Raw genomic sequence first — 461,373 nt, forward strand, 5'->3', positions numbered from 1 at the left:
CGGTGGCGGGAACGTTGTGATGCTGGAGAAGTCCCGGCAACCCAAAATCGCAGGCCTATCTGGATGGTTTTAAGAAACGCGCTGCGGAAAAATATACCAACATCAAACTACTCAGCAACACGCCGGTCGCCACGACGTGGACGCTTGAGGGCGCCCAGCAGGCGACTGCGGGTCTCATAAGTGAATATGGCAGTAAAATCGATGCGATTCTGTCCGATTTCGGCCTAGGGTTCCCTGCCGTTTAGCGCGCTTATGCGGCCGCTAATACGCTGATGCCGCTATTCACCACCCTGGCAATGTCGAATGAGGCCGGCTGTCCGGTCTTACAGGTCAAGAAGTCAAACCCAATTTCGAGTTCATATCCTTCGATCAGACTGCGAAGATGAGTTTGGTCGCACTGCGCCGAGCACTCGCCGCCGCGATGGGTAAGGAAAACCGGGAGTCGTCCATGGTTTCGCTTACCCCGGAATGGGCGGATACCGCTGTTGCTTTGTTTAGAACACCACTTCCTCTAGCGCTGATGTAGCGGCCTTTGGTCCTCGATTTCGACAGGGTCCGCGCTGGGAGCCCACGCAAAGTAATTTGAGGCCCGTATGTAGTAAGTGGCCGGCCACGGCGCACCAAGCTGGATCTGGGTCGGATCGGGTGATATCAACAAGACGGATCCTGCCCAGATGGGTTCCGGCAGGACTTCCAGCCATGCCGGCTGAACGTGACCGAAGCGATTCCAATTGATCGTGATCCACGAGCCGGTGGGTTCGAGGGCGTCGACGCTGAGGACTGTGATTTCTGCGGTCGTGCCACGTGTTCGGCGCGCATCCTCGAGGTGACGCCACTTTGCGTTGGCTTCCAGAAGCCAAGCGCGTCGGCGACGAAACCGCACCCGCCAGACTGCGCCGACGATGACGGCGCCGCTGAGTACAGCGGCCCAGCCAAGCAAATGCGCCGCATCAAGAGGCCGGCTGAAAGCCAGGCTTCCGACAACATACGCTAGGCAAAGCGCAACTGCCGCGCTGGTGAGAACCAGGGCGGGCGTCGCAACTTTCGGTTTAATGGCTGGGTTCGAGATCATGGCATGCCTTCCCGGCTATTTTAGAGCTGCCAGCCGACATTGATAAGGCTGGCCCCTCGGGAAACAGAGTCTTCCACCCGCGGACCAGGCTGGTGGTGCGCGACGGAGCTGAACCTCGTCTGGTCAATAGAGCGCCGAATGTTCTCGTACTGCGATTTCTGTTCCCACTCGTAGTCCACTGGAATAGGTCCGAGCGGAAGCGGCGAGTTGTCGATGCCCCATCTGTCTCGGTAGGCAGCGACACTACTAATCACGGGGACTGTGTCATCCACGCTTGCCACCTCCTTCAGAATCTCGAGGAGGTTTCGCTTCCATTCAGGGTCCGTAATGAGAGCTCTTCTGCTGACCTCATCAGCCCTGCGCTTGATCCGATCCGCCACTTGGCTGACCATGTCTGTGAGATCGGGCCGGTCCGTGTGAACCGGGTCTGGGATAAGCGCAGGTTCACCTTCGGGCATTCCTGCCATGAAGTTACGGAGCCGGGCATGGATGACCGCAGTGACGTCTTTTGCTGACGTGCATGTCTCCAGCGCATTTGCAACGATCCGCTGGGCAGTTGATCGGCTGATTTCTGTGGATCGGCGCCAGGCTGCCACAGTCGCTCCCCACGAAGGGGATTGCTGGAGTTCGCCAACATTTCCGGGGCATTGCGCCTGGAGGAATTTAGTCAGGTCTCCGGCGGCTGCGATTTGTGCGAGGTAGTCGTATTCGGCGCTGAGCCGTTCCAAGCTGTCGTCGCTGAGCTGTTCGGCGTCGCGGACTTCGTGTGCGGTCCGTTCGGCACCTTCGGCAGCGAGCACCTCTCCCAGGATCCCACGCCATGACCCTTGCAACGTGGGATCAAGAGGCTCGGCATCGGTAGGGTCAACGTCGCAGACATAGGCGTAGTTTCCCAGGCGGCCGCGGGTCATGCTCACGTACAGAAGCTCGCGGGTGAGTCGCCCCCGTGTGACGACGCTGTGGCCGGTGTCCACCGTGAGCCCTTGGGAACGGTGGGCGGTCGTCGCGTATCCCAGCTCCACTGCAGACTCAACATAGTCTCTGTGCAGCGTGACTGTGGCTCCGGTGTCCCGGCGGACCGCGGTGAGGGATCCGCAGCGTCTTCCGGCTTGCACGACGTCGAGGAGGGTGCCGTTGCGGATGAAGTCGCCATTGCTGTCGGCTACGGTGCGGTCGTTGCGGCGCGCGATGATCGTGTCACCGCGCCCGGCACGCATCCCGTCGCCCAGAAGTACTGCCTTTTCGGCATCCACATGACCCTGGATCACCCGGTCTGCCTGGGCGCGTTCGTTGAGCATGCCGACGGTGTCGTTATCCGCAGCGATGAGGATCGACGACCTCCCGGCCAGGATGTCGGATTGCCAGTTCAGATAGGCCTGTTCGACCATGTTCAGATACGTGCCGTGCCGGATCCGCTGATGCCGGTCGTAGTCAGTAATCGCTGCGATGTCCCCTTTGCGGAGCTTCAGCGAGGCCTCACGTTCCCAAGGGTGCTCGAACCGCCAGATGGTGCTGAGCCGCGCGGTCTTGCCCTGCCGGTCCAGCCAGCCGAGAACACCGCCGGCGTCGATCGCATCCAACTGCCCGGGATCGCCCACCAACAGGACCTTCGCCCGGGCATCCCGGGCCTGATGCACCAAGGCGGACAGCTGAAGAGTGGACACCATCGAGGCCTCGTCGACGACAACCAACTGGTTCGGTTGAAACCGCCACCTGTTCTGCTCGGCGGCCAGCCGGGCAGCGTCCTGCGCCAAGCCGATCTTTGTCCGTACGAAGGTACCCAGGAGGGTCTCGATGGCGAAGAAACGTTCAGCCCGACGGCTCGCTCCAGCACCGGCTGACTCGTAGAGCCATTTCGAGACATTCTCCGTGATCATCGACAGCTCCCGTCCCAAGACCTCGGCGCTCGCCGCCGCAGGCGCCAGTCCGATTACGCTGCCGGGTCCGAATTCTGCTTCCCACGCGGCCTTGACTCCGGCGAGAGTGGTGGTCTTGCCGGTGCCCGCCGGACCGACGACGGCGTCGAGCCGGTTCCCGCTCAATAGCACCCCGGCCGCGGCGGCCCTCTGGTCCTCATGCAGCCCGAACGTGCCCTGGTGTTGGTAACCGGCGAGTACCTCCCTGGCGACGGTCGCACCGACGGCCGGCCCGTCGTCGTCGTTCCTTGCCGCGAAGACCGCCTCCTCGCAGGCGAGCGTCGTGGCGTCGGTGTAGAGGCGGGAACCGTGGAAGTCGAAGACGCTCCCCTTGCCGAGCCGGAGATCGGGCCGCGCGTCCGCGGGGACGCTGTACCGGTAGTCGTTCAGGGGGACGGATTGGGCTTCGGCGGCGGTGGCGACGGTGTCTATCAGGGCGTTGCGATCCTCCGGTGTGTGGCAGCGGATCGCGGCGCACGCCCGTTCGGCCTCGGCGAGGAGGTTCCAGCGGTTCCAGGTGGCGCGCTTGGTGGCGACACGATCCCGAATCAGGGAAGCCACAGCGTCGATCCAGCCGGCGGTGAAGTCGGACGAACGGAACGGATTGGTCCGGGACCGCCTCACCGTGTTGGCGAGCACGAGCCGGGGGTCGAAGCCTTTGGTGACGGCTCTTGCGCGCCACCGGGCGGAGAGCTCGTGCAGTGGCATGATGGTGTCGGGTTTGGCGGTTCGGGTGGAGAGGGTGGCCTGTTGGCGGAGCTTGATGGTGGTTGTCGCGGAAGGGGGAGTGCCGCGGGTTGTGATCCATTCGGCGACGAGGCGGTCGGTTTCGGCCTCGATGAGGCGGGAGCGGTGGGAGAATTCGCGGAGCAACTCGTCGTCGATGCCGGTAACCTGCGGGCCGGGGTTGCGGGTGATCGCTGTGGGCTGGCGTATCTCGGTGTCGGTGCCCAGGTTACGTTGCAGGGCGTCGAAGAGCAGACCGTTGTAGTGCTCGCTGGCGGCGACGGCGGCCTTGTAGAGCGTCCTGGAGTCCAGCGTGACCCAGGCGCCGTCGGCGATCCGTTGGACACGGTTGGCGATGACCAGATGTGTGTGCAGCTGAGGGTCTCCGGCGCGCGACTCCCAGTGGTCAAACGCCGCCGCGATGGCGCCCCGGGTGCCGACGTATGCGACGCCGTTGCGTCCTGCCCGCGTGTGAATGACGAGTTCCTCGAGCCACTCGAGTGTGGCGGTGACGGCGTCGTGGTGGGTTTGCAGGATCTTGTCCTGGAGGGACCTGGGGCTCAGTGCCCAGAGCACGGACACGGACTTGGGGACGCTGAACGTCAGGTCGAAAGCGGCCACGGCCCGACGCGTTGCGGGTTGTCCAAGTGTGTTTTGAACGACGGCGGGTTGGCCGTGCGGCCGGCCGAGGGGAACACCGGTGTCCGGATGGATGGTGTGGTCGAAGATGGCTTTGGCGTCGGTTTCGGTGACTGCGTCACCGATGGTGCGGTTGATTCCGTTTAGTCCGGAGCCCAGCCAGCGTCCCTGCGGGGTTCCGGCCTTCATGTAGTAGGTGGTTGCGTCCAGGGGAGTGGGCGAGACGTCGTCCATCATCGTTGTCTTGAACAGGTACTTCAGGCCGGACTGTGCGGAGAGCCGGGCGATCGACATGGTCATGGCCGGGGGGTGGGGGACTGCTTACGGGCTGGTTTCCATCCGCGACGGCGAAGGATGTCTAACGTTGCGCGGTCTAGTGCGACCCGTTGTGCGTGCGAGACTGCAACCAATCGGGCGGCGACGTGCGCCAGATCTTGGATATTGATTCGTTGGGCGCGTTTGAGACGGGCAAGCTCGCTTTGGAGGAGTCTGATGCGGTCGTGTTGCTCCGTGTTCTCCTCTTCGACGCGTTCAAGTTCTGATAACTGAGATCGGAGTGCTGCTTGGAGGGTGTCGATGCGCTGTAGGTGGATCTTGGTGGGTAGGTCATCTTGTTGGCTCGCGGCCGGTTGGTGGGCGGTGAGCTTCGGAGCGCACTCCGTTTCGGGGCCGTCGCTGGCCGGCGGCGGCACCGTCCTTCCTCGCGTTCGGTGCCGTCGTCGGCGGTCGCGCTGCCTGTTGGCGCAGCGCGTCGTACAGAACCGCTGAGAGGTGCGAGACGGATCAAAGCTTTCAAGGCATTCGGCGCAAACTTTTCTACTCACGTCGGTTCATCAATGCTGAATACAACCGCTACATGACATGCCGTGAGCCAGCGCTCACGGTCAATGCCTTGGATGCCAGAGGTGTAGCTCATGCGGGAGTATCTTCCGCGGGCCGAGGGGTGAGAATTGTGGTGCCGCTTGGTGACGTCTATTCACATTGGTGCGGGTGAGCCCGTAGACGTGTATGACGCGGGGTCCGTGGGGGTGCCGGATTGTTGCCGTAGAGCAGTGCGCCACGAGGCGCTGTTTGTTACGAATGGAGGTGGGAGACCTTCGTCGCTTCGCCGTCGTAGCGGCGGGGTGAAGCTGGAGGCAGCCGTTCTCGGGGATCACCGAGAACCGGTGGGAGCAGCCTCGACAAAGCCGGGCCGATTCAGGACTGCCGGATGGGTCGGGCCCGGTGAGCGAGACGGGAAGGTATACGAGAGGAACCGGTGTCGTTACGCCTCTTGAGGCAACGCCAGCTCCAACCCGGTGGATGTGGGCTGGTATGCGGTGCACGCCCGCCCCTCATTTCGGGCGGGGGACTCCTGGTCCGGTTTGCTTTTCGCGGCCAGGAGGCCACGGTGAAAGCCTGCGGGGTAGCCGTGGCGATGCCGCAGGGGTAGAGCCGGGTGCCTAACCCGTTAATCGGACGACAGTGAACGTGGGAACCATCTGTAACCGTTCCATTAGCCACTCCCGGCCAGGGAGAGGGCGGGATGGATGGGCCTGATGCCGGTCGAAGGTTGCGGGTGGGGCGGAGCCGCCGTAGTACTCCGGGCCGGGGAAAGCCCGCGCACATGGGGAAGGGCGGCAGCGTGTCAGTTAACGAAAGGTGTGCAATGTTCGAAGAAGCGCCGGTGAATACCGGCGCCGTGCATTGGCCGGATCCTGATTCGGCTTTCTGGACGGTACGAAGCATGCAGATCAAGTTGCATCGTTGGGCGAAGGAGGATTCCTTTCGCCAGTTTGGTGACCTGTTTAACCTTGTCTATGATCCGGCGTTCTTGGTGCACGCGTGGGAACGCGTGTCCTCCAACGCCGGGGCACGGACGCCGGGGGTGGACCGGGCCACGGTGGCTTGGGTCGAGTCCCGGATTGGGGTAGAGGCCTTCCTGGGCCGCGTTCGTGCCTTGCTGAAGTCAGGCGAGTTCGAGCCGGTCGAAGTGCGACAGGTGCATATACCGAAAGCGGGCGGGAAACTCCGCAAGCTGGGTATCCCCACCGTCGCGGATCGGGTGGTCCAGGCGAGCCTGAAGGCGGTGTTGGAACCCATTTTCGAGGCGGATTTCAAACCGTGCTCGTATGGGTTTCGACCTAACCGCCGGGCCCAGGACGCAATCGCCGAGATCCATTTTCTGGCCAGTCACTGGCATGAGTGGGTGCTGGAGGCCGACATCCAGGCGTGTTTCGATGAAATCGGGCACACGCCGTTGATGGAACGGATACGGCATCGGGTCAAGGACAAGCGGGTTCTGGCGCTGGTCAAAGCGTTCTTGAAGGCCGGGGTCATGACGACGTCCGGGCTTCGGGAGGAAACGCTGAGCGGCACCCCACAGGGCGGGATACTCTCCCCGCTGCTGGCGAACATCGCGTTATCGACGTTGGATGAGCACTTTGATGAGCAACGGCGAGAACAGATGGGAACCGACCAGCAGCGGGCCAAACGCAAGCGCGATGGCCTCGGCAACTGGAAGATCATCCGCTACGCGGACGACTTCGTGGTGATGGTGTCTGGAGAACGCAGGCACGCTGAGGCGTTGCGGGAGGAGGTGGCCGAGGTGCTCGCCCCGATGGGGTTGCGGCTGTCTCCGGAGAAGACCCGTGTGGTCCACATTGACGAGGGTTTCGACTTCCTCGGTTTTCACATCCATCGCCGACGGAAACGAGGAACACAGAAACGCTGCGTTTACACCACACCTTCGAAGAAGGCCGTCCAGTCGGCCAAGGACAAGGTGCGGTACAAGACGCGCAGGTCAACTCTGCACATGAGTCTGGGAGAGCTGATCATCAGTCTCAACCGGACGTTGCGGGGATGGGCGACATACTTCCGGCACGGTGTGTCCTCGCGGGTATTCCAGCAACTCGACAGCCACGCTTGGTGGCGGATCGTTCGCTGGATACGCACGAAATACAAGGGCAAGAGCCGGGTCAGCATGAAGGAAGTGCGCCGTCGTTTCTGTGACCAGGGATGGCGGATCGCCCATGAGGGGGTCGTATTCACCGGCGCATCCAGCGTCGCAGTGACCCGTTACCGCTACCGCGGCAGCACCATCGCGACCCCCTGGACAACCAAACCGGCAGCCGCTAATAGCGGCTGACCAGCGGTCAAGACACGTGGAGAGCCCGGTGCGTTGAGAGGCGCACGCCGGGTTCGGCGGGCGGGCCGCAGAAACCCACCAGGAGCAATCCCGGCAGGGCGCTGCGGTCCGACCCAACCGTGGGTCTGTTTCCTGATCAGAGGATCCTCCAAGCGGCGCTGATATTGATTCTCGCTTCAAAGGATGGGTGATTCTGATGGACGTGATGTTCGAACGCGTTGTCGGGGTGGACATCGGCAAGAAATCGGTGACTGTGTGCGTGCGCACCCCAGGGCCGGGCGGTGGTCGTCAGGGCGAGACGCGCACGTTGCGGACGATGACGCGCTCGCTAGAGCTGATGAGGGACTGGCTGGTAGGGCAGGGCGCCACGCTGGCGGCGTAGGAGTCGACCAGCACCTACTGGAAGCCGGTGTCCTACGCCTTGGAATAGCGGATGGAGTGCTGGCTTCTCAACGCCGCCCACATGAAGGCTGTCCCGGGCCGCAAAACCGTCCTCAAGGACGCTGAGTGGATTGCCCAGCTCCTGGAGCGTGGCCTGCTGCGACCCTCGTTCGTGCCCTCTCCGCCGATCCGCCGTCTGCCCCTGCTGCCGCGTTACCGGGTGCAGCTGATGGGAGATCGGAGCAGGGATGCCGGACGGCTGGAGAAGATGCTCGAAGATGCCAGCATCAAGATCTCTTCGGTTGCTTCGTCCGTGACCACCGTTTCCGCACGTGCCATGCTCGCGGCGTTGATCGCCGGGAAGGTCGACCGGAGGTCTTGGCACAACCGGCCAAGAGAAAAATGCGGTCCACGATCCCGACCTGATCGAGGCGTTGACGGGCCACTTCGATGCCGATCACGCCGGCTCGCCACAGCGATGCTGGGTCGTATGGACCGGGTTGAGGCCGCCTTGGCGGCCCTTGATCAGGCCATTGTGGACGCCTCGCGCCCGTGGGCCCATCAGATCGAGTTGCTGCAGAAGATCCCGGGTGTGGGGCTCAAAACCGCGCAGGTCACAATCTCCGAAACGGGAGCAGGGATGACCCGGTTCCCGTCGGCGGGGCATTTGGCAGCCGGGGAAGGTGTCGCGCCGGCGATCCACGAGTCAGCCGGCGCAGGACCCCGGCGCAAGGCACGGAAACAAGTGGCTCACCTCGGCACTGGTCGAGACCTACCTCGGGGCGCAACAAGACCGCATCGCTTCCCGCCGCGGCGCCTGATGGGCACAGATCGCGGGCGCCCACTCAATCCTCGATAGCGCCTACTAAATGCTCGACCACGACGAGCCCTACCGCGACCTCGGACCGGAGTGGCTGCAGCGCCGTCACGAGCAGGCCCGGACCCGACAGCTGGTCGCCCAACTCGAACGGCTCGGACACACCGTCGTCATCGACCGGCCGCGTGCGTTCCAGGCCCACCTATTGCCCGGAGCGACACCTCCGGTGGGTCATCTACGCCCTGCTCGGGTTATTCACGGGTCTGTAAACGGAATGAACGAATTGTGGTGCCGCTTGGCGACGTCTGTTCACATTGGTGCGGGTGAGTCCGTAGAGGTGTATGGCGCAGGGTCCGTGGGTGTGTCGGATTGTTGCGGTAGTGCACGTGGGTCTGTGTCCTGATCAGAGGATCCTTCAGGGGACGCCAGGTTTGGTTCTGTTTGGAAGGTATGAGTGATTCTGATGGACGTGATGTTCGAGCGCGTTGTCGGGGTGGACATCGGCAAGAAGTCGGTGACTGTGTGCGTGCGCACCCCAGGGCCGGGCGGTGGTCGTCAGGGCGAGACGCGCACGTTGCGGACGATGACGCGCTCGCTAGAGCTGATGAGGGACTGGCTGGTAGGGCAGGGCGCCACGCTGGCGGCGTTGGAGTCGACCAGCACCTACTGGAAGCCGGTGTCCTACGCCTTGGAATAGCGGATGGAGTGCTGGCTTCTCAACGCCGCCCACATGAAGGCTGTCCCGGGCCGCAAAACCGTCCTCAAGGACGCTGAGTGGATTGCCCAGCTCCTGGAGCGTGGCCTGCTGCGACCCTCGTTCGTGCCCTCTCCGCCGATCCGCCGTCTGCCCCTGCTGCCGCGTTACCGGGTGCAGCTGATGGGAGATCGGAGCAGGGATGCCGGACGGCTGGAGAAGATGCTCGAAGATGCCAGCATCAAGATCTCTTCGGTTGCTTCGTCCGTGACCACCGTTTCCGCACGTGCCATGCTCGCGGCGTTGATCGCCGGGAAGGTCGACCGGAGGTCTTGGCACAACCGGCCAAGAGAAAAATGCGGTCCACGATCCCGACCTGATCGAGGCGTTGACGGGCCACTTCGATGCCGATCACGCCGGCTCGCCACAGCGATGCTGGGTCGTATGGACCGGGTTGAGGCCGCCTTGGCGGCCCTTGATCAGGCCATTGTGGACGCCTCGCGCCCGTGGGCCCATCAGATCGAGTTGCTGCAGAAGATCCCGGGTGTGGGGCTCAAAACCGCGCAGGTCACAATCTCCGAAACGGGAGCAGGGATGACCCGGTTCCCGTCGGCGGGGCATTTGGCAGCCGGGGAAGGTGTCGCGCCGGCGATCCACGAGTCAGCCGGCGCAGGACCCCGGCGCAAGGCACGGAAACAAGTGGCTCACCTCGGCACTGGTCGAGACCTACCTCGGGGCGCAACAAGACCGCATCGCTTCCCGCCGCGGCGCCTGATGGGCACAGATCGCGGGCGCCCACTCAATCCTCGATAGCGCCTACTAAATGCTCGACCACGACGAGCCCTACCGCGACCTCGGACCGGAGTGGCTGCAGCGCCGTCACGAGCAGGCCCGGACCCGACAGCTGGTCGCCCAACTCGAACGGCTCGGACACACCGTCGTCATCGACCGGCCGCGTGCGTTCCAGGCCCACCTATTGCCCGGAGCGACACCTCCGGTGGGTCATCTACGCCCTGCTCGGGTTATTCGCGGGTCCGTGAAGCCGTTGAAGGCCAATCAACTTGACGAGCGGCGCCGGTAGGTCGACACCGAGTGTGGACACGATGCAGTCGGCCAAAATCCTAGGGGTGGCGGACGGAACTGAGGACATCGGCGGTGTCGGCGAGCGTCGCTTCGGAGGCCTTGACAACACAATCCGGCAGCTACGGAGGACGCGCCTGACCGGGCAGCAATCTGGTATGGGCTAATGCTCATTTGGAGCAGACGTGACGCGTATCACGGAATAGGCTGACGACGTATTAAGTCTTTCGGGGGTTCGCGGTGCCAAACAACTCGTCGGTCGTTAGACCAGCACACGCGTTAGCGATTGGTCTTACGGTTCGACGCACTTCAAACGGAAAGAGCAAACTTATGAGTACTCCGACAGTAGCATGGAGGAAGCGACTCCTCCCAGTTGCTGCCACGCTTCTTCTTGCTGGCACGCTGGCCGCGTGCGGCTCGAGTGGTGGAAACGGCTCCAGTTCTGCCGGAAAGAGCAATGACCCCCCTTGGTGCGGGACCAAGCCCATTACGGTCGGATATGCGGCTGGACTCGGCGGCAACGCGTGGGTCGACACGTCGGTCGCTGTTTACAAGAACGAGGCAGCCAAGTGCTCCAATATCACTCGAGTGTTGGACACAAATGCGAACGCAGACCCACAGGCTGCGATTTCACAGTTCAATAGCCTCGTTGCACAGGGCGCCACCGCAGTGGTGGTGCTCAATGGAACGGGCCAGGCGCTCGTGCCGGCGGTGAAGAGCGCATCGGCCCGCGGAGTCGCGGTTGGAATCGACATGTCGGGATTTGCCCCAGACGCTAACGCGGGGTACTGCTGTGGCCTCATTTGGGACACAAAGGCGGCTGGGCGCTCCTACGCAACCTGGATGGCAAAGGCCCTCAAGGGCAAGGGGCGCGTCATTGTACTTGGCGGCGCAGCCGGGCAGCCCTCGTTTGACGCCATGTGGGATGGCGTCAAGGAGGTCTTCGCTAACTACCCGGACATCAAGCTCGTGCCCGACCACTGGGTGGCGACCAGCGAGGCTCAAGGACAAGCGCAGCAGGCTGTCGCGGCGCAGCTGGCTAACGGCCCGATCGACGGTGTCATTACCGACTACGCTGACACGGCCATCGGCGCCATGCAGGCATTCCAAGCGTCTGGTGTGCCGATCCCGCCCATTGCAACTAACGAGCAGAATCGTCTCGGATGCGAATGGGAAACGCTGCACAAGTCGAATCCGAACTTCGAACTGTATGCGGCCAGCAGCCTGGTCGAGGCGGCCGCTCAAACCCTCCACATGGCGGTCGAGCAGGCCCAAGGCATTAAGAGTTACTCGGGCGACACCGCCTATGACTCGAAGCCGTTCTGGGACAGCTTGAGCGCCGATAAGAAGCCGGCGTGCGACCAGTCGTATCCACAACAGGCTTTCATGTCGGGTGGGATCGACGCGGCCACGGCAAAGAAGATCCTGGGCAACTAGTCAAGTCCGAGACCTGAAGAACTGATCGACTAATCGAACGCCCCGCGCTGCGAGTGACCAAAATGGCTTGCGGTGAGTAACGGCGGACTTGGCAGAGTCGCTAGGCGCGGGGCGTTCGGACAGAGCTGGGAAGGGACCATGAGTACTCCTGCATCAACTTCTAACTTCGAAACAACCACTCCGCCAGATGGAGAAACGAGAACTGGGCCCAATGCGCCGGCCCTAGCGCTGCAGGACGTTGCCAAGACGTACGGGGCGGTTCACGCACTCACCGGGGTTTCATTCGAGGTATTCCCGGGGGAGGTGCACGCCCTGGTTGGCGAGAATGGGGCGGGCAAGTCCACTCTGGTCGGAATCGCTTCCGGTGCCCTACCTCCGACCCACGGATCGGTTGCGGTCGGTGGTCAAGTCGTCTCCCCGCTGACGCCGCGAAGTGTGGCCGACCTGGGAGTTGCGGTCGTGCGTCAGATCCCGAATCTACTTCCAGACCTGACAGTTGCGCAGAACATGTATCTGGCAAAGGGCGACGCTAGCCCTTACTTCAACAACCAGCAGACCAGGCGCCTGTGTGCTGATCTACTCGATCCTTGGGGCATGGGGATCGACCCCGACGCCCGCGTGGATCAACTCTCCATGCAGCAACGTTTCGTTGTCGAAATCGCGAAGGCGCTCGCAAGTAAGCCCAGAGTTCTCCTGCTTGACGAGCCCACGGAGCATCTAAACAAGGCAGAAATCACTCGCCTTTTCTCCGAAATTCGCGCACTCCGCGACTCCGGCGTCGGCGTTGTCTACATCTCGCATCGCCTCGGCGAGGTGCGCGAAATTAGTGACCGCGTTACGGTCCTTCGGGATGGTGCGGCCAGAGCTGCCGGACCGATCGATGCCTTTTCGAACGAGCGCATGATCGACCTGATGGCTGGGCGCAGCCTTTCACTCGTAATGCCGCAGAAGCGCTCCGAGACAGTGTTCGCCGGACAGGGGCCGGTGCTTGAGGTAAACACCCTCACAGCTCCTGGCTGCGACGACATTTCCTTGCGGGTTCTTCCCGGAGAGATTCTCGGACTTGCAGGCATCGCGGGCAGCGGCCAAGATGCTATCCTCCGAGCGCTGGCTGGATTGACCAGGGCATCAGGGGAAGTTCGGGTAAACGACCGACCCTTCGGTCTAGGATCCCCCGTCCGCGCCCGCAGCGCGGGCATCAGCTACATCCCTTCAGACCGGGCGACAGAGGGTCTGCTGCTCCCCCTTAGCATTCAAGACAATCTCGCGCTCGGGGATCTGGGCCAGGTGTCCGTTGCGGGCGTTGTTCGGGATGTCGAGGTCGAAAAGCAAGCACGGGCAGACGTCGAGCGATTTGCTGTACGAACTCCGTCGCCGCGCACCGTAGTGGGTGACCTCTCCGGCGGCAACCAGCAGAAGGTTGTGTTCGCCCGGACGATCCGACCAAACCCGAAGGTTTTGCTGGCCGACGAGCCAACCCAAGGCGTTGACGCCAAGACGAGGTCTGACCTGTATCACGTCTTGCGTGAGCGCGCCGCGCGGGGGGACGCAGTGGTCGTTGTTGCGTCAGATGCGCTTGAGATCGCGGGTCTCTGCGACCGCGTCCTCATCATTTCGCGCGGTCAGATTGAGAAGGAACTGCAGGGCCCAGACGTTACCGAACAAGCGATCACGTCCGCAACCGTTCTTTCGGCGACAACGAAGGTTCGCGTCGAAGAGGGACGCAGATCGTGGTTGTCTCGTGTGCTCAGGGCCGACTACGGGCCAACCTTGGCTTTGCTGATAGCGATCCTTGCGCTGGCGGCATACACACAGAGCCAAAATTCAGCCTTCCTGTCGGGTGCCAGCCTCATGAACATGATGGCGCTTGCAGCTCCATTGATGTTGGTCGCCATCGGCCAAGCAGCCGCACTGATGGCGGGTGCGTTCGATCTCTCGATCGGCCCAAGCTGTGCAGTTGCACTCGTTGTCGGTTCGTTCATCTTAAGTGGCAGTCCCTCGCCCGGACAAATGGTGATTGGATTCTTGGCCATGGCGGCGTCGGCGCTCGTTGTCGGGCTCGTCAACAGCACGCTTATTCTCGGGTTCAAGATGAACGCGTTTGTGGCGACACTGGTGACCTACGTAGGGCTGCAGGGACTGGGCAATCTGCTGCGACCCTCGCCTGATGGCTACTTCGGCGGAACGCTTATCACGGCGCTGAGCGCAACTGTTGGGTTCATCCCGGTTTCATTTGCGGTCCTTGTTCTAGTGGTCGCGGTAGCGGAGCTCGTGCTCCGGCGAACACGCAGCGGGCTGTCATTGCTGGCCTCCGGATCCGACGCCAGCGTCGCCGATCGGATTGGCCTGCGTCGAAACCGCAGGCTCGTCGCGGCGTTCATGATCGCGGCGGTTACCGCCTTCGGGACAAGCGTTTTACTTGTGTCGCAGATCGGTGTTGGAGACCCGAATGTCGGTACGAACTACACGCTCGCGTCGGTGGCGGCGGCGGTAGTGGGCGGGACAAGTGTTTTCGGAGGGCGGGGGTCCTTTGTCGGCGCTTCGCTTGGCGCTGTGCTGTTGGTTGAAATCACTGCTGCAGCCGCCTTCCTGCAGCTGAGCCCGGCCTGGCAACTGGCTTTTCAAGGCCTGCTTATTGTCGCCGGGGCCAGCATGTATGCGCGCACTCGGGGAAATGGAGGCAGAGCGTGAATGCCACAACGAATAGGCCGTCTAGGGGTTATGTGTGGGCTCATCGGCTCCTTGGCGATCGCGCAGGTGCGTTCGCGCCGATCTGGGTGGCGACTGGAGCTCTCTTCCTTGTGTCTGCTGTGTTCGCGGGTTCGAGTCTCAGCCAGATCTCGCTCCTGACGATGCTTCCGTATGCCGCAATTCTCGCCGTTGCTGGGCTTGGACAAACCCTTGTGATCCAGCAGCGGGGGATTGATATGAGTGTGCCAGCCGGGATCTCCCTGGCGGCCGCCATTGTCGGGAATTACACCAGCGCCAGCGGTCTAGGCCTTGCTGGCGTCGTCGCGCTTGCAGTGTTGGCCGGTGCTGGTGTCGGGCTAATCAACGCGCTCGTGATCTTCAAGCTAAATGTGACACCGCTGATTGCGACGCTTGCCGTGAGTACCGTCGTTCAGGGGTACACGCTCGCATATAGTCACGGACGGGCCGGAACGGCGCCGCCTGAATTCCACAATTTCGCTATTGGCACAACGTTCGGTGTTCCGCACCTGTTCGTTATCGCGACCGTGATCACGGCTATCGTCGCCTGGGTTGTGCGACGAACTATGGTCGGCAGGCGGCTAGTGGCCGTCGGGTCCGGGGCTGGTGCCGCCACCGTTATCGGAATCCGAGTCCGTCGGTACCAGTTTGGTGCCTACGTGATCGCTGGCGCGCTCTCCGGCGTATGTGGCGTCATGGTCGCTGGCTATCTCTCGAGCCCCGCCGTGTTTGTCGGAAACGACTACATGATGGCTTCGGTGGCCGCAGGTGTCCTGGGTGGAACGCTGTTGTCCGGAGGAATTGCGAGCTTCCTGTCCACATCAGTGGCAGCGATCTTCTTGAGCCAGATCAACATGCTGCTCCAGAACCGCGGCGCGCCTTTCTCGGTGCAATTGATGGTCCAGGCGGCCGCCATCGCCGTCGCGATTGGCGCAAAGTCCCTGCTCGGCGGGGTTCCTTGGCGGAAGATCGCAAGGCGGCAGGGCACATCGCCTCCTGCGGGTACGCTCGAACAGGATGGGGCGGCCGAAGACACGCACGACGTGTCCATCCTTAAAGACGCGGCGGTCGGTGGGTCAACTGCCGAGACCGTGTCATCTGCAAGGACTGAACGAGTTGACCCGACAGGCGAGTTGCATCAGCGCGGCTCCGACATAGGTTGAGGATGCAGAACCTTCCCGGACAAGGGCAACGGAAAGGTTCTGCACCAACTGGCCTTGGGTCAGCCAGCCTAGGCGGCGATCGCAACGGTTGCAACGCATTCGGCGGCCGTTGTCTTGCCGAGCCGCGGCAGCAGGTTGCCGCGCCGCGCTGAAGCATGAAGTCGACCCCAGTGTTGCAGCACGAGTCCTCGTTCAACCGGAAATTCCCAGGAGGAGTCACACAATGTCCGTAGGAGTCGGAGTTATCGGAACCGGAGTTATCGGTCGCGACCATGCGCTACGAATCAAGCAGCTGGTGGCAGGCGCAGACGTCGTCGCGCTCAACAGCCGGACTGCCGAGGCCGCCAATCGTTTGGCACTCGAAGTCGGTGGCGACATCAGGGTCCACGCGACCGCAACTGATCTGATCGCGGATCGGGATGTCGATGCCGTCGTCGTAAGCTCGCCAGGCGAGACGCATGCTGAGTTTGTGATGGAAGCGATTTCTGCGGGCAAGCCGGTTTTCTGTGAAAAGCCGCTCGCGAACGATGCGAGAGACTGCCGCGCGATCGTCAATGCTGAAGTTGCTGGCGGCGTTCGGCTAGTCCATGTTGGCTTCGTGCGTCGGTACGACACCGCGTACACCGAGTTGAAGGGCATCGTCAGCAGCGGGGCGATCGGTGAGCCTCTGTTGTGCTACTCCGCTCATCGGAATCCGATCACTCCTGTGGGCTGGGCAGGTGAGATGGCGGTTGTGGACTCCGCGCCTCACGATTTCGACATCGTCCGTTGGCTGCTCGGTGTCGACTTTTCGAGCGTTCAAGCTTTCGAGGGCAAGCCCAACTCGTATGCCAAGGGGCTTCGGGATCCACTCACGATGGTGCTTCGCACGACCGGCGGCCACACGGTTCACGTCGAGACCTCCATGAACCTCGGCTATGGATACGACATCCGTGGCGAGGTCGTTGGAGAACGCGGCGTCGCCGCACTTGGAGAGACAGGCCTTGCCACGTGCCGCTCGGTTGGCCGTACTGGTCCGGCGATTCCCACGGACTGGCGCGCGCGTTTCTCGGACGCTTTCGACACCCAGATCCGTGCGTGGCTGGCTACAGTCATTGATCGCCGCGAACCGGATGGACCTAGCGCCTGGGACGGATACATGGCTCAGGTCGTCAGCGAAGCGGCAGTCGCTTCGGTTCGATCCGGCGCACAGATTTCCATCGACCCGTTTGAGCGACCCGCCATCTATGGGTGATCCGCACGCCAGGTCCTTGTGTGGTGTCTGTCTCGCGCGGTTCGACAATGTGCTCGGCGCAGCCCTGTCACCATCTGGACGTGCAAAATGAAAGGAGGACCCGATGCCACTTGACAGGCAAGTCGCTCGGTTGTTGCAGGCCATGGCGGTCCCGGGGGCGCGTCCCCTCACTGACATGACCGTTCGGGAAGCGCGCCTCGACGCGAGTCAGTACATCGCCCTACAGGGGGATCCGGAGCCGGTAGCCAAGGTTTCATACATCTTCATTCCCGGACCGACAGCGGATCTGCCCGCACGGGTCTACTACCCGGATGGCAAAGCGCCGTTTCCCACGCTGATCTACTTCCACGGAAGCGGGTTTGTCATTGGCAATATCGGGGTCTGCGACGCAACATCGAGGTCGCTCGCGAACCGGTCTGGTTGCGCAGTGGTTGCTGTCAACTATCAGAAGGCGCCTGAGCGGCCCTTTCCGGCGGCGATAGACGACGCTTTCGCCGCAACGAAATGGGTTGCTGCCAATGCGGAAGCACTGGATCTCGATCCCCGGCGTATTGGAGTAGTGGGTGACTCGGCGGGCGGAAACCTCGCTGCTGCCGTATCGTTGCGCGCGCGGAACGAAGGCGGCCCGCCGCTCGCGTGCCAGGTACTGATCTATCCCGTCACCGACAATGACATCGACACTGAGTCCTACCGGTCATATGCTCAGGGTTATCTGCTCGAACGCGCCAGCATGCAATGGTTCCTTGACCACTACTTCGCTGACCCCGCCGATCGAGAGAAGCCGTACGCCGCGCCACTGAGGGAGGCAGATCACCGCAATCTTCCGCCCGCTCTGGTTGTTACAGCCGAATACGACCCGCTCCGGACCGAGGGGACTATGTATGCGGCCAAGCTCTTGGATGCCGGCGTTGACACGACACTCTGGGACTGGCCTGGCGTGGTTCACGGGTTCTTCTGGATGCAAGGGGTGCTCGATGCCTCAAAACGGCTACATGATGAGATCGGCATGTGGGTCAGGAACAAGATCTGAAGCGCAGCCCATGAGTGCTGGCCGTCGGTGACACAGGTTAGCCATCTCGATGCCCACGACGAATATTCGAAATCGTCGCGACGGTACAGTGCGGACTGTCGCGCATTCCGCCAAATCCGCGGGTTCGCGCCTAACAAGATGGCGAGCTGTGCTGCTGCAGCGCGTACTTTCGACCTCGGGGCTGCGATCCGCGGGCCGAATGCGCTGTCTTCTGCTGCCGGATACCGTATTCCGCAACAGCGAGTGATTCAGCGCCCGACAATGCAAACAAGAAGCTCATCGATGAATCCAAACCGCGTTTGCTTGTGACACCCAGGTTGGAGACATGGAACTGCAATGGTCTCGCCCCTCGCAGTGGCTCGCGTCGGAAATCGCATTGAAACATCTGGCCGGGCGGCCGGGAAATGTCTGGACTTTCCAGAACTACTGGAAGACGAAAACGTCCAGGCGTTTGAAAACGTAGAGAGCGCTCAGGTCGAAGCTGGTGCATTATGGCGCCATGAGATTCACGTGAAAACTTACCAGGTCTTGTGGCAGGGTTTCATCGGAGACGCCCACAGCGCAACGGTGGTCGAACGGTTTGCAGTCGGGACCGCTCCGAGCTAAGTCGACCGCGGTCCGGGGAGTGCAGGAGTCGTCTTTGCGGCGTCAGGGTTGCCAGGTGCGATCAGGGGTTGGGAACTGTGCGCGGGCTGTTCACTGTATGCGGCGCCGGCGGAGGCCTTGGCGGACGTGCCAGGTCAGGCAGGCGGCGGGCATGCAGCCACGACGTCTCCGGCATCCATTAGGGCGCTGGGATGGTGGTCTGGATGCCGTGGATCCGGTCGAGGGCCTCATCCGTGGCGCTCACCAGTTCGCCGCGTATGGCTCGCCCGCTGGCGAGGGTGGCGTTGCAGCAGCGATGAGGCATTCGCCCGGGCAGCCGGGAAGGGCGGTCTCGGCCAAGTTGTGCTCGGCGAACAGGGACAACTGCAGGGTCCGTCGCTTGCGGCCAGGGCCTTGATGGTCGGCAAGGGTTCGGAGAGGACTTGCGGCCTGTCGCTTCGGCCTTTACGCGTCCAATGTCCGGTAAGCACGTTAACTCCAACGGCGAAAGCGACACGTCGATAGTCGAGCGTTCCTGCCAGGCTTCGGTGTCGGCCCTTCTGCTCAAGTTTTTGCTTTACGGTAACGCGCGTCCGGGTTCCCATCGCGCTTTGCTGGGATAGGCCGAAGGACGACATGGGAGCGGCGGACCGCAACGTCGGCCGAGCACGCATGTCCGTGCGCACAGCTGCCGAGCCATTTACTTGGGTTGGGGCAGATTTCCGCGATCTCTCACGCCCGGGAGTGATATCTTCCTCTTAGGAGGTTCCCTCCGGAACGATTCGTCAGGAGGCGAAGGATCAAAGATGCTCGTTCCCCGGCTCCATCTCTCCGATGATTTCCTGCCGTTCGCTGGCTTGATCGCACAATATGGGAGGACAGTAACGATAGAGAAGAGCACCGTGCTTCGTGACGCAAACGGTGCGAATCGCTATGCGTATTTCATCCGAGAGGGTGTCGCTCGCCTGTCCTACATCAACGAGGAAGGTACCGAAGGAACGCTTTTTTTCTTTGGGAAGGGTTCTATCTACCCGATCAACGTCCGAAAAGAAGTGCTCACGATGGAGAAGTACCTCCAATTGGTGAGTGTGACTGATCTGAGCGTCATCAAGTTTCCCGGCGATCGCATTCTTGATCTCTGCGCTGCATCCACCGAGTTCTATCTGGCGGTCATCAACCACTACGTTCGTTATGTTAATATCCTCCTCACCAAGCAACTGTTGAGCTCTTACAACGACTCCTTACAGCTCGTGAGCGCATTGCTCCTCCTTTACGTGAATGAAGAGCCACATCGCGATCGTTTAGTCGATCTCTCTCAAGAGCAGATTGCCCAAGTCACAGGTCTGTCGAGGACCCAAGTGACCAGGGTCCTCGCCATTCTAAGAACAGACGGAGTCATCGAGACGCATCGGGGCCGACTGCGCATTCTAGACCTTGATGCTTTGGAGAATCGCTACACGCGGACGGGCACGCTGCTCCGACCCTGAGAGCTCAGTCGGGGCCATCCCGTAGGTGGCATCTGCAGACGACTTAGGCGGTGACGCTGGGAGCGTCAGACCCGGAGCTGAGACACCCGGTCCGCGACGAGCTTCTGCGTCAAATCGAGTAGAAGCCCGCCGCGAGTGGAGATTCGATCCGTCACCAATGGCGAATTCGACGGGGGTATTCCAGAGCAAAGCGCCGCGCCGAAACTCTGGCGTGAGCGGCGGCCGTCGCCCATCAACTCGGGGAAGTTCCTCCAGCGATCGTGGTGAAAATCCGTGTTGGACACTAGGCGAGGAACAAGACCGTCCGCGATGTCGATAACGAAGCGGTTGGAAGCGCTCTGGCGCCTGGGACTCCTTTGCCTCGACGAGTGTACGGGTATGAGGGTGTGGCCTGCGCAGACCGCCACGTCTCCATCCTGCTCACGGCGGACTGCCCATTCAAGGCAGGAGCCAAGACGGTGGCCACCGTTCCAATCCCATTCCGCTGGAAGGAGCATCAGTCGCCCCAGCGGGCTGGTATCTCTCAGCGTTGACGACATCGCCCATGCTTCGCGGGGACCGGCGCCCCCGGGGTGAACCGGACGACGGCGCCCCCATCGGCGATCTGTATCCTTTCAGGGACGAGTTGCCGTTGCGGGGTCCGGTCACTTGCCATCGGTGAGGACAGCTATGCGCCGAGACCACGCGCTGGTTGTGGCCGCATCGAGGAGGAATTCGGCGACGTCGGCCCGCGAGATGCGGGGCAGCCCAGGCAATCGGTCCAACTGTGCTAAGTCGATCGCTTGGAACGCACCCGATCGGGGCTTGTTCGTGAGCAGGACCGGGTAGGCGAGGGTCCAGTCGAGGTCGGAGGCAGTGAGGACCTTCTCGCCGGCCGCCTTGTCGGCGTAGATTGCGCTTCCCCCCGATTTGTACATGAGCCGGGCGAGTAATGAGGCCTTTTGCAGCGATACCCCGACGCCGAACGCCGACATGATCACCACTCGGCGCGTGCCGGTGCGCTCGGCGGCAGCCACGATCGTGCGCAGAGCGTTGGCGCTGAAATCGTTCGGAGCCGCGCTACTCAGGCCGAGCGTTGAGACCACTGCATCCACGCCACGCATCGCCTCCACCATCTCATCGGCGTTATGGACGTTGCCTGCGATTGTGGTCAGGCGCTCCCTTGGGGCCAGTTTGTAGGGGCTGCGGACGTAGGCGATCACGTCGTGGCCCGCGCTCAGGGCCGCGCCCAGGAATAGGGACCCAGTAGTTCCCGTCGCGCCGAGTACTAGGAATTTCATCGCGGTAGTCTCCCGTATTTGTGAGCCCCCTCTTAGGGCTGCTTACAAAACAATAGTACTTCTTTTACGTAAGTACGATCTTCAATCTACCATTGTGATATGAGCAGAGGGACAGTGCGCGTCGACGGGATGAGTGTGTTCGATCCAGCGTGTACCTCCCGGGCGGTCCTGGAGCATGCAACCGGACGCTGGGGGGCCCTGACTCTCGCGGCCCTGGTCGATGAACCACTGCGGTTCTCTGAAGTCCGGCGCGCGGTGAACGGGGTCTCGGATCGAATGTTGTCCCAGACCCTGCAGCGTCTAGAAGTCGACGGGCTGGTGACACGTACGTCGCACTCGACGATCCCGCCTTGGGTGGACTATGACCTCACCGATCTGGGGCGACCAATCGCCGCGCGAATCTGCGACCTCATCGAGACGATCTACGATCAATTGCCCGCCATCGTGACCCATCAGCGTTTGTTGGCCTCTGGGCGGTTGTCTCCTAAATCCGCTAGTGATCCTAGGGGAGATGCTGGATGAGAGTGCCGTACTTCTGGTTTGACTGATGGGAGTGGGCCTGGTTTGAGTCGTTGTCGTCCTCCTCTGCCGGTCGCGGGCGTCCCCTCCGTCACGATTGAAGGGTTGCGGGGGCATCATTTTCCGATACCGACACCGATACCGACGCGAGATCGCGTGACGTGACGTGCCGGTCAAGGTTGGTTTGTGGCAGCGATTTGGAAGCGGCACCGCCGCTACGGCGGGAACAGCGCATACGACGAGCTCTTTGCCAACCTGCTTTCGATGGCCGGCGCCCGGGGCGAAATGGACGGCGTGAACCTTCTCCGCGCCACGCGGCCCCGTCCACTTAAATGAGTATGTCTGCTGAACTCACCGATCATGACACTGGCCGTTCCCCGTGGGTGTCTATGCACAAAAAGCCTAGCCCTATCGATGGTCAGGGCGACCCCTGGTGCTGCTGGTCGCCCTTGGCCAGGGCGGAGAGGCACCCATGTTCCCGCATCTGATGGACCATCTGATGGTCAACCGGTCCGGTCCGGGCAGGCCACGGAACTGCCCGGACCGTTTGTGCGGAGTCGAGGCCCATTCCTCGTCTACGCTAACCATCGCTGGGCGGTCAGCGGCGGGACCGTCCTTCGATGTGCCCAATCCATGGGCAATTCCTGGCCAACGAAACTGCTCTTGAACACGAAACGGCTCCCCGGAGGTCAGAACAGAATTCCTGTCAGTCCAACTTTTAGGGGGAGCAGCTCTCCTACGCAGCGCCTTTGCTATCACCCGTGGGATTGTCTTCAAGTGGCTATCAAAGCTGAGCGGGCCAAGGCTGACCCGGACATTTCATCAAGCACTTCGGTTGATGTCTCGTAGGTGCTGCAACGGCTGTGATGCCCGTCTAGTTCCCTAGACCCCGGGCTCAGCTAACCAAGGTAGGCTATGTCCCTCTTCTGGCACCGCTCGGATCGGAAGCCCCAAAGGAGAGCCCGCGGTGGAGCCGCCGTCGACCAGGATCGAAGCGCCGGTGACGAAGCTTGCATCGTCGGATGCGAGGAAGGCCGCCGCAGCCGCGACCTCCTCAGGCCTACCAAACCGGTGCATCGGGGTGAGCATAGCTACCACGGATCTGGAAGCATATCCTGGGCGGGCCGTATCAGGTCGCGTCATGCCCGTCTCTGTGGTGCCAGGCGCCACGTCATTTACCCTGATTCCGTAATCAGCAAGATCCAGGGCCAACGCCTTGGTCAGCGAATGAACCCCGCCCTTGCTGGCCATATATGGTGCTCGCATGTGCGCTGTCGTAAATGCTCCCGTCGAGCTCACGTTGACTATCGAGCCGCCGCCGCTGCCTGCCATATGTTCACCCATGTACCGGCAGTAGTTCCAGACGCCCGTGAGATTGACGCCAATTATATTGCTCCAATCGTCATCATTGAATTCGAAGACGTTCTTGTAGTTATTGATGCCGGCATTGCAGACAAGCACATGGATCTGTCCGAAATGGGAAACAGTCTCGGCGATCGCCGTTCTAGCATTCTGCGGGTCGGCAACGTCTGCCTGATACGCCTGGGCGTGCCCACCTGCTGCGATAATCTCATCCACGACATTCTTCGCGTTCTGGGCGTTGTTATCATGAACGGCAACTTGGGCGCCTTCCGACGCGAGTCTGAGCGCTATGGCACGGCCTATCCCGTGACCTCCACCGGTAACAACTGCATTCTTATTGACGAATCTCATTTTGACCAAACCTCTCAGAAAACGTGCGTAATCAGCTCGCGTCGAGCTCAGTACGCACCTTGTTGTGATAGCTGACATCGATTAGAGCGCTCTCGGATCCAAACGAATGAACGAGAAAGCACAGATTAGTGTGGCCCTTTTTCTGAACGCGCTCAGGGCCGGGATCTGCTTAAAATACGGGCCGAAGCGCCGTTCCCGAATCGTTCGGCTGCCTGTTGCAACCGCGTTCGCGGAATGCGATGTACGCTCAGAGCCGCTGCCGCGATGAATCAGACTCATGGATCAGAAGCATGTCCAACCGGATCCAAGTTGCTGACATCACGTCAAATGGCCGCTGGGGAAATCCGCTAAACGGCGTAGCCGTACTGAACCGGCCATTGTGGTTCTACGTCCAGCGCTGCAGCTGCATTGAGGGGCCATTGCGGATTTCTGAGCAGTTCCCGGCCGATCAGAACGGCATCAGCTTGGCCATCGGCAACAATTTCGTTCGCGTGATCGAATTCGGTGATCTTGCCTACGGCCCCGGTGGCAATGCCGGAGCGCCGACGAATCTCAGCAGCGAACGGCACCTGATAACCAGGCGCAATGTCTATTTTCGCGTCGGGCGCGATTCCGCCGCTGGAGACGTCCAGGAGATCGACTCCGTGTTCTACGAGGACCTTTGCAAGCATTACCGTGTCGTCAACCGTCCAGCCCTCACGGTCGTCCTCGGGGTTTTCGCTGAGCCAGTCCGTGGCAGACACTCTAAAAAACAGAGGGAGGTTTCTTGGCCAGACTTCTCGCACTGCGTCCACTACTTCCACAGCGAGCCGAATGCGGTTCTCAAATGAACCTCCGTATTCGTCGTCTCGCGTGTTGGAGTGCGCAGACATGAACTCGTGCAATAGGTAACCGTGCGCGCCGTGAACTTCGAGAACCTTAAATCCCGCCTCGGCAGCAAGGGCTGCGGAGGAAGCGAAATCCCTGACGACGCCTTGGATTCCTTCGATGCTCAGAGCCTCCGGTGCCGCCAGCCTGCCGAAGGCGGTGTCTGTTGGGCCGACCGTCTGCCATCCGCCATCCGTCGCGGCGACAGTGCGTGTTGAGCCGCCGCCCGCCATGAACCGGCCACCTTGCCAAGGCCTGGTTGTCGATGCTTTGCGTCCGGCATGACCGATCTGGATAGCAGGAACAGAGCCCTGTTCGATAATGAAAGACGTTATGCCTGCCAGCGAATCCCGTTGCCGGGTATTCCACAAGCCCAGATCCCAAGGCGTGATGCGACCTTCCGGGCTTACCGACGTAGATTCAGTGAAGATCAGCCCGGCTCCGCCAGATGCGCGGGCACCCAAGTGGACGTTATGCCATGCGTTCGCGGTGCCCATGTCGGATCCCGACGGCTCAGCAGAATATTGGCACATCGGCGACATCCAGATGCGATTTGGGATACTAACCTCGCGAATCTTCATTGGTTCGAATAATTTGGACATGACATCTCCTCGTCTAATTCAGGGTCAGGTGATACTGGATAAAAGGTATACAAAGTCGCCGAAACCAAAACGCACGCAGAAGCGATGGGTGCTGGAGCCGTTTACGCCTACCGGGCGCAGGCCGCAGCTGACCAAGGGGCAGATCCGCTGGTTCGCGGCGTCTTATTTGGCTTCCTAATGACCAGGGTCGAAAATGATAACTTGCCGGACGGCGCGACCTTCCGCGAGTGCATCCATCGCAGCGTTGATCTCGTCGAGTTTCACAGTGGATGAGATGAGAGCTTCTACTGGAAGGACTCCATCCCGCCATAGTTGAGCAAAAATAGGGATGTCACGTGACGGCACCGCTGACCCGAGGTAGCTGCCGGTAATCGTTCTTGCTTCTGCGGTGAGTACCAGTGGCGATATAGCCGACATTGCTCCCGGGGCCGGCAACCCCACCGTTATGGTCCTACCTCCGATGGCGGTGAGGGCCACAGCCGTTTCGAACGCTCGGGGATGCCCTGCTGCTTCGATGACGATCGGTGTCCTAATACCGGCGGCGGCAGCTTCCTCCGGAGTGTACACGGCTGATGCGCCTAGTTCCTTTGCTCGGACTAGCTTTTCAGGCAGCGCGTCAATGCCGATCACTTGCCCTTTGCCGAGCGAGACAGCAGTGATGAGAGCCGCCATTCCGACACCGCCGAGTCCAACCACAGTAACGGCTTCGCTCTCCTGTGGCTTTCCGGCATTGATGACTGCGCCACCCCCTGTCAGGACCGCGCATCCCAGTACGGCGGCAACGGCTGGTGGAATGTCGTCATCCACAGGAACAACTGAACGCCGGTCGACGACTGCGTGGGTCGCGAAACCTGAGACGCCAAGATGATGGAAGACCGGTTCACCCGCACGGCTCAGTCGCTCACCGCCTGTGAGCAGCCGGCCGGCATTGTTCGCATTTGTCCCGGGTATGCAGGGGAGCCGTCCGTCGGTGAGGCAGTGCTCGCACTGTCCGCACCGGGGCAGGAATGCCATGACAACGCGTTGCCCCGGTTCGATATCTGTTACGCCACTCCCTGTACTTTCGACAATGCCGGCGGCCTCGTGACCAAGGAGCATTGGCATTGGTCGCGGGCGATTGCCATCAATGACTGAGAGATCGGAGTGGCAGAGCCCAGCAGCCTCGATGCGCACAAGCAGTTCCCCTGGACCAGGAGGATCCAGCTCCAATTCGCTGATGGTGATCGGCCTCGAGCTGGCGAATGGGCGGCTGCGCCCCATCTCTTCGAGGACAGCTCCGGTGATTTTCATGGTGTCGTCTATGCCTTCCTGCTTGTGAGTGGCGCTGTTCCGATGAGCCGCCGGCGGTGAAACGGCGCCACCTCCTACCTTTGACGGCGGCGCTGCCGTCCTGATAGGCGCGCTCGTTTACTGTTGCGTCTGCGCCTTCAATGTCGCCTGGGGTTTGGAATCAAGCAGAATGCGGTGTGAGAGTCCTCCTCCAGACATGCCACCATCAACTGCGATCTCGGCACCTGTGGTGTATGCTGAGTCGTCCGAAAGCAGGAAGATTATTGTCCGCGCTAGCTCCTCCGGTTGCGCGGTTCGCCCTGCTGGTACTGTCCTCAGCATTGCTTCGATGAACGCGTTGTCATCGCCCTGCCACATCAGGGGAGTTTCAATAGTTCCTGGATGCAACGAGTTCACTCGGATGCCCTTGTCCGCCAGCTCAGCAGCGGCCGTCTTCGTCAGTCCTCTCACGCCCCACTTGGTTGCAGTGTATGTGGCGGAGACGTACCCCATCAGTCCGAAGACGGAGGAAATGTTAACAATCGAGGCTGAGCCGGCCATGGACAGTGCTGGTGCAAGATACTTCATCCCGTAAAAGACACCGGAGAGGTTGATTGCGAGCACGCTTTCCCAGACTTCCGGGCTCGTGTCCAAAATTCCAAGACGGCGGCTCACTCCCGCATTATTCACGAGGCCGTGCAGTGGCCCATCTTTTTCTACTTGTGCCGCAAGTTGACGCCACGAATCAGGATCTGCGACGTCCAGACGCACTGCTCGGCCGCGACCGCCGAGACTGTCGGCCTCGCTGGCAACCCGCTGCGCCGCCTCCAAATCGATATCCGCGACCCATACGGTCGCGCCCTGCGCGGCCAAAGCCAAGCTCGCGGCGCTGCCAATTCCTCCGGCCCCTCCAGTGACAACAACTGCCTTTTGGGCAAGGTCCGTGTACTGCGTAATGCTCATCTGTACATCCCGTCTTTGTTGGTTTGGACTGTAGGTCTAGTCGCAATCGGTGGTCGCTTCGACTTCTCGGATGACCAAGGGAACGAGCTGGGCCTGTAGGCGCGTATGAACGCGTTCGCCCAGAGTCTCATGAGCGAAGTCCCGCCCAGAGCGGCGGAGTATTTCATGTACATATATGCCTTGACAGTTCTGAGCAACTACGTGTGCGTCAACCCTGTTCGAGAGGAAGCCCGATAACTGCCCCTGGCGGATAATGTCAGCGACGAGGTCGAGAACGCGATCACCCTGCGCGGCGTTCTGGGCCCCCAGTTGACTCCCGGCAACGAGAGCGTTCTGAAGGTAACTGGTGACGTTTTCTGGGTCCTGCAGGTAAAACTCGGTCCGAGCGCCGTAGACCGCATAGATCCGATTTACGAAATGGCTGGCTCCCTGGTAATTCGTTTGCGCATCGCGAGCGTCGGCCTCGACAAGTGCGTCGATGTGGCGGTCCATCGTGTCGCCAATGACCAGCAGCAAGAGGTCGTGCTTGCTGTTGAGGTAGCGGAACAGCGTTGCTTCGCCCACTTCCGCCCGCTCGGCAATCTCACGCGTCGTCATCTGGTCATATCCGCGTTCAGCCATCAACTCAATGGCCGCAGTCCGTATTCGTTTGAGGGTCGCTTGGCGTGAACGCTCACGAAGTCCCGTCGGCTTGAGTGACTGGCTCTTGGTCCTGTCCACGCCCACCCCTTACTCGCCTTCACCTAGTCTGCTGATTTCGCCCCTTGGATACGCGACATGTAAAAGCGTTCACAAGGGCAACGGCTTCGCGTTAATGATAGTACCCTTCGATCGAAGTGCACTCTCATTGAAGCATGACCCAAATCACTTTACAAGGTGGCGGCGGCACAGGAGCCCCCGGTGGTCTCGATGCAGCAGGTCGGCAACTGGTGCGGGTCAACTTAGGCGCCGGTCGACGAACTGTTGGATCCTAAGCGGGAGGGCGGGTTTGACTATCCGAGGCTGCCGGATCTGGGATCAGGACGCATGCGGTGCGAGTCGGAGGACTATATCGCAGACAAATTGGGTAGAGCGGCCAACTCAGTGTGTTGATGCCGGTCGGGGAACGTATATTCGGACTCCATGAACGCACATGGCCGCAGGGGCGGGGCGGCGGGTTGTGGAGTGAGCTACAGGCTGGTTAGGGGCGTACCAGGGGAAGAAGTTGGGCATCCAGGCGGGCGCGGACGCGCTCCTCGAGACTTTCGTGGCTAAATCCTCGCACGGAGCGACGAAGTATCTCGTGGACATAAATGCCCTGGCAATTTTGCGCGACCACCTGCGCATCGACCGACGCCAAGAGGTGACCCAACGCCTGGCCCTCCCGGATAATTAGTGCAACTCGCTCGATAACTCGGTCGCCTTGGGCTATGTTTTTCGCACCGAGATCGCTTCCAGCGACAAAGGCGTTCTGCACGTAGCTGGTGACGTTCTCGGGATCTCCCAGGTAGAAGTCGGCGCGTGCTTTATAAAGACCATGAATTCGCTGAAGGAAGCTGCCGGCATCTGCTGGGCCGCCTTTCGCTGTACGAGTATCTTCTCCGATGATGGTGTCGATGTGCTCGTCCATCTTGTCGCCGACTACAAGCAGCAGTAGTTGCTGCTTGCTGTTCACATACCGAAACAGTGTCGCCTCTCCTACTTCAGCGCGCTCCGCTACCTCGCGGGTGGTCATCTGATCATAACCACGCTCGGCGAGTAGCTCGACGGCGGCGGCGCGGATCCTGCCCAGCGTTTCGCGCCGCGACTTCTCCCGAAGGCCAATCGGCGCGCTCTTCGCATCGCGGCCTTTTACTTTGGACATCGGTGCAGCCTCTCCGCCTTGAGCTTGGTTCTGTTTACTTGTCGCTCACCTTAGTCGACCCCGTACTCGACACCAAAAAGTCCCCACCGAGTGGCTGAAGTGTGGCGAAATGGCTTGGTGGGGACATGTGCCGGGCAAGCCAGGCCGTGAGGCAACGAAGCACATCGACAAGCGTGAAGTAGCGGCTGGTGACCGCGAGGCCGGTCTTGAATGTCGAAAGTGGGTCGCATGAACCATTGTCAGGAAAGCCGGATTATGGTTATCTTGATAGTATGCTCCGAATGGAGCTAACTCTCAAGATAGGAGTGACAGTGCAAATTCATCCGGAAGCCTCCTCGGGATCGGTCATCGTAGACGGTGTCGAAGTGTTCTTTCATGACACGGGTGTGCCCGGCGATGGACGCTCCACGATCGCGTTGATTCACGGCACCGGCGGTTCGACTGAGTTGCACTTCTCGACGCTATTTCCGATGCTCGCTGCTCGTCACCGCGTAATCGGAATCGATCTACAGGCAGAGAAGGGCACTGTGGAGCTGGGCGACTTGGTCGCGCAGGCGGCCGCTGTGCTAAGGGAGCGTATGGGGCGACGGGCCGTCGCGCTGGTCGGGTACTCCTTGGGCGCAGTCGTGGCCGCCCGTCTGGTAGCGGGAGATGAGCATCATGTCGACAGCCTGGTCCTGGTAGCGGGTTGGATCACAACGGATGCCCAGCAACGACTGCGCAACAACATCTGGCGACGGCTCTACGACAGCGATCAACCGGCGCTCAAAGAGTACATGACCTTTACGTCGTATGGCTCGCGGTTCCTGGCGACCCGCTCCGAAAAGGAGGTGGCCGCGCTAATTGATAGGCGCAAGCTGACGGCGTCGCTCCCCGCAATGATGGAGCTCAACCGGCGTATTGACATCGCCTCGACGGTTGAGGCAATTGCTGCACCAACGCTGATAGTGGGAGCCACGTACGATCAGTCGGTGCCGATCCGGCACAGTCATCAACTTTTCGGTGCCATTGACAATGCACGGTTCGTCGAGATTTCTACCGGCCATGCTGTACCCACAGAGAACCCCGCACAGCTTTTCAAGCTCATCGATGACTTCGTCACCGCTCCCGCCTCTCACCCAGCCGGCACCGTCCTGCCATCGATCCCAGTCTGATCCAGAAAGCGATGAACACCATGGAAACCGCAAAGACATATAGCTCTGCAACTGCCCCTACTGACGTCGACGTACTTATCATCGGCGCAGGTTTTGGTGGCATCGGCATGGGAGTTAACCTCAAGCGGCGCGGCGTGCGCTCTTTCGTCATTATCGAGCGTGCGTCCGATGTGGGCGGCACTTGGTGGTACAACACCTATCCGGGGGCTGCCTGCGACGTCCCGTCCCACCTATATTCCTTCTCGTTTCGGCTCAACCCAAATTGGTCACGTACTTTTGCGACACAGTCTGAGATCTTGCACTACATGCGCGACACCGCGCGCACGGAAGGCCTGCTCGACCACATTAGGTTCGGGACGGAGATGCTCACGGCGCGGTGGAATACTGAAGGTAGTGTCTGGGAGGTAGAAACGACGGCTGGTCAGTACCGCGCTAAAGCTGTCGTTTCGGCAGTGGGCCACCTCTCGGAGCCTCGATTGCCAGACATCGAAGGTATTGAAAGCTTTGCCGGTGAGCTCTTCCACTCCGCGAGATGGGACCACGGCCTCGACCTCACGGGCAAGCGAATTGGTGTCATTGGGTCCGGAGCCACCAGCATCCAGGTGGTCCCCGAGCTAGCCAAGGTTGCTCAGGAATTGGTGGTCTTTCAGCGGAGCGCGCCGTACGTCACGCCACGCCCTGATCGTGCATACACCGCTACGGAGAAGCGCATGTTCGCTCGCCTCCCGCAAACGATGCACGACGAGCGGGACGCGTTTTTCTGGGCGAACGAGGAACGCTACACGCAGCGGCGGGGAGCGCCGGCGCTCGTCAAGGCGGCGGCCGACGTTGCCCTAGCGCACTTGCGACGACAGGTCCGCGACCCCGCGTTGGCCCTTAAGCTCACCCCTGACTATACATTCGGTTGCAAACGCGTACTGAAGTCGGACGACTACTACCCGACGTTCAACCGAAGCAACGTCCACCTTGAAACTCACTCCATCGCAAGGATCAGCCCAACTGGCATCGAGACCGAGTCTGGAGCCAGCCACGATCTCGATGTGATCATTTTCTGCACCGGATTCGAAGCAACCGACCTACCCATAGCGCACCAGATTTTCGGCCGGAATGGGACCAGCCTAAGCGACCGATGGTCGGGAGGCATGCAAGCATATGCCACCATGGCAGTTCCCACATTCCCGAATCTCTGGATCATCAACGGTCCGAATACCGGGCTCGGCCACAACTCGGCCGTGTACATAGCGGAATCGCAAATTGAACACATCATGGGAGCGCTGGAACACATTGCTTCTGGTGTTGACCCGCTGGAAGCATCCGAGGCCGCGGAAGAGCGGTTCATGGATCTGGTCGAGCACACCGCGGAGGGGACAGTCTGGCTCGACGGCAGCTGCGACAGCTGGTATGTCGATCCGCGCAACGGTCGCCTGACCACTCTCTGGCCCGACTACGCGCACACTTTCCGTGCTGTAAATGGTCACTTCGACCCGCAACCCTATGGGGCAGAGCAACGAACGCTTGCAGAGAGCCGGCCATGAGGGCCACGACAAATGTCGAACGAGTAGGAGCGTCATGAAAACAAAAGAACAGGACGACGGGCTCGCGGCCATCTTCGGGGCCGCAGGTGGTATTGGACTCGCGGTGGCCAGGGAGTTCGCGTCGCACGGGATGGATCTTGCGCTTGCCGACCAAGACTCTGAACAGGTAAACACGATAGGCCAGCAGCTAGCTGATGAGTTCGGTGTCCGCATCCTCGCGCGAGGGTTTGACGCCCGTGACCGCCGGGCCGTGCGTTCCATGCTTGAGGTTGCGGCAAGTGAGTTTGGCAGTTTGACGTCCGTTGTCGACCTCGTTGGCGTCGCGCCTGTCTGCCACTTCTTGGATCTGTCCGACGAGGCTTGGCGCACCTGCCTGGACATCAACCTCACCAGTGCGTTTGTCATCGGTCAGGAAGCGGCGCGGCTTATGGTCGACCAGGGTGGGGGGAGCATTGTGTTTACGTCCTCCACCTCGGCTCACATCGCGCACGGGCGCCAGACAGCCTATTCGGTGAGCAAGTCCGGCGTCGAGGCGCTGGTACGGAACATGGCCGTCGATCTGGGACCGCACAACGTTCGGGTCAATGCCATAGCTCCCGGGACGATCATGACAGCGCTGAACTTGCAGGCGGTAACAGTTGAGGAGCGGCAGGAGCGGCTCAAGCGGATACCTTTGGGCCGTTTCGGCGAGCCGGAAGAAGTGGCCAAGCTCGCCTACTTCCTCGCCTCAGCCGCTGCATCCTTCGTGTCCGGAGAATCCGTTCGCGTGGATGCTGGCTTTCTCGTCACAGGCATTATGTAGCCGGGGCCTTGGCCATATCAGTAAGCCCTCGGTTCCAGTGTGGAAGCACTGGAAGCGAGGGCTTACCGTGTCTGCCGGCTCCTTCGCGACAAGGCCATGGGCCGGCTATGTTCAGCCCTCCAAATGCCCGAATACGTCTCCCAGGAGGTCCCGGCCTAGGGACTCAGTGATGGGGCGTGCCCTATCAGTCGCCTTAGGTAGAGCTGCCCGTTATGGCGGTCCTGACATTGTCGACATCGATTTCGGTCTTCAGCTCGCCATTGGCAATACCGTGTTGGAGAACGTCCTTTGCCGCCTGACGACGGACCTTCGAGAACGTTTGGAGAAAGCTCTCGCGCAGCATCCGCACTGATTCAGCGGAGGAGCGGGCCCTGTCCTCGAAGAAATGCCGCACGTTGTCAATATGGACGTGAAAGTCGTGCTTCACGCTCCTTTCTCGGGCGAATCCGTGAGATTCTAGCAATCCACTAACCCGTCGTGGTCACTTATGTGGGGACCAGCGACAGATAGTGCCCTTGCTAATTCCAGAGCGTTCAGCGATGGATTCGGACGCTTAGTCGTGCGTGGCCGACATCGCGCACCGTAGAAACTGTCGCCGCAAAATTTGGTCTCCCAGTGCGGTCCCGTCGAGGGTGAGTGAACGCGGCTAATCACCTCGTTTTTCTGGCATCTCCGACACGGCTACTACACCACGGCAGCCTGGCTCTGGGCGATCAGGCAGTTGAAGCGTGAGGCGGGTAGGCACAAAAATGCTCGATCGCAAGGCGGCGGGCGAGCGAGGTGAGAGCGGAAGTTCCGCACTGGTCCAAGCGCTCTTATTGGTGAGGTGAAGACTCGGCCTGTTCTGTAGAGAAAGCGAGCACTTCTCGACCCGTGTTGAGGCGCCGAAAGGTGCGTGCTTCGGCTCTCAGGCCACAATTCCAGTATCTACGCCCCCAAGGCTCGTTTTTGCTGCCTCATCACTAATAGAGGCACGGACTCGGAAGAACCATGGCACGTGCTCGGAGACGCAGATGCACGTGGGATACATATAGTTGCAGAATCGGCATCACGGCTGGACGAGGCCCCCGTGTAGAAGGTCGTAAATACTCCCTCGTATTCCCCCTCAAAAAATACTTCAGTTTCGCATCTGGCTCTCTTTGTAAGGACAGGTTTATGAGCTCTTTTTCCCACCGCAGACATGTCGCAGCTGTTCTCAGCGCCGCAGTCCTGACCGTATCCATGGGTGCATGTGCGCCCACACCCACGGCTGAATCCGTTTCCTCAAAATCGGGCGTCAAAGCCGCTGCTGCCGAGCGCAAGACGGTGAACGACGTCATCGAGGCCGGTGATATCAGCAAGTATTGTGGCGGCAGTCCCGTCAAGATCGGGGTTAGCCTGCCGCAGGGGCCAGTTAACTGGTCCGTTGAGGCGTTGGCGCTTGTCAAGAAAGAAGCTGCGAAATGTCCGAACATCGAAGTGCTAAGCACGTTTGCCGATGGTGATCCGCAGAAAGCAGTTTCCAATATCAATTCGCTGCTTTCACGCGGCGTCAAGGCAATCATCGCTGAGCCGGTAAGCGGAGAGGCGGAGCTTCCGGTATATCGTAAAGCGGTCAAGGCTGGGGTGCCTGTCGTCACATTCGTTGCTGAATCTGGTGGCACAAACGGAGTCGACGTCACCGATCACGTTGGTCCGGACTTTGACTTGGTTGTCGCCAAGTGGTTTGAATGGCTGGACGCCCATGTGGGTTCCGGCAAGCTCGTCTATCTCGGGGGTGTGCCCGGCGCCCCGATTACCCGCTTGTGGTTCAATGCCGTCAAGAAGCAGTTGGAAACGCGACCCCAGTACGAGCTCGTCGAGCCCAACCCCATCGACACGGACTGGGACAGCGGCAAGCGCAAGACCGCCATGGCTGCCCTCTTGGCGAAGCACGGGCGCATCGACATCGTGATGGATGAGGCCAACCAGTCTGATCGGGGAACTCTCGACGCGTACTTGGAAGCCGGGCTCAAGCTCCCGGCGATAGCCGGTGTGGCCGAGTCCAATGCAATGGGCTGTTTTTGGCAGGAAAATCAGTGGGATTGGACCTCTACCGGTGGAACCCAGGCGTTGGCGGTAGTCGCGTTGCGTAAGGCTCTCGCCGCAGCAAATGGCATCGAGGACCCGGAAGCCTCGCGGATCGTCCTGCCCCTCACGGTTGAAACCCCGGGCGGAAGTAATCCGCAATGCGACCAATCGATGCCGGGAGACTCAGACCCCAGTGTTCCGCTAACCAAGGACGAGCGTAAAGCGGCTTTCTCGTGACAGTGCAACACAAGGACGGTTTTGAGACAGATGAAGGTCTCGCTTCACCGGCACTCCTTCGAATAGATGGGATCGGTAAGTCGTTCCCGGGGGTGCGTGCTCTCGAGAATGTCTCAATCGAGGTCGCTGCCGGGGAAGTTCATGGAATAGTGGGGGAGAACGGAGCAGGCAAATCGACCCTTATGGCCATCGCGTCAGGGGCTCTAGGGCCTGATGAAGGCTCTGTGATGATCGCAGGCCAATTTCTGGAACGAGCAGACCCCGAACTCGCTCGGCACCTGGGGATTTCCGTCGTTCATCAGGAGCCGGCCCTGCTTCCGGACTTGACTGTTGCGGAGAACATTTGGCTTGGCGTGGGGCAAGACAATCGGCCGTCGCTTGCGCGAGTTGTGCCTTGGGCCGAGTCCGTACTGGATCGCTGGGGTACCCAGCGTTCGTTTAGTGCCACCGCCCGAGTGAATCGACTGGACACGCACGAACGATTCATCGTTGAAGTTTCCAGGGCATTCGCGCAGGAGCCGAAGGTCCTCGTGCTAGACGAACCGACCGAACACTTGCAGCCTGAAGAAGTCGAGGTCCTTTTCGATCTTATACGGGAACACGTCAAGTCCGGCCACAGCGTTGTTTACATTTCACACCGGATTCAGGAGATCAAACGGATCGCTAATCGCATTAGCGTCCTCCGCGGAGGAACAGGTCAGGGAACCTATGAGTCCGACTCGTTGACCGAGGCCGAAATTGTCTCACTAATTGTCGGACGTCGCCTAGACGCCGTGTTTCCGCCGAAGGGTCCCAGCAGCTCCTACAGCCCGGTCGTTCTTCGAACGGTCAATTTCAGCGGTGAGCATTTCGTGGACGTGAGCATCGAGGCCAGGGCAGGCCAGATTATCGGGCTTGCCGGTATCGAAGGTAATGGTCAGCGAGATTTCATGCGTGCCCTAGCAGGGCTGGAGACTGGACGCGGCACCGTCGAGGTCTCGTCTCAACGCGTCCAGCCTGGATCGCGGGACGCCGGGATCGCATTCGTTCCTTCAGATCGTCACAGTGAAGGGATTATCTCCGGACTGAGTGTGAGGGAAAATGCCACGGCAAGGCACCTAAAGCGCCTTGCTCCTCACGGCTGGCTCTCCGGTTCCCGTGAAGACGTACTCACGGATCGGATAATAGGCGAATTTGATGTCAAGACTCCCAGCGGTGAAACTGACATTTCATCGTTGTCCGGGGGGAACCAGCAGAAGGTCGTTATAGGTTCAGTGCTCGAGACTGACAATGCGGTGATACTGGTGGACGAGCCTACTCAAGGCGTTGACATAGGCGCACGTTCGGAGATCTACGCGGCTCTTCGGCGCGCAGCGGACGCCGGCGTAACGGTCCTCGTGCTGTCGAGCGATGCGCGCGAACTCGCCGGCCTCGCCGACACGGTGCTCGTCTTCTCAAGAGGCAGCGTTATTGAGTCCCTAACGGGCGACGACGTGAATGAGGGGTCCATAACTGCTCGTGCGCTCCATTCGACATCCACTCGTTCGCGTAAAGAAAGTAAACATAAGAAGTTGTCGGTGTGGCTTTCCGGGGACCTGGCCCCGGGGGTGGTCGTCGGAACATTGCTCCTGGTGGTTGGTACCATCACGACCCTAGCTGTCCCATCGTTCCTGAGTCCTTTCAACATACAGGGATTGCTCGTCATCACCACGATCCTGGGGTTCGCAGCGGTGGGGCAGGTATTCGTTCTGCTGACCGGTGGCATCGACATATCCGTCGGCCCACTAATGAGTACCGTGACGGTGGTTAGCTCGTTCTACCTTGTCAACCAGGTGAATCCCATCTGGCATGTTCTGGGAGTCGCGCTTGTGCTTGTGGTGTGCCTCGGAGTGGGCTTCGTCAACTGGGCGCTTATAGATGTAGTCAAGTTGTCACCGATTATCGCCACATTGGCTACCTTCATGGCCCTTCAGGGCTTGGCGCTAGTCCTGCGCCCGGCACCGGGTGGAGCCATCAGCACAGGGATCGTTACGAGTATTCAGAGCGCGGTAGGCTCAATTCCAGTTGCGTTTGTCGTGCTAGTCGTCGTAGCACTAAGTGCTGACTATCTGCTGCGTCGCAGGAGCCTGGGTGTGGCGCTTCGTGCTGTCGGTTCGCACCCCGGGCGTGCCCGTCTTAACGGACTGAATCCAGTCCGTGTGCGCTTGGCTGCGTATCTGGTCTGCAGTTCCTTAGCCGGCGTCGGCGGGCTCATCTTGGTCACACAGACGGGTGTCGGCGACGCGACGTCGGGCAATCTCTTTACTCTGGCGAGCATAGCTGCAGCGGTTGTCGGCGGCGCCAGCTGTTTCGGTGGTAGGGGTCTATTTATCGGTGGGGTACTCGGGGCACTGCTGGTCCAGGGGATCAGTTCGGCAACCACCATTCTTGATGTCTCGACGGCTTGGCAGTACGTTGCGGTAGGCGTCCTGACTTTCTTTGCCGTTTGTGCATATTCACTGGGTCGGGCTCGTGTCGCGGTGAGTGGATGATGCGTGACGCGATGACGACTACCAAGTCCCCGAAGGCAACCGAAACTCGGCTCGTCACGAAGAAAGGGCGAGCCGCGAACCGCACTTGGGTGCCAGTGACGGTCGCCACAGTTCTACTGTTCATAGTGACGTGGGTCGCCGTCCCAGAGGCGTTGACCCGTACTTCACTCGCTGCCATGCTTCCCCTGGCGGCGGTGATGGCCCTCGCGGGGGTAGGCCAGACGATGGTCGTGCAGCTGCGAGGCATCGACCTCTCAACGGGTGGAATGATCACTCTTGCAGGCACTATGACGGCTGTGTTGGGCACAAGAATGCCATTGTTAGCGACTCTGGCTCTCGTCCTCATAGCATCCGTTGCAGTAGGAATATTGAACGGCTGGTTGATTGCCCGGATGTCGGTAACACCGTTGATTGCCACGCTGTCGATGGCCTCAGTCCTGACAGGTGTAGTCTGGTTGGTCAGTGACGGCGGAACGGCGCCAGCACCAAAGGCCCTTGTCGAATTAGTCGATGCGAGGTTCTTGGGGCTTCCAATGATCGCGTGGATCTCCGTGGTCGTTGTTGTAATTTTCGCCGTCCTTCTGAAGTTCTCCGTCTTCGGACGATCTCTCACGATCAGTGGGGCATCGGAGCGGGCCGCGCGGGTAGTAGGTGTAAAGCCATTTCGGTACACGCTGGCCGCTTATACAGCCTCGGCAGTACTTTCCGGTCTCGGGGGAGTGCTCTTGGTGGCGTACCTGCGGAACAGTTCGTTGTCGATGGGCAGTGGCTACCAATTGTCCGTAGTCGCCGCTGTAGTCGTTGGCGGGACGTCATTGTTAGGCGGCCGGGGCAGTGTTGTGGCCACGGCGATCGGATCAGTATTCTTATCTCAGCTGGTCCAGACTGCCATGACGCTCGGCGCACCCAGTTCGTTGCAGCTCCTCCTTCAGAGCGCGGCAATCGCGATAGCGGCAGCCGTCGGGGTCGGCCCATTGCGCCGACCTCTAACTGCAACGATGGCGCGGATGAGACGCCTGAGACGTGGCGCCGAAACCGCAAGTGAGTCAGAGTAAGGGATGCTCGCGGTTGCTAGAGTGCTCGACAGAGTCTGATGTGCGGCTCTGTATGCCGGCGGTGAGGCTGGGGGCGGGGAAGAGCCAAACCACAACCTGGAAGGGCGGCAGCAATTGTTGCCTCAGAATCCGCCGCAGAGTTGTCAGTCGTTGGTATCCGTGAGGCGCGAGTAATTAGGCCCTTCACCGCGGCAGTTCGCGATGGAGCTCATCCCCGTATTGGTCTCAATCATGCTTTCGATGCACCGCCCGCCTCTTATGGAGTGGGCGGTGCAATTGGTTGGGCCCCCGTTGGTAGTCCAGCGTCTATGCGACAGGTAGTGGCGTGCTTCAGTTTTGTTTGATGGTTTCGAGGGCAACGAGGCCGCGGGCGACTTTTTTGAGGATTGAGTCTGCGCTTGCGGTCCAGACCAGGGGCTTGGGTTCGGTGTTGGGCAGCGAGGTATTCCTCGATCTTGTCGATGAGATCCGGCACGGAATGGAAAGCGCGGCGTCGCAGGGCCGTGTCCGTCAGCTCCCGAAACCAGGGTTCGACGGGGTTGAGCCACGATGAGGAGGTAGGGGTGCAGTGCAGCTGGAAGCGGGGATTTTTCGCCAGTCAGGCCAACACGTCCGGGTGCTTGTGAGTGGCGTGCCGCTGTTTGGGCATGCATGAACCGATAACCTTCCCGGTCGCCATGTCCAGGGCCGCAAACAGTGTTGTCGCGCCGTGGCGTTTGTAGACATGGGTCATCGTCTCTGCCCTGCCCTTCTTCATGGGTAGGGAGGGCTGGGTGCGGTCCAGCGTCTGGATGGAGGAATATTCATCCATGCGCAACACGATCGCTTTCTCCGGAGGGTTCACATATGGACCGACCGCGTCGATGAGCTTTCCTCAAACGTCGAGTCATTGGAGAGCTTGAACGAGTCCACGAGATGCGGCTTCGGGACTGCCCCCGGTTTTGTTGACTCCTTGACCTGGCGAGCTGGTGCTCGTGGAAGGGTGTTGACCATGCCCACGGCTTATGGTGCGCAGTTCCGCCAGGATGTAATTGATGTCGCCCGCAAGGGCGAAGCGCCGCTGGCGCAGATTGCAAAGGATTTCGGGCTTTCGGTCACGACGCTCAAACGCTGGATTGCCATCGCCGAACGTAAGGAGACCGGGACCGGGCCGGCAACGGCAGAGTCGGCCGAGATGCGGGAGCTGAAGAAGCGCAACCGCCTGTTGGAGCAGGAGAATGAAATTCTGCGCAGGGCTGCTACCTATCCGGCAAGGGACTCCAACCCAAAATGATCTACCCGCTGGTCGCGGATTTTGCCGCAGACGGTGTTCCCGTGGCGGTGACCTGCAGGGTGTTGAAGTTCAGCAAGCAAGGCTATTACCGGTGGAGAGCCAGCCCAGTGACGGACCGGGACTGGGAGGATGCGCACCTGATCAACGCCGCCCTGGACATCCACGACGACGATCTCGCCTTCGGATACCGTTTCATCGCCAACGAACTCCCCGAGAAGGGCATCCTGGCGGGCGAGAACGGGGTCCAGCGCTTGTGCCGGGACCACGGCATCTGGTTCGTGTCCTCCAAGAAGCGTGGCCTGACCCGGACCACCGGTCCACGATGACCTGGTGGAGCGGGACTTCACCGCCCAGGCGCCGAACGAGCTGTGGCTGACCGACATCACTGAGCACCCACTGCCGAGGGGAAGCTCTACCTCTGCGCGGTCAAGGACGCCTATTCCGCGAGGATCGTCGGGTACTCGATGGACTCGCGGATGAAATCCTCGTTGGCGGTAGCCGCACTGGAGAACGCAGTGCGCTCACGCCGCCCGGCCGGAACGGTGGTGCATTCGGATCGTGGATCCCAAGTCGGTCCCGCTGCATTGTCGAATTGCTCGGCATAGCGGGCTGATCGGCTCTGTGGGCCGGGTGGGCGCGTGCCTCTTAACCGGCTAATCGGTTGTTTCGGAGCGGTTCTGCCGCAGAAGAACGTCCTGGACCGTCAGCGGTGGCTCACACGCCAGGAGCTGCGGCTTGCCATCACGACCTGGATCGAAAGGACCTACCGCCGCGGGCGACGGCAAAGACGCCTCGGAAAACTCATGCCAATCGAATATGAAACAATCAACCGGACCGCTCTCCTAGCGGCCTAAGACCCCGAGTCAACAAAAGCCGGGGGAGTCCCTTCAGGCCCCGGGCGTCCCAGACACGCTGGACCTGCGCCGGGGACACCCTACCTTCGCCGCCATGGAGCGCTCGGACCAATTCGTTTGCCCAACACGGTTGGAATTCCTTGTCGAACGCAGAGTCTGTGACTTGGCCTCCACCCCTTACCGGTCCAACGACCTCACCCGCGCCGCCGGCGCATTCGATAGGTCCACGGCCGACCCGTAATGCTTCAAGGCCGCTGGCCCCGATCTCCCTGGCTGACACTTAGCAGCTCTCTTGACCGGACTCCCAGTTCGACGTCAGTGTTCCGCGCCGTGGCCGAAACATGCACCTCGCAGTTTTCAATAGCCGGTGGAAATGAGGAGCGGACGCCGTTACGGGCCAGCCGTCGAGATCGACCATTTTGGAACTTCCGCACCGCGACTCGCCTGAGAAATCCAGTTCGACGAGCATATAGGCGCGTTGACATTGGTGCTTGCGAATGTGATCTGCGGCATGTTTCAATGATAGTGCACTTCGATCGAAGTGCACTACCAATTACTAGTGCCCACACTGCCGCGCCGAAGACTCGCAGGCAGCGGCGAAGTCCCCACCATGTCTACGGCAGAAAAGGAAGAAACGTGAAGATTCGTCAGTGGAGTTGTGATGTATAACCCTCGCCTGGGTCGGCTCGCCATCGCCGCAGCCGGTGTTCTGGTAGCACTGTCAATGTCAGCATGTTCGGCGGAGTCGGTGGCAACCAGCGCACCTCAAGGCTCATCGAACTTCAAATTGCCCGAGTCCGCACAAAAGCTTCTTGACGAGGCCATGGCGGCGCCCCCGGCTTGGAAGCCGCCGGCCTCTTCGCCGACACCCGCGAAGGGAAAGTTCGTTGTCAGCATGCCGTGCGCCCAGGCAGCAGTTACCTGCGCTCGTATCTCCGATGCGTTCGTTGCAGCCGCGAAGGCTCTCGGTTGGCGAACTGAGACGATTGACCCGCAGGGCGATCCCTTGAAGATGCAGGCCGCGGTCCAATCCGCGATTACTCAGGGAGCAAGTGGCATGTTTGCCGGGGCTTCGGCTGAACAGATCGGACCGGCACTTCTCGCGAAGGCCCGCGAAGCTGGCATCGTGATGATGAACTTCGGTGGGGACAACGACCCGACTGGACCAGCCGGCTGGAGTGCGACGATGAACGTCGACTTCGGCCCGCCAGCCCCCGCGCTTGCCGCGTATGTGGCCAAGGCCAGCAACGGAGGCGCCCACGTCCTGGTCCTGGACAATTCGGAGTACGACATTGTTCACAACGGCGTCACGTCCTTTAAGCAGGCCCTCGAACAGGACTGCCCATCCTGCAATGTTGTTGACGTCATGGACACTGCAGTCGCAGACATGGACCAGTCATTGACTGCTCGCGTTCAGGCTGAGTTGCAGGCACATCCTGAGATCAACTACATAAATGTAACGATCGATGCGATCGGTTCGGAGGCGGCCACGGCCATCCAGCAACTGGGACTCGCCGGCAAGGTCAAGCTCGTCGGTACGGACGGATTGCCGCAGACCATGCAATTCGTCGACCAGGGAGTCCAGGCTGCTACCTACGCTCGCTCGTGGGACCTCATGGGATGGGGGGTCGCAGATGAGATGAATCGGATATTCAACCAAGAGCCGGTGGCGAAGGACTCGCGCGGTTTTGTTACCGAAAACTACCCGACCCAGTTGATTGACAAGAGCAATCTCCCTGCCGATATTACTAAGAACTGGTCTGGCGGAGCCGCCTACGAGGCCATGTACCGGAACCTATGGGGCGTGAAGTAACACCCTCAAAGGAGGAGGTCAGTTTTCCCGGCTCGGCCTCCTCCTTGGACCTCAGCCCCTTAGTCCTGCCATGCTCGAAAGGCTCCATTTTGTCCGAGTCGCAAATCAATTCCGATAGTTTCACTCGCGTCGATCCCTCCGGCGGTCTCACAGTGGCTGGCATTTCGAAAACCTTCATTGGAACGAGGGCTCTCGATGGTGTCACCGCGCATTTCCCCTCCGGGCAGATAACGGCATTGCTCGGGGAGAACGGTTCAGGCAAATCAACCCTGATCAAGATCCTCGCTGGCTTCCATCATCCAGATGAAGGTGGCCGCCTGGCCGTTGCGGCCAGGGAGTTGCCGACGCCCGTTGCGCCTGCGCGTGCCCACGAAGCCGGGTTGCGCTTCATTCATCAGGATCTGGGACTCGTTGGCGGGCTCTCAGTCGCGGACAACTTCTCTTTCGTCAACGGATACGGGAGCAGGTTGATCGGCCCGCTGCGTCGCCGCGGTCTGCGGAGACGAGTGCAAGACGCGCTGGCGAGATTTGATATCGACGTCTCGCCGGATGCATTGATCGACTCGCTGTCGCCTACCGAGAAAACGATGGTCGCCATTGCGCGGGCGTTCGTCGATGATCCTTCGCAACCGGACATTAGGGATAGGGTGCTCATCCTGGACGAACCAACTGCGTCCCTCCCTGCCGGTGAGGTTGAGACGGTGTTCAAAGCCTTACGCCGAGCGCGCGCACAAGGGGCGACCCTCATCTTCGTGAGCCATCGCATCGATGAGGTCCGAGACCTCTGCGACCGCCTCGTTGTTCTTCGCGACGGAAGGGTGACTGCCGATCAGGATCTGGACGGGCTCTCGGTGCGTGAGATCGTGAATCTGATCCTGGGGCGAGAGTTCACGCGCATTCGCGCGGTGGCACGCTCGATCTCAGATGAGGTCGTCCTACAGTGCATCGGATTGAACGGCCCCAGACTGGACGACGTCAACCTGTCCCTCAGGGGTGGTGAGATCGTAGGTATCACGGGGCTGCTGGGGTGTGGGCGCAGTGAACTCACGCGATTACTGACCGGCGCACAAAAGCCCGTTGCTGGTCAGGTCCTCGTCAAGGGATCACCGGTGGGTTCGTCGCCTCGGTCTGCGATCAGCGCAGGGATTGCCTCGGTGCCGCAGAACCGAAGGACCGAAGGCTGCCTTCCCGCGATGTCGCTTCGGCAGAACATCACGCTCGCCGACCTCCGGCCGTTTTGGCGCGCGGGATGGCTGCATCAGGCGGCAGAAAAGGATGCAACGCGTTCTGCAATCCAAGAGTTCGGGATTCGGCCGGCAGCAACAGAGAAGCCATTGGCGAAATTCAGTGGCGGAAACCAACAGAAGGCCGTCGTCGCCAAGTGGACGCGAGTTGGACCGACTGTTCTTGTCTTGGATGAGCCGACTCAAGGAGTTGATATCGGCGCAAAGCAGGATATCGCCTCAATAATCGCTGGCCTCGCGGAGAAGGGTGTGGGAATCATCGTCGCGTCAAGTGACTACGAAGAACTCGTCAATCTCTGCGACCGGGTACTTGTTCTCAACCGCGGGCGCGTCATCGCTGACGTGCCTCGTGAAGATTTGACCGAATCGCACCTCATTGTGCTCTCAACATCGGGAGAGAAGATAACATCATGAATAACCTGACCAAGCTGGAGAAGCTCTCCGATGCTGCGCCCCCTGTTCTGAGTACAGGGACGCCGGCACAGGACGGTCGCAGGCTCGCGGCACGAACCCTCAAACTGCCTCTGACCTCCGGGTTCCTGTCCAACTACGGCGTCGTACTCTTTCTCCTTCTGCTGATTGGGCTTTTTAGCATCATTCAACCCAACCTATTTCCGACGGTCGCGAATCTGCAGGCGCTCCTCAGCACCAATGCGATTCCAGGCCTCCTGGCTCTCGCTGTGGTGATACCACTGGCGGCCGGTGAATTCGATCTGTCGGTTGGAGCAATACTCGGCTTCACAGGGATTTTGACCGCACAGATGACAATTCACGGAGTTCCGGTGCCGCTGGCGATCCTCTTGTCGGTCCTTTGCGGAGCCGGTGTTGGGATTCTGAATGCCATCATGGTTGTCAGGATCGGCGTAAATGCATTCATCGCAACCCTCGGTACATCGACAATCCTGGCGGGACTAAACCTTCTCGTGACCAACGGGAGCACCTTGTTTCAGGGTATCCCTGCCTCTTTGACGGCTGTCGCCAATGGCCAACTCTTCGGACTTAACCTCGTCGTCTACTATTTCCTCGCCGGCGCGTTGATCCTTTGGTATCTCCTTGAGCACACTCCTTTCGGTCGATTCCTTCACGCTACCGGTCTTGGCCGCGAGGCTGCGCGTCTCAGCGGGGTTCGGACCAACGCATACTTGGCGACCAGTTTCATTCTCGCCGGTGCGATTGCTGGACTCTGTGGAGCCTTGTACTGTGCACGCATCGGGTCGGCTAACCCATCACAGGGGCCGGGGTTCCTCTTGCCAGCATATGCTGCGGCCTTTCTTGGCAGCACCACCATCAAGCGTGGGCAGTTTAATGTGCTGGGTACGATCGTTGGTACCTTCCTCCTTGCCGTCGGCATCACAGGGCTGACCTTCGCAGGTGCTCCGTACTGGGTTCCGAACGTGTTCAACGGTGGTGCGCTTATCGTCGCCGTTTCAATCGCCGCGCTTGTGAGCCGACGAGCCGGGGATACGAGTTGATTCGGCTTTCGGCCGCGCCCGAACTTGTGGGTTCGGGGCCAGCTCAGCGGTCACCGAGACGGCATGCAAGCCGCTGATCTCCCGAACTTGGGTAAAAGCTATCCGGCGTCATTGAAAAGGCCATGCTTGGTCCGGCGTTACATGGCTGGGCTGAAGGGATGAGTCTGGAAGCGCAGATCAGGCAGCTCACCATCGTCGAATTGGCTCGCTCATACAGGAGCCGTGATCTGAATGCCGTCGAGGTCACCGAAGCACTTCTCAATCGAATCGACCGGGTCAATCCGGATCTGGGCGCATACGAGCACGTCGCGTGGGACCTGGCGATGCGGCAGGCCCACGATGCAGAGAGGGAGTTGGCAAGAGGGCTCGACCGTGGCCCCCTCCATGGGGTGCCCATAGCGTTCAAAGACATCTTTTTTAGTGATCTGATGCCGACAACCGCAGGCATGATCCAGGTTCCGAGATCGTGGAGGACAGGTACATCGACGGTCCTCCAGCGTGCGCTCACTGCAGGCGCCGTCGTACTTGGTACCGTCGTCACTACAGAAGGGGTCTTCTCCGACTACAACCCGCAGCATCGAGCGCCGAGAAACCCTTGGGACATAGACCGGTGGCCGGGGGCCTCGTCGAGTGGTCCAGGTATTGCAGTTGCGTCAGGCCTGGCGTTCGGGGCGTGGGGATCAGACACCGGCGGGTCTATTCGCTTCCCCGCGGCAGCTTTGGGTGTCACTGGTCTCAAGCCCACCTGGGGACGCGTCTCCAGATTCGGCGTTGCGCCGTTGGCACCGTCCTTGGACCACGTCGGGCCCCTTGCTAAGACTGCCGCTGACGTGAAGGTTATGCTTGGCGCAGTCGAGGGATATGACCCTTTGGACCCGACGTCGTCGCGGTTTCCGCCCTCAAGCTCAAGCATTCGATCCCGAGATCTCCGTGGTCTCCGAGTCGGCATCGACCCCAACTACGTGGCCGGTGTATCCGCTGAGAGCGAGCAAGCGATCCACATGGTGCTTAATGCATTGACCAATCTCGGGTGTAATCTCGTGGAGATTCAGATGCCTGACCACTCCCGTGCGCAGGATGCATGGGACGTAATTGTGGCAGTCGAAGCCGCCGCCGGACATGCGAATCATTTCCGAAAATACAGTGATCAGTACGGTCGAGTCCTGGCTGACCTCATACGGTCGGGTCTGAGCCAGAGTGCGCAGAGCGTGACGGATGCGGAAATGATCCGCACAGAGTACAAGCTATCGCTTGCAGATGTGTTTGGAACGGTCGATGTCTGCATCTGCCCTGTGCTGTGGGACGATCTCCCCTCCGTCTCGGAGTGGGGCCGCCTCATGTCGGCGAGAACCGACACGATCACCAAGTTCACGAGCCCGTTTAATCTCGCAGGAACTCCAACGATCACGATCCCGGTCGGGCTGGGTGCCGACGGCCTTCCGCGGAGCGCACAATTGCTGGGAGGGCAAAACCAGGAATGCCTGCTTATCGAGGTCGCCACCGCTGTCCAGTCGGTCACGGATTGGCACCGGCATCGCCCCGCCGCATACGTGTGACGTGTCCCTATGCTTGGTCAAGCGGCTTGGGCAGGTTCTTCTGCGTAGAGGGTGCCGTGTCTGAGCATGGAGTAAATGATGTCGCAGCGGCGACGGGCCAGGCAGATGACGGCGGCGTTGTGTTTCTTTCCCTGGGATCGTTTCTTTTGGCAGTAGGCCTTTGAGGCCGGGTGGTGTCAGCTGGCGATCCAGGCGGATCTGAAGAGCGCGTTCTTGAGCTGTTTGTTCCCGGGGCGTGGGGGGACTTCACCGCGGATGGATGTTCCGGAGCGCCGGGTCACGGGGGCGATGCCGGCGTGGGCGGCAAGGTGTCCGGCGGAGGTGAAGGTGCCGGCATCCCCGATGGTCAGGAGTATCGTCGCTGCGGTCTTGATGCCGATTCCCGGCATGGACATCAGACCCGGGAAAGAGGGAAGTCGTCGAGGATCTTTTCGACTTCTTCGGCCACGATGGCGCCCTGGTGTTTGAGTTCCTTGATCTGTGCCGCGACGCGGGGGATGACCGGTTCGACGGCTTCAGTGCCGATCACGGTCACGGTCTGCTCGCCCAGCGCCGCAAAGACCGCCTCGATCAGGTTCACCGGGTCCTTGCGGCTGTGGTTCCTGGCCCAGCGCAGGACGTTGGAACGCCCGGCGGCCCGCAGACCGGTGGGCCCGGAGTACTTGATGATCAGTTCCAGCACGAGGGACCTGGCCAGTACGGCTCCGGGGAAAACACGCTCCAGGGCGGGGAAAATCTGCAGCAACAGGGACCGCAGGCGGTTGATTGCCCTGGTGCATTCGTGGGTCAGATCGGCGTCGAATCCGGAGAGCACTTTCAACGCAGCGAGCACCTCGCTGTCCCGGTCAACAGCCGGCAGCGTGTGCGGCATCGCCCGTGCCGTCTCGGCGATGATGAACGCGTCTCTGGCGTCCGTCTTGGACTTTCCGGGGTAAAGGTCGGCGGCCGTGCGCACCGCCAGGCCCGGCAGGTAAGCCACCGTGCAGCCGCAGTCCCGGGCCACCGCTATCTGCAGCCCCGATGGTGTTGGGCTGGTCCACGATCACCAGTACCCTGCCGTGTTGCTGCAGGCCGGTGACAAGCTCGCGCAGCCGAGCCTCGTCCTGCGGCAACGGCTTGTCAAAGACCCGTTCGCCCGCGGCGTTCAACGCGGCGGCGCGATGTTCGGACTTGCCGACATCGAGTCCCCAGTAGACCTCGTATCTCAGCGAACCTGGTTACAACACCCCAGGATCACCAATGACAGGGCAAGAAAGTCAGGCCGGGTCCATCGACCAAATCCCCTGCTTTTCGGGGATCCAATAAATGTAACAGGCCGCCTTCTATCCGATAGCGGAAGGAGGGCTGTTCAGCCTGGAGTCGTTGATGCCCATGGCTCGGTTCAGCCGGGCCATGGGCAATAGATCCGCCGACACGAGTCATAGAGGGAAGCTCCAACTTAGCGAAATATCAGCGGGCAAGCTCACCGACCCTTGCGTCTGACGCGGCTCATGTTCTTCCGAAGAATCCATGGGCCCGCGGTTCCGGGGACTTGCACACCGGAACCGCGGCCCATCCATTGGGAGCCGCCTACGAGTTCTGTCATTCAGTGAATGAGTGCAGCCCCGTTCCGGTCGCGGTCGTCGGCTACGCCCATTCCTTCCAAAGCCAGCCCATACCCGACCCGCTCGATCATCTTTTTCCGGAGCTCAAGAGTGAACAGCTGACGAGTGTGCCGAATGACCATCGGCTTCTGTCGCCCGATCAAGGCCGCGAGTTCATATGCCCTGTTGAGAAGTTGCTCCGCTTCGACGACCTCGTTGACGAGGCCCCATTCAAGCGCCTGCTGGGCTCCGATGCTTTGTCCAGTGAGGTGGAAGTAGCGAGACCGAGTGAGTCCCATGATGTGTGGAGTCAGGACGTTGATTCCGTCGCCAGGAGTCAGTCCGACAGGAAAATGTCCGCTATCCTGGAACTCGGTATCGTTCGAGCAGATCACAATGTCGGACATCAACGCCAGTTCGCAGTGGCGTAGGGCAGGGCCGTTCACGGCTGAAATCACTACGGCGCCAATGCTCAGGAGACTGTCCATAAGCTCAGTCCCATAAAAGTGGAATTCATCCCAATCCGCGGCCGGCATCGAATGGAATGAAACATCGGCAGCGCGGGGGCCCGAGAACGCATCTCCCGTGCCGGTCAGAATCATGATCCGGTTGTCGGGGTCCTGCGCCACAGCTCGAAACGCGCGGGCTAATTCGTGGTGCGGCTTCGGGCCCCACTGCAATGGGCCTCCATCCGTATGAACACGAAACTCCAGAACACCATTGGTCCGCTTCATGGCAACGTGCTCAAACGATTCGGAGTAGTCCTCAAAATTCACTTGGCGGTCCTTCCTTGCTTTTCTTATTATTGAACAGAACGTACTGTTCAGTTTATGTGAAAAAGTGCGATGGCGCTAGTGCTGTGACAGTGGCTCGAATAGACCAATTGAGGGTTGAAAGGCGCGCGGCGGACGACGCGGATCCCGTCCTGCGAGCCCCGTTTTGCCGCATATGCGCATGGGGCTCGACGCGGGCGCCGACTCAGATAAACAGGAAGCCGCGGGCTGCACTTTTGCTGGGCCAGCCGTACGGGTGCTAGAAGTTCAGGAGTATGGAGCCGACTGCGTGTCTTGAGGACAAGCGGGTATAAGCGCATTCAAAGTCTTCGAGAGGGTAGCGACTGTCAATGACCGGCTTGAGACGCCCTTGCGCTGCAAGTTTGCTTACGGCGACAAGGTCCTTGGAGGTTGCATCCGTGCTTTGTGCATGCAGCGCATATCCGAGGATCTTCTTCTCGTTTGAGATGATGTCGACGAGGTCTAGCGAGGGATTCTTCCCCCCCCGGTGAAACCGATTGCCACAAGGGTTCCGGTTGGCCTGAGCACGGTCATGAATCGACCAAAGCAGTCCCCACCAACCGGGTCCAGCGCCAGTCGCACGCCGATGCCAGCCGTAATCCGTTCCACTTCTGTTCTGAGGTCCTGAGACGACAGGTCAATCGCGGCTGCGGCTCCAGCCTCTTTCGCCTTACGGGCTTTGCCTGCAGAGGACACGACTGCGATCGGGCGTGCCCCGAGTGCCGCGGCAGTGTCAATGAGGGCGTGACCTACCCCTCCCGTGGCCCCTGAAATCAGCACGTATTGGGCTGGGGTGATGTTGATAGCCGATGTAAGGGCTCCGTATGCAGTCAAATAATTAACAGTCAGTGCGGCTCCTTCGTCGAGACTGACCGAGTCCGGAAGTCGAAGGAGGCGTTCGTCCTCGACAAGGACCCATTCCTGGTACAAACCGTCGACCTGCACGCCCAGGTCTCCACCGCCGTATACGGCCACCCTGGTTCCCTGGGGAAACGTACCGCTTTATTAAACGAGACCGGATCCTTCGTTCCCCAAGATCATGGGCGACCGTTGCTCGCCAAAGTCGCCCAAGCGGATTGTGTTGGAGAGTTGGTTTATCGTTGCGGCGTGCATCCGGACCAGAGTGTGCCCTTGACGAATCGTGGGCTTCGGCACTTCCTGGACCCCCATTACTGGTGGGTGTCCGAACTGCTCGGTGACGATTGCTTTCATTGCTCTTTGTCCTTTGATCGATAATTCGGCTGATCGGTGTTCTTGACCAACTGCGTCAGGAGGTCCCTTTCAGTACGGAGTCTGCGTGAATCTTCGGCGGGGGGCTCTATTTCGTCGTCGAGGTTGGCGGTCCGCGCGAAGATCATCTTGGCGAGCGCCGAGCCGGGTGTGGTGTACGCGCGGCTGGCCGAGCATCTGGGTGTGACCTCGATGACGGTGAGCAACGTCGGCAGGCGGTTTGCCGCTTCGCGCCTGGACGGGCTGGTGGATCGCCCAGCTATGGGAGGCCCGAAGCGGGATTTGGTGCTGGCCAATGACGAGTATGCCCAGCTGGAGCGGTGGTCGCGGCCGCGAAGGGCTCGCAGCCGTTGGCGTTGCGGTCGAAGATCGCGATGGCCTGCGTGCAGGGCCATCAGAATGCTTGGGTGACTTAAGACTTGGGACTCAGGAAGGGCGTGGTCGCAAAGTGGCGCAGTCTGTTCCTGGCCCTGCGGCTGGCGGGATGATGGACTCGCCGCGCCCCGGGCGGCCGTCGTCGATCTTGTTGGACAAGGTGGAAGAGACCATGACCGCGACGCCGGCGGAGACCCCGCGCGACACCACGCATTGGTCGTGGGCTTCGATGGCGAAGCGTTCAAGGCTCTCAGGCTCCACGACCGGCCGGATCTGTCGATCGAACCCTTCTTCGGCCTGATCACCGACAAGCTGATCCGCCGCTGAGTGCACACCTCCGTGCCCGTCCTCGAAGCCGCCATCCGCAGCTGGATCAAGAATTACAACGACGACCCCGAGCCGTTCGCCTGGACCAAGACGGTCGATGAAATCCTCAACTCCGGATAAAATATCTAATGCGAATCTCTGGCGCAGAAAGCTAGCCTTGCACGCCGTCCGGGGATCTGGGCTCGTCGACATTTTGCGGTATTCGACCGCCAATCGAAATTTCATGACCAACTTGCACTGAAAGCGGATATAGCAACTCTCCATCAGTGAATAAGTCGTACCGAGATTCCAGGCTCATCACTTATCAAACGGCGGAGTGAGGCTCCGTCGTTCATGAGCCACAAAATTGATCCGTCGACGGTAACTTCGTCCACCTGACCTCGGTCAATTAGTCGTCCGCTCTTGTGGATCTCAACGTGCTGACGAGACAACGTTGTCCAATCCTCAACCGGACGCCATCGAATTGGCAGTTCCGCATTGTCGGTCATGGAAGAGTGTTGCATTTAGCATCTCCAGGGTCTTTCAGTCCTCTATTCACACGGGACCAAGGGCGTGGTGGGTGTGACAATTGACAGGCGGCCCGACTCTTTCGGGGTCAGCAGCTGACGGTTGCGTTGCGTCTGACAAAAGGTTCCCGTCCTGCGATTGATCGGTGTCGCGCCTGCTCTGGCGCTAGACGCGACACCGATCATCAGTTAGCCGCGGACGCGGGTGAGCCCCGTAGTGCCGCCGGGTTGATGGTCGAAGTCGTCGAAGTCGCCATCGCCATCGGCATTGAGAAGAACTTCTTGTGCTGGGACCTTCGGCTGGCCGAGATCAGGGGTTGAGGACGCGGAAGGTGCGGAATGTACCCAAGGGGTGGCCTGCTGCCGGAAGTTCAAAGACAGAACGTCGGGTCGAGAGTAATGTCCGACAGGGTCCGCCGCGAATTTTGCCTCTGCAATCTTCCCCAAATCGATGTCGGCGAATAGCAGACCTTCCTCATCCTCTGCCAAGGGGTCTGCGAGGGGCGCCCCGTCCGGCCCAAAAATGCGCGCAAATCCGCCGCCCCATCCGAGAAGCTTGCCTTTCTCCTCGGTGTCGGCAAATAGATCGTGAGCGGCCTTGCCAACGGTGGATGACGCGAGTACCACGAAGGACTGGCCCTCCAGTGCGTACATCTTCGATGCGGTAATGCCGATTTCACTGCCAAAGGCGTAAACATCCGGTTGGAAGAGCTGCCCCCCGGGCCAGGATGCGACGTGGATCTGTTCGTATTGGCTGTACATCGCGTACTTCGTTAGTGGCTGCAGGTGCTCCCAGCACTGAAGAGCACCAAGGCGCCCAATGGGCGTTTCGAACACAGCAATGTCCGAACCATCACCATCACCGAACATTGTCCGCTCGGTGTGGGTCGGCTTAAGTTTCCGCCGGTTCTTGATTAGCTGCCCGTCCGCTCCAATAAGCACTTGGGACATATATAGACTGCCACCGCGTCGCTCGGAATAGCCCATTACGACAATAATTCCATTGTCAGCAGCAGCTTTTTGAAGGCGGCGGATCTCTGGCCCATCAATTACGAGAGAGTTCTCGTGATACCTACGGTTGAACGATGCGGTACGGTATTGGCTGTCCAGCCAGGCATACCACGGGTAGCCGGTGATAAAGAGCTCAGGAAAAGCGACGAGATTGGCGCCCCCCCTGGCAGCTTCAGAAATGAAGTATATGGCCCTGTCGATACCGGCCTGCGCGTCCAACCATGATGGCTCCGCCTGAACAGCTGCAACTTTTGCTACGCCTATGTATTCCGTCATGTCTAGTTATCCTCCCGGTAATGAACGCGGAGGGAGCAAGTGGGATCCGGCTCCGGATACCGCTTGATCTCGCCCGCTCGGTTATCTAGAAACGATAGGAGTCAATACTTGTCTGGAGTTATGGCTCGGTGCCACTCTCCTCCGTTGGAGTGCCAAGGTCGGGCGACCAAGACGAAGCGGTATAGGAACCATCTGTGAAGTCATGTCACCTCTGTGCCGGTGTCCGGTCCAGGGCGTCGCCCGCACTGCCAATGGGCGGCCCTCCAGCGCCAGGGTGTCGGCGTGACGGAGAGAGGGCTACTGGCGCCCGGGCTTTCAGTCGCGTCGGCCCGGGCAGTCGGTGTCGGCGCAGCCAAGGGTATCCACAGGCAGTCAGGCCATCCCTGACTTTCGGCGTTTACGCGGATTGATAGCATTGGAACCTCAATGGCGTGGTGGTGGAATCTGCATTCCCCGTCACTGAAGGACGAGTTTTGCGATCACCACAGCTTCCTACCAAGCGGAAGTCCCGGCGGGCAATCGAATACATCCGGGGCTTCTGCAATCGCTGGGGCTCCGCAGCAACAACGATCGACTGCCCCGGGCACCGCCGTCGTCGGCTTGAAGACCGGCGGCAGCCAACTTTCGCACAGACCGAAAAATCCCGCTGTATCGCATTCTTGATCGCCCATACATGGATTTGGATGAGTCTACGAAAGTGCTAGCGGAGGGGTGATCGTCCGCAAAGAAGGTTGCGGCATCAAACTCGGGACGGGTTAGTCATCACAGCCTGTGTGGGTCAGGGGATGGCGGGGAGCGATGGGAGAGGTCGGGCCTTTTGGGTCGTGGCGGGTGACGATGGCGAACTGTCGTGGTGAGACGGAGTGGGCCTCTTGGAACTGTGTATAGAAACTCGACATGGAACGGTACCCGGATGAGTGGGCGATGAATTCGACTGTTGCTTGGGGAGACGCTCGAAGAAGCCGCTCGGCCCGCTGGATGCGTGCCCTCGTGAGCTCGGCTCCGACTGATGAGTTATGGGCCGCGAATGCTCGGAACAGCGTTCTCCGTGAAACATGAAGAGCGTATGCCAAGCGGTCCGGTCCGAAGTCGGGGTCGCGGCACTCTTGAAGTATCATTGTGATCGCTGCGGTGAACAGACGTTCGGAACCCTCAGCGAGGCCTCTGCGGTCCGGGCTGGTGGCGATGAGCTTGGCCACGGGATCCAACATATATGGCATCATCGCGTCCAGCGCATCCGAACCACGGCTGCGAGCCATCTGCCAGGTGCCGAGCAATTGAGCTATCCAAGGCGCTGCAACGCCTGTGGTGTTGAGCCGCATTGCCCGAGTCAGGGCTTGATCAACCTCAACGCCTGAGGCCCTGAGGTCTTCGGCTGGAACCGTTAGTCCGATCATTTGTATCGGGCCTGGATGAATGAACTTGTGTGGTCGACCGACCGGAACGATCAAACCTTCCCCGGCCTCGGCGACGCTCTGGACGCCGTCGTAGTCAAAGATGGTGCGGCCGCGGTTGATGAACAAGACATGTAGGCGCTCATCGGTGTCGCTAGCAATGTGACGCGCGGTCCGTTCGCCAGTTAGGCCACTGAGCTTCAACTTGAACATGTGCTTATTTCGGTACCCGACAACTGACATGCGCCCGGAGAAGGTTGAGTTAAACGTACCCAGATGCTGCCGGCTGATGTTATCGCCGATTGCTTCTTCCCACGTGCCGATGTGTCGGCTATCGTAACGGCGAACGTCGGACTTCGACAAAGGTAGATCGGTGCGCATGCGATCCTCATTTCCTTCCATCTCTGATGACAATATTGTTGTTGGGAATCTCGGCTATCTACCATGCAGGGAGTACTTGTCGGCCGCTTCAAGCAACTGGAATAGGCGGTACCCTTGACGCCGCCGAAGACAGTACGCCCGAGTTGCTCCTTTGTCGTGGCTCCGTGTTTGGCTCCACGACACTAAGCGCGCCCTGCGTGACTTTATTGGCCGCCTAGTCTATGGACTCGTACTATAGCAGCGAGGCTCAGATATTGATAGTGCACTCCGTTCTCGCGTACGCGACGTCTAGTGTTCGCGGCTCCGGTCACTCTTCGCCGCGCAGTGCCGAAGTGAAACCGGGGTTGACAGACGCATGCACCTACTCGTCTCCATGATTGTCATGCTGGCGGACCAGTGCGGGTCGCCACGATCTCTGCCTTGACTATGGCTGTTCTCCGTTCCAGAACGAAAGCACTGGAATCGAGCCGCTCTGGTCCGAAGATGAAGTGAGCTGCCGGCGGTGGGTACGTAGAATTATGCTTCGGTGCCATGCGTGCGCGTTTCTTGCCCCTCCGGGCAACCCTTCGGTAGCTTTCGCCAAGGAAGGTGTCCGTTCTCCGGACCCCTTACGGCGGCTTCGCCGAGGACCTTGGCCAGATATCGGTAGCCGTGCCCGGTCGATCCGTTTCCCTTGGTCTTACCCGCGGGGGAGCTGATGCCGGGGGAGAACTTCCACGGGAACACCGGTGCCCCGCTGTCGGGAACCGGAATATGTCGACCCAGGGTTCGGCCAGAATAATGGCGGCAGAGACGGGGCGATACTGGGGACCTTATCGAGGCGATCCGCCGCCTCGGCGAAAGGGGGCTACCGTGCCTCGATCTGTTCATCAACCGCGGCGATATCGGCGCCGATGTCGTCGATCCGGGCCAGCATTCTTTCCAAGAACCAGTCATGGTGGTCATCGAAGCGGCCAGTGAAGGCCTTCTCGGGTTCACTGATTTTCGCCGGCATCCGTGACCGCTCCATCTGCGCGAGCTTTTGAGGGTTGCGTCCGCCCGAGATGCGCGCCGCAATCATCGCTCGCCCGGATAGCCCGAAAATGTCCGAAGAACCATAGCCGCACAGCGTGGCCAGGCGACCACGGGAACATTTTCAGCCCGGAACAGGCGTCCCACAAGGGACACATTGGCTAGGTGATGTCACAGGCTCCACAGACAAAGACCCTGGACCTGGCGACATTCAGCGCTCTATCCCCCCGAATACCTCTTCCACGAGGTCGTAGCATAGGGATTTATTAATTGGGGCATGGCCTATCAGTCGCCTCAGATAGAGGGGCCCGTAAAGGCGGTCCAGGACATCGTCTACATCGATTCCAGTCTTTAGCTCGCCACTGGCAATTCCACGTTCGAGAACGTCCCTAGCCGCCTGGCGACGAACCTGCCAAAACCTTTGGAAAAAGCTTTCGCGTAATTCGGGGTCGCGCTGGACTTCGGCGATGATTAAGCAAAGCAGAGTGCCGCCAGTTCCGTTAAAAAAATGGCCAACCCTGTCAAGGTGAACGTGGAAGGCGTGCTTCACAGAGCCCGTGTCGGAAAACCCCGCTAAATCCTGGGATTCAAGTAGCGCGTCCATGGTTACGGCTGCTTTATGCGGCCACCAACGATATATGGTGACTTTGCTGACCCCGGAGCGTTCAGCGATGGCTTCGACGCTTAATCCCGCGTAGCCGACGTCGCGCACAAGAGAAACTGTTGCAGCAAGAATCTGGTCGCGTGCGCGGGGCCCGGTCGCGGGCGTGCGAGTTCGCCGACTAACTTTGTTATCAGACATCTTCAATACCATAGCAATCATACTGCGGCCCAACGGGAGGCCCACGAAAATTGGTTGTTGTGATGGTAGGTGAAAGTCGGAGGATCGCCAAGCGACTGGCAGCGAGGTTCGGATCGTTATGGCAATGTGTGCGCATTCCTGGTCCCTCGTTGTCATTGCCTAGGTCGACGTCGGCCAAGGGTTTTGTGCCCGTGACTCGAATCTACCGAGTTGGCCAGGCTTGCCTTAGCTTTTGCGTCCGGAATCTATTCGCGTCTGTATACATCACGTAACGGCGACCGTGGTCCGAAGCCGTAAGGCCCTCGGATTTAGTACACAGCACTGGAACCGAGGGCCCTGCTTGCCGGAGCGAAAGTCTCGAACTGACCATCAGTGAACGAGGGAGGCGCCGTTCTTGTAGCCATAGGTTTCTGCCGTGCGATCATCTCCGCAAGTTCGTAGGCCCTATCCAGCAGGCGGTTCGGCTTTAGGGCCTCGTTTACCAGCCCCCATTCAAGGGCCTGCTGAGCTCCGATTCGTTGTCCGGCGAGGTGGAAGTAGCGGGATCGTGTCAGTCCCATGATGAGCGGGGTGAGGACATTGATTCCGTCCCCGGGTGTCAGGCCGACAGGGAAACGTCCACTGTCCAGGAACTCGGTGTCGTTTGAGCAGATCACGATGTCGGACATCAGCGGCAATTCGCAGTGGCGAAGGGCGGGACCGTTCACGGCTGAGATCACGACGGCACCGATGCTTAGGAGGCACTCCAGGAGCGCCGTCCCGTAAAGGTGGAACTCATCCCAGTCAGCTTCGGGCATCGAATGGAATGAGACATCAGCGGCTCGGGGGCCTGAGAAGGCTCTCCTGTTCCCGTCAGGATCAGAATCCGGTTTTTCAGGATCCTGTGCAACAGCCCGGAAGGCGCGTGCGAGTTCGTGGTGGGGACCCGGGCCCCACTGCAACGGCGCTCCCTCTGTATGTACTCGGAACTCTAATACACCATCAGTACGCTTCATGGCGACGTGCTCGAACGAGTCGACGTATTCCTCAAATTTCATTTGTGAGGTTCTTCCCCAAATCTCTAAATAACTGAACAGAACGTACCGTTCAGTACAGGCGCTATTTCACTTCGTCGCTAGAGGCCGACGAGACTCACATATAGTGCTCGCGAATCGGGGTGCATGCCCCATTTGGGAAACGCTCGCGAAATCACGGGGCCGCCACGGGCACGGCGGTGACGATGAGGGATGGACCTGTCGTTTTGGACGAGTTCGTGGCTGTTACGGGGTGGTCCCGGGCCAACGCCCGCCGCGCCCTGTCCACGGCGCGCAAGCGGAAGGGCCCGGCGAAACCGGTGGCGCGAAGCCGGGGGAAGGTCCTACGGCTATGACGTCTTGAAGGTCCTGATCAGTGTATGGCGGCTGGCCGGGATGCCATCGGGCAAATACCTGGCGGTGAACATGGGAGGAAACGGGCCGGGAGCAATCCTGGCACCGCGCCCCGGCCCGACCCTACATCATCGGATCTTCGCAGCGCTCTGCGGTTGTCACTCTCGTGGAACGCCAGACCCGCTTCACCCTGCTCCTGCGGCTAGCCGGCCACCATTCCGCCACGACGGTGGCCAACGCGCTTATCACCGCATACTCGCGTCGACCTGTGCAGTTTGTTAGCGGCCATGAAAAACTGCCCGTAGGCGGCCACGTAAATGCCCAGTGCCTTGAATTCCAGGGGTCGTTGCAAAACCCGTGCTTAGCTGGCTATCAGTAGATCACGTAGGCGTTCGGCTGGAGTGTCCCAATCGAGTGTTTCGCGTGGTCGGGCGTTGAGTTCCTGGGCGACGTGCTCGAGGGCTTCGGGTCCGTAGGAGTTCAGGTCGGTGCCTTCGGGGAAGTATTGGCGCAGCAGCGCGTCGGTGTTCTCGCTGGATCCGCGTGCCAGGGGCTGGAGGGGTCGCGGAAGTAGACGTCCATGTCGGTGGCGATGCTGAATGCCTTGGTTTTGGCCATTTCGGCGCCCTGGTCCCAGGTCGGGGATCCGCGCAGGTGCGCCGGCAGGGTGGCCAAGGTCTTGATCAGCCCGTCACGGACTCATTCGGCGGTGTGGTCCACCGGCGGGTGCACCAACATCACGTAGCGGGTGGTGTGTTCGACCAGTGTGGCGATCGCCGACTGGTTGTAGGCTCCGGTCATCAAATCCCCCTCCCTATGGCCCGGGATCGCGCGGTCTTCGATCTCGGCGGGCGTTCGGAAATGTTGATCATTGGGTCCCGGAAACGGCTGGTGCGTTCTTCGGGATTCATGTGCTGCTTGTGGCGTTTCCGCCCGCTGCGCAATGCCTCTTTGACCTCGCGTTTGAGTCCCTCGCAGGCCTGAAAGTAGAGGGCCTGGTAGATCGTTTCGGGGCTCACGCGCATCTGCTCGTCATCGGGGAAGTCTTTTATCGGCGGCTTCGAGATCTGTTCCGGGGGCCAGTGGGCGAGGAGCTTGGTCTTCAAGTAGTCGTGCAGTTCCCCGGGTTCTGTCAGCTTACTGTCCTTCGGCCGTGCGCGGGCCGCCGTGGCAGCCCGGTGAGCACCGTAAGGCTGGTAACCAAGCACCGGGTGGCTGTTGCGGCTTGATCTCCTGGCTGATGGTGCCCAAGGAGGGGCCCAATGCACTGCCGATCGCCCGCATGGAGGTCCCGTGGGAGCGCAGATCTGCGTTCCTCTCCCGCTCGGACAGAGACAGGTAGCGGGCGCTGACGGACCGCTCCAGTGCTTCCAACACCACCGCAGCGGGTGCTGGCTCCGTCGCTGAGGATGGCGGCTCCGGCACTGCCGCTGCCGTCAGCTCTGGTGCCGCTACAGGGGCCGGAGATTGCGCGAATGTTGTTCTCATTTCCTGTGTATACGGCAGATCCGCTGCTTGGCCTTGGGTCGCGGCCGTGTCCTTGGAAGCCTGTTGCCGGTCCCAGTTGTAGGAGCTCGGTTTGCTGGCGCCGACGGCGAAGGCGGCGTCCCTCCGGCCGGCTCCTTCCTGGCGCAGGCGCAGGTAGAAAAGCTGCTTCGCTGATGGGCCTCGCGTACGACGGAAACCCGACCGGCGGCCCGGGCCCAGTTGTAGCAGGTGGAGTGGTTCAGGCCCAGTTGCCGGGCAGCCGCGCTGACGCTGCCGACTTCCCGCAGCAGACCGCGGTGCTGATGTTCAATCCCAGCTCCTGGGCGGCCGCAGTGATGTTGCCCTTCCGGTCCAGAACGGCATAGAAGTGTTCTTTGTCCGCCTGGCTGTACTGGCGCTGCGGCCTGATCCCGGCAGCGTTGGCCCACTTCTGGCAGGTACTCCCGTTGATGCCGAGTTCCTTGGCCGCCGCGGCAACATTTCACAACCGCTGAACGGCGGAAAGGAAATCCCGTCTTTGCGCAGGGGTATGGGACTGCTGGGGACGCTTCCCCTGCGCCCCGGCCCTAGACGCCGGTTCTCCCGGTAAACGAGATCTCTCCCTTAAGGAAGGACTACTTTTCGCTGGTGATTCCATGGGTGCTGCAACTAGGGATTATTCGGAGGTGTTGCAACGATCGCTAGAACTCAACCAGACGGCCAGTGATTTCCGCGCCCTTGCTTCCCTGCCAGTAATGGATGGGAAGTCCGCATCAAAAAATCTAATCAACACCAGTCATACATATGTGTGCGGGCGGTAAACGATCATCTGCCGCGATGTTGAATGCCGTGACGACCACCGGCACTAGACGATAGAAGCCAACGACGAGAGCGATATCGACCGCCTCGGTCGGTGAGAATTTCATCAGCTCTTCACCCGCCGCCTGGGAATCCGCGCCGGTGGCCGTCCTGTCGACGAAGCGCAGCGCGGCCGCCGTTCGCGCATCCACCAACGAGCTGGTTCCCCAGCTTGCCAGATCAGCGATCAGTTCATCGCTAACGCCTGCGGCTGCTGCCAGCTGCAGGTGCCGTTTCCACTCGTAGTCGATGCCGAGCAGTTGCACTGTGCGTAAGATAATGATCTCGCGCAGTCGGTTGTCGATGGAAGTGCTGGTACGAACGAATCGCGAGAAGCCTTCGTATGCCACGAGCCCCTGTGGCGAGTGAGCCATCAGTGCGCATATATCCGGTAGCGAACCTCGGTCGGCAATGACCGAGGCGATCACGGAGGCCTGGGTGGCGTCCGCTATGTCTTCTCTTACATATTTCAGCTGGGCCATATCTATTCCTGAGGTCACTTGTCGTTCCCGGAAGTTCGGCGGCGTCCCGGCAGTGTTGCAACCACCGCGCAAAGAGCTGACTGGCAGCTCTGATGGATGATCTCCCAGGAAGCGTGTTAAGCGCCTACCAGTGAAATGATGGTGCACTCCGATAGGAACAGACTTTCATGAAATCACATTTTGATACTGGTCACAATGGCCCGCGTTGACTGACTCGAAAATGGATGGTGAGTGGGTTCAGGGTTCCGCTGCGGTCTGACGGATGGGGTCGAAGCGGACGGTGAGGCCGAGTGCGTTGGCTTGTTTGGTGATGCGGCGCATGACCTGGGTGGGCTCGCGTCGGGTGAAGTGGTCGGGTCCGAGTTCGTGGTAGTCGAGGTTGTTCACGAGCATGTGCCAGGTCGCGGTGAGCAGAGAATGCTCGATCGCGACGATGGCTCGTTGTTTGCCTCGTCTGGCAGCGAGGCGGTAGTAGCGATCGCGCAGGTAGGTGTTTTTGGTCCGGGCTGCGCCCATCGCCGCGTTGTCCAGGGCAGCTCCGAGTGCTTTGTTGCCGTTTCGCCGGCCTCCTGGCTTTCTGATCCCGCCGGATTCGGGTCTTCCCGGGGATGACCATTGTCGCCCATGCGCACCAGTTCGTCATTGGCGTGGACACCCATGCCCGAACCCATACCTTTGCCATGCTCGTCGCGTCCACCGGCGAGCAGACCGCCTGCGAGCAGTTCCCTGCGACAAACGCAGGAACGAGCCGGGCCCTTGCTTGGGCCGGGCGCCTCACCAACGGAGAAACGTACGTGTTACGGGCCGTTGAAGGAATCGGGACCTATGGTGCCCGACTGGCTGTCGCCGTCGCCGCGGCCGGCTATCAAGTTGTCGAAGCACCCCTGATGAACGCGCGAAACAGGCATGGGAAAGGAAAATCGGACCCGTTCGACGCACATGCGATCGCTCTAGCCGCGTTGTCCGTTTATCTCAGATTGCTTCGTCATCCGCGTGAGAACGCTGGGATCCGGGCCGCGCTGCGGCTTTTGGTGGACGCGCGCGATAAGATGACAGGTGAACGGACCGCGACTGTCAACGCACTCACCGCGCTCGTGAGGGCCGCGGATCTGGGAATTGATGCTCGATCGGCGCTGGCGGTTGGTCAGGCTGGCGGTTGGTCAGATCGGAGAGATCTCCCGATTGCGGTCCCGTGATGAGGACATTGCACTCACCATTGCCAGGGAAGAAGCTGTCCGCCTCGCCAAGTGAATCATCGCACTTTGATGGCGACTTGAAAGCGAACCAAGTTCGGTTGAATGAGCTTATCCAAAGCAGCATGGCAGCGCCGCTCTTGGAGAAGACCGGAATCGGTCCTCTTACCGCAGCGGTGGTGCTCACTTCATGTTCCCATCCCGGGCGGGTCCGGTCAGAGGCGGCCTTCGCCGCCCTTGCAGGGGTGAATCCCATCCCTGCTTCGTCAGGAAACACTGTCCGATACCGGCTCAACCGCGGAGGCGACCGCCGCCTCAACCAGGCTCTCCATATGGCAACGGTCGTGAGAATGACCCACGACCCCGACACGCTTGCATATGTCGAGCGCCGTTTAGCAGAAGGCCGCACCAAAAGGGAGATCCGACGATGCCTCAAACGCTATCTGGCCCGCCACCTCTACCTGTGCTGAACAGCCTCTATGCCCAATCCGCGACCGCTTTACAGACATAGAAGAGTCAATTCGTGGTGGCCCCCGGAAGGATGACCCACACCTCCCAGAAGTCAACTTCCGCTTCGGCTCCCGGTGCGTGTTCCTGAGGGATGAAGACTTCCTCCGCCCCGTGCTCCTCGATCAACCGGACCAAGACCCTGCGAGCCGTATGACGCTGCTTCCTGGCGCGGTGGTGTCTTCGACCAGCATGGCATCGATCGCAGCCTTGAACGGATCCAGCCGGGGCGATGATCTCGCGGGTGTCTTTCGTCCCGGAGGAATCGGGGAGTTCAATGCCTTCCGCACCGTCTTTCTGGCCACCTGATGCCGGCGCGCACGTTCTCGTATCGAGACGCCCTCAACCGTGGCATCCCGTCGTATCTGCGCGAACAACTCCACTCTGGACCCCATCCCGGCCTTCCTGCCGTCGGTCCGGACTTTGATGGGATCAATGCCCACAGGTGGGTACCACTCAAGCCGTCATTAGGTCCGGCAAGTCGCTCAGGTGGGTACCGTTCGGGCCGTCCTGGTGGGCTCCGATCAGACTGACATATTCAGTTGAGGATCGGTTCCATCCATAAAGGTGTGTCAATGGCCATTGACAGCAGTTACGCCGAACGCTGACCTGGGACCAGGGCGATGCAGCGTTCCCGGATAGAGAAGGCCACCGGGGTGCGGATCTTCTTTGCCGACCCACACGCACCACCTTGGCAACGCGGAACAAATGAAAATACCAACGGCCTGCTCCGTCAGTACTTTCCACAGGGCGCGGACCTGGGCGTGTGGAGCTAAGACCAGCTCGATGAGGTCTGCGACGAACTCAACGACAGGCCCCGATCCTCCCTCAATGACCGATCACCACGGGCAGCCATGCAACGATTAGGACACCGGATACAAACACACCTAATTCGCGGCGTCAGTAGAAACCGCCCCCCGGTCCACGGGCCGGTTCTGCCACTCAACCATCTCGGCAATGACCTTTTCAGTGATCCGGGAGATCGTGTCCTTCGAGACTCTCGCGCCGTAGACATCATCGAAGTGGGCGGCGATTTCCCCGGTCGCGAGTCCCTTCGCGCTCAGCGACAACACGATCTCGTCCACCCCGGTCAGGCGCCGCTGCCGTTTCTTGATGATCTGCGGCTCGAACGTCGAACCGGTGTCCCGCGGCACATCGATCTCTACCGGCCCGATCTCCGCCAGCACTGTCTTCGTGCGTGCAACGGAGCCGCCCGGACCGTGTGCGCGGAGACGAGGCCTATTCCTCGAGAGCGATCCTAACCCTGCCGCACGCGTGTGGCATCACAGCCGTCGTCTCTCAGCTGGCCGATCAGATTGGGCACCGAAAACGACGCGGCACGGCAGCGGGCAGACCGGCATTGGGCAAGGAGGACTACAAGGGGAGAAAGGTGGTAAATCGGAATTTCAACTTGGGCAATCAGAGCTTCCGTCTCCGGTCAGTCTAAAGTTGCCGCTTACAACGCTTCGAGGGTCTCACATGTGGTGCAGGCACCTGATAGCCGGAACTAGATGCTCAGCTCCGACTGCGCCCCATAATGCCTGGAAACCCGGGGTTGTTGTCGGCCCGGAGTACCAACCTGGTGGTGAGCCCGCCGTCGAGCATCACGAAGATCACGGATCCGTCCTTCGGCTCCAATGTCGGGTGACGATCGGCTCATCACCCCGCCGATCCCGTCCATGGACTCCCGCGAGCTCCGTCGTGGACAGCAATTGAGGGATGAAGCTGACGTTTGTGAGGCAATGAACTTATGCCGAAACACCGTTCGTCAAGCTTGGTCCTACCTTGAAGACACGGGGGTGTCATTTGGAAACTTGGATCCGGAACGTCAGCATGATTGGGCCGGAGCTTGCCGTTTACCGCATCACGCACTGCGGCGTCTCTCCTTTGCTGCAACGACAGTCTTGTCGGAGGAGAGGTTGTGTCGTTGGAATAGTGACGGGACCCAGGGAAATCGAAGACGCGTCGCGGCCTTGACCGCAAGCGATTCGGGACCAAAAGCACCACCTGAGCACGTGCTCCTTCCCCATGGCCGGACAAGCCCGAAAGTCCGCGAGTTGAACCTCAAGCGAGGAGTCTAGGAGATCTATCAGACGTGGGCCGCCGAAGTACCCTCTTGGGCAGGGAAGACGCGGCGCCTGGAAGTGGGAAGCACGATCATGTCGTCCATGTCCATGCAATTTGCGCTATCGACTTTCACGGCCGGAATCGCCCAACAGGCTTCGCATGCTTCGAATGACTCAAAGCTGTAGACGGAAACCGCGTCGTATGCAGGACCATTCTTATCGAAATACATTCCGCCTGTGAACGAATCATCGACCGGGAAATGGTCATAGGAGATCAACCCTTTTCCGCGCATTAGCTCCGCCATGAGCGGCCCGTGGCGGTCGCGGTAATATGCCAAGAAGGCGTCCTTTGACATGCCAGGCTTCCGGCGGATCATGACAACGACGGTATACATCCTCTTCCTCTCGGAAATGAGCGGGGTGATCGTTTGCGCCTCTTGGAGCGAACGACCAACCCACCCCGGCTTCAGCGACATTTTCGTCTTCATCGCTCCGAATGTCGAGCGGCTGCGGGGAGCCCGAAATTCACAATGCTCACCGGGCGCCGGCCGCCGCGTGCTTGACGACCGAACTCCTGACGATCTTCGAACTTGGACTATGCCGGTCAGTAACCCACGCTGAATCGCTGACGATGGTGCTGGGGGGTCTGGATCTCGTCGACGAATGCGAGCGCGAAGTCCTCTCCCGAGATCGTTGAGCTACCATCTGGTGCGACGACAAGTTCGTCAATGCCCGTGCGATAGCGACCTGTCCGCAAGCCTTTCGCGTATGAGCCGAAGAGCGCCGGCGGACTCACGTAGAACCAGTCGACCTGATTTCCCGAATCGCGGAGCATGTTGAGGGCTGCGTACTGTTCTCGTGCCTCGGGTCGCTGGGCTTCTGGGAGCGCGGGGTCCTCAATCCGAAGTCTGTCGGACCCGGGGAACCTCAGGCTACCCGCACCTCCAACGATCCCGAGTCTTGCGCCGCGTTGGCCGATAGCTGGCAGAAGTGCTGCGACTGCATCAGCAAATGAGGCGCCGTCCTGTGCCACGGTGGCGGCGCGAACCGCGGAAATCACGACGTCTGCGCGATCGACTTGAGCCGAAGCAAGTTCAATGTCGTGGAACGAACCCGTCACGAAGTCGACACCTGGGAGGGGTTCTTCCGGAGCGGTGCGGGCCACTCCGATCACGTCGTACCCTCGTGCCACGAGTTCACGAGCGATGTGCCCGCCTGCGTATCCCGTAATTCCGAATATGACTGCTGTGCTCAAAATGACTCCCTTGTCCCAGCACCTGAAAGTAGTAAAATCCTTTACTAGTTAGAGTGTAGTCTGACCGCCGACCCTTAGTCAAAGTTTCTATTGCGGGGGACCGCCCCTGCGAGCCAAGAGATTCGACGCATCCCGACTCCGGGACAAGGATCTGATCGGACAGGGTGGGTGGGTCGCGTGGCTATGGAGCAGTTTGCGGGTTGCCCTCCACTATTGCAATTCCATGCAGATTGCATACAATGGAGGAGTGAAGACTCTTTTGGATAAGCTTTGGGAAGCCCATGAAGTGGCCCCGGGATTGCTGTATGTGGATCTGCATTTGGTCCACGACATGTGCGGCCCGCTGGCCTTTGAGGGGCTCCGCGCGGCCGGACGGAGTGTCCGTCGCCCCGAACACACGCTGGCGACGACTGATCACAATGTCCCGACGGACAATATTGAGTCTGCTTTGCAGATCAACGACATTCTTAGCCGCACGCAGGTCGCACTGTTGGAGAAGAGCTGCCGTGACTTCGGAGTTCCCCTCTTCTCTGTTGGCTCGGATCGGCAAGGAGTCGTCCATGTCATCGGCCCAGAGCTCGGGCTGACCCAGCCTGGGATGACGATCGTTTGCGGGGACTCACACACCTCGACGCATGGAGCTTTCGGCGCTCTGGCACTCGGCATCGGAATCAGTGAGGTCGAGCATGTCCTCGCTACGCAGTGCCTGATCCAGCAGAAACCGAAAGCAATGCGGATTCAGTATGACGGGGCACTTGGCTTCGGGGTTACTGCCAAGGACCTCATCCTCGCGACCATCGGGCAGATCGGCGCAGACGGTGCGCTGGGTCACGTCGTTGAATACGCGGGAGCCGCCATCGACTGGCTATCCATGGAGGGGCGGATGACTGTCTGCAATATGACAGTGGAGGCTGGCGGCCGCGCCGGCCTGATTGCTCCTGATGCAAAGACTCGCGAATGGGTGGAGCAGCACGGCGGGACTGTCGACGAGACCTGGGCGTCGGCATCATCCGACCCCGATGCTCGCTTTGACCGCGAAATACGCGTGGACGCGACAAAAATATCGCCTCAGGTTACGTGGGGGACTAATCCTGGAATGGTCGCGGGTGTTGCCGAGTGCGTCCCGGAACCTCGCGACCAGAACGACGAGCGAGCGCTTCAGTATATGGGCCTGAACGCCGGAGTCCCGATCACCGATATCGCCGTCGACCGCATCTTTATCGGGTCGTGCACCAACGGACGGCTTGACGACCTGAGGAGTGCGGCTCGACTCATCGAAGGCCGCAAAGTGGCACAATCCGTGTCCGCGATGGTCGTCCCTGGGTCAACACAGGTTAAGGCCGCCGCAGAAGCAGAGGGGCTCGATCGAATCTTTATCGACGCGGGATTTGAATGGCGCGGCTCGGGATGCTCAATGTGCCTCGGAGCCAACCCAGACACGCTGCGGCCAGGCGAACGCTGCGCATCGACGTCGAATCGCAACTTCGAAGGTAGGCAGGGCCGTCATGGGCGGACGCACCTCGTCTCGCCCGAGATGGCTGCGGCAGCCGCAGTGGCAGGACATTTTGTAGATATCCGAGAATGGGAGGCCAAATGAAGGCATTCAAACGAGTATCCGGGCCCGTGTCCGTACTCTCACGCGATGACGTCGATACGGACGTCATCATCCCCAAACAGTTCTTGAAGCTGGTGCAGCGAACCGGGTTCAGCGAATACCTTTTCTACGATTGGCGTCACGATCCCGACTGGAACTTGCCGCAGAATGAGATCTTGCTGGCGGCACGCAACTTCGGCTGCGGTTCGAGCCGGGAGCAAGCCGTCTGGGCACTTGCGGATTACGGATTCCGGGTGATCATCGCGAGTAGTTTCGGAGACATCTTCCGAAACAACTGCACAAAGAACGGGCTGCTCCCTATCGTCCTCAACGAGGAAACGATCGCCGAGATCGCGGCTTCGGGCGCAGCGGAAGTTGACTTGGAGTCGAGGTCTGTCATCTGGCACGGCGGCCAGGCGTCCTTTGAGATCGCCAGCGAGATCCGCGACCGTTTGATCAACGGCATCGATGAAATCGCACACACTTTGCAGCAATCCGATGCTATCGCATCCTTCGAGTCAAGGCGGCGGGTTCCCACTCCGCTGACGACTGCGCTATGAGCGCCCGGATTGTGGTCCTCCCGGGCGATGGGATTGGCCCGGAAGTAATCAACTCGGCTCTGGACGTGTTGAACGTCGTCGCCGACGACCTTGAATTTGAGAAGCACCTCGTGGGCGGCGCATCAATGCGCGCCTTCGGAAGGTCGCTAACGGACGAGGCGTTCGCCGCGTGCAGCGAATCAGACGCGATCCTCTTCGGATCGGTAGGAGACCCGAGCTTCCCTCTGGATGGGGCAGACAAACCAGAAGAAGGGCTGCGCCGTCTGCGCTTCGAACTGGACCTATACGCCAACCTGCGGCCGGTCAAGCCCCGCTTATCGCTTGCTGATGCCAGCCCGTTCCGATGGGAACATTTGGATGGCACGGACATGCTGATCGTCAGAGAACTCACCGGCGGACTCTACTTTGGGGGAAAGCACGAATCCTCAGAACATCGGGCGATCGACGAGTCTGTCTATACAACCGCGCAGGTAGACCGCGTGGCCCGGGTGGCTTTTCGGGTGGCCCGCCGAAAGGTGACCAGTGTGGATAAGGCAAACATTCTTGAGACGGGACGTCTTTGGCGGACGGGTGTTACCAAGGTCGGAGAGGATTTCCCTGACGTTGAACTGGTTCACATGCTGGTCGATAACGCGGCAATGCAGCTTATTGCCAATCCGCGGAGTTTTGATGTCTTGCTGACGGAGAACCTCTTCGGAGACATTCTTAGCGACGAGGCGTCCATGCTCACCGGTTCCCTGGGCATGTTGCCCAGCGCATCACTCGGTGATCCGGGCGTCCCGGGGCTCTTCGAGCCGTCACATGGATCAGCACCTGACATTGCGGGTCGCGGAGTCGCGAATCCGATGGCTGCGATCCTGACTGCAGCAATGATGCTTCGTATGGGCCTGAACCGCCCCGACGAGGCAGAAGCAATTGAGAGTGCCGTTGACAAAGCTCTGACGAGCGGGACCAGAACCCGGGACCTTGGGGGCATAGCCGGAACGCAGGAAATGACTCAGGCGGTCTTGGCCGCCCTGTAGCATCCGGTCTCTTGCAGGTCGCATGCGACTCGCATACAATCTGAGGCAGTAGCTGAGATAGCAAGTCGGGAGCGTTCCCTCCTGGAACTTTGACTCATTCATCGCCGGGACGGCCTCCATCAAATGTGCCATCCGAGGCATCCCAATCCGCGGCGACTTTCGTCTGGGCGGACCAAAACAAATATCTACGGGAGGAAGACCAATGTCAGTATTGATTCGAGGTGGTCGCGTTATCACCGCCAGCGAGGATTATGTCGGTGACGTCTTTATCGAGAATGGCGTCGTGTCCCTGTTGGGCACGGACCTTGATGTAGTCGCTGACAAGGTCATCGACGCCCAAGGCAAATACGTAATGCCCGGGGGAATTGACCCACACACGCACATCGATCACGAGTTCCCTCCCGGTCTGATTGGAGCCGATGATTTCACTTCGGCAACTGTGGCAGCAGCCTACGGCGGAACGACGTCGGTCATCGACTTCTGCCTGCAGCACCCGGGTGAGTCGTTCCGTTCGGCGCTGAAGCGGTACCACGAAAAGATCGAGCGCAACAAACCTGTGATCGACGTAGGCTTCCACATCGGTGTCACAGACCTCGACCAGGGTGGCAGCTTCGAGGAGCTTGCCAGTCTTCCCGATGAGGGCATCACGAGCTACAAGCTGTTCATGGCCTACAAAGGTGTGATGGCCGATGACGAGCACTTGTTTAAGGCGGCTCAGACGACGGCCGAAAGTGGCGCCCTCCTCATGGTGCACGCTGAAAACGGGCCTACCGCCGACACTCTGGTCGAACAGGCTGTAAAGGCCGGACATACAGAACCGATCTGGCATGCACGGACGCGCCCTCCCGAGATCGAGGCCGAAGCCACCAACCGCGCCATCCAGCTCGCCCACTTGGCCGGGGCCCCGCTGTACGTCGTCCACGTCTCATGCGAGGAGGCCCTTGAACCGGTCATTTCCGCGCAGGAGAAGGGCTGGGATGTGACGGCCGAGACCTGTACTCAGTACCTGTTCATCGACGAAAGCTACCTTGAGCGACCCGACTTTGAAGGTGCGAAGGCGGTCTTTACTCCGCCGCCGCGGCCGAAGAAGGACCAGGACATCCTGTGGCGCGCCCTCGCGAACGGCACAATCTCGGTACTATCGACCGATCACTGCCCCTACCATTTTGAAGGGCAAAAGTCCCTTGGGCGCGATACGTTCACGAAGATCCCCAACGGGGCACCCGGCATTGAGAACCGGTTGCACATGCTGTACCACTACGGCGTCAATGCGGGCAGGATCACGCTTAACAGGTTCGTCGAGCTGACCTCCACGAACGCTGCAAAGCGTTTTGGCATGTACCCCCGCAAGGGTACGATCGCGCCGGGTTCGGACGCGGACATCGTAGTTTGGGATCCGAACAAGTCCCTGACGATCTCGGCCGCTACCCACCATTCGAACGTCGACTACAACCTGTTTGAGGGCACCGAGGTGCTCGGCGCTCCCCAGACGGTTCTTGTCCGGGGTCAGGTGATCATCCAGGACGATCAACTGGTTGGACGGCCCGGCGACGGTGAGTTTGTCAAGCGGGCAAAGGTTGGCATGGAGCTCGCGGGACGGGTCGAGGCGAAATGATCGATCCCGGTACTCGCGACGTTTACGCTCGGGCAACGTTGGGCGGCCGGTTGCCGTTCGGAAAGCGGCCCGCAGTTCTTGTCGTAGATCTCAGCCGCGGCTTCACCGACCCTGAGCGGCCGCTCGGTTCGGATGTAAGTCCGGTTATCGACGCGACACGGCGAGTGCTTGACTCGGCGAGGTCCAATTCCGTACCTGTGATTTTTACAACCATCGGTTACGAGAGGAACCTCAAGGATTGCGGTCTGTGGCTCTACAAAGGAGCCGGTCTCGCGGAGCTGGTACTCGGTGGGCCATGGGTCGATATAGACCCGCGACTTGAACGGCAAGACGACGAGACTGTCATCGTCAAGAAAGGCGCTTCGGCCTTTTTCGGCACAACCCTGATGTCCGTCCTCACAGCCGAAGGCGTGGATTCGCTGATTATCTGCGGTGTTTCGACAAGCGGGTGCGTTCGTGCCTCGGCAGTGGACGCAATGCACTTTGGCATCCCGGCCATGGTGCCCAGGGAATGTGTCGGTGATCGTGCGGAGGGTCCCCATGAGGCCAGCCTGTTCGATATGGACGCGAAATACGCCGATGTGGTGTCCGTCGACGACGCACTGCTCTATCTCCAAGAAGTGGCCGGCGTCGCGAGTCCGGCCGGACAGACGAGTTAGTGAGATTCATGATGAAAGCACATATCAATGCGGCCAGCGTAGAGCAGTTGAATGCACTGTCGCGCGACGAGGCCGAGGAGCTGTTCCGGACGCTGCCGGCGCCCGACCCTGAAGAGTTCGGGGGAGAGTATGCGGGGTACACCGCCGGCTACCTCACCGCCCAGTACAAGGACTTCACTGCCCAGAGCCAAGGTGAATTGGGCAAGTGGCTTGGAAAAGCCTTTGTCCGTGAGCAGTACCGCGGATGGGATGGGCATGGATACAACATCTGGGAGATCGACGGCGTCGAAAGACGCACACAGCGATTCGCCTGGAAGTTCGGTACGTCGATGCTTGATGGTGGACCGTGCGTTGTCATGCACTATGCCGTGTTCGACAACATCCACGGAGAACTTGACCTCATCGACGAGGTCCGCAGCGTGGGGAACGGCATCTTCCTGGCAACAGCATCGTCGAGGTACCCATCTCCCCTTGCTCCGGAGCGGGGTGGCCCGAACGGGCGGGCGCTGCCAACAACGTTTGTGCTCTGCGGACCGGAGCGTCCTTGCGCGGGGCCGGATGACCTACAGGGCGAGCTGCGCGACTAGCGCAGGTTCCCCGCCGAGCCCCAAAGGGGCGCATCGGAGGCTGACACACAGCGTCGAACGCTGTCGGCGGAATCCCATCGACAGCCAAACAAAGAACTGACAAGGAGATCCACCAATGAGGTTTGCAAGGCTTGGGCCAGCGGGCTCAGAGATTCCTGTGCTGCTCCAAAACGGGCACACGTACGGCCTAACTCCGGTCACCACCGATATTGACTCGGAATTCTGGACCACAGGGGGGCCCGATCGAGTGCGTGCCGCTCTTGAAGCCGGGGAGCTTAAGGCAGTCGACGACGCCGAAAGCCTCCGCATCGGGGCGCCGATTGCGCGACCGAGCGCGATAGTTTGCGTCGGTATGAACTACGTCGCTCACGCCGCGGAGAGCGGCTCAGCTCCGCCGGAGGTGCCAATCATTTTCCTGAAGCCGCCAAACACGGTTGTCGGACCCTACGACGACGTCCAGATTCCTCGCGGCGCCACGAAGACCGACTGGGAAGTTGAACTCGGGATCGTGATCGGACGACGCGCATCCTACCTTTCGTCCCCGGACGAGTCCATGGACCACATTGCTGGATTCGTCGCCGCCAACGACCTGTCGGAACGGAGCTTCCAGCTCGAGATTTCAGGCGGTCAGTGGAGCAAGGGCAAGTCGGCCGCTGGCTTCTGCCCGGCTGGCCCGTGGCTGGTAACCCCCGATGAATTGGATCATCGCGCCCTGAGCCTGCGCAGCTGGGTCAACGGCGAGCCGCGGCAGGATTCCAACACAAAGGATATGATCTTCTCCGTCGAACACCTCGTCCACGACCTGAGCCAGTACCTCGTGTTGGAACCAGGAGACCTAATCCTCACGGGCACCCCGCAGGGTGTTGGCTTCTCTGGCAAGTTCCCTTACCTGGTCGCTGGGGACGTTATGGAGATCGAGATCGACGGACTGGGTCGACAGCACCAAAAATTTGTCACGGGCGAGGTGAGCGCGCGATGAGTGGGGAACTGAATGGACTTGTCGCCGTTGTCACAGGCGGCGCCTCGGGCATCGGCGCGGCCGTTGCTCGAGTGCTGCGGGACCGGGACGCCAAAGTTGCCGCTCTTGACCTTAACGCGAGCGATGTCGAGGACGGAGTCCTTGGCGTCAAGTGCGACGTCACCGACGACGCCTCGGTGCGCGCAGCGATCGATACTGTGGTGCGGGAATTGGGCCAGATCGACCTGTTGATCAACAACGCAGGAATCGGTGCACAAGGCACAGTCGCTGACAACGAGGACGATGAATGGCGACGCGTTTTGGATGTGAATGTCCAGGGCATCGTTCGAGTGACCCGCGCCGCGCTGCCTTATCTTCGCCAGTCCGCCTCGGCTGCCATAGTAAACACCGGCTCGACCGCAGCGACTGTCGGCATCCCTCAGCGCGTTCTATACAGCACCAGCAAAGGCGCTGTGGTATCGATGACCCGCGCTATGGCGGCGGACCACCTCCCGGAGGGAATCCGTGTTAACTGCGTCAACCCTGGCACTGCCGACACTCCATGGTTTGCCAGAATGCTCGCAAACAAGGAAGACCCGGTGGCTGAGCGGGCTGCCCTCATCGCGAGGCAACCGCACGGCCGGTTGGTGACACCGGAGGAAATTGCATTAGCGGTTGCCTATCTCGCGAGCCCATCATCCGGTTCGACAACCGGAACCTGCCTGGCCGTCGACGGCGGCATGCAGGACTTGCAGTTGCGGCCCCGTGTCTAGGAATAGGGGCGCGGGTGGCGCCGTAAGCCGGCTTTCAGAATACGGCTTCGCCAATCCCGTCCATATCGATTCCAACGGCCGCAACTTGAGGAGGTAACGGGTGTTGTATTTGGATGAGGTGGCCGTTGCCGTATGGGAGTCGGGTACACCCGGTCCGGATGGAATAGTCGAAACGGATATACCTGCCGAGTGCGGGCGGCTGATAGTTCTGCGTGCGGCCACTCCGCCTAGTGGGGAAACGGAAATTGACTTCGTCGCCGGTACCGTGGCGGGCCTCCTTGACCGTCTCCGCTCCAAAATCTACGGGGATGGGGCGGCAAACGTCATTCGCGTCGCACTTGTCGTCGAAGAGCCGAAGATCGGCTCCGTGGAAAACAGGGCCTTGAACGCGGCTCTTGGTGAAGCGTCCAGAGGAATCGCCCAGAGCCTGGCACGAGAACTTGGCCCGTCGCTTCGGATCAACTCAATTCTTTGCGATCAGGCCGTCGCTGAACTCCTGGCCCCTACATTGAGCTTCCTTGGGTCAGAGGCAGCTAACTTTGTCACCGGTTCAACCATCGATCTTCGGAGCGCCACATGACCAGTTTGGTGACCGGTGCCGCAGGGTCGATCGGCTCAGCGGCAGTCCGACTCCTCACCGGGAGCGGGGAAAATGTAATCGCCCATGATCTCCGGGCGGACGACATCGATTCCACCGACACACTCGTGAGATCGATCGCGAACAACCTGCTCGACTCCTCTGGCGGTGGTGCTTTGCGGGAAATCATCGGAGATAACGGACTAAACTGTGTCATAGCAGCCCATGGCATTGATGGAGCTTCCCCGCTCCGCGACATGCCCTCAGGCTTCAGCCGGCGAGTGTTTGACGTCAACTTTGGGAGTGTTGTTTCGCTCCTTGAATTGACGCTGCCCTCGCTCCTTTCTAAGGGCGGCCGCTTTGTCATAGTCTCTTCCCAGGCTGGCCTCGTAGGCGAGGCGAATAGTGCTGCCTACAGTGCAGCGAAGTTCGCACTCATCGGGTGGGCGCGACAACTTGCACCCGACCTGGCTGCCAAAGGCGTAGGTCTGCACGTGCTTTGTCCGGGGTGCACGGAAAGTCCGCTCCTTACTCAGGGGCAAGAGCGGTTTGCGCGGAACAGCGGCGCAACTACGACGGAGGAAGTCCGCGCCTTCATCGACAAACACGCCGCCAGTATTCCGGTAGGCCGATTTGCGACGCCAGAGGAGACGGCCGGCAGTGCTGTGTATCTAGCAACGGGTGCCGGTCCTCGTCCAGTCGTACTTGCCGAAACCGGAGGCGAGGTGCTGTGGTGAGGAGCGTCGCAGGCCGTGGATAGCGACTCTACGGTCGCCTGGTCCGCGCGTCGGCTGGCAGAGCTCATGCGGGCAGGTGCACGGCAGCGCCGAGCGTTGTCCACCGGCGCGCTTTCCAGGAAGCCCAGCTGATACAAATCACTTTGCTGGGGGATCCTTCTAGGCTGCGTGTTCGTAGATCCATCACGCCGGGCGGCTCCCTCCTTGGCGAGGGCCGGTTCGGCCGACTCTGTTGGCCGCCGTGTTCCTCGGTCCAAACCCCTCTAAGAGGGGTTTGGACCGAGGTCTTCCAGTTTTACCCAACTTAATTTCAATTCGAGGAACCACCGTGAAATCCTTTGTTAATGAAGATCCCCAGCTGTCCCCGACGGACGAATGGCAATGGCTCGCCGGCAACAACGTAGAAGTCCGGTTGGCCGGCAAGCTGTATCGCCGAGGTGTCGCGGACATGGCAATGCCCGATGCATCGGGAATCTGGGTCGCCGCGGATGGAATTCAGGGCAGGGAGTATATCGACAAGGCCAGCGGATTCGAGATCTGGTCAGATCTGTATGCCAAGATTCAACCCTGAATAATGCTCGGTACCGCAGATGTCGAAGCACAGTGAGATCGTCCCCCCAAAGGGCAGACAGTTCAGATACCACCCACCCTGTCCAACCATCAATGACCCTAGGGCTGAAATCCAAGCGATTCTGACCGGCCCTGGTCGGCTGGGATCAGGTCCCGAGCAACATCTGACTGAATGTTTCCCGTGACCGCTTACCGTGAGCTCGCATGATCGCGAAGGCCTTCTCGGCATCGCCAGCGCCAAGTGCCTCGACAAGTTCCGCGTGCTGCTTCCAGGCCTCTTCTTGCCGTTCGATGGTGAACATGCCGGCGAAGTACCAGCGGATCTGTTGATAAATCGTCCCTAGGAAGACCTTGAGCATGCGGTTGCCTGCGGTGTCGATGAGCTTGTCGTGGAACTCCCGATTGAGTCGCGCCATGACCGCTTTGTCGCCTTCGCCAACACGGGCCAGGCCCTCTTCTACGATTTTTTGAAGCTGTTTGATGTCAGCGGGAGTGGCGCGCTGGACGGCGAGCCGCGTTACCTCGGTCTCTAGTATGTCTCGTAGCCGGAATGCTTCGCTGACGTCCTCAACGTTCGGCATGCGAACCGTGGCCCCCGCGTTCGGTAGCAGCTCGATCCAACCAGCAACCGCCAGCATCTTGAACGCTTCACGCACGGGCGTCCGCGAAAGGCCCAGTCGCGCAGCGACTTCATCCTCGACAAGCCGGGCACCGGAGCTCAACTGACGGCTGACGATTTCAGCCTCAAGGGTGTCGTAGACGTGCTGCGATAGCGGCTTCTTACCAAGCCGGGTGCGCGGAGTCTCAATCTTTCTTGTAGCCATTTTGTATACGGTATCACGGGAAATCCTCGGAGTCATGGACGACTCGACCCATTTCCCCTGCTTTGTTGATAGCGGATTTCGATGGCGCATTGCCGTCGTGAGTCGGGCGGTTCGTAACCGCGGGGATGAGGCGCTCACGGAGGTCGGACCTGGCGGAGATTGCGGGTCGAGAGCGGCTTCCTGCCGGTTCGTTTCAGCAAGTGATTGACGGGCATCTGCTTAGGTCTTCGATCCTGAGCAATTTGGACCCGTTCCGGATCCGGTCATGGTGCGGGCCTGAAATCGTCGCACGCGCGGGCGAGGAATGAACCCTAGCTGTTCAAGGGCGTCCGTCAAGGTGTTCGAATTTCTTCCCTTTTCTTCACTGTTGGCAACGATTGGAACGTGAGGGCCTGCGCCGCGGATCGTTAGGACACTCGCGGCGAGAAAATGCTCTCCGGTTGGAAGGGAAAGACCCTTGACATCTTCGCATGCGAATCGCATACAATCGGCTTGTACTGATTAGTGGCTTGGATCACATGGTTTTGGCCTGGCTGGCTTTGACCTGGTACCTCGCCTAACTTATGGAGCGCGTTTCATGACTGACTTGACCACTGCGCCGCCCGGCCGGCGCCCCAGACTGCCGCTTGCTGTTGCGGCGAACTCACGCTTCATGCTCGTCTGGCCTGCACTCGCCCTTTTGCTGGCGGTCAGTGCAGTGTTCGCACCTTCGAGCGTCAGTGTGAATCAGATCCAAAGTTTGCTCCTTTTTGGTGGGGTTCTTGGGACCGCAGCCCTTGGACAGCATCTGGTGGTCACGGTCGGAGGAATGGATCTTTCGATCGCGGCGGTGATGACCCTGTCGGCGCTCCTGTTCGTGAAGAACCTCTCGGCAACGGACCCGGGGACCATTGCGGGCGCGGTCCTCGGCGCCCTTACGGCAGCAGCGGCGATCGGGGCGCTGAACGGCGTAACTGTCACGCTTCTCCGTGTCACGCCGCTCATCGCCACTCTTGGCGGCGCCGCCATCGCGACCGGCGTGGGGTTCCAGCTGCAAGGTGAGGCGGCACCGCCGGCCGTACCGGAAAGCGTGATCACCTTTATCAACCAGGAGCCTCTCGGTATCCCGATCATCGCATGGTTCTGGGGTGCGGGAGTGCTGGTTGTGGCGGGGTTCTTGCGATATTCCACGGTTGGCCGCAGATTCGCGATGGTCGGTACAAACCCCTCGACGTCACGTGCACTCGGTATTCGGGTGGATCTCTACAAGGTCTTCGTGTACATCGCCGGCGCAGTCCTGGCCGGGATCGCCGGAATCCTGCTCGGCATGGTGGTGGTACAACCTGGCCAGAAGGTGGGAGATCCGTACCTGCTTCCCTCCATCGCGGCCGTCGCGATCGGCGGTACACCGCTTGGCGGCGGTCTTGGCAGTGTCATAGCCACGGCCGTCGGGACGCTGTTCGTCGTGCAATTGAACAACTTCACCCTGGCGATTGGCGGGAATCTGGCCGTACAACAGATTGTGCAAGGGATTGTGATTGTCGCAGCGATGGCGCTGTACAACTTCGACCTTCTTCGTTCCCTCGTTCGCATAATACGAAAAGTGTCTCCTGAACTCCCGACTGAGGAAACACAAAATACTAGGCACCAAAATCCACTACACGGAATACCGATTTCAGCAAAGCCGGAAAAGCATCATCGGCGGCTAACTAAAGCAAATGGAGAGAAATGAAACCGAACCGTCAAGCAGTCCGACGAGGCCTGCGTGCAATGATGTCACTAGCGGTGGTGGCGACGGTAGCACTAACAACCGCCGGGTGCGGCGGTAGCGTGACCGGGCAGAGTGCTGGCAGCCCGACAGCCCAGGCTGGCGCCAAGGCGAAGGTCGGCTACGTCGATGGAAACTGTCAAAATTCCTGGCGCGTCACGGCCCGTGCCGAATGGGAAGCCGCGGCCAAAAACAACCCCATGGTTTCCTCGTACCAGTACGTGTGCGCACATGGAGAGCTCAATCAGGAAATCGCGGCCATCGAAAGCATGGTGAGCCAGGGATACAACGTCCTCACTGTGTACTCGGACTTCGGCAAGGCGCTGCTTCCTGCAGTTCGTGCAGCATACAAGCGTGGAGTTCAAGTTGTGCCTTGGGATAGTCCGATCGGCGGAACAGCGGGCCAAGACTACACAGCGTTCGTCGGCCCTGATTTAAAGGCAGTGGGAGCCGCTGAGGGGAAATACTTCGCTGACAAGCTGAACGGCAAAGGCAACATTGCTTTCATCTCCGGTCCGGCCGGAAACGAATACAACTCGACGGTTAATGCCGCTGCCGTGGACACCCTGAAGCAAATAGCCCCTGGAATCAACGTCCTTGAGACGGTGTGGGCGGATTGGGATCCCGGGAAGTCTGCGCAGGCTGCAAGTGCCCTTTTGTCTAAGTACCCGAAAATCGACGGCGTGATGATCGATGAAGCCAGCGCAGTCCAGCCGGTCATTGCACGATGGCAAAACGCGCACCGACCATTGCCGTTGGTCTACTCGAATGATCTAAACGGTCTAATGCGACTCTATGACCAGCTCGCACCAACAGACCCAACTTTCGGCTACGGGTTCCACAGCTCCCGTACCTGGGCGGCCAGCAACGCCCTGGAAGCGGGCCTCAAGGCGTACTCCGGAGAGTCTGTCCCGGGAACGGTCACGGTCGACATCGGGTCATACGACTGTGCAACCGACTGCAAGAACTTCTACAAGGCAGACATGCCCGATGACTTCATCCCGACAACTAAAGTGCCAGCGGACGTGCTCAAGCCGCTGCTGACTGGTCGCTAGGAGACTCGAATGAACACTGCCTCAGTGCCTGCAGTAGCCGCACCCCCGGAAACGTCTACTACACCGGCGCTCGCACTCCGGGGGGTCGTCAAGACTTATCCCGGGGTCAGAGCACTCGGTGGAGTGGATCTAACTTGTATTCCCGGTGAGGTACACGCTCTGTTGGGCGAAAACGGCGCAGGCAAGAGCACCCTTGTCAATGTCGCAAGCGGTAACTTGGCGCCCGACGAAGGAAGTGTCTTCATTGGAGGCAAGGAACTGGCTGGCGCCAATCCGCAACTTGCCAAATTGTCAGGCCTTGCCATCACTTACCAGGACGATTCGCTCATCCCGGATCTCACGGTTGCGGAGAACATGGCACTGGGCGTCCCCACGAACATGCGTCCCGATGGATCACATCTGGACAAATGGACTGCCGATCGACTTGAGCGTTTCGCGACGACTATCGATCCCCGGACGCCTGTAAGGGAACTGTCCGTTGCCGCCCGGCAGATCGTCGAAATCGTAAAGGCGATCATTCTCAAGCCCTCCGTGTTGATTCTCGATGAACCGACCGCGGCACTGACCACAAGTGAGGCTGACCGCCTTCACTCAGTGCTGCGGGAGCTGGCGAACGATGGAGCCGCAATCGTTTACATCACGCACAGACTCGTCGACGTCCTCGCCATCGCAGACCGGGTCACCGTGCTCCGCGATGGTCAGGTAGCCGCGTCGGCGGTGTCGGTGTCCGACATCGACGAGGACCGGCTCGTTGAGCTGATGGTAGGCCGATCCCTTGACACAACGTTTCCCGACAAAGCGGTCGAGCGTGACCTCGGTGGCGTGATCCTGGACGTTCGAAATGGGACGGGCCAGCAGTTCGACGGCCTTGACCTTCGGCTCCGCGCAGGCGAGATCGTCGGATTTGCCGGTGTGGAGGGCAACGGCCAACGTGACGCACTGCGGGCTCTCGCCGGTCTGGATCGACTTCGAGGCGAATTCACGGTCAAAGGACAGCGAGTCCGTCAAGGGGTTCGGGCTGCACGCAACGCTGGCATGACGTTCGTCAGCGGAGACCGTCGGGGCGAGGCCGTCTTCCCGGAACTCGGCGTACGCGACAACATGACCGCGGGATCCCTGATGAACCTCAGCAGGGGCGGCCTCGTCACCCGCGGACGAGAGCGGGCGGAGATCGAGCAACGGCTTCAATCCCTCGACCTCCGAACACCCTCAATCGAGCATCGGGTCTCAGGATTGTCCGGAGGAAACCAGCAGAAAGTAGCACTCGGCAGGGCCCTCCTGGAGTCACCATCCGTGTACCTGATCGAAGAACCCACTCAGGGTGTGGATGCTCGCACCCGTTTGCAGATCTATCGCCTACTGCGTGAACAAGCCCGGCAGGGGGCTGCGGTAGTTGTTGTCTCCTCGGATGCTTTGGAGCTCGCGGGCCTCTGCGATCGTGTGCTTGTCTTCTCACGCGGCCAGGTCGTCGCCGAATTGGCGGGCGACGACGTGGCGGAGGAACGCATCGTCGGTGAGTCTGCACTGTCGGCCGTTACCCGAGCCGCAGCCGACAACCAGAGGCAAAGCAACCGATTGCTGCAGTTCTTCCGGCGCAGTGACTTTGCGCCAGTGCTTCTCCTGGCAATAGCCGTCACTGTGTTGATGATCGTTATTGGGTCGTCACGTCCGGGCTTCCTCTCGACGTCAAACCTCAGCAATCTTCTATTCCTTGCAGTTCCTCTCGGATTCGCGGCACTTGGCCAAGCCGCGGTCATGATGACCGGGGGTATCGATCTGTCGATAGGTCCGCTCATCTCCCTGACGACAGTCGCCATTGCGGGGCTTACGACTCTGAACGCGGAAGCAGTAAGCACCGCTACCGGCCTGCTGGCAGCGTTGGGCATCGGGGTCGCCGTCGGATTGGTCAATGCCCTGCTCGTCAGAAAATTGAGACTTCAGCCGCTGATCGCCACGCTCGCGACCTACATCACTGTTCAGGGGCTCACGCTTCTGTGGATGAGCACACCAGGTGGAGAGGTCGGCCCTACATTCGCAACCAACGCCGGCCAGCTTATCGGCTTTGTGCCGCTGGCCTTCGTGGCCCTCATAGCAATTGCCATCGCAGGCGAGATGCTTCTTCGCCGTCGTGTGCTGGGCTTTGCATTTCGGGCCGTGGGTTCCCGCCCTGCAGCAGCCCGTAGAGTTGGTGTGCGATCTGAGCTGATCTACTACGTGGCTTACGTCCTCAGCGGCGTCTTTGGGATGGTCGCGGGTGTCTTCTTCGTTGCCACGATCCAAATCGGGGATCCTACACTCGGGATCCCGTTCACCCTGGCCAGCATTACAGCCGTTGTACTTGGCGGCATGAGCACCTGGGGCGGTCGGGGATCTGTGGTGGGAGCTGTGTCTGGCGCGCTCCTGCTGGCCGTGATTGCCAACGGTACCCAGTTCTTGCAACTGGGGCCCCAGGCTCAGTACTACATCCAAGGAGGTCTGCTCATCGGCTCCATCGCGCTCTACTCGTTGCTGAGAGCTACCGGAAGGCGTCGTGATGAAACAATTAACGAGCGCTAACCCTTGATCGAAAATCCCGGCCCGCGCTGCGCTGCGGGCCGGGATTTTCCTTTCCAAAAATCACGAAGATCTTCGCGATCCGGGCCATCGTCTCCAAGTGCTAACGGCCTCACTACCTGGAGGCGAGGAATTGCACTCTTCGCGCGCTTGGTGGCAGGGACAATACGATCTGACCGAAGCCGCCGTCCATCATCCAGACTTATTTCGCGATTGTGCGGGCGAACGGAAACCTAGCCGAGCTGCGCCACGTACCCAAGCTGCTTCGCTAGGCTAAGCTCTTGGCACATGAACCACAGATCGGTGATTTTTCCCTCGTCGTCGAAATGTAGAACGCCGATTTCATCCCACTCGACCCGGTTACCCGTAGCCGGTGCCCCAGCAAACGTCCCGGTGTGCAAAGCGGTCATGTGGAATTGAAGCACTACGGTATTGCCATCTCCGACGATATCCACCGTCTTCGAGGTCTGGTCAGTCAGGGCAGCTGAAAGCACCTTCCAACCCGCCTCCAGCCACTCGACAAAGTTCCCCTGCTGCGGAATACTGTCGCCAGTGAGTGCGTACAGGTCGGTGAATCCTGCTCTCCTGATTGGCGCGTCTGCGGTGACCAGCGAGCGGATCTGATCGAAGTTGCCGTTGGGCATCGCATCCTCCAACAACAGCTTCGCGGTGGCGATGTTGCGCTTAGAATTGGCCCCAGTCATGTGATGGGTGTCCTTTCAAATCGGTTTCGGTTGGCCCCTCGACGTATTGTCACGCTTCGGAGACGTGTGCCGGGGGTCCTTCCAGTCTTGCAGTGCCCATGGTCTCCAAAGGCACTAGCGCTGGCCCTTCTCAACCTAGGTCCGGCTGGACTACCCTGACGACAATCCTTCCGATTACGCACTGGAATACTGCGTGATACACAACACCGAGCTGGCGCATCGAATCGTCCGCCCGCGCAACTGGTCGGCGGTCGGGGCCCGAGGTATTTTTCCACCGAGCGGGTAGCGCTGAAATGAACTCGAATTCGTCCGAGACGTTGGTCTAATCCTGCCCGACCCGTTGGGACATATCCATTGTCCTAGCTCCTGCGGGCCCGCTCGGCCTCGTCCTTCTCACGAGCGATGCGGTTCAACGTTCTGACGCTCATTACTTATGACTTTGGTATCGGTGGACGTCCAACTGGCGAGCAGGCCGAGGGTTTGTTCGGATTTCGAGCCGGGTTTTGCGGTGTAGAGGCATATGCTTTGGTCCGAGTCAGCTGGAAGAGTCAGCGTCTCGTGATACAACGTAAGTTCACCCACCACAGCGTGTCGGAAGCGCTGAGAGCCATGCGCGCACTGGTCAACCTGGTAATTCGACCACTTGGCGTGAAGTTCCGGGGCCTTAATGCTTAGTTCGCCGATCAACTCATTGAGCTTGGGATCATCAGGGTGGCCGGCTGCGGCCAATCGGAGGTTGGCGATAATGATACCTGCGACCTCCTCCCAGTCTGTGTACAGGCTCCGCGCCTCTGGCTCCAGGAGGATGTAGCGGGCCAGATTGCGCGATCGGTACGGCAATCTATTGAAATCGGTGATGAGCCCACGGGCCAGGCGGTTGGCGGCCAGGACATCTTGGCGGTGATTCAGGACTATAGCCGGTGAAGTGTTATTGAGCACCTCCAGCATGCGGTGGATTTCCGGCCGCACCTGCTGGTGGTTGGAGAGCTGCGTCACTGACCGGTCTTTGGGGGGCCGCGCGAGATCAAGAAGGTATCCTCTCTCCACCTCATCAAGGCGCAAAGCGCGTGAAATAGCAGCCAAGACTGACTCGGAGACCTTGGGATGCCGACCCTGTTCGAGCCGCGCGTAGTAGTCGGCGCTGACTCCCGCCAGCAGGGCGACCTCCTCACGGCGAAGGCCTGGCACTCTTCGGGCATTCACGCTGGGGCTCAGACCCACATCACCCGGATCCAAGCTGGCCCGCCGGGAACGCAAGAACTGACCCAGCTCGGTATTGTGATCCATCCGCCCATTCTCCCAGCGTATGGGTGGCACTTCCAGCGCGAAGGAGGACCAGTTGGACCTAGGTTCAGCCGGGCGAGTGCCAGCGCATACTCGGACCAGATTCCCTGAAACACTAGATATGGTGCGAGGTGAAGGGCTCATCCGGGTCCATGGGACGCCCACTGCGGGCCCCGGCGAGGCGGGACCTCATCGGGGCGGTCCCGACGAGGGGGCGGCCACCTCGACGACTGGAATGCACGAGACTATCGCCCCTCCCCGCGGGACCGTAGCGTCACGCCATTTTTCTCTTGTGAATCGAAAGGACGGAAAACAATGAAAGCAATTGTCACCGAATTGTTTGGGCACCCTCCGGAAATGGCTGTACGGGAGCGTCCAAAGCCCACAACCATCCGCGAAGGTCATACCCTTGTGCGGATGCACGCCGCAACGATAAACCAGCTATCGAATACCATCCGTTTGGGCGACATCATCGAACAAGACGGTCCCATCGTCCTCGGAAACGAAGGATCCGGGGTCGTTGAGGAAAGCAACGCCTTTCTCCCCGGTACCCGTGTTGCGATCTACGGGGGCGGAGACCTCGGGATCACCTCCGATGGCACGTACCAGGAGTGGATCGTCGTCGAAGACAGGCGGCTGCTACGACTGCCGGAGACGGTCAGCCTGGACGAAGGCGCCGCGTTGACTGTCAATTACCTGACTGCATATGGAGCACTCACTTCCGCAGCTGAAATCAAAACGGGCGAGCTTGTGCTTGTTTCCGGTGCCACAGGCGGAGTCGGACACGCCCTCATGCAGACCGCTACGGCGCTCGGAGCACATCCCATCGCAGTAGTCTCGTCGGCGTCCAAGGCCGCCCGAGCAAGGCTGGCCGGGGCAACTGCGGTAATCGACCTGTCTTCTCAGGATCTCCCCGAGGAAGTCGAGCGGCTAACTGGCGGTAAGGGTGTAGCGCTCGCGCTTGACCCTGTCGGAGGGGATTACGTGGGCCAGTTCATGAGCGTCCTTCGCCCTGGCGGAACCCTGGTGTCCATCGGTTTCACTGGAGGAAAGACTCCTCGGGTTGACCTCGTCGACATCGTTTCGCAGGAGAAGGGAATCCGGGGGTATGCGTTGCACAGGGAGAGTCAAGACGTGACAGCCATGAACTTGATCGCGATTTCTGACCTGGCAGCTCAAGGACATCTGAAACCAGTCATCGACAGTCGAATTGGTCTCGATGACTTCGAACGCGGATACGAGCGGCTCATGTCACGGCAAGCGGTCGGATCGATCCTCCTGACCTTGTAGAAGCGGTTTTGGCAGAAGTCATGCTGTGACTCATGTCTATAGCGTCAGGACAGGCCCCGCAGAGACAAGGACACTTTCGATCAATCACACGGTACCGGCGCGAGCCCCAACGAACATAACAACGTGGGCCCCCGCCGCCGTCGGGAGTGACTATCCGTGAAGCGCCGGACGCACTGAGAGTCGCATGTCCGGTGCGGAGGGCGGGCCGGGGCAACAGACCGGGAGCAATCCCGGCAGCGTGCCCCGGCCCGCCCCTACATCCATGAAAAGCACAGCCGCTTTGGCCATAGACAGGTTGGTCAAACGGACCACGCGCTTCATCGTCCTTGTGCATCTTGCAGGAAATCGCGGTGCTGAGAGTCTACGCGGTCGGCTGGCGGAAACGACGCGCGGCAGCCCGGCCCGACTGCGTGGTTCCCTCACCAGGGCTCAGGACTGAAATGGCTTCGAGCACCGTCATCTGGATGACGCTGCTGGAGGGCCTGGCGCCCGGCAAAACTGTTGCGGGGCGCCTTGCTTCTGCGAAGTCGTTTTTTCTTGGACGAGTCCCCTCGGTCAGTCTCCTGAAATCCTACCCCTGAGATTCATGAGTCTATTTAATGCATTGGGCGAGAATCGCAGACGCAATTTCAGTCTCGACTCCAGTCGCCTGGGCGGCTCTTAGCGCGGCCTCTGCTTCTGCCTCGACGCTGACATCCTGGCGGGAGAAGTGCAGCGGAAGCTCTGCGCGCAAAATGAGACCCTCGATGGCGTCAGCAAGGTCCGAACCCGAGGCAGCGAAGTTCGTGGTCTTGGCAAGCTCGTCGAGGCGTGAGCGAGCCAGATCGTCTGATGAATGAAAGTAGCGGATGACCTTGGGCAGGATGACACATGAGGCCACTCCGTGTGGGATCCCGTTTTGGGCGCCTATCATCCGACTTAAGGCATGGCTGATGCCGCCGGCCGCCACCAGTGGCGAAGTGAAGCTCTTCCACGCTCCAACGAAGCAGGCAAGGCGTTCTTCGTGACCATCTGTTCCTTCCGCGGCACGTGGAAGGAAAGTGAATAGGTCATTTACCGCTGACACGGCGAGTGTCCGAGAGAGCGGGTTGGTCTCATCGCTAAGGATTGCCTCGATCGCATGGTCGATGGCTCGTATGCCTGTAGAAATCCACAATTGGGTGGGAGTTTCTTCTGCAATCTGCGGGTCATAGAAGACGGCACGTGCCGTCATGGTTGAATTGTGAATTCCGGTCTTGCGGCCAGTCTCCGAATCTGTGTATCCCGCGCCACCGTAGAGCTCCGCTGCGGACAGCGTGGTAGGGATGGCATACAGGGGAAGCGCTTCTCGTTCGGAAGGTGTTCGAAGCAGCGCAGCAAATTCCGCTGGCGAGATCTCGTCCTCGATCGCCTCGAATCTGGCACCATAAGCACTCAGCTTTGCAGCATCCACGGCGCTACCGCCCCCAATCGAGACAACGGCCTCCGCGCCGGAACGCCGGATGTCGCGGGCGGCTGCAAGAACTTTCGCGATTGGAACGTGGCTGCTGACGATAGACACACCGGACCGTCCGAGCCGGTCTGAGTCCTCCACGAGTCGACGATAGACATTGCCGGCCGCTACTGACTGGGTCGTGATCAGATGAACGTCGGCAATTGTTGCCGTCTCAAGGACGTCATCAAGACGCCAAGCTGAGCCGGAACCAAAATAGATGGTTAGCGGGTTTACATATTCAAATTTTCCGTACAAGTTTGTCGGTTCCTAACTGTGTAGAGTCAAAAATCTTCTGCCATGTGGCGGGCTTGGCGCTGGCCGTCTTGGTTCCCGGTCGTACGAGATGAAACAGTGAAGAACGTGGCGTTGCGGATCGCCGTGTAAGAATGCAATGGACAATCAAGTTTCCCAGCGTTCAGCATCGTCGACCGATAACTACTCCGTAGGGTCCCGGGTGCGGGTAACGGAGATGAAACGGTCGATGACATTCTCAAGAACCTGGGCCGTGTCACGATCGAGTGGAGAGCCGTAGCCACCGCCGCTAGACGTAAGCGCAGCTAGCGCTTCGCCGGGCGCGATCTGAGTTGCCGCAACAGCCTCATGCACTTAGTACAGCGACCCGCAGGAGGAGGATTGTATCAACCAGGCGAATTCGTCCCAGATGGCGGTCGAGTCGCATGATTGAGGTGTAGCACCCGTATCCGTCGTATGTGACGGGCGCTGTCCACAGCAGATGATCGTTCAAGTTCGGTACTTTGATCACCTTGGACCAAAAGCAGGAAGAAATTACAAAGGTCGATGGCTCTGCACCGGTAAGACCAAAGTCGGTCAGAAAACTTGGACGCTCAGAGGTAGGGCCTCGGTCCAAGCTGGAGCACTCCTTGGTGTAGTGGTCGTAGAACCAGTCGCGGGGTCATGCACGGCTTGGGGCTCTCATGAAATGCCAAACTGTCAGCCAAGGGATGCTCGATAGTTGCGGGTGGATAGGAAGCCGCAGGGTATGCCTGTGGGTTGGGGAAGGACAGGCCTTCCCCAACCCACAGGTACCCGCGGCCTCTGAGGTTAAGCCGGGAACTCGATCTTGGCCAGTAGTTCCTGGAGTGCCAAGACCTGACGGGGGATGTACTCGGCAACGGTGAGCCCGACGACGTCTGCGGTCCCGTGAAGCGCGCCGATCGTCTTGATCACTGAGTCCCGCGTCAAACCCTGAGGCTCCATGCCTAGGCCAAAGACTATGTCGTCACTGTCGATCACGTCGACGTCAAGGTGGATCGCGACCTTAGAGCAGCCGGTGGCTTTAAGCCAAGTGATCAGGCTCTCCGGGCCCTGGTTCAACACTGCCGGGGCGAACGTCGTCAGGCCCCAGGCTTGCACGTTTGGCAGCTCGTCATCAGCCCAGGCGTGCAATCCGGCCAGAGCCACCCGAGAAGGGTGGATTGTGGCGGGGAGCGCATCGAGCACCTCGGGGTCGCCGTGGCCGATTAGATGCGAAATCGCCATGGCGTGGTAGCCGTCGTATTTGCTCTCCGGCAGAGTGCAGTCGGGGTGGGCGTCGAGCCAGACCACCGCAAGGTCGTCTCCATACTTCTCGGCCAGATGGCTGAACGGGGCGACGCTGACCGAGCATTCACCGCCAAGCGTGGTGACTCTCGTCGGATCGGTCGCCCTTAGGATGCCAAGCGCGGCCCGGAGCTGGCCGATCACAGCCTCTCGCGCATAGACCCCCCTCTCCGTGCCCAATGTGGGAGAGTAATTGCCGACCGGGACCACTTCCGTCCGCTGGCCATTCGCTGGCACCAGGAGGTCCAGTATGTGCGTACCCAAGGAGTAACCAGTTTGGGCAAGGGGAAGCGGCAGCTCCGGTGCAAGAGCCCCGACCACGTCAGGTGCGGCACCCTGCCACTGAGGCCAAAGGAGGCGCAGTGTCGAGGTTCCGGTCTCGGTACTCAGGTCGTCGTTCATGCTGAGGCGGTTCCTTCCAACTGAGTGGGTGAGAGGGCAGTCTCACCGTTGATCTGGCCGAGCGTGTTCAGTGGCGCGGCGCGGACTGCGTCGAACTCGAGGGACAAGTCGCGCCTGCGCATCATCAGAAAGTAGGAGCCCGAGGAGACGGCGAGCCCTATAGCGAAGGCGATGTCGGCTCCACCGAGTGCGGATGCCACAGGGCCGGTGAAGATAGCAGTGCTGAAGAACGGGATCATTGCGATGAAGCCGAGTCCATAGCTAATCATCCCTGTGGCGCCCCATCGTCCGTAAATTCCGCCATCGGACCGCAGGATGTCCGTGATCGAGTACATACCTCGCCTGACGATGTAGTAGTCGGTGAGGTTCACAGCGGTCCACGGTATGAGGAAGTACCCGAGGATGCTCAGGAATGCGCTGAAGGCACCGAGGAAGTCGCTCGGGAGCATCAGCGTGCCCGCCACAACCACAACGCCGGCCGCCAGGATGGTCACCGCCCGAAGAGATCCCGTGGATCGGAGTGTCCGGAACGCCTCGGCTGCGCTAAGAAGAGAGACGCTGCCGCTGTAGAAGGTCAGTGAACAGGTGATGAGGCACGAAATGACCGCGACCGCCATCGACCAATTGCCCAGGCCGAACCCAAATGAATTGCCCATGTCGCGCACCGCCGCGATGAGATCTGTCCCAGTCGGGGATGCAATGGCGAGCGCGGCGCCCAGGACTTCGAGCCACACGGCGGAGACCATGGTCCCACCGAACACAGCGGCGGAGACGGCGCGGCCGCTGGTCTTCCAAGGCAGGTAACGCGTGTAATCCGAAACGATGGGCGCAATGGCGATCTGGTACGTTGCCGCAGCACCGAACTGAGCGAGAAACGCGACGGGCGCGAAGGCGCTATGGGCGAGCATCGAACCGATCGGCAGCACCACTGCGGCTGCGATGGTGAGCAGCACGAGGTTAACGAGGGTGATGTACGAGGCGATCTTTTCGACTCGCAGCAGCAGCTTGTACCCAACGATGGCGAGGACGACGGCGACCGCACCGATGACGACGTCGTATGTCCCTGTCTGATCGACGGTGATGTCAGTAAGGGAAGACGACGCGGTCTGGATGAGGAATATCGCGAAGCCGAACTGAACGATCGTGACGGCGGCTAGTGGGAGGACTGCCCCGCGGGAGCCAAACTGCACTCTGGACTGGATCATTTGCGGCAGACCCATATGCGGTCCCTGGGCGCCGTGGAAGGCTTGAAAGAGGGTGCCGAAGATGCTCCCGAGGACCAAGGCCAGAATTGTCCAGGAGAGGCCCAGCCCCATTGCTGGTCCGACGGCTCCTGTGAAGAGGGTGATAAGGGTCGCGTTGACCATGAACCAGAACTGGACCTGAGTGCGCACGGTTCCGTGGCGCTCTGATTCAGGGACATAGTCGAACGAGCGTGACTCGACGATGGGGTCGCGTTGCTGCATGGGAATCTCCCGTTGATGAAAGCGTTGGGTTACTGAGTTGGGTTACTGAGTACAGAAATGCTATTCGGGTTCGAGCTCTCCGGCTCGGCGAAATCTGCACGGTGTTGTCGGCAATTTGCGCAAGCACCGTTCGCTGGCAATGATCCCGAAACATATCCTTAACATCTCTCTGAACCGACTCTCGTACAATAGAAGAGTGTTGGAATACGATGTCCAGTCTGCGGACGCATGGGAGGCCCTCTGCATTGAGCGGTTCCAGCTGTGCCGCGTCGATTGGGCCGCGTCGTCGTTTGTAGCCAATCTCCAGACGACTGCTAGCATCCCGCAACTCTCCCTCCACGTGCTAACGGCGGATCCTTTCGGTGTCTCTCGAACACCTATCGATGTGCGCCAGCACGATTCAGACGACCTCATGTTGGTCATTCACGACCTGGGTAGCCCTGGCCAGGTTGAGCATCGGGACACACGTTCCGAACTCCGACCCGGTGACGCCGTCCTCATTGACACCCGTCGGCCCTACACTTTTGACTACACGACACCAATTCAGCAGACTGTGCTCAAGCTAAATCGCTCGAGCGCCGGAAGGCTGGACGCTGCCGTCGGGCGCGTCATTCACTCCGCCGAAGGGCCGCTAGGCCGGGTGTTTAGAAAGATCCTCGATGAACTAGTGGACTTGTCGAGCACCTCGCGCCTCCAAGCGGAACCTTCGGGCCCCGCTGCCGGAAGAGGCGTCCCGACGGGAGGTAACGGAATAGAAGCTGCCTCGCTGGCAGCAGCCGCCGTCGACATTCTCGCCGCGATCTATAACGCCGATCCGTCGCTCAACAACAGACTCCTGGGACGTGAGGCGCTGATGAAAACGGCGAAGGACTTCGTCCGGTCAAGGTTCCGGGACCCTCAGCTCAGTCCTGCCCTGATCGCCCAGTACCTGCGCATCTCTCCCCGCCTCGTGGCGCAGGTTTTCGCTGACTCAGGGACGTCGCCGGCGGCGTTCATCAGGGAGGAGAGGGTGCAGGAGGCCGCTGGACTGCTTCGATCTCCCGCCCACCGCGACGCCGCCATTTTCGATATCGGCTTGCGGGTCGGTTTTGCTGACGCTACGACCTTCACAAGGGCATTCAAACGTGTGTATGGCACGGCCCCGTCGGAGTTCCGCGCACAAGAGGCCGCTGGTTTCCCGGGTCGATAGTAAAAACCTTGACGATCTAATCGGGTGGGCATAGTCTCCTAACGAACAACTCATCGCGGAGGAACCTCGTCGTCCTCCGCCAGGTCGAATGGAGAACCGATGTCCGAACTGACAGGCAAGGTCGCTGTTGTCACAGGAGCCGCTCAGGGGATCGGCCGTGGGATCGCGATGGTGCTCGCGAAGCGAGGTGCCGCAGTCGTGGTTACCGACCTTGACGGAAACCAAGCCAAGCTCGCCGCGGATGAGATTATCGCCGCGGGTGGCACAGCTGTCGCCCTCCAGCATGACGTTTCTGACCTCGCAGCCGCCGAAAAAGTCATCTCGCAAGCCCGGCTGAAGCTAGGCGCGTTCGACATATGGGTGAATAACGCCGGAGTCTCGATGCAGAAGCCTTACGACCAAGTAACCGAGCGAGACTGGGACTTCATCAACGATATCAACGCCAAGTCGACGTTCTTCGCTGCACAGGCGGCCGGACGAGAGCTGGCAAAGCAGGGTGACGGCCGGATTATCAATATTGCTTCTTTCTGTGGCAAACAGGCCATCGACGAATACGCACCATACAATGCATCGAAGTTCGCCGCGATCGCCATCACCCAGACACTCGCGCTCGAATTGGGACCCTCGGGCGTCACCGTCAATGCGGTGTGCCCTGGCATAGTGAAGACCCGGATGTGGGACGGTCTGGATCCGGCGCAGTGGACTAAACAAGAGGCGAAGATTCCACTGCGTCGAGGCCAAACGCCCGAGGACATTGGCGAAGCCGTCGCATTCCTCGCGTCAGACCGGGCCAAGAACATCACCGGGGCCAGCATTCCGGTCACCGGCGGACTTTCGATCTGGTGAATGCAATGAGCGTACTCTTCGAGCCCCTCACGATCAGGGGTATGACGACCAGCAATCGAATCGCCATGTCTCCGATGCTCATGTACATGGCGGAAGAGGACGGAATCGCCCGCGATCTCCACCTCGTGCACTACGGCGCGCGCATCCTTGGCGGAGTAGGCCTTGTGATGACCGAGGTTATTGCCGTCACACCCGAGGGTCGGATTAGTTCGTCCGATCTCGGGCTCTGGGAGGATGCTCAGATTGCCGGGCTCGCACGCATCGTGGATTTCGCCCACGAGCACGGGGCCGTCATGGGCGCGCAACTCGCCCACGCTGGGCGGAAGTCAAAGTCGCAGGAGCGGGGACTCGCACCATCGGCCGTGGCCTACGAGGGGCTTCCTGTGCCAAAGGAATTATCCGGGTCGGAAATCGATAGCACAGTCGCCGCTTACGGCGAAGCTGCCGCGCGGGCCGTGTCCGCGGGTTTCGATTGCATTGAGTTGCACGTCGCGCACGGATACCTCCTCCACGAATTCCTCTCGCCGCTCACGAATCAACGTTCGGACGACTACGGGGGGTCAATGGAGAATCGGGCCCGAATTGTGCGGCGCGTGGTGGCCGAAATTCGCGGCGCGGTGCCCGATTCGGTTCCTCTCTTCGTGCGGCTTTCCGCCGAAGACCTGGCCGACGGCGGACTCACGCGCGAGGAGTCGACGTGGCTCGCTTCCCAGCTCGCTTCCGAAGGCGTGGATCTATTCGATGTGTCGAGTGGCAACGTCGTTCCCGGCTATGCCGCCCCGGTCTACCCAGGCTACCAGGCGAACTATGCCCTCGACCTGAAGGCGCAGCTCGGGGTCAAGACCGCGGCCATGGGGTCGATCAGCAGCCCCGAGCTCGCGGAATATCTCGTGTCGAGCCGGTCGGCGGACCTCGTCTTCATCGGGCGGGCGTTGCTAAGAGATCCGAACTGGGCGCTCAAAGCAGCGCGACATGCCGGCGTCGAGCCCCATCTTGCGATTCCCGCGTACGCGCGGGCGACAGGACCATACGAGCGAGGTTTCTGACAACACGATCAGGTCAGAGTGGAACCAATGGGGCTTGGGGCGATCGGGGGCTCCGTGCTTCTGTTTCGCCGACGGCACATTAGCGCACGCTGTCAAGCGCTTCGCGTCCATAGACGCGGGCCTCGTTGGGCGCTACGCCGAATTGCCTCCGGAATGCGCGGCTTAAGGTCGGATAGTTAGTGAACCCCCAGCGTGATGCTATCTGGGACGCCGTCAAGCTTTGCATGCTGGGATTCGTGAGGTCATCGAAAATCCGCTGAAGTCTCGCCTGGCGAATATATGCCCCTGGAGTCGACTCCGGACCGAAAAGAGTCGCCAGATGCCGGGGAGAAATGTGATGGGACTTGGCAACTGACTCAACGCTAAGCCCGGGATTTTCAAGATGGCCCTGGATATATTCCTTGACTAGCCGTCGTTGAGCCTCATGCGAGGCGGAGGCAACGGTCAAAGAGAGGGTACCTAGACGTCCGAGAGCACCCCTGAGAAGGTCGAACGCGGCTGCAGCCAGTCCTTCGGCTTCCTCTGGGGCGATATCGGTGACAACGAGATCTCTGGCGAGGGAGGAGAGGCTTCTGATAGCCAACGAATCGGCCGGAAGAAGCTTGGTGCGGACCTCGCTGACCTTCGCGCCGCCAGCACGGAGGGAGGCTTCGGGGAGCAGAAGTACCAACTGGTGTGAGCCTCGGGTCATCTTGATCTCATACGGCGCGTTCGGGTCCGCGATTGCTCCTGAGCCATTCTCGAGGACCACCTGGCGATCCAACTGGCGAATCACAGCCTTGCCACTCTGCTGGAGAACAACTAATACATGATCTGAGGGCTGAGTTCTGACGAGATGTTCAGTCCTTTTGAGATGGTTCGACTCAACATCGATTTCCGAGATGCGCATGCCGCGTGGCAGATCGACGGTACTGATTGAGGCTTTGAAGTCTGGCCGCGCGGCATTCATCAGCAGCGGGAAGTGTGACTCGCTGATGCGGCGCTCCCAAGCCTCGACGCTGCGGAACTGCGCGGAATCCATTTTGGAATTCTACCGCGGTGTCAACGCACGCGGCACGATCACGATGGATGAAGGTGCCGGGGTCCAATTTCTGCAGCATTCTTGCCATTCCTTGCACTAAAGCCCAAGACAAGATTCGGCCCCTCCACACTTGAGCTATAGGTTCTCCCATCCACTCGCTTCTCCCATCCACTCAGTTCGGAAGTCCGGCCATGAACAAAGTCGTCATGATCATCCCCAGCGCTCCTTGCACGGCGCGAGTGCACTTCGAAGCCGCGTACGAGAGCGTGTTCGCCACACTCGTGTCGTGCCTTCCCGGCTTGTTGCACGCTGAGCTGGAGTGTCAATGGCTTGATGGCGAGGAAATCGCCAGGGGCTCCTGCACACTCTCGTTCCCAGGCGAGGAAGAGAAGCAATTCGCGCTCTCTTCAATGGAGTGGATAGAACTCATCGATGAAACGACTGATGTGCTCGACTGGGAATCGGTCGAGATCCAGTCGACGGACGACGATGCAAAAATCTCGCGGTCAGAGCTTATTGCGTCCTAACCTTAGTCTCTATGGCTTACCCAGTCAGATTGCGCGGATTGCCCCAGCTTCCCCAGCAATTCGATGAGCGTTTCAAGATCGTGCCGAGTCAGGTTCTGCGCCCACTTCTGCTCCTGGGCGTTGTTTGCCTGGAGGGCATCCTCCAGCGTCGCACGCCCCCGTGGCGTGAGGGACAAGAGTATCTTGCGTTTGTCTTGGGTGTCGGAGGTCCGCTGGAGCAGCCCAAGGCCGTCCAGCGTATTTGTCAGGCTAGACACCGCGGCCCGGCTCATACCGGTCTGAGTGGCGGCTGCTCTTGATTCCATCTCGCCACCGACCCAGATGGTAAATAGTAGCCGGAAGGAGGGCCAGCTGAGACCCCTGGGCCGGTGCACGCTCGATTCAAGATCGTAGGTGACCACGTTGGCCAGTCGGTGCAGGAGCAGCACGAGATGCATCGCTTCGGCGTCGGTGGAGGGAAAGCGCTCCTTCGTGCGCCGGACGGCGATATCGGTCATCGAGAGCGAATTGAGAGCTTCCGTTCCCGTTGTTTCCGTCATGGGGAAACCTTAGCACCGACGGGGCTAAGCAACCGGTGAACTCTATGACGACCTGGACTCGACTCTTTCGTCCGGTTGTTTCTCCTGGATTGGCGCGACGTACGCCCTCGCGGCCGAGGACAATCCAATGAGGCGTCGCCGGGAACCGCTCCCGACGGCACCTCGTTCTATGCTACTCACGGCATGGGGTTGCTAAGTGGGGTCAGCCGTCGAGCCATGTCGTGTCCTGAGTGTTGAGTTCGTAGCCGGGATCCGGGGCCGGGGTCCCGACAAGCGGATCAATGCGTGTGCGCACGAGCCGCGAAAATGAAATGCGCCAACCTGCGGGGGTCCTGAGGTACTCCTCCTCGTAGAGGCCGTAACCGCGGATGCCATACATTCCCTCGATCGGCACATTCTTGTAGACGCGGCTGTCGGGTTCCCAGGTGACGTAGTCGCTCATCGTCCACACGGCGCGAACCGTGTTGGCGTCGACCATGCGGAGTCGTGGCATCGTTCCCCGGTGTTCGCTGTGGGTGTCGTTAAGAAATGCCGACAGCGCGGAGACAAAGTCGGCCGTCGTGCCCGAACTGTCGAACGCAAATCCTCCAAAATGGGCGTCATCAGTAAATAATTCCGGCAATTGATCCCACCGCTTGTCATCCACGTATCGGAAGTACCGCGCCTTAAGGTCGGTGATCGCCAACACGTCATCGGTGGTCAGTCTGTGGGTCATGGTTTCTGCTCCTCTGTGCTTTCATTTGAATGGTCGGCCACCACCGTCGCCGAAGCCTCCTGGGCGAACAGGCGCACCTTTGCGGATGCCCAAACGCTAGACCGCGGGTCTGATGCGCCCTCTAGGTAAGCAGCCCGATTGTGGGACATCCCTGCCCGCGCCATGCATTGCCCATGCGGGGGTCAGCTGCGATTCGCCTGGTTCCGAACCTATTGGTCAGGGTCTAAATAGTTAACAGTCTTACAATTTGTGCCGGGATCTGCGCCTCCTGCTCGAGGGCTAAACTGCCGACTCCATTAAGCGGCTGCAGTCCTTTATGCGCGCCGTTTCACCCAAGGGCTGCGGGCCGTATTGTTGAGTTTGAGGAGGATGCGAATGATACTTTCTCGGTCCTCATGCGGTAACCCGCCGATCCAGTCCGACTCCCTGGCGTTGTGCCCGAGGAAGGCTTCCTCGAATCGCTGCACCCCGGCGTCGGTTAGTCGGAGAACGATGGCGCGACGGTCGGATGCGTCGGTTTTCTTTGTTACGAGGCCGCTCAGCTCGAGTGTTTTGCTGAGGCTTGATACCGCGGCTCTGCTCATGCCCGACAGTTCAGCTGCGCGCTTCGATTCTAGATCTCCGGCGACCCATAGGGTGAACAAGAGGCGGAATGATGCCCATGACCAGCCAGCCGGGCGATGGACGGAGGACTCGATGTCGTAGACGATGGCGCTGGTGACCCTATGGAGGAGGAGTATGGTCCGCATCGCCTCGAGGTCAACGGACGGGAGGCGTCTCCGAGTGGCCGACAGTGCCGCTTCTGGGAATGAGAGGAAGTCGTGATCCGAAATGTCGGATCCGCTCTCCCTTCTAAGTGCGAACGCGGCCCGGGCTGGTTCAGTGGCCTCGGTGGTGGTGGAGGCGGTCAACGACAACTCCTCGTGGCGGGACTTGGATTTGCGACATCATTGCGTCGCATGGCACATAGTTCAAGCTTTTACATTCTAGTCCAGCTTGCCCTTTCGCGTCTCCTAATGCAAGTGCGGAAGGCTTTGGATTTGAGGCTATTGCGTTGCTTGTGGACGACGTGTACCGTGATGGAGGTAACAGTAAAGGCTTTTACTAGTTTGTATCCGGTGCCGGTGTTCCTTTATGCCGGTCGGTTGGCAGCTGGTGAACGGGCAAGGAGTCAATGATGACCACTGAAGTTCAGCAAACGCCGGTCCCGGCTTGGGGGAGGGCAAACGGCTTCGTCAGTTTTGGGGACACGCAGAATGCTGTAAGCGAGGCGGGGCTCGTCGACCGGTTCAATATCCTCGATGTTTTGGGCCGCTATGCCTGGGCATATGACGAGCGCAACATCGCCGCCATTGAGGACGGCTTCACGGAGAACGTGGTGTGGGAGGGGTCCATTGCCGGAAACATCCGGATCGATCCGGTGAAGGGCCGGCGGATGGTGTCCGAGTGGCTGCAAGGATTCATGTCGGCGCAGACGGATCAACGCCGGCACAACATTCTCAACCATGTTTTCGTTTCGCAGGGGGAGTCTGCGGCTGAGGTCATCGCTTACCTGCTGCTCACATCTGCAAGTGAGGGGAAGACCGCCGTTGTTACGTCCGGCTTCTACAGGGTGCGCTTCGTGAAGTCTGAAGCGGATGCGTGGCGGATTGACTATATGTTCGGCGGTTTCGACAACCCGTTCTGAGAAACGAACGGCGGACGCCGCCGCAGTCTTTCACCCTCACTGTCGTTGGACTTCGCCTCCGAGCTTGTTGGCTGAAGTCTCCCTTCGGCGCACCCAAAATCACCTCATTGGAAGGCAACCCATGATCAATTCGGACGCTGCTGTCACTGTCGCGACCGATGCTCTGCGGATCGAGAACCTCTCGAAGACGTTCGCCGGGCAGAGAGCTCTCAGTGACGTTTCGTTTTCAGTTCCGCGAGGGAAGATTACTGCTCTCCTGGGCATGAACGGGTCAGGAAAGTCGACCCTGATCAAGGTCCTTGCGGGCGTGTATCAGCCCGATCCGCACGCTGCGCTGGCGGTTGGCGGTACGGCGCTTTCGCTGCCCATGACCCCGCATGCCGCGCACCAGGCCGGTCTTCGCTTCCTTCATCAGGACGTCGGTCTTGTGGACAGTCTTTCTATTGCGGACAACTTCGCCTTCGTGGACCGTTTCCGCGCGCCCGGCCTACTGGGTCCGATCAGTTTGCGCCGCCAGTATGAACATGTGGCCGCGACTCTGGAGAAGTTCGGCATTTCCGTGCATCCCGGTGCGCTCGTGGGGTCGCTGAACCCGACGTTGCGCACAATGGTTGGTCTGGCAAGGGCGTTCCAGGACGAGGATGAATCCGGCGTGCAGGCGTTCGCAAAGAACGTCGTCGTTCTTGACGAACCAACGGCATCGCTCCCGGCAGAGGAAGTCGACGCTATCCTGACGTCGTTGGAAGAGCTCAAGGCCAACGGCGGGACGGTGATTTACGTCAGTCACCGCACCGAGGAGGTGAAGCGGATCGCTGATCAGCTTGTGATCCTCCGTGACGGGAAGCTCGTTGCGGATGAGCCGATCGCGGAGATGAGTGTGGATGACATCGTGGCTCGGGTCGTGGGCAAGCGGCTTGAGAAGACCAAAATCCCGCGCGCAAGTGAGCGGGAGGGCGAAGTCGTTATCGCAGCTCGCGGAATCGCAGGTCCCAAGCTTCGCGGAGTGGACCTTCAGGTCCGCTCCGGCGAGATAGTCGGCCTTGCAGGTCTGGTCGGCTGCGGTCGCAGCGAGCTGATCCGGATCCTCGCCGGCGCACAGAAACCCTCTTCAGGGGAGATGGAGCTCGTCGGCGCTGCCTACGCCCCGGATTCTCCTGCGGTGGCGATTTCGGCCGGTGTTGCGTGCGTTCCACAGGAGCGGCGACGCGAGGGAGCGGTCCTTTCTATGACCGTCCAGGAAAACATCACCTTGGGCCGGCTCAATGCATTCACGAGGAACGGCTCGCTCGACGGCCGGAAGGAACGCGAAGGCGCACAAAGACTTATCACCGAGTTCGCAGTCAAGCCGCCCGAGCCCTCCCGCCTCATAGGACTCCTCTCGGGCGGGAACCAGCAGAAGGTCGTTGTAGCTCGCGCTGCTGGGTATGGCGGGCTGGTACTGCTTTTGGACGAGCCTACCCAAGGAGTGGACGCACTGGCCAAGCAGGAAATCGCCAACATCATCCGGGCACTCGCTGCCGAGGGCCGGGCGGTGGTCTTGGCATCGACTGATTTCGAGGAGTTCGTTGGTCTTTGCGACCGCGTCGTGGTCCTAGACCGCGGCCGGCTCGTGGCCGAGGCCACGGGTGAGGAGATCAGCGAGGAGCATCTTGCCTTGCTTTGCGCCCGGCACGGGGCCGCGAACGGAGCCGCAGCATGAGGCCCTTGACCGAGGACAGAGCAGCTTCAATCACCACCACTCAGAATCCCGAGTCTTTTCAGAAGGACACTATGAGCACTACAACCAGCACCGCCCCGGAGCGCCGCCCGGCCAAGCCCCAGAAGAAGACGGCACGAAGCCGGCCCGATCTTGGCACACTAGCGACCTCTTACGGGGTGATTGTCTTCCTCGTGCTGATGATTGTCGTGTTCTCGGCACTGCTGCCAGAGACGTTTCCGACGTTCGATAACGCGAAGGCGATCCTATCGGACCAGTCGATCCCTGTGATCCTTGCGTTGGCTGCAATTTTGCCGCTTGCCGCCGGGGAGTTCGACCTTTCCCTCGGGGCGATCCTGGGCTTCAGTGCGATTACCGCGATTTCGGTTTCAAACGCCGGGGCCCCATTACCGGTAGTGATCCTTGCCTGCGTTGTGGTCGGAGCGGTCGTTGGAACCGTCAACGCATTCCTGATCGTAAAAGTTGGAGTCAACGCGTTCATCGCCACTCTCGCATCCGCGACGATCCTGTCGGGCCTCAACCTCCTGGTCACCGGAAGCTCGCTCCTCGTGCTGGGCTCTGATGCCGTGGGCGCCCTGACTACAACTCGCGTTTTCGACCTGCAGGTGGTGATCGCCTATGCCATCGCACTCAGCCTCGCCCTCTACTACGTGATGGAAAAGACCCCTTTCGGCCGGTACCTCCGGGCCACCGGCATGGGGCGTGACGCGGCCCGGCTGAGCGGTGTGCGGGTCAACCGCTACCTCGCGTCGTCGTTCATTGCGGCCGGCGTCCTGGCTTCTCTGGCTGGGGCACTGCTAGCATCCCGTGGAGGTACCGCTGCGCCAACTTTGGGCCCGGACTTCCTCCTCCCGGCATACGCTGCGGCGTTCCTCGGAGCGACAACGATAAAGCCCGGCTACTTCAACGTCTGGGGGACCGTGATCGGCGTGGTCCTCCTTGCCGTCGGTAGCAACGGATTGACCCTCCTCGGAGCTGAAACATGGGTGACTAACATCTTCAACGGTGTGGCGCTCATGGTCGCAGTGTCCGCTTCGGTCCTCGTCGGAAGACGCCGCCGGAAGTCCTCGCGGTAATGGTCGAAGAAGACCTTCAACCGAACAGAATCACCTACACCTTGAAAGGCAATAATATGATCCGAACCATGCTCCGCACCGCCCCTTGGGCTGCGGTCGTGCTGGCCGGCGCCCTGGCGCTGACCGGCTGCGCAAGCTCCACCGGAGCATCGAGCGCTAGCAGCAACAATGATGTTTCCGCCGCGCAAAAGGTGCTCACCGAGGCCCAAGCCAAGATCACGAAATTCGACTTCCCGACCGAGGCAGTCACCGCCCCGAAGGGCAAGTTCGTCATCGGCATCCCGTGCGCCTATGCAGCGGAGGGCTGCAAGCGCGGTGTCGACGCTGTGGCCGAGGCTGCCAAAGTTCTAGGCTGGCGCTACCAGATGATCGATCCCGCTGGTGACCCAGACAAGATGCGAGCCGCGGTCCGCACGGCTATCCAGCTTCACGCTGACGGGATCTTTCTCGGCGCGACCCCTGCAAGCGTCGTAAAGGCGGATGTCGCATCCGCCCGTGCCGCGGGCATCAAGGTTGTAAACATGTACGAGCCAACGCCCGATGACTTCGCGGACGCCAGTTCCTTGCAGGACCATGTTCAAGCTGGCCGCTGGAATGCCGCATATGTCGCGGTCACGACCAAAGGCGACGGCAAGGTCATTGCGATCAATGATCCTGAATTCCAATCCAACATCGAATGGCACCAAGGCTTCCTGGACGGGCTGAAGGAACTCTGCCCCTCCTGCAAGGTACTGAAGGATTTCGATTTCCAGATCGCCAACTTGCAAACCCAGGTCCCGACGCAATTCCAAGCGGTCCTTCAAGCGAACCCGACGGCCAACGCGGTCTACGCACCCTACGACCCGGTCGCTCTCGCCATCACTCCCGTGATCCAGCGTTCCGCCCAGAACGGCAAGCTCAGCATCGTCTCGCACAACGGTGATCCCGCGGCTCTCCAGGCGATCAAAGCAGGCGACCAACCATTCAAGGCAACCGTCGCCTACAACATCGAATGGCAGTCCTACGCCGCCGTCGATCAGATGATCCGAATCTTCAACGGAACCCTCCCGGCAAACCTCAAGACAGTCAACGTGCCGGAGAAACTCATCAGCGCTGAGAACGTGACGACCGTCCCTTGGGATGGCGACATGGACTGGAAGAGCACCTACCTCAAGCTTTGGAACGCCAACAGCTGACGTTTACATTGGCCCGGGCGGGGCCCTTCCAAAAGGCCCCCGCCCGAAGTCTAAAAAACTAACCTACGGGCCGCCGGCGTCGGCGACCCACCCGAACTAAGGAGGGACTCTCATGGGACGTCTCAATGGCAAAGTCGCACTCATCACCGGAGCCGCAGGGGGGCAGGGGGCTGTGGAGGCGGAATTCTTCGCGCGCGAAGGCGCGAAGGTCGTCGTCGCCGACCTAAAGCAAGACGAGGTCAATGCCGTCGTAGAGCGAATCGAGCAGGCCGGGGGCGAAGCCCTCGGACTCGAGCTCAATGTCGCGGAAGAGGCAGCATGGGAGGCTGGCATGGACAGCATCCGCCAGCGTTTCGGGGGACTGGATGTGCTAGTTAACAACGCCGGGATTCTCTCCCTGCCTGGGATTTCAAAGATCGAGCTTGCCGAGTGGGACCAAGTCATAAGTGTCAACCAGACGGGTGTCTTACTCGGCCTCAAGTTCGGCACCGCCATCATGCGCGAGGGTGGCAGAGGCGGATCTATTATCAATCTCTCGTCGACATACGCTCACCTGGGAAGCGGTGGAGCTGTTGCATATCAGGCATCAAAGGCTGCCGTGTTCATCATGACCAAGACGGCGGCAGTTGAGTTCGCCGCGGATGGGATCCGTGTGAACTCGGTGGCCCCGGGGATCATCGAGACCCCGATGACCCGCGAAGTGCTTGCCGCTGCGGGCCCGTCGCACCCGGACATCACGCGCACGCCGCTCCAGCGCGCCGGGCAGCCGCATGAAGTGGCAAACGCCGTCCTCTTCCTCGCATCCGATGAAGCGTCCTACATCACGGGAGAAGAGCTCATGGTGGACGGCGGACGCACCATCGCCTGATCGCACGCGTCGAAATGCGGGACTGAAACTAAAGCAACATTTCAGAAGGTAGTTCGATGGCCACAGGTGTACGCAAAATCTTCACGCACCGGTGGCTCAGGAGGCGGCGTGGATAGATCTGTAGCCGTTGCCCAAGTGCCCACTTCCTGGTCCGTTGCCGATCGGCGCATGTTCCAGCAGGAGTGCGCCATACCCTGTAGTCGATGACCCGGAACGGCTCGAAGTCGTCGCAGGTCTCATAACCCAGGACACCGCATTTGCTGGCCAGCTCGACGAGGGGGACGCGAGCAGTCAGTTCGGTAGGCAGGCCGTGGTGGAGTAGTTCGGCGAGGTGATTAAGTCTCGCGGAATTGACCAGGGCAGGCACCTACTCGTCACGCTTTTATCGAGCGTCTGACAACCGAAGGGGCAACGGCCGTGGCCTAACCGACATCTACGGCATCCAATGGGAGACGAGAGTTGTAGCAACAGGGAGGTACGTCTTCATGATGGTGAGGCGCGACAGCCGTTGGTTGATCGACGACACGCTCCTCGACCTAGACCGCCCCTTCTGACTGTTCGTCCGCGGAAGTACGCAAATGCCTTTCCTCGGTGCGAAGGTGGTTTGTGCTGTCGTTGTGGCAGCTGGATCCTGCTCACCTGATGTCTGGCTCTTGGGGGACCAAGCTGGGGTGTCAGAGATGGGGCCTGGATGGCTTTTAGTCCGTGCCCTCCGGGTGTCTTCGAAGTGTCGGACGACCCACCGTTTGGCGGTCGGCCAGGACACAGAGAAACGCTTCGACGCCCCGGCAATCGCCCAGTGCTGATCGGGGTCCGCGTTTAGCGTGGGACATGAGAAGGCCTCCCTAGGTGTGCAAGTGCGCAGCGGTTTTTTAGGCAGCTCCCCTTCACACCGGGAGGCCTTTTCGCCCCGGAAGTCTCGCACCGTGTGCGTAGTTCGGGGTCTTCCCTGCCCATACAATTGATGCCCTGTCGTCGCAGCCGAAATCAAAACAGTCTCCTGGGTCGATTCTCGAGGGTGGTGTGTGTACGAACTAAAGATTCTGACAATGTCAACATTCTCCGAGTCAACCAACCACTGATTTTCCAGGCCTTCGAGCATCGGGATAACTCGCCTTTCGAGGATCTCGTAATCAGCGTCCGAGCGCATCTGCCAGAGTGCCGAATCACATCATGGAAGTGACCACCCTCGCAGAGAGTTCTTCGTCGATCACTTCGCCTCCGGTTATGACTTGCTCCTTCACGCTTTCGAGAAAGGCGATTTGGCTAAGCGAGGTCAATTGAGCGTCCCGCGCCGTTTAACTTCCGGCAATTCAAGACGTTCTGGGTCAACCCGGTCAAGAACCCTGACTTTGCCTGGGCCTGGGTGAGCGGTTTCTTCCTCACCTTGGCTTGGATGACCTTGCTGACCTATCAGTCTTTCCTACTAATCAACCGCTTCGACTTCACAAACGACACAGTAGCCCCAGCCGTAGCTATAGCCTAAGTAATACTCGTGGCAGGTATCCTTGTTGGTTCCGCGGGCGGCGGTTACGTGTCAGACCGAACTGGCCGCCGGAAGATCTTCGTTGCCCTGGCCACACTCATCGTCGCTATCGGATTCCCAATCATTGCCTTTGCTCCGGACCTCGGGACTTTCCACGTCGGCGTAGCCGTCGTTGGTCTTGGGATCGGCATCCACATGTCAGTGGACCTGGCCCTCGTGACTGACGTTCTCCCCAACGACGCGGACTCTGGCAAGGATCTTGGCGTGTTCAATATCGCCAATGAGCTCCCACAATCTGTCGCTCCAGCCTTTGCGGCCCTTCTCTTCGCCGTGTCAGCTGGTGAGAACTTCACGGCGCTGTATATCTGGGCGGCGGGGTTCGCTGTCTTTGGCGCAATTGCCGTCAAATTCGTTCGTGGTTCTCGATAACCAACTGAGACCGACCCAATACCACCCCGAAGGAAACCATGGTCTTTACGATTGCCTTTCTCACCCGACCAACGCCGGGAATGGCCCTCGAGCAGTTCTATACTCACTACATCAAGATCCACCGCCCGCTGGCGGAGCAGCTCCCAGGTCTGCTGTCCTATCGCCAAACTCGCATACTCAAGGACGGGTATCGCGGCGATGACGCAATCGATTACGCGGCTTTTTCCGAGTACACGTTTCCGGATGAAGCGACGGCCATGGCGGCATGGCAGTCGCCCGAGGCTGCAATTCTTGATGAGGACGCAGTCCTCTTCATGGACTGGCCTTCTGTACGCACAATTCCTTTGGCTGAGCTCGGCACCTTCCAAAGTGACAAGATCTTGGGGCTGGAGGATGCGGAATGAGAGGCGTCAAAGATGACCTCCCCAAAGCGGAGCGCGCCACGAACCATGCTTGTCTTGACGTTGGAGTATCTGTGGTGAGCGGGTGGAAGACCTCCTGTGACGGATGACACTCGCCGAGAAGGCCAGCCTGATCTTCCACCAGATGGTGGAGATCGGCCGCCGGCGGCATGCTTGCCGGACCGCGGGACAGTCGGGACCGGAAGACAGCGTCCGGCATGCTGTCGAACAGAACCCGAATGCATCAGCGCCGCCCGCGGTTCACTCACGCCAAAGTCTTCGTCGGGTTCCCCAATAGCCTCGTGCCTTGAAGTGTCTGCAGAACCCGAAGAGATTCCCGATCTGTCAAACAGTTTCGGTTGTTCCCGGGCTAGCAGCCGAATTCTGTACCGTTGGCTTCGTACCCACACAAGACTTGCGCGTCAGTCGTTGCCGGAGTACCCGTCCGAAGGGATGACGTTTCGCCGCAGCGGCGGCTCGCTCCGGCAATGCTGAGGCCGAACATGCCGTCCTTCGTGGATGTGAGCCCGTTGCAGGTTGCGCAGTTGGCCGGATCCCAGTCCGCGGAAGGACGCGATCGCTGTGAATGCCTTATGCCGGGGCTTTGGTTGACGGCTTTCATGCGTGCCGATTCGTATCAAGCCGAGCCGGTTGAAGAATATTGTCTGGTGTCCTTGGGGGCGGAACATGCAGCAGAGTCTTTGGCCCACGGCCGGGCGTGGATATTCCGGTCCGGAAAGGACGTCCCTGACGTCGTCTGGTGTGACTTCGCGGAGCGAGGCCCGTCCCGAGGCGGCCCAGGAACCCAGCGAGGGGAGGGGCCAGCGCAGGTACAGATGGGTGGCTTGCTTCGATCGGGGTTTGCCACTGGGAGGGATGCGGATGCCCATGATCGGAGTCGCGCACCAGCGGCTCAGCTCGTCTCTCATTTGTTCCGGCAGCTCGGCGACGGGCGATGGCTAATTCTGCCACGCGGCTCCAATAAGACGACCTCCAACATCACCGGCCCACTCCGCCCTAGATTCGTGCACCGTAGTGGACCAAATGCCGGTCTGTCACCAGACCGTTGTCCGCCTCCATGTACATGAGCATCGGGGACATCGCGACTTTCATCCCTCTAGGTCATTCCCCTCAGCCGTAGAGGTTCAGGCTTACTCGTCCTCTACCACATGGCCAATCCTCCGGTTACCGGTAAGCTAGCACCGGTGATGTTCCGAGCTCGCCCGGACGCGAGGAAAGCTACGGCTTCGCCGATGTCCTCCGCTGTCTGGCCACGACGCAATGGAATCTTCCCTTCCTGCATGGTCCACTGCTCGGGCGGGAATGCCTCCCACATGGGAGTCTTCACAACACCCGGGCAGACGGCGTTCACGTTGATTCCGTAGGGTCCGAGCTCAAGCGCAAGGGTCTGGGTAATCCCCACGACCGAGAACTTGGAGGCGTTGTAGGGGGCAAATTCCACGATCGCCTGCTTCCCGCAAAAGGACGCGACGTTCACGATCTTGCCGGACTTCTGAGTCCGGAAGTATTTGCCTGCCGTCTGGCAGGCAAAGAACAAGGCCTTGCTGTTGATGTCATTGATGAAGTCCCAGTCCCTCTCGGTGACTTCATCGAAGGGCTTTTGCATTGACACGCCAGCGTTGTTGACCAGAATGTCCAGTTGGCCGAAGTGGTTGATGGTCCTTTTCTGTACCTGTCCTGCCGTGGCAAGCTGAGCCACATTCTGCTGAAGGGCCAGAGCAGCCCCGCCGCCTGTCTCAATTTCGTTGGCCGTGGATTTGGCCCTGTCCTCATCGAGGTCCGTGACCACGACCTTTGCGCCATGCGATGCAAGCGTAAGTGCGATGCCACGCCCGATTCCTTGCCCTGCACCGGTAACAATTGCTACCTGGTCCTGAAGGTCATTCATGTTTTGTCCTGACTTCCTTGTCTGGAATAGATAAATACTGGTCTGGTTGCTCTAGCGAGGCTATGCTCGGCCCTACCTGATAGTCAAGGCTTTTACGAACCTCCGAACATGCCGACGGACGGACACCGTGTATTCATGCACGATTTCGTCCTTGACGAGGAGACAGCCTGGAGCAAGGTCGTCGCCTAAGTGGAGTCGATCTTCTTCAGGGCTCCCAGCATGGCGGTTTCCTCTTGGCGCAGTCGAACGGAGGCCTCCTTTTCCAATCCTGCGTGAATCGGAAGACCTGGGTGGAACTGGACATTCGGGTTCTGCGGGAGGTGGGCGAGCACGCCTCGATTGCGTTCGCCGGCGATGAGTGCGGCCATCATCTTCTGGCGAAGACCCCGAAAATGTCCAAGGCGACAACGGACCATTGATGCAACCGTCCTTGAGGAGTTTCTCGACCCGGTTCTTTTCGGCGGTTCTTGTCCGAGAGATTGATCCAGTACCGGGTCAGATCCCGCGGCCGGCGGATCTGGGCGGGCAGAACGGAACCGAACCGGAGCATCTGCGTTCGGCGACCTTTCATATCAAGACCGAATCGAGCTCGGTCTTGTGCAGGTCCACCAGCTGGTTCGATAGCTACGCCAGTGAACGGCTCGTCGTCGAATGTGCCGACACCTCCTGCTAGGGTTTCTTCGGGGTCCCCGCGCGGAGACCCGGACAGAACATACGAGTTCAACCTTGCCAATGTCGATCGCGGCGACCTTGGCAATGATCTGTTCTTCATTCTGGGTGTCAGCCAGCATGATTCCGTTCGTCTCCGCGCAGCATGCACCATCGATCATCGACGTGGCCGCCCGTGGGACCACCGGCAAAACGGAACCTTATCCGCGTTCTCGGAAAGAAACACTGAAGGACCCTCGGCGTGACCCCCTAGCGCTCGGACAGATGACGGCTTCAACGAGCAACGGCGGGAACCGGTTCGGCGGGCGACTAGGCACCATTTTCGGCCCGGAACGGGCATCTCGCAAGGACACTTTGGCTAGATCGATATCCCACCATCAACAACATATGACTGGCCTGTGATCCAACTCGCCTCCGGGCTCTGTAAGAACGCTGCCACGGCTGCAATGTCTTCAGGCTGACCAGTACGTCCAAGTGGATACCTTGCTGGTTGCGCTGCAATCGCGGTGCCCATCGGCGCGCTAGTGAACTCTTCACGTTTACGGTACATCTCCGTAACCAGGGGCGTCAGAACCATTCCTGGGCACACTGTGTTGACCCGGATGCCACGGCCCGCGAAATCTAAGGCCATCTGGCGGGCCAAGGAGACTACTCCTCCCTTGCTTGCCGCATACGCCGCCTGGTTTGGGAATGCCTTTAGCGCCGCATTGCTGGCGGTAAAGAGGATCGCCCCGTGGTCGGCCTCGAGCATGGGCCGCAGCGCCGCCCGTGCCGTGTAGAAAACTCCTGTCAGGTTGACGGCAAGAGTCCTATCCCAAGTTTCCATTTCAACGTCAGTCGCGGAGCCCGTCCCGTGAAGGCCTGCATTGGCGTACACGCCATCGAGTTGTCCGTATTTATTGATGGTGGTCTCCACCATATTCTGGGCCGAGTCCCAGTCGGACACGTCCACTTGTAGGGCCGAGGCCTCACCGCCAGCAGAATGAATTTTCTCAACAGTCGTTTGCGCGGCGACTAGATCCAGATCCGCACAAACGACTTTTGCTCCTTCACTAGCAAATCGTTCGGCAGCCCCGCGCCCCAAACCGGAGCCGGCACCGGTGATGATCTGAACTGTATTAATAAGCCGTTTCATAGCCACGTATGTTTCGCTTTCGCTTATTGAAGCCAGGCCCAAAGAGTTGGCTTGTGGGAGGGATGGTTCCTGTTGATAGTTCTCGGCTTGATGTACGAGCGACTGACAACGCAGGCGCGGGAACTCACTAAACGAGGGACGCGAAGTAATTCCAACTAGAACCGCTCTGAGGAAATACCCGCTGCCTTATTCGGCCCGATCCCCACGCTTCACTGGTTGGACGCATACTCCTTGCGAAGCGCTTTTAGGTCTAACGTACGGTCCGCCTTGGTGCTCTAGGTGTGCTTAACGGTGGGAAATTAGTAGCGGGCGCAGCACCCTGTGACGATTCTTCGGCCGCACGCACATTGTATGCGCGGCTGTCCCGGCGACCACCGTACTAGCGATTAGATAGCATGTCAACTGATAATAGACATTTCAATATCAAATAAAGGGGCGCTCCTCCATCGAAGCGGTCTCTGGTCTGGCCGGACCGAGATTGGGTCCAATCTTAGACCGAGCGCCGCCTGGGGTAGCGAGGTGCTCGTAGCGGTCTTCGCGTGCGAGGTGGCCTCGACATCTGTCTCATCGTCCCGCCTACATGCCGACTCGTGCGGGATACCCTGCCGGCAACGCTAGGCCTAAGCGTGGGAGGGGCCTCCCGCCCGCCCATGGCGCCGTGTTCTAGAGGCATGAAGTGCGCCGTAATTCCTGTCCGTCTTGCGCTGCCATTGTCGTCGGGGCGGTGATGTCCTTTGTCGGCGGCAACCTGGACATGAGTGGTGGTGGCAGGTTGATTTGCTCTTTGGCCGCGACAAGCTCCCGCACCATCGGCCAGGCCGAGTGCACGGGCTAAACACTGTGACCCTCGAACCGGCCCTAGAAACCGTCTAGCTCCGGCAATCAATCCGAAGGTCCGTTCCACTCCCAAGGCGGTCCCACCACGAGTGATTACCTCAATTTTCGAGAGAGCCTGACAATGCAGGGCGAGACAAGGCTCGAACCTGCAGCTCACGACGACCCGGCCGGTGCGCGATGGGCGGCCCCGGGAGCCAAAAGCAGGGGCCGCCCATCCATGCCTGTTGACAACCAAGACTCACATATAAATTGGTATTCTCAATATCCAATCTCTCCGGAACGAACATCTGTTGACGACTTATCAAATCATGCGTATAGTCGTGACCTGCACCACAGCGACGGAGCTTGGGTCTCCTGCTCAGGTGCTTACCCGGGCAGGCGCAGCCCTGCTGGGAGGGAACCACGCGAGTAGCATCGCTGCCTAGATTTAGGCGCGGTGTGCACTGGCACCCGCGACCAATTAAGGGAGTTATCTTGACAGACACCGCTTTGCATGAAGCCAAGCAAGCCCGAAGGAGCCGTCCCGAGCGTAAGGCCTTCATGGCCTCGCTTCTCGGGAGCACGTTGGAGTACTACGACTTCTTCATTTATGGCTCCGCGGCAGCTCTTGTGTTCAATCACATCTTCTTTGATGCCACCAATCCTGCAATGGCGGCCATTGCTTCGCTAGCGACGTTCGGCGTGGCCTATCTAGCCAGACCGATCGGTGGCATCATCCTCGGCCACTTCGGCGACAAGCTGGGCCGCAAGAAGATACTGATGCTTACCGTTCTGATGATGGGGGCGGCAACCGTGGTGATCGGCCTTCTTCCCACCTACGAGCAAGTGGGGATTTGGGCACCCGCCGGACTGGTCCTTCTCCGTGTTGTGCAGGGTATCAGTGCCGGGGGTGAGTCCTCAGGTGCAATATCGATGACCCTCGAAACGGCGCCACAAACGAAGCGAGGCTTCTTTACCAGCTCCGCGGTCATGGGCTCGCAGTCGGGAATCGCGCTGGGAACTCTCGTGTTTCTCCCGATCTCTTCGCTGCCGACGGACCAGCTGCTCAGCTGGGGCTGGCGAGTTCCGTTCCTTCTCAGTGCCATTGTGGTCTTCCTGGCTTGGTGGTTCCGTCGTTCTCTGGAGGAGACCCCTGAATTCACCAAGACGGTTAAGCGTGACCAGATCGCTAAGGCGCCGGTTGTTCAAGTGGTGAAAGGATACTGGCGTCAAATCATTTGTGTTATCGTCGTTCAGCTGTGGGGTGCGATGAGCCCCATGTTCAGTGTGTTTGTCCTTGCTTACGCCACTTCGATGGCAGATCCGGTCAGTCGACCCTTCATGCTCGCTATGAGTACTGTGGTCGTCGGTTTGGCAGTGCTTACCATCCCCCTTATTGCAACCATCTCGGACCGTATTGGCCGGAAGCCTGTTCTGCTTTTCGGAGCGGTCGGAGGGATTGGCAGTATATTCCTGTTGTTCAATGCCCTTAATAGCGGGAATTTGGTCTTCATTGTTGTGGGCGCGCTGATCAACTACACGGTATTCATGGCGATCTTCAATGCAATCTGGCCCTCGTTCTTTGGCGAAATGTTCCCCACGGAAATACGATATTCCGGCCTTGCTTTGAGCATGCAGATCGGGCTGCTGATCCCCGGCTTTACACCTGCAATTCTGGGGGCACTTGTCCCCCCTGGAGGTTCAAATTGGATGCCTGCGGCAATCTTCATGAGCGTTCTCCTATTCATCGCTGGAATCGGAGTCGCATCTGCCAAGGAAACCTCGACGACGCCGACCGCGGATCTCGGGAAGCGTGGATGACCGGCCTTCGGCCTTCCCATGTAGTTGCGTTCTTCTGAGTGATTGCAATGCATCTTGCGGTGTTGTGCAACCCATGATTTTCGATGACGATCGCCGTCAGCAACCTAATGGAAGCAGGGTAATAATGAGGCTCACTCCCGATGATCGGGTGCAGATATCGGACCTGAAGGCCAAGTACTTCAGATACATTGACACTCGTAACTGGCATGGATTGCGTTCCCTTTTTGTAGACAGTGCGATTGTAGAAGGGATGCCGCGTGAGTGGGGGGTGCTGGATTCTGCGGACAAATTCCTGGAAAAAATCCAAGTCCAGTTCGAATCCGGTAGCGTGACGGTACACCACGGGCACATGGCCGAAGTTCGCGGCTTCGGGCCTGATCGAGCACGCGGTATCTGGTCGATGGAAGACTATGTCACGTGGGATCAAGGGGATCGCGTTTACCGAGGCGTGCATATCTCCGACATGTGGGGTTTCAGGGGGTACGGACACTATGAGGACGAGTTCGTCCGCATCGATGGTGACTGGAAATTTGCGTTTGTGAGGCTTACTCGTCTGCGGATCGACCCACTTGTCGGTGAACCTCCGCTGCAGGTTCCTTTCGTGGCAGTTCCTGTTTCGGATGATTGGCTCCCCATCTGAAGTAGGAGATTTGGTCTCCGCTGGGCCGCATTTCGCTCATTGGTGAGGGTAGGGTGGGTGGTTTTCAGTAGCCACCCACCCATTTTGAAGGCGAGTGCAGCAGCTTGCGCCCATACAATGATTTGAGAAGGGGTCCAGTGGTCTTCTTCGTGGTTGGTGGGGAATTGAGTTCGTGGCGGTGAAGACAAAAGGTCCCGTGGCCCTGCTGGGATGAGTGTGTCTATCACGTAAGTGTGGTGCCCACGAGGCCGGATGGGTTGCAGTCGGGAAGACGCGCAGGTCCGCCCCGGTTTTCGCGATGATGACACCGGCAACCAGCTCTGGGACGCCAGGATAGAGCAGAGCACCTCCCGTGTCTTCCGGAAGGGATTCATCAGGAGCTCAACCGAGTCGGTAAGGGCGCGCACCTGCGGGAGTAGGTATCAATCTGCTCCAGGTACAGCCTCCCAAGATGATCACGTCGCGCGTTTCTTCAAGCCATAATTTCAGGTTTATAGGGGCTCCAGCCGAAGCGTCTCACTTTGTTCTGCGCCCTGGGGCCGAAAATGCCATATTCGTGTGACTTGTCGAACTCGCTTCAATCAGCAGTCATGCCCTGGCGAGCCGCGCCTGCCTCTCGACGACACGATCGAAGACGTCGATTGTCGCCAATCGGTGTTGAAATACGATTTCCCGCATGCGCTCTGGAGACGGATTTTCGGTAAGCACGTCGAGAATTTCTAAATGGGTATGATTAGTTTCAGGTCCTAGCTCTGGCATCTGCACGAATGCCGACTCGAGGAGTACCTGTGTGCCACTCCACAATTCCTGGAGCATTCTTAGCAGCTTGTGATTTGTGCAACGGCTGCACATGACACCGTGAAATTCGCTATTTAAGTGAGCGTAAACTGATCGGTCCTTCTCATCCACCATCATCTGGTGAATCTCATGGAGACGGTCCAGATCACTCTCGGTAAGTTCCGGCACGGACAGACTTGCCACTACCGATTCCAAGTAAGCGACGGCCTCGATTTCCTCCCTGAATGAATTGCCAGCTAGACCGAGCACCGTGGCTCCGACAAACTTCTCCACACTCACCAGCTTTTCGGACTCAAGGCGCTTAATCGCCTGTCTGACAGGCACGGCGCTGACGCTGAGATCATCAGCGATTGCATCAACCACCAACCGGTGTCCGGGATTATAGAGTCCCGTAACGATTCGCCGTTTGATCTCGTTGTAAGCAACTGTGGCCTTCGCCGGCTTTGGCCCACCCATGGAAGTAGTCCACCTCTGATTCATATTGTTCGCCAACTTGCCATCCCCTGCCTATAGGATCCGACGCAGTGCGACTTATGGCTATTATCCTATATCTGACGAGGACGTCACAGATTTGGCGCGCCGAGTTGTCAGAACTATGCCGGATCCCGCCATCAACAAACGCTACGCCCTCATTCTGGTTCCCTCTCCGTGGAGGTTGACCCGACCGGCACTGCCTCGGGCTGAATCCAGCTGTCGTCGCCAGCGCGCAGGAGGAGCATCCGGTGCGCCCAGGCCTCCGTGGGCGGCCCTTGACCTGTTGGGACAGGTTCTGCCGTGTCTCGGTCACGGCCTGGTTCGCCAGTGGAAGTGATCGACGGCGACAGCGGTCCGTGGAAGCCACATCCTTAGCGCCTTCCGGAACGTCGCCGGAGGGTCGACCGCCATGACCCGCATGGCCAGACGCCATGCCAGCGGCCGGGCGAAGAGCCACTCCCCGGCGCCTTTGCCGGCCGTCCACGACCCCCAGCACCTGGCCGGTGTCCAGATCCACGATCGTGGTCATCCACGGCTCGAACCGCGTCCAGGCCTTTGATTCGGCGTCCTGGAAGTAGCGCACGGACCGGAAACGGTGTTCATCGATGCCCAGCATCCTTCGGCTCAGCCGCTCCACATCAGGAAGGGTGAGGAAGCAGGTTTCGTGCAGCGCGAACGCGGCAGCAGTCTCCGAGACGGCCCGGCCCGAACGGATGACCGCATCCACGAGCTGGTCCCGGAGCCGGCCGGTCAAGCGGGCACGCCGCGGCACCTGGGGCGTGGACTCAAAGAACGAGAACCGGTCGCACGCGGGTTCCTCGCAATACCAGCGGTACTTGGACCACAAGACCGCCACGGGTCCGGCAATAGGAATATCCCTCAGCCGCTGGAAGCGGCGTTCCTTCCGCCGTGAAGCCATCACCCCGCACGTGGGGCAGCCCGGCGGCTGGTCGGTTTCGACAACGAATTTGGATTTATGGCGCCTGTCTTGGAGAGCTGACCTCGTCATGCCAAGTCCTGTTGATGCTCGTTGGACGGCCGGTTGCAACCGCCTGTTTCGAGACCTTATTGGATTTCGGGGTCACGAAATCGCCTGATCAGGCGTATGGAATCGAATTCGTGAAAGTGGAACATCTTTCTCTCGTTCAAGTCAGTCCTTATCCAAATAATCAGACCGTCACTTGTCCTGGTCTCCACGGCCCCTACATATTTTTGTATGCCCGGACCTCCGAGGGAAACGATGTCTCCGGGACTTAGGCTGCTCCAAATCAGCAACGGATGTTTCTCCCCCGAGTCGTAGTTCATTTTCGTCGCATCGGAGCTGCCCTCATCAGAAAGAGCCATCAATTGTCCTTCCGGTTGAGCTCGTTAAGGGTGTGGTTAACTTAGCAAAATTGCAACAGTTGGGTCACCGCCGCGCACGGCAGTGACCTTAGATGATCAGGTCCAGCGCGCCTGATCATCTTCGCGGATGAACCCGAACGTTATCTTTCGTGAAAGAGCCAGCGAGAATGACCTAAATCGCGACCCGTCAAGAGACGGCCGGGTCTTCCATTGGCCCACGCATCACCGTGAGGTGCTGCAACGGCAGCACCCACTTTTCGCACAGCTCTGCCTTGACCTTGACTCGAAAGTCGGAGATCACCTGCATCATTTCTTGTGTCCTCTCGGAGTAGCGCCGCAACTGGTCCGTGAGCCGGGGTACTTGGCTAGCGAACATAGGGATCGTTGATGCCGATGTATTGGGTAGTGGTGTATTCGGCGATTCCTTCGGAGCCGCCTTCGCGGCCGAGTCCGGATTGTTTGACGCCGCCGAAGGGTGCGGCGGCGTTGGAGATGATGCCGGCGTTGAAACCGACCATGCCGAAGTCGATTTGTTCGGCGACGCGCAGGAGCCGGTTGAGGTCGCGGCTGTAGAGGTAGGAGGCGAGGCCGTATTCGCTGGCGTTGGCGAGTCGGATGGCGTCTTGCTCGGTGGTGAAGGTGGTGATGGGGGCGACGGGTCCGAAGATTTCCTGGCGGAGGATTTCGGCGTCGTTGGGCACGTTGGCCAGGACAGTGGGTTGGTAGAAGTAGCCGGGGCCGTCCACGGGTGCGCCTCCGGTAAGGGCGGTGGCGCCGGCGGTGACGGCGGCGGCCACAACGGCGTGGACGTCTTCGCGGGCTCCGGCGTCGATGAGGGGTCCGACCTGGGTGGTTGGGTCGGTGCCGCGGCCGGTGGTGAGGGCGCCCATTGCGGCGGCGAACTTCCGGGTGAATTCCTGTGCGATGGATTCGTGGACGAGGAAGCGGTTGGCTGCGGTGCAGGCTTCGCCCATATTGCGCATTTTGGCGGCGATGGCGCCTTCGACGGCTTTGTCCAGGTCGGCGTCTTCGAAGACGATGAAGGGCGCGTTTCCCCCCAGTTCCATGGAGGTGCGCAGGACGTTGTGTGCGGCGTCGGCCATGAGGCGTTTGCCGACGGCGGTGGAGCCGGTGAAGGAGACCTTGCGGAGGCGGGGATCGGCGAGCAGCGGGGCGGAGATCCCGGAGGCGCTGGAGGAGGCGACGACGTTCAGGACCCCTCGGGGCAGGCCGGCGTCGAGCATGGTCTGTGCGAAGTACTGGGCGGTCAGGGGTGTGAGTTTGGCGGGTTTGAGGACCATGGTGCATCCGGCGGCGATGGCGGGGGCGACTTTGCGGGTGGCCATGGCGAGCGGGAAGTTCCAGGGGGTGATGAGCAGGCAGGGTCCGACGGGTTTGTGCTGGACGAGGATCTTGTTCTTGCCTTCGGGGGTGGTGAGGTAGCGGCCGTAGTCGCGGACGGTTTCTTCGGAGAACCAGCGCAGGAACTCGGAGCCGTAGGTGACTTCGCCGCGGGCTTCGGCCAGGGGTTTGCCCATTTCCAGGGTCATGAGCAGGGCGAAGTCCTCGGCGCGTTCGGTGACCAGGTCGAAGGCCCGGCGCAGGATTTCGGCGCGTTCCCGTGGCGCGGTCCTGGCCCAGGAGGCCTGGGCTTTGTCGGCGGCGTCGAGTGCGGCGAGGGCGTCCTCGCTGGTCGCGGACGCGAGGGTGGCGAGGACCTGGCCGGTCGCGGGGTCGTGGACGTCGAACGTGCCGCCGTCCGATGCTTCACGCCACTGTCCGTCGATCAGCAGACCGGTCGGGACGGAAGCGAGCAGGGCAGCCTCCCGGGCGGAAGAAATTACAGGTGAAGCGGTCATGGGAAGATCTCCTCAAGGTGTGGGATAGGTTCAGGGAACAGAGGCCGGCCTTTAGTAGCTGGCGCGCTGCTGCGTGGTGGTTTCGACGGGCACGAACTTGTCGGCGAGGGCTTCGGTGCCGCGCGCCAGCAGCGCGACGTCGGCGCCGACCAGCACGAACTTCGCCCCGGCGTCCATATACGCACGCGCTGTGGCTTCGTTGAAGGCGTTGACGCCGGCCGGTTTGCCCGCGGTCTTGGCCGCGGTGAGGCAGTGTTCGACGGCGGCACGCACCTTGGGGTGTTCCTGCTCGCCGAGCAGGCCCATGGACGCCGCGAGGTCCGAGGGGCCGAGGAAGATGGCGTCGACGCCGTCGACCGCCAGGATCTCCTCGACGGCGGCGACGGCGGCCTCGGTTTCGATCTGGACCGTGACGCTGATGGTTTCGGCGGCCCGGGCGAGGTAGTCCGGGATACGGTTCCAGCGCGAGGCGCGGGCCAGGGCCGAGCCGACGCCCCGGACCCCGTGCGGCGGGTAGCGCACCGCCGCGACGGCGGCCTTGGCTTCCGCGGCGGAGTTGACCATCGGGATGAGCAGGTCCTGCACGCCCAGGTCCAGGTATTGCTTGAGGAGGACGGTGTCGTTGACCGGCGGCCGGACCACGGCCTGGACCGGGTAGCCTCGGACGGCCTGAAGCTGGGCGAGGATGGACTCAAGGCCGTTGGGGCTGTGTTCGGCGTCGATCAGGAGCCAGTCCAGCCCGGCGCCAGCGCACAGTTCGGCGATGAGCGGGCTGCCGGAGCACACCCACATCCCGGCGAGGGGCCGGTCCGCGGCGGCCAAGGCATCGCGGAACGTGCGGTCTGGTTCTACTCGAACCGGCATGTGACAACTCCCAACGGTCCGTAGTCGGCGTGGACCGTATCGCCTTTGTATACCCAGAGCGGGCGGGTGAAGGAGCCGGCGAGGATGATCTCCCCGGCCTTCAGCCCGTCACCGTGCGGGGCGATCTTGTTAACGAGCCAATGCACCCCGTTGGCCGGGTGGTCCAGGACCCCGGCAGCGACGCCGGTTTCCTCCACGGTCTGGTTCTTGTACAGGATCGCCGATACCCAGCGGAGGTCGACGGCGTCCGGACGGACCGGGCGCCCGCCCACCACCATGGCACCCATGGCCGCGTTGTCCGAGATGGTGTCCACGATGGTCCGGCCCTCCATCTCGATCCGCGAATCCAGGATCTCGAGGGCCGGAACCACGTAGTCGGTGGCGTTCAGGACGTCGAAGATGGTGCACCCCGGACCGGAGAGGTCCTTCTTGAGCACGAAGGCCAGTTCCACCTCAACCCGCGGATGGGTGTACTGGTCCCAGGCCACGGAGCATCCGGTTTCCAGGACCATGTCATCGAAGATCGCGCCATAGTCGGGTTCGGTGATGCCGGTGGCGTCCTGCATTGCCTTGGACGTCAGCCCGATCTTGCGGCCTACCAGCTTCCGGCCCGCTTCCTCGTTGCGGCGCCGCCATAACTGCTGCACCGCGTAGGAATCCTCCACCGTCATCCCGGGGTAGCGGGCAGTCAGGCGCGGAATCGGGGTCCGGCTCCGGCCGGCCTCCAATAGTTCGTCCGCAATGGTTTCTATCGTCTTCGGGTCAAGCATCTCCACACTCCGTTCGGCCATCCTGCGGTCAGCATACGTTGGGGGCTGCGGGCCTAGAGCTGCGAGCCGACCTTGAAACCCATCTTTTCGCCGGCGGGGCCGCCGTCGGGCTGGCGGGTGTAGGAGAAGCCGTCGGCTCCGACGGTGACCGCCATTTCGCTCTTTTCCTCGCGGATGATGACCGGCTGGGGGTTGCCGTCCAGGTCCAAGACGAGGGAGGCTTCGGTGTACCAGGAGGGGACCACGGGGTTGCCCCACCAGTCGCGGCGCTGGTTGTCGTGGACGTCCCAGGTGACGGTGGGGTTGTCCGGGTCCCCCGTGTAGTAGTCCTGGGTGTAGATCTCTATGCGGTGCCCGTCCGGGTCCAGGATGTAGAGGTAGAAGGCGTTGGAGACGCCGTGCCGGCCGGGGCCGCGTTCGATCCGGTCGCTGATGCGCAGGGCGCCCATCTTGTCGCAGATCTGGATGATGTTGTGCTTCTCGTGGGTGGAGAAGGCGATGTGGTGCAGGCGCGGCCCGTTGCCGCCGGTCAGGGCGGTGTCGTGCACGGTCTGCTTGCGGTGCATCCACGCGGCGTACGTGACGCCGTCGGAATCCTTGATGTCTTCCGAGACGCGGAAGCCGAGGTCCTCGAGGTAGGCCCGGCCCCGGGGGACGTCGGGGGTGACCTGGTTGAAGTGGTCCAGGCGGACCAGCTCACCGGCGGAGTAGAGGTCGTAGCGCTGGGTGAGGCGTTCGACGTGCTCCACGTCGTAGAAGAACTCGTACGGGAACCCGAGCGGGTCCTCGACGCGGACGGAGTCTCCGACGCCCTTGGTGAAGCCGTCCTTGCGGCGCTCCACCCGGCAGCCGAGCTCGCGGTAGTAGGCCTCGGCGGCGTCGACTTCGGCCGGGGACTTCACCCGGTACGCGAACGCGGCGGCGGCGGCCACCGGTCCCTTGCGCAGGACCAGGTTGTGGTGGATGAACTCCTCGAAGGAGCGTAGGTAGATGGTGTTCTCGTCTTCCTCGGTCACGTGCAGGCCGAGCAGGTCCACGTAGAACTCACGGGACTTCGCGAGGTCCGTGACGACGAGTTCGAGGTAAGCGCAGCGGACGATATCCGGTGCCGGGACGGTGGGGGTCGGGACGAAGTTGGTCATGGGGTGTCTCTCTTCTTTGAAAGGGGTGTGGAAGGGGTTAGCTGTCGCCGGAGGAGGCGGCGTCTTCGACGCTGCCGAACTTGGGCGAGTGGGCCTCGTTGAGGGTGATCTGCACCGACTGCTGAGTGGTGTAGAAATCGATGGAGCGGTAGCCGCCTTCGCGTCCGAGCCCCGAGGCCTTCACACCGCCGAACGGGGTGCGCAGGTCCCGGACGTTGTTTGAGTTCAGCCACACCATGCCCGACTCGATGGCGTGTGCGAAGTTGTGCGCACGCTTGAGGTTCGTGGTCCAAACGTAGGCAGCGAGGCCGTACTTGGTGTTGTTCGCGAGTTCTAGCGCCTCTTCGTCGGTGTCGAAAGGGGTGATCGCGACGACGGGTCCGAAGATCTCCTCCTGGAAGATCCGCGCGTCGGGCGCGACATCGGCGAACACCGTCGGTGCGACGTAGTTGCCCGTCGGAAAACCCTCGGCACGACCACCGCCGGCGAGGAGGCGACCCTCAGTCTTGCCAATCTCGATGTAGCTCATGACCTTTTCGAAGTGGTTTGGGTGCACGAGCGAGCCGACCTCGGTTGCGGGATCGCTCGGGAGGCCCACCACGATGTTCTTCGCCCGTTCGGCGAAACGAGCCACGAAGTCGTCGTAGATGTCGCGTTGCACGAGCACCCGGCTGCCGGCGGTGCAACGCTCGCCGTTGAGGCTGAACACCCCGAAGACTGTGGCGTCGAGGGCGGCCTCGACGTCGGCGTCGGCGAAGACGACGGCCGGGCTCTTGCCGCCGAGTTCGAGCGAGAGGCCCTTGAACTGGGGAGCGGCCGCTGTCGAAATAGTGGCACCGGTCGAGCTGTCACCGGTGAAGGAGACAAGCGGCACGTCGGGGTGCTTCACGAGGTAGTCGCCCGCGACACCGCCGGACCCGAAGATCAGGTTGAACACGCCGTCGGGCAGGCCAGCCTCTCGGAAGATCTCAGGCCAGAGTGCCGCGGACAGCGGGGTGTAGCTCGCCGGCTTCATGACGACGGTGTTGCCGGTCGCGATTGCCGGGGCGAGCTTCCACGACTCCTGCATGAACGGGACGTTCCACGGGGTGATCAGGGCCGCGACGCCGATCGGCTTGCGGTTCACGTAGTTGAGCTGGCGACCCGGGACCTTGAACGCGGTGTCCTCCTGCGCGACGATGAGGTCTGCGAAGAAGCGGAAGTTCTCGGCGGCACGACGGGCCTGGCCCTTGGCCTGGGTGATCGGGAGGCCGGAGTCGTAGCTCTCGAGGTAGGCGAGTTCATCGTCGCGCGATTCGACGATGTCGGCAATCTTGTGCAGCACGCGCGAACGTTCGCGCGGCAGCATCTTCGACCACGGACCTTCTTTGAACGCGCGCTTGGCGGCGGCGACGGCCAGGTCGACGTCCTCGTGCTGGGCCGCCGCGGCGGTGGCGTAGTTGCCGTTGGATACCGGGTCAAGGACGTCGAAGGTCTTTCCGCTGACCGAGTCAACGAATTGGCCGTTGATGAAGTGCTGGATGTGCGTGGGCAGGTCCTGCGGGACATAATGCGTGCTTTGTGTTTCTACGGAGGTCGTCATCGTTGAAGTCCTAACTAGTAATCAGTGCTTTGGTTGTGCGAGGTACGCGTCGAGGGTGGCGCTGCGGTGGCGGCGGGCGGCTTGTTCGATGGTGTCGGCGTCGGCGTTGCTTTCGATGAGTTGAAGCAGTGCCTCGTGCTCTTTGACGGATTCCTGCGCGCGGCCGGGGACGAAGCGGAACGTCGAGGCCCTGATCGAGGCGAGCCGGTTCCAGCCCCGGTGCACGAGGTCCAGGATGTGCGGATTGGGACAGTGTTCAAAGAGCACGCTGTGGAAATCCTGGTTCAAGGCCGTGAAGCGGACCGGATCGAAATGCTCCAGGCAGTCCCGCATCTCGGCATTGACCGCACGGGCCCGGGCAATAGCCACGGAATCGATCAGGGGTGCGGACAACGCGGTCGCCGCTCCCTCGATGATGCTCAGTGTCTGCATCGTGTACAGGTACTCGGTGGGGTCGATCCCGGAGACCGTGGCGCCGACGTTGCGCTCGAACTTCACGAGCCCTTCGGCCTCCAGGCGGCGGATCGCCTCCCGGACCGGAACCACGCTCACGCCCAGGTCCTCGGCGATTTTAGCCAGCACCAGCCGGTACCCCGGCGTGTACGTGCCCTCCACGATGCGCGCCTTGACGGCCGCATAGGCCTGCTCGGACTTGCTCCCGACGGCGGTTTCAGTCACCTTGGGTTCCTTCCCATTCCTGGTAACGGGCACGCCACTGGGCGTTCATCGGGTACAAACCGTCCACGCTGTTGCCCTGCTTGACCATCTCGAAGATGTAGGCCTCTTCCTTCTCCTGCTCGATGCACTCATCCACCAGCTCCCCGGCGATGGCCGGCGGGATCACCAGGATGCCGTCCGAGTCGGCCACGATGATGTCCCCGGGCTGGACCGTGGCCCCGCCGCAGGCGATGGTGATGTCCGTGTCCCACGGGATGTGCCGGCGGCCCAGCACGGCGGGGTGCGGGTTGGCGAAGTAGGTGGGCATGTCCAGTCCGGCGACCGCGGAGTAGTCGCGGACGCCGCCGTCGGTGATGATGGCTGCTGCGCCGCGCATCTGGGCGCGCAGCGCGAGGATGTCCCCGACGGTCCCGGTGCCCTTTTCGCCGCGGGCTTCCATAACAAGGATCTCGCCCTCGTTGACGGAATCGATCGCGCGCTTCTGCGCGTTGAAACCGCCGCCGCGGGTCGTGAACAGGTCCTCGCGGTTGGGAACATAACGCAGCGTCCGGGCGAGTCCGACGACCCGGCGGTCAGGGCGGGTGGCCTGCAGCCCGTCGATGCTCACGTTGTTCAGCCCGCGCTTGCGCAACTGGCTGGACAGGGTGGCCGTGGCGACGGACTCGAGTTTCTTCTTCAGCTCGGGGCTCAGGACGGGTGCCGGATTTTCCAGCGGCGGCAGCCCGGCCGCTTCACGGGAACCGTACGCTTCCTCCCGCTGGGTGTCATCGGACTTGGGCCGGGCGCCGAAGTCCGCGAACGGCGTCGTACCTTCCGTGACGGTGGTGGCCAGGCGGCCGCTGCTGAGCCCGCCGGCGGTGACTTCGACCTCGACGACGTCGCCGGGCTGGGCGACGGAGGCGCCGGCCGGGGTGCCGGTCAGGATGATGTCGCCGGTTTCGAGGGTGAGGAGCTGAGACAGATCGGCAACGAGGCGCGCGAAGGGAAACAAAAGGTCTTCGGTGGTGTCATCCTGGACAAGTTCACCGTTATGCCAGGTGCGGATCCGCAGCTGGGACGGGTCGACGTCGGAGGCCGGGATGAGCGCGGGGCCCACCAGGGTGAAGCCGTCCCCGCCCTTGGACCGGAGGTTGGAGCCCTTGTCCGCGTAGCGGAGATCGTAGACGCCGAGGTCGTTGCTGGCCGTGACCCACCCGACGTGGTCCCAGGCGTCCTCGATGCTGACCCGACGCGCGGGCTTGCCGATGACCAGCGCGATCTCACCCTCGTAGCCGAGGAGTTCACAGCCGGCCGGACGTTCCACCGTTGAGCCACTGAGGGCGAGTGAGGACGATGGCTTCAGGAAGTACGAGGGCTGCTCCGGCGTACGGCCGCGCTGGGCCGCCCGGCTGGGGTAGTTGATATGCACCGCGATGACCTTGCGGGCCGCGGCCAGGATGTGGTCGGTGACCTGTTCCAAGATTTACTCCTCATCGAGTACGAAATCGTATATGATAACTATGACCCGGGAGTTTCGGAACGTCAACCCCTGACTTTCGGGCAGATCGTGAGGGCTTGTAGCCCACGTCACGCCTGCCGTACAGTTTTGAATCAGAATTGGTTCGATTATCGAATGGGTAGTTCTAATATCGAACACCTGAGGTGGCCAGAACCACCGCACAATGAAGTGAGGAAAGCCCATGCAGTTCCACCACCACGGTTATGTGTCCGGCGACCCGCGGGTCCAAGCGGCCGCCGGCGTCGGCATCGACAGGCCCGCCGACCTTCCCGACGAGGTCGACGTGCTCATCGTGGGCAGCGGACCCGCCGGCATGCTGGCCGCCGCGCAGTTGTCCCAGTTCCCGGGCGTCACAACCCGGATCGTGGAGCGCCGCCCCGGGAGGCTCGCGATCGGACAGGCCGACGGCATCCAGGCCCGGAGCGTTGAGACCTTCCAAGCCTTCGGATTCGCCGAGCGGATCATCGCCGAGGCGTACCGGATCACCGAGATGGCGTTCTGGAAACCGGACCCCGCGGACCCGTCGCGCATCATCCGGACCGCCCGCGCCCTCGACGATCCGACAGGGGACATCAGCGAATTCCCGCACCTCATCGTCAACCAGGCGCGAGTGCTGGACTACTTCGCCGAGTTCATGGCGAACTCCCCCACGCGGATGACTCCCGATTACGGATATGAGTTCCGCGGCCTCGAGGTGACCGCCGACGGCGACTACCCCGTCACCGTCACTCTCCTCCACACCGCCGGACCCAACCAGGGCCAGGAGCGCATTGTCCGGGCCAAGTACGTCGTGGGGGCGGATGGCGCGCGAAGCAAGGTGCGGGAGTCGATCGGCTGCACGCTCGCCGGCGACCAAGCCAACCACGCCTGGGGCGTCATGGACGTCCTTGCCGTCACGGACTTCCCTGACATCCGCACGAAGTGCGCCATCCAGTCCGGCACCGGCGGCAGCATCCTGCTCATTCCGCGCGAAGGCGGCCATCTCTTCCGCATGTACGTCGACCTCGGCGAGGTGGACCGGAACGACAACCGCTCGGTGCGCAACACCACTATCGAGGAGATCATCGCCAAGGCGAACGAAATCCTCCACCCGTACACCCTCGATGTCCGCAACGTCGCCTGGCACAGCGTGTACGAAGTGGGCCACCGCCTCACGGACAGGTTCGACGACGTCCTTCCGGACGAGCGCGGCACCCGCACACCGCGTGTGTTCATTACAGGCGACGCCTGCCACACCCACAGCGCGAAGGCCGGCCAGGGCATGAACGTCTCCATGCAGGACGGTTTCAACCTGGCGTGGAAACTCGGTCACGTGCTCGAAGGCCGCAGCCCGGAGAGCCTCCTGTCCACGTATTCCGCCGAGCGCCAAGTTGTTGCCAAGAACCTCATCGACTTCGACAAAGAGTGGTCCACGCTCATGGCGAAGAAGCCCGAGGAATTCGAGGATCCCACTGAGCTCGAGAACTTCTATGTGAGCACGGCAGAGTTCCCTGCCGGTTTCATGACCCACTACGCCCCCTCGCCGCTCATCGCCGAGCCCACGCACCAAGGCCTGGCCACGGGATTCACCATCGGCAAGCGCTTCAAGTCCGCTCCGGTGGTGCGCGTCTGCGACACCAACCCGGTGCAACTCGGTCACCAGGCCAAGGCGGACGGACGGTGGCGCATCTACGTCTTCGCGGACGCAAGCGAAGCTGCCGGGACAGCAAAAGTGGGAACGTCGCCGGTCGTCGACTTTGCCGAGTGGATCGCGAACTCGCCGGACTCGCCGCTGGCCGCAACGCCGTCGGGCGCTGATCGTGACGCGTGGTTCGACGTGAAGGTGATCTACCAGCAGGAGCACACGAGCGTCGACATCGGGGCCGTACCGGAGGCATTCAAGCCGCAGGTCGGACCGTTCAAGCTCACGTACCTCGAGAACGTCTACGGCACCGATCCTTCGGCAGACATCTTCGAGCTACGCGGCCTCGACCGCGGCGGCGTCGTGGTGGTGGTACGGCCGGACCAGTACGTGGCGAACGTGCTGCCCTTGACCGCGACGGCGGAACTCGCCGCGTTCTTCGCGCCCCTCCTGCCAACGCGTGTCGAAGAATCCACCCGCATCAGCAACTTCGCCCAGATCTAGGGCGAATCCTCGCCTTGAGCTCACGGAGGGCCGAAAATTGTCCCAGTGCGAGAATTGGAGCGGCCGGTAAAAGATCTTCTATCGGGCACCCCGGCAACAACTGGATTGTCGCAGGTCACTGAGCCCTACGGAATTGACGGGTTGGATGAGACACCCAACTCCCTTATTCGTCTCATCGAACCCGTTAATCCCCAGGTCACGACTGACAACCCTGTTGCAAACGGACATTCATGTCCTATCTCAGTTTTGATCTGGCCACCTACGGATCGAGGCCTCCTGTCTTATTTAGGTTGGCCGCGCCGCTCGGCGACTTCACCGTCCTCGCAGAGGCGGTCAGCTTGCAACACCCGTCGGAACGCGCACCACTGACCGCGTCTAATAAGTCGTCCACGGCGATCCATGCGACTGATAGAACTGCCCCGGCTGAACATTCCAGGTTGCTTCGCGTATCTAGATTGGCCGGTAGAGAGCTGGCTCTACCTGGCCACGGTCATCGATCTCTTCTCCGGGATGGTCATCGGCTGGGCCATGGCCGAGCACCGCGGCCCTGCGGATGGCCCGGAACCGCGGCCACCTCGACGACGGCCAGGTGGCGTTCCACCCCGACTCCGAGGTTTCGGAGGCTTTGCGCGACCGCCGCGGATCTGAAAAGCGAAAAACGACGGTGAGAGATCGATGCGGGCAACTTCAAGGAGGGCGTTCTCTCCTCTCAAGCCATTGCTCTTCGTAGGACGCCTTGAACAGGTCCGAATGGCGACCCCCAGCCTTCGTCAATCCGGCGTTCCAAGCCCCCGCCTTCGGTATGCCGTGTCTTTGTCCATGTTCCAGCCGGCGAGCATTCCGTAGCCGAGGAGTTGGTCGCTGAGTTTGGCCAGTCGGTACCCGGGGTCTGCCTCCAAAGCGAGTTGGAGGAACTGGTGGGCTTTGCTGCCTCGGCCTTCCCACCAGTTGATGTAGCCGATGGCCGTGAGGAGAGGCGCTGAGTGTTTAGTGGCGCTGTGCGTGTACGAATGGAGCAGTATTTGTTGGGCCCATTCGACGCGGGCCCACTGGGGCTTGCAGAGGGTTTGTGCCAGGAGGATCTGTTCCATTGGGCCGTCGACGCCCGGGATGTCTGCCATCAGTTGGTCGCGGATGGCCGCGAACTGGAAGTTTGCGATCAAAGCCGTGACTTGATCGTCGCTCGGGTAGGTTTTGGCTTCGAGGATGCCTGCCCACAGCACGCGCGCCTTCTCGATTGCGCTGTGGTCGTGGCATTGCCGAATCGATGCGACGTGAGCCTCGACGGCGTCGAATGTAGTCGTCTCTTTTGTTGACGCGGGCAGCGCGATTCGGCCGGTTGGTGCGACCACGCTTCCGCGGAAAACAAGTTCGGCGTTGATTTCGCTGGAGTCGATCATAGACAGGGGCAGGGCGCATTCTAAGTTGGGGTCGCCGTCGTACGGAGAGACTGTCTGGTCGCTGACAAGGAGGCCGTCCCGGACGGTGATGTGCCGCTCGGCTAGTGCCCCCGTCAGGGCGGCGATGACTGCAGCATGTGGTTTGTCCTGACCGGACGCTGGAGCGTCCGACGTATAGACGGCAAACAAAGCACTGGTGGCATTCGTGTCGTTGGCGAGATAGCCGGCGACTGTTCGCGCATAGGCGCGTTCGCCGCCGTCGTGCTTCGGAAGGTCCACGCGGAGCGTTACGCCGATGTGATTGGTGTCCAAAGTGATGCAAACGAGGCTTTCCTGAGGCCAAAAGCCCAGGGTGTGGCCGATAAAACTGAGGACATCGGCCGGTGTTTTGATGGTGAGCGTTTCCATGGTCCCTCTCCTTGAATGACGGCCGATGCCGGCAGTCTGCGTTAGTGCTCGGCGTCGTTCTGATAGAGGATCCAGTGCTGGGCATGAGGGACCGGAGCGCAATTTGGGGAACCGGGAGCAACCCAAAAGTTGGCGAGGAAATAAGCGGAGCGCCGAACGAACTTTTGGGCTGCGAGCGGCGCATAGCGCCCTGGTTGCGCGGAGGACCCGCCCAGCGAAGATCGAGTATCAGAATGACAAACAGCGAAGATTCTTCTGCCTATTCATGACTGGGTTGTTGCGGCGCGGCATGACGCCGGGGCGTCTTGTAACTTCGACGAGGAATCTACCGTGTGAGCCGTGCGCCGGAGCGCATTTCGAGGGCGAGCTCGGCGCGTTCGACGACGGACCGGTCGTGGGCTTCGAGGCGACCGTCTGCGGTGGTGCTGGCCATCTCGCAATCGCGTATGTCGACGAGGCGGCGGTGCAGGTGTGTTTCGGCGTGCCGGCTGAGGACGATGAGCCAGCTGGCGCGTCGCCTCTCGAGGATCAGTTCGTGGTGGCTGGAGGCGACGCGGTTCCAGATCGGCCTGACTTCCATGAGCAACAGCCGCGCAAGGAGTGCGAAGGTGCCATGTTTGAGTGGGGCTGATACCCGGGGGAGAAGCAGCCCGAGGCTGACCTACAGTACCGCGAAGGTTTCGCCCGCCCAGTAGAACATGGTGATGAGCGTGAATGCCGAGCGGAATGCCGGGGCCTGCATGAGCGGAATATTGTTGTGGCACACGCGTGCGATATCGAGGTAGATCCACATGATGAACGCCGAGCCGGTCCAGAGGAACACGGCGATGCCGGGCTGGTCCCCGTAGCTCAGAGGCAGGTTCGGGTCGGTGGTGTCTACGCGGTTCGTGAGAAATCCCGCCGTCGCTGCTGAACAGGCGGCCACCGCAGTCCACCGGCCCAAGGCGAGTTGCCGCCGTCGTACTCCAACATCCGCCACAGCGGCCAGCAAGATCGCCGTTCGAAACTGCCAGAACCCCAGAAGCAGAGACAGGAGAGTGGCCAGCCCGACGTGGTTATGGCCGCCGAGCAGAGGATCCGCGGCGTAGTAGACGGCGGGGAAATATAGGGTGCAGGCTACTGCGGCAAGAATCGTCGCACGGAAGACGCTGCCGCTGTGCGGATCCAACGCGGCCAGTAGCCGGAGAACGGTGAGTACCCAGAGAGTGGCTGGGGGACGAACTCCATCAGCCGAACACCTTTCGGAAGGCCAGGGGTTCAGGTGGGGCGCCGACTTCGCTGTTGATGATCCGTGTTGCGAGTTGGTCGGCGAGAGCTTCGGCGGTGAGTTCCGAGTCATCGGTGTAACTGCTGCGGGCGAGGGCGCGGAGGACTTGTTCACCGTCGAGATCGGGCAGGAGACTATTGACCGATTCATTGCTTTGGCTGTGAAGATCGTGCCCGAGGATCATGTGGCTGAACTCGTGGAGGATGATCTGTTGCCGGTGCCAGTTGGATTTGACCGGCGCATGGAGGACGATGTCCCGGTCCGCGCAGATTAGCCAGAGGCCGCACAGCTCCGTTCCCGAGAGGCCGGGAACCTCGGCGACCGTGATGGTTCTGCCTCGTTGTGCTTCGAGTTTCTCGTGGATGAAGCGGAGTGTGGCGTCGCCGGGCAGGCCGAACCTGTGCTCGACTTTCCGGGCTAGTTTCCTGGCGTCACGGTAGTTCATTGCCGGTGGGAGCTGGGGAGCGCGGAACGTTGACCGGGCCGATATGGTCCAGGGAATACCCTCCGGGGTACAGGCTCGAGCCTGCGTCGCCGGGGGTGAAATGCGGCTTTTTTTGCAGCGGACGACTGCGGGTGATTGCGTTGCGGACGGTTAGTCCGGTTTTGAGGGCGGCACGTGAGATCCGGCTGGCTCGGGGGAGGCCGAGCGCGTCGGTGAGGCGGTCGTCGTCGAGCATGGTGCTGATGATCTTGCTTGCCAGGGGACGCAGCGGGGCCGGTAAGCGGCTTTGGAAAACCTGGATGGTGGCGTCCATCAGGTGTTGGCCCTGGGTAGATGGCGCGACGTGGGTGGTCTCGTAGCGGTCGAAGAAGGCTTCGGCTTCCGCGTAGGTGGCGGGCATGGCAGTGATGTTCATGCGGGTGCCTAGTTCCGTGAAGAATCGTGAGGCGGCCGTTAGCTCACCTGTTGTGGGTTGGCGCCAGGCGTGTTTCTGGATCCAGCGGATCGGTACGACCAGCAGTGTGAGGAGGACGTAGAGGAAGTCGTCCTTGCTTCCTGGGACGTTTCGGTGGACGCGGTTTAGTAATTCGATCATGTGCTGGCCGCGGTCGCTGTCCAGGCCTGTGGCGATGAGCTCGTAGATGACGATTGCGGTGTCGTACGAGCGTTTCATGGGGCGCTGCTGGATTTCAGCATTGGCGTGGAGGGTCGCGGCGATACCGGGGATAGCGAAATTGCGGTAGTACGACAGGAAGAACCCGAGTTCCATGTCCGTGGCGAGATCGAAGAGAGCCATTTGGCGGAACGTGGCCTGCCAACAATCGGGTGCGGTGGCTTCTTGGTTATGGAGGCTCGCGACGAGAGCGGGGTTGATGTCCATGGTGCCCCCGTTCCCGTTGCCCTGAATCTGCGGCCGAAACCGGGGGATCACAGCTCCCCAGCTTGGCTGACCTATTCCATGTTAGAACTGTTGGTTTCATGTGGCTAGTTAGCATGTAGACGGGTCTACTGTTTGGTTGTGGGTGCCCCGCCGGTCAGCGCTTTGACTAACCCCAATTCTCCCTGGCACATCGTGAGGGAGTGGGCTGCTTTGAATGCAGGGGCTGCGATCGGGGTGAGAAAGTGCATCCAACGCTGGGTTGGGCGCACCCGCCATTCGATGTCTAGGCACGTCTCTTCGCGGTGCGACCCGGTGGTGATGGTGACCCGTCCGGTGCCTTCGAGGTGACCGGCAGCCTCGAACTCGATCTCCATTGGTGTGACGACTTTCGTTGGGCGGACGCTGATCGTCAGGGTGTCCCAGGGACGCCTTGAAGTTGAGATGGGCTGTTGTTGCTTTGAGGATGTCTTCCTGAGAGTCGCTTCTGGCCTGGTGCGAACCAGCGGCGCGGCGAAGCTACAGTGCGGCCACCACTGAGGCCAGCTCATGTCGATATCCGCGATAATCGCCCAAACGTCTTCTGGTGCGGCTGGGAGGTGCCAAGTGGAACGGAGGTCGAAAAGGCGCGGGGTCATGTAGTCATTTTGCCACCCATGCAATTTCTCATTCCGGGTTGAAGGTCTCAGTCTGGATCTAATCCGTTGCCGTTTGAAACTCGTGTCCGGACACAGCCCAGGATCCCGGCAAGGTAATCCCGATAGGAAGTCGCACATGTGCATTTTGACCCGAGTTCTAGCGCCGGACGATGGTCCTCAACTGTTTGAGTGCGACGGAGATCGAGTAAATGTCCACAGGACCGGGCTGAGTGACTTCGGCGATGGTGTCCTTGATCTGTGCCAGCTGCACTTGGTGTCCGCGTTCCCACTCGACGATCCGGTCTGTGGAGTCGGCTCGCGAGTGAGTGTTGCTGGGTGTCGTCTTGAGAACTGAGATGGTCATGTCGGCCACGGCGGAATAGACATCGTCGCGGAGGGCCGCTCTGGCAAGAGTTTCCCATCGGTTCCGCCGGGGAAGGTCGGTGATCTTCAGAAACAACTTCAGGGCACCGATGCGCTGGAATGCGGTTGAGTAGAGGTCGGCTATGTGCTCCATGGGTTCATCGGTCTGCTCTGCGATGAGCGAGATATCCAACAAAGTGAAACTCAGGACGACCTCAAACGCGCGCCGCGCAATGTCCGGCGAAATACCAATGGCCTCCCAGCGTGTCAGCAGGTCATGTCCAAGGTCGATGTCGTCTCCACGCAGATACACCAGTGACCGGTTCCCCCGGAGGCTCATGGCTGGCATGATCCTTCTGAGGGCCTGTTCTACTGGCTGGTCCCGATGATCATGGGTCATATACCAGCGCGTTGCGCGGTCCAACATCCTCCGCACATACAGAGCGAGTTCCGCAGCATGCTCGGCGCGAACGGCGGGCGGCAGCCCGGCCATCCAGTCCGGCATCCAGTAGAGGCTAAAGGCCTCACGCACCGCCACGAAGGCCCTTGCGAGAGCGGCCGCGCTCCCGGTGGTTTCCTCGATAGCCCGGAAGGCGAAGGTGATTCCTCCGAGGTCGATGATGTCGTTGGCGAGCACAGTGCAAATGATCTGCCGGCGCAGGGGGTGCGTCTGGAGCTCGGCTCCGAAGCGGTCCACGATCTGGTGCGGGAAGTAGCCGCGAAGGACCCGGTCGAACCACGGATCATCGGCCACATCGCTGTCGTTCAGCTCCTTGGTCAGCGCGATCTTGGCGTAGGCCGCCAGCACGGACAGCTCGGGGGAAGTGAGCCCCTTGCCGGCCTGCAGCCGTTCATGCAACTCGGCCGTGGTGGGCAACTCCTCGCGACGCCGGTCCAGCTCGGTGGCTTTCTCCAGCCAGTCCATGGTCCGTTCGAAGCCTGGGCTCCAGATGAGGACAAGAGCACGGTCGTTGACGAGCAGGGCGTTCTGGTCGCGGCTGTTTTTCAGCACCAAGCGTGCCACGTCGTTACTGAGCGAGTGCAAGAAGTCGGCGCGTTCGCTGGCTGCCATTGTGCCTGCCGCAATCATGCGGTCGATGAAGATTTTGATGTTGACCTCGTGGTCGGAGCAGTCAACGCCGGCGGAGTTGTCGATGGCGTCGGTGTTCAGCAAGACGCCATTTAGGGCAGCTTCCACCCGTCCTCGTTGGGTCATCCCGAGGTTGCCGCCTTCGACCACGGTCCGTGCCCGGAGTTCGTTGCCGTTGATCCTGATACCGTCGTTGGCTTTGTCGCCCACCTCGGTGTTGGATTCCGCGGAGGCCTTGACGTAGGTTCCGATCCCGCCGTTGTACATGAGGTCCACCGGGGCTCGCAGGATCGCCTGGATAATCTCGGGAGGGGACATCGCCGTCGTCGGCGACAGACCCAGGGCCGAACGCACCTGCGGGCTGATAGGGATCGACTTCGCAGTGCGCGGGTGCACGCCACCGCCGGGGCTGATCAACCCGGGGTTGTAGTCGGCCCAGGACGAACGGGGCATGTTGAAGAGGCGGCGGCGTTCCTCGAGGGACGATGTTGGGTCGGGGGCGGGGTCCAGGAAGATGTGCCGGTGATCGAAGGCGGCTACGAGCCGGATGTGGTCCGAGAACAGCATGCCGTTGCCGAACACGTCCCCGCTCATGTCCCCGATCCCGACCGCCGTGAAGTCTTCGGTCCGGGAATCGATCCCGAGTTCGCTGAAGTGTTGCTTCGCGGATTCCCAGGCGCCCCGGGCAGTGATGCCCATCTGTTTGTGGTCGTAGCCCACGGAGCCACCCGACGCGAACGCGTCGCCCAGCCAGAAGCCATACTCCTTGGCCACCTCGTTGGCGATGTCTGAGAACGCCGCGGTGCCTTTGTCGGCGGCGACGACGAGGTAGTAGTCGTCGTCATCATGCCGAACAACGTTCGGAGGAGGGACAACCCGTCCTACCGGGCCCCGGGCACCACGAACGCCCGGGGACGCGTCGACGTCAGGCGGGGCAAGGTTGTCTGTGACATCGAGGAGCCCGCGGAGGAAGTCCTTGTAGCTCTCGATGCCTTCCGCGAGCCATGCGGCGCGTTCCGCTATGGGATCAGGCAGGTGCTTCGCGTAGAAGCCGCCCTTTGCGCCGGTCGGGACGATCACGGAATTCTTCACGATCTGGACCTTGGCGAGCCCGAGGACTTCGGTACGGAAATCCTCACGCCGGTCCGACCACCTCAGGCCCCCGCGCGCAACCGGCCCGAAGCGAAGGTGCACGCCCTCAACCCTGGGGGAATAGACCCAGATCTCGAACTGCGGACGTGGGTACGGAGCGCCGGGAAGACGGAAGGGCTGGAGCTTAAAGCTCAGGTACGGTCGGTTGCGGTAGAAGTTGGTCCTGGTTGTCGCCTCGATGAGGTTCAGGAAGGTTCGCAGCAGACGGTCAGCATCCAGGGACGCGACGGAATCGATCGCCTCGGCTACCGCTGTGCGGGCGGCTCTGGTGTCTCGGAGCCGCTGGGCGATGCCCAGCCCTGGATGGAAGCGGGCGCGGAACAGCCCCAGCAGCGCCTCGGTCGCCGCCGCACTGGCCAGGAGCGAGTCCGCGATGAAGTCGTACGAGTTGGTGGTTCCGAGTTGCTGCAGGTACTTGGTATACGCCCGTAGGATCGCCACTTGTCGCCACTCCGTGCATTCCTGCAGGACCAGAGCATCGAAGCGGTCCGATTCGGTGTCCCCGCGCATGGCTGCGCCGAACGCGTCGGCGAGCAGGGAACTGGTTCGAGCGGGATCCACGCCTGCTGGGTACGTCACGCCCAAGTCGTAGAGGAACAACGGCAGGCTGTTGCCGCGGAGGACCTCGAAGGGGCGCTGGTTGAGTACCTTGAGGCCCAGGTTGTGGAGGAAGGGCAGGATCTGTGTGAGGCTTCGGGCGCCGGTGAGATAGAGACGGATCCGTGTACCCTCCATTTCGGCGTGGGTGGCGCCAGCTGGGGTGTGGACGGCCAGTATGGGGTCGTTCAGCGGGCGGCCGCCGGTGCCGTCGAGATCGTATTGTTCAAACCTCTCGATGTCTTCAATAGCATCTTCGATCTCGAAATCTGCCCGGTAGCTGGCAGGGAAGGCATCGTTCCAGAGTGCGGACAGCCTTGTTGCTTGTTCGGAGGGCATGCGCTCGCGGAGGGCTTCGTCGAGTCCCTCGGCCCATGTCCGTGTGGCATTTATGAGTGTCCGCTCCAATGCAGTTGGGTCTATGGACTCTGGTTTTGCGCCGGCGGCCAGCAGGATGCGGAAGAAGATGCGCGCCATGTGCGATTCAGTGAGGCGGATTTCGGACTCAAGCGATGAGGCCTTCAAGGTATCTTTGAGCGCCTGTTCAATCTTGAGCCGCACCGCGGTATTGTAGCGACTGCGCGGAATGAACATCAGGGCAGTCATGAAAGGGGCATAGTTGTCGAAGCGTACGAGCAGTCTTGACTGATGGCTTTCGTGGACCCGCAGGACGTCGGCCGCCACCCGTGTCAGTTCGTCTTCCTCAATGTCGAACAGCTCCTCGAGAGGGAACGAATCCAGGGCGGCCAGCAGTTTCTTTTCTTGACTTGACCCAGTGGCGAAACCGAGCCGGTCACGGACGCTGGCAGCCTTGTCCCGGATCACGGGAATGTGGTGTACCGACTGATCCGCTGTTTCCTGCGCGAAGACGCCCACAAACCTGCGTTCCCCATTGACGACCCCGGAAGCGCTGAACGTCGGGAGACGGATTTCGCCCAGGTAAGAGGGTTCCGGCACCGGGGAACGGAGGGCGGAAATATATAGCGCGAGTGCCTGTGAGCCCTTCAACGCAGGCTCTTCGAAGTCAGGCGGGGGATTTTGCCTACGCAAAAGGCCCAAGACAGATCCCGGGCGCAATCGCAGAGCCGGCCCATCCCGCGCTGCGGTCAAACCATATTCGCAGTAGCCCAGGACAATGAAGTTTCCCTTGTTGAGCCACCCGAGAAGCTCACCGAGCTCTTCGGCTGACGGCACGCAACCGCGCGGGAAGGCGCCTAGAGAGTCGACGGCCGCAGCCACTTGTTCCTTCAGGGCAGGGGAGTCCTCTGCAACTGAGAGGACATCGGCAAGAACTCCTTCGATATTCGCGATGACGTCTTTGGCATTCGCGGATGTCGGCAGCCTGCCAATTTCAACCGCAACCCAGGTCTCCGTGGTGGCGCCGCATTCCGGTCGGCCGAAGGCGAGCCCCGCTCGCTGAGGAGCGCGGCGGAGCTGGAGTAACTCATGGGTTATGGGATCCCGAAGGACCTGAAACGAGGGATGAACGAGCAGCCGGACCGGCGCTCCTCCGCGGGTTAACTCCGCGGTCACAGCGTGAACTACATGCAATGCGCCGTCGGCCACTACGAATACCACGCTGGCATGTGGTTCGTTGAGAACCTCCACCCTTGAGGTTCCAGGGGGCAGCACCGAGGCGAGCGCAAGATGGTGCCGAGCTCGACGCTCCAAAGTCTCACCAGCATAGGATCGGAGCTCCTCCGGATCCACGTGTTCGTAATAATCCAAGAGGAACTGATCGTCCACTTGGGCCGGACCACACGACGCCGAGTGCTCCGTTGACTCAGATTTACCCCGCATGCTCTAACGCCTCCAACGCCTGGGATCGCCTTCATATTCGTCTCAACAGGTGGGATCCTCACGCCTGATTTCATGATGTCTTGATCTCCCTGTTGCGTCCATAGGAGCAACCGACCGAGGCGGGGATGAAGGTGTTGGCATAGTGCTCGTACTGGCCCGAGCTGGGGGTTGATGTAATGAACGCCCAGCGCTGGACGGATCCACCGACGGGGGTACCGGGATGGTTCTGTCGACAGAGACATGGGAGCACGCCGGTCTCGAGTGACTACGCCCGAAACCACACAGAGGCCGACACTTTCATTTTGAAGTCAGCCATCCAGCTACCGAACTTCTGGCCGTATTGCCACTACTGCATTCATTCCTGAGAACGATCGTCCCGCTCCGGCAGGGGCGGCGGTGTATGTGCGTGTTTGCGCTAAGAGCAGCACCTGGTCGGGTTCGCGCCCGGCGGCGGAGATCTGCGGCAGCCTCGCGATGCCTCTCACGCCGCTTGCACACCGCGCAACCCGAGTGTAAGGTGTGCAATAATAGTAAAGGATTTTATCAATTGCTATTTGATCAGCCTTTTTAGCGCAGCCAGCTAAAGGAAAACGTCCTTAGAATTGATCCGAATATCGGACACGGACAACAATGGTCAGCCGGAAGCAAGGTAAGACTAGCGACCAAGGCCCCCGGCGTGTTGATGCCGATTCCCGGGCCGTGCAACGGTGATGGAGCTCGCCGCATCTCGACTGCACTGGACTCCGGCGAGCCCTGCACGGGGAACGTTCATGCGACACCAGAGAAAGGAAGAGCTCACCTAAGTGTGAGCGACGGAATATTCATGAGCACTATCGGATTTATAGGCAGCGGATGTATCGGAAGTACCATTGCGCGTTTGGTAATCAAAGCTGGCCACGAAGCAGTCCTGAGCAACCGCCGCGGTCCTGACACCCTTGCCGACCTTGTCGCTGAACTCGGGCCACAAGCCCTGGCCGCAACACCAAGGGAAGCCGCGGAAGCCGGTGATCTAATCGTGGTTACGATCCCTCTGGCGGCTTACACTACAGTGCCCGTCGAAGAGCTGAACGGCAAGGTCGTTATCGACACCAATAACTACTATCCGGACCGTGACGGTCGCATACCGGAACTCGACAACGAGTCGACCACCACCAGTGAACTCCTCCAGGGCCACCTACCCGGATCCCAGGTCATCAAGGCGTTCAACAATATCTATTACACGCATTTGGGGAACCTTGCGCGCCCCTCCGGCGCGCCAGACCGCTCGACGCTCGCTATAGCTGGCGACGACTCGGAGGCGAAAGCAACGGTCACCAACTTCCTCGACTCAATCGGCTACGAGACCCTCGACGCCGGACCGCTGGCGGAAGGATGGCGATTCCAGCGCGATACTGCGGCATACAGCCGGCCATACATCGGGCCGGACGGAGACATTCCCCAACTCTCGGGGGAATTTAACCCCGGTCTGGGCGTCCGCGCTACCCGCGAAGAACTCGAGGCCGCTCTGGCCTCAGCGGTACGCTACCGCTTTATGTAGGACAGCGGAAGTATTATTCCTCAGAGGGCTCGGTATTCAAATCGGCGTAAAGTCGCGGGTTTACTAGCCGACACCGGTTCGACTCCGATGACACGGCCGGTGAAGCCGCCGGCAACTTCCGTTGAAATGTAGCGCCCGTCGATAGTGGCGAGAGCTGTGAATTCTTCAGCTTCGTAGTAGCCGACGTTAAGGATGTCGGCAACGGTGGCTATGGGAAACATGCCCGTCGCTTCTGATGTCGACCGAATCGCAAGCACGACGGCGGCCGACGTAACCGCCGCCGTGGCGAGCACCTGGTCCGCAGGACCAATCACGACTCGGGCGGAAACGGTATCGCGGGCGGATTCGACGGCTATCCAGTGCGCTTCATCAAGCCGCAGCACCAGTCGTCCCGTTCCAGCGTCGACGGTTGCTCGGGCTTCCCAGGACTGGTGCTCCACGCGCCTCGCAAGCAAGGCTCGATGTGTCGCGCTGGGTACAATGGCGATCCCGCCGTCTGGTCCGCGACTGGTGAATTCCGCGGGGTTCAGCCCGGGACCGATCCAGTGGTGGGCGAGCTCGGTGTCCGTGAATTCGTCGTCGATGTCTCCCGCCCATTCCGGGACGGTGAATGCGTCCTCGTCGACCACAGGCCAGTCGTCCACCCACGAAACGCCTGCCAGGAAGGTCTCGCGGCCGTTTGCGTGGAAGCCGGGGGTCGGGCCGGTCGGCCGCACCCCTAGGTACACCATCGCCCACTGGCCGTCGGGCGTCTCGACGAGGTCGGCGTGTCCGGTGTTCTGTACCGGGCTGGACGTACTGCGGTGGCTGAGGATCGGGTTCGCCGGATTTGATTCCCAGGGACCGGCAAGTGACCGTGAGCGTGCGATCGTGACGGCGTGCCCCCGCTCGGTGCCGCCTTCGGCCAGCATGAGGTAGTACCAGTCTCCTCTGCGGTACACATGCGGGGCCTCCGTGTTGGCCAGGCCTGTGCCTTGCCAGGCCTCTTGCGTTTCCCCGAGGATCGCTCCGGTCTCCGGATTGATCGGGGCCTGCAGGATTGCAATTCCGGTCCGGTCATATCCGGCCCACGTTAGGTAGCAGGTCCCATCGACGTCCCAGAATAGGTCCGGGTCGATTCCCAGGACGCCCTCCGTGTAAACGGGCGAGCTCCACGGGCCGGCTGGATTTGTTGCCGAGGCGATCAGGTGTCCTTTGCGGACCTCGTTGAAGTTCGTGGTGATCAGCCAGAAGTGTCCGCCGTGGTGTCGAATCGTCGGTGCATAGATTCCTCCGCCGCCGGCGGACGACGGAATTGACAATTGATCATTCCGCTCGAGTGCATTGCCGATCAGCTCCCATGAGGTGAGGTCGCGGCTGTGGAAGATGGGCACTCCTGGCTTGTATTCGAAGGAGGAGGTGACCAGGTAGTAGTCGTCTTCCACCCGGCAAATGGATGGATCAGGATGGAACCCGGGGATGATCGGTGCTGCACTCAAGTCAATGTTCCTTGTTCAATCGTTAGTCTTCATGGGGACGGCCGTCCCGGTTCTTCTCACGGCTGCGGCAGGAGACGTCAACGCCCTGAACCGGAGGTGATCAGTTCCGGTTCAGGGCTATGCCGCTGGTGAGAGCGACCCGGTCCAACCACGCCAGGCTTGGCTTCGGTGGCGTTCGAAGGTCTCGAGATCGACGGCGATCAGGCCAAAAGTCGGCTCCCAATGACCCCCAGCCGTGCCTGACGGCGACGCTAAGGACGTCCGGCCGGTAGGCCGTGCCGACGAGCGGTTGTTCGGGCTCGGGGCCGCGGCGACGAGCCTGTTCTGTTGAGGTTGTTACCCTCGACCTGATCCGAGGCAGCGGATGCTCCCCAAAGAAGCTGCTCGGGAAACGGCGACATTGATCCTCCTTTTGCTGGATGGGGTCAGGGTCCTCGTGCCGGTCGCGAGGACTCGCATTGATGCGGGGCTTGACCGGCCGTCGTCTGAGGCAAGATTGGCCCGCCGTTTGCGCTTACCCGACCGTCCGATCAAACCAATGTGATTGAGGCGGCCAGGTGCTCCGTGCTCATTTAGTGTTCACTCTTTGGAGTTCAGCGAACGGTTCGGGCGCCTACAGACACGGTCTTCTCGCCGTGGACAGTCGCGCTGCTGGTGGATGCCATGATGGTGATCTCGCCCGCTTCGATCCCTCGTCGACCATCTGGGAAGGTGTAGAACAAGCGTTCGATCGGGAAAGTAAGCTCCACCGTCGCCGAAGTGCCTGCGTCCAGCTCGATGCGCTGGAACGCGACAAGCTGGCGCACCGGGCGAACGACCGATCCGTGCTCATCCCGCGCGTACACCTGTGTGACCGTGGAGCCGTTGCGGCTCCCGGTGTTCGAGGCGGTCATCCGAGTGGTGATCATGCCTGCCACTTCGTCGACCTCGACGCTTTCGAGCGACAGCTCGATCGTGGTGTACCCGAGGCCGTGCCCAAACGGGAAAAGCGGTGTTGGGTCCAGGTCGTTGTAGGGGTGCCGTGACCCGGTCGGATGTTCGTAGCCGCTCCCGAAGGGATGGCCGTGGTACAGGGGAATCTGACCGACGTGACGGGGGAAAGTGGAGGGCAGCCGGCCACCGGGCTCGACGATCCCGGTGAGCACGTCCGCGACGGTTTGGGGACCCTCGCCGCCCAGGAGAGGCTCCAGCAGGACGGCGGCGGATGCCTCGGCGACTTCCGTCAATAGGATCGGACGACCGGCGATGACCACTGTCACCAGGGGGATGCCGATTTCTCGCAGTGCCTGGATCAGCGCAGTCTGGTTGCCGGGCAGTTCAATCTTCGCCGAGGTCTGGCCTTCGCCCGCTGAGTTGTTGCCAACCCATCCGGTGCGCTCTCCGACGACGGCGATGACGACGTCGGCCTGCGCGATCGCGTCGCGCAGTGCACCGGCGTCGATTGGATCATTGTTGTCCGGCGTGCCGCAGTCGACGAAGATCGTTTCGATATCGGGATGCGCCTTCAGGGCTGCGAGGATCGTCGGGGTATCTGGGTAGAGGCCTCGGGCGATGCCTTCAAACGTCGGGGCGATGCCGGGGATTCTTGCTTGGAAGATGTCTGTGAAGTTGAACGTCGCTGGGTCGATGGTGACCACCTGTCCGGTCCGGATCATGTTGATAGCCATCGGCTGCTCGTCGTTGGCGACGTCGGTATACGCACCGAAGTGGACGCGCAACTCGTCGGCGAGGCTGCCGACCACGGCGACCGTGGTGTTCGCCTTGAGTGGCAGCACGCCGTCGTTCTGCAGGAGCACCGCGGCGTTCTCCGCGATGTCGCGGGCGATCCTCCGGGCCTCGTCCCTGTCGGGTACTGTGGCCGGGCGGTGCGGTCGGAGGGGAGTGAGGTGGGGGAGGAGGCCCGCTTCTCGCTTGGTCTCAAGCACGCGTGCGACGGCGAGGTCGAGTGTCTGTTCGCTGATGAGTCCATTGTCGAGGGCGGCGCCAAGCAGGCTGAAGTCTTCGTCCCCAGGAAGCTCGACATCCAGTCCGGCGTTCAGCGCCATCGCTCCGGCCTGTTCGGCATCACGGGCAACGTGGTAAGGGCGGACCAGCATCCGGACGGCATCGTAGTCGCTGACGACGAGACCGGAGAATCCCAGCTCGCCGCGCAGTAGATCGGTGAGCAGCCATTTGTTCGCTGCGACTGGGATCCCGTCGACCTCGTTGTAGGAGTTCATCACCACCGATAGTCCGGCTTCCGCGATCGCGCGGCGGAAGGGCACGGCGTACTCGTCGGTCAGGGTTCGTCGGCCGACGGTGGATCGGGCTTGGTTGTGACCGCCTTCGGACAACCCATAGGCGAGGAAATGTTTCCCTGTTGCCTGGACGCCGGAGTCACGGTCCCGCCCGTTGATGCCTCGGATGAAGCCCACGCCGATCTGTGACACGAGCTCGGGGTCCTCCCCGTAGGTCTCGTGGACGCGACCCCAGCGGGGGTCGCGAGCGAGGTCGAGCACAGGGGAGAAGCAAAGCTGGATGCCGTACCGGCGCATTTGCTCCGTCGTGATCGCCGAGCTGGTTTCGATCAGGTCCGGCATCCAGGTGGCGGCCTGCGCCCAAGCTGTGGGGTACGGGATGCCCGTGCCGTGCACGAGTCCGTTGATCCCCTCCGCATGGATGAGGGCGCCGATACCAAATCTGCTCACCTCCCGGGCAGCGGTTTGGATCGAGTTGAGAACGTCGCGGTACTCGTCCTCGGGCGCGCGATGAAACCAGGCGAGGGACAGGTGGCCGAGCCCGTGCGGCCGCAGCTCGGCGAGCTTCTCGGTGGCGATGTGCAGGCCACTAGGGGAGGCCTCCGTTGGTGGGCGGAAATCGTACAGACTCGGGAGCATCATTCCCGAAAGCTGTGCCATCTTTTCGTCGACACTCATGCGTGTCAAATACGTGGTGATGCTGTCCATGCTCGGATTCTCCTGTGGCTTTTTACTTGGCGCTGCGAACGAAGACCATCACGACCGTGCCGCCGATCAGCGTGCATGCGGCCGCGACGATGAACAGCAGCCCGTAGTTTTTGTCGGCACCGTTTGCCCCGATGAGCAGAAGGGGCGCCGCCACGATTGGTGCGATCGCCTGCGCGAGTGAGGTTGAATAGGCATTGATGCCGATGTATCGGCCCGCTTCAGTGTCGCGCTCGGGCAGAACGTCCAGCGTGATGGCTTGGTCGACCGCGGAGAAGACACCCAGCCCGATGCTGGTGACCACCGAACCGGTGATGAGCAAAGGGGCATTCGAGCCCCCGAACGCCATGACGATGGCGCCCACTGTGAAGGCGAGCCCCGCCAGGAGGACGAAGATACGTCGTCGCTTGAGCCTGTCAGACAGGAAACCGCCGAGCAGTGCGCCGCCGGCAGTGGCGACAACACCGGCGAGGGAAAGGATGACGATGAGACCACCGATGTCAGCGACGCGTCCGCCGGCGGAAAGCCGCGATGCGAAGAAAAGCGTGGTGAAGGTTGTTGCGAACGTGACGCCGAACATGAAGAACAGTCGGCCGAGCCAGTTCCAGGCGAAGTAGGGGTGCCTGGCCGGGTTGAACACCATATTGCCGAGAACCTTGCTGACGGTCAGTTTGTCGGCCAATTCCATGTCGCGGCTGCTGGGTTCCTTGATAACGATCACCCAGAGTGCCATCAAGACCACACCGAAAAGACCTGGGACCAGGAAGACCAGATAGTTGTTCCCGATGAAGGCGCTTGCGATCCCGACGCCGAGCACGGAGCCGATCATCTGGACGAATCCGCTCAGTCCGGCGACCTTTCCGCGCTGTTCCTCCGGTAGCTGGTCCGCTTGTGAGAGCAGCAGCGAGTTCAGAGCCGAGCTCCAACCAAGTTGTGCGATCATCCAGCCCACGGCAAGGAGCGGGATCGTCGGCGCCCAGGCCAGGCAGGCCAAAGCGACTAGACCGAGCAGAGCGCCGCCGATTGCGAATGGTCGGCGCCGGCCGATTCTGGTTCTGGTCCGGTCGCTCCACATGCCTGTCAGGGGGCCAGCGACTGTGGCAACGACGGCGCCGGCACCGACGACATAGCCAAGTACTTCCACGTTCTGCGGCGCGAGTTCCTGAACTCGGAGCGACAGGGAGATTCCAATAGGTGCGACGTATGCCACGAAAGTGCCGAGTGAAGCGAGGATGAGGAGCCAAATGTATTTGCTGCTCACTGGCGTCCGGACTACAAACGATCTATTGGACGCGAGCAGCTCTTCGCCGATGGCGGCGGCCCCGCCCATTGAGACTGACATTTGTGCGGGCTGAAGCAGGGGTGTTTGGTCGACCATTATGCGACTCCTTTGTCGAAGGGCGGGTTTGTTAGGCGACGTCCTAATTTAGTATCACGTGCTACTAAGTATGAATGTGGTTAGTATCACGTGTCAATATTAGTGCTGGATGTTGGTTTTGAGATTGACGGGACCATCCACGGCGCCAATCGATGCCATGTGAGGTCGCAGAAGACTGACCCATGCAACATATCCCGACCCCGTGAGGTGCTGCGAGTCAAGCGAGAAGGCGCTTTTTATGGCGCCGGATTCACCCTCCAAGCCGGGCCAGAGGTCAATCCACGTTGCACCGTCTCTGACGCAACACCGGCGAGCCGGGTGTTGAGCCCGCGGATGCGCGATGCGAACTTAGGCTTCCGGGGCATAATGCTCTGGAGGAAGACTCTTGTCGCCGGCGATCCGGTAGCGATCTCGGTGATGATCCGGGTGATATTCCGAACGATCTCGTCATCATCGACGGCCAGTACAATATCGTTCGTCCCAATCAGCAGAAAGACCGCTGCCGGAGAATTTGCTGTCGTAGTTTTCAGGCGGGTGAGTACACCAGTGGTGCTATCACCCTGGATTCCCCGGTTCTTGACAGGAACTCCTGGGAATCAGTCGTTCCACAACCCGCCCTCAGCGATGCTGTCACCAAGGAACACGACATCCCCAGACAGTATCTCGAACTGCTCGAACTGCGAGGCCCGCATCCTTTTGCTCGGTCGGGTCCACTTCTCGGCGGACCATGTCGCCAACCGTTTCTTCATCGTGTTCTCTTCCTTGTGGCGCGCCGACGCATTTGAGATTCACTTCTGAAGATTCGCGACCTGCGCTGATAGCCGCGCGCAGTCCGGCGAGCATCGCTTTTGGCAATCGCCGAGGTGCAGTTTTTTCTGTGCATCGGCTAATATCCGAGTCTTTCGCCCGCCCGGATCCGTGTTGCTCAGTCATCACGCCGCATGGCAAAGGGGTGCCCTAAGTGAGTCCGGCCACTGCGGAAGAGGCGCGGGCTGGGCCCCTGCCCAGTAACGGCTTCTAGTCATAGGTCTTGCTGTAGCTTGTCTCAGAAGGGACGGCGTTCAGGACTGACTGAATCCAAGTTGCGCGGCAGTCGCCACGGCTACCCAGATGACTCACGTCGTCTCGCCTGGTATGACTTTGACGCTTGGGCTCGCATCGTATACCTGAGTGGGGGCGTCCCCCACATTCAGCTGTTCCAGGTCCGCCGCGATCTGCGCCATGAGTGAGTCATTCTGTATGAGGATGGTGGTCAGTCTGGGAGACACCAGTTGACCCACCTCCGTGGCGTCCACTCCGACAACTGAAAGATCTCCAGGCGTTCGCAACCCGAGGATCCTGCCGGCCGCCAGCACCGCGATGGCAACGTCGTCGTTATAACAACCCACTCCCATCGGTGAACCCTCGGTGGAGAATGCCTTGAGGGCCGCTGCAGCCCCCGCCAGCTCCAGTGGGATTTCGAGCCGCTCCGGTGCGGGTAATCCGCCGGCCACGGCAGCAGCTTTCATGCCTTCGTAGCGGGGAGGGCCAAAGGGATCCAGGCGTTCGTCGACGAGTGCAGCAAATGCGAGGCGACGTCGCCCGTTCCGAAGCAGCTCGTTCGCCATGATCCGGCCGAGGAGGAAGTTGAGGTCGCCTTCGGGCTCTACCGGACGCCGATATCGCGGAATAGCCTTGGCGCCGGTGGCCTCCACGGATTCCCGGTCTTCGGGGGACAGGACGCCCAGGTCCACCACGGCTACCGGCCGGAAGTGCAGAATCGCGGCGAGCGTTTCAGCCGCGTCCCGCCCTGCGAAGCGGACTACGACGCTCAGGCCGTGCCGGGCAGCCTGGTGAGTCACGCTGTCCACAAGATCCTGAAGATTGCTCCCGAATGTCGTGTTTGGTAGTACGACTACGACGATGTCGCTTCGCCCTCTTACCAAGGCTCTGCCGGCGGGCGACGGTCGGTAGTTCAACTCGGCGGCGGCGTTCAGCACCTTTGCCCTCGTCTCCTCTGGGAAACGGGACCCCTGTCCATTAAGGACATGGCTGACCGTCGCCCGGGACACTCCTGCCCTTTTGGCAACGTCAAAGCTGGTTGGTTGCTTGGTGCGAATCGGATCTGGTGCCACGCTAATAGCATGTCACACCCAGGCTTGACACGTGATACTGCCCGCACGCTTACTGAGACTCTTTAAGGTTGCGTGCATTTCGGGCTATTCGTTAGATGGCCCGGCTCGTCCCGGAACTGCAGCAGCATACGCCGGCTCCCGCGGGCGTATGCGCCGGCCCAGATCACTGTGACCGCCATGACGGGACTAATAGTTCGCAGAGTTTTCCATAAACCGAATCGACCATTGACACGTGATACTAGCGGATCTACGCTTTGATGACACGTGATACGTCCGTGTCCACTAGCTTTTCCATTCATCGCTTACGAGGGAGAAACCGATGACCCGTACGTCGTTCAATCAAGGCTGGTCTGTTCGGCCAAAGGTCAGCATTTTCGCGGAGATCTCGAGTCCTGCTGCCGCCGGGGAGGCCGTGACCTTGCCCCACGACTCCATGATCAGCATGGAGCGCTCGGTAACCTCCGGCCCGCACGGTGGGTACTTCCCGGGCGGGACGGTCGAGTACTCGAAGGCATTCGACGTGCCGGAGGGTTACCGGGGCAAACGCCTTTCGGTCGAGTTCCAAGGGGTCTACCGGGATGCCGTCGTGTTCGTCAACGGTGATTTCGCCGGGCAGCGACCGTATGGGTACTCGACTTTCGAAGTTGAGCTGGGTCCGTTCCTGAAATACGGGCAGGACAACGCCATCCGGGTGGAATCCCGCGCCCATGAAGACTCCCGCTGGTACTCGGGCCTGGGGATTCATAGGGATGTGGTTCTGATCGTGGCGAACCTGGTCCATGTACCCGGGAGCGGGGTGCGGATTACGACGCCGGACATCACCGCAGCGCGGGCGGTCGTGGAGGTGGCCACCACGGTCAGGAACTCCGGCCGGGAAACAACGACCGTGGACGTCGATACGGAGATCACGGACGCGTCGGGGTTCGCGGTAGCGGCCGATACGGCCCCCGTTACGGTGCGCGCTGGCGAAAGCGCAGTCCTCCGGCAGCGCCTGTACATCCAGGAACCCCGGCTCTGGGGGATCGACACCCCGCACCTCTACAACGTACAGACCCGGCTCCGGGACCTCGCCGGCGTCGTGGATGAACACGCGTCCACCTTCGGGATCCGTTCGCTGCAGCTCGACCCGGAGCGAGGGCTGCAGATCAACGGCGAGACGATCAAGCTGCGCGGCGCTTGCATCCACCACGACAACGGTATCCTCGGCGCGGCGGCGATCGGCCGCGCCGAGGAACGCCGCATCGAACTGCTCAAGGCAGCCGGTTTCAACTCCATCAGGAGCTCCCACAACCCGCTCAGCCAGGCCATGCTCGACGCCTGCGACAAGTACGGCATGCTGGTCATGGACGAGACCTTCGATATCTGGACCGAGAGCAAGTCCTCCTTTGACTACTCCCTGAGTTTCCCCGAATGGTGGGAGCGTGACGTCGAGGCCATGGTGGCGAAGGACTTCAACCACCCGAGTGTCATCTTCTACTCGATCGGCAATGAAATCCCTGAAACGGGTACCGGATTGGGATCGGGCTGGGGCCGGAAGATCGCCGAAAAGATCAGGTCCTTGGACGGTACCCGATACATTACCAATGGCGTCAACGGCTTCGTCTCCACCCTGAAGGATGTCGCCGCGATGATGCGCGAGCGTCGCGCGGGGGAGGGCGCCGTCCAGGGTGTGAACGACATGATGAGCCAGGCTGCGGACTTCATGGGGCGGATCAGTGCCTCCGACATGGTGAGTGAAAGGACGGCCGAGTCCCACGCCGTCGTGGACGTCGCCGGGCTGAACTATGGCGAGAGCCGCTACCTCATGGACCGGGAGCTGTTCCCCAACCGGATCATCGTCGGCACCGAAACGTATCCCGGGCAGATCAACACGAACTGGAAGCTCGTGACCGAAAACCCGCACGTGATCGGTGACTACACCTGGACGGGCTGGGATTATCTTGGCGAGGCCGGGATCGGTCGTGCGAGGTACGATCGGGACAAGGATTTCGGGGCACCGTACCCGTGGATCGCCGCTTGGTGCGGCGACATCGACATCACCGGCTACCGCCGGCCGGCTTCGTACTACCGCGAAATCGTCTTCGGTCGGCGCAGCGCGCCCTATATTGCCGTGCAGCGGCCTGAGCACCATGGGCGGGAGCATGGTGCCGGTCAATGGGCATGGAGCGATTCCATCTCCAGTTGGAGCTGGAATGTCGCGTCCGGATCACCAGTCACGGTCGAGGTCTACAGTGACGCGGACGAAGTGGAATTGTTCCTCAACGGCGAGACCCTTGGCCGGGCGCCGGCCGGTGCGGAGAGGGACTTCCGGGCCATTTTCGAGGTCGAGTATCACCCGGGTGAGTTGACCGCTGTCGGATACGTCAACGGAACGGAACAATCACGAACGTCGCTGCGCACCGCCGCCGGGGCGATCAGACTGACGGCAAACGCGGACCGTGCCGTCATCCGGGCCGATGACAGTGATCTTAGCTATGTGGCTTTGGAGTTCCGCGACCAGGACGGCACGCTCGCCACACATATTGAGGGGAAAATCATGGTTTCGGTTGAGGGGGCCGGCGTCCTCCAGGCACTTGGCAGTGCCCGTCCGGACACCCGGGAAAGCTACGTCGGAAACCAGCACACGACTTTCGACGGGCGCGCCCTGGCCATCATCCGGCCCACCGGGGCTGGGCTCATCACGTTGACTGCGACCGTGGAGGGCTACGAATCCGTGACACTGTCGCTCGAAGCCGTCGCCAAAGCCGATGCTTTGCTGCCCGTCAACACCGAAGGAGTCCTCGCATGATGCCGGCAGAGGAAAAGACCGTTAACACTGAATCCATGATCGACCGTCGCGCGGTCGTAGCCAGGCACGCAATCAAGATCAACGCCCCCGACCCGCAGCACGTCCTGACGGTGGGAAACGGTGACTTCGCCTACACCGCGGACATCACCGGCATGCAGACCTTCACCGACTACCACGATGCCAAGTCGGCCATGGGGCGCGGCGAAGTGGCCGTGAACACGGCGACGATGAGTTCCTGGGGATGGCATGAAATGCCGAACCCTGAAGGCTACGTGCTCGACGACGCCATGTCCCGCTACGAAACGTCGCGCGGACGGGTGTCGTATCCGGACCGGTACGACATGGAACAAGCCATGCGCGGACAACTCACCGACGACAACAAACCCGGAGCCTGGCTTCACGCCAACCCGCAAAGACTTGATCTCGGACGCATCGGCCTGCAGCTGCGCCAGAGCCCTGATGGAGACGTGGAAACCGACCCGGACACTCTTACCGTGGTCCACCAGGAACTGGATTTGTGGACCGGCATCATCGAGACCTCGTTCCGCTATTCCGGTGAAATGGTGCGAATTCAAACTGCAGCCTCGCCGGACAGTCCCAGCGTCGGCTTCCGAATCAATTCCGAGCTGCTGCGCGATGGACGATTGACCGTCTCAGTGCGCTTCCCGTATGCCTCCGAAGGATTCTTCCAGACCTCCGACTGGGACTCTCCGAACCGCCACACCTCCGTACTGACCTCCCGGGGGACTGGTAGCTCGAGTATCTTGCGCCAGCTTGACGCAACAAGCTACCGGGTTGATCTCGACACCAACGGCGCAACGATCACTCCCGACGATGAACCTCACCAGTTCAGGGTCGCCACGACGCAGACGACGTTGGAACTCGTTGCCGCGTTCACTGCGGACCCCACGGCCCCGCGCGAACAGCCAACCGGTGAGTGCTTTGACTGGCTCCGGGATGCGTCCGCGCAGTCCTGGAAAGCCTTCTGGACCTCCGGCGCTGCCCTCGACTTCGAAGGCAGCAGCGACCCGCGGGCCCACGAACTCGAACGACGGACCGTGCTTTCGCAGTACCTCACTGCGGTGAACAGCTCCGGGGTGACACCGCCGCAGGAGACCGGCCTGATCACCAACTCCTGGCAAGGCAAATTCCACCTGGAAATGCACCTGTGGCATGCTGCCCACTTCGCGACCTGGGGCCGGCCCGCACTGCTGGAGCGCAGCATGCCCTGGTACCTGTCCATCCTGGACCAGGCCCGGGAAACCGCAGCACGCCAAGGCTACCGGGGAGCCCGTTGGCCCAAACATGTGGGGCCGGACGGCCGGGAGAGCCCGAGCCCCATCGGCTCCCTGCTCATCTGGCAGCAACCCCACCCGCTGTACCTGCTCGAACTACTCTGGCACGCCTCCAGCCCGGAAAAGGGGGCATCCCTACTGGAGGACTACGCCGAACTTGTCCACGAGACGGCCACTTTCATGGCTGATTTCACCGAGGAACGGGACGGAGTGTTCCACCTGCCGGCGCCCGTCATGCCCGCCCAAGAATTTTACGACGCGGCCGCGACCGAAGACCCGACGTTCGAACTGGCCTACTGGTGGTGGGGTCTGGAAATCGGACAGCTCTGGCGCGAACGCACCGGACATCCGCGGCACGAGCGCTGGACCGACATCCAGGACAATCTCGCCCGCCCCCGTACGAACGGTGAACGGTACGACGCCGTTGCCACCGAACCGTATCTGCGGCGCGACGACCACCCCTCACTGCTGGCCGGTTACGGGTTGGTCCCGCCGACGCCGCTCATCGACCCGGTCCGGATGGAAAACACTCTGTGCGAGGTCATCGACACCTGGGACTGGCCAAGCGCCTGGGGCTGGGACTTCCCCGTCATGGCCATGACCGCAGCCCGCCTGGGCAAACCAGACCTGGCCATCGACTGCCTACTGAAGGCCGAAGCGAAAAACCAGCACACCGACGTCGGGCACAACCCCCAAATGGGCGGAATTCTGCCCCTCTACCTCCCCGGCAATGGATCCCTGCTCGCCGCAGTCTCCCTCATCGCCGCCGGCGACGACGCACGAGCGGGCGGCTTCCCCAAAACAGGGTGGACCGTCAAAACAGAAGGCTTCGTCCCGTGGCCCTCAACAATCCAACACAACTAAAGAGGAATTGAAGAACGCCGACCACCCCCATTTCATGAGCAGTGGCAGGAAACCATCAGCGGCGTGCGGTTCGCCCGGAAGACTGTCATCGTCACAGGTGCAGGATCAGGCATTGGACACGCAACGGCACTGCGCGTCGCCAAGGAAGGCGCCGACGTCATCGCCGCCGACATCAGCAAGGAACGCCTCGACGCTCTGGTGCTGGAACATGCCGGTTTGGAGCTGATCACCGTTGCCGGCGACATCTCGACCGAGGAGGCCATCACTGCGATCGTCGCAGCCGCCGACGGGCGCGTTGACGCACTCGCCAAGGTTGCCGGGATCATGGACAACTTTTCGCCCGTGCATGAAGTGGACAACGAACTCTGGGACCAGGTTTTCAGCGTCAACGTCACCGCCACCATGCGCCTGACCGGCGCCCTGGCCCCCTTCATACTTGCCGCAGGGAGGGCTCCGTGGTCCGCCGCCGGGGCGGCCTACACCACGTGCAAGCACACAGTCGTTCGTCTGACGAAGAGCTCGGAGGTCATGTACGGTTGGCAGGGCTTTGGGTGCAATACTGTGGCCCCGGGACCGACAGTCGCCAACATTGTTGCGAACTGGGGATCCCAGCTGGGCGCTGAACGCCTCGGGCCGCTGATGAAGTCCAACGTTCCCGTACCTGCTTCGGCCGCGCAGCTCGCCGCGTCCATTACCTTCCTGCTCAGTGACGACGGCACCAACGTCAATGGGGTAATTCTTGCCTCCGATGGCGGCTGGTCGGCCATCTAAAGGGGGGGCGGAGACCGCCACTCATGGCCTTCACAACTTCCGGTTCGCCGGACAACATCGGCCAAGGAACTCTATCCTCCCGTGTGGCAGCACAAAGGAATGGTCGCGGTTGTTGTGCACTTAGCACCAAATCGAGCGCTCCATTGTGGCGCGAGAACCGCTCACCGCCTCGGTCGAGATCGTAGTGATCGGTGGCGGCTTCGGCTGCCACACCGCCAGAACGACATGCCGCGCGTCCGGGTTTCAATATCGAAATCCGCAGCGAAACACCGCAGCTGCAGGTTGATGGAGAACTGATCGGTCTCACTCGCTGCCTGCGTACAAGGCTTGGCAGGCTGGGCTCATTGTGCGCTGTCACTCCGCCAGACCGCATGGCATGGTCGGCCCCAGACGTCCGAGCCGTCACCAAGCTCCGGAACCGCGCGGCCGGACGGCGAATGAAGTCCTGGAAAATGCCCGCGGTGAGAATCCATCGCAGGCGTTGCCCGCCCAAGGAAGCAGCTGGATAATCGCTGCGGCCGCGTGCGGCGAGAGCACCGGGAGGTGACGCGCGACTGCCTGTCCAAACTTAGGCGGTCGCGGCCGTGTGCGTTGCGTGTACCCGGCAGCAGGTGGGTCAGGAGGCAAGTCCCGCACGGTATGTGTAGGCGACCAGTTGGGCGCGGTCTCTGGCTCCGACCTTTGCCATGGCCCGGTTGGCGTGGGTCTTGACAGTGAATGGCGAGATGAACATGGTTTCGGCGATCTGCTGGTTGCTCTGCCCGGTGGCGATGGCGATGACGACCTCGCGCTCCTTGGGCGTGAGGGCGGCAAACAAGTTAACCAGGGCGGGGTCGACGTCGGCCTGTCGTTCTTCGGCGACCCGGTCGATCAGCGCGGTGGCGGCGGTGGCGGAGAGGGCACCCCCTCCGGCAGCGACCTCCTCGATGCCAGCGGCGAGTTCGGCGGGGCCTATGCCCTTGCTGAGGAAGCCGTTGGCGCCTACCCGTAGCGCGGCAATGACTGTTTCGTCGTGATCGAATGTTGTCAGGATGATGATGCGGACGCGTTCGGCCGGGATGGTTTGCCGGATCCGGCGGGTCGCTTCCACGCCGTCGACGCCGGGCATGCGGATGTCCATCAGGACCACGTCCACGTCCAGTTCGCCGAGCAGCCGGACCGCCTCCAGTCCGTCCCCGGCCTCGCCCACCACCGTGATGTTGGGCTGGGCCTCCAGGATCGTGCGTAGCCCGACGCGGATCATTTCCTGGTCATCGACAATCAGTACACGGATCATCGGATCATCCCTCCGTCTGTCTTCAGGATCGAGGTGAGGCGGAACCTGCGACCATCGTCATCGATAGTCACACGGCCTCCGGCCGAGCGCGCGCGTTCACGCATACCCACTAGACCGTATCCCCCGCTCTCATCGCTGGTCTTCCGTTTGCTCGCGCAATCGTTCTCCGCCACAATGCTCAGCTGTCCGTCGGCACAGCGGATCGCCAGTTCCACCTTTCCCCGGCCGTGCCGTTGCGCGTTGGTCAGCGCCTCCTGCACGATCCGGAAGGCAGCCAGACCCACCATCGGATCCAACCCGCCGGTATCTCCGTCGGTGACGAAATCCACGGCAACACCGGCGGCGCGGAATGTTTCAACAAGCGCCGGGATCTGCGACATATCAGGTGCCGGGCGGTCCGGAGAGTCGTCATCGCCCCCGCGGCGCAGCACGGCGAGGATCAGCTGGGTTTCGTGCAACACCCGGCGCACACCGGCACGCGCAGACTCCAGCGCCGTGCGGGCGGGAGACTCTCCGGCGGGGAGGCTTACTTCGGCCACGCCCAGATGCATCCCGATCACGGCGACCTCATGGCCCACAACGTCGTGGAGGTCTCTGGCGATCCGCACACGTTCCTCCGCAATTCCGCGTTCAACAGCAAGATCCGCTGCCGCTTCGGCGTCGAGCGCGCGTTGCCTCATGGACTCCAGGAAACCCTGCTGCGCCCGCACGGCGCTTCCGACCGCAGCACCAACAGCACAGCACGCCGAGGCCACAAGGGCCACCGATGCCTGAAAGTCCCAATGCTCCCGGACCACGAGCGAAAGGTAGACAGGAACACCGGCGACCAGCAGCGCGAAAATAGCGCGGGAACCGCGAACTGTCACCGAGAACAAGGCAAAGACCACGACCGACCACGCCGCGACGAACTCGGTCGAGAGCAGCGCTGCGGCAACCGCGCCGAGCACGACGACGATCAATCCCGGCGTGCGCCGGACCCGGCTCAAGATCAGGCCTGCGGCCACGAAAATGACGCCGGTGTAGCCGAGTGGCGGTTCACCGGAGAGCCCCAGCACGAAGAACTCGGTGACAACAGCGGCCCAGCTCAGAATCAGTACCACGCGGTCGAGGAACTGGCCTCGCAGAAACCATGCCAGCCCCGGCGATGCCGACGCGGCGCTGATTGATGTCATCCCACGATTATCGTCCACTCGCTGCCTCTTCCTGTTCTGCAATGGGTTCTGTTCTGCAACGGGACGGAAGGAAGGGCCCCGCAGCGGGGGGCCCTTCCCTTCAGGCTGTAGTTATCAGGTGTTCACGAGGACATGTTCTTCGTGAGTGTCCTCGTCAGCGTCGCCGAGGGCGTGGCCTTCCGTGTCGAGGTTGGGCAGGATCTTGTCGAGCCATCTGGGGATCCACCAGGCGCGGTGTCCGGCCAGGGAGAGCAGGGCTGGCATGATGATCATCCGGACCAGGAAGGCGTCGGCCAGGACTCCGACCAGGAGCCCGAACGCGGTCTCGGCTGCGAAGGTCATCGTGCTGGACGCGAAGCCGCCGAACACAAAGCCCATGATCAGCGCCGCGGCAATCAATACGGGTCCGGACTTCCGGAAACCGGTCATGATGGCCTCTTTCGGGGACCGTCCGCCGACGTATTCCTCGCGGATACGTGAGACGAGGAATACCTGGTAGTCCATGGCCAGGCCAAACAGCACCCCGACGAGGATGATCGGCAGCAGGCTCATCATCGGGTCGCCTTGGGGTGCCTGAATGATTCCCTTCAGCCAGCCCCACTGGAACACAGCCGTGAGTGCACCGAATGCGGCACCGAGCGAAAGCAGGTACCCCACCGTGGCGAACAGGGGCACGAGCAGCGAGCGGAACATCACCATCATCAGCAGAAACGACAGGATGACGATCACGGCGACGTACTTGACCAGTGCCTGGGTCATGAGAGCCGTGGTATCCAGACCGATCGCGGTCTCACCGGTGACTTCCAGGTGCACCCCGCTGATGCTGGAGGCGTGGTCCCGGATGTCCTGGACGAGGGCTTTCGTGCCCTCATCGATCGGGCCTCCGGCCGGAATGACCGTGACCAGGGCCGTGTCGCCGGCTTGGTCAACGGCGCCGGGAATAACGGCGTTGACGTGGTCCAGTCCTGTGAGTTCGTTCTGGATCGTCTTAACCTGGCCGGAAATGTTGCCGCCCTCTGCGAGGACCATCAGGGGCGACTGGACGCCGCCGAACTTGTCCACGATGAGGTTGTAGGCGTGCCGCTGGGTGGAGTCGGGGCTGCTGCCGCCGGGGATGTTCGCGGCTGTCTTCATGCTGAAGAACGGGACGGCCAGGATGGCGAGGACCGCGACGGCGCCGAGCAGCATGGGCAGCGGACGGCGGGTGACCGCCTTGCTCCAGCCTCCGACGAAGGAGCGTCGCGTCAGCTCGGTCTCCTCGACCTGGCCATCAAGAAGCTTCTTGCGGTCCTTGCGGGAAAGGGCCTTCAAACCCAGGGACTTCATCAGAACCGGCAGCAGCGTCAGCGACATCAAGACGGCAACGACAACCGCGAAGGCCCCGGCCAGCCCCATGTCCTGGATGGCGCCGATGTCGGTGACCCAGAGACCGACGAGGGCGATGATCACCGTCAGGCCCGCGAAGACGACGGCGGTTCCGGCGGTTCCGGTGGCGCGGGAGACGGCGTCGTCGACTTTCCGCCCGGCTTTCAGCTCTGCACGGAACCGGGTGAGGATGAACAGGGAGTAGTCGATGCCGACCGCCAGCCCCAGCATGCTGGGCAGGGTGATCGTCGTGGAGTCGATGGGATGGATCGCGGACCAAGCGACGACGCCGATGGTGCCTGTGGCGACCCCGGCGATCGCGACGAGCATATTGGCGCCGGCCGCGACCAGTGACCCGAACGTGATGAGCAGCACCAGGAACGCGATGAGGATGCCAGCGGCCTCGCCCGGGCCGAACGCCGCGTAGCTGTCCTTCGCGATGGACCCGCCGACCTCGGTCGTGAACTGGGAACCCTGGCCCTGGGCGAAGCCGACGACCTCCTGGTAGGTTTCCGAGGCATTGTCATCCGTGATGCCGGAGAACTCCAGAGTGGACACCACGGTGGTGCCATCCTTGGAAATATAGGGGCGTTGAACGTTGAACGGATCGCTGACCGATTTCACGTTCGGCAGCGCTTCGGCCTTGGTCAGGACCGACTCTATGGCTGCCTTCGTGGCCGCGTCGGTGGCCTTCGCGGAGCCGTGCGTCTCGATAACGAGCTGCAGCGTCTTCGCTCCCGGGCTGCTGCTCATGGCCGGGAACTTTTCCTGCATGGTCGTGAGCGCCTTTGAAGCATCGGTCGCAGGCATCCCGCCCGTCGACCCGTTCATGTTGGCCGAGGTGGCGGTAATGCCGGTGAACACGGCGAAGATCAACACCCACGCGGCGATGATGATGAACCGGTGCCGGGCGCTGAAACGCCCGATCGCGGCAAGGACATTAGGCATGGTGTACTCCAGGGATAAAGGTGGGGCCGCTGCGCCGTCGGGGCGGCTGGCTACACTCCAATGTTTCCCCAATGCCATCTCGCAGTCTTCGTTCGATCCGATCGATCGATGTACTTCATTTGAAGTAGTCCCGGGAAAGGTCTACTGCGATCGGCGTGTTGGAGCTGGAGCAATTAGTCTGAATTTTCCGGTCTCTGAATCACCGGAATCACCGGGCTTGCCGGGATTCCGGTGACTTGTTGGTCGGTTCCTGGTTGCTTTGCGTGGCGGTGCCGTATTGATCGATGAGTCTGATTGTGGGGTAGAGCTGTCCGCTCCGACGCGTGCTAGGGATCCCTTCGAGGACGAGCATGGCCTCAGCATCTAATCCAAACTAGAGGAGTCGGGATGGGCGGCTGGCCTTCCAGATACTGGGACTCCCGTATGGAACCTGCTTTTACGGCGGATCACCTCCGTGTCTCCCGCCGACACGTATCGCAGTGCTTCTCTGGTTCGATACGCGAAGTACTGGTCTATGCGAGACAGTGCACATTGGCCGGCATCACAAAACTGACTGAGCTACATGACGATGTAGAACCTATGAGGTTCCCCTTACAGGCCGAACCCTCCAATGCGAAATTTCTTCGGGCATGCAAAAACGGCACCAGTCGATTGCCTTCGAGCGTCGAGTGACACTAGCGGGGTGCATGCATAAACTACGCGGCTGTGCTCATTCGGCTGTCGGAGCCCGGTGCCGACAACCGCCCCAGTTGTTGTCTCCGCAACGCCGTAACGGCAAAGTTGATAGCCAGCAACACCGCCGGACCACCGGCTCCCAGGCTGAGAAAGACGAGTCCTTGGCTGTATCAAAGTCGCTGGGCTGCAGACAGCGTAGGTTAGAAAGTCGAAGCCCGTTCTGTGTCCTTTGGGACAGAAGGACACCGTCTTCTCGTGTTTTGATTGCAGCTAACAATGACAACGGTGACTCACAGCGCATCGCACTACGAAAGCACTGTGGGCAGGTTCGAATGAGTGGATTGGGACGATGAGGTTCAACGAGAAAAATGCAGTCGTGACCGGTGGCGGTCATGGCATCGGACGTGCAATCGCACTGCAACTCGCGTCCGAAGGGGCACGAGTCGCTATTCACGACAAGAATATTGAGAACGCACAAGCTGTCGTGCAGGAAATTCAGAAGGCTGGAGGGGAAGCACAAGCTTATGGAGTCGATGTTTCCAGCTCCTCCGATGTCAGGCGCGTAATCGCTGAGACTCTGTCAGACTTCAAACAGGTGCATGTGCTCGTATGCAACGCCGGAGTTAACACCTACAAGAACGTCTTCGAATATTCCGACGACGAGTGGGACACCCTTATAGGCGTCAATCTCACAGGAACCTGGAACTACTGTCGCTATCTCGGCGAGCACATGGCATCGACCGGCGGCGGTGCCATTGTGAACGTCAGCTCCAATGGTGCATTCACTACCGCCCATATGCGGGCCCCTTACATGGCAAGTAAGGGGGGCGTGCATTCCCTGACCAAGGCGCTAGCGCTCGATATGGCTGATTACGGAATTCGCGTCAATGATGTTGCGCCAGGTAATACCGATACGGGCATGACCCGTCCGGACACACCTCGACCCGGGTACGCGTCGAAGTCAATGGTAGCCATGCTCACTGCCATGCACAGGTACGGCAGGCCGGAGGAAATTGCCGCGGCAGTTTCATTCCTCGCCTCGGACGAAGCCAGTTTCGTGACAGGGGCCTCGATTGTGGTCGACGGCGGCTATTCAGCAGGCACACCGCTGGGGCTCCCGATTCGGCCTGTTGCCGAGGAAGGTTACGACGTACCTTGGCTGGAGACTCTCCCCGGCACTTAGCCTTCAACGTATTAACCGGGCTTAGTGGCCTCAGGCCCGCAGTGAGTGGGCTCACCAGTTTCCGTATTTCAAGGATGAACAATGAGTAACGAGTACAAAACGCACCAGTCGCAGGTTTCCAGCACGTACTCGATGATGGTCGGCGACCTGCGTGTCACGGTGATTTTAGACAGTCTGGTGGAATTCCCGCTCGCTCTGGTGACAGGCGCGTTGAATACCGAGGTGCAGGAGCATCAAGCTAAGAGCCTTCGCGGAGAATTTCCGACTATCACCATTAACGCCTATCTTGTGGAAAGTGACTCTGCGAAGGTGCTAATAGACACCGGTGTGGGCGGTGGTGTCGAGCCGTCTAAGGGCCGTCTCACAACGGAGCTCAGGCGCGTAGGGATCGAACCAGCTGAGATCACACACGTGCTGTTCACCCATTTGCACGCCGATCACGCAGGTGGTGGGATAACCCCATTGGGCGAGGCCGTTTTTCCGGATGCTGCTTATTTTGCACATCGGGACGAGAAGGGCTATTGGTTTGGCGGCGAGTCACCGTCAGGCGGTGAGGCCCTCCTTGAGCAGTACGACTTCACGCAGACACTGCTTCCGATTTTATCGAAGTTTACGTGGGTCGACACTGGAAATGTGCTCCCCGGCATCGAACTGGTGCACCTTCCAGGCCATACACCGGGCCACTCCGGCTATCGCATTGAATCAAAAGGTGAGTCCCTCTTCATTTGGGGTGACATCGTCCATCAACCGCAGCTGCAGTTCGCACATCCCGAGTGGGGTGTTGCGTTCGACTCTGACCAGGTGCAGGCGAGCCGGACACGGAAACGGGTCATGCAGGATGTGTCGGAGCGAGGAGAACTGATTGCAGGGCTCCACATCGACTTTCCCGGTATCGGGCATGTGAAGGCTATCGGCGAGGGCGGGTACGAATTCGTACCCAAAGTATGGGAACCGGCAGTTATTCAGTGAACACCGACGCCCGCAGGATGCTGGCGCCAACATTTTACGCAGGCACCATAACTACAACGCAGTAGGAGGACAATTGACTGCGGACTTCGCGTCACTGGAATGGATCGAGACGTTGCGAAGCGCATGCAACGCGAGCGAAGAATTTCGCACTGCCACCGCATTCGCGGATACGAAACTCGCCCTGATGTTTGGCGACAAGCGCTACTTCTGGAAGATCTACAAGAGCGCGATCATCGACTCCCAACAGTTCGTGCAGACTTTCGATCCGCTGGGGTATGACGTATCAATTCGAGCCTCTATCGACGTCTGGAAGAGCGTGGCGGAGCGACGTACAAAAGTATGGGATCATTTGAACTCCTTCGAACTCGAAATAGGTGGGAATCACCTCGAAGCGCATCGGTTGCATGAAGCGCTACTGATCATTTGTCAAGACATCCTGCCGGCCCTCGATAACGGGACGGTGGAGCAATGACGGGAAATCTGCCTGAAGTTACAGGTCATTATGTAGTGATTGACAAAACCCGCGTCTACTACGACCAGTGCGGCAGCGAGGGGCCTGTGATCCTATGCATTCACCCTGGCGGCACCAACTCGATGCAGTTTTACGAGTTTATCCAAGTGATGGCCGGGCGCGGTTTCCGGGCGATCGCAATCGACTTACCGGGTCACGGTAAGTCTTACCCGATTGACTGGCAGCCCGTGAGGTCCATGCATGACTACGCGGAGTTCATGCGCAAGTTTCTTCGAATCGTATTTCCTGATGACAAGCCCATCGTGTGTGGTGCTGCTGTCGGTGGCGGTATAGCCCTTGAGCTCGCAGTCGACCACCCTGACGAGATTCTGGCGGCGCTTGTTCTGGACATCACCGCGGCGCCCGAGGGTGACCAGTTCACCCGTTACTGTCACTGGTGGGAAAGCCCGCATGCGATGCCCAGCTGGCGAGATTTCGCCGAGCGAGTAGCTATGTCTGGCGTATACGGCGTATCGGGGGACCGCCTGCAGGAATTCCGTTGGCAGCACCGGTATTGCGCGCAGGAGGTCGGTACCGCCGACTTGCAGTGCTGGGCCACGCACGATGTCCGCGCCCGCCTAGGGAACGTTGCTTGCCCTTTGCTGGTCTTCAAAGGCGAGGCGGACTACTGGGTTCCCGAAGAGGGTCTCGACGCGATTGTCGCGGCTGTGCCCAACGGCCTCGCAGAGAAGGCAATCGGTCGGGGGATGGGGCACTATGCCTCCTTTGAGGCTCCAGAAGCAATGGCAACGATCGTGATCGACTTCCTGCACAGGCGCGGCTTGGCACCGGTGTGATCCATTCCCGCCATCAATACCGAAGAGGGCGTCCGGACGCGCGGAAAGCAGATGCGTTCGACCGACAACGCAACACTCGAACTAAACCCTCACAAACCGAAACGATTCACAGAAAGGAATACCCGTGACATTCATTGAGGACCCGTACACAGGGTTGAAGTTGCTGGAACTCAGCCATCCGTGGGGGCATGGCGCACCTTCGTATCCTGGACAGCGAGACGTATCAATGTTTCGTGCCGTAAAGCATGCGGAGCACGGGGTGTTGAGCTGGCGCATCAACATGAGCATGCACTCAGGCACGCACATGAACGCCCCGATCCACTTGATTCAGGGCGGCGCCGACATGTCTCAGCTCCAGCCGCACCATTTCTTTGGCAACGGGGTCGTTCTGGATATCCCGAAGTCGAGCTACGAGACCATCACGTCAGACGACTTGGTGGCCGCGGGATCGAAAATTCGTGAGAATGACGTAGTCGTGATCGTCACTGGGTGGCATCGACGATACTCCGACGCTCTTGAATACTTTGGTGAATCTCCAGGTCTAACCAAGGACGCGGCACAGTGGCTTGTGTCGAAGAAGGTCAAACTTGTGGCGGTGGATACGCCTCAAATAGATCATCCCCTAGCCACCTCATTGGGCCCCCACCGTGGAGGGCCGACTATGAAACGCTTAGCGGAGGCGTACCAAAAAGCGACAGGGCTGGATCCAAAGGAAGAGCACCCTGAGTGGAACGTCGCGCACAAGACATTGCTAGCCGCAGGCATCCCGACTATCGAACAGACCGGGGGCGATGTCGATGAGCTTGCAGGCAGGCGGGCGACTTTCGCGGCCACTCCTTGGAAGCTGACCAAGGGCGACGCGTGCCCAGTCCGCTTCATCGCGATGATCGACCCTAAGGGTACGACTCGCATCAACCCCGGCAACAACTAACCAGATTACCGAACACATTGAGGATGTGAGTTGATATGGCGCTCAAGTTTTATGATCTGACGCACGCCTTTCACCAGTTCATGCCGGAATGGCCATCAAGCCCAGGCGTAAATCTCTCGGTGAGCAAGTACCACGCCAGAGATGGCGTCTTTGAAATAAACTGGGACGGTATCATGCACCGCGGCACCCACATGGACGCGGCGCTTCACGTAACGGAAAACACGCCGGACGTCGCTGAAATTCCCCTGTGGAGGCTCTGTGGTACTGGCGTGGTTGTGTCGATTCCCAAAGAAAAATGGGGTCTTGTCACAATTGATGATCTCGAAAACGCCACCCCTGCTATTGAGGAAGGCGACATTGTGATGATTAACACCGGTTTTCATCGCAAGTGGGGTGACAACGACGACTACTTCAGTTATGGGGCAGGGATTGATCCCGAGGCAGCGAAGTGGCTGGTTGAACGGAAGATTAAACTCGTAGGCTTCGGCCATCAGGCTAACGATCATCCTCTGGCGACGAAACTGGTTGACCATGGACTTGGCCCGACCCACCCTCACTTGATTGAGGAGTACAAGCGGGAAACCGGCAGGGACCCGAAGGAGGACTTTCCCGAATGGGAACCCGCGCACAAGACACTACTTGTTGATGGCGGCGTCCCAGGCATCGAGAATGTCGGCGGTGAACTTGACGAGGCTTCAGGGCAACGTTGCTTCTTCCTCGCACTGCCGTGGCGCTGGGAGGGCGGCGACGGCTCTGGCGTGCGCATCTTCGCCATTGTTGATCCGGATCAGGAGTTTCGATTCGAAACCGGCGACTAAACAGCCCGTTGTATTTCAGATACTTGGACCACCCACTAACCTCCGGCGCTGCCCAAGTTCGGTTAAGAACTGAGAAAGGTCATCATGAAGCTTGAAACCGTTCGGAACGTGGCAGTGTTCGGTGCCGGCACTATGGGTTCCGGTATTGCCTTCGCATTAGCCAGATTCGGCTGTCAAATCTCGATCGTTGATCGAAACTCGGAAGCACTTGAGAGGTCCATGTCTATCGTTGAGTCCTCCTTGGACCTCTTCGTCGAAGAGGGCTTGGTTGACCGTGGCGCTAGGCAGTCAATACTGGACCGGATCGTGCCGACCACATCGGGGGAAGTCGCGGCGCGTGATGCAGACCTTGTAGTCGAGTGCATCGTCGAGGATAGGGATGCAAAGCGCGAACTCTATGAGCAACTGGATCGTTGGTGCCGCGAGCAGACGATTATCGTTAGCAATACTTCGTACCTTGACGTCTTCGAACTCCTGCCCGTGAACCGACTTCCTAATGCCATCATCGCCCATTGGTTCGCACCGCCGCACATCATCCCGCTTGTTGAAGTAGTGCCTGGCGAGAAGACAAGCCAAGAAACCGTCGACCTCGTGGTTGCATGGCTGAAAGACGCGCAGCGCGTTCCAATCGTTATGAACAAGTTCATTGATGGCTTCTGTATCAATCGTCTCCAGCGAGCTCTTGGACGAGAAATATTCTTCCTCCTTGACAACGACTACATCAGTCCCGAGATGCTCGACATCGCTGTAAAGGCGAGTATCGTGCCTCGCTCCATGGTGCTTGGCCTTGTCCAAAGGTACGATTTCACGGGGCTTGATCTTAGCTACAGCAACCTTCAGAACTCGGAATACCGCGAACCTCCGCTCGATAACAATCCAAGAAGTTTGGTAGAAAAGGTCGAACGGGGGGACCTTGGGGTGAAGACTGGCAAGGGATTCTTCGATTATGCTGACGAGCCGCTGGTGGATGTGCTGCGAAGGCGGGATGCGCGGCTTCTGGAGGTCTTCGCCAAAATTGGGGATTTGACATACCAACGCGTTTAGCCCGGGTCCTCGTGCCAGGTCGCTGGGCGGTCGGGTCGATCAGTGGTGAACTGTAGGGCGATCGGAACCCTCTACCTCACCTCTCGGAGGCCGATTTCCCGCGTCCCAGTGCTTATCAGGCCAGCCTGCGCCCAAGGCGCTCTGAGGCCCCGAACTGCTCCGCTGCCATTCGCACTGCACGGGGGCCGGGTTCGGGGCTCAGAAAATTCCCTTGGCCACCTCATCTAGGAAGTCGATGGCCGGTTCCTTCTCGGCCGGCAGCAGCTTGGGCCGGGCGATCTCTTTCTCCAGTTCCTTGGCCGGTCTGGAGGTCTTGGAGTTCTCCTCGGAACCGTTCTGGTTCGGCGACTCGTACCAGGTCGCCTCGCTGATTTGGAGTTCCTTAATGACTTCGACGATCCGGCATCCGTCGTTGAGCACTTCTGGCTCCGCCGGACTTCGGCGATGACCGGCCCAGGCGACGTCTCTGCGTGCCATGATTCGTGAATTCCTCCTGCGTCGATTCTCCGACACGAAAACTCTCTCACAAACACTTGTGTCCTACCCGGAGACCCAACTATGACATCTGCAGCCGCCGATGTGGGCCTTGCCGTGTGGGTTTGCCTGTCGGCCGCGGTGATGGTGAGCCAGAAATAGCCTGTCCTTGTCGACATTCTCAGCCTCGGTTGCCCTAAAAAGGCGTGCCTGTCGACTACTACTAGCCGGCCGACTGCTTCAATGCAGAACTGCGGGTTCGATTAGCGGAACCGCCAGATGCGCTGGGGCTATTCCTCCCCGAATCCCGGTGACTTTTGCGACGCTGCAGGGCGATCGGAGCGTTCCACTCGCCACGGCTGTCGGCATGGCAGGTGCTCGTCCCACCGGCGTTGCCGGGTCCACGGCGTCGCTCACAAAAGCACTCCAGCGCCGCCGGTGTCATGACAGATTTTCCGTCGTGACCGTTTTTCCGACATCAATTTCGTTTGAAAAGTGTAATGCAAGCCGTCGGCCTCCGTCTTAGCGCGTAGATCAAATTGCTTGAACGGTGCTCAGGTTTCAACCGTCACAGCGGCCCGCTTCTCGACCGGCGACGACATCTCTTAGCCGACTCGCTACTTTGCCGGTTAGAAGTCGTCGACAGTGGACGATTGAATCGTCCCGGATACCTCGGCTAGTCGGATCAGGCCACCGTTCGTTCCCGGGGCAGTTGCGCGGATAACTACCGTATCTCCGTCCTCAAGGTAGGTGCGCTGACTGCCGTCGACGAGCGTGAGGCTATCGCGGCCGTCCCAAGTAAGTTCCAGCAAGGATCCGCGCTGCTGCGGCTCCGGCCCGGAGACAGTACCTGAGGCGAAGAAGTCACCATTGGTCAAGCTGGCCCCGTTGATCGTCATGTGCGCCAGCATCTGAGCTGGTGACCAGTACACCGATGCATATGGAGGGCGCGACACAATCTCCCCGTTGAGCTCGATTTCCAACCTGATGTCGAGACCGAAACTCGCTGCGGGTGGGCCCTGCAGGTACATTAGCGGGACGGGATCTTGCTGAGGCAATGGTACGTGGGCAGCTTCAAGCGCGGCCATTGGCGTCACCCATGCCCCGACTGAGGAGCAGAAGGATTTGCCGAGGTGAGGACCTAAAGGGACGTACTCCCACGCTTGGATGTCCCTGGCTGACCAGTCGTTGAAGAGGACTACGCCAAAAAGGTGTTCGGGTGCTCGCCCGACAGGGACCCGACTCCCCATCGGGGTGGAACCGCCCACGACGAAGCCGAGCTCGGCCTCCAGATCCAGCTTGACGGTTGGTCCGAAGTCGGGCACCTTGCCATCACTGCTCTTTCGCTGCCCGACCGGGCGCACGACATCCGTGCCGCTGACGACGATTGTCGAGGACCTGCCGTGGTACCCGATCGGTAGATGCTTCCAGTTTGGTGTCAGTGCCGGACCGTCGGGGCGAAAGATGCGCCCGACGTTGGAGGCATGGTTCTCGCTGGTATAGAAGTCGACGTAGTCGGCCACGGCGAACGGGAGATGAGTGGTGACGTGTGACAGCCGCACAAGGTGAGGTTCGACACTCGCTCGTTTGGACTCGTCGGTGAGCGCTTGTTGGATCCATGTCCGCACCTCCCTCCAGATGTGCGGCCCGGCTTCAAGAAGCGGATTGAGAGTCGGCCCGGCTACAGCAGGTGCCCAAGTCAAGCCCGCGGCTTCGGCGCAGGCGGTCAGGTCAAGCGCGAACTCCCCGATGCGCGTCGCGAGATGGTGCGGCCCGTCACTTATGCTTATCACACCGTAAGGCAGATGGTCATGCCCGAAGCCGTCATCCTGGGAGAGCGGTAGCCATGTCGTCAATTGATTCTCCTGAATGCTTGGTGTCAAGGTCTCCGGATCCCCGAGGAGGGCCGCTCTCTTGTCACTCAGAGCGTCGGGCGCTAGGTGGCCGGCGTGGGCAAGAGGCGACATGAATGAGGGCACGGATTTCCACATTGAGAGGCTGCTCGCACTGAATGTGCTTGTATTTTTGGATTCGTCTGCTGGCATTTCTCTTCTGTCTAGGCTTGGTGTGCTGTGCACGGGCGACGTTGCCTGTGCCTACCGACACAAGACGTTCACTACGCAAGTTTGCGACGTATGACACTCTCCTTTCACTCGATTGGAGCAAAATTTGCGTTGATTTTGTACCTCATTTGACGCAGAAAGAACCAGAAAGTTTTGCGATATCTGCATTCCTGACCAATTTCCGGGGACCTGCGGAGCCGGTCGACTCGACGTCGATCATGCGCTCCGCACACCAGAATGCCGAGTACCGGAGCCTGCCGGCTCGAGTGAGTGGGGACCAGCGGTCTCGTCAGTTTCGGCCCGAATGAGGTTCCACGTCTAACAGCTTGATGCTCTTTCCGGACGCCCTGGCAGTCCGGCATCAAACTCGTTCCGGACTTGTCAATATGCTACGGATACCTGTCGGGCAGCAGGGACTTGTGTCTAGCTTCAGCGGTTCCTCGCCGCTGCATTGGCTCGTTTGTCGCGGCCGAAATGTTTAGCTCAGTGCCGGGCAGACGCCTATTGTGCGGCCATCTGATTGGCTCGACGGGTCTGACTCGGGGTCAGATTAGACCCCTCATCTTGGTATAGCGGTTCCTCAGCGCCTCGAGATCTAAGATTTGCAAGCGGCCCCGGTTCGTCTCAATTACCCTGTCATCACGAAGAATTTTCAACACACGAGTAACCTGCGTCCTTGACAGGCCGGTGACTTGTGCAATTTGTTCCTGAGTCAAGTCGACCAAAGAGTTCTGCTCTGGCTGTTCATAGACGTAGAGGAATAGCAATGCGCTCACGAGCTGCGTTGAATCGTTGTAAGAGTTTAGAAGCTGCTTTGTAAGGAGCACGTTCACGTAGCGGACGTAGTGATTGATGATCGCAAGATTGAATTCCGCAGATGCGGCACACATATCCAGAACGCGGCGGGCAGGGAACGCGATGACGTCCAACTCGGTCACGGATACGAGCTGAAGATAGTTCTCCGTGGATAGCTTATCCTCCATGATGTTGATCGGATAGATCGACCCCTTGCCAAAGAAGAACAGCGTACCCTCAGTGCCTTCCTCGTTGATGAATGACAGTCTTGCAATGCCGCTTTGAATGAAGTACGAAGTACGCTTGGCTCCATTCGCATCGTGCAGGACGGTGTCCCTCTTGATCTTTGGCATCTGAGTTCCGTACCCCTTGATCAACTCGGTGAAAGGGGCAAAGTCGTCAGAAACGTAAAGCCGCGGGAAAATCATGGGTGTAGTCCGCCTTTAGTGCGTGGGTAGGCAACGGTGTATTGCCGATGTAAGGAATGATGGCATAGTGCGAGGATATCTCCGGCTCGGAAGAACTGCTGCCGGTGCCAGGGGGCGCTCGAAATGCAGTCCAGGATGTCAAAGGGAACGGCGAAGTTCCTTGCGGGGCGTTCGGCGTTGCCGTGACGAGACGATATTCTGGCTCTCGGAGTAGGTTCGGCATTGGCGTCGAACTTGTTCCGACCGGGTGAGCCCGCAGTATTGCGTCGATCTGAAAGGCCCTGAGGCGCCTGATTCCCCTCTAACGGTACGCGGGGTGATCCGGACTTCTCCACCTCGTCTTCGCACTGCCCCAGGCCGTTTGCGCCGTAGTAGGGAGAGGTGCCAATGGACGGAGACGCTTCAAGTGTTATCCCCTCCGGGCCGGGTGCAGGCCCTATCGGACGCGGCCCGTGTGGTAGCGGTCCTGTGAGGAGGGGTTGTGCCATCCGGCCGCAGAGGCGAGGCCGATAGCGCGGGGGATGGTCTCGTCGCGGAATCCCAAGCGTTCGAGGATCGGGCGGAACAGGCCCGGGGCCTTGGCGGTCAGGGTGAGGGGCCTGGGGACGACGATGAGATCGGCACGCAGTTCGATGCCAGTGACGATGCCGCTGATGACTTTCTGCAGGGGGACCATTTTCCACAGTCCTCGGTCGTTGCCGCCCCACAGTGCGCGCCCGGCGGGGTCTGCGGTCACGTCGTCCATCATGGGTGTGCGAAAGAAGGTGGGGTGGGCGCTGCCCACCCCGACGCCGAGATGGCGCAGTTCCAGTCGGATGCTGTCGCACAGCGCCCATACGCCGGCCTTGCTCGCGGTGTAGGACGCCTGAAGCGGGGAGTGTACGAAGGCAGCCATGGATGAGACGGCGAGAAGGTAGCCCTGGTGACGTTGGACGTGGGGAAGTGCGGCGCGGAAGGTTCGCCAGACCCCGTTGAGGTTGATGTCGATGACGCGCTCGTAGGCTGAAGGGTCGATGGTCGCCATCGGGGCCATGGTGTCGATCCCGGCGCCTGCGATGACGATGTCGAGGCGCCCGAAGTGGGTGGCGGCCTCTTCCATGGCCTGCTGCAGGCCGGCGAGGTCGCGTACGTCAGCGTGCCAGCCACGGGCGACCGTTTCGCCTCCCAGGTCCTGGGCTTGGGCCGTGGCGGCCTCGAGGCTGAGATCGAACAGCGCAAGGTTGGCGCCGCGCTCGCGCAGGGCCCGGGCGAGCGCGGCGCCCAGGCCGCCGGTGGAGCCGGTGAGGGCGACGGTGCGCCCGGTGAGGTCGTAACGGGTCATAGTAGCCTACCTCGGTGTGTCGGTCTGCCGGGACTTGCCAGTGGCGCCGGCGGATTCCTCAAGTCGGCGCAGCAGCTGGCGCAGTTCGGGGTGGCGTTCGGCGATGAGGTCGGTGACGGGGTTGAGGACGCCGCGCAAGGCCGAAAACGGCACCCACCTGCGGGGGACCATAACGCGGGCTGAGCGGTTCTCGATGCCGCGGGCCACGGCGTCGGCGACGCGCGCGGGGGTGATGGCCTTGCCGAGTAGGGACGGGAAGGCGATCTCGCGCATGCGAGTCGTGATGTCGTGGCTTCCGAAGGCGGGCCCGGCGATGGGTGTGTGGACCCAGCCGGGGTAGAGCACCCCGGCGCTGGCGCCGTGGATGCCGAGTTCGGCATGCAGGGCCCTGCCGAACTGCTCGACGCCGGCCTTGGACATGGCGTACGGGGCGTTGGCCATGCCGTTGAAGTAGGCGTATACCGAAGCGGTGACCAGGACGTGCCCGCGTGCTGCGATGACGTGTGGCAGGGCGGCGCGCACGGTGCGCCAGACTCCCAGCAGGTCGACTTCGACGACGCGCTCGAACGTCGCCTCCTCGATGGTGGCGATCGTCGCCGGCGGATCGGCCCCGATCCCCGCGTTGGCGAAGACGACATCCAGCCCGCCGAACCGGTCGGCGGTACGATCCACCGCCTCCGCCAGCGCCACGGTGTCGGTGACATCCACCGGCAGCGCGAGTGTTCGGTCGCCGGCAAGTTCGCGGGCGAGGGCCGATGTGGCATCGATGCCCCAGTCGGCGAGGACCACGTTGGCTCCACGCGAGTGGAGCGTGCGGGCGGTGGCCGCACCGATGCCTCCTGCTGCGCCGGTGATGAAGATGGTCTTTCCCGCGATCGGGTAGGTGGGCATCTCGTAGGTCTCCTCAGAGTGTCGTGGGTCCCGGGGCTTCAACGGGACATGTTGCGGGGCCGATGGGGACGTGCCGGGCAAGGAAGGCAAGCTGGTCCTTGACAACGCGTTCGAAGGGCTCGCCGAGGTAGATGTCGAAGTGGCCGTCGGGATAGAGCCGGATCTCGCCGCGCGGGGCCCTGCTGGCGTGGCGCAGGGTCGGTCGGGCGGGGGCCACACTGTCGTGTTCGCATATGCAGAACAGCACCGGGCACGCGATCTTCTCGGTCTGGCGGCCCGGTCGGTAGCGGAGGATGTCCAGGGCGAACCGCGCCGCAATTTGGTTGGCGAAGAGCGCCCCTTCGGGCACTAGGGCCAGATAGCCGCGCTCGGCGTCCGAAGCGGTCATCAGCGCGGCAGATCCGGGCTGGCCCGCCGTCGCGACCATGACGGGAGGATGCCCCCGGAGGTTGGCGACCACGTCACGGACCGCCCGGGCCATCACCTTCACTGAGCTGTCAGGGCGCATCGCCAGGGCGGAGGCGACACCGTCGGTGAACAGTCCCTGGGCGATGACGGCGACCACGGCCGCGTCCCGGGCGGCGGTCGCAAGCACATGGCCGCCTCCGAAAGATGTGCCCCACAGCACCACCCGCCGGGGGTCAACCTCCGGCCGGGAGCGGGCACAGGCCACGGCCGCCTTCCAGTCCTGAAGCTGCCGGCGGATGCTCAGAAGCTGGCGGGGCTGACCCCCGCTGGCGCCGAAGTGCCGGTAGTCGAATACCAAACAGGCATATCCCGCAGCGGCGAAACGCTCCGCACAGGCATCCAGGCGCATTTCCCGTACACCGCCGAGGCCATGCGCCATCACCAAGGCCGGGTGCGCGCTACCGCCCGCCGGTACGTACAGCCACGCGTGGCATTCCGTGTCCCCAGAGGGAAACGTCAGATCGAGACGGGCGGTCATCGGGCCCCCTGTGAGGGCGCCAAGACTAGCGGCCCACACCTTTGTGGAACTACTCATAACATTGGAATATACTCCAATGTTATGAGGCTGTAAAGTATTGGAATTTCACTCCAATGTTATGAGGCTGTAAAGTAACAGAGTGATGACAATCAAGGCCACCAGGGCCACTCGCCGCGCCGCCGCCACCAGAGCTGCCATCGTGAAAGCGGCTGAAGATCTTCTGGCCGAAGGCGGCCCCTCGTTCCTCACACTGGAAGCCGTCGCGGAACGCGCCGACGTAGCGATGCAAACCGTGTACAACCGGGTGGGCGGACGCTCTGCCGTCCTGATCGCCGTCGCCGAGCGCGCCCTCGAAGACAACCGGCAGTACATGGACGCCGCCTACGCCACCCCGGGCACCCCCGAGGAACGCATCAGGGCCGCCGCAGCCGCCTATGCCCGCTTCGCTACCGAACGACCCCACCAGTTCCGCCTGCTCGCAGACCCGCCCGACGATCCGACCGCCCTCGAACGCGTTGCCGACCTCGTCGAAGAGCAGAACTCTAAACTCGCCGCTGCCCTGAGCGACGGCATCGCCGACGGGTCCATCGCCCCCGGCATCGACCCTCGTACGGCAGCGACCGCCTTGTGGGCCACTATGAACGGCATCCTCAGCCTGTCCTGGCGGGCCGATCGGTTGCACGCCGAACCCGGACAACTTGAGGCCGTCATCGCCACCGCAGAAGCCATAACCTTCCAGGGATTAATCCGACGCCCCACAACTGCCCAATGACGAGGGGGCCGGCGCTTGCCCTTCGGAAGTATTCACCGGTTCAATAACGAGGCCTCGGGACGCAACCTGCTGAATACCGGCCCGGCAAGGAGTGGGTCAGCCTCCCGACGAGAGTTTTCTCATCCGCTGCAACTCCCGTACTTAACTAGCAGCGAGCGTGGTGGCGTGGGACGAGTTGGCCTGACCGATGTTGCGGTACGCGTGTAGGCCCTGCCGCTCCACCACTTGTGTGAGCAGGTGAACGGGTACCCAGATGATCCGGCGGTGGGGCGGAGCGACGCCTCGCGTGCAGCGAAAGGCTGTGAAATTCTGTGGAACGGTCAGGTCATCGACCATGGCTTCATCGACGCTGTATTTGAGGGATGCCTCCATGTTCTGATTGCGGCAGGTAGGAGCAAACCCTCGCCGCATCATCCAGTTTCAACCAGGAATGGACGCCTACTTATCAATGTAGGCGTCCATTCCCGAACAGGAAGAAACCGTCCCAACACACGATAGCGGAATGGTCTTCGACCGGCCGCCATAGTGTGGTTCAAATCATCGTCCTGAACTATTCCGCGGACGCGCGGCTCAGTGCGGCTGCACGGTCCCTCGGGAGGAATGCTGCCACGGCGAGTGCGGCGAGGGCCGCGGCCGCCCCCAGACCCATGACGACCTGGAACGCCCCCTGGGAGGGCATTGATACTCCGCCTTGCGTGGTGGTCAGCTGGGCCAAAACCAGTCCGGCGACGGCGCTAGAAAGAGACGTGCCGATCGAGCGCATGAGGGTGTTGAGGCTGTTGGCGGACGCCGTTTCCGACGCCGGGACGGCACTCATGACGAGCGAGGGCATGGCTCCGTAGGCCAGGCCGATTCCGGCTCCAATGACCATTGAGACAACCACCAACTGCCAGACGTCGCCCATCGCAACAATGCCGAATCCGTAACCCGCCGCCACGACCAGGGCGCCTAGCATGAGCGACCATCTCGGCCCCCACGCCGCAGAGATCCTGGCGGCGACCGGAGCCACGGCCATCATGACCAGGCCAGACGGCGCCATCACAAGCCCCACAGCGAGCATCGGCTGGCCGAGTCCGTAACCGGTCTGCTGGGGCAGTTGCAACAGCTGGGGCAACACAAGGGACATCGAGAACATGGCGAAACCGAAGATGGCGGAGGCAATGTTGGTGAGGAGCACCTGACGCCGCACAAGCGTCCGCAGATCGACGAGCGACTCGCGTGTACGCAGCTCGTAGCGTCCCCACGCGATGAAGAGCACAAGCGCGGCGGCGCCCAGTCCGAGGGTAGGCGCGGAGGTCCAGCCCCAGTCGGCGCCTTTGGAAACCGCGAGCAGCAGGCTGACGAGGGCGGCGGAAAGACCCGCAGCGCCGAGGGTGTCGAATCGGCCGCCGGAGCGCACCCGCGAGGCCGGCACGATGGTTGCGACAAGCACGAGCGCGACGGCGCCCAGGCCGGCGGCGACCCAGAAGAGCACGTGCCAGTCGGCGCTGTCCGCGATGAGCGCGGCAACCGGCAGGCCGAGCGCGCCGCCTACGCCGAGCGAGGCGCTCATCAGCGCGGTCGCGCCGCCGAGGCGTTCGGCGGGAAGTTCATCGCGCATGATGCTGATGCCAAGGGGCACGACTCCGGCCGCGAGGCCTTGCAGGGTACGGGCGACGATCATCGGCACGAGGCTGTCACTGAGCGCTCCGACAAGGGACCCCAGGACCAACAGCACGATGCTGAACAGCAGCATCCGGCGCTTGCCGTACATGTCGCCAAGGCGCCCGATCGTCGGTACCGAGACGGCGCCGGCCAGCAGAGTGGCCGTGATCGCCCAGGTCGTGTCACCGGGCGGCGCGTTCAGCAGGACAGGCAGCTTCGGGATCAGCGGGATCACAAGGCTTTGCATCAGCGACACGACGATCCCGGCGAAGGCAAGCACGAGCACGATCCGGCTCGGCGAACCGGCCCGAAGGCCGGAACTGAATATGGACACACCCTCCGACGGCGCAGCGGAAGTGCCGGGATTCGGGTCTTCAAGGCGAAGAGCCATGGGATGTCCTCTCAAGGAAGGAAGGAAGGAAGGAAGGAAGGAAGGAAGGAAGGAAGGAAGGAAGGAAGGAAGGAAGGAAGGAAGGAAGGACCGAAGGATGGGCCAGGCGGTAAACCCACAACGACAGGAACAATCTAAGTCAGTCGCTTGACTTAATGCAAGTGACTTACTTTAATGAAATGAGATCAACCACATACCAACCAACTAGCAGCCCGGGAGGCGCAAGATGACTACCTCTATCGGGCGGGCCGACAGCAGGGGAGCCTCGCCGGCCGGGGAAGCCGTCCAGCAGCGGCGCGGAAGTAGGGTCAACGCGACGCGGGAACGCATACTCTCGACAGCCGAGCGCCTGTTCGCCGAGTACGGCATCGGTGCGGTGTCCAACCGACAGGTGAGCGACGAGGCCGGCCAGGGCAACAACGCGGCGGTCGGTTACCACTTCGGCACGAAGGTCGACCTGGTCCGGGCGATCGCCCGGAGACACAACGTGGAAATCGAGGAACGGCGCAAGCGATTGATCGCCGGCACGCGGGATTCGTCCCAGATCCGCGACTGGGTAGCTTGCCTTGTCCGGCCGGTCACGGACCATCTGGACTCGCTCCCGGCACCCACCTGGTTCGCGCGATTCGGGGCGCAGCTCATGACCGACCCGGGCTACCGGCAGGTGATGGAGCAGGACGCCATGGAGACTCCCGCGCTCCGGGAGCTACTTGCAGGCCTGGACCGTTGCCTCCCCGCGCTTCCGGGAGAAGTACGGGCCGAGCGTGATGACATGGCCCGCCAGCTGCTCGTGCACACCTTTGCTGAGCGGGAGCGAGCACTGGCGGAGGGAAAGCCGACCACCCGCAATTCCTGGCACGACGCCGGAACCGGCGTGATCGACGCAATTACTGGGCTCTGGCTTGCGCCCTACACCCCGCGACCACAGCCGGTACCCGAGCCGGACCAGGCGCCGGATCCCGGCAACATCACCGATGACGACTGACTACCACCCCGACTCAACCGGAAGGTGTTCGATGAACCCCACAGCACCACCCACGAACATTCAGGACACTCTGGATCCCCGGGACCAGCACGTGCTCGTCGTCGGGGCCTCCGCCGCCGGGCTGGCAACAGCGGAGGCCCTGCGGCGCAACGGACACCGCGGACGGTTGACGCTCTTGGACGCCGAACAGCATCTGCCCTACGACCGGCCGCCGCTCTCAAAGCAGCTCCTCTCGGGTGAATGGACCGCCGACAGGGTCATCCTCCGCGATCAGGAGATGCTTGACTCCCTCGACGCGGAGTTCCTGCTCGGCGAGTCCGCAACCAGCCTCCACATCGCCACACGCACTGTTATCACCGGGAGCGGCCGGGAGGTGACCGCCGACGCGGTCGTCCTCGCCACCGGGCTCCGGGCGCGCCACCTGCCGACCACAATAGGGACTGGGGAACCGGGGGCGCCAGCCGGGATTCACGTCCTGCGGACCCTCGACGACGCCCATCGGCTCAAGGAGGCACTGGCTACGACGGCTAGGCTCGTCGTCGTCGGCAACGGGGTGCTCGGGTGCGAGATCGCGGCAACCGCGCGCCAACTGGGCGTCAAGGTCACCCTTGTCGGCGCGGCCGAAGCGCCGATGGCACCGCAACTGGGCACGCTCGGCTCGCAGCTACTGGCCGGACTTCACCGCGAACACGGCGTCCAGCTGCTCGGTGGGGGTCGCGTGGCCTCAGTGCAGCACTCCGGTGGCCGGGTGACCGGCGTCGAACTCACCTCGGGCGAGGTGCTGCGCGCGGACACCGTCGTCGTTGCGATCGGCTCCGAACCGGTGACCGGATGGCTGGCCGGCAGCGGTCTGAAACTCGACGACGGGATCGTCTGCGACAAGTTTTGCCGGGCCGCCGACGGCGTCTGGGCCGTGGGCGACGTCGCCCGCTGGCACCACGCCGGCCTGGGGGAACCGGTGCGCCTGGAGAACCGTACCAACGCGACCGAGCAGGCAATCGCCGTCGCCCGCGACATTCTTGGCAAGGGCGAACCGTATACGCCCGTGCCGTACTTCTGGACCGATCAATTCGGGGTCCGGATCCAGGTGCACGGCGTGATCCCGGGCTCGGCGCAGCTCGAAGTCACCGACGGGGACCCCGCCGAAGGCCGCTTCGTGGCCGTGGCCTTCGACGACGGGCGGATGGTCGGCATACTCGGCTGGGCCATGCCCAAACAGACCCGCCAGCGACGGCAGGACCTCATGGCGGAAAGCGCCCGCGCCGTGGGCGCGCTCAATTGACCCGCCGCGAATCACTCGATCCCTCGGCCCTACCACCGAGCCCGTTGGCTCCACCGACCGATACTTCCTGGAGGAAAGCATGACCACCACCATCGAGACAAACAACACCAACACAAATGAGCCCGCGTTCCCGATGCCACGGGACGGCAAATGCCCATTCGACCCGCCGCCCGCAGGCCAAGCAGCCCAGAAAGAAGCCCCTCTGACACGGGTCACCATGTGGGACGGCAGCCGCCCCTGGTTCGTCACGCGCTACGCTGAGCAGCGCGCCCTGCTCAGCGACCCGCGCATCAGCGCCGACATCAGCAACCCCGGCTACCCCAGCCCGGCACCGCGCCCGAAGGGCAGCGGCTCCCCGCTGAGCTTCATCCTGATGGATGACCCCGAGCACGCCCGCCTCCGCCGCATGGTCACCGCACCGTTCATGGTCAAACGCATCGAAGCCATGCGCCCGGGCGTCCAGAAAATCATCGACGACCTGCTCGACGAGATGCTCGCCGGACCAAAACCAGCCGACCTGGTCCAGGCCTTTGCACTGCCCATGCCATCCCTGGTGATCTGCCAGCTGCTCGGCGTCCCGTACTCGGACCACGACTTCTTCCAGAAAAACAGCAACGTCATCATCAAGCGCGGCGTCAGCCCCGAGGACCAAGGCACCGCGATGGGTGCCCTCATCGGCTACCTGCACCAGCTGCTGACGCTCAAACTGGAACAACCCGGCGACGACATCTTCACCGACCTCGCCCGCCGCGTCGACGCCGGCGACATCACCGCCGCGGACGCCGCCCAGATGGGCGTACTCCTGCTCATCGCCGGCCACGAAACCACGGCCAACATGATCGCCCTCGGCACGCTCGCACTGCTCGAAAACCCCGAGCAGCTCGCCCGACTCCGGGACAGTCAGGACCCGGCGCTCATCACCTCCGCCGTCGAAGAGCTGCTGCGCTACCTGACGATCACCCACGACGGCCGCAAACGCATCGCCACTGCCGACATTGACATTGCAGGCCAGACCATCAAAGCCGGCGACGGCGTCATCATCGCCACCGACCTCGGCAACCGCGACCCCGAAGCTTTCGAGGACCCGGATACCCTCGACCTGGAACGCGACGCCCGCCACCACGTCGCCTTCGGATTCGGCGTGCACCAGTGCCTGGGCCAGCCCCTGGCACGCATGGAACTCCAGCTCGCCTACACCACCCTGCTCCGCCGCATCCCCACCATGGCCCTCGCCACGACCCTTGACCAGGTGCCGTTCAAAAACGACGCCTCCGTCTATGGAGTCTACGAACTCCCCGTCACCTGGTAACTGGTAAACCCCCAACTTCACGAAAAAAGGATACGAACATGAAAGTACTCCTCGACCAGGACAAATGCGTCGCTTCCGGCCAGTGCGTCACGGCCGCCGACACCGTCTTCGACCAGCGCGACGAAGACGGCATCGCCGTCCTCCTCATGGACGACATAGGACCGGAACGCGAAGCCGAAGTACGCCAGGCAGCCGCAGTCTGCCCGGTGTTAGCCATAAAACTACAAGGCTGAACACACTGTTGCTGGGCCTCAACCGTCGGTGGGCGTCAGATAATATGGACTCATCAGCCGGTCGTCAACGGAATCAACGGAGGGTGCGACAGCTGGTACGTAGACGCCCGGAACAGCCGGCAAACCCTTCTCTGGCCCGGCTTCGCATATGAATTCCAGAATGACCTTGCCGAATTCGACCCGGTTGCCTATTACGGTTTTCCATATAGCTTTGGGACAGGAGAGGTTAGGTGACCTTAGCCTCGATCCTAGTGGTGAGTACCTTTCTCGACTGCACACACCGTACGGGCCGCCATGAATGTCGAGGGTTGACCGCATCCATGCGATCTCTGTACTTTGAACGCCGATTAGGACGTCTCGTCCCCCCAAATAGACGAGCCCCACTGGGGTTGATCTTCGACAACTTCGCCAAAGCCGCTCGGCGGTACGGGGCGGAGCGAATCTCGTCAGGAACTGATAGCGGAGCCACTGCTGGGCATCCGGGGCCGGAGTGCAACTTGGGGAACCGGCAACGATCCAAGAAGTACGCGAGGAAATAAGCGACGAAGGAGCGCCGAACAAAGTTTTTGGATCGGGGCTGGCGCAGGGCGCCCTGGTGGCGCGGAGGACCCGCCCTGCGATGATCGAGCATCAGAATGACAAACAGCGAAGATTCTTCTGCCTATTCATGGCTGGGTTGTTGCGGCGCGGCATGCGTCGGGGCGTCTTGTTACTTCGACGAGGAATCTATCGTGTGAGCCGTGCGCCGGAGCGGCTCTCAAGGGTGAGTTCGGCGCGTTCGACGACGGAGCGGTCGTGTGCGTCGAGGCGCACGTTTGTCGCGCTGCTGGCCAATTCACAGTCGCGTATTTCGACCAGGCGGCGATGGAGCTGTGTTTCGGCGTGCCGGCTGAGGACGATGAGCCGGCTGGCGCGTCGCCCCTCAAGGACGAGCTCGCGGTGGGTGAAAGCCACGCGGTTCCAGATCGGCCTGATTTCCAGGAGCAGAAGCCTGACATGGACGAGGAAGGTGCCGTGCTTGAGGTGGCCTGCGAGCCGGGGGAGAAGCAGCCCGATGCTCACAAGCAGAACCGCGAACGTTTCGCCCACCCAGTAGAGGACAGTCAGAACGGCCGCAGATGGGCTTGCAGCGCCTTCGATCTTCGTCACGACTCCGTAGACCAGACGGTCGACGAGGACCAGAGCAAAAAGGATGCATCCGATGGCGATGAGGACGAAGGCAGATCGGAATGCACGCGCCCGCATGCTGGGGACATTGTCATGGCACACCCGTGCGATATCAAGGCAAATCCACATGATGAAGGCTGACCCGGTCCAGAGGAACACTGCCATTCCGAGCTGGTCCCCGTAGCTCAGAGGAAGGTTCGGGTCGGTGACCGGGGTACGGCTGGCAATGAATCCTGCCGTCACTGCCGAGCACGCGATGACCGCAGCGCACCGGCCGAAGGCGAGTTGCCGACGTCGTACTTCAACGTCGTCGACCGCAGCCAACAGGATGGCCGTCCGGAACTGCCAGAATCCCAGAAGCAGAGACAAAAGCGTGGCAAGGCCGACATGGTTCCGGCCGCCGAGCAGGGGATCGACAGTGTAGTAGACCGCCGGGATATACAGGGTGCAGGCGATTGCAGCAAGGATGGTCGCACGGAAGACGCTGCCGCGGTGTGGATCGAGCGCTGCGGGCAGCCGAAGGATGGTCAATACCCAGAGAGTGGCTGCCGGCACGTACTCCATCAGCCGAACACTTTGCGGAACGCCAGCGGCTCCGGCGGCGTACGGGCGTCGCTGTTGATGATGCGCGTCGCGAGCTGATCGGCGAGGGCTTCGGCGGTGAGTTCCGCGTTGTCGGTGTAGCTGCTGCGGGCGAGGGCGCGCAGCACCTGTTCTCCGTCGAGGTCCGGGAGGAGGCGTTTGGTCATTTCGCTGCCTTGGTGATCAAGATCATGGTCGAGGATCATGTGGCTGAAGTCGTGGAGGATGATCTGTTGCCGGTGCCAGTCTGATTCGGTTCGTGCGTGGAGGACGATGTCCCGGTCGGCGCAGATAAGCCAAATCCCGCAGAGTTCTTCGCCGGCTAATTCGGGAAGCTCTGCCACCGTGATGGTCCTGCCGCGTTTTCGCTCTAGTTTCTCGTGGATGAGCTCAAGCGTGGCGTCGTCGGGCAAGCCGAACGCGTGTTCTGCTTTCCTCGCTATTTTGCGGGCTTCACGGTAGTTCATTGCCGGAAGGGACAGTGGAGGACGGAATGTTGACCGGGCCGATCTGGTCCAGGGAATACCCGCCGGGGTACAGGGTTGAGCCGGCTTCACTGGGGGTGAAATGCGGTTTAGTTTTCAGCGGACGACGACGGTGAATCGCGTTATGTGCGGCTAATCCTGTCTTGAGGGCGGTCCGGGAGATCCGGCCCGCTCGGGGGAGGCCGAGCGCGTCGGTGAGGCGGACGTCGTCGAGCATTGTGCTGATGAGCTGTTTCGCCAGGGGGCGCAGTGGGGCCGGCAACCGGTCCTGGAACACCTGGACGGTGGCGTCCATCAGGTGCTGGCCTTGGGGTGAGGCTGCGACGTTGGTGGCCTCGTAGTGGTCGAAGAAGTCCTCGGCTTCTGCGTAGGTGGCCGGCATGCCGGTGATATTCATGCGGGTGCCTAGTTCCGTGAAGAAGCGTGAGGCGGCCGCGAGTTCGGCTGTTGTGGGTTGGCGCCAGGCATGTTTCTGGATCCAGCGGATCGGTACGACCAGCAGGGTGAGGAGGACGTAGAGGACGTCGTCCTTGCTTCCGGGCACATTGCGGTGCACTCGGTTGAGCAACTCGACCATGGTGCGACCGCGGTCGCTGTCCAGGCCGCTCGCGATGAGCTCGTAGATGACGATGGCCGTGTCGTACGAGCGCTTCATCGGGCGCTGCTGGATTTCCGCGTTCGCGTGGAGCGTTTTTGCAATGGTGGGGATTGCGAAGTTGCGGTAGTAGGAGAGGAAGAACCCGAGTTCCATGTCCGCGCCGAGGTCGAAGAGGACCACCTGGCGGAATGTAGCTTCCCAGTCGCTGGGGGACGCGGTTTGCTGGCGGTGGAGGCTCGCGGCGAGGGTGGTGTTGATGCTCACAGTGCCCCCGTTCGCCGTGCTCGAAGTCCGCGTTCGAAGCTGGGGTTTCAGATCCCAGCTAAGCCGACCTATTCCATAGTAGAACCGTTGCTTTCGCGTGGCTAGTTAACTTGTAGACGGGTCTACTTTGTTTGCTCAGCTGCGTCCCCGGCCAAGGCTCGGCGTAGGCCCTTTTCGCCGCGGCGCATCATGAGGGTGTGGGCAGCGGTGAAGGCCGGGGCCGCGATGGGCGTCAGGAGATTCATCCAATGCTTGGTGGGCCGGACCTTCCATTCGATGTCCATGCGCGTTTTTGTGCCGTTTGTTTCTGGGGTGAGGGTGACCTTGCCGGTGCCTTCGAGGTGGCCGCCGGCATCAAACTCAATTTCGCTTGGAGTGACGACCTTCGTTGGGTGGATGCTGATCGTCAGGGTGTAACCCAAGGACGCCTTGAAGTTGAGATAGGAAGTAGTGGCCTTGAGGATGTCCTCCTGGGAGTTGCTATCCGGCTCGGTGCGAACGAGCGGTGCGGCGAAGCTGCAGTCCGGCCACCACTTGGGCCAACTCATGTCGACGTCGGCGATGATCGCCCACACAGCCTCAGGGGCGGCGGCGAAGTGCCAAGTGGAACTGAGGTCGAATAAACGCGGGGTCATGGGGATATTTTCTCACTGCCAACTACCGGGGAGCGGTGTTGAAGTGTCGAGAGGTACTTTGATTGACTATCTCCGGCAGGAAGTTGCTATTTCGTAGACCAGTCAAGGCCCTTCCGAACCAAACGTGATGTGGCTGGCAACAGATTCTCTTTGATGGCGGTGTAGGCCAAGATTGCTGCGGCTAAGAATCCGAGGTTGGCCGAAGCGTCTCGCAGTTCGGCGTTCACCCGGCTGGCGGGCGATGGGCGCCAGCCCTCCACAAAGGGCTCTTCCTTCAGGGCATCACTGAACCACTTAACTTGCACATCGCCGCGATACCAGCCAAGTAGACGCGATTGAAGTTGTGTGGCACGGGACAGGTACTTCTTCCTTGCCCTCTCGAACACCATCCGCTGGACCTGGCCGGCAGACCACGATGCAACGGGAATGTCTTCCTCTGCGAGATCGAGCAAGAGACGTGACAAGGCGAGCAGGAGCGACGCGTCGGGGCTTTTCCAGCGCCGCATGATGGGCGGGAGGACCTGGATCTTTATCGCGTCGTCGAGCACGTCGAGCATCTTTGACACAGCGACTCGCTTCGCTTCGTGCCGAGCCTCCCGTTCACTGCGCCGCCTCTCCAGGCTGTACAAAATGAGGGAAGCCGCGATGCCCAAGATGCCGCCAATCGCGGCAGCAACGATCGGCACCCAGATGTCAGTCATGCCGAAAGCATAAGGGACCATGAACCAATTCCGTTGTGGCGAAGGCGCACATGAAATCGTGATTGAAATTATGGCCAGATTCGGAAGCGCCGGTCCACCTGCCAAACGGCTCGAAAAATGGTCGAGGGCTGGCACCCTGCTTGGGGTCGCAACTGATCCGGACGCCAGACCGACGGCCGACAGGTATCCGACCCTAGACCAAATCTCCTCGATAGCTGCCTACGGCGGCGGCGATGAGCCTGAGAACCTCCGAACTTCGCGCAGATGGTGCAACACCATGCTCGGCGATAACGGCTTCGCCAATGAAGAGTTGGTGCGGGCATCGGCGCAACGGGAGGTTCCTGAAGCGCTGAGGGCAACACAAAAAGACCCCTCAAGGATCGCTAGAACCCGCCTAGAACCCGCCCCCCTTGGCTAGAAGAGGGGCCTTTCGTTGGAGAGCGGTTTATTCGGCGGGCTGATCATCTTCGTCGAGTTCGATGCCGCAACGACGGCAGCGGGTGCCGCTGTTAGGTCCGCGGACGTGTCCGGGGCAGCCGTCTGGCTCGTACTGAAAGTCGTCCTTATTGCGTTCGCTGGCGTCAAGGACCATCTCGAGCATCTGCGGATCGGTGACGAGATAGCCGTCGCTCGAACGTTTCCACAGACCGGCACCGACGAGGTCCGCGGCGGTCAGTGTGGTTTCGGCAGCTATGGCGTTGAGGTAATCGTCTGAGATGAAGCCGGGATTTCCGTCACGCACGCTGTTGATCATTCCGAAGCTGTGAAGCTGGAACGCCGCACGAGAAAGGACATGGTCATCCTTGTCTTCGCTGCCGGTGCCTTCGAGCCGGAAAAACTGCGTGTGGTCGTCGTCTTCAAAGTCGCTTGCCATGCGCTAAGCCTCGTCAGAAGTCGACTGGCAGGTAGATCGAGAAGCCAGTTGCAGAACCATCTCGCTCGTCCCGCACTAGTAGGAGCGGGTGCTCGTCCTCAACGCCGCTCTCTTGCGCCTTTTTGACGAAGCGGGCGAGGTCGCCGAAAGTGGCTCCGCCGTCTCCGTCGGGTTCTCTAAATTCCAGATCCATTTTCAGTCCGATTGCCACGCCGCCAGTATGGCATGGGGGACTGCCGCCAGCACCTGACCGTCGCCCGCGTCGCCTGCAACGACTCGGAGCTGGCTCGGTCTGCGCCTTCAAGGAGGGCCCCGTCCCGGCCAGTAGTCTTGCTTCATGGGGGGATCTGAATATGAGGACGCCAAGGCGTGGCGCAGTCGAGATCTGTGGTCGAGGCCGCTTGTGGCCGACGGTAACGTCGCCCGTCAGCTCATGGTCCCGGCCGCCGAGTTCGCGACTGTGTCAGGTGTCGAGGGCGCGATGCAGGTGTCCAACCGATACGGCACTTGGCCCGCGTCGACCGCCGACCGGTCGATCTCCGCGGACGGTCTCTGGCTCAAGCTTCCGGTTGGCTCGAAGATTGGCGACCGCGTGCGAGGCGCGGTATGGAGTCATCCCGTCTCGTTACAAAGACGAGCGACCGACGAAGTGCTTGACACCTACCGTGGCGCGCTCAGGCTCGAGGAGCCCGCTGAGAACGAGACCGGGCTCCGGTCGCCTCAGTTGGGGGCAATCCACGCTGTACTTGGGTACTGGACGACCAAACGCACCGAACCTGCGACCGTCGTCATGCCGACAGGGACTGGAAAGACCGAAACGATGCTCGGACTGCTGGTCGCCGCAAGGCCCAGGCGTCTGCTCGTAATCGTCCCGTCCGATGCACTGCGAGAACAGATCGCGGGCAAGTTCGACCGGCTCGGAGTCTTACAGGAGCTTGGTATCATCGCCGCCACCGCGCTTCGCCCCGTCGTTGGCCGGGTCGGCCATGGGTTCTCGGCCGAGAACGAAGCAATTGCGTTTGCGCAGGCTTGCAACGTCGTTGTCGGCACACCAGCTGCGCTCCACGCATCCACGTCTGCGGTGAGAGAGACATTCCTCTCCCAGTTCAGCCATTTGTTCGTCGATGAAGCTCACCACGTCGCTGCCTCAACTTGGACCGACATTCGTGCAGCCTTCGCGAACAAGCCCGTGGTCCAGTTCACAGCTACGCCGTTTCGCGAAGACGGTAGGCACTTGCAAGGTCGTGTCATCTACTCCTTCCCACTCCGCGAAGCTCAAGCTCAGGGCTACTTCTCAAAGATCGACTTCAAGTCGGTAGTCGACTTCGAGAAGCCTGACGCAGCTCTCGCAAGAGAGGCCGTCTCACGATTGCGCGCTGATCTTGAAGCAGGAAAAGACCACGTACTTATGGCAAGGGTCGAGAGCATTCCCCGCGCTAAGGCGATCCTGGCCGTTTATCAAGAAGCAGCGCCGGATCTCATTCCGATAGTGATATACAGCCAACTGAATGCAAAGACCCGCAAGGTGGCCGTCGAGGCGCTGACGGCCCGAACCTCCAGGGTAGTGGTCTGCGTCGATATGCTCGGTGAGGGGTTCGACCTGCCGGCGCTCAAAGTCGCCGCAGTCCACGACGCGCACAAAAGCCTCGGGGTGACGCTTCAGTTCATTGGACGATTCGCCCGCACGTCATCCGACGACACGTTCGGCGACGCTGCAATGTTCGTCGCCCGAACAGAACTTGAGCCAGATCCGCGCCTCAGAAGCCTCTACGCCGAGGACGCTGATTGGAACGTCATCCTCCGGGACATTTCCGAGGCCGCCGTTGATGAACAGCAGGAGATCAGCGATTTCGAAGCCGGTTTCAGCAGTCTCCCCGAAGAGGTCGCGCTCCGAAGCTTGCTGCCGAAGATGAGCACGGTTGTTTACCGGGCGCCGTCATCGGAGTGGGACACCGACGCGATCCTGAAATACTTCGGCGAACCCTCGCTGCACACGAAACCAATCGGCCTGAACACCCAAGCCGGGGTCGCGTGGTGCGTGGTCGAACGCCGAACCCCGGTTCGCTGGGGCGACCTCAAGACGCTCGATGAAGTCAGCTACGAGCTGTACGTCCTGTACTTCGACAGCGCGCGAAAGCTTCTCTACGTCAACAACTCAGCCAACGACGGTGTCTTTGAAGAATTGGCCGAGGCCGTGCTCGGTAACGGAGCGGTGCGCTTCAACGGAACTCTGGTCTATCGTGTCATGGGAGATGTTCAGCGCCTCGTGCCAACGAACGTCGGCGTCTTGGACGCCCGCAGCCAGTTCCGAAGGTTCTCGATGCACGTCGGCTCTGATGTGACCGAGAGCTTCACCGCGGCTGAGGCTGGGACGAAGACGCAGACCAACATCTCCGGATCGGGCTTTCGCGACGGCGAGCGCGTCAACATCAGCGCCTCGCAGAAGGGCCGGATCTGGTCCCACTCCACTGCGACAAGCCTGAAACAGTGGTGTGACTGGTGCGACGCGATCGGCACGAAGCTCTTGGACGAGACGGTCACTATCGAGCACGTCATCGGGAACTTCATCCTGCCCGAGCCGCTGAAGGACCGTCCGGAAGGCGTGCTGCTCGGGGTCGAGTGGCCATGGCAGTTACACGCTCAGAACGCGGAAAGCAAGCGGCTCAAATACGACGACAAAACAATCGAGGCCGTCTACTGCGACCTCATCCCAGACACGTCGAGCTCCACGGGCCCTTTCAAGTTCACCATTTCAAACCGCGCTTGGAATGTTGCGTACGAGGCTGCCGTCAGCCCTGACGGCGATGTGTCGTACACCTGTGCCACAACGGAAGAGATCCAAGTGATCCGACCACGTTCGGAACTGCCGCTCAGCACTTGGCTCAACCAGAACGGCCTGGTCTTTCTACTGGATGACGACCGAATGGTCGAAGGTGGGCTTCTCTACCGGCCGAAGTGGGACCATGCACCGTATGACTCCGGCAATCTCGTCGTGGTCGACTGGGCCGGAACAGACATCAAGGTTGAATCTCAAACTGACAAGAAGCTCGACAACTCGATTCAACGCCGGGTAATTCGGGACATTCTCAGCGAAGACCATGGCTGGGATGTGGTCATCGACGATGACGGCCCTGGGGAGATGGCTGACGTTGTCGCTATGAGACTGGACGACGAGGGGCTCCTCGTGCGCCTGATTCACTGCAAATACTCAAGCGGCCCTACGCCTGGTGCACGAGTGGCTGACCTCTACGAGGTCTGCGGGCAGGCCGAGAAGTCCGTAGCCTGGCGGCGCAGCGACCTCAGCCCGTTCTTCAAGCAACTCGCACGTCGCGCGCAGGCAAAGCACCAGCGGACCGGCACAAGCCCATTTGAAGTCGGCGACGCCGCTGGACTACTTCAGCTTCAGGCAAAGGCCCAGGTCCACCGCCGTCGGATGGAAATCGTCATCGTCCAACCTGGGCTGAGCGCCTCGCAGATGAGCCAACAACAAGCCGACCTGCTCGCCTCTGTCGAAACCTACGTCAAGACCACAATCAACGCTCCACTCACCATCTGGTGTTCAGCCTGACGAAGAAATCGGGTTGGGAGCACGGGTTCGCATCGACACTGGATGTCAGTGCAGAAAGCACGTGCTGTTGGCGCTGGCATGCACCGGTCGGGTACGACACGCCCACCGCGAGAGCAATAGGCCACCAGCATCACCAACCCGGGAGTGTAACCCAGGCCGCCAACGGTCAGCGGGCATACCGGTGTGACAGGGCTCATCGGTGGGTGCCATCGCTCTAGCGTCGAGACAGTTGATCGATGCCCGAATCTCAGACGGACCGCTGCGCAGCGCGCCCGTGGACAGGTAGGTCCCTCGTCGTTACGCTGTACGTGGGCAGTCTGGACTGCCTTTCTCCGAGTCTGAGTTCCCACGCGACGAAGACGCCGAGGACAACGGTGGCCGATCCAGAGAGGCAATACCTGTTGGATTGAGTTCTCTCTCATGTCACAGGGCTCGCGGGCGTGGGGGGCGTCGGCCGGAACAGAGATTGAGACGACCTCAAACAATCACACCAAGAACCGTGAGTTCCAGCAAGATGCGCGCGCCTGGGCAGCCTTCACCGGCACGAAGTACACCGTCGCGCTACGGCAAATGAGTACCTGCGGCATCGAATAGCGCTTCAACAGGCAGAGGAGGGGGCCCCGGGCTCTGAGCATCGTTGAGTGATTCCAGGTGAAGTTCGCTCATGCGACGATCTACGACGGCGTCATCGCGAAGACGTTAGATCTTGGACGTCAGTTCGTCTGCGCGTTCCACCAGCGAGTTTCGGTCCTTGAGGATTCGGAGTCCCGAAATACGCGCCTACCATTCCTCAACCTTGTTGATGACGGCCCCTCGTTCGAGGACTAGTTCATCTTCCGGACGAAGTGTGGCGTTGAGGCTTTGACAGGTCGCAGTGGGAATGACTTTCAGCTGATCGAGGCCTTCTGATCCCCGCCAGATCACCGGCACTTGAGCCGCCATCAAGATGGTCTCATACGGGCGGGGATAGTAGATTCAGTCGGGTGTGGATTGGAGACCTTGACGTACCGCGTGGGCTGATTGACGCGGGCAGAGACGGCGAACTGGTGCTGTTCATCGGTGCTGGCGCATCGATGGCGTGCCCTTCCGGCCTCCCGGGGTTCGTCAGCCTGGCTCAAGGGATCGCCGAGAGGGCGTCGAAGCCTTTTAAAAAGAAGGACCGCAAGCGCTTGGACGCGTATCTGGGAAGACTCGAAGACGAAGGCGTCAAAGTCCGGGACCTAGCGGCAGAACGCTTGGACAACCCGGAGTCATCACCCAATTCTCTGCACCGGGCAATCGTCGCATTGGCAACTACATGCCCATCCATCAGGGTTGTGACCACAAATTTCGACCGCCATTTGAGCCAGGCGTTTGCAGATCAGAAGGTCAAGGTCGACGAGTACGCGGCACCGGCTCTGCCCATGGGTGATGACTTCGAAGGCATCGTCTACCTGCACGGACACCTGCAGCAGCCGGTTAGACGACTCATCCTTACGGACAAGGACTTCGGCGCTGCGTACCTTCAGGACGCCTGGGCGGCTCGATTCCTGGAGCGGATGTTCAGAGCCCGGACCGTGCTTTTTATCGGCTACAGCCACGGCGATGTCGTGATGCAGTACTTCGCGCGTGCTCTTGGGCGAAATCAGCAAAGGTACACATTAACTGACGAACCTGACAAGCGGGAATGGCAGTCGCTGGGGATCATCCCAGTCGGTTACAAACTCAACGGAAAATCCCACGACGCGCTACCGATCATGTTGGAGAAGTGGGCCCGCCAGGCTTCGATGAAGCATCTGGAACAGGCAGAGTATGTGCGGGAAATCGTATCTAGAGGAATCCCCGCCAAACCTGAAGAGCTCGCCTACATCGAAGAGACCCTGGCGGACCCGGAGCGAATCCGCTACTTCACCGAAGCTGCGAAGAGCATTGACTGGCTCCGGTGGGCCGCCTCGAGGCCAGAGTTCAGCCGACTGATCGCCCCGGTCGCCCACGATGAGATCGCCCTTGCGCTCGCGAGGTGGGTCGCCCACGGATTCGTCAGGGACGAGGAGCTTTCGGGCGATGCCATAGAGATCATGAGCGTTCTGCCTTGGTCTCCGATGACGTGGCGATGCATTGTCCACGCAGGGTGCATCAGTACTACGAAGAACGGGGCACCTGAGTGGCTTAAGCCTTGGATCGCTCTGCTTGTGGAACGGGATCCGGGTCCGGCGCAGGACCCAGGCGGAATGTTGACAACCCTCCTTTCACAGGTGAGCCGGGCAGATGACCAGGACACTGCGTTATTGCTTCTAGACCACCTCATGCGGCCACAGCTCGTCCCTCTGCCGAGATTCAGAAGCACAGGGCCGTCGAGGTTCGAAGTTCGGTTACGCGGTGACACAATGCAGCTTCCGATCATCCCGTCCGGCTTTCTGCAAAGGCTCCGGCCACAACATCTGCCGGCTTTGATGACCGTTGCCGATCACCACCTCCGCGAAGCCTACCGACTCCAACGAGCCGCCAACCAAGGCATGACCTTAGACGTCATCAGCTACAGACGCATCTCCATCAGCGGTGCAGGGAGCGGGGCGATTGACGAACTGGTCGACCTAGCCCGAGATCTCCTCATACGAGCCCTCGAATCACACCCGGCACTTGCCCAGCAATACATAGAATCCTGGCTAGACTCGGAGGAGACAATCCTCGCGCGACTCGCCCTCCACGGGTGGTGCTACCGCGCGGACCAGAACTCTTCTCAGAAGATTTCCTGGCTTGCCAGCCGGAAGTGGCTTTACCGCTTCGGCATCCAACAGGAGGTCTATCGCCTCCTCGAGACTGCACTTCCTGAAGCAGGTCAGGGGGAGGTGCTGGTCCTCTTGACCGAGGCCCTGGGCGGGCCTCAAGACGACTCTACCGATCCCGAAAGAAACGAAAGACTCAGGTTCGACATGGTCGGCAGGCTTGCCATCGCAGCTCCAGACGATCCGAGCGTGAAGCAAGCGTTCACCAAGCTTAAGGACAAGTCCCCAGATTGGGCGGTAGACATCCCCAGCCGAACGGGCTCGCATGCCTCTGGGAACCCGTTCGAGCGACAGGCTTCGTTCACGATTGAACAACTTCATGAGTGGATCCAGGCAGATCCCTCCGACGCCGCCGACAGAATCCAAGCAGACGAGGCCGTCCAGTGGGGCGGTCCCCGAGCTGAGGATGCGATCCGCGTCGTCGAGCAATGCGTGACCTTGCACGCCAATGATGGCCTCGCCTTGCTCCCGAACCTGGTGGACCGACTGCCGGCAGCCGTCGGAGCCATCATCCAGGGCTGGGCCGAAGCATCATTGGAGACTGAGACGGCAGATGACGTCCTAAAAGTACTTGCCACCCTCGACCTGAAGAAGGTCGGCTCAACGATTGCATGGCTTCTGACCTCCGGTGTCCGGGACGCCGAATCCACACCGTGGCACGTGTCCGAGGCTGCACGTGCGCTCGCCGAACGAATCTGCGATGCCCTTGAGGAGTCGAAGCCACCGGTTGGCGACAACCTTTTCCTTGAGTCACTGACCAGCACAGAGGGTCGGCTCGCCGAGTTCTGGATTCGCGCTGTATCTCACGATTGGAGGCAAGCCGGCGAGAAATGGAACGGACTTACTGAGAGACACGTGAAGGCCATCGAAGCATTGCTTAGCGGGCAAGCCAGCGGTGATGGTTCTTGCGCCGTCTTTGCCTCCGAACTCCACTTCTTCCATGGAGCCGACCGAGAGTGGACCGGGAAAAACCTGCTCCCGCTGTTTGTGGTGTCTGCAGATGGCTTGCGCAGCTTCGCCGCGTGGAACGGGTTTCTCGAAGGGGCCGCCCCGGCCGATGCACTGACAGAACAAATGCTCCCGCTGTACCTGAAATCTGCTTCACAGGAACAGTTTGATTCGGACCAGCTTCGTCCACGTCTGGGCAACCATTTGGCATGGATCACCCTGTTCTCAAGCACCGATCCCTTGGGATGGCTTCGGCAGTTCTCTGTAAACGCGCGTCCAGGGATTAAGGTCTCTTGGGCCCGAAATGTCGCGTGGAATTTGAGAAGACTTGAAGTGGCCGCGGTGGATCGTGAGTGGTCTCGCTGGATGGGGGTGTATTGGAGCGAACGCGTTGCAACTGCAGAAGTCCCCATAGGGGAAGCCTCCGCTATGGCCGAATGGGTCCCGCGGCTGATGGCTCAGAGGAGCGAGGCAATCGCCCTGGTCGTCCAATGCCCAGCGGACATTTCGCAAACAGACAACTTGTTGTACGAGGTGTCGCAGGCAGACCTGTCCGATCGCCCGGGGGACTGGATCAGGTTTCTGCTTCACCTCCTGAAGAACGCAAAGCAACTCACGAACTGGATGCACCTGAAGGAGATAGTCCAGAAACTTGATTCGCTCGATCCACGCCCAGATGCCGAGCCGTTGGTTGAAGAAGCCTTGCGGCTCAAGGTCAACGATGACCCCAAGGCTTGGCTCAGCACGTAGCCAGCCGGGGGCTCCCATCGTGATTCTGCTCACGTGGAATGCGTCCAAGATGCTCTGGATCGGCCTGCCACCCTCGTCCATCTTGCCCCGATCCGCGCGCTCGAGCGCGGGTGTGCTGCCCTGGAACTCGGGGGGCCCGGTTGTCTAGGTTGAAACCGACCGAGCCATCTCAGGCCGCTCTGTCTGCGGCGTCCTCGATAGCGGCAGTAATGTGCCTCGCGCCAACAGTCACCGTCAACCACGATCCAATGTTTCATGACGGCTGAAGAGTCTGTTAGGTGCAGTACACGTCTTCGGGCAGCGGGGCGTGCGGGTTGATCATGGACTGACTATACAAAGGGGCGTCGGCAACATCCCTCACCAGCCCACAGCGCCGCGCGCGTTACGCGTATGAGGGCACGGATCCCGCATTTGAGCTCATTAGGAAGTATGAGAGCGGTGAGCGGCGGCTGGACGTTATCGAGACAGCGCGCATAGCCGATGCTCTTGGGACTAGTCTCGTCAGTATTGTTCGTCAACTGGGTGCCGCCCAGTAACCACAGCCGTCCTGGACGGTTGAAGTTCCTCTGTGAATAGGTGACACGGATTCCCATCTGTCAAAATGGGCACAGTCGGCGCGAGGGATCAGTCCAAGACCTGATGGCTTGGCTTCCCTGCATCTTCGCAGCGTCTTCGACTGCGACGGATTTCCCGCCGTTTGCTTTGTCTGCGATCTTCGGCCAGCCGTGCAAGCCGCGTGTCAACGCCCTACCACAAATCTTCTCTCGGACGCAGAAGTAGGCGTATTGAGTCAATCGCGCATGGCAAGTTACTACGACAAATATCCTGCTGTGGGTGCGGCTATGAAATCGCCGCCCGAGAGCCGCTACCCTGTACCCAGGGCTACCGGAAGGTGTACCAGCGTGATAAGTAACGTAGGGAAACTCTTGCGCAACAGGAATGAAGTCGAGCTACTGGCTGCAGTCCCAGAGGCCGACAAGACTTTGATGCCCAACTTGCTTCGACCACACGGTGTATACATTTCACCCATCAAGCATGTCGTGATCGCTCTGATCCTTGTAGGGGCGATGACGCTCGCCATTACAATCTCCCTGACAGTTACCCTGCCCCAAAGCGGAACATCACCTTCCACAATTTCCCCTGAAGTCAGCAGTACGTTGTTCGGTTCAGAGTTGAGCCCAGCGCTGTGGCACGAGCTGTTCTTGGTGCTCATATTTGCGGCTATGACTACCACGCCAGCCATAGCATCCCGGCAGTGGGCCGGGTATGAGAACCTCATTCCCCACATGAGCGGCAGCGAGTCTCTTGTTAGCGTTGGTCATAGAGGTCCAGCAACGGTTGCGGATGAAGTATTGGCAGCGAATCGGTGGATATATAATTCTAGGTCTCTCCGGCTGCCCATTCTCTTAGTGAGTGCGTGGATTGCATGGGTAGTTCTGGAAGCGCAGATGAAGAGCGGCCAACAGTTAGGTGAAACGGCCGGTCACCTTGCTGGAATCAATCTGCGAAACTGGCGAATGGCTGACAGTATCGTCGGTCAATCTCTATATTTAATTTCTGGAATCGAAGGCATATACATTGTCACACTGCAGAATATTGTAGGGTGTCGAATAATTCTTGCCATATTCAGAATAAGAAAAAGAACACGGTTTGGCGTTGACTTACTGAACTTTGATGGCAGTTGGGGGTGGCGACCTATGCGTGCGATCCTCGGGGCCACATACGCCGAGATAATCGTGCATGGACTGGGGCTCTTTGCATTGGCGCTCACTGTTCCGAGAGAAGACCCGACTTTCCTGATCGCTGCGACGCCTGCAATTGAATGGGTGATAACGCTACCAATTTATGTAATCGCACCCATCTGGATGATTGCCCTCGGCATGCATCGATATCGAATTCGTGAACGTGCAAAATTGGATGCTTTGGTTCTCACTCGAAGTGACAGTGAGTCATATTCGCTTGATGTTGCCAGGCGGGTGGATAGGCTCAATAGTGTCCCAAGTGTTCCTTTCTTAGGAATTCCAGAAAAGACATTATTTGCCATCGCGCAAATTGCAAACTTTAGTGCTTGCTATGGAGTTGTCGTTGCCTTACTATCAGGATGGAGGCTAAATTGAAAGCAATCGTCAGAACCGAACTTCGCGGGTCATATTGCCGCTTCATGAATGAAGCTGGCATTCTGTCATGGGATCTGAATGAGGAGCCTTACGTCGACGATCTTCCTCGAGCTAGGGTTTTAGCGGCGCTAGCGGACATTGAAGATGATTCCCGCTATATGCAGAAAAAGCTTCGGCATGCAGGTGCTTTGCGAGAGATTCCAATCGTTGAATTCAATCGACAATGGCTTTGTGAAGAGCAAGAGCACGCAACTGCGCTTAGAACTTTGGCTAGATTGCGAGGGGAGGATGCGCGTCCAGTAGACCATGGACTTGGATCTCGAGACAAACGCTCTATATTTGCTGTTCTTGGCCTTAGGATCGGCCGGGTCCATCCACAGGGTATTACGGCCACATACTTGGCGCTAGGTGCCGTACAAGAATTTATCGCGTTGAGCGCCTACGTAATATTGGCAGAATCTGCCCACACGGAGAATGAGAGACAGATTCTCAAGAATATTGCTCGCCAGGAAGGTAGACACATGCGTTTCTATCGCACCGGCGCGGAGTCCATACTAAAGAATGGGGCTCCATTTACCAGAGGTTTTACGCGATTGGTGATAGACCAATACTGGCGGCCGCCAGGAGTTGATTTATTTGGGCTGCAACGCTGGCTGGAACTCTTCGGTGTTGTGTTGGACCAACCTGGTGCTTGCGAGAGGTTCCTCGGAGCCGATAGGATCCTAGGGTCTTTGCCGGGGCTCGAGGGAGTTGACCCAATGAACCGTTTCTTGCGTCGCCACCGCGCGCAGACATCGCTGAGTTCGTTCATAGGAACTGCTTCATGATCAAGAGATCTCGCAACGGTCTGCGTTTTCGCATTAGTGGTGACTGGTCACCAACGGACAAGCCCATCGTAGTGTTCATACACGGCATGGGTGGAAGCCTTCATAATTTCGCTGGGGTTTTCAGGGAACTTGCCCGGACCATGCCGGTGCTGACAGTTGAATTGCCTGGCCATGGGCGCAGCGAAGACAATGTGTCGAGCTGGAATCTGGTGAATATCTCTGAGGCAATCGCCAATGCTATTGACGAAATTGCGATCGATCGCGAAAGAATACTCGTCGGGCACTCTCTGGGGGCCTTCGTAGCAGCCCAGGTTGCAATACTGGCACCGGAAACGACTCGACGAATTATTGCGATATCTGGCGACCTCTTTCACGTCGCAAGTCTCCTTCGTCATCCGATCAAGTCAATCTTTGTTGATCCACTGCGGATGATTGCCATTGGAGGCGCCCTGATAACAGCCACGGCGCGTCCATCCGACGCGTTTTGCATGAAGCTCAATACTCCCTCTCGACTTCACATGCTCTTGTGGCCGTTTCTCAATCCTTCGTTGACGCGAAAAGAAGAAGCTGTTGGAGAGTCGTTCAGAGAACAGGGCGGAAACGGGGCACTTCGTCTGCTCAGGCTTGCAGAACATGTGAGTCTTGAAGAGCTGTATCGCGAATGCCCTGTTCCGGTTGTTTTCGTAGTGGGTGAACATGACCCGCTGTCAACCGATAGCGACAGGCATCATGTTGTCGAGACATTTGGGCCTGACGCCCTAATTGCCATCCCTGTTGCCGCTCACTGGCCGCATGTGGAAGATGTCAAGGGAGTGGCTGCGGCTCTTAGACGGCAGTGCTTAGAGGTTTAGCGGCTTGCATCTCTTAAGTACCCCCCTGTTGAGGAGGGGCGGTCCATGAGGACGCTCACTAGAGTTCGCGCTGGTGGTATCCAGGCTAGGACCGAATACTCTTCCCCGGTACCGGTCCTAGCTTGGATTTCCTAGCCCGGGCTGCTGCGCGGGTCCGAGGACGGCTTGATCGTGTTCTTGTAGCGGAACTTTCCGTCCACACCACTCACGGTCACGTCGCCGCCTCCTTTGTTGCTGGAGAATTTCGCCGCCGCCGCGTAGGCGTCGGCCTGAGTGCCTGCGATTGCTGACGCCCTATTGGAGTCTTGGCCCTTAGCCACCCAATCGTCGCCTCGCTTGTACACGTTGTAATTGTTGTTGGTCATATTGCCACCCCCTTTCGAATGTTTGTTCTAATCATCCATCGAATGGGATGGGCGCTCGTGTCGACGCGCCGGAGGCCTGGAGTGCTACTCCGTCGCTCACCACCACCCGCGACGGTTGGGATGCCATGGTCGGACTTGCAACGTGGGCGGGTCGGTTGCTTGAACTGGACGGAAGGTAGCTTTGTAGGGCCCTTCGGTGCTCCAGCCGTTCATGTGGGGTTCCAGGTCGGAAGACGTCGGTTCCGGAACCCCAGGGAGCGAGACAGAATGATTAGCCGGGTCGATCTCGGCTTTATACTCTTCGATCCACTGGATCCACTCTCCTGCTCGTTGCTGAAAGGGCTCATCAACCGCTGCCGCCCGGTTACGGAGCTCGATGATGAAGTCCGTGAGTTCCGCGGCCAGTCTGCGGCGTCCTAATTGGTCAAATAGCAGGCCTAGCTTCGCCTCCCTGATGTATTGCTCTCGTGCTTGGTTCTTGGCTGCTTCCCATTCCCGCTGAGTACGGTCTCGCTTTTCCTCTGCCCTCTCACGTTCTTCGACCGCGCTCTGCGCACGTAGCTCAAGCTCTTGGAGCAGCCGGGGGAGAAATTCTGTGCCGCTGCCGAGCTCAAGTTCGCTCCAGTCGTGACGCCAGAAGCTTGCTTCTCTGCTAATGATCCTGATCTTGAGCGCGTCGATCTTCACGTAGTCAAAGGTGCGAGACGCCCCGGTGCGCTGCTCCCTTGCAGTGGGCGCGTGGGGAACTTGTTTGCTCTCCTGGCTCCGAGCCAGAACATAGACATCCTTGCCGATACCAATCTCCAGATGGCCGGCGTACTGAGGGTCGTCCCGGTACTTTGGTCCATCTGCCCATTCGTATCTGTTCTTGGGCCGTCCTTTGATGCTGTAGCCGCGTTCCTCGCATGCGTTGCTCAGGGCCTGCACAAGCAGGAGGGCATGGCGGAAGCACGAAGTCGTCATATTGAGGTTGTCGTCTCGTTTCTGGAGTGTTCCGACTGCGGCGGATGGCTTTGCGAGGGAGACGGGGATTTTGATCGGCTCAAGATCGATGTACTGCCATTTTGGTCGATCGACAAGTTTTACGATGACTTCCTTTGAGTTCCAATACCCGCCCTTGACCTCTATTTCCTTTTCCTTCGGGACGAGCCCACGTCTGTTTAGAAATGAAATCTGAGATTGGATGCTTTGGTATTGCTTCGCATCCACAGTCACGATGCCATCTGTCAGCAAAGACTCAAGTAACTGTTCGCTCTTGGGTTTCGGTTTGGTTAGCAACACGGGTTCATTCGCCGGTGGTTGGTCAGCATCGTCCTTGCTGCCCGTCGTTGTGGGCATGACGGCAGACTTGCTTGCCGGTTGCGGCTGGACTTGTTCATCCGCTTTTGAATTGGCGATCGCCTTCATGCCTTGGGCGGTCAACGATGCCGTCCAGTTGGGTACCCGTCCCTTGACGGTGACGAGATCTCGACGGGCTAACCATCCAGCCGAAATTCTCCGGGAGTAGTCAGACGGACTGCTTTCGACATGGCCGTCACGGATCCATTCGAGGGTCTCAATTTGATGCGTTGTGAGGGGAGGACGTGATGCCATGACTGAAGAATGTCAGGAAGGAAGTTGAGTGTCGAGTGCGGCCCGAGCCATTCGCCACGCGAGTGTGGGCGTTCGATACCTTGAGATTGCCTTGTCGGAGGTAGGTCAAGGGGTTGCCTTTTGGGCCCAGCCATTTTGCGCAGGGAGCGCAGCGCCTAGCCGCCCCGAACCTCGAGGTCCTCGGCATCTGCAGCCTCAAAATGAAGATTCAGCCTGCCGAAGCGATGCGTCCCCAAACGCGGTATCGGTCGGTGGGCAGAATCCGCCCGTGTTCCCTCCCCTTCATCTCGAGGGAATCGCTTCGATCGACGGCTAAACGCGTCCATACCAAGATGCAGTTCAGAAACTGTCTGATCCAGATGGTTGAATAATGGCGTCTGCTAAACGCACCGCCTGCCAAGGGGAAACATTGCCACAACACACCATCGGACTGCTTGAGCTCAGGGTCGTGCACTCCCAAACCTCCACAGACGTCCACCCAGTGAATTTTGGCGACGAGCAGCATAATCTCCATGAGCTCTGGCTTGCATACCTCCAGGAAGTTGCGCAGGACGGAGGCGTGCAGACGCGCGAACGCTACTTCATGGTTGAGACCGTCGGAGACGTCCACGGGGACACATTGTGCGAGCTCGACTACGGACGCTTTGGTTCCGATAAGCGGGTCCGCGACGTCGGCACCGGATCGCAGACTGGAAAAGTGGCCCCAAACGAGGTTGCCAGCGAGGCGCTGCGCCTGCTGTGCCACGTGCCGAAACGAGGAACGGTCAGCTACATCGCCCACGAGCAGGTCGGCATCAGCAGCGTGGTCGGCGTCATGTCTCAGCATTTCAAGAACTGGTTTCACTGGCAGTGCCGCGGTTTCCACGTTGAGATTGCTTACCTTGAGGACGCTGACGCTTGGAACGAGTTCTTGGACGGCGCGACCCTTCGTGAGCTGACGTTCGTGGCTAGGAAGCCGGCGGACGGTAACCGGGCGGGTCGTCCAACTAAGGAAATCTACGAGGTGCGCCCTGACGGCCGCGGCGCCGTCCTTCCCAAGTCCTGGTTGGAGAGGCTGCGCAGCGACGGTCGATTGCCGGCAAATGAAGTCCTAAGTGTCCAAGTTGACGAATCTGACATCTCTGAAACGCGCGTGGTAGTCGAAAAAGACAAGCGGCGCCGAACCATCAGCATTGGAACGGAATGGCCCCGATTTACCTGGGAGATCGAACCGGGAAGCAACAGTCGGCCAACCGATACAACCTTTACGGCAGTTGCTGGTGAGATTATCCATGGCCATCTCGCACGCCACCACTAGATCACGGATTGACCCATGAGCCGCAAGATCAATGTGCTGGAAATCGCTCGGGCGCAGCTCGGGACGTTTCAAGGCTACGGTCAGCGCACCATCGTGGGGGATCTGGTGACGTTCTTAGGGCTTCCTGCGGTGGTTGGTGTTGTTTCCGGGATCTTCGCTCCACCCATACATTCTGTTGGCAGTCTGCTAACCGGCGCATCGGTTTTCTCCGGGCTCCTGGTTGCCCTGCTAGTTAACATCTTCAATTTCAGCGTCAAAGTCCGGCGCGATGAAAAAGTCCGACCGGAGGAAAAGTTGGCTCGAACGGTGGACGAGCTGCTGACTAATGCCGCATGGACAGTCCTCGTGGGGCTCACTCTTGTCGTGTTACTTGCTGTAGCATCCGCGACCCAGGATCCATCCACATCCCTCAGCCAGGTGTGGGTGGGGATTCTCGCGGGCTTTTCTGCACACCTGATACTCAACATCCTTATGGTGCTCAGCCGCATCTGGACCGCCCACGAGGACATTAAGGACTTGCCGCCGAAAAAGTAGCCATTCGTAAGTCCTCCAGGTTCCGTTCAACACAAGTCGGAAGCTACTATGTTGGCAGGCCTGAAATATGTTGAAACAGCTCTTTGTGCCCCGCCACGACTCCAGGATCAACTTCGTTCGTCCAGGGGCTGGCAGTTGTTGAATACGGCGACCCTTTTTTCGAGATGAGTGAATTCGCTCGGGTCAGGATCACGCCATGGCGTGCGCGAGAAAGCATAACGAGCAATACCCGATGCTCTTCTTGCACCTGAGATGGAGTCTTTGCGAGGAAACTAGGGATATTGCCCTTTTCAAAGCCCGGGATGAAGACCCAATCGAACTGTTGCCCTTTTCCCGTGTGGGCGTTGAGGAGATGAACCCCTGCTCCAATCGCGCTGTCGCTGTCTTGGCGAATTCGAAGGTGACCAAGCGCAGATGCGATTGAGCCGGAGAGTCCAGAGAGTTCTTCCAGTTGTTCAAGAGCGTCAACTACCTCGGCAGCTGTATCGACGTCGGTCCCATCAATTCGTCCAAGTATTTCATTCTTGAGCGCGGAGACATCAGGATTGCCGCCTAACCGGGTTATGGCATCACCGATTAGGTCTATGACGCCGGCATTATCGATAGTCAGATCCCAGCGGGTGCTCGGGAGATCGGACTTGGCGAAGACCGCGTCGATGGGCTTGCGTCTCCAGCCGGACCGGCAGATCACGCCGATCGTGGCAGTTGGTTGCTTCGCCAGAATCTGAGATGAGACCTCATTGATGAATGCGGCTTCTTCGACGCCTGTGTTGAAAACGACGCCGGCCGCAATGCCCCCTTCGTGCCAGGAGTCCGCGTTGTCTGGCTCAAGAGCCCGGCCGCCGAGCCCCACTGAGACTGTGTTGAGAAGTGATAGCACCTTGGGCGAAGAGCGGTAGGAGACTCCAAGACCGACTGGTGCACCGCTTATCCTCTGAAGCCTTCGTCCGACATCGACGGGCTTGGCTCCCGTCCAACTGTAGATGCCTTGGAGCGGGTCGCCGACAAAGGTCCGGCTCTGTTCGCAACTACGTAGGGCCAGATCCAGCTGTTGAGGAGAGAGGTCCTGGAACTCGTCGACGAGAATCGCACCGTAGTGGTTTCGATACAGTGAGGCAATTTCCTTCACACGGATGAGCCGTTGGGCATGTCGGAGAAGATCATCGAAATACAAGGTGCCACTGGATTGTCTGGTCGTCTCGATTTGGAGGGACACTTCCATGCGGATCGAGGAGAGCGTGTGAAGCACGTTAGCGTCCGTGTTTGGTCCCTGTTTCGCTTCACGGAGGTCGTTCTCGATTCGCCTGGCCAGGTCGTGAGACTCGTCCTCCGGCATGCCCGTTAGGAACGGGGTGATTGCGTCAGCTTGAGTTCGTTTGTCCGGCATCTCGAAGCCGGGATCGATGTTGAGCGTTCGCCCGTGAGATCTGAGGATCTCAGCAGCATGTCCGTGGAAGTTGTGGACAGTGACATAGCGGCGTTTGCGCTCCGCTCCCAAGACGATGGCTAAGCGGCTGTTGAGATTGGCCTTCGCTCTGTTTGAAAACGTCAAAGCGAGAATTTTCTGGTTTGGACGCAGTTGACGTATCAGCAGTTCCGCACGTCGGGCGAGCAACTCAGTTTTCCCGCAGCCTGGGGGAGCGATCACTAAGAGGTTTTGAGTGGATGACGAAACAGCCTCGGCGAAGGCGGTAGAGTTCGCGCTCATTGCTTGGCGAGAGACTCGAGCTGCGTCAGAAGCGCGTCAACGCTTTCCAGTTTCGAGGCCTCCTCAGCCGTAAGCGATTTAGAGATCGCTAATGCAGAAGGAACCTTGCGGTTCGCAGATTTGGAACTTGATCGGCAGTATTTTGCAAGCGCGCCAACTTCGACTTCGGTGAGAGCAGAAACGCTGCAAGACGAAAGGATTCCGGCCTCTTGCGCGACTTTGGCGGTGATGAGCTTTCGCGCCACGTTGGGTGCGCCCAGAGCGCGGCAATACTCCTCCTCGAGGTCAGCTTTTGAGATGAATATGTCACGACCAATGACGTCCCTTGGTCTACCTCCTACAGCGCCAACCCACCTCGGGCTCTCGGCTTCGTCGACGAGTCCAAGGACGCGGACACCGAAACCTTGGGGGCCGAGCAACTTATAGACAGTCGGAAAGTTTTCCGCTCCGCCAAGTTCGAATACGATGGCGCCTATCCGATCAAGAGCGATGCCGCGCGCTCGCGCTGCTGCTTCTACAATCAGGCGGTCCGCGACACCCTCGACGAGGATGGCATACCCGGCGGTCAAGGCTTCGAGCATGCGCGGTGACCACCAGTGTGCTTGCGTCCGTTCTTCGATCGTGAATTTGTCCGGGTCGATCTGGTGGCAGGTACCGTCGGGCCCTACGGCGACTACTTGCGTTGGGTCGAACTTCTGCACGACATAGGGGGAGTGGGTCACCAGGATCTTCTGATTGATCTTCTGCGTCAGAAGCTGAGCTACGGTGCGTTGGCTTGATGGATGCAGGTGCAGTTCCGGTTCATCGATCGCGATGACGTTGGCAGCACCTTCGGCCAAGTCAAAGAGAGTCATTGAGATTAGTTGACGAATTCCGTCCGACTGCTCAGAAAGAGGTACGAATGCACCTTCACGAGCAAAATACATTGAGACGTTCCCAAGGATGGATTCGTGAGGATCTGCCGTTGTGCGAACGGACAAGTCGGTCGTTTCAATCGAGCGCGGCATTGAGCTCGACAGATGCTCAGCCATACCTTTTCGGAGCTCTGTCAGTGCTTTGCTTGTACCAAGCTTTTCATTGAACGACTCAAGCAACGTTCCCAATGCGGTCTTTTCGTCACCAAGATCCGATTCAACGGCTCGTAGCAGAGTCTGGACAGCCCCTCCGGGTCCTTCGAGCTGGCTTGCTGAGGAGGTCCGCACCGCGGGGAGGTAGCGCCATCCGACGGCGGCAATCTGTTCGCGAGATGGAGCCCGAACTTCACCGCGTCCCGGGCACCACCTTGAGATAACTACGGACTCCGGATCTTCCGGATCGACTATCATTTCCAACCGGATCTCTAATGACTCTAACTTCCGTATCGGATCGACATCGATCTCGCGGTGAAATACAGCCCGTTCTTCGCCGGTCAGGTCTTTGAACAAAACGCGCACCGACAGAGCCTTGTCGTTGTCACGTAGATCCTGGACAGACAAGCTCTGATACATCTGTGCTGTCGTGCCGAAAAGTAAATTAAGAATTCGAAGCAACGAAGTCTTGCCCACGTCGTTGGCGCCGACAATAACCAGATGGTCCCGGATGTCTAGCTCAAGATCGTTTAGTCGCACGTAGTTTTCGATTGCGATCCTGGCCATCCGCAATTTGCGGCCCCCTGTCTGGACTTACTTCTGAGTCGGGTGCGAGACCCGTGCGCGAACATGATCTCACGAAATCGCGACTCCACATCTCAGGTGCTTGTCGGCGAGGCCTGATTAGTCTTATTTCCGGGATGATCGGGTAGAAAAGCAACAGCGAGTGGAGCATCTTCTGCCATTTCTTGAACCACTGATCGGGGTTGGGCAGCATGTACGCAGCCAACGCTAGAGGCGCGATGACGATGAGCAGGGTTCGTGCGCGCCTCGCAGGCCTCTGCGGCCGCACCGAGATAAGCTGTGCACCATGATCAGGTTGTTTCCTGGCGTCACTCCGCAGCGAGCAATTGGCGCGCTTAATGAGGCTGTTCGTGCGTTAGAAAATGCCAGAGGCAGCGCCACGGACGGAATCACGCTATTCAATGCATACCAAGCATGGGCCGCTGAGCAAATGCGCCAGCTCCTAGGCATCGTTCTGCCCGACGAGGTGGACCGTTTGGTGACCACGCCATGGCACTGGGCCACCTTCACCATTGACCTGAGCCAACCCGGGGGAACGACACGGACCCTGATCGACACACTGGTCAACGAAGCAATCCTTCGTCTTCAGCGTGAGGCAAGCGCGATCCGCGACGAGTCGGCTCGCTGGCTCGATGGGGATGCCGTAGCAGCCGTCCTAGACACAAACGTGCTTCTCAGTGACGCTGAAAATCTCGAATCGATTGATTGGAATGCGATCATCGACATCAGGAATCCCACCCCCATCCTGCTGGCGATCCCGATGGCAGTGGTCGACGAGCTGGATCGACTCAAACAGGACGGCAAGCCGTGGAACCCTGACGGGAAGAAGGACGAAGCATCATCAGGCCGGCCTTCCGCCAAGCCCGAGCTTGTGCGTCACAGGGCGCGAAAGGCACTGCGGAGTCTTGAGGCCCATCTCGAAGACCTTCAGACAGCGCGGCAGCTCAGTTCTTCCGTCGAGCGAGTTGTTCCCTCGCCTCTTTGGCTGACTCTCATCCGACAGGATCTTGGGCACGTCCCTTTGGCTCATACGGACTCTGAGATTATCGACCGAGCTCTTTCGGTGGTGCCCTTTGTCCAGTCGGTTCATCTCGTAACCTCGGACACGGGGATGCTGTTTCGTGCCCGACAGGCGGGGCTGCTTGCCGCTCATCCTCGTTGCAAACTGTGATCGCTCGGGCCAGACAGGCCAGCTGGATTCCGCGTGTCCAAGAACACGGGGCAAGGCCCCTCGATTCAAGCTGAGGGGCGTCACCCGACTACCGAACTGGGGCCCCTGATCCGCCGGCTGTTAAGTGAACTCAGCCTCGAAGGAGAGGATCCCACGGATTCCCGCTTACGAGCCCAGACTCTACGAACCGGAAGCTGGGTCTCAAGGCGAGTGGATCACTCCGTCGGCAGTTGGGCGAGTGCGCGGACACCGGCGATGAACTCCTCACGTTCCAGCCGGACATGACTCTTTCGAGGAGCCTGGCCGCTTTTACGAAGTTCTTCGATCTTGAGCTCGATGAGGGTCGGTGGGACCAAACGTGGCCTGGTCCGGTTCACCCAAGGCCAACGATCAGCATCCTCCCCATCCCTTTCGGCGGCCCATTCGACGTAGTCCTGCGGACGGAACTCTGCCTCGGTGATTACTTCGACGACGGCGTAGCAATCCTTCGTGTCGTTCGCGCAGATGAATACCAAGTCCCCACGGCTGAAGCTCGGCTTCCCCTTCCTCTCCTCGCCCTTCTTCGGGCTCGCGAACCAGGACTCCTGCCGCCACCCATGAAGAACCGGCTCGCCGTGCTCGAACTTCACCCAGAGAGATCGCCCTGGTTCCCGAGCATCGGCCAGGAGTCGTTCGACGACAATGAGTGCTGAGTCATCGTTCTGACCCCTCAGTATCGGAGCGGGCGTCGGTAGCTTCTTGGCTTGCTCGGCCAATTCGTCGAGATCGCCCTTCGACATGGGTCGGAAGGGCCAGCTGGAGATCGTCTTCCGGGCCTCCTCGATCTGACTACAATCCAGCTCGACACCAAGCTCACGATTCGCATTCACCGAGCTACCCAATCCGGCCCCAGTGAGGTTCGCCGATCCGAGCATTCCTCGTCTCCCCAGAATGAAGCATTTGGCGTGAAGCCGGTCAACGTAACGGACCTCGACTCCCGCGTTGAGCATGAGCACCATTCCCGGGACCGAGAGGAACGCGCTAGCGACGGCGAACGGATCCAGCGTCGTGTAGAGGGTCCATGAGCGGGAGGACCCGATCGCCGCGTCGGCGATGCTCCTGCATACGACATAGGAGAGGTAGGGGCTCGTGAGGACGACATCGCCGTCGGGATCCGCAAGGGCCGAATACAGCCAGTCCGAGGCGGTGTCGAGTAGTCGCAGTTGAGGGGTCATGTAGCCAGCCTAATGAGATCCTCCGACAGGTCCTGGAGCCGGCGAATCGGAAAAGCGCCGCACCGCTCCAGAAGGCGGCCTGCGAGGCTCGATCTGTGCACGATGCTGACCGAGCATGAGAAATGTCAGACCCTTAGGTAAGTATTGGTCCATGACTATTCCGAGCATTCCTTCATCGCTCGCCGAGGCCCTTGAGGGTGAAATTCGGCCTCAGAGCTCTTTCCCGTGGACCCGGGAGCCGTGGCGCAAGCACTGCCATGATCTTCCGGAGGTACTCTCGCTCCTTGAGCGCCTTCCCGAGCGTGTGAGCCGAGAGACGACACAGGCGACCGTTACCGAGGAACTTGACGCCGGTCGTGTCCTCCCGGCTTTTGTCGCCGTGATGGTGTGGGGTTGGGGGCCAGGCGGTCTTGGTGCTCTCCGTACACGCTGGATGCTTACTCAAACCACAGACACCTCGGCCGACGTCACCTCCCTGCCCATCGATCCGGTCGTTGCGGTCAAGCTTGAGGCGGCGGTCAAGTCCGTGCGGAACGACGGCGCTCGGGATGCGTTCTACCTGATGAACAACGAGGGCGCGCTCCGTAATCTTGGCCCGTCGTACTTCACGAAGTGGCTCTACTTCTGCTCGGCGGTCGACGGGGCCGACAGCTCCGACGCTGCTCCCATCTTTGACAAGCAGATCGTCGGATGGCTCAAGAGCGCCGCCGAGGTCTCCCTGGATAGGACCAAGACGCCCTCCTATGAGCGTTACCTCGCAATCCTGGAGGAATGGGGCCGTCCGTATCATCGGACGCGTGCACAGGTCGAGACGGAGATCTTCCGGCTGGCGGCCGGCCGGGGATGAGATGACGAGGAGGGCCTGACCTGTTGTCAAGCGGCGCGGCACTGCATTAGTGTCAGTGGCCGCATATATCGTGGGACACGCAAATACGCACGGAATGTAATCGCGCCCCAAGCGCGGAGGAGACAAGCACATGGCGAAACCCGCAACGAAGCCGAAACCAACGAAGTCGCTGGAGCAGACGCTGTGGGAAGCCGCCGATAAGCTGCGCGGGAACCAGGAGCCGAGCGAGTACAAGCATGTCGTGCTCGGCCTCGTCTTCCTCAAGTACATCTCGGATCGCTTCGAAGAGCGCCGCCAGACGCTCAAGGCCGAACTGAGCGCCGACGGCATCAAACCGGAACGGCTCGCATCCTTCCTCGAGGATCGCGACGAGTACGCGAGCCACAGTATCTTCTGGGTGCCTGAGCTCGCCCGCTGGGGCTACATTCAGTCCGTCGCGAAGCTGCCCGACGTTGGCCAGCAGATCGACCAGGCGATGGATCTGATCGAGAAGGAGAACCCTTCGATTCGTGGTGTGCTGCCTCGTAACTACGGCCGCGATGGCCTCGACAAGCGCCGCCTTGGTGAGCTGGTCGACCTGATCGGCTCAATCGGGTTTACGACGAGCGACGACCATGGGGCCGATGATGTGCTTGGTCGGGTCTATGAGTACTTCCTTGGCCAGTTCGCGGGCAAGGAGACCGGCAAGGACGCCGGAGCGTTCTACACGCCGCGCTGGGTGGTCAAGCTGTTGGTCGAGATGCTTGAGCCGTACAAGGGGCGCGTCTACGATCCGGCCTGTGGCTCAGGCGGCATGTTCGTGCAGTCCGCCGACTTCGTGCAGGCTCACGGCGGTAAGCGCACCGACATCTCGGTCTACGGACAGGAATTCACCGACACCACTTGGAAGCTCGCCAAGATGAATCTCGCACTACGAGGCATCGAGGCCGATCTTGGTCCGCGTTCCGACGACTCCTTCCTGTCTGATCTGCATCCGGACCTGCGGGCTGACTTCATCATTGCAAACCCGCCCTTTAACGTTTCGGACTGGTGGGACGCGAAGCTTACCGACGATCCACGCTGGAAGTACGGCACTCCGCCCCAAGGTAACGCAAACTTCGCCTGGGTGCAGCACTTCATCCACCACCTCGCCCCGAAGGGAACCGCAGGATTCATCCTCGCGAACGGGTCGCTCAGCTCCAAGACCGGTGGCGAGGGAGAGATCCGCCGCAAGCTCGTTGAGGCCGATCTTGTCGACTGCATCGTCGCCTTGCCCGACAAGCTGTTCTTCAACACCGGGATTCCAGTCTCGCTCTGGTTCATCTCGAAGGGCCGCCACGGCAACGGTCACCGCAAGCGTGAAGGCGAAGTGCTATTCATCGACGCCCGCAAGCTCGGCTCGATGGTGAACCGACGACTGCGCGAGCTGACCGATGGCCCCGAGGGTGACATCCAGAGTATCGCGGGCTCGTACCACGCTTGGCGCAACCATGACGGGGGTTATGAGGACGTGCCTGGGTTCGTTAGGGCTGCATCGCTTGAGGAGATAGCGAAGCACGACTTCGTGCTGACTCCGGGTCGCTATGTTGGCACCGCAGAGGCCGAAGTCGACGACGAACCGATCGACGAGAAGATCGAACGTCTGACGAATCGATTATTCGAAGAGTTCGATCGCGGGCGTGAGCTGGAGGCAGAGGTTCGTCGGCGGCTGGAGCGCCTCCGATGACACTCCCCTCGGGATGGGAACGCCAGACGCTTGCCGATTTCATCGTGATGCAGCGTGGCTTCGACCTCTCCTACAAGAACCGGCGAACTGGGCGCTATAAAGTGCTCTCCTCGGGCGAGTCGCATGGCTGGCACGACGAAGCTCGAGTGCAAGGGCCAGGGTTTGTTGTCGGGAGGGCGACTAATATTGGACGTCCCACCTGGAGCGATGAAGACTACTGGCCGTTGAACACGACTCTTTTCGCCAAGGACTTCCTCGGGAATGATCCGAAATTCGCTTACTACTGGTTCCTGAGTAACGATCTCTCTGCATACAACTCCGGCAGCGTGCAGCCGATGTTGAACAGAAACTACATCGCAAATGTTCCGATCGATGTTCCCCCTGTAGTAGAGCAACGCGCGATCGCTGCGACGCTTGGGGCGATCGACGACGCAATCGAGTCCAATCGACGCGCGATCGCGACCTCAGAAGAACTCGCGCGTGCGCATTTCTCGCGCGCGTTCGACCTTGCGCAAGTTGAAGGCGGGGTGCCGCTAGCAGAACTCATCACCGTCAATCATCGACGCGTCCTACCAGCAGGTACACCGGCGACATATGTCGGCATGTCGTCTTTGCCTGAATTCTCAGCTGAGGTCTACGAATGGGAAGTGCGCGATGCCGGATCCGGTCAACGTTTCATTAACGGCGATGTGCTTATGGCGCGCATCACTCCATGCCTTGAGAACGGCAAGACCGCGGTCGTCGATATGCTCGATCTCGGCGAGGTTGGTTGGGGGTCAACGGAGTACGTTGTGCTGAGCCCCGCCGGACGATTCTCGACGGCGTGGATCTACTGCTTAGTGCGCGATGAGCGCGTTCGAGAGTTTGCGATTCAGAGTATGACCGGGACATCCGGGAGACAGAGGTTCCAAGCGGATCGCCTTCAGCAGTACAAGATCGCGCGCCCAACGAGCGATGATCTTGACAGCTTTAATGCGGTCGCAGAGCCCCTCTTTCGCCGAATGACGCAGCTCCGAGACGAGATTCGACGTCTCGCCGACCTCCGTGACACGCTCCTCCCGGAGCTCCTCTCAGGTCGCCTTCTGACCTATGCGGAGGCTACTGTCTAATGCCGATAACTGCGTGGGTCGCGATCTTAGGCGCTGGGTGCTCACTGGCGCTCGTCGTCGTCGTGGCCATCATTGCCGCGCGCGGGAAACCGGGCGAGCCATGGTTGCTGCGTGCACCGTTGCTCGGGTTAGTCCTAGCGGTACTGCTTGGCCTGATTTCGATCTATTCGTTGTTGCTGCTGTTTGCATTCGATGCTCCTGACTTCAAGCTGCCGGCCACTGCCAACGTATCCAACCCTGTCGTTGTTGCGGCGACATTGGTCGCTGGTGTGCTCACGGCAGCATATGCCGTACTCCGGCTACGTGCCCATATCGTGGCCGAGGAAAAAGGTCGAATCGACGCTCGTGGTGACTCTAGGGCCGATGACAAACATCGGAGCGATCTGGAGGTTGCGCTTATCGAGCGATTCGCGAAGGCAGTTGAGCTGCTCGCATCGGAACACGCCATCTCGAGAATCGCGGGTGCGCACCTGATTCTTGCGCTCGGCGATGAGTGGAAACGCGGAGCGCAACGCTGTCTCGACGTTCTTGTCTCGCATCTTCGAGGACTGCGGGAGAACTACTCGTTTGATGAAGAAGCGGGAAGTTCGTATGGCGTTCGCGAAGAAGTTCGTCTGATTACCACTGAAGTACTTCGACGGCTGTCCGAGTCTGGAGATCGGTGGGATGTTCGGGCCGGGGACTTCCGAGGCACGGTGCTCGGGGACGTGGATTTGACAGCAGCTACAGGTCTTGCGGAACTTGACTTCCGGGAATCGCGGATCCTCGGAGACTTGACTCTTTCGAGACTCGCGAGCCACGTGGTACCCCAGCTTGCAGGCCTGATCTGTGACGGCCATCTATCGGTTGAGTGGACGAAGTCTCCGGAAGCTGAACAGACGGAACTTCGAGATGAGATCGATCTTTCAGCATCAGCCGTTGGCGGGACGGTTGTCTTCTCAGGTGAGCAGCTGGATCGTGACCTGAAATGCTCGGATCTTCGCGTTGGAGGAGATTTCTCGCTTGCGTTCGAAGAGTTCGGATGTGACATCACTCTGGATGCAGCAGATATCCAAGGAGAGATCCGCATAGGGTCTACAGCGCTTAGCACCGCGTTCGGGGTTAGCGGCGAGCAGACCTCCCTCTCCCTCGCGGATGCGACCTTCTCCAAGCTCATACTTAGAAATTTGTCATCAGGCCCGCTGCTCAACCTGGCCGGCGCGAGCGGCGAAGTCGACCTCTCCGACTCCCGGTTCCCGTTTGAAGTCGTGGCTAACCGCCTTGAAGCCGGTACTGGACTGAACCTCAGACGAGCAAGATTCGAAGCAGCTCTGGTCCTTGATGGAGCTACGATCCCTGCCACCGTCGACGTGGAGGGGCTCGTGCTTTCGGCGTCTGCGCGGAGCGGCATTCAGTCGTCAGACTTCGCTTTTCGTGATCGCTTACTTGCTCCGATCGAGGTCGCGAAGCCCGTGCAGCGAGCGACTAGCGATTCCAAGTTCGACTGGCGGATGGCAATCGAGCCGCTACGAGATAGCGCAGATCCGAGCTTTGTGGAGGAGGTTGAGCGTCGACTTGCGCGCGCAGAAGTGGACCTCCCGCTTGACTGGCAGCAGAGGCCGACTTTCACTTCGCGCATCATGAGCGTTGTGTCTCGGGCGGCTGCCATGACCGACCAACCGGATGATGTTGCTCGATTAATGCAGGCCGCGCTGCGTGAGTCGCTCAGGCTGGCCTATGCAGAAAAGGAGTCAGTATGAGCTCGTTCAACGAGAATATCGTCGAGCTCGCGGCGCTTGAGTACTTCGCCGAATTAGGCTTCCACCGGCTCCACGGCCCAGACATCGCGCCGGGTGAACCCGCTACCGAGCGCGACTCCTACGAGGAAGTCTTCCTCTGGGGACGACTACAGGACACTATCCGACGGATCAACCCTGGGATCACTGCTGCGGTCGCTGACGAAGCGATCAAGCGGGTGCGGCGAGCGGAGTCGCAGAGCCCGATCGATGAGAACTACCGCCTGCACAAGCTCATGACTGAGGGTGTGCCGGTCGAGCATCGTGAAGCGGACGGGACGCTGCGCACCTCTCGGGTCTGGCTCGTAGACTTCGAGCAGCCATCGAACAATGACTGGGCAGCCGTTAACCAGTTCACGATCGTGGAGAATGGCAAGAACCGTCGTCCCGATATGCTCGTAATGGTCAACGGCATGCCGCTCGCGTTGCTGGAACTGAAGAACCCCGCTGCTGAGCATGCGACTTTGAAGTCCGCGTGGAATCAGGTGCAGACTTACCGGCGGGACATTCCGTCGGTGTTCGTGCCTAATGCTGTGACGATCCTCGCCGACGGTACCTCTGCGTCGATGAGCTCATACAGCGGCGGCTTTGAGCATTACGCGCCGTGGAAGACGGTTGAGGGGCGCGAAGTTGTCACTAGCCTCCCTGCCCTCGAGGTACTCCTCAAGGGTGTCTTCGAGCCGAAGCGTTTCCTTGATCTGTTGCAGAACTTCGTGGTGTTCAGCGACGAGACCGCGACTGATAAAGCCACTGGTCAGCCGGCTCGCGTGCTGGTGAAGCGCGTGGCGAAGTACCACCAGTACTGGGCCGTGAACGCCGCCGTCGAGTCGACCGTGCAGGCATCACGTCCGGACGGCGACCGCCGCGGTGGAGTGGTCTGGCACACCCAGGGCTCTGGAAAGAGCTTTGAAATGGTGTTCTACGCGGCGAAGATCATGCGCGATCCCCGCATGGTGAACCCGACGCTGGTCTTCATCACCGACCGCAATGACCTGGACGATCAGCTCTTCGGCGAGACTTTCGCGCCCGCGCGGATCCTTCCGGAGAGTCCGGTACAGGCGACGACTCGCACTGATCTGCGTGCGAAGTTGAAGCGCTCCTCGGGCGGCATTGTCTTCACGACGCTGCAGAAATTCGCGCCCGGCGAGGACGGTGACGCCAACCCGATGTTGACGGATCGCCGCAACGTGGTGGTGGTGGCGGATGAGGCGCATCGTTCGCAGTACGGCTTCAGCGAGAAGCTTGACCGGCACGGACGCCTGAAGGCCGGCCTGGCCAAATACATGCGCGATGCCCTGCCTGGGGCGACCTACCTTGGCTTCACCGGTACTCCGATTGAGTCGAACGACAAGAGCACCCGATCGGTGTTCGGTGACTACGTCGACGTTTACGATCTCACCCGCGCTGTCGAGGACGGTGCGACGGTCAAGATCTTCTATGAGTCCCGACTTGCGAAGATTGACCTCTCCGCAGAGGACTACGCGGCGCTTGACGACTTGGTCGAGGAGATCACAGAGACTGTCGAGGAAGATGCCGCTATGGCAGCGAAGTCGCGTTGGTCGCGTCTCGAAGCCATCGTCGGTGCAGACTCCCGCCTTGATCTGATCGCCCGAGATATCGTGGATCACTGGGAGAAGCGCCGCGAGTCGTTGTTCGGTAAGGGCATGATAGTGGCGATGAGCCGTCGCATCGCAGTGAAACTCTACGAGAAGATCGTGGCCCTGCGCCCGGACTGGCACTCGGACGACCCGGCGAAGGGCAGGATCAAGGTCGTGATGACCGGGTCTGCCGCCGACCCCGCTGAGTTCCAGCCGCACATCTACTCGAAAGACGTTCGCAAGAATCTCAAGCTCCGCGCCAAGAATCCAGACGATGAGCTTGAGCTCGTGATCGTGCGGGACATGTGGTTGACAGGTTTCGACGCCCCATCGATGCACTCGATGTACGTCGACAAGACGATGCAAGGCGCCGGCCTCATGCAGGCCATCGCCCGCGTGAACCGCACCTTCCGCGACAAGCCGGGGGGCCTGATCGTCGACTACATCGGCGTCTTCGCAAATCTCCAGGCTGCGCTTATGGAGTACTCGCCGTCCGACCGTGACCAGGCTGGCGTGCCGATCGACGAGATGGTGTCGGTGATGCTGGAGAAACATGACATTGTGCGCGGCCTGCTGCACGGCGTTCAGCACGACTCCTCACCTGCCCTCTCCGCGTCCCAGCGTCTGGCTGAGTACGCGAATGTACTCGACTTCGTTATGGCTGACCCCGACCGAACAAGTCGCTTTAACGATCAGGTGCTCGCACTTGCCAAGGCCTTCGCTCTGGCCGGTGCCCGCGATGAGGCGGCCGCGATCCGCAACGACGTACGGCTCTTCACCGACGTTCGCGCTGCGATCTTGAAGATCCAGAACCCTGACTCGGGACGAGGCGGCTCCGGTGCGGTCGAGATCGACACGGCGCTTGGACAACTGCTGAACGAAGCGGTCGCTGCGGATCAGGTCGTCGACATTTACAAGCTTGCTGGGGTGGAGACGCCGGAGCTGTCGATCCTCTCGGACGAGTTCCTGGACTCCTTGGCTGAGAAGGAGAAACCCAACCTGCAGATGGGACTGCTGCGGCGCCTTCTCAATGATCAGATCCGCACCGTGCAACGCACGAACCTCGTGCAGGCTCGGAAGTTCTCCGAGCTGCTGGACGAAGCGATCAACCGCTACACCAACCGGTCGCTCACCACGGCCGAGATCATTGCGGAGCTGGTGAAGCTCGCAAAACAGATGCGTGACGATCAGAAGCGCCACGACGCACTCGGCCTCCGTGAAGATGAGGTCGCCTTCTACGACGCCATCGTGCAGAGCGACTCGGCAGTGCTCGCGCTCGGCGACGATGTCCTCAAGGAGATCGCGCAGAAGCTTGTGAAGACCGTGCGCGAATCAGCCACCATCGACTGGAACCTCAAGGACTCAGTTCGTGCGGCGATACGATCAAAGGTACGACGGCTACTCGCTCGCTATGACTATCCGCCGGATGCTGAGGCGAAGGCGATCGAGTTGGTGCTCGAGCAGGCGGAGCTGTTCGCTGCGAATGGAACGGGGGCGTAGTTCAGGCTTTTCGTTGCTACCCGGCCAATCAATCAGTCGGTCCCGTTCGCCAAGCAAGGCACTGGCTCTATCAACCTCCTGGTCTTTGCGCTGCTCACAATCATTGCAGCAATGAGCCAAGTGTCACTCAACATCTACACATATACGTCAATCCATCGTCTTGATATAATGGCGCTCAATGAGCGGATACCGATGGAGCCAGCAATCACATGAATCTTGAGAGATTTGGACCATTTTCTGTTGCCCCGAGCCAGATTTCCAGGCTCAGTCCCACGCTTTTCACGTCATTTGTAAATGAGCTTCTCGACGTAGAGACAGCGGCGGCTGGTATGTCTCGAGTGAATCTAACCACCACTTATCGAGACAATGTTCCTGACGGTGGAGTGGACGAAGGTATCCGACGAGCTCAGTCTACTTCATGGATCCCTGATGGTGATTCAGCGTGGCAGTTCAAAAGCGGAAACCCCTCACCGGCTGCGTGTGCCGCTGAAATTGCGAAGGCCTCTACTGCGCTCGAAATAATTCGCAGCGGAGGTAAGTATCGCCTGGTTGTAGGCGTCGACATTAATGAAAAACTTGTTAATGCTCGACGAAAGAAAGTGATCGCTAAATTAGTTGAGCTGGGCATTCCAGTTCTCGATGACACTGTTGAAGTCCTCAATGCTAGCGCCCTTGCTAGCTGGGCGGAAAGTCATCCCTCGCTTGCAGTCTCTCCGCTTCTGAGTGGCATCGGTCAGGTCGGCCAGAGTTTTGACGCGTGGACCCTATCCAACCGTCAGCAGGCAATATGGGTGAGCTCCCCGTCACGTCAGTCGGTGATCGATAGCATTCGCAACCTCGTCCAAAACAGCGATCACCTCGACATGCGGATAGAGGGGGTGAGTGGTGTTGGGAAGACGAGGGTCGTCATGGAAGCCCTCCGAGGAGAGGCTGCGGCAAAACTCGTCGTTTATGTGCATGCGGCGGACGCTCTTGCGCCCACGATGATTCATCACCTTCTTGCTCAAAACCGTGCAGCAGTGATAGTAATCGACGAATGTAGTAGTAGGAAGCACGAAAGCTTGGCGGGGCTCATTCCCACTGCAAGCAGTCTTCGCCTTATTACTATGGGAGAGCCGGACTCGTATTACGGCCAATCGCCACGGTTTGTACTGGCACCTCTCGATTCCGAATCTATGGATAAACTTTTACGAGAAAATCAGCCAAACCTTTGGCCGGAAGCTAGACGCGTGGTCGTTGAAGCTGCCGGCGGGAATGCTCGTTTAGCCTTGCTCCTTGCGAAGGGTGTCATGCAGCAGCCAAATGCATCGGCATCGGATCTCATCACGTCCGACACAATAAGAGCGTTTATCACGCAATCCTTGCCCGATGGTACGACTTTTTTAGCTTGTAGCGCACTGGCGCTATTCACCAGGCTCGGCTACGACAAGGAATTATCAAGCGAACTCGAGCTAGTCGCTTCGAGTCTTGGATTTTCAGACCAAGAAATGAAAAGTGCCGTGCTGGCTTTAAAAGAGGCGGGGTTGCTCAATACGCAGGGGCGCTATCGAAGTGTGGGACCTCATCCTCTTGCCGTCTATCTGGCAGCTCGGGGCTGGGAACATTTCGGTGATCAGATCGTAACTCGTCTACTCCCGTCCCTGAGCGCAGACATGGCCGAACGCCTCTTCCGGCGAGCAGCTGACATCGGGGACTTTACCCCTACTCACGACGCGATCATTAGAATCCTGAAGGCCGATGGCCCGTTCGCAAGCCTCGATTCGCTTTCGACCGAGAACAATGGTCGGGTACTCAGTCAGTTTGCTGTTGTCGCTCCCGACGAGGTATGCGAGCACCTTACGGCTCTCATAGAGAGGGCTAGCGAAGATGAGCTTCATGAACTAACGTCAATCCGTCGTGATTTGGTCTGGACGCTCGAAAAGTTAGTGTGGCACACCCGCAGCTTCGAACAAGCCGCTAATGCACTCCTTCGCTTGGCATTGGTCGAAACCGAGCAATACAGCAACAACGCAACCGGGACTTGGGTCGAGCTATTTGGTCTGATGCTACCCGGAACCGCTGCCCGTCCGGCGGATCGCATGACCTACCTTCGCGCCCTGGCGCTGGCGCAAGACTCGCGGATACGATCCCTTGTTGTCAATGGCGCCGCCCATGCCCTCTCAATACACGAGTCCATTATGGTATCGGGAGAAGTTCAGGGCGGCGTTGTAGTTGAGCGGAGGGGCACTCCGGCGACGTATGAAGAAGCCCTGACTTATCGTAAAGAAGCAATTGATTTGCTTCGGTCTTTGGCGACAGACGTCGATGAAGCGATATCGAAAGCGGCCACCAAGACGCTTCTCGGGGCAATCCATCCGTTCCTTGAGGACCAGATGCTTCGAGATCACCTTGGGGAGGCTCTCCTGACTTTGCCCTCGGAAAGCTTGCCTCTCGTTCGGACAGCGATTAGCAGTCTTGGCGCTCTATTTGATCGAGTTGAGGATGCATCAGCTAGACGCGAGGCGCTTGACGCATTGGAGAAGAAGCTTCCGTTGGCGTCAGATCTGGATACTCTCAAAACCCTTGCTCACACGCCTCGCTGGGACCTTCCTGACGGTGAGCTGCTTCGCAGAATCGTGAAGACGGCTCAGGCACTGTCACGTGACAACGGAGTGCAGGCTTTGCTGCGACTTCTCGAAGCCGCTATCCCCGCCGCCTTTGAAGTCGGCCACGCCATCGCAGACCTGGCTGGTCGGGATGAGACGACACTCAATGAGTTGGTCACTCTTGCAGTTGATGAGAACTCTGCCGCTTTGGTCGGTTTCCTTTGGGGCCGTGTTGAGGCTGGCGATGACGCCGCCTTTGATAGCGCACTCGATTCGGCACCCATCAAAGATCTGTCCGACGATTTTCGTTTAATGCTAACGATCAGAGGGCCACGTTCAGACCGCGCCTGGGATCGCGCCATGAGATTGGTTCGCGACGTGCCAGTACGCGTCGGCGCCCAGAGCTTGTTCGGCTGGCATGTCGGATTGAGCGCCGATCAACTCGGCTTGCTTTTGTCAACATGGGCGCCTCGGATTGAATCCCAAGAGGACTACAACGCAACCACAGACTTTCTCTCGATGGCCTTACACGGCGTCAGTGATGGATGGGATGAACAACTTGACCCAGAAATAGCCACGCTGGTCGCCCGACGCAGCGAGTTTCCTCAGCTTGGACAACAGTCATGGAATTGGGCCCAGCTAGCAAAGCGGCAGATCGACCATCAGCCCGACGTGCTTCTAGAACTGTTGCTTGATTTCATTGAAAACGACGTGATGCATGTCTTCGATGGGACAGAAGAGTCAAGCCTTATCCGTGTCGCCATGCAGAATGCGGGTGACGCTGGCCAAGCAAGTCTTTTTAATCGCCTATCCGCAGGCTCGTGGCGCCTGCAGCTTAGTGGGCGAGGCTGGCTGATCGGTCTTGTGCCGGTGGAGAAGGTAGCCGAATGGATTGGTGCAGACGTGACGCGCGCTCGAGTCGTCGCATCCGTCACGTCACCCGGCGGAAGCAGCCCGACGCCGATCGGTCGATTCCTGCTCACGAACTTTGGGAATGATGAACGCGTGACCTCATCATTGGCGGGAGAGTTCATCAGCGGCTTTTGGAGCGGTAACGAATCCGATCGCATTACAAGCCAAATTGAGCAGCTCTCAATATGGCTAACAGACCCTGAAGAGGCTGACGGAGTAAAACGCTGGGCACGCAAAATGAAATCCTCGCTTGAGAAGCGCCGCACCGAAGCACTGGAACGAGAAGCCGAACAGGGTTTCTAGACTTCAGGCAGCAACGCATGGCTTGCAACCTCCTCATATTCTCGCCCAATGCAACGGGCGAGAATGTGAGGAATCAATGCCAAGAGTCACGCAACGTGATCAGTATGAGCGGCACCTGTTTTTACGGATGCTGTGGGTAAACAACGGGGCCGTTTTCGCGCAGCTCAGGGCCGCGGATCAGTGGAGGGTTCACTCCTTCTACCAGCCAGACGAAGAGCTGAGCCCCCGGGAGTTCAAGGCACATCTTCGCCGGGTGAAGTTGGGGCGACCTGGGCTGGTGCATGTTGCCGGAAAGTTGTTCCTGCGGCTGCACGATCAGTTTGTTGAGATGGAACGCAGGCGCCGGCTGGCGGCCATCGCCAAGCCCGCCCTGCCGGTACGGCCACGGAGACAAAACAAGTACCGCCGCATTGTGGTGTACGGAGTTGTGCGACCACGACCAGACCTGCAGAAACTGGTGGCTGCCGCTAAAGCCTTAGTTCGTGAGCAGGTGCGCCAGAAGGAAGCGTCACCCGATCAGCAGGATATCGATACTCTCTCCTAAGCCGCACTGTTAATAAGGAAGGTACGGACGGTGCCGTAGCTGCAGCCAACCTTGGCAGTAATACGGCGCATACCCATACCCTGTTGTCGCAGGTGGAGGACTTCCCGCTCTTTGCCTGGCGTGAGGCCATACTTTCTTGGCTCGACGCCGTGGCTTGCCAGGAGGCGAAGAAAAGTGGACTTGGCCATACCCTGCTCTTTGGCCAGTTCAAGTGAAGATTCGCCGGCTTCGTAGCGGGCCACAAGAGCAGCTAGTTCGTCCGGCTTGAAGCGGTCGGACACACGATAGCGCTGGCGAACGGACACTGGCCTGGTCTGCGTGGTATCCACGACTACTCGGGAAATCGCGACCTCTAGGGCCTCCAGTTGAGCCAATTTGTGGCAACTATGCTTCGAATACTCTGTAAGCACCTCGACGGTGTGGACGTGAAACGGCACATGACAACCTGGACCACTGCGCTGGCCGTGTTGGGCTCATGGCTCCATGGAGTCGTATCAGCGATCCAGGTGGCCCACACTTTTGCCGTCTCACGGCCGGCAGCGTCTCTGCGCTCAATTGGTGGAGCGCGTGCCTGAAAAACACGAGTTTCCTAGTTCAAGTCCGGGGTGAGCACGACGGGGGTAGCGACGCCACCGTTGCTGCGGTGGTCGAAATAAGCAGGCCTGTCATGCCGGTGCGGAGAAACGGCGCCCCCAATACCTCCGAAGTAAAACCTGTGACATGCGGTCCTCCGCGGTAACGAGATCCCGGCAGGTGCTGGGCCTCGCTAAAGCTCTAGCCCGGCATTGTCGATGTGGTGTAGAAGGCAACGCGACAGTCTGCCAGTCTGTCATCGCGGGTTTGACTCCCGTCACCGACACGAAACACCAATGCGCGAGTAGCTCAGTGGTAGAGCATCGGCCTTCCAAGTCGAATGCCGCGAGTTCAAATTTCGTCTCCCGCCCTAGGTGCCCTGTGCACCTTTTCGCCTCCGTAACTCAGCGGGACAGCGTGCCGGCCTTCCGATCCGCAAGCCGCTGATTCGAATCCAATCGACGCACCCTCTGCAGCTAGAGATTTTCTTGCATCCGCCGGGTCGCCCGAGCGGCGATGACGTCATTGGGCTCCCGCCGGCTGCCTTTGAAACGATCCATCAGGTCATCCAGATAGATGAACGGGACCCGGTTAAAGCAGTTCGGGGCCGGGTTCCGCGGTTTCCGGCTCGTTGGGGTTGGCCGCGTCTGTGTTGGCTGTGCCGGCATTGTTGCTGGTTTTGTGGATTGTCTTGGCGAAGTCCAGGAGGGTGGTGCTGAGGGTGGGTGGGGAGTTCGCTGGCTTGGAGGCCGTATTTGTTGAATTCGGTGGTGGGGAGTGTCCGGTGCCTGGCGATGGCGGCCGCGAACGTTGGCAGGTCCAGGGTCGGGTCGCGGCGTTGGCAGAGGGTGGTCAGTTGCTGGTGGGCGAAGCGGTGGCTGGTGATGATGGAGTAGGCGTCGAGGTCGTCGCGGGCGTATCCGCGTGTCTAGACGGCGAGCAGTTTGGATGCGACGGAGTCTTTCAGGGAGAGGATCGGTCCGAGGTCGATGATGGCGGGGGAGTTCTCCCACCAGTCCAGTCCGAGGTCGATGACGACGGCTTCTTCGTTGTGTCCTACGGTGATGCTGGCGAACTCTTCGTATTGTCGGGTGATCTCGACGGTGTATCCGGCGGTCTTGAGGGCGGCCGTCATTTTCTGTACTGATGCGGCGAAGGTTGCCGGGGTGTGGCGTCGGTGGAGGGCGAAGAGGTCGATGTCGTCCGAGAGGCGGTCGGTGATGCCGTGTTCGATCAGGGCCTGGCCGCCAGCGACGATGAAGCCGTCGGCTGCCAGGACTTCGAGGGCGATTTTGGCTGCTACGCGGTGAGTGTCGTCCATGATGGGTGTTCTTTCGCTTCGCGGGTGGCGGGGAGCTGGGGGAAGCTGGTTTCCCAGAGCTGCCTGCACCGGGCGGGCAGGATCATGGTCGGCCACAGTGCGGTCAGTCGTGCTGGGTGGACGATGCGGCAGATTTCCTCGATGGATCCGGAATTCTGCAGGGTGAGTTGGTACAGCACCGAGCAGCTGCCGTCGTCATCCACGGTGTAGCTTCTTTCCGGTCTCCAGTCCAAGTGCAGGGGGAGCTCCGCGGTTCCGGCGGCAGGACCGTTCAGGTCATCGAAAACGGCCGGGACCAGGTACACGAGGGAGTCGGCGATCGTGTGCCGGTGCTCGACCGGGGCTGTAATGTACTCGCGGAGCCGGATGCGGACGAGTTCGGACACCGAGGTGCCTTCCCGCATGGCTTTGTGCTGCGCTTCGTTCCACAGGTCATCGCTGATACGGATCGTGTGCCGCGGTGTCCCTGCTGACATGGCGCGTTCCTGCCTTCGAGAGGGTGTTATCTCAGGGTGAGAGGCGGCTGTTCGGCGTCGCGAGGTTGGCCCAAGCTGTGATGGCAGAGGGAGGAAACGGCCGAAGGGCCGCCGTATTCTCATCGCTGGCTTTTAGAAAATACCTGTACCCGGGTAGGATACAAGCATGTCCACCGTGTTGACGGATGTGCTCATCCAGAAGGTGAAAGTTGCTGGCGAGGCGGCCAATAAGGCGCGTCGGGAAATGGTTGCGGCTTCGGATAGCCGCGCGGAAGCTGTCTTTTCTTTGTGGGTCGAGGGCATGACGGTTCGGGGGATCGCCAAGGCGACGGCTGTCAGTCCTTCGGTGAGTCAGCGCCTGTTGGAGAAGGCCCGGGCCGGCCGGCCGGTGTTTGAACGGCGGGAGGAACGGGTGTCCTATGAGTTGCACCGGGCCGTTGCCGAGAAGTTGCGTGTCGATCCTCAGACTGTACGGAGCAAGGCGAAGGTGAACCTCGCCCGTCTTGCGACAAGGTCCCAGGGCTCCTTTGCCGAGGGATGGGTGAGTGAATGGTCGGCGTTGCTCGCTGGCCCGGTCGAGAACCTTATTGAGGTCATGCTCCGCCCGGACGAGCGGTCGATCGACCTGCGCCAGATGACGCCATTCGCCGGAGTACTGACAGATGAGGAGAGGCTTTTGGCCATTCACAAGGCTACGCGGCATGGATCGTAGCCAGCTGGAGCACGCCATCCGGGCTGCGACGGAAATCATCCGGCATGACACCGTCGTGATTATCGGCAGCCAGGCGATCCTGGGATCGTTCACGGAGGACGAGTTGCCGCTCGAGGCGACGATGTCCGAGGAAGTCGACGTCGCTCCGATGGAGGACGATGATGCCCAGTCGTTGGCGACTGAGCTGGACGCGGCCATCGGCTAGATGTCCTTCTTCCACGAAACACACGGGTTTTATGTCCAAGGAGTCGGCATGGACACTGCGGTGCTGCCCGAGGGCTGGACGGACAGGCTTGTGAGGGTCAATAACGCGAACACCAGAGGCCGGACCGGACTTTGCCTTAAACCGCACGACCTATGTGCGGCCAAGCTCGTCGCCGACCGGGCCAAGGACCGCGTCTTCGTGAACGCCCTCCTTGAGCATGGGCTGGTCGACGTGGACACGATTGCCGCGCGGCTTGAAACCGTCCGTAATGACGACATCCGTCGGGACCGGGCCCTGGCATGGGTGCGGAGCTCCGCTGGCCGCTGATAATCAGGCGACCGCGCCCTCCGAATCCCCGACGGCCGCCTGCGACAGAGCACCCGCGTTTCAGCTCCAACCCGTTCGCTCGGTTCCACGGCCCACGGTGACGTTGTCGTGCAGACTGCAAGGTCATGGGCGCTCCTGCACTTTGGGTCTATGAGATATACGAAGGAGGATCGCCGTGACCAGAATCGAGCCGACACATCTGTCGCGAACGGATGCATCGAGGACGAGTTGGCCTGATGCCGTTGCAACCGACGATAGAGCGACTGCCGCTTCTCCTAAAACGAGGGCGGCAGTCGGTCTGTGTTCTTCAAATTCTGTCAGAAAGGGGGTGTTGACAATGTCAACAGATTTGGCTTCGTACTGGGCCGTACATCGGCCGGACTGGCTCGGATTGCCTACGTTTTCGGGAGTTCCCAGTATTTTCAAGGCTTGGAATGCGGTTCGAGTCCCACCTCGGGCACAATGTTTCCGCAGGTCAGAGGCGTTTTGTTTCTTTGCTGTTGACAAAGCTTGACTTTTCCGAAGTTTAAGGTCAAAGACTTTCCTCTTTTTGGCGGCAGATCCGGTGTCGCAAGACGGGCCGGATGCGCTCGAACCTGGAGGAGTTGCCGCGGTAGCCACAACCGGTGGCAGGAGGGCCCCTGCTTGATGCTGCATCCGGGCACGCGGACCGCCGTTCCTTGAGCCCCTCAGGAGATCACTACAAACCCCTGAGGTTTTCCTTCCAAGATCTCAGGCTGGAAGGAACCCAAGGAGTTGGGATGGAGATGGCGGAGCGGCTCGTGTTGGGTAGCTGTCGAGCGACCGGCGAGTCCCAGGGCGCGGGTACGGAATGGACGGCGTCCAACGTCGAGAATGGTCTCTATGAAGACCGGGGACAACGTGCAGGCGAAGTCGCTGCGTAGGAATAGTGCCGGCGGCGGGGTTGCCGACAAGTTGGGCAACACGTATGAGTTGTCCTGGGCCGTCCACTACGCTTTGCGGTGTATTCAAGATGAGCGGCGCGCTATCACCCTAGAGGATCTCGATCCGGACCTGGCTGACGGTTCTGAGTTCACCTTCGTTGATGAATCCGGCACCGTAGCCGTCACGCAGGTAAAGCGTCAGCACAGCATCAACGATCACTGGACCGTCGCAGCCCTGCGGAGTCGCGGCATTTTCGCGGCTGCGGCGGGGCATGTCACTGGCGGCCGGGAGTATCACTTTCACTCAATGACACCGTGCGGGCGGCTACGCGTGCTGAGTGAGTGGGCGCGGCAGTCCACGGACCTTGGGCAATTCATAACGCACCAACTCACAGAACAGTTGAGTCCGGTATTCGATGAGCTGTCAGCTCCCGACATTTTTGGCAGCGCCGAGGACGCTTGGCAAGTGATGCGCGGCATGTGGTTCGAAGTCGGAGATGAACAGCAGCTGGGCAAGACGAACGCTATGATCGCCGCTACGGTGCTGGAGGGCGCCGCAGAGCCGCTGCTACCCGTCGCTGTCGGCGCAGTTTTGCTAAACAATCTCCGTAAGCGGCTCACGAGACGTGAATTGCTTGAAGGACTGGCCGTTCACGGCATCTTCGCCCGCAAGTCAACAGCGAAACGAACTGCTCATGATGAGGTACGCGCTACAACGGCGAGTTGGCGTCGTACCGTGGAGCGGGAGTTACTCAGACCAGCTATCCCGCGCAAAGAGTCCGCTGAGCTTATCGAGCTTATGAGCAGAACGCGCTTGGCGCTGGTGGTTGGCACTGGGGGCGGCGGCAAGAGTTCGGTCGTCTATCAGGCGGCCAAGGGTCTTGAATCGAAGGGCGCGGAAGTGCTGGCATTCCGACTCGACCGTCGCGGGGCGTTCAGTTCGACAGTGGAGTTGGGGGCGCAGCTGGGCTTGACTAGCTCGCCGGTTGCGTCGCTGCGGATGGCCGCCGACGGGCGCGAGGCTTTTCTGATCATCGACCAGCTCGACGCCGTGTCACTCGCATCGGGACGACTGTCCGAACGCTACGACGTCATCGAGGATCTGATCCACGAGGCTACGGAAGTCGAGGGTGTACGGGTCATCTTGGCCTGCCGCCTTTTCGATGTGGAGAACGATCATCGCATCCGCAGGCTTGATGCTCGAAGAGACGTTGAGCGCCTCACGGTCGAGCCTCTGCCGGATGAGGCCGTCACTGGTGCCGTAGAAGCGATGGGTTTAGACGCCACGGCGCTCACGTCGTCGCAACATGAACTTCTGAAATCGCCACTGAACCTCGTGCTCCTCGAAACTGTCGCGAGCCAACCTGGCGCGCTCAACTTCACCTCGCGAGGATCGCTATTCGAGGCTTTCTGGCAGCGCAAGCGCCAGGCCATCAACGACTATCGTCCAGATGTTCGCTTCAATGACGTGTTGGCGCGTATCGCCAACACCGCAAGCGATCAGCAGGCCCTGTCGGTCGCCATCGAGATCCTTGACCCCGGGGACTACATCCGTGATGCCCAGGTGCTGGCGTCTGAGCAAGTCTTGGCCATCGATGGTGATCGCGTCTCCTTCTTCCATGAAACCTTCTTTGACTACACCTTCGCGCGGCAGTGGTTGTCGCGGCAGCAGTCAATGGTGGAGTTCCTCGGCGCACAGGAGCAAGAGCTTTTCCGACGGGCTCAGGTGCGTCAGATTCTTGAACTGCTGCGTGAGCGTGATCCAGAGCGTTTCCGCAGGGAAGTCGAGGCGCTGCTGACCGGATCGGCCATTCGTTTCCACATCAAAGAAACGGTCATGATCGTTTTCGCGAACGTGAACGCACCGACGGATGAAGACCTGGACCTCGTTCTGCGAATCGGTGAGAGCGACTCGACCTTGGCCGGACGTCTATGGCAGCAAATAGCGCGCCCGAGCTGGTTCGACGTGCTTCACCAGCGCGGACTCATCGAGACATGGCTCGACAGTAACGATCAGGCCCAGCGCGAAAGAGGCATCACCTGGCTGGCAAACGCCGGAGCTGATCATGGCGCTCTAGTTGCGGAACTCCTCACAGCGAGACGGGATCTACCCGAATACCTCCTGTGGCTCCGATGGCTCTCGCAGCGCGCTGAGCTTCACCAAAACCGACCCCTATTTGATCTCGTGCTAAGCGCCGTGCGATTGGGAGACCTCGACCCGGCTGACAAAAACCTCTGGCTCTCGGTTCATGGCCTGGCCGCCCATGAACCAGTTTGGGCAATCAACTTGCTCAGCGCCTGCTTCATCGAAAGCCCGTCGGCGCTCGTGACGGGTCCAGACGGCAAAGTTAGCATTCTCGGTTTGCACGATTACAACGCTAGTGAGCTCATCAAAGAGACGAGCAAGGCGGAACCTCGAGCCTTTGCCGAAACCGTTGTGCCATATCTTCTCGCCGTTATGCAGGCGAGTTCCATGGAGGGGCGCCGCGACGGCCCACACTACGACCACCATTTCAGCCTCCGTCTGCGATCAGAAGCGGGGTTCGACAACGCTGACGATGCGCTCTACAACGGCGCGGCGGATGCGCTCGCCAGGTGGGCGTCAACCGAACCAGAGTCGGTCGAGCCGGTGCTTCGTACCCTCGCGGCAAACGACCACGCCTCCGCTCAAGCGTTACTATTCCGCACGCTCATCGCCGGCGCTGCGCACTTCACCGACTGGGCGGCGGAGTTGATCCTCGAAGGCGGCAGCCGTCTTGAAAGCGGTTATCTCTCAGACGTTCACTGGCTCTCTAGAGAGCTTGTGGAAGCTATCGCGCCGCTCATCTCCGAAGAGGTCCACGCCCGTCTCGAAGATGAACTGCGAGACCTCCGCAATCCATACGAACGCTTCCGCTCGTTTGGCTACACCGCCTTCAAGTTCTTGTCGGCGCTAGATAGAAACCGGCTTAGCTCCCTAGGTGCACGACGACTTGCCGAGTACCAACGGAAGTTCGGAGAGGAGGTTCCGCCGTCCCCGACTGGGATTATCAGCTACACCGTCGGCTCTCCGATCGGTGATGCGGCAACCGCGAGGATGTCGGACAAGCAATGGCTTCGCGCCATGGCCAAGCACGACAACGACCGCGATCGAGGCAGCTCGGTCGGCGGTGCCCACGAACTGTCGCAGACACTCAAGAACCGCACCAAAGAGGACCCTCAACGGTTTGCCGGCCTAGCGCTGCAGATAACGGCTACGACCAACCCGGCCTATTCCAGCGCCATCCTTTGGGGATTCGGTGAGGCGACAATCCCACCCACTGCCCAGCCGGCGATATTTGATGCCATTCGGCACATCATGAGCCTCGGACTCACCGACTGTGATCGCTGGCTCGGGTGGTCTGTGCGACGCCTCCTCGTTGAGACACCTCTCGACATCGTTGAGCTAGTCAGAGACCGGGCCCGGCATGCGCCAGACCCAAAGGACAACTCACCCGTCTTCACCCCACAAGATGAGGAACGCCGCGGTCGAGACCTGCGCCAGCACGGTATAAACACAGCAAGAGGCAGCCTCGTCGAAGAACTCGACGACCTCCTAGTTCATGACGTACACGGCGAGCGCACCGCGACGGTTAGCCCTCACCTGGTTGCGCTCGCCAGCGATCCGGTCCTCAGCGTCCGCTCCTGCGCTGCTCACACCATCGCGGCCTGCCTTCGACATGCACGGCCAACAGCCTATGAAGCATTTGAGCGCCTGATTGAGGCTGACGATATCCTGCTTGCCTCCGACCTAGTCGTCAATCTAATGATGTACATCGGCAACGTCGACCCAGAACGAATCGATCCAGTGATCGACCGGATGCTCGAATCACCTAACGGAGAGGTACGGAACGCAGGAGGTAGCATGGCTGCGTTCGCCGGCCTCCAGTGGGATCGTCCGCAGCTAATAGAACGAGCACTCGCTAGCGACATCGAGGTTCGGACTGGAGCGGCCGTCGTTTGCAGCGCCAGGGTGGACCGCGCCGCTAACTCAGAACTCGTTCTCGGCACCTTGCGCCAACTCATGCACGACGATGACGATGAGGTTCGCATGGCAGTGGGCGAGCTCGTCGGTCACCTCAGAGGGCGGAGTCTGCGTCCGTTCGCCAGTGTCCTTGCGGACCTGATCGCATCTCCGAGTTATGTTCACGCCACCCCGCAATTGCTGATCACCTTGCAAGAAGCCCCCGACAAGGTCGACGATCTTGTTGATCTCGCCGCACACCGCTTCCTCGACATTTACGGCGGCGAAGCCGCAGATATCCGAACTGGAGCAGCTGGCGACTCGCACTACATCGCAGACCTAGTGGTTCGAGGACTGGCACAGGCACTCGACAAGAAGCGCATCTCGGCACTGCTCGACATTCTCGATCGTATGGTCGAACTCGGCGTCTACGGAGTTGACCGAGCCGTGGAGCAATCGGAACGCCGCTAAAGCGTTAGCTCCGATCAAACATGAGAATGGATCGCCATTCGACGGTATGCTCTCGTACGCTGGCTAGCACGATAAAATTAGACATGACTGCAGCGGCGTATCATCTCACCCAACTCGGGGCTGTCGTTCGTGAAAAACGAAAGGCCTCGACGGACACACGGGACACAGCTCGCCAACCATGCGCTTGTCAGTAGGGTTTTCATCATGGAACTTGAACTCGGACAATTACGTGGTGAGTTGGGGGAGGGGCTTGGGGTGCTCAATGCACTGGGAGTTAACGCTTTAGTCGATGCGCACCACGCGACTTCCACCGCAACTGAAATTCCTGAAAAAGAAGAAGGAGCCTGAGATGTCATTCGAGAAGATCCGCACACCTTCCGTCGACCCCGTGGAGAAGCGCCGAGAAGCCATGACTGAAATTCTGGCTAGCTGGGATCTCGAAGGTGCAATGCCCGATGTGACCGGCCTAGAAGTGGTGCGTGAGTATGTCGTTGGGCGGCTGGAGCTGCCCCTTGCTCTCCTCAAAGTCAGTGAACGCGCAAAGCAGCTCCGGGCGAAAGAGATCCATAGCGCATAATGATCAAATTCGATGACCCCTATTGTTACCCCGGCACCGAGGTGTTGAAAAACAAGCAAGATCTCCGAGACTCTCAGCACGCTCTCGAAATCGAGCGCGAATACTCACTGTTGCGCCGTCGTGAAATTGAACTAGATCCCGTGCGGGGGACTTTCGGCTTGGCTCACCTGCAGGAGATTCACCGCCGGCTCTACCAGGATGTCTGGGATTGGGCCGGGCAGCTCAGAACCGTAGAAATCACCAAGGGTGACTCGCATTTTCTGCCGACTCATTTCTTCCTGAACGCAGGAGAGGAGCTAAGTAAATTCCTGCAGAGCACGGAATTGCTGACAAACCCCGATATCACTGATGAAGACTTCATTGCACAGGCGGCTGACCTGCTGGAGAAGGTGAACTTTATTCACCCCTTCCGCGAGGGCAACGGTCGCACGCAACGCGCCTACTTGGATCAGATCGCAGAGCTCTCAGGCCGCACTTTTGCCTGGCGTAATATCAGCAAACTCGACAACGAACGCACTTCCATCCGAGCTTTCAAGAAGGGTTCTGGTGAGCCTTTCAGAGTTCTGCTCGAGCAAGCGCTCGAACCTCCCATGGATGGCCTGTCGATACTCGACGATGAGTTATACCAGGTAAGATCCCCGATCGGTGGTAATCCGGCAGCTGTCCCGACTTCAACACACGCCAATCCCAAGGGGGAAGAATAACCCATAAGTACCGGGCAGATCATCGTCAGCCCGATGATGACCGTGAACCCGGTTTACGGACGGCGTATGCGCTTTAATCGAGGGTGTGGGCTTGCTCTCTCGTCTGGCATCGAGGGGTTGGCTATCCGGACGGCGAGGGCACCCTTCCGGGAGAGTCGCGGCCCCCTTGGGCTAAAAGAGTGGTTCGCTGATTTCTTTGCAACAACATGCCAGCGCGCCGGCAGACTCCGTGAGCTGGGGCGAGGATTGGCGCATGACAACGCGCATTCCCGGTGCCCGGAGTTCTCTCTGCGAGACGGCGCCGCCTATCTCTCTGTCCGCAACAAATTAACCCTCAATTGGGCTCCCGCATTCTTCGACGTTGAGACAGTGACACCTTTGAGCCGCTCAATGAGCGCATGGTGCACATCGTCATCGGGTAAAAGCACGGGGCGATGGCCAAGGTCAGCGAGCCTCGCATACGGGTCCTCCATCTCTCGTAGTAGTTCACGCAATTGGGCAAGTGCTATGTCGGGCTCGCGAACGATGAATTCAATGATTTGCAACGGGGCAACACCGCGGGCCACGAGTGCTTGGAAGCGCTGTACGCGAATCTGCCATATGCGGGCGGCGCTTAATCCGCGGTCTCGAGTTGCTTCAGACCTAAGCTCTCTTCCGTGGGCGGGAATGTTCTCGGAGAGGATCCGGATTAGCTGTTCGGGTAGGGGGAGAAGAGGGTGTTGACAGTGTCAACAGTTTTCTCTTCGGACTGAGCCGTACATCGGCCGAATTGGCCCGGATTGCCTATGTTTTCGTAAGTTCCCAGTGTTTGCAGGGGCTGGAATGCAGTTCGAGTCCCACCTCGGGCACAGTGTTTTCGCAGGTCAGGGGCCTATTTGGCCCCTGACTGTTGACAAAACTTGACTCCTTCTGATTTTAGATGTACGCGAATCGTGCACCTCGAGAAGTTTCCCTCAGGACCCGGAACCACCATGGGCGCGGGCACTGTGTCGCTAGTCCTGGCTTTAGTCTTTCGAACGAGTTCTTCGGCATTGCTGGGGCCGTTTTGCTTGGGCTCCCTCCTTGCTGATGATTTTCGGTTGACGAAGTTTCCCACGCCGATCCTGGCCCTTGCACAATCCAGCTTCTGATTGCCGCCTCGGCTACCGGGCTTGCCAGCGACATCACGACGGGGGATCTGCTGATCACGGGCTGCACCTGACGGAGTGAGGCCTGCCCCTACAAGCGCAGTGGCAGGCCTCCCTTCGAGAGTGTTTCCAGTCGGCCATCAACGGAGTGGGGGAGAATAGAGCCTACTTGGCCTGTGGGGGTGGATCTGGCGCCACGGACGGTTGCGCACAATCTCCTGCACCGCGTCCGGTTGGGTCAGCAGGGCTGCCAGGCCAATGAACTTCTCCAACCACGCTCTGTCCTGCTCGTATGAGTCTTCGGGCCGTGGGCTTTGCAGTGACCGAAGTAGAGCATCCCTGGCGACGGGGGAAAGGTCTTTGAGGTACAGATCGGCAGCGAACTGCTCAATCTTGCGGATGTCGTCGTAGGCCTCGGGCGGGGCCAAGGGCTTCGCCGACTGATATGCCAGATGCATGTGCTTTTGCCTGAGTTTATCGAGGGGTGTGAGGGCATCGTCCGAGTGTTTTGCGACAGTGGCCCGGACCTCGTCTCTGAGTGACCGAAGCTGGATCAGCGTTTGCTTGTCGTGTGGGCTGACCAGTTCTGAGACAGGAAGAGCAACGCACTGTGTCGACTCGATCGCCTCGCGGACAACCGCCAGCGAGAGGCTGCCGATAGCCTCTTAGGCATTCAGGTAGCGGATGCCGTCAACGCCGTCGTTTGCCAGGTCGAAGTTGGTGATCTTGGCAGCCGCAGCGCTGTTTTCGTCACGCCAGCCCGGTTCAATCACCAGGTCAGGACGCAAACGGACCCGGTGCAAGTAGAAGGCCGAATCCTGATCTCCCTCGTTGCGCATCCGTCGCAGCAGCGAATCGATGGCGGCCTCATAAGTACCGAGGTGGATGGCCTGGTTCTCGCGAGGGATGCGGTATCTTTCTATCCGTTCTTCCGACCATCGTGCCCGTTCGCGAAGATGTTGGAGCACATCATCCGCCAACGGCTTCCTCGTACGGGGCCATTCAGGATCCGTGGTCGTGTGGTACCAAGCGAGCTCGGGAAGGGCAGCGTCATCTAGCGCCGGATCCTCGCTGTCCGTTAGCGCGATGACCGCGGGACCGAAGCTGAAGTTGTCCCCGCACCTGTTGCAGACCATCATCGATTCAGGACTCGTCACGTACTCTTCGGCGCTGAGCCAATTGATGGAGCTGCAATTGACGCAACGCATCCTGAAACCTCTACCGAAGTTGACCGGACGATCAATCAGCATGCGCTCGCACTCGAAAGGCTCCGTTGTGGACTCCGTGCCTGGCATCACTTCGCCTCGAGCTTCGCAAGGCGTTCGGCGATGCTGCTGCCTGCCCGGTGGGCCTTCGGGCAGCGGGCCAGCCACCTCTTCAGCACCGCAATCTCCTCGTTCTTCTGGCCGAGCTTCCGGTGGACGATGGCGGCCTGCTCCGTGTACCAGGGTGCAGGTTCCCGGCCTCCGGCATTTCCTTCGGCGGCCTCGATGGCCTTGTAGCAAAGGACGAGGGCTTCTTCGAACCGGCCTTCGCGCTTCAGCTGTTTGATCGGCTCAACGAGCTCAAGGTAGTGGACACCGTCGACCATGCCACGTTTGAACTGCTGCGCTCGTTCACCGCCGCCCTGCAGTGCTTCGCGGACCATCGCTGTCTTTTCCGCGTGGGAGCTGTTGATCCGTTCCCTGGAGGTAAGCGCAGGCGGGTTTTGCGCTGTGAACTGCCATGCTGGCTCGCCGTCGCCCAGCCAGACGTAAGCCTTAGCCAGCAGCTTCTGATCGCGGAGGATGTGCAGTTGGTAGTGCACCGGCTCGCTGGTGCCGGCCGGCAGGGGTAGGTCGTTCCCGGCATAGGACGGGAGGCAGCCAACCTTTTGTCCCTCCACCAAGACGGCCACGGCCTGCGGATCGACGGGGTTCGCTGTGTCCCGCTGCAGCTGGGCCTGGCCTTCGTAGTAGCCACGTTCTCCGAGCCCCTTGCGGTCGACCAGGGCGGCGACGGCATCCTTGGCGAAGGTGGTTGTGCCAGCCACTTCCACGCACTGGCTAAACTGCAATGTCATTCCCAGCGTCAATTTTGGCTCATCTGGAGCTTCCTGCTCAGGAGCTTGCCGAGGATTCGGTTTTCCGGCGATTGCCTCACGAAACCACGAACCAAGCCCCACCTGTTCCCCTCCCAAGCCCTGCCTAACTCGAACCGCTGCGGCATGACTCTATCAGGGTGCTGACGCGCCACTGCGTTGTGACTGGCCGCCGGCCACCTTATGCCGTTCGGCATCTCAATGGCTGACTATATTCTCTCTGCTTACCTTGGCCTAACCTTCGGACGCCAGCCCTACCCGACATTCGTCGGCGCTCTGGCACAATGGCAGTTCAGATCTAAAGTGGGGGACTCATGGCAGCACGAGAACAGCTCTGCTCAACCGAAGGCTGCGGCAGGCCGGCAGCCTTCAGGACGACGTCAAAGCCAACATGGTGTGTTGACTGTCTGAACGACATCCTCGCCGGGCTGGGCTTAGAACCCGCTGTTCCATTCCCGGGGAGAAACGAATACTGGCGCACGCGGTGCCTGAGCTGCGGCGCGGAATGCGATTATCGCCTCGAGTACCTCCTGGAGCTAAGTAGCAGGCGCGAACCTTCCTGCCGCCGCTGCTTCTGGGCGGCCCGGACAACACAGATCGCCTATCCAGGAGGCCCGGTCAGCAGAGAGCGGCTGATCGAGCTATTGGCGGCCAACAGCTTTGAGGCAGTGGAAGAAATCACGCCCCTGGCTAGTCCCGAGTATGCGCTCATCACACGCTGCAAGCGGTGCGGGCGACAAGAAGCAAAACGGCCGGGGGACATCGGCTGGGGCTGCGGTTGCCGGCGCAACGGAAAGTCGGCCAGTACCCCCAGTCCGAGCAAGGGGAAACAGAAGGACCTCCTGTGCGAGTCCGAGAATGAGGCCCTGCGGTGGTGGGACCATGACGCCAACGACGAGACCGACTTCAACACCCTGACAGTGCGAGCAAGACGTGTCTGCCAATGGGTGTGCCCCGAATGCGGACACAAATTCCCCGCCGCGGTTTTCGAGATGACTAGGTTTCCGGACTGCTCGCAATGCCGGCAGCGAAGGCATGAGGAGTACGAACGCTACGAGGAGACGCCTGTAAGCGACTTGCCTGAGCTGTTAGCCGCTTGGGACGACGAAGACGAAGCAACGACCGTGATGGTGGCCTCCGGGGACCTCCGAAGGTTCGCCTGCCCCGAGGGACATCACCCCCGGGTGAGCCCGCTGACCTACCTCAGGTCGGGCTGTCCGTTATGTCGCGGCAACGCCACCAGACAGAAGGGCGGGCAGACTCTGCGGCAGATGCTGCCCGAAATCGCCAGCCAGTGGCACCCCACGAAGAACGGCCCCAGATGGACCCCGGACAGTGTAGGTCCCGACTCCAAGAGAAAAGTCTGGTGGAAAGCTGATTACTGCGGGCACGAGTGGGAAGACCCCGTCAGGGATCGCGACAAGTACCTTCGCCTGCGCTGCCCGCGCTGTGAAACGATCCTCGGCTCGTTGGCTTGGGTGGATCCAGGCCTGGCCGCTGAGTGGAGCCCGGAGAACCCCTTGAGCGCATGGCACTTCCGCCCTACCGCGTCGACATCATTCACGCCGAAGTGGGTGTGCTCGGTGAACCCCGAACACCTCTGGGAAGCTCCCCTCTCATCCCGGTCCGCCGGTGCCGAGTGTCCGGAATGCCGGGAAACCGGAAAATCCAAGGTCGAGCTTGAACATCTCGCCGAGTGCAGGAAGGTTTTCACCAGAGTGCGGTCCGGCGCGTCCCTGAGGGACCCTGCCTTCGCGACTCGAAAAACCTGGACAGTGGACATCCTCGCCAAGTACGGCGATCGGAAAATCGCGATCGAGTACGACGGCTTCTACTGGCACTCGCCAGCCGGGAAGGCAGAAGTGGACCGCCGCAAGTCCGTGGACCTAGTGGCCGCCGGCTACACGGTCGTGCGTCTTCGAGAAGATGAGCTATCCGGTTTAGGCATAGACGACGAGAACTACCTTGAGATCCGCGTGTACTCCAGAGCGCCACGCCCGGTGCACAGCGTGATGCAGGTCCTAACATGGCTTGAGGGAGCCGAAGACAGGAAGACAGTCGAAGAAAAAGCCACCGCCTGATGCAGGCTATCGTCAGAGTGTGCGGATGAAGTCCGGCGGAGAGGGTAAGCGACGACAAACCCAGCTCCGTCACCAACGCGATTGAACGTGGCGACATTCCTGGTCCAGTGCCATGCGGGTTATTTTCACGTCCGGCCCCACAAGAAGCGGCCGTTCTTGTGCTCCTGGATGACCAGAACCCGTTCCTGTCCGAGCAGGATGATGTCTTCGTAGCTGAGCATGGGTCCAGTGCAGCATCGCAAGCCGGCCGGAGGGCGGTGGCATGTTTCCTACTGGAACCATCTCAAGACAGGCCAGGGCGGGGGCGAATCGGTGCCGGCCCAACGGTTCAGCCACGTGCCATGCATCAGCTTGTTGCCGTTCTCGATCGTCTGCTCCTCGACGCTGGTAACCGAGTCTGGCCAAGGAGGAATATCGAATGCCAGAGCTGCTTTCCTGCCCTCCCGGTCGATCACCCAGCGGCTGGCTGATGCAGCTGTCTCCCGATTGACCTCAGCCAGCTCTATTAAGGTGAGGTCTTCAAGATATTCCGGCCTGGGCTCGTTACTAAACATCACCAGCAGAGCGTCGGGTGCAATAGGGAACACAACTACGGGGGCTGTGCCAATGCCAGCGCGTCGGTTACGTGGGCGACCTGGTCCTCCAATCGCGACAACAGGCTCGTCGGAGGTGAATAGAATAGGCCGCGTCCGAAACAGCACCCAGTGCCTGATGTACAGGTGTTCCGCGAGCTCCATCGCCATCGAAATGGGCATCCCAACCAATGCTGCCTGCTGGGGCAGCATAACAATTGAGCCGTCTTGCAGACCTTTTTGAAAGTCAGTGACCTCCGTCAATATTTGTTCCGTGAAGGGGATCTTTTTTGAGGCGAGGAGCGCCTTGATACCATCCTCTGTCATGTTGGTGACGGAATGGAGATGCGGGGAGATGTCTGCAGCGAGCTGCTGAATCATCTCCCGCGTCTGCTGACCCCGCGCCAACTGAAACCCTAGGAAAACCGAGATGTCGGCCTTGTCCTGTCCGGACATTCCGTCAGCACTATGTGCCAGCAAAGTGTCCAGTGCCGGAACCGCCCGTCCTTCGATAAGAGCCAGCAGATTTTCAACGAATGCCGGAGGAATCTCGTCCGGATCGAGGTCGGGCGATTCAAGGAGATAGAAGTCTGTAACCCGTGCGGCGTTCCCGGGGGATGTGACATAGGACTTGCCTGTGTTGAGATCCGAAACCTGTACCCGATGAGTCGGTCCGGACCAGCGCCGCAGGTAGGAGTTGGGTACAACATGGTGCTTTCGGGCAGCATCATTTGTCCGTGACCGCTCAACCAGCTCCCGGAGAAAACTGTCTTCGGGGAGCTCGGCAACCGGAACATCTGGCGACGAGGGTTGACTGCTCAATTTTTCCTCCATCGACTGCGCGTAACGCTTGGGGAGCTCCGCCGATTCATGTAGACCCTTAGGTATTGTCGTCATCACCGTACTCTTGGAGCACTTTCTTCGGGCCCAGCATAAGCTGGAGGCAGCGCGAAAACAGACAACTTGAAGCGGGTCCACATGTAGCGGAGCTCGCGTGCTGGCTCCGCAGCTGGGGACCTTGAGCGACTGGCAGATCGCGAACGTCTGTGGAGGTTCTCTCCTGCTTGATGAGGCACTGCATGCCCAATTCGATTCGGATAGCATGACTTGCCATGGTTCTGGACAACTCAATCCCTTCCGGAGGGCCTGCATTATGAAGCAGGCGCGCAGACTTAACCGCATATTCGAACTGAAGCGGGAGGAACGACTTTCCGTCATTGGCGACGGGCTGGAGCATCTGGGGGCCCATGTTCAGCAATTGATGTGGTCGATAGAACACCTCTTGAAGGAAGGCCAAAAGTCCGGAGCGGGAGCACTCCAGGCCATCTGCCTCGAGGAGAGCGCCAAAGCGCTCATTCTTCTTGATATCGCGCGCACGCATGACCAGAGGATGGCTCGCAAGGGGTGCGACTATTTCTACTCGCACCTTCCGCGCTTAATCTACGCGAATGTCCACGCGAGCAATCCTGCAGACTTCGCTGAGATCGAACGCTACCTAACTTGGTTTCGTCCGAGCCATTACCTTGATGGACCCAATGATGTGGACTGGATATGGCGCAATAGCCTGCTCAGGACCCGGGAGAACGCCCTCTATGTGGACTACGAGGAGACAGATGATGGTTACATGTGGACTGGAGGCGACCCGGACCAGTTCTTTGTCGATACCTCAGCGGCCCGTCTAGTCCTGGCCATGAAGCATGCAGGGCTTCTCACCGAGAGAGGTGCTCGGGCTACGGCGGCGGTATGGAAGGGAGCAGCGTTCGACTCAGGTACTCGCTGGGAGTTCTGCCGGGACAGGGCCCAGGAGGTACTTACAGCGGCCCTGCCCGCGGACACAGGTCCGTCCGAGGGGCTAGGCAGTGCCTTACGTCTGATTCGTGAGAAATGGACTTTCCCGCTTCTGTCTCTCGATCTGAAGGAAGAAGCTGTTTCCATGGAGACTCTGAGGGAACGCCAAGACCGTTACCTCAGCAGCCAATACGGCCTGGACGACTACTGGTAACCCATAGTTCAAACTTTCCAGTTTTGCTGCGTCCGGGTGGCGAATACTTCTCGCGAGCATGACTCGACTGCGAATTCTTCGGCCTTCGCGCGAACCGCCTTGTCATTCGAGACGACGATCCACTTCGGACCGAAGAGCCAGCTCGCAGACTCCTGCATGCCATTCAGGGCGCAGGCAACAAGCATCGGGTCCGCTGCACCCTTGTTGGCGTAGAGGTTCACTAGTGCCGTGTCGTCTTCAGGCACTGTGGCCATGACTCTCTGGAGGAACTTCAGCACGGTCATTGTGGTCGGATACTCAACAGCCTTGAGTGCATCCACGTTGGCATACCCCACGGCTTCATGAAGCACCTCAGCCGGGATCCGGCACCGTGTACGGAAGAACTCGCTCGCTCGCTGTGCCGGCGACAAGTGGGAGAGCACGTTGTTATCGATGAGGTACATCTCCTCGTTCATCGGAGCGCCGCCTTCAAATCCCCGAGGTCACTAGGACCGATGCGGTTCAGGCAGACGACCCGGCAGAATTCGCGCTGGGAGAGCCGATGCTCGTCGACCGCGCGGAGCATCCGGGTGGTCAGGTCGCGGCCGCTGTACTTCTTTATCGCGTTGACGGGCTTCGGCTGGCGCGGTTTCGGCTTTTGCCTGGTGAGGAACTTTTTCTTGAGCTCGTGCAGGTGACCGTTCGCGGTCAGGGGGGTGATTCTGCCTAGGCGCATCGCTCTGACCGCCACGGCGCTAGGGGTTACCTTGAACAGGTCAGCCGCGGCCTTCACGTCGTCCAGTTCTTCGAGCGTGAATCCTTGCAGCTCCGCCGCGGGCATGAGAATTTCACCCACAATGTCGTACTCGCGACCCGCGTCAGGAGCGGTGCTGTTCGCGTCGTAACTGACCGGTGCGAAGATCCCGCGCGCGACAAGAACCGCCATCAGGACCAGGGTGAAGATCTGCCGCCCGGTCGGCTCCTGGAAGTCGCCGTGGTCGCCGCCAGCCAGAAAGATGTACGGCACCTTGGAGTCACGCACGGTCATCCCGCTGAAGCGCACCTCGATAAGTTGGGGCATGAAGCCCCGTACGCTTCGAGAAACGAGCACCTGATTGGCTTCGAGCCGCTCGATGATGAGATCCAGTGCGGCTTCTTTCTTACGAGCCCCACGGATCTCATCACGATCGAGCCCGAGCGCGCTGACGAGAGCAGCGGCATCTTCAGACACGGTCGGACGTGGTTTGCGGAGCAGCCCGACGATCCTGTTCTTTACGAGCGTAGGGTCGTGCTTCCGGGCCAGCGCCTGTTTGCGTAGGAGGTCCTTCAAAATCAGCTCGACACCTCGCAGTTTCACTATTGTTCGTGAGTTAACGGTGAACGTCTCAGGTGCAACTCCCTGCAGGAGTTTCTCGCTCTTCGTATGCAATTGCGCTTTCACTACGGCCGGAGGTGCGAAGAAGAGCGGGTGTGGAATCTCGGCCTTCCGGGCAAGGTCCAAGAGGTCGGAGTATTGGATCTTCGACGTCTCAAGGGCTTTGATGTACGGTGCCCGACCGTTCACCACGGAGTTCTCCAGGAGATCAACGAACACCGATCGGTCAATCGGCACCGGCTCGCCGGCAATCATTACCCGCATCGTGAAGCCCCCAAAACTCCAATCGCTATTCGACATTACCAATTCTTTGCTTATGCCATCGCAATGTACACCGTCGTAATCGCATCATAAGAGCTCGACACCTATACAGCCCGGATAGGTGATTCACGATGACTCCAGTCGTGTTCCGTGAATCACCACCCCTTGACCAGCTCAGGTCCGCGCCCGCGGTTTGGTATCGCGCGATGTTTCGAGAGGCCAAGCGTCGGAAAACGGCTTCATGACAAGATGGCACTGGCGTCCGTGTTGGGTCGAATGCCACCCATCTCGTTATTCAACTTTCGTCGGCCGATCTTCCATCAGATGGACTCCCGCAAAGACCTGATCGCTGTCCACTGACGACGGGACGATGGGCTTGACCGTCACGCCAGTGCCATCTTTGGATTGTGCGAAACCGGCGCTGACCAGCGAAAACGGTGTTCCTAAAGTACCCACCTCCTAACTCAACAATGAGCGGCGTGACCGCAAGAACTCCGTTTCACTAAAGTTGCTATAGGAGATGGGTATCAAAATCCCCGGAATCACGCGGGTTCTGACCTGCTCATGGACACCTTTGTGGCACGACAACGACCCACCTCCTTTAGTAACGTTGGTGGCTCATTTTTTACCTGCCGGGTTCCTTGGAAACGGGTGCTGCTGTCGAACTTCGACGAATGGCACGCAGCGCTCAACGCGAATGTGCCTCATCCTGAGACACGAAGGGTGACCATGCCATACGGATCGGATGATCCGCCTTATGGCGAGTGAATCCCTCCGTCGGCAGTTGAGCGAGTACTCGGACGCCTGCGACGAACTCCTCAGGGCTCAGCCGGAAACGGCTTCCACGAGGTAGTTTCTTTCCTCCACGGAGGTCTTCGTACTTGAAATCGATGAGACTCGAAGGAACAAGGCGTGGCCTAGTGCGGTTGACCCACGGCCACCGCTCCGGGTCCTCGCCCTCCCGGCGAGCAGCCCATTCGACGTAGTCCTCCGGCAGAAGCTCCGGATCTGTTGTCACTTCGACCACGACGTAGCAGTCCTTGGTCCCTGTCGCGCACATGAAGACGAGATCGCCGGTCTTGATAGAGGGTTCTCCGATCCATTTGTCTCCCCGCTTTGAACCTGGGTTCGCAAATCTCCACTCTTGCCGCCACTGGTCCAAGTCCGGAGCGCCGTCCTCGACCTTCACCCAGAGAGATCGCTGCGGTTCCCGAGCATCGGCAAGGAGCTGTTCGACGTCGAGAAGCCCTGAGTCTCCGTCCTGGTCCCTCACCCCCGGGGCGGGCTTCGGTAGCATCTTGGCTTGCACGGCCAAGTCGTCGAGATCGCTCTTCGATACTGATCGGGAAGGCCAGGCGTTGATCATCGTCCGGGCCTCCTCAAGCTGATCCGGATCTAGCTCGACCCCAAGCTCACGGTTCGCATTCACCGAGCTGCCCAGTCCCGCTCCGGTGAGGTTCGCGGATCCTAGCATCCCTCGGCTGCCCACGATGAAGCATTTGGCGTGAAGGCTGTCTACGTGGCGAACCTCGACTCCCGCGTCGATCATGAGCATCATTCCCTGGACCGAGAGGAACGTGCTCGCCACGGCAAATGGATCCAGCGTTGTGTAGAGGGTCCATGAGCGGGATGATCCGATCGCCGCGTCTGCGATGCTCCTGCATACGACATAGGAGAGGTAAGGGCTCGTGAGGACGACGTCGCCGTCCGGATCCGAAAGGGCTGGCTGGAGCCACTCCGAAGCAGTGTCGAGCACTCGGGGTTGAGAGGTCATGCAACCAGCCTAGTTAGGTCGTCCGACATGTCTTGACCCAGTTCAAATCTGGGGCTTCGCAATAGAGGAAATGGCGGGTCTGCTGATCCTCAGTTTCTTGCGGCTATTGAGCGAGCGAAATTTTCGAAAGAAAAATTCGCAAGCGAAACACCTTCGTCAGAAGGACCACAAAAACCGTCGAAATTTGAGAAACAGGAGCATCGTTATGACATCAGCCCATTCAACAACGTCTGAAGGAAACCAAGCCGGAGGCGGGGCATCCCGCTTATGGTGGCAGTATGGATTGGAAACTGTTTGGGCCGCTGGAGCTGGGGTATTGGCAGCCCGCCCCTTTCCTTGAGACAACGAATCGAAGGGCCCTTTCGGGGCCCTTCCTTTTCTGCTATCCGCTCCGTATTCAGCGGTCGCCCCCGAGATCGATCAGCCGCTCTGCGAGTCGAGCCGAGTGCTCCTCGAGGAGAATCTGACCGGCAAGTTTCCCGGACTGTACGGGCGGCGAAAGAACGAGGTATCCGCCCAGTCCACGTACGTCTGCTACATGTCTTCCGCGTACCTCGACGCTCATGTCCGTGCGGATCCCACCGCCGTCGTCATCAGCATGGCTGATCCCCGCTTGCGGAGACAGCCAGAGCGGGACGCTTGCGAAGCCCGGCACTGATCGTCATGCGGGCCGACCGATATGATCGCGATACAGTGCTCGGCGAGAGGAACATGAGTGGGCAATCTGGGCTACTACCAAGTGGCGCAGACCGTTGACTATACGTCCGTCGTGAGGGCACCGAGCGAGTCACGCCCTCACCTCAACTAAGTCACTCGTTGAGCCTGAAGGGACCGAGGGAGCATGCCTCATCGTGCCTTTGCAAACGGACATCCGCGTGACCATCCGACCCGCGAGGAGGTCACGTTCTCGTTCGGCTCGCACCGGTATGCCACCCTTGTTCCCATGACGACTCTGCGGGACATCGCATTACCCATCCTCCGCGGCGGGCTCCCGTTCCCGGACCTTGGACGGAGGCTTCGGGTCCGACGTGACGCGAAAGCGCTGGTCACGTGCCGGTCCTGGCCGGAAGACGAGGAGACGACGAGCTTCCACATCGCCCAGCTCGCGATGCTCCGAACCCTCTGGCTCCAGCGGGAGACACGCAGACTCACCCGTGGGGGACATCGCGAAGCCGCCGCAGTCCTCTCACGCGCCGCACTCGAGACCTGCATCCTGGGCCTCTACTGCCTCTGCGCCGACGACGCGGTTCGCGGCCTGAGGGCCAACGAGCTCCAAACCGGCCTCAAAGCGATCGCCGCACTAGTCGACGACATCGTGCCGTATGAGCTCCTCAAGGAAGCCGTCGCCACGCTCGGTACCTCACGCCAGCCGCCCACGGTGAAAGACATGGCCAAGCACATCGACGGAAAACTCGGCGGAGACCGGATGACCAAACTATATGGCAGGGTCTATGGCCCCGTATCGAACTACTTCGCCCACCCCAGCGCCGGATCCCTCATACGCCACGTCCGCCCTGGTAACAGGCTGAGCGGCAGGCCCAGAGACCCGTGGGTGCGCCGGTCTCCAGTCCGCCTCGCTGATGCGAGCGTGGGCCTCCTCGCCGAACACCTCGCTCGCTACCAATCCATGCCCGCTGACCTCTTCGCCAGCTACGCTCAGGCCCACCAGAACTTGGTCCTCCCGCCCTTCGCGAGCCTCCTCGGCAAGCGCATGGGGCGAAAGGCCGGTCTGCTCCCTCTCGGGCGCATCTTGGTCCGTTCCCAACAACTGCAAGCCGTCTTGAGCCGACCGGAACTCAGCGATGAAGAGCGGGAAGCGCTGCTCCGTCAGCTCTACAAAGACGCCTTGGCATTGCTCGGCGTCCCTGACGAGGCCCTCCTACCGATAGTCGAATATCTGGTCCAAGAAGTCGTCCGGGAATACGCGTTCGAAACCCGAAACTAAGCCTTCAGCGAGGCCGCCGGTTCACCGCCGCGGGCGCAGCTCCTCCATCGCAACAGGCCGGAACGTCCTAGATCAGGCTCGTGGTCGCCAACGCCAGTGCGACAATCACCCATCCGAACACCACGAACTGGACCGCCAACCAGTCTTGCGGCCGACCAGAGGACGGCCCCGCTCGGCCCGCGACAGCGAACAGCGCGCCGCCGATCCAGGACATCTCGAGGGCGCGGATGTACGGTGCCCGGCCTTTCACCACAGAGATCTCCAGCAGATCAACGAACACCGATCGGTCGATCGGCACCGGCTCACGCGCAATGATCACACGCACCGTGAAGCCCCGGGGACTCCCACCACGCGCCATAGCTCCATCTAGGCCGGCGTTCGCCCCACGGTTACCCCACGGAAACGATGAAAGAAGCTGATATGTCATGGGTCTTTCCTTCCACGGAAAACGACTATATTTCGCGAATTTTCAAGCCAACACCGGGCCTTGGCAGACAACGAAATATGCCAGCCCATGCGAAGAGGAGAGCACCCCGAATCGCACAGCTGGCCCACCGGTTCAGTGTTCGTCATACGACCGTTTTCTGAGCGGGGTCCATGCCGTTGTCCACGCCCAGCCGGGCTCTGCGAGAATTAACGCATGGCTGGCCGCGCTGAGTCCGATGAGCACTACGTGCTCGACCTGTGCGACGAGGTCCTCGGCGCGAGCGGCCGCCGTCAGGCGATATTCGATTGGCTACGCGGCGATCCTTCTACTGCGCGTCCTCTCGGCACAGGGCTCCCCGTGGACTGTTACTGGCCGGATCTCGAGCTAGTGGTCGAGTTCCAGGAGGAGCAGCATTCGAAGCCCTCGCCGTTCTTCGACCGACGCCAAACCGTCTCCGGCGTCGGCCGCGGAGAGCAGCGCCGAATCTACGACGAGCGCAAGCGTCTGCTCATCCCCAAAGAGGGGTTGCGCCTTGTGGTGATCGAGAAGTCCGCTTTCGTCGTCAAGTCGAAGCGGATAGTGCTCGACCAAGCGCGGGACGTCACCGTTGTGCGCGAGTGCCTCGGCAGCGAGTGGCCACACGGCTCCAGTGCCGACATCGCCACGAGAATCAGTCGTGAGGCGCAGCAGCGTCGATCATGATGGCCCTGCAGCGCCTCACCTCTGGAATGCTGCAGTCCTCAGGGGGCACGCCGGCGTTCCTGCAAGTAGGAGCGATTAGCAGCACCGAGGGCTGGCTCGGCTGGAGCACGGTGGGAGATGATCACCGTATGGAACCCGGTGAGTCATGGGCCTACCGCGCCCGAGGTGTCGATCCGTTGGTGGAAGTGCGCGTCGTGCGGCAGGGAACACAGAAGCCTGCGCGGGTCCTGGCGCGCTTCGTTTCTGACGAGTTCGAGGGCAAGGAGGAATGGGTCCCGCCGGCACGTCTCAAGGTGCTGTGGAGCCAGGCTGCGGAATTCCGGGCCCGCGAAGAGCGCTGGGCGCGAATGTGCGCTGTCGGCCCCGGCCAGGAAGATCCTCGAGACTACGCCGCCAGCGAGATCTTCGACGAGTATGTGGACAACGAGCTCGCCACGATCAACTACCGGCGCGGGGCTTCGATCACGATCAAGCAGAAGGAGGCGCTGGCGGAGCGGTTGGGCCTTCGGGTGGAACAGCTGACCGACCACCCGGAGGCCTTCACGGAAGACGGGGCGGTCGTCGCGCCCTGGCTGGCTACTGAGCTCGTTGCGCGCACCGTCGCCGAGCAGAACGCGGAGAAGGTCCTCCAGCGGGTGGAAGCCGAGGAAAGGCAGGCGCGGTACGCCGCGATCCACGGTGAGCACCCGTCGAGGGGACGGCGGGACGACTACATCTCCCCCGAGATTTCCGAGGAGGTAGACCGCGACTACGGCAGGCCCGTACGTGACGTGCTGAGGTCTTGGTGCGGGGCTGAGAACGTCGAGCGATTCGATGAGCTGGTCGAGCTGCGCAAGGAGATCAAGCGAGTCGGTGACGTCGCCCAGAGCGCGATCGACGCCCTGCGCGCCTACGGTCACCCGGCGCTCGCCTCGAGGTTTGAGCGCGAGCTGGGCACGCCCGTCGAGATGCTCCGTGCCGACCAACCGCACGGGTAGAACTCAACTCCCTCTCCCGCTTACTGGGGAGGGCGACGCCAAACGCTCATTCCGCGCGGCATGAAGGCGTCCAGGTCGCTGTCTTTGATCGCCTCCGGCCTAACGTAGGCCAGATCCGTAAGGCGGAGCAGCGGATCGGTGCGGTCGGCCTCCGATCTCATCCACGCCGCCCACTGACGGGCCTGGAGCGCCGGCTCGGCGTCGTCCATGGCCTCGGCCTGGCGGTCGATGCTGTCTGCGTAGCAGCGGAGGTTCTCGGCCCGGCGGGAGGCGGCGAGCTGATCATCGAGCCGCCGGCGGTTCAGGTCGGTCACGCAGAGCTGTCTCGCCCGGTCGAGCGCCCGTTCCCATGCCTGTCGGCGTTCGATGCGCTCGCGCTCCGCATTTGCGCGCTGTTCGATGGTCTCGATCGTGGACTGCTCGACGTAGGCGAACAGATATGGCAACCGGCCGGCGAGACTCCATCGCTTCCGATCCGCCCAAGAGACAGGGGAGTGGCGCGAACCGGTCCGGATCACCAGCTTGCCCGAGCGGACCTTCCGCACAGTCGACCGAACCCGCTGCCAATCGTACTTCGCCTCTTTGAGGTCGGCCTCGTTCATCACGGGCCGGCTTTCGTATTCCTCGAACATGACGAAACCGAAGGAGACACCATCCATGCTGATCTGGAAGGTCGGGTTGTCGTCGGGACGCAGGCTGAACTCGTAGCCTCGTCGGCCGCACTCTTCCGCGATGGCCTGCAGCACCAGCAGGGCGCGTTCGCGCGACGAGTCCGCGACATCGAGGAGCCTGGGGCGCTTGTCCCGCAGCGTCCGCACCGTCTCGTGGACGATTTCCAGGGTGGTGGGGACGGGTATGGGCGGAAGCTTTTCCTCGCTTGACCGCCGTCATCACGCGAGATCAGGCGGATCACCAGGTCGCCGTGATCACGGCCTGTGTGACGCAGCAAGTAGCCCTCGGGCACCGAACCGTCGGAGATCGCTTTGCTGATCGCCCGGCGGTAGCTGGCGCGCGTGTCCGGGGCAGGATCGGGGATGGTGAGAACCCCGTCGCCGACCTGGAGCTCGGCGACGAGATCGACCGTTGAGAGTTCGACTACGGCGCGGCGTTTCTTTTGCTGCTCCGCAGCCGCGGGGCGTGAGTCCTGATCATCAGGATCCTGCGGGTACCGACGATGCTCGAGGTAGTTGCGGCCGTCTTCGGTCACCTGCGCCGACCACGAGTTTCGTCGACGGTCCACTACGACCAGGCCCCGATCGGCCAGTGCGTAGGTCGTGCGCTTGTAGGAGTAGTCCTCCCACCTCCCGTCCGGGCACCCGTCGACCACCCACTTCAGGACCTCCATCTGGCGTTCCGACAATGATTGGCGGCGGTTGACCATGTGGACCATTGTCTCGGGGGAGGTGTGTAAGAGCTATGCCCGTTACGGGGACAACGCGACAGGGAGGAACAGCTGATCCCCTCGGCTCGGGTACCCCTGCTGCGTGTTGCGTAATCGGTCCGGGCTCACTCCTAGAGTGTCCTCATGACCGATCACATGTATGCCTGGCTTCCTGAGCGCCATCTCGGGGTCGCCGCGACACTTTCGCACGCCGACGAGCTAATCGGACAAGTCGCAGATCTGCTTTTCGACTACCAGACCCAACCTAATGGTGTATTCCAGCTGGCGGAGGTGCTCGTGGACCGGGTCAGCCAAACTATTGTGGAAAGGGTGGCTCCGATCCCGCGCAAGGTGCCGCTAATCGTGGCCGACGCATTGGTGGCGTTACGTGCGGCGCTTGAGCACACATTGTTCGCTGAGGCAGAGTTCCTCGACGGTGCGCCGCTCGATGAGAAGGCTGCCAAACTGGTCGAGATGCCGGCTTCGGACACGTATGAGAAGTTTTCTGAGTGGACGAAGAAGCGCGTTCGGAATGGCCCGCCATCGCTACGCGCCGGTGGCGAGCTGGCTCGTCGGATTGAAGCCTTGCAGCCCTTCCATCGGCAGGTACAAGCGGACCATCACCCGTTGGCGCGGCTTGTTCTTCACACGAACCATGCGAAGCACAGGACACCGGCGATCACGGCTGTCAGGCTGGCGGCCGTGCTCAGGGATGACCAGAAGCCTCGCTCGCTGCGCGACTATTCCCCTTTGCCGGAGGAACCGATGCGCGTGGGGGACGTCGTCGCAGAGACTCCACTGGGTACCAGAGTTCCGGTCACGTTGTTTCCGACCGTGGGGATCAACAGGCCGGGCACGGATCGATGGCCGGTCCTGATTAAGGAACTTGAGGAAATCTCGTCTTGGGTCCGCACACAGGCGGTGCCACGCCTCATTACGGGTGCGGAACCGCCCGAGCCCGCGCTTCCGACTCGGTACGAAATCGCCGTCGGTCACGAAGATGAGCGCAGCGCAATCTCGGTGGGCTCAGCGACAAGCGCCGTGGACCGCTATCAACTGCGTCTCGGCGCAGCCTCAGCCAGGGAAGAGCTGGCTGACATGATCAGCACGATGGCTGGAGCCCCGAATAAGCAAGAGATCGCGGCTTGGCTGGGCCACCTGACCGACATCGAGGTGATGGAAAGGATGAGGCGGCTGGAAGCCACTTTCACCTACGAGCCCGAGATCATTCTCCGCAACGCCCTGGTCTTGTACGGCCTGCGCGACGAGGCACTGGCCTTCGCCCGTGAGGCTCAGTCTGTCGTTGACAGCTGAGGCAGCCCATGACGGAAGAAGTATGACCAATTCAAATGGGTTGTCCCCGGACGGGTTGGTGACGATTCCAGATCCCAGCCTCGACGGGCATCTTTCTGGACGCTGCGTACTGCGTCTACGAATGGCATCGTCGTTGCCTTCCTCAATGAAAACTCCGGTAACGATCACCTTTCAAAAGGCAGTCGGCCACGATGACGTCCGGACACTAATGCGAGGGCGGGACAAAGTAGTTTGGAGCCGTGAACGAGATGAACGCGGTAGAAATGACTCCACATGCTTCCGAGACCGTGACGGCGATCTACGAGCTGCCTGTTCCCATTTGGGTGAGCTGTGCAGCTTTGGGAGGGATCTTTAGTTCCGGGTACGGCAGAGTCCAGTTTGATGTTGCAATGCCGGAGGTCCGTCCTCCCGTTAGCGGGCCTCCGGCGTTCGAGGGCATTGAGGTCCCCGAATGCCTCAACGGGGAGGTGGTCGCGTGGACCACAGAGTACGCGGCGCACGTTCCTGAGGAGTTTCAACCTGCGACCGCGTTACGCCGATTAGTGATCACATCGGTCGAGGCTCCAACCGATACAGGCCGAGCATGGAGGAGGCCTGAGCAGCAGCTCGGAGAGATCATCAAATTCTGGTTCGACCGAGTACGCTCTTGGGCAGAGATTTTCACGGGGCAGGATCTCGACCCCGGCCATCGGGTCTACGATGCGGAAACGCTCGGGGCCGGGCTGACGTTCATTGTTCCACCTCACGAAGGCGATCTGGGTGTTCAACTCACCACGCGTCGCATACGGCCGGTCACCGCTGCAGAGTGGCGATTTATTCTGGCCGCTGTCCGTGACGGTAAGGAGCCTCCGCTGGAGCGTCTCCTTATTCGTGACGCGAATGCGGCATATGCGCGAGGGTTTTACCGGCGTGCGATCATCGACGCCGCGGCGGCGCTTGAACTTACGCTTGTCCGGGTTCTGGAGGAGCGAATTGAGGAGCTTCCACAGCGACAACGTGACCGCCTGGAGGGCGCAACGCTGGGCGTCTGCATCAACATCGCGAGAGTCTCCGGGTTCGAGTTCGATGTGACTTTCGAGGACCTGAAACGCCTGAGTGAGGCACGCAACAACGCCGTCCATCGGGCTCAGGCACCTGACCACTTCGTTACCGTCAGTTTGCTTCAAGTGACTGGAGACTTCATTCAGTCCTCCGTCCGCATCAGGGGCGCATCGACTGATACAGATTGAGACGGCTTTCCGCCCCTCAATCCACTCCCTGGCACACGCGAACGTAACTACGCTCGGTACCCGTGATCAGGATGCCGAGCGACGCCAAGGTGCGTCCGGATCCGCCAGGGTCTCCAGCATGAGCTGGCACCAGACCTGCGCCGCTCCGACGACCAGACGCGCATGTCGAGGGCGCACCCAGCGGGGCACCTCCTCGGCTCCGTGGTCGATGCCGACGTTGTTCCTGAGCTCGGTCACGCTCTGGGTGAGCGTGACGAGGGACTGCAGGGCCTGGCGGAGCGCTTTGTCTTCGTCGCTGACGGACTTGGCTGCCAGGCCGAGTGATTCCTGTGCGGCGTTGACCAGGGCCGGCACCTTGGCTGCGCGGGTGTAGCTTTTCCCACGGGCGGTGAGCACGCATTTGGCGGTCGATTCGATCAGCGCTTTGGCAGTGCTCACCGCCAGCCGAGGATCCGTGTCGACGCTGTCACCGAGCCGGCGGAGATGATCATGGATGGACTGCGGATCGGGCAGAGCGTTGAGCGCGTGCTCTGTCAGCTGCGCCCCGGTACGGCCGAGTCGCACGATGCCTGTGGTCCCGTCGACGTCAAAGCCGTCTTCACGAAGAATCCGGCACCACTTGTCCCTCAACCCGTCGTCGGTGCCCCAGCCGTTCGAATGATCCTGGGTGATCTTCTGCAAAACGTCGCTGAAGACCGCGGTCAGTCGCTGCGCATCAGCGGAGCTGTTCAGGTCCAGTGTCACGAGGTAACGGCGCATTCGCTCCCGCCGTGCGCTCTCGTCGTTCTCCCGTGGCTGCGGTGGACCAAGCGCGATCCCCCGGTCGTCGAACAGGGCATCGATCTGGCGCAACGGAATCTCGGTCAGCTGATCTGCGAGCAACCGCATCACGCGTGGGGTGAATGATCCCATGGGCTTCTACTTCGCCTCACTTGAGTCGTGCTTCTTCAGCACGTGTAATGATCCCGTCGTCGGCCGTCTGAACGACTTGGACGGGCGTCGGGGACGCTCGACCGCGGTCTTATCGTCCTCATCGATCCACTCGACCGGCTGCGAGCCCAGTCCTGCGGCACTTGCTGTGGCCGTCTCGCGCCAGCTGGTGAGCGTAGCGATCGCCAGGTGAGGTTGTTGCGTAGCGAAGGAAGCCCGCGCAGCGTCGATGACCTCCCGAGCGCAATCATCCCGATCTTCGGCCTTGAGCGCGTACATCCAAGGGAACCGGCTGGCGATGCGCTCAGCCAGGATGCCACCCTCAAGCGCAGCAGCAAGGAGCGTGTCCGCGAGGTCCAGGAGCTCGGCCCGGGCATCGGCCTCACGCTGGGACATCAGCACTAGGGCCTCGCCGTCGCGCCGGGTCACCGTGACCGGGTGATCCTCCGCCTCCGCGAAGACCTCTGCAGAGTGCTTGCTCAGGTCCGAGGACCGCCGAGTAGCCGAGGGTCGGACGACGGTGATTGTCATGGTTCGATCGTATTCGGAACGTGTTCGGAAGTCACGAGTCGGGAGGCTCCACCATGCGCCTCCCGCTCTTGGACTCCACGATGGGGGAGACCTAGCAAATCGCAGCCGGTGGAAGACAACCCACTTCATGCCTCCAAGGGGTCAGTGCTGGTCCGCGGTCGCACGCTCGAGATACTCAGTGGTCCAGTGATTGAGGTATCGTCCTTGTTCATTTTTGGGGTGCCTCAGCTTGTGGATCGTCGGCCGGTCTATGATCGAGCGACGCACCGGCTCCAATGCATCGACGACAATCTGTCCAAGATGCGCGAGGATCTGGATCTGGCCGGTCGAATGCCCCAGAAGCATTGGCGACATGCTGCTCAGCGTGGGCTCGCCAGGCTCTTTCGGTTTGCCGAAGTGCACTCCGCCCTCGACATGAGCGTAGTAGCGGATCACGCTCTTTACCGTGAGGTCGTCGGTTTCGGCTACGCCAATGACGGTCCTGAGGAACTCATCAAGTGGAATGCCTGGCCAATCGGCCTCGCCGACGATCTGTTCGCCGCCAATCCCAAAGTAGCGGCTGAGTCCTTCATTCGCCAACCGGTCCTCGAACGCGCTCCATGACCGAATACGGAACTCCACAGGAACTTCTGCACGCACGGCAAATACGGTGTCGAGCAGCGAGGTTCCGTCAATCAGGAGCTTGCGCAGCAAAGGTGCGATGCCCAGCAGCTCGTACCGTGTGCGCGACGTGGGTTCCTGGCTTCTGCGGCGAATATCGTCGAGGGTTTCGGCGAACAGCCACTCGGCGAGGATCATCTGCTCACCGATGTCCCGCGCCATTAGGCGATACCCCAATCGTCAGAGGCAACAGTTGTGTGCGCTGAGCTGATGGCCGAGGCGAGTCCTCGTACCGCTCGCTTTTCACCCGCACCGTTGCCATGTACAGCTCCCCTCACCAGCCTTCAGTATCGCACCGCCTGCCACGCGTAGTTCAGCGGCGATGTTCCATCTGTCAGGGTGCGAAGGCTTGTCTACGTTCATCAATGTGGGAACCTCACCAGCAGCTTTCTGCTCATAGACCACTACACACTTAACTATCTGGTCGACGAAGACCCTCCACTGGACGCGGCAGCGCGGCCGTGATGCTCCGTCACGTCTGGACTTCCCATCGAGAGAGGTCACCTCCAAACGAGGTCGACTCGTTTGGTGTCGACTCCGCGCCGTCCTCGGTTACTGGCTGTCACGGGCTGGACGAAGGGGAGCACCAGCGCGCCGATGACTTGCCGTTGCTCTGCCAGTACCAGATGGTTCCAATGCACCTTGATCAAGTTGGGGCCTAAGCGCACCAGGTCCTGCACCAGTGGGTCCAGTTCGTCCAGGGCCACGAGCCGCTCTCGGGCGGCAGCCATTTTCGGAACCACGATGCGCTCCTGACCGATCAGAATGTCGGGCATCTTTCGTTGCCTAGCCGCCCTCCGGGCAGCGTTCAACCATGCAAGATCGCTCTTCAACGCACGGCGGAGTGCGGCGCGTTCCGCACCTGTGAAGTCCTGGTCTGCCAGAACACGCGGCACGCGAAAGCCCGGCTCTTGGATACGAGCAAGCACGGCATCTACCACGAGCTGCTCGAGGTGTTCCTGACGCATGCTGACGTGGAATCCGCCTTCGCTACCCCGGGACCCGGAGCATTCGTAGACGCTGTAGTAAGAGGGGCATACTCGCGTGACTCGGCCGATGATTCGAGGTTTGCGATAGCCGACATTCTGCTTACCGATTCGCAAGCACTTTCCGCAGGTGCCGCAGACAGCCAGCGCACTGAGCAGGTGCTGCGGCGGCCGGCCTTTCCGCTCCTGGCCGGTACCGGCGTCGAGCTGTTAATGGCTTTCAAGTCTCCCTGATCGAACCGGGGGCGAGGAGTCGCGAAAGGCTTTTTTGGCTCCCTGTTCGGTGTCAGAAGGCAGGATGATGCAGGCGCACCTTGACCTTTTGGTCCAGATTCCCGGCTGACGGAGATCGGCGCGAGCCCACGACTAAGCGCAGCGTTGGAACGCGCGGCTGGCAGAAGTCGCTGGGTTCTTGCCATCGCGCAACGTCTGCCGAGTTTGCACGATCCCCAGGATGAGACTGAACACGGCTCGGCGCGTGGATCCACTCTCAACGACAGGGCCTCAATGTGGGCATACTTTCCAGGGACCAAGTCTCCCTCATATTGGACTGGTTCCGGAGTGGCGTATGGATCAGCGTCGGCGGGAGGCAAGATCCTAAAGGTAGTGGGGTCCTCCGGGATGATTACCTAGGTAAGCCGATACTTGGACCGTGCCGGCCGACTCAACGAAGGCATGCGTTGGTGAAAGCTCAAGTGGGTAATTCCGGTTTACGTACGTGATCTCGCCAGGGAGTATGAGTTGAGTGTCGTATCGGCCATGTAACGTGCTGGACATGAGTAGTGAGCATCCTGAGGAAAACCCCGACGACGCATTGGTGACGGACGATTCGCCTGGCACTAACACAGAAGATGCTGCGAGCGGATCTGAGGGGCAGAAGTGGGATCGCTTCTCTATTCATTCGCTACGGCCAGCGTTCGATCCTGAGAGCCATGAGCTGTACGTCCACTACCTCAAAGGCGAGCTCAACAGGCCCGCGCGCATGCCGAAGCGCCACGGTGAGGAGAGAGAGGTTGACGAACTGCGGCCGTGCAACATCGCGCTGACCGGCAGCTACGGTTCGGGCAAGAGCAGCATCTTGAGCAAGGTTGTTGAAGACTTCAGCGGTCGTGTGGTGGGTGTTTCGTTGTCGACGCTCGGAAGCGAGGAAGTCGAAACACGTGACGATTCGGCGAAGAACGACCCGTTGGCAACGCCGGCGATAACGAACGCGATCCAGAAGGAGATCGTCAAGCAACTCCTGTATCGAGAGAAGCCATCTAGCGTTCCTGGGTCTCGATATCGACGGATCGAGGGCTTTCGGCGAGGCCGTGCATTTGGGTTTTCGGCCCTGCTTGCATCATCTCTCACGACGATTGCACTGTTGACCGGAGCGACTTCCAAGGTCCAGTCGATCTTCGACAACGCCTTATGGCCCGCCATTTTCATCTATGCCGGTGTCTTCGTGCTCGTGCTCGCGATGGCGCAGGGATTGCAGGCGCTCTTGCACAACAGGGTATGGATCGAGAAGCTCACATCCGGACCAGCCTCCATCTCGCTCACCAACAATGCGGGCAGCTTCTTCGACCAGTACCTCGACGAGCTCGTCTACTTCTTTGAAGCGAATCCCTACGATGTCGTCGTCTTCGAGGACATCGACCGCTTCAACGACCCGTACATCTTCGAGACTCTGCGCGAATTGAATACGTTGCTCAACAACTCGAAGCAGATCGCACCCAAGCGAATCACCTTCGTATATGCTATTAAGGACAGCATCTTTGAACAGCTTGGGAAGATTTCGATCAACGGCGTCAAGCTGACCGCGCAAGAGATTCAGCAACTGGCCGTTACTAACCGGACAAAATTCTTCGATGTTGTCATTCCGGTTGTTCCCTTTATTAGCCATCGTAATGCGCGCGACTTGATTTCAAAGGAGATGAAGTCGTCTGGCTTTGAGATCGGAAAGCCACTTCTTGATATCTTGTCCGCGTATCTGGTGGACATGCGGCTGATCAAGAACATCCACAACGAGTTTGGCATCTTCGCTCAAAAGATCCTCGCGACTGGTCATCTTGACGAGCTTCAGCCCCAACCGTTGTTCGCCATGATCGTGTACAAGAATCTCAGCATGACGGACTTCGAGAAGGTCAAAGAGGGTACGAGTCGACTTGACGGCGTTTGGAGAGATTTTCGGAAGCTAGTCAACACGCGGATTGCTGCTGCGGAGCAAGAAGCCCGCCTTGCGCGCTCAAGGAAGGGAAAGCTTGAACTAGTCGAGTCTCGCGCAGAAATACTTGGTAACGGGCTCGAAGAGTATATGGACAGGTTGCTGCGATCCGCAGGTCAGTCCCTGGACAACGCGAGCATCACGCTGTCGTCCTCCGTCACCTTGGCTCAGCTTCGTGAGCCCGGCTTCTGGGAATCGTGGCTTGGGAACGAATCACTCACGCTCACGCTCGAGTATCAAGTCGCTGTGCAGGTCCAATATAATCAAGGTCGTGTCAAGTTTCAGCTCAACATCACCTTAGATGACCTCCGCAAGGAACTCGACGATCCACTGAATCTCGAAGAATGGAAAACAGCAGATGCAAGAATGCTGCAGACTACCATCGAGGATTCCATTGATCTGAGGGAATTCCTAAAAACCGCGACAATGCAGCAACTTGCTGAGCGACACGACATCGTCCTCGAGACAGAGCATGGATTCGAGTCCTTCTCAGCTATTGCCGAGCGCCACCTCGGCAAAGGATTGACCTTTGACCTGATCAGGGCTGGCTACATCGACAGAAATTTCAGCCTGTACGTCTCCCTGTACTACGACGACACTGTGACAGCCCGAGCAAGGAACTTCATCCTTCATTCGGTTGACGCAGGCACGGTGGACATCAACGCCGAGATCGGAACCGGACCACAGATCGCAGCCATGCTTGACGAAGTTGGCGACGGGATCTTCAACGAGCGAAGCATTTACAACATCCAACTGCTCGACTACCTCCTAGCGAGCGAAGATGCGAGACTCGATCGCTCGATGCCGCTGATCGGCGGAGACCGCGAAGAAGATTTCGCGATACGAACTGCCTACTTCGCGAGCGGTCATGAGCAGGCGGCACTTGTCACACGCCTCACGCCAAGTTGGACAGGCATTCTCGAGTTCTTGGTCACCGACGAGTCTGTCGCCGAGGAAGAGCGATCCGAGCTTCTAGACATCGCCTTCTCAGCGTTGTCCGCCAAGCACCGATACTTGACGTCGCCGGTGGTCAGAGACTTCATCCAGTCGAACTATCTGAAGATGAAGGCCTTGGTCGGTGGACGCGAGGTCAACTCCTTGGAAATGGTGGTTGCAGTCCTGAAGGACGCGAGCGTTACGTTCGCTTCCCTCTCTTCCTTGTCGGTGGCACTCAGGCCCTCGGCCGTCGAGAACTCGCTGTATGAGTTGACCGAAGCGAACCTGACGGCAGCGATTGATGGTGAGACCAATCTCGCACTAGACAATCTTCGCGCGGCCAGCGAGAGCATCTTTGCATACGCGGCAGCCAATCTCTCGGCCTACCTAGAAATTCAAGCGAGCTCGGTGACAACTAGTCACACAATCGCGAGCTACAAAAATTTCACCGGTATCCTCAACAGTCTGGCGAATAGAGACCTGAATGACGTATTGAAAGTCGCTGAAAGGTCCTCGGGGGTCATCGTCAACAAGATCGCGAACCTGGACGAGAAGCTCTGGCCTATCGTCGCACAGACAGGAAAACTTGCGCCAAACTACAGCAATGTGGCGAGCTACATCGAAAAGGTGGGCAGCATCGACATGCACCTTGCCACGACGCTGAAAGCCGCCGATGAAATCACCGAACTCGAATCAGTCGCCGAGTCGGACAAGATCAGCCTTGCGCTGACGCTGCTCACCACCAATCAGTTGAACTATGAAAAGCGGGTGCCACTTGCAGTGAGCCTCGGGCTCGAAGCCCCATTGTCCATAGCGGACATTAATCTTGCTGGCGAAGACGCGGGGATGGCTGGCGCGGTCTTGGCCGCAGGCCTGGTCGAGGATTCGGCAACAGCGTTCGAAGGGCTCGCAGCGGCTCCATGGCCAGTGAAGAGCTCTTACATTCAAGCATCAGAAGATTTTGTCGGCTACGTCAGATCGGTCGATTTCTCTGCGGACGATTTTGCTTCCCTCGTGCAGGACAATTCCGTTTCGGATGAGATCAAGGAAACCATAGTGCTCAATTTGAGTGACTTTGGATCGTCGACTAGACGAGTGGCTCTCGATGTGCTGGCCCGCTTCGCTGCGTCAAAGGCCCTCACCGTAGGCGCTGCGAATCTACTTGTAATGGCCGCTGCCGGCGTTGACGCGACCCCGATTGTGAAGCTGATCGCGCTCGAAATTGATTCGCTGGTTCTTGATGACGTGCTTGAGGTTCTACGCCTCATGCCGGAGAGATACCGAAAGCTGACTACAACCGGCGGTCACACGAAACTCCCGCTTACCAACGCAAACCTCAAACTAGTGGACCATTTGGTGGCTGTCCGTCAAGTGAGTAGTCGTGACCCCAACCCGACCGGTTCGGAGTTCAGAGTCAACCTCCGACGCGGCTAGGGTGTGGACAGCCTTCATGGACGAGTACGTGCTTCAGAACTCCGGGACGGTCGCAGTTGGTGCGATCGCCGCCGGGGCTGCCCCCGGTTTTGTTGACTCCTTGGCCTAGCGAGCTGGTGCTCGTGGAAGGATGTTGACCATGCCCACGGCTTGAGGGGCGGAGTTCCGCCAGGATGTTATTGATGTGGCCCGCAGGGGCGCATGACCAACAACGTTGACCGCGTGAACATCCAGACCAATGAAAGTAAGCTCAAACATAGCCGGGACCTCCCAAACCTCACATGTGGCACTACCATTGCACCCCCCAAGGACCCTCGCAGGCCACAGGAGCCGCGAATGGCAACCCACGGACCTGTGAAACAGAAGGCCCCGGCCCCTCATTATCCCGGCTGAACCTGCCGTCCGGGATAAGGGCCATCACCGCCGGGAATAGGTCCTGAAGCGCCTGTCCCCGGATCAGGGCGAGCCGAATCACCTCAAGTCGGCGCTGCAGGACCGCCCGGCGAAAATGGACCGCCCCGGACGGGCAGGTAACCCGTTCCTCTTCATATCTCTAAGGAAATGAGCCAAGTCAGGTGGCGGTGACCTGCACGGTGTTGAACTCAGCAAGCAAGGCTACTACCGGTGGAAAGCCAGCCCGGTGACGGCCCGGGACTGGGAGGATGGGCACCTGGTTAACGCCGCTCGGGACATCCACGTCGATGATCCGGCCTTCGGATACCGTTTCGTCGCCGACGAACTCCCCGGAGAAAGGCTTCACGGCGGGCGAGAACAGGGTCCAGCGCTTGTGCCGGGACCATGGCATCTGGTCCGTGTTTCCATGAAGCGTGGCCTGTACCGGAAACCGGGACCACCGGTTCGCGATGACCTGGTGGAGCGGGACTTTACCGCCGCGGCGCCGAACGAACTGTGGCTGACCGACATCACTGAGCACCCCACTGCCGAGGGGAAGCCCTACGTCTGCGCAGTCAAGGACGTCTATTCCGGGAGGATCGTCGGGTACTCGATGGACTCGCGGATGAAATCCTCGTTGGCCGTCGCCGCACTGGAGAACGCCGTGCGCGCACGCCGCCCGGCCAGAACGGTGGTGCATTCGGATCGTGGATCCCTGTTCCGGTCCCGCCGCTTCGTCGAATCGCTCCGGCACCACGGGCTCGCAGGGTCGATGGGCCGGGTGGGCGCGTGCGCGGACGACGCCGCGATGGAATCCTTCTTCTCGCTGCTGCAGAAAAACGTCCTGGACCGCCAAAGCTGGCTCACACACCAGGAGCTCCGGTCTGCGATCACCACCTAGATCGAAAGGACCTACCACCGCCGGCGACGGCAAAGACGCCTCGGAAAACTCACGCCAATCGAATATGAAACAATCAACCGGACCGCGCTCTCAGCGGTTTAAGACCCCGAGTCAACAAAAGCCGAGGCAGTCCCGTCCGACCAGTTTACGTTCATTATTGCCGCAAACGGTTGGCTGATTGGTAGGGTGAGATTCACAGGATTCATATGATTCATCGACATTCACAGGAGCAGGTGTGGAGAACCCTTTTCGGCCGACGGCTGGGGCGACGCCGCCGGATCTTATCGGGCGCGGGGGAGTGCTGGACGAGTTCGCCTATGGTCTGCGGATCGGGTCGGGGGCGCCGGGGCTTCTGACTATCTTCACCGGGGCGAGGGGGATCGGCAAGACCGTCATGCTCGGTGCCGCCGAGGACCTTGCCGTGGCCGGTGGCTGGGCGGTGGTGTCCGAGACCGCGACCGGCGGATTCCTGGGCCGTATCGGGGAGGCGATGCGCAGGCTGACGAACGAACTGGGGGATGGGCCGACGGGCCGGCGGGTGACGGGGGTGTCGGTGGCCGGGTTCTCGGTCACGACCCAGTTGGCCCCGGAGGAGCAGGTCGATTGGCGGGCGCGCGGAGCGGTGCTTTTGCGTTTGCTGGCGGAGCGGGGGACGGGGTTGGTCATCACGGTTGATGAGATTCATGCGGCGGACCGGGTGGAGTTGTCCCAGCTTGCCGCGGATGTCCAGCATTTCATTCGCGAGGGCCTGCCGATCGGGCTGATTTTCGCGGGTTTGCCTGCGGCTGTTTCCGATTTGCTGAACGAGGGAGTGGCCACGTTCCTGCGGCGCGCTGACCGGATCGATCTGCATGCGGCCTCGATCGCGGAGGTGGAGCGTTCGTTCGCGGAAACCTTCGCCGCGGCGGGCGTGGCCCTGGACGGTGAGCTGGCCAGGGTCGCGGCGGAGGGCACGGGCGGTTATCCGTTCCTGATCCAGCTGATCGGCTATTACCTTTGGCAGGAAGCAGAAAAGGCCCCGGGCGGTCTGGATGCCGCCGCCGTCAGCCGGGCGGTGACGGCGGGCCGGCGTCGGAACGAGAGGGTGGTCATTGAAGCGGCGCTATCCACGACGTCCGGGCGGGACCGTGATTTCCTGCAGGCCATGGCCGAAGATCCCGGGCCGTCGTCGACCACGGACATCGGCAGGCGTACGGGGATGCGGCCGAATGCCGTCGGTAACTACCGGACGCGTTTGATGGATGCGGGTCTGATCGAACCGGCAGGTTACGGGCTCGTGGACTTCGCCATCCCCGGACTGCGCGAATACATGACCGCCGGTCCGGCCAGGAAATAAGCCCCGCGGCCGGCAGAAGTCCGGATCTCCCTAGGCCATAAGTTGGCATTCACGGGGTGTTGACAGTGTCAACACTTTTTCCGTCGGACTGGGTCGTACATCGGCCGGACTGGCTCGGATTGCCTATGTTTTCTGGAGTTCCCAGTGTTTGCAAGGGTTGGAATGCGGTTCGAGTCCCACCTCGGGCACAATGTTGTCGCAGGTCAGGGGCCTATTTGGCCCCTGACTGTTGACAAAGCTTGACTTTTTCAATTGCCTTGGGTGTATGGGGGCGCTGTATTTCGCCCAGCTAGTCTCACATGGAACTCGACATACGCCCTCTTCGTTTGGCGTTACTGTCGACAGGGTGGCCAAAGTCGTTGCCGGTCATCAGCGACTGCACTAGTCCGGCCATCGTGCGGACTCCCTTGAGCGAAAGTTTCCTCGACGGCCCCGTGCGGGGTTCTGTTCCCCGATGAGGCGTCAAACATATTGCGCCCTACGTTGAGCCGTCGACGTACACGCCCTCCGTCCACGGTTGGCTACTTGCCGTCAGTAGGCTTCTCCAGTGCCTCTTCGAAGTCGTCCACCCTCGTCACATCGAGCCCAGATTGTCTGGCCCGGAACACCATCCCGTAGTCCGTTGTCACAACGTGAACGCTTTTGGCGTAGGGACTCGTGGTTAGGGCTCGGTCGATGATCTCTAGGTCGGCATCAGGCAGGGGAGAATGGCTTAACTCTTGAGGTATCAAACCAAGGTAAAGCGCTGATGACGGAGTAGTACTTGCGATGGAGCCGTCACTTAGTTTGGGTCGATGCCCGGGCGCTCGGAATTGAAGTTCGAGAAACCTAAGAGCCTTACCCGCTCGGTTGCGGATTGATAGCTGTCCCTTGGCTACCTGCTGTCTGTTGCGTTTGTGGCCGTCGAGCTCGTCGATAACCTTCGTTGGGACCGTAATCACGAGAGGAACGTCGGGACGAATGTTCAAGACAGTATTCCAATCAACTTCAGCTATATTTTCGTGATGCCTCAACCAGACCCCGGTATCGAGCACGACAGCAACAGCGGCCCCGCTGTCCCAACGCGCCAGATCTGCCGCTATCCCCTCCTGGACAGCTTTGAGGTACTCAATTCTCTGACTGATTTCCCCATCTACGAGAATCCTCAGTGTGCGCTCGGTAACGGCACTCGGCTCAAGCGAAGAAGCGTCCAGTATCGCCGGGTCGTGATCAACCGGTCGATTTCTTCGTCAGGCAGGAGACCAGCCATGAGTCGAACCTGATGGCTGGCCCACTCAACGTACGCGTTGTATAAGCCGATGGCATACCCGGCTTGGGTGCTTCCCCGGACGTTTTCGATTTCGCGGGCAGCATCGCCAAGAACGGCTCGGAGGCGGTCAGGCGAGCCGCCCAGCGCTAGTTTGATCATGGTTCAGCTTATGTTGCAGGTAAACATGAACGGGTTACGACCTTTATTGTCGTGAAACCTTGTTACAGTCCGGCTATGACGAACGAGCTCGCCGCAGAAGCGACCAAACTGACTGACGTGTGCCGCACCATTTTTGGTGATGAAGCTAATTGGATAAAGGCAGATGGCTATCCCCACAGTCTGGCTCTTGCCATTATCGATTCAATATTCTCAACTGGATCGCATTACCAGAGCGTCATAAATGTCGTCAACGAGTACCGGGCTTACCGGCGCAGCCAGGGTGCAGACGCTGATCAAGACGGTACTGGTGAGCTGCTGCGTACCTTCGAGGAAGTCGGTGATAGCAAAGGTTGGGCAGTTCTGGTCAATAACCACAAGCCCGCACACACCGGGGCGAAGGCCTTGCTAAAGGCTGAAGTGGTTCGTCAGGCCGCTGAGGCGCTGAAGGCGCTTGAAATCACTACCAGGGCCGAGCTGCATGCTGAGCACTTCGCGGATGAGGGCTTGAGTCGAGTGAAAGAAGCTTGGCTGCATCTACCAAGCCAGTCCTCGGGAGTCACGTTCAACTACTTGCTCATCCTGGCCGGATTCCAGTCCGTGAAGCCTGACCGCATGGTGATCCGTTTCGTGGAAGAACACGCCGGTCTTGAAGGGAAGAGACTCACGTCCATGCAGACGGCAGAGCTAATCAATAAAGTTGCCGAGCTGTATCCAACCCAGCCGAGGAGACTCGACCACGTGATCTGGCGACACGTTTCAGGTCGAGAGATCTTCCGGGCGGAAGAGTTGAGCTAACCGAACACCAGGGGCTGTAGGGGTACGCGCGAAGCATGGAGCGCGGTTCTCCTTCCGGCAGTGCCGACCGGCACCTGCAGCGACTGCGCTTTTCAAGGACGGATCGCTGTTCTAATCGGGAAACCCCAGCGGAACGTGCTCGCACGACGGCGGCGTGGCGGTCGGTTACAAATAGCCGCCGCTGCTCGTTGGCACTATGCGCCCGATGCCGGGCACAACCCCCGGGCGGCGTCGGGTGCCGTCGTGCGTGGGGGCGGAATCTGGACGCTGGGACGCCCGCCGGCAAGGGGTTCAGAAGTGGCGCGAAAGGGTGGACAGGATCCAGGGGGCTGCGATCAGGAGGGCGAGGAGCCAGCCGATCCGGCGGGCGCGTGCCGTCTTTACCGCCGTTCTGAGGGTGGAGAATTCCCGACGGATCAGGTCAGGATCCGTCATCGCTGGGGGATTGCGGTGCCATGTCTGCGGCTGGGAAGCCGCTGCGGTGAGCATCCGGACCTGTCCGGGGCCAAGGACCCGTGGTCGGTCGGCGAGCCAGGTGAGCAGGCGGGTGGCGGTGACGACGGCGGCGCCCTCGGGGCTGGCTTTTATGGTCAGGCTTTTCGGGGCAAGGATGACGACCACACCGGTGACCGGAACTGGCCCGCCCATTTTCCGGCTGAGCAGGGTCGCCGCGCGGGACACTTCGTGGGCGGCGTTATGGAGGTGGCGTTGTTTCTTGCCGGCGACCATGAGGGTACGTCCGGCAACCCAGACTGCCTGGCCCGTGTGGTTTTTGGTGTTGAGGGTGAACACTCCGGCCGGGCCGATCAGCACGTGGTCGATGTCGGAGGTTCCGGCCCCGACCGGGACGGCATGCAGCACGGTCCATTCCGGTCCTAGTCGTTCAAGGATGTGTCCGACGTTGATCTCTCCCACGGCCCCCTGGTACCAGGACACGGAGTCCGCCCCCAGCGGGCTGGCCCCGAAAACACGCCTCAGAAAGGTCCGTCCGGGAACACTTGCCTGCTCCTGTAGGAGTCTCTCGATGACGGAATGACCAGCGGTCCTGCCCCTGAGATCGGCACCGGCAGGCCCGGACTGCCGTGACGGGACACCCCGCGAGGCCTGGCCATGTTCCAACGGACTTCCCCTTTTCCGTGAGCTGCAGGCCTCCGGTTGCTAGAGAGAACCCTGATCGAATCCTGCCAGACATCCACCTCACCTGCCAGAGTCGGAGGTGTTCCGACCCACGCTATGGAAAGCGACGTTTCATAGGTATGTGGAGTCGTTGGCCGCTGCGATGCATCTGAGCGATTACCTTCTGCTGTGCTCCGTCATATACGGGCGTTTGCAAGCGCAATAGTGGGGGACACTCTCTCGCTGAACGGCAGCCCTGCCGTGGGGTCACTGTAGGGTCATCATCGTGATGAATGAAGGTTTGGTCCACACGAATGCTGCAGATTGGCTGTACAAAGCCATCAAGGACGTCGACGGCGGTGTACTCCTGGCCAGTCCCTATGTCTCCTCTGATGTGTGCCGGCGGTTGGCGGCGGCCAGCAACGGGTCCGATTCCAAGTGGCGTCTCTTCACATGCTTGGACCCTACCGCGGTGGCGAACGGCTACTTGTCCGTTGAAGGCTTGAATGAACTGATACAGAACGGTGTCACCGTCAGCCATGTTGACCGGCTGCACGCCAAGACATTCATCGTTGGTAGCCGTGGCTTCCTTGGATCAGCGAACCTCACCGGCGCCGGGCTGGGCACGTCGAAGTCTGCCAACTTTGAGCTGGGTGTTGAGCTCGTGGCTTCCCAAGTAGACGAAGTCAGGCGGGCCATCAGTGCGTGGCCCCGTCGAGGTGTTACGGCGAGCGACTTGGAGAAGCTCCTCTTGCAAGCCCGACAGCTAACCCGGTCGGAAGCACCTGCCGCCGTTGACCTGGACAAAGACTCTGCTCTGGCTCTTGCAGAACAGTTGCTGATTGATGCTCGTGATGAAACTCGGACCTTGTGGCTGAAGTCCGAGTACGGTGAGCCAGCGCTGGACCAATGGCGCAGCGAGTGGTATTTCGGAAGCCCGGCCAAAGGACGGCCAAGCATCAAGCCAAGAGACTTGGTCTTCATTTGCGCACAGACTCGGGATTGCTACGCCGTCGTAGAAGTGACGTCAGATCCAGAGTACTTGCCTGATGATTACCGTGCCGAAAGGGGCGAAGAGGCCGATCGTTGGCCATGGGTGAGCCGGACAACACCGCGCTTCGTGCCGGATCAATTGCTAGAGCTCAAGGCACACGAACTCGTTCGCAGCACGGGCGGCCTGCAGAACGGTCACATCAAGCTGAAGTTCGACCAGTTCACCAACGGCGTTCGCTCCCTCGCCAGACTCATGACGGACTAGGTTTGGCACTCCGGGGCTAATGCGTCCGCGTTAGGTTGCGGGGGCCTTGTGGTCGCCGTGCCAAGCTGGAGCGCCACGCCGAGGGCTGCTTTAAAGTTTGCCTCAAAGCAATTACCGATACGACCACAGCGGCAACAGCGACCCAGAACTCAGCATCTATGAGGCGACTGTAATGTACAAAGGCACAGGAGTCGGGGACTAGCTCGGGGAAACCGTGCAGGAGTTGCGCAGCTGATTAGGCGGCGTTTCTGCAGGTGTAAATACACGCCCGGTTGCTTGGTAGGGATTCCTCGCCGCTCCTCTCGAGAGGAAATGTTTGTCGGTGCCGCTCTTAGAGACCAGTGACAGCTCCGTCAATTGATAGTCGGGCTGGGTCTGGTTCATTCATATAGATTTGCGGCGGAGTCCATGTGGCTTGAAGTCGGCGTGAACCCTGGTGTGCGGGACCGAGCGCGAACGAGTCGATCCGTGAAGCGGATTCGTCGGTAATGAGTTGTTCGGTGAACAGTAGGCGCGCGATCGGACGGAGAACGCTGTCGTCAAGACCAGATCCCCGTAACGGTGCCAAGGGATCCGTTGGACGTGCGAGCCACCTAGCTTGCTCGCCCAGCGAAGAAGTTCCGAACAGGCCGTCGGACAGCGCGCGACGTGCCACTTCATCGGCAGAAATGCCATTGAGTGCAGCTCGAATGTTCGATGATCGCCGCTCCTGAGCTACCAGCGTCAGACGCTCCTCGTGCGCAATGGTCGAGATTGTTCGAGTAGATAGCCGGTCCAACTGCACTGACAGAGCTTCAGTTGGAGAGGCAAAAGCGACCCCGCTGGCCCGGCTGTCACGCAGACGCACCAGCTCGGCATGCACGGCATCACTTCGCACGTCGGCCGTGATCGAGATCGTCCTGCCGTCACTGGTGATCTCACGTGCCCGGAAGAGTGCTCGCCCAACGCGCACCCATGGTGCTAACTCCTCAGCAGCCAGATCCGTTAGCCGCCGAATCACGCGTTGTTGTAAATCTGTCGGATCGCTCCAAGAACTTGTCGTATAAAGGTTGCGTGCACCCTGAATGAGATCGCGCTGTGCGCCGTCCATCTCGCCCGATGCCTCGCCCTGGACGAAGAGGCAGAGCCTCAGTCCGTGAAGTTCGGCTTCTCTATACTCAGCATGGGTCGCTGAGTATCCGTCGGACATGCGTACGCCGTAACGGGTTCCCAACATGCCTACATAAATCTCGGAGCTGCGCACCCCCGCCAGATAGGCCTGATCTGCGGACACATCCAAAGGACCTAAATCCTCGAACATCACCGGTGTCGCGCCGATGGTCTCGATTGCTGCACGGACTGCTGAGCGTTCCTCGGGCATGTCCGTAATGAGACTCGAAACGAACACCCGTCGCCCGCTAGCCCACGCCCTTACATCTTGTTCGGAGGCAGTCAAAGATGCCGAGCGTTGATCAACCAGCAACGGAGCGTCAGTCATGCCCCAAGTTCACCACAGTGGCACGACGTTTTCACTTTGGCCAGCGAACAATTGGTCACGATCAACCCACCGGCGCAGCGTCTACCGAGTCTGTGCGTGTTTGCCGGCGGCGCCGATGTTGGCCAGGAATGTACCCGTCAATGCGCCCCTGCGCCGCAGCTGCCGGGGGAGCAGCTACTAGGTCACGTGTACGGCACCGGCTCTGAGGTGGGCGTCCCACCCCCGAGCGACGAGCTGCTGGACCTCTTCGGCAAACGGATTCCCCATTCAGTCAGCAGCCCATCGCATTTTCGATAAGTTTTGGGCGGAGCCAGCTGATGAGCCGGCAGCACGTAAGTAAAAGCAAGAGGGTAAGTAATAGACCGGGTCCCGGTACCCTGCGATGTCGCGGGAGCGACGCACCGCGCCGGGTCGGTCTACTTTGCGTCTCTAGCGAGAGAATTGACCCCCGCTTGAATGCGACAGTTCCACGGTTTGAAGCGGCCAGTAGATCTCAGAAGTCCAATTGTATGAAATCGAGGAATTCACGGCCCAGAGCCTTTATATGCGGTGAGAATGTTCCATTGGACGTCATAGCGGTGGTCATGCTTGGGATGTCGGTCAGGTCATCTCGGTTAAGCTCGGCAATCACTCGGAGGACTTCTCCTGGATAGACCGGATCCCCATTTACGACGTGGTCCCTGATGACGTGACCGAGATTGTCCATCATCCCAATCACTTCTCCTGCACCGTTTTCCTTCAGCCACGCCGACGGATCGGCGAAAAAGTTGAGCAAAGTGATGTGCAGCATCGAATAGCGGGAAATGAGCGAGGTAAATCTATCTCTCTGAGACGTGGCTAGATCAGACCACGAGCCCGATTTCGCTAAAGCTTTCGCAAGAAGTTCTCTTTTCACCGGATCGGCCGTTTCCTGGGACGCGCGCAGGAGTCGGTGCGCGTACGCAACAAAGTCCTCGTCCTCAGTCGCGTTCTCGTTCAGGAGGCTTTCGACTTTTTGGCCAAGCTGAACAAGGCATCCTACTACGAGTCTCCAAAACGCCTCATCGCGTTCGCGTGCCTTCGCAGCAACAGCAGCTCCGACGGTTTCAGCTAACAGGCCACCCCCAGGGATCAGCGATAAGACTCCTTTGCCTGCTGCTAAGGCCGCGTCTCCGACCGCGTTGCTTTCGGGAAACTCGTTCCATAGATCTTCCGGGTTCAATTCACGATCGTTGGTCACACCTATGAATCTAGCGATGAAACAGGCTCGACAAGTGGATTCCTTAACTGTGTTGAATGGCCATCACTGACAGCTTTCACAATTTCGATGTGGACCGGCTCATTCTCAGGAGAACAACCACCTCCAGAAGGCCCTCCGCCGACGGACCGAAGACTGCCATTTCGTCAGCCGTCTTATCGAACGACTGATCAGCGCAGGAGTGGGCGGCCTGATCATCGACGCTGGCACAGCAGAATTCGGTCCGCCATCCCTGATTGAACGCCCCAAATTGGTCGAAGAACCTATCAAGCTGGAAGCTGGGAGGGTGACGGTCATGGTCTAGACGGGAACGCCCGCCACACGAGACAGGTGACCTTAGGCAGGCACGCGCAGCTTATAGCGGATGTCCGCGGTCTTCGTGCAATTGGGAGCAATCTTTCTGCACCTGTTTATGGCCGAGCAGGACGTCGAACACATAGCTGCTCATTCAGTTCCCAGATCGGCTCTTGCCTTTGAAGACCATAGGTCGATTTCCGTCTCTAGGGACTTGACGTCGTCTTGAAGGTTTGAGGAGACGCGGTTGAAATCCAAACTTGCGTCGACTCGCAATCACGCCCTTCCACCCCGCAACTGAAGTTGTTGAACATGTCTGTGACGGAACGGTGGAGAATGACCGTCTCATGTCTCAGCTTATTTGAGCCGACGAGCCGTATTACGGCCTCGTCCTGAAGCACGCTGCGGAGAATGGGCTCGGTCTCAGTATGAAGTCTGTCGGTGTATGGATCTTCCGATGATTTGTGCGGGAACCCGGCCTGTGCGGCAGCTAAGTTTTCCCACAAGGCGTTGTAAAGCTGTTCTATGTCACCGGTGTATTTTGAGTAAGCCTGTTGCCGGTTTGAGTGGACGAATTCTGTTTGTGCCTGAGTCCTCGTCGCGTCGGTCTGCCAATGCGTGACGGCAATGGCTACGGTAGGTCCTACTATCGCAGAAACTAGGGCTGTTGTTGCCGCGATGAGTGCGAGTCTGGTCTGCTTAGAGTTGTTTGAACCGCCGTCGGAATCCGCCATCTCTGCAGAATACTCGGAAACGAAGGCATCCGACCGTTCGAGACTAGTCGGCCGCCGTGAACATGTTTCACTGCTGTGGCCTCTCGAGTGCCGAAGAGAGTGATGTCGAGGTCTACGCTGGCTGAGAGTTTGTCATTTGAGATGTTCAGTAGTGTTCGAGTAGAAGTCTCCTACTCCGATCATCCGCCCCAAACAGCGAGAAGGCGCACGGGGTGCGGGAACGGTGGCTTCGCGGGAAATGGTGGTCATTCGACATGTGGGAGCTGACCCTTGGACAGGCGTCGAGGCTCGCCCGTTCTTGTTGTCCGAGCGATGCGCTTCACGGCTGCCCTTTAAAAGGTGTCGGCGAAATGGGACACCTGTAGCATGCGTTCATGGACAATATTTGGCTAGGCACAGGATTCATCCGCGAGACTACGGAACAGCCGCTGGAGGTCGAGTATCTCGGCAAACAGGTCAAAATTTCCAAGAACTCGCCGGGGGACAATGTGATTGTCACTCAAAACGGTGAGCCCTTAGGGTACATCACCCATTATGGCGAGCACGAGTCAGGAGCGGTCAGCATTGCTCTTAACGGTCACGTCCTACCTCAGATATGCAGGACACTGCGGCAAGCTCTGGAAGTGATTTGCGACAGTTGAACCTTCTGCAGAATCTGCAATCGGATCACGTCAATTATCCGCGTTACATCCACTGCTCTGGTTCGGGTGATTCATCTCTTGGCCGCGATCTCGATACGGCCAAGGCCTCTGCGCAATGGGCCAAGGGGGCGGGTAATACGTCCGACGACGCGGCCCGCGAATTCCTTCCGTCTCGCGCCTGCGGGTCGACGACGAAACGCTATCCAAATCCGACTTATTCACCGTCCAGACAGGAGGGTGTCGCCTGAAGCGGTGACGTCACCCTCCGGGTGTCGAGGCTTTCAAGGAACGGATTTGTGTCGGCACGCGCCTCGCAGGGCACGGCCACGGTGCTCAGACCGCGCAGCATTCAAATAGCGTTCATCAGGCTCCAATCAGTAAGTCCGGTAGCTGTGGCGAGCGCTTGTCGCCAGAGATTTGGCTCGTCAGCGGTGATTCGTTCCGCGATCGTTTTCGACATCGTCCCTTCGCTGGACAGTACGGCGGTTTGCAGGAGGGTTCCTGGATAGGGCTGGCTGACTGTGAATGACGATCCGTCGCGGGCCACCCTGACGCTGTCCCGAGTGCGAAATCCGATATCGTGTAGCTCTCGCCTGAATACGAGCGCGTCAATGTTGGGTGCGTCGTCCAGTACGGGTTCGAACAGTTCGACGAGTGCATTGAGCTTCTCCTCCGGTGGCAGGGCCTCATATTCGAAGAGCAGACCGGTGGCTCCGTGATCGTCGATCCACAGCATGTTGGCGCCAGACTTTGTAGTCTGGAATGTCTTCTTCCTCACCAAATTGCGCAGTCGGTGTCCGACTTCAACTTTGAGGACTGGGCCGTTTAGCTCGGTCCCAATGGGTGCTGTGCCGGGTGCGGCGGTGAGAGTGCTACCGTCGGGCTCGGTGATGTGGACCGCCACACCGTTTTTCGCGGACTTCTGGGCGACCCGTTCCGTCCGTGCTTTCCATGCCTTAGTAAGCTGATCATCCGAAGTCGCTGGTACGTCTCCGGTCCAGTGGATTCCGTGGCGATGGGCCAGGAGGTGGAGATGTTCGACGTTCTTACGGTTGACCTGCTCGTATAGCTTGGTTTGTTCATCGAGAGATGGTGTGTAGACCTCCAAGGCGACTGGCTTGTCAACGGCGTTGAGCACAAGGTCAACCGGATCTCGCGAAAGCGTCTGCTCGAGCGCAACTGGCTCGTAACCGGCCGCGTGTGCCAGTGTGGCGATCCGGAACTGGGTCAGCCCGTGCCCGAATGCCTCGGGCCGCAGGTCAGACTTGATGGTCTTGATCACGTCGGCGTGACCCGGGAAGTCAGACGTCGAGGTAATATCCAGCCAGAAGACAGCCAAATCGACCATGCCCGTCGCTGGTCCGCGTGGGTTCAAGGCGGGACTCATGCGGGCCAGAAGGGCGAATACGCCGGTTTCACGGCGTTCGAAGGCTCTGCCAACCCATTCGTCGCCGACGATGCGTTGGAGATCGGCGGTTATGCGCGCGACCAGTTTCCTGCCTTTCGGCGTCAGCCAGGGTGCTTCCGTGGTGCCGATGATCGTCCGCCATGTTGGCGTACCGCCCTTGTCAACTGCCCGCCACTCGTCCAAATCGCGCTGATTGGTCATGCCACAAGTATTAGCTATACGCCGCCAGGCATGACGCGTCTCGGCCCGAAGCAGCTCTAGTGGCTGGCCTAGCCGAGTCCGGAACCCCTACGGCGACGTCCCGCGATGGCCTTTGTCCTGAGCGATTGTGGACAAAATCCACCATCAATATGGTCTTTGTGGGGGGTGAACGCGAGAACCAGCGCTACTCAACATCGGCACAGCTCCTGGGAGGGCACGAGAACACGATAACGAGCTGGGTCAAGGCGGGGCGTGCTGGTGTCGTCCCGGTTGCCCGGTGCTGCAGGCCAGCGATTTGCCCGTGAGGAAGTCCTGCGCCTGCAGCGAGAACGCGGTGCGATGACCTCGTCGATTGCTGCAACGCACCGAACTGACTAGCCCGAGCTGGTTAGGCGAACGATCTGAATTTTTGGGCATCGCGGCTTGATTCCACAGGAACGCTTCCCGAGTTGATGCGGCGTCTACTCGCGATGACCTCGGGCATCACCAGTCTGGAATCCGGGCACACTAATGTATCGCTGCATCCGGTTGCGGGCCGAACGGCTACCTCGGGCGCCGCGAGATTCCGGGGTTCTCTGGCTATTCACAGTCGGTTGTGACGATATCGCGATTGGCACTCGGCCGTTCGGTCCCGGCCGTCGCCGTGCGGCGGTACTGCGCTCAGGTGATTGTCGCGTTGTTTTCGGGCCTCGGACTCATTCGGGCTGATCATTCCGTGGAAAAGGTGTAGAGACGACCCACGGGTTCCTGTGCACCGAAATTCAGCCTGACGTTTCCGATACCATCCAAACGTGACTCGTCGAAGCCCTGATCGTTCAAATGCTGAGGCGCGCCGACGGCGCGAGGCCCAACAGCGCCGCGGCGACCAAGCTCGATCACGGTCTTCCGAGTCGACATTGCCAGACTCGCCGACCGAACCGCAGGCCGATTTGTGGGCAGCTTCACGGTCTGGCGCCCGCGCCGGGCGCGGGTTCCGTTATCAGGATCTCGTCACGGCCCTCATTGTGCTGAGTCTGTGGAGCGAGGGCGAGGCGACCGCGCTGGTGACCCCGGAGGGGTACGACGACATTTCCGTGAAGTCCCGCACCGGGTCGCATTTCATTCAGGTCAAGTCGCGGCGCGAGACCGCGGGCGAGTTCCCGGCGACAGAACTACGCAAACATCTTCGCTCCGTCGCCACGTCTTGGGTGAAGCGCCGGGATGCGGGGCTTCCACCCGCGACGATCCTGCTGCTTGAGCGACCTGTCGTCGGCATCCAGATACCAGGGTGGGACGGCGCCCGACGGGCCGGCTCAACCGCAGGGCCGGACTTGTCCTTCGAATTGGATGCGGTCTCCCCCGCAGACGACCAGACGAGGGCAGCATTTGCAGCCTCGATTTCTGTCGCATTGTGTCGGGATCCCAAGGCTCGAGCGATCGAAATTGTCGCCACAGCCCGTAGCATTCCAGAGTCGCTCGCCGAGATCATCGTGGCTGCGGTTTGTACACAGATCGGAGAGACCAGCAACGCAAACGCCGATCGGGATGCCGCAAACCGTGCAGTCGTTGACGTCGCCGGAATCGATGCCCTGGTAGAACACGTTCTCGCGACCGTCGATCTGGAACTGCTTGACGAAGCAAGGTCGCTCGGGGTCTGTGAGGCCATTGATTGGAGAAGGCCGGGCGACGGTTCGGACCTACGGCAGGGCGCGCACGTGGGAGCTCCCCATATCGATGCCGGAATGCTCGTGCCCCGACCCGACCTCACACGGCAGGTGATCGAAGTCGCCGAGGCACGCCGCCTAGCGGTAATCAGCGGGCCGAGCGGCAGCGGCAAGAGCGCGCTCGCCTACACCGCCGTTCACGAGACCCGCACCTTGTATCGCTGGCAGCAAATTCACTCGCTGACACCCTTGGGGCGCACCGGTCGTGATGCTGTTGCTCTGCTCGTTGCGCGCGTTGAGTCCCTGCGACCCAGCGTCTATGCCCCAGTCGGCGTTCTGATTGACGACGCGGGGCGCCATGACCCTGACCTGCTCGACCGGCTGCTGCGGCGGCTCGCGGATTTGCCTAACGTGATCACGCTTGTTTCGATACGCGAGGAAGACCGCTTCCCGGTCCCGCTGCTGTCGTCCATTGCCACGATAACGCCGATGCTCGACGACGCCTTCGCGGAGCAGCTCTGGCGCGACTACTGGATCCGCGATCTCACCGCCTGGGCCGGCTGGCGGGAGCCAGCCGAGCGCGCAGGCGGCCTCCTCCTGGAATACGTCACTCTGCTCACCGAAGGCGAAAACCTCGATACCGTCGTCGGCGCGCAAGTCCGGGCGCGCGAAGCCGACCAGAGCCGGTATCTCGAGCTTGAGATTCTTCGCCTCGCATCTTGTGCTAACCAATACGGTGTTGGAGTCCCCGCATATGCGATCCGATCGGCTTTAGAGGCCGATCCTGACGCATTCACTGCAGCCAGCCGCCGCCTCATCGACGAGCACTTAGTCATCGAGGACTCGAGCAATCTCCTACGACCGCTGCACGAATTCCGCTCTTTAGCGCTCGCCCGGGCAGCCCACCCATTCGGACAGCGGGAGAGCCTTCGGCGCCTCGTCGCTCTCGTACCCAGCAGCCAACTCGCACGATTCCTCCGACGCGCACTGGAATCCGGGGCCGACTCGGCCGTGATGATCCAAGCCGCAACCGAGCGCGTTACAAGCGATCACCAACTCGAGGCGCTCATAGCGGTCGCGTCGGCCTTCCGCGCCGACGGGCTGCGACGGCGGGCCGACGATTGGAAGCGCATCCTCGACGAATGCGGTGTGGATGCAGGCAACGCTGTTACTGCCTTCACATTGTCCCGCACCCAGCCGCGCCCCGACACTGACCACCTCTTCAAGCCTGAGATTGTCGCTGCCGTCGAGCTACTCCGCAGCATCCCGACCGATCCGGATCTCCAATCCCTGTGGCGAACGATCGACGCGAAGCTAGTCGAAGAACTCGTGACGACAGCGGTCTCCGATGATGATGCAATTCATCTCCTTTTGCAGGCCATCACCGTACTTCGTGGTTTTGACCCCACAGCCCTGGAGGCCGCCGCGGACGCGATCGGCACCCGACTAACGGTATGGGCGCTGCACGACGCGGCCGACATCACGGAAGCGTTGCGCCGCGCAGCACCCGAACTCGCTGAACGCGCTGTCACGGTCGCTGGCGGCGAACAACTTCTTTTGCGCAGGATCGCAACGGAAACGCCGTGGCTAGCGGCGCTGGACCGCACGGATGATGGCGTTGCCGGCAGCTGGATTTTCATCGACGAGGAATTACAGCCGGATCCGAACGAGGCGGTCGTCAAAGTCTGCCGGCTCGCCCTCGCCTTGGCCCCCACGGCGATGATTGCGAAAGTCGGTGCAGTGGATGCCCTCGGACGTTTGGCCAAGCTCGGTGACTACCCGCTCGTCGACAAAGCAATTCCACGGGAAAATCTGCCACACAGCCTCGAAGTCTCCGAGAATAGAGCCCAGGCTCGAGCCTTAGCCCGAAAATACGGCGCAGGCACACTGACATCCAAGCTCGCGGCTGAGGCCAAAGCGCTAGGGGCGATAATCGATCTGCTCCCAGAGATCACGATCGCCCACTTGGGCGATCGAGCCATGCCACAAGCAACTGTTCGCAGGTTCCAGGCGGCAACGGCACTGATTCCGGAGATGGATGCTCCGGCAGACGAAGGTTACACGGACGAGGTTCCTGGTACTCTCGGCGACTATCCCGTTGAAAGTACCGCCGTCACTGTCGTACGGTCGCTGCTCCAGCATGTCATTCCGAACCTTGCACGGGCAGTCGTCGCCGAGCGACGCCCCATCCTGGCAGCCGGAATACTTGACGACCTCATCCGCAAGGTCGGTACATTGATCGAACTCGACAGATATCGCTACCTCCCCGATCCGCCCGACTGCGCTCGGCTGCTCGACTGTCTCCGCGACTTGCGCATGATCGCGTCCGCCAGCGCACGAGCAGACACCTCGGTCCGCGCATCCATGCGGGCCGCCGCTGGCCGGCACACAGGAAGCGCAAGGATTGTGGCTGCGGCCGCCATTGCGACCGAACGCTCTTCCGCCGCCCTCCAGAAAGAGGCCGCACGAATGCGAATCGCGCTCGCCGGCTCGGGGTTCGCCGTAGCCGTCGTCCCGAGCTGGTCCGACCACACGATGTTGAGTTGGCCGTCCGGAGACCTGGCGATCGTCGTGGAAGGGGAAAGTGTCCTCGCTCATTTGAATTCCGTTGCGGCCCTCGCGGATGTTGCGCGGAATGCTCGTGACCATCCGGATCGCCGTGTATGGATTGGGTTGCGCTCGCCCGAGGGGTACCTGCGTGCCTCGATCTTCCAGATCGCACATGAAGGGGTTCTCCCACTTGGCAATCGCGAAGCGCCCTCCGCGTTCGCAGGTTCACTCTGCGCGACACCGATTTCGGGTCCTTATGGGGATTATCTGCAGCTGGCTCGTCGTCTCTCGTCGATCGCCGCGATTATTGCGATCCGCGGAAGTTCTACGATCCCCGACGAGGAAGGCCGGGTTCTCGAAGAATCCTGGGGGCGTCTCACCGGCGTCAAAGCGCAAGTTGATGAGCTCACGTGCGCTCACGTTGGAACCGAATACGTTTCGGCACTCAACAACAAGTTGACGATCATCGGCACAGCGGTCATGGAGGACCTGTCCACCGCCAAAGACTCAGCGGAAGAAGGCCGGTCGGGCTGGGGCGAGATCGTGAGCTTGCAGAGCCTGCTGCTGCTTGACGCGGACAAAGCGGCCACAGCGGGCACCGATGCTGCGGTCGTCTACGGCACGGTAGCCGTCATCGCGGACATCGAGGACGATTTTGAAGGCGCAGATGACCGCATTGCACACATGCATGAGCACGCTTCCAATTCCTAAAAGAGCCTCCATTCGCAAGCTCTGGTCCGTCCCCCTTCCCGTTGCCTGTCTGGTAAATCAGTTCGGTCATCTGTTCATATCCTCCTCGATTCGTATTAGGTCGTTCATCTGGATGATCTGTGCGATCACCTCGTTGTGTGCGCTGGTCGCATCGTTCAGCCGGATGGCCACCTCGCCGAGTTTCCTGCCCAGTTCCTGGCGCTGCCAGAGCATCTCCTGGAGGGGTTGCGGCTGGGCTGGAATGTCGACGTAATGGTGACACATAGTTGTTGCTCAATCAGAGGCTAGAAAGAATATTTGTGCTTGCTGGGCATACAACCTGGACGTAGGTCAAATGGACGATTCCGAGCTTCGTACGTTCATCGCCAACGGTCAGTCCGGGCACTATCAAATTCAGATCCACAATCCGGTGCCGATCGAAGGGTTCATTGAGGAGCTACGTGCTTGCCCAGATAGTGAGGTGGGAGCCTAATGTCACGCTATCAACTCATAGATGTTCAGACTGGCGAGGTCGTCCGCGAAGAGCGCACTACCTACGGAACTTCAAACTTCACCCGCCGTAAGAAGAGTTTCTTTACGCCTCACGAGCAAGACACGATTATCTTCTGTCTTATTGGCGTCATCATCGGCGCCGTGATCTTCTAGCACCGAGGTGGGACTCGGCCGGCACAGCTGCTTGCGAAGCGAATCTTGCCCGGTCACTTTTTGCTACTCATGTGTCAAGATGATCGGACAATTGCCCCAACTTGTGTTGGGGCGCTGTCCCGTTAAGGTGCTCATGGAGGGCAACATGATCGGATCTAGGGTCTTTCTCGCTACCGTAGTTGTCGCTTCCGTAGCTACTGCCGCATTGACAGGGTGTGCGTTCTCTCCGGCCGCAAACCAGGGGCAAACCTCGTCGAGCACCAATGCCGACCAGCAATCCGTTCATGGTTGGGTCGGTACGACCCAAAGCGCCGCGCTCTTCATGCAATGGACGCGCAACGGCAATAATGTCAGCGGGAGCCTGGTCGATACCGAAATCGACTCATCAAACAGCAGCAAGACGAAGAACTATAACGAGTCCTTCACGGGCACGGTATCCGGCAACAGTGTGACACTCACGTTCAGTGGAGGATTCGGTACATCATCGAATCTGTCCGGAATGCTTCAAGACTCGAAGATCATTCTTTCCTTCCCGCAGAGCAATGGATCGATAAAGACGATCACCATGAGCGATGGGACTATTGAGCAGTACAACCAGGACGTTTCGAAGTTGACCGGGCAGGCGCAAAGTAATGCGCAGGCAACTGCTAAGGCTTCGGCTGATGCAGCCTATAATCAGAGGGTCTCGAAAGAACGCCAGGCAGCTGCCGCTGAGCTCGCTGCTATCGAACAAGACGACTATTTCAAGAACGACCTCACTGCGATGGGTACTGATCTCGCCAAAGTTTTGTCGGATCTACAGAAGACGCAAAGCGAAGCCGCGGACGGCCAGGGTTCTTATTGCGAAAACGTCTACACGGTCTATAACGATGCAGTGGGTGCGGTATATAGCGATATGGAAGCGTCCGTATATACCGATGCGATCACCGTCAAGAACAGGGCTGACAAGATACGGGCCGAAATATCATCGCTCCAAAGCGACCTTCAGGCGCTGACAAATGACGGCGCGGGCGCAGACGCACCGTCAGACGCTCAGAAGGTCATCGACGGAGTGAACAGCGATATAGGTAATGCGATCGCTACATCGAACCAGAACATTGATATCGGGAATGGCTATGTCGCAACCGCATACTCGGTGGGGAACGGCATAGCCACAGGGGCGTGTGCAAACCATGGGCCAGGGAAAGCACCGAAGCCGGTGGATCACATCGGCTAACCTCCAGTCTCTACACGGGCAAACCGGCATTGGACTGTGAGGATGTGGGATAGCGATGCGGGAGGCCTAGATCGACATAATCAAGGCGCCCGCCCGCAAGGGGCTTGAAGAGGACCGGAAGCGGTGGCTCGGGCGCTGAGATTCGCCTTTGAAGTCCACCAACTCTACTTCCACGTCGCGTATGTGGCACACCGTAAGGGCGATCAGACGCTGGCATCTATGCCCAGAATCCTTGCTGCAACGTTGAAGATGATCTTGAGTACGATGCCCGCGAGGATCGCGATGAGCATGAGGGAGCCCAGCTGGAGAACCAACGTGATTGTTCGGGCATGAAGGCGCGCGAACCAGCGAGGAAAGCGGAGTCGGAACCGGATTGTCAGCCGATTCCGGATCTTCCTAGAAGGAAACCTGCCCTCCCACCAGACAGCCAGCACCACGATGAGCATCCCAACGGTGACTTGATACGACGCCTTGAAGTTGTCAGGTGTCTTGATGAAGCCGATGATCAGTGCTGTCCAGTAGCCGACGAACAAGATGATCAGACCCGATGCTGTGCGCGACGCGACGTCACGCCAGAACTTCTCGTCTCTCAGCCACTCGCCAGGCCAACGCAAGGGGTGCGACTCAGTCTGTGGTCGTTCTGTCTCGATGGTCATCATCGTGCCCCCTCATCTATCTAGCTTCTAAGGCTGCATCGTACCGGTAGGGGATGGCTTGCGCCTTGCTTGAGCCATTCTGTCTGTCTTACTCGCTATCGTGGTCTGTGCGTCATCGCGTGACCTACCACCGAAGAGTGCGAGGGAGACTTTGTGTCTGACATTGAAGCTATTGCGAGTTCGGCCAGCGGGTTGAGGCCGCTCAGATTTCTGGTTGCTCTTGCGGAACTCATTGACGAGACCCCAGGGCTGGTTGAGGTGTGGCGTGACGGAATCTTGGAGCGGGCGGGAGAGCCAGGGCTCGACTACCAAGTTTGGGCCGAGGACGCGCGGGCGATGGACCGCAACGGTTGGGTTCGCTTCGAGGAGAGCATTGCCGGCATCGATTCGCTGAGGCTGACCCAGCACGGCAGAGACACTGCTGCGGAGTTCGCGAAGCTGCGTGAGTCGCCGTGGGATAGAACGCGCCACACCGCGGAGGCCTCGCTCCAGTGGTTGCATGCTCTCGAGCTTCGAGAACAAACTGCCCAGCAGTTCGACGAGTTCTTAGCCACTCCTGAAGGGGCGTACTTGGGCGCACCCCTGACGCAGACCGAACTCAAGCGAGCCTGGGAGCATCTTGCAGACAAGGGCTTGGTCAGAGGTACGAAGACAATGCAGGGTCCAGTCCTTCGCCCGAGCATCACTCCTGCAGGAAGCATGCTCGTTGAAGCCGGCCGCTCAGTGTATGACTCAGATTCTGGCTCGGGGTCAGTGACGCACATCAACGCGCAGGGCGCCCATGGGTTCAATATGGCTGTCAACAGCCCCTATGCAACGCAGACCAACACGCTCACGACGGAGCAAGTGAATCACGTGAAGCAGACCGTCGATGCGCTGCGGGGTGTCTTGGCGAATTTCGGCGTCCCCGAGAACGTGAAGGCTGAGGCCGAGATCGTGCTTGGAGAGATTGAGGAGGAAGCTGCAGCGCGGGCACCTCATAGCGGCAAGCTCAAGGAGCGTCTCACGGCTGTTGGAGCAGCGATAGGTCAGGCGGGCCTGGCGGTTGTCACGACGACGGCCAACGCCTTGATTCAGCACGCAATGCAGGGCATGTAGTCCGGAGCGAGCCACCCGCTCCTCTGGCCGCCCATATCGGTTAGCACTTCCTCGAGGTATCCGATGCGGAAGTAACTTTTGGATCTGTCCACCGTATCTCTAACGTGCACCGACTCCCATCCATAGGATGACGCTAGCTTTGGCTACCTCCTGCCGGGCTTCCGTTCGCTTTTTTAGGGCTATATCGTGCGACTCAGAAGTTTGCGCGCCGGCTCTTTGGCCGGCGCGTTTGTCTTAGACCGCGCCTGCGACGCCGGAAGAACACACCCGACTCAACAAGAGGAAGAGAAGCCCGAGATCGTCCGCGATGAAAAGGGACGCATCGTGAAGGGCGTCGCCCAAGACGGGAACAAGAACGGGACAGCCGGCGCCCGACTAACTATAAGCCTGAGTACTGTGAACAGATTCTCGAGTTCTTTAGCGTCGAGCCGTTTCAGTCTGGCCGCTGCGGAGCCTCTCCGATTCCGAGACCGAGCCACCAAGCCGGCCAGCGCAGCCAATTTCGATCACCGCCCCAACTGCACCCGCTCACGTAGGGCAGCGCGTCGTGTGCAGCGTTCAGAATTTCGACGTTCTCGGGGGATGGTTAGCTGCCGCATTGGCCCTGCGCGCCTGCATCATGTTGCATCTCTGACTCGATGTACTTCGAGAGCAGGCGTGCAGCAGCGACAGCGTCCGCGGCGGCGGTGTGCGCTTCTCCTATTTCGATGTCGAGTCTTTTACAGATGTCTGCCAGGGAAGCACGCTGTCCCGGAAAGTACCGTTTGCTCAGCTGCATCGTGCAAAGTGAAGGCCAGTCCGGGAGTGCGGTACCTGCTCGGTGGAATTCGGATCTGAGGAAGCCGAGGTCGAAGTCTGCATTGTGTGCCACCACAGTGGTGCCGGCAAGCTGTTGCACGATGTCTGGGAGCACGTCTTTGAATCGGGGGGGCGTTGCGGACGTCGTTGTCGGTGATGCCGTGGATGTGGCTGGGCCCGGTTGGTTGGTCTGGGTTGATGAGCGTTGACCAGACATCCTGCACTTTTCCTTGTTCGCTGACCTGGACGATGGCGATTTCGACGATGCGGTCCCGCTGCGGTGAGAAGCCGGTTGTTTCGACGTCGATGACGGCGTACGACCCGTTTTGAGCTAGTTCAAGCATGGGTTCGTTGTTGGGTTTTCGGCCGGTTTTCGACCGGTAGGTTGCCGGGTCGTTGGCGAACCTCGCCGTGGCTTCGGCCAGTTGTTTGATGACTGGCCATGTTCCGGCGACGTCGAGAGCTGCGGCGGCATAGGAACGGGCTAGTAGATCATCGTCGAGGTAGACATCGTATTTGTCGTGCTCTTTCACGGTGACGGCTCTGGCGACGTGTGTTGGATCAGGCTGCGGGCTGGTTGCCAGGTGTCCGAGGAGGGTGGCGGCTTCGTTGAGGGATGTCTTTCGGAGGGTCAGGCCGACACCGTCAAGGCTTGATTCGTAGTTTTCGGCGTTGAGAAGCACGTGGATCGTGTTCATGGTTCTGTCTCCGGCCCACGGGAAGAGCAGCGTGTCATCGCCCCAGGCGATGAGTGGGTTCTCTCGGAGGCCGAGCCTGTCGTACGCGGCCCTGCCCTCTTCGAAGAGCCTCCGTGCCGCGTCGTCGAGGTAGATGGGTACATGCGAGTTTTCGTAGAGTTGTTTCACCCGTTGGCGTATGCCGTCCGCAATTTCGATGCTGCTGCCGGAGAAGGCTGGGGGTCGGCCGCCTCCGGCGTCGGTGAGGTTGATGACCTTGCTGGCTTTGTCCACGTCAAGGATCCGCCATCGGCGTCCTGCGAAGATCAGGAGACAGCCTTCGACGAGAGGGTGGTCTATGGGAATCGATCCGAGCGTGCGGCCTGAGGACACGAGCCGGTACTCCTCGGCTGTTTGGAAGGCACTGTAGAAGCTGTAGTGGTTGATGAGCCGCTCACCCTTGGTGCCCGGCAGGAGGATGTCGTCGGATGACTGCATGATGATGTCCTTGGTTCCCAGGTTCCGGAGGAGCTGGATGAACATGGACTGATCGACATGGCTGAACGGCCCCGCTTTGCATAGCGCACCATGAAGCTCGGTCGCCGTTGCCCCGCCGTGCTGGGCGATGACGGACAGGGTCTGCTGGATAAGGGTTGAGAGGTGGAGGCCGTCGGTGTTCGGTGGTTCGTACCATTTTTCGAGGAGCAGCTCGACTGTGGCGACGGTTTCGAACAGCTCGGCACGAAGCTGGTCCGCTGGAGGGGTCCGGTGGTCGACTGGCCGTTCGGAAACGTACAGGCGCAGGGTTGCGGGTTTGCCCCTTCGGCCGGACCTTCCCAATCGTTGGCGCAAAGCGGAAACGCTGCCCGGCGCGCCGATTTGGGCGACCGTGTCGGCGGAGCCGATGTCGATTCCCATCTCAAGCGTTGAGGTGCAGACCGCTGTTGTTGGTGTATCCGCCGACCGTAGCCGGGATTCGACGTCTTCCCGGAATTCCTTGGACAGGTTTCCATGGTGGGGAAAGAATTCGTTCCCGACGCGGGTGCGGTCACTGATGCTCTTGAGCAGGTCGGCGTAGGTTTCGACGTTGGATCGGGAATTGGCGAAGACCAGGTTGTCTTGTCCGCGCAGATTCCGGAAGAGGTGGTCTGCGATGGCCTGCTTGTCCGGGTCGTCACCCCGGTGTTCTCCTCCGTCGGAGGGGCTGTCTCCGATGGTGATGTATCCGCGGAGCTGCATCCGGAGCTCGGCCGTGTCATCGTTGTGCCCTCCGATCACGTGAACGCCGTTCGCCTGGTCGGGTCTGAGGAAGCGTGCGGCGATGGAGGGGTCTGAGAGGGTGGCGGAGAGTCCAATGCGGGGCACTCGTCGTCGGATGGCCAGCTCTACCCGGTGCAGTAGAGATTGCAGCTGGGCCCCGCGCTCGGTTCCTATGAAGGAATGCAGTTCGTCGATCACGACATAGTGAAGTCCGTTGAGCAGCGCGGGAACCCGGGTCCCTTGGGTGACGAACATGGCTTCCAAGGACTCGGGAGTGATAAGCAGCAGCCCTTCGGGTGATTCCTTTAGGGCACGGCGGGCGCTGCCGCCGACGTCACCGTGACGGCGATGAATCGGCATGCCCACCTTGCCTGCCAGAGGTTCGAGTCGGCCGTACTGATCGTTGATCAGGGCCTTCAGCGGTGAGACGTACAGGGCCTTCACTCCCGGTGGCAGCGCTGCCTTGTCCTGTGCGTGGGCCAGTGATGACAGGATTGGCAGCCACGCGGCTTCCGTCTTGCCGGACGCGGTCGCGGCGCTGATGATGACGTCGGTATCGCCGCGGAGGATCGGTTCGACGGCTTCAGCCTGGGTGGGTCGCAGATGCTCCCACTTCTGATCCCAAATCCAGGACTGAACGCTCCTGTGAAGCTTCCCAAAAGCCGCCTGGGCTCCGGATGCTTCAGAGCTTGAAAGCTGAAAGCTCGTCATCGGTGTCGCTCATTGCTTGACGGTCCTCAGCCGGTTGGAGGTCGGGAAGGAAGTCCTGGGGGCGAGCCGGTGCAGGGGACGAGTCTGTGGCGGTATCGAGGGGGGCGAGGTCAGGGTTGGACTCCCGCTCGAGGTTGATGCTGGTGATCAGGTCCTCCCAGACGCGGTCTGGGTTTTGTTCGAGCACTGCGAGCAGGTCCAGGAAGCCTTTGATGGTGTTCCGTGGGGTGCGGAAGTAGGCGTCGCCGATGCGCTGGGCGCAGTGGTTCATGTACTGGGTGATGCCCTCGTCGCTGATCAGGTAGGCCGATTCGTCGCCCGCTGCCTGGACGTGCCGGAGTTTGGTCAACAGCACATAGAAGTCTTCGGGCGTCAGGCTTGCCAGTCGCAGGACAGGTCCGGAGTAGTCGACGAGTCCGTCCACGGCGTAGCTGTTCTCCTCTAGGCGTGACTGCAACGCGGCGTAGGAGTACAGGCCGCGGCGGGGGTCCAGCAGGAAGTCGGGTGTTCCGCCGAAAATGAAACCCAGGCCCGCTGCGCTTCCCTGGGTGGAGTCGTTGAGGATCCGGAGGATTTGTTCGTAGTTGGAGTTCCGGGCTTGGCTGTTCGCCAGTTTGTATAGATTGACCATCTCGTCGAGGCAGATGAGGATTCCGCCGAATCCAGCCAGACGGACGAATCGGGCGAGGAGCTTAAGTTGGTCGTAGAAGTTGGAGTCATCAATGATGGTTCGAACTCCCAACGCGGCGCGGGCATCGGTGCGTGTGGAGAATTCCCCACGGAGCCAACGCACAGCATCGGACTTGAGCTGCTCATTGTCGGTGTCGTGTCCTTGCCAGTATTTGGCGATCACTTCGGCGAAGTCGTAGCCGCCCGTGAGTTCGGAGAGTTCGCTGAGGTTCCGCCGGATGATGCTCTCAACGGGCGCGCCGGTGTCCCGGGATTCGGTCAGGGCTTGGGACACGAAGCGTTCCACGATACTGGGCATCGCGCCGCCGTCGGGTTTGGCCCGTGAGGCCATGTTCCGCATGAGTTCGGCGTAGAGGCTGCGGGCTTGTCCGCCGGTTGCGTGAAGTCTGCGGTCGGGGGAGAGGTCCGCATGGACGGTGACGAGTTTTTGCTGCAGAGCGATGGAGCGCACGACGTGCAGAAAGAAGGTTTTGCCGGAGCCGTAGTCGCCGACGATGAATCGGCTGCCTGAGCCGCCGTCGTTGATCCGGTTGATGTCGGACAGGAGTGCTTTGACTTCGTTGACCCGTCCTACCTGGACGTGCTGTTGTCCCATCCGGGGAACGACGCCGGAGCGGAGTGATTGGAGCAGGGCATCACGTTCGCGTGGTCGGATGGTGGTCTGTGGAGGGGTGGTCATGCCAGGAGCTCCTGTAGTGCGTAGGAATTGATGGTGAGGGTTTCATTGCCTTCAAGCAGCGGCTCATCGGAGGCGTCCAGCGCGGCTTCGTTGACCGTGTCCCTGGCGCCTTCGGGGAGCAGCCCGTACTGAGCTGCCAGGTCTTCAAAGTCCGTCCACGGTAGTTGTTCGCGTCCGGCCAACGCTCTGACGAGCTTGGAGTGGGATGCGTCCAGATTCCCGACAGGGCGCGCCTCAGGTTCGTCGGCGGAGGTGGGTGTGTTCACTTCGGCTAAGGTCGGCCGGTTTGCCCGCGGTTCTGTCCTTTCACTGGTGTCCTCGCTGAAGATGTCACCCAGGAGCGCAGACACTTCGGCCGTTTCGGCCATCTTTGCCTGGATCGTCGAGGCGCTAAGGGTGTAGTTGTTGGTTGAGGTCGCATTCTGGGCACCCGGGGACGGAGGTGAAGGGACGGGAAATCCAGGATCAGGGTTTCCGGCCAGGCGCACCGTGACCGGTCCCGCTGCGGAGCTGTTTTGCCCCGTAATGGCGTAGTGGAGGCGGCTGGTGACGAGGCCGGCGTCCAGGTCCAGGAGTTTGTAGATCTTCTGCAGGGTACTCACTTCGCCGAGGGCGATGTGTCCGTCCGCGACTGCCACGGCGACCAGCATGTCGCCCAATATGGCCTTTTGTGCACTGGTGAGAGTGCTGAGCCGTTTCGTCAGGCCGCTGAGCATCACCCCTGATGCCCCAAGCCATTGAAGGTGCGCATGCAGTCGGGTGCGCTCGGGCTCCGTCAGTTGCAGGGATGATTCGATGTGGGCCGTCAGGTGGTTGACCTCGGCGGGGGAGATGTCGCCGTCGGCGGCCATCACTGCGGCCGCGAGGTGGGTCATGGTCAGCGCGGTGCTGTAGGACGGTGTTGCGGAATGAGGGCTGCCGGTTTGTGCTCGGAAGAGCACGACTGGCGTGTCCGTGGTGATGGCTGTTCCGCCGAAACGGACGTCCGGCTCGAGGCCGGCGCCGAAGCTATCCAGAAGTGTTGCCAGATTGACCGCTTCGGGCTTGGCCAGTTTCTCTCCGTTATTGGGTGGCCAGTGCTCAAAGAGCGCGTGCCCGGTGATCTCGGTCCTGTCCCGTTCGAGTTTTCCCTGCACCCAGGTACGGAAGTCACCGACTGGCCCATCTGCCTCGAGGAGAAGGTCGCTGGGGAGGAGTGCGGCTGCTGCCAGCGATCCGGCCTTGTCCGGGTTGCGGCCGAGCCAGCGGCTGTAGGTGTCCAGTTCTGCCGTGACATCGTCGAACAAGGCCGCGAGCTTCTTTTGAGGCGCCCGCTGGGCGAAGACGTCGGGTATCTCGCCGATAGTCATGGTGACGGTGCCGATTTGGGAGCTCGCCGTTGTGTAACTGAGCTCCACCTTCGCGGCGCCCGGCCGGACGGTGAATCCGTCCCCGAAACGCTGGTGGTAGCGGAGACGGAAGAGACGAGTGAATTCCTCAGTACAGCGGGTTGCCGCCGTACGCACGGCGACTTCAGGATGGAACCACGCCCATGCCAACGCCCAATCGGCGGGGATGGCTGTCTCATCGGCGGCAAAGGCACCCAAGTGGGCGCGAAGCGACAGTGGGACCTCCCAGCGTGATTCTGTTAGGGCCGGGGGCCGGGGGGAGTCATCGGTGGCTTGGAGCATGATGAAGTCGATGACAGCAATAAAGCGGGATGCATAAGAGCTGAACGAACCACTTGAATGGCGGTAAGCCTCAAGCAGAGCTACCATCTCCGCTTTGATTCCGGCCAGTTCCGGGGCCAACTCGGGCTGTTTGGCGATATCTACCAGTACACGCCGTTCAAGCCCATACATGAAAAGGAAAACATAGCCGATCGGCGTATCCGGGAGCCGGCGGCCTTGGATCAGCCAGGCGAGGTAGGCTGCGCGCCCTGCTGGGGTGATATCTGCGTAGGAGGGCCAATAGTTCAGGCATTCGCCTGACCAGTCCGGGTTGCGGGAATCGACGCGAAGTGTGGGATCGATCAGTGATGGCTCGACACCTCCTCGAGGGGAGGTGAGGCCTTGGCCGGCATAGACCATGCCAGTGATCCGGACGCCTTGACCGAGGTCCAGTGACTCATTCGCTCCGTACCACCGTGCATGCTTACGGCTGACCCGCGCTACGGCAGGTGTGTTCTGCGTTGCAGCGGGTTGGGTCGGCGGCTGAGTTGCGGGCACGAACGCACGCGGCGAAGGCGGAGGTTCGGGCAACGGACTAACTGGGGGAGCTACGGCAAGCGGGGTGAGGCCAGCGGCTTGTTTGAAGGTTGCGCTGGAACGCAGTTCCCTGGCGAAAAGGGCGGCAGCCTGTGCGTTTGATACCTGTAGAATCCACCGGAAGCCGTTCACGCTGTCGAGTTCGAGTTCTGTGTACTTCATGATGGGCAGAACCGGGTTGTTCTTGAAGCGGCGGTCCGGGCCGCCCTTCTTGTTGACGTACTGCCACGTCGATCCAACCTGAATAGCGTCCGAAGGTGTAACACCAGGGGACTCGATGAAGTTGGTCTGACGTTCTTGGACCCTTAGTGAGTCGTAGCCGATGTCGGTGAACGTGCGCTTGTTTGCGACGAGTATGCGGTCTGGCAGGAAGTACATCGACGTACCGTCAGCCGATACCCCCGGCACGGCAATGTTTGTCACCAGCTCCCTGGGCCCAGCGTAAGTGAACCCGGCGACAGATCGACCAACCAGGGAGGTGGCACCGGCGTTGACCTTTTGCTGATGTCCAGTTTGCAGTGACCCGGCCTTGTTGATCCGCCAGAGCTTCTGCGACTGCGCCAACGAGTTTCCCGCATCGACGAGCGACTGAAATTGACGAGCATGTTCGTCGTTGACGTCATAAAAAATCACAACGGAACGCCTGGCGCGATCCCGCTGAACGACCCACCAAACCACGGGAATTCCGAGCAGCCAGACAACAAGTCCAAAGGGCATAGTGATCAAGCCCAACAAAACGAGTGCGAGGACGACCCATCGTGTCAGTGGCTTGCGGCCCCCGGCCTCATTGAGCTGCTGTACAAGGTCGTCGGCGGACGTCGGCGCGAGAGCCTGGACGCTGGCACCACGCTGGTCTTCAAAAATGACATCCGAAGAAGCTGGTACGGAAGACGGCAACCATTGAGGATTCTGCCCCGACTGACTCGGCCGGATTCCGGCACCGAGAGATGCTTGATAATAGACGCCCCCGGCCCCCATACGCACATAGTTGCCACGAGGGCCAGAACTGACCCGAAAGCCAGGAACTCCGGCACTGACGCCCAGACCGGACTTACTCAGATTGAATCTGAACGGACCCGCCTTCAGACTTTTCCGAACGTAAAACCCCACAGTTACCCCCACGCCCGGCGCTGAGCCAGCATCGCAATCGAATCAACGAGTGACATTGTTGCAGCAGCCTGGGTTGTTCCTTCGCTGGAACACGAACGTTTCATCACTTCGTCGTGCAGATACATTCGCTAAATTCAAGTCAACAAGCAGTTGCCGGCAACGGGGCTTCTGGACAGGAAGCTGGAAAGGCCGGCTTTTGACCGCTTAGCGGGTCGGAGCTCGGGCGTTGTGGATCCGGCCTGCGAGCCGAGCCCGCCCGATTCATCGGTGGCCGTGGAAGTACCACACGATTTCCGGGTCTTCCGTGGCGTGCTTCCCCACCGTTTGTTTTCGCCGCCAGACAGGCCAACGTTTCCCCTCTTAAGCCGCAGTCGTCTCACCGACTCTACTTTCCGATCGTTAGCAGGATCCATCGGGGTGAAAGGTCGGGTTGTAGCCCTGATCCTCTAAACGGCATTCGTTGGTGCGCACGGCAGAATCTTTTCAACTGGGTGTGGGCCTCACCGGAATGTTGCCGTTGCTGGTGGTGGCGGCAAGCCTTAGCGCGATTGCCGTTCGGAGAGGCAGCGCTGCCGCCCTTGAGGGCAGGGGCGAGTCGGTGGACCGACCGCTTTCGGCTCGGCTGCCAACTGGTTGCGAAGAATTAGGCAAACTTCGGAGGTCTCGGTGTTAGTTGGCTGCGGTGCCTGCGCGGATTGGCGTTTAGAGCAGTTCGGGACCGGGTTCGGGGTTTGCCGGCCCGGTGGGGTTGTCTGTGTGGGTTGTGCCGGGGTTTTGGCTGGTTTTGTGGATTGTTTCGGCGAAGTCCAGGAGGGTGTTGCTGAGGGTGGGGAGTTCGCTGGCTTGGAGGCCGTATTTGGTGAATTCGGTGGTGGGGAGTGTCCGGTGCCTAGCGATGGCGGCGGCGAAGGTTGGCAGGTCCAGGGTCGGGTCCCTCCGTTGGCAGAGGGTGATCAGTTGTTGGTGGGTGAAGCGGTGGCTGGTGATGATGGAGTGGGCGTCGAGGTAGTCCCGGGCGTATCCGCGTGAGTAGACGGCGAGCAGTTTGGACGCGACGGAGTCTTTCAGGGAGAGAATGGGGCCGATGTCGATGATGGCGGGGGAGTTCTCCCACCAGTCCAGTCCGAGGTCGATGACGACGGCTTCTTGGTCGTGTCCTACGGTGATGCTGGCGAACTCTTCGTATTGTCGGGTGATCTCGACGGTGTATCCGGCGGTCTTGAGGGCGGCCGTCATTTTCTGTACCGATGCGGCGAAGGTTGCCGGGGTGTGGCGTCGGTGGAGGGCGAAGAGGTCGATGTCGTCCGAAAGGCGGTCGGTGATGCCGTGTTCGATCAGGGCCTGGCCGCCGGCGAGGAGGAAGCCATCAGCTGCCAGGACGGCAAGTGCGATCTTGGCTGCTACGCGCTGAGTGTCGTCCATGATGGGTGCTCCTTCGCTTCGCGGGTCGCGGGGAGCTGGGGGAAGGCGGCTTCCCAGAGCTGCCGGCACCGTGCCGGAAGGATCATGGTCGGCCACAGGGCCGTCAGCCGTGCAGGGTGGACGATGCGGCAGATTTCCTCGATGGATCCGGAATTCTGCAGGGTGAGTTGGTACAGCACCGAGCAGCTTCCGTCGTCATCCACGGTGTAGCTTCTTTCCGGTCCCCAGTCCAAGTGCAGGGGGAGCTCCGCGGTTCCGGCGGCTGGGCCGTGCAGGTCGTTGAACGCGTGCGGGACCAGGTACACGAGGGAGTCGGCGATCGTGTGCCGGTGCTCGACCGGGGCTGTAATGTACTCGCGGAGCCGGGTGCGGATGAGTTCGGACACCGAGGTGCCTTCCCGCATGGCTTTGTGCTGCGCTTCGTTCCACAGGTCATCGCTGATACGGATCGTGTGCCGTGGTGTCCCTGCTGACATGGCGCGCTCCTTTCAGACGGCTTGACCTTTATGGCCAAGTCTACGCGGTGTCATGACAGCCGAAGGAGAGTTTCGTGACAAGGTAAGAGGCGGGTGTTCGACGCTGCCGGGAAGGCCCGAACCGTCGTGGCCACCTGCTGACAAGGCGTTGAAGCTCGATCGCCGCGGAAAGCTCCACGCCTGAAGGTTGTAAATCATATTGTTGAGCGGCCGATGGGGGAAGATCTGCGGGTGTTGACAATGTCAACACCTTTGGCTTCGGATCGGGTCGTACATCGGCCGGACTGGCTCGGATTGCCTATGTTTTCAAGAGTTCCCAGTGTTTCCAAGGCCCGGAATGCGGTTCGAGTCCCACCTTGGGCACAGCATTCCCCCTCGTCAGAGGGGGTTTTTGCTTTAACGTGTGTACAAAGCTGGTGGTGGCGTCCTCTGACGCTAGGTTCGCGGGCTTTGGCCTGGCCGCCGCGGGGGCCTATTCAGGTGTGTGGGTAGCGGGTTCAGTGCCCTGGCTGGTGGGCCCTCCGCCGGCTCTGTGTTGGATTTATGGGTTCCTCGTTCCGGTTCTATCGGGTTGGTCGTGGATGCTCTTACACCTGTTCATGGTTCCTGGTGACGGGAACGACATGACGAACATAGGCTTTAGGGCGGAACATCCTGAAAGGCCCTTCGGGACTTCCGGGGAGCTGCCGGCGCTCCCCGGAAGTCCTGCCAAAGGGGCTGTTGACACTGTCAACACTTATGTCCGACTTATTAGCGGCAGGCACCGTGTGTGTCCGTCAGGAGCAGGCGTCGTCCTGATAGCGGACCCGGGGCGTGTCCTTTGCATCGGCTTCCGCAGACACGGGATGCACAATTTTCCGGGCTAAGGCGGCGTACCCGGCAAAGGGCTCGGCGGAAGCCCCCAAAATCAACGTCCCAGAAACCGGATCTCCAGGGGGCGCAGTTCCACAGTTACTGACGCCAGGCCGTTAACGCGCGAACGGGCGCATCCGTCGGAAAGGCGGCAGGTCGCGACTGGCGATGTGGAGAGCTCAGTTGCGATAGCGAAGGCGACGATGTCGGACCGCAGCTCATAATGAAACGGCACTGCCGTGCCGCTCTCTACACGGATCTTGGCCTGAACCTCCGCAGTTCTCAGTGGCCGCCGCATATGAAATCAGCTGGAGGAGGCGATGGTGGCTTGAATGTGTGACGGCTGCTGCAAAGCTGTTCTGTACAGCCCTCGATCGCGTCCTCGATGCGGAGGCAATCCCTCGACACGGTATCGACGCAAAACGGCCGGCCCGGTGTTCGGAGTCCGTCGCCACTTATTCTTGGGAGGCACCTGGAAACTCTGGGTACAGAGAGGACTTTGGGGATGGCGCTCCTACCCAACATCAACTTCCGCGACATCCGGTCTTGGGGCACTCCGCCATCTCAAGCGGGAGGCTTTGAGGAACTCGTCTCGCAGCTAATGCGTGAGGGCCTGATCGGCTTTCCGACGGGGACGCGATTTGAGCGCTTTGGCAACCCGGACGGCGGTCGGGAAGGCCGAGGCCTCTTGCCCAACGGCGAGATATGGGCATGGCAGACCAAGTTCTTCTTCCAACTCGATTCCGCGGAGTTCGCGGCCATTGGGGAATCTATCAAGCGCGCGCTCGATCGGGAGCCGACCCTCACGAAGTATCTTGTCGTCTTGCCATACGATCGGCCGTCAGGCGACACCGCCCGGTCGAAGAGCGCGCACACTAAGTGGAATGACCACGTGGAGAAGTGGACGGCTGCGGCGGCCGCCCTTGGTCGCGAAGTCTTGTTTGAATATGCTGGAGAGTCGGAACTCCACCACTTTTTGAGCCGGCCCGACCAGGTCGGACGTCTGCGGTATTGGTTTGATCTTGACGGCTTCTCTCTGCACGACTTTGAACGCATCGCATCCCAATGCGTGTCATCTGCCGGCCCCCGTTACACACCTGAACTCAACGTTGTATTGCCGCTGTCTGAAGCGTTCGAAGGCCTGGGCCGCACGGTAGGCTTCCAGTCCCTGATCCGCGACCAGCTCGCCGGCCTCCGCAAGTCCCGCCGCTACGGTTTCACAATTCCTGACGAGCATCGGGATGAGTTCAACGAAGCCACCACAGCTGCGGACGCCGCCTTGGACCACATGGATGGACTGCTGGAGACCGCTCGAGATGTTGCGCTCAACCCTCAAATCAACCTGCCCGATTTCAGCACCCCTATTCAGACCGCAAAGTCGCATCTGCGGACGGTGACCGGATTGCTGTCAGAGCATGCCGAACGCGACGGCTTCTACTATGACAAGGCCGCGAGTCTTCACTCGCGAGTCACGGAGATAAGGTCGGCGCTGCTCGGGATAGAACGATTCAGCCGGAGTCGCGGGTGGCAGCAATCCTCGAACTCAACTCTGCTGATCGAGGGTACAGGAGGTTCAGGTAAGACCCACCTCTTGTGCGACCTGGCGAGTCAGAGAACGCGGCAGGGCCTACCCACGCTGATTGCTTTGGGCGAGCACTTTCAATCAGGGTCCATCGAAGCGGAGCTCGGACGCATTGTTGGGTTCAACGGGCCGGCGAGCCAGCTCCTCGCGACATTCAGCGTCGCATGTGAAGCTCTTGGGGAAGTCGGGTTAATTATCATCGACGCGCTCAATGAGGCAGAAGACCGCCGAATCTGGACGCGTCACCTGGCCAGCTTCCTGGACCGGGCCAAGGGCTTCCCCAACTTGAGGGTCGTACTGTCTTGCCGCAGCGAGTTCCTGTCTGACAGTATCCCCGAGCATGTGCTCGGGGAACTGGGAAGAGAGGTGCATCAGGGATTCGCTGAAGTCGCTGACGCCGCCATCGTAGAGTTCCTTAGCTGGTACGACATTGAAGTACCGTCGTTCCCGCTGTTGGATCTCGAGTTTACCAACCCCCTTTTCCTCAAGTTGCTGTGTAGGGCCCTGCAAAGGAGCGGTGCCAGAAGTTTCCCTCGAACGGGCCTCGGGCTGAGCTGGACTTACGACATCCTGCTGGAGTCGGTTAATCGCACCCTGAGTAGTCCGGACCGCTGCGACTACGATGCCGAGGACGCACTCGTCCAGGCGGCCGTCACGAATATTGCCCTCGCAATGCGAGATCAGGGACGGTTCCTCCCGAGGGCAACCGCCAGCAAAATCATTCAGACCTCCCTGCCAGACCGTAGCTGGAGCAGCAGCCTGTTACGCGGCCTACTGCACGAGGGAATCTTCACTGAGTCGCAATCGAGTGATGGGGCCTCGATCAGGTTTGCCTACGAACGACTGGGCGACACTGCGATAGCGCGCCTGATTTGCAGTGCCGACTCCCTTGAGACCATTGAACGGTGCCAAGAAATGGCACCACGGTGGTACTCGCACGCTGGGGTGCTGGATGCGCTGGCGACAATCCTTCCCGAGGTGCACGGTGTTGAGCTGCTGGACGCCGTGGAGGATACTTCCAACCGCTTTCAATACGAGCTGTACACAGGGTTTCTGCAGAGCCTCGCGTGGAGGTCGCGGTCTGCCCTTAACGAGCGCACCCGGGAAATTGTTCTTTCACTGTGGAACAGTGATGACTACTCGCACGAAACCCTGACCGCTCTGCTCCAAGTGGCGACGATTCCGAACCATGCCACCAATGCCCTATGGCTTCATGACATGCTGTTCGATTGCGGTCTTCAGGATCGGGATGCGACGTGGACTCAGTACTGCAACGCGGAGCCGGGGGAGCGTGCGCCCCTGCAGAAACTAATCTCGTGGGCATGGTCGCCGGCCGCCAAATCAGCCGACGACGACTCGAGGCTCCTCACGGCCCACGTTCTGGCATGGGCATTGGCTTCCAGCCATCGCCCGACCCGGGACAATGCCACGAAAGCCCTTATTTCGGTGATGGAGGCGGCTCCAGCCCTTCTCGGTACCGTCCTCAACAACTTCCACGACGTCAATGACCCATACGTTGAGGAAAGACTGTTCGCCGTGGCATGTGGTCTAAGCCTGAGGACTCGGGATACAGCGGCTGTCTTCCTGCTCGCTGAGGCAGTGTTCGACTACACCGTCGGGCGGGGCTATTGGCCTGTGCATGTATTCTCGCGAGACTACGCCCGGCGTGTCTTGGACAGGGCTCTGGACTTGGGCTGGGAGTGTCCCCACGGTACCCTCCGCGACGTGGTTTCACCGCCCTACGAGTCCGTGTGGCCGGCAACCGTGCGATCGGCGGAAGAAATCGGAGCAATGACGGGCCCCCCGGAGTACCAGTACTCCACCATTGGCGTGATGTCGAACTTCGACGACTTCCGTAAGTACGTCATCGACACGTCGCTGAGAGATGTAAATCTTCCCGCGGAGGTGGATAACGACCTTATTTCCCGGCTTATTTTTGACCGGGTGCTTGACCTTGGTTGGACCCCGGAACGTTTCGGACGAGTTGACAAGGCCGTCTCATGGCACCCTTCGTCTGACAACAGGACCGAAAGGATCGGAAAGAAGTACCAGTGGATTGCGTACTTCGAAACATTGGGACTGATTCTCGACCGTTATCCGCTGGACGCCCGATCGAACGATGACAAGCGAACGGAGTATCAGCGTCCGCTTGATGTGCGGGCGCCCGACATCGACCCGAGCGTTCTTCTCAAAGCCCCAGAAAGCAGATCATTCAGGGATAGCGAGAAGTCCTGGTTCGCGCCGGTTTCGCCTGAGTTTCCGTCATCCCTTGACCCGGAGTGGCCAGTAGACGACGCGTCCATGCCAAACATTGAGACCCTAATGATGGTGACAAGTCCCAAGGACGGCGCCAAATGGATGCTGTTGGAGGGAAACTTTGGGTGGATCCAGCCACTGCTACCGGAGGAGGCCGCGCTCGAACCATCCCGGCATCAGATTTGGATTCAGGTGGATTCGTACCTGGTCGACGCCGAGAAGCTGCCCGAGCTGTTGGACTGGGCCGCCGACCTCGATTCCCAAGCGGATGTGCCGAAGAGCAGTGATCCGCACGGCCTTTTCTTGGCGGATCACCCCTACGCATCGGCGTGGCCTGAAGCATCCACTCTCGACGAGTGGGATCGTCGGGGGGTTCCAGTCCCAATCGAGATCACCACCACTAATTACAGTGGCACCAGCGGGGAGTGGGACCAGTCAGAGAGCCGCCATCTGTCCGGAATAATTCCCTCGACGGCCATGTGCAGGCTACTTGACGTCGAGCAGCTAGAGGAGTTCCGGTGGGGGACTGAGGCGGAGGGCGTCATCATTGAAAATTTCTCCGTCCGCAACGAGGGCCCAAACACAGCGCACATGGAGATCTCCAGCGTGGTGCCGGTGCTTCAGCAACACTCCAAAGCGCTATTCTGGATCGTCAGAGCGGCCAAGGAGACGGTCGAACGTGACTACAGCCTGCCCCGCGATGGAAGGCCAGTTCGGCGCACTTATCTTGGATTCTACTCATTGGACGGATCCACCTTCATGTCCCACCCAGGACGCGCCGAAACACAACACAATGGGGGTGGGAGCGTCTCGTTCGAGCGTGCCTGGCCCGAGAAGAGCGTCGTTATCGACGCCCTTCCGGAAGGCTAACCATGCCCTTGCAACGAGGACCGTGGAGAGTCAGGTGCGACTGAGCAGTCCACAGTGGACTCACGGTCCGGCGGAGCTCATGAAGTCCGCCAGAGTTGGCGCATAGGATCTGGAAATGCCACCTCGAAGGGTCGACTTTATGTCACTGAGCGAGACTCGTGCTAATACCAGCGGCGCAATTACTGTGGCCGAGTGGGTCAGGGCTCTGGGCGTGATGCCAAGGTCTGCGAGGTCATTCCGAGTGTCATGCCCTCATAGGTTCGGATCAGACGCGGGCCGTCACCAGCGGCTAGGACGGATTCTCAGCCGCGGCCCGGTCCGGCCTTTTCTTCCACGACCTCGTCGGGATCGATAACGTCTTCTTCGATAATGACAACACCGAGGTCGGCTACGGCAGAGTCGGGGCGCTTGAAGGCACGGCGGCTGGCACGGATAACCCACCATGCGAAGGCGGTGTTGGTTGCCAGGCCAATACCGGCACCTACCCCGCGTTCGGCCACTTCGTCGATCACGATGACGCCTGATTGGCCCGACTTGACGATGAAGTCGGGGCCCATGACATTGTTGATTGGCTTGTACGCGGCCTCGGGGATTTTGGCCACGACCTTCCCTGCCCAGTGCGGCGCTGTTCGTGAGGCGAGGGCCTGGATGGCCTTGTCGGTGCCCTTCGCGAGGAGGACGGACCGAACAAGTTCCTCACGGTACCTCAGTTCTGAGTGGGGTGAACTATTGGCTTCAGCGACGGCGAGGACAAAGAAGACGGCTGCCTCCAGAGTTTCCGTGCCGGTCGAATAGGCCCCTATTGTGTTCCGGGGCGTGCCTGCAGCGCCCGATTCTCGACCGATCCGACGCGCGTCTTTCCAGAACTTGGTTTCAAGTTTCCTGACAAGGTCAGCCTGGGAGTGGCCGGGATGTTCCTGTCGCAGCCAATTCACATATTCGATTGCGTCGTCAGCCTGCGTCTTCAGGGCGAGCTCAACTGTCCGCCTCGTAAATGGCTCGATGGTGCCCTTGGGCTTGCCTGCGGGTCGCCGTCCGCTGCGTTGCTGCGTCAATCCGCTCTCCTTAATGCCCCAGCGCTCTCTGGACATCACTCAATGATTTCTATTAGGGAACCCAGAGTCTACTCGTCGACAGATGAAAGAACCCCCGCCGGCTGATAGTCGTCTCCGGACGTGCGACTGTCCGTGGCGGGAGATCCTCATCGCTGCACCTGACCTCGTCCAACGGAGCGTCCAGCACGGTCGCCTTCCCACAAGTCCTGCTGAAGGTCCGCAGATATTCGGAAACGCGGGGGAGGGAAGTCCCATAGCAGCCACGATGGGACTTCACGTCACCGATTGCGGGCTATCGGAGTTGCCGTGGCACGGTAGTTGGCCAATTGCTCACACAATTGGCCAACGGAGGCTGGGATCGACCTCGTTACGAAGGCGCAGGACACTAAGACGATGCGCCTGATCCAGGCGCGGGCCAAGGACACGCTCTAGTGCCGGGTGGATCTGGGTCAGCAGGCCTCGGATCCGGTTCGACGTCGCGGTGGCCTGTTTGGCCAGGTCGTCGTCGAAGCCGCAGAGCATGGTCAGAGTCGTTCTACGTCGCTTATCCACCTCAACAAGCCACTCCTGATCATCGGAGACGAGACAGTGCCTATCGACGTCAAACAGGACGAATCAGTCAAGCGCGGTGAGTCGAAGAAAGATCTGACGTTTGAAGGTTTTGTACGTCTGAAAGGCGGTCGCGGGTTCGCCAATGCCAAGCTCATCATGCTCCCGGTCACGCCAGCTGTTCTGTTGGCATACGGTCCTCGGGGGCGCCCCAACTTTTCCAGCGAGGTCCAGCTCACCGGCGGCGGAAGCACATTCATTCGCAGAGGAACTCAACCGGCTCATGACCAGCTCGGCGATCGACTGGGTCGCGGCCCGTCTCGGTCACCCATCATTCGATTCAATGAGGATGCTTCCGCCGCAGCCACTGCTCACCGTGCATGATTACGGATCGACGGCCTCAGCGCGGGTGAACTCCACTCCCGCGCGACGTCCAATCCGGCGGCTACGGCATGAAGACGTCCTTGAAGTTGCAGAGTCCGAACAGGCGTGGCTAGTGACTGGAACGCTTTCAAGACTTGCGGTAGGAACGCCTCAGCGTCGGGTTACTGGATAGAGCCGACCGGAATCCGCGCGTTCGAAGAGGCCGCAGGCCGGCGGAGCGCACGTTTCCGTTGCTCTCCGGCGACATGGAAAGTGTTGCTCGAGGACAGCGCGACGGTGACGTATATGGGGGCGCGCGGGCGCATCGGCACCAGGATAGGATCCAGTACTCTGGTCTGCCGTTCAGGCAGAGGTTTCCAACGTTACGGTGCGCTGCCGCTCGTGATTCCAGCCGATCGTGGTGTACATCCCGTCGGAGACCGGATGTACGGTCCGTTGACTCGAGCCACCCGCGTGCCGCAATCGGGCTCTGGCCGTGGCTGGCCGGTAGTGTTGGTCAACGGGCTGCTGCATGCGGGGGCCTCGTTTGCTTCGAAACAAGAGGAAGGCTATCTATGTGGATTTCACGCATCCGGGTGACCGGCGGCTTCCTCAACGGGCTGGACGTATCGCTGGATCAAGGACTGAATGTTGTCGTCGGACCCCGAGGCGCGGGCAAGACCACGTTCTTGGAGCTACTTCGCCACGCCGTGGGCGCGCAGCACGCTGAGCAGAGCGTCGCTGCTGTCCGCAGCCGACAAGCATTCCTTGATGCCGTGCTTGGCACTGGCGAGGTCATCGTTGACGTGGAGTCTGACGACGGTGGCCGTCATCTAGTGGTTGATGCGAAGGGTGGAGGTCAGCGACTCGACCTCTCTAAATCGGTACTTGTTTTGGGGCAGAACGAGCTTGAGGAGATCGCATCCGACGCGCCCAGTCGGCTCAACCTTCTGGACCTACGTACTGGCGCGGTCAACGAGCTTCCTGACCTCGGCGGGATCGAAGTGTTGACTGGCGACGCCTTCGATGTGCGAGCAGAGTTGGACCAACGCCGAGAGGAGTCGAAGAAGCGTGATCGGCTCGCCGTAGACCGAAACCTGTTCTTGTCGCAGGAAACGGCTCTACTTGGAGGAAGCACTGCCCAGCTTTCCGAGCAACGCGATCTCCTCCGACAGGCGGAGGAGAGAGTCATCTCAAGTGGACAGGACCTAGAGCGCATCGAAGCGGTTCGCGGCGAGGTCACCGAGTTGATGGTCTCCCACCAACGCGCGCTCGACCGGCTGGTCGTTGCGACAGAGCATGCAGCGTCCTTGTCGCAAGTGCCAGCAGTACGTGACGCGCTCAGCCAGGCCGTGGGCCTCTCGGAAAATGTCACTGCGGCACTCCTTGCGGCCCGAGCTAATCTCGACACCGCTGAAGCAGAAACCCGAGAGCTGAACATAGGTGCTCGCGAAGCCGCAGCCCCGATCAGGGAAGAACTCGAAGAAGCGGAGGCGGGGCTCGGTCAGATCACCGCGCAGCTAAGGAACGTTGACACCGCGCTCCGTGCACTCGATGAGAACGACGCCGCCGTGCGCGAGCTGGAGTCCCGGTATGCAGGTCTCTTGGAGCGCCGAGGGCGGATGCTTGATGCCGTCGAGCAAGCGGAAGAGGCGCTTTACAACGCGAGAGCCGCTGTTGCGCGCTCGACAAGCGCACAGATCGCTAACAACGTTGTGGTGGTCGTAGACCACCTGGCGGATGCAAGCGCCTTCCGAAAGTTCCTGCAAGAATCGCTCCGTGGGAGTAGTACCCGCGCGACGCTTATTGATGCTGTTGCGGAGCGTGTACTGCCGAGGCAGCTCTTGGAGATGGTCGAAAGCGGGGATGCCACAGGCCTGGCCGCTGTAAGCGACATCGCTGAGGATCGAGCGCATAGGCTGATCGAGAACCTGAATGAGCGGGATCTTCTTCAAGGGTTGGGCAGCATTCGCCTGACAGACAGCGTTGACTTCCGTCTGCGGGATGGATCGGTTGACAAGAGCGTTGATGCGCTCTCAACAGGCCAGAAGTGCGCCGTGACCCTGCCGATCATTCTTTCCGAACAGGAACGCACCCTGATTCTTGACCAGCCTGAAGATCACCTGGATAATGCCTTCTTGGTCGCCAATGTCGTGAGCGGCCTTAACGCACGCCGACAAGGTGGCGCCCAAACGATTGTCGCCACGCACAACGCCAATATCCCGGTGCTCGGCTCCGCTAACAACGTTGTTGTTCTAGGCAGTGATGGCAAAGTAGGAAGAGTTGACGTCAAGGGGGCGATCGATTCAGACGTCGTCGTCGATAGGATCACGCGACTAATGGAGGGCGGGCGTGAGGCGTTCGCCCACCGCTCGGCCTTTTATACCGAGCATGGCGGCTTGGGATGACAGCCGAAACGCCGGACGAACTACAGGGCCTCGGGTCGACGGCTCCAAGCAATCGCGCAAGGGCGGCAGGCTGGCTCATCCAGCATCCACAGGCGATCACCACCCGAGCGCTGATGAATGCTCTCCAGACCGAGACAGTTCCACAGGTACGCCGTTTACTGCTTCAGGTCTTGGAATCACGGCAGAGACTGACTGACACGATGCGCGGAGGCTCTTCTGCAGCGTTGCAGGCGACTGATGTACCAGCAAGGAGCAGTGCAACCGCGCCGGAGCACGTCGACGTCGCAGCTCTGGTCAGGCACGAACTGTCGCCGGCAGTGGGCTGGATAAGACTTGCGGCCGACAGCGAGATCGAGTCCTTTGGAACCAGCAAGACCAACGATGCCGTTCGTAAGCTTCAGCGTCGGATCGACGGGCTAGTCGCGATTATCAAATCCAATGAGGAACTAAACCTCCACCGTCTGAGCCTCCCGCACATCTTGTCCGAGAACTGGCCAGACACCCGCACCGCGCCCACAGTCGCGCCCTCTGCAGACGAAGCCAGCCTAGATATTGAAACAGACGAAGGATTATTTTCGATGTTGCTTTCGAACGTCTTCCAGAATGCGATCGACGCCTCGATCGAGGCGACCGGAAAACCGGCCGCCCAGATTACCTGGGGTTTCACAGACCAAAGCTATTGGGTTAGAGTTACCAATCCGTTTAAGGGCGACCGGTTCGCCCTCGCGGACGTCGTCGACGTGGGGAGCTCATCCAAGATGGCTCACCAAGGTCAGGGGCTGTCGTTGATCAAAACTGTGGCAGCCCGACTCGGACTTTCCATCACGCTCGACGGTGTCAGCGGTACGGCGTCCTTCTCCCTGAGCGGACCACGCCCTCATGGCTAACCCGACCGCAGTGCTCATCGAGGACGATCCTCAGCAGGCAGAATTTTCCGAAGTTGTACTTGAGTCGGCTGACTTCATTGTCCGGAGCTTCAACTCGATTGCTCCCGCGCGCGACTACCTCCGGACATCTACAGACCTGATCGACTTGTTCGTACTGGACCGCCGACTCCCGGTGAAGGCAGGTGAGCCTGCGACGGACGAGTTTGGCGATGAACTCCTCAAGGAGGTCCGCTCGAACCACCCCGATGCCAGGCTCGTCGTATTCACCGGCTTCGCGACCATCCGCCACATCCAGGAGTCGTTGCAAGGAGGTGGGCAGCTTCCGGCGCAGGACGGCCAACCCATCGACAGAGTCACAGTTCTCGAGAAGGACCAGTCCTTGGAGTTCAAGGAGCACGTCGTACAGTTCCGCCGGCTACTGCAATCACTTGACGACATCGAGATCATCACGCCATTCGGGAGCGACCCACTAACCGAACTAGACAAGAGAGTCCTTCGTCGACTCGCCTTTGACTACCGGGGCGTTTCCATCGCAGTAGCCTCACTCGGCGGCGGCTTGACTGAGGCGAGCGTGTGGCGGTGTGAGATCAACCGTTCCGAAGGTCGTGTTGCCACAGTTGTCGCTAAGCGGGTGAAGTCTCCGGGTTCGTCTGGCGGCCTTCCCGAACTCCTACCGCGCGCAAACACCACTGCTACCGTGCGGACGCTCTCGGGGTTGATGGCCGGAGGCTACATCAACGTCCTGCAGGTCGCCGGGGAAGCACCGTACGCGCTCATGGATATCATCGCCGAGCGACCCGCCGAAGCTGTAGAACTTGCTCGGCCCGTCTGGGACGCTCTGCACGGAGTGGTAGCACAGCGAAGGACGCTCACCGTGGCCAATCTCTGCGAACCTCTGATCGCCTGGGAGCGCCTGTCAGAGCTTCTTGGCGCCTACGGGATCTCTGTGCCTGCCGGAAGTCTCACGGTCACTACTCAAGTAGGCCCTCGCCATGGCGATCTTCACCCCGAGAACGTCCTGATCGACAACGGACAGGCAGTACTCATTGACTTCGACAGCGAAGCCTTCGCTGCCGGCGCGCTAGACCCAATCACTATGCTCATCTCGACTCTGGTCCATCCAGCTTCGCCGATCCGTGGTGCAGCATGGCCGGGCGTCTCCGAGATCGAATCAACCTTCGCGACAGGAGACTTCGGGCAGGGTCACCCTTGTGAACTTTGGTTCCGTGGTGTCCATGACTGGATCAGTGAGTGCCGGACCAGTGAACGCGAGTTCTGGGCCTTGGTACTGGCGTACGCCGGTCGGCAAGTTCGCTACCAAGACGTGCTCGACGATCGGGAGATTGTCGAGCGCGTCATCGCAATCGCCAAGCGTGCAACGGAAGCTCTCGCGAACTCATGACGAGGGGGACCAGGAGTGGGACCAGAACCATGAAATCCGTGCAGGGCACGACCTCCGATACGGCAGTCTGCCCCGCACATCCATGCGGAAGACGAGACTGAGCAGGCTCTTTCGCCGGGGGGGTGCCTCTATGGTTTTCGTCAAGTTGCTGAGGGCGTTCGTGGTTCGTAGAACGTGCCGTCTCTGAGCATGGCGAAGAGCGTGTCGCAGCGGCGGCGGGCGAGGGCGATGAGGGCCTGGTTGTGGCGTTTGCCTTCGGCGCGTTTCCTGTCGTAGTAGGCCCTCGACGGCGGGTCCTTCAAGGCTGCGAAGGCCGACAGGAACAGGGCTCTTTTGAGGATCTTGTTTCCTTTTCGGGATGGGTGGTCGCCGCGGATGGATGTCCCGGATCTCCAGGTCACCGGGGCGAGGCCTGCGTAGGAGGCCATGTGCCCTGCGGTGGCGAAATCTTTGCCGACGATCTCGGTGAGGATGCGTGCTGCGGTCCTGACGCCGACCGCCGGGAGTGACGTCAGGACCGGGTGAAGAGGGTGGGCCTCCACGAGGGCTTCGACCTGCGTGAAGACGGTGTCCCGTGATTCTCGGATGTCGGCGAGCATCCGGGCAAGCTGGGGCAGGACGATGGTGGCCGCGTTCGTCCCGATGACTGTGACCGTTTGCTGGTCCAGGGCGGCGATGATCTCGCCGGCGAGGCGTTCGCCCATCCGGGGTGCGAGCTTCTTGAGCCTGTTACCGATCCGGCGGCGGCCGGCATGGCGGAGGGCTTCGGGGGTCGGCCAGGTTCGCAGCAGATCCAGCACGGCCGGGTGGTCCAGGCGCGGGCCAAGGACACGCTCCAGGGCCGGGTGGATCTGGGTGAGCAGGCCGCGGATCCTGTTCGACGTCGCGGTGGCCTGTTTGGCAAGGTCGTCGTCGAAGCCGCAGAGCATGGTCAGTTCCGCTAGCTGTTCGTCGGCGATCTGGATGGAGCGCAGGGTGTGGGGCATGGTCCGGGCCGCTTCGGCGATGATGAACGCGTCCCGGGCGTCGGTTTTAGCCTCGCCAGGGTGTAGGTCCGCGATCCGGCGCATCGCCAGTCCGGGCAGGTATCCGACGGTGACACCGGCGGCCTGGGCAACTGCGACGGGCAACGCACCGATCGTCGCTGGCTGGTCAACCACGAGCAGGATGCTGCCGTGCTTGTTCAAAGAATCGAGGATTTCGCGCAGCCTGACGTCGTCGTTGGGCAAGGCCTTGTCGAAGAGCTTCTTACCTGCCCGGTCCAAGGCAACGGCGTGGTGTTCGCCCTTGCCGACGTCCAGGCCGATAAAGACATCGATGCTTTCGTGGTTTCCGATCACCTGTACCTCCCAGTCGCAGCGGCTGATACCTGTGCTGGACTGTCCGCGGTGTCAGAGCCCGGCATCCACGTTACGCACGACGATCCCAACCTGTCCTGCCTCTATTAGCGGTCTCTCCGGCACCTACCGGACCCCGGTGACAACACCCCCCGGATCATTGACGACTGGGGGCGGCAATCATGCCGGGGCCGGCAGGCCAGCACACCCTCATCCTGCAACAGGATCGGCTACGAGAAAGGTAACGGGACGGGGTCCGGGTTCTCAGGGCCAGCCGGTGGTGGCTGCCCGCTTCAACGGCGCCCGCTGAAGGGGAGTGGGGCTAGATCAGATGTAGTGGAGCCAAATGAAAGGGCAGTCCGAGCGGGGGTCCCCCAGTTGACGGCCCGTGCGGCCAGCAGGGCAGCACCGACGGCAGTAACCTCCGGCTCAGGGATGACCTGCACATCGGTACCGATGACGGCCATTTTTATGTCGATCCAGCCTTTTGATCTGGCCCAGCCGCCAGCGACATATACCGGAGCGCCAGTGGGCATCCTGGACGCCACGGCTTGAATGGCGGCACCCCCCGTCCGGGCCAGGGCGCCTGCCGCCGCCGAAGCCCTGGACAAGGCGGCGGCAGGGGCGTTGGCGGCGTACCGCGGCCGGACTCCGCCTTGTCCGCCTGGAATAAAGGTATCTGAATAGAGGTAATCATCAGGTTTTTGGCTCCCGGTGACAATTGCCCCAAACGCCGCGGCGACAGCCGGGTCCTGTGAAATCCACTGGACGTTGCGGGCGAACTCGGTGACGGTCAACAAGGTACTGCCTTGGCTGAGTATCCCCGGGGCTACATCGCAACCTGAGGATCGAAGTACGTTCGCGATAGGGGATTGAGCCACCACCACTTCGGCGGTGCCCATCGAATCAAGAATCGCGCCGGGATGCAGCTGGTCGACGCCCCATCCGCCAATGGGGTGGTCGTGGCCGCCTGCCACGACGATGGCGGTGGTTGCCAAGACTCCTGCCTTGCTCAAGCGAGGGGAATGTAGGAGTCCGACAGGCTCCCCGGTCCGGAACACTTCCGGCAGAAGGTCTGACGAACCGAGCGTCATCTCGACGCGATCCGTCAACCACGTCCTCGTCTTTACGTCCCAGGCTGCGGTGCGGGCTGCGAGGGTGTCGCAGATAAAGGACTTGCGGGACCAGCAGCATGAGGCGAAGTCGGTGATGGCCGCCCAGGCCGACGCGTTGCCGTTCTGGTCCTGTTGGCTCGACCAGAGCCAACCGATGATGGTGTGGGAGGGATTAGTTGTCACGCCGATCCCTTCTGACGTAGGAAGACGGGGTTCCAAGGCTTCGAAAAGACGGGTCCGTCGCGGGTCGAACCACGCCAGGGCACGGCCCAGTGGCTTGCGGTTGCTGTCAACGAGCACACCATCTTCTCCCACGCCGGCTGATGCCACCGCGGCAACGATGTAATCGGGGCCGCAGACCTTGATGATCATGTCCTCAACGGCGTCCAGGATTCCCTGCGCGTCAATCGAAAGATCGGAGCGATTGCGAGGTGTTGTTTGCTTGGCCCGTGCGACGACGAGGCCGCTACGGTCAAGCGCGACGACTTTGAGGTTCGTGCTGCCGATGTCGATGCCGCAGACAACCTCTGTGCGTTCGCTCGATCGGACCATATTTCGCCATCCTTTGATTGACTCGGCGTTGAGCTTGCTTGTCCTAGTCGCTGAAGGAAACACTCTTGGCGAGGGATGAAATTTCGGCCAGAGTTTTCTCAGCGGCGACTTGTTCACGCTGCCAGATGTTCCGGCCGACGATCACACCTCGGGCGCCGGCGCGGATGGTTTCTGCAACTGCTTCGATGGTATCTGCAGGTTCGCCAGCCAGGGGGCCACCGGCGATGACGAGAGGCACCCGGAGTTCACCGACGAGGCGCCTGGTGCGCTCTTCGCCGGGGAAGGCAATCTTGATGATGTGAGCGCCCAGATCGTACGCGATACGGGCTACCTTCTCTTCCTCATCGATGACCTTTTCGCTCCGCGGGGCGCCGATGATCACCGGCTCCAGAACCAGGGGGATGTCCCATCGGTCGCAGGCTGAGACGACCTGCCCGACGCGGGTGCACAGGACGACCCTTTCGGCATTGGACATGTTCCACGGGAAGAGCATCTTGACGGCGTCGACGCCCATCCGGACTGCCTCTTCAACCGTAGTGATAAGCCCGTGCGAGCCCTTGCTGTCCATTTCCCGGTGGTCGTAGTAAGTATCGATAGTGAGCACGCGGCTCAGGTGCGGGTTCTGAGCGAAGAAGCGTTCAGTCTGCCTAACCTGGCCCGGTGTCATCATGAAGCCGGTAACTCCATGGCTGGCCCATGCGGCGAACGGGGCGGAAGGGGTTTCGAGGCCCTCGATACGGTTGAAAATCAGGCCGTGGTCTACCGGCATGATGATGGCGACGCGATTGCTGGGGAGTGCACGGCGCATGCGGTATTCCATGGACACGGGAGCCTGCTTTCTGTAGACGCGTCACATTGCCGTCCAACGACTTCATGGCTAGTGTTCAGCACCTCGATAGAGGCACTCTAACCTATCTGTACATACAGTATGGACGAGATTACTCGGCTTCTCGTCAACAGTCCAATCAAGTCCCGGTCATGAAAATAGGGTTCGCGGCTACCTGGTCTTGAAATCCCTTCGAGGCTAAGCTGACTGTACTGTACGGTCGGTCTATAATGAGGTGGACAATCTCCCTTTGCGCCGACCTCGATGAAGGAGGGCCTCGTGTCCATAACAGCCGCTGAGGCGATCGATCGTCTCTCCACGACCCCTTACTACCGCCAGCTGTTCGATGTCCTCGAACGAAGGATTGCGTCCAAGGACATCGAAGCAGGTGAGCGGCTGCCGAGCGAGAATGAACTCTGTACCGAGTTCGGTCTCTCCCGGGCTACCGTGCGCCAGGCGCTGAAGCTCCTTGAATCCAGTGGCCTGGCGCACCGCATTCCAGGCCGCGGGGTCTTCGCTAGCGAGCCGAGCACTGATCGGGGCTGGGTGATCCAAGGGCAGCAGGGATTTCTTGAGAATGCCATCGGCCACCAGAACAGGCCCGTTACCACCCAGGTGTTGCGCTCAGGCCCCGTAGTCCTACCGGAGAGCGCATGCCGTTCTCTGGAACTTCCCGAGGGGACTCGGGGCTTTGAGCTGGTCCGCCTGCGGTCCCTCGATGGCATTCCCGCGCTCTACAGCATCAACTACAGCCCGCCGACGGTGGCGGCGATCATCGCCGGTGCGACGGAGGTCCTGGCCGGGCAGGCGTCCCTTTCCGGGCTGCTGGCGAGTGCCGGTTATGGTCTTGGCGGTGCCAACCGGACTATCCGGGCGGTGAACCCCACGCCTGAAATCGCGAACGCGTTGAACGTCACGGACTCCTCGCCGTTGCTCCGGATCCAGTCCACCTCGTGGACGACGGGCGGGGAAAGATTCGATGTCTACGAGACCTGGGTCCGCAGCGAAATCGTTCCCATTGAGGTGAACGTCAGCAGCGTGGACCTCAGTACCGGTCGCTAGGGCGGCCTTGGAAGAGCCTCCGTTTCGCGTGCTGAAACGGAGGCTCTTCCTGTTATGAAGGCAGGACTGTGGCTACACGCCAACCAGTTCCGATGAAGGGGCTGCACCCTTTTGGGCGTCGGTCTGGTCCGGCACCCGAAGCCACCGGACTGCCACCCCGGCGGCGAGATACAACGCTGCGAAGATGATTGTGACTCCTCCAGGCCCCACGAGACCGAGGAAGACGGCAACGATCAGGGGTCCGACGAAGGTCGCAGCCCCCGCGCCAAGGTTCAATAGTGCTACGGCGTTGCCTTTCTGGCCAGGCGCCATCAGCGACATCAACACCGAAATTGGAGTGAACCCGGCCAGCGTCACCCCGTAGAAGGCCGCGCAGGCAACGGCCACCCAGTAGTAGTGCGAGCCTGTGATTTGCGGAATGAAGTAGAAGCACAACGAGCTGACGGCCGAGCCGATGCAGCCGAACCAGCGGAGTGTCCGGTGCCAGCCAAGCCGGTCGCTCAGGACGCCGAAGAACAGGTTCGCGAAGATGTTCGCGAACCCCATGGTGAAGATCAGCTGCAGCCATCCGGCCGTGCCAAAGCCGAGTTCTGTGGAGAAGACTGTTGGCAGGAATACAAGGAATCCGAACTGCGGCGCGGTGTTGACCACTCGGATGAGGCAGCCGAGCCCGACGCGTGGGATTTTCACCGCGATGGAGACACTGTTGATGATGCTCTGACGTGCTGTCACGCCAGGAGCGGCCAGACGGTCGCCCCCCTTGGCCTTCCGGATGCCAACGAGACAAACAATGCCGCCGGCCATGACCATGAGTAGCGAAAGCCACAAGGTCAGGTACTCGCCGATGATCGGCTCGGTGCCGCTCGCCATGAGGGACCCCAGGGTGGGCAGGCCGCCGGTGAACGCGAAGTAGAACCAGCCAACAGCGGACCCGAGGCGGTTCGCGGGGCTCCCGGCGAGAATCCAGACCAGGAATCCGTAGGCGAACAACGGATATCCGAAACCCCTGATGCCATAGATGATCAGGATCAGGGTGAAGTTCTGAGACGGAATCGCTACGGCGAGGAAGAGGACTTCAAAAACTGCCCAGATGGCCAGGCCGAACAGCATTACCCGTCGAGGACCCCACACGTCCGAGAGCGCTCCCGCAAGCCATGAACCCAGCGTGACTATCAGGCCGTAGGCCGTGATGACTACTGCGGCACGGGTTTCGGAGCCAGCCCCGTTCGAAGCTAGGAACGGTGCGATATAGCCGGATTCGACGCCGTCTCCGACCATGAAGAGCAGGAGCCCGACGAATCCCCAGGCCAACGCCCGGGGCAATCCGAGCCTGTCCAGGAGCGCCGGGCGTGTGGAGCGGTTTGCAGCAGGTTGTGCAGGCATAAATGAGTACTTTCTTGAACGGAGACCGCGTGTCAGCGCTGCGGCAGGATGTGGACTTTGCGGGCCGATTCGGAGTGTGCCGCTTCAAGCGCAGCAGCGTAGTCTTCAAGACCGAACGTGTGGGTCACCATGCGGGCCGCGAGTTCGGGGAGTTCCTTGATGGCTTGGACTGCTGCCGGGTAGGAGGTCGCAAGTGACTGCGAGCCGACGAACGTCAGCTCCCGGTCGAAGAGGTCGTAGGGGAAGAGGTCGATGCTGGCCGCCGGGCTGACGACGCCCATCTGCAGAAGCGTGCCTCGCTCTGCGAGCTTGGCGATCGCGTCAGAGACCGCTGAGGGATGGCCGCTGGCTTCGATGACCAGGTCCACGTCGCGTTCCGTGGCTCTTTCGCCTGGGGCGTAGGCGTTGTCGGCGCCGAATTCCAGGGCGGCTTCCCGGCGCACAGGGCTCGGTTCGACAACGTCAATGCTGGCCGCACCCCGCGACCTGGCCAGGGCGGTCGCGAGAAGTCCAATGGAACCTGCACCGTAGATCAGGACGCGTTTGGCAGTGACAGGGGAAACCCTCCCGAGTGCGTGCAAAACGCAAGCCAGCGGTTCGATAAGGGCCGCGGTGGTCCAGTCGATCCCGTCGGGCAAGGCGAAGACGACCGACGCCGGAACCTTGACAAGCTCCGCTACCGCGCCGTTGCTCGTGACCCCGATCGGAACGAGATTCCGGCACAGGTTGGTTGCACCAGCCTGACACTGGTCACAGCGTCCGCAGGCGACATTCGGGTCAACGCAAACACGGTCCCCGATCTTGAAGCCATCTACATCGGATCCGACGTGGACGATCGTCCCGGCGAACTCATGCCCAGGGACTACCGGAAACGTGCCGGTCGGATAGTCGCCCGAGGCGAGATGAATATCGGTCCCGCAAATACCTACCGCCTCGGGGGCGATGACAACCTCGCCTGCTTCGGCAACAGGATCGTCGATTTCTGCGATCTCAACCGATCCTTTTCCATCCAGGATTACTGCGCGCATCTGCGCTCCTTCACGCTTCGCCACGGCAGAGGTGATCCCCGACCGTGAGTGTTGATCCGGCTCGCGACCGTGCGGAGCGGGATGTTTACCAGGTCACAAGAGTACGTCACGTCGAACCAAAATGTCTAGACGAAGCGTACTGTACGTACAGGTGTGAAAGGACATGCCGACATTTGGGTGCGCAATTGCAAATGCTCCAGGACCCCGCCGCTGACGGGTTCCTGGAGTATTTGCGCAGTGAGGCGGGCGCAGTCCGTTCGGGAAGGATGGGGCGCCCGTTCTCCTATTTGACGGCGCCGAACAGCAGTCCGCGGACCAAGGACTTCTGGGCGAGCCACCCGGCGATGATGACCGGGATACTCAGAAGGGTCGCGGCTGCGGCGACGTGTGCCGTGTACAGCTCGCCGAAGCTGAGGAACTTTTGGAGGAAGAGCGGCAGCGTTGAGGTGGAGTTGGTGAGGTTCAGGGCGTAGAAGTACTCGTTCCATGAAAAGACGCCGCATAGCAGCGCCGTGGAGGCCAGTCCGGGGCGCACCAGCGGCAGGATGATCGAGCGGAGCCCTCGCCAGCGCGAGGCGCCGTCAACGGCGGCCGCTTCCATGATTTCTGAAGGGATTTCCTGCATGAAGGAGCGGATCATCCAGATGGCCAAGGGTAGGTTCATGCCGATGTGCATAACGATCAGGATGCCCAGGGTATTCAGAACGCCTAGCGCAGTTGCAATCACGTAAATCGGGATAATTCCTGCCGCGATGGGCATCATCTTGGTGGAGATGAAGAAGAAGAGGACATCCTGTGACTTGGCCACAGGTCTGATGGAAAGGGCATAGGCGGCGGGGACCGCGAGGGCGATCACCACAGCCGTCGAAACCAGCACGACGATGATGGAGTTGATGGCATATGGCCAGAACCCCGCCTGGAACACCCCGTTGTAGTTCTCCATCGTGGGCGTGAAGATCAGCTTCGGTGCGGCGGCTGCCGCGTCAGGCTCAGTTTGGAAGCTCTTCAAGACCATATAGGCGATGGGAAGGAAGAGCAGAAGGCTGCCTAGCCACCCTCCCAATCCCATCAGGACGCCTTTGAGTTGTTTCGACGGGCGCCGGCGAATGGAAATCTGCCTCCTTCCCAGGGACACGGTTGCCGATCGGCTGGTTGTGGTGGTCATCGACGACCTTCTTTCTGGAAGATGCCCGAGAGCAGTCGCAGCGCCGGCAGGACGAGCGCGATGGTAATCACGAGTGCGACAACACCGAACGCGGAGGCTGTGCCGAGATCGAAGGAGTTGAAGCCCTTGAGATAGATGTAATAGGTGATGTTGGTGGTCCCGAAGGCCGGGCCGCCCGCTGTCAGGAGGGCAATCTCGCCGAATGTCTGGACCAGGTTCATGGCCAGAAGTAGTGCGGTCAGTTCGATGTAAGGCCTCAGATGGGGCACCAGGATGGAACTGAATTGCCGCAGTGGGCCGGCGCCGTCGACGCGTGCTGCTTCCAACTGTTCCTGCGGGGCGGACTGGAGCCCGGCGATCAGGATCAGCAGCGCGAACGGCGTGAAACGCCACGTCAGCAGGATGATCAAAGCTGTCAGCGGGTACTCACTGAGCCAGTTAACGGCCGGTAGGCCCAGGACCTTCGAGAACCAGCCCAAGAGGCCGAAACCGGGATCGAACATCGCAGAACGCCAGAACAGGGTCACGGCAACGGGCATGACAAAGAAGGGGGTGATTGCCAGGGTGCGGGCTATGCCCCGACCGGGGAATTTGTGGTTCAGGAGCAGCGCTAAGCCAAGCCCGACCACGATGCAGGCCACCGTGGAGACTCCCGTCATGAGTCCGGTGTTGCCGATCGAGCGCCAGAACACCTCGTCGCCTAAGGTGTCGAGGAAGTTAGCGCCGCCGTTGAATACAGCAGGTTTGGCGCTGAGCAGGTTCCAGTTCTGAACGCTGTAAATGAGTGTCAAAAGGAAAGGGAACTGGGTGAGAAGGATCGTGAAGATCAGGGCCGGCAGAAGCGGGCCGCGCAGTTTCCAGCGTTCCAGCAGGCTCAACCCTGGGGCAAGCAGTGCGGGACGGGGGGCTGTGGTTGTCTTAGCCAATGGAGTTGGTCCGATCATTGTTTGTGCTGTCCGCGGAAGGTCCGGGAGGATCTCCCGCGGACGGCACAATGGTTCTACTTGAGGTAGCCCGCGGTCTTTACGGCTTTGGCGGCAAAGTCCTGGCTCTTTTGCAGGGCCTCGTCCACGGACTGGGTGCCGCTGATCGCACCGGCAACCTGCTGGGAGACGAAGTCGCCGATATCAACGAACTCCGGAATCTGTACGTACTGGACACCGGTGTAGGGGACTTTCTGGGCGGTCGGCTGGTTGGGGTTCGCAGCCTGGATCGACTTCAGTGTCAGGTCGGCGTACTGTGAGGCGGCCTTCTGGTATTCGGGCAGGTCGTAGGTCGACTTGCGAGATCCGGGAGGGATCGAATCCCAGCCGGCTTTTTGGCCGGCGAGCTTGATGTAGTCGGGGCTCGTCACCCAGGAAATGAACTTCCAGGCGGCGTCGGGGTGCTTGCTACTTGCGGTGATGCCCAAGCCCCAGGACCAGAGCCATCCGGACTTGATGTTGGCGGGACCCGTTGGTGCCATCGCGAAGCCGATGTTGTCCTTCACCGCAGGCGTTGCCTGGCCGAGGACGGAGCCGGCGAAGACCGTGTCGTCGTACCACATGGCCGTGGTTCCTTGGCTCATCTTCTGCAGGCAGCCTTCCCATCCGTCTTTCGCGGCGTCCGGCTGGCCGTGCTGGCGGAGGAGGTCAACGTAGAACTGGACGGCTTTCTTTGTCTCCGGCGAGGTCAACTGGGGCTGCCAGTTCTCATCGAACCAGCGTCCCCCGAACGTGTTGATCACCGTGGTGAGGGAGGCAAGATTCTGACCCCAGCCAGGAAGCCCACGCAAGCAGATACCGGACACGCCTGCGGACTTATCATCCATCTTTGCCGCCGCGGCGGCGATCTCGTCCCACGTCGGGGTCTGGGAGATGGTGACCCCTGCCTTCTGGGCCAAGTCCTTGCGGTAGAACAGGAACGACGACGATCCATAGAACGGTGCGCCATAAAGCTTGCCGTCGGCCGAGACAATGTCTGAAATGGGCTTCAGGAGATCGTCCTGCTTCCAGGAGGGGTCATTCTTGGCGTAGTTGTCCAAGGGAAGGATCCAGTTGTTCTTCGCCCAGATGGGCACTTCGTAGCTGCCCATCATGGCGACGTCGAATTGGCCGGCCTTGGTGGCTACGTCCTTGGTCACCGTCGGGCGGAGGTCGTTCTCCGGAAGAGTGGTGAACTTGACCTTGATACCCGGGTTCTTCTGCTCGAAATCGCTGATCAGCGATTCCGCGGTCTTCATCTGAGGATTGGCGGCGAGGGCCACGTTGATGGTGACATCACCCTGTGCATCGCCGGACCCCGTCGTGGAGCAGGCAGTGAAGGAGCCCGCGAGAAGCGCCCCGGCTGCGGTGACGGCCAGCATTTTGCCCGCCGTCCTCCGGCTCACTGGTGGGATGTGCATGTCTGAACCTTCCTGGATAAGCAACTTTGATTATCAAGCTGTACGTACAGAACGTATCGGCTGGACTGTCTATAGCATAGGCATGGGTGGCGAAGCGGTCAATAAGCATGGGCTTTTGATCACATCGCCGGCCGTTTGGCGCCGAGCAGACCTTCCACTTTCATATTGTCTTGTACGTACAGGCTCGACAATATGTACATGACGGTCTATTGTGATTGACGGAACGCTTGGTTGAGCCCAAGCCGTTTCCCCTCAGATTCAGACGCAGACGCGGCCGCCGGAATCAGGCCCATCACTCGTATCGCAGTCGCCGCGCCGAATGCGGCGGCACCCCTTCGAAAGGACTCTCAATGGCTTTGGTCAGTGGCATGGACATCATCAAGGAATGCACGTCCCGCGGGCTGGTGGCGGGATCGTTCAACACCACCAACATCGAGACCACGATGGGGATCGTTGCCGCGATCGAACGCGTGGGTGTCCCGACGTTCATCCAGGTGGCTCCGACCAACGTGGCACTGTCCGGATACGAGTACGTCTACGACATGGTCAGCCGTCGCCTGGCGAGCTGCGACGTGCCGGTTGCGCTGCATCTGGACCACGGCAAGTCGCTTGACGCCGTTGAAGGCGCCCTGGCGGCTGATTTCACCTCGATCATGATCGACTACTCCGAGTACCCGTTCGAAGAGAACATCAGGGTCTCGGCGCGGGCCCGTGAAATGTGCCCTCCCGGTGTCTCGCTTGAAGCGGAGCTGGGCAGCATCGGCGGCAAGGAAGACGATGTGGCCCCAGAGCACGCCAGCTACACCAACCCGGAGCAAGTCAGGCAGTTCGTCGAGGCCGTCGGATGCGACATGCTCGCAGTGTCCGTGGGCAACCAGCACGGCTATGCACCCAATGCCCGGATCAACTTTGACCTTCTGGCCAAGGTTCAGGCCGAAAGCCCGGTCCCGCTGGTCATTCACGGCGCTTCCGGGCTGCCGTCGGAGGAGCTCGCCCGTCTGCATGAATTCGGTGTGGTCAAGGTTAATGTCGCGGCAGACTTGCGCAACGCCATGATCCGCTCGTTCGGCGAGGCCTTCGCGGCCAACCCCAACGAGAACTCGCTCATCCGCGTTTCAATGAACGCCGTATCCGCTGTTGCAGATGTTGTGGAGGCCCGTATCCGCACCCTGAACCCCTCCGTGGCTTAGCGAGGAACGAGCGGTGCTACCCACAATCACGGTCGACGTCGGAACGACCAGCATCAAACTGTGCATGTTCGGCTCGGGCGGAGGGCTGGTCGCCTCGGCCCGCCACGCCACACCCACCGTCCAGGACACTTGGGGGGAGATCTACGACCTGGAATCCGTGACGGAGACTATCGCCGGGTTCATCCGCGGTCTGGAACCATCCACCCGGCAGTCCGTGAAAAGGGTAGCAATCACCGGGGTGGGAGAGTCCGGCGGCCTCGTCCGCCCGGACGTTTCCCTCGCCTCTCCGATGATTCTCTGGCACGACCACCGCGGCGCCGATTTCCTCGCACCGCTGACCTCCGCCGACCGCTCATTGATCTACCGAATCACCGGGCTACCGGTGAATGCCAATTATGGGTTGTCGAAAGTGGCATGGGCGGCGGGACGGGCCAACCATGCGGGCGAGCAGGCGCAGTGGCTTAACATCGCCGAGTACCTCGCCGCACTGATGACCGGCGAACGCTGGTCAGAGTACTCTCTGGCCAGCCGCACCATGGCATTGGACCTCAACGTGCGTAAATGGTCAGCCGCGGTCTGCGCCCTTGTCGGCCTCGACGTCGGCCTTTTTCCCGAGCTGCGCGACGCCATGGACGGTTCTCCCATCACGGCCGACTACGCCCGCGAGACCGGCCTTCCTGAGGACGTGCGCATCCACGTGGCCGGGCACGACCACATGGTGGGTGCGATAGGAGCCGGCCTTCAACATGGAGAGCTGCTGAACTCCACCGGCACCACCGAGGGCCTGTTGTTCCTTCGCGACGCGCCCAGCCTTGACGAGTCTCCGGAGCAGTCCAAACTGGCCAACGGGTTCTCCTGCACCGGAGCGGACTACACACTGTTCGCGTCCATACCTACTGGCGGCTCCGCCTTCGCGACACTGCAAACCATGCTTGGAATGACACCCGAACAGCTCTCCGCGTGCATCAGCACCCTCCATGAACGCTACCTCGCAGGGCACGTGGATTTGGGTTCCGTCCCGCTCGTGCTGCCGCAGTTCCGTGGAAGCCCGCCCCCGACGAAACGTGCCTCCGCACGCGGAGTCATCGCCGGTCTTCGAACCGATACAAGCACCGAGGACCTCGTTCTAGGTTGCTTCCTGGGCATGGCCCTGCAATTCCGGGACGTCCTGAGGCTTTTCCCCGCCCAGCCGGACCGCATCAAGGTCATCGGACCCGCAAGCCTCAACCCGCTGTGGCTTCAGCTGAAGGCCGACCTCCTGGGAACACCTCTGAGCGTCTCCCAGCTCAACGAAGTCGTCTCAAGGGGCGCCCAAGCCCTGGCCTCGAACGCCTCCTGCGATTGGGAGGACTGCCAACCCGAAGAGGTGCTCGTCGATAATCAGCGCCACGACCGACTGGGCGAGTGGTCTGCGAAGATCCAGCACCAGTGGGAGTACTTGAAAGGAGTCCCCGCGTGAACCCGGAACGACATGCGCAGCAGACGGCCCGTCTCGATGAAGGTTCAGGGGTGAGGCAGTGATGCTTGTTGCGGGAATTGATTCCTCCACCCAGACCTGCAAGGTCACCGTGAGGGACCTTGCCACCGGAATGCGGGTTCGCGAAGGCAAAGCCTCACACCCGCCCGAGACAATCGTTCATCCGGACGCCTGGTGGGACGCGCTGCTCACTGCGGTGCGACGTGCGGGCGGACTTCATGATGTCGCCGCCATCTCGGTGAGCGGACAGCAGCACTCACCCGTGTTCCTCGATGCGGCCGGAGAGGTCGTCAGCAAGTCGCCTCTGTGGAACGACACCGGATCTCATTCACAGATGGTCGACCTCAATAATGAGCTCGGCCGGGACGAGTGGATCCGCCGCACTGGTCTGCCCCTAACTCTGTCTGACACCGTCACGAAAGTCCGCTGGCTACGGGATACAAACCCAGAAGCCGCGGGACGGACGGCGGCAGTTGCTGTTGTCCACGACTGGTTGACCTGGCGGCTCATGGGATATGGTCCGGGCACGGGAGGCGTGGACCAACTGATGACGGACCGGTCTGAGGCCAGTGGCACTGCCTATTGGTCCGGCGAAACCGGTGAGTACTGCATGGATCTTTTCGAGCATGCGTTCGGCAAGAAGGCGCTTCTGCCGCGCGTACTCCACCCTCTCGACAAAGCGGGAGAGACCGGCGCCGGAATTCCCGGGGTCCCTGCCGGGATCCCGGTGGGGATAGGCAGCGGCGACAATGCCGCCGCAGCCCTGGCGCTCGGACTTTCCGAGGGAGACGCGGTGCTCTCGTTGGGTACATCGGGCGTGGTGTATGCCAAGTCGGCCATCCCGGTTCATGACTATGCGGGATATGTGTGTAGTTACGCCGACGCCACAGGCGGCCATCTTCCCCTTGTTGCCACATTGAATGCGGCCCGCAATTTCGACCTGGGCGCAGCGCTGCTGGGTTGCAGTTACACAGAGCTCTCCGATTTGGCCCTCCAGGCTCCGCCTGGATCTGGAGGCCTGACGTTACTGCCGTACTTCGAGGGTGAGCGGACTCCCGATTTGCCGCATGCGCGAGGCTCGTTGCATGGGGCATCCCTGGCGAACTTCAACCGCCCAAACTTCGCTCGCGCCGTCATCGAGGGAACTCTCGCCAGCCAGGTAGCGATGCTCGACACTCTTCGGGATTGCCGAGTGGAAGCCAACAGATTGTTGCTCATCGGCGGGGCGGCTGAGAGTCCCGCCGTGCAGATAATCCTCAATCAAATGGTGAACATACCCGTCGTCGTACCCGAGTTCGACGAGTACGTAACCAAGGGCGCAGCGATGCAAGCGGCCGCGGCCTTGACCGGTTCGTTCCCCTCGTGGCACGCGGCGGCGGCTGAATTGCCGTCCGCAACGCTCGAAGCGCAAATCGTGGAACAGCACGGTGCGGCAAAAGCGGTGTTGGGTTACGAGAGGGCGAAGCGGGATCAGCTCACCGGATAGTCCTCGCGACGAGCGTTGCAGTTCCTACAGGAGCGCTCATCCGCCCCGCCATCCGGTGGTGCCTCCTTAGCCGTTGCGGCGGTTGAGGAATGTGGTCAGTGCTTCGACGACGAGGTCGTGGTCGGCTTTTTGCGGGAGTCCCGAGACCGTGACGGTGGCAACGTGTCCGGTGCCTTTGACGAATATCGGGAAGGCCCCTCCTTGGGAGGCATAGCGCATCTCGTCGAACCATCCGTTTTGCTCGAGTCTGCCACCGCCGAGCCGGCCTTTGAGTCCAACCAGCAGTGAAGGTTCGGCGTACCGCTCGGTCGTTCTGCTCTTTCTCTGAACCCAAAGCTCGTTGTCGGGCGTCGCCCCGGGGAGGGAGACGTGGAAGAGGACGTGTTCGTTTCGGCGGATGTCGATGGCGACCGGGAGGGTCCGCTGGGTAGCCATCTCCACGAGAAGCAAGCCGAGGCTAACGGCGTCGGCTTGGTTGAAGCCGTTCAGGTGCAGGGCGCTGACTTCGTATTCGAGGTGTTCGATTAACGAATGCAGCGCGGCCTCGGGCTGGTCTTCGCGGGAGTCCGGGTCGAATTCCTGCTCGGACGTAATGGTCGCGTCGTGAACCATGATTGGTTGTTCCTTTCTGTTGGAGCGGCCTGCAGTCCTGAGCAATGACTCGGTGTGCCTAGGTGCGGGTGCGCCAGGTTGCGGTTGAGGACCGGATCTTGAGCTGGGGCTGGATGAGGGTCAGTTGGGTGGGGATGTCCGCATTGCCATCAGCAAGGCGGGTCATGAGCATCTCGGCGCCTTTCGCGCCGACCTGTTGCGGGAATCCCGCCACGGACGTCAGGGGAGGGACCTGGCCGGCGGCGATGCGTGTGTCATCGAAAGATGCGACAGCGATGTCGCGGCCGGGTTCGAGGCCACGCCGGCGCATTTCATCGTAGATTCCTTGGGCGACGATGTCGTTGTACGCGATGATCGCGTCCGGTAGCCTGCCCAGGTCAAAGAGCCGGGCGACGGCGGCTGAGCCACCCTCGGGGGTGATGGGGCTGCGCAATTCATCCGGGCTCCAAACGTCGCAACCGTTGGGTTCCAGTGACTTGCGGAGTCCTTCTTCTCGTTCCGTCAGGGACGAGGCGCTGCGGCCACCGAGGAAGGCGACGCTTCTGCAACCCAAAGCGGCCAGGTGCTCCCCGAGTAGTGTGGCGCCCTTGACGTTGTTGCTGCCGACGTAGTCGAATCCAGGGAATCGACGGGCGAGCAGTGCGAGCGGGACGCCTGCCGCGTTGACCTGTTTGGCGAGCTTTTCGGGGTCGGTGTCCGGGGCCGGGAGCAGCAGGAGCCCATCGACCTGCCGTTCGATCATGGACGCAATGATTTCGTGCTGACGGTCCGCAAGGTCGCGGCTGTAGCCGATGAAGATGGTGTACCCGGCTTCGTGGGTGATCTCGTCGACGGCCATTGCAAGTTCGGCGAAGTAGGGATTGATGATCTCGGTGACGACCAGTCCAATGGTCATGGAATGGCTTTGCCTCAGGTTGGCGGCCGACCGGTTGTAGACGTATCCGAGTTGATCCATGGCCTCGCGCACTTTGGCGGCCGTGCTTTCCGGGATACGGGAGCTGCCCCGAACTACGAGTGACGCGGTCGATTTTGACACTCCGGCGGCTTTGCTGACGTCTTCGAGGGTGATGCGCGGGGTCATTCCAGGTTCCTGCCGGTGAGGTCGATAGGCGGGTTAGCGGTGCTGCCCGCCTATCGACCTTATCAATCCGCGGTCTAGGAACTTTGTAGCTGCGCGCCGTGCTTTTCGTGGATTGCGTCCCGGGGGTCTTCCAGGCTTCGCCCTTTGGTTTCGGGGACAGCAAAGGTGGCGGCGATGGTGATGGCCGTCAGCAGGGCCAAGTATCCCGCGATGGGGAGCCAGGCGCCGGCTCCGGCGCCGTGGACTGCGCTCCCGCCGTCGGCGGTGACAGCCAGTGACATGAGCCAGGCGCCAATCAGGGGCGCTATGCCGCCGGCGATGACCGCCGAGGCCTCCCTTGCTATCGATACGCCCAAGTAACGCTGCCTGGAGCCAAAGAGTTCGCACATCAGGGCGCTTTGCGCGCCGAACATTCCCCACGTTCCAACACCGAGTCCGATGGAGACTACGACGATGGTCAGCACGGTGTCGCCGAAGCTCAGCGCATACCAGATGGGGAAGGCTGCGATCAGTTGGAAGATGGCGAAGGCACGGTATGTCCGGACGCGCCCGTATCGGTCGGTCAGCCAGCCGGCGAGGGGCACGACGGCGGCGCCCACCGCGGCGGCGAAGACGAGCGAGAGTGCCCCGATGGGTCCTTTCATGCCGATCGCGGCACTGGAAACGTACGCAATCGCAAGTGCCTGGTAGATGGACGAGCCGCCGTTTTCGGCCATGCGCAGTCCGATTCCCAGCAGAACCGTCTTCCCGGAGCGGTTCAGGAGGGTTCTGAGTGGCTTTTCGGTGACCTGCTCGTGGGGTTCCAGCTTGGCGAAGGTGGGGGATTCCTTGAGGCGTAGCCGGATGTAGATGGCGACGCCGAGGATCACGACGCTGGCCAGGAACGGCACCCTCCACAGCCACGTATCGGTGATCTTGATGGCCTGGTTGGTGTTCAACAGCAGGAAGTACACGAGCGCCGCGGCGACGGTGCCCATTTGGACGCCCAGGAAGGGCAGGGAGGCGACGAAGCCGCGTCGGCGTGCGGGAGCGTATTCGGTCATCAGGATGGACGCCCCGGCCATTTCAGCCCCGGCCCCCAGGCCCTGCATCAGGCGCAACACGATGAGCAGGATCGGTGCCAGGATTCCAGCGCCCGTTCCGTACCAGTCACCGGCCGAGCCGTTGTAGGTCGGCAGGACGCCGATGAGCGTGCTCGCCCCTCCCATGAGGAGGACGGTGGTGAGCAGCACGAACTTCCGCCCAAGCCGGTCGCCGAGGCGGCCGAAGACGACACCGCCGAGCGGCCTGATGGCAAAGCCGAGGAAGTAGGTGCCGAAGCTGAGGATCAGGCCGGTCGCGGGGTTGTTCCCGGGGAAGAACAGCGGGCTGAACACCAGGGCGGAGGCCAGGCTGTACAGGGCGAAGTCGTAGTATTCCAGGGCGCTGCCGAGCGAGCTCGCCCAGGCTGCCCTGGCGAGGTCCCTGGTCGAAATACTGGCGGCTGGCGCCTGCGGGTGGGTTGTTGGGGGATTAAGGCTCACGACGGAGTGCACCTAACTGTGGGGTGGGATGTGGTTGATGAACGGAACCTGTTCGGGGCTTGAGGTCCTTGAGGATGGTGTCCGCGACGCGCAGTGCGTTGGCTGCGATGGTCAGGGCCGGGTTGAGGGCTGCCGAAGAGGGGAAGAAGGAGCTGTCGACGATCCAGAGGTTGTCCAGATCGTGTGCCCTGCAGTCAGGGTTGAGGACACTCGTGCGGGGGTCGTCGCCTGCGACGGCCGTGCCGCATTGATGGGAGTTGGTCTCGATGCCCATGCGTTCGGTGAAGATCAGCGGGTAACCTGCCTTGCGGACGGCCCGGCGGACGCGCCGCACCAGCTCTGCATGCGGCTCAAGGTTGTTCGGCTCCCACCAGACGTGGATCTTGCCATCGACGACGCTGATACCGTTGCTTCGCCGCGGCAGGTCTTCGGTGGTGAGGTAGATGTCGATGCTGCGGTCCGATACCGCCTTCAGCATCGGGGTGGGCGCCCAGGCGCGGGCCATTTTCAGCATGCTCGCCCGCAGCTTCCCGAGCATCTGCAGGTTGCCCAGCGGGTACGGGGTGGTAGGGCCGGCCTCATACCAATCGTTGAGACCGAGGGTCTTCTGCCACAGGGTCCGGTTGACCTTGAATGGATTGATTCCGATGAAGAAGGTGCTGTTGTGGACCATGTAGTTCCTGCCCAGCAAACCTGAGGAATTGGCCAGTCCTCGCGGATGCCCCGTGGTGGCGGAACCCAAGAGCAGGGCCGCGGAGTTGACTGCCCCGGCGGCGAGAATGAACCTGGTGGCCTCGATGCGGATGACTTGGTCGTTGCGTTCTGCCAAGGCGGCGACGATCGTACGTCCATCGGCCCCGAGAACCAGCCGGGTGACCTTGGTGTCGGTCATTAGCGCGACACCGGCCTCCACTGCGGGGTCGATGGCGACCTTCTCGGCGTCGGACTTCAGTCCCGCTTCATTCGGCGCGCCGTCGCTCGTGGCGCACAAAGCACGCTTCTCCGGAGTGTCGGCGTCGAGCCCGTTGGCCATCCTGAAGGGATGGAGCCCTTTGCTCCGCAGGGAATCCGCCAGGCCCTGAATGGCGGGTTCGTGGTCCAGCGCAGGATACGGATAGCCCTCGGAGTGAACCGGTTCGGTGGGATCTTCGCCGATCTGGCCCCGGACCTTGAAGAGCTTTTCGGCCCGCGTGTAATACGGTTCAAGGTCCGCGTAGCTGAAAGGCCACGCAGGAGACACACCGTCTGCATGCCGGGTTTCCTCGAAGTCGCTGGCACGGAACCTCGGCAGGCAGGCGCCGTAGACCTTCGTGTTGCCTCCGACCCAGTAATAGACGCCGGGTTTGAAGGATTCGCCGGTGCGACCATTGAACCAGGCCTCGGCATTCTTGTAGCGGCCCTTGAGATAGACCTCGTCCAGATCGGAGTTCTGTGGCTCCGCCGGCAGGCGGTGACCACGTTCGATCAGCAGGACCCTGGCACCGGAGTCCTTCAGGGCGTAGGCCATGGTGCCGCCGCCCATGCCGGATCCGATGATGGCGATGTCGGTACGGATCACCTCGTCCGGGGACGCCGGTTCTGCCGGTGTCCCCGGACGAGGTGCCTCGTCGATGGTTTGCCAGGACACGGTGCTTACCGGCCCTGCCGTGCCTCGGCGTACTGCTGGATCTGGTCCACGGTGTCCAGGAACCAGTAATCACCCCACATGACGGATTCGTCGACGCCCAGGTCCTTGCCTTCGTGGTAGCTGCCGTGCTTGAGTACGCCTTCCCAGCCCTCGCCCGGACTGGCCAGGAAGTCGTCCGCGCTCAGGCGTTGCAGGATGTTCACTGCGTAGTCGGCATAGATTCCGGCTTTGGTGCGGTCCTGGACGAGGCCTGCGAGCTGCCAGAAACCGCCTGCCGCCGCGGCCGCTGCAGAGGTCTCGTAGGGGCGGACGGGGTTGGGTTCTTCCCAGTCGTTCGGCGGCACGAGACGGTCGCCGGTCTTCTCAAGGTAGAAGTCGGCTGCGGCGATGGCGGTTTCGAGGAAGCGACGGTCGCCCGTGAAGCGGTAAACGGTACCGAAACCATAGAGGGCCCAGGCCTGCCCGCGTGCCCAGGAGCCGTCGTCGGAGTAGCCCTGTTGGGTGGTCTGCTTCAGGAACGCGCCGGTTTCGACGTCGAACATGCCTTCGTGTGAAGCGGAACCGTCGCCGCGCATCAGGAAGCGCCGGGTGGTAAGGCAGTGGTCCACGGCTTTGCGGGCCATGTCCTGGTCCCCGGTTTGCTGGGCGGCGTAGAGGGCCATGTGGATGTTCATCATGATGTCGATGAACAGACTGTCAGGTTGGCGGAAGCTGGGCATGTACTTTCCGGCTTCACGGTAGCGGCTTGCGGTGGTGCGGCCGGCCTCGACCACGACGTCGCGCTTGGTGGTGTCACCGGTTGCTTCGAACCAGCGACGGTACGTGGACCAGAACAGGAATCCGAGGTCGTGGACGGTGTCATCGCTCTTTCGTTCTTCGATGAGTTCGGAGTAGTGCTCCGCGGCGGCGCGGAAGCGTGGCTGGTCTGCTTCGTCGGCGCGGCGGGAGAGCATCCAGAGCTGGCCGCCAAGGAAGCCCTCGCACCAGTTGGTCCAGGCTTCGCCGTCGACGACCCATTTGCCTTCCTCGGTGTACAGCGGGAACCGGTCAGGGTGCGCGGTGATGAGTCCGGTCAGTTTGGCTGAGGCGGTTTTCCAGGCTTTGGAGGCGGCTTCGGCGAAGCCCGCCGGGACTTCATAGCCCGTCGGGAGCGTGAGCGGCAGGATGGCGGGCAGCACAGCGGGTGCGTGTGCCGGTGCGGTGGTTGTGGTGGCAGTCATGTTCGTTTCCTTTGGAGGGTTCTGGGGGTCAGGCGCGGGGAGCGTCGGGGGCGTCGACCCACCGGGTGTGCCGGGTGCCGACCTGCAACTGGATGGTCTTGAGTTCGCTGAATTCGGCGAGGGCCTGGCGGCCAAGCTCACGGCCGATGCCGCTTTGGCCGTATCCGCCGAACGGCACTTCGGGGTAGCCGTCCATCCAGCGGTTGACCCAGACGGTGCCGGCGCGCAGGTCTCGGGCAGCGGTGAGGGCCTCGTTGATGTCGTTGCTCCAAATCCCCGCGGACAGCCCGAACGATGTCGAGTTCGCGATGCCGATCGCTTCTTCGAGGGTGTCGTAGGGCAGTACGGACAGGACGGGACCGAAGATTTCGTCGGTGGCGATGGACATCTGTGCCGTGACGTCCGTGAAGACGGTGGGCTGGTAGAAGCGGCCGTCCAGGCCGGTGTCGAGGCGGCCGCCGCCGGTGAGCAGGTGGGCGCCGGATGCACGGCCCTCGGCCACATAGCGTTCGACGACGGCGAGCTGGGTGTCGTTGACGAGGGAGCCTACCAGGGTGTCGGACTTGAGCGGATCGCCCACGCGCATGTGCTGTGCCCGTTCGACGACTGCGGCGGCGAACTCGTCGGCGATGGAGCGGTGCACAATGAGGCGGCTGCCGGAGTTGCAGCACTGGCCCACGTTGAAGTAGCCACCGAACACCCCGGCGTCCACTGCGGCCGTGAAGTCGGCGTTGGGCGTGATGATCTGCGGGTTCTTCCCGCCCAGTTCGAGTTCGACCTTCTTCAGGTCCCGGCCGGCCGTGGCGGCGATGCTCTTGCCGACACCGGTTGAGCCTGTGAAGCTGACCATGTCGATGCCGGGGTGTTCGGCGATGGCCGAACCCACCACGCGGTCGCCGGTGACGATGTTCACGACGCCTGCGGGGAAGCCGGCTTCGCGGATGAGGCGGCCCAGCATCACGGTGGTGGCGGAGGTGCTTTCGCTGGGCTTGATGACGGCGGTGTTTCCGGCGGCGAGGGCGAACGGGAGCTTCTGGCTGATGATCAGCAGCGGGAAGTTCCATGGCGTGATCATCCCGACGACGCCGATCGGTTCGTGGACCACGAGCGCCAGGGTGTCGGGCCCCAGGGTGTTGTGGGCGTCGCCCTGTGTGTTCCGGGCCAGGCTGGCGGCGTATTCCCACAACTCGGCCGTGCCGGCGACTTCGTTGCGGGACTGGGTGATGGGCTTGCCGGTTTCGAGGGTTTCCGCCAATGCCAGTTCTTCCGCGTCGCGGCGGACAAGGTCGGCGACTTTCAGCAGCAGTTTGGAGCGCTCGGATCCGCTGGACTTCCGCCAGCCGCCCTCCAGCGCCTTTCGTGCGGCGAGAACGGCACGGTCGACGTCGTCTTTTCCGCCTTGGGGGAATGAGGTCACCTCGACCTCGTGTGCCGGGCTCAGCCGTGTGAAGGTTTCGCCGCTGCGGGCCTGGACGTCTTCACCGTCGATGATCATCGGGCGGTAGGTGGGCTCGACGTCGTCGAGCGTGTAGTTCCTGGTTTCCATTTCGGGTGTCCTTAGAAGATGTTGTGGGTTGCCGGCTGGTAGTGTCAGTTGTCCGTGAAGTGCGCGGCGCGCTTTTCCCGGAAGGCTGCGACACCCTCGGCCAGGTCGTCGGTGGCGGCCGCGAGGCCGCCGGCCAGGGCTTCGAGCACGCGGGACGGAGCGCCGTCGGCAGCCGCGTCGATGAGTTGCTTGCCCAGTTGCACGGCCAGCGGGGCTCCGCCAAGCAAGTCATCGCTGAGCTTTGCGACGGCCTTTTCAAGCTCCGCTTGGGGCGCGACGGCGGTGGCCAGGCCCCAGCCGACGGCTTCCTCACCGGAGAGTTGCCTGCGGGTCAGGACAAGTTCCTTGGCCCGTGCCCGGCCCACCAGCTCCGTGGCGCGTTCAGTGCCACCCCAGCCGGGTACGGTGCCGAGTCCGGTTTCGGGAAGGGCAACGCGTGCCTCGGCAGCGATAATGCGGAAGTCGCAGGCGAGGGCCAGTTCCAGCCCGCCGCCGAACGCGAGGCCGTCGACGACGGCGATACTGGGCTGGCGGAGTCCGGCGAGGGCATCGAAGGCCCGGTGGCCGGTGGCGATCCAGTCCCGCCACATGCCGGCGGCGGAGAGATCGGCGAAGTGGTTGATGTCCGCGCCCACGCAGAAGACCTTTTGACCGCCAGTGCGCACGATGACGAGCCGGGCCGTGGAGGCGGCGACTTCGCGGGTTGCCGCGGCGAGGGCCTCCAAAAGGCCCAGGGTAAGTGCGTTGAGCTTGGCCGAGCGGTCGATCAGGATCGTTGCGGTGTGGCCATCCGCGGAGTACTCCACGGTCACCTGTTCGATGGCTTCTTTGGTGGCCGGTGCTGTTTCGGTGCTCATGGCTGCTCCTTTCGCTGGCCACCGAGCTCGCCGGCCAAGTGCTCGGCGGCGCGCATGACGATAGCCCAGATGGTCAGGGTGGGGTTGATGCCGGGGCAGCTGGGGAACGCCGCACCGGAGTACATGTAGAGGTTGGGGGTGTCGTGGACCGCGAGGTGCTCGTCCAGGACCGAACCGGCAGGGTCGTGGCCGAAGCGGGCACCGCCGAGGTCGTGGCTGGAGCCAACCCCGGTGAAGTAGGGGCCTTGCCAGGTCTTGGTTGCTCCCATGTCTTTCAGGAGTCCGGTTGCACGGTCTGCCATCCAGGCGGCCAGACGGCGCTCATTCTCGCGCAGCCTGTACGTCACCCGGACCAAAGGCATGCCGAGTCCGGAGGAGTCCCGGTGCCGTGGGTCGATTTCCAGGCGGTGCGAGGCGTAGGGCAGGGCGTCGGGTTGGATGCGGATGACCCCCTGCTGGGACCAGAGCTTCAAATGGTCACGGTAGCCGGCGCCCCACCGGCGGACGTCCCCGGGGAGGGTTTCGCGCGCGATCTGAAGGGGCAGGGCCTGCTGTTCGGCGCCGAGGGTGGCACCGCCGATGAAGCCATGGTCCAGGGACCTGAATTCGGGGGAGAGGTAGTCGTCCAGGACCACGCCCTGGGCGGCAGGGCCGGTGTGGCGGTTGAATTCGGTACCCGGGAAGAGGGCGTCCACGTGGCCGAACATCTTGGTCATGTAATGCAGGCCCAGTTGGCCGGTGTTGTTGCCGAGGCCGTTTTCGTGGCCGGAATCGGCCGAAAGGTACATCAGGCGCAGGTTTTCGTAGGTGTAGGCAGAGAGAATGACGGCCCGGGCGTACTGGCGGCGGACCCGGCCCAGGGGATCGACCCACTCGACGCCGCGGGCGGCACCTGACTCATCCATGATGATCCGGGTGACGCGGGAGTGGGTGCGCAGCTCGAAGTTGCCGGTGGCGATGGCGGCAGGCACCGGGCCAAGGCCCGGGTGCCAGCGGTCCCCGCGGAAGGATCCAAGCCCGTTGTTCCACGCACTGTAACCGGTGGCAGCCCGCCCGCCGTAGGACTCGGTGGTGAATCCGACGGGAACAGGGTGCGGGTGCAGTCCGGCCGCCTTGCTTGTCTCCGTGAACTTGTTCCCCAGGATGAACGGCCGGGTGGGCGGCAGCGGGAGGGGCTTGCTGCGCCGGACGAACGGGTTGGATTCGTCGCCGGCGATGCCGATCAGGTGTTCGAGTTTCGTGTAGAAGGGTTCCAGGTCTTGGTAGCTGACGGGCCAGTCGGCCAGGGTGCAGTCCTCGGGCAGCGCTTCGGGTCCGTAGAGGCCGTCGTAGTGGCTCTTGGGGGCGAACTGCCAGGGGTGGAAGCGGCGCAGCCAGGATCCGTAGTGTCCTGCGGAGCCGCCGACGCCGTTGACCATCCGGCCCAGGGAGAAGGTGGCTTCGCGGCTGTCTTCGTCTTCCGCGGTTTCGCGCCAGCGGGGGGTCTCCTGCTGGAACTTCGGTCCCAGGCCGCCGCGCGTGTAGTAGGCGTGTTCGAGTTCGTCGGGGAGGAATTCGTCCAGGGGACGGAACGGTCCGGCTTCCAGGCCCACCACGCTCAGGCCGGCCTCGGCGAAGACCTGGGCGCTCAGCCCGCCCATGGCCCCGACGCCGACGAGCAGAACGTCGACCTCGTCCGTCATCTGCGGGTTGACAGCCTTTTCGTAGCCGAGCTGCTTGAGCTTGTGCCCTTCGGTGTCGCGGGGGATTTCCTGCATGGCATCGGCAAGGGTCTTGATCACTCCACCTTTGGTCACATGCTCGGTGCTGAGGTTTTCCTCGGCGGAGTTTTCCAACCAGACGCCGGGGTGCTTGAGGAACTTCCAGCCGACACCGTCCTTGTTTCCACCGTGGGCAGGATCCGCGAACAGGCCTTCCTGCAAGTGGGCGACGACGAGGCCGAAGAGCTCCTGCTGTTCCTTCGCAGGAAGCTGATCGGTCAGCTCGCCTTGTTCGAGCAAGACCAGCACATCGGTGCGTTCATCCAGTGTGAGCGCGGCGAAGTTCCGGCCGTGCTTGTCCTCTGCATACCGGTCCAAGGCACCAAAGAGCCATTGGTACCGGGGCAGTTCCTTCCGTCCGTAGCCTTCCAGGGTCAGATCCAGGTAGGTGGTGACTCCGGCGTCGCGGACGTCGGGGCTTTCCCCGTCGGTAGGGAACATAGCTTCGAACAGCGCGTCGGCAAGTTCGGTTTCGTAGGGGGTAAGAATGCGGAAGCTTTTCATCGCGGGAGTCCTTTCAAGTGTTTCGGCCGTGCGTCAGTGCGCGGCCAGTGAAGGGGAGCGCTGTTCGATCCGCTCGTGCAGCGGCAGCGTCGGGAGGTGGATGCCGACCGGTGCGTCGGCGAAGAGGGCGAGGTCCATGGTCCGTAGATTGTCGGAGACGATCAGCGGGAACTCGCTGCGGTCCAGGACGTCTTTTTGGAGGTCCACGCCGGGGGCGATTTCGGTGACGACGAGTCCCTTGCCGGTGAGCTCCAGCACTGCGCGCTCGGTGATGTATTTGACCTTCTGGCCGCGCGCCAAGGCACGGGGTCCCGAGAAGGTGACCGCCGAAACGTCGTTGACGAGCTTGGTGAAGGGACCATCGGTGCGGATGTCCAAGCCGTTCCCGCCGGCCACGATGTCGCGGCGTCCGGCGGTGAAGGCGCCCATGAAGATGATCTCGGGAGCCGAGGAGGTGATGTCGGCGAAGCCGCCGACGCCCGCGGTGACGTGGCGCTTCTTAGGCAAGTGGTGGACGTTGACATTGCCGAGCCGGTCGATCTCCAAGAAGGACAGCAACGAGCGGTGGAAGCCGCCGCCTTGCAGGAGGGTGAATTGGTCGATGCTGGGCATGATCGCGTCAGGGTTCTGGGCGCATCCGAACGCGAAGTCCAGCAGGGGGATTCCGCCCACGGCGCCCTGTTCGATGACCCAGCTGACTTCCCGTCCCTGGTCTTCTTCGACGAGGATGTGCGGAACGAGGGCGGAGACGCCGAAGCCGAGGTTGACGATCTCGCCAGCCTTGAGTTCCTGGGCGGCGCGACGTGCGGTGATCTTCTCGATAGAGAAGGCGACGTGGGGGAGCGAGCTCAGGGGCCTACGCAGTTGCCCCGAGATGGCGGGGTCGTTGGCGGTGAGAGTGGTCTGGAGCTGGTCCTCGGCGATCACGATCGCGTCCACGAGGATGCCGGGAACTTTGACATGCTGGGGGTGCAGGCTTCCTGCTTCGGCCAGGCGTTTGACCTGGGCGATGACGACGCCGCCGTTGTTGTGGGCAGCGTAGGCAAGATCCAGGGCCCCAAGGGGTGATCCTTCGTCTTCGAAGGTCAGGTTGCCGTATTCATCGGCGGTGGTTGCCCGGATGATGGCCACGTTGGGGATGACTGAGGGGAAGAACAGCCATTCCTGCCCGGCGACGGTGGCGGTTTCGACGTGGCTCGCCGGGGTGGTGTTGTTCATCCGTCCGCCTTGGAGTCGGGGGTCGATGAAGGTGTCCAGTCCGACTTGCGTAAAGACGCCGGGCTGCTTTGCGGCGGCGGTGCGGTGCATCTGGTAAATGACGCCCGAGGGGAAGTTGTAGGCCTCCACTTCCTCGCTCTCGATCATCTGCCAGATCAAGGGCGGCTCCGCGCTGGAGGGCCCCGAGGGGTAAGACCCGGCAATGACTTTGCGCAGCAGTCCGGGGCGGGCGATGTGGTCGATGCCCTTCACTCCGTACATGTCGCCCGCGGCGATCGGGTGCACAGACGTGAGGTTCGTCGGGTGGGAGGTTTCCTCGAACCGCTGGCCGATCCCGGCCAGGACACTGTCCGGGCACCCGAGGGCGCTGGAGGAACTGACGGTGATGACGTCGTCGTCGTTGATGAGCTCCGCTGCTTCGCGGGCCGTGAGGATCTGTACCTTCTGCATGGTGTTCTTTCTGGGGTCTTAGTTGATGTGGACGGTGCGTCCGGTGCTTGCGGATTCCTGGGCTGCGAGAGCGACTGTCAGGGCCAGCAGCCCGTCCTTGCCGCTCGCCGTCGGGATGCCCGTGCCCTCGACAGCGGACGTGAAGGCACGCAGGTTGATGACATAAAGATCCTCGGAGCAGTCGACGTCGATGGTTTGGCTTCCTGACTTGGTGTTCAGGATCAGCTGGCCTTCGGTCTCCTGTGTCATGGCGTCGGTGACAATGAGGGTGCCGTCGGTGCCGTGGACTTCCAGGGAAGTCTTCGCGTAACCGACGGTGAAGGAATCATGGGTCTGGGCCAGGACGGGAGGCTGGCCGTCCCGCTCGTACCGGATCACGGTCATGGCGGCGTCTTCCTGGCCGCCCGTGTTCCAGGCTGCTTGCTGGACGGCGACGGCGCTGACCGACACCGGAGTGCCGAGCAGCGGGTTGAGGACCGAGGCGTCGTGGCAGGTGATGTCCAGGATCACTCCGCTTCCGGGGGTGCCTTGCCCGAGCCGCCAACCGCGAAGGCGTTCCGGCAGGAGGACGGCATGGGCAACCTTTGCCGACAGGACGGAACCGATAGTTCCGGCGCTCACGAGCTCGCGGACTTTCGCGTGCAGCGGACTGCCTGGCAGGTGGTGGTTCGCAGCCAGGACCAGGTCCTGTTGCTCCGCCAAATCCACCATCGCCGTTGCCTCGTCCACGTTCAGGGCCAGTGGTTTCTCGCACAGCACGTGCTTGCCGGCCCGAAGTGCCTTGGTGGCCTGGTCGAAATGCTTGTCATTGGTGGAGGAAATGTAGACCGCGTCAATGTCCCAGCCCAGGAGCTCGTCCAGAGCGGTGGTGACATTGGGCAGTCCGTGGCTGGCCGCTAAGTCCCGCGCCCGGTCTCCGGATCCGCTGTAGATCCCGACGGCGTCGCCTCCACTTGCGCGGATGGCGCCGATGACCCGGGTCGCAGCGATGTCGCTGGCGCCGATGAGGCCCCATTTCAGTGCTGGCATTGCTTTCTCCTTAAGTTCTAGGTCGCCATTGGGCGGTGGAAGCGCGGATCTTCAGCGCCGGTTCGATGAGGGATCGTTGGGGATCCAGCGAAGAGTCCCTTATGCGGTTCAACAGCATCTCCGCTGCTTTGCGGGCGATGAGTTCCGGGTAGGTGGCCACGGAAGTCAGCGGCGGGAGCAGCAGTTCGGCCATGGCGATGTCGTCGAAGCTCGCCACGGACACGTCCCGTCCCGGTTCCAGGTTCCGCCGGCGCAGCTCGGCATAGATCCCGAGCGCCACCGCGTCGCTGTAGGCGATGATGCAGTCCGGCCAGATCCCCTGGTCAAGCACCCGGGCCACGCCCTCGGACCCGCCGGCAGCATTGTTCGTGGTGGTAGCGGCGGACAACGATGCGTCGAAAGCCAAGCTGCTTCCCGCAAAGCCGGTTTCCAGGCCCTGGATCCGTTCGGTACGCGCCGAAGAATGTTCAGGGCCCCCAATCAGCACCGCCGACGCGGCGCCGAGGGAGGACACGTGCCTGGCCAGCTGCTGCCCGGCAGCAACGTTGTCCGGGCCGACGTAGTCCATTTCTTCGGAAAAGTAGCGCGCCAGCTGCAGGACCGGCACTGAGGAGCGGTCAACGATCTGGCAGACCGGGGCCAGCTCGGTTCCCTCAGCGGGCAGTAGAAAGATTCCATCGACTTGTTGCTGGACCATCGTCTCGAGCTGGGTGGCTTGCCGTTCGACGTCATCCCGGCTGTAGCCGACCAGCAGGGTGTAGCCGGCTTCATGCGCGGCTTCCTCGATGGTCATGGTGAGCCCGGCAAAGTAGGGGTTGCGGATGTCCGTCACGCTCAGTCCGAGAGTCATGGACTGGCTGCGGCGCATGTTGGCCGCGTGCCGGTTATAGACGTAGCCCAGCTCTGCCATCGCCAGCCGGACGCGGTCCGAGGTCGCTTCCGGAATGCGGGAACTCCCCCTCAGCACCAGCGAAGCGGTAGATCGAGATACTCCAGCCGCTCGGCTGACATCGTTCAGGGTCACTTTATTCATCAATCCGCACCTCCTTTCGTGCTTGGTCTCACATTTCTATCACGTTTCTATGTGCAACGATAGATCGATCTACTGAAAATCTACCGCCGATAATCTGCACAAATTCGCGGTGGACGGTGTCCTACCATCATCGGAATCCGCCGACCTAGGTCGCCGTGCGCGACTTGCGAACAAAAGTATTGCATCGATCTACTTAAATATGTAACCTGAACCACAACGCAGGCTGAAGCCGGCCTTGTCCGGCGTCTGACAACCCAAAGGAGAGTAGTCATGCGTTCTTCCAACAAACTCAAGATTTCACTGGCCGCAACGGCGGCGGCAAGCCTCATCGCCGTCACCGGATGCGCCGCCAACACTCCCGCCGGAAGCTCGAGCGGGGCCGGCACCGACAAACTTGAGATCACGTCCTGGTGGACCTCCGGTTCAGAGGCGGACGCGCTCAATGTGCTCATTGACGGGGTGAAAAAGGCCTCGCCTGGCCTTTCTGTCGACAACGCCGCAGTGTCCGGCGGCGGCGGATCCAACGCAAGGCAGGCACTGGCGGCACGGCTTCAGGCCGGCAGCCCGCCTGACACGTGGCAAGTGCACCCGGCAGGACAGCTGAAGAGCTACGTCGATGGGGGCCAGGCCGCAGACCTGACGGCGCTGTGGACTGAGGGGAGCTGGGCTTCCCAGATGCCCAAGGACGTCGCCGAAGCACAACAGGTCAACGGCAAGTACTACACGGTCCCCATCGGGGTCCACCGCGGCAATGTTCTATGGACCAACCCCTCAGTGCTCGCCAAGGCGAACGTCACAATCGACCCGGCCGCCGGCGTCGACGGCCTGATCAGCAGCCTCAAGCAGGTCCAAGCAACGGGTGTAACGCCGGTGTGCCTGGGGGACAAGGACATCTTCGCCTCCGCGGAACTGCTGGAGTCCCTCATCATGTCCAGGGCAGGCGCGGATAACTGGAAGAAACTCTTCACCAACCAGTACTCCTTCGACGCCCCCGAAGTGAAACAGGCGCTGGAAGACTACAAAACGATCCTCTCCCTGGCCAACAAGGACCACTCGGCCATCACCTGGGACGAGGCCGCCAAGAAGATGACCAACGGCTCCTGCGCCGTCAATCTCATGGGCGACTGGGCCTACGGAGAACTTCTCAACGCCGGCAAGAAGCCGGGGACGGACTTCACATGGGTGGTGTTCCCCGGGAAAGAAGACATCTTCGACTACGTCGGGGACGGGTTCTCCATCCCGGCCAGCAACATCCCGCACGCCGATGCGGCAAAGGAGTGGCTGAAGACCTTGATGGATCCAAAGATCCAGACAGCCTTCGCCTCCAAGAAGGGATCCATCCCAGCCCTGAGCACCGCTGACGTCTCCGGGCTGTCGCCATACCAGCAATCCGCCGCCAAGAGCTTCAAGTCCGCGGCAGTGGTCTCCTCCCTGGCACACGCGCAAGCAGCCCCGGCTGAATTCGCCCAGACCTATGCCGACGCCGTCTCCACCTTCAACGGCAGCGGCAACGTCGCCGCCTTCACCGCCAGCATGACGCAGGCGCAGAAGAGCCAGCTGAAGTAGCCGGCACTCCAACCACGTCGTAACGGGTGTGGCTGCGGGCCTCCGCAGCCACGCCCCCGGACAGGATCAGTTCACACATGACAACCTCAACAGCACGGCCCCCATCGCCGGTAAGCCCCTCACCCCGGTCCAAGAAACAGGTACCCCACAACGTCAAGACGTCCCGACGAGCCGCTTGGATCTTCGCTCCCAGCCTCCTGGTCAGCTTCGTCTTCGTCTACGTCTTCATCGGCATTACCGTCTACATCTCCCTTTCGAACTGGAAGATCGGCACAAGTCCCGATCTGAGCATCCGCCAGCCATTCGGAGGGACCTACGGTGAGATCGTCCAGGAACAGCGCTTCCAGGCCGATATCCGCAACGTCGTGATCTTCACAATCGTCTTCCTGGTCCTGGCCATCCTCGGCGGACTGGTTGCAGCCCTCTTCATCCACCACGTCGCGGTAGGCAAAGGCCTGTTCCGGACGGTCTTCCTCCTGCCCTATGCCTTGTCCTTCATCGTTACCGGTGTCGCCTGGCGCTGGATCTTCTCGCCCTCCACCGGGATCAACGAAATCCTGCGGAACATGGGGATCCAGAATCCCCGTGGCTGGACAACCGACACCACCGTCCTCGGTGCCCTGAATGACCCCACCGGCACCGACTTCCTGAAGGTCCAGTTCGGTATTCCCGTCGCCCTGCTGCCCATCATCTTCGCCGCCGCCTGGCAGCTCGTCGGTTTCGCCATGGCCATGTACCTGGCCGGCCTTGCCTCCATCCCGGAGGAACACCTGGAAGCCGCAAGCGTCGACGGCGCCAACACCTGGCAACGCCTGCGCCACATCGTCCTTCCCCAGCTGTGGCCCTCGACCATCACCTGCTTCGTGCTCCTGCTCCACGTGGCGTTGAAGATCTTCGACCTCGTCATCGCGATGTCAGGCTCCGGCCCCGGATTCGTCACCGATGTCCCCGGCATCTACATCTACAACTACCTCACCAGCCGCTACGACAAAGCCTCAGCGATGGCGATCATCCTGCTCCTGCTGACGCTCGTGGTGATCGTCCCCTACCTCATCCGCGGCTACCGGAAAGAGCGGAAGGCATAGAAATGGCCGTCGAAACACTTCAACCGACCACGCACGGCCCAACCAACTCCTCACGCCGGCGTTTGGCTCCCGGTAGGCGCAAGCCCCGTTCGTGGAAAATCCCCAAGACCCCCGGTGGCTGGATCGTCCTCGCAGTCTGCGCCGTAGCCACCCTCGGCATGTTCATGCCGGTATATGTCATCATCTCCACGGCATTGTCAGGAAGCAGCGGAGCACCTAACTTCTTCCTCGCATTCCCCGACGCGCCCAGCCTGGACGCCTTCAAAGGGGCGTGGACGAAGCTTCACGGATCCCTGATCAATTCACTCCAGATCACCGTCCCGGCGGCATTGATTTCGTGCCTGCTCGGTTCAATCAACGGATACATCCTGTCCAAGTTTCCGTTCAAAGGGTCCAACGCCCTTTTCACGGTCCTGCTGGTGGGGATGTTCATCCCGTTCCAGGCCGTCATCATCCCGGTCTTCCAGTTCCTGAACATGCTGCACCTCCAAGGCAGCATCGCCGGCCTGATCGTGGTCCACATCATCTACGGCATCCCGATCACCACGCTGATCTTCCGCAATTACTACGAAGGTATCCCCAGCGCCATCATCGAGGCGGCAGCCATCGACGGTGCCGGGATCTGGAAGACCTACTTCCGGGTGATGCTCCCGCTGTCCGTTCCCGGGTTCGTTGTCGCAGGAATCTTCCAGTGCACCAACATCTGGAACGACTTCCTCTTCGGCTTCATCCTGGCCTCCCCGGCCGCTTGGCCGGCCACCGTCACGCTGAACAACCTCATCGGCACGACAACTGTCAATTACTCCGAGCTGATGGCCGGCGCCGTACTGGTCGCCGCACCCACTGTCCTGCTCTACCTCGTCCTGGGCAGGTTCTTCGTCAGCGGCCTCACCGCCGGAGCCGTCAAATGACAGCGATTGATGTCTTGTGCGTCGGCGAAACCATGGCCGTCGTCACCCCTGCGAAAGCCGAACCACTACGCGAAGCCGAGGAATGCCTGCTTGGTTTCGGGGGAGCGGAGTCCAACGTCGCCGCCCACTTGGCTGAATTCGGCTACCGTGCAGGCTGGGCCAGCCGCCTCGGAGAAGATCCGTTTGGGGATCGCATCGCCGAGGGCCTGGCCGCCCGAGGAGTGGATGTCAGCAGGGTGGTCCGGGACCCGGCGTCCAGCACGGGAGTGTATTTCAAAGACCCGGATCTGGGCCACGGAGCCCGCACTCTCTATTACAGGGCAGGTTCCGCGGCCTCCCGCATGGCACCGGAGGATTCCCGCGCTTGGATCCTGGAGCAGACAGGCTGGATCCACACGAGCGGAATCAACCCAGCCCTGTCGGGCAGCTGCTCGGAACTCACCGAGCACCTTCTCAGCCAGGCCCGCTCCGGAGGGTACAAAGTGTCCTTCGACGTCAACTACCGCCCGGCATTATGGAACGTTCACGTCGCAGCTCCGCGACTCCTCGAACTGGCCTCCATGGCTACCGTGGTCCTCGTCGGCCTCGACGAAGCCCAAACCCTGTGGGGCTGCTCCACCGCGGAAGACGTCTCGGTACTCCTTCCCGCGCCACGGCACCTGGTCATCAAGGACTCGGCAACCGAAGCCGTGGAATTCATCCGCGAACCAGGCAAGGAAGAATCGGTCTTCCGTGTCCCCGCACACCGGGTGGACGTCGTCGAACCCGTCGGCGCCGGCGACGCGTTCGCCGCCGGGTACCTCGCCGGGCTGCTCCGCGGAGACGAACCGGTCGAGAGATTGGCCCTCGGCCACTCCTTCGCCGCGTGGACCCTGGGTAGCCGCGCGGACTTCAGGCCAGGTCACGGAACAAAGCCCCGGATGTACCAGCCCCAGGAGACACCGGCAGCCGCCACGTAAGTCTCACCGCCGGAACCCTGCCCCCACTGGCACCACCTCCCAAGGAGAACACCTTGCTACACAAACACCCCAACGACTGGTTTGCCGATGACTTCTTCAGCGTCCCGGTGATCGCCGTGCTCCGCGGCCTCACCCCCGTCGAAGCCGTCAAATCCGCCACGCGAGCATGGGACGCCGGCGTCGAGCACGTCGAAGTCACCATCGAAACACCAGACGCCGTCCCTACCCTGGCCGCCGTGGCCAGCGCAGCCGCCGAAAGAGGGCTCGCCGTCGGCGCCGGAACCATCATCCGCCCCGAACAACTGGGCGCCGCCGCATCAGCCAGCGCATCGTTCACGGTGTCGCCGGGCCTGGATGAAACTGTCCTTCAGGAAAGCATCCGACGCGGCCTCCCGCACCTGCCGGGAGTGGCCACCCCCAGTGAAATACTCCGGGCGAACGCCCTCGGACTGACCTGGCTCAAGGCGTTCCCGGCCTCTCTTCTTGGTCCCGAATGGATCAGGGCCGTGAAAGGACCCTTCCCGGACGTGCAGTTCGTCGCGACCGGAGGCATGAAGGCCGCGACAGCCGCGACGTACCTCTCTGCGGGAGCCAGCGTCGTCGGGCTAAGCTCCGACTTCTCCTCCGACGCCGGCGCAGCATCCGTGCGCGAACTCCTCGCGTCGATCTCGGGCGCTAGCGCTCCCCACTAATCCCATCCACAACCGGACTCCAGCGAGGGCCCCGAACCCCGCAGTCGCGGGACTATCATCACATCAACGCCGCACGGCCGCAGAGCCACGCATCCCAAGAACGGACACCGCCATGACCTCTGACAACGAGGACCGCCTTCAGGCAGTCCTGTGGGACATGGACGGCACCCTCGTCGACACCGAGCCCCACTGGCTGGCTGCCCAAACGGAGCTCGCACAAGAACACGGAATCACGTGGACCACCCACGACGCACGGGCCACAGTCGGGCAGGCCATGCCCGTGACAGCGGCAATACTAAGGGAAAGCGGGGTGGCCCTCTCCTTCACGGAGATCATCGACGACCTCATCGAACGCGTCGTCGCAAAACTGCAGGGAGGAATCCCGTGGCTTCCAGGTGCGGAACGGATCCTCGCCGAGCTCGTCGCCCAGCACATTCCTTCCGCGCTGGTCACCATGGCCTTCAGCCCCGTTGCCACCCGCGTGGCCGCAGCCGCACCCATCGGAACCTTCCATGCTGTGATCGCCGGAGATTCCGTCCAGCAGGGCAAACCCCACCCGGCCCCATACCTCGCCGCAGCAGACCTCCTCGGAGTTGACCCCGCGCGCTGTGTCGCCGTGGAAGACTCAGTGAATGGCACCACCAGCGCCCAAGCCGCCGGCATGGAAGTGGTAGTGGTCCCCGGGATCGTACAGCCGCTACCCGGACCCGGGCGTCACTTCATCGCGTCACTCGAGGACCTTACAGTTGATAGCCTTCGCGGCATCCTCCGCGATCCGGGCGGCGCTGCCGACCGGCGGCCTGCAGACGGCAGTTGAAAAGAACGCGGACTTCTTTCGAAGCCACGGCCAGCCGCGCTACAGTTGCCGACCGTTATGCGGGTGCCGGTCCACTTTGCGGAAGCGACACAGTACCTTGTCGAGGTGAGAGCTCGGCGCGTGCGAGAGTCTTGCGGGCATGCCGCAGGACGGGCTCGTCAACCATTCGACCTTCAAAGGTGAACACTCCACCAGAACCCTCGGCGGCGGCGAGTAGCCGCTCGGCTTTGTCTACCTCAGTCTTGGTCGGGGTGAAGGATTCGCGAATGACCTGCATCTGGCTGGGATGGATCGAGGCTTTCGCTGCGAAGCCCGAGGCAGCCGCATCGTCAGATTCGGTCTTCAGCCCGGCCAGATCGGCAATGTCTACATAGACAGAATCTATTGCGGGCTTGCCCGCTGCGCCCGCGGCAAGCAGCACGTGTGAACGAGCGTACAGGGCTACGTCCCTGTAGCGGCGGTCGGATCGGCGGCTGGACGTGCCGCCGAGTGAGGCGACCATGTCTTCCGCGCCCCACATAAGTCCCACAACGTTGGGTGCTGCCGCGATGGCCGGCGCATTGATGATGCCTTTTGCGGTTTCGCACAATGCCACAACAGAGTAGTCCGCAAGCTGGGCCAGCGACTCCGGTTCCTCGGCTTTGGCCAGCATGATGTACCGGTAGGGGGTCTGTCCGAGCGCAAACAGGTCCAGTGCGAACTCGTCGGTGTCTGTCGGATTGATCCTGATGATGGTCCGTTCCGGATCCATGGGGTTCACAACCAGGGACCGCCGCGCGTGGTCCCGGTTCGGCGGAGCCACGGCGTCCTCAAGGTCCAGGATAATTGCGTCAGCCCTAGCCATGGCTTTGCCGTAGCGATCGGGACGGTCTGCGGGGCAGAAGAGGATGGCTGGACCCATCTCAAAAGAGGACACGACTTACTCCTGTCTGGCCGGCACGGCGGCCTCGTGGGTTTGGCGCGCCTCCATTTGGCAAGGGCGCGTTGGGGCGAGCGGCTCCACTGTTGCTACAACTTGAGCGGCTTTGACCACGTCACCCACTTTCAGGCTGAGCCGCACAACGCCGGAAACGGGGGCGGTCAGTTGGTGCTCCATCTTCATCGCCTCGATGGAGATCAACGGCTGCCCCTCTTCCACGAAGTCGAAGTCGGTGACAGCGACGGCAATGACTGTTCCAGGCATCGGTGAACGGATCTCGGGTGACGCACTTCCGGCTTCGCGGTCAAGGGAAGCCAACCGGCGCTGCAGTTGCTCGTTGCGGCTGAGGTGTCGGGCAGCTCCGGCCCATCCGTCGATGCCGAGCCATACCGTGCCGTCGGAGGAGACGGTGGTGGCCACTTGGCATCGGGTGCCATTCACTTGGACTGACCCGTCGGCCAGGGCCTCGACTCGGAACGATTCACCGTCGACGTCGAACGTCTGGCCCTGCGCGTCCCGGGTGGCGCTCACCGTGTGCGTTTCGCCGTCGATCTCCAGCTGGACCGTTGCCGCCGTACTACCGCCGATACGCCAGCCGTCCTTCGCTCCCCAGGGACCGGGAGTCTTTGCCTGTCTGCTCGTCAAGGCGTGGGCCGCGATGGCCAGGTCCTCGCTGCTGAAGGTGCGGAAGGGCATGGAGGCGATTTTGCGGTCGATCAGGGTGGTGTCGAGGCGACCTGCGGCGACGTCTTCGTCGGCAATGAGCAGCCGCAGGTATTCGACGTTGGTCTTCACTCCCAGCAGGACCGTTTCGGCGAGGGCCTGGTCGAGGGTGCGGAGTGCATGTTTGCGGTCGGTATTCCATGCGATGACCTTGGCGATCATCGGGTCGTAGCGAGGTGATATTTCCAGGCCGTCGGTGAGGGAGCTGTCCACCCGGATGCCGGGGCCGGAGGGTTCGTGGATTTCGAGGAGGCGGCCGATGGACGGCATGAAGCCGTGGGACGGGTCTTCCGCGTATACGCGCGCTTCGATCGCGTGACCTTCGAGCACGACGTCGGACTGCGCCATGGTGAGGACCTCGCCGGCGGCGATGCGCACCTGCCATTCGACCAGGTCCAGCCGCTCTCCGTTGACCCGGACGACTTCTTCGGTGACCGGGTGTTCGACTTGAAGGCGGGTATTCATTTCCATGAAGAAGAACTCGTCCGGGGCCTCGTCCGAAACCAGGAATTCCACGGTGCCGGCGCCCACGTAGTTCACTGAATGGGCGGCGTCAACGGCCGCTGCGCCGATCCGTTTCCGGATCTCGGTTCCGTTAGGCAGGCTTTGGAGCAGCGGCGCGGGTGCCTCTTCGATGACCTTCTGGTGGCGGCGCTGCAGGGAGCATTCACGCTCGCCCAGGTGGATCGTGTTGCCGTGGCGGTCGGCCAGTACCTGGACTTCGATGTGCCTGGGGGAGCGGACCAGCCGTTCGAGGAAGAGCGTGTCGTCGCCGAAGGAGCTCTTGGCAACCCGGCGGGCCGTCTCCAGGGTGGCGGGCAGGTCCTCAGCCCGGTCCACCACATGCATGCCTTTGCCGCCGCCGCCAGCGGAGGGCTTGATCAGCAGGGGGAATCCGACAGCCTTGGCGGCCCCAATCAACTGGTCATTGCTCAGGCCCGGTTCGGCGATACCCGGAACCACCGGAACCCCATGCGCCACCACATGGTTCTTGGAGCGGATCTTGTCGCCCATCATGTTGATGGAATGGACGTCCGGACCGATGAACGCAATCCCCGCTTCCACCAATGCTCGGGCAAACTCCACGTTCTCGGAGAGAAAACCGTATCCGGGATGGACAGCCTGGGCGCCTGTCCGGCGGCAGGCGTCGATGAGGGCGTCGATCTTCAGATAGCTTTCTGTTGCCGGGGCTGGTCCGATTCGTACCGCGATGTCGGCCTCTCGCACGTGGCGGGCCCCGGCGTCGGCGTCTGAATACACCGCAACGGACGTGATTCCGAGACGTCGCAGGGTCCGGATAACGCGGCAGGCGATCTCGCCGCGGTTGGCGACCAGCACGGTGTCGAAAGTTCTGGTGGTCATGGCGGTGCTTCCTTGGGCTTGATTTTTCATGGGGTCACATCCGGAAGAGGCCGAAGGAGGTTTCCGGCAGGGGTTGGCGGGAGACGACGTCGAGGGCCATGCCCAGGACGCGCCGGGTGTCTGCGGGGTCGATGATGCCGTCGTCCCAGAGCCGGGCGGTGGAGTAATAGGGGCTGCCTTGGTCCTCATACTGGGCCTTGATGGGGGCCTTGAAGGCTTCCTCGTCCTCGGCGGACCATTCCTCGCCGCGGGCCTCGTACTGGTCGCGTTTGACGGTGGCCAGCACGCTGGAAGCCTGGTTCCCGCCCATGACGGAAATCCTGCTGGCTGGCCACATCCACAGGAAGCGCGGGGAGTAGGCCCGGCCGCACATCGAGTAGTTTCCGGCACCGAAGGAACCGCCGATCACCACGGTCAGCTTGGGCACGCGGGCGGTGGCGACGGCGGTGACCATCTTGGCGCCGTTCTTGGCGATGCCGCCGTGCTCGACGTCCTTGCCGACCATGAAGCCGGAAAGGTTCTGCAGGAAAACCAGCGGGATCCCGCGCTGGTCGCACAACTCGATGAAGTGCGCGCCCTTGAGGGAGGATTCGCTGAACAACACGCCGTTGTTCGCCACGATGCCCACGGGGTGGCCGTGCAGCTTTGCGAATCCCGTCACCAGGGTGGTGCCGTAGTTCTTCTTGAACTCGTGGAACCTCGAGCCGTCCACCAGACGGGCGATGACCTCGTGAACGTCGTATTGGGCGTTGACGTCCGTGGGAACTGCCCCATAGATTTCGCCCGGGTCCACGACGGGCTCGACGGCGGTGTCCACGTCCCACGCGGGGGCTGCCGGCTGGGGCAGGGTGGCGACGATGTCGCGGACGATCTGCAAAGCGTGCTCGTCGTTTTCGGCGAGGTGGTCCGTCACACCGGAAATGCGCGAGTGGACGTCGCCGCCGCCGAGTTCCTCGGCCGTGACGATCTCACCGATGGCGGCCTTCACGAGGGGCGGGCCGCCCAGGAAAATGGTGCCTTGGTTGCGGACGATGACGGTTTCGTCGCTCATGGCGGGCACGTAGGCGCCGCCGGCCGTGCAGGACCCCATGACCGAGGCGATCTGCGGGATCTTCGCTGCGGACATCTTCGCCTGGTTGAAGAAGATCCGGCCAAAGTGTTCCTTGTCCGGGAACACCTCGTCCTGCTTGGGCAGGAACGCTCCCCCGGAATCCACGAGGTAGACGCACGGCAGTTTGTTTTCCAGCGCGATTTCCTGGGCCCGGAGGTGCTTCTTCACCGTCATCGGGTAGTACGTGCCGCCCTTGACCGTCGCGTCGTTGGAAACCACCATCACCTGGCGGCCATGGACCAGGCCGATCCCCGCGATCACGCCGGCGCCCGGCGAATCATCGTTGTACATCCCGTTGGCCGCCAACGGGGCGATCTCCAGGAACGGGCTTCCTTCGTCCAGCAAGTAGTTGATGCGCTCCCGCGGCAACAACTTGCCCCGGGCGATGTGCCGCTCACGCGACTTCTCCGGGCCACCGAGGGCTGTCTTCGCCAAACGCCGCTTCAAATCCTCAGCAAGGTACGCCTGTCCTGTGGCGTCCTGATCAACCTCGTTCCGCGATCGGTCAATGCGGGGGTTAGGTGTAGCCATCTTTCCTCATTTCTTGAGCAATCCACGCCAACGACGTTCTCTCTGCCTCTGAGACTCCGTGAGAGCCAGTGCGGGAACGTAACTGTGGAGCAGGACTGGCATCACGCGCTTGTAAGGATCTATTGCATTAACAATAGTACTTGGATATGGTTCGAGTGGTTCAGATCACAGCCAGCCTCCGCAAATGACTGCGAGCAGCAGCTCCGTCGGAACGTCGAGGTATCGGATCATTGCCGCCAGTGCGGCATAAACAGGAGGTAAATGCGTTGACAGAGCAAAGTGAACAGACCCGAAAATGCCCGTTCCCTTTTGAGCGGGACATGTTCAACGATTTCGACTTCGAGTCGCCAGAATTCAACGAACGATTCGACGACGTGACCAACGCTTTCGCTGAGAGCTGCCCTGTTGCTCACAGCAGCGCCGGACACGGTTACAAGGTGCTGAACTCATACCAGCTCGTCAAGAAGGCCGCCCAGGACTGGCGCTCGTTCAGCTCGGCCGGGGGTTACATGGTGAATCGGCCTGAGGGATCGCCGCTGATCCTTCCGGAAGAAAGCGACCCGCCCTACCACGACGCTTGGCGGAAGGTGCTCAACCCGTTCCTGTCGCCGACCACAGTTGCCGGCTTTGAGGGTGAGATCAAAGTCATCGCCGACGAACTTATCGATGGATTCATCGAGCGCGGCGAATGCGATTTCGTCACTGATTTCGCAGCGCATCTGCCCGGGCGTGTCTTCTTCAACTGCATCATGGGCGTGCCTGAGCAGGATCTGCCTGCTCTCTTCGAAGGAATCGACAAAGGCACGTTCGGGCCGGTGGAAGAACGGGCAAAGCACTTCATGTTCGTCAACGACTATCTAGCGGAGTACCTCGCCGCCCGCCGCGTGCAGCCCCCGAGGGACGACGTCGTCGACACAGTCAACGCGGGTGTTGACACTCCCGACGGAACACCGGCTCCCGAATCCGATAAGGTCGCCGTCATTCTGGACCTCGTGTTCGGTGGTCTGGCCACCACGACGCACGCCATGACGGCTGCAATGGGCTACTTGGCTGAGAACCCTGATCTGCGTGCGCGACTTGTAGCCGAACCGCTTCTGATCCCGAAAGCTGTCGAGGAGTTTGTCCGGCTCTTCAGCCCGGTCGTCGCACCAGCCCGGTACGTGACGCAGGATACGGCCATCGGCGACTTCGAATTCAAAAAAGGGGAGTGGGTGGCTCTCAACTTCGCCGCCGCCTCACGCGATCCGGAGTTGGTCCCGAACCCGACCGTCCTGGACATCGATCGCGAGGAGGCCGCGCATGCTGCGTTCGGCTACGGCCCGCATCGGTGCATCGGATCCCACCTCGCACGCCTCGAGCTAGGGGTCACCTTGGAGCGCGTCCTTCAGCGGATGCCGAACTTCAGCATCAAGGCCGGCACGACGGCAGTCACCGAAACCAGCCAGTTGCGCTCTACCACGTCACTGCAGCTCACGTTCGAGCCCGGTTCCAAGGCAACATCTTAATCATCGCGGGAGTATCACCATGAAACTGAGAGTCGAAGACCACCTCTGCACCGGACACGGGCGCTGCTACTCGCGCGCACCTGAAGTGTTCCAGTCGGACGACGACGGATTCTGCGACAGCCGAGACGAGGACCGGGTGATCGCTCCGGCGCTGGAACGAGATGCCCGGGTCGGCGTGCGCGCATGCCCCGAAAGAGCGATCACCATTCTCGAGGATTAGAACCACACGGCTAGATAGGAACGACGATCATGTTGGAGAAACAGGAAATCATCTCAGAAGCGATTCGAATGAATCATGGGGCCACCAAGGTCTGGGAGGTAGCCAAAAGTCCGGCTTCCATCCACCTCTGGCACCCAGGCATCGTGTCTTCGAAGCTCGAAAGCCAAATGCGTGAGGCAGTTCTGGAAGGAGGCGCGGTGATCGTCGAGCAGATCACCGCGACCGACAATAGCAAACGCAGTTACAGCTACGCGTATGTCGACGGGCCGCTCAAGATGTCGAACTTCACGTCCACGTTCACCGTCAACCCATGCGGTGCTGACGAGTCGGAAGTGTCGTGGTCGGCGCGGTTCGACAAGGACGATTCCAGCGCCGCGACCGCGGCACTAGTCGAGCAGATGTACAGAGCAGGCCTGACAGGCCTGCAAGAGTACTTGGATACCGTTCTCGGAACGGTGAACTCCCGGGAATTATGATAGGCAACCCCATGACCCAGCAGTCGCAACACCGGACAAGAGTCGCCGTTACTCGCCTCGAACCGGTAGCGGAATCGGTGCTTCTCATCGAACTAGCACGACCCGATGGAGGAAACCTTCCCGCGTGGACGCCCGGCGCCCATATCGAGATGGATCTTGCCGGCAAGTGGAAGCGCCAGTACTCACTGTGTGGAGACCCAGAGGACCTTTCCCGCTGGCAGGTCGCAGTGCTCAAGGAACCGGATAGCCGCGGCGGTTCGCGGTACGTCCACGAGCAGTTGGCGTGTGATGACAAGATCATCGTCACCGGACCCCTCAACCGATTCGAATTCGTCGAGGCCCAGCAATACCTTTTCATCGGCGGTGGCATCGGGATCACTCCACTGATCCCGATGATCGCGTCGGCCGAACAGTCCGGTGTCGACTGGAGTCTCGTCTACGGCGGACGATCGTTGGGCTCGATGAGCTTCGTCGACCACCTGCGAGAGACGTACAGCGAGAAGGTCCGCATCGTTCCCCAGGACACTGACGGGTTCCCCGACATTGACTACCTACTCAACCATCGGCGCCCAGGCGAGCACGTCTACTGCTGTGGACCCGAGGGACTCCTGAATGCGGTCGAAAGCGCATACAACAAGCTGGGATACCCCGAAGACGAGCTACACATGGAGCGGTTCCGTGGCACGCCGAACTCTGCACGCCCCGACGATCAAGCCATCTTGGTCACCGTAGCCTCGACCGGGGAGGAACTCACCGTCGGGCCACAATGCTCGATACTTGGGACGCTCGTGAAGGCCGGATACGAGGTCGACTCCTCGTGCGAGGAGGGCACCTGCGGAAGCTGCGAGCTCGGGGTACTGGCCGGTATCCCCGAGCACCGTGACTCGGTTCTGTCAAAGAACGAACGAGACGCCGGCAAAACGATCATCGTCTGCGTATCGCGTTCCGCTGGTAGCACTCTCACCCTAGACCTGTAAACATTCGTAGGAGGATCAGAACATGGACCACATCAGGAGCTTCGACAAACTGTTCATCGGCGGCCAGTGGCTGGCGCCCGCAGGAGGCGAGTTCATCGAGGTCATCTCGCCCGTGACTCAGCAAGTGATCGCTCGAGTACCCGATAGTTCCATCGCCGACGCGGAGCATGCGATTCGCGCCGCCCGCCACGCCTTCGACCATGGTCCATGGCCCAGGTTGGCTCCCGCGGAGCGGGCTTCCTATCTGCGGCGTATCGGCGAAGAGGTCAAGAAACGGCGGGAAGAGCTCGAGGAGACATTCGTCTCCGAGGTAGGAGCGCCGCTCGCTACCTCCTCCGCGTTCCACGAGCGCGCGATGGATATGTGGGATGACAACGCGAGTCTTCCCGAGCGAGTGACCTGGGAGGATAAGCGCCAATGGCCGGGCGGCCACGGTGTGCTTGTGAAGGAACCGGTGGGCGTCGTTACGGTCATCATCCCGTGGAACGCACCGATCTGTTCGGCGTCGAGCAAGATGGGTCAGGCGCTCGCCGCGGGGTGTACGGTGATTCTCAAGCCTGCCCCGGAGAGCCCGGTCAGCACCATGATCCTCGCTGAGGCCATCGAGGCTGCCGGTCTGCCCGAAGGTGTAGTAAGCATCCTTCCAGGCGGTCGCGAACTCGGCGAACACCTCGTATCCCACAAGCTGGTCGACGCGGTGACTTTCACGGGCAGCACCGCCGCCGGAAAGCGTGTGATGAGTCTATGTGGTCAGAACATCACCCGGGTCGCTCTTGAGCTTGGAGGGAAGTCCGCCGGAATAATCGCCGACGACGTACCCCTGGACCGCATGTTGACCGACCTGGCCTTCGCGGGGATCGGACACACGGGCCAAGTGTGTGCGGCGCTGACCCGCATTCTGGTTCCTCGCCACCGTCACGACGAGGTGACGGATGCGCTCGCGGAGATTTTCCGGAGTGTCGTCGTTGGAAACCCTCGCGATTCGACCACGCACCTCGGTCCGCTCATCGCGGAAAGGCAGCGCGACCGGGTTGAGGGCTATGTCGCTATCGGTCAGAACGAGGGCGCCAAACTAGTAACCGGCGGCGGTCGTCCACGTCACCTCCCGACAGGGTGGTTCATCGAACCCACCCTCTTCGCCCAGGTGGACAACTCCATGCGAATCGCGCGCGAGGAGATCTTCGGGCCGGTAGTTGGGGTGATCCCATTCGATTCAATCGAAGAAGCGATAGACATCGCGAATGATTCGGACTACGGCCTGTCGGGGGCCGTCTACGCAAACGATGACGCCTTGGCCGAGAGCATGGCCCGTCGTATCCGCACAGGCCAGGTCTCGGTGAATTCGTGGGACATGTGCACTGTCGAACCGTTCGGTGGATTCAAGCAATCCGGCATCGGTCGGGAGGGCAACGTCGAAGGCATGGACACGTTCCTCGAGAAGAAACTGATTCAGTTCAAGAATTAGCCTGCCGTACGAAGTGGCAGTAATGAAAGGCACCAAAATGAGTTCTACCGACTATGACGCGATCGTCGTAGGTGCTGGATGGGCTGGAATGTACTCCGCCTATAAGCTCCGCGGCATCGGTCTGACCGTCCTCGGGATCGAGAAGGGATCGGATGTGGGCGGCACCTGGTACTGGAACCGATACCCGGGCGCCCGATGCGATATCCCGAGCGCGAACTACTCCTTTTCCTTCTCAGAGGACATCTGGGGCAACTGGGACTGGTCCGAACGCTACGCCGCACAGCCAGAAATCGAGCGGTACGCGCATTTCGTGGCCGACCGCCTCGACATTCGCGATGCATTCTCATTCGACACCGAGGTGACTGGCGCTGCCTACGACGAGCGTAATCACCACTGGAACGTCTCCACGTCGTCCGCAAATGGTGGGCGGGCTTACTCGTCGAAGTACCTGATCCTGGCGACCGGACCATACTCCAAGCCGATCGTGCCGACCATCGACGGGTTGTCCTCCTTTGGCGGTGAGATGTATCTCTCGTCCCAGTGGCCGCGTGAGGCCGTCGACTACACAGACAAGCGCATCGGTGTCATCGGCACCGGATCCAGCGGCATGCAGATCGTGACACAGGTCGGCTCGTGCGAGCCATTCGACGAGCTGTTCGCGTTTCAGCGAACCCCGAACTACGCGTTGCCGTCCGGAAACCGGCCTCTCTCCGAGGACGATATGCGCGAGATAAAACGCGGGTATCCGGAATTCTGGGAAAAGGTCCACAAATCTGGGTCCGGAACGCTCTGTGAGGTCCCCGTCGGTCCGATCAAAGACCTATCCGATGAGCAACTATTCGAGCTGCTGGACCAGCTTTGGAAGATCGGAGGCCCCGCGATCCTCAACGGCATCAGCGACCTCGTGACCGACGAGAAGTCCAACCGCCGGGTAGCCGCGTACCTGCACGCCGACATACGACGACGTGTGAAGGATCCAGAACTCGCGGAAAAGCTTTGCGCTAAGACACATTTCATAGGTTCACGGCGGCACCTCAACGAGGATAACTACTTCGAGCTGTTCAACTTAGACAACATCCACCTCGTTGATATCGCCGAAGACCCCATCGCCCGGGTAGTCGCGACAGGCGTTGAACTAGAATCAGGTCGGTTGATCGAGCTCGATATGCTCGTTCTCGCCACCGGATTCGACTCAGGTACTGGTGCATTACTGGCGATCGACCCTATCGGCAGGGACGGCATCGCGTTGTCCGAAAAGTGGAAGAACGGGCACAACAGCTATCTGGGCGTGGCGACCCACGGTTTTCCAAACATGTTCATGACAGCGGCGCCGGGCAGCCCGTCCATTCGCGCGAATGTGTTGATCTCGATCGAACAACAGGTCGATTGGCTCTGCGCCTTCGTAGCATCGATTGAATCTGCCGCCGGCGACGAGGTAGAGGTCGCGGCGCCCGCCGAGGCGCTCTGGACCAAGCACGTCGCAGAAACGGTGAACAGCACGCTTATCGCTCGGGACGACACCCAGTACGTCGGCGCGAACGTCCCAGGAAAGCCCCGCGTCTACCTCGCATATATTGGCGGAGTCAACGTGTATCGGATCATCTGCGAGTCCGTCGCCGAGGATCGGTATCCAGGGTTCCGAGTCCTGAGCGGAGATGGTCGTGTCCTGTCGTCCTCCGACGACTGGCCGGGCCCCCCGAACGACCCGAACCTGCAGACCCGGTTCGGAATGTCGCTGAGCAGTACGGTCATCTGACATGAAACTTCACTCGTTCTTAATGCTGATTGACGGCAAACTCCTGCCTGCTCTCTCGAGCGCAGTGGCACAGTCGCGGGATCCGTACACCGATGACGTGGTCGGGACGTACCCAGATGGCAACGCCGAGGATGTAGACATGGCCGTGCGGGCCGCCGTTAGCGCGTTCGAATCTTCCGGATGGGCAACGGATGTCGCCCTGCGGGTTCGCTGCCTTCGCTCCTTGGCCGACTTGATCGAGGCCCGCGTGCCGGAACTCGCACTGCTGGAGTCATCCGATAACGGAAAACCGATCCGGGAGGTATCGGGGTCGATCCTTAAAAGCCCGCAATGGTACCGGTATGCAGCATCGGTGGCCGAGACCTTCCCGTTCACGAGCCCCCTCGGGACCGACCCCTCCGTGGTGAGCGTGACGATGCGTGAGCCGTACGGAGTCGTCGGGGTGCAAGTTCCGTGGAATTCTCCCTCGGTCCTGCTCGCCCAGGTCGCCAGCATGTGCCTCGCAGCCGGCAACACCGTCGTGATCAAGCCCTCCGAGCTGGCGCCCTGTTCGCTCCTCGCGTTGGCCGAGTTGTTCGCCGACGCCGGATTCCCGGATGGGGTGGTAAATATTGTCTCGGGGGACGGTGCTTCGGTGGGGGCCGCGCTATGCGATCATCCCGACGTCGCGAGGCTTGCGTTCACCGGTGGTCCGCAGGCCGGGCGGATCGTTGCCGGCAAGGGTGCCGAACGCCTGGTGCCCTCGACACTCGAGCTCGGAGGCAAGAGCGCAAACTTGGTTTTCCCAGACGCCGACCTGGACAGCGCGGTCGAAGCGATTGCCGCCGGCATCCTCAGTTCGAGCGGCCAGAGCTGCGTTGCGGGGTCTCGCGCGATTGTCCATATCGACGTCTTCGATGAAGTGAGGGAGCGAGTCGAGGCTGCGGTGGTCGGCGCACGCGTCGGGGACCCGCGGGACCCTCGAACCGATGTTGGTCCGTTGATCAGTGCGGCCCAATGCGAATACGTCTCCGGACTGGTCGAGTCTGCCCGGCGGGCAGGCGGAAGGGTTGTCGAGGCGCCCGGTGTGCGAGAACTCAGCGGCAACTTCTATCCTCCGACCGTCGTGTCGGGCGTACCGGCCGACTCGCAAGTAGCGCAGAAGGAGGTGTTCGGACCGGTTCTTGTATGTTTGGCGGCAACGTCCGAGGCCGAGGCGGTGCGCATCGCCAATGACACACCATACGGTCTCGCGGCCGGCGTGTGGACGCGTGACCTGAGCCGCGCATTCCGTGTCAGTCGACGGCTGCACGCCGGTACCGTCTGGGTGAACCAGTACCGGCGAACAGATCCGGCGTTTCCCTTCGGTGGTTACGGCGAAAGCGGATACGGCAGGGTCAGCGGAATCGACGGGTTCTTGGAGATGACACGGGTGAAGAGCATCCAGATGAAGGTATGGGAAGAGTCATGATGAAGACTATGGAGTGCCAAGCCGCAGTTCTCGTGGAGTACGGCAGCCCACTCGAGATCCAGACTGTCTCGATTCCAGCGACACTCGAACCAAATGCGCTGTTGGTGAGGACCCGGATGGCAACGGTGTGCGGCACCGACGTGCATCTGTGCGCGGGTCACGCGATGGCATCCACAAGCGTAGGAAAGTCGCTTCCCATCGTTGCCGGCCACGAAGCAGTGGGCGAAATCGTGGATATCAACGACACAGAGTACGACTCGGTCGGGAACCGTCTCGCGGTCGGCGACCGAGTCATCTGGACACACGGATTCTGCGGCAGTTGCCGCCAGTGCACGATCGAGGGATCGCCGACACTGTGTGAGCGTCGGCGCGGCTACATGTCCGCAGGTCCCGACATATACCCTCACCTGAACGGCACATTCGCAGAGTACGGGTACGTGTTTCCGACATCCGGGCGCGTTCTGGTTCCGTCGAATGTCTCTGATGCCGTGGCGTCGGCCGCGTCGTGCGCCCTGAGAACCATGGTCCACGCGTTCGATCGACTGGGGCGGATCGATGGACGGCAATCGGTGATTATCCAAGGGGTCGGACCTCTCGGCTTGTTCGCAGTTGCCCTAGCTAGACAATCCGGTGCCTCCTCGATCACCGTTATCGGTGGACCTTCCGCTCGACTTGCTCTGGCCAGGGAGTGGGGGGCCGACAACGTTATCGACATCTCGGATGTGCCGTCGGCCGAGGAACGAACTGATTTGACGCGACTCCTGACGGGAGGGCGTGGCGCGGATATCGTCATTGAGGCGTCTGGGGCCACCACAGCCTTCACCGAAGGACTGGCGATGCTGGCCCGCGGCGGTCGATACGTCCTCGTGGGGCAACTCCACGCGAATAGCATTCCGGTGAATCCAAGTCAGATCGTCGTCAAAAACGCCACGATAGTCGGCTCGGTGTCGGGCGCGGTGAACCACTACGCTCGCGGACTCGATTTCCTGAGCCGGAACGCCGACAGGTATGACTGGGATCGAATGATCAGCAGCGTGAGGCCTTTCGCTAAGATAAATGACGCGATCGCCTCCATGGCGGGCGAGGGTGAGATCAAGCCCGCGGTTTCCTTCTGAGGTTGGGTGCAATGCCAGGAATTCGAGGAGCAGGCACACAGGTGTATGCGATCGCGTGGGCGGAGGATGAACGTACCGATTCCGATCAGTTCTATCGGTTCAAAACGTACAACGAGCCCGACGGCCCACGCCCCATCGTCTTTTTCGCCTGGCTGATCGTGCAGTCCGACAAGCTGGTCCTTTTTGACACCGGAGCATCGAGCGCTGTTGCCTCAGAGCGCAGGCTCACCTACATGGGTTCCGTCGCAGACGGCGTCAGGGAGCTAGGCTTCGACCCCTCTGAGATTGACACGGTAGTGGTCTCGCACTTGCACTACGACCATTCCGGAGGGCTGCCAGATTTCCCGAGCGCCCGGATCGCGATCCACCCCAAAGAGGTCGAATTCTGGACTGGGCCCAATCTGGCTCGGGAGCAGTTCAACTCAATCGTCGAACTCGACGATATTGTTTTCCTGGTTCGCGCAATCCGATCCGGCCGCGTGGACTTTGTGTCCGAGGGTTTCGAAATCACACCGGAAATCATGGTGCGGCACCTTCCCGGTCACTCGGTGGGGCAGATCGGACTCCAGATCGGCGGCGTCGGAGGGCTCCTCCTGGTCGCGGATGCTGCCCACTACTACAGCGAAGTGTTCAGCAACCGTCCGTTCACCGTCTTCTCCGACCTACCGGCCATGTATGACACCTACGACCGAATCCGCACTCTGACCGGCGGAGCGCGTAGTAGCCTCGTCCCGGGCCACGACCCCCAGGTATTCGACGTGTTCGGTACGAACGACACACCCTGGCAGCCGGGCCGCACCCCTCGGGTATTCCAAATTCAGTAGGATCCGGGGCGGCCCCGATCGATTCCGCGCGTCAGGCGATTGTCTGAGCGTCGGCCAAACGTGGCCGCATCAGGCCGATCGCTCTCCGCGAATCCGCCCAAGCGCAGAAGCCGTGAATCAGTTCCGCTTCGCGATTCGGCCACCGTCCCCGCGTGTTGACCTACCTGCGCCCGTGGCGTGGATAAGCCGGCCCCACCAGGCTACGGAAACTTCGTGCCGAATCCGCAGCGAAGGGACGAGTTGTGCCGCCACACTCCAGACCCCGGAAAGGGCCTTCTGTTCCTTCGCTCGCAGTGGGTGTTCCGCCGCCCAGCAGGGGACTAGACGAACGCTGAAACCTCTTGCGGGTATTGCATTGCGGAAACTGCTGGAATCCACGTCGACGATGGCGGGCTTTCTGGCCACTGCTCTCGACTGTCCGCGGCCGATTCGATTCCTGGGTCCAAATGGGCTAAATACGGGAACTAAAACCTATTGTTCTATAGTACGTACTAAGATACAGTGGCTGCATGCTTCAATACCTGTTCTCGCCCTCGTCCGTTTGTGTCATAGGTGCCTCGAGCGACCCGGAGAAGCTCTCGGGACGGGCACTCTCACGACTCCTGCAACATCCGTTTACCGGCGAGATCTATGCCGTCAATCCGAAACACGCGCAAGTTGGCGGAATCACCGCCTATCCGAACGTCGCGGCGATCGGAAAGCCCATAGACGTTGCCCTTATTCTGCTTCCGGCGCCATTGGTGCCTGGAGCGGTCAAGGAGTGCGGCGATGCCGGGGTGAAATTCGCTGTGATCTGCAGCTCGGGCTTCTCTGAGGATGGGGCGTCAGCCCATCTGGCCCTGGAACTCGCGGAAGCCGCCAAACAATCGGGTATTCGAATAGTAGGGCCGAACTGCGAAGGCATCTGGTCGGTGCCGGAAAATCTTGCGTTGACGTTCGGTAGTGCTGCGAATCGATCGCGGCTTCTTCCCGGACCCGTGAGCGTCATCAGTCAGAGTGGCAGCATCGGCGCCGCGTGTGTTCGTCAACTGCAAGACCGAGAAATTGGATGCACGTATTTCGTCAGCACCGGGAATGAGCAGGATCTTACAACGCTAGATTACCTGGAATTCATGATCGATGAGGGCTCGAGCCGGGTCATTGCTTTATTCATTGAAGCACTTTCAGACGGCGCGCGGCTGCGCCGGCTAGGTGAACGGGCGGCCAGACGCAACATCCGGCTCGTCGCACTGTGTGCGGGAACGTCGAATCTCGGCAAACAAGCGACCGCGACGCATACGGGCCGCTTGTCGGCACCCTCGTTCGTCTACACACAAATGCTCAAACGGACGGGGATCGTGCAAGTTCATTCGATCGCGGACTTGATCACCGCGACTGAAGCGGCGGCGGTCGCACCAGCTGTTCCAGCAAGAGGGAATAACGCCGCAGCCGGTGGCGTCAGCGTCATCGCCCTGTCCGGCGGAAGTCGCGCACTTCTCGCCGACGCGGCCGATGAACTCAATGTACCGATGGCCTCGTTGAGTTCCGATTCGGAAGCTAATTTGGAGCAGGTCCTGCCGAAGTTCGGACATCACAAGAACCCCATCGATGTGACTGGGGAAGTGGTCGGACGACCGCAGATGCTTGAGGCGGTCATGGATATCGTTGGCGCCGACGACAGCACCCACAGCATCATCATCCAATACGCAAACGGAGCGGAGGGCATTCTGCGTGAGCACATCTCGAGCATTGTCGACCGCACAGATCTGCACGAACGAAAGCCGTTGATCATCAGCACTCTGGGTCGAGTCGACGACACTGTGCGTCGGCTCATCACCTCGAACGGACTGCTCCATGCCGAGGATCCGACACAAGCTATCAAGATCGCCGGGTGGCTCTACGACTGGGCCGACAACACGTCAAACGTGTCGATGGAACGACTGCCTGAACCGGACGAACGACCGGATCATCCGGCAGTCCCAGATGATTGGCGTTCCAGCATGCAAATGCTCGGCGACCTCGGGATCGCGACCCCGCGGTGGTGCACATGGGACGGTGTTATGGCTGACCCCGCTCTGTCGGAGCTAGCCTTTCCCCTCGTACTTAAGGCGCCGTCGGACGTCGCCGAACACAAGACTGAATTGGGCCTCGTTCACGTCGGACTCGAGTCTACGCAAGACCTTCAGGACGCTTGGAGCGCCTACGCGAAGGTCGTCGGATCGGATGTGCCGTGCATTGTTCAAGAGATGGCAGCCGGCGAAGTCGAGATGCTCCTAGCTACGCGATGGGATACGGACTTTGGGCCGTTGCTTGTCATCGGCGCGGGCGGGGTCTTGGCCGAACTACTTCAGGACATCGTGATTCTCCCCATCCCGGCATCCAAAGAACAGATCCAAAATGCAGTCTCGGAGCTTCAGGTGTGGAGCGTGCTGTCCGGATACCGCAACGCGACCTCGTGTGACATTGAGTCGGTTATCAGCAGCGCGTACGCCCTCGCGGACTATTTCCATAGCGCTGGCGGGCCGGGAGCGGAAATCGAGATCAACCCGCTTATCGTCGGGGCGCACGGATCGACTGCTGTCGACGTCCTCACTGTTTCGGGAACAGCTGACCGAATCGCATTCGGCATGACGGACGTTCCTGCAGAAACGATGGTGTGACCATGTTGAATGAGATCCTCCGAGCTGTCGAATCGATAAAGTACGAAGACCTGCCCGCCGACGTGCGGAACACAGTCACCGACGCGCTCACTGACGCGATCGGAGTCGGTATTGCCGGCAGTATTGAGCCCGCGTGCGATTCAATAGTCGCGGCGACCGCTGAGTACAACGGAAATCACGCCTTGATCGGGCGACACGGAATGCGCCGCGACAGAGCGTCGGCGGCGTGCTTCAATGGCACGGCGATCCATGCGCTGGACTTCGACGACACGAATCACCCCGCGTACTCTCATCCCAGTTCACATCTTGTCGCGACAATTCTCGCGCACCCGGCAGCGTCCGGCAGAGAAGCCCTCCGAGCGTACGCCCTTGGCCTTGAGGTGGAGGCGCGACTTGGGCGTTCGATGAACATGGGTCATTACCTGCACGGTTGGCACACCACCGGGACGTTTGGAACGATCGCGAGCACGGTCGCTGCGATCGTCCTCAGCGGCTGCAGCGATTCGGCGGCGGTTTCCGCGCTCGGCATTGCGGCGTCGATGGCTAGTGGGCTTAGGGCAAACTTCGGCACGATGACGAAGCCGCTGCACGCCGGCATCGCAGCGTCGAATGGTATTCGAGCGGTCGAGTTCGCTTCCTATGGGCTGACTGCGTCGGCCAATGCCCTGGACGGGAAGTTCGGGTTCTTCGATGTGCTCGGGGATGGAACAGAGGCGGCGCAGCACGAGTGCTGGAACACGCTCGGCGAGGACTGGGAGACCGTATCTGCATTCGGATTGGCGCTCAAGCCTTACCCCTCTTGTGGAGCAACACATCCCGCGATCGAGGCCGCGCTCCGGATCTTCCATCGCAATACCGCTCATCGCGATGTTGACATCGCCCAGGTTCGCGTCGATACGCCAGCCTACTCGCGGGAGATTTTGGTCTATGACCGTCCGTGGTCAGGCCTTGAAGGCAAGTTCAGCATGGAGTACTGCGTTGCCAGCGCCCTGACACGGGGCGCGATCGCGCTCGACTCATTCACCGACGCCGCCGTGCGGGATCCGGCGGTTCAATCCTTGCTGCCGGCGATCATGGTGACCGAGTCGGCCGAGGTCGCCGGTGACAGCGAATTCGCGACGCGTATTTCGGTGTCCTGGTCCGACGGGCGCTCCGACACGGAGTTCGTTCCCCTCGCGCCTGGGAAGCGTGCTCGATGGTTTACCCCAACAGAAGTGGAAGAGAAGTTCATGATGTGCGCGAGCCGAGCGATTGATCGGTCGGCCGCGGAAAAGATCTTTGGAGCCTGCCGCGGCATCGCGGATTTGGCCTCCATCAGTGAGTTGACCGAGCAGTTCTGAGCAGTCTGGAGAGTGCAAGACATGACCGCAGCTATTGTGTCCAAAAACCCTGATATCACCGATGAGATGGTGGAGAAGGCCCAATCCCTCGTCGGGGTGTGGCTGAGACGAGACGTCCACGTGCCAACGTACGCCGAGTCAATATCGCCGATCGACATTCGGCGGTGGGCGGAATACAGCATGGGGGACGACAATCCCCTGTACTCCGACCCGGAATACGCCGCCCACTCATTCTGGGGCGGACAGATCGCCCCGCCGACCTTGTTATACACAATCGATTCGACGATCGTCGCCCCTGGATTCCGTGGAATCCAGTGGATCTACGGTGGTACACGCTGGCAGAACTATGTGCCCATTCGGGTAGGGGACAAGATCACCGCACGGGCGCGCGTCGTTGGAATGCATGAGAAGGTGGGCAGACACGCCAACCGTTTCTTCGTCCAGGTCGGCCAGACTGTATTCGAGAATCAGCGGGGTGAACTCGTGTCAGTCGCGGAGAGTGATGTACTCCGCATCCCGCGGAGCAACTCGGGAAAGAACTCCGGTCTTCGCGGATTTGAGGACCGCAACGAGCCGCCGAGCTACACCGACGAGCAGTTGGAAGCCATTCGGGACGCGTACCTCACCGAGGAGCGGCGCGGCGCGGAACCTCGGTACTGGGAGGACGTCGCAGCCGGCGATGAACTAAGCCCTGTGGTGAAGGGGCCGCTCACACTCGTTGACATCATGGCGTTCTATTCGGGACGTCGCAATACCTATCCTCCTCTCAAACTCGCGGCCCTCGATCGTGAGCGCCACCCAGGGAATGTATACCACTCGCCGACGACGCGCATTCCAATGCACCCCGCCGCTGGCCACATGGACAACGAGATCGCTCGGGAGATCGGGATGCCCCGCGCCTACGACCAAGGGTGGCAGCGCGCGAACTGGGGATGTCATCTGATCACCAACTGGGCGGGGGACATGTCCTTCATTGAGTCGCTCAACCACAAGCTCCTCGCGCCCAACCTCGTCGGCGATACGACATGGATGAAGGCCACAGTCGTGGGCAAACGGGTTGTCGGTGATCGACACCTCGTCGATATCGAGTTCCGGGGCATCAACCAGGACGATCGCGTCAACGTCGTAGGGGCCGCTACCGTGCGGCTTCCATCGAAGAATGTCCAAGACCTTTTCATGCTGTCGGACAGGAACAAGCGATGAGCGACAACTGGGAGGCACCGCTGACTGGACTCAAGGTCTTGGACTTCACACACGGAGTCGCCGGACCTTATGCATCGATGCTCCTTGGCGACCTAGGTGCGACGATCTGGAAGATCGAGCGCCCGCGTCGCGGTGACCCCACCCGATACATGAATGTCAGCGACAAGTTCGCCTCCGGCGCGGAGGAGTTCGGCGGTGACTACTTCCTTGCCATTAACCGCAACAAGCGTTCGGTCGGCATCGACCTCAGCCTGGCTGCGGGAAAGGATCTGGCCCTGCGACTGGCTGCGAAGGCGGATATCGTCCTGTCAAACTTCCGTCCGGGAGTCATGGACCGTCTGGGCTTGGGTGCGGATGCGCTCAGAGAGGTAAACCCGGGGCTGATCGTGGCCGAGCTGTCCGCCTACGGTGTAAGCGGAGAGTTGGCCGGTCAGCCTGGAATGGATGTTGCCATTCAGGCGCGTGCCGGGGTCATGTCCATCACGGGCTACCCCGATGACAAGCGCCCGGTGAAACCCGGGGCATCTATAGCGGATTTCGGTGGTGGCGCTCACTTCACTGTGGCGATTCTCGCCGCCCTGCACAAGCGGACGGCTACCGGGAAGGGCTCGACCGTCCATATCTCGTTGCTGGATGCTATGGTCTCGTTGCTCATGAACTACTCCGTCGCCGTAATCGATGGTGGCGCAGACATCGGACCCATGGGTTCAGGACATCCGCAGTTGGCGCCCTTCGCGGCCTTCGACACCGCGGACGGGCACATTGTCATCGCAACGGGGACAAACAAGCTGTTCCGATCCTTGTGCCAACTACTGGAGCGCGATGACCTCGTCGCAGACCCCCGGTTCGAGACCAACGTGCACCGCGTGCAGAACCGCGACTTGCTCGAAAAGATCCTTAACAACGAGATGGCTGCCAAGGCAACGTCGGAGTGGCAGGCGATCTTCGAGAACGAAGGGATCCCAAGTTCGCCCGTGAATAAGTTGAGCGAGGCGTTCCATGAGCCTCAGCTGTGGTCGCAGGGTCTGATCGCCAGCATCGAACACCCCAAATACGGCGAGATACATCAGGTTGTGGCCCCGTACCTCATCGATGATCATAGGATGCCGATCGAATGCCCTCCGCCTACGCTAGGCGCAGATACCGCCACGGTTTTGATCGATGAGCTCGATTTGTCTCCTGACGAGCTGAGTGGGCTCAGGAACGCCCAGGTGATCTAGGGATTTTGATGTAATGCCCCGATGACGGGCGTCTCGAGGCAACTAGCGCAGGGAGCGCGCTTCGACGGCGTGTGATCCGATGTCGGTTATCGACGGTATTTCCTTGCCCATAGCCTCAGGCCTTGACGGACACTCCCGTCGCTTCGACGGTCCGAACGAATAAGGATTCCCATGGAAACTAACCCTAACCTCGACGTTCTTTCGCCCTCCGCGCCAAAGGCTTCCGGCCGAGGGGGACGCTCGCTGTGGCGCGTGATCGGTTCGGCCACCGCTGGCACGTTTATCGAGTACTACGACTTTGCGATCTACGGATCGTTGGCACCGATCATTGCGAAGGCTTTCTTCCCCACTGCAGATCCGGTCGTGGGGTTGCTGAGCACTTATGCGGTATTCGCCCTCGCATTCGTGGCTCGGCCACTCGGAGGTTTCATCTGGGGACCCATTGGCGACCGAATAGGGCGCAAGCGTGTACTTGCGGCCATCATTCTGCTTATCTCGGTTGCGACTGTCCTCATCGGTTTGACACCGGACTACCACGCAATCGGTGTGGCGGCTCCGATCTTGCTCATCCTGCTGCGCCTGGTCCAGGGCCTGTCGGCTGGGGGAGAAATTACAGGTGCTGCCATCTTTGTCGCCGAGCACGCTCCGGATCGACGCAGGGGGTTCCTCGTGAGCTTGTTGCAGGTCGCCACAACAGCAGCGTTCGTTTCGGGAATCTTTGTCGCGGCGACGGTCGCAACCCTGATGACGGACGACGCGATGCAATCATGGGGCTGGCGCATCCCGTTCCTCCTGGCCGGCCCACTGGGCGTTGTCGGTTTGTACATCCGCTTGAAAGTCGACGAGACGCCCCGCTTCCAGTCTATGAAGCGAGAGGCGGCAGTTGCGCAAACGCCGCTCGCCACGGCGTTGCGGGGTCGCAGCAACCTCATGGAAATGGGTTTTGCCGCCGCCTACTACATGCCCTCGATGGTGAGCTTCTACTTGCTGATGACCTTCATGCCGACCTTCTTGACAAAGGAAATGGGCTTCACCGCGGCGGTCTCCCTCACCATAATCGCGATCGCGGGGTCCATCCAGATGGTCGCTGTTCCCCTCTTTGGCAAGATCTCCGATCACATCGGGCGACGTCTGCTGCTTCGCCTGACAGCGGGCGCCTTTATCTTGCTCACCTATCCCGCATTCCTCTTGCTCAACAGCGGAGAACTTTCCAAGGCGATCATCGGCCTGGTCTTGCTCGTTCTCCCTACGGCCGCCGCTCAGGCGAATAACCTCACCCCTGGACTCGAGCGGTTCCGCACAAGTATCAGATTCACCAGCTCGGCAGTAACTTTCGGGGTACTCGTCGCGCTGTTCGGCGGGACGGCTCCCTATGTCTCGACATACCTCATCGAAATAACCGGGAGCCCGCTTGCCCCAGGCATTTATCTGATTCTGACAATGGTGCCTTCATTGATCATCTCTTTCTTCGTCTCGGAAACATCCGGCCAGCCCCTGCCCGACTAAGGCCGCCGGCGTCAGTAGTGAGGACGGCGCGCCGTCGACCCTCGTCGCGATATCGATCACCGTGACCACAGAGCCTGAACGACAAGGATGGACACACGTGAGACCTGAACTCGATATGCTCTTCGCTGACGCCCCCGGCAGCGAAGAGCTCGATGCCCATGGGCCACGTCACCCGGCAGAAGTCCTGACAGGGTGTCGTCTTACCGACAGTGGCGAGGGCTGGGCCAAAGCGGTGATGCCCGTGCCGGCGTGGCGTGGCGCCGGAGCGGCGACGCTCGGCTCGATGGGAACATTGGCCGTCATCTCCGCAGTTCAGGCGCTCGTGAGCAAACTACCCGACGGATACGGCCTGCGCACCGCAAATCTGCGGTTCGACCAGCTTGACCACCTACCACCCCCAGGCTCGATCGCCACCGGACACGGAGAGTCGAGCGGCGTCCTAGCCCGATCCGGGCTAAGCAGATCAACTTTGAGTGACCTGGATGATCGTGCTTTTGCGGTGTGCACTGGCAGATTCGTCGTTGTTCCCGCGGTGGGCGTGACGACGCCTGACTCGGGAATAGACCAAGACCGCTCCCACCGGCCCCATTCGATGCGGGAGATTGTAGGCGTGCAAGAAACACACGCTGAGACGGACAAGATCACAATCACCATTCGTCCTTCGAATGGACTTTGCAACCAATTCGGAATCGTCCATGGCGGATTCCACATCACGCTCATCGACTACGCGATGCGAGCCGTCCTGTCATCAACTCGGCCAGATCATTATGAGGCGCTTGACCTATCGCTTGTGTACCATCGTCCCGCCAGCCTCCATACAGAACCGAACCTGATATTGCGGGCTGTCATCGACCGCCGCGGCCGACGCATCACCACCGTAACGGCATCGATCGCATCTGGGTCCGGCCTGATTTATACAACCGCACACGGAACATTTATGTCGAACGGCGATCTCTGACGACTGAGCTTGTTGCGGACCCGAGAATGCGGTCACAGCGGCAAATGACCAATGATTGAAAATCGCTCGACCAGTACGGGGGAGCACCACGCGGCGATGGCGTGCCATGAAGAGCAGCGCTTGGATTGATTCTTGAAGTGTCAATGGCCACGGCCTGGCTTGGCTTGTTTGTTATGATCTAGGTACGATGCGATCCAGCAGAGAAGAGGCAAGGGACACGTGAACAATAACTCGCGAATTCCCAGGTATTACGCAGTGTGGCGGATTCTATGGTCCCGCATCACGTCGGGGTACTACGAGGCGGGATCTCTACTGGGAACCGAAGATAAGCTCGCCGAGCAGTTCAAGGTCAGCAGGGTGACGATCCGAGAGGCCTTGGCAATGCTGGAGGCGGAAGGCCTCCTGGTGAGGCGCCGGTCTTTCGGGACGTTCGTCGCTCCGGATGTGAAGCCGCGCGGCGCGGTCCAGTTCACCGGTTATCTCGAAGACATTATCTACCAGTCCGATGCGGCCGAGACCGTCGAATTCTCGACCGAGACCACCACGGACGTTCCCGCAGACGTCAAATCCCTCTTTGGCGGCGAACCTGTGGGTGTCGTCCGCCGATTGCGGATGGCGCAGGGTAAGCCGCACTTGTGGCTGATCGACTATGTCCGTGAAGATGCGTTTGCCGAGTTGCCCGCCGACGAGCTTCGCCGCGGGTCGTTGCTGAGTCTGCTGGATTCGCGGGATTCGGCCCCGATAGATTCCGCACGGCAGGCGATTTATGCGGAGATCGCCACAGCGGAGATCGCCGAGAAACTCGATATTGAGATTGGGAGTGCGGTGTTGTACTCCGAGCGAACCCTATACGACAAGGTCGGGCCGTTGGCGTTTGTCGAGATGTACTACCCGGGATCGCGCTTCAACTTCGAGATCCGCCTCGGCCGCGTGGGTCGCAGTTCTGTTTGACCGATTCCGCCCGATTTAGGAGCGTTTGCCGGGCGCGACGTCCGCCTCGGTGCCTGTCCTGCCGCTGCCGAGGGTTTGTCTCCTTTTCAACACGCCCAAATCGAGAAATCTATTGTCTTATAGTACGTACTAAGATACGGTGGATGTATGCTTCAAGGTCCGTTCGCCGGTGAAATTCCGGCGCCACGGGTGCCTGACTCAAGTAAGGGCTGGCGGCTTTCAAAGAAGAACCTCCGTGACTTCCTACTACTATCGGACGGGACCAAACGATGAGCGACAATACGGCGGACGGACCTATCGTTATCGGAGCGGACCGCAACAACCACCCGGCTCCAGTCGCTTACGAAGGATCCGGCAGTTTCCTTCGCGGCCAGCTCACCTCCTCAGCCTGGAGCGGCTGGTGGTACCAAGAGCCCGCTGAAGAAACTCAAAACTGGGATTGAACGGACACCATGCTCTGGCTCCGCCCCGGTGAACTCGCGATCTGATCCGGCCGGGCTGCGTTCCAGAAGTCCGGCGCATACCAGTCGGGGTGGAGTGTGGAACTGCCGTCGCCAGACCGACGTCGGCGGGTCGCGGCGGTGAGGCGGTCGTCGTCGAGCATTTCGACACTTCCAAAGACCAAATCGTTGGGTTGGTCCCCGAGTCGCATTGCTAGGCCGGATTGACATTGTTAGCGCTAACTTTTCTCTATACAGTTAGAAATGAATCGGGCGCACGGCCTGACTACGCACACCAAGGAAACCATGAAGAACTCAATTCTTGGCCGCACCGGCCTGTCCGTCTCGCCGGTCTGCGTCGGCACTAGCCTTTTGGGCAGCCACGCCGCACCCCATGGCACTGACACGGCCGTAGCCACCATCCGCCGGGTCATGGAAGGGCCCTTCAACTTTGTCGACACATCCAATGAGTACGGCAATGGAGGCAACAGCGAACGCCGCATCGGCCGGGCTCTGGCGGAGGTGGGCGGACTCCCGGAGGGCTTCGTCCTCGCAACCAAGGTGGATCCCATTCGCGGAACCAGTGACTTCTCTGGGGACCGGGTCCGCCGATCCGTGGAAGAAAGCCTGGAGCGGCTCGGCCTCGAACGGCTCCAGCTGGTTTACCTTCATGACCCCGAAAAGATCACCTTCGAAGAAGGCGTCGCGGCGGGCGGACCGCTCGAAGCGCTCATTGAGCTCAAGGACCAGGGCGTCATTGAGCACTTGGGTGTCGCCGGGGGGCCGATTGATCTAGAGCTGAAGTATCTGGCGACGGACGTATTCGACGTGGTCATCAGTCACAATCGGTACACCCTGGTGGACCAGACTGCCGAGCCCCTTATACAGGACGCGATGACCCGCGGGGTGGCGTTCATCAACGCTGCGCCATTCGGCGGCGGAATGCTGGTGAAGGGTCCGGATGCCGCGCCCAACTATTGCTATCGGCCAGCCAGCCAAGCGATTATCCAGCGGGTCCGGGAGATGGAAGCTCTCTGCAACGAATATTCCGTGCCGCTGGCGGCAGCCGCCCTGCAGTTCTCCACTCGCGACCCGCGGGTCAGCTCCACGATCGTCGGCATGTCCGAACCGAGCCGCGTCGAAAAGACCGTCCAGCTGGCCGAATGGGACATCCCGGAGGAGTTCTGGAACCAGGTGCTGCCCCTCGCCGCCGCTGGTACCGGGGAACTCGGTTAGGAGAGGCGGCACGCATGTAGAACCGGCTTCGACCAGGTCTGACCGCGCCGGCGGAGCACCTGGCACTGGGATGAAGTCCCTCCCGTTTCCAGTTGCGAAGGCGTTCACAGAACGCAGCCCGGATGTTCCACGCACTCTTCCCTCGGACGACGCGCATGCCGACACAATGGTGGAGATTAGCGCTCACGTGCGAAGTGGATAAGGTGGATTCATCAATCGATCTGCAGCAGCAACGATAGGGGCAGGGATGACTGTCAAACCCGAGTCCTCCGAGCGGAAAGCCGCGACCATCTATGATGTAGCGGCTCTTGCGCGTGTATCTCACCAAAGTGTGTCCCGGTTACTGAAGGGCGAGAAGGTCTCGGAGGACACCAGGGTTCGGGTCGAAGCGGCCCTGGAGGAACTGAATTATCGACCCAACATTGCCGCCCGCAGCTTGGCGACGCGCCGGACCAACCGAATCGGCGCCCTCATGTACGACATGTCCCAAATGGGCCCTCTTCAACTCATGACCGGAGCCGGCGCTGCGGCACGCAAAGCTGGCTACGTGCTCGACATCGTAAGTCTCGACCCATCGGACGACCGATCGATCCAAGAAGCGATCAGGCTCGTGAATCAACAGGACATCGCCGGAATCCTCGCTTTTGCACCCACGAATTCCATGCTCCGAATGTTGCGGGAGGCTACATTCCGTGTGCCTATTTACTTGGAGCCGGAGAGTGAAAACGACGTCACAGAGAGGCCTGACGTAGGCATCATCGCCGCGGACCAGGCTATACAACACCTTTTGACGCAGGGTCACCGCCAAATAGTCCACATCTCCGGCCCTTTGGACTGGCCATCGGCCAGATCACGCGCGGCCGCCTATTCCCGCGGAATCAGAGAGGCCGGCGGGAAGCCATTTGACTATTTCGAAGGGGATTGGTCCGCGGCCTCCGGGTACGAACGCACCCGCGAGATCCTCGCTTCGGTTCCTGGCGTCACCGCGATTTTCGCGGCAAACGATCAGATGGCGCTCGGTGCGCTGCACGCTCTCGCTGAACTGGGCATCCCAGTCCCCGAAGCTGTCAGCGTCGTCGGAATGGACGACGCTCCGGACTCACGGTTCTACAACCCCTCCCTGTCGACGGTCCCGTTGAACTTCCAAGCGCAAGGGCAGTACGCCTTCGAAGGATTGCTGGCACGGATTGAGGGCCGGGAACGAACCCTGCCACCGGACTACATCAGGACTTCTTTCCTCCAGCGGGGCTCGTCGGGCCCGGCTCCTGGCCGACGCTGAACAAACTTCTGAGGGCCTGCACTCTTCTTCGCAACGGCGAGGCTTCCCGCTCCGAGGTCACATTCAGGACTTGGACTGGCGGGGCATTTTCGTGCCGAAGTGTCCGTTGGTGCACCGTCGGGGGCGTGTCGTTATTTGTTGACTTTCGCTCTGTCCCCTTGCTTCCTGATCAGGGCATCACGAAGGACGCCCGTCTATGTGTTGGGGGACACCCTCGAGCTCATCAGTGATCCGCAAATTCCTATTCCAGGACGCGCCTGAGAGACGACGTCGTCGTACTTGTCGCAGCCTTCCGTTGAACCGTCGTTAGCTCACTGAAACGGGCAGGACTGGCAGCCGGTGCCGGCACTGTGAATCGCCCCGCTGCGCGGAGGGTTCAAATAGGGCAAGGTGTGGGTCTTGCCTCCTTTTGGTTTGTGATGTAGGTTACTCACAACTGTTACCGGTAAAACCTACTTACTGTTACCGGTAACTATGCAAAAAAAGCAGACGATGGAGTTTAGAACATGGCGCCTTTGCCTACAGACAGTTTCGACCGCATCCTCTTCGGAGCCGCGTACTACGCTGAATACGCCCCGGCGGAACGTCTCGAAACGGACCTAGACCTTATGGCGGATGCCGGGTTCTCCGTAATCCGTGTCGGAGAATCGGTCTGGTCCACCTGGGAACCCCGTGACGGCGAATTCGACGTTGAGTGGCTTCGGCCGGTGCTCGACGGAGCCCACAACCGGAGGATCAAAGTCATCCTTGGCACCCCTACTTATGCCATTCCGCCGTGGTTGCAGGTGAAGCACCCGGAGCTGGCCGCAGAACGGGAGAGTGGCGTCCGAGTTCCGTGGGGAGCGCGACAGGAAGTCAACTACTCCAGCACCTTGTTCAAGAGCTATGCCGAACGGATCATCCGCCGCATCCTCGAAACCTATGCGTCCCACCCCGCAGTGGTCGGATATCAGGTGGACAACGAACCGGGAATGATCCTTTTCCACAACGATGACGCGTTCGACGGGTTCAAAGAATACCTGATCAAGCGATACGGCGACGTCGAGACCCTCAATAACGAGTGGGGCCTGACCTACTGGTCGCACCGGCTCACCTCAATCGATGAACTCTGGCGCCCGGACGGAAATTCCTTCCCGCAGTACGACCTGGCCTGGCGGGAGTACCAGGCCGAGATCACCACTGATTTCATCCACTGGCAGGCCCGGATCGTGCGCGAGTATGCGTTAGCGGAGCAGTTTGTCACCACCTGCATTGCCTACCCGCGCCCGGGCCAGCATGACCATCTGCTTGCCGCCGGGCTCGATGTCGCCGCGGGCAACCCGTACTACGACATGCAGGACGGACTCGATCTCCAACGCACCGTCCCGCAGGGACCGGTCTTCACGACTACCGGCGTCGGGCCGTTTTTCCGTCAGGCGGACCGGATGTGGTCGACCCGTCTTGAACCGTTCCTCGTCACCGAGACCAACGCCCAGTCCATCGGGGGTTCGCACCAAAATCTTCCCCCGTATCCGGGCCAGCTGAAACAGGCAGCGTTCGCGTTCGTCTCTAGGGGCGCCCGAATGGTCGAGTACTGGCACTGGCAAACTCTCCGCAGTGGCTTTGAAACCTATTGGGGCGGCGTCCTTCCCCACAGCGGAAAGCCAGGGCGAGTGTATTCGGAACTGGCAGAGCTCGGCCGATCCCTAGAGTCCGTCGGCAACGCGTTGGCAGGGTACACGCCCGACGCCGACATTGCGATCTTGTATTCAAACGCCAGCAAGTGGGCCTTCAACGCGTTCCCGGCGTTGCCTGACGGGAACCGCGAGCCGGACCCTCAATCGTATTACCGCATCTTCGACGCGTTCCACACCGGGATTATCGAGTCGAACCGGCAGGCCCTCATCATCCAGGACACCCAGCTCGAGCACTTGGATGCAGAGATTTTCGCGCGGAATCATCCTGTCCTCATCGTTCCGGCTTTCTATATCGCTTCCGACGCTTCGGTCGCCTGGCTCAATGCCTATGCCTCCTCCGGAGGCCACCTCGTCCTAGGCATCCGGAGCGGCTACGCCGACACCCAGGCGCGGGCCCGCGCCGAAGTCGCACCGCCAGGATTTTCCAACCAGGCAGGTGTTAGCTACGAGGAATACACCCACTTGATTGAACCGGTCAGTATGAGCGGCGACGGGCTGCTTGAACTCTCCCCGGACGCCGCGGGGATGTGGTGGATCGACGGGCTGATCAACGAGGGCGCCGATACTCTGGCCAGCTACGACCACACCGTTTTTGACAGGTTCCCCGCGATCACCACCCGCACCTCCGGGGCCGGTCGAATCACGTACGTCGGCACCGTACCGAACAAGGCCCTTGCCGTGGACCTGTGCTGCTGGCTCGCGCCCCAAGCTGTGGCGGGAGACTGGGCTTCTTCGCCCGCGAACCGAATCACCGTTCAAAGCGGAACAACGCCCGGCGGGCATGTCCGCTTCATCTTCAACTGGTCCGGTGACTCGGTCACCGTCACCGTTCCCGAAACGGTCCGGAACCTGGAGACAGGCGTGACAGTCACCGCGGGAAGCCAACTCGTTATCGAGCCCCGGGGCACACAGGTGCTCGTCCAAGAAAACCACCGCCCCTAACGGCGGACTAACAAGAGAAAGAGAACACGCACATGAAAGCACCAAGAACAGCAAAGGCGCTGGGAGCAGGAGCACTTGCTGCCTCCCTGCTCCTGACCGGATGCGCCGGAGGGGCCAACTCCGCCACGGCACCGGCGGCTGCCGTCTCACAATCCGACATCGACAAAGCCATGGACACGGACACCACACTGAACTTCTGGACGTGGGTGCCGAACATCGACCAAGAGGTTGCCCTGTTCGAGAAGAAATACCCGAAAATCAAGGTCAACATCCAGAACGTAGGACAAGGCCCCGCCCATTACCAAAAGGTCAGGGCCGCCATCTCCGCCGGCCAAGGCGCACCCGACGTCATTCAACTCGAATTCGCGTATGTGTCATCGTTCCAGCTCAGCAACAACCTGCTCGACCTGGCTCCCTACGGCGCCAAAGACATGAAAAACCAGTATGTCGATTGGGTCTGGAACCAGGTCACCCGCGGAGACAAGGTCTACGGGATCCCGCAAGACAGCGGACCCATGGGCAACCTCTACCGTAGCGACATCCTTGCCAAGGCAGGCCTGAACGCAGCACCCAAAACCTGGGACGACTACGCCACCGCGGCCAAGACGGTGAAAGACAAGACCGGCTCCTACATCACAAACATTTCGCCCAGCGATGCCGGTGCATTCATCGGACTCCTGTGGCAGGCCGGGATCAAGCCCTTCAGCTACAGCGGGGGCCAGGACGTCGGGATCGCCATCGACACCGACAAATCCCAGCAGGTCGCCAAGTACTGGAACTCACTTCTTCAGCAGAACCTCGTCGCAAACGACCCGGGCTTCACCGACACCTGGTACCAGGGCATCGCCAATGGCAAGTACGCCGGCTGGTTGACTGGAGCTTGGGGTCCGGTGTTCTTGCAAGGTACAGCCAAGACGACCTCAGGACTGTGGCGGGCCGCCCCGCTGCCGCAGTACACCGCGGACGCCAACGTCTCCGCTAACCTGGGCGGCTCCGGCGACGCTGTCCTGGCCGGCACAAAGAACCCGATCGCCGCGGCCAAACTCGTCGAATTCATCAATTCGGACCCGACCAGTACTGCCCTGCTCAACAGCAAGCAGTCACTCTTCCCAACCAGCACCCCGCTTCTGCAGAACCCCGACTTCACGAAGCAGGAAGCGCCGTTCTACGGCGGCCAGAAGGTCAACGAACTGTTCGCCGGTGTCGCCAACACCGTTGACAAGACGTTTGAATGGCCCCCGTTCATGGACTATGTGAACTCCAGCTTCAAGGACACGCTCGGCAAGGCCATCGCCGAGAAAACCGACCTGGGAGCAGGACTCACCGCGTGGCAGAACGCCATGACCACGTACGCAAAAGCACAGGGCTTCAACGTCAAGTAGCTCCCGTGGGCGGCGCCGTCCGCGGCGCCGCCCATCCAGAACCGTCACACACAGATATGAGAACACCCCGTGACTCAACTAGCGCAGAAACCAACAGCCGTCCGCACCCGCAGTATCAGGACAGCCAAAGTTCGCTCCACGAAAAGCCGGCAAAGCCTCGCGGCCTACATCCTGATCGCTCCGTTCTTCCTCACCTTCCTGACCATGCTGGTAATCCCACTCGGATATTCGGGCTATCTCAGCCTGTTCGCCAGCCGGCTTTTCGGCGGCGAAGTCTTCGTCGGCCTGGACAACTACGTGAGGGCCTTCACTGACCCCATGTTCCTCGGAGGACTGGGCCGAATGGTCCTCTTCCTCCTCGTACAGGTGCCGATCATGCTCGCCCTTTCCTTGTTCCTTGCCTTGGCCCTGGACTCGGCCCGGGCCCGAGGGGGCAAAGTCGCCCGTCTTGCGATCTTCATCCCACACGCCGTTCCCGGCGTGGTGGCCACCCTCATGTGGGGCTACCTCTACGGGAAGGACTTCGGCCCGATCGCCCAGTTTTTCCGCGCCATTGGCCTCGGAGCGCCGGACCTGCTCAGCTCCCCAAACGCCCTGGGCTCCATCATCAACATCGTCACCTGGGAATACGTCGGCTACAACATGATCATCATGTACGCGGCCCTCCGTTCCATCCCCAGCGAACTGTACGAAGCGGCCGAGATCGACGGCGCCGGCCAGATCAGAACAGCCCTCAGCATCAAAATCCCCGCCATCCGACCGGCCATTTTCCTCACAGTCATCTTCTCCATCATTGGGTCCTTCCAGCTCTTCAACGAACCCAATCTGCTCTCACGTATCGCCCCCAACGCCATCAGCGACTCCTTCACACCGAACCTGTACGCCTACAACCTCGCGTTCGTGAACCGCGACGTGAACTACGCCGCCACCATCGCCTTCGCACTTGGAATCGTCATCATGATCATCTCCTTCATCGTCCAGATCTCCCAGCAACGACGGGAACGCAACTCATGAACGCCTCGCCAGCAACCGTCACCGTCAATGCCAGGCGCGTGCCAGGGAAGAAAAGGACTACGGCTTCGGGCAGGAAGCCCAAATCAACGCGCAGTACGGTGCTCACCATCGCCGTCTGGGCGTGCGTGGCCTACTTCCTCCTTCCGCTCCTCTGGCTTCTGATCGCTTCAACCAAATCCAACTCAGATCTTTTCTCCACGTTCGGATATGGCTTCGGGCGCAGCTTCGAGCTCTTTACGAACATCGGCGCCCTCTTCACACAAGACGGCGGGGTCTTCTGGAGGTGGATGTTGAACACGATTCTCTACGCCGGAATCAGCGCGATCGGGGCGGCCTTTTTTGCCACCGCAGCCGGGTATGCCTTTGCGAAGTACCGGTTTCTTGGCGACAAACCGCTCTTCTACGGCGTGCTTGGAGCCATTATGATCCCCACCACCGCTCTGGCACTCCCTACATACCTTCTCTTTGCCAACGCGGGCCTAACGAACACCCCTTGGGCCATCATCCTTCCGTCCCTCGTTAGCCCTTTCGGCGTCTTCCTCATGCGGGTCTACACTGCCGACGCGGTAGACGACAGCCTCTTGGAAGCAGCCCGGATTGATGGTGCCGGCGAATTCCGCATCTTCTTCCAGGTCGGGCTCCGCCTGCTTGGACCCGGCATCGTAACGGTGGTCCTCTTCGCGCTTGTTTCAACGTGGAACAACTACTTCCTCCCATTGATCATGCTGAACAGTTCGGAGTTGTACCCGCTCACTGTCGGATTGGCCCAGTGGCAATCAGCGAGCACTTCGGGCGGAGGAGGATCCCAGGCACTCTTCTCAAGCGTCATCACCGGATCCTTCGTCTCGATCCTGCCACTCGTCGTCGCTTTCCTGTTCCTCCAGCGCTACTGGCAGAGCGGGCTAGCGAGCGGAAGCGTCAAGGGCTGAAACCCGGTCCTTCCTGATCACGCCTCACCGGACCGGCGACCCCGGTGAGGCGCCTAAGAGACCTCCGAATATGGAAGATCCTCTAGGCAACGGGTCTGTCGCCTAAAAAGAACTGCGCCGCGAGTAAACGCTCTGCGATTACTTCGGCAGGGGAGCGAATGAGGTCATGCACAGGCGCAAGAAGATCCAGCGAAATGCCCCGCCACTCCTGGCCGCAATCCCGGACGGGCCTCCTCTTGAGCGCTCTGCTTGAGTCCATTGCCCGGATCCGGGTCGAGGTGTGCGCAATACACGGCGAGCTGAACCGTTACGAGTTCGTGGAAAGGACCGCGGGCAACATCTCAGCCCGCGTCCCAGGCTATGGGCTCATGGTCATCAGACCTTCCGTAGTTTCCTGCGATGCCCTGACGCCCGAGCTGATGGTGGTCACGGACCTGTACGGGCTACCGGTCAAAGCCGCCTGCACCGGTCCGGAAATAGTGGAGTGGGGCAACCCAGGGCTTAGGCCGTCGTCGGACGCCGCCGCGCACGCCTATGTTTACAGGAACATGCCCGACGTCGGGGTAGTGGTCCACACGCACTCTACCTACGCGACGGAGTGGGCCGCGCATGGGGAGCCGGTCCCGTGTGTGCTGACCATGATGGGCGGCGAATTCGGCGGCACCATCCCGGTGGGCCCGTTCGCTCTGCTGGGGCACGATTCGATCGGACGCGGGACTGTTGATGCGCTTCGTACCCCGCATTCGCTGGCGGTCCTGATGCAGAGCCACGCCCCGTTCACCATTGGCAAGGATGCGCGTTCCGCGGTGAAGGACGCCGTCATGCTCTGTTCCAAGCCAAGTGCGGCGGGCTCTCGGATCGGCCTCCTGCGTGAATCAGAAATGTCACAAGGATGGGGGCGGAATCGCGATGAAAACACCATGGACTAAGAGCGCCGGGCGGCCTGCACCAGAATCCGGGGAGTGTCCCGACATGACCTAATTGCCGTTCCCTGAGGACTGCACTGACCGGATCGATTTCTTTATCAGGACAACAAAGCGCCCCACCCACGCGATGCGGATGCGGCACTTCGTGCAAGGAATTTGGGGCGTTGACAGTGTCAACACTTTTGCCGTCGGATTGGGTCGAACATCGGGCGGTTTGGCTCGGATTCCCTGTGTTTCAGGCTGTTGTGTGACAGGTTCCCTGTTGCTGTCACTGGCAACAAAATCTGTAAATTCATATGGGTCAGCTTTGAGGTACTCAATGCGCATTGAGACTTCAATCGACCCCAAACTTCTGCTTACCGGCGTCGGGCCGCGGCCTTGGAGAATCAACCTTCGGGGGAAGAGCCCACCGTCGGCGCATAATGCTGTTCCTGGAACATTAACGCTCAGCGAGCCATATCGAGCTGGCGCGACCCGGGGCTCCTGTGAGGTCCCTCAGGCAAGCATCCCCAAGTGCGCATCGTGGCGAGGCAGAGGATATAGTGCCGTCCACTCTTGCCGAACAGGAATCAAACAGTTGGAGCTGCTCAAGACGCGGATCCATTCGTGTCTATGTTTTTCCTGATGGCCGCCGGCCGTTCCCTCGATTTGTGGGCATTCAGTGAAAATGAGCGCCGCCGATGCTGTCCCGGTTGTCGATGACCGGACTCCTGAGCCTGAGGCGCCGTACTGCGGGTTCGGATGTGGCAAGGCCATGGTGCGAAGAGCCTTAGCCGATGGGGGAGATTTTGCCTAGGTCCACCCACCCCTGTTGTCGACAATGACTTTTGCGGAGCTAAACAACAGGAATGAGAGAGAATCCGCCAGATTTGTCTCATCCAAGCTGTCAGTTCCCACGTCGCGGCTGACAACTGCATTGAGAATGGACACACAGATCTTTGGAGGGTTTTTACGGGTCAGCCTTGGTTGGGTGGCTGCCGGTCCCGCCTTGATCTACTTGAAGGTCAGGCTTTCTTTGCTGCTGGCTTAGGATGCGCGCGTTCCCACTCTCTACGCCGCTCATTGACGAGCTTGATGTTCTTCACGTGAACTCACCTCCATCCAGTCGAAGGGTTCTAACCACAAGCGGCGAACCTGTTTTCTCTGGCTCTGATAGTGGTCGAAGCTGCTTCATCTCTCACTTTGCCGCGCTCTACAGTTATCCGGCGAGCGGGAAACTACCTGATCCGCTACCTGTCTTCAGTGCGGGGGCCGGAGGCCGCGCTTGCGTCTGGCTTCTTTTGCCATGCTTCGACCTCGCGAAGCTGGCCGATTTATCCAAGCTGCTTTCTCCCTATGGATCACTGCCAAGCAGGACGGGAGCCTTACTCATGAGTGCCATCAGCTCATTGTTGCCAGGCCGTCGCTGAACCTGACTACGTGCCGAACCACATCATCCAGAAACGTCCCGCGGAAGAGGATGCCCGACGCCGCCGGCTATTGAAAAAGCCCTGCGCTCCTCATCACGGATTGATACCTGAGGGGTGAGTGGCCAAGGGGGTCACGTCAATGCGCATGTGTGGGAAGAGCGGAAGTTGCCAGAGGACGTTATGGAGGTGTTCATTGTCGGTGACGTCGAAGATGCCGAGGTTGGAGTATTGTCCGACCCGCCGCCAGATGTGGATCCAGACATCGGAGCGTTGCAGTTCCTGCGAATAGGCATTCTCATTTGCGAGAAGGTCAGCTTTGACCTGTGGGGCCAGCCCCAAAGGGAGTCGTACGTCCATCGTTACGGCGAAGAGCATGAAGCAGCGTCTCCTTAGCTTTTCCAATTGAGTCAGGGGAGTGCTGGCCCCGCGAAGCCTGGGGCCAGCACTGGGGGTCAGGCCGGGTCCAGTATGAAGTCGTCGGTGACGTCGCGCCCTGATTCATCGGCGGTGGGCTTTGGGGCGATGATGAGTTCGGGTTTGACGGCCGATGCGATCTCGTCTGCAAAGTGCTCGTCGCCTTGGAAGTACAGCTGTGTGGTGATGCGAAGATGATCGGGGCGGACACGATCAGGTGCAGATGGGCGGGGCGCCAGGCGTGCCATCCTGCTGCGGAGATCAGTTTCCCGCCGGCCCCGTCTGTGGGGATTTTGTACGGGGCTGGCTGAATGGTGTGGATCCTGAAGGTTCCGTTCTTGTCGGTGACGACAGCGCCGCGGAGATTCCATTCGGGCCGGCCGGGTGCGAACTGTGAGTAGAACCCGGCGTCGTCGGCGTGCCACGCCTGGACCGTAGGGCCGCGTTGATCGGCCAGTGGTTTGCGTCTTGCCAGAAGTAGATCAGTCGTCGACTGGAGGGAGCGGGGAGTATAAATTCAGGAGCGTAAGGCACTCATTCAAGGCCCGACCTGCTGCGTCTTCTTTCGGCTCTATCCCGGCGTGAATGGCGGCGTTTCTGGGTTGTGCTATTCGGTGAGTTGCGTCATTTGCTCTGGATCTTGATTCTGAACCAACGTCAAGAGTCCCAAGAAGGCGGATCAACCCGACCAGCCCATTTGCGTTGAGGGCTATTCGGTCTCGGACAACCTCGGATAGGTGGCCCAGCCGCTCATGGAATGCGCGCGTAATTCCAACTTCTACCGCCGTCGCCGCTTCGAGAATGGCAATTCTCCTGTCCTGAGTCCGGCGGGCGCTTAAATGAAGACCCCACTCTTCCGGACGTAGCGAGCCTCCGGCGGCGCGACTTAGAGCGCTGGCTAATGTTGGCGGACTTAAAAGGACAGCTCCAGGTTCAAAGTTTCCAAGTAGCACTGGCCCCCAACCGGTCCCCGGGTCTACGTTGTCATAGGTGCTTAGATACCCGCTAGTTTCGACGAAGTGTTGAAATTTCACCGTCACTAACTGACCGCTCCAGGCTTCGATCCAAGGTAGAGCGCGACCGAATAACTCATCGAACTGTCTACCGATGGCGAGTCCACTTTCCCCGACGGCGGCGGAACTTCCGCCCTCGTGTGGGGATAAGTCGACGCCGAATGCGGCAACGTTGGAAGTAAGCCGCCAGGGGGAGGTGCGTCGGGTCCCACAGTGACATAACCCCGGCCGTGAGCTTGGACTTGTTGCAAGATTGCCGGATGCGCACTTTCCGGCGGTCTCAAGAAGGATGCTGAGTCGGTTTTTCCGGAAGCATGGGTGTGCTCAGGACCACTCAGCCTGAAGGTAATTCAAACCGGTAAGTCTGTCCGAGGGTTTCCTCGGACACCAAAAGCTTGCCGGGGAGTCGAACAAAACCTCGATGAGTACCCATGTGTGAGTCGCTCATAGCCAGCCGGGGGAGTGTAGGGCCTGAATACAACGGTTGCGACGAGGTCGTCGGCTATATCCGGACTAGTTCTACGCATCGAGCTAAGTGTGGTCCTCCCTGTCCTCATAGTCCATGGCTTTTTGGCCGCGTCGGGGATAAGGGTCGGATTTGAACTGTGCCTAGGTGATACTCGGCCTGCTTGGCTTTCGAACTCCCAACGCGGAGCGGGCATCGGTGCGTGTGGAGAATTCCCCACGGAGCCAACGCACAGCATCGGACTTGAGCTGCTCATTGTCGGTGTCGTGTCCTTGCCAGTATTTGGCGATCACTTCGGCGAAGCCGTAGCCGCCCGTGAGTTCGGAGAGTTCGCTGAGGTTCCGCCGGATGATGCTCTCAACGGGCGCCCCGGTGTCCCGGGATTCGGTCAGGGCTTGGGACACGAAGCGTCCCACGATACTGGGCATCGCGCCGCCGTCGGGTTTGGCCCGTGAGGCCATGTTCCGCATGAGTTCGGTGTAGAGGCTGCGGGCTTGTCCGCCGGTTGCGTGAAGTCTGCGGTCGGGGGAGGCCCGCATGGACGGTGACGAGTTTTTGCCGGAGCCGTAGTCGCCGACGAGCTGCCGGGCCACGGCGTCGTTGATCCGGTTGATGTCGCACAGGAGTGCTTTGACTTCGTTGACCCGTCCTACCTGGACGTGTTGTTGTCCCATCCGGGGAACGACGCCGGAGCGGAGTGATTGGAGGAGGGCATCACGTTCGCGTGGTCGGATGGTGGTCTGAGGAGGGGTGGTCATGCCAGAAGCTCCACGGTGTTCCTTTTCGCGCTAGTGGCGACATGGAACAACTACTTTTCCGACCTTGATCAGGGACGCATCCATCGCGCCGTGGAGCAATCCTGTCATCGGCGTCGCACGACTGAAGTAAACATGGGCGGCGGGAAGACCGAGATCGGTGGGCCCCGGATGCCCCGCCAGGGGCCTCATCAGTCGAGAGCCACCGTGCGAAAACCACAGTTCCCGGAGGACGAGTCCGGTGTGTTGGAGGTTCTGGCGGCGACGCGGTAGCGGTTGCAGTAGGAGTCGTGGCAGAGGTAGGACCCGCCGCGCATGACGCGGCCGGCGCCGATGGTGGGGCCTTGGGGGTTGTGGGCGGGGGAGTTGCGGTAGTACTTGGGCAGGAACCAGTCCGCGCACCATTCCCACACGTTTCCCGCTACTTCGTAGAGTCCGTAGCCGTTGGGCGGGAAGGATTTGACGGGGGCGGTGCCGACGTGGCCGTCTTCTTCGGTGTTCAGGGTGGGGAAGGTGCCTTGCCAGATATTGCAGCGGTGTTCGCCATTGGGGGTGAGTTCATCGCCCCAGGCGTAGCGTTTCCCGGCGAGCCCGCCGCGGGCGGCGTACTCCCATTCGGCTTCGGTGGGCAGGCGGCGCCCGGCCCAGGCGCAGTAGGCCAAGGCGTCGTGGTGGGAGACGTGCACCACCGGGTGTTCCGGCGTCGTGCTCCAGTGTGAGTCCGGTCCGGCGGGGTGGGCCCAGTCGGCGCCGCGGACGTTCAGCCACCACGGCGCCCCGGCTGCCGTGCCGAGGATCTCGGTCCCGGGCGCCTTCACGAGCAGGTGGAACACTGCCGAGGTTTCGTACTGCTCCGCTTCGGTGCGGTAGCCGGTGTCCTGGACGAACGCAGCGAACATCCGGTTGGTGACGGCCGTCGCGTCGATCCGGAAGGCGTCCAAGCGCACCTCGTGGACTGGGGTCTCGCCGTCGGCGGGGTATCCCTCGCCGAATGGATCGCCCATGGCGAACACGCCGCCGGGAATCAGCACGTCCTCGTGCAGGGCACGCGAGGCTGCCAGCGGGGCACCGCCGTTGACGGCGACTACCGGAAGGGAGCGTCCGACGTCGGGCCGTTCTGTTGCGTTGTGCTCTCCCGCGAGGGTGACCCGTTCCGGAGCGCGCGGCGCGGCGCAGCAGCCGCCGGCCGCGGCGCCGTGTGTTCCGCTGTTTTCGATCATTCCTGTCCTTTGGACGTCTTCCCGATGAGCGTCTGGAGCCGGCGTTCCGTTGCTTCGAGCCAGGCGATGAGGTTGGACACCATGTAGTGTCCGCGTTCGTTTTGCATCAGGAACCACTCCATGGACCATTGTCGCTCCTCTGCGGTGGCATCGGAGCTGACCAGCACCTCATTGAAGGTCCTGTCGATGCTGGCTTCGCGTTCTCTTCGGTAGGCCAGTTCGATCCGCACGAGTTCGAGCGCTTTTTCCGGTCCTGAGCTTCCGGCGAAGCGGAGGCGCACCTGGAAGTCCGGGTCAAGCGGGCGGGGTGACGGTATGTAGGGGGAGTCGATCCATTCCTGCAAGGTGGAGCGTCCGGTATCGGTGATCCGGTAGAGCTTGGCATCGGGACCGGAGCTGCGCAGATCCAGGAACTGGGTGGCCCACCCCCATTCCACCAGCTTGCCTAGCTGCCGGTAGATCTGCGAGGTCTTGGCGGTGTATCCGACGAACGGACCGTGTCCCTCGAGCCACTTCCAAGCGTCGTAGCCTGTGCGGTCCCCGGTGGAGAGTAAGCCCAGCAGAATGACCTCCAGCCGACCCAACGACACTTTCGCCTCCTTAGGGCGCTGGGTAGAAGCGCCTTTGAGGAGGATATCGGTTGTGGGGGTCATTCCGTGCTCATCATCGCTTCGTACCGCTTGCGCATGGCGGCCCGGTCGTCCGCCGATACGGGGACTTGCGCGTGCCACGAGACGTGGGTGGCGCCGTTCTTGGGGTGCAACCGTTCCATGAGGTCCTCGGCAAGATGGGCGCGCCCGGTGTTCTTCAGATGCGCCATGTAGTCGCCCGGCTGGTTGTACAGGGTGGGCCCGGCCTGTAGCGCGCCCTGCATGGGGTCCGGGAGGGCGCCCGGAGTGCCTGCATAGAAAGCCAGCCACTCGAACAGGTGGGACCGCATTTGCATGGCGAGGTCCGGTTCGATGTCAATCAGGTTGTGGGTGAGGTAGGGGTCCTCGGTAACGTTGAACAGCGATTCCCACTCGGCACGGAAGCAGCCGGGGTGGTAAGTGCGGATGTACAGGTGGTCGCGGGTGCGGACTGCCCGTTGGTAGGTGTGGGCTCCGTGGCCCCACACAAGGTAGGGGCGGGATTCGAGTGTTCCGCCCCGGACGGCTGCGGCGTAGGACTGGCCTTGCCACTTTTCGGGCTGCTCCAGGCCCAGCAGATCGAGGATGGTCGGGGCGTAGTCGATGTTGTAGAGCAGGGCGTCGTTCCGGCTCGCGGCGACCCCGGGCTGGTCGGTGATGCCCGGCCAGTGAATGATCATCGGTAGCCGGTGGACCGGCTCCGAGGCCAGGCCGTGTTCGGCGTAAAGGCCGAGCTCGCCAAAGGATTCGCCATGGTCGGAAGAGACGATGATGGCCACGTCATCGGCCAAGCCCATTTCTTCGATCCGGCGGCGCAGGCGGCCGAATTCGGAGTCCCAGAAGTGGATGGCCCCGTCATAGCCGTTGATGAGGTGCTCAAAGTCGGCCCGGGTGCGGATGGCGTCCGGCATGTTGTGCGGGACGCGTGACTTCCGCGGAGCACCTGAGTAGTGAAGATCCAGGGCGCTGCGCGCTCCGTACACTTCGGCGTGGGCATCGATGGCTTCCTGGTCCGGCCACGCCGGGGCAGGACCGGAAGCGGCAGCTTTGGCCGTCCAGGATTCATCCTGCAGGTAGTCCGTGTGAGGGTCCCAATACGTCACGTGCAGGTACCAGTTGTCCACGTCGCGGTGCCGCTCGATCCAGTCGACGGCGGCATCGGTGATCATGTCGGCCGGTTCATCTCCCATGTCCGGAGTGACCTGCACGTTCTCCCTGAAGTTCCCCATGAAGTAGTAGGCCCGGTGCCGTTCGGCAAAGGATGAGACCGCCGCGCACGTGTACCCGGCGGCGTTGAGGGCCTGCCCCAGCAAGGGGCGGCCCGGGTGGGGAGCATGCCCTGCGTCCAGGCGGAAACGGGAATCGTCACCGAAGTGGCCGATCACGCCGTTGCTGATGCCGTGCTGCCCGCTCGTCAGCGCTGTGCGGGAGGGCAGGCACGGTGAGTCCGAGCAGTAGTATCGGTCGAACATGACGCTGTTCCGGGCCATGTCATCCAGGTTCGGTGTGATCTTGCGGTCGTAGCCGTAGGGCCCGGTGTGGTCGGGACGGAGGGAATCAACGTCCACGTAAATGATCTTCATCGATCTTGTCCTGTCTTGTGCTGGCGGTCTTGTTCTGGAGGTCCGGATCGGACCGGGCTGCTTCTGCAGCGTTCAGTCCACATTCGGTAAGGTCTCACAATCGTTATAGCACTAATGGAACTGTTTTTAACAGAGTCTTACCGGTAAGAAGTGCAATTCAGCAGGTCTATCTATATGCAAAGTTTTATAGAAAAGGCCTTGTGTGTTGGATCACAACCTGCCATTCTGTAGCTAACTGTTCATCGTGGAGCAGAAGGCACCGAGCATCGACGCTTCGGGTGCCTCCCCAGCTGAAAGGACGTAAAGATGCGTTTCACCAAAGCAGGTGTGGCAGTGACACTCACTGCAGGCCTCGCGCTGACCGGCTGCGCCAGCGGCGCCGTCAGTGGCACCTCGCAAACCTCCAAGAGCATCACCCTGGGCAACATCCTGGCGCCGGCCACCTTCGAGGCGAGGAACATGAACTGGGGAAACCAGTCGGTCTACGCCCAGGCGGTGTACGACGGGCTGCTGAAGCCGGCACCCAACGGCAAGGATGTCCAACCGTCCCTGGCAACCAAGTGGGAATACAACGCGGACAAGACGGTATTGACCATGACCCTGCGGGACGGCGTCGTCTTCTCGGACGGGACGCCGTTCACCGCAGAAGTCGCCGCGCAGAACCTCCTGCGTTTCCGGGACGGCACCTCCCCGCAGAAGTCAAAGGTCGCAGACCTGGCCGATGCCAAGGCCAAGGACAAGACCACCCTGGAGATCACGCTCAAGCGGACGAACCCGGCGTTCCTCATCTATCTCGCCCAGGCGGCCGGCCTGCAGGAGAGCCCCGCCGCGTTCGGCAAGGCGGATGCGCAGACCAATCCGGTCGGTTCCGGCCCGTACACCCTGAACACCAGCCAGACCGTGGTCGGCACGTCCTACAAGTTTGAGAAGAACCCCAAGTACTGGGATACGAACTCGGTCAAGTACGACACCCTCACGATCAACGTGTACACCGACGCCACGTCCGAGCTGAATGCCTTACGGGGCAAGCAACTGGATGCCGCAGCGGTAGGTGATAACAGCATCCTTCCGCAGGTTGAAGCAGCCGGCTTCAAATCCAGTGGTCAGAACTTGAGTTTCGCCGGACTCCTCCTCTTCGACCGTGCCGGCAAGTCCAACCCGGCGCTGGGCAATGTGAAGGTCAGGCAGGCGATCAACTATGCCGTCGATGCGAACGCCATGCTGAAGGTAGTCGGCCTGGGACGCGGCGAGGCCGCCGGGCAGGTCTTTCGTCCCGAATCTCCCGCCTACGAGGGAACGCTGAACTCGACGTACAAGTTTGACCCGGACAAGGCCCGCAAACTCCTGGCCGACGCGGGCTACGCCGGCGGACTTGAACTGACGCTGCCGACATCGCCGTTATTCCCGAAGTCTCTGTGGCCCCTACTGCAGCAGCAACTGGGCGACGTCGGTATCAAGGTCAAGTACGTGGACACGGGCACCAACATGATCGCGGACCTTCAGGCACAGAAGTACGGACTCTCCGTCTTCACCCTGCAACGGGACTCGAACGACTGGCAGTTGATTAGCTTCATGATCGCGCCCAACGCCACCTGGAACACCTTCAAGTACCAGGACCCCAACGTCGACGCGCTCCTTGCCACGATCCGGACGGGGAGCGACGCGGACAGTGCCGCGGCCCTCAAGAAGTTGAACGAATACGTTGTTGACCAGGCGTGGTTCGCTCCGTGGTATACGCCGACGAACTATTTCGTCACCAATGCCGGCACGAGCGTTGAACTGAACCAGGGCAATGTCTGGCCCAACCTCTGGAACATCACGCCCAAGGCCTGAGGCAAGGGCGGGGGCCCTTTGACGCGGGTCCCCGCCCAGCCATTCCCACGAATCGAGAGATCACGACAATGCTTACCTTTATCGGGCGAAGGCTGTTGACGGGCGTCGCGCTGCTGGCCGCCATCACTACGTTTGGATTCACGCTCCTCTATCTTGGCGGCGGTGACATCGCCAGGAAGATCCTCGGCGAGAGCGCCGACCAGCAGACGGTTGCCCTCAAGGCCCGGCAACTGGGCCTTGACCGGCCCGTTCTGGTCCAGTACGGGGACTGGGTCGCGCACGCCGTCCGCGGCGATCTGGGCGCGTCGTGGTTCAGCGGTCAGCCGGTCCTTGATGCCATCGGCTCGCGCCTGTCCGTGACGCTGTCCCTGGTCGCCGGCGCCATCGTTCTCATCGCCGTCATCTCGGTGGTCTTGGGCGTGCTCGCCGCCACCAAACGCGGGTGGGTTGACCGGGTGGCCCAGCTTTTGGCGATCGTGGGCCACGCGATTCCAGGCTTCCTTTTCGCGGTGGGGCTGGTCCTCGTCTTCGCCCTCACCCTGGGCTGGTTCGACCCCACCGGGTACGTGCCGTTCCTGACTTCCCCCACGGGGTGGGCGAAAACCGTCACCCTTCCCGTGATTGCCCTCGCCCTGGGCGGGATCGCCAGCGTCACCCAGCAGGTTCGCGGCTCCGTGATCGATGCCCTGCGCAACGACTACGTGCGGACCCTGCGCAGCCGCGGAATCCCCGCCCGCCGCGTGGTCCTCAAGCATGTCCTGCGTAACGCCGCCGGCCCTGCCCTCGCGGTCCTGGCGGTCTATTTCGTGGGTCTTCTCGGCGGGGCAGTAATTGTCGAGCAGGTCTTCGCCATCCCCGGCCTCGGCCAAGTGGCCGTACAAGCCACGACCCAGGGGGACATCCCCCTCGTCATGGGGCTGCTCGTCGCCACCGGCATCCTCGTCATCATCTTCAACCTCCTTGTAGACCTGGCCCAGGGCTGGCTCAACCCGAAAGTGCGTCTGTCATGAGTACACCTGTCCACGCCCCGGATCACCAGCTCACCATCGCCCCGCCGGAGGCCGCCGCCCAGGCATCCCTCTTGCGCCGCGTGCTGCGCAACCCGCTGGCGCTGGGTTCAACATTCTTCCTTGCCGTGGTCATCGTCAGCGCTATTGCGGCCCCGCTCTTGGCGCCACACAACCCCAACACCGCCGACATCTCCGCGGTCCTGTCGTCCCCGGACGGCGGGCACCTTCTCGGGACGGACGGCGCAGGCCGCGACGTGCTCTCAAGGCTCCTCTTCGGGGCGCAGTTCAGCCTCGCCGGCGCGCTTGTCGCGCTGGTCACCGCAATGTTGATCGGTGTGACCGGCGGCTTGTTGGCCGGGTACTACGGCAAGTGGATCGACACCGTCTCGACCTGGGTCATCTCCATGCTGATGGCACTGCCGGCGATCATCGTCCTCCTGGCCGCGCGCGCCGTCGTCGGCCCTTCCCTCTGGGCCTCGATGCTGATCTTCGGCGTCATGCTGTCCCCGGCCTTCTTCCGGCTCGTCTACGCCTCGGTTTCCGCCGTCCGGAACGAGCTGTACGTCGATGCCGCCCGGGTCTCCGGCCTCAGAGACCGGCGGATCATCGGCATCCACATCCTGACCGTGGTCCGCGCACCCATCGTGGTCCAGTCCGCGATCGTCGGCGGCGTTGCACTTGCCGTTCAGTCCGGACTCGAGTTCCTGGGCCTGGGGGACATCAACGTCCCCACCTGGGGACAGATGCTGAGCGACGGGTTCACCAACCTTTACACGGCACCGTTGCTGATCATCTGGCCAGCCCTCGCGATCGGCCTCACCCTGATCTCGCTGACCCTCCTCGCCAACAGCCTGCGCGACGAACTCGAACGCTCCAACGCGCCCCGCAAGCGCCGCCGTAAGCAGCATGCGGAACCACCCGCCGTCGTCGGCGAAGAAGTCATGCGGCACGACGACGGCGGTCCGGCCGGCGAGGCGGTCCTCCGGATCGAGAACCTTTCGGTCGGGTATGAGACGGGCGACGGCGGCACGAAGCGCGTGGTCCACGACGTCTCCCTCACGGTTGCCCGCGGCGAGGTCCACGGTCTCGTGGGCGAATCCGGTTCGGGCAAGACCCAGACGGCATGGTCGGCCCTGCGGCTGCTGCCCGAAGGCGGCAGGATCACGGGAGGGTCGATCTTCTTCCACGGGGAAGACCTGGCTGCCTTGAGCGAGAAGGACATGGAGAAGATCCGGGGCTCACGCATCGCCTACATCCCCCAGGAGCCGATGTCCAACCTGGACCCCTCGTTCACGATCGGCAGCCAATTGGTCGAACCGATGCGGATCTGCCTCCGGATTTCCAAGAAGGAAGCAACAGAACGCGCGCTGGCGCTCCTGGCCCGCGTGGGAATCCCCAACCCCGGGCGGACGTTCGCCGCATACCCTCACCAGGTCTCCGGTGGAATGGCCCAACGCGTCCTCATCGCCGGGGCAATCTCCTGCAACCCGGATCTGCTCATCGCGGACGAGCCCACCACGGCACTCGACGTCACCGTCCAGGCCGAAGTCCTGGACCTGCTGCGCGACCTGCAATCGGAATTCCAGATGGCCGTCATCCTCGTCACCCACAACTTCGGCGTCGTCGCAGACCTCTGCGACCGCGTCTCGGTGATGCGGATGGGCAGGATTGTGGAGACCGGACCCACGCGGTCCATTTTCACCGACCCGCGCCACCCCTACACCCGCGAACTCCTCGGAGCCATCCTCGGCGAAACCAGCCCCCGCGGACCACTCGCCACCTTCGACGCTGGACCCAGTGCCAGCCCGTCCCGGAAGGGAGCCTTGCGGTGAACCAGCCATTATTGGACATCCAGAACGTCACGGTCGAATACCCGGCAAAGGGTTTCCGGTCCAAGCCCTTCAGGGCCCTCAACAACGTCTCGCTCGACGTGCGCGCCGGAGAATGCGTCGGCCTGGTAGGGGAGTCCGGCTCGGGAAAGACCACCCTGGGCCGCGCCGTCCTGGGTCTGGCACCCGTGACCGAAGGCAAAGTGCTGTTCCGTGGCCAGGACATCGCCCATGCCGGCCGATCCGAGCGCCGGGAACTGGCCAGCGACATCCAGGTCGTCTTCCAAGACCCCTACACCTCACTGAACCCGGCCCGGACAGTCGAGCAGATCCTTGCCGAACCCCTCACCGTCCGGAAGGTCCCGCGCGCTGAAACCTCCCAACGCATCCAGGCGCTGTTCGAGATGGTCAGGCTCCCGGCCGACTCCGGGAACCGGCTGCCCCGGGAATTCTCCGGAGGCCAGAGACAACGCATCGCGATCGCCCGCGCACTTGCCCTGAAACCGCAACTCATCGTCTGCGACGAACCCGTCTCCGCACTGGACCTGTCCACGCAGGCACGCGTCCTGGAACTCTTCAAGGACATCCAGGAACAAACGCACGTCGCATACCTGTTTGTTTCACACGACCTCGAAGTCGTCCGGCACATCAGCCACCGGGTGGCCGTCATGTACCGGGGAGACATCGTCGAATTCGGCGACGGCGACCAGGTCACCAGCGCCCCCCGGCACCCCTACACCCAGCGGCTCTTCTTCGCCGCCCCGGTTGCCGACCCCGAAGCCCAGGCCCGACGCCGCGAAGAACGCCACCGGCTCCTCACCGAGCAGATTGCCTAAGGAGTACCCGTGACCAACATCCTCCTGATCACCGCCAACTGCTATCTCCGCAGCTCCAGGCAATGAACCAGCCGAACATCCTGTGGATCTCCACTCACGACATCAACCCCGACCTGGGCTGTTACACGGGTGTCTGGCCCGGGGCAGAGTACGCGGTGACGCCCCACCTGGACCGGCTCGCCGCCGAAGGGGCCAGATTCGACCACGCGTTCGCTTCCGCCCCGGTGTGCGCGCCTGCACGGTCCGCGATCATGACCGGATGCTTCCCCACGGTGATCGGGACGATGCACATGCGCACCAAGGCCGTGCTTCCGCCGGGGGTGAAGCTGTTGCCGGAGTATTTCCGGCGGGCCGGCTATTACTGTACGAACAACTGGTTCACGGACTTCCAGGTCGACATTCCGCCCACCGTCTTTGACGATTGCTCACCTGTTGCACACTGGCGGAACCGTCCTAATCCCGGCACTCCCTTCTTCGCGGCATTCCACGGCATGGCCACTCACGAATCCCGGATCTATGTGGACGACGACGCATTCGAGGCGAGTACGGCGAACGTTGGGACCGCTGACAGGCATGGTCCGGCGTCGGCGCCCTTGCCGCCGTACTATCCGGACACGGCCGTGTTCCGGCGGGCGTGGGCACGGTACGCGGACCTCATTACCGAAATGGACCATTGGGTGGGAACCATACTGGACCAGCTGGAAGAAGACGGCCTGGCGGAAAACACGATTGTGGTGTTCTGGTCTGATCACGGCAAAGGCCTGCCGCGGGCCAAACGCTGGGCCACGGAAGCAGGCCTCCGCGAGCCATTGGTCATACGCTGGCCGGGCAAGATCCCCGCCGGCACGGTCAGGGGAGATCTGGTCCACACGATGGATCTGGCCCCGACCATGCTCCACGCCTGCGGACTGCCCGTTCCCGAACACATGCACGGCGTCCCGTTGCTCGGGCCCGACGGGTCCTTCATGGAGGAACCGAACCAGTACGTCTACGGCGGACGGGACCGGATGGATGAAGCCGAAGACACCTCCCGCACCGTCCGGGACCTGCGATTCAGATACGTCCGAAACTTCCACCCCGACCGCCCGCCCATGCTTCACACCGACTACCCGGACCGGCTCCCGACATGGTCTGAGTTGCGCCGTATCGCGGCAGAGGAGGCCCGGCAGCTTGCCTGCGGTGAACCCCGCAGCATCTTCACCGAGCTTCAGCGCACGCTCGTGGCCGTTTCCAAGCCCGTCGAGGAACTCTACGACCTTCTTCAGGATCCCCACGAAACCCGGAACCTCGCCGCCGATCCAGACCATGCCGCGGACCTTGACCGGTTCCGGGATGCGCTGGCGCGGTGGCAGGGCCGCTTCGGCGACCTCGGTCTAGTCGAGGAAGCGGAACTCATCGAGCGCTGGCGGCCCGCAGGCCTGCCCCGCACCACAGCGGCACCCATCGTAGTCCGGACGCCATACGGGCTGGAAGCTGAATGCGTCACCGACGGAGCGTCCATCGCGTGGACCTCGGATCCACCCGGGCCTATTCAAGGCAGAAACCCCATGGAACGGGCCGCAGGCAGCCCCGAACACGACGGACGGCGCTGGCATCTGTACTCAGGACCAGTGCTGAACTACGACGCCGGGCAGCTGTGGTTCCGTGCGTGGCGGATCGGCTTCCAGCCCAGCGAGGAAATCCTTGCGCCCGTGCCCGTCCGGGCCGAACACACCACCTAGCCCGAACAACTTCCGAAATCAGGGCCCAAGTGCCCACCAACAAATCATTTTCAAGATAGGAAACCCAACATGGAAACTCTGACTCCGGGTCACCGTTCAGCTGCCCAGATTGCCATCGACCAGCGCCTGGAGTCCCTTCTGGCCGAGCTCACTCTGGAGGAGAAGGTGCGGTTGTTGACAGGTCGGGATTTCTGGACGACCTGGCCGATGGAGAAGATCGGGCTGCGACGCATCCTGGTCTCCGACGGCCCAAGCGGCGTCCGCGGGGAGGTGTGGGACGAGCGCGAACCGTCGATGAATTTCCCGTCCGCTGCTGCGATCAGCTCCACCTGGGACCCTGCGATCGCGGACCGTCTGGGTGCCGCTTCGGCCGTCGAAGCCCGCCGCAAGGGAGTCGACGTCGTTCTTGGTCCGACCATCAACCTGCACCGTTCCCCGCTGGGCGGCCGGCACTTCGAGGCGTTCAGCGAGGACCCGGTCCTGACCGCCGAACTCGCGGCCGCGTATGTGGCCGGGGTCCAGCGCAACGGGGTGGGTGCGACCCCGAAACACTACGTGGCCAACGATTCCGAAACGGACCGTTTCACCGTGGATGTTCTCGTCGACGAGCGCCCCCTCCGAGAGCTGTATCTGCTGGCGTTCGAGAAAGCCATCGTTGAATCCCGTGCCTGGCTGGTGATGAGCGCGTACAACTCCATCAACGGGGCAACGGCCACCGAGAACGATCTGCTGGAAACACCGCTGAACAGCGAATGGGGTTTCGACGGCGTCGTCATCAGCGACTGGACCGCCGTGCGCAGCATCAACTCCGCCAGCGCCTCCCAGGATCTGGTGATGCCCGGCCCTGACGGCCCGTGGGGCGCAGAGCTCGTGCTGGCGGTCAAGTGCGGGCAGGTCCCGGAAGCGGCGGTCGACCGAAAGGTGCTGCGGATCCTGCAGTTGGCCGCCCGGGTCGGCGCCCTGGAAGGCTTCGACCCCGTTCAGGCCGAACCGATAGACCGCGAGGACCCGCTCGCGTTCGCAAGGGAAGCATCCGCGGCCGGCACCGTGATGGTGAAGAACGACGGCGTGCTGCCGCTCGACCCTGCCTCCGTCGGCAAGATCGCCGTGATCGGACACAACGCCTTGCAGGCCCGCACACAAGGCGGCGGATCTGCCACGGTGCTACCCGAGAAAATCGTGACACCGCTGGACGGAATCCGTGCAGCCTTCGGCAAGGAGAACGTCAGATACAACGTAGGCGCCGTGGTCCAGGAAGGCGTCGCCGAACTGCCTTTGGAGCAGCTGACCAACCCGGTCACGGGCGGCCCGGGGCTGCGGGTGCGATTCTTTGCCTCCACCGACGAGGAACTTTTCGCGGAGGACCGCCGTTCCACGGCCTTGGTTTGGTTCGGCGGGGACGCCCCGATCGCGGAATCCTCTATGGTGCAACTACACACCCTTTACACCCCGGGGGAGACCGGGACAATCCACCTGGGGTTCGCCACGGCCGGGCACGGCCGGATCTTCGTGGACGGGCAACTCCGGCACGAAGCCACGATCGTCCCCTTCGGCACCGACCTGGGGGCCGCGTTCCTTGCCCCACCCTCGGAAACCATCCCTGTCCAGGTCACCGCCGGCAAACCCATCGACGTCCGCATCGAACTGGACATCGCCAACCGCACCGCCGCGCTGTCCAACGCGCTCAGTGTCACGATCGGCACGGAGGCGGACAACTCCGACCCCGAAGCGCTCATCATTGAGGCTGCCAAGGCCGCCCTGGAAGCCGACGTCGCCGTCGTCGTGGTCGGCACGAACTCCCGCGTGGAATCGGAAGGCTTCGACCGCACCAGCCTGGACCTGCCCGGCTTTCAGGACCGCCTGGTTCATGCCGTCGCCGCGGTCAACCCGCGCACCGTTGTGATCGTCAACTCCGGTTCCCCCGTCCTCATGCCCTGGCGCCACGAGGTCGCGGCCACCCTGATCGGCTACTTCGGCGGCCAGGAATTCGGCAACGCCCTCGCGGACATCCTCACCGGGCAAGCCGAGCCCGGCGGACGGCTCCCGACCACTTGGCCCGCCACCCAGGCCGACGTGCCCGTCATCAACACCACACCCAACGCAAACGGCAAACTTCGCTACGACGAAGGCATCCACATCGGCTACCGCGCCTGGCTCAAGACTGGAGCGGAACCGGCCTACGAATTCGGGCACGGACTCGGCTACACCAGCTGGACCCTCGACACAGTTGACGTCCCGGCGACCACAGCGCCCGGCGCCGTCGTGCCCCTCGAGTTGACCCTGAGCAACACCGGGAACCGCCCCGGCAAGCAGGTGGTGCAGGTCTACGCCGAACGGCCCGGCTCCGCCGTGGACCGCCCCGCGCGCTGGCTCGTCGCCTCCGCCCCCGTATGGGCCGAACCCGGCGAAACAATCACCGCGGTTATCAACATACCCACCCGCCTCCTGGCCTACTGGGACAACGGCTGGACCTACGAACCCGGTGCCTACCGCCTGCGCATCGGCACCTCAGTCAGCGAGCTTCCGCTGTCAGTGGACTTGGCGCTCGAGGGCTAGGAAAGGCCACCTCCCAGTTGGCGGGTAGCGAGAACGAACGTATCTGGTTCAGTGCGGCTCCCTGAGACGGGAGCTGCGCTGGAGCAGCGGACCAGACCTGCGCTTCGGTACCGCCGTCTATCAGCGACCGGCACACGCGTCAGTTGCCAGGCCGGATGCTGGCCTGGGGGACCGATCTCCAGGCGCCAGCTGCAGCGGACGCCGCCTCTCCTGTGTCCAACATTGCGACGAAGAGCCCGGTTATGGTGCCCCCTTTCGGGGCAGCTGCCAGGAGTGAGATGACCTACTAGCAGAGAGGCCGGAATTGGAAAACGTCACATCAGAACGCTGTGGTGACAGTTTCAATAACCTGATATTGTCAGCAATTAGCACGAGCTAATAGCACGAGCTAAATTCATCTTTCGTCTCCCCTCCCAGTGAAGGTCCCTTATGTCACTCACGTTGCCTGATCCCAGAATCATTCCTGCGGACTCCGTTCCCGCCCTTCGCTGGGGCATCATCGGAACCGGGATCGCCTCTCGTTTTGTCCACGCGCTTCATGCCCACACGGCGCAACGGGCCGTTGCCGTAGCTGCCCGTGATGCCGCGAAGACGACCGCGTTCGCGACGGAACACGGCATCCCCAGCGTGCACAAGCACGTGTCGGCGCTCATCGCGGATGCCTCCGTTGACGCCGTATATATCGCGACGCCGCACCCGCAGCACTTCGATCTCGCGCTCGAGGCGATCCACGCGGGAAAGCATGTCCTGATCGAAAAGCCGGTCGCGATGTCAGCAAGTGAGACGCGCGCAATCACGGCCGCCGGCCGGGCGGCAGGAGTGCTCGTGATGGAGGCGATGTGGACCCGTTACCTGCCTCAGGCCGACATCGTCCGCCAACTCCTCGCGGACGGAGTGGTCGGCGACGTTCAGTTGGTCGGGGCCGACTTCGGTTTCGCCGCGCCTTTCGATGCCGGCCACCGTCTGTGGAAGGCCGAACTCGGGGGTGGTGCCCTGCTGGACGCCGGTATCTATCCGATCTCGTTCGCGTCGTCCGTACTCGGCTCTCCGAGTTCTGTCACCGCGGCGGGCGTGCTCGCACCGACCGGTGTGGACGCCCGCGCCGACCTCCTCTTGACCACGGCGAGTGGGGCGACGGCGCTTGTTTCCACCTCGATCGTCACCTCCCTTCCCGTCGTTGCGTCGATCATGGGTACAACCGGGCGGATCGAGCTGGCAAGCCCGTTCTTCGGCCCCTCCGGCGTGACGCTTACGACCGGCATGATCCGCTCCGAGGAGACTGCCACGTGGCGGGACGAAACCTTTGAGACCCTGCACGAGGGGCTCGGATATCAGGCGACGGCCTTCGCGTCCTACGTTGCGGAGGGGCGAATCGAGTCACCGCTGCACCCACACGACGAAATGGCTTCGATCATGGCCACAATCGACGAGGCAAGGCGACAGGTCGCGCACGCTGGGCGCCAAATGGCAACCGCAGCCGAATAGTGACCGAAAGAATCCATCAAGACAATCAGGAGCAAACTATGACAGCATTCACCACGCACACTCTTGACCAGCTCCTCGAACACGATCGCACGATCGACTTCGAGGCCTTTGACCACGCCGACGCGTGGGCCGTTGGCCAACGAATCCTCGCAATCGCCCACGAGCGCTCGGCTGCGATAACGGCAGCGATCTGGCTCGGCGAGCAGCGAGTCTTTCACGCTGGCCTGAGGGGAACTTCGGCCGACAACGACCAGTGGATGGAACGCAAGGCAGCGCTCGTCCGCCGCTACGACGCGAGCTCATGGTTCACGACACACAGGCTGCGGGAGTACGGGATCGTGGAAGAGTCCGCGCGGATGGGGCTCGATGCTAGCACCCACACGCTTAGCGGGGGAGGATTCCCGATCCGCGTACGAGGGACCGCAGTCGGCGTAGCAGTGGTCTCCGGCATCTCCGACGACGCCGACCACACAATAGTCGTGGAAGCCCTCCGAGGTCATCTCGAGGACCAATCCGCACCGGCATCTGGCAGGGCTATCCGCCACACCGTCGTCTTCCGCCTCCTGCACGAGCACGGCTCGGACGCCGAGGCGGAGTTCCTCGACACTGCGGCCAAGACGCTCACCGCGATCGACGGCGTCGTCGACTTCGCTGTGAATCGCCAGGTGAGCGCCAAGAGTGACCTGGACTGGCAGATCTCGATGGTCTTTGCAGATCAGGCGAGCTATGACGCGTATAACGCGCACCCATCGCACGTCGCCTTCGTCGAGTCACGCTGGCAGAGCGATGTTGCGGTTTTCCAGGAGTATGACTTTGCGGTGAGGTGAGGCAAACAGCTACTCAACGTGCAGGCAATATGATTGGACACGTGATGGACAGCTCTGAGCGGCACCTCGGGACCTCGGCAGGGGCGGGGCCTAGCCGGATGCCCACGATGAGCGATGTCGCCGCCCGCGCCGGGGTTTCGCGGCAGCTCGTCTCGCTCGTGTTCCGCGGGGTATCAGGACCCAGTGAAGCGTCGAGGGAGCTTGTTCTCGCCGCGGCCGCAGAGCTGGACTTCCGGCCGAACGCCTCGGCACGAATGCTCCGGCAGAGCCGGACGTACCTCATAGGTGTGCTCTTCACCGCCCTGAATTCCTTCGAGGTACGTGTGGTCGAGCGCCTGCTCGAACGTGCTGCCGAGGAGGGATACGGCATTGTGCTCGGTCCGGTGACCGAACGGCGGACCACCGAGGTCGTGATCTCCGAGCTCCTGGAGCATCGGGTGGAGGCGTTGGCCTGTTATAACCCCGATCCGGACTCGCCAGCGCTCCAACGAGCGCTCGACCTGATGCCAGTGGTTTGGCTTGGCGAGCGGTCGAGGGAGTCCCGCGCGGACGTCGTGCGTACCGACGACGACGCCGGGCTCATGCTGCTCGTCGGCCATCTCGCAAGCGCGGGGCATCGCGACATAGCCTATGCAGGTGGTCTCGGCGGCGTCTGGGGACCGGATCGCGCCGCGACGTACCGTGCGGCGATGACTGCGAATGGGTTGGCCGACAAGATCGACGTCGTCGAGGTCGGTTTCGGAGAAGAAGACGGAGCAACGGCGGCCCGCGAACTCCTCGCCCGAAACAGGCTCCCGACGGCGGTAATCGGCTGCAGCGACCACTGTGGAGCCGGGTTGCTCGCCACCTTCAGACACGCAGGTGTCGACGTTCCTGGCACGATCTCTGTCACGGGATACGACGACAGTGACATTGCTTCACTGTCTTATAACGACCTAACGTCAGTGCGTCAGGACGTGGACCTCACCGTCGACGGGACGCTCTCTGCGATTACGCGACGGCTCACCGCCCTAGAGGCCAGGCCTCTCGAAGTCGCGACCGAAGCTACGCTCATTGTCCGATCGACCACTGGACCGGCAAGGGAAGAAGCGAACGAAAACCCTTACTCCTTTCTCTAATGGGGGACACGGCCAGTCACGTCCCGGGACGGACACGGTGATCCGACGTACCTCGATACCGCGTACCATCCGTGAGTCGGTACATCCTGGGCGGATTCCTAAGGAACTGGGAGCGAATACACGGAAGCGTGTCGCCACCGGCCCGGTCACGAGACCTCGATGGTCACCACTGCCGGCGAGGTTGAAGATGACTTCGCCTCCAACACGGCTTCCGATTTCACCGCACGGGAAACGCAGCACGCCATCTTTTCGGTGGCGTTTTGCTGCCTGACACTATAGAAGACGTCCCGATGGTCGATGGTGCCCTCGAGCTTCAGGATTCGGACCTCGCAGAGGCCGCATTCACCCTTTCGGCAGTCGAACATCATGTCAGCGCCGGCATCTTCAAGGGCTTCGAGCATGGAGCGGCCCTGTCCCACCGCCACTTCCAGGCCGAGCGCTGGAACTTTGACGATAAATTCTTCGGGGTCGAACCAGCCGCTGTTGCCGAAGGTTTCGTAGCGCAGATTCGGGAAGTTCAGCTCACGATCGGTCCATGTGCGGCGGACAGCGTCCATGAGGCGGATGGGACCGCACATGTAGAGTTCCGTGTCCATGTTGACGCCGGCGATAAGGGCGTCGACGTTCAGGGACGAGCCTTCATCGTCAACATGGACCACTAGGTTTTCACCATGGGTCTTCTGAAGCTCCTCCAGGTAAGCCATGGCTGAGCGGGTGCGTCCGGCATAGACGAAGGTGTAGGCCGCGTTGAGGTTCTTCAGGACGCGGGCCATATTGATCATCGCAGTGATCCCTATGCCTCCGGCCAAGAGGATGTAGCGTTCCGCGCCGACCCGGAGCGGAAAGTTCTGGAGTGGTTGGGTAAATTTGAGGTGGTCCCCTGGCTTGAGCGCATGGATGAACTCCGATCCGCCTCGCGACAGCGGCGCCTTCAGGACGCTGATGACCAGGCGTTTTCCGTCCTCGCTGGACTCGACTACGGAGTACGAGCGCCTGTCCTCATGGCCGTTGGCCGACACCATGACGTCGATGTGGGAACCGGGTTCTGCTTTTCTGGGGATCGTTGATTCCAGCACAACGCGTTGGATACCAGTGGCGATGGTGCATGTTTCTACCACTGCTCCGAGCTGCCAGACTTCGATGTTGGATGCTGCCATGTTTGTCTCAGTACCTGTCTCGTTGCTGCCGGTCCTCGGCGCTAGGGATCAGGCGGCCTTCGGATTCGAGCTGACGTTCGATGAGGCGGCGGACCCACATTCCGCCGGCATCAATGTTGAGGCTGTAGAACTCATAGTCGGGGTTGGCGTCGATCGCTGCCTGCTGCGCCGTGAGCATCGCCTCGTCTTCGCCGAACACGCCGTGGACCCCGTCCCGCAGCTGGGAGGTGATGAGCTGGCTGTCCAGGCGGTAGTTGCGCATGAACGCCCAGAAATAGTGGCAGCTCTTGTCGCTCTCGGGTGAGATGGCGTTCATGACGTATCCGTTGACGCCCTGCGAACGGTCGCCCTCGAAGGCGCCCGTACCCGCTTTGGCCACGCCCACATCAATGTTGATGACGGAGGGGGAGCGGAATGTGATGATCTGCCAGCGGTCCACTTTTCCCTCAAACCCTGGGAACTTATCTCGCATGTTCTTCAGCCAGAAGGGTGGGGCGTCAATGTTGAACATCCAACGTGCCACGGTGACGGTTTCATCGTCATGAGTGACTACGAAGTCCGATTCGCTCAGTTCCTCCTGGCCAATGGAGGACGAATGAATGAATTCCTCGTGGGTGAGGTCCATGAGGTTGTCCAGCACCAGCTGGAAGTTGCAGGGAGCGTAGATTGTCTCGCCATCGCCGGCCCACTCCGGGGAGTCCAGCTGGTGCATGTCGGGAATGAGCCTGACATCAGCCTTAGTGGCGTCTCCAAGCCAGACCCACACGTAGCGGTGACGCTCGACAACCGGGAAGGACGGGACAGTGGCGCTGGGGTTGATCGTCTCTTGGGCGGGCATTGAGACGCACCGGCCGGCAGAGTTGTAGACGATGCCGTGGTACGGGCACTGGATCTCGTCCTTGCGCAGCGTCTTACCGAGGGACAGCGGGGCCAGTCTGTGCCAGCAGGCGTCTGCGAGGGCCACAGCTTTGCCATCCTCGGTGCGGTAGAGGGCCAAAGGCCGCCCTGCCACCTTGCGCGACATCGGCTTGCGCGTGACTTCCTTGTCCCATGCGGCGACGTACCAGGCGTTCAGGGGATAGCCCAGCACCTTGTTGGTGGTGGAACTCTGACTCCGGACAGCTGTCACAGTATTTCCTTCCGTTGCCCGGACAGCCGTCGACCATGACGGCCCGGGATGGTCCATCGCGGGGCATTTCAAGCAGAATACCTATGCCCATAGTTAGTGTGTGGGTCACAGACTATCTACGGATATAGTTATTAGCAATAGCCTGTTCCTGAGCGAGGTCCCCATGAGTCTCCGTTATGCCTTGCTGGCGCTTCTGTCGGTGGAACCGATGACCGGCTATGACCTGTCCAAACGCTTCGGGGCCTCGGTGGCCTATGTCTGGCACGCGCCCGACTCCCAGATCTACCCTGAACTTCGGCGCATGGAAAAGGATGGCCTCCTGGAAGGAGAGGATGTTCCGTGGGGTCACAGGGCAACGAAGACCCGGTATCGGATTACAGATTCGGGGATCGCCGCTTTCCGGGCGTGGATAAATACGCCGCTGGAATATTCAAGGGAGCGGGACCCGGTTCACTTGAAAGCCGCTTACCTCGAGTGGGCGGAACCTGAATCTGCCCGGACGCAGATGGAGGCCCACATCGCATACCACGAGCTGCGCCGGAAGCAGTGGGAGGACATGATAAGCGAACTCCGCGGCGGGACGAACATCATGCTGCGCAAGCGTCTGGAAATGACCGCAGAGGCTGACCGGCTTCGGACCACGGAGTTCAAGATCTTTACCTACGAAGGGCTGATTGCCCGTGCAGAGACGGAGATTGCCTGGGCGCGGCGTGGCCTGGAACTTATCGATCATCTCGACGGCGCTTAGTCGCCGTTGTCCGAGGCGGCCCGCTGGCGCACACGTCAGGGCTCCCCGCCTCACGGGTTGAAGGCTACGCGGGCCAGCAACTGGCGCAGAGTTTCCTGCTCCGCCGGGTTCAGTTGATCCAGTGCCACGGATTCGCCCTGTGCAGTGGCGCGGCGTGCCTTCCTGTACAGCTCATGCCCGGCCGGAGTTCCGGCAATGACCTTGGAGCGCCGATCCTGGGGATCGGCGCGGCGCTCCACCAGTCCGAGGGTTTCCAATTGATCCACCAGCGGCACGATCTGGCTGGGATCCAGAGAGAGGAAGTCGGCCAGCTCCCGTTGCGTGGGAGCGAGACCGCTGCAGGACAGGGACAGGACCGAGTACGAGCGCACCTTGAGGCCCAACGGTTCGAGCAGCTTGTTGGCCCTCGCCGCGCCCGTTGCGCGTGCGCGGGCCGTCAGGAATTCAATTTCACCTGCCAGCTCACACGTGAGGAATCGATCAATTGTGTCGGTGCTCGTGCTGGTTCGGCTTACCAAGTCAGCGCCTTTCAGGGTAGATAAGAAGATTAATCATTGACGTTTTTAAGAGTTTAAGTTGTTATGTATACAGCAAGGTTCCCACGAGCGGTCGGCGGGAACAACAGAAGCCCTGAAGGAGCAGAACATGTCACTGGCTGGAAAAGTAGCTATAGTCACCGGTAGCGGCCGTGGTCTCGGGCTGAGCTATGCTCAGGAATTGGCCCGCCAAGGTGCCGCCGTGGTCATCAATGATGTCGACGCCGATGTCGCGGCGGAAGCTGTCGAATCGATCGTGGGCCGGGGCGGCAAAGCCGTCGCCGTGGTGGCGCCGGTCGGCTCCAGCGAAACCGCCAAGGCCCTTGTTGCCTCGGCCGTGGAGAACTTCGGCCGACTGGACACCCTGGTCACCAACGCCGGGGTCTTGCGCGACAAGTCCATCCTGAAGATGACGGACGAGGACTTTGACCTGGTCATCAACGTCCACCTGCGCGGTACCTTCACCTGCGTCCGCGAAGCGTTCGGCTACTTCAAGGAAAACGGTGTCGCCGGCCGCATTATCACCATTGGTTCGCCGACGGGCCAGCGCGGAAACTTCGGTCAGACCAACTATGCGGCAGCCAAGGCCGGCATCGTGGGTATGGTCCGCACCTGGGCGCTGGAGATGAAGCGTGCCGGCGTCACCGTTAACGCGGTCATCCCGGTCGCGGCCACGGCCATGACCAAGACTGTTCCGTTCTTTGCCAAGGCCGTGGAGGCGGACGAGCGCGGTGAAGCGATGCCGGAGTTCTTCCGCAAGGAACTGGGTTTCGGCACGGCCGACGACGTCGCTGGGTTGATTGCGTTCCTCGCCTCCGAGGAAGCGGGCAAGATTACCGGCCAGGCCATCGGCGCCGGCGGGGACCGCCTGCAGTTGTGGAGCCACCCGGAAGCCATTATTTCGGAGTTCCACGACGGCGGCTGGGATTACTCCACCTTGCAGGAGCAGTTCAACACCCTCTTCGGCAACAAGCTGCAGTCAGTTGGCGAGTCCTTCCCCGAGCTTCCTGCCGAGCTGCAGCCCGAGCCGGCAGCAAATTAGCAAGGAACGCAAGCCATGAGCGTTCGCTACGAACCCGGGATCGACCTCGAGTCCATCACCGCGATCGACATGCACGTGCACGTCGAGGTCGACGACTGCGGCCACAAAGCCATGCCTGAGGACCTCTTCGAGGCGTCGGCCGCCTACTTCAAATCCCAGGAGCGCACCCCCTCCGTGGACCGGATCGCCGAGGTCTATCGTGAGGCGAGGATGGCAGCGGTCCTCTTCACGGTTGATGCGCGAACGGCGCTCGGACATGAGCCCAATTCAATCGAAGACCTGGTGGCAGGCGCCGCCCGCAACAACGACGTACTGATCCCCTTTGGCTCTGTCGATCCGCGCACTGGTGCGGATGCCGTCGTCGGGGCACGATACCAGGCCAACGAGTTGGGTGTTCGGGGTTTCAAATTCCACCCCTCGCTGCAGGGCTTCGATCCCGCCCGCGAGGAGTTCTACCCACTCTGGACTGCACTTGAGGAACTCGGTCTGCCGTGTATCTTCCACACCGGACAGAACGGCATGGGTGCCGGGCTTCCCGGCGGGCGTGGCATCAAGCTTCGATACTCTAACCCCTTGCTGCTTGACGACCTGGCAGCTGACTTCCCGGGCCTAACGATTATCATGGCGCACCCTTCGGTGCCATGGCAGGATGAGGCCAATTCCATCGCAACCCACAAGGCCAACGTTTTCATTGACCTCTCTGGTTGGAGCCCGAAGTACTTTCCCGGCTCGCTGGTGAAGCTGAGCAACAATATCCTGTCAACCAAGGTGCTCTTCGGAACCGATTACCCGCTGATCACGCCTCAGAAGTGGCTTGGCGCCTTTGCCGATCTACCACTCAAGGACGAAGTCCGCCCGCTGATCCTCAAGGACAACGCGGTCCGGGTCCTGGGACTGGACCAGGCATGACCGGCTTCTTTTCAAGTGACCAGTACGGTTTTGCCCGCCTGCTCACAGACGCAGAACGCGCAGCCCTGTTGCGCCTTCGCTCGGTGCTCGATGAAGAAGTGCGCCCGATCGTCAACGAGTATTGGGATCGTGGCGAGTTTCCCGAGCAGGTCATCGAGCCCTTGATGAACCTGAACCTGATGGCCCCCGCCGAGGTGCTGGCCGCTGGCCAGAAAGTACGAGGACTCTTCGGTGGCTTCCGGAACTTCGAGCTCGCCCGGGTGGACGCTTCCGTGGTGACTTTCTACAACGCGCAGTCCGGGTTGTTCCGCACCACGGTGAACCTGGGCGGCAGCCCTGAACAGGTGGCGGACCTTGACCCGAAGATTATCTCGTACGAGTACAAGGGCGTCTTCGCGCTGACCGAACCGGAGCACGGCTCGGACATCGCCGGGGGGCTGGAAACCTCCGCCACCTTCGAAGGGGACGACGACGGCGGACACTGGGTCATCAACGGTGCCAAGCGCTGGATCGGTGGCGCTGCCCAGGCGGACGTGCTGGCGGTCTTCGCCCGCGACACGGCCGATTCCAAGGTCAAGTGCTTCCTGGTGCCCACCGATGCGCCGGGAGTCAAGCTGAGCAAGATTGAGCGCAAGACCAGCCTGCGGATTATGCAGAACGCCGACATCGAGCTCACGCAGGTGAGGGTCCCGGCGACGGCCCGACTGGAAAAAATCAACTCGTTCGCTGACGTCGCGGCGTGCCTGCGCAACATGCGCTCCGACGTCGCCTGGATCGCCGCCGGCGCGTCGGCGGGCGCCTACGAGGCCGCGCTGAAGTACGTTTCCGGGCGGCAGCAGTTCGGCAAGCCGCTGGCCTCGTTCCAGCTGATCCAGCAAAAGCTGGCCACGATGCTCACCAATGTCACCGCGTCCCTTGCAATGGTGGTCAGCCTGACCCAGGCGCAAGACGAGGGCATCTACGTAGACGAAAACTCTGCGATGGCCAAGATGTTCACCGCTCGGATGCTGCGGGAGACCGCGGCGCTGGCCCGGGAGATCTGCGGGGGCAATGGCATAGTTCTCGACTACGACGTCGCCCGTTTCCATGCCGACGCCGAAGCCATCTATTCCTACGAGGGCACCGACGAGATCAATGCGTTGATCCTGGGCCGGGCCATTACGGGCATCGGGGCTTTCCGCTAGGCGGAAGCCCCGCGGCGTTACCAAGCGTTACCTGAACCACCCAATACCTATCCAAGGAGAACCCATCATGGGCCAGACAGTTCTTTCCTACGAGCAGCTCGCAACCGCCGCCGGCACCGACCTGGGTTACAGCGAATTCAGGACGGTCACTCAGGATCAGGTCAATACCTTTGCCGATGCGACGGATGACCACCAGTGGATCCACACCGACCCCGAAAAGGCCAAGGAGGGCCCGTTCGGCGGCCCGATTGCCCACGGCTTCCTCTCGCTGAGCCTGCAGATCGCCTTCTGGTCGGAGCTTTTCGACGTCACCGGTGTGGGCACCCGGGTCAACTACGGGCTGGACAAGGTCCGCTTCCCGTCACCGGTACCAGTGGGCGCACGGATCCGCATGAAGGCACACATCGCCGAAGTCGAAGAGGTCAGGGGTGGCTACCAGATCGCCGTCGACCAGGTCGTGGAGGCCGACGGCGCCCCGAAACCCGCCGTCGTTTCCCGCGGCATCTACCGCTTCTACGCCTAAAGACGCACGCATGTTGAACCAAGGATTAGGAAGCTGGATCCACAAACGCCGGGTCAAGTCCCGAGGGCACACCGCCATCATCGACGGCCCCGTGTCCGTGACTTACGAGCAGCTGGCCGACCGCATCGACCGGCTGGCCAACGTACTGACTAACCAGGGCATCAAACGCGGGGACAGGGTGGCCTACCTGGGCAACAACCACCCCGCGTTCCTTGAGACGCTCTTCGCCTGCGGAAGCATCGGTGCGATCTTTGTTCCCATCAACACCCGCCTGGCACCGCAGGAAGTGGCGTTCGCCCTGGAAGATTCCGGAACGACCCTGCTCATCAATGCCCGGCAGAGCGAAGGCCTGGCTATGGCGGCCACCGCCGTGAGGCCCGTCGCGGCGCGACTCGTCGTTGAAGCCGGCCATGACGTCGTCGGGTCCTATGAGGCGGCCATCCGCGCAGCCTCGGCAGAGCACCACGAATATTCGGTTTCCCTGGACGACACGTCCATCATCCTGTACACCTCCGGAACGACCGGTAACCCCAAGGGCGCCATCCTGACCCACGGGAACCTGACCTGGAACTCGTTGAACGTCCTGGTCGACTATGACGTCACCAGCACGCAGGTTGCCTTGATGATTGCCCCCATGTTTCACGTCGCTTCCCTCGGCATGGGCGCACTGCCCACCCTGCTCAAGGGGGGAACCCTGGTGCTTCAGGACCGGTTCGACCCGTCGGCCGTCCTGGCCGCCATCGAACACTATCGCGTCACCTCGCTCTCCGGTGTGCCCACCACCTACCAAATGCTTTCTGAGCACCCGAACTGGGATGCCACCGACCTCTCCTCGATCCGGATGCTCACCTGTGGAGGTTCGGCGGTCCCGACGCGGGTCCTCGACGCATACGAACAACGAGGACTTTCCTTTTCCGGCGGCTACGGCATGACAGAAACGTCACCGGGGGCCACCTCGCTGCAATCCGAGTACTCGCGGGAGAAAGCCGGCTCCGCCGGTCTTCCGCACTTTTTCACAAGCATCCGGATCGTTGATGCGAACGGTGAAGACGTTTCCGCCCACATTGTCGGGGAGATCTTGATCCAGGGCCCCAACGTGATCCCCGGCTACTGGAACAGGGTAGACGCCACGGCAGACGCCTTTCAGGATGGGAATTGGTTCAAGTCCGGTGACATGGGGTACATAGACGATCTGGGCTTCTTGTATATCGCCGACCGGCTGAAGGACATGATCATTTCGGGCGGGGAGAACATCTACCCGGCGCAGGTCGAGCAGGCCATAATGGAACTTCCCTCCGTGGCCTCTGTGGCGGTCATCGGTGTACCTGACGAAAAGTGGGGTGAGGCAGTGCACGCGGTCATCGTTCCGGCCGAGGGACAGCACGTCACACACGCCGATATCGCCACCCACCTCGATGGAAAGCTGGCCCGATACAAGATCCCGCGCACGGTCGAAATCGTCGACGACCTGCCGCGCACCGCGAGCGGGAAGATCCGGAAGAACGACCTGCGTGAAAACTACCGGAAGAGTGCCCTGGCCTAGGCTGACTCAGAGCAACTGCGAGATCCGGCCGATCAGGCGCTTCGTTTGCTACGTGAATTATGCACGACGCACTGTTCGTGGGCTTGTATTGGTGATCAGGGACGATGACTTTGGAAGGGCCCGCTCATAGATTGACTGGTAGCGGTTTGTTGTCCCCGACCCAGCCAGACCGCTTAGGCCTGGGTCCCAATCTGAAAGCCTGCCCCGTCATGACCTCTACCCTGCAGAAGGCCCCGCTCGAACGACAGTCCCCACCCTCCGGTCGCGACGGTATGGCTTGCCTTATTGTCCACGGTCCGGACCGCCCCGGAATTGTCTCAGCGGTGGCCACTTTGCTCAAAGAACACCAAGGAAACATCGTTTCGCTTGACCAATATTCGGAGAATGAAGAAGGCGGTCATTTTTTCCAAAGAACCCTAGTGCGCGTTGCGAACCTATCGCCGGCATTAGGTAAACTACGTGCTGCTTTGGACAAGACCGTGAAATCAGAAATGGGCCTGGAATACACGCTCAGTGACTACGCCAAGCCGAAGCGTGTTGCGATTCTCGCCTCTAAATCTGACCATTGTCTCCTTGACCTGCTCTGGCGGCAACGGCGAGGCGAACTCCCCATCACCATCACCATGGTCATTTCCAACCACCCCGACATGGCCGAAGAAGTGCAGCGTTTCGGCATCCCGTACTTCCATGTGCCCACCCAAGGCGTGGACCGGCGGTCGGTGGAAACGGAACACCTGCGATTGCTGCGAGACAATGTGGATTTCGTGGTGCTGGCGCGGTACATGCAGATTCTGTCCCCGGAATTCATTCGGGACTTGGGTGCCCCCATCATCAATATCCATCATTCCTTTCTCCCCGCATTCATTGGTGCCGGCCCCTACGCCAAGGCGAAGCAGCGCGGGGTTAAGTTGATCGGCGCGACAGCGCACTACGTTACCGAGGAACTTGACGAGGGCCCCATCATCGACCAGGACGTCGTTCGGGTTACCCACGCAGACTCGGCGCCTGACATGCAGCGGCGGGGTGCCGACGTGGAACGAGCCGTGCTGTCTCGCGCCGTGCAGTGGCACGCAGAGGAGCGTGTCATCCTTTTCGGTGGCCACACGGTTGTCTTCGCCTGACGGCATGCCGACGAAAGATCCGGCCTCTGTCGTTTTCGTGAAGAACAAGCGGCGGAACACTGCCGAAGTAGGCATCGCCAACAAAAGGGCTTGCGGCCCTGCACGCTTTATGCAGCCGCGTCACGTGACGGCGACGGTAGCGCACTCCAAGACCAGGAACGCCGCGGAAGTCAGCCGACGCGCCCATATTTTGATCGTCGCTACCGGCGTACCCGAACTCATCGGCCGTGAAGACGCCAGGCCCGGGCGGATTCTTCCGCAGCCGCCAGGAAACCCCCGAATCCTGGATCAATCAAAAGGAGAACGACATTGTTAGCGACATCTTCAACCCTAATCTTTAACGTCCAGGATCCCGCGTCGCGGGACCAAAAACTGGAGGAAGCCACCGCATTTTTAAGTGCTAAAGCGACCGGTTGCGGCGTCGTCGTCACCAGAGTCGATTTCGCTATGTTCACGGTCGCTCTCAGCTCCGACGTTCCCTACGGTCTCACCCGGGAGATTGATTTGTTGTGAGGCGATCAGGACCTGGGTCATGAATGCTCCGACGCCTAATGCTGGGGCGGCTGCCGCCAATGCCGCGGCGACCTTGCAACTGGACACGGCCGACATGTCCAGTCCCTCAACGTGCTTGAAAGACTGAACCTCTTCGCCGATTCGAAAGCAACGAGCGGACGAACGCCGGTAAGGGCACGAAGAATACTTCCGTGCCGAAAAGCGTCGAATGCGGCACGGAGTCAATGATTTCCGGCGGTTATCGTGCAGCGATGGGACGTTTGTGCATGCCGCACACGATTGCGTCCAATGTTGGATCCAGCGCCTCGTGACCGGCGAAACACCAATCTGTAGCTTGAATCACATAGCTGATGTTCGGAGAATCGATGACCAACTTAAGGAACAGGCAGGGCACCATGAACAGCCAAACCACCTTCGCGCCCTCCCCATCGGGCGTCACGGGTCATCTCCTTCGCCAGGCCACTGGGCGTTTCGCGACAGGGATCACTGTTATTACGGTCCCGAAGGCAGACGGCACCCACCACGGTATGACTGCCAACTCATTCATTTCCGTTTCGCTGGAACCGCCCCTGGTGCTCGTTTCCGTCGGAAACCAATCACGGACGAAGCTCCTGCTTGACGACGAATCCAGGTTCGGGATCAGCATCCTGGCGCAACACCAAGCTCTGGCTGCCGCGCACTACTCGGGCAAAACGCAGGACGTCGAACCCTTGCTGTCCTCGAGCGAAGGCGTCGCACATGTCGAAGGTGCGCTGGCGCGCCTGAGCTGCACGGTTGTGGACCGGCATCTTGCCGGGGACCACACACTCTTTATCGCCAGCGTGGACGATGTGTCATTCGAAGACGGGCAACCCCTGATCTTCAACCAAGGCCGGATGCTCCCGTTGGCGCACTATCCTGCAGGCTGAAATCCATGGCACCAGAATCCCTTGACAGGGCCCGGGCGCTTTGACCACGCCATTCCATCGTGGCAAGTGCCCACTCAGGGCAAACCAACAATTGGAGAAGAATCAATGAGCCAGAACCCAAATGACCTGCGGGAAACCGCACGTGCACTCGTTAACGGCGTCGTAAGCACTGCAGAACGCCCGCTCGGCGAGGTCGACAACCCTGCAACAGGGGAAATCCTCGGGTGGTACGAACTGTCGAACAAGTCTGATGTCGACGCGGCGGTGGAGGCCGCCGACCAGGCCTGGCCCGGCTGGGCTTCATTGCACCCGTCTGAGCGTGCCACGATGATGCGTTCGGCTGCCGAAGCCATCGCGGCAGAGACGAAAGACCTTTCGGAAACGCTGATCCGCGAGGTCGGAAAGCCGCTCGCCGAGTGTCTCGTTGACGTCAACGGCGGAGTTTATTTGTTGCGCGCCTTCGCCGACCTTGCCGAACCAGCGGCCGTCATCCAAGACCTGACGGGTCGCGAGGGTACCGCGCCGGCCGACGAGGTACTCCTGCAGCGCAAGCCGCTTGGTCCCGTGGCCGTGATTACTCCGTGGAACACGCCGATCTACCTGTGCCTGAACTGCGTTGCTCCTGCTTTGGCGGCCGGATGCACAGTGGTGGTCAAACCCGCAGAGGCAGCGCCTTTGGCACTGACCCGGGCACTGCAAATGCTGGCCGCGGCGCTGCCGGCCGGCGTACTCAACATTGTGCAGGGACGCGGCGACGAAGCCGGGGATGCGCTGACGTCGCATCCAAAAATCCGGGGTATTAGTTTTGTCGGAGGTGTGGTCGCGGGCCGCAAGGTTCTTGAGTCCGCTGCGGCAACCATCAAGAAAACCTCACTGGAGCTCGGTGGCAACGACCCTGCCATTGTCCTGGAAGATGCGAACCTCGACGATGAAACCCTCCGCGAAATCGTTGCCGGTGCCTATGCTGTCAGTGGCCAAATCTGCTTCAACATCAAGCGCATCTACGTCCATGAATCACGCTTCGAGGAGTTTGTCGACAAGTTCCGGACAATGGTCGACCAGCTGGTCCTTGGGCCGGGCCACGTTCCGGGCGTCCACTTCGGTCCCATGACGACCGAAGGCGGTTATAAGAATGCGTTACGTCTTCTAGGGGACGCCCGAGCGGCTGGGGCTACCGTTCACGAGGGCGGCGTCTTTGCTGCGGAGGCCGATGTCGAGCGGGGACGTTACATCCGCCCGGCAGTTGTAACCGGAATAGATCCGGGCGCGGAACTTGTGATCGAGGAACAGTTCGCCCCGATAATCCCGGTACTTCCATTCGCAACCGACGATGATGCCGTCGTCGAGGCCAACCGGACGGAGTACGGTCTGGCTTCCTCCGTCTGGTCATCGAACGCCGAGCATGCCCGTGCCGTGGCATTGCGGATCGAAGCCGGAAACACCTTTATCAACGGGCATAGGGTGGGCACTTCTGTTCCGCTGGTGCCATTTGGCGGTTTCAAGCAGTCGGGTTTGGGTCGCAACCATATGATGTACGCGATCAACGAATGCACCGAGGAACACGGCGTGATCCGGTACACGAGCGCAGCTGCGCAAATTCCCCGCATGGAAGCCTGGGGTAGCTTGGATTCGGCGAAGGCAGCCCGGTAAGACGTCGCCTGCCATATGCTGCACGGGACCGATGGATTTCCATCGGTCCCGTTGCCCTGTGCACATGTCTTGGCGGGACATCTCATTGTCCGCTACAGGTCATTCGCGTTCATATAGTAATCACTTTAGTAGTGGTTCAGGACCAAGCTACGATTCAGAATTGATAGTTATTAATCTTTCATCAGTGCGTGATGCATAATTTGAGTATGATGCCAATAGTCGATCAGCAGATTTTTGACGCTGTTCCTGACCTCGTGCGTGGTGAGCATGTCTCGGCCTCCGCCGACCCCGCCGAAATAGTTAATCTGGAGGCGCGCTGTGGCGAAAAGGTTGCCACCTGGGCGCTGTCGATTACAGGACCCGCGGTAGAGCGGGTTGTGGAAGAACTGGATGCGGTCAGCTTTGAGGTCTTGGGACGGTTGATTCCCAAGGCGATCTATCAGCAGTCATTTGGACTGATCCACTACCTCTCCGGTGATGATTCCGCGTTGGACTTGAGTCGAGAACATCGGGAAACCCTGGTGAATGGCATGCGCGAAGGCATCCCTATCCATGCAGGAATGGTACGTGGCATGCGGATCATCGAGAGTCGCTGGCGCAATGCCTTCGTTCAAGTGATTGTCGGGCAATTCGAAGCCGATGTAGCTGCGCGTCTGTTGAACGAGGTCGATCGTGCCATTTCGAGGTATTTTGACACTCAGCTCGACCAAACCACCAATATCCATGCAGAGGAATCCGCGCTCCTCGCGGAGGGACGAGCCGTGAACCGGCGTCAGCTCGTTGACCGGATGATCGCGGGGGAATCGGTGGAGAGCCGGGCGGTTATGCATACGTTGGGGATCGACGTGGAAGCCACACACGTGGGTCTGGTGATTTGGATGGACGACGCCGTTTCACGCGCTACTGCCGGCTACCCTGGCATCACGGGGTTGCTGTCCAGAGCCTTTGCACCGTGGAAGACAGTCACCGTGTCGCTGCAGCAGAATACGATGTGGATGTGGGTCTCGGCACCACGTATTCGTCAGAAGGACGTAGTGGTCCGGATCGAGAAATGTATTGCGTCCGCCCCCGGCCTGAATTTCGCACTGGGTGTGCCGGAGTCGGGGCCAAAGGGGTTCCGTGCAACACACCTAAAAGCCCAGGCGGCTAAACGGTATGGTGTCCGGCGTCCGGATGCGGAACGAATTTTTCCGTTCGAGGATTCTGCGTTGCAGAGCTTGCTCATCTCCGACACGGAAGTCGCGGAGTGGTTTGTCATGGCAGAGATCGGACCTCTGCTTGGCGGCGGTCAAATCCAGCGGGACCTGCGTGAGACGCTCAGGGTCTTGGCGCGCCATAGAGGCGGGGTCATGGAGACTGCGGAAGAGCTCTATATTCACCGCAACACCGTGGCATACAGGATGAAACGGGTGCAGGAACTCTTGGGCCGGGACCCTCTCAAACGCCCTTTGGAAACACAAGCGGCCCTGGCTATTGAAAGCCTTCTGGACTTTGGTGATTGACCGGGCAGGACATGCGGTTTGCCCACAGCGTTCCTGAGCCACGGGAAGATCCTTCTGTCCATACGAGTTTGCGCGGCTTGGCGGGAATGCAAATGTGCTTGCCCGGACGAGCGGGCAAGCACATTTGCAAAGCCATTAACCAAAGGCCATTGGCCGAATACGAGGTGGTTAGACCGGGGCCAAGGATGCTTCGGCCGGGGTGCTGCGCCGACGGTCGGACTTGTACGGGGCCGGTGCGACGGTCGCATGAATGATCTTCTGTCGGTGACCGGGTGCACCCCAAACGACTTCCACTTGGGTGCCGGGTTCGGAAAGGGCCGGGTCGATGAATGCCAATGCCAGGACTTTGCGGAAGTACTGGCTGTAGCCCGGAGCGGTGGATGTGCCGACATGGGTCCCGCCGACGTTGCGTACCTGGTCCGCCCAGACGATCCAGCGCTGTGGGTGGGGGATATCCAGGTAGTCGTAGGGCTCGCCATCTTCGAAGAGAGATGCATAGATCTCGACGACGTCCTTGGCATCATATTCGAGCGTGACCCGCACTTTGCCGGTACCGGAGCTCCGCTCCGCCTCGAGGGCCTCGCGTCCGCAGAAGTCATGGTCGAATACAACGCTTTTGCCCCAACCGAGTTCGTAGGGGCTGAAGCAGTAGTCCAGCAGGTCGGAACCCTCGAGACTTCCGCGGATGGCGGGAACGAGCCCCTTCATGTCGAAGGTCTGACGGAGATGATCGGTGAATCCAGCGCCTTCGGGGCCGAGGCTGTCGTTGAGGTAATGCCACGTAATGGTGGGGAAAGCGGCTTCGAGGTGGTTGATCATGGCTGTGCGTCGGCCCAGCTGCTTGATTCCGTGTGACTCTCCGGCGACCAGAATTGCCTCGTACACGGCATCGGTGTCTGCGGCATCGCCATGGAATTCAAATCCTGGCTCACCCGACATCCCTTGACGCAGGGCGTAGACCTTGCGGCCGGCGATTTCCACGGGAACGAATCGCATGAATTTTACGTCGCTGAGGTCCTGGCCTGTGGCGGCTTCGCAGACCTTCATGGCGGTCGGGCCGCCCACTTGAAACTGGAAGGTCTGGATCTCTCGGCATTGAACGTCGTAGCCGCCCTTACTCAACTGGAACGAGCTCCACGTTGCCGTTCCTGCTTGCGTGCGGAAGTGCTCTTCACCCAGCCGCATGAGGATTCCATCGCCAACCACCTTGCCGCGTGAGCTGCACATGACCATGTGCTTGGCCTGCCCGACGTCAAACTTCTTATAGCTGTTCACGGAGAAGTCGCTGAAGAACTTCAGGCTATCGGGCCCGCTGATCTCCAGGTCCCACAGGAAAGACCAATCGCCGATGTAGCAGGTTTCCTTCCAGGACAGCTGTTCGCTCTGCCAGTCACTGAATTCGGACTGACGCCAGCCAGGATGGACTGCAGGTGTCTGCGCACGCAGCGCGTTGACAATCGGGTTGCTCATCGTTGAAGCTCCATTTCCAAGTCGAAAACTCATCACGCTGAAACGCATCCATTACATGTTGGTGCTGCGGCCGTAAGGGTTTGCGTTCCAACTGTGAAGGGGATTACCAAAATTATGGCGGTACCTGCCCGGGCCGTCACTGGATCCAGGGGCCAATGTTTTGACGGATTCTAGGCATGATGCACAACACATATTGAATTCTTGGCCGGCCTGTGCGTCTTGCCCAACCAGCGGACCAGCGTTGTCCCCGACAGCCAGTGACGGGCTTCACCCAAGGTCCGAGGATGGAAGTCGAGGTTGCCACATCCCGAAGGCAGCACTGGTAAGTAAGGAAGTTGCGATAATGACGGCTGCGGCCCCGGTGATTCCCTCCGATATTGAACATTACAGCGAACTAGAAACTGCGCGCATCCTGGCTGACATCCGGCTTATGGAGCCGGCACTCGTGGCACGAATTCCCGAATTTGATGAGCAGCGCCGCATCCCGGCCGACGTCATCGCGGACCTGAAGCGGATCGGCGTCTTCGACGTCCTGACACCGCGCAGCCACGGCGGCCTCCAGCTCGGACTCGTGAGCAGCGTGCTGGTGCTCGAGGAACTGGCGCGCATCGATGCGTCCCTGGCCTGGGCCACGATGATCGGGATGGAAAGCCCCCAGATCCTGGCCCTCCTTCCGAGGGACACCTACGACGAACTGTTCCTCGCCGACGAACGCCCGCTGTTCGGCGGCACCTTCCTCCCGGCCGGCAAGGCACAAAAAGTCGACGGCGGCTACCGGGTCTCCGGCCGTTGGGGTTTCGCGTCCGGCTGCCAGAACTGGGACCTCGTGTTCGGCAACTGCATCGTCATCGACGAAAACGGCGACACGTTGCCGGGTAGGCTGCCGGGAACGCCCCGGACCCGGGCCATGGTGATGCCGGCCTACGCCGTCACCATCGAAGACACCTGGAAGACGCTCGGCATGCGCGGATCAGGCAGCCATCACTTCCATGCCGAAGACATCTTTGTTCCGGACAACTTCGCCTTCGACATCCTTTTCGACCGGCCAAACGTGGACGGCGTGGGTAAATTCCCCATCGCCGAATTCAACACGCACATCACCGCGATTATCCTCGGCACCGCACGCGGCGCGCTCGAGGAGTTCCGCGAAACGGCCAAGACCAAGCAGCGTATGGGAAGCAAGGTGACGGCGGCAAAGAACCCCGTCGTCCAGGACCGCGTGGGACGCATCGAAGCGGGGCTGCGCGCCGCGCGTTCCTACCTCCTTGAGGAAGGCCGCTGGCTGGCCGAACTCGACGGCACCGAGGACTTCGAGGACATCACCATCGAACACACCGGCCCGCTGAACGCCTGGGTCACCAAGACCTCCGTGGAAGCAGTGGACGCGGTCTGGGCACTGTCAGGCGCATCGAACGCCTACGAAGGTTCCACCATCCAGCGCCGCCTTCGCGACATCAGCGTCTCACGCCAGCACGCAGCCGTGACAGACACCGCCTTCGCCCGCCTGGGCGCGGCGATGTTCAACGAAACCCACGAAGTATCCCAACAAACCCAGACCGCACCACAAAAGGCATAAGGACAGAACCGTAGGCCAAGGGCCAAGCCTGACGATTTCGCCTCGGCGGATGGCCTTGTACCGGGCGTTCATGAATTGCAATAGAACCATTGAGAGCGTAGGGAAGGACCACCGTGAAGACTAGTGCGGCTGTGATTGAGGCGGTCGGAGAACCATGGAAAATCGTGGAACTCGATCTTCAACGACCGGGCGAAGGCGAAGTCCTGATTGAGTTTGTTGCTGCCGGGCTATGCCATTCGGATGAAAACCTGCGTGCCGGAAAGCTCGGTGGCACCGCTCGCTATCCGATGGTGGGTGGCCATGAAGGTGCGGGGATCGTGCGCGAAGTGGGCAGGGGAGTTCGCGGTATCCGGGAGGGTGACCACGTGGTCTGCGTATTCAGACCCGCCTGCGGCCGTTGCGAATACTGCGCCTCGGGAAAGGGTTACATTTGCAATGAAAGCGCTGACTCGTTGAGTGGTTCGCTGCCCGGCGGGCACTTCCGTTTCAGTCGAAACAACGAATACTACGGTGCCAATTGCATGCTCGGAACATTCTCACGTTTCTCAGTGGTGTCGGAGGTTTCGTGTCTGGTGGTTGAGAAGGACATCCCGTTGGCGAGTTTGGCCGTCCTCGGCTGCGCCGTACCGACGGGCTGGGGCGCAGCCGTCAATGCGGCCGAGACCAAACCCGGAGACGTGGTGGTAGTGATTGGTGCCGGCGGTGTGGGGCTTAACGCGTGCCAAGGTGCGCGACATGCGGGGGCGGCTGAAATCATTGCCATTGATCCGGTGGCGAGCAAGTTGGAAGCGGCCGAGCTGTTTGGAGCCACGTCAGGGTTCGCATCGGTCGATGAAGCTACGGACCACATTAAGAATCTCCGGCAAGGTGGCGCTGACACCGTGATTCTTTCGGCAGGAATCCCTGGCCTGGCAGAAGCCGGGCTTGGGATCTTGCGCAAGGGTGGAAACCTAGTCATTGCTGCGCTCGGACATCCGTCGAATTTCCGCCTGGACATGCCGATCGCCCCGTTGGTGCTGCAGAACCAGTCAATCCGTGGCAGCGTGATCGGAAGCTCCAACGTAAGATCCGACTTGTACCGACTCGTTGACCTCTACCGCTCCGGCGATCTCATGCTTGACGAGCTGGTCAGTCGACACTACTCGCTGACAGACATCAATGTTGGCTTCGAGGACCTGCAGTCCGGCCGGAACCTGCGCGGAGTCGTTATCCACTAAGTACCTTGGCACGTCGTCGTTGGGCTTGCCGACAATGCCGGTACTGGCAGAGCGTAGAGACGGACCCCGAGTCGCGCGACTGCCTCTTTGTACCTGTTAACTGACTGCGGGCCGGGTCCTTGCGAACCTGATGGTTCGCAAGGACCCGGCCCGCAGTGTGTCAGTGCTTGGCCTGTGCGGGTTAGAGTCGGAAGACTTGTTCGGCTGCTCCTTGGAAGAATTCCTTCTTTTCCTCAATGCTCCAAGGCAGGGCGTCCAAGGCCGCGACCTCCTGGGGATCCCACTGGTAAGGGTAGTCCCAGGCGAACATAACGCGTTCGGTGCCGACAACGTCGCGGACGAATTCCACGGCCGGGGCCCAGGGCATGCCGCTGGTGGTGAACCAGATATTGCGTTTGAGGTAGTCGCTGGGGCGCATCTTCAAGGGCTTGATGGCTTCGTAGCGCCGGGACTTGACGGAGGTGGCGTGCATGAAGTCGATGCGCCACATCCAGTAGGGGAGTGCCTCGCCGAGGTGCCCCACCACGATCTTGAGGTTGGGGAAACGATCGAAGACGCCGGAGGTGATGATCCTGAGCAGGTGAAGTCCGGTTTCGGCGGCGAAGCCAAAGACGGCACCGTCCAGGCCGGATTCGACGTAGGGCTGGATCATTTGGGGTGAAGGGGTGTTCGGGTGCAGGTAGATCGGGGTGTTCAGGCTTTCGGCGGCCTCAAAGATCGGCCAGAACTTTTTGTCGTCCAGGTATTCGCCTTGGGTGTGCGAGTTGATGATGACACCCTTGAACCCGAGGTTGTCGTGTCCCCGGCGGATTTCCTGGGCGGCGTGCTCGGGGTCCTGCGGCGCGATGGCGGTGAGGCCGTAGAAACGGTCCGGGTAGGCGTCCACCGATTCCTTGAGGATGTTGTTTGCCTCCACGGCCAGGGTCCGGGCGATGTCTGTTTTCAGGATCTGCACGCCGGGGCAGGTTAAGGACAGGATCTGGACGTCCACTCCGGCTGCGTCCATAGCGGCGAGGCGGTTGGGGCCGGCCTCGACGATCCGTGCGGACAGGGCTGATGCACGCTCGGTATTGCCGAGGTAGTAGCCCCACAGGCTGTTGAATCCAGGGTCGCTGATATTGCCGGCTGCCAGTTCGGTGCGGTAGACATCGAGCAGCTGCTGTGGTGCCCATGCTTCCTCGACGGCTATGCGCTTGTAGTCCGTGCTGAATGCCAGCGTCGTTCCTGTTTCATTCAATACTTGCGTCTCGGTCATTCTCTTGCTCCTCTAATGAGTTTGGGTTGCGGCGATGATTCGCTGGCAATCAAATCGGGAAGTGCCCGGGCTGGGTCTCTATGGAAATCCAGCGCAGTTCCGTGAATTCGGCGATCCCCGCTTCGCCGCCAAATCGGCCGTGCCCGGAGCTCTGCACGCCTCCGAACGGCATTTGTGCCTCGTCATGGACGGTTGCCCCGTTGATGTGGCACATCCCGGCATTCAGCCGACGGGCGACGCCGAGGGCTTGCGCCGTGTCCCGGCCAAAGACCGCTGAACTCAGGCCGAATTCGGTGTCGTTGGCAATGCGCACGGCGTCGTCCGTGTCCCTGGCCCGGACAATGGAAACCAGAGGTCCGAAGCTTTCCTCGCCGTAGACGTCCATGGTCGGTTTAACGTGGTCGAGCACGGTGGCAGGAATCAGGACCCCCTGGCCCGGGCCCCCGGCTATGAGTTCCGCACCCTTGTCCAGGGCATCGCCGAGCAGTCGGCGGACGCGGTCCGCGCCGCCCTCGGTCGCAACGGCGCCCAAGGGAGCCGAGGAGGATCCCGGGTCGCCGGCCACCAGTGTCAGGGCCTTGGCCGCGAACGCCGCAACGAACTTGTCGGCCACGGAATCCACCACGACGATGCGTTCAGTTGACATGCAGATCTGGCCCTGGTTCATGAAGGCGCCGAAGGCGGCGGCCTTGACGGCTTCGTCGATGTTTGCATCGTCGAGCACAACGAACGGGGCCTTTCCGCCCAGTTCAAGGAGAACGGGCTTGAGCTGCGCAGCGGCGCGCACCGCGATGACCCGGCCGACGGCGGTGGATCCGGTGAAGTTGATCCGGCGCACCGCCTGGTGGTCAATCAGCGAGCCGACAACTTCAGCTGCGTTGGCGGGAGAGTTGGTGACGATGTTCAGGACTCCCTCCGGGAATCCTGCACGGGCGAACGCCTCCCCGATGAGCGCATGCGTTTTGGGGCAAAGTTCGGAGGCTTTGAGGATGGCGGTGTTGCCACAGGCAATGGCCGTGGCGACTGCGCGGACGCCAAGGATCACCGGGGCGTTCCACGGGGCGATGCCGAGAACCACGCCCACCGGCACGCGCATGGTCAGCGACAGCGAACCTGCCTGATCCGAAGGGATGGTGCTGCCCTGCACGGCTGTTGTCAGAGAAGCGGCTTCCCGCAGCATGTCGGAGGCCAGGCCCACGTTGAACCCAGCCCAGGCCGGGGTTGCACCAAGTTCATCGCGCATCGCCATCTCAAAGTCCCCGTGCATCGCCTGGATCTCGTCGGCGGCCGCCAACAGCAGCATGCGCTTTGACTTGGGACCACGCCCGGACCATTCGAGGAACGCGGCGGCGGCCTGGTCAGCCAGGCGCCGGCCTTCGGCAATCTCCGTTTCCGCGGATGCGGCTGGCACCTCTGCAGAGGAAATGGTTTGTGTTTCGATACTCATCGAAGGGTTCCTCCAAAGTAGCTCATGTTGGGGTGCGGATCGAACCACGTCCGGACGTCGAGGACTGCGGGCAGGCCCGATTCGAGGGCTCTGCGGATGGCCGGGCCGATCTCCGATCGGACGGTGACAGTCTCACCAAAGCAGCCAAAACCGCGGGCGATGGCGGCGTAGTCCGTTCCGGTCAACTGGGCTCCATGCTCGAATCCGGCATTGCGCTGCCCTTGTTCGATCACGCCCCATGATTCGTTGTTGTGGATGACGTTGATGACCGCCAGGCCGTAGCGGCGGGCTGTGTCGAGTTCCTGCAAAGTGAACCCAAAGGAGCCGTCGCCGGTGACGTTGAAGACTGCTTTTTCGGGGTTCGCAGTTTTCAGGCCGAGCGCGAACGGAGTTCCGAACCCGATTTGGGCCATGCCCGGGTCGTTGAACCGGGTACGGGGCTTGAAGGCCGGGGTGAGGTCGTTCGTCCAAAACGATGTGTGTCCGCCGTCGTAGACGACCAAGGCATCCTCGGGCAGGGCCGCGCCGATTTCGATGGCTACGGCGGCCGGGTGAAGCCTCGGGTCATCGGCCAGACGTCCCAGTTCCCGCTCGCGTTCCTGCTGGTCGGCGACCAAGGAGGCAAGCCACTCGGGATCCGAGACAGCGTCCTGCCCCACGGCTTCCAGGAGTTGGCTGAGGATGGCCTTGGCGTCGCCGACCAGACCGACCGATACCGGCTGGGCCCGGCCGATGGCCGTAGGGTCCACATCGATGTGGATTAGTTGCTGGAGCGGCCAGCCCGCAACCAGGGAATCGTTTCCGTCCTTGATCCAGGAGGAGAACTTGCAGCCGACGGCAATGACGACGTCGGCCTCCTGGAAGGCCCGGACAACGGGTACTCCGCCCAGCGCACCCGCGTGGCCGATGAAATCCGGTGAATCCGTGCGGACCACGCCGATGGCCATCTGGGTGACGGTTGATGCCGCGCCTAGTTTTGCAGCGAGCCGCCGGAATTCCTCGGTGGCATCAGCATGCACGACGCCGCCGCCGCCCAGCAGGAGGATGCGCCGTCCCTCGCCTATGAGCTTGGCTGCTTCGATCACCTGGGCCGGGTCGGCCGGGGTCCGGCCGGCTGGCAGGAAATGTTGAATGGGGGCATCGAGTTCCGCAGCGTTGTAGTCGTGCTCAGCTTTGAGTACGTCGCCGGGAATATCAAGGTGAACGGGACCTGGGCGGCCAGTGAGGGCCTCGCGGATGGCCCAGCGGACCAACGAGGGGATGCGCGAGGCGACGGCAACACGTGCGCTCCACTTCGTCACGGCCGATGTGGCGGCGATGCCGTCAAGTTCCATCATGGTGCCCACCAAGGGAGTCGTCTTTTCGGCGGGCCACGTAGAGGAGATGGCTATCATGGGCAGGTTGTTGTTGAAGGCGACGCCGAGTCCCGAGGCCAGGTTCAGCGTTCCAGGCCCCAGTTCCCCCAGTGCGACCGCAAGCTGGCCAGTGGAGTTGTACACGGCGGTTGCCATGAAGGCCCCGGCCGCTTCGTGCCGGCAGCCGGTGTAATTTAGCTCCGGCCGGGAATCGAGCTCCTTGAAGATTCCGGTGAGGTTTCCGCCAACGATGCCGAAGAAATTCCGGATGTCCGAATTCTCCAGGACTCTCACGAGCGCCTGGGCCCCGGTGAGTCGAACGGTGCCCGAAGCGACCGACGTCGTCGGGGAGAAGTGCGTGATGGTCATCTCTGTCCTTATGCCTTTTGTGGTGCGGTCTGGGTTTGTTGGGATACTTCGTGGGTTTCGTTGAACATCGCCGCGCCCAGGCGGGTGAAGGCGGTGTCTGTCACGGCGGCGTGCTGGCGTGAGACGCTGATGTCGCGAAGGCGGCGCTGGATGGTGGAACCTTCGTAGGCGTTCGATGCCCCGGACAATGCCCAGACCGCGTCCACTGCTTCCACGGAGGTCTTGGTGACCCAGGCGTTCAGCGGGCCGGTGTGTTCGATGGTGATGTCCTCGAAGTCCTCGGTGCCGTCGAGTTCGGCCAGCCAGCGGCCTTCCTCAAGGAGGTAGGAACGCGCGGCGCGCAGCCCCGCTTCGATGCGTCCCACGCGGTCCTGGACGACGGGGTTCTTTGCCGCCGTCACCTTGCTTCCCATACGCTGCTTGGTCTTGGCCGTTTCGCGGAACTCCTCGAGCGCGCCGCGTGCGGTGCCGAGGATAATCGCGGTGATGTGCGTGTTGAATTCGGCGATGGGGAATTTACCCACGCCGTCCACGTTTGGCCGGTCGAAAAGGATGTCGAAGGCGAAGTTGTCCGGAACAAAGATGTCTTCGGCATGGAAGTGATGGCTGCCTGATCCGCGCATGCCGAGCGTCTTCCAGGTGTCTTCGATGGTGACGGCGTAGGCCGGCATCACCATGGCCCGGGTCCGGGGCGTTCCCGGCAGCCTACCCGGCAACGTGTCGCCGTTTTCGTCGATGACGATGCAGTTGCCGAACACGAGGTCCCAGTTCTGGCAGCCGGACGCGAAACCCCAACGGCCGGAGACCCGGTAGCCGCCGTCGACTTTTTGTGCCTTGCCGGCCGGGAGGAAGGTGCCGCCGAACAGCGGGCGTTCGTCGGCGAGGAACAGTTCGTCGTAGGTGTCCCTCGGAAGGAGGGCCAGGATCTGGGGGCTTTCCATCCCGATCATCGTGGCCCAGGCCAGGGACGCATCGATGCGCGCCAGTTCCTCAAGCACCAGCACGCTGCTCACGAGTCCGAGCTGGAGGCCGCCGTGGCTGCGCGGTGTCAGGACGTCGAAGACGCCGATCCGCTTCAGGTCCGCGATGACGTCGGCCGGGATGCGGCGCTGCTCATCAAATTCGGGAATTCGTGCCACGAGTGCCGGCTCCATAAGCCGGATGTCAGCCAGGATGCGCGCGGTGATGCTTATGGAATCCGTTGTTGTTTCCGGGTGAACTTCAGTTTCCGTAGTAGTCATGGTGGTGCCCGCTTTCGATGCCTTGGGGTGCCTTGAATATTCGGCAATTCAGTTTCCATTCTCGAAGCCAGGATGATCCAGGTCACTGGCTTGGGCGGACAACACTTGCCGGTGCCTTATGCGCTGCGCACAGTTGGGGTGAACGCGACTGTGTTGTGCGTTTTCCCAATTGGGCTGCCAACGACTGTCGTCTCCAATGACTTTTTAATCAGTGTCCGGGCTGTGGAAATTTCGTTGGCTATGTTCGTAGCGACGGTGGTTCCTTCCTTGGTAGGCATTTTCAGGTGGACCGGCTGGCCGAAAATATATTCCAGTTCGTCCATGGATGCGATGCGCCCGGATTTATCTGCGACCCTAGGCGTGCCATCGACCTGGCGGCGTTGCGGAATGCGGTTGTGTTGTCACGTCGTCGACGCCCTCCCCGGGAGCCAGATTTCCCGGTCGTCCCGCAGGCTCGTCAAGTATTCATTGCCGGCCTGGCGAAGCTGGGTCATGCAGCCACTCCCTGGCCCAGCGCGATCATGCGGCCCTGGTTGAAGACCAAAGGGTCTCCGGCGGAGTAGGAGGCAGAATCGACGCGGGCCACCACGAGGGTGTGGTCTCCGGCAACGTGTTGCTGGATCACTGTGCAGTTCATCCTGGCGATGGCGGAATCAACTGCTGCAACGCCGTCGACCTCCACAAGCGCCGGCTCCGCTGGCTGCGGCTTCCCGGAGAAATGCAGGGCGACGTCCTTCTGATGCTCTGCCAGGACACTGATGCCCAGCCTTGACCCTTCGGCAACCAGCCCCTTGGTCCGGGTGTGGTTACCCAAGGAAACCAAGACCAGCGGCGGCTCGAGTGAAACTGAGACGAAACCGTTGGCAGTCATGCCGTGATGGGTGCCGTCTGCCGTCGGCACGGTTATGACGGTGATTCCGGTTGCGAAGCGTCCAGTGGTCTGGCGAAGGAGTGCCCCGGTAACCTCCGGTGGTGCTGGAGCGAATGCTGTGATGCTGTTCATGATGCGCCGCCTATTCCTTGAAATGGTCGTCGAATTCTCCGGACGATGTTTATGTGATCCAACTTACGGATTGGGTCCTATGGGGTCACCGGGCTCCGCCCCCAATGTTGTTGGGACCACGTGTGCGCCACGCACAAGGGCGGACGGCAGAACTTTAAGGGGTCACGAATTGCCCACCGGATCAAACGGATTGAGGCGATTCTGGGCAGGCGGGCAATCTCCCGGGCCGCTCAGACTCAAACCGCACTAATTCTGGCGGCATTGTTGTCCGATGAAAGCGAGAGAGGGCCCAGCCCGTCGCGCCGCTAGGTCAGGCACGAAGGCCTGCGTTCAGATGCTATGTTCACGGGGTCGCCTGCTGGCCGGGCGACGCGTAGCGCTGGGCCCTTTGGAGTTCAACTGTTCCAAAGAATGTCGCCACTGAGTGGCCAATGTCGATGTCGTGATTCACGATCCACTGCTGTTGCAGGCCGTCAACTATGGCGATGACAAGTTTGGCTTGAGCGCAGGCCCTAGCGCGTCGTCGTGAGTCGGTTCACTGACCTCCGAGGGCAGCTTGTTGGCGATCTCGGAGCTCAAGACCTCAAACCGTGTTCCGAAAAATTTAGCTGCCGCGTGATCTGGATCGGCGGCTTTGGCGGCCGTGGTCACGTACAGCCGGATTAGTCCAGGCTCGCCACTGTTCCGTTGCAATACTTCGATAAACCAGCGTTGCCGGTCGATTAGCGACGACTCGACCTGGTCCCGGTTATCGCGCATGCGCAGGATCTCCACCAGCATGTGGTCTTCGACTCGAAGTAGTGCATCGTGCCGTCCAAGCCGATGTTGTACAGCTGGGCAACCGTGTGCAGTGATGTGCCACGGTAGCCCTCTTTGGCGAAGACGGCCAACGCCGTCACGAGGATTTCCTGTCGTTTTGCAACGCCGGGCGGAGTGGCCGGAAGAATCTATTCGCCCCGCGTCCTCAAGTGCGGCTCGTCCAGACGGTAAGGCTCTTCTCTTAGCCGCGTTTGGTCAATAGACCTCCTCCCGCGTCGTGAGTTGCGTGGTTGTGCCCTGAGTCGCGCAGAATAGCTCCATGACAAAAAGCAACGGGCGCTTGCCACGGCTTGAGGACGTTGCGGAACGGGCGGGGGTCTCGCACCAGACCGTGTCCCGGGTGATCAATGACCACCCCAATGTCAGCAAGGGCACGCGTGAGCGTGTCGAGGCGGCCATTGCCGAGCTGGGTTACCGGCGCAATACTGCTGCGCGGAGCCTGGTGACCCGTCGCTCCCAGACCATCGGCGTCCTGGCGAGTGAGCTGGCGCAATACGGCCCGGCGAACACGCTCCTCGGGGTCGAACAAGCGGCCAGGGATGCGGGCTACTTCGTCAGCATCGCGGCCTTGAGGACGGTCAATCGCGAGGCGATTCTTGATGCGGTCCGGCGTTTCCTGGACCAGTCCGTGGACGGGATCGTGGTGATTGTGCCGCATTCCGAGACTCTGCTGGCGTTGGCGGAAGTGAAGGCCGGGGTTCCTGTGGTGGCTGTGGGATCGCTGGGCGACGCGTCCGTCGGCGGAGCGATGGTGGACCAGAAGCGCGGCGCGGAACTGGCCGTCCGGCATCTGCTTGATCAAGGACATCACCGGATCGGACACGTGGCCGGCCCGCAGGACTGGATCGACGGAGTGGCCAGGGCCGAAGGGTGGAGCGCGGCGTTGCGGGCCGCGGGCCTTGAGGATGATCTGCTGGTGGTGGGGGACTGGAGTGCCGGCAGCGGCTACGACATCGGCAGGAAACTCGCCGATGAAAGAACGGCCACCGCGCTCTTTGTGGGAAATGACCAGATGGCCCTGGGCCTGTTGCGCGCCTTCAGCGAGGCGGGGGTCCGCGTGCCCGAGGACGTTTCGGTGGTGGGTTTCGACGACCAACCCGAATCCGGCTACTTCACGCCGCCGCTGACCACGGTGCGCCAGGACTTCGAAGAACTCGGGCGGCGCTGCATGGACCTCATGCTGGGCGGCATCGAAGACGGGGAAAGCGTCGGCACCACCGTCGTGGAGCCCGAGTTGGTGGTTCGCCAAAGTACGTCTGCCCCCGCCTGATCGCCTTTTGATTCGTATGGGCCGGCCGGCCCTTGACGCACATACCTTGACGTGCGAATTGTTAGCGCTCACAATTGAACGAGTCCGCAAGGCTGCGGACTGGTTATTGGAGGATTTTCATGGGCGTCACAGGGGACGGCAAGGAACATTACGTCATCGGCGTGGATTACGGCACGCTTTCCGGCAGGGCCGTCGTGGTGCGGGTCAGCGACGGCAAGGAAATGGGAAGCGGCGTATTCGACTACCCCCATGCGGTCATTACGGAGGCGTTGCCGCCCGATCTGGCCGGCGCGCCTGCTGGACCGGCTGTCCGGCTTCCGGGGGACTGGGCGCTGCAAGTGCCGGAGGACTACCGGGAGGTGTTGCGTCGCGCGGTTCCCGCCGCGGTGCGCGACGCCGGGATCGATCCGGCCGCCGTCGTCGGAATCGCCACTGACTTCACGGCGTGCACGGTGGTGCCGGTGAAGGCCGACGGCACGCCGCTGAGCGAACTCCCCGGTTTCGCCAACCGGCCGCACGCCTATGTGAAGCTATGGCGCCACCACGCGGCCCAGGGGCAGGCGGACCGCATCAATGCACTGGCCGCCGAGCGTGGCGAGACGTGGCTGCCGCGCTACGGCGGGCTGATTTCCTCTGAATGGGAATTCGCCAAAGGGCTCCAGTTCCTTGAGGAGGACCCGGAAGCGTACGCGGCGATGGACCACTGGGTGGAGGCCGCCGACTGGATCGTCTGGCAGCTGTGCGGAAACTACGTGCGGAACGCCTGCACCGCAGGGTACAAGGGCATCTACCAGGACGGCGCCTACCCGTCCGAGGAGTTCCTGGCCGCCCTGAACCCGGACTTCACGGATTTCGTGGGCACCAAACTGGCCCGCACGATCGGCCGGCTGGGCAACGCCGCCGGATACCTCACGGCCGAAGCCGCCGCCTGGACCGGACTGCGCGCGGGCATCGCCGTTGCGGTCGGGAATGTGGACGCCCACGTCACCGCGCCCGCGGCCCGGGCCGTGGAACCGGGGCAGCTCGTCGCGATCATGGGCACCTCCACCTGCCACGTCATGAACGCGGATGTCCTGCGCGAGGTGCCGGGCATGTGCGGAGTGGTCGACGGCGGGATCGTGGACGGTCTCTGGGGTTACGAAGCAGGCCAGTCCGGGGTCGGCGACATCTTCGGCTGGTTCACCCGGTACGGGGTCCCGCCCGAATACCACGAAGCCGCCGGTGGACTCGGCCTGGGGATCCACGAGTACCTCACCGAACTGGCCTCCCGACAGGGAATCGGTGAACACGGGCTCATCGCCCTGGATTGGCACTCGGGGAACCGGTCCGTCCTGGTGGACCACGAACTGTCCGGCGTGATCGTGGGCCAGACGCTGGCAACGCGCCCGGAGGACATCTACCGGGCGCTCCTGGAGGCCACGGCCTTCGGCACCCGCACCATTGTGGATGCCTTCCGCGACTCCGGGGTGCCGGTGAAGGAATTCATCGTGGCCGGAGGACTGCTCAAGAACAAGCTGCTGATGCAGATCTACGCCGACATCACGGGGCTGCCGCTCTCCACCATCGGCTCCACCCAGGGTCCCGCGCTGGGTTCGGCCATCCACGCCGCGGTCGCCGCCGGGGAGTATCCGGACATCCGGGAAGCCGCGGCCGCCATGGGATCCGAGCCCGGCGCCGTCCACACGCCTATCCCGGTAAACGTCGCCGCCTATGAGGAACTGTTCCGCGAATACCGGACCCTGCACGATTACTTCGGCAGGGGAGCGAACGAGGTCATGCACCGGCTCAAGAAGATCCAGCGGAACGCCGTTGGACCCCTTACTTCGGAACCAGCACTCACGGCAGGGGTTTCCGCATGAGCGCGTTGCTGGACGCCATTGCCCGGATCCGGGCCGAGGTGTGCGCGCTACATGCCGAACTGACCCGTTATGAGCTGGTGGTCTGGACCGCGGGCAATGTCTCGGCCCGCGTCCCGGGGCATGACTTGATGGTCATCAAACCCTCGGGGGTTTCCTACGACGAGCTCGCGCCCGACCTCATGGTGGTCACTGATCTCTACGGCACTCCGGTCAAAGCAATCTGCACCGGTCAGGAAATCGTGGAGTGGGGCAACCCGGAGCTCTCGCCGTCGTCGGACACCGCCGCCCACGCCTATGTCTACCGGAACATGCCCGACGTCGGCGGAGTGGTCCATACGCACTCGACCTACGCGACGGCCTGGGCCGCGCGCGGGGAGCCGATCCCGTGCGTGCTGACCATGATGGGCGACGAATTCGGCGGCACCATTCCGGTGGGCCCGTTCGCGCTGATCGGAGACGATTCGATCGGCCGCGGCATCGTGGAAACGCTCCGGGCTTCCCATTCACCGGCGGTCCTGATGCAGAATCACGGCCCGTTCACCATCGGCAAGGACGCCCGTTCCGCCGTCAAGGCCGCCGTCATGCGCGAAGAAGTAGCCAAGACGGTCCACATTTCCCGCCAGCTCGGTGAACCGTTGCCCATCGACGCGGGCCAGATCGAATCCCTCTACGACCGCTACCAGAACGTCTACGGCCGGTAACACGGCCTGCCGCTGACCCGCGGCACCCACGAACTTCTCAAGGAGATACCCATGCCCAACGCCCACAACACCTCCCTCGAACACTATGAAGTCTGGTTCCTCACTGGCAGCCAGCACCTCTACGGCGAGGACGTCCTCAAGCAGGTGGCCGCGCAGTCCCAGGAGATCGCCGCCGCCCTGAATGCGTCCTCCTATGTTCCGGTCAAGATCGTCTGGAAGCCGGTACTCACGGAGTCGGACGCCATCCGCCGCACCGCGCTCGAGGCGAACTCCGATGATGCCGTGATTGGCGTGACGGCCTGGATGCACACCTTCAGCCCGGCCAAGATGTGGATCCAGGGACTGGACCTGCTCCGCAAGCCCCTCCTGCACCTGCACACCCAGGCGAACGTGGCCCTGCCGTGGGCGGACATCGACTTCGATTTCATGAACCTGAACCAGGCAGCCCACGGCGACCGCGAATTCGGGTACATCCAGTCCCGCCTCGGCGTGCCGCGGAAGACCGTCGTCGGGCACGTCTCCAACCCCGAGGTCACCCGCCAGGTGGGAGCGTGGCAGCGCGCCGCCGCCGGCTGGGCCGCCGTCAGGTCCCTGAAGCTGACGCGTTTCGGTGACAACATGCGCAACGTCGCCGTCACCGAAGGGGACAAGACCGAAGCCGAGCTGCGCTTCGGCGTCTCGGTCAACACCTGGTCCGTCAACGAACTCGCCGACGCCGTCCACGGCGCGCCGGAGTCCGACGTCGGCGCCCTCGTCGCCGAGTACGAGCGTCTCTACGAGGTGGCACCGGAACTGCGCGCCAGCGGTGCCCGGCACGACTCGCTGCGCTACAGCGCCCGCATCGAACTCGGTCTGCGGTCCTTCCTGGAGGCGAACGGCTCGGCCGCGTTCACGACGTCGTTCGAGGATCTGGGAGCGCTGCGCCAGCTTCCCGGCATGGCCGTGCAGCGGCTCATGGCCGACGGCTACGGCTTCGGTGCCGAGGGCGACTGGAAGACCGCGATCCTGGTCCGGGCCGCCAAGGTCATGGGCGCCGGACTGCCCGGAGGCGCCTCCCTCATGGAGGACTACACCTACCACTTGACCCCGGGGCAGGAGAAGATCCTCGGCGCGCACATGCTCGAGGTCTGCCCCTCCCTGACCGCCACCAAGCCGCGCGTGGAGATCCACCCGCTGGGCATCGGCGGCAAGGAAGACCCCGTCCGCATGGTCTTCGACACCGACTCAGGGCCCGGCATCGTCGTCGCGCTCTCGGACATGCGCGACCGGTTCCGCCTCGTGGCGAACGCCGTCGACGTCGTGGACCTCGACGAACCGCTGCCCAACCTCCCGGTCGCCCGTGCCCTGTGGTCGCCCAAGCCCGACTTCGCCACCTCCGCCGCCGCGTGGCTCACCGCCGGTGCCGCGCACCACACCCTCCTCTCCACGCAGGTGGGCATGGACGTGTTCGAGGACTTCGCCGAAATCGCCCGGACCGAATTGCTCACCATCGATGAAGGCACCACCATCCGGCAGTTCAAGAAGGAACTCGCCTGGAACGCCGTCTACTACAAACTCGCCGGCGGACTGTGAACGGCGAGGAATTCCGGCTGGTCTCAGGGGACTACACCGCCTCAGTCGTCCAACGAGGCGGTGCCCTGCGGCAACTCACGTTCCAAGCGCGGGACCTCGTGGTCCCGTTCGACGCCGCGGCGCCCATCCCGGACTACCGGGGCATCATCGCCGCGCCCTGGCCCAACCGGATCGCGGATGGAAGCTACCGGCACGACGGCGCGGTCCTGCATCTACCGCTCAACGAAGCCTCGAGAAGGACCGCACTGCACGGACTCGCCTTCGACCAGCTCTGGACACTTCAAGCCGGCAGCGCCGTTACCCTTAGCCTGGGCTGCGAACTTGGCGACAGCCCCGGATATCCGTTCCGGCTCTCGCTGCAGCTGGACTACCGGCTGGATGCCGGCGGACTACACACTACGGTGACGGCCCGAAACCTGGGCGAAAGGACAGCGCCCTACGGGGTCTGCCCGCACCCCTACCTGTTGGCGGGGCCCGCCCCGCTGGACGAGTGGACGCTTGAGCTTCCCGCCGAATCCTTCATGGAGGTCACCGCGGACAGGTTGCTGCCCCTGGGCACGCGCGCCGTGGCCGGGCACGAATTCGACTTCCGCACACCGCGCACCATCGGTGCGACGAAAATTGACCACGCCTTTACGGACATCGCGTTCGACGACGACGGGACGGCCCGGATTGTGGTCCGCGACCCCTCTGGAACGGGCGTCGGCATGTCGTGGGACCGGAACAGCCCCTGGTTGCAGATCCACACCGCGGACAAGCCCGCACCCCTGCCCAACCGGCTCGGGCTCGCTGTTGAACCCATGACATGCCCGCCGGACGCCTTCAACAGCGGCCAGGACTTGGTCCGGCTGGAACCACGCTCAGTGCACGAGGCACAGTGGAGCATTTTCGCTGTGTGACATCAGGAGCGCCGGCAACATCTTGGGTCGACCGGGGCCCGATCGCAACTGGCATGACTCAGCCGCGTCAGCGCCGTCCAAAGAACTGAGCACATCAAGAAGAAAGGCCCCCATGTTCACCCCCACCGAATGCATCGAAATCCGGGTGAAGAGCCGACACGCTCTCGACGATCGGCTCGAAGCCGCCGTGCAGGACCTAAAAGAAGCCGCCATGCGATCAAGGACATGCGGGATCCTCATCACGCGCCATCAGCCAGGCCAATATACGGCCGAACTCTCCGACCAGGTTCCGTTCGGACTAACTCGTGAACATTGTCGCTGACTCCCGTGCAGTTCAGGCTCGATTCGAACCGCAAGGAAGGAAAGAGAACACATGCCCTCGGACATCAACGACTGGCTACTGCTGGTGGGACGCACCATCGAACTGATACAGGACGGCAGACGCGTCCGCATCGCAGAAGTGGAACATGCCACGGTAGATTCTTCGGTGATGTGGCTGCGCTTCGACGGGAACCACGGCAGGCAACTCATCACGCCCGGCGACGGATACGATATCCGCGTCATCGACTGAGTAGACCTTGGGACCGCCTATCGATATCGGGTTGCGGGAAGATGCAGAGGACGTCGTGAGGACGGAGATGGAATCAAACTTGCAAGCCTGTTCAGCACACGTCGGTGGAAGCGCCTTCGACCCGGAGCGGCATGCGATTTTGCTCGTTGCGGGCGACAAAGCAGGTAACTGGAGCAAGTGGTACAAAACGAACATCCCGCTTGCGGATGATCTGTTCGATGATCATCTGAGGATTCTGAAAGGAGGATCGTGATGGCTAAGACTATTGAGGATATCTTGGCGAAGCGGCCTGTCGACCGCGCTGCGGTCGAGGGACATAAGAAGCACCTGCTCGATGAAGTCCGGGCGTACCGGCTTCGGGAACTCCGGGAGGCATCGGAGTTGACGCAGGTCGAGCTGGCTGCACGGCTGCACGTCAGCCAGAACAGGGTGTCCCGCATCGAGCACGGTGACATCCATCCTGCCCAGGTCGCCACGCCGCAGAAATACGTCGTAGCAGTTGGTGGCCGGCTTCGTGTCGAGGTTGAACTCGGCGACGAAGGGATCCAGATCGCCTGACCCAACAACCGGGACCACTCATGCACCCCTTGGTTTCGTCGGGGAGCGGGTTCGATAGGGGCAAAAAGGAAGTGTTGACGGTGTCAACACGTTTCGCTTCGGACTGGGCCGTACAACGGCCGGACTGGCCCGGATTGACTATGTTTTCGGGAGTTCCCTGTGTTTCCGGGGCCCGGAATGCGGTTCGAGTCCCACCTCGGGCACAGCATTCCCCCTCGTCAGAGGGGGTTTTTGCTTTAACGTGTGTACAAAGCTTGTGGTCAGGTCCCTCTGACGCTAGGTTGGCGGGCTTTGGCCTGGCCGCCGCGGTGGCCTATTCAGATGTGTGGGTTGCGGGTTCAGGGTCCTGGCTGGTGGACCCTCCGCCTGCTCTGGGGTGGGGTTATGCGGTTCCTCGTTCCGGTTCGCTCTGGTTGGTCGTGGATGGCCAACACCCGTTCATGGTTCATGGTCCGGAGTACGACATGATGAAACCGAATTTGGCTCGGAAGTTTCTTGGAGAGCTGTTCCTGGTTGTAAGGGCGTGCTCTGGCTGTCCGCTTGTCCTGCCAAAGGAGGTGTGGACAGTGTCCACGCTTAAGTCTGATTTTATGGAAGCGCCAGTGGCGGTCCGCTCCTGAGTATTGGACGTATGTGGCCTCAGTGCACGGCCGGGCTGGTTGCGGCCTGCGCCCCGACCGCGGCGGCTTTCATCGCCTCTGACTAGGTGGCCTTCCGGTGCGCTCATGGTCGTCCGTCGGGCGGGTCTGGACCTCCCGTGGGATTGCTCCGTGCTTGGTTTCGAGAATCACGAACTCTGCGAGGTCCTGGGCATGACAACCATGTACCACGACGTGGCTGGTCAAGGCCAGGACGTGCTGGATCGGCCGGCCAACGCCAAACGTTTCCGCCGCAAACGTAGGCGCGAGCTGGCCCGAGTAGTTCGACGACACCGTCAAAGCCGCGGACCTGGCCCTGGACGGAGAAACTCTCTCGCTCGAATCGACGGCGCGCTCGGCGACGTGATTGAGCTGGACCCGCCAACGTCGAACCCTTCGCGGAACGAGACTAGCGGCAGTATGGGTGGCCCAGATTATGGTCCTGCGGACTCGGGGAGGGGAAATTGTCGTTCATTCTCTGATTGGGAGTGAAACGGGTTCTTGATACGGCAAAGCCGGGCGCCTGGGTTTGGCAGGCGCCGGCTTTGCCGGGCTTGGTGGGCGCGGATCAGGTGTTGAGGACGTCCCGGACTGCGGTTGCCAGTTCGATGGAATTTGCCTGGTCGGAGTGGATGCAGATGGTGTCCGCCCTGACGGTGACGGTTTCACCCGTCACCGAAGCTATCGTTCCCTCCTCCAGGTATCTGTGGGTGCGTTGAACGGCTTGTGTAATCCCGGTTTCATGGCTTGAGCGGTTGACGATGACGGTGCCGTCGGAGTTGTAGTCAAGGTCGACGTAAAGTTCGCCGATGAAGGGGATTCCTCGGCGTGCCGCGATTGTTTCGTGGCAGGTTCCCGGGAGTCCGTAGACCGACACGTTGAATTGCTCAGCGACGTCGCAGAGGGCGTCCATGAGTTCCTCGCTTCTGGAGAGCATGGCGAACAGCGCTCCGTGCGGCTTGATGTGGTTCAGGGGTACGCCTGCGGAGTCAAGGAATCCCCACAATGCACCGACCTGGTACCGGACGAGGTCCCGGACTTCGTCATTCCGCAGGGCCATTTCTCGCCGGCCGAAGCCGACGGGGTCCGGGAAGCCGGGGTGGGCGCCGATTCGGACACCGGCTGCGGCGGCCGCGGTGACGATGCGGTTCATGGTGCCGGGGTCTCCGGCGTGCATGCCGCAGGCGACGTTGATGGAGTCGACGAGGGGCAGGAGGGCTTCGTCGTTTCCGAAGGAGTGGATTCCGTAGGACTCGCCCATGTCCGAGTTGAGTGTCAGCTGCGGGATCGAGGTCTTGCCTTTCACGCTGTTACCTGGGACAGGCTGGGTGCCTTGCGTGCGGCGGTGGCCTTCTCGACACCGTGTGCCAGTCCGAGCAGTTGCGGTTCGGAGTAGGGCAGCGCCATGATTTCCAGTCCGACGGGCAGTCCGGCGCTGGTGAATCCGGCGGGAACGGTGATGGCGGGGAACAATAGCTGGGATGCGATGACGGTGCAGGGCCGCAAAGAACCAGATTCTCGAACTCGCCATGATGTCAGTGCATCTAATGCGGCCGGCCACCAACACCGTGTTCGTCGATCTACTGGACCGCGAAGCCGTATGGGCGCAACACACGGTCATCTACCATGCAATAGCAGACCAGGACCCGGAAGCCGCCCGCGCGGCATTCCAAAACCACGTCGGATACCTCGACGACACCCGGCGCAAGGCACTGGCGGACATCAGCGCGACGGACGTTTTCGTGGCAACATTGCCCGATTCGAGCCGCCTGGCAGCGTCAAGGCCCCGCGCCGAATAACCGCCCGGAGCGGGCCGTTCATCCGGTGCTACCCATTGGCATGGGCACGGCCGCGTGGAGCCCCTTTAAGACGGGGCCCCATACGGCCGATGCGTGAGTCGGGCCGATGAACAGCCTGTCCCGGGGAGGTCAGGGAAGCCGAATGGGTTTGAGTTCGTCGAAGCGGTCGCCCGGGCCCGGATTCTCCGGATTGGTCTTGCCGCCCAGCTGCGTCATGACGCCCCACACGGCATTGAGGCCCGTAGTCACGGCTCCGTCGGCCCAGCCGCCGGTCCAGGAGATGCCGTCGCCGGCCAGATAGATGCCGCGGTGGACCGGGTCCATTCCTTCCTGCATGAAGTGCGTGTAGAGCCGTTCCTGGTAGCGGTAATGCCCTGGGAGGTTGTCACTGAAGGCACCCATGAAGTTGGGGTCGTCTTCCCAGGAGACCGTGATTGGATCCCCGATGATGTGCGAGGCGATGTCCACGGTGGGATAGATCTGCTTCAGGGAGTGCAGCATTAGCCGGACTCGCTCGTCGGCATCCAGCGGCAACCACTTCAGGGCGTCGTCGTTCCAGGTGTAGGACAAGCAGATCAGGGCGGGCTGGTCCGGGCCGTTGTCCAGCAGGTAGGTGCCGCGCGTGAGCCGGTCTGTGAGCGTGGTACTCATGAGCTGGCGGCCGGTCTGTGGGTCGATGTCCTTCCAGAACGGCCTGTCGACCACTACGAACGTCTTGGAGGACTGCATGTAGTGGCTACGCTCGATCGCCGTCCAGAGCTTGTGGCTGAAGAGCGACTCGTCGACGTCGATGCGTGCCGAGAGCAGCCAGCTCTGGCACGTCGCAATGACCGCCGGATACTCCCGCGACTGTCCCCACTTGTCCGTGACGGCGATGGGGCCCTCGACCGCTGCAGCGGCGCCCCCACTGCCAGGAAGGCGCCGGATGGACGCGACCCCGGGCCGCGGGTGCCCGCCGTGAAGGGATGCGAGGCTTGTGCCTTCTGGCCAGTGTGCCAGGTCGGAGGGGGCATGGTTCCAGAGACGTTCCGGCAGGAGCTGCGCCCCGCCGATGATCCGGTGTTGGTCCGCGTCGGCATCCACGTACACGACGCGGAGGATCTCCAGGATGCTGTCCGGGAAGTTGGTGTCCCAGCCGCCCGTTCCGAACCCGACCTGGCCGAAGGCTTCCCGGTATTCAAACGGGAGGGACGCGAACGCCTTTGACGTGGCCAGATAACCGGAGAAGGAGATGTCGTCGAAGCGGGGAACCAATTCGTTCCAAACCCTCTTGATGGTGGCGAGGTCCCTGGTGCGGATGGCTTCCTGCATGGCGCCAAAGTGGGCGCGTTCCTCCAGGCAGTCGTCCCACGCGCTGGACACGTCCCGGAAGAACCCAGGCAGATCGTCGGAGGTCTCGGCATAGTGGGCCGTGCCGCCAAGTTCGATCACGGTGCTTCCGGCAGCAGGCGTCAGTGGGTTGGGGAACGGCTGGGTTTCGATGCCAACAAGATCCGCGTAGTGGAAGAACGAGGTGCCGGTCTTTGGGAAGCGCATCCCGCCCAGGTCCGCCACCGGTCCGGACTTGCCCGGCTGGGTGCCTCCGCGGAGGCGTCCTCCGATCCTTGAGGACTCGTACACAACCGGCTTGAGTCCCATTTTCATGAGTTCGTAGGCTGCGACGAGCCCTGACAGCCCGGCGCCCACAACGGCCACTTCGGTGCCGTACATGTCGGCCGGAACGGAACCGATTCCGGCTTCATGGGTGATGTAGTCATCATAGGGAAACGGGAAATCCGGGATGAGCATGCTCAGTTTTGCAGTCGGCGTGCTGGTGGCTGCGATGGTCACGTGGGTCCTTATTGGGGGTGGGCGCTGGCTGCGCTGTTGATGAACGGGGAGAGGTAGTCGGTGTCCAGCCGGGCCTGGCGAAGGCTGGACACGGCAATGTCCGCGAAGATGAGCGCGGCATCGTCACGGGCGGCCGCAAGGTGCCGCCCGTACGGATCGGCGATAGTGCTCAGGCCGGCGAAGTGTGGGCCGGTGTGGTTGGCGTACGCAATGAACAGCTGGCTTTCGAGGGCTCGGGTGGGGACCACCATCGCCGGAATCAGCCGTGTGTCGAACGGGTGTGCGTCGGACTGGCCGCCTTCACGCAAGGGGACCGCCGTCGGAATGCAGAGCAGTTCCGCTCCCGCGACGGCCGCGGCACGCGCGAACTCGGGAAACTCGATGTCGAAGCAGATTCCGAGGGAAACGTTGACTCCGTCGAAGCGGACGACGGCGGGGGGCTCCTCCCCGGCGTCGAACGCTTCCTTCTCGACTGCCCCGAAGAGGTGCTGCTTGCGGTAGCGGGTCAGTTCAGCACCGTCGCGGTCAAAGAAGGACGCCGAGATATAGCGCCGCTTCTGGTCGTGTTCGACTGTGGAGCCCACGATCGCCAGGCCCGCGGATAGGGCGATGTCGGCGATCTGCCGCCGCTGGGCTGTCCCGTCGGTGCCGTGGACGAGGCCGGGAGCGTAACCGCTGATGAATAGTTCGGGAGTTACCAGAAGGTCCGCGCCCAGTGCCTTTGCTTCCTGCGCCCGGGCAGCAAGCCTGTTCAGGTTTTGCTGCGGTGAGTTGACCAGACCGGTGGCTTGCAGGACGGCCACCTTGATCCGGCCGGTCACGTGGTGCCCACCAGCCGGAAGCCGGGTTCCGGTGACGCGGCATCGTCGAGGTCTCCGTCGCAGAGCCTCTCAACGACGCGAGTCAGCATGTCCACGCCAGCGCAGGCATCGTCGTCGTTCGTGTATTCGCGCTCATTGTGGGAGATGCCGTCCACGCTGGGGACGAACAGCATGACCGTTGGGACGACATCCTTCATATTGATTGAGTCGTGCCCGGCAAGCGTGAACACCTGGCGGTTGCTGAGGCCCAGTTCGGCTGCGCATTCGGCGGCCAAGGCCACACCCTCGGGTTGGTAGGGGTTGATGCCCCAGGCGTGGGACTCCTCGACCTCAATGCTGACGTTGGCCTCCGTCTCGATGCTGGCGATACCGGCGCGGAGCAGGGCCTTGGCAGTGGCCAGGACGCCCTCATCGGCGGTCCGCAAGTCCATCACGAGGTCCACCCGGGACGGCACCACAACGGGCGAGTTCGGATACACCGTCAACTGACCCACGGAGGTGTGCAGCACGGCACCGCTGAAGTGGTCCGCGATTTCCCGAAGCAAAACCACTAGGCGCGACGCTCCCAGCAGGGCGTCCTTGCGGTCGGCGATGACGGTTGAACCCGTGTGTGCCTGCTCGCCGTGGACCGTAACGGTGTATTTCGCAGCGGCCCAGCAGGCGTGGACCAGGCCGATCGTGGTGCCGGAGTCCTCCATCGACCGGCCCTGTTCAATGTGGATCTCCGCATAGGCGGCGGCAGCGGGCCCATCGCCAGTTCCTAGGTGCCCGATTTCGGTAAGGGCTTCGCGCACGCTGGTACCCGCGGTATCTGTAATGGACAGCGCGACGTCGGCGCGGAGCTTTCCGGTGTAGACGGAACTTCCCATCATGGACGGGGCGAAGCGGCACCCTTCCTCGTTGAACCAGTCAACGACGGCAAGGTTGTACTTGGGAACCGCTGGCGGGGTGCCGTCGTCGGGCGATTTCGAGGCTGCGCGGTCGGCCAGCCTGCGGGCAGCGTGAAGGGCCGCGGCGACGCCGTACGCGCCGTCGTACTTCCCGGCGGTCGGCTGGCTGTCCAGGTGCGAGCCCACGAGGACGTAGGGTGCGCCAGGGTTCCATTCGATCAGAGCGAAGAGGTTTCCAACTTGGTCCGTTTCCGTGCGGAACCCGTACTGGGAGGCGAGGGAGGTGAACCAGGCACGTGCCTGTGCGTCCGCCGCAGTGCCGGCTTGACGGTCCACGCCGTGGCCGGGTGTTTCGCCGATGGTCGAGAGGCTGCGGAAGTCGCGGAGGAAGGACGCAGCGTCATCGGTCGCTGCCCGGCTGATGTCGGCCGGTTTTTGGGTCAGGGCGTTGGAGGGACGCGTTGCTGAGGTGGTCATGGTGTGTGCTCCTCGTTGTTGAACCGCGTGGTGGAAGACTGGGCCGGTGATTCCTGGGCTGTGGCCTGCGCTACCGGGATGGCGTTGGTCGGCGGCCGGGTCCTGGCAAGTTCGTTGACGCGCTTTCGCACGGAGTACCAGCCGGCCATCAGGGCCGGGATGATGATTGCCAGGGAAGCGACCGTGTACGTGCCGATCGGGAAATCAAACAGCATCAGGACCAGCACCGCTGCGAGGAACGCCAAGGTCAGGTAGGAGGTCCAAGGCGCACCGAAGAGCCGGAAGGCTGGCCGCGGCATCAGTCCCGCTTTGGACAGTTTGTACAGTTTCAGTTGGCACAAAATGATGGTTGCCCAAGTGCAGAGGATGGCCAGCGCGGTGGCGTTTATGGTGATTTCGAACGCCATCTTTGGAACAACTGCGTTGAGCCCCACGCCGAGCAGAGTGAAGGCAGCGGTGAAGAGGATTCCGCCGTAGGGCACCCCGCCGCGGCTCATCCGTTTCATGAATTGGGGTGCCGTCCCGGTCTGGGCCATGGAGCGGTAGATCCGCCCGGTGGAGTAGAGCCCGGCGTTGAGGCTGGATAGCGCGGCGGTGAGGACCACGAAGTTCATCACGTCGCCGGCACCGGGCACGCCGATACTGGCGAAGAAGGTTACGAACGGTGATTCGCCCGCCTTATAGGAGCTATACGGAAGCAGCATCGCCAGCAGGGCAGTGGAGCCCACGTAGAAGATGGCAATCCGGAAGATGACCGCGTTGACCGCCTTGGGCATGATCTTCCGGGGGTCCTTTGTTTCGCCGGCGGCCACGCCGATCATGTCGATGCCGGCGTAAGCGAACACAATGCCCTGCACGATGATGACCGCGGGCAGGAGCCCGTTGGGCAGCAGGCCGCCGTGGTCGGTGATCAGGGAGAGCCCGGGTTGATGCCCGGCGACCGGGAAATTGCCGGCGAGGAAGATGCCGCCCACCAGGAGGAACGCCACGAGCGCGCCAACCTTGATGATGGCGAACCAGAATTCCAGTTCACCAAACAGCTTCACGGAAATGAGGTTGACGCCGGTGACCACGAGCAGGGCCGCCAGCGCGAGGATCCATTGCGGGACGCTGCTGAAGGCGGTCCAGTAGTTCAAGTAAACGGCGACGGCGGTAATGTCCACGATCGCGGTGAGCGCCCACGACAGTGAGTACACCCACCCGGAGATGTAAGCTGCCTTTTCGCCATAGAACTCCCGAGCGTACGAGACGAAGGAGCCTGATGACGGGCGGTGAAGGACCAGCTCGCCGAGAGCGCGGAGGATGAAGAAGGCGAACACTCCGCAGATCGCGTAGACAACGGGGAGTATGGGCCCGGCTGAGGCCAGGCGTCCGCCGGCGCCGAGGAAGAGTCCCGTGCCGATGGCGCCGCCGATGCCGATCATTTGGACCTGGCGGTTGGAAAGGCCCTTCTTGTAGCCGGATTGCTCGTCGGGGCGGACAGCCGTTGTCCGCTCCTCGACTGGATCAATGGTGGTCATGGAAACTCCTGGCCGGTGAAAGTGTTGGGCTGCCACAGGAGCAGCTGATTTCGATCGTCCCAAGGCGATGGATGATTGCCCATGACAGGGGCGAACGTAAAAGCATGCAAAAAATGTACGAACGTACATGGGCCGTGGCGTCCGGTTCCGCGAGGATGTATGGAGATGCTGTGGGAGGGGCGACATGACGGACGATGAGCAGTGGCTGACTTTGGTCGATGCCGTGGGCAGGCAGCTCCCTGGCCTCGTCGAGAATTTCCTGACCCGGATTCTTCCCGATCCCGCCTACGCCGATTCCGGCCTCACGCTTGAGGACCTGCGTCGCAGCAGTTTCAACTCCTTCTCTGCCATGCTCGCGGCTCTCGGCGGGCGTGCCGAGGATATTGGCGCGCTTTCGGTCTTTGCCTCCGAACTTGGTGCCCGGAGGGCACGTCAGGGCGTTCCGCTGGACAGCCTGGTCCGGGCGATTCGCCTTGATTTCTCGGTACTCTGGGATGCTTTGTCCGCACCGGAGCTGCGCGCAGACCCCGCGTTGTTGGTAAGGAAGGCGGAAGTCGTGTGGGCGACCGTCGACCGCTTCGCGTCCAGCGTCCAAGAGCGGTATTTGAGGGAGTTGGAGGAAATTGAGGGCGCCGATGCTGATCTTCAACAGCAGTATCTGACCCAATTGTTGGCGCCGGCCGAGCCGTCCTCAGCTGATCTGTCACGAATAGCCGGTGCCCTCCGCATTAACCCTCGTGCGATGTTCCTTGTAGCGGCCATTGATCGGAACGACGGTCTGCTGATCAGGAGGCGGGTCCGGGCGCGTCCGACGCGGGACTTTCCTGTGCTGACCTATGACCAAGGGCACCACACACTTGTCATCCGGCCCCGAGCGATGGACTCCAACGAAAAGCTGAGTTACCAGGAGGCCGCACTGTTCGACGATGTGGCCGTCGCAGTGGCACCGCACGCCAACGGGATAGAAGAAGTGCGCACAGCTGTCAGCGCCGCCCGGGAAATCATGAAAGACCTGCCCATGGGCAGCAAGGGGGTCTTTACGCTGAGGGACCGTTGGCTGTCCATCACGGCACACCGACTCTCGCAAGTGGGCTGTAACCCTGAAAACCTGGTCTTTTCGGCGCTTGGTCGATGCAGCGACGCGGAGCGGGAACGCCTCCTGGAAGCGGCGCGAGCATTCCTGGAGCTCGGGAGCCTCGTAGCGACGGCAGACCGACTCGCCTGCCACCGGAATACCGTTGTGAACAGGCTGGCGGCATTTGAAGGTTACACGGGCCTTGACCTTCAAAAACCACGGGACAGTGCGTTGGCGCTGCTTGCCATCGGGGGATAGGGTTGCAGGTTCAGGAGCCGTTATTCCGTGCTGGCATCACGAAGCCGCGGCGTGGAGACGGCTCAAAGCCACACACTCTTGTGTGGCTTTGAGCCTTCTTCTCTGGGCAAGTCCAGCGTGCTGTCAGCACCGTGGCGGTCACATGCTTCAGTGCACGAGCAGCGTTTCGAGTGGTTCGCCCGCGGCGATTCGTGCCAGCAGTTCCGGCTCGGCCGCGTCCGAGGCCAGTGCCCGCTCCAAGACCGCTGTCGCCTCCTCCTGGGTCAGCACGATCACGCCATTATCGTCACCCAGCACCCAGTCTCCGGGATGAACCTCGACTCCGCCGAACAACACGGGAACGTTGACCGATGATTCCTTGCCGTGCAGCCGCTTGGTGGTGAGGCACGAGGTGCCGCGTGCGAAGACCGGCAGACCGGTGCTCCGCAACTCCAATAGATCCGTAGCTCGGCCGTCTACGACTATGCCGGCAGCGCCCTGGGCCTTGGCGGCTGCTGCCGTTACTGCGCCGACGGGCGCATGGCGGTGGTCGCCATTCATGTCCACCACCAGCACGCTGCCCGGAGTCAGGGCGAGCAGCGCGCGGTTCATGGCGATCGCATCGTTGTCAACGATTCGGACTGTCACCGCAGGCCCGGCCACCTTTACGCCGTCGAGCAGCGATTGGATGGCCGGATCGACAAATCCGTCCTCCAGGAAGTGTCCGATAGTGGGGTAGCTGACCTCGGCAAGCCGGGCTAACAGGCCTGCCAAGGACCGAAGCTTCGCCGCGGGTGCCTGGCTCATGCGAGCACCGCCACGCATTCAATCTCGAGGGATACTCCCCAGAGGCTCACGCACACCGTAGTGCGCGCGGGCTTCGCCGAGCCGAAGTGCTCCGTGTAGACGCGGTTGTACTCCTCGAGTTGGTCCTCGCTGGTCAAGTACGTGTTGACCTTGACCACGTGCGCCAGGCTGGAACCGGCTGCTTCCAGTACCGTACGCAGGTTTTCGATGGTCTGCCGGACTTGTCCTTCGAAGGTCTCCGGTTGGTCGTCCAGGCCCGTGATGGCCGGGATCTGGCCGGAGGTGAACACGAAACCGTTGGCGATGACCGCGTGGGAGAAAGGTCCGACGGCGGCTGCCTGGCCGGCGATCTCGGCGAGCCGTGTGATGGTGGCCGGGTTGGTGTCCTCGGCCGGGTTCGTAGGTAGGGAATCGCTCATTTCGTGGTCGCTTCCGCTGCATCCACGGGGGCTTCGTCGACGGCATCGATGTTGCCGTGACGGGTTTCCGTCAGGACGAACAGCGCCGCGAGGGAGATCAAGGCCGCGGCTGTGATGTACCAGGCAATGGAGGAGCTCTGGTGCGTCAGGCCCAGGAGCCAGGTGGTGATGAACGGGGTAGCGGCGCTGCCGAGGAGGCCGGAGAGCATGTAGGCCACGGACAATCCCGAGTAGCGGACCTTGGAGCCGAAGAGTTCGGCCAGGAACGTGGCGATGGGACCGTAGTTTGCTGCGAAGGCCGTCATCATTCCGAGGTAGGCGACGAACAACAGGGGTACGGACTTGGTGTCCATGAGCCAGAACATCGGGAAGGCGAACAGCGCCTCAGCCGCGACGCCGGCGTAGATGATCGGCTTGCGGCCGTACTTGTCCGAGAGCTTCCCGAAGAAGGGGATGAGCACAAAGCACAGTGCGCAGGAAGCCAGGACAACCCAGAGCATGAGACTCTCCGAGTGGCCGAGGTCCTTCTTGCCGTAGGAAACGCCGGAGGCAACCAGCAGGGTGAAGGTGCTGCCGGTCGAGAGGGTGGCGATGCCGCCGAGGACAACTTGCTTCCAGTACTTGGCCATGAGGGCGGCAAAGGGCATTTTTGCCTTTGCACCGGCGGTCTTGACTGCCTGGAACGACGGGGTTTCCTCGATGTGGAGGCGGATGTAGATGCCGACGGCCACCAGCAGGCAGGAGGCCAGGAACGGGATGCGCCAACCCCAGCTGAGCAGCGCGTCGGAGCTGACGGTGGAAGCGACGATCAGGAATGCGACGTTGGCGATCAAGGTGCCTGCGGGAACGCCGACCTGGACGAGGGAGCCGTAGAAGCCACGGCGCGCGGAAGGAGCATGCTCAACGGTCATGAGTACCGCGCCGCCCCATTCGCCCCCCAAGGCCAGGCCTTGGATGACGCGCAGCAAGAGCAGCAACAGCGGCGCCAGGATGCCGATGCTGTTGTAGTCGGGCAGCAAGCCGATGGCGAAAGTTGCCGCTCCCATGGTCAACAAGGAGATTAGGAGCATGGATTTGCGGCCGAGCCGGTCACCGAAGTGGCCGAAGATGATGGCGCCTACCATGCGGGCAATGTAGGCCGAGGCGAAGGTGCCGAAGGCCAGCATGGTGCCGACGATCGGGTCGAAGCTGGGGAAGAAGATCTTGTTGAAGACCAAGGCGGACGCTGTTCCGAACACGAACAGGTCGTACCACTCGACAGTGGTGCCGATGACGCTGGCGAGGGCAATTTTTCGCATCTTGGCCAGGTCAAGCCTGGCTGCGGACACGGAGGCGGTATCTACCGTTTGGGCCATGAGAAGCTCCAGATGAGTGTGGGGGCGAGTGCCCGGGTGAGGATGCAGATAACTATCCTGTGTTGCGTACCACACTTCAATGGCTGAATTTCCAGCAAAAAACGGCAGAAAATGTGTGTTCACACAACGCCGCTCTACTCTATGGTGGGCCTCGGGCCCAAGCCTCGGGCCAGGCTTAGGCCCAGGCCACCACCAGCCGGGCCGCTTGCGCCGGGACGGCCAGATCGATGCCAGTGAGCTCCTGGAAACGGTTGAGCCGGTTGAGGATGGTGTTCCGGTGGCAAAAAAGTTCCTGCGCCGTGGTGGTGATGTTGCCCGTGTGCAGGAAATGGCGCACCGTCTCGGTCAGCCGCTCGCGCTCGCCGTCCCGGCATTCCGAGAGGGCAGACTCAAGATCGGCCCAGAGGTCCAGGCCCGCATCCTGGAGTTGCTGCTTGGCGAGACGGGCCCACGCTGCTGCCGCCGTCAATGGGCCTCGGTCAGCGGGCTGGAGCAGCAAAGCGAGGCGCTCCGCCGTGCGTGCTGCGGAGGGCAGGGCGCGCAGACCGGAAAATCCCTCGACATAACCACAAGGTATTCCGATGATGGGCGCAGGAATGTAGGCAGGTCCTTCGTCTTGCCGGCCTGCGCCGCCGAGTCCCGCGACGCGGGGCCCTCCGCCATGAGCCCGCGGCAACGCCCAGAAGACGTACGTGCTGCCGCCGAATTCGTGGACGTAGAGCCGTTGGGACGGTTGGAGCCAGCCGCCCTGGGTGGCAATAGTCCGCAGTTTGGAGGCTGCCTCGCCGCTCGCGGCCACGATGGAAAATCTTGCTTCCGGGTCCGTGGCCAGGGCTGCCGCGGCCTGGCTGATGGTATCTGCCGATAGCTCGGATTTGCTGAACAGCCGGGCGATGAACTCCCGGCGGATGTTTGATTCCTCCTGGGCCATCCGGACGCGCTCGCTCGAATAGCTGGAGTGGGTCTGGGTGGCAAATTCATCCACCACGCGCCACACCTGGTCTACATGGGACGTCAGGAGCACGGCATCCTCCGCGTCCGAGATCTTCAGGAGATCTGCCCAAAGAATGCTGAAATCCAGGCGTACAGCTGAAATCAGGGCTTCGGGCGAAATTCCGGCACGCGCCCGTTTGGCACCAAGCTCCGAGGAGAAGCGCGCCAGCGAATCCTGACTGCCGTGGGAGTTTGAATGGCGGAACCTCTCGTCCCGCAGTCCGTCGATGAGGCGCCGGAAAGTTTCACGTGCCGTGCTCCTCAATTCCGGCAAGCTCACCCTGTTGTCGGCATATTCGGGGATCTCCTGGACGCGCGTCACGAAGAGCTCGACAAGTTCCTCCAGCCGCCCGTGCAGCCCTTCCACGAGCTCTCCCCAGCGTGCTGCGTCGCCAGCCTTCTCTGCATTGTGCATTCACACATTCTACGGCCGATATTCAGTGGCATGGAGCTAGTTTTTTTGGGCGGATCTACTGGCACTATGGGAGTAGTCACTGCCGAGTGAGGCCAATCACAACCGGCAGTTCCCCGGTTTTCACGGCATCGTTCGAATCTTTTGGAGTAATCATGGCCAGCAGCGCAGGCAGCGCCCCCACGCATCTGACTCCCGGGATGCCCCGCACAGTCGATGAGAGGGTCACCAGGAAGGTCGCGCTCGCCGCCCTCGTAGGCACAGCGCTGGAGTGGTACGACTTCTTCCTCTTCACCACCGCGGCAGCACTCGTGTTCAACGCGCAGTTCTTCGTGTCTCAGGATCCATTCGTGTCCGCGATGGGCTCCTTCGCCACCCTCGCCGTTGGGTTCCTCGCCCGTCCCATCGGTGGATTCATCTTCGGCGCCCTCGGCGACAAAGTAGGCCGCAAAAAGATCCTCATGGTCACCATCGTCGGAATCGGCGTCGTCACCGGCCTGATCGGATTTCTGCCGAACTATATGACCATCGGTCTGGCCGCCCCCATCCTCCTGGTGGCCCTGCGGATCGTCCAGGGCCTCGCCGTCGGAGGGGAATGGAGCGGCGCGGTGATCATCGCCGTCGAAAACGCCCCGGTTGCCAAGCGTGCCCGCTACGCGGCGCTGCCGCAGATCGGCTCTCCGATCGGGACCATCCTGTCCTCCGGAGGCTTCTTCGGCATGCTTTTCCTGGTGGGCCAGAACAACTTCGACGCGTGGGGTTGGCGCATCCCTTTCATCGCGGCCATGCCGCTCCTGGCCATCTCCATGTGGATCCGCAGCAGGCTCAGCGAGTCGCCCGAATTCGAAGCCCTCATGGAATCGGGCGAGACAGAGCATGCACCCATCCGCGGCGTGCTGAGGAACAGCTGGCGCCAGATCCTGGTGGGCATGTGCTCGGCGCTGCTTGGCATTGGCGGCTTCTACCTCATCACTAGCTTCGTGGTCTTTTATGGCACCAAGGTCTTGAAGCTGCCGTCCGAGCTGCTTCTCCTGGGCACCCTCCTTGCGGCCGCTCTCGAAATCGGGGCCCTGATCTGGGCCGGCAGGATGGGTGAAAAATTCGGTGCCAGCAAAGTCATCTTGTGGGGCGGTGTGGCCTCAGCCATTATTTCGGTCCCTGTCTTCCTTGCCATCGACAGCCGTAATCCGGTCCTGGTGATCGTTGGCATGATGATCGGCGTCGCCGTCCTGTCCATCCCGTACGCCGTCTCGGGCACGGCGCTGACGGCACTGTTCGCCACCAGGGTCCGCTACACGGGCGTCGCCATCACTTCCAATACCGCGGGTGTCATATCCGGCTTCGTACCCCTTATCGCCACAGCGCTGGTGGCCGCCAACGGCAACTCATTTTGGCCCGGCGCCATCATTCTCCTGATTGTTTCCATACTGACCGCCGTGTCCGGGATCTTCCTTCCCGGCCTGAGCATCAAAGAAGAAGGAATGAAGCATTGAGCACCACTACAGCAGGCCACCTCATCGTCGAGCAGCTTGAACGCGCAGGCATCAAGCGGGTCTACGGCGTCCCCGGCGAGAGCTACCTGGATGTCCTGGACGGACTCCACGACTCCTCGATCGAGACCATCGTGACGCGCCACGAAGGCGGAGCAGGTTTCATGGCGCTGGCCGAGGGCCGCCTCACGGAACTCCCCGGCGTCGCCATGGTGACGCGCGGCCCCGGCGCCGCCAACGCGTTCATCGCCATCCATACGGCACACCAGGACGCCACGCCCATGATCCTGTTCGTGGGCCTCATCCCCGTGGCGGATCGCGGGCGGGAATCCTTCCAGGAATTCGACATCAACGCCTGGTTCGGCAGCACCGCGAAGAAAGTCGTGACCCTCGACGACGCCGCTTCCGCCGCCCGTGTGGTGGACGACGCGATCTTCACGTCCCTCAGTGGACGCCCGGGTCCGGTCGTGATCGGGCTGCCGGAGGATGTGCTGGTGCACACCATTCATGAAGACACCGTGGAGCCGCGCCGGGTCTCCCGTCCCGGGCCCACTGCCGCGGACCTGGCCGAGCTGGAAACGCGTCTCGCCGCGGCTAACAAACCGCTCGTCGTTGTGGGGGGCGAAGGTTGGACACAGGCATCCGGGGACGCCCTGGCTGCCTGGGCGGCACGCCACAGCGTCCCGGTCGTAGCCGATTTCCGCGCCTACGACGCCGTCCCCCACAGCAGCGAGTCTTACGCCGGGTTCTTGGGATACGGCCGCAGCGACGCCACCGCGGCACTTCTGGACGACTCCGATCTGCTCGTTTTCCTTGGCTGTGTCCGCGGCGACGTCCTCTCGGATGGCTACATCCGAGGCCTCAAGGCCGCGACCGTCGTGATCAATCCGGATCCTGACCTCCTCGGCCACTTCGGCCGGGTGGACCAGCACATTACCGCCGACGTCTCGGCGTTCTCCCTGGCGATCGCGGACTCGGACTCTGCCATGCGGACTGCCGCGGGCTGGTTCCAGGACGCCCGGGCAAATTACGTCAAGTTCTCCGCGGCCCAGCCCGACGGAGGCACGGCAGTGGATCTCGGCATCGTGATGGAGATCCTCAAGCAAGAGATGGACGACGACGCCGTCCTCACCTTCGGCGCGGGCAATCACGCCCTGTGGCCGGCTCGCTACTTGAAGCACAACAGCGCCAACTCCCTCACCGCTCCGCGCAACGGAGCCATGGGCATGGGAATCCCGGCAGCCGTTGCCGCCTCACTGGCATTCCCCGGACGCCAGGTCATCTCGGTGGCCGGCGATGGTTGTTTCATGATGAACGGCCAGGAAATCGCGACGGCCATGGGCCACTGCGCACAGTTCATTGTGCTGGTGGTGGATAACGGCATCTTCGCCACCATCCGCGAGCACCAGGAAGCCCACTACCCGGGGCGCCCATCCGGCACGCACATGACCAATCCGGACTTCGCGGCCCTGGCCCGCTCCTACGGCGGCTACGGTGAGCGCGTTGACAGGGCGGAGGACTTCGCTGCCGCGTTCCGCCGCGCCGTCGACTCCGGCCTCCCGGCCGTGTTGCACCTCCCGCAGGACCCCACCACCCGTTCACCCAAGAGCAACTGACTGGAGCCCCCCACGTGATTACCCTCAAGAACATCATCAACGGCCAGGCGGTGGACGCCCCGGCGAGCCTGCCGTTCTTCGATCCCCGGACGGGAACCCAGATCGGCACGGCCCCGGATAGTGACGCGGCCGCCGTCGACCTCGCCTTCCGAGCAGCTGCCGCCGCTTTCAAGAGCTACAAGCTCACGACGCCGGGGGAGCGCCAGGCGCTGCTGTTGCAGCTCGCGGACCTCATCGAAGCCAATGTGGACCGCCTGCTGGACGCCGAGGTGGCGTGCACGGGCAAGCCTCGGGCCGTGACCCGCGAACTGGAGATCCTCCGCGGCGCCGACCAATTGCGCTTCTTCGCCGGAGCTTGCCGCGTCGTGTCCGGTACCGCGTCCACCGAGTACGTGCAGGGCTTCACGTCCACCATCCGCCGCGAACCGCTCGGTGTGGTCGCGCAGATCACCCCGTGGAACTACCCGTTCATGATGGCCATCTGGAAGGTCGGGCCGGCTTTGGCGGCGGGGAACACCCTGGTTTTGAAGCCCGCGGACACCACCCCGTGGTCCACCGTGATCCTGGGCGAGCTGGCCCAGCAGGTATACCAAGCCGGCGTTGTGAACATCGTCTGCGGAGGCCGCGAGGCCGGTGCCGCCATGGTGGACCACGAGATCCCGGAGATGGTGTCCATCACGGGTTCCACCCGTGCCGGCGCCCAGGTCATGTCCGCCGCGGCCAAGACGCTGAAGGACGTCCACCTGGAGCTCGGCGGCAAAGCGCCTGCGATCGTTTTCGCCGACGTCGACATCCAGCAGACAGCCCGCGAGCTCGCCCTGAGCGCGTTCTTCAACGCCGGCCAGGACTGCACCGCCGTGACCCGGGTGCTGGTCCACGCGGACATCCACGCCGAGTTCGCCAAGGCCCTCGGTGCTGCCGCCGCCGCGCTGACCCTCGGCGATGACGCCTCGGACCTGGGGCCACTGAACAGTTCAACGCAGCTTGAGCGCGTGGAAGGCTTCATGACCCGGCTTCCGGCCAATGCCACCGTCCTGTCGGGCGGCAAACGTACCGGTGCGGGGTACTACTTCGAACCGACAGTGATCGACGGCGTCTTCCAAACTGACGAGGTGGTGTGCGACGAGATCTTCGGCCCCGTGGTCACGGTCCAACCGTTCTCCACCGAAGACGAAGCCGTGGAACTCGCCAACGGGACGAAGTACGCCCTGGCCTCGAGCGTTTGGTCCAACAACCACGGCGTGGTCACACGGGTGTCCAACGAGCTCGACTTCGGCGCCGTGTGGATCAACTGCCACCAGGTCATTCCGGCCGAAGCCCCGCACGGCGGTTTCAAGCACTCCGGCACCGGCAAGGACCTCTCCGTCTTCGGGCTCGAGGACTACACCCGCATCAAGTCCGTCACCACCTCGCACCGCTAGGCCATCGGTATGAAACTCGACCTGCTCCTGCGCAACGCGGAAATCATCACGATGGACCCGGCCCGTCCCAGCGCCCGCTCGCTAGGTGTCTGGCAAGGCCTCGTCGTGGGACTCGACGAGGACCTTGATGGCCTCGCCGCCGCAGAGACCCTGGACCTCGGGGGTGCAACCGTTACGCCGGGCTTCATCGATGCACACTGCCACACCACGTGGTTCGGGCTGGGCCTGGCCGAGCTGGATGTGTCCAAGGCGCGCGGGCTGGACGAGTTGTACGCGTTGTTGCGGGGCGCCATGACCGGCGACGGAAGCGACGCCGGCCATTGGCTCATGGCCACGGGCCTCAGCCAGCAACAGCACGACGGCGAGTTCCCGGACATCCGCGAACTCGACCGCATCACGGGGGAGCGGCCGCTGTTCATGCGGCACAACTCCGGGCACATGGCCGTGGTCAACACAGCCGCACTGCGGCTGGCAGGTGCCGAGCCGCCGTCGTACTCCAATCCCGACGGCGGCGCGATCGTCCGCGACTCTGCGGGGAGGCCCACGGGACTCGTGCAGGAAACGGCGCAGGCACTGATCCAGCAGCTGATCCTGCCGTATTCGATCAGCGAGATCGAGGCGGCCCTGGATCGGGCCACGCGGCACTACGCCTCCGAGGGCATCACGAGCTTCACCGAAGCCGGCGTGGGCGGCGGCTGGATCGGCCACAGCCCGGTGGAGCTAGCCGCCTACCAACGGGCCGCGGCCAACGGCACGCTCCATGCGCGCACCCAGGTGATGCCGGTGCTGGACGTTTTGCACTTGCTTGGCGGCCACGACGACGACGGTTCCGGCGCTGCAGGCCTGGACTTGGGAATAGTGAGCGGATTCGGCAACGAATACCTCTCCCTGGGCCCAGCCAAGGTCTTCCTGGACGGATCGCTCATGGGCGAAACCGCCGCAGTCAGCCATGAGTATTGCAGCCACGGGCACAAAGACAACACCGGTAACACGGGATACTTCCAAGCCGAACCCGCCATGCTGCGGGAACGGATCGAGGCCGCCTACGCCGCTGGATGGTCCATTGCGGCCCACGCCATCGGAGACCGGGCCGTGGACCTCGCGATCGAGATTCTCGCGGATTGCGACTCCACGTACGGCCCGCGCACCGTGCCGAACCGGATCGAACACGCCTCCATGACCAGGCCGGAACAGCTCGGGCGGCTCGCTGCCGCCGGGATCGCCGTGACGCCGCAGGCCAGCTTCTTCCACGACGGCGGCGACGGCATGGCCGCGTCGCTCGGTACCGAGCGACAGCCTTGGGCCTACCGCGCGTCGTCGTTCCTGTCCGCCGGGGTGACCTTGGCAGGGAGCTCCGACCGTCCCGTCGCGGATGGAAACGTTCTCCGCGGCATGCAAGCCTTCGTGGACCGGAAAACGTCGTCCGGCGCGGTTTTCGGCAACCCGGCAGAGCGGCTCAGCCCGTACGAGGCACTAGCCGCCTACACCACGGGAGCGGCTGCCGCCACGGGAATGTCGGCCATGAAGGGCTCACTTGCACCGGGCAAGCTTGCCGACTTCACCGTCCTGTCCGGCTCGCCTCTCGACGCCGGAAACATCTCAGAGCTTCAGGTCCTGGCCACCGCCGTCGGCGGCCGCTTTACCTACAACACTTTGACCGCACTTCAACACAGTTCATAGGGGAACCAATGACTTCCACCACCAGCTTCACTGCCCAGGACGCCGCCTTCGTCCAGGACTTCCACACGATGAGCGCTTTCGGGGCCACCGCCAACGGCGGCGTGGACCGGCAGGCTGCCAGCGAGCCCGACGGCGAACAGCGGCACTGGCTCAGCAGCTTGCTCGAAGCCCGCGGCTTCAGCGTCCGTTTTGACCAGGTCGGCAACCAGTGGGGTCTCTATGAGGCCGTGCCGGGAGCTCCGTTTGTTGTGGTTGGCTCGCACATGGACTCACAGCCGACGGCGGGACGTTACGACGGTGCCTTCGGTGTCCTGGCCGCCGCGCATGCGGCCTTTCGGCTGGTTGCCCAGTGGAACGCGCCGGGAGCTGCGGCACCCACGTTCAACATCGCCGTCGTGAACTGGTTCAACGAGGAGGGCAGCCGCTTCAAGCCGTCCATGATGGGGTCTTCCGTGTACACCGGTAAGCTCCCACTGGACACGGCGCTGGCCACTACGGACGCGGCCGGGATTTCCGTGCAGGACGCCCTGGACGCCATCGAGTGCCGTGGTTCCTATGAAGGACCCGAAGCGGCATACTGCGCCGAGATCCACATCGAACAAGGGCGCAGCATGGAACGGGAAGGCATCACGATTGGCCTGGTGTCCTCCAACTGGGCAGCCAACAAGTACGAATTCGTGGTCCACGGCGAACAGGCGCACACAGGCTCCACTGTGATCGCTGACCGCAAGGACGCGCTCCTCGGAGCCTCGATGCTGGTGGTTGCCGCCCGGGACATCGCCAACCTCTTCTCCGGCGTGCTCCACACCTCGGTGGGGCAGTTGAACGTCTACCCGAACTCGCCCGTTGTGGTGCCGTCCCGGGTCAGCCTGCTGCTGGACTTGCGCAGTGCCGACGAATCCGTACTCGCCAAGGCCGATGCCCTCCTGCACGAGCGCATCGCGGAAATCGAGGCGTTGGCCAACGTTTCCGTGGAACAACACCATTCGCACTCGTGGCCGGTCACTCCTTACCAGCCCGAGGGCGTGGAACTCGCCGCCAAGGTTGCGGCCGACCTGGGGCTGTCCAACAAGGAAGTCATGACCCTCGCCGGGCACGATTCCACCAATATGAAGGACATCGTTCCCACAGTGATGCTCTTTGTTCCCAGCGTGGACGGCATCTCCCACAACGAGCACGAATACACCAAGGACGAGGACATCGTAGCCGGCCTGGCGATGCTCACCGAAGTGGTCAACCGTCTCTGCAACGGAGCGCTGGAGGACTAGTTCAGTCCGAGGTCGATGACGAAGGCTTCCTCGTCGTTCCCACGGGGAGGCTGGCGAACTCCTCGTGTTGTCGAGAGATCTCGATGCTGTATCCGGCGGCTCCGCGGGCGGTGTGTCTGTGCTTAGCGTCGACGTTGAACTCGGCGACGAACCGATCCAGATCGCCTTAACGGTAACCCGGACCACTACTCATTCACCGGTTGGTTTCGCCGGGAATCGGGGTCAGAAGTGGGATAAGAGGAAGTGTTGACACTGTCAACACTTTTGCCTTCGGATCGGGTCGTACATCGGCCGGACTGGCTCGTATTGCCTATGTTTTCAGGAGTTCCCCTTGTTTCCAAGGCCCGGAATGCGGTTCGAGTCCCACCTCGGGCACAGCATTCCCCCTCGTCAGAGGGGTTTTTGCTTTAACGTGTTGACAAAGCTTGCGCTGGCGCGCCTCTGACGCTAGGTTCGCGGGCTGTGGTCTGGCCGCCGCGGTGGCCTATGAAGGTGTGTGGGTGGCGGGTTCAGGGTCCTGGCTGGTGGGCCCTCCGCCTGCTCTGGGGTGGGGTTATGCGGTTCCTCGTTCCGGTTCTGTCTGCCGCCTCACAAGTTCAGCCGCAGCACCAGTTCGAGAGGAACCAAGAAGGGTCATGCAGGTTATCGCCGACATCAAAATCGAGCACAAAGCAGAGTTGTACGAAAAGCTCGACGCTGTCATCGCAGCTGCCTATGCCGACGCAGCTGCACATTGCCGAGGGGTCCTTGTAACGCGCCACGATTTCGACCACTTCACCCTGGCGCTTGCACCAAACATTCCGTTCGGAATCATCCATGAAAACGACCAGGCCCGCCGAAATCGTTTCGGAGAGTAGTTGCCAAGCCCTTACCTCGTCACTGTGCACACTCTGTGCCTCGGACTGGGTCGTACATCGGCCGGACCGGCCCGTACTCGGCATGTCTTCTGGACTTCCCTGTGTTTGCGAGGGCAGAAGGGTCCCTTGCGGGGGCGTTTGGTGGTCAGCTGCCTCGCTTTCCTCGTTGGGGAGTGGTGTGTCGTCTTGAATCTCCATGGTGGGGTCGGGGTCGTTCTAGATGTCCTTGTTTGCCCCAGTAACCACCCAGTCGCCGCTGTGGGCACTGCAGCGTGGTGCTGTTATTAGGGTAAGGACGTGACGGCCAGTTTCCGCACCATGGCTGTGCCGCCTTCGACGCGCACGTCGGTGCTTAGGTTCCCGGACCGGGGGAACACTAGATCGCTCAGGACAACCTTGCCGTCTTGGGCGAAGACTTCCACCGAGCACTGGTCGACGATTATGCGGAGCCTTAGCGTGCCGCCGTCGAGCTTCACTGGTGCGGACTCCGCCGACGCGAACTTTTCGTGGAAGGCGGTGTTTCCGGAGTTGCGGCGGTCCAGGGTGAGCCGGCCCGTCAGGGCATCGAAGCTGAGGATCGTTGCGGTGCTCCCGTCCGGTGCCCGGAGAAGCCTGAACGCAATGGTCCGTGCCGTGCCGGGCAGGATCTCGGCCTCGATCAGCTGGGCTGATCCGGGCATCGCGTCGGGCAGCTGCAGCAGGGAGTTGTGAAGTTCCATGTTTTGGATGGTGCGGGCCGGCTCCCCGGAGTCCAACGGCAGCACCGGGCGCTGCACCAGGCGCGGCAGGCCGTCCACCATCGCGAGCTCGACCTCGCGGGCAAGCGACATGCTGGAACGCCACGGGGACGTGGGCAGGGAGTTGGCGTAGTCCCAGTTGTTCATCCAGCCGATCATGATGCGGCGGTTCTCCGGAGCGTTGCTGAAGGAGACGGCGGCGTAGTAGTCACGTCCCCAGTCGAGCCACAGACAGTGTCTGAGATCTACGTTCCCGTCGGCATCCGTTGGAGCGAGCGAATCAGGGTCGGCGGTGAACTGCACCCCGTCGAAGTCGCCGACGAAGTATTGCCCTCCGGAGCCGCCGGCCACGGCGCCCGGGTTGATATTGACCACCAGGACCCATTTGACGTTGCCCGGGTCTCCGTCGACGGGGAGCGGGAAGAGGTCGGGGCATTCCCATTCGCCGCCGCTGGCGTTGGCGGGGCCGAAGGTGCTCAGGTATTCCCAGTCCTTGAGGTCGGCCGAGCGGTACAGCACAACCTGCTGGTGCTGGGCCTCCACCGCCACCATGATCCAGCAGGAACCGGCCGGTCCCTCGTAGCGGAACACCTTGGGATCCCGGAAATGGGCCGAGCCGCGGCCAAGCACCGGGTTGCCCGCGTATTTGCTCCACGTCATGCCGGCGTCCGTTGAGAACGCGAGAGACTGGGCCTGTGTCCCTTGGTGCACCGAGCCTTCCTTGAAGGCGCTCGTGTAGATGGCCACCAAGGCCGGATCTTCTGCTGTGCCGAATCCCGACGTATTGCCGTGGTCCACCACGATGCTGCCGGAAAAGACGTCTTCTTCCTCGTCGCAGGCGATGGCCACCGGGTGTTCGGTCCAGTGCAGAAGGTCGGTTGAGGTGGCGTGTCCCCAGGACATGTTGCCCCAGACGTTGTCGAAGGGGTTGTTTTGGTAGAAGAGATGGTAGACGCCCTGGTGCCACACGAGTCCGTTGGGGTCGTTCAGCCACGTGTTCTTGGCTGTGTAGTGAAGTATCGGGCGCATGGTGGGGGCAGTTTCTTCGGCGCGGCCCCCGGCAAGGTGCGCTGTTGTTTCAGTCATCGGAGTTCTTTCGGGAAGTCCGGGCCAGTTCCAGGGATCGGATCAGTTCCGCCCGCGTTGGCGGGTTCGCTCCGTGCCGTCCGACCGTTATGGCCGCAGCGGACGAGGCGGCGGTTCCCAGGCGGGTGAGTTTGCCGTAGCCGAAATCGTCCGCGGGGTCCTCGATGAGGCCAGCGATAAGCGATGACATGTAGGAGTCGCCTGCGCCGACAGTATCTTTGACGAGCACTGGCGGTGCCGGCACTTCGATCTCGGCGGCGTTCGAGCGCAGATAGGATCCGGATGCGCCATCGGTGATGATTGCAAGTTCCGTCCCGAGATCAAGCAGCCGCCGCGCGACGTCGTGAGGAGACGTGCGCGGGTAAAGCCACTGGGCGTCGTCCGAACTGAGCTTCACAACGGTAGCCAGGGCAACTGTGTGTTCGAAAGTCCTGAGCGCTTCAGTGTGGCTGTGGAGCAGCGTCGGGCGGATGTTGGGGTCGTACGTGATCAAGCAGCGGCGGGAGAACTGTTCCAGCAAGGACCGGACTTGGGTTGCTCCGGGCTCCGTGAAGGAGGCCAGCGACCCCGTATGCAGCACCTTCGGGAGGAACGTGGGACTGATTTGGGGGAGATTCCATTCGAAGTCGAATTCGTACTCTGCGGAACCGCTGCTGTCCAGAAGCGCCCTCGCAGTGGATGTGCGGTTGAGGTGTTCGGCTCCCGGGAACAGGCGTACACCCGCGGTGTCCAGGTGCTGCTGGATGCTCCTGCTGCGTTCATCCCTGCCCAGCGCGGTGAGAAATGAGGTGCTGACGCCTAGCCGGCCGAGACCGAACGCGACGTTCATCCCTGATCCGCCGGGAAACTCGACGGACCCTGCCGCGGTGTCAATGATGTCGATTATGGCCTCGCCGACGACGACGACATCCGTTTCAGGGCATGGGGGAACTGGGGTGCTGTGCATTCAAGGTCCTTGGAGGTTTGGGCGCGTCTGTTTCTGGACGCGCTCGAGGTCAGGTGTTGGGGCGTGTAGGTGAGTCCGGTGCTGCCCTGCTCGAAGCGTCCTGATGCTTTGGGGAGGCGACGGAATCGCGAAGGACCAGGGGACAGGGAAGAAGGGTCGGGTGAGCGGCGAACAGCTGCAGGTCGGTTTTTCCCTCGATGGCGTCGATCAGGTTTTCGGTGGCCCAGGCGCCCATTTCGTAGTGCGGAAGGGCGACGGTTGTCAATGCGGGGTGGATGTTTTCGGCAATAAGTTGTTGGTTGTCGAAACCGACGATGGAAATGTCGTCCGGAATCCTGAGGCCAAGTTCCCCGGCGGCCCGGTACGCGCCCATGGCCATGCGGTCGTTGTAGCAGAACACGGCTGTGGGCCGGTTTGGGGTTTTCAGCAGGCGCAGGGCCGCCAGGTGGCCGCCGGGCACCTCCGACGGCTCGGACTGGACCAGTTCTTCGTGATAGGGCAGCCCGGCATCTGCGAGTGTGTCCTTGAAGGCCTTCAGTCGGGAGTGGGTGGCCGGGACGTCGTCGGTGTTGTTGAGCATGCCGATGCGGGTGTGTCCGGCGTCGATCAGGGTTTGTACGGCCGACCTCGCACCGGCGATTTCGTCGGGGATTACGGAGGAAACGGTGTGGCTGATGTCTTCGGAGTCCACCAGGACAGCGGGGAGTCCGACGAGGTTCTTGGGGACGACCAGTTTGCGGTGATACATCGTGGCGTACAGGATGCCGTCTACCTGCCGGTCCAGCAGATCCGCCACATCACTTTCCCTGGAATCCTGGGAGCTGGTGCTGGTGGAGTTGATGATCATGATGCGGTACCCGCGAGCACGTGCCGTCTCCTCGGCCCCCAAAATGATCCGGCCAGCGTGGGGGGTGGTGGCGATTTCCTCGCTGATGAACCCGATCATGCCCGAACGTTGGGTCCGCAGGGCCTGCGCCAGCCGGTTCGGGCCGTATCCGAGACGTCGCGCCGCCTCGTGGACCCGTTCCCTCGTCTCCGCCCCCACCCGGGCGTAGACAACGTCATTGAGGACGTGGGAGACCGTCGTGACCGAGACGCCGGCTGCGGCCGCCACGTCCTTGATTCCCACCGACTTGTTCATTGGTCTCCCACGTCCTTATGTTGATGCTGATTCTATGTCCGGGTACTTGCTGGGTACGTTCTATTCGCCCCAGAGGCCCGATGGCGATCCCCGGGGGTCTCGCCGGGCCTGAGCGGGCTACTGGGCCACAAGTGGTGCGTGTGCCGCCTGAAAACCGACCGTGGGTGTGGCCCTGAAGGCGTTGACAGCCCTGTCCGCGATAACTTGGGCGTCACTTCCGGAATCAAGGATCGTGTTCCGGGCTGATTCGGGATCGACCATGACGGCTGTAACGGCGAGGGCGTCCGAAGCCTCGGTTGTCAACAGGGCGTCCACCTGAGCTTCGAAAGCGGATCCGCTGGACGTGGCGTGAACGTCCATCGCCACCACGTGGTTGTTGGAGACGAAGTTGCCACCCCCGGCGATCAGCCGGATGATGACGGGCGTCGCACCGGTCGGTCGGATGCTTTGTGAGTCGATGATCTCGGAGAAGTGGTTGCCGATGACAGAGTTGTTGCTGCCGCTGATACAGAGAAGTCCGTTGAGGTCGTTCAGTCCGTTGTCGACTCCCAGGAAAGGCGTCCAGGGCTCGTGGTCGCGCAGGAAGTGATTCGTAGCCACGAGGTTTTCCGAACTGTTCGCCGCGAGAATCAGCATCCCCGGGTAGAACGAATGCAAACGGTTGTTGGTGACGCTTGAACGCGTGACGCCGTCCAGATGGACGCTGCTCGCGCCACGGGGGAAGACGTTGTTCGCGGTTATCAGGAGCCCGCCATGGTTCTCGGCGTAGATCGAGTGGCCCTTGGGCCCTGCTCCGACCAGGTTGTCGGTGATCTTCGATGCCTGTCCCCACCCGCGCAGCTCGATGCAGCTTCCGCATTCGGCGATGAAGTTGTCGTGAACGGAAAGCGCGTCCGCGTTGTAGATGGTGAGAGCGTTCTCTAGGTAGACGAACCCCATGCCGTTTACGCGGAATGAGTCATTGGCGTTCGCGACATAGATGCCGGTCTTGCCGTTGACGTAGGTGTTCTCGGGGTGCATCCCCGAGCCATCCGGGGCGAAGTGCAACCCGTCGATGCAGAAGTTGGAGAACTCGACCGAGCTGATCCGCGGGCTTCCGCTTCGTTCAACATAGAACGCGGCTCCCTTGGATTCCTCTCCGTCTCCGCCGGGGGGAAGATCGACGAGAATGCGGCTCCCTCCAGGCCATAGCTCATGCAGGTCGGGCCATTCGTCTTCGGGGACGTTGAACCGGATGCTCGATGACGTAAAGCCGTGTCCCGAGCCGTGGATCCTGAGGAAGCTGACGTCGATCACCACCTGCGTACGAAGGCGGTAGTCTCCGGGCGGAATGTAGATCACCGCGCCTGGCTTTCCTCCATTGTTCGCATCGGTGGCGGTCTGCCGGTCCTTGATATCGGCGATGATGCTGTTGATTACTTCACCGACGTCCTCGGACGGATTGCCGACCGGCCACGTCGTCACGTCGTAGTAGTTGTTGCTTAACATAGGTTCTTCCCTTAGTGCTGTGGCTTCTCAGCCCTTGACGGCGCCGAGCGTCATGCCTGCGACGATCTTGCGCTGCAAGAGAAGAGTGAGAAGGATGACGGGGATCGAGTAGACCGCCGCGAGGGCTGTCATGGATCCCCAGTCCAGTCCGAACTGGGTCTGGAAGTTTGCGATGACCACGGGGGTGGTCTGGGACCGGACGGCGGTCATAAGCAACGCGAACAGGAACTCGTTCCAGGAGGCGAGGAAGGCGAAGATCGCCGTCACTGCGATGCCTCCGGAGACCACCGGGATGACCACCCGCCACAGGGCTCCGAGCCGGCTGCAGCCATCCACGGTAGCTGCTTCCTCCAGGTCCTGTGGGACGGCCTCGAAGAAGCTGGACATGAGCCAGATGGAGAGCGGCAGCGAGATGGTTGTGTGCGCGATGGACAGTGCGATCGGGGTGTCGGCCAGGCCGACCGAGGCCATCATGGACGCCAACGGGATGCCGATGGCGACCGGGGGGACCATGCGGGTGACGAGCGCAGCCATGATGAACACCCTGCCACTGGCTGTTTTGTAGCGTGTGATGCCGTAGGCCGCCGGGACGGCCAGGACGAGGGACAGCAGGGTGCTGATGACGGCGGTCTGGATGCTGTTGATGAACGACGCCGGCACTCCATTGCGGCCCAGGGCGTTGATGTAGTTATCCAGCGTCCATTCCTTGGGGAGGATGGTCGGCGGCACGGCAATGGTGTCGATCGGCGTCTTGAAGGACGTGAACAGCAGGTAGAGGAACGGGAAGCCGTAGAGGACGAGCGCCGCGGCGAGGAGGATCCACAGGATGGTCCTGGTGCTGCGCTTGCCGGCTTCGAGTCCTTCACGATTGACGCCGCGGCGCCTGCGGCCTCCGCCGGCCGACGCCGGTTCCGTGGTGGTCTGAGGCGCAGTCGCTGTTCGGCTTGGCATGGTGCTCTCCGTTTGGTGCGGTGCCGGCGCATTGCGGTCTGCGATGCCGGCGTGGCGTGGCCGGTCGGGGACGGCGGCCGCCAGCATGCCGCCGTCGTCGGGGGTCTGGACCGAGCTCATCAGGTGTCCTTTCCTGGCCGCCAGATGGTGGTTACGGCGACGAAGGCGATGGTGAGCATGGCCAACAGGTAGATGGTGCCCATGGCGCTTGCCAGGCCTGGGTCGCCGAAGCGGATCATCGTCCGGTAGATGAGCAGGCTCATGGTTTCGGAGGCGGATTGTGGTCCGCCGTTGGTCTGGATGAGGATGGTGTCAAAAGCCCGTGCTGCGTCGATGCCGCGGACCACCAGCGCCACGGCGATGACCGGCCGGAGCAGCGGAAGAATGATCCGGAAAAGCAGCGACGGCGCACGGGCGCCGTCGAGCCTGGCCGCCTCGATGAGGTCTCCCGGGATGTTCTGCAGGCCCGCGAACAGCACAAGGCACATGAACGACGTCGTGAGCCAGATGTCCGGGACGGCGACCGAGAACAGGACGATGTCCGGGTTCGACAGCCAGCCGATCTGGTTTGGATCCTTCAGGATGCCGGCCTGGCTCAGCAGGGTGCCGAGCAAACCGAAGTTATCGATCATGAGGAACTTCCACAGCAGGCCGGCCACGATCGGGGCAATCATGAGTGGATACAGGAACATGGTCCGCCAGACCTGGGATTTCCGGCCCAAGGTCGTGAACAGCAGGGCCATGCCCAGGCCCAGGGTGAACTCGAGGGTCACCACCATCAGGGTGTAAGCGAGGGTCCGCCATCCTGCACCGATGAAGGCCTCCGAGGTGAAGGCCCGGACGTAGTTGTCCAGGCCCACGAAGTCACGGGGGCCCCCGACGATCGGGGAAATTTTGAAGAAGCTGTCCGTGACCAACCGGAACAATGGGTAGGCAACAAAGACTGCGAGGAACAACGCCGCCGGGGTCATCAGGTAAAGGGCGAAGCGGCGATCTGGGATGCGCACGGGATTCTCTTCCGCTGGTTGGGGCCGCGGCCGGCAACGCCATGGGCTGCTGCCGGCCGCGGAGTCTTACTTAAGGAGGGCCTGGATCTTGGACTTGGCGTCCGCCAGCAAAGTCGTGCTGTCTCCGCCGGCAACGGCCTTCTGAAGCATCGGAACCAGTACGGTGTCGACGATCTGCTGCCACTTTGCTGTTGCCGGACGGGTTGCCGTCGCGGGAGCGTTGAGTGTTTCGATCAGCGGTTTGAAGCTCTCGTAGCCGGGCTGGTCCTGGTACTTCTGGAAGGCGGAGACCCGTGCTGCTAGGCCAAGGCTTGACTGGATGGCCAGGTCATTGTGGTCGAAGGCGCATTTGACGAACTTCTTCGCGGCGTCCGTGTTCTTGGTGGCCTTGGGTACCGAGAGGTACCAGGGGCCGGGAACACCGGCAACACCGGCGGACCCGCCGATCATCGGGGCCGTTCCGACCTTGCCGTAGACCGGGGAGTCCTTGGGGATCTGCCGGTACGCATGGGCCCAGAACTGGGTCATGGCTGTTTTGCCCTGGTTGAAGAGGTTCTGGGCGGCCGCCCAGTCGACCTGGGCCGCGCCGGCCGGGGCGTCCTTGACAAGGCTGGTGTAGAAATCCAACGCTTGTTTGTGGGCCGCATTGTCGATCACGACGTTGTTGTTGCTGTCCATGACCATCGGCGATCCGGCCTGGAGCACGTGGGCAAGGTACTCGGTTTCAACGCCGCCCTTGACGTCCGTGCCATACATACCGTCCTTGGTGAAGAAGGCGGAGATGTCCTGGTACTGCTGCCAGGTCTTCGGCGCGGCGAGGTCGTAACCGTACTTGGCCTTGAAATCGGCCTTGTTCTTGGCGTCCTCAAAGAGGTCCTTGCGGTAGAGGACTATCTCGGCGTTGGTCCACGCCGGCATTCCAATGAAATGGCCATCGACGTTGGCTTCCTTGACCAGTGAAGGGAAGATGTCCTTCTTTGCCTCGTCCGTGAAGAGCTCATCGATGGGCTGCAGGGCGTCCTTGAAACTGGGCAGCCACACGGAGTCAAGAGCCGCAACATCGAAGGAGACAGTGCCGGAGGAGAATTCGCTGGAGAGACGGTTGAAGAGGCCATCGTATGGGAGTTCGACGAAGTTGACGTTGACCCCGGTGTCCTTCTTGCACTGGTCGGCGATGGGCTGCAGTTCTGCATGGCCGCCTGCCTCCACGAGGACGTTGATGGAACTGCCGGCGGCGCCCCCGGACGTCGCCGGGCCCCCTGCGCCGCATGCGGTCGCGGCCAGGATTACCGCGGTTGAAAGGCTGCCGAGGGCGGCAAGCCTGGAGATTGTTTTTCGAGAGGACATCGCTGTCGACTCCCTTTCTCGGGAACGGAATACGAAGACGGGATAGGATGAAAAACCGTTTTGCCAAAACGACTTGGCAACAGATTACGCGCAGGGCGCGGAGGGTGTCAAGGGTCACAAATCATTGGTAGACGCCGTCGGATGTGCCAAAAACTTCTGCCTGAATTTTGGCGTTGACAGCCGTCATCCCGTACTCCTAGTGTCATCTCTGGTGAGCCTAAACGGTTTGGCACATCAGTTGTGACATTAGTCCACGTGGGACATTAGCCGTTTCCCGGGAACAAAAGCGTGATGCCGCCGAGGCGGATGACAAGGACAGTCAAGCTTGGGCGGCCGACCCGGCAGCGCCCGATTCTGAACAGCAGCAGTCTTATCTCACAGAGGAGAACCCGTGGTAACTGGCAACAATCTAGAAAAAGCGAATCCAAGCCGCCGCCGGCTGATCGGCGCGGGAGCCGCCGGAACGCTTGCGGCTGCCTTGACCCTTGGAGCAACGCAGAATGCTAATGCGGCCGACGGCCAGCAAGGCGCACCCCTCAATTCGCCCAACACGTACGACGTAACCACCTGGAGGATCAAGGCGCACCCGGACGTCACCGCGCAGTCCGACCTCGGGGCGGTCATCAACGACATCATCGCCGACATCAAGCAGCGGCAGTCGTCCCCGGACGCGCGTCCCGGAGCCGCGATCATCATCCCTCCGGGCGACTACGACCTGCACACCCAGGTCGTCGTCGATGTGAGCTACCTGACCATCGCCGGCTTCGGGCATGGCTTCTTCTCCCGAAGCATCCTCGACAACTCGAACCCGACGGGATGGCAGAACCTCCAGCCCGGAGCCAGCCACATCCGCGTCCTGACCTCTCCGAGCGCGCCCCAGGCATTCCTCGTCAAGCGGGCGGGGGATCCGCGTCTTTCAGGAATCGTATTCCGGGACTTCTGCCTCGACGGAGTCGGTTTCACCCCCGACAAGAACAGCTACCACAACGGCAAGACCGGAATCGAAGTCGCCTCCGATAACGACTCCTTCCACATCACCGGCATGGGATTCGTCTACCTCGAACATGCCCTGATCGTGCGCGGCGCGGACGCGCTCCGCGTCAACGACAACATGATCGCCGAATGCGGCAACTGCGTCGAGCTCACCGGGGCCGGGCAGGCGACAATTGTCAGCGGCAATCACATGGGCGCCGGTCCTGACGGGGTCACGCTTCTGGCGGAGAACCACGAGGGCCTCCTCGTCACGGGCAACAATCTCTTCCCCCGGGGCCGCAGCCTCATCGAATTCACAGGCTGCAACCGGTGCTCGGTCACTTCGAACAGGCTCCAGGGCTTCTACCCGGGCATGCTCCGCCTGCTGAACGGCTGCAAGGAAAACCTGATCACGGCGAACCACATCCGCCGGACCAACGAGGGGTACCCGCCGTTCATCGGCCGCGGCAACGGCCTCGACGACCTTTACGGCGTCGTCCACGTCGCGGGAGACAACAACCTCATCTCGGACAACCTCTTCGCCTACAACGTCCCGCCCGGCAACATCGCCCCCGCCGGCGCCCAACCGACCCAGATCCTGATCGCCGGCGGGGACGCCAACGTCGTCGCGCTCAACCACGTGGTCAGCGACGTCGCTTCCCAGCACGTCGTTCTCGACGCATCGACCACCCACTCGAAAGTGCTCGACAGCGGGACAGCCTCCCAGATCACCTCCTACAGCCCGGACACGGCAATACGTCCGACCCCCTGACAGACCAACGCGCCAGGAGCGCGTCCCGAGGCCGGGTCTCCGTCCTCGGGGCGCGCTCCCACGCATTGATCTGCTCCTCCAACGTGTCCCGACTTCCGGAAAGGAGCATCATGATTCACGGAAACCACGCCTCTACTTCACCAACTGGTACGCGCGTCGTTATGACCGGTGCCGGCGGGAACATGGGCCGTGGCCTCGCCCCACGACTCCTAGCCGCTGGATACCAGTTGACCCTGTCCGACCGTAAACCCGTCGACGGCCTCGATGCCGAAGCACGTTTCGCTGCCGCGGACGTCCAGACAGGAGAGGGTCTCCAGGCCGTGATGGTCGACGCTGACATTCTCGTGCACCTGCCGGCCCTGCACGGCATCCACGTCGTCGATCACATTGAAAGGGAATTCTGGGACCTCAATGTAAATGGCACATTCCGCACCCTGCAAGCAGCCATCGACGCCGGTGTCCGGAAAGTGGTCTGGCTCTCCTCGCAGGCTTGGCATGAGCCGAACGACGTCTACGGATTCACGAAAGTCATCGGCGAGCAGCTTCTGGACTATCACCGCGTGCGCCACGGCATCTCATATGTTGCCGTCCGTCCTGCTTCGCTGGTCCCCTGGACAGACTGGGCCCGTGACTATGGTCGCGGCCTGCTCTACGAACGCGTAGATCGCAATGACGTGCTCGACGCAATCGTGTCGTCGGTGGACTATGTGGCATCAAACGACAACGGTCTGGTGTTGGATGCCCTCCATCCGGACGCAGTCCCAGCCGCAGACCTGGCCGAGTGGAAACTTGACCCAATTGGCACCGCAGACCGCCTTTTCCCCGGGGCCCGGGCCATAGTCCAACGGTTCGGCCTGGACATCTCAGCACCCCCCGTAAAGCCAAGCAAGCTCGGCTGGACCGAGACAGGCTACGCACCGAGCCGTGACTTCGGAACGTGGATCGATCAGGTCACCGGACTCAGCGACGATCAGGTGAAAGCACGAACCAGCAACTACTAAACGTCATCAAGACGAGGGTGGTACACCGACACACTAGCCTTGCAGGGCAAGGCTAGTGCACCCTTGCGCCCAGCGCGAGAAGGAGCATCGGCGCAGTACACGCCATTCGGACCCTCGGGCCTCACCATCAGCCGCATCACGATAGGCGGCGCTAGGTGCGGTGGGAGGGGTCCCAAGCTGATTGTCGGAATGCCCGATTAACAGTCGGCGGGGGAGTTCACAGGACAGAATCGGGGTGTGTGCAACATACACACTTTGTCCGTCGGACTGGCCCTCGGGCACAGTGTTTCCGCAGGTCAGAGGGGGTTTTCGCTTTAACGTGTGTACAAAGCTTGTGTTGGCGTCCCTCTGGCGATAAGTTCGCGGGCTGTGGCCTGGCCGCCGCTGCCGCTCCAACGCCGAGACGGGACCTCATGCGGGAGGCGTTCCCGATATTCCGGCAGCGGAGGCTGTACTCAGGACTGAGCCCTGTAACGAGCGTGAGATCTGCCCGGTAAGCCAAATAGTAGACGGGCGGCGGCCACGGCACACCTGTATCCTGACAATGCAGGTTGAATGGTTCCAGCGGCCATCAACCAAGCTCGGTTCGCGGCCGGATGACGGTCCGGAAACTTGGGCCGTAGCCATCCACGTTGTCGAATCACCGCCGCAATCGTCAGCCTCCGATCGGCCTCCGGACTCTTGGAATGGATCTTTATCACTACCGACAAGCCAGCTCCCGTGGGAATCCCGACGCCGGCCCTCAAACCCGAGCGCAGAGCTACGGTGGTTGAGCGTGCCCTTGTGACATGGGCCGAGGCTGGTGAGAGCATGACCGCGCCATGGCGTTCGGCGAACGGCAGGCCGGCGTCGACGCGCGTTGAAGTGGTCTCCGACTCTCTCACGGCCGATGATGCGAACCGGATGGCGTCACAGGGGATCGCGATGCTCTGGCACGGTGACTTCCACAACGCACGGCAGATCCTCAACGCCATGGACCGACGGATAGGCGCCGGAAAGAAAGAGATCGCATCAACTCCGGCCGACAAGTTCTATCGGCACCGCCAGTCCCGCTCGCACCGCGCACGCATTCTCGGCCTTCTACTGATTCCTCTTGATCCGGGCCCGGTGGTGCCGCTGCGCCGCGCACCGGACATTCGGCAGGCCGCCGCTGAAGCGTACGGTGATATCGGCGAATCTTCCATTGTGTCCCTGCATGAGCTTGTCGGGGCCATTGGCGCCCACGAGTGGCGGCGTAATGGCGTCTACGTCGATGCCCTGCAGGGCCGCATCCACCCGCACTATGGCACGTTCTTCCCCACCCGGAGCGAGTATGTGGATCTCGTGGCCGCCGCTGCGCTGCCCTCTGACACGCTGGCGTTCGACGTCGGAACCGGCACGGGTGTACTCGCTGCCGTCCTCGCGCGCCGTGGCGTCCACCGCGTGGTGGCCACGGACAATGAACCGCGTGCAATCGCCTGCGCCGCCGAGAATTTCCGGAACCTCGGTGTCGAGGACCGTGCTGAGGCCGTCCTGACCGACATGTTCCCGCCGGGGCGGGCACCCCTCATCGTGTGCAACCCGCCTTGGATTCCGGCCACGCCGCACTCCACCCTGGACAACGCCGTCTACGACCCCGGGAGCAGGATGCTGTTCCGCTTCCTGGACGGACTCTCCGACCATCTGGAGCCGGGCGGTGAGGCCTGGCTTGTTCTCTCCGACCTGGCCGAACACCTTGGCCTACGGACGCGTGACGATCTGCTGACCGCCATCACGGCGGCTGGGCTGAAGGTGGTGGAACGGCTCGATACCAAGCCAACGCATCCGAAGGCATCGGACCGTGACGATCCCCTGTTCGAGGAGCGCACGGCCGAGGTGACGTCGCTGTGGCGGCTTGTTCGCCGATAGTCCGGTGCGATAGGGCGTAACCCTCGGGGACCTCGACCGCAACCATCGGCTGCGCCTCTTTGCCTCCGGCATCAAGCGGCTGGCCTGTTCCTGAGGGCCCTCCCCGACAGCCGAAGCCGCGTAGTCAACACGATGGCCATGCGGGCCGCCGTTGTCCGCCGTGATCGCCTCGCGAACCATTCCCGCACCTTCTGTACCAGCCACCCCCGGTACCCGTGGCTCGTCTCCCCGAACCGATGCTGCCATCGTAGAAAGCTGGGTCGAGGAAGGGAGGTCTGGAGAGTGCCGAGGTCGCTGCGGTGATTGCCTTCCCGGCTTTACCGGCGTCGTCGACGGCGGGATGCTTCAGATGGGTCCTCACGCCGGATCGTACGTCGTTGGCAGCGAGTGGCCGGAGGGGTATTCGCCGTGGCTTAGCTCTGACCGGATGCGTGCTCTATGCAATATGGAGTCCAAGGCCTCGCCTCCAGGCGACCCTCCGCGATGGGCTTGCCGCACACGGCGCACAATCCGTAACTCCCGTTGGCAATCCGCAGCAAAGCGGCCTCGATCTGCTCTAGGCCCGCCCGGCTCTGCTCCATGAGTGCGGAAGCCTGGGAAAGTTCGAAGGCGATCGTGCTCCCTTCCGGATCGTGTTCGTCGTCGACGTTCGCGTCCTGCCTGGCTTCGTTTACCGAAGTGATGTCCCCAAGCAGGGCTTTCAAGAGCGCAACCTTGCGGTCACGTTCCTCCTCAAGGAGTACTCGGAACCGGTTCGCATCGACCATGGGATGAAAGGCTACCGCACAGTTGAGCTCCCAGGCTGGTTGTCGTAGTTCGGGTCCGTAGTGCAAAATCCGGCGCGGGGTGTCGGTGTTTGGGATCCGGTGTCGGGAGCCAGGCCGCGAGCTCGTGGGACCGCTCTGACAACTGGGAGTACCGCGACTCGGCAGCGCACAGGCGCCAGGGAATGCCCAACGTGTGGTCGATTGTAGACCGTGACGCCTACTGCGGGTCGCGCCGGACTTCAGCTGGCGTCCATCCCAGGGCTGGACCGAGTTTGCTGGCGATGTCGGTGAGGATCTGGATGTAATCCTCGTGGTCGAAGCTGAAGGGCAGCGCAAACGCCACCTCGTCGACTTCCTGAAATCCCGCGTGTGCGTATAGCTGCTCGGCGATCTCGTCGCTGGTACCGATGAGGTCCGCCGCGAACAGCATGCCCCTTCCCCCCTGCGGCGCCCGTGTGCGGGGAGTGCGTTCATCAACATACCGCTGGTATTTCTCCCGCTGACCCGGCGAAGCCGAATCAGTTGGGATCACCACCAGGCCCTGCGACACACGGGCCTGTCCGTGCGCCTGGGCTGACGTTTCAGCGGCTTCACGGAAGGCACGAATCTGCGCCTGTTGGATTCGGGCAAAGTCCGGTTCCTGATCCGCTTCCGGAAAGATGACGCTGCTGGAGAGCAGATTGAAGCCGTTTGCCCCGGCCCAGACGGCCGACTTCCTGCTGGCCGCCCCATACCAAAGGCGATCCCGGAGCCCGGCAGAGTGCGGCTCGACGCGGTTGGAGAATTCCTCGACTACACCCTGCCTGCCGGAAAAGTCCCGCACCCTTTCCCCCGCGATCAGACGGGCAAATCGGTTCAGGCGCCCGTAGCTGAAATCCTCTAACTCGGAGGAATCCGGGTACAGCTCGTGCTTCACTGTGTCGTAGTGCATCGGTTCACCCACGCTCAGCCCCGGATTGATGCGTCCCCCGGCGAGCAGATCCACGGTGGCCAGGTCTTCGGCAAGGCGCAAGGGGTTTTCCCAGCCCAGCGGGGTTACGGCGGTTCCAAGCTCGATCCGTGAGGTGCGCTGGCTGGCGGCGGCCATCATCGCGACGGGGGAGGAGATTCCGAACTGCAGATGACGGTGCCGCAGCCAAGCGCTGTCGAATCCGAGGCCTTCGCCAAGTTCGATGATCTGCAGAGTGGATTCGTGGCCCGAGGCGGGATCCGCCGGATCGAACAGGCCGATAGTGAGGAATCCAAGTTTGCGTAATGGACGTGAGGTTTCGGGCATGGCTTCCTTCAGGATCGGATAGAGCTGGTCTCAGAATATGCGCCGGGACCTGCAGGTTCTTCCGACAATGGCGGGAGGTTACCCCTCGTGTCGGCTGAGGTGAGATCATGCTGGCCGAGAAGGTCTCAGTACAGTCCCTCTGTACGGGTTGTGTGACGGCTGTCTTCTTGGCAGTAAGGGTTTCCGCCCCCGAAGCGGGCTCGGGCGACTGCTCGTCTCGATGTCGGAGATGGTGATCCAAACGCGGGGCCGGGTTGAGGCGGTTTCTGGAGGGCTGGTCTGGGAGATTATTCGTTCGGTTCGAGGGTAGCGGCTGCGTCGTCGGCGTTGGTGATGTTGAGCCTACGGAGGAGCCGGGCGATGTCGAGGGCGTCCTTGTCGCGCTCGGCGGCGATTTTCATCGCCAGGAGCGTTTCGGTGTCCGCGGCCTGGATCGTCAGCCCGTCGAGTTGTTCCAGGGTCACCCAGGTGGCGTTGTCCGGGACGAACGCTGCCGCGGTGGAGTTCAGCCAATCCGGCGCAAGATCGTAGTCCTCGGCCATCTCGGTGACGACCGTGTTGACCGTGGCGGGGTCGGCGTAGCTGGCGTCGATGTCGGCGGTGGGGCGGTTGCTGATTCCTTGGAGGATGAGCGCAGCACCTCCGACGAGTTTGACGTCGCCGCGGACACCTCGGGCCTGCAGGCGTCGGCCGAGTTCGTGGAGGAGAGCGCGGATTTGATTAGCGGTGAGTTCCCCGCCGCTCATGCGGTGGCTAGGCTGCGTTCGCGGATGAAGACGTTCAGGGCGGCGAGTTCGGCTGGGGTTTCGGACATGGTGAGTTTCTTCATGGGTTCCCTGACGTTCCGGTATGACTCGGCCGGCATCCATGCCTCGTTGAGGGGCTTGACGCGTCTGGTCCAGGACGGGGCGGGTTGGCCGAGTCGGTGTGCGGTGTAGTTGGTGATCCCGGCCAGGGCCGCGGACCAGTGCGGGTCCTTGAGCCGGGGGCTGCGTTGGAGCAGGGGCCGTCCGGCGTTGAGGGAGGCGGTGGCGTAGTCGGCGAGCATCTTGATGGCGAATTCGAAGTCCCGTGAGCCGATGAGCTGGGCGAAGGTTTCGGCGTAGTCCCGCCGTGCCGGGTCGTAGTCGCTGCCGCGGGGCATAGGGTCGGTGGCGGTCAGGTTCAATCCGAGGGCGTGGAGGACGGCCATGGTCTTGCCGAGTTCGGCCCGTTCGTGGCCGGCCTCGAGGTCAACAAGGAACTTCCGTGAAACACCACTCGCCTGTGCAAGCGACTGTTGTGAAAGGCCGCGTTCCTGTCGCCGGGCGCGGATGATCGCTCCGGCCGCCGCGGGCGTGTCAATGCTTGCCGTGTTCGTCAAACGTCTTCCTTCACGATTTCATTATGTCACCGAATGGTGACAGCAGTGACCTGTCGAACTTGTCTGTCAGCAAACTAAATTGCTTGATGCGTTGATATCAACGGGCATCGATATGAACCGGACTCTTCCAGAAGACAGCATCCGTCGGGCGGGTCAGTCAGCGGATGAGGCGCACGCCTCCATACCGGACAGTGTCCGGCGAGGGCCCGAGTTGGACCCTCATCGTCACGGACTCGGTCATGATGTCAGCCGGAGCGGTGTGGAAATCCATTAACAGCCAGAAATAGCTTAGGTCCGTTATCGCGGCCGGCCAGACCGTGAATTCCTTCTCCGCCAGGGGGGTCCGCCGGGGTTTGGGCGCTGCTGTTGAGGATGTGGTCCACGGCGGCTGGTCCTGTCGTGCGCAGGCCGTGGAAGACTCTCTTTTTGCTCTTCCCGTTGTTTTCCGTGCGAAGGCCGGCGAGGCGCAGGGCGGTGCGGAAGGCGTGGTCGTGGAGGGGGATTTTGCGGTTCAGGGAGCACGAGCTGACGTAGAGCCCGTAGAGCGCGTCGGCGTTGATCCCTGACTCGCTTGGGTCATCGTGAACAATGCATTCCTGGAGGAACTGGCTGATCTGTGGAGGGGTCATGGTGTGCTCCGGGGAACGGTTTTCAGGGTTGGGTTCCGTAGATGAATTCCTTGGCGTGTGCGACGGCTTTTCGGAAGGCGTCGTTGCGCAGGCTGGCTTGCCCGGGGTTTTTGGGGTCGGTTTCGAGGTAGTTTGTGTAGCCGGGCCGCAGGATCCAGATGTCGCCGGCCGGGGGTAGGTAGAACACGGCGAAGGAGCGGTGCTGGGGGTCTTCGGTCCAGATGGGGACGACCGCGACTGCGGCGCCGGTGTCCGGGTTGATCCATTGGGCCCGGGGGGTGGGTTGTTCGTGGGTTTCGGGGTCCAGGAACGGGGCTGTTCCTTTGCCCCACCGTTTTTCGAAGCGTTCGTAGAACGCGGGCATCAGTTGGTTGTCGTAGGGTCGCCAGGCACTCATGGGGGCTCCTTGGGCTGGTGTGGTTTTCCGGCTCTCAGCGCCTGATCTGCAGGATGAGCGTGTAGCGGGTTGGCGGATATGACGGTTGCCGGAGCGGCGTTCCCGGGGACCGTCGGGCGGGCGGCTCCCAGATGACCGGTCCGATCAGCAGCGCCGTGGCGGGAGGCAACTGCCTTGGGATCCGAACGGGGCCGGGGCGTTGCGGCGTGGCGTTCGCGGCTGGACGCGGGTGCTCCCGGTCGTAGGCGCCCCGCTTTTCCGGGTTGCCGAGGATGGCGTAGGCGGCCATGATGTCCCGGAGCTCCTGCAGCTCTTTTTGGGTCTTCGTCTCCGGTTCCGTCGGGCCGGGGCCGGTGGGGTGTTCGCGGGCCGCCCGGGTGTCGGGGTGCCGGCTGCGGATGAGCGTGCGGTAGGCGCGGGTCACCTCGCGTGCCGTGGCGGTGGGGGCGATCTGCAGGGTCTCGTAAAGGTCGGGGCCGTTGTTCCTCATGGTTGGCGGTGGTGTGTGTTTTGGATGCGGGGTGTTTCCGTGGGCGGGGATGGTCCCCGGCCTGTTCGGCCGGGGACCATCGTTGCGGGAGTCATCCTCGGGGCCTCATCCATCCGTGCGCTGGCTGCGCTGTGGCGTGGTCTGTGAACCCGACCGCCCTCTTTGCATGGTGGGCCGCTGTGGTGCTCCCGGTCCGGGAGGGTGCGCCGGCGGTCAGGCGTTGATTTCCTGGCGCTGTTTTCCGGTGGTTTCGATTTCGATGCGGCGCGGTTTTGCTTTTTCCGCGACCGGGATGCGCAGGGTCAGGACGCCGGCGTCGTAGTTTGCTTTGACGCCTTCGGTGTCCAGCGCGTCGCCGAGGATGAGCTGGCGGCTGAAGATGCCGCGGGGCCGTTCGGAGGCGATCAGTTCCGTGTCCTCGCCGACGGGGTCCGGGCGTTCGGCCTTGACGGTCAGGACGTTGCGTTCGACGTCGATGTCCACCGAGTCCACGTTGACTCCGGGCAGATCGAAGGCGACCACGAAGTCCTCGCCTTCCCGCCAGGCGTCCATGGGCATGGCCGCCGGCCGGGCTGTGGTGCCGAGTACCTGTTCGGCGAGCCGGTCGAGTTCACGGAAGGGGTCCGTTCGCATCAGCATGGTGTGTCACTCCTTGCAGATCGCAGTTTTTTGTTGTCAACCCAGCTGATCTATGGTGGCTGGTATATATTTCTTATAGCACTGCATATGGGTCAGGGCAAGCCTGATTTTCGAAGGATTTTGGAGGTGCCCGATGGGGCAGGCCGGGGACCGGGGGAGGGGCGTGTATGCGATTTCCGTTGCGGCCGCACTGGTGGGAACGGGTCAGCAGAACCTGCGCCTCTACGAACGCAAGGGCCTGCTGGAACCGGGCAGGACCCTGGGCGGGACCCGCCAGTACAGCGAGAACGACCTTGTGACCTTGCGGCGGATCGGGGAGCTTCTGGAATCGGGCTTGAACCTGGCCGGCATCCGGATGGTCCTGGTCCTGGAGGCCGACAACCGGCGCCTCGAGGCGGAACTCAAGTCCGCAAACGCCGCGCCGGACCGGGCCCGGCCGGAATAAGGCGGAACCGATCGCCGTCAGCTATTGAACTCTCGATGGGCGATGCTTCCTCGGCCTGCCGGTCCCGGCTCCCCGGCCCGTCATTAGTTTCTTGAGCACAGGTTCGTCCTTGCTCTGATTCAGATGGGCCGGGTGCGGTGACTGATCTGTTTGATGGTCTGCTTCGATCTAGGCGGTCAAGCCGGCGATCGAGTTATGGACGAGTGCGCACAGGCCGAAGAGGGCATGGACCTGCTAGTCCCGTGATTTTGCGGCGGAGGTGACCCCGACATACACAAGCCGGCGTTCGGAAGCGTCGGACGCATCTTGAAAGGGAGTCGCGACGATGTAGCCTTCCGTCACTCCGAATTGGGACCCGAATCTCGGGATGCTCGGCATAACCTGTGGGTACCGTTGTCGCCGTCCGGATGGGCTCTGCTTCTTCTTGCCAAGGCAACCCGTCCAGACTCGTACTTGGCCGGTCCGGGGTTCGTTAGTTGTTGGCTGCGGCATAGAGGTTCAGGCTGGCGGAAAACACGATCCAGGAAATATAAGGCAGCATGAGCAGTCCTGCTGTTGTGTTAATGGGACCGAAGAGGATGACGGTGGCTGTCGCGGCCAGGGCCAGTGCGGCGATCAGGAGTAGGGCCAGCCATAGTGCGGTGTCGCCCCATGCGGGGTACATGCCGAAAAAGGTGGGTGCCCACGCCAGATTGAGCGCCATTTGGATACCGTACGCGGTCATGGCTGCGCGGGTCTTGGCCGATCGTCGGCGCCAGACCAGCCACGAAGCTACGGCCATCGCCGTGTACAGCACCGCCCAGACCGAGCCGAAAACCCAGCCCGGGGGCGTCCAGGGCGCTTTGTTGGCCGCTGCGTACCAGCCGGAGGCATTCCCAAGGATGGCCACGGACCCCAGGAAAGACACCGTGTAG

Annotated in this window: 367 protein-coding genes, 2 tRNA genes and 17 pseudogenes (1 of these 386 only partly in view); 197 read left to right on the forward strand and 189 right to left on the reverse strand. The window is 61.2% G+C overall.

Annotation, left to right across the window (positions count from 1 at the left end):
- Nucleotides 1-511: 511 nt before the first annotated feature.
- A complete protein-coding gene (locus ACSKT0_RS08550) occupies nucleotides 512-1,072 on the reverse strand; it encodes a hypothetical protein (protein WP_437773335.1) in 561 nt (186 codons plus the stop codon).
- A 20-nt stretch (nucleotides 1,073-1,092) separates the two neighbouring features.
- The gene (gene mobF, locus ACSKT0_RS08555; protein ID WP_437773336.1) at nucleotides 1,093-4,653 is read right to left on the reverse strand and encodes a MobF family relaxase; all 3,561 of its coding nucleotides are present in this window, start codon (nucleotides 4,651-4,653) and stop codon (nucleotides 1,093-1,095) included.
- A 1,348-nt stretch (nucleotides 4,654-6,001) separates the two neighbouring features.
- Here mobF and ltrA point away from each other — a divergent pair.
- The 3 genes from ltrA (at nucleotide 6,002) to ACSKT0_RS08570 (ending at nucleotide 8,720) form a co-directional block, all read left to right on the forward strand.
- Nucleotides 6,002-7,480 (forward strand): group II intron reverse transcriptase/maturase, encoded by a 1,479-nt coding sequence (gene ltrA, locus ACSKT0_RS08560; protein ID WP_437773337.1) that lies wholly within the window; start codon nucleotides 6,002-6,004, stop codon nucleotides 7,478-7,480.
- A gap of 187 nt (nucleotides 7,481-7,667) precedes the next feature.
- Nucleotides 7,668-7,862 carry a hypothetical protein gene (locus ACSKT0_RS08565; protein ID WP_437773338.1) on the forward strand — a complete coding sequence of 65 codons (195 nt, stop codon included), beginning with the start codon at nucleotides 7,668-7,670 and terminating at the stop codon, nucleotides 7,860-7,862.
- A gap of 51 nt (nucleotides 7,863-7,913) precedes the next feature.
- Entirely contained in the window at nucleotides 7,914-8,720 is an 807-nt protein-coding gene (locus ACSKT0_RS08570) for a transposase (protein WP_437773339.1), read from the forward strand.
- Here ACSKT0_RS08570 and ACSKT0_RS08575 read toward each other — a convergent pair.
- Nucleotides 8,707-8,841, reverse strand: a complete 135-nt coding sequence (locus ACSKT0_RS08575; protein ID WP_437773340.1) for a hypothetical protein — start codon at nucleotides 8,839-8,841, stop codon at nucleotides 8,707-8,709. The genes ACSKT0_RS08570 and ACSKT0_RS08575 overlap by 14 nt on opposite strands.
- Nucleotides 8,842-9,132: 291 nt before the next feature.
- On the opposite strand from ACSKT0_RS08575, the gene ACSKT0_RS08580 reads away from it, so the two are divergent.
- Entirely contained in the window at nucleotides 9,133-9,375 is a 243-nt protein-coding gene (locus ACSKT0_RS08580; RefSeq protein ID WP_437773341.1) for a hypothetical protein, read from the forward strand.
- A 3-nt stretch (nucleotides 9,376-9,378) separates the two neighbouring features.
- Nucleotides 9,379-10,185, forward strand: coding sequence for a transposase (locus tag ACSKT0_RS08585; RefSeq protein ID WP_437773339.1), 807 nt, complete (start codon nucleotides 9,379-9,381; stop codon nucleotides 10,183-10,185).
- Here the strand turns inward: ACSKT0_RS08585 and ACSKT0_RS08590 are convergent.
- Nucleotides 10,172-10,306: a hypothetical protein gene (locus tag ACSKT0_RS08590; protein ID WP_437773340.1), complete on the reverse strand. Its 135-nt coding sequence runs from the start codon at nucleotides 10,304-10,306 to the stop codon at nucleotides 10,172-10,174. The two genes, ACSKT0_RS08585 and ACSKT0_RS08590, sit on opposite strands and share 14 nt — an antisense overlap.
- A gap of 476 nt (nucleotides 10,307-10,782) precedes the next feature.
- On the opposite strand from ACSKT0_RS08590, the gene ACSKT0_RS08595 reads away from it, so the two are divergent.
- From ACSKT0_RS08595 to ACSKT0_RS08620, 6 genes are all read left to right on the forward strand, one after another.
- Entirely contained in the window at nucleotides 10,783-11,889 is a 1,107-nt protein-coding gene (locus ACSKT0_RS08595; RefSeq protein ID WP_437773342.1) for a substrate-binding domain-containing protein, read from the forward strand.
- 138 nt (nucleotides 11,890-12,027) lie between these two features.
- Complete coding sequence (locus ACSKT0_RS08600; protein WP_437773343.1) at nucleotides 12,028-14,580, forward strand: ATP-binding cassette domain-containing protein; 2,553 nt, start codon at nucleotides 12,028-12,030, stop codon at nucleotides 14,578-14,580.
- A gap of 110 nt (nucleotides 14,581-14,690) precedes the next feature.
- Nucleotides 14,691-15,761, forward strand: a complete 1,071-nt coding sequence (locus ACSKT0_RS08605; protein ID WP_437773344.1) for an ABC transporter permease — start codon at nucleotides 14,691-14,693, stop codon at nucleotides 15,759-15,761.
- 223 nt (nucleotides 15,762-15,984) lie between these two features.
- On the forward strand, nucleotides 15,985-16,995 hold the full coding sequence (locus ACSKT0_RS08610) for a Gfo/Idh/MocA family protein (RefSeq protein WP_437773345.1): 1,011 nt from the start codon (nucleotides 15,985-15,987) through the stop codon (nucleotides 16,993-16,995).
- 103 nt (nucleotides 16,996-17,098) lie between these two features.
- Nucleotides 17,099-18,025, forward strand: a complete 927-nt coding sequence (locus ACSKT0_RS08615) for an alpha/beta hydrolase (protein WP_437773346.1) — start codon at nucleotides 17,099-17,101, stop codon at nucleotides 18,023-18,025.
- 1,391 nt (nucleotides 18,026-19,416) lie between these two features.
- The gene (locus ACSKT0_RS08620) at nucleotides 19,417-20,097 is read left to right on the forward strand and encodes a Crp/Fnr family transcriptional regulator (RefSeq protein WP_437773347.1); all 681 of its coding nucleotides are present in this window, start codon (nucleotides 19,417-19,419) and stop codon (nucleotides 20,095-20,097) included.
- Nucleotides 20,098-20,741: 644 nt separating this feature from the next.
- On the opposite strand, the gene ACSKT0_RS08625 is transcribed toward ACSKT0_RS08620, so the two are convergent.
- Nucleotides 20,742-21,377 (reverse strand): NAD(P)-dependent oxidoreductase, encoded by a 636-nt coding sequence (locus ACSKT0_RS08625; protein ID WP_437773348.1) that lies wholly within the window; start codon nucleotides 21,375-21,377, stop codon nucleotides 20,742-20,744.
- A gap of 99 nt (nucleotides 21,378-21,476) precedes the next feature.
- Between ACSKT0_RS08625 and ACSKT0_RS08630 the strand changes: the two genes are divergently transcribed.
- Both ACSKT0_RS08630 and ACSKT0_RS08635 read left to right on the forward strand, forming a co-directional pair.
- A complete protein-coding gene (locus tag ACSKT0_RS08630) occupies nucleotides 21,477-21,899 on the forward strand; it encodes a winged helix-turn-helix transcriptional regulator (protein WP_437773349.1) in 423 nt (140 codons plus the stop codon).
- 183 nt (nucleotides 21,900-22,082) lie between these two features.
- Nucleotides 22,083-22,232, forward strand: a complete 150-nt coding sequence (locus ACSKT0_RS08635) for a hypothetical protein (RefSeq protein WP_437773350.1) — start codon at nucleotides 22,083-22,085, stop codon at nucleotides 22,230-22,232.
- Between the two features lie 546 nt (nucleotides 22,233-22,778).
- On the opposite strand, the gene ACSKT0_RS08640 is transcribed toward ACSKT0_RS08635, so the two are convergent.
- The 6 genes from ACSKT0_RS08640 to ACSKT0_RS08665 all read right to left on the reverse strand — a co-directional run bounded on the left by ACSKT0_RS08640 (nucleotide 22,779) and on the right by ACSKT0_RS08665 (nucleotide 29,153).
- Nucleotides 22,779-23,609: an SDR family NAD(P)-dependent oxidoreductase gene (locus tag ACSKT0_RS08640; RefSeq protein WP_437773351.1), complete on the reverse strand. Its 831-nt coding sequence runs from the start codon at nucleotides 23,607-23,609 to the stop codon at nucleotides 22,779-22,781.
- Nucleotides 23,610-23,956: 347 nt separating this feature from the next.
- On the reverse strand, nucleotides 23,957-25,078 hold the full coding sequence (locus tag ACSKT0_RS08645; protein WP_437773352.1) for an NADH:flavin oxidoreductase/NADH oxidase: 1,122 nt from the start codon (nucleotides 25,076-25,078) through the stop codon (nucleotides 23,957-23,959).
- A gap of 174 nt (nucleotides 25,079-25,252) precedes the next feature.
- Entirely contained in the window at nucleotides 25,253-26,368 is a 1,116-nt protein-coding gene (locus ACSKT0_RS08650) for an alcohol dehydrogenase catalytic domain-containing protein (protein ID WP_437773353.1), read from the reverse strand.
- A 117-nt stretch (nucleotides 26,369-26,485) separates the two neighbouring features.
- Nucleotides 26,486-27,310, reverse strand: a complete 825-nt coding sequence (locus tag ACSKT0_RS08655; RefSeq protein WP_437773354.1) for an SDR family NAD(P)-dependent oxidoreductase — start codon at nucleotides 27,308-27,310, stop codon at nucleotides 26,486-26,488.
- 36 nt (nucleotides 27,311-27,346) lie between these two features.
- Nucleotides 27,347-28,030, reverse strand: coding sequence for a TetR/AcrR family transcriptional regulator (locus tag ACSKT0_RS08660; RefSeq protein WP_437773355.1), 684 nt, complete (start codon nucleotides 28,028-28,030; stop codon nucleotides 27,347-27,349).
- A 460-nt stretch (nucleotides 28,031-28,490) separates the two neighbouring features.
- Nucleotides 28,491-29,153, reverse strand: a complete 663-nt coding sequence (locus ACSKT0_RS08665) for a TetR/AcrR family transcriptional regulator (RefSeq protein WP_437773356.1) — start codon at nucleotides 29,151-29,153, stop codon at nucleotides 28,491-28,493.
- Nucleotides 29,154-29,464: 311 nt separating this feature from the next.
- Between ACSKT0_RS08665 and ACSKT0_RS08670 the strand changes: the two genes are divergently transcribed.
- The 3 genes from ACSKT0_RS08670 to ACSKT0_RS08680 are packed head-to-tail and all read left to right on the forward strand — an operon-like array spanning nucleotide 29,465 to nucleotide 32,644.
- A complete protein-coding gene (locus ACSKT0_RS08670; protein WP_437773357.1) occupies nucleotides 29,465-30,307 on the forward strand; it encodes an alpha/beta fold hydrolase in 843 nt (280 codons plus the stop codon).
- Between the two features lie 11 nt (nucleotides 30,308-30,318).
- Nucleotides 30,319-31,842: a flavin-containing monooxygenase gene (locus ACSKT0_RS08675; protein ID WP_437773358.1), complete on the forward strand. Its 1,524-nt coding sequence runs from the start codon at nucleotides 30,319-30,321 to the stop codon at nucleotides 31,840-31,842.
- Between the two features lie 34 nt (nucleotides 31,843-31,876).
- Entirely contained in the window at nucleotides 31,877-32,644 is a 768-nt protein-coding gene (locus ACSKT0_RS08680; protein WP_437773359.1) for an SDR family NAD(P)-dependent oxidoreductase, read from the forward strand.
- A 193-nt stretch (nucleotides 32,645-32,837) separates the two neighbouring features.
- Here ACSKT0_RS08680 and ACSKT0_RS08685 read toward each other — a convergent pair whose 3' ends face one another.
- Complete coding sequence (locus ACSKT0_RS08685; RefSeq protein WP_437773360.1) at nucleotides 32,838-33,071, reverse strand: hypothetical protein; 234 nt, start codon at nucleotides 33,069-33,071, stop codon at nucleotides 32,838-32,840.
- A gap of 728 nt (nucleotides 33,072-33,799) precedes the next feature.
- On the opposite strand from ACSKT0_RS08685, the gene ACSKT0_RS08690 reads away from it, so the two are divergent.
- Genes ACSKT0_RS08690 through ACSKT0_RS08700 form a run of 3 tightly spaced genes read left to right on the forward strand, consistent with a single transcriptional unit; the run spans nucleotide 33,800 to nucleotide 38,495 of the window.
- On the forward strand, nucleotides 33,800-34,930 hold the full coding sequence (locus tag ACSKT0_RS08690) for a substrate-binding domain-containing protein (RefSeq protein ID WP_437773361.1): 1,131 nt from the start codon (nucleotides 33,800-33,802) through the stop codon (nucleotides 34,928-34,930).
- Nucleotides 34,927-37,440 (forward strand): ATP-binding cassette domain-containing protein, encoded by a 2,514-nt coding sequence (locus tag ACSKT0_RS08695; protein WP_437773362.1) that lies wholly within the window; start codon nucleotides 34,927-34,929, stop codon nucleotides 37,438-37,440. Before ACSKT0_RS08690 ends, ACSKT0_RS08695 begins: the two co-directional genes overlap by 4 nt.
- Nucleotides 37,441-37,451: 11 nt before the next feature.
- Nucleotides 37,452-38,495, forward strand: a complete 1,044-nt coding sequence (locus ACSKT0_RS08700; RefSeq protein ID WP_437773363.1) for an ABC transporter permease — start codon at nucleotides 37,452-37,454, stop codon at nucleotides 38,493-38,495.
- Nucleotides 38,496-38,825: 330 nt separating this feature from the next.
- On the opposite strand, the pseudogene ACSKT0_RS08705 reads toward ACSKT0_RS08700, so the two are convergent.
- Nucleotides 38,826-39,419 (reverse strand): annotated as a pseudogene (locus tag ACSKT0_RS08705) (transposase); the annotation flags it as partial.
- Between the two features lie 67 nt (nucleotides 39,420-39,486).
- Between ACSKT0_RS08705 and ACSKT0_RS08710 the strand changes: the two are divergent.
- From ACSKT0_RS08710 to ACSKT0_RS08730, 5 genes and pseudogenes are all read left to right on the forward strand, one after another.
- Nucleotides 39,487-40,622 (forward strand): annotated as a pseudogene (locus ACSKT0_RS08710) (IS3 family transposase).
- A 661-nt stretch (nucleotides 40,623-41,283) separates the two neighbouring features.
- Nucleotides 41,284-42,435, forward strand: a complete 1,152-nt coding sequence (locus ACSKT0_RS08715; protein WP_437773364.1) for a sugar ABC transporter substrate-binding protein — start codon at nucleotides 41,284-41,286, stop codon at nucleotides 42,433-42,435.
- An 89-nt stretch (nucleotides 42,436-42,524) separates the two neighbouring features.
- Nucleotides 42,525-44,093 carry a sugar ABC transporter ATP-binding protein gene (locus tag ACSKT0_RS08720; RefSeq protein ID WP_437773365.1) on the forward strand — a complete coding sequence of 523 codons (1,569 nt, stop codon included), beginning with the start codon at nucleotides 42,525-42,527 and terminating at the stop codon, nucleotides 44,091-44,093.
- A complete protein-coding gene (locus ACSKT0_RS08725; RefSeq protein ID WP_437773366.1) occupies nucleotides 44,090-45,151 on the forward strand; it encodes an ABC transporter permease in 1,062 nt (353 codons plus the stop codon). The genes ACSKT0_RS08720 and ACSKT0_RS08725 overlap by 4 nt, the downstream gene beginning before the upstream one ends.
- A gap of 158 nt (nucleotides 45,152-45,309) precedes the next feature.
- The gene (locus ACSKT0_RS08730; protein ID WP_437773367.1) at nucleotides 45,310-46,707 is read left to right on the forward strand and encodes an amidase; all 1,398 of its coding nucleotides are present in this window, start codon (nucleotides 45,310-45,312) and stop codon (nucleotides 46,705-46,707) included.
- Between the two features lie 17 nt (nucleotides 46,708-46,724).
- On the opposite strand, the pseudogene ACSKT0_RS08735 reads toward ACSKT0_RS08730, so the two are convergent.
- The 4 genes and pseudogenes from ACSKT0_RS08735 to ACSKT0_RS08750 form a co-directional block, all read right to left on the reverse strand.
- Nucleotides 46,725-47,915 (reverse strand): annotated as a pseudogene (locus tag ACSKT0_RS08735) (IS110 family transposase).
- A gap of 377 nt (nucleotides 47,916-48,292) precedes the next feature.
- Nucleotides 48,293-49,066 (reverse strand): enoyl-CoA hydratase/isomerase family protein, encoded by a 774-nt coding sequence (locus tag ACSKT0_RS08740; RefSeq protein WP_437773368.1) that lies wholly within the window; start codon nucleotides 49,064-49,066, stop codon nucleotides 48,293-48,295.
- Between the two features lie 256 nt (nucleotides 49,067-49,322).
- Complete coding sequence (locus tag ACSKT0_RS08745; RefSeq protein ID WP_437773996.1) at nucleotides 49,323-49,634, reverse strand: zinc-binding dehydrogenase; 312 nt, start codon at nucleotides 49,632-49,634, stop codon at nucleotides 49,323-49,325.
- Complete coding sequence (locus ACSKT0_RS08750) at nucleotides 49,547-50,059, reverse strand: zinc-binding dehydrogenase (RefSeq protein WP_437773369.1); 513 nt, start codon at nucleotides 50,057-50,059, stop codon at nucleotides 49,547-49,549. The genes ACSKT0_RS08745 and ACSKT0_RS08750 overlap by 88 nt, the downstream gene beginning before the upstream one ends.
- Nucleotides 50,060-50,467: 408 nt before the next feature.
- On the opposite strand from ACSKT0_RS08750, the gene ACSKT0_RS08755 reads away from it, so the two are divergent.
- The gene (locus tag ACSKT0_RS08755) at nucleotides 50,468-50,725 is read left to right on the forward strand and encodes a hypothetical protein (RefSeq protein WP_437773997.1); all 258 of its coding nucleotides are present in this window, start codon (nucleotides 50,468-50,470) and stop codon (nucleotides 50,723-50,725) included.
- A 986-nt stretch (nucleotides 50,726-51,711) separates the two neighbouring features.
- Here ACSKT0_RS08755 and ACSKT0_RS08760 read toward each other — a convergent pair.
- From ACSKT0_RS08760 to ACSKT0_RS08785, 6 genes and pseudogenes are all read right to left on the reverse strand, one after another.
- Complete coding sequence (locus tag ACSKT0_RS08760; protein ID WP_437773370.1) at nucleotides 51,712-52,809, reverse strand: carbon-nitrogen hydrolase family protein; 1,098 nt, start codon at nucleotides 52,807-52,809, stop codon at nucleotides 51,712-51,714.
- 755 nt (nucleotides 52,810-53,564) lie between these two features.
- Complete coding sequence (locus tag ACSKT0_RS08765; RefSeq protein WP_437773371.1) at nucleotides 53,565-54,584, reverse strand: AraC family transcriptional regulator; 1,020 nt, start codon at nucleotides 54,582-54,584, stop codon at nucleotides 53,565-53,567.
- An 847-nt stretch (nucleotides 54,585-55,431) separates the two neighbouring features.
- Complete coding sequence (locus ACSKT0_RS08770; RefSeq protein ID WP_437773372.1) at nucleotides 55,432-55,644, reverse strand: hypothetical protein; 213 nt, start codon at nucleotides 55,642-55,644, stop codon at nucleotides 55,432-55,434.
- Between the two features lie 162 nt (nucleotides 55,645-55,806).
- Nucleotides 55,807-56,397, reverse strand: coding sequence for a TetR/AcrR family transcriptional regulator (locus ACSKT0_RS08775; RefSeq protein WP_437773373.1), 591 nt, complete (start codon nucleotides 56,395-56,397; stop codon nucleotides 55,807-55,809).
- A 308-nt stretch (nucleotides 56,398-56,705) separates the two neighbouring features.
- On the reverse strand, nucleotides 56,706-57,194 hold the full coding sequence (locus ACSKT0_RS08780) for an enoyl-CoA hydratase/isomerase family protein (RefSeq protein ID WP_437773374.1): 489 nt from the start codon (nucleotides 57,192-57,194) through the stop codon (nucleotides 56,706-56,708).
- Nucleotides 57,195-58,125: 931 nt separating this feature from the next.
- A pseudogene (locus tag ACSKT0_RS08785) lies at nucleotides 58,126-59,252 on the reverse strand (IS30 family transposase).
- Nucleotides 59,253-59,425: 173 nt separating this feature from the next.
- On the opposite strand from ACSKT0_RS08785, the gene ACSKT0_RS08790 reads away from it, so the two are divergent.
- Nucleotides 59,426-59,617: a hypothetical protein gene (locus tag ACSKT0_RS08790; protein ID WP_437773375.1), complete on the forward strand. Its 192-nt coding sequence runs from the start codon at nucleotides 59,426-59,428 to the stop codon at nucleotides 59,615-59,617.
- 396 nt (nucleotides 59,618-60,013) lie between these two features.
- Here the strand turns inward: ACSKT0_RS08790 and ACSKT0_RS08795 are convergent, their stop codons facing one another.
- Nucleotides 60,014-60,571 carry a carboxymuconolactone decarboxylase family protein gene (locus ACSKT0_RS08795; RefSeq protein ID WP_437773376.1) on the reverse strand — a complete coding sequence of 186 codons (558 nt, stop codon included), beginning with the start codon at nucleotides 60,569-60,571 and terminating at the stop codon, nucleotides 60,014-60,016.
- A gap of 237 nt (nucleotides 60,572-60,808) precedes the next feature.
- Nucleotides 60,809-61,087: a hypothetical protein gene (locus tag ACSKT0_RS08800; RefSeq protein WP_437773377.1), complete on the reverse strand. Its 279-nt coding sequence runs from the start codon at nucleotides 61,085-61,087 to the stop codon at nucleotides 60,809-60,811.
- Between the two features lie 92 nt (nucleotides 61,088-61,179).
- Here ACSKT0_RS08800 and ACSKT0_RS08805 point away from each other — a divergent pair.
- A pseudogene (locus ACSKT0_RS08805) lies at nucleotides 61,180-62,234 on the forward strand (IS110 family transposase).
- A gap of 52 nt (nucleotides 62,235-62,286) precedes the next feature.
- On the opposite strand, the pseudogene ACSKT0_RS08810 reads toward ACSKT0_RS08805, so the two are convergent.
- Nucleotides 62,287-62,666, reverse strand: a pseudogene (locus ACSKT0_RS08810) (IS21 family transposase); the annotation flags it as partial.
- A gap of 191 nt (nucleotides 62,667-62,857) precedes the next feature.
- Between ACSKT0_RS08810 and ACSKT0_RS08815 the strand changes: the two are divergent.
- Nucleotides 62,858-63,116, forward strand: a pseudogene (locus tag ACSKT0_RS08815) (IS30 family transposase); the annotation flags it as partial.
- A gap of 51 nt (nucleotides 63,117-63,167) precedes the next feature.
- Here ACSKT0_RS08815 and ACSKT0_RS08820 read toward each other — a convergent pair.
- The 3 genes and pseudogenes from ACSKT0_RS08820 to ACSKT0_RS08830 all read right to left on the reverse strand — a co-directional run.
- A pseudogene (locus tag ACSKT0_RS08820) lies at nucleotides 63,168-63,470 on the reverse strand (transposase); the annotation flags it as partial.
- An 890-nt stretch (nucleotides 63,471-64,360) separates the two neighbouring features.
- Complete coding sequence (locus ACSKT0_RS08825) at nucleotides 64,361-64,732, reverse strand: EthD domain-containing protein (protein WP_437773378.1); 372 nt, start codon at nucleotides 64,730-64,732, stop codon at nucleotides 64,361-64,363.
- A 209-nt stretch (nucleotides 64,733-64,941) separates the two neighbouring features.
- Complete coding sequence (locus tag ACSKT0_RS08830) at nucleotides 64,942-65,592, reverse strand: NAD(P)-dependent oxidoreductase (RefSeq protein ID WP_437773379.1); 651 nt, start codon at nucleotides 65,590-65,592, stop codon at nucleotides 64,942-64,944.
- Between the two features lie 247 nt (nucleotides 65,593-65,839).
- Here ACSKT0_RS08830 and leuC point away from each other — a divergent pair, with 247 nt between their 5' ends.
- The 11 genes from leuC (at nucleotide 65,840) to ACSKT0_RS08885 (ending at nucleotide 75,245) form a co-directional block, all read left to right on the forward strand.
- Entirely contained in the window at nucleotides 65,840-67,189 is a 1,350-nt protein-coding gene (gene leuC, locus ACSKT0_RS08835; protein ID WP_437773380.1) for a 3-isopropylmalate dehydratase large subunit, read from the forward strand.
- Entirely contained in the window at nucleotides 67,186-67,746 is a 561-nt protein-coding gene (leuD, locus tag ACSKT0_RS08840; RefSeq protein ID WP_437773381.1) for a 3-isopropylmalate dehydratase small subunit, read from the forward strand. Before leuC ends, leuD begins: the two co-directional genes overlap by 4 nt.
- Nucleotides 67,743-68,768: a 3-isopropylmalate dehydrogenase gene (gene leuB / locus ACSKT0_RS08845; RefSeq protein ID WP_437773382.1), complete on the forward strand. Its 1,026-nt coding sequence runs from the start codon at nucleotides 67,743-67,745 to the stop codon at nucleotides 68,766-68,768. Before leuD ends, leuB begins: the two co-directional genes overlap by 4 nt.
- A gap of 202 nt (nucleotides 68,769-68,970) precedes the next feature.
- Entirely contained in the window at nucleotides 68,971-70,383 is a 1,413-nt protein-coding gene (hydA, locus tag ACSKT0_RS08850; protein ID WP_437773383.1) for a dihydropyrimidinase, read from the forward strand.
- Nucleotides 70,380-71,042, forward strand: a complete 663-nt coding sequence (locus ACSKT0_RS08855) for an isochorismatase family protein (RefSeq protein ID WP_437773384.1) — start codon at nucleotides 70,380-70,382, stop codon at nucleotides 71,040-71,042. Before hydA ends, ACSKT0_RS08855 begins: the two co-directional genes overlap by 4 nt.
- Nucleotides 71,043-71,050: 8 nt before the next feature.
- The gene (locus tag ACSKT0_RS08860) at nucleotides 71,051-71,629 is read left to right on the forward strand and encodes a hypothetical protein (RefSeq protein ID WP_437773385.1); all 579 of its coding nucleotides are present in this window, start codon (nucleotides 71,051-71,053) and stop codon (nucleotides 71,627-71,629) included.
- Between the two features lie 115 nt (nucleotides 71,630-71,744).
- A complete protein-coding gene (locus tag ACSKT0_RS08865; protein WP_437773386.1) occupies nucleotides 71,745-72,608 on the forward strand; it encodes a fumarylacetoacetate hydrolase family protein in 864 nt (287 codons plus the stop codon).
- The gene (locus tag ACSKT0_RS08870; RefSeq protein WP_437773387.1) at nucleotides 72,605-73,360 is read left to right on the forward strand and encodes an SDR family NAD(P)-dependent oxidoreductase; all 756 of its coding nucleotides are present in this window, start codon (nucleotides 72,605-72,607) and stop codon (nucleotides 73,358-73,360) included. Before ACSKT0_RS08865 ends, ACSKT0_RS08870 begins: the two co-directional genes overlap by 4 nt.
- Before the next feature lie 100 nt (nucleotides 73,361-73,460).
- Nucleotides 73,461-73,940, forward strand: coding sequence for a hypothetical protein (locus tag ACSKT0_RS08875; protein WP_437773388.1), 480 nt, complete (start codon nucleotides 73,461-73,463; stop codon nucleotides 73,938-73,940).
- Nucleotides 73,937-74,674 (forward strand): SDR family NAD(P)-dependent oxidoreductase, encoded by a 738-nt coding sequence (locus ACSKT0_RS08880; protein WP_437773389.1) that lies wholly within the window; start codon nucleotides 73,937-73,939, stop codon nucleotides 74,672-74,674. The genes ACSKT0_RS08875 and ACSKT0_RS08880 overlap by 4 nt, the downstream gene beginning before the upstream one ends.
- Nucleotides 74,675-75,002: 328 nt before the next feature.
- The gene (locus tag ACSKT0_RS08885; protein ID WP_437773390.1) at nucleotides 75,003-75,245 is read left to right on the forward strand and encodes a hypothetical protein; all 243 of its coding nucleotides are present in this window, start codon (nucleotides 75,003-75,005) and stop codon (nucleotides 75,243-75,245) included.
- A gap of 145 nt (nucleotides 75,246-75,390) precedes the next feature.
- Here ACSKT0_RS08885 and ACSKT0_RS08890 read toward each other — a convergent pair whose 3' ends face one another.
- Nucleotides 75,391-76,068 carry a GntR family transcriptional regulator gene (locus tag ACSKT0_RS08890; protein ID WP_437773391.1) on the reverse strand — a complete coding sequence of 226 codons (678 nt, stop codon included), beginning with the start codon at nucleotides 76,066-76,068 and terminating at the stop codon, nucleotides 75,391-75,393.
- 577 nt (nucleotides 76,069-76,645) lie between these two features.
- Here ACSKT0_RS08890 and ACSKT0_RS08895 point away from each other — a divergent pair.
- The 3 genes from ACSKT0_RS08895 (at nucleotide 76,646) to ACSKT0_RS08905 (ending at nucleotide 81,426) form a co-directional block, all read left to right on the forward strand.
- Nucleotides 76,646-77,779, forward strand: a complete 1,134-nt coding sequence (locus ACSKT0_RS08895) for an ABC transporter permease (RefSeq protein WP_437773392.1) — start codon at nucleotides 76,646-76,648, stop codon at nucleotides 77,777-77,779.
- Entirely contained in the window at nucleotides 77,776-78,870 is a 1,095-nt protein-coding gene (locus ACSKT0_RS08900) for a substrate-binding domain-containing protein (RefSeq protein WP_437773393.1), read from the forward strand. Before ACSKT0_RS08895 ends, ACSKT0_RS08900 begins: the two co-directional genes overlap by 4 nt.
- A 162-nt stretch (nucleotides 78,871-79,032) precedes the next feature.
- Nucleotides 79,033-81,426, forward strand: a complete 2,394-nt coding sequence (locus tag ACSKT0_RS08905) for an ATP-binding cassette domain-containing protein (protein WP_437773394.1) — start codon at nucleotides 79,033-79,035, stop codon at nucleotides 81,424-81,426.
- Nucleotides 81,427-81,656: 230 nt separating this feature from the next.
- Here the strand turns inward: ACSKT0_RS08905 and ACSKT0_RS08910 are convergent, their stop codons facing one another.
- Nucleotides 81,657-82,127, reverse strand: a complete 471-nt coding sequence (locus tag ACSKT0_RS08910) for an ester cyclase (RefSeq protein WP_437773395.1) — start codon at nucleotides 82,125-82,127, stop codon at nucleotides 81,657-81,659.
- Nucleotides 82,128-82,520: 393 nt separating this feature from the next.
- On the reverse strand, nucleotides 82,521-83,414 hold the full coding sequence (locus ACSKT0_RS08915; RefSeq protein WP_437773396.1) for a helix-turn-helix transcriptional regulator: 894 nt from the start codon (nucleotides 83,412-83,414) through the stop codon (nucleotides 82,521-82,523).
- 312 nt (nucleotides 83,415-83,726) lie between these two features.
- On the opposite strand from ACSKT0_RS08915, the gene ACSKT0_RS08920 reads away from it, so the two are divergent.
- Complete coding sequence (locus ACSKT0_RS08920) at nucleotides 83,727-84,701, forward strand: quinone oxidoreductase family protein (protein ID WP_437773397.1); 975 nt, start codon at nucleotides 83,727-83,729, stop codon at nucleotides 84,699-84,701.
- Nucleotides 84,702-85,293: 592 nt separating this feature from the next.
- Here the strand turns inward: ACSKT0_RS08920 and ACSKT0_RS08925 are convergent.
- From ACSKT0_RS08925 to ACSKT0_RS08935, 3 genes are all read right to left on the reverse strand, one after another.
- Nucleotides 85,294-86,430, reverse strand: a complete 1,137-nt coding sequence (locus tag ACSKT0_RS08925; protein ID WP_437773398.1) for an iron-containing alcohol dehydrogenase — start codon at nucleotides 86,428-86,430, stop codon at nucleotides 85,294-85,296.
- Between the two features lie 807 nt (nucleotides 86,431-87,237).
- Complete coding sequence (locus ACSKT0_RS08930) at nucleotides 87,238-88,137, reverse strand: arginase family protein (RefSeq protein WP_437773399.1); 900 nt, start codon at nucleotides 88,135-88,137, stop codon at nucleotides 87,238-87,240.
- Nucleotides 88,134-89,603, reverse strand: a complete 1,470-nt coding sequence (locus ACSKT0_RS08935; RefSeq protein WP_437773400.1) for a purine-cytosine permease family protein — start codon at nucleotides 89,601-89,603, stop codon at nucleotides 88,134-88,136. The genes ACSKT0_RS08930 and ACSKT0_RS08935 overlap by 4 nt, the downstream gene beginning before the upstream one ends.
- 196 nt (nucleotides 89,604-89,799) lie before the next feature.
- Between ACSKT0_RS08935 and ACSKT0_RS08940 the strand changes: the two genes are divergently transcribed.
- From ACSKT0_RS08940 to ACSKT0_RS08950, 3 genes are all read left to right on the forward strand, one after another.
- The gene (locus ACSKT0_RS08940; protein WP_437773401.1) at nucleotides 89,800-90,792 is read left to right on the forward strand and encodes a helix-turn-helix domain-containing protein; all 993 of its coding nucleotides are present in this window, start codon (nucleotides 89,800-89,802) and stop codon (nucleotides 90,790-90,792) included.
- A gap of 99 nt (nucleotides 90,793-90,891) precedes the next feature.
- Complete coding sequence (locus ACSKT0_RS08945) at nucleotides 90,892-91,638, forward strand: SDR family NAD(P)-dependent oxidoreductase (RefSeq protein WP_437773402.1); 747 nt, start codon at nucleotides 90,892-90,894, stop codon at nucleotides 91,636-91,638.
- Between the two features lie 41 nt (nucleotides 91,639-91,679).
- Nucleotides 91,680-92,684, forward strand: a complete 1,005-nt coding sequence (locus ACSKT0_RS08950) for an oxidoreductase (protein ID WP_437773403.1) — start codon at nucleotides 91,680-91,682, stop codon at nucleotides 92,682-92,684.
- Nucleotides 92,685-92,763: 79 nt separating this feature from the next.
- Here the strand turns inward: ACSKT0_RS08950 and ACSKT0_RS08955 are convergent, their stop codons facing one another.
- A complete protein-coding gene (locus ACSKT0_RS08955) occupies nucleotides 92,764-93,705 on the reverse strand; it encodes a helix-turn-helix domain-containing protein (protein ID WP_437773404.1) in 942 nt (313 codons plus the stop codon).
- 206 nt (nucleotides 93,706-93,911) lie between these two features.
- Here ACSKT0_RS08955 and ACSKT0_RS08960 point away from each other — a divergent pair, with 206 nt between their 5' ends.
- On the forward strand, nucleotides 93,912-94,232 hold the full coding sequence (locus ACSKT0_RS08960; RefSeq protein WP_437773405.1) for a hypothetical protein: 321 nt from the start codon (nucleotides 93,912-93,914) through the stop codon (nucleotides 94,230-94,232).
- Between the two features lie 2 nt (nucleotides 94,233-94,234).
- Here the strand turns inward: ACSKT0_RS08960 and ACSKT0_RS08965 are convergent, their stop codons facing one another.
- The 3 genes from ACSKT0_RS08965 to ACSKT0_RS08975 all read right to left on the reverse strand — a co-directional run bounded on the left by ACSKT0_RS08965 (nucleotide 94,235) and on the right by ACSKT0_RS08975 (nucleotide 96,397).
- Nucleotides 94,235-94,771: a MarR family winged helix-turn-helix transcriptional regulator gene (locus ACSKT0_RS08965; protein WP_437773406.1), complete on the reverse strand. Its 537-nt coding sequence runs from the start codon at nucleotides 94,769-94,771 to the stop codon at nucleotides 94,235-94,237.
- Nucleotides 94,772-94,973: 202 nt separating this feature from the next.
- Nucleotides 94,974-95,486, reverse strand: a complete 513-nt coding sequence (locus tag ACSKT0_RS08970; RefSeq protein WP_437773407.1) for a nuclear transport factor 2 family protein — start codon at nucleotides 95,484-95,486, stop codon at nucleotides 94,974-94,976.
- Nucleotides 95,487-95,800: 314 nt separating this feature from the next.
- Nucleotides 95,801-96,397 carry a MarR family winged helix-turn-helix transcriptional regulator gene (locus ACSKT0_RS08975; protein WP_437773408.1) on the reverse strand — a complete coding sequence of 199 codons (597 nt, stop codon included), beginning with the start codon at nucleotides 96,395-96,397 and terminating at the stop codon, nucleotides 95,801-95,803.
- Nucleotides 96,398-96,663: 266 nt separating this feature from the next.
- Here ACSKT0_RS08975 and ACSKT0_RS08980 point away from each other — a divergent pair, with 266 nt between their 5' ends.
- The 7 genes from ACSKT0_RS08980 to ACSKT0_RS09010 all read left to right on the forward strand — a co-directional run bounded on the left by ACSKT0_RS08980 (nucleotide 96,664) and on the right by ACSKT0_RS09010 (nucleotide 104,328).
- Complete coding sequence (locus tag ACSKT0_RS08980; RefSeq protein WP_437773409.1) at nucleotides 96,664-97,173, forward strand: nuclear transport factor 2 family protein; 510 nt, start codon at nucleotides 96,664-96,666, stop codon at nucleotides 97,171-97,173.
- A gap of 121 nt (nucleotides 97,174-97,294) precedes the next feature.
- A complete protein-coding gene (locus tag ACSKT0_RS08985) occupies nucleotides 97,295-98,872 on the forward strand; it encodes a sugar ABC transporter ATP-binding protein (protein ID WP_437773410.1) in 1,578 nt (525 codons plus the stop codon).
- Nucleotides 98,873-98,943: 71 nt separating this feature from the next.
- Nucleotides 98,944-99,966 (forward strand): ABC transporter permease, encoded by a 1,023-nt coding sequence (locus ACSKT0_RS08990; protein ID WP_437773411.1) that lies wholly within the window; start codon nucleotides 98,944-98,946, stop codon nucleotides 99,964-99,966.
- 56 nt (nucleotides 99,967-100,022) lie between these two features.
- Entirely contained in the window at nucleotides 100,023-101,141 is a 1,119-nt protein-coding gene (locus ACSKT0_RS08995; protein WP_437773412.1) for a sugar ABC transporter substrate-binding protein, read from the forward strand.
- 112 nt (nucleotides 101,142-101,253) lie between these two features.
- The gene (locus tag ACSKT0_RS09000; RefSeq protein ID WP_437773413.1) at nucleotides 101,254-102,009 is read left to right on the forward strand and encodes an SDR family NAD(P)-dependent oxidoreductase; all 756 of its coding nucleotides are present in this window, start codon (nucleotides 101,254-101,256) and stop codon (nucleotides 102,007-102,009) included.
- A 1,495-nt stretch (nucleotides 102,010-103,504) separates the two neighbouring features.
- Nucleotides 103,505-103,924: an MFS transporter gene (locus tag ACSKT0_RS09005; protein WP_437773414.1), complete on the forward strand. Its 420-nt coding sequence runs from the start codon at nucleotides 103,505-103,507 to the stop codon at nucleotides 103,922-103,924.
- 38 nt (nucleotides 103,925-103,962) lie between these two features.
- Nucleotides 103,963-104,328 carry an EthD family reductase gene (locus ACSKT0_RS09010; protein WP_437773415.1) on the forward strand — a complete coding sequence of 122 codons (366 nt, stop codon included), beginning with the start codon at nucleotides 103,963-103,965 and terminating at the stop codon, nucleotides 104,326-104,328.
- Between the two features lie 1,159 nt (nucleotides 104,329-105,487).
- Here ACSKT0_RS09010 and ACSKT0_RS09015 read toward each other — a convergent pair.
- From ACSKT0_RS09015 to ACSKT0_RS09025, 3 genes are all read right to left on the reverse strand, one after another.
- Complete coding sequence (locus ACSKT0_RS09015; RefSeq protein ID WP_437773416.1) at nucleotides 105,488-106,234, reverse strand: SDR family NAD(P)-dependent oxidoreductase; 747 nt, start codon at nucleotides 106,232-106,234, stop codon at nucleotides 105,488-105,490.
- A 185-nt stretch (nucleotides 106,235-106,419) separates the two neighbouring features.
- Entirely contained in the window at nucleotides 106,420-106,602 is a 183-nt protein-coding gene (locus tag ACSKT0_RS09020; protein ID WP_437773417.1) for a hypothetical protein, read from the reverse strand.
- Between the two features lie 659 nt (nucleotides 106,603-107,261).
- On the reverse strand, nucleotides 107,262-108,038 hold the full coding sequence (locus tag ACSKT0_RS09025; protein ID WP_437773418.1) for an SDR family NAD(P)-dependent oxidoreductase: 777 nt from the start codon (nucleotides 108,036-108,038) through the stop codon (nucleotides 107,262-107,264).
- 1,311 nt (nucleotides 108,039-109,349) lie between these two features.
- Here ACSKT0_RS09025 and ACSKT0_RS09030 point away from each other — a divergent pair.
- Together ACSKT0_RS09030 and ACSKT0_RS09035 are read left to right on the forward strand one after the other, a co-directional pair.
- On the forward strand, nucleotides 109,350-110,675 hold the full coding sequence (locus tag ACSKT0_RS09030) for an MFS transporter (protein WP_437773419.1): 1,326 nt from the start codon (nucleotides 109,350-109,352) through the stop codon (nucleotides 110,673-110,675).
- Nucleotides 110,676-110,799: 124 nt separating this feature from the next.
- Entirely contained in the window at nucleotides 110,800-111,315 is a 516-nt protein-coding gene (locus ACSKT0_RS09035; RefSeq protein ID WP_437773420.1) for a nuclear transport factor 2 family protein, read from the forward strand.
- A 588-nt stretch (nucleotides 111,316-111,903) separates the two neighbouring features.
- Here the strand turns inward: ACSKT0_RS09035 and ACSKT0_RS09040 are convergent.
- The 10 genes from ACSKT0_RS09040 to ACSKT0_RS09085 all read right to left on the reverse strand — a co-directional run bounded on the left by ACSKT0_RS09040 (nucleotide 111,904) and on the right by ACSKT0_RS09085 (nucleotide 122,285).
- Complete coding sequence (locus ACSKT0_RS09040) at nucleotides 111,904-112,569, reverse strand: GntR family transcriptional regulator (RefSeq protein WP_437773421.1); 666 nt, start codon at nucleotides 112,567-112,569, stop codon at nucleotides 111,904-111,906.
- Nucleotides 112,493-113,596, reverse strand: a complete 1,104-nt coding sequence (locus ACSKT0_RS09045) for a transposase family protein (RefSeq protein ID WP_437773422.1) — start codon at nucleotides 113,594-113,596, stop codon at nucleotides 112,493-112,495. Before ACSKT0_RS09045 ends, ACSKT0_RS09040 begins: the two co-directional genes overlap by 77 nt.
- A gap of 522 nt (nucleotides 113,597-114,118) precedes the next feature.
- Nucleotides 114,119-114,241 (reverse strand): hypothetical protein, encoded by a 123-nt coding sequence (locus ACSKT0_RS09050; RefSeq protein WP_437773423.1) that lies wholly within the window; start codon nucleotides 114,239-114,241, stop codon nucleotides 114,119-114,121.
- A gap of 55 nt (nucleotides 114,242-114,296) precedes the next feature.
- The gene (locus ACSKT0_RS09055; RefSeq protein ID WP_437773424.1) at nucleotides 114,297-115,790 is read right to left on the reverse strand and encodes an NAD-dependent succinate-semialdehyde dehydrogenase; all 1,494 of its coding nucleotides are present in this window, start codon (nucleotides 115,788-115,790) and stop codon (nucleotides 114,297-114,299) included.
- Between the two features lie 51 nt (nucleotides 115,791-115,841).
- A complete protein-coding gene (locus ACSKT0_RS09060; RefSeq protein WP_437773425.1) occupies nucleotides 115,842-116,654 on the reverse strand; it encodes an HpcH/HpaI aldolase family protein in 813 nt (270 codons plus the stop codon).
- The gene (hpaH, locus tag ACSKT0_RS09065; RefSeq protein ID WP_437773426.1) at nucleotides 116,639-117,424 is read right to left on the reverse strand and encodes a 2-oxo-hept-4-ene-1,7-dioate hydratase; all 786 of its coding nucleotides are present in this window, start codon (nucleotides 117,422-117,424) and stop codon (nucleotides 116,639-116,641) included. Before hpaH ends, ACSKT0_RS09060 begins: the two co-directional genes overlap by 16 nt.
- Nucleotides 117,425-117,477: 53 nt before the next feature.
- A complete protein-coding gene (gene hpaD, locus ACSKT0_RS09070; RefSeq protein WP_437773427.1) occupies nucleotides 117,478-118,566 on the reverse strand; it encodes a 3,4-dihydroxyphenylacetate 2,3-dioxygenase in 1,089 nt (362 codons plus the stop codon).
- A 37-nt stretch (nucleotides 118,567-118,603) separates the two neighbouring features.
- Nucleotides 118,604-120,148, reverse strand: coding sequence for a 5-carboxymethyl-2-hydroxymuconate semialdehyde dehydrogenase (gene hpaE / locus ACSKT0_RS09075; protein WP_437773428.1), 1,545 nt, complete (start codon nucleotides 120,146-120,148; stop codon nucleotides 118,604-118,606).
- A gap of 21 nt (nucleotides 120,149-120,169) precedes the next feature.
- Nucleotides 120,170-120,826, reverse strand: coding sequence for a GntR family transcriptional regulator (locus ACSKT0_RS09080; RefSeq protein WP_437773429.1), 657 nt, complete (start codon nucleotides 120,824-120,826; stop codon nucleotides 120,170-120,172).
- Complete coding sequence (locus tag ACSKT0_RS09085) at nucleotides 120,819-122,285, reverse strand: fumarylacetoacetate hydrolase family protein (RefSeq protein WP_437773430.1); 1,467 nt, start codon at nucleotides 122,283-122,285, stop codon at nucleotides 120,819-120,821. Before ACSKT0_RS09085 ends, ACSKT0_RS09080 begins: the two co-directional genes overlap by 8 nt.
- A 220-nt stretch (nucleotides 122,286-122,505) precedes the next feature.
- On the opposite strand from ACSKT0_RS09085, the gene ACSKT0_RS09090 reads away from it, so the two are divergent.
- Nucleotides 122,506-124,449, forward strand: a complete 1,944-nt coding sequence (locus ACSKT0_RS09090) for an FAD-binding monooxygenase (protein WP_437773431.1) — start codon at nucleotides 122,506-122,508, stop codon at nucleotides 124,447-124,449.
- A gap of 770 nt (nucleotides 124,450-125,219) precedes the next feature.
- On the opposite strand, the gene ACSKT0_RS09095 is transcribed toward ACSKT0_RS09090, so the two are convergent.
- From ACSKT0_RS09095 to ACSKT0_RS09130, 8 genes and pseudogenes are all read right to left on the reverse strand, one after another.
- Nucleotides 125,220-126,257, reverse strand: coding sequence for a DUF4192 domain-containing protein (locus tag ACSKT0_RS09095; protein ID WP_437773432.1), 1,038 nt, complete (start codon nucleotides 126,255-126,257; stop codon nucleotides 125,220-125,222).
- Nucleotides 126,258-126,582: 325 nt separating this feature from the next.
- Nucleotides 126,583-126,837: a DUF6545 domain-containing protein gene (locus ACSKT0_RS09100; RefSeq protein ID WP_437773433.1), complete on the reverse strand. Its 255-nt coding sequence runs from the start codon at nucleotides 126,835-126,837 to the stop codon at nucleotides 126,583-126,585.
- A gap of 81 nt (nucleotides 126,838-126,918) precedes the next feature.
- A complete protein-coding gene (locus ACSKT0_RS09105) occupies nucleotides 126,919-127,425 on the reverse strand; it encodes a hypothetical protein (RefSeq protein WP_437773434.1) in 507 nt (168 codons plus the stop codon).
- Between the two features lie 58 nt (nucleotides 127,426-127,483).
- A complete protein-coding gene (locus ACSKT0_RS09110; RefSeq protein ID WP_437773435.1) occupies nucleotides 127,484-127,969 on the reverse strand; it encodes a hypothetical protein in 486 nt (161 codons plus the stop codon).
- Nucleotides 127,956-128,849, reverse strand: coding sequence for an oxygenase MpaB family protein (locus ACSKT0_RS09115; protein WP_437773436.1), 894 nt, complete (start codon nucleotides 128,847-128,849; stop codon nucleotides 127,956-127,958). The genes ACSKT0_RS09110 and ACSKT0_RS09115 overlap by 14 nt, the downstream gene beginning before the upstream one ends.
- A gap of 125 nt (nucleotides 128,850-128,974) precedes the next feature.
- Nucleotides 128,975-129,223, reverse strand: a complete 249-nt coding sequence (locus ACSKT0_RS09120) for a hypothetical protein (RefSeq protein WP_437774115.1) — start codon at nucleotides 129,221-129,223, stop codon at nucleotides 128,975-128,977.
- 33 nt (nucleotides 129,224-129,256) lie between these two features.
- Nucleotides 129,257-129,628, reverse strand: a pseudogene (locus ACSKT0_RS09125) (SRPBCC family protein); the annotation flags it as partial.
- A gap of 13 nt (nucleotides 129,629-129,641) precedes the next feature.
- Nucleotides 129,642-134,486 (reverse strand): NAD-glutamate dehydrogenase, encoded by a 4,845-nt coding sequence (locus ACSKT0_RS09130; RefSeq protein WP_437773437.1) that lies wholly within the window; start codon nucleotides 134,484-134,486, stop codon nucleotides 129,642-129,644.
- An 877-nt stretch (nucleotides 134,487-135,363) separates the two neighbouring features.
- Between ACSKT0_RS09130 and ACSKT0_RS09135 the strand changes: the two genes are divergently transcribed.
- Complete coding sequence (locus ACSKT0_RS09135) at nucleotides 135,364-136,023, forward strand: NADPH-dependent F420 reductase (RefSeq protein WP_437773438.1); 660 nt, start codon at nucleotides 135,364-135,366, stop codon at nucleotides 136,021-136,023.
- A gap of 20 nt (nucleotides 136,024-136,043) precedes the next feature.
- Here the strand turns inward: ACSKT0_RS09135 and ACSKT0_RS09140 are convergent, their stop codons facing one another.
- From ACSKT0_RS09140 to ACSKT0_RS09165, 6 genes and pseudogenes are all read right to left on the reverse strand, one after another.
- The gene (locus tag ACSKT0_RS09140) at nucleotides 136,044-137,501 is read right to left on the reverse strand and encodes a family 43 glycosylhydrolase (RefSeq protein ID WP_437773439.1); all 1,458 of its coding nucleotides are present in this window, start codon (nucleotides 137,499-137,501) and stop codon (nucleotides 136,044-136,046) included.
- Between the two features lie 593 nt (nucleotides 137,502-138,094).
- Nucleotides 138,095-140,446: a glycoside hydrolase family 3 N-terminal domain-containing protein gene (locus tag ACSKT0_RS09145; RefSeq protein WP_437773440.1), complete on the reverse strand. Its 2,352-nt coding sequence runs from the start codon at nucleotides 140,444-140,446 to the stop codon at nucleotides 138,095-138,097.
- Between the two features lie 22 nt (nucleotides 140,447-140,468).
- Complete coding sequence (locus ACSKT0_RS09150; RefSeq protein WP_437773441.1) at nucleotides 140,469-141,821, reverse strand: MFS transporter; 1,353 nt, start codon at nucleotides 141,819-141,821, stop codon at nucleotides 140,469-140,471.
- Between the two features lie 236 nt (nucleotides 141,822-142,057).
- A complete protein-coding gene (locus ACSKT0_RS09155) occupies nucleotides 142,058-142,387 on the reverse strand; it encodes a GDSL-type esterase/lipase family protein (protein ID WP_437773998.1) in 330 nt (109 codons plus the stop codon).
- Nucleotides 142,388-142,936: 549 nt separating this feature from the next.
- Nucleotides 142,937-143,662 (reverse strand): substrate-binding domain-containing protein, encoded by a 726-nt coding sequence (locus ACSKT0_RS09160; protein ID WP_437773999.1) that lies wholly within the window; start codon nucleotides 143,660-143,662, stop codon nucleotides 142,937-142,939.
- Between the two features lie 159 nt (nucleotides 143,663-143,821).
- Nucleotides 143,822-143,935, reverse strand: a pseudogene (locus ACSKT0_RS09165) (LacI family DNA-binding transcriptional regulator); the annotation flags it as partial.
- A gap of 319 nt (nucleotides 143,936-144,254) precedes the next feature.
- Here ACSKT0_RS09165 and ACSKT0_RS09170 point away from each other — a divergent pair.
- The 3 genes from ACSKT0_RS09170 (at nucleotide 144,255) to ACSKT0_RS09180 (ending at nucleotide 149,653) form a co-directional block, all read left to right on the forward strand.
- Nucleotides 144,255-146,723 (forward strand): glycoside hydrolase family 2 TIM barrel-domain containing protein, encoded by a 2,469-nt coding sequence (locus tag ACSKT0_RS09170; RefSeq protein WP_437773442.1) that lies wholly within the window; start codon nucleotides 144,255-144,257, stop codon nucleotides 146,721-146,723.
- Nucleotides 146,720-148,882: a hypothetical protein gene (locus tag ACSKT0_RS09175; protein WP_437773443.1), complete on the forward strand. Its 2,163-nt coding sequence runs from the start codon at nucleotides 146,720-146,722 to the stop codon at nucleotides 148,880-148,882. The genes ACSKT0_RS09170 and ACSKT0_RS09175 overlap by 4 nt, the downstream gene beginning before the upstream one ends.
- Nucleotides 148,883-148,945: 63 nt before the next feature.
- On the forward strand, nucleotides 148,946-149,653 hold the full coding sequence (locus ACSKT0_RS09180) for an SDR family NAD(P)-dependent oxidoreductase (protein WP_437773444.1): 708 nt from the start codon (nucleotides 148,946-148,948) through the stop codon (nucleotides 149,651-149,653).
- A 616-nt stretch (nucleotides 149,654-150,269) separates the two neighbouring features.
- Here ACSKT0_RS09180 and ACSKT0_RS09185 read toward each other — a convergent pair.
- The 3 genes from ACSKT0_RS09185 to ACSKT0_RS09195 form a co-directional block, all read right to left on the reverse strand.
- Nucleotides 150,270-150,929 carry a response regulator gene (locus ACSKT0_RS09185; RefSeq protein ID WP_437773445.1) on the reverse strand — a complete coding sequence of 220 codons (660 nt, stop codon included), beginning with the start codon at nucleotides 150,927-150,929 and terminating at the stop codon, nucleotides 150,270-150,272.
- Nucleotides 150,926-152,101, reverse strand: a complete 1,176-nt coding sequence (locus ACSKT0_RS09190; protein WP_437773446.1) for a sensor histidine kinase — start codon at nucleotides 152,099-152,101, stop codon at nucleotides 150,926-150,928. Before ACSKT0_RS09190 ends, ACSKT0_RS09185 begins: the two co-directional genes overlap by 4 nt.
- Before the next feature lie 114 nt (nucleotides 152,102-152,215).
- Nucleotides 152,216-154,414 (reverse strand): MMPL family transporter, encoded by a 2,199-nt coding sequence (locus ACSKT0_RS09195; RefSeq protein WP_437773447.1) that lies wholly within the window; start codon nucleotides 154,412-154,414, stop codon nucleotides 152,216-152,218.
- A gap of 1,024 nt (nucleotides 154,415-155,438) precedes the next feature.
- Here ACSKT0_RS09195 and ACSKT0_RS09200 point away from each other — a divergent pair.
- The 7 genes from ACSKT0_RS09200 (at nucleotide 155,439) to ACSKT0_RS09230 (ending at nucleotide 161,342) form a co-directional block, all read left to right on the forward strand.
- Nucleotides 155,439-156,272: an SDR family NAD(P)-dependent oxidoreductase gene (locus ACSKT0_RS09200; RefSeq protein ID WP_437773448.1), complete on the forward strand. Its 834-nt coding sequence runs from the start codon at nucleotides 155,439-155,441 to the stop codon at nucleotides 156,270-156,272.
- 81 nt (nucleotides 156,273-156,353) lie between these two features.
- Nucleotides 156,354-157,241: an MBL fold metallo-hydrolase gene (locus tag ACSKT0_RS09205; RefSeq protein ID WP_437773449.1), complete on the forward strand. Its 888-nt coding sequence runs from the start codon at nucleotides 156,354-156,356 to the stop codon at nucleotides 157,239-157,241.
- Between the two features lie 73 nt (nucleotides 157,242-157,314).
- Nucleotides 157,315-157,713, forward strand: a complete 399-nt coding sequence (locus ACSKT0_RS09210; RefSeq protein WP_437773450.1) for a hypothetical protein — start codon at nucleotides 157,315-157,317, stop codon at nucleotides 157,711-157,713.
- Nucleotides 157,710-158,549, forward strand: a complete 840-nt coding sequence (locus ACSKT0_RS09215; RefSeq protein ID WP_437773451.1) for an alpha/beta fold hydrolase — start codon at nucleotides 157,710-157,712, stop codon at nucleotides 158,547-158,549. Before ACSKT0_RS09210 ends, ACSKT0_RS09215 begins: the two co-directional genes overlap by 4 nt.
- Nucleotides 158,550-158,673: 124 nt before the next feature.
- Nucleotides 158,674-159,480, forward strand: coding sequence for a cyclase family protein (locus ACSKT0_RS09220; protein WP_437773452.1), 807 nt, complete (start codon nucleotides 158,674-158,676; stop codon nucleotides 159,478-159,480).
- A gap of 35 nt (nucleotides 159,481-159,515) precedes the next feature.
- The gene (locus ACSKT0_RS09225) at nucleotides 159,516-160,298 is read left to right on the forward strand and encodes a cyclase family protein (RefSeq protein ID WP_437773453.1); all 783 of its coding nucleotides are present in this window, start codon (nucleotides 159,516-159,518) and stop codon (nucleotides 160,296-160,298) included.
- 84 nt (nucleotides 160,299-160,382) lie between these two features.
- Nucleotides 160,383-161,342: a 3-hydroxyacyl-CoA dehydrogenase family protein gene (locus ACSKT0_RS09230; protein ID WP_437773454.1), complete on the forward strand. Its 960-nt coding sequence runs from the start codon at nucleotides 160,383-160,385 to the stop codon at nucleotides 161,340-161,342.
- Between the two features lie 136 nt (nucleotides 161,343-161,478).
- Here ACSKT0_RS09230 and ACSKT0_RS09235 read toward each other — a convergent pair.
- The 6 genes and pseudogenes from ACSKT0_RS09235 to ACSKT0_RS09260 all read right to left on the reverse strand — a co-directional run.
- Nucleotides 161,479-161,830 (reverse strand): annotated as a pseudogene (locus ACSKT0_RS09235) (IS3 family transposase); the annotation flags it as partial.
- 615 nt (nucleotides 161,831-162,445) lie between these two features.
- A complete protein-coding gene (gene fahA / locus ACSKT0_RS09240) occupies nucleotides 162,446-163,672 on the reverse strand; it encodes a fumarylacetoacetase (protein ID WP_437773455.1) in 1,227 nt (408 codons plus the stop codon).
- A 752-nt stretch (nucleotides 163,673-164,424) separates the two neighbouring features.
- Nucleotides 164,425-165,102: a Crp/Fnr family transcriptional regulator gene (locus ACSKT0_RS09245; protein ID WP_437773456.1), complete on the reverse strand. Its 678-nt coding sequence runs from the start codon at nucleotides 165,100-165,102 to the stop codon at nucleotides 164,425-164,427.
- A 436-nt stretch (nucleotides 165,103-165,538) separates the two neighbouring features.
- A complete protein-coding gene (locus ACSKT0_RS09250) occupies nucleotides 165,539-166,423 on the reverse strand; it encodes an SDR family NAD(P)-dependent oxidoreductase (RefSeq protein WP_437773457.1) in 885 nt (294 codons plus the stop codon).
- 6 nt (nucleotides 166,424-166,429) lie between these two features.
- On the reverse strand, nucleotides 166,430-167,314 hold the full coding sequence (locus tag ACSKT0_RS09255) for a short-chain dehydrogenase/reductase (protein ID WP_437773458.1): 885 nt from the start codon (nucleotides 167,312-167,314) through the stop codon (nucleotides 166,430-166,432).
- 13 nt (nucleotides 167,315-167,327) lie between these two features.
- Nucleotides 167,328-168,260, reverse strand: a complete 933-nt coding sequence (locus tag ACSKT0_RS09260; protein ID WP_437773459.1) for an alpha/beta hydrolase — start codon at nucleotides 168,258-168,260, stop codon at nucleotides 167,328-167,330.
- Nucleotides 168,261-168,402: 142 nt separating this feature from the next.
- On the opposite strand from ACSKT0_RS09260, the gene ACSKT0_RS09265 reads away from it, so the two are divergent.
- A complete protein-coding gene (locus tag ACSKT0_RS09265) occupies nucleotides 168,403-169,032 on the forward strand; it encodes a TetR/AcrR family transcriptional regulator (protein WP_437774000.1) in 630 nt (209 codons plus the stop codon).
- Nucleotides 169,033-169,173: 141 nt separating this feature from the next.
- On the opposite strand, the gene ACSKT0_RS09270 is transcribed toward ACSKT0_RS09265, so the two are convergent.
- Both ACSKT0_RS09270 and ACSKT0_RS09275 read right to left on the reverse strand, forming a co-directional pair.
- A complete protein-coding gene (locus tag ACSKT0_RS09270; protein ID WP_437773460.1) occupies nucleotides 169,174-169,404 on the reverse strand; it encodes a hypothetical protein in 231 nt (76 codons plus the stop codon).
- Nucleotides 169,405-169,582: 178 nt separating this feature from the next.
- Entirely contained in the window at nucleotides 169,583-171,067 is a 1,485-nt protein-coding gene (locus ACSKT0_RS09275; RefSeq protein WP_437773461.1) for an MFS transporter, read from the reverse strand.
- Nucleotides 171,068-171,293: 226 nt separating this feature from the next.
- Here ACSKT0_RS09275 and ACSKT0_RS09280 point away from each other — a divergent pair, with 226 nt between their 5' ends.
- The 4 genes from ACSKT0_RS09280 to ACSKT0_RS09295 all read left to right on the forward strand — a co-directional run bounded on the left by ACSKT0_RS09280 (nucleotide 171,294) and on the right by ACSKT0_RS09295 (nucleotide 174,876).
- Nucleotides 171,294-172,052, forward strand: coding sequence for a TetR/AcrR family transcriptional regulator (locus ACSKT0_RS09280; RefSeq protein WP_437773462.1), 759 nt, complete (start codon nucleotides 171,294-171,296; stop codon nucleotides 172,050-172,052).
- 31 nt (nucleotides 172,053-172,083) lie between these two features.
- Nucleotides 172,084-173,334: an NAD(P)/FAD-dependent oxidoreductase gene (locus ACSKT0_RS09285; protein ID WP_437773463.1), complete on the forward strand. Its 1,251-nt coding sequence runs from the start codon at nucleotides 172,084-172,086 to the stop codon at nucleotides 173,332-173,334.
- A 79-nt stretch (nucleotides 173,335-173,413) separates the two neighbouring features.
- Nucleotides 173,414-174,643: a cytochrome P450 gene (locus ACSKT0_RS09290; protein WP_437773464.1), complete on the forward strand. Its 1,230-nt coding sequence runs from the start codon at nucleotides 173,414-173,416 to the stop codon at nucleotides 174,641-174,643.
- Between the two features lie 38 nt (nucleotides 174,644-174,681).
- On the forward strand, nucleotides 174,682-174,876 hold the full coding sequence (locus ACSKT0_RS09295) for a ferredoxin (protein ID WP_437773465.1): 195 nt from the start codon (nucleotides 174,682-174,684) through the stop codon (nucleotides 174,874-174,876).
- 726 nt (nucleotides 174,877-175,602) lie between these two features.
- Here the strand turns inward: ACSKT0_RS09295 and ACSKT0_RS09300 are convergent.
- The 7 genes from ACSKT0_RS09300 to ACSKT0_RS09330 all read right to left on the reverse strand — a co-directional run bounded on the left by ACSKT0_RS09300 (nucleotide 175,603) and on the right by ACSKT0_RS09330 (nucleotide 180,393).
- Entirely contained in the window at nucleotides 175,603-176,607 is a 1,005-nt protein-coding gene (locus tag ACSKT0_RS09300) for a DUF6545 domain-containing protein (protein WP_437773466.1), read from the reverse strand.
- Entirely contained in the window at nucleotides 176,607-177,092 is a 486-nt protein-coding gene (locus ACSKT0_RS09305) for a hypothetical protein (protein WP_437773467.1), read from the reverse strand. Before ACSKT0_RS09305 ends, ACSKT0_RS09300 begins: the two co-directional genes overlap by 1 nt.
- Nucleotides 177,079-177,972, reverse strand: coding sequence for an oxygenase MpaB family protein (locus tag ACSKT0_RS09310; RefSeq protein ID WP_437773468.1), 894 nt, complete (start codon nucleotides 177,970-177,972; stop codon nucleotides 177,079-177,081). The genes ACSKT0_RS09305 and ACSKT0_RS09310 overlap by 14 nt, the downstream gene beginning before the upstream one ends.
- A 122-nt stretch (nucleotides 177,973-178,094) precedes the next feature.
- Complete coding sequence (locus ACSKT0_RS09315; protein ID WP_437773469.1) at nucleotides 178,095-178,607, reverse strand: hypothetical protein; 513 nt, start codon at nucleotides 178,605-178,607, stop codon at nucleotides 178,095-178,097.
- 86 nt (nucleotides 178,608-178,693) lie between these two features.
- The gene (locus tag ACSKT0_RS09320; protein WP_437773470.1) at nucleotides 178,694-179,308 is read right to left on the reverse strand and encodes a hypothetical protein; all 615 of its coding nucleotides are present in this window, start codon (nucleotides 179,306-179,308) and stop codon (nucleotides 178,694-178,696) included.
- A gap of 445 nt (nucleotides 179,309-179,753) precedes the next feature.
- The gene (locus tag ACSKT0_RS09325; protein WP_437773471.1) at nucleotides 179,754-180,182 is read right to left on the reverse strand and encodes a hypothetical protein; all 429 of its coding nucleotides are present in this window, start codon (nucleotides 180,180-180,182) and stop codon (nucleotides 179,754-179,756) included.
- Between the two features lie 13 nt (nucleotides 180,183-180,195).
- Entirely contained in the window at nucleotides 180,196-180,393 is a 198-nt protein-coding gene (locus ACSKT0_RS09330; protein ID WP_437773472.1) for a hypothetical protein, read from the reverse strand.
- Nucleotides 180,394-180,519: 126 nt separating this feature from the next.
- On the opposite strand from ACSKT0_RS09330, the gene ACSKT0_RS09335 reads away from it, so the two are divergent.
- From ACSKT0_RS09335 to ACSKT0_RS09350, 4 genes are all read left to right on the forward strand, one after another.
- The gene (locus ACSKT0_RS09335; protein ID WP_437773473.1) at nucleotides 180,520-183,750 is read left to right on the forward strand and encodes a DEAD/DEAH box helicase; all 3,231 of its coding nucleotides are present in this window, start codon (nucleotides 180,520-180,522) and stop codon (nucleotides 183,748-183,750) included.
- A gap of 983 nt (nucleotides 183,751-184,733) precedes the next feature.
- Nucleotides 184,734-188,213 (forward strand): SIR2 family protein, encoded by a 3,480-nt coding sequence (locus ACSKT0_RS09340; RefSeq protein ID WP_437773474.1) that lies wholly within the window; start codon nucleotides 184,734-184,736, stop codon nucleotides 188,211-188,213.
- A 902-nt stretch (nucleotides 188,214-189,115) separates the two neighbouring features.
- Nucleotides 189,116-190,330 (forward strand): hypothetical protein, encoded by a 1,215-nt coding sequence (locus ACSKT0_RS09345; protein ID WP_437773475.1) that lies wholly within the window; start codon nucleotides 189,116-189,118, stop codon nucleotides 190,328-190,330.
- A gap of 823 nt (nucleotides 190,331-191,153) precedes the next feature.
- Nucleotides 191,154-192,008 (forward strand): alpha/beta fold hydrolase, encoded by an 855-nt coding sequence (locus tag ACSKT0_RS09350; RefSeq protein ID WP_437773476.1) that lies wholly within the window; start codon nucleotides 191,154-191,156, stop codon nucleotides 192,006-192,008.
- 131 nt (nucleotides 192,009-192,139) lie between these two features.
- On the opposite strand, the gene ACSKT0_RS09355 is transcribed toward ACSKT0_RS09350, so the two are convergent.
- Both ACSKT0_RS09355 and ACSKT0_RS09360 read right to left on the reverse strand, forming a co-directional pair.
- Nucleotides 192,140-192,373 (reverse strand): DUF2188 domain-containing protein, encoded by a 234-nt coding sequence (locus ACSKT0_RS09355; protein WP_437773477.1) that lies wholly within the window; start codon nucleotides 192,371-192,373, stop codon nucleotides 192,140-192,142.
- Between the two features lie 96 nt (nucleotides 192,374-192,469).
- Nucleotides 192,470-193,966: a hypothetical protein gene (locus ACSKT0_RS09360; protein WP_437773478.1), complete on the reverse strand. Its 1,497-nt coding sequence runs from the start codon at nucleotides 193,964-193,966 to the stop codon at nucleotides 192,470-192,472.
- Nucleotides 193,967-194,447: 481 nt separating this feature from the next.
- On the opposite strand from ACSKT0_RS09360, the gene ACSKT0_RS09365 reads away from it, so the two are divergent.
- Nucleotides 194,448-195,263 carry a hypothetical protein gene (locus ACSKT0_RS09365; RefSeq protein ID WP_437773479.1) on the forward strand — a complete coding sequence of 272 codons (816 nt, stop codon included), beginning with the start codon at nucleotides 194,448-194,450 and terminating at the stop codon, nucleotides 195,261-195,263.
- 15 nt (nucleotides 195,264-195,278) lie between these two features.
- Nucleotides 195,279-195,797 carry a hypothetical protein gene (locus tag ACSKT0_RS09370; protein ID WP_437773480.1) on the forward strand — a complete coding sequence of 173 codons (519 nt, stop codon included), beginning with the start codon at nucleotides 195,279-195,281 and terminating at the stop codon, nucleotides 195,795-195,797.
- 46 nt (nucleotides 195,798-195,843) lie between these two features.
- Here ACSKT0_RS09370 and ACSKT0_RS09375 read toward each other — a convergent pair whose 3' ends face one another.
- Together ACSKT0_RS09375 and ACSKT0_RS09380 are read right to left on the reverse strand one after the other, a co-directional pair.
- The gene (locus ACSKT0_RS09375) at nucleotides 195,844-197,505 is read right to left on the reverse strand and encodes a UvrD-helicase domain-containing protein (RefSeq protein WP_437773481.1); all 1,662 of its coding nucleotides are present in this window, start codon (nucleotides 197,503-197,505) and stop codon (nucleotides 195,844-195,846) included.
- On the reverse strand, nucleotides 197,502-199,139 hold the full coding sequence (locus ACSKT0_RS09380) for an ATP-dependent nuclease (RefSeq protein WP_437773482.1): 1,638 nt from the start codon (nucleotides 199,137-199,139) through the stop codon (nucleotides 197,502-197,504). Before ACSKT0_RS09380 ends, ACSKT0_RS09375 begins: the two co-directional genes overlap by 4 nt.
- Nucleotides 199,140-199,443: 304 nt before the next feature.
- On the opposite strand from ACSKT0_RS09380, the gene ACSKT0_RS09385 reads away from it, so the two are divergent.
- Entirely contained in the window at nucleotides 199,444-200,328 is an 885-nt protein-coding gene (locus ACSKT0_RS09385) for a PIN domain-containing protein (protein WP_437773483.1), read from the forward strand.
- A gap of 215 nt (nucleotides 200,329-200,543) precedes the next feature.
- Here ACSKT0_RS09385 and ACSKT0_RS09390 read toward each other — a convergent pair whose 3' ends face one another.
- Nucleotides 200,544-201,542 (reverse strand): hypothetical protein, encoded by a 999-nt coding sequence (locus tag ACSKT0_RS09390; RefSeq protein ID WP_437773484.1) that lies wholly within the window; start codon nucleotides 201,540-201,542, stop codon nucleotides 200,544-200,546.
- Nucleotides 201,543-201,693: 151 nt separating this feature from the next.
- Here ACSKT0_RS09390 and ACSKT0_RS09395 point away from each other — a divergent pair, with 151 nt between their 5' ends.
- The 7 genes from ACSKT0_RS09395 (at nucleotide 201,694) to ACSKT0_RS09425 (ending at nucleotide 214,420) form a co-directional block, all read left to right on the forward strand.
- Complete coding sequence (locus ACSKT0_RS09395; protein WP_437773485.1) at nucleotides 201,694-202,389, forward strand: 8-oxoguanine DNA glycosylase OGG fold protein; 696 nt, start codon at nucleotides 201,694-201,696, stop codon at nucleotides 202,387-202,389.
- 130 nt (nucleotides 202,390-202,519) lie between these two features.
- Nucleotides 202,520-204,094 (forward strand): type I restriction-modification system subunit M, encoded by a 1,575-nt coding sequence (locus tag ACSKT0_RS09400; RefSeq protein WP_437773486.1) that lies wholly within the window; start codon nucleotides 202,520-202,522, stop codon nucleotides 204,092-204,094.
- Nucleotides 204,091-205,203, forward strand: a complete 1,113-nt coding sequence (locus ACSKT0_RS09405; RefSeq protein WP_437773487.1) for a restriction endonuclease subunit S — start codon at nucleotides 204,091-204,093, stop codon at nucleotides 205,201-205,203. Before ACSKT0_RS09400 ends, ACSKT0_RS09405 begins: the two co-directional genes overlap by 4 nt.
- Nucleotides 205,203-206,942, forward strand: coding sequence for a hypothetical protein (locus ACSKT0_RS09410; protein ID WP_437773488.1), 1,740 nt, complete (start codon nucleotides 205,203-205,205; stop codon nucleotides 206,940-206,942). Before ACSKT0_RS09405 ends, ACSKT0_RS09410 begins: the two co-directional genes overlap by 1 nt.
- Nucleotides 206,939-210,076 (forward strand): type I restriction endonuclease subunit R, encoded by a 3,138-nt coding sequence (locus ACSKT0_RS09415; protein WP_437773489.1) that lies wholly within the window; start codon nucleotides 206,939-206,941, stop codon nucleotides 210,074-210,076. Before ACSKT0_RS09410 ends, ACSKT0_RS09415 begins: the two co-directional genes overlap by 4 nt.
- Before the next feature lie 209 nt (nucleotides 210,077-210,285).
- Nucleotides 210,286-213,876 (forward strand): hypothetical protein, encoded by a 3,591-nt coding sequence (locus ACSKT0_RS09420; protein ID WP_437773490.1) that lies wholly within the window; start codon nucleotides 210,286-210,288, stop codon nucleotides 213,874-213,876.
- Between the two features lie 76 nt (nucleotides 213,877-213,952).
- Nucleotides 213,953-214,420, forward strand: a complete 468-nt coding sequence (locus tag ACSKT0_RS09425) for a hypothetical protein (RefSeq protein WP_437773491.1) — start codon at nucleotides 213,953-213,955, stop codon at nucleotides 214,418-214,420.
- On the opposite strand, the gene ACSKT0_RS09430 is transcribed toward ACSKT0_RS09425, so the two are convergent.
- Complete coding sequence (locus tag ACSKT0_RS09430; protein WP_437773492.1) at nucleotides 214,417-214,749, reverse strand: hypothetical protein; 333 nt, start codon at nucleotides 214,747-214,749, stop codon at nucleotides 214,417-214,419. The genes ACSKT0_RS09425 and ACSKT0_RS09430 overlap by 4 nt on opposite strands.
- A gap of 458 nt (nucleotides 214,750-215,207) precedes the next feature.
- On the opposite strand from ACSKT0_RS09430, the gene ACSKT0_RS09435 reads away from it, so the two are divergent.
- Nucleotides 215,208-215,279: transfer RNA gene (locus tag ACSKT0_RS09435), tRNA-Gly, on the forward strand.
- Nucleotides 215,280-215,291: 12 nt separating this feature from the next.
- A tRNA-Gly gene (locus ACSKT0_RS09440) sits at nucleotides 215,292-215,363 on the forward strand.
- A 558-nt stretch (nucleotides 215,364-215,921) separates the two neighbouring features.
- Here the strand turns inward: ACSKT0_RS09440 and ACSKT0_RS09445 are convergent.
- Together ACSKT0_RS09445 and ACSKT0_RS09450 are read right to left on the reverse strand one after the other, a co-directional pair.
- Nucleotides 215,922-216,314 (reverse strand): hypothetical protein, encoded by a 393-nt coding sequence (locus ACSKT0_RS09445; RefSeq protein WP_437773493.1) that lies wholly within the window; start codon nucleotides 216,312-216,314, stop codon nucleotides 215,922-215,924.
- Nucleotides 216,293-216,790 carry a hypothetical protein gene (locus tag ACSKT0_RS09450; RefSeq protein ID WP_437773494.1) on the reverse strand — a complete coding sequence of 166 codons (498 nt, stop codon included), beginning with the start codon at nucleotides 216,788-216,790 and terminating at the stop codon, nucleotides 216,293-216,295. The genes ACSKT0_RS09445 and ACSKT0_RS09450 overlap by 22 nt, the downstream gene beginning before the upstream one ends.
- Before the next feature lie 166 nt (nucleotides 216,791-216,956).
- Here ACSKT0_RS09450 and ACSKT0_RS09455 point away from each other — a divergent pair, with 166 nt between their 5' ends.
- The 7 genes from ACSKT0_RS09455 (at nucleotide 216,957) to ACSKT0_RS09485 (ending at nucleotide 224,673) form a co-directional block, all read left to right on the forward strand.
- Nucleotides 216,957-217,502: a hypothetical protein gene (locus tag ACSKT0_RS09455; protein WP_437773495.1), complete on the forward strand. Its 546-nt coding sequence runs from the start codon at nucleotides 216,957-216,959 to the stop codon at nucleotides 217,500-217,502.
- The gene (locus ACSKT0_RS09460) at nucleotides 217,492-217,707 is read left to right on the forward strand and encodes a hypothetical protein (protein WP_437773496.1); all 216 of its coding nucleotides are present in this window, start codon (nucleotides 217,492-217,494) and stop codon (nucleotides 217,705-217,707) included. Before ACSKT0_RS09455 ends, ACSKT0_RS09460 begins: the two co-directional genes overlap by 11 nt.
- A gap of 48 nt (nucleotides 217,708-217,755) precedes the next feature.
- A complete protein-coding gene (locus tag ACSKT0_RS09465) occupies nucleotides 217,756-218,034 on the forward strand; it encodes a hypothetical protein (protein WP_437773497.1) in 279 nt (92 codons plus the stop codon).
- Between the two features lie 864 nt (nucleotides 218,035-218,898).
- Nucleotides 218,899-223,392, forward strand: coding sequence for an nSTAND1 domain-containing NTPase (locus ACSKT0_RS09470; RefSeq protein ID WP_437773498.1), 4,494 nt, complete (start codon nucleotides 218,899-218,901; stop codon nucleotides 223,390-223,392).
- Nucleotides 223,393-223,596: 204 nt separating this feature from the next.
- Nucleotides 223,597-223,740: a hypothetical protein gene (locus ACSKT0_RS09475; RefSeq protein ID WP_437773499.1), complete on the forward strand. Its 144-nt coding sequence runs from the start codon at nucleotides 223,597-223,599 to the stop codon at nucleotides 223,738-223,740.
- 1 nt (nucleotide 223,741) lies between these two features.
- On the forward strand, nucleotides 223,742-223,969 hold the full coding sequence (locus ACSKT0_RS09480; RefSeq protein WP_437773500.1) for a hypothetical protein: 228 nt from the start codon (nucleotides 223,742-223,744) through the stop codon (nucleotides 223,967-223,969).
- A complete protein-coding gene (locus ACSKT0_RS09485) occupies nucleotides 223,969-224,673 on the forward strand; it encodes a Fic/DOC family protein (protein WP_437773501.1) in 705 nt (234 codons plus the stop codon). The genes ACSKT0_RS09480 and ACSKT0_RS09485 overlap by 1 nt, the downstream gene beginning before the upstream one ends.
- A 1,267-nt stretch (nucleotides 224,674-225,940) precedes the next feature.
- Here the strand turns inward: ACSKT0_RS09485 and ACSKT0_RS09490 are convergent.
- From ACSKT0_RS09490 to ACSKT0_RS09500, 3 genes are all read right to left on the reverse strand, one after another.
- Nucleotides 225,941-226,258 (reverse strand): hypothetical protein, encoded by a 318-nt coding sequence (locus ACSKT0_RS09490; protein ID WP_437773502.1) that lies wholly within the window; start codon nucleotides 226,256-226,258, stop codon nucleotides 225,941-225,943.
- Between the two features lie 207 nt (nucleotides 226,259-226,465).
- Nucleotides 226,466-227,095, reverse strand: coding sequence for a hypothetical protein (locus tag ACSKT0_RS09495; RefSeq protein ID WP_437773503.1), 630 nt, complete (start codon nucleotides 227,093-227,095; stop codon nucleotides 226,466-226,468).
- Complete coding sequence (locus ACSKT0_RS09500; RefSeq protein ID WP_437773504.1) at nucleotides 227,095-227,862, reverse strand: hypothetical protein; 768 nt, start codon at nucleotides 227,860-227,862, stop codon at nucleotides 227,095-227,097. The genes ACSKT0_RS09495 and ACSKT0_RS09500 overlap by 1 nt, the downstream gene beginning before the upstream one ends.
- Nucleotides 227,863-228,194: 332 nt before the next feature.
- Between ACSKT0_RS09500 and ACSKT0_RS09505 the strand changes: the two are divergent.
- Nucleotides 228,195-228,848 (forward strand): annotated as a pseudogene (locus ACSKT0_RS09505) (hypothetical protein); the annotation flags it as partial.
- A 24-nt stretch (nucleotides 228,849-228,872) separates the two neighbouring features.
- On the forward strand, nucleotides 228,873-229,961 hold the full coding sequence (locus ACSKT0_RS09510) for a zinc-ribbon domain-containing protein (RefSeq protein ID WP_437774001.1): 1,089 nt from the start codon (nucleotides 228,873-228,875) through the stop codon (nucleotides 229,959-229,961).
- A gap of 269 nt (nucleotides 229,962-230,230) precedes the next feature.
- Here ACSKT0_RS09510 and ACSKT0_RS09515 read toward each other — a convergent pair whose 3' ends face one another.
- Entirely contained in the window at nucleotides 230,231-231,430 is a 1,200-nt protein-coding gene (locus tag ACSKT0_RS09515) for a DUF4238 domain-containing protein (RefSeq protein WP_437773505.1), read from the reverse strand.
- A gap of 97 nt (nucleotides 231,431-231,527) precedes the next feature.
- Between ACSKT0_RS09515 and ACSKT0_RS09520 the strand changes: the two genes are divergently transcribed.
- Entirely contained in the window at nucleotides 231,528-232,535 is a 1,008-nt protein-coding gene (locus tag ACSKT0_RS09520; protein ID WP_437773506.1) for an AbiV family abortive infection protein, read from the forward strand.
- An 8-nt stretch (nucleotides 232,536-232,543) separates the two neighbouring features.
- On the opposite strand, the gene ACSKT0_RS09525 is transcribed toward ACSKT0_RS09520, so the two are convergent.
- The 3 genes from ACSKT0_RS09525 to ACSKT0_RS09535 form a co-directional block, all read right to left on the reverse strand.
- On the reverse strand, nucleotides 232,544-232,990 hold the full coding sequence (locus ACSKT0_RS09525) for a hypothetical protein (RefSeq protein ID WP_437773507.1): 447 nt from the start codon (nucleotides 232,988-232,990) through the stop codon (nucleotides 232,544-232,546).
- On the reverse strand, nucleotides 232,987-234,189 hold the full coding sequence (locus tag ACSKT0_RS09530; RefSeq protein WP_437773508.1) for a hypothetical protein: 1,203 nt from the start codon (nucleotides 234,187-234,189) through the stop codon (nucleotides 232,987-232,989). The genes ACSKT0_RS09525 and ACSKT0_RS09530 overlap by 4 nt, the downstream gene beginning before the upstream one ends.
- Nucleotides 234,190-234,838: 649 nt before the next feature.
- A complete protein-coding gene (locus ACSKT0_RS09535) occupies nucleotides 234,839-235,924 on the reverse strand; it encodes a hypothetical protein (protein WP_437773509.1) in 1,086 nt (361 codons plus the stop codon).
- A gap of 445 nt (nucleotides 235,925-236,369) precedes the next feature.
- Here ACSKT0_RS09535 and ACSKT0_RS09540 point away from each other — a divergent pair, with 445 nt between their 5' ends.
- Nucleotides 236,370-236,582: a hypothetical protein gene (locus ACSKT0_RS09540; protein ID WP_437773510.1), complete on the forward strand. Its 213-nt coding sequence runs from the start codon at nucleotides 236,370-236,372 to the stop codon at nucleotides 236,580-236,582.
- 285 nt (nucleotides 236,583-236,867) lie between these two features.
- Nucleotides 236,868-237,869, forward strand: a complete 1,002-nt coding sequence (locus ACSKT0_RS09545) for a hypothetical protein (RefSeq protein ID WP_437773511.1) — start codon at nucleotides 236,868-236,870, stop codon at nucleotides 237,867-237,869.
- 67 nt (nucleotides 237,870-237,936) lie between these two features.
- On the opposite strand, the gene ACSKT0_RS09550 is transcribed toward ACSKT0_RS09545, so the two are convergent.
- On the reverse strand, nucleotides 237,937-238,296 hold the full coding sequence (locus tag ACSKT0_RS09550; RefSeq protein WP_437773512.1) for a hypothetical protein: 360 nt from the start codon (nucleotides 238,294-238,296) through the stop codon (nucleotides 237,937-237,939).
- Between the two features lie 213 nt (nucleotides 238,297-238,509).
- Between ACSKT0_RS09550 and ACSKT0_RS09555 the strand changes: the two genes are divergently transcribed.
- Both ACSKT0_RS09555 and ACSKT0_RS09560 read left to right on the forward strand, forming a co-directional pair.
- Nucleotides 238,510-238,998 carry a hypothetical protein gene (locus ACSKT0_RS09555; protein WP_437773513.1) on the forward strand — a complete coding sequence of 163 codons (489 nt, stop codon included), beginning with the start codon at nucleotides 238,510-238,512 and terminating at the stop codon, nucleotides 238,996-238,998.
- Nucleotides 238,995-239,975, forward strand: coding sequence for a hypothetical protein (locus ACSKT0_RS09560; protein WP_437773514.1), 981 nt, complete (start codon nucleotides 238,995-238,997; stop codon nucleotides 239,973-239,975). The genes ACSKT0_RS09555 and ACSKT0_RS09560 overlap by 4 nt, the downstream gene beginning before the upstream one ends.
- A 20-nt stretch (nucleotides 239,976-239,995) precedes the next feature.
- Here the strand turns inward: ACSKT0_RS09560 and ACSKT0_RS09565 are convergent, their stop codons facing one another.
- On the reverse strand, nucleotides 239,996-240,793 hold the full coding sequence (locus tag ACSKT0_RS09565) for a hypothetical protein (protein WP_437773515.1): 798 nt from the start codon (nucleotides 240,791-240,793) through the stop codon (nucleotides 239,996-239,998).
- A 119-nt stretch (nucleotides 240,794-240,912) separates the two neighbouring features.
- Between ACSKT0_RS09565 and ACSKT0_RS09570 the strand changes: the two genes are divergently transcribed.
- The 3 genes from ACSKT0_RS09570 to ACSKT0_RS09580 all read left to right on the forward strand — a co-directional run bounded on the left by ACSKT0_RS09570 (nucleotide 240,913) and on the right by ACSKT0_RS09580 (nucleotide 243,899).
- On the forward strand, nucleotides 240,913-241,062 hold the full coding sequence (locus ACSKT0_RS09570; RefSeq protein WP_437773516.1) for a hypothetical protein: 150 nt from the start codon (nucleotides 240,913-240,915) through the stop codon (nucleotides 241,060-241,062).
- 438 nt (nucleotides 241,063-241,500) lie between these two features.
- On the forward strand, nucleotides 241,501-242,670 hold the full coding sequence (locus tag ACSKT0_RS09575; RefSeq protein ID WP_437773517.1) for a hypothetical protein: 1,170 nt from the start codon (nucleotides 241,501-241,503) through the stop codon (nucleotides 242,668-242,670).
- A gap of 239 nt (nucleotides 242,671-242,909) precedes the next feature.
- On the forward strand, nucleotides 242,910-243,899 hold the full coding sequence (locus ACSKT0_RS09580) for a hypothetical protein (RefSeq protein ID WP_437773518.1): 990 nt from the start codon (nucleotides 242,910-242,912) through the stop codon (nucleotides 243,897-243,899).
- A gap of 66 nt (nucleotides 243,900-243,965) precedes the next feature.
- On the opposite strand, the gene ACSKT0_RS09585 is transcribed toward ACSKT0_RS09580, so the two are convergent.
- The 4 genes from ACSKT0_RS09585 to ACSKT0_RS09600 all read right to left on the reverse strand — a co-directional run bounded on the left by ACSKT0_RS09585 (nucleotide 243,966) and on the right by ACSKT0_RS09600 (nucleotide 246,796).
- Nucleotides 243,966-244,811: an abortive infection family protein gene (locus ACSKT0_RS09585; RefSeq protein ID WP_437773519.1), complete on the reverse strand. Its 846-nt coding sequence runs from the start codon at nucleotides 244,809-244,811 to the stop codon at nucleotides 243,966-243,968.
- Between the two features lie 6 nt (nucleotides 244,812-244,817).
- Complete coding sequence (locus ACSKT0_RS09590; RefSeq protein WP_437773520.1) at nucleotides 244,818-245,360, reverse strand: type II toxin-antitoxin system Phd/YefM family antitoxin; 543 nt, start codon at nucleotides 245,358-245,360, stop codon at nucleotides 244,818-244,820.
- A gap of 141 nt (nucleotides 245,361-245,501) precedes the next feature.
- Nucleotides 245,502-246,182: a hypothetical protein gene (locus ACSKT0_RS09595; RefSeq protein WP_437773521.1), complete on the reverse strand. Its 681-nt coding sequence runs from the start codon at nucleotides 246,180-246,182 to the stop codon at nucleotides 245,502-245,504.
- Between the two features lie 338 nt (nucleotides 246,183-246,520).
- Nucleotides 246,521-246,796: a hypothetical protein gene (locus ACSKT0_RS09600; RefSeq protein WP_437773522.1), complete on the reverse strand. Its 276-nt coding sequence runs from the start codon at nucleotides 246,794-246,796 to the stop codon at nucleotides 246,521-246,523.
- Nucleotides 246,797-246,931: 135 nt separating this feature from the next.
- On the opposite strand from ACSKT0_RS09600, the gene ACSKT0_RS09605 reads away from it, so the two are divergent.
- From ACSKT0_RS09605 to ACSKT0_RS09620, 4 genes are all read left to right on the forward strand, one after another.
- A complete protein-coding gene (locus ACSKT0_RS09605) occupies nucleotides 246,932-247,240 on the forward strand; it encodes a hypothetical protein (protein ID WP_437773523.1) in 309 nt (102 codons plus the stop codon).
- A gap of 541 nt (nucleotides 247,241-247,781) precedes the next feature.
- Nucleotides 247,782-251,582, forward strand: coding sequence for a YobI family P-loop NTPase (locus ACSKT0_RS09610; RefSeq protein ID WP_437773524.1), 3,801 nt, complete (start codon nucleotides 247,782-247,784; stop codon nucleotides 251,580-251,582).
- A 640-nt stretch (nucleotides 251,583-252,222) separates the two neighbouring features.
- Entirely contained in the window at nucleotides 252,223-252,876 is a 654-nt protein-coding gene (locus ACSKT0_RS09615; protein ID WP_437773525.1) for an IS3 family transposase, read from the forward strand.
- Nucleotides 252,877-253,111: 235 nt separating this feature from the next.
- Nucleotides 253,112-254,212: an ATP-binding protein gene (locus tag ACSKT0_RS09620; protein WP_437773526.1), complete on the forward strand. Its 1,101-nt coding sequence runs from the start codon at nucleotides 253,112-253,114 to the stop codon at nucleotides 254,210-254,212.
- A 521-nt stretch (nucleotides 254,213-254,733) separates the two neighbouring features.
- On the opposite strand, the gene ACSKT0_RS09625 is transcribed toward ACSKT0_RS09620, so the two are convergent.
- Both ACSKT0_RS09625 and ACSKT0_RS09630 read right to left on the reverse strand, forming a co-directional pair.
- Nucleotides 254,734-255,246, reverse strand: a complete 513-nt coding sequence (locus tag ACSKT0_RS09625) for a PIN domain-containing protein (RefSeq protein ID WP_437773527.1) — start codon at nucleotides 255,244-255,246, stop codon at nucleotides 254,734-254,736.
- Between the two features lie 110 nt (nucleotides 255,247-255,356).
- A complete protein-coding gene (locus tag ACSKT0_RS09630; protein WP_437773528.1) occupies nucleotides 255,357-255,620 on the reverse strand; it encodes a hypothetical protein in 264 nt (87 codons plus the stop codon).
- Nucleotides 255,621-255,695: 75 nt separating this feature from the next.
- Here ACSKT0_RS09630 and ACSKT0_RS09635 point away from each other — a divergent pair, with 75 nt between their 5' ends.
- Nucleotides 255,696-256,415: a hypothetical protein gene (locus ACSKT0_RS09635; protein WP_437773529.1), complete on the forward strand. Its 720-nt coding sequence runs from the start codon at nucleotides 255,696-255,698 to the stop codon at nucleotides 256,413-256,415.
- A 291-nt stretch (nucleotides 256,416-256,706) separates the two neighbouring features.
- On the opposite strand, the gene ACSKT0_RS09640 is transcribed toward ACSKT0_RS09635, so the two are convergent.
- Nucleotides 256,707-257,351, reverse strand: coding sequence for a nuclease-related domain-containing protein (locus ACSKT0_RS09640; RefSeq protein WP_437773530.1), 645 nt, complete (start codon nucleotides 257,349-257,351; stop codon nucleotides 256,707-256,709).
- Between the two features lie 466 nt (nucleotides 257,352-257,817).
- On the opposite strand from ACSKT0_RS09640, the gene ACSKT0_RS09645 reads away from it, so the two are divergent.
- Nucleotides 257,818-258,789: a hypothetical protein gene (locus ACSKT0_RS09645; protein ID WP_437773531.1), complete on the forward strand. Its 972-nt coding sequence runs from the start codon at nucleotides 257,818-257,820 to the stop codon at nucleotides 258,787-258,789.
- 331 nt (nucleotides 258,790-259,120) lie between these two features.
- Here ACSKT0_RS09645 and ACSKT0_RS09650 read toward each other — a convergent pair whose 3' ends face one another.
- From ACSKT0_RS09650 to ACSKT0_RS09660, 3 genes are all read right to left on the reverse strand, one after another.
- Nucleotides 259,121-260,149 carry a DUF4062 domain-containing protein gene (locus ACSKT0_RS09650; protein ID WP_437773532.1) on the reverse strand — a complete coding sequence of 343 codons (1,029 nt, stop codon included), beginning with the start codon at nucleotides 260,147-260,149 and terminating at the stop codon, nucleotides 259,121-259,123.
- A gap of 610 nt (nucleotides 260,150-260,759) precedes the next feature.
- Nucleotides 260,760-261,485 (reverse strand): hypothetical protein, encoded by a 726-nt coding sequence (locus ACSKT0_RS09655; RefSeq protein WP_437773533.1) that lies wholly within the window; start codon nucleotides 261,483-261,485, stop codon nucleotides 260,760-260,762.
- A 518-nt stretch (nucleotides 261,486-262,003) separates the two neighbouring features.
- Nucleotides 262,004-262,531 carry a hypothetical protein gene (locus ACSKT0_RS09660; RefSeq protein ID WP_437773534.1) on the reverse strand — a complete coding sequence of 176 codons (528 nt, stop codon included), beginning with the start codon at nucleotides 262,529-262,531 and terminating at the stop codon, nucleotides 262,004-262,006.
- Nucleotides 262,532-262,905: 374 nt separating this feature from the next.
- Here ACSKT0_RS09660 and ACSKT0_RS09665 point away from each other — a divergent pair, with 374 nt between their 5' ends.
- The gene (locus ACSKT0_RS09665) at nucleotides 262,906-263,172 is read left to right on the forward strand and encodes a hypothetical protein (RefSeq protein WP_437773535.1); all 267 of its coding nucleotides are present in this window, start codon (nucleotides 262,906-262,908) and stop codon (nucleotides 263,170-263,172) included.
- A gap of 349 nt (nucleotides 263,173-263,521) precedes the next feature.
- Here ACSKT0_RS09665 and ACSKT0_RS09670 read toward each other — a convergent pair whose 3' ends face one another.
- The gene (locus ACSKT0_RS09670) at nucleotides 263,522-264,781 is read right to left on the reverse strand and encodes a hypothetical protein (protein WP_437773536.1); all 1,260 of its coding nucleotides are present in this window, start codon (nucleotides 264,779-264,781) and stop codon (nucleotides 263,522-263,524) included.
- A gap of 791 nt (nucleotides 264,782-265,572) precedes the next feature.
- On the opposite strand from ACSKT0_RS09670, the gene ACSKT0_RS09675 reads away from it, so the two are divergent.
- A complete protein-coding gene (locus ACSKT0_RS09675; protein WP_437773537.1) occupies nucleotides 265,573-269,685 on the forward strand; it encodes a dsDNA nuclease domain-containing protein in 4,113 nt (1,370 codons plus the stop codon).
- Nucleotides 269,686-269,751: 66 nt separating this feature from the next.
- Here ACSKT0_RS09675 and ACSKT0_RS09680 read toward each other — a convergent pair whose 3' ends face one another.
- Entirely contained in the window at nucleotides 269,752-269,949 is a 198-nt protein-coding gene (locus ACSKT0_RS09680; protein WP_437773538.1) for a hypothetical protein, read from the reverse strand.
- A 207-nt stretch (nucleotides 269,950-270,156) separates the two neighbouring features.
- Here ACSKT0_RS09680 and ACSKT0_RS09685 point away from each other — a divergent pair, with 207 nt between their 5' ends.
- Complete coding sequence (locus ACSKT0_RS09685; RefSeq protein ID WP_437773539.1) at nucleotides 270,157-270,330, forward strand: hypothetical protein; 174 nt, start codon at nucleotides 270,157-270,159, stop codon at nucleotides 270,328-270,330.
- A 133-nt stretch (nucleotides 270,331-270,463) separates the two neighbouring features.
- Nucleotides 270,464-271,546 (forward strand): hypothetical protein, encoded by a 1,083-nt coding sequence (locus ACSKT0_RS09690; RefSeq protein ID WP_437773540.1) that lies wholly within the window; start codon nucleotides 270,464-270,466, stop codon nucleotides 271,544-271,546.
- Nucleotides 271,547-271,749: 203 nt separating this feature from the next.
- Here ACSKT0_RS09690 and ACSKT0_RS09695 read toward each other — a convergent pair whose 3' ends face one another.
- Nucleotides 271,750-272,202: a hypothetical protein gene (locus tag ACSKT0_RS09695; protein WP_437773541.1), complete on the reverse strand. Its 453-nt coding sequence runs from the start codon at nucleotides 272,200-272,202 to the stop codon at nucleotides 271,750-271,752.
- A 153-nt stretch (nucleotides 272,203-272,355) separates the two neighbouring features.
- Here ACSKT0_RS09695 and ACSKT0_RS09700 point away from each other — a divergent pair, with 153 nt between their 5' ends.
- The gene (locus ACSKT0_RS09700; RefSeq protein ID WP_437773542.1) at nucleotides 272,356-273,300 is read left to right on the forward strand and encodes a hypothetical protein; all 945 of its coding nucleotides are present in this window, start codon (nucleotides 272,356-272,358) and stop codon (nucleotides 273,298-273,300) included.
- A gap of 586 nt (nucleotides 273,301-273,886) precedes the next feature.
- On the opposite strand, the gene ACSKT0_RS09705 is transcribed toward ACSKT0_RS09700, so the two are convergent.
- From ACSKT0_RS09705 to ACSKT0_RS09735, 7 genes and pseudogenes are all read right to left on the reverse strand, one after another.
- Nucleotides 273,887-274,315, reverse strand: coding sequence for a 3'-5' exonuclease (locus ACSKT0_RS09705; protein WP_437774002.1), 429 nt, complete (start codon nucleotides 274,313-274,315; stop codon nucleotides 273,887-273,889).
- Nucleotides 274,254-276,746 (reverse strand): annotated as a pseudogene (locus ACSKT0_RS09710) (DEAD/DEAH box helicase); the annotation flags it as partial. The pseudogene ACSKT0_RS09710 and the gene ACSKT0_RS09705, both read right to left, overlap by 62 nt.
- Complete coding sequence (locus tag ACSKT0_RS09715; protein WP_437773543.1) at nucleotides 276,718-278,115, reverse strand: ATP-binding protein; 1,398 nt, start codon at nucleotides 278,113-278,115, stop codon at nucleotides 276,718-276,720. The pseudogene ACSKT0_RS09710 and the gene ACSKT0_RS09715, both read right to left, overlap by 29 nt.
- Entirely contained in the window at nucleotides 278,112-281,258 is a 3,147-nt protein-coding gene (locus tag ACSKT0_RS09720; RefSeq protein WP_437774003.1) for a TerB N-terminal domain-containing protein, read from the reverse strand. Before ACSKT0_RS09720 ends, ACSKT0_RS09715 begins: the two co-directional genes overlap by 4 nt.
- A gap of 117 nt (nucleotides 281,259-281,375) precedes the next feature.
- Nucleotides 281,376-281,483 (reverse strand): annotated as a pseudogene (locus ACSKT0_RS09725) (DUF4236 domain-containing protein); the annotation flags it as partial.
- Nucleotides 281,484-282,173: 690 nt separating this feature from the next.
- Entirely contained in the window at nucleotides 282,174-282,893 is a 720-nt protein-coding gene (locus ACSKT0_RS09730; RefSeq protein ID WP_437773544.1) for a nucleotidyl transferase AbiEii/AbiGii toxin family protein, read from the reverse strand.
- Nucleotides 282,872-283,369 carry a ribbon-helix-helix domain-containing protein gene (locus ACSKT0_RS09735; RefSeq protein ID WP_437773545.1) on the reverse strand — a complete coding sequence of 166 codons (498 nt, stop codon included), beginning with the start codon at nucleotides 283,367-283,369 and terminating at the stop codon, nucleotides 282,872-282,874. The genes ACSKT0_RS09730 and ACSKT0_RS09735 overlap by 22 nt, the downstream gene beginning before the upstream one ends.
- A 1,357-nt stretch (nucleotides 283,370-284,726) precedes the next feature.
- Here ACSKT0_RS09735 and ACSKT0_RS09740 point away from each other — a divergent pair.
- Complete coding sequence (locus ACSKT0_RS09740) at nucleotides 284,727-288,929, forward strand: NACHT domain-containing protein (protein ID WP_437773546.1); 4,203 nt, start codon at nucleotides 284,727-284,729, stop codon at nucleotides 288,927-288,929.
- Nucleotides 288,930-289,231: 302 nt separating this feature from the next.
- On the opposite strand, the gene ACSKT0_RS09745 is transcribed toward ACSKT0_RS09740, so the two are convergent.
- From ACSKT0_RS09745 to ACSKT0_RS09755, 3 genes and pseudogenes are all read right to left on the reverse strand, one after another.
- A complete protein-coding gene (locus ACSKT0_RS09745) occupies nucleotides 289,232-289,984 on the reverse strand; it encodes a hypothetical protein (protein WP_437773547.1) in 753 nt (250 codons plus the stop codon).
- A 378-nt stretch (nucleotides 289,985-290,362) separates the two neighbouring features.
- Nucleotides 290,363-290,512 (reverse strand): annotated as a pseudogene (locus tag ACSKT0_RS09750) (IS110 family transposase); the annotation flags it as partial.
- Nucleotides 290,513-291,591: 1,079 nt separating this feature from the next.
- The gene (locus tag ACSKT0_RS09755; protein WP_437773548.1) at nucleotides 291,592-291,729 is read right to left on the reverse strand and encodes a hypothetical protein; all 138 of its coding nucleotides are present in this window, start codon (nucleotides 291,727-291,729) and stop codon (nucleotides 291,592-291,594) included.
- Nucleotides 291,730-291,732: 3 nt separating this feature from the next.
- Here ACSKT0_RS09755 and ACSKT0_RS09760 point away from each other — a divergent pair, with 3 nt between their 5' ends.
- Genes ACSKT0_RS09760 through ACSKT0_RS09770 form a run of 3 tightly spaced genes read left to right on the forward strand, consistent with a single transcriptional unit; the run spans nucleotide 291,733 to nucleotide 295,593 of the window.
- Entirely contained in the window at nucleotides 291,733-293,304 is a 1,572-nt protein-coding gene (locus ACSKT0_RS09760; RefSeq protein ID WP_437773549.1) for a hypothetical protein, read from the forward strand.
- A complete protein-coding gene (locus ACSKT0_RS09765; protein WP_437773550.1) occupies nucleotides 293,301-294,191 on the forward strand; it encodes a GHKL domain-containing protein in 891 nt (296 codons plus the stop codon). Before ACSKT0_RS09760 ends, ACSKT0_RS09765 begins: the two co-directional genes overlap by 4 nt.
- Nucleotides 294,184-295,593, forward strand: coding sequence for a hypothetical protein (locus tag ACSKT0_RS09770; RefSeq protein ID WP_437773551.1), 1,410 nt, complete (start codon nucleotides 294,184-294,186; stop codon nucleotides 295,591-295,593). The genes ACSKT0_RS09765 and ACSKT0_RS09770 overlap by 8 nt, the downstream gene beginning before the upstream one ends.
- Before the next feature lie 140 nt (nucleotides 295,594-295,733).
- Here ACSKT0_RS09770 and ACSKT0_RS09775 read toward each other — a convergent pair.
- From ACSKT0_RS09775 to ACSKT0_RS09785, 3 genes and pseudogenes are all read right to left on the reverse strand, one after another.
- A pseudogene (locus ACSKT0_RS09775) lies at nucleotides 295,734-296,998 on the reverse strand (IS110 family transposase).
- Nucleotides 296,999-297,223: 225 nt separating this feature from the next.
- Entirely contained in the window at nucleotides 297,224-298,597 is a 1,374-nt protein-coding gene (locus ACSKT0_RS09780; protein WP_437773552.1) for an FGGY family carbohydrate kinase, read from the reverse strand.
- Between the two features lie 43 nt (nucleotides 298,598-298,640).
- Nucleotides 298,641-299,405: a class I fructose-bisphosphate aldolase gene (locus ACSKT0_RS09785; RefSeq protein WP_437773553.1), complete on the reverse strand. Its 765-nt coding sequence runs from the start codon at nucleotides 299,403-299,405 to the stop codon at nucleotides 298,641-298,643.
- 297 nt (nucleotides 299,406-299,702) lie between these two features.
- Here ACSKT0_RS09785 and ACSKT0_RS09790 point away from each other — a divergent pair, with 297 nt between their 5' ends.
- Entirely contained in the window at nucleotides 299,703-300,485 is a 783-nt protein-coding gene (locus tag ACSKT0_RS09790; RefSeq protein ID WP_437773554.1) for a GntR family transcriptional regulator, read from the forward strand.
- A gap of 72 nt (nucleotides 300,486-300,557) precedes the next feature.
- On the opposite strand, the gene ACSKT0_RS09795 is transcribed toward ACSKT0_RS09790, so the two are convergent.
- From ACSKT0_RS09795 to ACSKT0_RS09815, 5 genes are all read right to left on the reverse strand, one after another.
- On the reverse strand, nucleotides 300,558-301,868 hold the full coding sequence (locus ACSKT0_RS09795; protein ID WP_437773555.1) for an MFS transporter: 1,311 nt from the start codon (nucleotides 301,866-301,868) through the stop codon (nucleotides 300,558-300,560).
- Between the two features lie 32 nt (nucleotides 301,869-301,900).
- Nucleotides 301,901-302,896 carry an alcohol dehydrogenase catalytic domain-containing protein gene (locus ACSKT0_RS09800; protein WP_437773556.1) on the reverse strand — a complete coding sequence of 332 codons (996 nt, stop codon included), beginning with the start codon at nucleotides 302,894-302,896 and terminating at the stop codon, nucleotides 301,901-301,903.
- A gap of 283 nt (nucleotides 302,897-303,179) precedes the next feature.
- Complete coding sequence (locus ACSKT0_RS09805) at nucleotides 303,180-304,061, reverse strand: carbohydrate ABC transporter permease (RefSeq protein WP_437773557.1); 882 nt, start codon at nucleotides 304,059-304,061, stop codon at nucleotides 303,180-303,182.
- Nucleotides 304,058-304,987, reverse strand: coding sequence for a carbohydrate ABC transporter permease (locus ACSKT0_RS09810; RefSeq protein ID WP_437773558.1), 930 nt, complete (start codon nucleotides 304,985-304,987; stop codon nucleotides 304,058-304,060). The genes ACSKT0_RS09805 and ACSKT0_RS09810 overlap by 4 nt, the downstream gene beginning before the upstream one ends.
- A gap of 74 nt (nucleotides 304,988-305,061) precedes the next feature.
- Nucleotides 305,062-306,444, reverse strand: a complete 1,383-nt coding sequence (locus ACSKT0_RS09815) for an ABC transporter substrate-binding protein (protein WP_437773559.1) — start codon at nucleotides 306,442-306,444, stop codon at nucleotides 305,062-305,064.
- A gap of 350 nt (nucleotides 306,445-306,794) precedes the next feature.
- Here ACSKT0_RS09815 and ACSKT0_RS09820 point away from each other — a divergent pair, with 350 nt between their 5' ends.
- The 3 genes from ACSKT0_RS09820 to ACSKT0_RS09830 all read left to right on the forward strand — a co-directional run bounded on the left by ACSKT0_RS09820 (nucleotide 306,795) and on the right by ACSKT0_RS09830 (nucleotide 310,597).
- Complete coding sequence (locus ACSKT0_RS09820; protein ID WP_437773560.1) at nucleotides 306,795-307,634, forward strand: class II fructose-bisphosphate aldolase; 840 nt, start codon at nucleotides 306,795-306,797, stop codon at nucleotides 307,632-307,634.
- Between the two features lie 13 nt (nucleotides 307,635-307,647).
- The gene (locus ACSKT0_RS09825) at nucleotides 307,648-309,093 is read left to right on the forward strand and encodes an FGGY-family carbohydrate kinase (RefSeq protein WP_437773561.1); all 1,446 of its coding nucleotides are present in this window, start codon (nucleotides 307,648-307,650) and stop codon (nucleotides 309,091-309,093) included.
- 61 nt (nucleotides 309,094-309,154) lie between these two features.
- The gene (locus ACSKT0_RS09830; protein ID WP_437774004.1) at nucleotides 309,155-310,597 is read left to right on the forward strand and encodes an FGGY family carbohydrate kinase; all 1,443 of its coding nucleotides are present in this window, start codon (nucleotides 309,155-309,157) and stop codon (nucleotides 310,595-310,597) included.
- 66 nt (nucleotides 310,598-310,663) lie between these two features.
- Here the strand turns inward: ACSKT0_RS09830 and ACSKT0_RS09835 are convergent, their stop codons facing one another.
- From ACSKT0_RS09835 to ACSKT0_RS09885, 11 genes are all read right to left on the reverse strand, one after another.
- On the reverse strand, nucleotides 310,664-311,209 hold the full coding sequence (locus ACSKT0_RS09835) for a heme-degrading domain-containing protein (RefSeq protein ID WP_437773562.1): 546 nt from the start codon (nucleotides 311,207-311,209) through the stop codon (nucleotides 310,664-310,666).
- Between the two features lie 58 nt (nucleotides 311,210-311,267).
- Complete coding sequence (locus tag ACSKT0_RS09840) at nucleotides 311,268-312,290, reverse strand: LacI family DNA-binding transcriptional regulator (protein ID WP_437773563.1); 1,023 nt, start codon at nucleotides 312,288-312,290, stop codon at nucleotides 311,268-311,270.
- A 74-nt stretch (nucleotides 312,291-312,364) separates the two neighbouring features.
- Entirely contained in the window at nucleotides 312,365-313,813 is a 1,449-nt protein-coding gene (locus ACSKT0_RS09845) for an MFS transporter (protein ID WP_437773564.1), read from the reverse strand.
- The gene (locus ACSKT0_RS09850; RefSeq protein ID WP_437773565.1) at nucleotides 313,803-315,440 is read right to left on the reverse strand and encodes a GMC oxidoreductase; all 1,638 of its coding nucleotides are present in this window, start codon (nucleotides 315,438-315,440) and stop codon (nucleotides 313,803-313,805) included. The genes ACSKT0_RS09845 and ACSKT0_RS09850 overlap by 11 nt, the downstream gene beginning before the upstream one ends.
- Nucleotides 315,441-315,445: 5 nt before the next feature.
- Nucleotides 315,446-316,660: a glycoside hydrolase family 88 protein gene (locus ACSKT0_RS09855; RefSeq protein ID WP_437773566.1), complete on the reverse strand. Its 1,215-nt coding sequence runs from the start codon at nucleotides 316,658-316,660 to the stop codon at nucleotides 315,446-315,448.
- A gap of 28 nt (nucleotides 316,661-316,688) precedes the next feature.
- Entirely contained in the window at nucleotides 316,689-318,206 is a 1,518-nt protein-coding gene (locus tag ACSKT0_RS09860; RefSeq protein WP_437773567.1) for an aldehyde dehydrogenase family protein, read from the reverse strand.
- Nucleotides 318,207-318,250: 44 nt separating this feature from the next.
- A complete protein-coding gene (locus tag ACSKT0_RS09865; protein WP_437773568.1) occupies nucleotides 318,251-319,063 on the reverse strand; it encodes an enoyl-CoA hydratase/isomerase family protein in 813 nt (270 codons plus the stop codon).
- Entirely contained in the window at nucleotides 319,060-321,327 is a 2,268-nt protein-coding gene (locus tag ACSKT0_RS09870) for a gluconate 2-dehydrogenase subunit 3 family protein (protein WP_437773569.1), read from the reverse strand. The genes ACSKT0_RS09865 and ACSKT0_RS09870 overlap by 4 nt, the downstream gene beginning before the upstream one ends.
- 33 nt (nucleotides 321,328-321,360) lie before the next feature.
- The gene (locus ACSKT0_RS09875; RefSeq protein ID WP_437773570.1) at nucleotides 321,361-322,995 is read right to left on the reverse strand and encodes an acyl CoA:acetate/3-ketoacid CoA transferase; all 1,635 of its coding nucleotides are present in this window, start codon (nucleotides 322,993-322,995) and stop codon (nucleotides 321,361-321,363) included.
- An 18-nt stretch (nucleotides 322,996-323,013) separates the two neighbouring features.
- Complete coding sequence (locus ACSKT0_RS09880; RefSeq protein WP_437773571.1) at nucleotides 323,014-324,024, reverse strand: Gfo/Idh/MocA family protein; 1,011 nt, start codon at nucleotides 324,022-324,024, stop codon at nucleotides 323,014-323,016.
- 10 nt (nucleotides 324,025-324,034) lie between these two features.
- A complete protein-coding gene (locus ACSKT0_RS09885) occupies nucleotides 324,035-325,057 on the reverse strand; it encodes a LacI family DNA-binding transcriptional regulator (protein ID WP_437773572.1) in 1,023 nt (340 codons plus the stop codon).
- Between the two features lie 270 nt (nucleotides 325,058-325,327).
- On the opposite strand from ACSKT0_RS09885, the gene ACSKT0_RS09890 reads away from it, so the two are divergent.
- The 6 genes from ACSKT0_RS09890 to ACSKT0_RS09915 all read left to right on the forward strand — a co-directional run bounded on the left by ACSKT0_RS09890 (nucleotide 325,328) and on the right by ACSKT0_RS09915 (nucleotide 331,087).
- A complete protein-coding gene (locus tag ACSKT0_RS09890) occupies nucleotides 325,328-326,623 on the forward strand; it encodes an ABC transporter substrate-binding protein (protein WP_437773573.1) in 1,296 nt (431 codons plus the stop codon).
- A 77-nt stretch (nucleotides 326,624-326,700) separates the two neighbouring features.
- The gene (locus tag ACSKT0_RS09895; RefSeq protein WP_437773574.1) at nucleotides 326,701-327,708 is read left to right on the forward strand and encodes a carbohydrate ABC transporter permease; all 1,008 of its coding nucleotides are present in this window, start codon (nucleotides 326,701-326,703) and stop codon (nucleotides 327,706-327,708) included.
- A gap of 2 nt (nucleotides 327,709-327,710) precedes the next feature.
- Nucleotides 327,711-328,619: a carbohydrate ABC transporter permease gene (locus tag ACSKT0_RS09900; RefSeq protein ID WP_437773575.1), complete on the forward strand. Its 909-nt coding sequence runs from the start codon at nucleotides 327,711-327,713 to the stop codon at nucleotides 328,617-328,619.
- Entirely contained in the window at nucleotides 328,616-329,578 is a 963-nt protein-coding gene (locus tag ACSKT0_RS09905) for a sugar kinase (protein WP_437773576.1), read from the forward strand. The genes ACSKT0_RS09900 and ACSKT0_RS09905 overlap by 4 nt, the downstream gene beginning before the upstream one ends.
- A 53-nt stretch (nucleotides 329,579-329,631) precedes the next feature.
- Nucleotides 329,632-330,270, forward strand: a complete 639-nt coding sequence (locus tag ACSKT0_RS09910) for a bifunctional 4-hydroxy-2-oxoglutarate aldolase/2-dehydro-3-deoxy-phosphogluconate aldolase (protein WP_437773577.1) — start codon at nucleotides 329,632-329,634, stop codon at nucleotides 330,268-330,270.
- Nucleotides 330,271-330,382: 112 nt separating this feature from the next.
- A complete protein-coding gene (locus tag ACSKT0_RS09915) occupies nucleotides 330,383-331,087 on the forward strand; it encodes an HAD family hydrolase (protein WP_437773578.1) in 705 nt (234 codons plus the stop codon).
- Nucleotides 331,088-331,142: 55 nt separating this feature from the next.
- Here the strand turns inward: ACSKT0_RS09915 and ACSKT0_RS09920 are convergent, their stop codons facing one another.
- From ACSKT0_RS09920 to ACSKT0_RS09930, 3 genes are read right to left on the reverse strand one after another with little or no spacing between them, the layout of a single operon-like run.
- On the reverse strand, nucleotides 331,143-331,988 hold the full coding sequence (locus tag ACSKT0_RS09920) for an HpcH/HpaI aldolase/citrate lyase family protein (RefSeq protein ID WP_437774005.1): 846 nt from the start codon (nucleotides 331,986-331,988) through the stop codon (nucleotides 331,143-331,145).
- A gap of 18 nt (nucleotides 331,989-332,006) precedes the next feature.
- Nucleotides 332,007-334,091: an ATP-binding protein gene (locus ACSKT0_RS09925; protein WP_437773579.1), complete on the reverse strand. Its 2,085-nt coding sequence runs from the start codon at nucleotides 334,089-334,091 to the stop codon at nucleotides 332,007-332,009.
- A 34-nt stretch (nucleotides 334,092-334,125) separates the two neighbouring features.
- Nucleotides 334,126-335,733 (reverse strand): carboxyl transferase domain-containing protein, encoded by a 1,608-nt coding sequence (locus tag ACSKT0_RS09930; protein ID WP_437773580.1) that lies wholly within the window; start codon nucleotides 335,731-335,733, stop codon nucleotides 334,126-334,128.
- A gap of 266 nt (nucleotides 335,734-335,999) precedes the next feature.
- Here ACSKT0_RS09930 and ACSKT0_RS09935 point away from each other — a divergent pair, with 266 nt between their 5' ends.
- From ACSKT0_RS09935 to ACSKT0_RS10050, 24 genes are all read left to right on the forward strand, one after another.
- The gene (locus ACSKT0_RS09935; RefSeq protein ID WP_437773581.1) at nucleotides 336,000-337,238 is read left to right on the forward strand and encodes a cytochrome P450; all 1,239 of its coding nucleotides are present in this window, start codon (nucleotides 336,000-336,002) and stop codon (nucleotides 337,236-337,238) included.
- Between the two features lie 19 nt (nucleotides 337,239-337,257).
- Nucleotides 337,258-337,458 (forward strand): ferredoxin, encoded by a 201-nt coding sequence (locus ACSKT0_RS09940; protein ID WP_437773582.1) that lies wholly within the window; start codon nucleotides 337,258-337,260, stop codon nucleotides 337,456-337,458.
- Nucleotides 337,459-337,487: 29 nt separating this feature from the next.
- Nucleotides 337,488-337,934: an SRPBCC family protein gene (locus ACSKT0_RS09945; RefSeq protein WP_437773583.1), complete on the forward strand. Its 447-nt coding sequence runs from the start codon at nucleotides 337,488-337,490 to the stop codon at nucleotides 337,932-337,934.
- 11 nt (nucleotides 337,935-337,945) lie between these two features.
- Nucleotides 337,946-338,911, forward strand: coding sequence for a PDR/VanB family oxidoreductase (locus ACSKT0_RS09950; protein ID WP_437773584.1), 966 nt, complete (start codon nucleotides 337,946-337,948; stop codon nucleotides 338,909-338,911).
- A gap of 22 nt (nucleotides 338,912-338,933) precedes the next feature.
- A complete protein-coding gene (locus tag ACSKT0_RS09955) occupies nucleotides 338,934-340,376 on the forward strand; it encodes an aldehyde dehydrogenase (protein WP_437773585.1) in 1,443 nt (480 codons plus the stop codon).
- 37 nt (nucleotides 340,377-340,413) lie between these two features.
- Nucleotides 340,414-342,132, forward strand: coding sequence for a flavin-containing monooxygenase (locus tag ACSKT0_RS09960; RefSeq protein ID WP_437773586.1), 1,719 nt, complete (start codon nucleotides 340,414-340,416; stop codon nucleotides 342,130-342,132).
- A 1-nt stretch (nucleotide 342,133) separates the two neighbouring features.
- Nucleotides 342,134-343,582: an aldehyde dehydrogenase family protein gene (locus ACSKT0_RS09965; protein WP_437773587.1), complete on the forward strand. Its 1,449-nt coding sequence runs from the start codon at nucleotides 342,134-342,136 to the stop codon at nucleotides 343,580-343,582.
- Nucleotides 343,579-344,697 (forward strand): zinc-binding dehydrogenase, encoded by a 1,119-nt coding sequence (locus ACSKT0_RS09970; protein WP_437773588.1) that lies wholly within the window; start codon nucleotides 343,579-343,581, stop codon nucleotides 344,695-344,697. Before ACSKT0_RS09965 ends, ACSKT0_RS09970 begins: the two co-directional genes overlap by 4 nt.
- Before the next feature lie 11 nt (nucleotides 344,698-344,708).
- A complete protein-coding gene (locus ACSKT0_RS09975; RefSeq protein ID WP_437773589.1) occupies nucleotides 344,709-345,521 on the forward strand; it encodes an N-acyl homoserine lactonase family protein in 813 nt (270 codons plus the stop codon).
- A 509-nt stretch (nucleotides 345,522-346,030) separates the two neighbouring features.
- Nucleotides 346,031-348,160 carry an acetate--CoA ligase family protein gene (locus ACSKT0_RS09980; RefSeq protein WP_437773590.1) on the forward strand — a complete coding sequence of 710 codons (2,130 nt, stop codon included), beginning with the start codon at nucleotides 346,031-346,033 and terminating at the stop codon, nucleotides 348,158-348,160.
- A 2-nt stretch (nucleotides 348,161-348,162) separates the two neighbouring features.
- On the forward strand, nucleotides 348,163-349,500 hold the full coding sequence (locus ACSKT0_RS09985) for an MmgE/PrpD family protein (protein WP_437773591.1): 1,338 nt from the start codon (nucleotides 348,163-348,165) through the stop codon (nucleotides 349,498-349,500).
- Nucleotides 349,501-349,521: 21 nt separating this feature from the next.
- On the forward strand, nucleotides 349,522-350,703 hold the full coding sequence (locus ACSKT0_RS09990) for a MaoC family dehydratase (RefSeq protein WP_437773592.1): 1,182 nt from the start codon (nucleotides 349,522-349,524) through the stop codon (nucleotides 350,701-350,703).
- Nucleotides 350,700-351,923: a CaiB/BaiF CoA transferase family protein gene (locus ACSKT0_RS09995; protein WP_437773593.1), complete on the forward strand. Its 1,224-nt coding sequence runs from the start codon at nucleotides 350,700-350,702 to the stop codon at nucleotides 351,921-351,923. Before ACSKT0_RS09990 ends, ACSKT0_RS09995 begins: the two co-directional genes overlap by 4 nt.
- A 171-nt stretch (nucleotides 351,924-352,094) precedes the next feature.
- Nucleotides 352,095-353,429: an MFS transporter gene (locus ACSKT0_RS10000; protein ID WP_437773594.1), complete on the forward strand. Its 1,335-nt coding sequence runs from the start codon at nucleotides 352,095-352,097 to the stop codon at nucleotides 353,427-353,429.
- A 97-nt stretch (nucleotides 353,430-353,526) separates the two neighbouring features.
- Nucleotides 353,527-354,387 (forward strand): PaaI family thioesterase, encoded by an 861-nt coding sequence (locus ACSKT0_RS10005; RefSeq protein WP_437773595.1) that lies wholly within the window; start codon nucleotides 353,527-353,529, stop codon nucleotides 354,385-354,387.
- A 219-nt stretch (nucleotides 354,388-354,606) separates the two neighbouring features.
- Nucleotides 354,607-355,338: a GntR family transcriptional regulator gene (locus tag ACSKT0_RS10010; protein WP_437773596.1), complete on the forward strand. Its 732-nt coding sequence runs from the start codon at nucleotides 354,607-354,609 to the stop codon at nucleotides 355,336-355,338.
- A gap of 269 nt (nucleotides 355,339-355,607) precedes the next feature.
- Nucleotides 355,608-355,781: a hypothetical protein gene (locus tag ACSKT0_RS10015; protein ID WP_437773597.1), complete on the forward strand. Its 174-nt coding sequence runs from the start codon at nucleotides 355,608-355,610 to the stop codon at nucleotides 355,779-355,781.
- A 261-nt stretch (nucleotides 355,782-356,042) separates the two neighbouring features.
- Nucleotides 356,043-357,014, forward strand: a complete 972-nt coding sequence (locus tag ACSKT0_RS10020) for an aldo/keto reductase (protein WP_437773598.1) — start codon at nucleotides 356,043-356,045, stop codon at nucleotides 357,012-357,014.
- A 247-nt stretch (nucleotides 357,015-357,261) separates the two neighbouring features.
- On the forward strand, nucleotides 357,262-358,293 hold the full coding sequence (locus tag ACSKT0_RS10025) for a LacI family DNA-binding transcriptional regulator (protein WP_437773599.1): 1,032 nt from the start codon (nucleotides 357,262-357,264) through the stop codon (nucleotides 358,291-358,293).
- A 506-nt stretch (nucleotides 358,294-358,799) separates the two neighbouring features.
- Nucleotides 358,800-360,911: a beta-galactosidase gene (locus tag ACSKT0_RS10030; RefSeq protein ID WP_437773600.1), complete on the forward strand. Its 2,112-nt coding sequence runs from the start codon at nucleotides 358,800-358,802 to the stop codon at nucleotides 360,909-360,911.
- Between the two features lie 32 nt (nucleotides 360,912-360,943).
- Nucleotides 360,944-362,293, forward strand: a complete 1,350-nt coding sequence (locus tag ACSKT0_RS10035) for an ABC transporter substrate-binding protein (protein ID WP_437773601.1) — start codon at nucleotides 360,944-360,946, stop codon at nucleotides 362,291-362,293.
- Between the two features lie 69 nt (nucleotides 362,294-362,362).
- Nucleotides 362,363-363,307, forward strand: coding sequence for a carbohydrate ABC transporter permease (locus tag ACSKT0_RS10040; RefSeq protein ID WP_437773602.1), 945 nt, complete (start codon nucleotides 362,363-362,365; stop codon nucleotides 363,305-363,307).
- Nucleotides 363,304-364,236, forward strand: coding sequence for a carbohydrate ABC transporter permease (locus tag ACSKT0_RS10045; RefSeq protein ID WP_437773603.1), 933 nt, complete (start codon nucleotides 363,304-363,306; stop codon nucleotides 364,234-364,236). Before ACSKT0_RS10040 ends, ACSKT0_RS10045 begins: the two co-directional genes overlap by 4 nt.
- A 194-nt stretch (nucleotides 364,237-364,430) precedes the next feature.
- Nucleotides 364,431-365,165: a class II aldolase/adducin family protein gene (locus tag ACSKT0_RS10050; protein ID WP_437773604.1), complete on the forward strand. Its 735-nt coding sequence runs from the start codon at nucleotides 364,431-364,433 to the stop codon at nucleotides 365,163-365,165.
- A gap of 1,499 nt (nucleotides 365,166-366,664) precedes the next feature.
- Here ACSKT0_RS10050 and ACSKT0_RS10055 read toward each other — a convergent pair.
- The 6 genes and pseudogenes from ACSKT0_RS10055 to ACSKT0_RS10080 form a co-directional block, all read right to left on the reverse strand.
- A complete protein-coding gene (locus ACSKT0_RS10055; RefSeq protein ID WP_437773605.1) occupies nucleotides 366,665-366,946 on the reverse strand; it encodes a muconolactone Delta-isomerase in 282 nt (93 codons plus the stop codon).
- A gap of 77 nt (nucleotides 366,947-367,023) precedes the next feature.
- Nucleotides 367,024-367,502 (reverse strand): annotated as a pseudogene (locus ACSKT0_RS10060) (hypothetical protein).
- Between the two features lie 1,105 nt (nucleotides 367,503-368,607).
- Nucleotides 368,608-369,222 (reverse strand): BREX system ATP-binding domain-containing protein, encoded by a 615-nt coding sequence (locus ACSKT0_RS10065; RefSeq protein WP_437773606.1) that lies wholly within the window; start codon nucleotides 369,220-369,222, stop codon nucleotides 368,608-368,610.
- 188 nt (nucleotides 369,223-369,410) lie between these two features.
- On the reverse strand, nucleotides 369,411-370,439 hold the full coding sequence (locus tag ACSKT0_RS10070; RefSeq protein WP_437773607.1) for a formylglycine-generating enzyme family protein: 1,029 nt from the start codon (nucleotides 370,437-370,439) through the stop codon (nucleotides 369,411-369,413).
- Nucleotides 370,436-371,092 (reverse strand): PadR family transcriptional regulator, encoded by a 657-nt coding sequence (locus tag ACSKT0_RS10075; protein WP_437773608.1) that lies wholly within the window; start codon nucleotides 371,090-371,092, stop codon nucleotides 370,436-370,438. The genes ACSKT0_RS10070 and ACSKT0_RS10075 overlap by 4 nt, the downstream gene beginning before the upstream one ends.
- Complete coding sequence (locus ACSKT0_RS10080) at nucleotides 371,089-372,651, reverse strand: sulfatase family protein (protein ID WP_437773609.1); 1,563 nt, start codon at nucleotides 372,649-372,651, stop codon at nucleotides 371,089-371,091. Before ACSKT0_RS10080 ends, ACSKT0_RS10075 begins: the two co-directional genes overlap by 4 nt.
- Before the next feature lie 306 nt (nucleotides 372,652-372,957).
- Between ACSKT0_RS10080 and ACSKT0_RS10085 the strand changes: the two genes are divergently transcribed.
- The 9 genes from ACSKT0_RS10085 to ACSKT0_RS10125 all read left to right on the forward strand — a co-directional run bounded on the left by ACSKT0_RS10085 (nucleotide 372,958) and on the right by ACSKT0_RS10125 (nucleotide 385,866).
- The gene (locus ACSKT0_RS10085) at nucleotides 372,958-374,484 is read left to right on the forward strand and encodes an ABC transporter substrate-binding protein (protein WP_437773610.1); all 1,527 of its coding nucleotides are present in this window, start codon (nucleotides 372,958-372,960) and stop codon (nucleotides 374,482-374,484) included.
- Nucleotides 374,485-374,552: 68 nt separating this feature from the next.
- On the forward strand, nucleotides 374,553-375,494 hold the full coding sequence (locus ACSKT0_RS10090; protein ID WP_437773611.1) for an ABC transporter permease: 942 nt from the start codon (nucleotides 374,553-374,555) through the stop codon (nucleotides 375,492-375,494).
- Nucleotides 375,491-377,326 carry a dipeptide/oligopeptide/nickel ABC transporter permease/ATP-binding protein gene (locus ACSKT0_RS10095; RefSeq protein WP_437773612.1) on the forward strand — a complete coding sequence of 612 codons (1,836 nt, stop codon included), beginning with the start codon at nucleotides 375,491-375,493 and terminating at the stop codon, nucleotides 377,324-377,326. The genes ACSKT0_RS10090 and ACSKT0_RS10095 overlap by 4 nt, the downstream gene beginning before the upstream one ends.
- The gene (locus ACSKT0_RS10100; RefSeq protein WP_437773613.1) at nucleotides 377,323-378,159 is read left to right on the forward strand and encodes an ATP-binding cassette domain-containing protein; all 837 of its coding nucleotides are present in this window, start codon (nucleotides 377,323-377,325) and stop codon (nucleotides 378,157-378,159) included. Before ACSKT0_RS10095 ends, ACSKT0_RS10100 begins: the two co-directional genes overlap by 4 nt.
- Before the next feature lie 62 nt (nucleotides 378,160-378,221).
- On the forward strand, nucleotides 378,222-379,880 hold the full coding sequence (locus ACSKT0_RS10105; protein ID WP_437773614.1) for a sulfatase family protein: 1,659 nt from the start codon (nucleotides 378,222-378,224) through the stop codon (nucleotides 379,878-379,880).
- 69 nt (nucleotides 379,881-379,949) lie between these two features.
- On the forward strand, nucleotides 379,950-382,436 hold the full coding sequence (locus ACSKT0_RS10110; RefSeq protein WP_437773615.1) for a beta-glucosidase: 2,487 nt from the start codon (nucleotides 379,950-379,952) through the stop codon (nucleotides 382,434-382,436).
- A 429-nt stretch (nucleotides 382,437-382,865) separates the two neighbouring features.
- On the forward strand, nucleotides 382,866-383,921 hold the full coding sequence (locus ACSKT0_RS10115) for a Gfo/Idh/MocA family protein (protein ID WP_437773616.1): 1,056 nt from the start codon (nucleotides 382,866-382,868) through the stop codon (nucleotides 383,919-383,921).
- Between the two features lie 38 nt (nucleotides 383,922-383,959).
- On the forward strand, nucleotides 383,960-384,748 hold the full coding sequence (locus tag ACSKT0_RS10120) for a heme-binding protein (protein WP_437773617.1): 789 nt from the start codon (nucleotides 383,960-383,962) through the stop codon (nucleotides 384,746-384,748).
- Nucleotides 384,749-384,792: 44 nt separating this feature from the next.
- A complete protein-coding gene (locus ACSKT0_RS10125) occupies nucleotides 384,793-385,866 on the forward strand; it encodes a LacI family DNA-binding transcriptional regulator (RefSeq protein ID WP_437773618.1) in 1,074 nt (357 codons plus the stop codon).
- 146 nt (nucleotides 385,867-386,012) lie between these two features.
- Here the strand turns inward: ACSKT0_RS10125 and ACSKT0_RS10130 are convergent, their stop codons facing one another.
- Together ACSKT0_RS10130 and ACSKT0_RS10135 are read right to left on the reverse strand one after the other, a co-directional pair.
- Nucleotides 386,013-387,023, reverse strand: a complete 1,011-nt coding sequence (locus tag ACSKT0_RS10130) for a PDR/VanB family oxidoreductase (RefSeq protein ID WP_437773619.1) — start codon at nucleotides 387,021-387,023, stop codon at nucleotides 386,013-386,015.
- Nucleotides 387,024-387,030: 7 nt separating this feature from the next.
- Nucleotides 387,031-388,152: an aromatic ring-hydroxylating dioxygenase subunit alpha gene (locus tag ACSKT0_RS10135; RefSeq protein WP_437773620.1), complete on the reverse strand. Its 1,122-nt coding sequence runs from the start codon at nucleotides 388,150-388,152 to the stop codon at nucleotides 387,031-387,033.
- Between the two features lie 163 nt (nucleotides 388,153-388,315).
- Between ACSKT0_RS10135 and ACSKT0_RS10140 the strand changes: the two genes are divergently transcribed.
- Nucleotides 388,316-388,900, forward strand: coding sequence for a PadR family transcriptional regulator (locus ACSKT0_RS10140; protein WP_437773621.1), 585 nt, complete (start codon nucleotides 388,316-388,318; stop codon nucleotides 388,898-388,900).
- Nucleotides 388,901-388,950: 50 nt separating this feature from the next.
- Here the strand turns inward: ACSKT0_RS10140 and ACSKT0_RS10145 are convergent, their stop codons facing one another.
- Nucleotides 388,951-389,418, reverse strand: coding sequence for a MarR family winged helix-turn-helix transcriptional regulator (locus tag ACSKT0_RS10145; RefSeq protein ID WP_437773622.1), 468 nt, complete (start codon nucleotides 389,416-389,418; stop codon nucleotides 388,951-388,953).
- Between the two features lie 127 nt (nucleotides 389,419-389,545).
- Between ACSKT0_RS10145 and ACSKT0_RS10150 the strand changes: the two genes are divergently transcribed.
- The 10 genes from ACSKT0_RS10150 to ACSKT0_RS10195 all read left to right on the forward strand — a co-directional run bounded on the left by ACSKT0_RS10150 (nucleotide 389,546) and on the right by ACSKT0_RS10195 (nucleotide 400,331).
- Nucleotides 389,546-390,478: an SDR family NAD(P)-dependent oxidoreductase gene (locus ACSKT0_RS10150; RefSeq protein WP_437773623.1), complete on the forward strand. Its 933-nt coding sequence runs from the start codon at nucleotides 389,546-389,548 to the stop codon at nucleotides 390,476-390,478.
- A gap of 15 nt (nucleotides 390,479-390,493) precedes the next feature.
- Nucleotides 390,494-391,387: an amidohydrolase family protein gene (locus tag ACSKT0_RS10155; RefSeq protein ID WP_437773624.1), complete on the forward strand. Its 894-nt coding sequence runs from the start codon at nucleotides 390,494-390,496 to the stop codon at nucleotides 391,385-391,387.
- A complete protein-coding gene (locus ACSKT0_RS10160; protein ID WP_437773625.1) occupies nucleotides 391,384-392,571 on the forward strand; it encodes an acyl-CoA dehydrogenase family protein in 1,188 nt (395 codons plus the stop codon). The genes ACSKT0_RS10155 and ACSKT0_RS10160 overlap by 4 nt, the downstream gene beginning before the upstream one ends.
- A 67-nt stretch (nucleotides 392,572-392,638) precedes the next feature.
- Nucleotides 392,639-393,094, forward strand: coding sequence for a MaoC family dehydratase (locus ACSKT0_RS10165; protein WP_437773626.1), 456 nt, complete (start codon nucleotides 392,639-392,641; stop codon nucleotides 393,092-393,094).
- 10 nt (nucleotides 393,095-393,104) lie between these two features.
- Nucleotides 393,105-394,637 (forward strand): o-succinylbenzoate--CoA ligase, encoded by a 1,533-nt coding sequence (gene menE / locus ACSKT0_RS10170; protein WP_437773627.1) that lies wholly within the window; start codon nucleotides 393,105-393,107, stop codon nucleotides 394,635-394,637.
- Between the two features lie 272 nt (nucleotides 394,638-394,909).
- Nucleotides 394,910-395,758, forward strand: coding sequence for a formyltetrahydrofolate deformylase (gene purU / locus ACSKT0_RS10175; protein ID WP_437774006.1), 849 nt, complete (start codon nucleotides 394,910-394,912; stop codon nucleotides 395,756-395,758).
- 109 nt (nucleotides 395,759-395,867) lie between these two features.
- Entirely contained in the window at nucleotides 395,868-396,074 is a 207-nt protein-coding gene (locus tag ACSKT0_RS10180) for a hypothetical protein (protein WP_437774007.1), read from the forward strand.
- 592 nt (nucleotides 396,075-396,666) lie between these two features.
- Entirely contained in the window at nucleotides 396,667-397,179 is a 513-nt protein-coding gene (locus tag ACSKT0_RS10185; RefSeq protein ID WP_437773628.1) for a flavin reductase family protein, read from the forward strand.
- A gap of 105 nt (nucleotides 397,180-397,284) precedes the next feature.
- The gene (locus ACSKT0_RS10190; RefSeq protein ID WP_437773629.1) at nucleotides 397,285-398,829 is read left to right on the forward strand and encodes an aldehyde dehydrogenase family protein; all 1,545 of its coding nucleotides are present in this window, start codon (nucleotides 397,285-397,287) and stop codon (nucleotides 398,827-398,829) included.
- Between the two features lie 206 nt (nucleotides 398,830-399,035).
- The gene (locus ACSKT0_RS10195) at nucleotides 399,036-400,331 is read left to right on the forward strand and encodes a PucR family transcriptional regulator (protein ID WP_437773630.1); all 1,296 of its coding nucleotides are present in this window, start codon (nucleotides 399,036-399,038) and stop codon (nucleotides 400,329-400,331) included.
- A gap of 168 nt (nucleotides 400,332-400,499) precedes the next feature.
- On the opposite strand, the gene ACSKT0_RS10200 is transcribed toward ACSKT0_RS10195, so the two are convergent.
- Nucleotides 400,500-401,801: a glycine cleavage T C-terminal barrel domain-containing protein gene (locus ACSKT0_RS10200; protein WP_437773631.1), complete on the reverse strand. Its 1,302-nt coding sequence runs from the start codon at nucleotides 401,799-401,801 to the stop codon at nucleotides 400,500-400,502.
- A gap of 343 nt (nucleotides 401,802-402,144) precedes the next feature.
- Between ACSKT0_RS10200 and ACSKT0_RS10205 the strand changes: the two genes are divergently transcribed.
- On the forward strand, nucleotides 402,145-403,377 hold the full coding sequence (locus tag ACSKT0_RS10205) for an acyl-CoA dehydrogenase family protein (protein WP_437773632.1): 1,233 nt from the start codon (nucleotides 402,145-402,147) through the stop codon (nucleotides 403,375-403,377).
- Between the two features lie 113 nt (nucleotides 403,378-403,490).
- Entirely contained in the window at nucleotides 403,491-404,594 is a 1,104-nt protein-coding gene (locus ACSKT0_RS10210) for a zinc-binding dehydrogenase (RefSeq protein WP_437773633.1), read from the forward strand.
- 181 nt (nucleotides 404,595-404,775) lie between these two features.
- On the opposite strand, the gene ACSKT0_RS10215 is transcribed toward ACSKT0_RS10210, so the two are convergent.
- From ACSKT0_RS10215 to ACSKT0_RS10240, 6 genes are all read right to left on the reverse strand, one after another.
- Entirely contained in the window at nucleotides 404,776-405,849 is a 1,074-nt protein-coding gene (locus tag ACSKT0_RS10215; protein WP_437773634.1) for an amidohydrolase family protein, read from the reverse strand.
- Between the two features lie 49 nt (nucleotides 405,850-405,898).
- Nucleotides 405,899-407,296 carry an aldehyde dehydrogenase gene (locus tag ACSKT0_RS10220; protein WP_437773635.1) on the reverse strand — a complete coding sequence of 466 codons (1,398 nt, stop codon included), beginning with the start codon at nucleotides 407,294-407,296 and terminating at the stop codon, nucleotides 405,899-405,901.
- Entirely contained in the window at nucleotides 407,293-409,020 is a 1,728-nt protein-coding gene (locus ACSKT0_RS10225; RefSeq protein WP_437773636.1) for a thiamine pyrophosphate-binding protein, read from the reverse strand. The genes ACSKT0_RS10220 and ACSKT0_RS10225 overlap by 4 nt, the downstream gene beginning before the upstream one ends.
- 8 nt (nucleotides 409,021-409,028) lie before the next feature.
- Complete coding sequence (locus tag ACSKT0_RS10230; RefSeq protein ID WP_437773637.1) at nucleotides 409,029-410,261, reverse strand: acyl-CoA dehydrogenase family protein; 1,233 nt, start codon at nucleotides 410,259-410,261, stop codon at nucleotides 409,029-409,031.
- Nucleotides 410,262-410,751: 490 nt separating this feature from the next.
- The gene (locus tag ACSKT0_RS10235; RefSeq protein WP_437773638.1) at nucleotides 410,752-411,264 is read right to left on the reverse strand and encodes a flavin reductase family protein; all 513 of its coding nucleotides are present in this window, start codon (nucleotides 411,262-411,264) and stop codon (nucleotides 410,752-410,754) included.
- Between the two features lie 477 nt (nucleotides 411,265-411,741).
- Nucleotides 411,742-412,044, reverse strand: coding sequence for a hypothetical protein (locus tag ACSKT0_RS10240; protein WP_437773639.1), 303 nt, complete (start codon nucleotides 412,042-412,044; stop codon nucleotides 411,742-411,744).
- 298 nt (nucleotides 412,045-412,342) lie between these two features.
- On the opposite strand from ACSKT0_RS10240, the gene ACSKT0_RS10245 reads away from it, so the two are divergent.
- The 7 genes from ACSKT0_RS10245 (at nucleotide 412,343) to ACSKT0_RS10275 (ending at nucleotide 418,955) form a co-directional block, all read left to right on the forward strand.
- On the forward strand, nucleotides 412,343-413,353 hold the full coding sequence (locus ACSKT0_RS10245; protein ID WP_437773640.1) for a LacI family DNA-binding transcriptional regulator: 1,011 nt from the start codon (nucleotides 412,343-412,345) through the stop codon (nucleotides 413,351-413,353).
- A 119-nt stretch (nucleotides 413,354-413,472) separates the two neighbouring features.
- Entirely contained in the window at nucleotides 413,473-415,212 is a 1,740-nt protein-coding gene (gene araB, locus ACSKT0_RS10250; protein WP_437773641.1) for a ribulokinase, read from the forward strand.
- Nucleotides 415,209-415,913 carry an L-ribulose-5-phosphate 4-epimerase gene (locus ACSKT0_RS10255; protein WP_437773642.1) on the forward strand — a complete coding sequence of 235 codons (705 nt, stop codon included), beginning with the start codon at nucleotides 415,209-415,211 and terminating at the stop codon, nucleotides 415,911-415,913. The genes araB and ACSKT0_RS10255 overlap by 4 nt, the downstream gene beginning before the upstream one ends.
- 51 nt (nucleotides 415,914-415,964) lie before the next feature.
- The gene (araA, locus tag ACSKT0_RS10260) at nucleotides 415,965-417,485 is read left to right on the forward strand and encodes an L-arabinose isomerase (RefSeq protein ID WP_437773643.1); all 1,521 of its coding nucleotides are present in this window, start codon (nucleotides 415,965-415,967) and stop codon (nucleotides 417,483-417,485) included.
- Nucleotides 417,482-418,384 carry an aldose 1-epimerase family protein gene (locus ACSKT0_RS10265; RefSeq protein WP_437773644.1) on the forward strand — a complete coding sequence of 301 codons (903 nt, stop codon included), beginning with the start codon at nucleotides 417,482-417,484 and terminating at the stop codon, nucleotides 418,382-418,384. Before araA ends, ACSKT0_RS10265 begins: the two co-directional genes overlap by 4 nt.
- A gap of 112 nt (nucleotides 418,385-418,496) precedes the next feature.
- The gene (locus tag ACSKT0_RS10270) at nucleotides 418,497-418,706 is read left to right on the forward strand and encodes a hypothetical protein (RefSeq protein ID WP_437773645.1); all 210 of its coding nucleotides are present in this window, start codon (nucleotides 418,497-418,499) and stop codon (nucleotides 418,704-418,706) included.
- A 51-nt stretch (nucleotides 418,707-418,757) separates the two neighbouring features.
- Nucleotides 418,758-418,955, forward strand: a complete 198-nt coding sequence (locus tag ACSKT0_RS10275; RefSeq protein WP_437773646.1) for a hypothetical protein — start codon at nucleotides 418,758-418,760, stop codon at nucleotides 418,953-418,955.
- 91 nt (nucleotides 418,956-419,046) lie between these two features.
- Here the strand turns inward: ACSKT0_RS10275 and ACSKT0_RS10280 are convergent, their stop codons facing one another.
- Nucleotides 419,047-419,181: a hypothetical protein gene (locus tag ACSKT0_RS10280; protein WP_437773647.1), complete on the reverse strand. Its 135-nt coding sequence runs from the start codon at nucleotides 419,179-419,181 to the stop codon at nucleotides 419,047-419,049.
- A 26-nt stretch (nucleotides 419,182-419,207) separates the two neighbouring features.
- Between ACSKT0_RS10280 and ACSKT0_RS10285 the strand changes: the two genes are divergently transcribed.
- Entirely contained in the window at nucleotides 419,208-419,513 is a 306-nt protein-coding gene (locus ACSKT0_RS10285) for a helix-turn-helix domain-containing protein (RefSeq protein ID WP_437773648.1), read from the forward strand.
- 1,206 nt (nucleotides 419,514-420,719) lie between these two features.
- On the opposite strand, the gene ACSKT0_RS10290 is transcribed toward ACSKT0_RS10285, so the two are convergent.
- Nucleotides 420,720-421,457 (reverse strand): 5-oxoprolinase subunit PxpA, encoded by a 738-nt coding sequence (locus ACSKT0_RS10290; RefSeq protein ID WP_437773649.1) that lies wholly within the window; start codon nucleotides 421,455-421,457, stop codon nucleotides 420,720-420,722.
- Nucleotides 421,454-421,657, reverse strand: a complete 204-nt coding sequence (locus ACSKT0_RS10295) for an amidase family protein (RefSeq protein WP_437773650.1) — start codon at nucleotides 421,655-421,657, stop codon at nucleotides 421,454-421,456. Before ACSKT0_RS10295 ends, ACSKT0_RS10290 begins: the two co-directional genes overlap by 4 nt.
- A 41-nt stretch (nucleotides 421,658-421,698) precedes the next feature.
- Between ACSKT0_RS10295 and ACSKT0_RS10300 the strand changes: the two genes are divergently transcribed.
- Nucleotides 421,699-421,950: an FCD domain-containing protein gene (locus ACSKT0_RS10300; protein WP_437773651.1), complete on the forward strand. Its 252-nt coding sequence runs from the start codon at nucleotides 421,699-421,701 to the stop codon at nucleotides 421,948-421,950.
- Between the two features lie 129 nt (nucleotides 421,951-422,079).
- Here the strand turns inward: ACSKT0_RS10300 and ACSKT0_RS10305 are convergent, their stop codons facing one another.
- Genes ACSKT0_RS10305 through ACSKT0_RS10320 form a run of 4 tightly spaced genes read right to left on the reverse strand, consistent with a single transcriptional unit; the run spans nucleotide 422,080 to nucleotide 427,488 of the window.
- Entirely contained in the window at nucleotides 422,080-423,738 is a 1,659-nt protein-coding gene (locus ACSKT0_RS10305; RefSeq protein ID WP_437774008.1) for a flavin monoamine oxidase family protein, read from the reverse strand.
- A 50-nt stretch (nucleotides 423,739-423,788) separates the two neighbouring features.
- The gene (locus tag ACSKT0_RS10310) at nucleotides 423,789-424,601 is read right to left on the reverse strand and encodes a nitrilase-related carbon-nitrogen hydrolase (RefSeq protein ID WP_437773652.1); all 813 of its coding nucleotides are present in this window, start codon (nucleotides 424,599-424,601) and stop codon (nucleotides 423,789-423,791) included.
- Nucleotides 424,598-425,968, reverse strand: coding sequence for a M20 family metallo-hydrolase (locus tag ACSKT0_RS10315; RefSeq protein ID WP_437773653.1), 1,371 nt, complete (start codon nucleotides 425,966-425,968; stop codon nucleotides 424,598-424,600). The genes ACSKT0_RS10310 and ACSKT0_RS10315 overlap by 4 nt, the downstream gene beginning before the upstream one ends.
- Nucleotides 425,965-427,488, reverse strand: a complete 1,524-nt coding sequence (locus ACSKT0_RS10320; RefSeq protein ID WP_437773654.1) for an amino acid permease — start codon at nucleotides 427,486-427,488, stop codon at nucleotides 425,965-425,967. The genes ACSKT0_RS10315 and ACSKT0_RS10320 overlap by 4 nt, the downstream gene beginning before the upstream one ends.
- A 184-nt stretch (nucleotides 427,489-427,672) precedes the next feature.
- Between ACSKT0_RS10320 and ACSKT0_RS10325 the strand changes: the two genes are divergently transcribed.
- A complete protein-coding gene (locus ACSKT0_RS10325) occupies nucleotides 427,673-428,821 on the forward strand; it encodes a helix-turn-helix domain-containing protein (protein WP_437773655.1) in 1,149 nt (382 codons plus the stop codon).
- 147 nt (nucleotides 428,822-428,968) lie between these two features.
- On the opposite strand, the gene ACSKT0_RS10330 is transcribed toward ACSKT0_RS10325, so the two are convergent.
- From ACSKT0_RS10330 to ACSKT0_RS10345, 4 genes are all read right to left on the reverse strand, one after another.
- Nucleotides 428,969-429,607, reverse strand: a complete 639-nt coding sequence (locus tag ACSKT0_RS10330) for an RraA family protein (RefSeq protein ID WP_437773656.1) — start codon at nucleotides 429,605-429,607, stop codon at nucleotides 428,969-428,971.
- Nucleotides 429,604-430,026, reverse strand: a complete 423-nt coding sequence (locus ACSKT0_RS10335) for a RidA family protein (RefSeq protein ID WP_437773657.1) — start codon at nucleotides 430,024-430,026, stop codon at nucleotides 429,604-429,606. The genes ACSKT0_RS10330 and ACSKT0_RS10335 overlap by 4 nt, the downstream gene beginning before the upstream one ends.
- The gene (locus ACSKT0_RS10340; RefSeq protein WP_437773658.1) at nucleotides 430,023-431,381 is read right to left on the reverse strand and encodes an MFS transporter; all 1,359 of its coding nucleotides are present in this window, start codon (nucleotides 431,379-431,381) and stop codon (nucleotides 430,023-430,025) included. Before ACSKT0_RS10340 ends, ACSKT0_RS10335 begins: the two co-directional genes overlap by 4 nt.
- A gap of 175 nt (nucleotides 431,382-431,556) precedes the next feature.
- Complete coding sequence (locus ACSKT0_RS10345) at nucleotides 431,557-432,789, reverse strand: helix-turn-helix domain-containing protein (RefSeq protein ID WP_437773659.1); 1,233 nt, start codon at nucleotides 432,787-432,789, stop codon at nucleotides 431,557-431,559.
- Between the two features lie 152 nt (nucleotides 432,790-432,941).
- Between ACSKT0_RS10345 and ACSKT0_RS10350 the strand changes: the two genes are divergently transcribed.
- From ACSKT0_RS10350 to ACSKT0_RS10375, 6 genes are all read left to right on the forward strand, one after another.
- Nucleotides 432,942-434,279, forward strand: a complete 1,338-nt coding sequence (locus tag ACSKT0_RS10350) for an MFS transporter (RefSeq protein WP_437773660.1) — start codon at nucleotides 432,942-432,944, stop codon at nucleotides 434,277-434,279.
- A complete protein-coding gene (locus ACSKT0_RS10355) occupies nucleotides 434,276-435,892 on the forward strand; it encodes a thiamine pyrophosphate-dependent enzyme (protein WP_437773661.1) in 1,617 nt (538 codons plus the stop codon). Before ACSKT0_RS10350 ends, ACSKT0_RS10355 begins: the two co-directional genes overlap by 4 nt.
- Nucleotides 435,893-435,906: 14 nt before the next feature.
- Nucleotides 435,907-437,313 carry an aldehyde dehydrogenase family protein gene (locus ACSKT0_RS10360; RefSeq protein ID WP_437773662.1) on the forward strand — a complete coding sequence of 469 codons (1,407 nt, stop codon included), beginning with the start codon at nucleotides 435,907-435,909 and terminating at the stop codon, nucleotides 437,311-437,313.
- A 9-nt stretch (nucleotides 437,314-437,322) separates the two neighbouring features.
- The gene (locus ACSKT0_RS10365) at nucleotides 437,323-438,993 is read left to right on the forward strand and encodes an amidohydrolase (RefSeq protein WP_437773663.1); all 1,671 of its coding nucleotides are present in this window, start codon (nucleotides 437,323-437,325) and stop codon (nucleotides 438,991-438,993) included.
- A gap of 8 nt (nucleotides 438,994-439,001) precedes the next feature.
- On the forward strand, nucleotides 439,002-440,261 hold the full coding sequence (locus ACSKT0_RS10370; RefSeq protein ID WP_437773664.1) for a M20 family metallo-hydrolase: 1,260 nt from the start codon (nucleotides 439,002-439,004) through the stop codon (nucleotides 440,259-440,261).
- A gap of 635 nt (nucleotides 440,262-440,896) precedes the next feature.
- Complete coding sequence (locus ACSKT0_RS10375) at nucleotides 440,897-441,118, forward strand: hypothetical protein (RefSeq protein ID WP_437773665.1); 222 nt, start codon at nucleotides 440,897-440,899, stop codon at nucleotides 441,116-441,118.
- Nucleotides 441,119-441,402: 284 nt separating this feature from the next.
- Here ACSKT0_RS10375 and ACSKT0_RS10380 read toward each other — a convergent pair whose 3' ends face one another.
- From ACSKT0_RS10380 to ACSKT0_RS10410, 7 genes are all read right to left on the reverse strand, one after another.
- On the reverse strand, nucleotides 441,403-442,941 hold the full coding sequence (locus ACSKT0_RS10380; protein ID WP_437773666.1) for a glycoside hydrolase family 32 protein: 1,539 nt from the start codon (nucleotides 442,939-442,941) through the stop codon (nucleotides 441,403-441,405).
- Nucleotides 442,934-443,887: a carbohydrate kinase family protein gene (locus ACSKT0_RS10385; RefSeq protein ID WP_437773667.1), complete on the reverse strand. Its 954-nt coding sequence runs from the start codon at nucleotides 443,885-443,887 to the stop codon at nucleotides 442,934-442,936. The genes ACSKT0_RS10380 and ACSKT0_RS10385 overlap by 8 nt, the downstream gene beginning before the upstream one ends.
- Before the next feature lie 49 nt (nucleotides 443,888-443,936).
- On the reverse strand, nucleotides 443,937-445,028 hold the full coding sequence (locus ACSKT0_RS10390; protein WP_437773668.1) for a LacI family DNA-binding transcriptional regulator: 1,092 nt from the start codon (nucleotides 445,026-445,028) through the stop codon (nucleotides 443,937-443,939).
- Nucleotides 445,029-445,145: 117 nt separating this feature from the next.
- On the reverse strand, nucleotides 445,146-446,516 hold the full coding sequence (locus tag ACSKT0_RS10395) for a NosD domain-containing protein (protein WP_437773669.1): 1,371 nt from the start codon (nucleotides 446,514-446,516) through the stop codon (nucleotides 445,146-445,148).
- Nucleotides 446,517-446,543: 27 nt separating this feature from the next.
- Entirely contained in the window at nucleotides 446,544-447,467 is a 924-nt protein-coding gene (locus ACSKT0_RS10400; RefSeq protein WP_437774009.1) for a carbohydrate ABC transporter permease, read from the reverse strand.
- A gap of 119 nt (nucleotides 447,468-447,586) precedes the next feature.
- Nucleotides 447,587-448,474, reverse strand: coding sequence for a carbohydrate ABC transporter permease (locus ACSKT0_RS10405; RefSeq protein WP_437773670.1), 888 nt, complete (start codon nucleotides 448,472-448,474; stop codon nucleotides 447,587-447,589).
- A 66-nt stretch (nucleotides 448,475-448,540) separates the two neighbouring features.
- Nucleotides 448,541-449,821, reverse strand: coding sequence for an ABC transporter substrate-binding protein (locus ACSKT0_RS10410; RefSeq protein ID WP_437773671.1), 1,281 nt, complete (start codon nucleotides 449,819-449,821; stop codon nucleotides 448,541-448,543).
- 391 nt (nucleotides 449,822-450,212) lie between these two features.
- Here ACSKT0_RS10410 and ACSKT0_RS10415 point away from each other — a divergent pair, with 391 nt between their 5' ends.
- The 3 genes from ACSKT0_RS10415 to ACSKT0_RS10425 all read left to right on the forward strand — a co-directional run bounded on the left by ACSKT0_RS10415 (nucleotide 450,213) and on the right by ACSKT0_RS10425 (nucleotide 454,453).
- The gene (locus ACSKT0_RS10415; protein WP_437773672.1) at nucleotides 450,213-451,565 is read left to right on the forward strand and encodes a NosD domain-containing protein; all 1,353 of its coding nucleotides are present in this window, start codon (nucleotides 450,213-450,215) and stop codon (nucleotides 451,563-451,565) included.
- A gap of 110 nt (nucleotides 451,566-451,675) precedes the next feature.
- A complete protein-coding gene (locus tag ACSKT0_RS10420) occupies nucleotides 451,676-452,566 on the forward strand; it encodes an NAD-dependent epimerase/dehydratase family protein (protein ID WP_437773673.1) in 891 nt (296 codons plus the stop codon).
- An 810-nt stretch (nucleotides 452,567-453,376) separates the two neighbouring features.
- On the forward strand, nucleotides 453,377-454,453 hold the full coding sequence (locus ACSKT0_RS10425; protein WP_437774010.1) for a methyltransferase: 1,077 nt from the start codon (nucleotides 453,377-453,379) through the stop codon (nucleotides 454,451-454,453).
- A 413-nt stretch (nucleotides 454,454-454,866) separates the two neighbouring features.
- On the opposite strand, the gene ACSKT0_RS10430 is transcribed toward ACSKT0_RS10425, so the two are convergent.
- The 8 genes from ACSKT0_RS10430 to ACSKT0_RS10465 all read right to left on the reverse strand — a co-directional run bounded on the left by ACSKT0_RS10430 (nucleotide 454,867) and on the right by ACSKT0_RS10465 (nucleotide 460,014).
- Complete coding sequence (locus tag ACSKT0_RS10430) at nucleotides 454,867-455,220, reverse strand: TraR/DksA family transcriptional regulator (RefSeq protein ID WP_437773674.1); 354 nt, start codon at nucleotides 455,218-455,220, stop codon at nucleotides 454,867-454,869.
- Between the two features lie 217 nt (nucleotides 455,221-455,437).
- Nucleotides 455,438-456,496, reverse strand: a complete 1,059-nt coding sequence (locus ACSKT0_RS10435) for an LLM class flavin-dependent oxidoreductase (protein WP_437773675.1) — start codon at nucleotides 456,494-456,496, stop codon at nucleotides 455,438-455,440.
- 287 nt (nucleotides 456,497-456,783) lie between these two features.
- Complete coding sequence (locus tag ACSKT0_RS10440; RefSeq protein WP_437773676.1) at nucleotides 456,784-457,242, reverse strand: DUF6036 family nucleotidyltransferase; 459 nt, start codon at nucleotides 457,240-457,242, stop codon at nucleotides 456,784-456,786.
- Nucleotides 457,239-457,859, reverse strand: coding sequence for a helix-turn-helix domain-containing protein (locus tag ACSKT0_RS10445; protein ID WP_437773677.1), 621 nt, complete (start codon nucleotides 457,857-457,859; stop codon nucleotides 457,239-457,241). Before ACSKT0_RS10445 ends, ACSKT0_RS10440 begins: the two co-directional genes overlap by 4 nt.
- Nucleotides 457,860-458,104: 245 nt before the next feature.
- Nucleotides 458,105-458,488, reverse strand: a complete 384-nt coding sequence (locus tag ACSKT0_RS10450; RefSeq protein ID WP_437773678.1) for a hypothetical protein — start codon at nucleotides 458,486-458,488, stop codon at nucleotides 458,105-458,107.
- Between the two features lie 22 nt (nucleotides 458,489-458,510).
- Entirely contained in the window at nucleotides 458,511-458,885 is a 375-nt protein-coding gene (locus tag ACSKT0_RS10455; RefSeq protein ID WP_437773679.1) for a hypothetical protein, read from the reverse strand.
- 34 nt (nucleotides 458,886-458,919) lie between these two features.
- Nucleotides 458,920-459,375 (reverse strand): J domain-containing protein, encoded by a 456-nt coding sequence (locus tag ACSKT0_RS10460; protein WP_437773680.1) that lies wholly within the window; start codon nucleotides 459,373-459,375, stop codon nucleotides 458,920-458,922.
- A gap of 213 nt (nucleotides 459,376-459,588) precedes the next feature.
- A complete protein-coding gene (locus ACSKT0_RS10465; protein WP_437773681.1) occupies nucleotides 459,589-460,014 on the reverse strand; it encodes an Hsp20/alpha crystallin family protein in 426 nt (141 codons plus the stop codon).
- A 133-nt stretch (nucleotides 460,015-460,147) separates the two neighbouring features.
- Between ACSKT0_RS10465 and ACSKT0_RS10470 the strand changes: the two genes are divergently transcribed.
- Nucleotides 460,148-460,459, forward strand: a complete 312-nt coding sequence (locus ACSKT0_RS10470) for a MerR family transcriptional regulator (RefSeq protein WP_437773682.1) — start codon at nucleotides 460,148-460,150, stop codon at nucleotides 460,457-460,459.
- A 472-nt stretch (nucleotides 460,460-460,931) separates the two neighbouring features.
- Here the strand turns inward: ACSKT0_RS10470 and ACSKT0_RS10475 are convergent, their stop codons facing one another.
- A protein-coding gene (locus ACSKT0_RS10475) for a TspO/MBR family protein (RefSeq protein WP_437773683.1) crosses the window boundary here: on the reverse strand, nucleotides 460,932-461,373 show its 3' portion. It continues 98 nt past the right edge of the window; only the last 442 of its 540 coding nucleotides appear in the window; the start codon falls outside the window, past its right edge; it ends in the stop codon at nucleotides 460,932-460,934.

Source organism: Arthrobacter sp. KNU40 (genome assembly GCF_051515115.1).
Taxonomy (GTDB): Bacteria; Actinomycetota; Actinomycetes; order Actinomycetales; family Micrococcaceae; genus Arthrobacter.

Bases quoted from the DNA above. Each gene is read 5' to 3' on its own strand.
- ACSKT0_RS09780 (WP_437773552.1), bottom strand. From the start codon at position 298,597: ATGGTCCGATCGAGCGAACGCACAGAGGTTGTCTGCGGCATCGACATC.
- ACSKT0_RS10345 (WP_437773659.1), bottom strand. From the start codon at position 432,789: ATGCACAATGCAGAGAAGGCTGGCGACGCAGCACGCTGGGGAGAGCTC.
- ACSKT0_RS10020 (WP_437773598.1), top strand. From the start codon at position 356,043: ATGAATCGGGCGCACGGCCTGACTACGCACACCAAGGAAACCATGAAG.
- ACSKT0_RS08965 (WP_437773406.1), bottom strand. From the start codon at position 94,771: ATGACGGAAACAACGGGAACGGAAGCTCTCAATTCGCTCTCGATGACC.
- ACSKT0_RS09460 (WP_437773496.1), top strand. From the start codon at position 217,492: ATGGATCGTAGCCAGCTGGAGCACGCCATCCGGGCTGCGACGGAAATC.
- ACSKT0_RS09385 (WP_437773483.1), top strand. From the start codon at position 199,444: ATGATCAGGTTGTTTCCTGGCGTCACTCCGCAGCGAGCAATTGGCGCG.
- ACSKT0_RS09225 (WP_437773453.1), top strand. From the start codon at position 159,516: ATGGCGCTCAAGTTTTATGATCTGACGCACGCCTTTCACCAGTTCATG.
- ACSKT0_RS10110 (WP_437773615.1), top strand. From the start codon at position 379,950: ATGGAAACTCTGACTCCGGGTCACCGTTCAGCTGCCCAGATTGCCATC.
- ACSKT0_RS08935 (WP_437773400.1), bottom strand. From the start codon at position 89,603: ATGCAGCAACGCGACCCCATCGTCGAGTCACGCTCGTTCGACTATGTC.
- ACSKT0_RS09600 (WP_437773522.1), bottom strand. From the start codon at position 246,796: ATGCCCGACATTCTGATCGGTCAGGAGCGCATCGTGGTTCCGAAAATG.
- ACSKT0_RS10085 (WP_437773610.1), top strand. From the start codon at position 372,958: ATGCGTTTCACCAAAGCAGGTGTGGCAGTGACACTCACTGCAGGCCTC.
- menE (WP_437773627.1), top strand. From the start codon at position 393,105: ATGTTGAACCAAGGATTAGGAAGCTGGATCCACAAACGCCGGGTCAAG.
- ACSKT0_RS09740 (WP_437773546.1), top strand. From the start codon at position 284,727: ATGGCGCTCCTACCCAACATCAACTTCCGCGACATCCGGTCTTGGGGC.
- ACSKT0_RS09060 (WP_437773425.1), bottom strand. From the start codon at position 116,654: ATGCCGGTTCGAGTAGAACCAGACCGCACGTTCCGCGATGCCTTGGCC.
- ACSKT0_RS10350 (WP_437773660.1), top strand. From the start codon at position 432,942: ATGGCCAGCAGCGCAGGCAGCGCCCCCACGCATCTGACTCCCGGGATG.
- ACSKT0_RS10195 (WP_437773630.1), top strand. From the start codon at position 399,036: ATGATGCCAATAGTCGATCAGCAGATTTTTGACGCTGTTCCTGACCTC.
- ACSKT0_RS09990 (WP_437773592.1), top strand. From the start codon at position 349,522: ATGACCGCAGCTATTGTGTCCAAAAACCCTGATATCACCGATGAGATG.
- ACSKT0_RS10275 (WP_437773646.1), top strand. From the start codon at position 418,758: ATGCCCTCGGACATCAACGACTGGCTACTGCTGGTGGGACGCACCATC.
- ACSKT0_RS09705 (WP_437774002.1), bottom strand. From the start codon at position 274,315: ATGTCTGGTCAACGCTCATCAACCCAGACCAACCAACCGGGCCCAGCC.
- ACSKT0_RS08915 (WP_437773396.1), bottom strand. From the start codon at position 83,414: ATGGATCACAATACCGAGCTGGGTCAGTTCTTGCGTTCCCGGCGGGCC.
- ACSKT0_RS09855 (WP_437773566.1), bottom strand. From the start codon at position 316,660: ATGACTGCCACCACAACCACCGCACCGGCACACGCACCCGCTGTGCTG.
- ACSKT0_RS10280 (WP_437773647.1), bottom strand. From the start codon at position 419,181: ATGATCATCGAACAGATCATCCGCAAGCGGGATGTTCGTTTTGTACCA.
- ACSKT0_RS09495 (WP_437773503.1), bottom strand. From the start codon at position 227,095: ATGCCAGGCACGGAGTCCACAACGGAGCCTTTCGAGTGCGAGCGCATG.
- ACSKT0_RS09025 (WP_437773418.1), bottom strand. From the start codon at position 108,038: ATGAAACGGCTTATTAATACAGTTCAGATCATCACCGGTGCCGGCTCC.
- ACSKT0_RS10305 (WP_437774008.1), bottom strand. From the start codon at position 423,738: ATGCTCATCCCGGATTTCCCGTTTCCCTATGATGACTACATCACCCAT.
- ACSKT0_RS09230 (WP_437773454.1), top strand. From the start codon at position 160,383: ATGAAGCTTGAAACCGTTCGGAACGTGGCAGTGTTCGGTGCCGGCACT.
- ACSKT0_RS09270 (WP_437773460.1), bottom strand. From the start codon at position 169,404: ATGGAGGCATCCCTCAAATACAGCGTCGATGAAGCCATGGTCGATGAC.
- ACSKT0_RS09985 (WP_437773591.1), top strand. From the start codon at position 348,163: ATGTTGAATGAGATCCTCCGAGCTGTCGAATCGATAAAGTACGAAGAC.
- ACSKT0_RS09755 (WP_437773548.1), bottom strand. From the start codon at position 291,729: ATGACGGCCACCGTCGTCAGACTCCACGTCAACGATGACCTCGCCAGT.
- ACSKT0_RS09880 (WP_437773571.1), bottom strand. From the start codon at position 324,024: ATGCCAGCACTGAAATGGGGCCTCATCGGCGCCAGCGACATCGCTGCG.
- ACSKT0_RS09295 (WP_437773465.1), top strand. From the start codon at position 174,682: ATGAAAGTACTCCTCGACCAGGACAAATGCGTCGCTTCCGGCCAGTGC.
- ACSKT0_RS09410 (WP_437773488.1), top strand. From the start codon at position 205,203: ATGCCGATAACTGCGTGGGTCGCGATCTTAGGCGCTGGGTGCTCACTG.
- ACSKT0_RS08990 (WP_437773411.1), top strand. From the start codon at position 98,944: ATGAGCACTACAACCAGCACCGCCCCGGAGCGCCGCCCGGCCAAGCCC.
- ACSKT0_RS09145 (WP_437773440.1), bottom strand. From the start codon at position 140,446: ATGGACAGCATCACCACGTATTTGACACGCATGAGTGTCGACGAAAAG.
- ACSKT0_RS08650 (WP_437773353.1), bottom strand. From the start codon at position 26,368: ATGAAAATCACCGGAGCTGTCCTCGAAGAGATGGGGCGCAGCCGCCCA.
- ACSKT0_RS08665 (WP_437773356.1), bottom strand. From the start codon at position 29,153: ATGTCCAAAGTAAAAGGCCGCGATGCGAAGAGCGCGCCGATTGGCCTT.
- ACSKT0_RS08920 (WP_437773397.1), top strand. From the start codon at position 83,727: ATGAAAGCAATTGTCACCGAATTGTTTGGGCACCCTCCGGAAATGGCT.
- ACSKT0_RS08680 (WP_437773359.1), top strand. From the start codon at position 31,877: ATGAAAACAAAAGAACAGGACGACGGGCTCGCGGCCATCTTCGGGGCC.
- ACSKT0_RS09765 (WP_437773550.1), top strand. From the start codon at position 293,301: ATGACAGCCGAAACGCCGGACGAACTACAGGGCCTCGGGTCGACGGCT.
- ACSKT0_RS09335 (WP_437773473.1), top strand. From the start codon at position 180,520: ATGGGGGGATCTGAATATGAGGACGCCAAGGCGTGGCGCAGTCGAGAT.
- ACSKT0_RS08725 (WP_437773366.1), top strand. From the start codon at position 44,090: ATGAATAACCTGACCAAGCTGGAGAAGCTCTCCGATGCTGCGCCCCCT.
- ACSKT0_RS08960 (WP_437773405.1), top strand. From the start codon at position 93,912: ATGATCATCCCCAGCGCTCCTTGCACGGCGCGAGTGCACTTCGAAGCC.
- ACSKT0_RS10220 (WP_437773635.1), bottom strand. From the start codon at position 407,296: ATGAGTATCGAAACACAAACCATTTCCTCTGCAGAGGTGCCAGCCGCA.
- ACSKT0_RS09670 (WP_437773536.1), bottom strand. From the start codon at position 264,781: ATGACCAATCAGCGCGATTTGGACGAGTGGCGGGCAGTTGACAAGGGC.
- ACSKT0_RS08770 (WP_437773372.1), bottom strand. From the start codon at position 55,644: ATGATTGCGGCGCGCATCTCGGGCGGACGCAACCCTCAAAAGCTCGCG.
- ACSKT0_RS09875 (WP_437773570.1), bottom strand. From the start codon at position 322,995: ATGCAGAAGGTACAGATCCTCACGGCCCGCGAAGCAGCGGAGCTCATC.
- ACSKT0_RS09455 (WP_437773495.1), top strand. From the start codon at position 216,957: ATGTCCACCGTGTTGACGGATGTGCTCATCCAGAAGGTGAAAGTTGCT.
- ACSKT0_RS10105 (WP_437773614.1), top strand. From the start codon at position 378,222: ATGAACCAGCCGAACATCCTGTGGATCTCCACTCACGACATCAACCCC.
- hydA (WP_437773383.1), top strand. From the start codon at position 68,971: ATGTCAGTATTGATTCGAGGTGGTCGCGTTATCACCGCCAGCGAGGAT.
- ACSKT0_RS09470 (WP_437773498.1), top strand. From the start codon at position 218,899: ATGAAGACCGGGGACAACGTGCAGGCGAAGTCGCTGCGTAGGAATAGT.
- ACSKT0_RS10115 (WP_437773616.1), top strand. From the start codon at position 382,866: ATGTCACTCACGTTGCCTGATCCCAGAATCATTCCTGCGGACTCCGTT.
- ACSKT0_RS10185 (WP_437773628.1), top strand. From the start codon at position 396,667: ATGAACAGCCAAACCACCTTCGCGCCCTCCCCATCGGGCGTCACGGGT.
- ACSKT0_RS08630 (WP_437773349.1), top strand. From the start codon at position 21,477: ATGAGCAGAGGGACAGTGCGCGTCGACGGGATGAGTGTGTTCGATCCA.
- ACSKT0_RS10385 (WP_437773667.1), bottom strand. From the start codon at position 443,887: ATGCACAGCACCCCAGTTCCCCCATGCCCTGAAACGGATGTCGTCGTC.
- ACSKT0_RS10215 (WP_437773634.1), bottom strand. From the start codon at position 405,849: ATGACCGAGACGCAAGTATTGAATGAAACAGGAACGACGCTGGCATTC.
- ACSKT0_RS09195 (WP_437773447.1), bottom strand. From the start codon at position 154,414: ATGCCTAATGTCCTTGCCGCGATCGGGCGTTTCAGCGCCCGGCACCGG.
- ACSKT0_RS09835 (WP_437773562.1), bottom strand. From the start codon at position 311,209: ATGGTTCACGACGCGACCATTACGTCCGAGCAGGAATTCGACCCGGAC.
- ACSKT0_RS09900 (WP_437773575.1), top strand. From the start codon at position 327,711: ATGGCCGTCGAAACACTTCAACCGACCACGCACGGCCCAACCAACTCC.
- ACSKT0_RS09200 (WP_437773448.1), top strand. From the start codon at position 155,439: ATGAGGTTCAACGAGAAAAATGCAGTCGTGACCGGTGGCGGTCATGGC.
- araA (WP_437773643.1), top strand. From the start codon at position 415,965: ATGCCCAACGCCCACAACACCTCCCTCGAACACTATGAAGTCTGGTTC.
- hpaH (WP_437773426.1), bottom strand. From the start codon at position 117,424: ATGCTTGACCCGAAGACGATAGAAACCATTGCGGACGAACTATTGGAG.
- ACSKT0_RS08615 (WP_437773346.1), top strand. From the start codon at position 17,099: ATGCCACTTGACAGGCAAGTCGCTCGGTTGTTGCAGGCCATGGCGGTC.
- ACSKT0_RS08595 (WP_437773342.1), top strand. From the start codon at position 10,783: ATGAGTACTCCGACAGTAGCATGGAGGAAGCGACTCCTCCCAGTTGCT.
- ACSKT0_RS09685 (WP_437773539.1), top strand. From the start codon at position 270,157: ATGTCACGCTATCAACTCATAGATGTTCAGACTGGCGAGGTCGTCCGC.
- ACSKT0_RS08985 (WP_437773410.1), top strand. From the start codon at position 97,295: ATGATCAATTCGGACGCTGCTGTCACTGTCGCGACCGATGCTCTGCGG.
- ACSKT0_RS09170 (WP_437773442.1), top strand. From the start codon at position 144,255: ATGACCCGTACGTCGTTCAATCAAGGCTGGTCTGTTCGGCCAAAGGTC.
- ACSKT0_RS10140 (WP_437773621.1), top strand. From the start codon at position 388,316: ATGAGTCTCCGTTATGCCTTGCTGGCGCTTCTGTCGGTGGAACCGATG.
- ACSKT0_RS09585 (WP_437773519.1), bottom strand. From the start codon at position 244,811: ATGGGATCATTCACCCCACGCGTGATGCGGTTGCTCGCAGATCAGCTG.
- ACSKT0_RS10430 (WP_437773674.1), bottom strand. From the start codon at position 455,220: ATGGTCGATGCGAACCGGTTCCGAGTACTCCTTGAGGAGGAACGTGAC.
- ACSKT0_RS09890 (WP_437773573.1), top strand. From the start codon at position 325,328: ATGCGTTCTTCCAACAAACTCAAGATTTCACTGGCCGCAACGGCGGCG.
- ACSKT0_RS10440 (WP_437773676.1), bottom strand. From the start codon at position 457,242: ATGAGCGGCGGGGAACTCACCGCTAATCAAATCCGCGCTCTCCTCCAC.
- ACSKT0_RS09800 (WP_437773556.1), bottom strand. From the start codon at position 302,896: ATGCGCGCAGTAATCCTGGATGGAAAAGGATCGGTTGAGATCGCAGAA.
- ACSKT0_RS10160 (WP_437773625.1), top strand. From the start codon at position 391,384: ATGACCGGCTTCTTTTCAAGTGACCAGTACGGTTTTGCCCGCCTGCTC.
- ACSKT0_RS08765 (WP_437773371.1), bottom strand. From the start codon at position 54,584: ATGCGCACCGATCTACCTTTGTCGAAGTCCGACGTTCGCCGTTACGAT.
- ACSKT0_RS10000 (WP_437773594.1), top strand. From the start codon at position 352,095: ATGGAAACTAACCCTAACCTCGACGTTCTTTCGCCCTCCGCGCCAAAG.
- ACSKT0_RS09550 (WP_437773512.1), bottom strand. From the start codon at position 238,296: ATGACATATCAGCTTCTTTCATCGTTTCCGTGGGGTAACCGTGGGGCG.
- ACSKT0_RS10155 (WP_437773624.1), top strand. From the start codon at position 390,494: ATGAGCGTTCGCTACGAACCCGGGATCGACCTCGAGTCCATCACCGCG.
- ACSKT0_RS10395 (WP_437773669.1), bottom strand. From the start codon at position 446,516: ATGTTAAGCAACAACTACTACGACGTGACGACGTGGCCGGTCGGCAAT.
- ACSKT0_RS09665 (WP_437773535.1), top strand. From the start codon at position 262,906: ATGGACAATATTTGGCTAGGCACAGGATTCATCCGCGAGACTACGGAA.
- ACSKT0_RS09970 (WP_437773588.1), top strand. From the start codon at position 343,579: ATGATGAAGACTATGGAGTGCCAAGCCGCAGTTCTCGTGGAGTACGGC.
- ACSKT0_RS10120 (WP_437773617.1), top strand. From the start codon at position 383,960: ATGACAGCATTCACCACGCACACTCTTGACCAGCTCCTCGAACACGAT.
- ACSKT0_RS09965 (WP_437773587.1), top strand. From the start codon at position 342,134: ATGAAACTTCACTCGTTCTTAATGCTGATTGACGGCAAACTCCTGCCT.
- ACSKT0_RS09250 (WP_437773457.1), bottom strand. From the start codon at position 166,423: ATGACCCGTTACGACCTCACCGGGCGCACCGTCGCCCTCACCGGCTCC.
- ACSKT0_RS09940 (WP_437773582.1), top strand. From the start codon at position 337,258: ATGAAACTGAGAGTCGAAGACCACCTCTGCACCGGACACGGGCGCTGC.
- ACSKT0_RS08645 (WP_437773352.1), bottom strand. From the start codon at position 25,078: ATGTCCAAATTATTCGAACCAATGAAGATTCGCGAGGTTAGTATCCCA.
- ACSKT0_RS09035 (WP_437773420.1), top strand. From the start codon at position 110,800: ATGAGGCTCACTCCCGATGATCGGGTGCAGATATCGGACCTGAAGGCC.
- ACSKT0_RS09305 (WP_437773467.1), bottom strand. From the start codon at position 177,092: ATGAACTACCGTGAAGCCCGCAAAATAGCGAGGAAAGCAGAACACGCG.
- ACSKT0_RS08910 (WP_437773395.1), bottom strand. From the start codon at position 82,127: ATGACTGGGGCCAATTCTAAGCGCAACATCGCCACCGCGAAGCTGTTG.
- ACSKT0_RS08950 (WP_437773403.1), top strand. From the start codon at position 91,680: ATGACGACCAGCAATCGAATCGCCATGTCTCCGATGCTCATGTACATG.
- ACSKT0_RS09130 (WP_437773437.1), bottom strand. From the start codon at position 134,486: ATGCGGGGTAAATCTGAGTCAACGGAGCACTCGGCGTCGTGTGGTCCG.
- ACSKT0_RS08760 (WP_437773370.1), bottom strand. From the start codon at position 52,809: ATGACGGAATACATAGGCGTAGCAAAAGTTGCAGCTGTTCAGGCGGAG.
- ACSKT0_RS09485 (WP_437773501.1), top strand. From the start codon at position 223,969: ATGATCAAATTCGATGACCCCTATTGTTACCCCGGCACCGAGGTGTTG.
- ACSKT0_RS09735 (WP_437773545.1), bottom strand. From the start codon at position 283,369: ATGTCAGCAGGGACACCACGGCACACGATCCGTATCAGCGATGACCTG.
- ACSKT0_RS08690 (WP_437773361.1), top strand. From the start codon at position 33,800: ATGAGCTCTTTTTCCCACCGCAGACATGTCGCAGCTGTTCTCAGCGCC.
- ACSKT0_RS09450 (WP_437773494.1), bottom strand. From the start codon at position 216,790: ATGTCAGCAGGGACACCGCGGCACACGATCCGTATCAGCGATGACCTG.
- ACSKT0_RS09405 (WP_437773487.1), top strand. From the start codon at position 204,091: ATGACACTCCCCTCGGGATGGGAACGCCAGACGCTTGCCGATTTCATC.
- ACSKT0_RS09185 (WP_437773445.1), bottom strand. From the start codon at position 150,929: ATGATCCGTGTACTGATTGTCGATGACCAGGAAATGATCCGCGTCGGG.
- ACSKT0_RS09785 (WP_437773553.1), bottom strand. From the start codon at position 299,405: ATGCGCCGTGCACTCCCCAGCAATCGCGTCGCCATCATCATGCCGGTA.
- ACSKT0_RS09950 (WP_437773584.1), top strand. From the start codon at position 337,946: ATGACCCAGCAGTCGCAACACCGGACAAGAGTCGCCGTTACTCGCCTC.
- ACSKT0_RS09325 (WP_437773471.1), bottom strand. From the start codon at position 180,182: ATGGCAAGCGACTTTGAAGACGACGACCACACGCAGTTTTTCCGGCTC.
- ACSKT0_RS09290 (WP_437773464.1), top strand. From the start codon at position 173,414: ATGACCACCACCATCGAGACAAACAACACCAACACAAATGAGCCCGCG.
- ACSKT0_RS09555 (WP_437773513.1), top strand. From the start codon at position 238,510: ATGGCTGGCCGCGCTGAGTCCGATGAGCACTACGTGCTCGACCTGTGC.
- ACSKT0_RS09980 (WP_437773590.1), top strand. From the start codon at position 346,031: ATGCTTCAATACCTGTTCTCGCCCTCGTCCGTTTGTGTCATAGGTGCC.
- ACSKT0_RS09995 (WP_437773593.1), top strand. From the start codon at position 350,700: ATGAGCGACAACTGGGAGGCACCGCTGACTGGACTCAAGGTCTTGGAC.
- ACSKT0_RS10465 (WP_437773681.1), bottom strand. From the start codon at position 460,014: ATGCTGATGCGAACGGACCCCTTCCGTGAACTCGACCGGCTCGCCGAA.
- ACSKT0_RS09100 (WP_437773433.1), bottom strand. From the start codon at position 126,837: ATGGAAGTCAGGCCGATCTGGAACCGCGTCGCCTCCAGCCACCACGAA.
- ACSKT0_RS09945 (WP_437773583.1), top strand. From the start codon at position 337,488: ATGTTGGAGAAACAGGAAATCATCTCAGAAGCGATTCGAATGAATCAT.
- ACSKT0_RS10450 (WP_437773678.1), bottom strand. From the start codon at position 458,488: ATGACCCCTCCACAGATCAGCCAGTTCCTCCAGGAATGCATTGTTCAC.
- ACSKT0_RS10320 (WP_437773654.1), bottom strand. From the start codon at position 427,488: ATGACCACCATTGATCCAGTCGAGGAGCGGACAACGGCTGTCCGCCCC.
- ACSKT0_RS08550 (WP_437773335.1), bottom strand. From the start codon at position 1,072: ATGATCTCGAACCCAGCCATTAAACCGAAAGTTGCGACGCCCGCCCTG.
- ACSKT0_RS10455 (WP_437773679.1), bottom strand. From the start codon at position 458,885: ATGAGTGCCTGGCGACCCTACGACAACCAACTGATGCCCGCGTTCTAC.
- purU (WP_437774006.1), top strand. From the start codon at position 394,910: ATGGCTTGCCTTATTGTCCACGGTCCGGACCGCCCCGGAATTGTCTCA.
- ACSKT0_RS09610 (WP_437773524.1), top strand. From the start codon at position 247,782: ATGAGTAGTGAGCATCCTGAGGAAAACCCCGACGACGCATTGGTGACG.
- ACSKT0_RS10410 (WP_437773671.1), bottom strand. From the start codon at position 449,821: ATGTCCTCTCGAAAAACAATCTCCAGGCTTGCCGCCCTCGGCAGCCTT.
- ACSKT0_RS08930 (WP_437773399.1), bottom strand. From the start codon at position 88,137: ATGAACGACGACCTGAGTACCGAGACCGGAACCTCGACACTGCGCCTC.
- ACSKT0_RS09040 (WP_437773421.1), bottom strand. From the start codon at position 112,569: ATGGGTGGGCCAAAGCCGGCGAAGGCCACAGTTGCTTACAACGAGATC.
- mobF (WP_437773336.1), bottom strand. From the start codon at position 4,653: ATGACCATGTCGATCGCCCGGCTCTCCGCACAGTCCGGCCTGAAGTAC.
- ACSKT0_RS09595 (WP_437773521.1), bottom strand. From the start codon at position 246,182: ATGGCGCGGGACATCGGTGAGCAGATGATCCTCGCCGAGTGGCTGTTC.
- ACSKT0_RS09530 (WP_437773508.1), bottom strand. From the start codon at position 234,189: ATGTCGAATAGCGATTGGAGTTTTGGGGGCTTCACGATGCGGGTAATG.
- ACSKT0_RS08895 (WP_437773392.1), top strand. From the start codon at position 76,646: ATGACTGACTTGACCACTGCGCCGCCCGGCCGGCGCCCCAGACTGCCG.
- ACSKT0_RS09465 (WP_437773497.1), top strand. From the start codon at position 217,756: ATGGACACTGCGGTGCTGCCCGAGGGCTGGACGGACAGGCTTGTGAGG.
- ACSKT0_RS09395 (WP_437773485.1), top strand. From the start codon at position 201,694: ATGACTATTCCGAGCATTCCTTCATCGCTCGCCGAGGCCCTTGAGGGT.
- ACSKT0_RS09560 (WP_437773514.1), top strand. From the start codon at position 238,995: ATGATGGCCCTGCAGCGCCTCACCTCTGGAATGCTGCAGTCCTCAGGG.
- ACSKT0_RS09315 (WP_437773469.1), bottom strand. From the start codon at position 178,607: ATGACCCCGCGTTTATTCGACCTCAGTTCCACTTGGCACTTCGCCGCC.
- ACSKT0_RS09865 (WP_437773568.1), bottom strand. From the start codon at position 319,063: ATGAGCACCGAAACAGCACCGGCCACCAAAGAAGCCATCGAACAGGTG.
- ACSKT0_RS10325 (WP_437773655.1), top strand. From the start codon at position 427,673: ATGACGGACGATGAGCAGTGGCTGACTTTGGTCGATGCCGTGGGCAGG.
- ACSKT0_RS09360 (WP_437773478.1), bottom strand. From the start codon at position 193,966: ATGGCATCACGTCCTCCCCTCACAACGCATCAAATTGAGACCCTCGAA.
- ACSKT0_RS08870 (WP_437773387.1), top strand. From the start codon at position 72,605: ATGAGTGGGGAACTGAATGGACTTGTCGCCGTTGTCACAGGCGGCGCC.
- hpaE (WP_437773428.1), bottom strand. From the start codon at position 120,148: ATGACGACCTCCGTAGAAACACAAAGCACGCATTATGTCCCGCAGGAC.
- ACSKT0_RS09715 (WP_437773543.1), bottom strand. From the start codon at position 278,115: ATGACCACCCCTCCACAGACCACCATCCGACCACGCGAACGTGATGCC.
- ACSKT0_RS09475 (WP_437773499.1), top strand. From the start codon at position 223,597: ATGGAACTTGAACTCGGACAATTACGTGGTGAGTTGGGGGAGGGGCTT.
- ACSKT0_RS09650 (WP_437773532.1), bottom strand. From the start codon at position 260,149: ATGCCCGAGGAACGCTCAGCAGTCCGTGCAGCAATCGAGACCATCGGC.
- ACSKT0_RS09925 (WP_437773579.1), bottom strand. From the start codon at position 334,091: ATGACCACCAGAACTTTCGACACCGTGCTGGTCGCCAACCGCGGCGAG.
- ACSKT0_RS09425 (WP_437773491.1), top strand. From the start codon at position 213,953: ATGCCAAGAGTCACGCAACGTGATCAGTATGAGCGGCACCTGTTTTTA.
- ACSKT0_RS10300 (WP_437773651.1), top strand. From the start codon at position 421,699: ATGCGGCCGGCCACCAACACCGTGTTCGTCGATCTACTGGACCGCGAA.
- ACSKT0_RS08880 (WP_437773389.1), top strand. From the start codon at position 73,937: ATGACCAGTTTGGTGACCGGTGCCGCAGGGTCGATCGGCTCAGCGGCA.
- ACSKT0_RS09490 (WP_437773502.1), bottom strand. From the start codon at position 226,258: ATGCATCTGGCATATCAGTCGGCGAAGCCCTTGGCCCCGCCCGAGGCC.
- ACSKT0_RS08625 (WP_437773348.1), bottom strand. From the start codon at position 21,377: ATGAAATTCCTAGTACTCGGCGCGACGGGAACTACTGGGTCCCTATTC.
- ACSKT0_RS09730 (WP_437773544.1), bottom strand. From the start codon at position 282,893: ATGGACGACACTCAGCGCGTAGCAGCCAAGATCGCACTTGCCGTCCTG.
- leuD (WP_437773381.1), top strand. From the start codon at position 67,186: ATGAAGGCATTCAAACGAGTATCCGGGCCCGTGTCCGTACTCTCACGC.
- ACSKT0_RS09860 (WP_437773567.1), bottom strand. From the start codon at position 318,206: ATGGAAACCAGGAACTACACGCTCGACGACGTCGAGCCCACCTACCGC.
- ACSKT0_RS10030 (WP_437773600.1), top strand. From the start codon at position 358,800: ATGGCGCCTTTGCCTACAGACAGTTTCGACCGCATCCTCTTCGGAGCC.
- ACSKT0_RS09260 (WP_437773459.1), bottom strand. From the start codon at position 168,260: ATGACCGCCCGTCTCGATCTGACGTTTCCCTCTGGGGACACGGAATGC.
- ACSKT0_RS10075 (WP_437773608.1), bottom strand. From the start codon at position 371,092: ATGACCCCCACAACCGATATCCTCCTCAAAGGCGCTTCTACCCAGCGC.
- ACSKT0_RS09445 (WP_437773493.1), bottom strand. From the start codon at position 216,314: ATGGACGACACTCACCGCGTAGCAGCCAAAATCGCCCTCGAAGTCCTG.
- ACSKT0_RS09895 (WP_437773574.1), top strand. From the start codon at position 326,701: ATGACAACCTCAACAGCACGGCCCCCATCGCCGGTAAGCCCCTCACCC.
- ACSKT0_RS09680 (WP_437773538.1), bottom strand. From the start codon at position 269,949: ATGTGTCACCATTACGTCGACATTCCAGCCCAGCCGCAACCCCTCCAG.
- ACSKT0_RS09960 (WP_437773586.1), top strand. From the start codon at position 340,414: ATGAGTTCTACCGACTATGACGCGATCGTCGTAGGTGCTGGATGGGCT.
- ACSKT0_RS10240 (WP_437773639.1), bottom strand. From the start codon at position 412,044: ATGCTGGTGGAGATCCTGCGCATGCGCGATAACCGGGACCAGGTCGAG.
- ACSKT0_RS08995 (WP_437773412.1), top strand. From the start codon at position 100,023: ATGATCCGAACCATGCTCCGCACCGCCCCTTGGGCTGCGGTCGTGCTG.
- ACSKT0_RS10165 (WP_437773626.1), top strand. From the start codon at position 392,639: ATGGGCCAGACAGTTCTTTCCTACGAGCAGCTCGCAACCGCCGCCGGC.
- ACSKT0_RS10095 (WP_437773612.1), top strand. From the start codon at position 375,491: ATGAGTACACCTGTCCACGCCCCGGATCACCAGCTCACCATCGCCCCG.
- ACSKT0_RS10230 (WP_437773637.1), bottom strand. From the start codon at position 410,261: ATGACTACTACGGAAACTGAAGTTCACCCGGAAACAACAACGGATTCC.
- ACSKT0_RS08700 (WP_437773363.1), top strand. From the start codon at position 37,452: ATGACGACTACCAAGTCCCCGAAGGCAACCGAAACTCGGCTCGTCACG.
- ACSKT0_RS08585 (WP_437773339.1), top strand. From the start codon at position 9,379: ATGGAGTGCTGGCTTCTCAACGCCGCCCACATGAAGGCTGTCCCGGGC.
- ACSKT0_RS09320 (WP_437773470.1), bottom strand. From the start codon at position 179,308: ATGACTGACATCTGGGTGCCGATCGTTGCTGCCGCGATTGGCGGCATC.
- ACSKT0_RS10025 (WP_437773599.1), top strand. From the start codon at position 357,262: ATGACTGTCAAACCCGAGTCCTCCGAGCGGAAAGCCGCGACCATCTAT.
- ACSKT0_RS09205 (WP_437773449.1), top strand. From the start codon at position 156,354: ATGAGTAACGAGTACAAAACGCACCAGTCGCAGGTTTCCAGCACGTAC.
- ACSKT0_RS09920 (WP_437774005.1), bottom strand. From the start codon at position 331,988: ATGGGTCCAGCCATCCTCTTCTGCCCCGCAGACCGTCCCGATCGCTAC.
- ACSKT0_RS10420 (WP_437773673.1), top strand. From the start codon at position 451,676: ATGATTCACGGAAACCACGCCTCTACTTCACCAACTGGTACGCGCGTC.
- ACSKT0_RS09510 (WP_437774001.1), top strand. From the start codon at position 228,873: ATGACTAGGTTTCCGGACTGCTCGCAATGCCGGCAGCGAAGGCATGAG.
- ACSKT0_RS09350 (WP_437773476.1), top strand. From the start codon at position 191,154: ATGATCAAGAGATCTCGCAACGGTCTGCGTTTTCGCATTAGTGGTGAC.
- ACSKT0_RS09050 (WP_437773423.1), bottom strand. From the start codon at position 114,241: ATGATGCAGGTGATCTCCGACTTTCGAGTCAAGGTCAAGGCAGAGCTG.
- ACSKT0_RS08640 (WP_437773351.1), bottom strand. From the start codon at position 23,609: ATGAGATTCGTCAATAAGAATGCAGTTGTTACCGGTGGAGGTCACGGG.
- ACSKT0_RS09660 (WP_437773534.1), bottom strand. From the start codon at position 262,531: ATGGCGGATTCCGACGGCGGTTCAAACAACTCTAAGCAGACCAGACTC.
- ACSKT0_RS08655 (WP_437773354.1), bottom strand. From the start codon at position 27,310: ATGAGCATTACGCAGTACACGGACCTTGCCCAAAAGGCAGTTGTTGTC.
- ACSKT0_RS09820 (WP_437773560.1), top strand. From the start codon at position 306,795: ATGGCTTTGGTCAGTGGCATGGACATCATCAAGGAATGCACGTCCCGC.
- ACSKT0_RS09120 (WP_437774115.1), bottom strand. From the start codon at position 129,223: ATGGAGATCGAGTTCGAGGCTGCCGGTCACCTCGAAGGCACCGGACGG.
- ACSKT0_RS08890 (WP_437773391.1), bottom strand. From the start codon at position 76,068: ATGGCTACAAGAAAGATTGAGACTCCGCGCACCCGGCTTGGTAAGAAG.
- ACSKT0_RS10315 (WP_437773653.1), bottom strand. From the start codon at position 425,968: ATGACCACCTCAGCAACGCGTCCCTCCAACGCCCTGACCCAAAAACCG.
- ACSKT0_RS09285 (WP_437773463.1), top strand. From the start codon at position 172,084: ATGAACCCCACAGCACCACCCACGAACATTCAGGACACTCTGGATCCC.
- ACSKT0_RS09215 (WP_437773451.1), top strand. From the start codon at position 157,710: ATGACGGGAAATCTGCCTGAAGTTACAGGTCATTATGTAGTGATTGAC.
- ACSKT0_RS09770 (WP_437773551.1), top strand. From the start codon at position 294,184: ATGGCTAACCCGACCGCAGTGCTCATCGAGGACGATCCTCAGCAGGCA.
- ltrA (WP_437773337.1), top strand. From the start codon at position 6,002: ATGTTCGAAGAAGCGCCGGTGAATACCGGCGCCGTGCATTGGCCGGAT.
- ACSKT0_RS09150 (WP_437773441.1), bottom strand. From the start codon at position 141,821: ATGGTCGACCAAACACCCCTGCTTCAGCCCGCACAAATGTCAGTCTCA.
- ACSKT0_RS08620 (WP_437773347.1), top strand. From the start codon at position 19,417: ATGCTCGTTCCCCGGCTCCATCTCTCCGATGATTTCCTGCCGTTCGCT.
- ACSKT0_RS09975 (WP_437773589.1), top strand. From the start codon at position 344,709: ATGCCAGGAATTCGAGGAGCAGGCACACAGGTGTATGCGATCGCGTGG.
- ACSKT0_RS10150 (WP_437773623.1), top strand. From the start codon at position 389,546: ATGTCACTGGCTGGAAAAGTAGCTATAGTCACCGGTAGCGGCCGTGGT.
- ACSKT0_RS09415 (WP_437773489.1), top strand. From the start codon at position 206,939: ATGAGCTCGTTCAACGAGAATATCGTCGAGCTCGCGGCGCTTGAGTAC.
- ACSKT0_RS10255 (WP_437773642.1), top strand. From the start codon at position 415,209: ATGAGCGCGTTGCTGGACGCCATTGCCCGGATCCGGGCCGAGGTGTGC.
- ACSKT0_RS10205 (WP_437773632.1), top strand. From the start codon at position 402,145: ATGACGGCTGCGGCCCCGGTGATTCCCTCCGATATTGAACATTACAGC.
- ACSKT0_RS10065 (WP_437773606.1), bottom strand. From the start codon at position 369,222: ATGACCACCCCTCCTCAGACCACCATCCGACCACGCGAACGTGATGCC.
- ACSKT0_RS09190 (WP_437773446.1), bottom strand. From the start codon at position 152,101: ATGACATCAATCAGCGCCGCGTCGGCATCGCCGGGGCTGGCATGGTTT.
- ACSKT0_RS09500 (WP_437773504.1), bottom strand. From the start codon at position 227,862: ATGACATTGCAGTTTAGCCAGTGCGTGGAAGTGGCTGGCACAACCACC.
- ACSKT0_RS09375 (WP_437773481.1), bottom strand. From the start codon at position 197,505: ATGAGCGCGAACTCTACCGCCTTCGCCGAGGCTGTTTCGTCATCCACT.
- ACSKT0_RS10375 (WP_437773665.1), top strand. From the start codon at position 440,897: ATGCAGGTTATCGCCGACATCAAAATCGAGCACAAAGCAGAGTTGTAC.
- ACSKT0_RS10370 (WP_437773664.1), top strand. From the start codon at position 439,002: ATGACTTCCACCACCAGCTTCACTGCCCAGGACGCCGCCTTCGTCCAG.
- ACSKT0_RS10125 (WP_437773618.1), top strand. From the start codon at position 384,793: ATGGACAGCTCTGAGCGGCACCTCGGGACCTCGGCAGGGGCGGGGCCT.
- ACSKT0_RS08825 (WP_437773378.1), bottom strand. From the start codon at position 64,732: ATGTATACCGTCGTTGTCATGATCCGCCGGAAGCCTGGCATGTCAAAG.
- ACSKT0_RS09630 (WP_437773528.1), bottom strand. From the start codon at position 255,620: ATGATCAAACTAGCGCTGGGCGGCTCGCCTGACCGCCTCCGAGCCGTT.
- ACSKT0_RS09590 (WP_437773520.1), bottom strand. From the start codon at position 245,360: ATGACAATCACCGTCGTCCGACCCTCGGCTACTCGGCGGTCCTCGGAC.
- ACSKT0_RS10270 (WP_437773645.1), top strand. From the start codon at position 418,497: ATGTTCACCCCCACCGAATGCATCGAAATCCGGGTGAAGAGCCGACAC.
- ACSKT0_RS08980 (WP_437773409.1), top strand. From the start codon at position 96,664: ATGACCACTGAAGTTCAGCAAACGCCGGTCCCGGCTTGGGGGAGGGCA.
- ACSKT0_RS09635 (WP_437773529.1), top strand. From the start codon at position 255,696: ATGACGAACGAGCTCGCCGCAGAAGCGACCAAACTGACTGACGTGTGC.
- ACSKT0_RS10225 (WP_437773636.1), bottom strand. From the start codon at position 409,020: ATGACCATCACGCACTTCTCCCCGACGACGTCGGTCGCTTCGGGCACC.
- ACSKT0_RS08730 (WP_437773367.1), top strand. From the start codon at position 45,310: ATGAGTCTGGAAGCGCAGATCAGGCAGCTCACCATCGTCGAATTGGCT.
- ACSKT0_RS09265 (WP_437774000.1), top strand. From the start codon at position 168,403: ATGACAATCAAGGCCACCAGGGCCACTCGCCGCGCCGCCGCCACCAGA.
- ACSKT0_RS09110 (WP_437773435.1), bottom strand. From the start codon at position 127,969: ATGAACTACCGTGACGCCAGGAAACTAGCCCGGAAAGTCGAGCACAGG.
- ACSKT0_RS08855 (WP_437773384.1), top strand. From the start codon at position 70,380: ATGATCGATCCCGGTACTCGCGACGTTTACGCTCGGGCAACGTTGGGC.
- ACSKT0_RS08970 (WP_437773407.1), bottom strand. From the start codon at position 95,486: ATGACCCACAGACTGACCACCGATGACGTGTTGGCGATCACCGACCTT.
- ACSKT0_RS10070 (WP_437773607.1), bottom strand. From the start codon at position 370,439: ATGATCGAAAACAGCGGAACACACGGCGCCGCGGCCGGCGGCTGCTGC.
- ACSKT0_RS09010 (WP_437773415.1), top strand. From the start codon at position 103,963: ATGGTCTTTACGATTGCCTTTCTCACCCGACCAACGCCGGGAATGGCC.
- ACSKT0_RS09840 (WP_437773563.1), bottom strand. From the start codon at position 312,290: ATGACCCCGCGCATCACCCTCGAAGACGTCAGCAAAGCCGCCGGAGTG.
- ACSKT0_RS10285 (WP_437773648.1), top strand. From the start codon at position 419,208: ATGGCTAAGACTATTGAGGATATCTTGGCGAAGCGGCCTGTCGACCGC.
- ACSKT0_RS09175 (WP_437773443.1), top strand. From the start codon at position 146,720: ATGATGCCGGCAGAGGAAAAGACCGTTAACACTGAATCCATGATCGAC.
- ACSKT0_RS09255 (WP_437773458.1), bottom strand. From the start codon at position 167,314: ATGCCCACCTACCCGATCGCGGGAAAGACCATCTTCATCACCGGCGCA.
- ACSKT0_RS08800 (WP_437773377.1), bottom strand. From the start codon at position 61,087: ATGGGCGCAGCCCGGACCAAAAACACCTACCTGCGCGATCGCTACTAC.
- ACSKT0_RS09830 (WP_437774004.1), top strand. From the start codon at position 309,155: ATGCTTGTTGCGGGAATTGATTCCTCCACCCAGACCTGCAAGGTCACC.
- ACSKT0_RS09055 (WP_437773424.1), bottom strand. From the start codon at position 115,790: ATGACCGCTTCACCTGTAATTTCTTCCGCCCGGGAGGCTGCCCTGCTC.
- ACSKT0_RS10365 (WP_437773663.1), top strand. From the start codon at position 437,323: ATGAAACTCGACCTGCTCCTGCGCAACGCGGAAATCATCACGATGGAC.
- ACSKT0_RS10180 (WP_437774007.1), top strand. From the start codon at position 395,868: ATGCAGCCGCGTCACGTGACGGCGACGGTAGCGCACTCCAAGACCAGG.
- ACSKT0_RS08780 (WP_437773374.1), bottom strand. From the start codon at position 57,194: ATGCCCGAAGCTGACTGGGATGAGTTCCACCTTTACGGGACGGCGCTC.
- ACSKT0_RS10090 (WP_437773611.1), top strand. From the start codon at position 374,553: ATGCTTACCTTTATCGGGCGAAGGCTGTTGACGGGCGTCGCGCTGCTG.
- ACSKT0_RS08775 (WP_437773373.1), bottom strand. From the start codon at position 56,397: ATGTCTGATAACAAAGTTAGTCGGCGAACTCGCACGCCCGCGACCGGG.
- ACSKT0_RS09420 (WP_437773490.1), top strand. From the start codon at position 210,286: ATGAATCTTGAGAGATTTGGACCATTTTCTGTTGCCCCGAGCCAGATT.
- ACSKT0_RS10015 (WP_437773597.1), top strand. From the start codon at position 355,608: ATGAGCGACAATACGGCGGACGGACCTATCGTTATCGGAGCGGACCGC.
- ACSKT0_RS08795 (WP_437773376.1), bottom strand. From the start codon at position 60,571: ATGGCCCAGCTGAAATATGTAAGAGAAGACATAGCGGACGCCACCCAG.
- ACSKT0_RS10245 (WP_437773640.1), top strand. From the start codon at position 412,343: ATGACAAAAAGCAACGGGCGCTTGCCACGGCTTGAGGACGTTGCGGAA.
- araB (WP_437773641.1), top strand. From the start codon at position 413,473: ATGGGCGTCACAGGGGACGGCAAGGAACATTACGTCATCGGCGTGGAT.
- ACSKT0_RS09090 (WP_437773431.1), top strand. From the start codon at position 122,506: ATGCAGTTCCACCACCACGGTTATGTGTCCGGCGACCCGCGGGTCCAA.
- ACSKT0_RS09545 (WP_437773511.1), top strand. From the start codon at position 236,868: ATGACGACTCTGCGGGACATCGCATTACCCATCCTCCGCGGCGGGCTC.
- ACSKT0_RS10080 (WP_437773609.1), bottom strand. From the start codon at position 372,651: ATGAAGATCATTTACGTGGACGTTGATTCCCTCCGTCCCGACCACACC.
- ACSKT0_RS08860 (WP_437773385.1), top strand. From the start codon at position 71,051: ATGATGAAAGCACATATCAATGCGGCCAGCGTAGAGCAGTTGAATGCA.
- ACSKT0_RS09480 (WP_437773500.1), top strand. From the start codon at position 223,742: ATGTCATTCGAGAAGATCCGCACACCTTCCGTCGACCCCGTGGAGAAG.
- ACSKT0_RS10055 (WP_437773605.1), bottom strand. From the start codon at position 366,946: ATGCTCTTCGCCGTAACGATGGACGTACGACTCCCTTTGGGGCTGGCC.
- ACSKT0_RS08865 (WP_437773386.1), top strand. From the start codon at position 71,745: ATGAGGTTTGCAAGGCTTGGGCCAGCGGGCTCAGAGATTCCTGTGCTG.
- ACSKT0_RS08610 (WP_437773345.1), top strand. From the start codon at position 15,985: ATGTCCGTAGGAGTCGGAGTTATCGGAACCGGAGTTATCGGTCGCGAC.
- ACSKT0_RS10035 (WP_437773601.1), top strand. From the start codon at position 360,944: ATGAAAGCACCAAGAACAGCAAAGGCGCTGGGAGCAGGAGCACTTGCT.
- ACSKT0_RS10400 (WP_437774009.1), bottom strand. From the start codon at position 447,467: ATGCCAAGCCGAACAGCGACTGCGCCTCAGACCACCACGGAACCGGCG.
- ACSKT0_RS10190 (WP_437773629.1), top strand. From the start codon at position 397,285: ATGAGCCAGAACCCAAATGACCTGCGGGAAACCGCACGTGCACTCGTT.
- leuB (WP_437773382.1), top strand. From the start codon at position 67,743: ATGAGCGCCCGGATTGTGGTCCTCCCGGGCGATGGGATTGGCCCGGAA.
- ACSKT0_RS09045 (WP_437773422.1), bottom strand. From the start codon at position 113,596: ATGACGAGGTCAGCTCTCCAAGACAGGCGCCATAAATCCAAATTCGTT.
- ACSKT0_RS09355 (WP_437773477.1), bottom strand. From the start codon at position 192,373: ATGACCAACAACAATTACAACGTGTACAAGCGAGGCGACGATTGGGTG.
- ACSKT0_RS09300 (WP_437773466.1), bottom strand. From the start codon at position 176,607: ATGGAGTACGTGCCGGCAGCCACTCTCTGGGTATTGACCATCCTTCGG.
- ACSKT0_RS09095 (WP_437773432.1), bottom strand. From the start codon at position 126,257: ATGGAAACGCTCACCATCAAAACACCGGCCGATGTCCTCAGTTTTATC.
- ACSKT0_RS09525 (WP_437773507.1), bottom strand. From the start codon at position 232,990: ATGAACGAGGAGATGTACCTCATCGATAACAACGTGCTCTCCCACTTG.
- ACSKT0_RS09245 (WP_437773456.1), bottom strand. From the start codon at position 165,102: ATGATTTTCCCGCGGCTTTACGTTTCTGACGACTTTGCCCCTTTCACC.
- ACSKT0_RS09885 (WP_437773572.1), bottom strand. From the start codon at position 325,057: ATGAATAAAGTGACCCTGAACGATGTCAGCCGAGCGGCTGGAGTATCT.
- ACSKT0_RS09575 (WP_437773517.1), top strand. From the start codon at position 241,501: ATGACCGATCACATGTATGCCTGGCTTCCTGAGCGCCATCTCGGGGTC.
- ACSKT0_RS09000 (WP_437773413.1), top strand. From the start codon at position 101,254: ATGGGACGTCTCAATGGCAAAGTCGCACTCATCACCGGAGCCGCAGGG.
- ACSKT0_RS10425 (WP_437774010.1), top strand. From the start codon at position 453,377: ATGACCGCGCCATGGCGTTCGGCGAACGGCAGGCCGGCGTCGACGCGC.
- ACSKT0_RS08600 (WP_437773343.1), top strand. From the start codon at position 12,028: ATGAGTACTCCTGCATCAACTTCTAACTTCGAAACAACCACTCCGCCA.
- hpaD (WP_437773427.1), bottom strand. From the start codon at position 118,566: ATGACCAACTTCGTCCCGACCCCCACCGTCCCGGCACCGGATATCGTC.
- ACSKT0_RS09115 (WP_437773436.1), bottom strand. From the start codon at position 128,849: ATGGACATCAACCCCGCTCTCGTCGCGAGCCTCCATAACCAAGAAGCC.
- ACSKT0_RS09015 (WP_437773416.1), bottom strand. From the start codon at position 106,234: ATGAATGACCTTCAGGACCAGGTAGCAATTGTTACCGGTGCAGGGCAA.
- ACSKT0_RS10330 (WP_437773656.1), bottom strand. From the start codon at position 429,607: ATGAGCCAGGCACCCGCGGCGAAGCTTCGGTCCTTGGCAGGCCTGTTA.
- ACSKT0_RS09280 (WP_437773462.1), top strand. From the start codon at position 171,294: ATGACTACCTCTATCGGGCGGGCCGACAGCAGGGGAGCCTCGCCGGCC.
- ACSKT0_RS10200 (WP_437773631.1), bottom strand. From the start codon at position 401,801: ATGAGCAACCCGATTGTCAACGCGCTGCGTGCGCAGACACCTGCAGTC.
- ACSKT0_RS08955 (WP_437773404.1), bottom strand. From the start codon at position 93,705: ATGGATTCCGCGCAGTTCCGCAGCGTCGAGGCTTGGGAGCGCCGCATC.
- ACSKT0_RS09695 (WP_437773541.1), bottom strand. From the start codon at position 272,202: ATGACCATCGAGACAGAACGACCACAGACTGAGTCGCACCCCTTGCGT.
- ACSKT0_RS08790 (WP_437773375.1), top strand. From the start codon at position 59,426: ATGGGCCTCGCGTACGACGGAAACCCGACCGGCGGCCCGGGCCCAGTT.
- ACSKT0_RS10045 (WP_437773603.1), top strand. From the start codon at position 363,304: ATGAACGCCTCGCCAGCAACCGTCACCGTCAATGCCAGGCGCGTGCCA.
- ACSKT0_RS08675 (WP_437773358.1), top strand. From the start codon at position 30,319: ATGAACACCATGGAAACCGCAAAGACATATAGCTCTGCAACTGCCCCT.
- ACSKT0_RS10460 (WP_437773680.1), bottom strand. From the start codon at position 459,375: ATGAGGAACAACGGCCCCGACCTTTACGAGACCCTGCAGATCGCCCCC.
- ACSKT0_RS10435 (WP_437773675.1), bottom strand. From the start codon at position 456,496: ATGCCCGAAACCTCACGTCCATTACGCAAACTTGGATTCCTCACTATC.
- ACSKT0_RS09535 (WP_437773509.1), bottom strand. From the start codon at position 235,924: ATGACCTCTCAACCCCGAGTGCTCGACACTGCTTCGGAGTGGCTCCAG.
- ACSKT0_RS09915 (WP_437773578.1), top strand. From the start codon at position 330,383: ATGACCTCTGACAACGAGGACCGCCTTCAGGCAGTCCTGTGGGACATG.
- ACSKT0_RS09815 (WP_437773559.1), bottom strand. From the start codon at position 306,444: ATGCACATCCCACCAGTGAGCCGGAGGACGGCGGGCAAAATGCTGGCC.
- ACSKT0_RS09955 (WP_437773585.1), top strand. From the start codon at position 338,934: ATGGACCACATCAGGAGCTTCGACAAACTGTTCATCGGCGGCCAGTGG.
- ACSKT0_RS10235 (WP_437773638.1), bottom strand. From the start codon at position 411,264: ATGAACAGCATCACAGCATTCGCTCCAGCACCACCGGAGGTTACCGGG.
- ACSKT0_RS10470 (WP_437773682.1), top strand. From the start codon at position 460,148: ATGGGGCAGGCCGGGGACCGGGGGAGGGGCGTGTATGCGATTTCCGTT.
- ACSKT0_RS09795 (WP_437773555.1), bottom strand. From the start codon at position 301,868: ATGCCTGCACAACCTGCTGCAAACCGCTCCACACGCCCGGCGCTCCTG.
- ACSKT0_RS08900 (WP_437773393.1), top strand. From the start codon at position 77,776: ATGAAACCGAACCGTCAAGCAGTCCGACGAGGCCTGCGTGCAATGATG.
- ACSKT0_RS09805 (WP_437773557.1), bottom strand. From the start codon at position 304,061: ATGACCACCACAACCAGCCGATCGGCAACCGTGTCCCTGGGAAGGAGG.
- ACSKT0_RS09515 (WP_437773505.1), bottom strand. From the start codon at position 231,430: ATGACGACAATACCTAAGGGTCTACATGAATCGGCGGAGCTCCCCAAG.
- ACSKT0_RS09020 (WP_437773417.1), bottom strand. From the start codon at position 106,602: ATGGCCGCACTCATCGCCGGCGAACGCAATCGAGGCGTGCTCGCCCAC.
- ACSKT0_RS09870 (WP_437773569.1), bottom strand. From the start codon at position 321,327: ATGAAAAGCTTCCGCATTCTTACCCCCTACGAAACCGAACTTGCCGAC.
- ACSKT0_RS10130 (WP_437773619.1), bottom strand. From the start codon at position 387,023: ATGGCAGCATCCAACATCGAAGTCTGGCAGCTCGGAGCAGTGGTAGAA.
- ACSKT0_RS09380 (WP_437773482.1), bottom strand. From the start codon at position 199,139: ATGGCCAGGATCGCAATCGAAAACTACGTGCGACTAAACGATCTTGAG.
- ACSKT0_RS08945 (WP_437773402.1), top strand. From the start codon at position 90,892: ATGTCCGAACTGACAGGCAAGGTCGCTGTTGTCACAGGAGCCGCTCAG.
- ACSKT0_RS09400 (WP_437773486.1), top strand. From the start codon at position 202,520: ATGGCGAAACCCGCAACGAAGCCGAAACCAACGAAGTCGCTGGAGCAG.
- ACSKT0_RS10380 (WP_437773666.1), bottom strand. From the start codon at position 442,941: ATGACTGAAACAACAGCGCACCTTGCCGGGGGCCGCGCCGAAGAAACT.
- ACSKT0_RS10390 (WP_437773668.1), bottom strand. From the start codon at position 445,028: ATGAACAAGTCGGTGGGAATCAAGGACGTGGCGGCCGCAGCCGGCGTC.
- ACSKT0_RS10335 (WP_437773657.1), bottom strand. From the start codon at position 430,026: ATGAGCGATTCCCTACCTACGAACCCGGCCGAGGACACCAACCCGGCC.
- ACSKT0_RS08570 (WP_437773339.1), top strand. From the start codon at position 7,914: ATGGAGTGCTGGCTTCTCAACGCCGCCCACATGAAGGCTGTCCCGGGC.
- ACSKT0_RS08715 (WP_437773364.1), top strand. From the start codon at position 41,284: ATGTATAACCCTCGCCTGGGTCGGCTCGCCATCGCCGCAGCCGGTGTT.
- ACSKT0_RS09930 (WP_437773580.1), bottom strand. From the start codon at position 335,733: ATGGCTACACCTAACCCCCGCATTGACCGATCGCGGAACGAGGTTGAT.
- ACSKT0_RS10340 (WP_437773658.1), bottom strand. From the start codon at position 431,381: ATGGCCCAAACGGTAGATACCGCCTCCGTGTCCGCAGCCAGGCTTGAC.
- ACSKT0_RS09275 (WP_437773461.1), bottom strand. From the start codon at position 171,067: ATGGCTCTTCGCCTTGAAGACCCGAATCCCGGCACTTCCGCTGCGCCG.
- ACSKT0_RS09370 (WP_437773480.1), top strand. From the start codon at position 195,279: ATGAGCCGCAAGATCAATGTGCTGGAAATCGCTCGGGCGCAGCTCGGG.
- ACSKT0_RS09390 (WP_437773484.1), bottom strand. From the start codon at position 201,542: ATGACCCCTCAACTGCGACTACTCGACACCGCCTCGGACTGGCTGTAT.
- ACSKT0_RS09690 (WP_437773540.1), top strand. From the start codon at position 270,464: ATGGAGGGCAACATGATCGGATCTAGGGTCTTTCTCGCTACCGTAGTT.
- ACSKT0_RS10050 (WP_437773604.1), top strand. From the start codon at position 364,431: ATGCCCCGCCACTCCTGGCCGCAATCCCGGACGGGCCTCCTCTTGAGC.
- ACSKT0_RS09905 (WP_437773576.1), top strand. From the start codon at position 328,616: ATGACAGCGATTGATGTCTTGTGCGTCGGCGAAACCATGGCCGTCGTC.